409 protein-coding genes, 1 tRNA gene, 1 other RNA gene, 6 pseudogenes and 3 riboswitches (2 of these 420 running past the window's edge) are annotated in these 458,631 nt (G+C 63.2%); of the genes and pseudogenes, 196 read left to right on the top strand and 221 right to left on the bottom strand.

All coding sequences use genetic code 11. From position 1 onward, the window contains the following. Positions 1-2,329, top strand: the 3' portion of a protein-coding gene (locus ACSZPK_RS07220) for a response regulator (protein WP_437880750.1). It extends 1,139 nt beyond the left edge of the window; 2,329 of the gene's 3,468 nt are visible here — the last part of the coding sequence; the start codon falls outside the window, past its left edge; its stop codon occupies positions 2,327-2,329. 35 nt (positions 2,330-2,364) lie between these two features. On the opposite strand, the gene ACSZPK_RS07215 is transcribed toward ACSZPK_RS07220, so the two are convergent. Continuing rightward, positions 2,365-2,826, bottom strand: coding sequence for a DUF1353 domain-containing protein (locus ACSZPK_RS07215; RefSeq protein WP_437880749.1), 462 nt, complete (start codon positions 2,824-2,826; stop codon positions 2,365-2,367). 335 nt (positions 2,827-3,161) lie between these two features. Here ACSZPK_RS07215 and ACSZPK_RS07210 point away from each other — a divergent pair, with 335 nt between their 5' ends. The 4 genes from ACSZPK_RS07210 to ACSZPK_RS07195 all read left to right on the top strand — a co-directional run bounded on the left by ACSZPK_RS07210 (position 3,162) and on the right by ACSZPK_RS07195 (position 8,302). After that, positions 3,162-4,931 carry an N-acetylglutaminylglutamine amidotransferase gene (locus tag ACSZPK_RS07210; protein ID WP_437880748.1) on the top strand — a complete coding sequence of 590 codons (1,770 nt, stop codon included), beginning with the start codon at positions 3,162-3,164 and terminating at the stop codon, positions 4,929-4,931. Between the two features lie 100 nt (positions 4,932-5,031). After that, entirely contained in the window at positions 5,032-6,765 is a 1,734-nt protein-coding gene (gene ngg / locus ACSZPK_RS07205) for an N-acetylglutaminylglutamine synthetase (protein WP_437880747.1), read from the top strand. A gap of 10 nt (positions 6,766-6,775) precedes the next feature. Next, complete coding sequence (locus tag ACSZPK_RS07200; protein WP_437880746.1) at positions 6,776-7,960, top strand: osmoprotectant NAGGN system M42 family peptidase; 1,185 nt, start codon at positions 6,776-6,778, stop codon at positions 7,958-7,960. 99 nt (positions 7,961-8,059) lie between these two features. Beyond that, on the top strand, positions 8,060-8,302 hold the full coding sequence (locus tag ACSZPK_RS07195; RefSeq protein ID WP_437880745.1) for a YheU family protein: 243 nt from the start codon (positions 8,060-8,062) through the stop codon (positions 8,300-8,302). 16 nt (positions 8,303-8,318) lie between these two features. On the opposite strand, the gene ACSZPK_RS07190 is transcribed toward ACSZPK_RS07195, so the two are convergent. The 5 genes from ACSZPK_RS07190 to ACSZPK_RS07170 all read right to left on the bottom strand — a co-directional run bounded on the left by ACSZPK_RS07190 (position 8,319) and on the right by ACSZPK_RS07170 (position 11,341). Further along, the gene (locus tag ACSZPK_RS07190) at positions 8,319-8,744 is read right to left on the bottom strand and encodes a hypothetical protein (protein ID WP_437880744.1); all 426 of its coding nucleotides are present in this window, start codon (positions 8,742-8,744) and stop codon (positions 8,319-8,321) included. Positions 8,745-8,893: 149 nt separating this feature from the next. Further along, the gene (locus ACSZPK_RS07185) at positions 8,894-9,694 is read right to left on the bottom strand and encodes a hydroxypyruvate isomerase family protein (RefSeq protein WP_437880743.1); all 801 of its coding nucleotides are present in this window, start codon (positions 9,692-9,694) and stop codon (positions 8,894-8,896) included. Continuing rightward, positions 9,691-10,581: an NAD(P)-dependent oxidoreductase gene (locus tag ACSZPK_RS07180; protein WP_437880742.1), complete on the bottom strand. Its 891-nt coding sequence runs from the start codon at positions 10,579-10,581 to the stop codon at positions 9,691-9,693. The genes ACSZPK_RS07185 and ACSZPK_RS07180 overlap by 4 nt, the downstream gene beginning before the upstream one ends. Before the next feature lie 30 nt (positions 10,582-10,611). Then, complete coding sequence (locus ACSZPK_RS07175) at positions 10,612-10,983, bottom strand: DUF5064 family protein (RefSeq protein ID WP_437880741.1); 372 nt, start codon at positions 10,981-10,983, stop codon at positions 10,612-10,614. 40 nt (positions 10,984-11,023) lie between these two features. Then, positions 11,024-11,341 carry a DUF2288 domain-containing protein gene (locus ACSZPK_RS07170; protein WP_437880740.1) on the bottom strand — a complete coding sequence of 106 codons (318 nt, stop codon included), beginning with the start codon at positions 11,339-11,341 and terminating at the stop codon, positions 11,024-11,026. Positions 11,342-11,687: 346 nt separating this feature from the next. Here ACSZPK_RS07170 and ACSZPK_RS07165 point away from each other — a divergent pair, with 346 nt between their 5' ends. The 5 genes from ACSZPK_RS07165 to ACSZPK_RS07145 all read left to right on the top strand — a co-directional run bounded on the left by ACSZPK_RS07165 (position 11,688) and on the right by ACSZPK_RS07145 (position 16,569). Next, positions 11,688-12,812: a branched-chain amino acid ABC transporter substrate-binding protein gene (locus ACSZPK_RS07165; RefSeq protein ID WP_437880739.1), complete on the top strand. Its 1,125-nt coding sequence runs from the start codon at positions 11,688-11,690 to the stop codon at positions 12,810-12,812. A 121-nt stretch (positions 12,813-12,933) separates the two neighbouring features. Further along, entirely contained in the window at positions 12,934-13,854 is a 921-nt protein-coding gene (gene livH, locus ACSZPK_RS07160) for a high-affinity branched-chain amino acid ABC transporter permease LivH (RefSeq protein ID WP_437880738.1), read from the top strand. Beyond that, a complete protein-coding gene (locus ACSZPK_RS07155) occupies positions 13,851-15,104 on the top strand; it encodes a high-affinity branched-chain amino acid ABC transporter permease LivM (protein ID WP_437880736.1) in 1,254 nt (417 codons plus the stop codon). The genes livH and ACSZPK_RS07155 overlap by 4 nt, the downstream gene beginning before the upstream one ends. Beyond that, a complete protein-coding gene (gene livG / locus ACSZPK_RS07150; RefSeq protein WP_437880735.1) occupies positions 15,101-15,868 on the top strand; it encodes a high-affinity branched-chain amino acid ABC transporter ATP-binding protein LivG in 768 nt (255 codons plus the stop codon). The genes ACSZPK_RS07155 and livG overlap by 4 nt, the downstream gene beginning before the upstream one ends. Next, on the top strand, positions 15,868-16,569 hold the full coding sequence (locus tag ACSZPK_RS07145; protein WP_437880733.1) for an ABC transporter ATP-binding protein: 702 nt from the start codon (positions 15,868-15,870) through the stop codon (positions 16,567-16,569). The genes livG and ACSZPK_RS07145 overlap by 1 nt, the downstream gene beginning before the upstream one ends. 109 nt (positions 16,570-16,678) lie before the next feature. On the opposite strand, the gene ACSZPK_RS07140 is transcribed toward ACSZPK_RS07145, so the two are convergent. Continuing rightward, positions 16,679-16,942, bottom strand: coding sequence for a DUF2790 domain-containing protein (locus ACSZPK_RS07140; protein ID WP_437880731.1), 264 nt, complete (start codon positions 16,940-16,942; stop codon positions 16,679-16,681). A gap of 321 nt (positions 16,943-17,263) precedes the next feature. Between ACSZPK_RS07140 and ACSZPK_RS07135 the strand changes: the two genes are divergently transcribed. Beyond that, positions 17,264-18,307: a metal-dependent hydrolase gene (locus ACSZPK_RS07135; protein WP_437880729.1), complete on the top strand. Its 1,044-nt coding sequence runs from the start codon at positions 17,264-17,266 to the stop codon at positions 18,305-18,307. Positions 18,308-18,376: 69 nt separating this feature from the next. Here the strand turns inward: ACSZPK_RS07135 and ACSZPK_RS07130 are convergent, their stop codons facing one another. From ACSZPK_RS07130 to ACSZPK_RS07110, 5 genes are all read right to left on the bottom strand, one after another. Next, positions 18,377-18,754: a DUF1090 domain-containing protein gene (locus tag ACSZPK_RS07130; protein WP_437880728.1), complete on the bottom strand. Its 378-nt coding sequence runs from the start codon at positions 18,752-18,754 to the stop codon at positions 18,377-18,379. 75 nt (positions 18,755-18,829) lie between these two features. Then, the gene (hrpA, locus tag ACSZPK_RS07125) at positions 18,830-22,903 is read right to left on the bottom strand and encodes an ATP-dependent RNA helicase HrpA (RefSeq protein ID WP_437880726.1); all 4,074 of its coding nucleotides are present in this window, start codon (positions 22,901-22,903) and stop codon (positions 18,830-18,832) included. A 139-nt stretch (positions 22,904-23,042) separates the two neighbouring features. Further along, entirely contained in the window at positions 23,043-23,891 is an 849-nt protein-coding gene (locus ACSZPK_RS07120; RefSeq protein ID WP_437880724.1) for an SGNH/GDSL hydrolase family protein, read from the bottom strand. A gap of 173 nt (positions 23,892-24,064) precedes the next feature. Then, the gene (locus tag ACSZPK_RS07115; protein ID WP_437880722.1) at positions 24,065-24,361 is read right to left on the bottom strand and encodes a hypothetical protein; all 297 of its coding nucleotides are present in this window, start codon (positions 24,359-24,361) and stop codon (positions 24,065-24,067) included. A gap of 48 nt (positions 24,362-24,409) precedes the next feature. Beyond that, a complete protein-coding gene (locus ACSZPK_RS07110; protein WP_437880721.1) occupies positions 24,410-24,907 on the bottom strand; it encodes a MarR family winged helix-turn-helix transcriptional regulator in 498 nt (165 codons plus the stop codon). 86 nt (positions 24,908-24,993) lie between these two features. On the opposite strand from ACSZPK_RS07110, the gene ACSZPK_RS07105 reads away from it, so the two are divergent. From ACSZPK_RS07105 to ACSZPK_RS07075, 7 genes and pseudogenes are all read left to right on the top strand, one after another. Next, positions 24,994-25,188: a hypothetical protein gene (locus ACSZPK_RS07105; RefSeq protein ID WP_437880719.1), complete on the top strand. Its 195-nt coding sequence runs from the start codon at positions 24,994-24,996 to the stop codon at positions 25,186-25,188. Then, positions 25,185-26,375: an MFS transporter gene (locus ACSZPK_RS07100; protein WP_437880717.1), complete on the top strand. Its 1,191-nt coding sequence runs from the start codon at positions 25,185-25,187 to the stop codon at positions 26,373-26,375. The genes ACSZPK_RS07105 and ACSZPK_RS07100 overlap by 4 nt, the downstream gene beginning before the upstream one ends. 159 nt (positions 26,376-26,534) lie before the next feature. Continuing rightward, positions 26,535-27,116, top strand: a pseudogene (locus ACSZPK_RS07095) (HAMP domain-containing protein); the annotation flags it as partial. Beyond that, positions 27,102-27,986 carry a methyl-accepting chemotaxis protein gene (locus ACSZPK_RS07090; RefSeq protein WP_437881012.1) on the top strand — a complete coding sequence of 295 codons (885 nt, stop codon included), beginning with the start codon at positions 27,102-27,104 and terminating at the stop codon, positions 27,984-27,986. The pseudogene ACSZPK_RS07095 and the gene ACSZPK_RS07090, both read left to right, overlap by 15 nt. A gap of 69 nt (positions 27,987-28,055) precedes the next feature. Further along, a complete protein-coding gene (locus ACSZPK_RS07085) occupies positions 28,056-28,688 on the top strand; it encodes an IMPACT family protein (protein WP_437880715.1) in 633 nt (210 codons plus the stop codon). Between the two features lie 319 nt (positions 28,689-29,007). Continuing rightward, entirely contained in the window at positions 29,008-31,641 is a 2,634-nt protein-coding gene (gene mprF / locus ACSZPK_RS07080) for a bifunctional lysylphosphatidylglycerol flippase/synthetase MprF (protein ID WP_437880714.1), read from the top strand. A 7-nt stretch (positions 31,642-31,648) separates the two neighbouring features. Next, entirely contained in the window at positions 31,649-32,896 is a 1,248-nt protein-coding gene (locus ACSZPK_RS07075) for a virulence factor family protein (protein ID WP_437880712.1), read from the top strand. Positions 32,897-32,966: 70 nt separating this feature from the next. Here the strand turns inward: ACSZPK_RS07075 and ACSZPK_RS07070 are convergent, their stop codons facing one another. Next, positions 32,967-34,874 (bottom strand): potassium transporter Kup, encoded by a 1,908-nt coding sequence (locus tag ACSZPK_RS07070; protein ID WP_437880710.1) that lies wholly within the window; start codon positions 34,872-34,874, stop codon positions 32,967-32,969. 169 nt (positions 34,875-35,043) lie between these two features. Here ACSZPK_RS07070 and rimO point away from each other — a divergent pair, with 169 nt between their 5' ends. From rimO to ACSZPK_RS07045, 5 genes are all read left to right on the top strand, one after another. After that, positions 35,044-36,372, top strand: a complete 1,329-nt coding sequence (rimO, locus tag ACSZPK_RS07065; protein ID WP_437880709.1) for a 30S ribosomal protein S12 methylthiotransferase RimO — start codon at positions 35,044-35,046, stop codon at positions 36,370-36,372. A gap of 202 nt (positions 36,373-36,574) precedes the next feature. Continuing rightward, on the top strand, positions 36,575-39,022 hold the full coding sequence (locus ACSZPK_RS07060; protein ID WP_437880707.1) for an acyl-CoA dehydrogenase: 2,448 nt from the start codon (positions 36,575-36,577) through the stop codon (positions 39,020-39,022). 63 nt (positions 39,023-39,085) lie between these two features. Then, positions 39,086-39,496 (top strand): PA2817 family protein, encoded by a 411-nt coding sequence (locus ACSZPK_RS07055; protein ID WP_437880705.1) that lies wholly within the window; start codon positions 39,086-39,088, stop codon positions 39,494-39,496. Between the two features lie 199 nt (positions 39,497-39,695). Further along, positions 39,696-40,928: a sensor domain-containing phosphodiesterase gene (locus ACSZPK_RS07050; protein WP_437880704.1), complete on the top strand. Its 1,233-nt coding sequence runs from the start codon at positions 39,696-39,698 to the stop codon at positions 40,926-40,928. A 154-nt stretch (positions 40,929-41,082) separates the two neighbouring features. Further along, entirely contained in the window at positions 41,083-41,457 is a 375-nt protein-coding gene (locus tag ACSZPK_RS07045; protein ID WP_437880702.1) for a response regulator, read from the top strand. Here ACSZPK_RS07045 and ACSZPK_RS07040 read toward each other — a convergent pair whose 3' ends face one another. Both ACSZPK_RS07040 and ACSZPK_RS07035 read right to left on the bottom strand, forming a co-directional pair. Beyond that, on the bottom strand, positions 41,458-42,156 hold the full coding sequence (locus tag ACSZPK_RS07040) for a YoaK family protein (RefSeq protein ID WP_437880700.1): 699 nt from the start codon (positions 42,154-42,156) through the stop codon (positions 41,458-41,460). 101 nt (positions 42,157-42,257) lie between these two features. After that, on the bottom strand, positions 42,258-42,917 hold the full coding sequence (locus tag ACSZPK_RS07035; protein ID WP_437880699.1) for an NAD(P)-dependent oxidoreductase: 660 nt from the start codon (positions 42,915-42,917) through the stop codon (positions 42,258-42,260). 107 nt (positions 42,918-43,024) lie between these two features. Here ACSZPK_RS07035 and ACSZPK_RS07030 point away from each other — a divergent pair, with 107 nt between their 5' ends. Continuing rightward, on the top strand, positions 43,025-43,960 hold the full coding sequence (locus ACSZPK_RS07030; protein WP_437880697.1) for a LysR family transcriptional regulator: 936 nt from the start codon (positions 43,025-43,027) through the stop codon (positions 43,958-43,960). Positions 43,961-43,985: 25 nt separating this feature from the next. On the opposite strand, the gene ACSZPK_RS07025 is transcribed toward ACSZPK_RS07030, so the two are convergent. Beyond that, the gene (locus tag ACSZPK_RS07025) at positions 43,986-44,762 is read right to left on the bottom strand and encodes a helix-turn-helix domain-containing protein (protein WP_437880695.1); all 777 of its coding nucleotides are present in this window, start codon (positions 44,760-44,762) and stop codon (positions 43,986-43,988) included. 492 nt (positions 44,763-45,254) lie between these two features. Here ACSZPK_RS07025 and ACSZPK_RS07020 point away from each other — a divergent pair, with 492 nt between their 5' ends. The 6 genes from ACSZPK_RS07020 (at position 45,255) to ACSZPK_RS06995 (ending at position 53,219) form a co-directional block, all read left to right on the top strand. Continuing rightward, the gene (locus ACSZPK_RS07020) at positions 45,255-46,886 is read left to right on the top strand and encodes an APC family permease (protein WP_437880694.1); all 1,632 of its coding nucleotides are present in this window, start codon (positions 45,255-45,257) and stop codon (positions 46,884-46,886) included. Between the two features lie 26 nt (positions 46,887-46,912). Continuing rightward, entirely contained in the window at positions 46,913-47,926 is a 1,014-nt protein-coding gene (locus ACSZPK_RS07015) for an Ldh family oxidoreductase (protein WP_437880692.1), read from the top strand. 24 nt (positions 47,927-47,950) lie between these two features. Then, positions 47,951-48,877 (top strand): 4-hydroxyproline epimerase, encoded by a 927-nt coding sequence (locus ACSZPK_RS07010; RefSeq protein ID WP_437880691.1) that lies wholly within the window; start codon positions 47,951-47,953, stop codon positions 48,875-48,877. Between the two features lie 396 nt (positions 48,878-49,273). Then, positions 49,274-50,221, top strand: a complete 948-nt coding sequence (locus ACSZPK_RS07005) for a dihydrodipicolinate synthase family protein (RefSeq protein ID WP_437880690.1) — start codon at positions 49,274-49,276, stop codon at positions 50,219-50,221. 64 nt (positions 50,222-50,285) lie between these two features. Next, positions 50,286-51,863: an aldehyde dehydrogenase (NADP(+)) gene (locus ACSZPK_RS07000; RefSeq protein WP_437880689.1), complete on the top strand. Its 1,578-nt coding sequence runs from the start codon at positions 50,286-50,288 to the stop codon at positions 51,861-51,863. Between the two features lie 78 nt (positions 51,864-51,941). After that, complete coding sequence (locus ACSZPK_RS06995) at positions 51,942-53,219, top strand: FAD-dependent oxidoreductase (RefSeq protein ID WP_437880688.1); 1,278 nt, start codon at positions 51,942-51,944, stop codon at positions 53,217-53,219. A 7-nt stretch (positions 53,220-53,226) separates the two neighbouring features. On the opposite strand, the gene ACSZPK_RS06990 is transcribed toward ACSZPK_RS06995, so the two are convergent. The 4 genes from ACSZPK_RS06990 to paaY all read right to left on the bottom strand — a co-directional run bounded on the left by ACSZPK_RS06990 (position 53,227) and on the right by paaY (position 57,766). Next, on the bottom strand, positions 53,227-54,714 hold the full coding sequence (locus tag ACSZPK_RS06990; RefSeq protein ID WP_437880687.1) for an aldehyde dehydrogenase family protein: 1,488 nt from the start codon (positions 54,712-54,714) through the stop codon (positions 53,227-53,229). 145 nt (positions 54,715-54,859) lie between these two features. Then, positions 54,860-55,777: a transcriptional regulator FeaR gene (feaR, locus tag ACSZPK_RS06985; protein WP_437880686.1), complete on the bottom strand. Its 918-nt coding sequence runs from the start codon at positions 55,775-55,777 to the stop codon at positions 54,860-54,862. Between the two features lie 403 nt (positions 55,778-56,180). Further along, entirely contained in the window at positions 56,181-57,104 is a 924-nt protein-coding gene (paaX, locus tag ACSZPK_RS06980) for a phenylacetic acid degradation operon negative regulatory protein PaaX (RefSeq protein WP_437880684.1), read from the bottom strand. A 65-nt stretch (positions 57,105-57,169) separates the two neighbouring features. Then, the gene (gene paaY, locus ACSZPK_RS06975) at positions 57,170-57,766 is read right to left on the bottom strand and encodes a phenylacetic acid degradation protein PaaY (protein ID WP_437880683.1); all 597 of its coding nucleotides are present in this window, start codon (positions 57,764-57,766) and stop codon (positions 57,170-57,172) included. A 427-nt stretch (positions 57,767-58,193) separates the two neighbouring features. On the opposite strand from paaY, the gene paaF reads away from it, so the two are divergent. The 18 genes from paaF (at position 58,194) to ACSZPK_RS06885 (ending at position 79,176) form a co-directional block, all read left to right on the top strand. Further along, on the top strand, positions 58,194-58,967 hold the full coding sequence (gene paaF / locus ACSZPK_RS06970) for a 2,3-dehydroadipyl-CoA hydratase PaaF (protein ID WP_437880682.1): 774 nt from the start codon (positions 58,194-58,196) through the stop codon (positions 58,965-58,967). A gap of 34 nt (positions 58,968-59,001) precedes the next feature. Beyond that, positions 59,002-59,793, top strand: a complete 792-nt coding sequence (paaG, locus tag ACSZPK_RS06965) for a 2-(1,2-epoxy-1,2-dihydrophenyl)acetyl-CoA isomerase PaaG (RefSeq protein WP_437880681.1) — start codon at positions 59,002-59,004, stop codon at positions 59,791-59,793. Between the two features lie 3 nt (positions 59,794-59,796). Next, positions 59,797-61,314, top strand: a complete 1,518-nt coding sequence (gene paaH, locus ACSZPK_RS06960; protein WP_437880680.1) for a 3-hydroxyacyl-CoA dehydrogenase PaaH — start codon at positions 59,797-59,799, stop codon at positions 61,312-61,314. Continuing rightward, positions 61,307-61,756 (top strand): hydroxyphenylacetyl-CoA thioesterase PaaI, encoded by a 450-nt coding sequence (gene paaI, locus ACSZPK_RS06955; RefSeq protein WP_437880679.1) that lies wholly within the window; start codon positions 61,307-61,309, stop codon positions 61,754-61,756. Before paaH ends, paaI begins: the two co-directional genes overlap by 8 nt. Further along, positions 61,749-62,954: a 3-oxoadipyl-CoA thiolase gene (gene pcaF / locus ACSZPK_RS06950; RefSeq protein WP_437880678.1), complete on the top strand. Its 1,206-nt coding sequence runs from the start codon at positions 61,749-61,751 to the stop codon at positions 62,952-62,954. Before paaI ends, pcaF begins: the two co-directional genes overlap by 8 nt. 96 nt (positions 62,955-63,050) lie before the next feature. Further along, positions 63,051-64,358, top strand: a complete 1,308-nt coding sequence (gene paaK, locus ACSZPK_RS06945; protein ID WP_437880677.1) for a phenylacetate--CoA ligase PaaK — start codon at positions 63,051-63,053, stop codon at positions 64,356-64,358. Positions 64,359-65,018: 660 nt separating this feature from the next. Then, on the top strand, positions 65,019-66,011 hold the full coding sequence (paaA, locus tag ACSZPK_RS06940; protein ID WP_437880676.1) for a 1,2-phenylacetyl-CoA epoxidase subunit PaaA: 993 nt from the start codon (positions 65,019-65,021) through the stop codon (positions 66,009-66,011). Positions 66,012-66,038: 27 nt separating this feature from the next. Beyond that, the gene (paaB, locus tag ACSZPK_RS06935) at positions 66,039-66,320 is read left to right on the top strand and encodes a 1,2-phenylacetyl-CoA epoxidase subunit PaaB (protein WP_437880675.1); all 282 of its coding nucleotides are present in this window, start codon (positions 66,039-66,041) and stop codon (positions 66,318-66,320) included. 7 nt (positions 66,321-66,327) lie between these two features. Beyond that, positions 66,328-67,089, top strand: a complete 762-nt coding sequence (gene paaC, locus ACSZPK_RS06930; protein ID WP_437880674.1) for a 1,2-phenylacetyl-CoA epoxidase subunit PaaC — start codon at positions 66,328-66,330, stop codon at positions 67,087-67,089. Beyond that, a complete protein-coding gene (gene paaD / locus ACSZPK_RS06925; RefSeq protein WP_437880673.1) occupies positions 67,076-67,609 on the top strand; it encodes a 1,2-phenylacetyl-CoA epoxidase subunit PaaD in 534 nt (177 codons plus the stop codon). Before paaC ends, paaD begins: the two co-directional genes overlap by 14 nt. Before the next feature lie 31 nt (positions 67,610-67,640). Further along, positions 67,641-68,717: a 1,2-phenylacetyl-CoA epoxidase subunit PaaE gene (gene paaE / locus ACSZPK_RS06920; RefSeq protein ID WP_437880672.1), complete on the top strand. Its 1,077-nt coding sequence runs from the start codon at positions 67,641-67,643 to the stop codon at positions 68,715-68,717. Between the two features lie 111 nt (positions 68,718-68,828). Next, the gene (locus ACSZPK_RS06915; RefSeq protein WP_437880671.1) at positions 68,829-69,137 is read left to right on the top strand and encodes a DUF485 domain-containing protein; all 309 of its coding nucleotides are present in this window, start codon (positions 68,829-68,831) and stop codon (positions 69,135-69,137) included. Then, positions 69,134-70,780, top strand: coding sequence for a cation acetate symporter (locus tag ACSZPK_RS06910; RefSeq protein ID WP_437880670.1), 1,647 nt, complete (start codon positions 69,134-69,136; stop codon positions 70,778-70,780). The genes ACSZPK_RS06915 and ACSZPK_RS06910 overlap by 4 nt, the downstream gene beginning before the upstream one ends. Positions 70,781-70,802: 22 nt before the next feature. Continuing rightward, positions 70,803-72,059, top strand: a complete 1,257-nt coding sequence (locus ACSZPK_RS06905; RefSeq protein WP_437880669.1) for an OprD family porin — start codon at positions 70,803-70,805, stop codon at positions 72,057-72,059. Positions 72,060-72,113: 54 nt separating this feature from the next. After that, positions 72,114-74,168, top strand: a complete 2,055-nt coding sequence (paaZ, locus tag ACSZPK_RS06900; RefSeq protein ID WP_437880668.1) for a phenylacetic acid degradation bifunctional protein PaaZ — start codon at positions 72,114-72,116, stop codon at positions 74,166-74,168. Positions 74,169-74,385: 217 nt separating this feature from the next. After that, positions 74,386-76,479 carry a PQQ-dependent dehydrogenase, methanol/ethanol family gene (locus ACSZPK_RS06895; protein WP_437880667.1) on the top strand — a complete coding sequence of 698 codons (2,094 nt, stop codon included), beginning with the start codon at positions 74,386-74,388 and terminating at the stop codon, positions 76,477-76,479. 56 nt (positions 76,480-76,535) lie between these two features. Next, complete coding sequence (locus ACSZPK_RS06890; protein ID WP_437880666.1) at positions 76,536-77,405, top strand: transporter; 870 nt, start codon at positions 76,536-76,538, stop codon at positions 77,403-77,405. A gap of 361 nt (positions 77,406-77,766) precedes the next feature. Further along, on the top strand, positions 77,767-79,176 hold the full coding sequence (locus ACSZPK_RS06885; RefSeq protein WP_437880665.1) for an amino acid permease: 1,410 nt from the start codon (positions 77,767-77,769) through the stop codon (positions 79,174-79,176). 61 nt (positions 79,177-79,237) lie between these two features. On the opposite strand, the gene ACSZPK_RS06880 is transcribed toward ACSZPK_RS06885, so the two are convergent. Together ACSZPK_RS06880 and ACSZPK_RS06875 are read right to left on the bottom strand one after the other, a co-directional pair. After that, positions 79,238-80,887, bottom strand: a complete 1,650-nt coding sequence (locus ACSZPK_RS06880) for an acetolactate synthase large subunit (RefSeq protein ID WP_437881011.1) — start codon at positions 80,885-80,887, stop codon at positions 79,238-79,240. Between the two features lie 203 nt (positions 80,888-81,090). Then, a complete protein-coding gene (locus tag ACSZPK_RS06875) occupies positions 81,091-82,344 on the bottom strand; it encodes an OprD family porin (RefSeq protein ID WP_437880664.1) in 1,254 nt (417 codons plus the stop codon). Positions 82,345-82,934: 590 nt separating this feature from the next. Between ACSZPK_RS06875 and ACSZPK_RS06870 the strand changes: the two genes are divergently transcribed. The 5 genes from ACSZPK_RS06870 to ACSZPK_RS06850 all read left to right on the top strand — a co-directional run bounded on the left by ACSZPK_RS06870 (position 82,935) and on the right by ACSZPK_RS06850 (position 90,252). Further along, complete coding sequence (locus ACSZPK_RS06870; RefSeq protein ID WP_437880663.1) at positions 82,935-83,918, top strand: LysR family transcriptional regulator; 984 nt, start codon at positions 82,935-82,937, stop codon at positions 83,916-83,918. Between the two features lie 224 nt (positions 83,919-84,142). Next, positions 84,143-86,788 carry an aconitate hydratase AcnA gene (gene acnA / locus ACSZPK_RS06865; RefSeq protein WP_437880662.1) on the top strand — a complete coding sequence of 882 codons (2,646 nt, stop codon included), beginning with the start codon at positions 84,143-84,145 and terminating at the stop codon, positions 86,786-86,788. Positions 86,789-86,981: 193 nt separating this feature from the next. Further along, positions 86,982-88,034, top strand: coding sequence for a lactonase family protein (locus tag ACSZPK_RS06860; RefSeq protein WP_437881010.1), 1,053 nt, complete (start codon positions 86,982-86,984; stop codon positions 88,032-88,034). Between the two features lie 149 nt (positions 88,035-88,183). Further along, a complete protein-coding gene (locus ACSZPK_RS06855) occupies positions 88,184-89,518 on the top strand; it encodes an MFS transporter (protein WP_437880661.1) in 1,335 nt (444 codons plus the stop codon). Further along, on the top strand, positions 89,515-90,252 hold the full coding sequence (locus tag ACSZPK_RS06850; protein WP_437880660.1) for a transporter substrate-binding domain-containing protein: 738 nt from the start codon (positions 89,515-89,517) through the stop codon (positions 90,250-90,252). Before ACSZPK_RS06855 ends, ACSZPK_RS06850 begins: the two co-directional genes overlap by 4 nt. Before the next feature lie 20 nt (positions 90,253-90,272). Here ACSZPK_RS06850 and ACSZPK_RS06845 read toward each other — a convergent pair whose 3' ends face one another. The 6 genes from ACSZPK_RS06845 to ACSZPK_RS06820 all read right to left on the bottom strand — a co-directional run bounded on the left by ACSZPK_RS06845 (position 90,273) and on the right by ACSZPK_RS06820 (position 96,100). Further along, positions 90,273-91,286 (bottom strand): GlxA family transcriptional regulator, encoded by a 1,014-nt coding sequence (locus ACSZPK_RS06845; RefSeq protein WP_437880659.1) that lies wholly within the window; start codon positions 91,284-91,286, stop codon positions 90,273-90,275. A 73-nt stretch (positions 91,287-91,359) separates the two neighbouring features. Beyond that, on the bottom strand, positions 91,360-92,358 hold the full coding sequence (locus tag ACSZPK_RS06840; RefSeq protein ID WP_437880658.1) for a 4-hydroxyproline epimerase: 999 nt from the start codon (positions 92,356-92,358) through the stop codon (positions 91,360-91,362). Between the two features lie 13 nt (positions 92,359-92,371). Beyond that, positions 92,372-93,214, bottom strand: a complete 843-nt coding sequence (locus tag ACSZPK_RS06835) for an ABC transporter permease (RefSeq protein WP_437880657.1) — start codon at positions 93,212-93,214, stop codon at positions 92,372-92,374. After that, positions 93,214-94,059, bottom strand: coding sequence for an ABC transporter permease (locus ACSZPK_RS06830; RefSeq protein ID WP_437880656.1), 846 nt, complete (start codon positions 94,057-94,059; stop codon positions 93,214-93,216). Before ACSZPK_RS06830 ends, ACSZPK_RS06835 begins: the two co-directional genes overlap by 1 nt. Then, on the bottom strand, positions 94,056-95,174 hold the full coding sequence (locus tag ACSZPK_RS06825) for a quaternary amine ABC transporter ATP-binding protein (protein ID WP_437881009.1): 1,119 nt from the start codon (positions 95,172-95,174) through the stop codon (positions 94,056-94,058). The genes ACSZPK_RS06830 and ACSZPK_RS06825 overlap by 4 nt, the downstream gene beginning before the upstream one ends. 74 nt (positions 95,175-95,248) lie before the next feature. Next, a complete protein-coding gene (locus ACSZPK_RS06820) occupies positions 95,249-96,100 on the bottom strand; it encodes a glycine betaine ABC transporter substrate-binding protein (RefSeq protein WP_437880655.1) in 852 nt (283 codons plus the stop codon). Between the two features lie 762 nt (positions 96,101-96,862). Between ACSZPK_RS06820 and ACSZPK_RS06815 the strand changes: the two genes are divergently transcribed. The 6 genes from ACSZPK_RS06815 to ACSZPK_RS06790 all read left to right on the top strand — a co-directional run bounded on the left by ACSZPK_RS06815 (position 96,863) and on the right by ACSZPK_RS06790 (position 104,858). Further along, a complete protein-coding gene (locus tag ACSZPK_RS06815) occupies positions 96,863-97,585 on the top strand; it encodes a GntR family transcriptional regulator (RefSeq protein WP_437880654.1) in 723 nt (240 codons plus the stop codon). Between the two features lie 99 nt (positions 97,586-97,684). After that, positions 97,685-99,004, top strand: coding sequence for an NAD(P)/FAD-dependent oxidoreductase (locus tag ACSZPK_RS06810; RefSeq protein WP_437880653.1), 1,320 nt, complete (start codon positions 97,685-97,687; stop codon positions 99,002-99,004). Between the two features lie 135 nt (positions 99,005-99,139). After that, a complete protein-coding gene (locus ACSZPK_RS06805) occupies positions 99,140-100,468 on the top strand; it encodes an MFS transporter (RefSeq protein ID WP_437880652.1) in 1,329 nt (442 codons plus the stop codon). A 72-nt stretch (positions 100,469-100,540) separates the two neighbouring features. Further along, the gene (locus ACSZPK_RS06800; protein ID WP_437880651.1) at positions 100,541-101,443 is read left to right on the top strand and encodes a dihydrodipicolinate synthase family protein; all 903 of its coding nucleotides are present in this window, start codon (positions 100,541-100,543) and stop codon (positions 101,441-101,443) included. Between the two features lie 2 nt (positions 101,444-101,445). Further along, a complete protein-coding gene (locus ACSZPK_RS06795; RefSeq protein WP_437880650.1) occupies positions 101,446-102,936 on the top strand; it encodes an aldehyde dehydrogenase in 1,491 nt (496 codons plus the stop codon). A 1,019-nt stretch (positions 102,937-103,955) separates the two neighbouring features. Then, positions 103,956-104,858, top strand: a complete 903-nt coding sequence (locus tag ACSZPK_RS06790) for a DMT family transporter (RefSeq protein ID WP_437880649.1) — start codon at positions 103,956-103,958, stop codon at positions 104,856-104,858. Between the two features lie 72 nt (positions 104,859-104,930). Here the strand turns inward: ACSZPK_RS06790 and ACSZPK_RS06785 are convergent, their stop codons facing one another. Further along, the gene (locus tag ACSZPK_RS06785) at positions 104,931-105,722 is read right to left on the bottom strand and encodes a class II aldolase/adducin family protein (RefSeq protein ID WP_437880648.1); all 792 of its coding nucleotides are present in this window, start codon (positions 105,720-105,722) and stop codon (positions 104,931-104,933) included. Positions 105,723-105,805: 83 nt separating this feature from the next. Continuing rightward, positions 105,806-106,849, bottom strand: coding sequence for an ABC transporter substrate-binding protein (locus tag ACSZPK_RS06780; protein ID WP_437880647.1), 1,044 nt, complete (start codon positions 106,847-106,849; stop codon positions 105,806-105,808). Between the two features lie 153 nt (positions 106,850-107,002). On the opposite strand from ACSZPK_RS06780, the gene ACSZPK_RS06775 reads away from it, so the two are divergent. From ACSZPK_RS06775 to ACSZPK_RS06765, 3 genes are all read left to right on the top strand, one after another. Continuing rightward, positions 107,003-107,179 (top strand): hypothetical protein, encoded by a 177-nt coding sequence (locus tag ACSZPK_RS06775; protein WP_437880646.1) that lies wholly within the window; start codon positions 107,003-107,005, stop codon positions 107,177-107,179. Positions 107,180-107,248: 69 nt separating this feature from the next. After that, entirely contained in the window at positions 107,249-109,198 is a 1,950-nt protein-coding gene (locus tag ACSZPK_RS06770; RefSeq protein ID WP_437880645.1) for an FAD-dependent oxidoreductase, read from the top strand. Positions 109,199-109,271: 73 nt separating this feature from the next. Beyond that, the gene (locus tag ACSZPK_RS06765; protein WP_437880644.1) at positions 109,272-109,865 is read left to right on the top strand and encodes a helix-turn-helix domain-containing protein; all 594 of its coding nucleotides are present in this window, start codon (positions 109,272-109,274) and stop codon (positions 109,863-109,865) included. A 232-nt stretch (positions 109,866-110,097) separates the two neighbouring features. Here ACSZPK_RS06765 and dddP read toward each other — a convergent pair whose 3' ends face one another. From dddP to proV, 4 genes are all read right to left on the bottom strand, one after another. Next, positions 110,098-111,444 (bottom strand): dimethylsulfonioproprionate lyase DddP, encoded by a 1,347-nt coding sequence (dddP, locus tag ACSZPK_RS06760; RefSeq protein WP_437880643.1) that lies wholly within the window; start codon positions 111,442-111,444, stop codon positions 110,098-110,100. Positions 111,445-111,904: 460 nt separating this feature from the next. Further along, on the bottom strand, positions 111,905-112,921 hold the full coding sequence (proX, locus tag ACSZPK_RS06755) for a glycine betaine/L-proline ABC transporter substrate-binding protein ProX (protein WP_437880642.1): 1,017 nt from the start codon (positions 112,919-112,921) through the stop codon (positions 111,905-111,907). A 55-nt stretch (positions 112,922-112,976) separates the two neighbouring features. Further along, positions 112,977-113,930: a glycine betaine/L-proline ABC transporter permease ProW gene (proW, locus tag ACSZPK_RS06750; protein WP_437880641.1), complete on the bottom strand. Its 954-nt coding sequence runs from the start codon at positions 113,928-113,930 to the stop codon at positions 112,977-112,979. Positions 113,931-113,963: 33 nt separating this feature from the next. Next, entirely contained in the window at positions 113,964-115,124 is a 1,161-nt protein-coding gene (proV, locus tag ACSZPK_RS06745) for a glycine betaine/L-proline ABC transporter ATP-binding protein ProV (protein ID WP_437880640.1), read from the bottom strand. A gap of 675 nt (positions 115,125-115,799) precedes the next feature. On the opposite strand from proV, the gene ACSZPK_RS06740 reads away from it, so the two are divergent. From ACSZPK_RS06740 to ACSZPK_RS06705, 8 genes are all read left to right on the top strand, one after another. Further along, positions 115,800-116,150: a cupin domain-containing protein gene (locus ACSZPK_RS06740; RefSeq protein WP_437880639.1), complete on the top strand. Its 351-nt coding sequence runs from the start codon at positions 115,800-115,802 to the stop codon at positions 116,148-116,150. A gap of 65 nt (positions 116,151-116,215) precedes the next feature. Continuing rightward, positions 116,216-116,557 carry a RidA family protein gene (locus tag ACSZPK_RS06735; protein WP_437880638.1) on the top strand — a complete coding sequence of 114 codons (342 nt, stop codon included), beginning with the start codon at positions 116,216-116,218 and terminating at the stop codon, positions 116,555-116,557. A 350-nt stretch (positions 116,558-116,907) separates the two neighbouring features. Beyond that, positions 116,908-118,299 carry an NAD(P)/FAD-dependent oxidoreductase gene (locus tag ACSZPK_RS06730; protein ID WP_437880637.1) on the top strand — a complete coding sequence of 464 codons (1,392 nt, stop codon included), beginning with the start codon at positions 116,908-116,910 and terminating at the stop codon, positions 118,297-118,299. A 10-nt stretch (positions 118,300-118,309) separates the two neighbouring features. Next, positions 118,310-119,278, top strand: coding sequence for an NAD(P)-dependent oxidoreductase (locus tag ACSZPK_RS06725; protein WP_437880636.1), 969 nt, complete (start codon positions 118,310-118,312; stop codon positions 119,276-119,278). Continuing rightward, entirely contained in the window at positions 119,275-120,726 is a 1,452-nt protein-coding gene (locus ACSZPK_RS06720; protein WP_437880635.1) for an aldehyde dehydrogenase family protein, read from the top strand. Before ACSZPK_RS06725 ends, ACSZPK_RS06720 begins: the two co-directional genes overlap by 4 nt. Before the next feature lie 156 nt (positions 120,727-120,882). Then, a complete protein-coding gene (locus tag ACSZPK_RS06715; RefSeq protein WP_437880634.1) occupies positions 120,883-121,782 on the top strand; it encodes a GlxA family transcriptional regulator in 900 nt (299 codons plus the stop codon). A gap of 255 nt (positions 121,783-122,037) precedes the next feature. Then, positions 122,038-123,294 carry an aromatic ring-hydroxylating oxygenase subunit alpha gene (locus tag ACSZPK_RS06710; protein WP_437880633.1) on the top strand — a complete coding sequence of 419 codons (1,257 nt, stop codon included), beginning with the start codon at positions 122,038-122,040 and terminating at the stop codon, positions 123,292-123,294. Positions 123,295-123,302: 8 nt separating this feature from the next. After that, positions 123,303-124,433, top strand: a complete 1,131-nt coding sequence (locus ACSZPK_RS06705; RefSeq protein WP_437880632.1) for an FAD-binding oxidoreductase — start codon at positions 123,303-123,305, stop codon at positions 124,431-124,433. A gap of 47 nt (positions 124,434-124,480) precedes the next feature. Here ACSZPK_RS06705 and gabP read toward each other — a convergent pair whose 3' ends face one another. Next, on the bottom strand, positions 124,481-125,887 hold the full coding sequence (gene gabP, locus ACSZPK_RS06700; RefSeq protein ID WP_437880631.1) for a GABA permease: 1,407 nt from the start codon (positions 125,885-125,887) through the stop codon (positions 124,481-124,483). Positions 125,888-126,538: 651 nt separating this feature from the next. After that, positions 126,539-127,486 carry a LysR substrate-binding domain-containing protein gene (locus ACSZPK_RS06695; RefSeq protein WP_437880630.1) on the bottom strand — a complete coding sequence of 316 codons (948 nt, stop codon included), beginning with the start codon at positions 127,484-127,486 and terminating at the stop codon, positions 126,539-126,541. A gap of 368 nt (positions 127,487-127,854) precedes the next feature. Here ACSZPK_RS06695 and ACSZPK_RS06690 point away from each other — a divergent pair, with 368 nt between their 5' ends. Next, on the top strand, positions 127,855-128,907 hold the full coding sequence (locus tag ACSZPK_RS06690; RefSeq protein WP_437880629.1) for a GlxA family transcriptional regulator: 1,053 nt from the start codon (positions 127,855-127,857) through the stop codon (positions 128,905-128,907). 139 nt (positions 128,908-129,046) lie between these two features. On the opposite strand, the gene ACSZPK_RS06685 is transcribed toward ACSZPK_RS06690, so the two are convergent. After that, on the bottom strand, positions 129,047-130,405 hold the full coding sequence (locus tag ACSZPK_RS06685) for an NAD(P)/FAD-dependent oxidoreductase (RefSeq protein ID WP_437880628.1): 1,359 nt from the start codon (positions 130,403-130,405) through the stop codon (positions 129,047-129,049). A 185-nt stretch (positions 130,406-130,590) separates the two neighbouring features. Between ACSZPK_RS06685 and ACSZPK_RS06680 the strand changes: the two genes are divergently transcribed. Next, complete coding sequence (locus ACSZPK_RS06680; protein ID WP_437880627.1) at positions 130,591-131,361, top strand: NAD(P)-binding domain-containing protein; 771 nt, start codon at positions 130,591-130,593, stop codon at positions 131,359-131,361. 314 nt (positions 131,362-131,675) lie between these two features. Here ACSZPK_RS06680 and ydiJ read toward each other — a convergent pair. After that, a pseudogene (gene ydiJ, locus ACSZPK_RS06675) lies at positions 131,676-134,681 on the bottom strand (D-2-hydroxyglutarate dehydrogenase YdiJ); the annotation flags it as partial. A gap of 142 nt (positions 134,682-134,823) precedes the next feature. Here ydiJ and ACSZPK_RS06670 point away from each other — a divergent pair. Further along, positions 134,824-135,720 (top strand): LysR substrate-binding domain-containing protein, encoded by an 897-nt coding sequence (locus tag ACSZPK_RS06670; protein ID WP_437880626.1) that lies wholly within the window; start codon positions 134,824-134,826, stop codon positions 135,718-135,720. 42 nt (positions 135,721-135,762) lie between these two features. Beyond that, positions 135,763-136,959, top strand: a complete 1,197-nt coding sequence (locus ACSZPK_RS06665; protein ID WP_437880625.1) for a LysR family transcriptional regulator — start codon at positions 135,763-135,765, stop codon at positions 136,957-136,959. On the opposite strand, the gene ACSZPK_RS06660 is transcribed toward ACSZPK_RS06665, so the two are convergent. From ACSZPK_RS06660 to ACSZPK_RS06640, 5 genes are all read right to left on the bottom strand, one after another. Beyond that, positions 136,953-138,296 carry an MFS transporter gene (locus ACSZPK_RS06660; protein WP_437880624.1) on the bottom strand — a complete coding sequence of 448 codons (1,344 nt, stop codon included), beginning with the start codon at positions 138,294-138,296 and terminating at the stop codon, positions 136,953-136,955. The two genes, ACSZPK_RS06665 and ACSZPK_RS06660, sit on opposite strands and share 7 nt — an antisense overlap. A gap of 357 nt (positions 138,297-138,653) precedes the next feature. Further along, positions 138,654-140,075 (bottom strand): alginate export family protein, encoded by a 1,422-nt coding sequence (locus tag ACSZPK_RS06655; protein WP_437880623.1) that lies wholly within the window; start codon positions 140,073-140,075, stop codon positions 138,654-138,656. Positions 140,076-140,118: 43 nt separating this feature from the next. Further along, on the bottom strand, positions 140,119-141,063 hold the full coding sequence (locus ACSZPK_RS06650) for a PDR/VanB family oxidoreductase (RefSeq protein ID WP_437880622.1): 945 nt from the start codon (positions 141,061-141,063) through the stop codon (positions 140,119-140,121). A 15-nt stretch (positions 141,064-141,078) separates the two neighbouring features. Next, on the bottom strand, positions 141,079-142,176 hold the full coding sequence (locus ACSZPK_RS06645) for a Rieske 2Fe-2S domain-containing protein (protein WP_437880621.1): 1,098 nt from the start codon (positions 142,174-142,176) through the stop codon (positions 141,079-141,081). Positions 142,177-142,367: 191 nt separating this feature from the next. Then, on the bottom strand, positions 142,368-142,820 hold the full coding sequence (locus ACSZPK_RS06640) for a MaoC family dehydratase (RefSeq protein ID WP_437880620.1): 453 nt from the start codon (positions 142,818-142,820) through the stop codon (positions 142,368-142,370). Positions 142,821-143,025: 205 nt separating this feature from the next. Here ACSZPK_RS06640 and ACSZPK_RS06635 point away from each other — a divergent pair, with 205 nt between their 5' ends. Together ACSZPK_RS06635 and ACSZPK_RS06630 are read left to right on the top strand one after the other, a co-directional pair. Beyond that, complete coding sequence (locus tag ACSZPK_RS06635) at positions 143,026-143,187, top strand: hypothetical protein (RefSeq protein ID WP_437880619.1); 162 nt, start codon at positions 143,026-143,028, stop codon at positions 143,185-143,187. 2 nt (positions 143,188-143,189) lie between these two features. After that, positions 143,190-143,813, top strand: coding sequence for a helix-turn-helix domain-containing protein (locus ACSZPK_RS06630; protein WP_437880618.1), 624 nt, complete (start codon positions 143,190-143,192; stop codon positions 143,811-143,813). 69 nt (positions 143,814-143,882) lie between these two features. Here ACSZPK_RS06630 and ACSZPK_RS06625 read toward each other — a convergent pair whose 3' ends face one another. The 14 genes from ACSZPK_RS06625 to cobO all read right to left on the bottom strand — a co-directional run bounded on the left by ACSZPK_RS06625 (position 143,883) and on the right by cobO (position 156,491). Then, complete coding sequence (locus ACSZPK_RS06625) at positions 143,883-144,419, bottom strand: hypothetical protein (protein WP_437880617.1); 537 nt, start codon at positions 144,417-144,419, stop codon at positions 143,883-143,885. 381 nt (positions 144,420-144,800) lie between these two features. Continuing rightward, entirely contained in the window at positions 144,801-145,652 is an 852-nt protein-coding gene (yghU, locus tag ACSZPK_RS06620; RefSeq protein WP_437880616.1) for a glutathione-dependent disulfide-bond oxidoreductase, read from the bottom strand. A 348-nt stretch (positions 145,653-146,000) separates the two neighbouring features. Next, positions 146,001-147,203 carry an MFS transporter gene (locus ACSZPK_RS06615; RefSeq protein WP_437880615.1) on the bottom strand — a complete coding sequence of 401 codons (1,203 nt, stop codon included), beginning with the start codon at positions 147,201-147,203 and terminating at the stop codon, positions 146,001-146,003. A gap of 45 nt (positions 147,204-147,248) precedes the next feature. Next, positions 147,249-147,659 (bottom strand): MarR family winged helix-turn-helix transcriptional regulator, encoded by a 411-nt coding sequence (locus ACSZPK_RS06610; protein ID WP_437880614.1) that lies wholly within the window; start codon positions 147,657-147,659, stop codon positions 147,249-147,251. Between the two features lie 58 nt (positions 147,660-147,717). After that, positions 147,718-148,452, bottom strand: a complete 735-nt coding sequence (locus ACSZPK_RS06605) for an adenosylcobinamide-GDP ribazoletransferase (protein WP_437880613.1) — start codon at positions 148,450-148,452, stop codon at positions 147,718-147,720. 2 nt (positions 148,453-148,454) lie between these two features. Further along, positions 148,455-149,024: an alpha-ribazole phosphatase family protein gene (gene cobC / locus ACSZPK_RS06600; RefSeq protein ID WP_437880612.1), complete on the bottom strand. Its 570-nt coding sequence runs from the start codon at positions 149,022-149,024 to the stop codon at positions 148,455-148,457. After that, positions 149,021-150,073: a nicotinate-nucleotide--dimethylbenzimidazole phosphoribosyltransferase gene (cobT, locus tag ACSZPK_RS06595; protein ID WP_437880611.1), complete on the bottom strand. Its 1,053-nt coding sequence runs from the start codon at positions 150,071-150,073 to the stop codon at positions 149,021-149,023. Before cobT ends, cobC begins: the two co-directional genes overlap by 4 nt. Next, positions 150,070-150,591, bottom strand: coding sequence for a bifunctional adenosylcobinamide kinase/adenosylcobinamide-phosphate guanylyltransferase (gene cobU, locus ACSZPK_RS06590; RefSeq protein WP_437880610.1), 522 nt, complete (start codon positions 150,589-150,591; stop codon positions 150,070-150,072). Before cobU ends, cobT begins: the two co-directional genes overlap by 4 nt. An 8-nt stretch (positions 150,592-150,599) precedes the next feature. Further along, positions 150,600-152,054: a cobyric acid synthase gene (locus tag ACSZPK_RS06585; protein ID WP_437880609.1), complete on the bottom strand. Its 1,455-nt coding sequence runs from the start codon at positions 152,052-152,054 to the stop codon at positions 150,600-150,602. Beyond that, the gene (cobD, locus tag ACSZPK_RS06580) at positions 152,051-153,046 is read right to left on the bottom strand and encodes a threonine-phosphate decarboxylase CobD (RefSeq protein ID WP_437880608.1); all 996 of its coding nucleotides are present in this window, start codon (positions 153,044-153,046) and stop codon (positions 152,051-152,053) included. The genes ACSZPK_RS06585 and cobD overlap by 4 nt, the downstream gene beginning before the upstream one ends. Beyond that, positions 153,039-153,929, bottom strand: coding sequence for an adenosylcobinamide-phosphate synthase CbiB (gene cbiB / locus ACSZPK_RS06575; RefSeq protein WP_437881008.1), 891 nt, complete (start codon positions 153,927-153,929; stop codon positions 153,039-153,041). Before cbiB ends, cobD begins: the two co-directional genes overlap by 8 nt. A 14-nt stretch (positions 153,930-153,943) precedes the next feature. Further along, a complete protein-coding gene (bluB, locus tag ACSZPK_RS06570) occupies positions 153,944-154,597 on the bottom strand; it encodes a 5,6-dimethylbenzimidazole synthase (protein ID WP_437881007.1) in 654 nt (217 codons plus the stop codon). Next, entirely contained in the window at positions 154,585-155,880 is a 1,296-nt protein-coding gene (locus ACSZPK_RS06565; RefSeq protein ID WP_437880607.1) for a cobyrinate a,c-diamide synthase, read from the bottom strand. Before ACSZPK_RS06565 ends, bluB begins: the two co-directional genes overlap by 13 nt. After that, positions 155,880-156,491: a cob(I)yrinic acid a,c-diamide adenosyltransferase gene (gene cobO, locus ACSZPK_RS06560; protein ID WP_437880606.1), complete on the bottom strand. Its 612-nt coding sequence runs from the start codon at positions 156,489-156,491 to the stop codon at positions 155,880-155,882. Before cobO ends, ACSZPK_RS06565 begins: the two co-directional genes overlap by 1 nt. Before the next feature lie 115 nt (positions 156,492-156,606). Then, positions 156,607-156,746: riboswitch (cobalamin riboswitch) on the bottom strand. A gap of 191 nt (positions 156,747-156,937) precedes the next feature. On the opposite strand from cobO, the gene ACSZPK_RS06555 reads away from it, so the two are divergent. Together ACSZPK_RS06555 and ACSZPK_RS06550 are read left to right on the top strand one after the other, a co-directional pair. Continuing rightward, complete coding sequence (locus ACSZPK_RS06555; protein WP_437880605.1) at positions 156,938-157,195, top strand: type II toxin-antitoxin system RelE family toxin; 258 nt, start codon at positions 156,938-156,940, stop codon at positions 157,193-157,195. After that, positions 157,176-157,505 carry a helix-turn-helix domain-containing protein gene (locus tag ACSZPK_RS06550; RefSeq protein ID WP_437880604.1) on the top strand — a complete coding sequence of 110 codons (330 nt, stop codon included), beginning with the start codon at positions 157,176-157,178 and terminating at the stop codon, positions 157,503-157,505. Before ACSZPK_RS06555 ends, ACSZPK_RS06550 begins: the two co-directional genes overlap by 20 nt. 12 nt (positions 157,506-157,517) lie before the next feature. On the opposite strand, the gene ACSZPK_RS06545 is transcribed toward ACSZPK_RS06550, so the two are convergent. The 4 genes from ACSZPK_RS06545 to ACSZPK_RS06530 all read right to left on the bottom strand — a co-directional run bounded on the left by ACSZPK_RS06545 (position 157,518) and on the right by ACSZPK_RS06530 (position 160,297). Then, positions 157,518-158,042, bottom strand: coding sequence for a C40 family peptidase (locus ACSZPK_RS06545; protein WP_437880603.1), 525 nt, complete (start codon positions 158,040-158,042; stop codon positions 157,518-157,520). Between the two features lie 85 nt (positions 158,043-158,127). Next, positions 158,128-158,775, bottom strand: coding sequence for a C40 family peptidase (locus tag ACSZPK_RS06540; RefSeq protein ID WP_437880602.1), 648 nt, complete (start codon positions 158,773-158,775; stop codon positions 158,128-158,130). 68 nt (positions 158,776-158,843) lie between these two features. Further along, positions 158,844-159,611 (bottom strand): NAD-dependent deacylase, encoded by a 768-nt coding sequence (locus tag ACSZPK_RS06535; RefSeq protein WP_437881006.1) that lies wholly within the window; start codon positions 159,609-159,611, stop codon positions 158,844-158,846. Positions 159,612-159,625: 14 nt separating this feature from the next. Continuing rightward, positions 159,626-160,297 (bottom strand): DNA-3-methyladenine glycosylase I, encoded by a 672-nt coding sequence (locus ACSZPK_RS06530; RefSeq protein ID WP_437880601.1) that lies wholly within the window; start codon positions 160,295-160,297, stop codon positions 159,626-159,628. A gap of 72 nt (positions 160,298-160,369) precedes the next feature. Between ACSZPK_RS06530 and ACSZPK_RS06525 the strand changes: the two genes are divergently transcribed. Then, positions 160,370-160,681 carry a hypothetical protein gene (locus ACSZPK_RS06525; RefSeq protein ID WP_437880600.1) on the top strand — a complete coding sequence of 104 codons (312 nt, stop codon included), beginning with the start codon at positions 160,370-160,372 and terminating at the stop codon, positions 160,679-160,681. Here the strand turns inward: ACSZPK_RS06525 and cobM are convergent. From cobM to ACSZPK_RS06505, 4 genes are read right to left on the bottom strand one after another with little or no spacing between them, the layout of a single operon-like run. After that, on the bottom strand, positions 160,641-161,417 hold the full coding sequence (gene cobM / locus ACSZPK_RS06520) for a precorrin-4 C(11)-methyltransferase (RefSeq protein WP_437880599.1): 777 nt from the start codon (positions 161,415-161,417) through the stop codon (positions 160,641-160,643). The genes ACSZPK_RS06525 and cobM overlap by 41 nt on opposite strands. Before the next feature lie 38 nt (positions 161,418-161,455). After that, positions 161,456-161,863, bottom strand: a complete 408-nt coding sequence (locus ACSZPK_RS06515; RefSeq protein ID WP_437880598.1) for a cobalamin biosynthesis protein — start codon at positions 161,861-161,863, stop codon at positions 161,456-161,458. Beyond that, on the bottom strand, positions 161,863-162,567 hold the full coding sequence (locus ACSZPK_RS06510; protein ID WP_437880597.1) for a CbtA family protein: 705 nt from the start codon (positions 162,565-162,567) through the stop codon (positions 161,863-161,865). The genes ACSZPK_RS06515 and ACSZPK_RS06510 overlap by 1 nt, the downstream gene beginning before the upstream one ends. A 15-nt stretch (positions 162,568-162,582) precedes the next feature. Then, positions 162,583-162,768: a CbtB domain-containing protein gene (locus tag ACSZPK_RS06505; protein WP_437880596.1), complete on the bottom strand. Its 186-nt coding sequence runs from the start codon at positions 162,766-162,768 to the stop codon at positions 162,583-162,585. A gap of 79 nt (positions 162,769-162,847) precedes the next feature. Next, positions 162,848-163,050: riboswitch (cobalamin riboswitch) on the bottom strand. Between the two features lie 71 nt (positions 163,051-163,121). Next, positions 163,122-163,309, top strand: a riboswitch (cobalamin riboswitch). 98 nt (positions 163,310-163,407) lie between these two features. Between ACSZPK_RS06505 and cobW the strand changes: the two genes are divergently transcribed. Together cobW and cobN are read left to right on the top strand one after the other, a co-directional pair. After that, on the top strand, positions 163,408-164,457 hold the full coding sequence (gene cobW / locus ACSZPK_RS06500; RefSeq protein ID WP_437880595.1) for a cobalamin biosynthesis protein CobW: 1,050 nt from the start codon (positions 163,408-163,410) through the stop codon (positions 164,455-164,457). Positions 164,458-164,469: 12 nt separating this feature from the next. Then, positions 164,470-168,201 (top strand): cobaltochelatase subunit CobN, encoded by a 3,732-nt coding sequence (cobN, locus tag ACSZPK_RS06495; RefSeq protein ID WP_437880594.1) that lies wholly within the window; start codon positions 164,470-164,472, stop codon positions 168,199-168,201. A 66-nt stretch (positions 168,202-168,267) separates the two neighbouring features. Here cobN and ACSZPK_RS06490 read toward each other — a convergent pair whose 3' ends face one another. Both ACSZPK_RS06490 and ACSZPK_RS06485 read right to left on the bottom strand, forming a co-directional pair. Continuing rightward, on the bottom strand, positions 168,268-169,782 hold the full coding sequence (locus ACSZPK_RS06490) for a SulP family inorganic anion transporter (protein ID WP_437880593.1): 1,515 nt from the start codon (positions 169,780-169,782) through the stop codon (positions 168,268-168,270). 74 nt (positions 169,783-169,856) lie between these two features. Beyond that, positions 169,857-170,597: a carbonic anhydrase gene (locus tag ACSZPK_RS06485; protein WP_437880592.1), complete on the bottom strand. Its 741-nt coding sequence runs from the start codon at positions 170,595-170,597 to the stop codon at positions 169,857-169,859. 363 nt (positions 170,598-170,960) lie between these two features. Here ACSZPK_RS06485 and ACSZPK_RS06480 point away from each other — a divergent pair, with 363 nt between their 5' ends. Then, the gene (locus tag ACSZPK_RS06480) at positions 170,961-171,278 is read left to right on the top strand and encodes an ATP-binding cassette domain-containing protein (protein ID WP_437880591.1); all 318 of its coding nucleotides are present in this window, start codon (positions 170,961-170,963) and stop codon (positions 171,276-171,278) included. A gap of 27 nt (positions 171,279-171,305) precedes the next feature. Here ACSZPK_RS06480 and ACSZPK_RS06475 read toward each other — a convergent pair. From ACSZPK_RS06475 to ACSZPK_RS06460, 4 genes and pseudogenes are all read right to left on the bottom strand, one after another. After that, a pseudogene (locus ACSZPK_RS06475) lies at positions 171,306-171,800 on the bottom strand (methyl-accepting chemotaxis protein); the annotation flags it as partial. Positions 171,801-172,160: 360 nt separating this feature from the next. Next, positions 172,161-172,391 (bottom strand): annotated as a pseudogene (locus tag ACSZPK_RS06470) (HAMP domain-containing protein); the annotation flags it as partial. A 1,142-nt stretch (positions 172,392-173,533) separates the two neighbouring features. Further along, a complete protein-coding gene (locus tag ACSZPK_RS06465) occupies positions 173,534-174,145 on the bottom strand; it encodes a flavin reductase family protein (RefSeq protein ID WP_437880590.1) in 612 nt (203 codons plus the stop codon). Positions 174,146-174,173: 28 nt separating this feature from the next. Further along, positions 174,174-174,452, bottom strand: coding sequence for a hypothetical protein (locus ACSZPK_RS06460; RefSeq protein WP_437880589.1), 279 nt, complete (start codon positions 174,450-174,452; stop codon positions 174,174-174,176). A gap of 191 nt (positions 174,453-174,643) precedes the next feature. On the opposite strand from ACSZPK_RS06460, the gene ACSZPK_RS06455 reads away from it, so the two are divergent. The 4 genes from ACSZPK_RS06455 (at position 174,644) to xopAW (ending at position 178,523) form a co-directional block, all read left to right on the top strand. Then, entirely contained in the window at positions 174,644-175,654 is a 1,011-nt protein-coding gene (locus ACSZPK_RS06455) for a patatin-like phospholipase family protein (protein ID WP_437880588.1), read from the top strand. A 106-nt stretch (positions 175,655-175,760) separates the two neighbouring features. Next, positions 175,761-176,576 carry a response regulator gene (locus ACSZPK_RS06450; protein ID WP_437880587.1) on the top strand — a complete coding sequence of 272 codons (816 nt, stop codon included), beginning with the start codon at positions 175,761-175,763 and terminating at the stop codon, positions 176,574-176,576. Continuing rightward, entirely contained in the window at positions 176,573-177,610 is a 1,038-nt protein-coding gene (locus tag ACSZPK_RS06445; RefSeq protein WP_437881005.1) for a sensor histidine kinase, read from the top strand. The genes ACSZPK_RS06450 and ACSZPK_RS06445 overlap by 4 nt, the downstream gene beginning before the upstream one ends. Positions 177,611-177,770: 160 nt before the next feature. Then, complete coding sequence (gene xopAW / locus ACSZPK_RS06440) at positions 177,771-178,523, top strand: XopAW family type III secretion system calcium-binding effector (RefSeq protein ID WP_437880586.1); 753 nt, start codon at positions 177,771-177,773, stop codon at positions 178,521-178,523. A 59-nt stretch (positions 178,524-178,582) separates the two neighbouring features. On the opposite strand, the gene ACSZPK_RS06435 is transcribed toward xopAW, so the two are convergent. The 15 genes from ACSZPK_RS06435 to sdhC all read right to left on the bottom strand — a co-directional run bounded on the left by ACSZPK_RS06435 (position 178,583) and on the right by sdhC (position 197,233). Continuing rightward, positions 178,583-180,136 (bottom strand): YdgA family protein, encoded by a 1,554-nt coding sequence (locus ACSZPK_RS06435; protein WP_437880585.1) that lies wholly within the window; start codon positions 180,134-180,136, stop codon positions 178,583-178,585. Positions 180,137-180,259: 123 nt separating this feature from the next. After that, positions 180,260-181,342 (bottom strand): AI-2E family transporter, encoded by a 1,083-nt coding sequence (locus ACSZPK_RS06430; RefSeq protein ID WP_437880584.1) that lies wholly within the window; start codon positions 181,340-181,342, stop codon positions 180,260-180,262. Between the two features lie 42 nt (positions 181,343-181,384). Continuing rightward, complete coding sequence (locus ACSZPK_RS06425) at positions 181,385-182,179, bottom strand: DUF4892 domain-containing protein (RefSeq protein WP_437880583.1); 795 nt, start codon at positions 182,177-182,179, stop codon at positions 181,385-181,387. A 136-nt stretch (positions 182,180-182,315) separates the two neighbouring features. Beyond that, complete coding sequence (locus ACSZPK_RS06420) at positions 182,316-183,179, bottom strand: alpha/beta fold hydrolase (RefSeq protein ID WP_437880582.1); 864 nt, start codon at positions 183,177-183,179, stop codon at positions 182,316-182,318. Further along, positions 183,176-183,979, bottom strand: a complete 804-nt coding sequence (locus ACSZPK_RS06415; protein WP_437880581.1) for an alpha/beta fold hydrolase — start codon at positions 183,977-183,979, stop codon at positions 183,176-183,178. Before ACSZPK_RS06415 ends, ACSZPK_RS06420 begins: the two co-directional genes overlap by 4 nt. Positions 183,980-184,258: 279 nt before the next feature. Continuing rightward, entirely contained in the window at positions 184,259-185,578 is a 1,320-nt protein-coding gene (gene brnQ / locus ACSZPK_RS06410) for a branched-chain amino acid transport system II carrier protein (RefSeq protein ID WP_437880580.1), read from the bottom strand. Positions 185,579-185,851: 273 nt separating this feature from the next. After that, complete coding sequence (gene sucD, locus ACSZPK_RS06405) at positions 185,852-186,739, bottom strand: succinate--CoA ligase subunit alpha (protein WP_437880579.1); 888 nt, start codon at positions 186,737-186,739, stop codon at positions 185,852-185,854. Further along, on the bottom strand, positions 186,739-187,905 hold the full coding sequence (gene sucC / locus ACSZPK_RS06400) for an ADP-forming succinate--CoA ligase subunit beta (protein ID WP_437880578.1): 1,167 nt from the start codon (positions 187,903-187,905) through the stop codon (positions 186,739-186,741). The genes sucD and sucC overlap by 1 nt, the downstream gene beginning before the upstream one ends. 233 nt (positions 187,906-188,138) lie before the next feature. After that, entirely contained in the window at positions 188,139-189,575 is a 1,437-nt protein-coding gene (gene lpdA / locus ACSZPK_RS06395) for a dihydrolipoyl dehydrogenase (protein ID WP_437880577.1), read from the bottom strand. Between the two features lie 61 nt (positions 189,576-189,636). Then, on the bottom strand, positions 189,637-190,863 hold the full coding sequence (gene odhB / locus ACSZPK_RS06390) for a 2-oxoglutarate dehydrogenase complex dihydrolipoyllysine-residue succinyltransferase (protein WP_437880576.1): 1,227 nt from the start codon (positions 190,861-190,863) through the stop codon (positions 189,637-189,639). 42 nt (positions 190,864-190,905) lie between these two features. Further along, positions 190,906-193,737, bottom strand: a complete 2,832-nt coding sequence (locus ACSZPK_RS06385; protein WP_437880575.1) for a 2-oxoglutarate dehydrogenase E1 component — start codon at positions 193,735-193,737, stop codon at positions 190,906-190,908. 240 nt (positions 193,738-193,977) lie between these two features. Then, on the bottom strand, positions 193,978-194,682 hold the full coding sequence (locus tag ACSZPK_RS06380; RefSeq protein WP_437881004.1) for a succinate dehydrogenase iron-sulfur subunit: 705 nt from the start codon (positions 194,680-194,682) through the stop codon (positions 193,978-193,980). Positions 194,683-194,708: 26 nt separating this feature from the next. Further along, positions 194,709-196,481, bottom strand: coding sequence for a succinate dehydrogenase flavoprotein subunit (sdhA, locus tag ACSZPK_RS06375; RefSeq protein WP_437880574.1), 1,773 nt, complete (start codon positions 196,479-196,481; stop codon positions 194,709-194,711). Between the two features lie 3 nt (positions 196,482-196,484). Further along, positions 196,485-196,853, bottom strand: a complete 369-nt coding sequence (sdhD, locus tag ACSZPK_RS06370; RefSeq protein ID WP_437880573.1) for a succinate dehydrogenase, hydrophobic membrane anchor protein — start codon at positions 196,851-196,853, stop codon at positions 196,485-196,487. Then, complete coding sequence (sdhC, locus tag ACSZPK_RS06365; protein WP_437880572.1) at positions 196,847-197,233, bottom strand: succinate dehydrogenase, cytochrome b556 subunit; 387 nt, start codon at positions 197,231-197,233, stop codon at positions 196,847-196,849. The genes sdhD and sdhC overlap by 7 nt, the downstream gene beginning before the upstream one ends. Before the next feature lie 347 nt (positions 197,234-197,580). On the opposite strand from sdhC, the gene gltA reads away from it, so the two are divergent. Continuing rightward, on the top strand, positions 197,581-198,867 hold the full coding sequence (gltA, locus tag ACSZPK_RS06360) for a citrate synthase (RefSeq protein WP_437880571.1): 1,287 nt from the start codon (positions 197,581-197,583) through the stop codon (positions 198,865-198,867). A 55-nt stretch (positions 198,868-198,922) separates the two neighbouring features. Here gltA and ACSZPK_RS06355 read toward each other — a convergent pair whose 3' ends face one another. Next, positions 198,923-199,543 (bottom strand): START domain-containing protein, encoded by a 621-nt coding sequence (locus tag ACSZPK_RS06355; RefSeq protein WP_437880570.1) that lies wholly within the window; start codon positions 199,541-199,543, stop codon positions 198,923-198,925. 29 nt (positions 199,544-199,572) lie between these two features. Continuing rightward, positions 199,573-199,824 carry a YkgJ family cysteine cluster protein gene (locus ACSZPK_RS06350; protein WP_437880569.1) on the bottom strand — a complete coding sequence of 84 codons (252 nt, stop codon included), beginning with the start codon at positions 199,822-199,824 and terminating at the stop codon, positions 199,573-199,575. Between the two features lie 169 nt (positions 199,825-199,993). Here ACSZPK_RS06350 and ACSZPK_RS06345 point away from each other — a divergent pair, with 169 nt between their 5' ends. Beyond that, entirely contained in the window at positions 199,994-200,335 is a 342-nt protein-coding gene (locus ACSZPK_RS06345; protein WP_437880568.1) for a DMT family protein, read from the top strand. A gap of 39 nt (positions 200,336-200,374) precedes the next feature. On the opposite strand, the gene ACSZPK_RS06340 is transcribed toward ACSZPK_RS06345, so the two are convergent. Next, positions 200,375-201,241, bottom strand: coding sequence for an NAD(P)-dependent oxidoreductase (locus tag ACSZPK_RS06340; protein WP_437880567.1), 867 nt, complete (start codon positions 201,239-201,241; stop codon positions 200,375-200,377). Between the two features lie 115 nt (positions 201,242-201,356). Between ACSZPK_RS06340 and ACSZPK_RS06335 the strand changes: the two genes are divergently transcribed. The 3 genes from ACSZPK_RS06335 (at position 201,357) to rhtA (ending at position 203,171) form a co-directional block, all read left to right on the top strand. Further along, positions 201,357-201,899 (top strand): exonuclease domain-containing protein, encoded by a 543-nt coding sequence (locus ACSZPK_RS06335; protein WP_437880566.1) that lies wholly within the window; start codon positions 201,357-201,359, stop codon positions 201,897-201,899. Positions 201,900-201,973: 74 nt separating this feature from the next. Continuing rightward, on the top strand, positions 201,974-202,255 hold the full coding sequence (locus ACSZPK_RS06330) for a pyrimidine/purine nucleoside phosphorylase (protein ID WP_437880565.1): 282 nt from the start codon (positions 201,974-201,976) through the stop codon (positions 202,253-202,255). Positions 202,256-202,319: 64 nt separating this feature from the next. Then, positions 202,320-203,171, top strand: a complete 852-nt coding sequence (gene rhtA / locus ACSZPK_RS06325) for a threonine/homoserine exporter RhtA (protein WP_437880564.1) — start codon at positions 202,320-202,322, stop codon at positions 203,169-203,171. A gap of 46 nt (positions 203,172-203,217) precedes the next feature. Here rhtA and ACSZPK_RS06320 read toward each other — a convergent pair whose 3' ends face one another. Both ACSZPK_RS06320 and ACSZPK_RS06315 read right to left on the bottom strand, forming a co-directional pair. Next, positions 203,218-204,321 carry a saccharopine dehydrogenase NADP-binding domain-containing protein gene (locus ACSZPK_RS06320; protein ID WP_437880563.1) on the bottom strand — a complete coding sequence of 368 codons (1,104 nt, stop codon included), beginning with the start codon at positions 204,319-204,321 and terminating at the stop codon, positions 203,218-203,220. An 11-nt stretch (positions 204,322-204,332) separates the two neighbouring features. After that, positions 204,333-206,099, bottom strand: coding sequence for an ABC transporter transmembrane domain-containing protein (locus ACSZPK_RS06315; protein WP_437880562.1), 1,767 nt, complete (start codon positions 206,097-206,099; stop codon positions 204,333-204,335). Positions 206,100-206,271: 172 nt separating this feature from the next. On the opposite strand from ACSZPK_RS06315, the gene ACSZPK_RS06310 reads away from it, so the two are divergent. Continuing rightward, the gene (locus tag ACSZPK_RS06310) at positions 206,272-207,165 is read left to right on the top strand and encodes an AEC family transporter (protein WP_437880561.1); all 894 of its coding nucleotides are present in this window, start codon (positions 206,272-206,274) and stop codon (positions 207,163-207,165) included. On the opposite strand, the gene ACSZPK_RS06305 is transcribed toward ACSZPK_RS06310, so the two are convergent. The 3 genes from ACSZPK_RS06305 to ACSZPK_RS06295 are packed head-to-tail and all read right to left on the bottom strand — an operon-like array spanning position 207,150 to position 208,566. After that, complete coding sequence (locus tag ACSZPK_RS06305) at positions 207,150-207,608, bottom strand: thiol-disulfide oxidoreductase DCC family protein (protein WP_437880560.1); 459 nt, start codon at positions 207,606-207,608, stop codon at positions 207,150-207,152. The two genes, ACSZPK_RS06310 and ACSZPK_RS06305, sit on opposite strands and share 16 nt — an antisense overlap. Then, positions 207,605-208,186 (bottom strand): DUF1287 domain-containing protein, encoded by a 582-nt coding sequence (locus tag ACSZPK_RS06300; RefSeq protein WP_437880559.1) that lies wholly within the window; start codon positions 208,184-208,186, stop codon positions 207,605-207,607. Before ACSZPK_RS06300 ends, ACSZPK_RS06305 begins: the two co-directional genes overlap by 4 nt. After that, on the bottom strand, positions 208,186-208,566 hold the full coding sequence (locus ACSZPK_RS06295) for a lysozyme inhibitor LprI family protein (protein WP_437880558.1): 381 nt from the start codon (positions 208,564-208,566) through the stop codon (positions 208,186-208,188). The genes ACSZPK_RS06300 and ACSZPK_RS06295 overlap by 1 nt, the downstream gene beginning before the upstream one ends. 204 nt (positions 208,567-208,770) lie before the next feature. On the opposite strand from ACSZPK_RS06295, the gene ACSZPK_RS06290 reads away from it, so the two are divergent. Beyond that, positions 208,771-208,968, top strand: a complete 198-nt coding sequence (locus ACSZPK_RS06290) for a PA1571 family protein (protein WP_437880557.1) — start codon at positions 208,771-208,773, stop codon at positions 208,966-208,968. Positions 208,969-209,187: 219 nt separating this feature from the next. On the opposite strand, the gene pdxB is transcribed toward ACSZPK_RS06290, so the two are convergent. From pdxB to rlmM, 3 genes are all read right to left on the bottom strand, one after another. Then, a complete protein-coding gene (gene pdxB / locus ACSZPK_RS06285; RefSeq protein ID WP_437880556.1) occupies positions 209,188-210,318 on the bottom strand; it encodes a 4-phosphoerythronate dehydrogenase PdxB in 1,131 nt (376 codons plus the stop codon). A gap of 120 nt (positions 210,319-210,438) precedes the next feature. Next, the gene (tusA, locus tag ACSZPK_RS06280; RefSeq protein WP_437880555.1) at positions 210,439-210,678 is read right to left on the bottom strand and encodes a sulfurtransferase TusA; all 240 of its coding nucleotides are present in this window, start codon (positions 210,676-210,678) and stop codon (positions 210,439-210,441) included. A gap of 92 nt (positions 210,679-210,770) precedes the next feature. Next, positions 210,771-211,826, bottom strand: coding sequence for a 23S rRNA (cytidine(2498)-2'-O)-methyltransferase RlmM (gene rlmM, locus ACSZPK_RS06275; RefSeq protein WP_437880554.1), 1,056 nt, complete (start codon positions 211,824-211,826; stop codon positions 210,771-210,773). 185 nt (positions 211,827-212,011) lie between these two features. Here rlmM and acnA (ACSZPK_RS06270) point away from each other — a divergent pair, with 185 nt between their 5' ends. After that, positions 212,012-214,762 carry an aconitate hydratase AcnA gene (gene acnA, locus ACSZPK_RS06270; protein ID WP_437880553.1) on the top strand — a complete coding sequence of 917 codons (2,751 nt, stop codon included), beginning with the start codon at positions 212,012-212,014 and terminating at the stop codon, positions 214,760-214,762. 53 nt (positions 214,763-214,815) lie between these two features. Here acnA (ACSZPK_RS06270) and ACSZPK_RS06265 read toward each other — a convergent pair whose 3' ends face one another. The 12 genes from ACSZPK_RS06265 to ACSZPK_RS06210 all read right to left on the bottom strand — a co-directional run bounded on the left by ACSZPK_RS06265 (position 214,816) and on the right by ACSZPK_RS06210 (position 230,878). Next, entirely contained in the window at positions 214,816-216,264 is a 1,449-nt protein-coding gene (locus ACSZPK_RS06265; protein ID WP_437880552.1) for a mannose-1-phosphate guanylyltransferase/mannose-6-phosphate isomerase, read from the bottom strand. A 176-nt stretch (positions 216,265-216,440) separates the two neighbouring features. Then, a complete protein-coding gene (locus tag ACSZPK_RS06260; RefSeq protein ID WP_437880551.1) occupies positions 216,441-217,541 on the bottom strand; it encodes a mannuronate-specific alginate lyase in 1,101 nt (366 codons plus the stop codon). Position 217,542: 1 nt separating this feature from the next. Continuing rightward, entirely contained in the window at positions 217,543-218,187 is a 645-nt protein-coding gene (locus ACSZPK_RS06255) for an alginate O-acetyltransferase AlgF (RefSeq protein WP_437880550.1), read from the bottom strand. A gap of 17 nt (positions 218,188-218,204) precedes the next feature. Continuing rightward, positions 218,205-219,365, bottom strand: coding sequence for an alginate O-acetyltransferase (locus tag ACSZPK_RS06250; RefSeq protein ID WP_437880549.1), 1,161 nt, complete (start codon positions 219,363-219,365; stop codon positions 218,205-218,207). Between the two features lie 12 nt (positions 219,366-219,377). Then, entirely contained in the window at positions 219,378-220,931 is a 1,554-nt protein-coding gene (locus ACSZPK_RS06245) for an MBOAT family O-acyltransferase (protein WP_437880548.1), read from the bottom strand. Positions 220,932-220,997: 66 nt separating this feature from the next. Next, entirely contained in the window at positions 220,998-222,404 is a 1,407-nt protein-coding gene (locus ACSZPK_RS06240; RefSeq protein WP_437880547.1) for an alginate O-acetyltransferase AlgX-related protein, read from the bottom strand. A gap of 13 nt (positions 222,405-222,417) precedes the next feature. Next, complete coding sequence (gene algG, locus ACSZPK_RS06235; RefSeq protein WP_437880546.1) at positions 222,418-223,977, bottom strand: mannuronan 5-epimerase AlgG; 1,560 nt, start codon at positions 223,975-223,977, stop codon at positions 222,418-222,420. A gap of 27 nt (positions 223,978-224,004) precedes the next feature. Beyond that, the gene (locus tag ACSZPK_RS06230; RefSeq protein WP_437880545.1) at positions 224,005-225,426 is read right to left on the bottom strand and encodes an alginate export family protein; all 1,422 of its coding nucleotides are present in this window, start codon (positions 225,424-225,426) and stop codon (positions 224,005-224,007) included. Further along, complete coding sequence (locus tag ACSZPK_RS06225) at positions 225,423-226,796, bottom strand: alginate biosynthesis protein AlgK (RefSeq protein WP_437880544.1); 1,374 nt, start codon at positions 226,794-226,796, stop codon at positions 225,423-225,425. Before ACSZPK_RS06225 ends, ACSZPK_RS06230 begins: the two co-directional genes overlap by 4 nt. Further along, entirely contained in the window at positions 226,793-227,953 is a 1,161-nt protein-coding gene (locus tag ACSZPK_RS06220; RefSeq protein WP_437880543.1) for a PilZ domain-containing protein, read from the bottom strand. Before ACSZPK_RS06220 ends, ACSZPK_RS06225 begins: the two co-directional genes overlap by 4 nt. A gap of 53 nt (positions 227,954-228,006) precedes the next feature. Next, entirely contained in the window at positions 228,007-229,488 is a 1,482-nt protein-coding gene (locus ACSZPK_RS06215; RefSeq protein ID WP_437880542.1) for a glycosyltransferase family 2 protein, read from the bottom strand. A 79-nt stretch (positions 229,489-229,567) separates the two neighbouring features. Next, positions 229,568-230,878: a nucleotide sugar dehydrogenase gene (locus ACSZPK_RS06210; protein ID WP_437880541.1), complete on the bottom strand. Its 1,311-nt coding sequence runs from the start codon at positions 230,876-230,878 to the stop codon at positions 229,568-229,570. Positions 230,879-231,602: 724 nt separating this feature from the next. Between ACSZPK_RS06210 and ACSZPK_RS06205 the strand changes: the two genes are divergently transcribed. Continuing rightward, positions 231,603-233,168, top strand: coding sequence for a methyl-accepting chemotaxis protein (locus ACSZPK_RS06205; protein WP_437880540.1), 1,566 nt, complete (start codon positions 231,603-231,605; stop codon positions 233,166-233,168). Positions 233,169-233,231: 63 nt separating this feature from the next. Here ACSZPK_RS06205 and ACSZPK_RS06200 read toward each other — a convergent pair whose 3' ends face one another. After that, the gene (locus ACSZPK_RS06200; protein ID WP_437880539.1) at positions 233,232-233,903 is read right to left on the bottom strand and encodes an alpha/beta family hydrolase; all 672 of its coding nucleotides are present in this window, start codon (positions 233,901-233,903) and stop codon (positions 233,232-233,234) included. A 43-nt stretch (positions 233,904-233,946) separates the two neighbouring features. Here ACSZPK_RS06200 and ccoN (ACSZPK_RS06195) point away from each other — a divergent pair, with 43 nt between their 5' ends. From ccoN (ACSZPK_RS06195) to ACSZPK_RS06125, 15 genes are all read left to right on the top strand, one after another. Beyond that, positions 233,947-235,386 carry a cytochrome-c oxidase, cbb3-type subunit I gene (gene ccoN / locus ACSZPK_RS06195; RefSeq protein ID WP_437880538.1) on the top strand — a complete coding sequence of 480 codons (1,440 nt, stop codon included), beginning with the start codon at positions 233,947-233,949 and terminating at the stop codon, positions 235,384-235,386. After that, positions 235,386-236,000: a cytochrome-c oxidase, cbb3-type subunit II gene (ccoO, locus tag ACSZPK_RS06190; protein ID WP_437880537.1), complete on the top strand. Its 615-nt coding sequence runs from the start codon at positions 235,386-235,388 to the stop codon at positions 235,998-236,000. The genes ccoN (ACSZPK_RS06195) and ccoO (ACSZPK_RS06190) overlap by 1 nt, the downstream gene beginning before the upstream one ends. A gap of 38 nt (positions 236,001-236,038) precedes the next feature. Next, the gene (ccoP, locus tag ACSZPK_RS06185; protein ID WP_437880536.1) at positions 236,039-236,965 is read left to right on the top strand and encodes a cytochrome-c oxidase, cbb3-type subunit III; all 927 of its coding nucleotides are present in this window, start codon (positions 236,039-236,041) and stop codon (positions 236,963-236,965) included. 486 nt (positions 236,966-237,451) lie between these two features. After that, positions 237,452-238,891, top strand: a complete 1,440-nt coding sequence (gene ccoN, locus ACSZPK_RS06180; protein WP_437880535.1) for a cytochrome-c oxidase, cbb3-type subunit I — start codon at positions 237,452-237,454, stop codon at positions 238,889-238,891. Beyond that, complete coding sequence (gene ccoO, locus ACSZPK_RS06175) at positions 238,891-239,502, top strand: cytochrome-c oxidase, cbb3-type subunit II (RefSeq protein ID WP_437880534.1); 612 nt, start codon at positions 238,891-238,893, stop codon at positions 239,500-239,502. The genes ccoN (ACSZPK_RS06180) and ccoO (ACSZPK_RS06175) overlap by 1 nt, the downstream gene beginning before the upstream one ends. Positions 239,503-239,508: 6 nt before the next feature. Beyond that, on the top strand, positions 239,509-239,679 hold the full coding sequence (locus tag ACSZPK_RS06170; RefSeq protein ID WP_437880533.1) for a cbb3-type cytochrome oxidase subunit 3: 171 nt from the start codon (positions 239,509-239,511) through the stop codon (positions 239,677-239,679). Further along, the gene (gene ccoP, locus ACSZPK_RS06165; RefSeq protein WP_437880532.1) at positions 239,676-240,650 is read left to right on the top strand and encodes a cytochrome-c oxidase, cbb3-type subunit III; all 975 of its coding nucleotides are present in this window, start codon (positions 239,676-239,678) and stop codon (positions 240,648-240,650) included. Before ACSZPK_RS06170 ends, ccoP (ACSZPK_RS06165) begins: the two co-directional genes overlap by 4 nt. A gap of 365 nt (positions 240,651-241,015) precedes the next feature. Continuing rightward, positions 241,016-242,431: a cytochrome c oxidase accessory protein CcoG gene (gene ccoG, locus ACSZPK_RS06160; protein WP_437880531.1), complete on the top strand. Its 1,416-nt coding sequence runs from the start codon at positions 241,016-241,018 to the stop codon at positions 242,429-242,431. Between the two features lie 18 nt (positions 242,432-242,449). After that, positions 242,450-242,950 (top strand): FixH family protein, encoded by a 501-nt coding sequence (locus ACSZPK_RS06155; protein WP_437880530.1) that lies wholly within the window; start codon positions 242,450-242,452, stop codon positions 242,948-242,950. Positions 242,951-242,952: 2 nt separating this feature from the next. Beyond that, a complete protein-coding gene (locus tag ACSZPK_RS06150) occupies positions 242,953-245,349 on the top strand; it encodes a heavy metal translocating P-type ATPase (RefSeq protein WP_437880529.1) in 2,397 nt (798 codons plus the stop codon). Positions 245,350-245,372: 23 nt separating this feature from the next. Then, the gene (ccoS, locus tag ACSZPK_RS06145) at positions 245,373-245,570 is read left to right on the top strand and encodes a cbb3-type cytochrome oxidase assembly protein CcoS (protein ID WP_437880528.1); all 198 of its coding nucleotides are present in this window, start codon (positions 245,373-245,375) and stop codon (positions 245,568-245,570) included. Beyond that, positions 245,563-246,246: a sulfite exporter TauE/SafE family protein gene (locus ACSZPK_RS06140; protein WP_437880527.1), complete on the top strand. Its 684-nt coding sequence runs from the start codon at positions 245,563-245,565 to the stop codon at positions 246,244-246,246. The genes ccoS and ACSZPK_RS06140 overlap by 8 nt, the downstream gene beginning before the upstream one ends. Before the next feature lie 343 nt (positions 246,247-246,589). Further along, positions 246,590-247,972, top strand: coding sequence for an oxygen-independent coproporphyrinogen III oxidase (gene hemN, locus ACSZPK_RS06135; protein ID WP_437880526.1), 1,383 nt, complete (start codon positions 246,590-246,592; stop codon positions 247,970-247,972). A gap of 102 nt (positions 247,973-248,074) precedes the next feature. After that, the gene (fnr, locus tag ACSZPK_RS06130) at positions 248,075-248,809 is read left to right on the top strand and encodes a fumarate/nitrate reduction transcriptional regulator Fnr (RefSeq protein ID WP_437880525.1); all 735 of its coding nucleotides are present in this window, start codon (positions 248,075-248,077) and stop codon (positions 248,807-248,809) included. A gap of 32 nt (positions 248,810-248,841) precedes the next feature. Further along, a complete protein-coding gene (locus ACSZPK_RS06125) occupies positions 248,842-249,390 on the top strand; it encodes an adenine phosphoribosyltransferase (RefSeq protein WP_437880524.1) in 549 nt (182 codons plus the stop codon). Between the two features lie 76 nt (positions 249,391-249,466). On the opposite strand, the gene ACSZPK_RS06120 is transcribed toward ACSZPK_RS06125, so the two are convergent. The 9 genes from ACSZPK_RS06120 to pgl all read right to left on the bottom strand — a co-directional run bounded on the left by ACSZPK_RS06120 (position 249,467) and on the right by pgl (position 260,175). Then, positions 249,467-251,989 carry a TonB-dependent siderophore receptor gene (locus ACSZPK_RS06120; RefSeq protein ID WP_437881003.1) on the bottom strand — a complete coding sequence of 841 codons (2,523 nt, stop codon included), beginning with the start codon at positions 251,987-251,989 and terminating at the stop codon, positions 249,467-249,469. A gap of 63 nt (positions 251,990-252,052) precedes the next feature. Then, on the bottom strand, positions 252,053-253,009 hold the full coding sequence (locus tag ACSZPK_RS06115; protein WP_437880523.1) for a FecR domain-containing protein: 957 nt from the start codon (positions 253,007-253,009) through the stop codon (positions 252,053-252,055). A gap of 2 nt (positions 253,010-253,011) precedes the next feature. Further along, on the bottom strand, positions 253,012-253,512 hold the full coding sequence (locus ACSZPK_RS06110) for a sigma-70 family RNA polymerase sigma factor (RefSeq protein ID WP_437880522.1): 501 nt from the start codon (positions 253,510-253,512) through the stop codon (positions 253,012-253,014). 127 nt (positions 253,513-253,639) lie between these two features. Then, positions 253,640-254,239: a recombination mediator RecR gene (gene recR, locus ACSZPK_RS06105; protein ID WP_437880521.1), complete on the bottom strand. Its 600-nt coding sequence runs from the start codon at positions 254,237-254,239 to the stop codon at positions 253,640-253,642. 258 nt (positions 254,240-254,497) lie between these two features. Next, the gene (locus ACSZPK_RS06100; protein ID WP_437880520.1) at positions 254,498-254,824 is read right to left on the bottom strand and encodes a YbaB/EbfC family nucleoid-associated protein; all 327 of its coding nucleotides are present in this window, start codon (positions 254,822-254,824) and stop codon (positions 254,498-254,500) included. Positions 254,825-254,834: 10 nt separating this feature from the next. Then, a complete protein-coding gene (gene dnaX / locus ACSZPK_RS06095) occupies positions 254,835-256,946 on the bottom strand; it encodes a DNA polymerase III subunit gamma/tau (protein WP_437880519.1) in 2,112 nt (703 codons plus the stop codon). A 141-nt stretch (positions 256,947-257,087) separates the two neighbouring features. Then, positions 257,088-258,710 (bottom strand): NADP-dependent glyceraldehyde-3-phosphate dehydrogenase, encoded by a 1,623-nt coding sequence (locus ACSZPK_RS06090; RefSeq protein ID WP_437880518.1) that lies wholly within the window; start codon positions 258,708-258,710, stop codon positions 257,088-257,090. A gap of 3 nt (positions 258,711-258,713) precedes the next feature. Next, positions 258,714-259,382 (bottom strand): bifunctional 4-hydroxy-2-oxoglutarate aldolase/2-dehydro-3-deoxy-phosphogluconate aldolase, encoded by a 669-nt coding sequence (locus ACSZPK_RS06085; RefSeq protein ID WP_437881002.1) that lies wholly within the window; start codon positions 259,380-259,382, stop codon positions 258,714-258,716. 67 nt (positions 259,383-259,449) lie between these two features. Continuing rightward, positions 259,450-260,175, bottom strand: a complete 726-nt coding sequence (pgl, locus tag ACSZPK_RS06080; protein ID WP_437880517.1) for a 6-phosphogluconolactonase — start codon at positions 260,173-260,175, stop codon at positions 259,450-259,452. A 182-nt stretch (positions 260,176-260,357) separates the two neighbouring features. Here pgl and ACSZPK_RS06075 point away from each other — a divergent pair, with 182 nt between their 5' ends. Then, positions 260,358-261,215: a MurR/RpiR family transcriptional regulator gene (locus tag ACSZPK_RS06075; protein ID WP_437881001.1), complete on the top strand. Its 858-nt coding sequence runs from the start codon at positions 260,358-260,360 to the stop codon at positions 261,213-261,215. On the opposite strand, the gene ACSZPK_RS06070 is transcribed toward ACSZPK_RS06075, so the two are convergent. From ACSZPK_RS06070 to ACSZPK_RS06040, 7 genes are all read right to left on the bottom strand, one after another. Continuing rightward, a complete protein-coding gene (locus ACSZPK_RS06070; RefSeq protein ID WP_437880516.1) occupies positions 261,212-262,168 on the bottom strand; it encodes a glucokinase in 957 nt (318 codons plus the stop codon). The two genes, ACSZPK_RS06075 and ACSZPK_RS06070, sit on opposite strands and share 4 nt — an antisense overlap. Beyond that, positions 262,165-263,991: a phosphogluconate dehydratase gene (edd, locus tag ACSZPK_RS06065; protein WP_437880515.1), complete on the bottom strand. Its 1,827-nt coding sequence runs from the start codon at positions 263,989-263,991 to the stop codon at positions 262,165-262,167. Before edd ends, ACSZPK_RS06070 begins: the two co-directional genes overlap by 4 nt. Positions 263,992-264,820: 829 nt before the next feature. Continuing rightward, entirely contained in the window at positions 264,821-266,755 is a 1,935-nt protein-coding gene (locus tag ACSZPK_RS06060; protein ID WP_437880514.1) for an asparagine synthetase B family protein, read from the bottom strand. Further along, positions 266,752-267,129, bottom strand: a complete 378-nt coding sequence (locus tag ACSZPK_RS06055; protein ID WP_437880513.1) for a hypothetical protein — start codon at positions 267,127-267,129, stop codon at positions 266,752-266,754. The genes ACSZPK_RS06060 and ACSZPK_RS06055 overlap by 4 nt, the downstream gene beginning before the upstream one ends. A 49-nt stretch (positions 267,130-267,178) precedes the next feature. Continuing rightward, positions 267,179-267,484 (bottom strand): PqqD family protein, encoded by a 306-nt coding sequence (locus ACSZPK_RS06050; protein WP_437880512.1) that lies wholly within the window; start codon positions 267,482-267,484, stop codon positions 267,179-267,181. Between the two features lie 397 nt (positions 267,485-267,881). Beyond that, positions 267,882-267,978: signal recognition particle sRNA small type (ffs, locus tag ACSZPK_RS06045), an RNA gene on the bottom strand. Positions 267,979-268,069: 91 nt separating this feature from the next. After that, positions 268,070-269,608: a methyl-accepting chemotaxis protein gene (locus tag ACSZPK_RS06040; protein ID WP_437881000.1), complete on the bottom strand. Its 1,539-nt coding sequence runs from the start codon at positions 269,606-269,608 to the stop codon at positions 268,070-268,072. A 341-nt stretch (positions 269,609-269,949) separates the two neighbouring features. Here ACSZPK_RS06040 and ACSZPK_RS06035 point away from each other — a divergent pair, with 341 nt between their 5' ends. Continuing rightward, positions 269,950-270,228, top strand: a complete 279-nt coding sequence (locus tag ACSZPK_RS06035) for an HU family DNA-binding protein (protein ID WP_437880511.1) — start codon at positions 269,950-269,952, stop codon at positions 270,226-270,228. A 201-nt stretch (positions 270,229-270,429) separates the two neighbouring features. Here the strand turns inward: ACSZPK_RS06035 and ligA are convergent, their stop codons facing one another. The 4 genes from ligA to msrB all read right to left on the bottom strand — a co-directional run bounded on the left by ligA (position 270,430) and on the right by msrB (position 278,383). Beyond that, a complete protein-coding gene (ligA, locus tag ACSZPK_RS06030) occupies positions 270,430-272,796 on the bottom strand; it encodes an NAD-dependent DNA ligase LigA (RefSeq protein ID WP_437880510.1) in 2,367 nt (788 codons plus the stop codon). Positions 272,797-273,090: 294 nt separating this feature from the next. Further along, positions 273,091-273,903, bottom strand: coding sequence for a cell division protein ZipA (gene zipA / locus ACSZPK_RS06025; protein WP_437880509.1), 813 nt, complete (start codon positions 273,901-273,903; stop codon positions 273,091-273,093). Positions 273,904-274,080: 177 nt separating this feature from the next. Continuing rightward, entirely contained in the window at positions 274,081-277,569 is a 3,489-nt protein-coding gene (gene smc / locus ACSZPK_RS06020) for a chromosome segregation protein SMC (protein WP_437880508.1), read from the bottom strand. 421 nt (positions 277,570-277,990) lie between these two features. Next, positions 277,991-278,383, bottom strand: a complete 393-nt coding sequence (gene msrB, locus ACSZPK_RS06015; protein WP_437880507.1) for a peptide-methionine (R)-S-oxide reductase MsrB — start codon at positions 278,381-278,383, stop codon at positions 277,991-277,993. Positions 278,384-278,547: 164 nt separating this feature from the next. On the opposite strand from msrB, the gene ACSZPK_RS06010 reads away from it, so the two are divergent. The 5 genes from ACSZPK_RS06010 to ACSZPK_RS05990 all read left to right on the top strand — a co-directional run bounded on the left by ACSZPK_RS06010 (position 278,548) and on the right by ACSZPK_RS05990 (position 282,343). Then, positions 278,548-279,759, top strand: a complete 1,212-nt coding sequence (locus ACSZPK_RS06010) for a pyridoxal phosphate-dependent aminotransferase (RefSeq protein ID WP_437880506.1) — start codon at positions 278,548-278,550, stop codon at positions 279,757-279,759. Beyond that, positions 279,756-279,917: a hypothetical protein gene (locus tag ACSZPK_RS06005; RefSeq protein WP_437880505.1), complete on the top strand. Its 162-nt coding sequence runs from the start codon at positions 279,756-279,758 to the stop codon at positions 279,915-279,917. The genes ACSZPK_RS06010 and ACSZPK_RS06005 overlap by 4 nt, the downstream gene beginning before the upstream one ends. 2 nt (positions 279,918-279,919) lie before the next feature. Continuing rightward, positions 279,920-280,366 carry a hypothetical protein gene (locus tag ACSZPK_RS06000; RefSeq protein WP_437880504.1) on the top strand — a complete coding sequence of 149 codons (447 nt, stop codon included), beginning with the start codon at positions 279,920-279,922 and terminating at the stop codon, positions 280,364-280,366. A gap of 135 nt (positions 280,367-280,501) precedes the next feature. Next, positions 280,502-281,374, top strand: a complete 873-nt coding sequence (gene htpX, locus ACSZPK_RS05995) for a protease HtpX (RefSeq protein ID WP_437880503.1) — start codon at positions 280,502-280,504, stop codon at positions 281,372-281,374. A 201-nt stretch (positions 281,375-281,575) separates the two neighbouring features. Next, positions 281,576-282,343, top strand: a complete 768-nt coding sequence (locus ACSZPK_RS05990; protein ID WP_437880502.1) for a DODA-type extradiol aromatic ring-opening family dioxygenase — start codon at positions 281,576-281,578, stop codon at positions 282,341-282,343. 94 nt (positions 282,344-282,437) lie between these two features. Here ACSZPK_RS05990 and ACSZPK_RS05985 read toward each other — a convergent pair. Next, positions 282,438-284,140 (bottom strand): annotated as a pseudogene (locus ACSZPK_RS05985) (DEAD/DEAH box helicase). Between the two features lie 272 nt (positions 284,141-284,412). Then, positions 284,413-285,162 (bottom strand): spermidine synthase, encoded by a 750-nt coding sequence (locus tag ACSZPK_RS05980; protein WP_437880501.1) that lies wholly within the window; start codon positions 285,160-285,162, stop codon positions 284,413-284,415. 261 nt (positions 285,163-285,423) lie between these two features. Between ACSZPK_RS05980 and ACSZPK_RS05975 the strand changes: the two genes are divergently transcribed. Then, positions 285,424-286,773, top strand: coding sequence for a class II 3-deoxy-7-phosphoheptulonate synthase (locus ACSZPK_RS05975; protein WP_437880500.1), 1,350 nt, complete (start codon positions 285,424-285,426; stop codon positions 286,771-286,773). 136 nt (positions 286,774-286,909) lie between these two features. Here ACSZPK_RS05975 and ACSZPK_RS05970 read toward each other — a convergent pair whose 3' ends face one another. Both ACSZPK_RS05970 and ACSZPK_RS05965 read right to left on the bottom strand, forming a co-directional pair. Next, positions 286,910-287,827, bottom strand: coding sequence for a DMT family transporter (locus ACSZPK_RS05970; protein WP_437880499.1), 918 nt, complete (start codon positions 287,825-287,827; stop codon positions 286,910-286,912). Positions 287,828-287,844: 17 nt separating this feature from the next. Continuing rightward, complete coding sequence (locus tag ACSZPK_RS05965; protein ID WP_437880498.1) at positions 287,845-288,087, bottom strand: DUF1127 domain-containing protein; 243 nt, start codon at positions 288,085-288,087, stop codon at positions 287,845-287,847. Positions 288,088-288,188: 101 nt separating this feature from the next. Between ACSZPK_RS05965 and ACSZPK_RS05960 the strand changes: the two genes are divergently transcribed. Beyond that, positions 288,189-289,043, top strand: coding sequence for a LysR family transcriptional regulator (locus ACSZPK_RS05960; RefSeq protein WP_437880497.1), 855 nt, complete (start codon positions 288,189-288,191; stop codon positions 289,041-289,043). A 2-nt stretch (positions 289,044-289,045) separates the two neighbouring features. Here the strand turns inward: ACSZPK_RS05960 and ACSZPK_RS05955 are convergent, their stop codons facing one another. Next, entirely contained in the window at positions 289,046-289,795 is a 750-nt protein-coding gene (locus ACSZPK_RS05955; RefSeq protein ID WP_437880496.1) for a sulfite exporter TauE/SafE family protein, read from the bottom strand. 101 nt (positions 289,796-289,896) lie between these two features. Between ACSZPK_RS05955 and ACSZPK_RS05950 the strand changes: the two genes are divergently transcribed. Beyond that, positions 289,897-290,856, top strand: coding sequence for a LysR family transcriptional regulator (locus ACSZPK_RS05950; RefSeq protein WP_437880495.1), 960 nt, complete (start codon positions 289,897-289,899; stop codon positions 290,854-290,856). Between the two features lie 57 nt (positions 290,857-290,913). On the opposite strand, the gene fpr is transcribed toward ACSZPK_RS05950, so the two are convergent. Then, the gene (fpr, locus tag ACSZPK_RS05945) at positions 290,914-291,693 is read right to left on the bottom strand and encodes a ferredoxin-NADP reductase (protein WP_437880494.1); all 780 of its coding nucleotides are present in this window, start codon (positions 291,691-291,693) and stop codon (positions 290,914-290,916) included. Positions 291,694-291,828: 135 nt separating this feature from the next. Between fpr and ACSZPK_RS05940 the strand changes: the two genes are divergently transcribed. Beyond that, positions 291,829-292,755, top strand: a complete 927-nt coding sequence (locus ACSZPK_RS05940; protein ID WP_437880493.1) for a LysR family transcriptional regulator — start codon at positions 291,829-291,831, stop codon at positions 292,753-292,755. On the opposite strand, the gene ACSZPK_RS05935 is transcribed toward ACSZPK_RS05940, so the two are convergent. Further along, positions 292,756-293,115 (bottom strand): PilZ domain-containing protein, encoded by a 360-nt coding sequence (locus tag ACSZPK_RS05935; RefSeq protein ID WP_437880492.1) that lies wholly within the window; start codon positions 293,113-293,115, stop codon positions 292,756-292,758. It lies immediately after the preceding gene. Between the two features lie 125 nt (positions 293,116-293,240). After that, positions 293,241-293,612, bottom strand: a complete 372-nt coding sequence (locus ACSZPK_RS05930; protein ID WP_437880491.1) for a tetratricopeptide repeat protein — start codon at positions 293,610-293,612, stop codon at positions 293,241-293,243. Between the two features lie 159 nt (positions 293,613-293,771). Here ACSZPK_RS05930 and pyk point away from each other — a divergent pair, with 159 nt between their 5' ends. Beyond that, positions 293,772-295,223, top strand: a complete 1,452-nt coding sequence (gene pyk, locus ACSZPK_RS05925) for a pyruvate kinase (RefSeq protein ID WP_437880490.1) — start codon at positions 293,772-293,774, stop codon at positions 295,221-295,223. A gap of 49 nt (positions 295,224-295,272) precedes the next feature. Here the strand turns inward: pyk and ACSZPK_RS05920 are convergent, their stop codons facing one another. Then, positions 295,273-295,971: an MlaA family lipoprotein gene (locus ACSZPK_RS05920; protein WP_437880489.1), complete on the bottom strand. Its 699-nt coding sequence runs from the start codon at positions 295,969-295,971 to the stop codon at positions 295,273-295,275. A gap of 208 nt (positions 295,972-296,179) precedes the next feature. On the opposite strand from ACSZPK_RS05920, the gene ACSZPK_RS05915 reads away from it, so the two are divergent. Then, positions 296,180-296,443: a DUF4404 family protein gene (locus ACSZPK_RS05915; RefSeq protein ID WP_437880488.1), complete on the top strand. Its 264-nt coding sequence runs from the start codon at positions 296,180-296,182 to the stop codon at positions 296,441-296,443. Between the two features lie 58 nt (positions 296,444-296,501). On the opposite strand, the gene ACSZPK_RS05910 is transcribed toward ACSZPK_RS05915, so the two are convergent. From ACSZPK_RS05910 to ACSZPK_RS05885, 6 genes are all read right to left on the bottom strand, one after another. Further along, a complete protein-coding gene (locus tag ACSZPK_RS05910) occupies positions 296,502-296,897 on the bottom strand; it encodes a hypothetical protein (RefSeq protein ID WP_437880487.1) in 396 nt (131 codons plus the stop codon). Between the two features lie 77 nt (positions 296,898-296,974). Beyond that, on the bottom strand, positions 296,975-298,159 hold the full coding sequence (locus ACSZPK_RS05905; protein ID WP_437880486.1) for a porin: 1,185 nt from the start codon (positions 298,157-298,159) through the stop codon (positions 296,975-296,977). A gap of 385 nt (positions 298,160-298,544) precedes the next feature. Further along, a complete protein-coding gene (locus ACSZPK_RS05900) occupies positions 298,545-299,555 on the bottom strand; it encodes a DUF2167 domain-containing protein (protein WP_437880485.1) in 1,011 nt (336 codons plus the stop codon). Positions 299,556-299,669: 114 nt separating this feature from the next. Then, on the bottom strand, positions 299,670-300,203 hold the full coding sequence (locus ACSZPK_RS05895; protein WP_437880484.1) for a DUF2937 family protein: 534 nt from the start codon (positions 300,201-300,203) through the stop codon (positions 299,670-299,672). A gap of 3 nt (positions 300,204-300,206) precedes the next feature. Further along, a complete protein-coding gene (locus ACSZPK_RS05890) occupies positions 300,207-300,986 on the bottom strand; it encodes a class II glutamine amidotransferase (protein WP_437880483.1) in 780 nt (259 codons plus the stop codon). Positions 300,987-301,001: 15 nt separating this feature from the next. Further along, entirely contained in the window at positions 301,002-301,502 is a 501-nt protein-coding gene (locus ACSZPK_RS05885) for an MFS transporter (RefSeq protein WP_437880482.1), read from the bottom strand. Positions 301,503-301,597: 95 nt separating this feature from the next. Between ACSZPK_RS05885 and ACSZPK_RS05880 the strand changes: the two genes are divergently transcribed. The 4 genes from ACSZPK_RS05880 to ACSZPK_RS05865 all read left to right on the top strand — a co-directional run bounded on the left by ACSZPK_RS05880 (position 301,598) and on the right by ACSZPK_RS05865 (position 306,252). Beyond that, entirely contained in the window at positions 301,598-303,637 is a 2,040-nt protein-coding gene (locus ACSZPK_RS05880) for a S9 family peptidase (protein ID WP_437880481.1), read from the top strand. A gap of 77 nt (positions 303,638-303,714) precedes the next feature. After that, the gene (locus ACSZPK_RS05875) at positions 303,715-305,013 is read left to right on the top strand and encodes a TIGR01777 family oxidoreductase (protein WP_437880480.1); all 1,299 of its coding nucleotides are present in this window, start codon (positions 303,715-303,717) and stop codon (positions 305,011-305,013) included. 187 nt (positions 305,014-305,200) lie between these two features. Further along, positions 305,201-305,557 (top strand): YajD family HNH nuclease, encoded by a 357-nt coding sequence (locus ACSZPK_RS05870; RefSeq protein ID WP_437880479.1) that lies wholly within the window; start codon positions 305,201-305,203, stop codon positions 305,555-305,557. A gap of 227 nt (positions 305,558-305,784) precedes the next feature. Then, positions 305,785-306,252 carry an RNA methyltransferase gene (locus ACSZPK_RS05865; RefSeq protein ID WP_437880478.1) on the top strand — a complete coding sequence of 156 codons (468 nt, stop codon included), beginning with the start codon at positions 305,785-305,787 and terminating at the stop codon, positions 306,250-306,252. A 37-nt stretch (positions 306,253-306,289) separates the two neighbouring features. Here ACSZPK_RS05865 and ACSZPK_RS05860 read toward each other — a convergent pair whose 3' ends face one another. From ACSZPK_RS05860 to ACSZPK_RS05840, 5 genes are all read right to left on the bottom strand, one after another. Beyond that, positions 306,290-307,495, bottom strand: coding sequence for a hypothetical protein (locus ACSZPK_RS05860; RefSeq protein ID WP_437880477.1), 1,206 nt, complete (start codon positions 307,493-307,495; stop codon positions 306,290-306,292). 58 nt (positions 307,496-307,553) lie between these two features. Beyond that, entirely contained in the window at positions 307,554-308,003 is a 450-nt protein-coding gene (locus tag ACSZPK_RS05855) for a YcgN family cysteine cluster protein (RefSeq protein ID WP_437880476.1), read from the bottom strand. Between the two features lie 127 nt (positions 308,004-308,130). Next, positions 308,131-308,487: a hypothetical protein gene (locus tag ACSZPK_RS05850; RefSeq protein WP_437880475.1), complete on the bottom strand. Its 357-nt coding sequence runs from the start codon at positions 308,485-308,487 to the stop codon at positions 308,131-308,133. A 10-nt stretch (positions 308,488-308,497) separates the two neighbouring features. After that, the gene (locus ACSZPK_RS05845; RefSeq protein WP_437880999.1) at positions 308,498-309,724 is read right to left on the bottom strand and encodes an SfnB family sulfur acquisition oxidoreductase; all 1,227 of its coding nucleotides are present in this window, start codon (positions 309,722-309,724) and stop codon (positions 308,498-308,500) included. A 176-nt stretch (positions 309,725-309,900) separates the two neighbouring features. Next, positions 309,901-311,253, bottom strand: a complete 1,353-nt coding sequence (locus tag ACSZPK_RS05840; protein ID WP_437880474.1) for an OprD family porin — start codon at positions 311,251-311,253, stop codon at positions 309,901-309,903. Between the two features lie 217 nt (positions 311,254-311,470). On the opposite strand from ACSZPK_RS05840, the gene ACSZPK_RS05835 reads away from it, so the two are divergent. The 3 genes from ACSZPK_RS05835 to ACSZPK_RS05825 all read left to right on the top strand — a co-directional run bounded on the left by ACSZPK_RS05835 (position 311,471) and on the right by ACSZPK_RS05825 (position 315,224). After that, the gene (locus ACSZPK_RS05835; protein ID WP_437880473.1) at positions 311,471-313,084 is read left to right on the top strand and encodes an FMN-binding glutamate synthase family protein; all 1,614 of its coding nucleotides are present in this window, start codon (positions 311,471-311,473) and stop codon (positions 313,082-313,084) included. A gap of 112 nt (positions 313,085-313,196) precedes the next feature. After that, positions 313,197-313,940 carry a glutathione S-transferase family protein gene (locus ACSZPK_RS05830; RefSeq protein ID WP_437880472.1) on the top strand — a complete coding sequence of 248 codons (744 nt, stop codon included), beginning with the start codon at positions 313,197-313,199 and terminating at the stop codon, positions 313,938-313,940. Between the two features lie 141 nt (positions 313,941-314,081). Further along, positions 314,082-315,224: an OpgC family protein gene (locus ACSZPK_RS05825; protein ID WP_437880471.1), complete on the top strand. Its 1,143-nt coding sequence runs from the start codon at positions 314,082-314,084 to the stop codon at positions 315,222-315,224. 46 nt (positions 315,225-315,270) lie between these two features. Here ACSZPK_RS05825 and uvrB read toward each other — a convergent pair whose 3' ends face one another. Beyond that, on the bottom strand, positions 315,271-317,286 hold the full coding sequence (gene uvrB, locus ACSZPK_RS05820) for an excinuclease ABC subunit UvrB (protein ID WP_437880470.1): 2,016 nt from the start codon (positions 317,284-317,286) through the stop codon (positions 315,271-315,273). A 206-nt stretch (positions 317,287-317,492) separates the two neighbouring features. On the opposite strand from uvrB, the gene ACSZPK_RS05815 reads away from it, so the two are divergent. Both ACSZPK_RS05815 and ACSZPK_RS05810 read left to right on the top strand, forming a co-directional pair. Then, complete coding sequence (locus tag ACSZPK_RS05815; protein WP_437880469.1) at positions 317,493-318,689, top strand: amino acid aminotransferase; 1,197 nt, start codon at positions 317,493-317,495, stop codon at positions 318,687-318,689. 68 nt (positions 318,690-318,757) lie between these two features. Next, a tRNA-Asn gene (locus tag ACSZPK_RS05810) sits at positions 318,758-318,833 on the top strand. Positions 318,834-319,301: 468 nt separating this feature from the next. Here the strand turns inward: ACSZPK_RS05810 and ACSZPK_RS05805 are convergent. After that, positions 319,302-319,961 (bottom strand): O-methyltransferase, encoded by a 660-nt coding sequence (locus ACSZPK_RS05805; RefSeq protein WP_437880468.1) that lies wholly within the window; start codon positions 319,959-319,961, stop codon positions 319,302-319,304. 467 nt (positions 319,962-320,428) lie between these two features. Between ACSZPK_RS05805 and ACSZPK_RS05800 the strand changes: the two genes are divergently transcribed. Next, positions 320,429-321,061 carry a TetR family transcriptional regulator gene (locus tag ACSZPK_RS05800; protein ID WP_437880467.1) on the top strand — a complete coding sequence of 211 codons (633 nt, stop codon included), beginning with the start codon at positions 320,429-320,431 and terminating at the stop codon, positions 321,059-321,061. Positions 321,062-321,299: 238 nt separating this feature from the next. Here the strand turns inward: ACSZPK_RS05800 and ACSZPK_RS05795 are convergent, their stop codons facing one another. Next, entirely contained in the window at positions 321,300-322,484 is a 1,185-nt protein-coding gene (locus ACSZPK_RS05795; protein ID WP_437880466.1) for an NnrS family protein, read from the bottom strand. A gap of 177 nt (positions 322,485-322,661) precedes the next feature. On the opposite strand from ACSZPK_RS05795, the gene norR reads away from it, so the two are divergent. The 7 genes from norR (at position 322,662) to ACSZPK_RS05760 (ending at position 330,196) form a co-directional block, all read left to right on the top strand. Then, on the top strand, positions 322,662-324,212 hold the full coding sequence (norR, locus tag ACSZPK_RS05790) for a nitric oxide reductase transcriptional regulator NorR (protein WP_437880465.1): 1,551 nt from the start codon (positions 322,662-322,664) through the stop codon (positions 324,210-324,212). 390 nt (positions 324,213-324,602) lie between these two features. Then, positions 324,603-325,166 carry an FMN reductase gene (gene msuE, locus ACSZPK_RS05785; protein WP_437880464.1) on the top strand — a complete coding sequence of 188 codons (564 nt, stop codon included), beginning with the start codon at positions 324,603-324,605 and terminating at the stop codon, positions 325,164-325,166. 79 nt (positions 325,167-325,245) lie between these two features. Beyond that, a complete protein-coding gene (locus tag ACSZPK_RS05780) occupies positions 325,246-326,433 on the top strand; it encodes an acyl-CoA dehydrogenase family protein (protein WP_437880463.1) in 1,188 nt (395 codons plus the stop codon). 13 nt (positions 326,434-326,446) lie between these two features. After that, positions 326,447-327,550, top strand: a complete 1,104-nt coding sequence (locus ACSZPK_RS05775; protein ID WP_437880462.1) for a sigma-54 interaction domain-containing protein — start codon at positions 326,447-326,449, stop codon at positions 327,548-327,550. A gap of 151 nt (positions 327,551-327,701) precedes the next feature. After that, a complete protein-coding gene (gene ssuD, locus ACSZPK_RS05770) occupies positions 327,702-328,835 on the top strand; it encodes an FMNH2-dependent alkanesulfonate monooxygenase (protein ID WP_437880461.1) in 1,134 nt (377 codons plus the stop codon). After that, positions 328,832-329,677 carry an amidohydrolase family protein gene (locus ACSZPK_RS05765; protein ID WP_437880460.1) on the top strand — a complete coding sequence of 282 codons (846 nt, stop codon included), beginning with the start codon at positions 328,832-328,834 and terminating at the stop codon, positions 329,675-329,677. Before ssuD ends, ACSZPK_RS05765 begins: the two co-directional genes overlap by 4 nt. An 81-nt stretch (positions 329,678-329,758) precedes the next feature. Next, positions 329,759-330,196, top strand: a complete 438-nt coding sequence (locus ACSZPK_RS05760; RefSeq protein ID WP_437880459.1) for a nucleoside deaminase — start codon at positions 329,759-329,761, stop codon at positions 330,194-330,196. A 331-nt stretch (positions 330,197-330,527) separates the two neighbouring features. On the opposite strand, the gene ACSZPK_RS05755 is transcribed toward ACSZPK_RS05760, so the two are convergent. Further along, a complete protein-coding gene (locus tag ACSZPK_RS05755; RefSeq protein WP_437880458.1) occupies positions 330,528-331,070 on the bottom strand; it encodes a methylated-DNA--[protein]-cysteine S-methyltransferase in 543 nt (180 codons plus the stop codon). Positions 331,071-331,421: 351 nt separating this feature from the next. Between ACSZPK_RS05755 and ACSZPK_RS05750 the strand changes: the two genes are divergently transcribed. Next, a complete protein-coding gene (locus tag ACSZPK_RS05750; RefSeq protein ID WP_437880457.1) occupies positions 331,422-331,679 on the top strand; it encodes a hypothetical protein in 258 nt (85 codons plus the stop codon). 45 nt (positions 331,680-331,724) lie between these two features. On the opposite strand, the gene ACSZPK_RS05745 is transcribed toward ACSZPK_RS05750, so the two are convergent. The 5 genes from ACSZPK_RS05745 to glnT form a co-directional block, all read right to left on the bottom strand. Further along, positions 331,725-333,035, bottom strand: a complete 1,311-nt coding sequence (locus tag ACSZPK_RS05745) for an ammonium transporter (RefSeq protein ID WP_437880456.1) — start codon at positions 333,033-333,035, stop codon at positions 331,725-331,727. A 144-nt stretch (positions 333,036-333,179) separates the two neighbouring features. Then, a complete protein-coding gene (locus ACSZPK_RS05740; RefSeq protein ID WP_437880455.1) occupies positions 333,180-334,502 on the bottom strand; it encodes an FMN-binding glutamate synthase family protein in 1,323 nt (440 codons plus the stop codon). A gap of 15 nt (positions 334,503-334,517) precedes the next feature. Then, entirely contained in the window at positions 334,518-335,201 is a 684-nt protein-coding gene (locus ACSZPK_RS05735) for a protein glxC (RefSeq protein WP_437880454.1), read from the bottom strand. A gap of 11 nt (positions 335,202-335,212) precedes the next feature. After that, entirely contained in the window at positions 335,213-336,118 is a 906-nt protein-coding gene (locus ACSZPK_RS05730; protein WP_437880453.1) for a class II glutamine amidotransferase, read from the bottom strand. A gap of 72 nt (positions 336,119-336,190) precedes the next feature. Then, a complete protein-coding gene (glnT, locus tag ACSZPK_RS05725; RefSeq protein WP_437880452.1) occupies positions 336,191-337,525 on the bottom strand; it encodes a type III glutamate--ammonia ligase in 1,335 nt (444 codons plus the stop codon). A gap of 241 nt (positions 337,526-337,766) precedes the next feature. Here glnT and ACSZPK_RS05720 point away from each other — a divergent pair, with 241 nt between their 5' ends. From ACSZPK_RS05720 to ACSZPK_RS05710, 3 genes and pseudogenes are all read left to right on the top strand, one after another. Next, positions 337,767-338,366 carry a helix-turn-helix domain-containing protein gene (locus ACSZPK_RS05720; RefSeq protein ID WP_437880451.1) on the top strand — a complete coding sequence of 200 codons (600 nt, stop codon included), beginning with the start codon at positions 337,767-337,769 and terminating at the stop codon, positions 338,364-338,366. A 279-nt stretch (positions 338,367-338,645) separates the two neighbouring features. Further along, positions 338,646-338,831: pseudogene (locus tag ACSZPK_RS05715) on the top strand (winged helix-turn-helix domain-containing protein); the annotation flags it as partial. A gap of 176 nt (positions 338,832-339,007) precedes the next feature. After that, the gene (locus ACSZPK_RS05710) at positions 339,008-339,697 is read left to right on the top strand and encodes a hypothetical protein (RefSeq protein ID WP_437880450.1); all 690 of its coding nucleotides are present in this window, start codon (positions 339,008-339,010) and stop codon (positions 339,695-339,697) included. Positions 339,698-339,733: 36 nt separating this feature from the next. Here ACSZPK_RS05710 and ACSZPK_RS05705 read toward each other — a convergent pair whose 3' ends face one another. Beyond that, positions 339,734-340,486: an IclR family transcriptional regulator gene (locus ACSZPK_RS05705; protein WP_437880449.1), complete on the bottom strand. Its 753-nt coding sequence runs from the start codon at positions 340,484-340,486 to the stop codon at positions 339,734-339,736. Positions 340,487-340,822: 336 nt separating this feature from the next. On the opposite strand from ACSZPK_RS05705, the gene ACSZPK_RS05700 reads away from it, so the two are divergent. The 9 genes from ACSZPK_RS05700 (at position 340,823) to ACSZPK_RS05660 (ending at position 352,388) form a co-directional block, all read left to right on the top strand. Next, the gene (locus tag ACSZPK_RS05700; RefSeq protein ID WP_437880448.1) at positions 340,823-342,193 is read left to right on the top strand and encodes an aminotransferase; all 1,371 of its coding nucleotides are present in this window, start codon (positions 340,823-340,825) and stop codon (positions 342,191-342,193) included. 35 nt (positions 342,194-342,228) lie between these two features. Then, complete coding sequence (locus tag ACSZPK_RS05695) at positions 342,229-343,341, top strand: ABC transporter ATP-binding protein (RefSeq protein ID WP_437880998.1); 1,113 nt, start codon at positions 342,229-342,231, stop codon at positions 343,339-343,341. A 126-nt stretch (positions 343,342-343,467) separates the two neighbouring features. Further along, positions 343,468-344,517: an ABC transporter substrate-binding protein gene (locus tag ACSZPK_RS05690; protein ID WP_437880447.1), complete on the top strand. Its 1,050-nt coding sequence runs from the start codon at positions 343,468-343,470 to the stop codon at positions 344,515-344,517. Positions 344,518-344,536: 19 nt separating this feature from the next. Next, positions 344,537-345,754 carry an ABC transporter permease gene (locus ACSZPK_RS05685; RefSeq protein ID WP_437880446.1) on the top strand — a complete coding sequence of 406 codons (1,218 nt, stop codon included), beginning with the start codon at positions 344,537-344,539 and terminating at the stop codon, positions 345,752-345,754. Then, positions 345,754-346,551: an ABC transporter permease gene (locus ACSZPK_RS05680; RefSeq protein ID WP_437880997.1), complete on the top strand. Its 798-nt coding sequence runs from the start codon at positions 345,754-345,756 to the stop codon at positions 346,549-346,551. The genes ACSZPK_RS05685 and ACSZPK_RS05680 overlap by 1 nt, the downstream gene beginning before the upstream one ends. Positions 346,552-346,831: 280 nt before the next feature. Continuing rightward, positions 346,832-348,163, top strand: coding sequence for an MFS transporter (locus ACSZPK_RS05675; RefSeq protein WP_437880445.1), 1,332 nt, complete (start codon positions 346,832-346,834; stop codon positions 348,161-348,163). A 41-nt stretch (positions 348,164-348,204) separates the two neighbouring features. After that, on the top strand, positions 348,205-349,335 hold the full coding sequence (locus tag ACSZPK_RS05670) for a class II histone deacetylase (RefSeq protein WP_437880444.1): 1,131 nt from the start codon (positions 348,205-348,207) through the stop codon (positions 349,333-349,335). Positions 349,336-349,445: 110 nt separating this feature from the next. Continuing rightward, positions 349,446-351,065 (top strand): amidase, encoded by a 1,620-nt coding sequence (locus ACSZPK_RS05665; protein WP_437880443.1) that lies wholly within the window; start codon positions 349,446-349,448, stop codon positions 351,063-351,065. Positions 351,066-351,167: 102 nt separating this feature from the next. Beyond that, positions 351,168-352,388, top strand: coding sequence for an OprD family porin (locus ACSZPK_RS05660; protein ID WP_437880442.1), 1,221 nt, complete (start codon positions 351,168-351,170; stop codon positions 352,386-352,388). Between the two features lie 409 nt (positions 352,389-352,797). On the opposite strand, the gene ACSZPK_RS05655 is transcribed toward ACSZPK_RS05660, so the two are convergent. Genes ACSZPK_RS05655 through ACSZPK_RS05640 form a run of 4 tightly spaced genes read right to left on the bottom strand, consistent with a single transcriptional unit; the run spans position 352,798 to position 355,982 of the window. Further along, positions 352,798-353,844, bottom strand: a complete 1,047-nt coding sequence (locus ACSZPK_RS05655) for a dihydroorotate dehydrogenase (RefSeq protein WP_437880441.1) — start codon at positions 353,842-353,844, stop codon at positions 352,798-352,800. Positions 353,845-353,852: 8 nt separating this feature from the next. Further along, positions 353,853-354,785, bottom strand: a complete 933-nt coding sequence (locus ACSZPK_RS05650; RefSeq protein WP_437880440.1) for a DUF6282 family protein — start codon at positions 354,783-354,785, stop codon at positions 353,853-353,855. 37 nt (positions 354,786-354,822) lie between these two features. Then, complete coding sequence (locus ACSZPK_RS05645) at positions 354,823-355,578, bottom strand: HpcH/HpaI aldolase family protein (protein WP_437880439.1); 756 nt, start codon at positions 355,576-355,578, stop codon at positions 354,823-354,825. A 5-nt stretch (positions 355,579-355,583) separates the two neighbouring features. Further along, positions 355,584-355,982, bottom strand: coding sequence for an AraC family ligand binding domain-containing protein (locus tag ACSZPK_RS05640; protein ID WP_437880438.1), 399 nt, complete (start codon positions 355,980-355,982; stop codon positions 355,584-355,586). 240 nt (positions 355,983-356,222) lie between these two features. On the opposite strand from ACSZPK_RS05640, the gene ACSZPK_RS05635 reads away from it, so the two are divergent. The 5 genes from ACSZPK_RS05635 to ACSZPK_RS05615 all read left to right on the top strand — a co-directional run bounded on the left by ACSZPK_RS05635 (position 356,223) and on the right by ACSZPK_RS05615 (position 363,535). Next, positions 356,223-357,653 (top strand): NAD-dependent succinate-semialdehyde dehydrogenase, encoded by a 1,431-nt coding sequence (locus ACSZPK_RS05635; RefSeq protein ID WP_437880437.1) that lies wholly within the window; start codon positions 356,223-356,225, stop codon positions 357,651-357,653. A gap of 82 nt (positions 357,654-357,735) precedes the next feature. After that, on the top strand, positions 357,736-359,325 hold the full coding sequence (locus tag ACSZPK_RS05630) for a GMC family oxidoreductase (RefSeq protein ID WP_437880436.1): 1,590 nt from the start codon (positions 357,736-357,738) through the stop codon (positions 359,323-359,325). 69 nt (positions 359,326-359,394) lie between these two features. Then, positions 359,395-360,738, top strand: coding sequence for an MFS transporter (locus tag ACSZPK_RS05625; RefSeq protein WP_437880435.1), 1,344 nt, complete (start codon positions 359,395-359,397; stop codon positions 360,736-360,738). 218 nt (positions 360,739-360,956) lie between these two features. Then, positions 360,957-361,709: an IclR family transcriptional regulator gene (locus tag ACSZPK_RS05620; protein WP_437880434.1), complete on the top strand. Its 753-nt coding sequence runs from the start codon at positions 360,957-360,959 to the stop codon at positions 361,707-361,709. A 371-nt stretch (positions 361,710-362,080) separates the two neighbouring features. Next, on the top strand, positions 362,081-363,535 hold the full coding sequence (locus tag ACSZPK_RS05615) for an FAD-dependent oxidoreductase (protein WP_437880433.1): 1,455 nt from the start codon (positions 362,081-362,083) through the stop codon (positions 363,533-363,535). 88 nt (positions 363,536-363,623) lie between these two features. Here the strand turns inward: ACSZPK_RS05615 and ACSZPK_RS05610 are convergent, their stop codons facing one another. Together ACSZPK_RS05610 and ACSZPK_RS05605 are read right to left on the bottom strand one after the other, a co-directional pair. Further along, a complete protein-coding gene (locus ACSZPK_RS05610) occupies positions 363,624-364,757 on the bottom strand; it encodes an aromatic ring-hydroxylating oxygenase subunit alpha (protein WP_437880432.1) in 1,134 nt (377 codons plus the stop codon). 165 nt (positions 364,758-364,922) lie between these two features. After that, positions 364,923-366,158 (bottom strand): MFS transporter, encoded by a 1,236-nt coding sequence (locus ACSZPK_RS05605; RefSeq protein ID WP_437880431.1) that lies wholly within the window; start codon positions 366,156-366,158, stop codon positions 364,923-364,925. 324 nt (positions 366,159-366,482) lie between these two features. Between ACSZPK_RS05605 and ACSZPK_RS05600 the strand changes: the two genes are divergently transcribed. The 4 genes from ACSZPK_RS05600 to ACSZPK_RS05585 all read left to right on the top strand — a co-directional run bounded on the left by ACSZPK_RS05600 (position 366,483) and on the right by ACSZPK_RS05585 (position 371,919). Beyond that, complete coding sequence (locus ACSZPK_RS05600) at positions 366,483-367,931, top strand: amidase (RefSeq protein WP_437880430.1); 1,449 nt, start codon at positions 366,483-366,485, stop codon at positions 367,929-367,931. A 260-nt stretch (positions 367,932-368,191) separates the two neighbouring features. After that, the gene (locus ACSZPK_RS05595) at positions 368,192-369,832 is read left to right on the top strand and encodes a DUF1302 domain-containing protein (protein ID WP_437880996.1); all 1,641 of its coding nucleotides are present in this window, start codon (positions 368,192-368,194) and stop codon (positions 369,830-369,832) included. A gap of 29 nt (positions 369,833-369,861) precedes the next feature. Further along, a complete protein-coding gene (locus ACSZPK_RS05590) occupies positions 369,862-371,235 on the top strand; it encodes a DUF1329 domain-containing protein (RefSeq protein ID WP_437880429.1) in 1,374 nt (457 codons plus the stop codon). A gap of 123 nt (positions 371,236-371,358) precedes the next feature. Next, on the top strand, positions 371,359-371,919 hold the full coding sequence (locus ACSZPK_RS05585; protein WP_437880428.1) for a hypothetical protein: 561 nt from the start codon (positions 371,359-371,361) through the stop codon (positions 371,917-371,919). 59 nt (positions 371,920-371,978) lie between these two features. Here the strand turns inward: ACSZPK_RS05585 and ACSZPK_RS05580 are convergent, their stop codons facing one another. Beyond that, a complete protein-coding gene (locus ACSZPK_RS05580; protein ID WP_437880427.1) occupies positions 371,979-373,100 on the bottom strand; it encodes an alpha/beta hydrolase in 1,122 nt (373 codons plus the stop codon). Then, the gene (locus tag ACSZPK_RS05575; protein ID WP_437880426.1) at positions 373,093-373,656 is read right to left on the bottom strand and encodes a VOC family protein; all 564 of its coding nucleotides are present in this window, start codon (positions 373,654-373,656) and stop codon (positions 373,093-373,095) included. Before ACSZPK_RS05575 ends, ACSZPK_RS05580 begins: the two co-directional genes overlap by 8 nt. A 343-nt stretch (positions 373,657-373,999) precedes the next feature. Between ACSZPK_RS05575 and ACSZPK_RS05570 the strand changes: the two genes are divergently transcribed. Next, a complete protein-coding gene (locus ACSZPK_RS05570; RefSeq protein WP_437880425.1) occupies positions 374,000-375,112 on the top strand; it encodes an S-(hydroxymethyl)glutathione dehydrogenase/class III alcohol dehydrogenase in 1,113 nt (370 codons plus the stop codon). Between the two features lie 76 nt (positions 375,113-375,188). Continuing rightward, positions 375,189-375,572: a VOC family protein gene (locus tag ACSZPK_RS05565; protein ID WP_437880424.1), complete on the top strand. Its 384-nt coding sequence runs from the start codon at positions 375,189-375,191 to the stop codon at positions 375,570-375,572. A gap of 694 nt (positions 375,573-376,266) precedes the next feature. Here ACSZPK_RS05565 and ACSZPK_RS05560 read toward each other — a convergent pair. The 8 genes from ACSZPK_RS05560 to ACSZPK_RS05525 form a co-directional block, all read right to left on the bottom strand. After that, a complete protein-coding gene (locus ACSZPK_RS05560; protein WP_437880423.1) occupies positions 376,267-377,700 on the bottom strand; it encodes an NAD(P)/FAD-dependent oxidoreductase in 1,434 nt (477 codons plus the stop codon). A 328-nt stretch (positions 377,701-378,028) separates the two neighbouring features. Continuing rightward, entirely contained in the window at positions 378,029-379,030 is a 1,002-nt protein-coding gene (locus ACSZPK_RS05555) for a WD40/YVTN/BNR-like repeat-containing protein (RefSeq protein ID WP_437880422.1), read from the bottom strand. A gap of 17 nt (positions 379,031-379,047) precedes the next feature. Further along, positions 379,048-381,402: an efflux RND transporter permease subunit gene (locus tag ACSZPK_RS05550; protein WP_437880421.1), complete on the bottom strand. Its 2,355-nt coding sequence runs from the start codon at positions 381,400-381,402 to the stop codon at positions 379,048-379,050. A 183-nt stretch (positions 381,403-381,585) separates the two neighbouring features. Next, on the bottom strand, positions 381,586-382,809 hold the full coding sequence (locus tag ACSZPK_RS05545) for an NAD(P)/FAD-dependent oxidoreductase (protein WP_437880420.1): 1,224 nt from the start codon (positions 382,807-382,809) through the stop codon (positions 381,586-381,588). A 36-nt stretch (positions 382,810-382,845) separates the two neighbouring features. Next, entirely contained in the window at positions 382,846-383,163 is a 318-nt protein-coding gene (locus tag ACSZPK_RS05540; protein ID WP_437880419.1) for a 2Fe-2S iron-sulfur cluster-binding protein, read from the bottom strand. A 52-nt stretch (positions 383,164-383,215) separates the two neighbouring features. After that, positions 383,216-384,238 carry a Rieske 2Fe-2S domain-containing protein gene (locus ACSZPK_RS05535; RefSeq protein WP_437880418.1) on the bottom strand — a complete coding sequence of 341 codons (1,023 nt, stop codon included), beginning with the start codon at positions 384,236-384,238 and terminating at the stop codon, positions 383,216-383,218. Between the two features lie 17 nt (positions 384,239-384,255). Next, the gene (locus ACSZPK_RS05530; RefSeq protein WP_437880417.1) at positions 384,256-385,299 is read right to left on the bottom strand and encodes a Rieske 2Fe-2S domain-containing protein; all 1,044 of its coding nucleotides are present in this window, start codon (positions 385,297-385,299) and stop codon (positions 384,256-384,258) included. Between the two features lie 36 nt (positions 385,300-385,335). Continuing rightward, positions 385,336-386,496 (bottom strand): aromatic ring-hydroxylating oxygenase subunit alpha, encoded by a 1,161-nt coding sequence (locus tag ACSZPK_RS05525; RefSeq protein WP_437880416.1) that lies wholly within the window; start codon positions 386,494-386,496, stop codon positions 385,336-385,338. Positions 386,497-386,706: 210 nt separating this feature from the next. Here ACSZPK_RS05525 and ACSZPK_RS05520 point away from each other — a divergent pair, with 210 nt between their 5' ends. The 6 genes from ACSZPK_RS05520 to ACSZPK_RS05495 all read left to right on the top strand — a co-directional run bounded on the left by ACSZPK_RS05520 (position 386,707) and on the right by ACSZPK_RS05495 (position 391,451). Further along, complete coding sequence (locus ACSZPK_RS05520) at positions 386,707-388,206, top strand: aldehyde dehydrogenase family protein (RefSeq protein WP_437880415.1); 1,500 nt, start codon at positions 386,707-386,709, stop codon at positions 388,204-388,206. Positions 388,207-388,208: 2 nt separating this feature from the next. Next, a complete protein-coding gene (locus tag ACSZPK_RS05515; RefSeq protein ID WP_437880414.1) occupies positions 388,209-388,619 on the top strand; it encodes a 5-carboxymethyl-2-hydroxymuconate isomerase in 411 nt (136 codons plus the stop codon). Further along, positions 388,616-389,593: a fumarylacetoacetate hydrolase family protein gene (locus tag ACSZPK_RS05510; RefSeq protein WP_437880413.1), complete on the top strand. Its 978-nt coding sequence runs from the start codon at positions 388,616-388,618 to the stop codon at positions 389,591-389,593. Before ACSZPK_RS05515 ends, ACSZPK_RS05510 begins: the two co-directional genes overlap by 4 nt. A gap of 47 nt (positions 389,594-389,640) precedes the next feature. Next, positions 389,641-390,192: a VOC family protein gene (locus ACSZPK_RS05505; protein WP_437880412.1), complete on the top strand. Its 552-nt coding sequence runs from the start codon at positions 389,641-389,643 to the stop codon at positions 390,190-390,192. Next, a complete protein-coding gene (locus tag ACSZPK_RS05500; RefSeq protein ID WP_437880411.1) occupies positions 390,164-390,514 on the top strand; it encodes a hypothetical protein in 351 nt (116 codons plus the stop codon). The genes ACSZPK_RS05505 and ACSZPK_RS05500 overlap by 29 nt, the downstream gene beginning before the upstream one ends. 103 nt (positions 390,515-390,617) lie before the next feature. Then, complete coding sequence (locus ACSZPK_RS05495) at positions 390,618-391,451, top strand: helix-turn-helix transcriptional regulator (protein WP_437880410.1); 834 nt, start codon at positions 390,618-390,620, stop codon at positions 391,449-391,451. A gap of 72 nt (positions 391,452-391,523) precedes the next feature. On the opposite strand, the gene ACSZPK_RS05490 is transcribed toward ACSZPK_RS05495, so the two are convergent. The 6 genes from ACSZPK_RS05490 to ACSZPK_RS05465 form a co-directional block, all read right to left on the bottom strand. Continuing rightward, a complete protein-coding gene (locus ACSZPK_RS05490) occupies positions 391,524-391,796 on the bottom strand; it encodes a hypothetical protein (protein WP_437880409.1) in 273 nt (90 codons plus the stop codon). A 62-nt stretch (positions 391,797-391,858) separates the two neighbouring features. After that, positions 391,859-392,458, bottom strand: coding sequence for a malonic semialdehyde reductase (locus ACSZPK_RS05485; protein WP_437880995.1), 600 nt, complete (start codon positions 392,456-392,458; stop codon positions 391,859-391,861). Positions 392,459-392,542: 84 nt separating this feature from the next. Beyond that, complete coding sequence (locus ACSZPK_RS05480; protein ID WP_437880408.1) at positions 392,543-393,910, bottom strand: aminotransferase class III-fold pyridoxal phosphate-dependent enzyme; 1,368 nt, start codon at positions 393,908-393,910, stop codon at positions 392,543-392,545. Positions 393,911-394,041: 131 nt separating this feature from the next. Continuing rightward, a complete protein-coding gene (locus tag ACSZPK_RS05475) occupies positions 394,042-394,503 on the bottom strand; it encodes a flavodoxin domain-containing protein (RefSeq protein WP_437880407.1) in 462 nt (153 codons plus the stop codon). A gap of 9 nt (positions 394,504-394,512) precedes the next feature. Next, a complete protein-coding gene (locus ACSZPK_RS05470; protein ID WP_437880406.1) occupies positions 394,513-395,736 on the bottom strand; it encodes an FAD-dependent oxidoreductase in 1,224 nt (407 codons plus the stop codon). Next, entirely contained in the window at positions 395,733-396,941 is a 1,209-nt protein-coding gene (locus ACSZPK_RS05465) for a cytochrome P450 (protein WP_437880405.1), read from the bottom strand. The genes ACSZPK_RS05470 and ACSZPK_RS05465 overlap by 4 nt, the downstream gene beginning before the upstream one ends. A gap of 125 nt (positions 396,942-397,066) precedes the next feature. On the opposite strand from ACSZPK_RS05465, the gene ACSZPK_RS05460 reads away from it, so the two are divergent. Further along, complete coding sequence (locus ACSZPK_RS05460; RefSeq protein WP_437880404.1) at positions 397,067-397,981, top strand: LysR family transcriptional regulator; 915 nt, start codon at positions 397,067-397,069, stop codon at positions 397,979-397,981. Between the two features lie 19 nt (positions 397,982-398,000). On the opposite strand, the gene ACSZPK_RS05455 is transcribed toward ACSZPK_RS05460, so the two are convergent. Genes ACSZPK_RS05455 through ACSZPK_RS05440 form a run of 4 tightly spaced genes read right to left on the bottom strand, consistent with a single transcriptional unit; the run spans position 398,001 to position 402,726 of the window. Next, a complete protein-coding gene (locus ACSZPK_RS05455; protein ID WP_437880403.1) occupies positions 398,001-399,437 on the bottom strand; it encodes an ATP-binding protein in 1,437 nt (478 codons plus the stop codon). Further along, positions 399,434-400,126, bottom strand: coding sequence for a response regulator transcription factor (locus ACSZPK_RS05450; RefSeq protein WP_437880402.1), 693 nt, complete (start codon positions 400,124-400,126; stop codon positions 399,434-399,436). The genes ACSZPK_RS05455 and ACSZPK_RS05450 overlap by 4 nt, the downstream gene beginning before the upstream one ends. A gap of 47 nt (positions 400,127-400,173) precedes the next feature. Next, complete coding sequence (locus tag ACSZPK_RS05445) at positions 400,174-400,443, bottom strand: hypothetical protein (protein ID WP_437880401.1); 270 nt, start codon at positions 400,441-400,443, stop codon at positions 400,174-400,176. A gap of 48 nt (positions 400,444-400,491) precedes the next feature. Then, positions 400,492-402,726, bottom strand: a complete 2,235-nt coding sequence (locus ACSZPK_RS05440; protein WP_437880400.1) for a FepA family TonB-dependent siderophore receptor — start codon at positions 402,724-402,726, stop codon at positions 400,492-400,494. Positions 402,727-402,987: 261 nt separating this feature from the next. Here ACSZPK_RS05440 and ACSZPK_RS05435 point away from each other — a divergent pair, with 261 nt between their 5' ends. Genes ACSZPK_RS05435 through ACSZPK_RS05415 form a run of 5 tightly spaced genes read left to right on the top strand, consistent with a single transcriptional unit; the run spans position 402,988 to position 406,946 of the window. Beyond that, on the top strand, positions 402,988-403,293 hold the full coding sequence (locus ACSZPK_RS05435) for a DUF2218 domain-containing protein (protein ID WP_437880399.1): 306 nt from the start codon (positions 402,988-402,990) through the stop codon (positions 403,291-403,293). A 4-nt stretch (positions 403,294-403,297) separates the two neighbouring features. Then, on the top strand, positions 403,298-404,227 hold the full coding sequence (locus ACSZPK_RS05430; protein ID WP_437880398.1) for a siderophore ABC transporter substrate-binding protein: 930 nt from the start codon (positions 403,298-403,300) through the stop codon (positions 404,225-404,227). Further along, positions 404,211-405,221 (top strand): ABC transporter permease, encoded by a 1,011-nt coding sequence (locus tag ACSZPK_RS05425; protein WP_437880397.1) that lies wholly within the window; start codon positions 404,211-404,213, stop codon positions 405,219-405,221. Before ACSZPK_RS05430 ends, ACSZPK_RS05425 begins: the two co-directional genes overlap by 17 nt. Then, a complete protein-coding gene (locus ACSZPK_RS05420; RefSeq protein WP_437880396.1) occupies positions 405,214-406,191 on the top strand; it encodes an iron chelate uptake ABC transporter family permease subunit in 978 nt (325 codons plus the stop codon). The genes ACSZPK_RS05425 and ACSZPK_RS05420 overlap by 8 nt, the downstream gene beginning before the upstream one ends. After that, complete coding sequence (locus tag ACSZPK_RS05415; protein WP_437880395.1) at positions 406,188-406,946, top strand: iron ABC transporter ATP-binding protein; 759 nt, start codon at positions 406,188-406,190, stop codon at positions 406,944-406,946. Before ACSZPK_RS05420 ends, ACSZPK_RS05415 begins: the two co-directional genes overlap by 4 nt. Here the strand turns inward: ACSZPK_RS05415 and ACSZPK_RS05410 are convergent, their stop codons facing one another. The 14 genes from ACSZPK_RS05410 to pedF form a co-directional block, all read right to left on the bottom strand. Beyond that, positions 406,947-407,522: a TetR/AcrR family transcriptional regulator gene (locus ACSZPK_RS05410; protein ID WP_437880394.1), complete on the bottom strand. Its 576-nt coding sequence runs from the start codon at positions 407,520-407,522 to the stop codon at positions 406,947-406,949. A 191-nt stretch (positions 407,523-407,713) separates the two neighbouring features. Further along, positions 407,714-408,217, bottom strand: coding sequence for a hypothetical protein (locus ACSZPK_RS05405; protein ID WP_437880393.1), 504 nt, complete (start codon positions 408,215-408,217; stop codon positions 407,714-407,716). An 80-nt stretch (positions 408,218-408,297) separates the two neighbouring features. Continuing rightward, entirely contained in the window at positions 408,298-409,434 is a 1,137-nt protein-coding gene (locus ACSZPK_RS05400; RefSeq protein WP_437880392.1) for a hypothetical protein, read from the bottom strand. Between the two features lie 49 nt (positions 409,435-409,483). Further along, positions 409,484-410,122, bottom strand: coding sequence for a hypothetical protein (locus ACSZPK_RS05395; RefSeq protein ID WP_437880391.1), 639 nt, complete (start codon positions 410,120-410,122; stop codon positions 409,484-409,486). Continuing rightward, positions 410,119-410,700 (bottom strand): RNA polymerase sigma factor, encoded by a 582-nt coding sequence (locus ACSZPK_RS05390; protein WP_437880390.1) that lies wholly within the window; start codon positions 410,698-410,700, stop codon positions 410,119-410,121. The genes ACSZPK_RS05395 and ACSZPK_RS05390 overlap by 4 nt, the downstream gene beginning before the upstream one ends. After that, positions 410,701-412,389, bottom strand: coding sequence for a vWA domain-containing protein (locus ACSZPK_RS05385; RefSeq protein WP_437880389.1), 1,689 nt, complete (start codon positions 412,387-412,389; stop codon positions 410,701-410,703). 63 nt (positions 412,390-412,452) lie between these two features. Beyond that, the gene (locus ACSZPK_RS05380; protein ID WP_437880388.1) at positions 412,453-413,904 is read right to left on the bottom strand and encodes a PLP-dependent aminotransferase family protein; all 1,452 of its coding nucleotides are present in this window, start codon (positions 413,902-413,904) and stop codon (positions 412,453-412,455) included. 136 nt (positions 413,905-414,040) lie between these two features. Further along, positions 414,041-414,841, bottom strand: a complete 801-nt coding sequence (locus ACSZPK_RS05375) for an OmpA family protein (protein ID WP_437880387.1) — start codon at positions 414,839-414,841, stop codon at positions 414,041-414,043. Further along, on the bottom strand, positions 414,838-415,164 hold the full coding sequence (locus ACSZPK_RS05370; protein ID WP_437880994.1) for a DUF4398 domain-containing protein: 327 nt from the start codon (positions 415,162-415,164) through the stop codon (positions 414,838-414,840). Before ACSZPK_RS05370 ends, ACSZPK_RS05375 begins: the two co-directional genes overlap by 4 nt. Positions 415,165-415,201: 37 nt before the next feature. Then, positions 415,202-416,023: a substrate-binding periplasmic protein gene (locus ACSZPK_RS05365; protein WP_437880386.1), complete on the bottom strand. Its 822-nt coding sequence runs from the start codon at positions 416,021-416,023 to the stop codon at positions 415,202-415,204. A gap of 179 nt (positions 416,024-416,202) precedes the next feature. Then, positions 416,203-417,132 carry a quinoprotein relay system zinc metallohydrolase 1 gene (locus ACSZPK_RS05360; protein ID WP_437880385.1) on the bottom strand — a complete coding sequence of 310 codons (930 nt, stop codon included), beginning with the start codon at positions 417,130-417,132 and terminating at the stop codon, positions 416,203-416,205. A gap of 2 nt (positions 417,133-417,134) precedes the next feature. Continuing rightward, positions 417,135-417,452, bottom strand: coding sequence for an EthD family reductase (locus tag ACSZPK_RS05355; RefSeq protein ID WP_437880384.1), 318 nt, complete (start codon positions 417,450-417,452; stop codon positions 417,135-417,137). A 16-nt stretch (positions 417,453-417,468) separates the two neighbouring features. Beyond that, positions 417,469-418,230 (bottom strand): quinoprotein dehydrogenase-associated SoxYZ-like carrier, encoded by a 762-nt coding sequence (locus tag ACSZPK_RS05350; protein WP_437880383.1) that lies wholly within the window; start codon positions 418,228-418,230, stop codon positions 417,469-417,471. A 24-nt stretch (positions 418,231-418,254) separates the two neighbouring features. After that, positions 418,255-418,689 (bottom strand): cytochrome c-550 PedF, encoded by a 435-nt coding sequence (gene pedF, locus ACSZPK_RS05345; RefSeq protein ID WP_437880382.1) that lies wholly within the window; start codon positions 418,687-418,689, stop codon positions 418,255-418,257. Positions 418,690-419,072: 383 nt separating this feature from the next. On the opposite strand from pedF, the gene exaA reads away from it, so the two are divergent. The 4 genes from exaA (at position 419,073) to ACSZPK_RS05325 (ending at position 423,664) form a co-directional block, all read left to right on the top strand. Then, the gene (exaA, locus tag ACSZPK_RS05340) at positions 419,073-420,863 is read left to right on the top strand and encodes a quinoprotein ethanol dehydrogenase (protein ID WP_437880993.1); all 1,791 of its coding nucleotides are present in this window, start codon (positions 419,073-419,075) and stop codon (positions 420,861-420,863) included. Positions 420,864-420,949: 86 nt separating this feature from the next. Continuing rightward, on the top strand, positions 420,950-421,603 hold the full coding sequence (locus ACSZPK_RS05335; protein WP_437880381.1) for a pentapeptide repeat-containing protein: 654 nt from the start codon (positions 420,950-420,952) through the stop codon (positions 421,601-421,603). Positions 421,604-421,873: 270 nt separating this feature from the next. Continuing rightward, positions 421,874-422,575, top strand: a complete 702-nt coding sequence (locus tag ACSZPK_RS05330) for a polysaccharide lyase family 7 protein (protein WP_437880380.1) — start codon at positions 421,874-421,876, stop codon at positions 422,573-422,575. A 189-nt stretch (positions 422,576-422,764) separates the two neighbouring features. Then, complete coding sequence (locus tag ACSZPK_RS05325; RefSeq protein WP_437880379.1) at positions 422,765-423,664, top strand: ADP-ribosylglycohydrolase family protein; 900 nt, start codon at positions 422,765-422,767, stop codon at positions 423,662-423,664. Positions 423,665-423,666: 2 nt separating this feature from the next. Here ACSZPK_RS05325 and ACSZPK_RS05320 read toward each other — a convergent pair whose 3' ends face one another. Then, the gene (locus tag ACSZPK_RS05320; protein ID WP_437880378.1) at positions 423,667-424,335 is read right to left on the bottom strand and encodes a response regulator transcription factor; all 669 of its coding nucleotides are present in this window, start codon (positions 424,333-424,335) and stop codon (positions 423,667-423,669) included. Between the two features lie 20 nt (positions 424,336-424,355). After that, the gene (locus ACSZPK_RS05315) at positions 424,356-424,490 is read right to left on the bottom strand and encodes a hypothetical protein (protein WP_437880377.1); all 135 of its coding nucleotides are present in this window, start codon (positions 424,488-424,490) and stop codon (positions 424,356-424,358) included. A 150-nt stretch (positions 424,491-424,640) separates the two neighbouring features. Here ACSZPK_RS05315 and ACSZPK_RS05310 point away from each other — a divergent pair, with 150 nt between their 5' ends. From ACSZPK_RS05310 to ACSZPK_RS05290, 5 genes are all read left to right on the top strand, one after another. Next, positions 424,641-424,781, top strand: a complete 141-nt coding sequence (locus ACSZPK_RS05310) for a hypothetical protein (protein WP_437880376.1) — start codon at positions 424,641-424,643, stop codon at positions 424,779-424,781. After that, on the top strand, positions 424,778-425,143 hold the full coding sequence (locus ACSZPK_RS05305) for a hypothetical protein (RefSeq protein ID WP_437880375.1): 366 nt from the start codon (positions 424,778-424,780) through the stop codon (positions 425,141-425,143). The genes ACSZPK_RS05310 and ACSZPK_RS05305 overlap by 4 nt, the downstream gene beginning before the upstream one ends. A 113-nt stretch (positions 425,144-425,256) precedes the next feature. After that, the gene (locus ACSZPK_RS05300; RefSeq protein ID WP_437880374.1) at positions 425,257-425,799 is read left to right on the top strand and encodes a PQQ-dependent catabolism-associated CXXCW motif protein; all 543 of its coding nucleotides are present in this window, start codon (positions 425,257-425,259) and stop codon (positions 425,797-425,799) included. A gap of 38 nt (positions 425,800-425,837) precedes the next feature. Next, the gene (locus ACSZPK_RS05295) at positions 425,838-426,503 is read left to right on the top strand and encodes a response regulator (protein WP_437880373.1); all 666 of its coding nucleotides are present in this window, start codon (positions 425,838-425,840) and stop codon (positions 426,501-426,503) included. After that, complete coding sequence (locus tag ACSZPK_RS05290; protein WP_437880372.1) at positions 426,503-427,339, top strand: DMT family transporter; 837 nt, start codon at positions 426,503-426,505, stop codon at positions 427,337-427,339. The genes ACSZPK_RS05295 and ACSZPK_RS05290 overlap by 1 nt, the downstream gene beginning before the upstream one ends. 188 nt (positions 427,340-427,527) lie before the next feature. Here the strand turns inward: ACSZPK_RS05290 and ttcA are convergent, their stop codons facing one another. After that, positions 427,528-428,355, bottom strand: coding sequence for a tRNA 2-thiocytidine(32) synthetase TtcA (gene ttcA / locus ACSZPK_RS05285; RefSeq protein ID WP_437880371.1), 828 nt, complete (start codon positions 428,353-428,355; stop codon positions 427,528-427,530). Positions 428,356-428,440: 85 nt separating this feature from the next. Between ttcA and ACSZPK_RS05280 the strand changes: the two genes are divergently transcribed. The 5 genes from ACSZPK_RS05280 to ACSZPK_RS05260 all read left to right on the top strand — a co-directional run bounded on the left by ACSZPK_RS05280 (position 428,441) and on the right by ACSZPK_RS05260 (position 433,178). Then, entirely contained in the window at positions 428,441-429,034 is a 594-nt protein-coding gene (locus ACSZPK_RS05280) for a DNA-J related domain-containing protein (protein ID WP_437880370.1), read from the top strand. Positions 429,035-429,185: 151 nt separating this feature from the next. After that, the gene (locus ACSZPK_RS05275) at positions 429,186-429,785 is read left to right on the top strand and encodes a Yip1 family protein (protein ID WP_437880369.1); all 600 of its coding nucleotides are present in this window, start codon (positions 429,186-429,188) and stop codon (positions 429,783-429,785) included. A 117-nt stretch (positions 429,786-429,902) separates the two neighbouring features. After that, positions 429,903-430,397 carry a SprT family zinc-dependent metalloprotease gene (locus ACSZPK_RS05270; protein ID WP_437880368.1) on the top strand — a complete coding sequence of 165 codons (495 nt, stop codon included), beginning with the start codon at positions 429,903-429,905 and terminating at the stop codon, positions 430,395-430,397. 159 nt (positions 430,398-430,556) lie between these two features. Then, a complete protein-coding gene (locus tag ACSZPK_RS05265; RefSeq protein WP_437880367.1) occupies positions 430,557-431,462 on the top strand; it encodes a DMT family transporter in 906 nt (301 codons plus the stop codon). A gap of 60 nt (positions 431,463-431,522) precedes the next feature. Beyond that, a complete protein-coding gene (locus ACSZPK_RS05260; protein ID WP_437880366.1) occupies positions 431,523-433,178 on the top strand; it encodes an MFS transporter in 1,656 nt (551 codons plus the stop codon). Positions 433,179-433,276: 98 nt separating this feature from the next. Here the strand turns inward: ACSZPK_RS05260 and cysK are convergent, their stop codons facing one another. Then, positions 433,277-434,251, bottom strand: coding sequence for a cysteine synthase A (gene cysK, locus ACSZPK_RS05255; protein ID WP_437880365.1), 975 nt, complete (start codon positions 434,249-434,251; stop codon positions 433,277-433,279). 123 nt (positions 434,252-434,374) lie between these two features. Here cysK and ACSZPK_RS05250 point away from each other — a divergent pair, with 123 nt between their 5' ends. Next, entirely contained in the window at positions 434,375-435,448 is a 1,074-nt protein-coding gene (locus ACSZPK_RS05250; protein WP_437880364.1) for a DUF748 domain-containing protein, read from the top strand. A gap of 51 nt (positions 435,449-435,499) precedes the next feature. On the opposite strand, the gene ACSZPK_RS05245 is transcribed toward ACSZPK_RS05250, so the two are convergent. From ACSZPK_RS05245 to ACSZPK_RS05235, 3 genes are all read right to left on the bottom strand, one after another. Next, positions 435,500-435,961 carry a hypothetical protein gene (locus tag ACSZPK_RS05245; RefSeq protein WP_437880363.1) on the bottom strand — a complete coding sequence of 154 codons (462 nt, stop codon included), beginning with the start codon at positions 435,959-435,961 and terminating at the stop codon, positions 435,500-435,502. Positions 435,962-436,148: 187 nt separating this feature from the next. After that, entirely contained in the window at positions 436,149-436,343 is a 195-nt protein-coding gene (locus ACSZPK_RS05240; RefSeq protein ID WP_437880362.1) for a helix-turn-helix transcriptional regulator, read from the bottom strand. 10 nt (positions 436,344-436,353) lie between these two features. Next, the gene (locus ACSZPK_RS05235) at positions 436,354-436,743 is read right to left on the bottom strand and encodes a hypothetical protein (protein ID WP_437880361.1); all 390 of its coding nucleotides are present in this window, start codon (positions 436,741-436,743) and stop codon (positions 436,354-436,356) included. Positions 436,744-437,153: 410 nt separating this feature from the next. Here ACSZPK_RS05235 and ACSZPK_RS05230 point away from each other — a divergent pair, with 410 nt between their 5' ends. Together ACSZPK_RS05230 and ACSZPK_RS05225 are read left to right on the top strand one after the other, a co-directional pair. Next, positions 437,154-437,999 carry an AAA family ATPase gene (locus tag ACSZPK_RS05230; protein ID WP_437880360.1) on the top strand — a complete coding sequence of 282 codons (846 nt, stop codon included), beginning with the start codon at positions 437,154-437,156 and terminating at the stop codon, positions 437,997-437,999. 177 nt (positions 438,000-438,176) lie between these two features. Continuing rightward, positions 438,177-439,355, top strand: coding sequence for a vWA domain-containing protein (locus tag ACSZPK_RS05225; RefSeq protein ID WP_437880359.1), 1,179 nt, complete (start codon positions 438,177-438,179; stop codon positions 439,353-439,355). Positions 439,356-439,536: 181 nt separating this feature from the next. Here the strand turns inward: ACSZPK_RS05225 and ACSZPK_RS05220 are convergent, their stop codons facing one another. From ACSZPK_RS05220 to ACSZPK_RS05155, 14 genes are all read right to left on the bottom strand, one after another. Further along, positions 439,537-441,798: an insulinase family protein gene (locus tag ACSZPK_RS05220; protein ID WP_437880358.1), complete on the bottom strand. Its 2,262-nt coding sequence runs from the start codon at positions 441,796-441,798 to the stop codon at positions 439,537-439,539. 153 nt (positions 441,799-441,951) lie between these two features. Then, on the bottom strand, positions 441,952-442,575 hold the full coding sequence (locus ACSZPK_RS05215; RefSeq protein ID WP_437880357.1) for an NIPSNAP family protein: 624 nt from the start codon (positions 442,573-442,575) through the stop codon (positions 441,952-441,954). Between the two features lie 19 nt (positions 442,576-442,594). Next, on the bottom strand, positions 442,595-443,797 hold the full coding sequence (locus tag ACSZPK_RS05210) for an alpha-hydroxy acid oxidase (RefSeq protein ID WP_437880356.1): 1,203 nt from the start codon (positions 443,795-443,797) through the stop codon (positions 442,595-442,597). Positions 443,798-443,865: 68 nt separating this feature from the next. After that, positions 443,866-445,155 carry an MFS transporter gene (locus ACSZPK_RS05205; RefSeq protein WP_437880355.1) on the bottom strand — a complete coding sequence of 430 codons (1,290 nt, stop codon included), beginning with the start codon at positions 445,153-445,155 and terminating at the stop codon, positions 443,866-443,868. Between the two features lie 56 nt (positions 445,156-445,211). Next, entirely contained in the window at positions 445,212-446,459 is a 1,248-nt protein-coding gene (locus tag ACSZPK_RS05200; protein ID WP_437880354.1) for an OprD family porin, read from the bottom strand. 207 nt (positions 446,460-446,666) lie between these two features. Beyond that, on the bottom strand, positions 446,667-447,167 hold the full coding sequence (locus ACSZPK_RS05195) for a flavin reductase (protein WP_437880353.1): 501 nt from the start codon (positions 447,165-447,167) through the stop codon (positions 446,667-446,669). 11 nt (positions 447,168-447,178) lie between these two features. Further along, a complete protein-coding gene (locus ACSZPK_RS05190) occupies positions 447,179-448,138 on the bottom strand; it encodes a PDR/VanB family oxidoreductase (protein WP_437880352.1) in 960 nt (319 codons plus the stop codon). A gap of 184 nt (positions 448,139-448,322) precedes the next feature. Continuing rightward, complete coding sequence (locus ACSZPK_RS05185; protein ID WP_437880351.1) at positions 448,323-449,063, bottom strand: SDR family NAD(P)-dependent oxidoreductase; 741 nt, start codon at positions 449,061-449,063, stop codon at positions 448,323-448,325. A gap of 10 nt (positions 449,064-449,073) precedes the next feature. Then, a complete protein-coding gene (locus tag ACSZPK_RS05180; RefSeq protein WP_437880350.1) occupies positions 449,074-449,550 on the bottom strand; it encodes an aromatic-ring-hydroxylating dioxygenase subunit beta in 477 nt (158 codons plus the stop codon). A gap of 14 nt (positions 449,551-449,564) precedes the next feature. Next, the gene (locus ACSZPK_RS05175; protein ID WP_437880992.1) at positions 449,565-450,830 is read right to left on the bottom strand and encodes an aromatic ring-hydroxylating oxygenase subunit alpha; all 1,266 of its coding nucleotides are present in this window, start codon (positions 450,828-450,830) and stop codon (positions 449,565-449,567) included. 56 nt (positions 450,831-450,886) lie between these two features. Beyond that, entirely contained in the window at positions 450,887-451,408 is a 522-nt protein-coding gene (locus ACSZPK_RS05170; protein ID WP_437880349.1) for a nuclear transport factor 2 family protein, read from the bottom strand. A gap of 5 nt (positions 451,409-451,413) precedes the next feature. After that, the gene (locus ACSZPK_RS05165) at positions 451,414-451,776 is read right to left on the bottom strand and encodes an IacB protein (RefSeq protein ID WP_437880348.1); all 363 of its coding nucleotides are present in this window, start codon (positions 451,774-451,776) and stop codon (positions 451,414-451,416) included. 20 nt (positions 451,777-451,796) lie between these two features. Further along, complete coding sequence (iacA, locus tag ACSZPK_RS05160) at positions 451,797-452,969, bottom strand: indole-3-acetate monooxygenase (protein ID WP_437880347.1); 1,173 nt, start codon at positions 452,967-452,969, stop codon at positions 451,797-451,799. A 14-nt stretch (positions 452,970-452,983) separates the two neighbouring features. Next, on the bottom strand, positions 452,984-454,105 hold the full coding sequence (locus ACSZPK_RS05155) for an amidase (protein WP_437880346.1): 1,122 nt from the start codon (positions 454,103-454,105) through the stop codon (positions 452,984-452,986). Between the two features lie 637 nt (positions 454,106-454,742). On the opposite strand from ACSZPK_RS05155, the gene ACSZPK_RS05150 reads away from it, so the two are divergent. The 3 genes from ACSZPK_RS05150 to ACSZPK_RS05140 form a co-directional block, all read left to right on the top strand. After that, positions 454,743-455,888, top strand: a complete 1,146-nt coding sequence (locus ACSZPK_RS05150) for an ABC transporter substrate-binding protein (RefSeq protein ID WP_437880345.1) — start codon at positions 454,743-454,745, stop codon at positions 455,886-455,888. Positions 455,889-455,984: 96 nt separating this feature from the next. Beyond that, entirely contained in the window at positions 455,985-457,022 is a 1,038-nt protein-coding gene (locus ACSZPK_RS05145) for a branched-chain amino acid ABC transporter permease (RefSeq protein WP_437880344.1), read from the top strand. Continuing rightward, a protein-coding gene (locus ACSZPK_RS05140; protein WP_437880343.1) for a branched-chain amino acid ABC transporter ATP-binding protein/permease crosses the window boundary here: on the top strand, positions 457,019-458,631 show its 5' portion. 190 nt of this gene lie beyond the right edge of the window; 1,613 of the gene's 1,803 nt are visible here — the first part of the coding sequence; it begins with the start codon at positions 457,019-457,021; its stop codon lies beyond the right edge, outside the window. Before ACSZPK_RS05145 ends, ACSZPK_RS05140 begins: the two co-directional genes overlap by 4 nt.

Below are 458,631 nucleotides of genomic sequence, written 5' to 3'. Positions count from 1 at the left end.
GAATCTGGGCATGTCGCTCGATGCCGCGCGCTACCGCAAGCGCCTGCACGATGCCTTGACCGACACCCAGCAGCTCAACGAAGAACTGCAAGTCCAGCAGGAAGAACTGAAAAGCGCCAACGAGGAGCTGGAAGACCAGGCCAATCTGATCCGCGAGTCCCAGGCCAGCCTTGAAGTCCGCCAGGCCGAACTGGAACAGACCAACGAGCAGCTCAACGACTATGCGCAGCGCCTGCGCCTGCAACGCGACGAGCTCGACCAGCGCAATCACTCGCTGGCCCAGGCGCGCGGCGACCTGGAGCAGAAAGCCGAGGAACTGCAACGTGCCAGCCAATACAAGTCGGAGTTCCTCGCCAACATGTCCCATGAGCTGCGCACGCCGCTGAACAGCTCGCTGATCCTCTCGCGCATGCTGGCCGACAACCAGCGGGGCAACCTCGACCCCAAGCAGGTCAAGTACGCCGAACTGATCTACTCCTCCGGCAAGGACCTGCTGGTGCTGATCAACGACATCCTCGACATCGCCAAAGTCGAGGCCGGGCGCCTCGAAGTGCGTCCGGCGAACACCAATGTCAGGGAATTGCTCCTGGGGCTGGAAAGCGTATTCACCCCCATCGCCAGGGAAAACGCTCTGGGCTTCAGCCTGCACATCGCCGACGGCACGCCCGAGCATTTCTTCAGCGATGGCCAGCGCGTCGAGCAGATCCTCAAGAACCTGCTGTCCAACGCCTTCAAATTCACCAACCAGGGCTCGGTAGAGCTGCGCGTCAGCCCGGTGGAGCATGGCATCGCCTTCGCCGTGAACGATACGGGCATCGGTATCGACACCTCGCAGCAGGAGTTGATCTTCGAAGCCTTCCGCCAGCTCGACAGCGGCATCAGCCGGGAATTTGGCGGCACCGGCCTGGGCCTGTCGATCTCACGCAACCTGGCACAGATGCTCGGTGGCCATCTCCAGGTCAGCAGCGAACCGCAACGTGGCAGTTGCTTTACCCTCTGGCTGCCTCTCGACTACGCGGACGAAAAGGCCCCTGCCGTGCCGTTGGCAGCCCCGGCCCTGCCCAATCCGCTAGCGCCGCTGGAGCCTTCGACAGGCGCTTCAACGCCACACTTCCCCGATGATCGCGACAAGGAGGACATCCACGGCCGCAGCGTGCTGGCCGTCGAGGACGAGCCCAGGTTCGCCCAGATTCTCTACGACCTCGCTCATGAGCTGGGCTATCGCTGCCTGATCGCCGGCAGCGCCAGCGAAGGCCTGGAACTGGTCAAGTCGCAACACCCCGATGCCATCCTGCTGGACATGCGCCTGCCTGACGAGCCTGGGCTTTCGCTGCTCCAGCGCCTCAAGGAAAACCCGCACAGCCGGCACATCCCGGTGCATGTCATCTCCACCGACGACCGTACCGAACTCGCCCTGCACCTGGGCGCCATCGGCTATGCCCAGAAGCCGACCAGCCGCGAGGAACTGATCCAGGTCTTCGCCCGCCTCGAGGCGCGCCTGGAGCAGCGTGTCGGCCGTATCCTGGTGGTGGAAGGCAATGCCAGCGAGCGCACCGGCATCAGCGAGCTGGTCAACGACGAAGGTATCGACGTCACCGCCGTGGAAGGTGGCGAGCAGGCCCTGGAGCAACTGCGCCAGCGCAGCTTCGACTGCATCGTCATCGGCCTGCACCTGCAGGACATGACAGGCAGCGAACTGCTCAACCGCATGGCCCGGGATATCGAAGAGCCCAGGCCGCCGGTGATCGTCTATTCGACACGCATCCTGTCCCGGAGCGAAGAAGAAGAGCTGCTGCACCACTCGCGCTCGATCATCATCAAGGGCGCCCGCTCGCCAGAACGCCTGCTCGATGAAGTGACGCTGTTCCTGCACAAGGTCGAATCCTCGTTTTCCGATGATCGCCAACGCATGCTGCAAAGCGTGCGCAACCGCGACAAGGTGTTCGAAAACCGCCTGGTCATGGTGGTCGACGACGACGTGCGCAACGTCTATGCCCTGATCAGCGCCCTGGACGCCAAGGGGGCCAAGGTCATCAGCGCGCGCAACGGCCAGGAGGCCCTGGAGAAGCTGGAGAAGAACCCGGGTATCGAGTTGGTGCTGATGGACGTGATGATGCCGGTGATGGACGGCTTCGAAGCCACCCGACGGATTCGCCAGACCCCGCGCTGGAGCAAGCTGCCGATCATCGCCGTCACGGCCAAGGCAATGAAGGATGACCAGGACCAGTGCATGGAGGCCGGTGCCAGCGATTACCTGGCCAAGCCCATCGACCTGGATCGCCTGTTCTCGCTGATTCGGGTCTGGCTACCCAAGCGCGATCACCCGTGAGATGAAAGCGTGCTGGTCAGCATAGCCAGCGGAGTTCAGGCGGCACGCCGCCTGTTGTAGCGCAGCACGCAGAACAGGCGCACGCCCGCCCACACCAGCCACGCCCGCCAGCGCCCATAGCCGCTGGCGCACAGCGCATTGAAGAGCACCTTGTCGGCATCCGGCCGGGACAGCTCACCAGTGGCATACAAGCGATCATGCAGCGCGGCGGCGGCGGCGCCATGGCCAATCACGCCGGCGTAGAGCGACAGGAAGAACATGTCGATGATCATGAACACGACCCCGACGATCGCCGACAACTCGTAGGTGGCAAAACCGACCAGTAGCAGGATTGCGGCGACGTTGCGCAGGGGCCGCACGCTGGCGAAATCGGTTTCGGTACCGGCTGGCGACCACTGGCGACCGTACTCCGGGTCCATGAACGACAGCGGGCCGATGAGGCGCCAGGTGTGGCGTTCTGTCTGTTCGACCTGCAGCGGATCGAGGAATCGGTCCATGAGTCTCTCCAATCGGAAATGTTGTTATCGGCGCGCTGCGCATGCGGCTACGACCGCTCTCCGACAGGATAGTTTCCACGGTTTGATTCAGCCACGGACAGTGCAGACAGGGTCTGTCCCGGAGGTTTTTATTGAACGATCGGGCGTGACGGGGACTCGAAAAAACTTGCGCCAAACCGAACGAGCCAGTCGGAACGGCGCATGTACGGTACGAAACATACGTATGCGCTACCGGCCGAAGATGCCTGAACACGCGGCCCAGGAGCGCTACGACACTGCTACGGACTGGAACGAAAGGAGGAACCGAGCCCAGCTTGTAGAGGGCTTTATCGATTATGTGTGGAATCGCTGGAGAGCTGCGCCTTGACCACCGACCGGCCGACCTGGCCGCTGTCGAACGAATCACCCATCACCTGGCCCCACGCGGCCCCGACGCCCACGGCTTCCATAGCCAAGGCCCCGTCGCCCTGGGCCACCGCCGCCTGAAAATCATGGACCTCGCCGAAGCCTCCGGACAGCCGATGATCGACAGCGATCTGGGCCTGTCCATGGTCTTCAACGGCGCCATCTACAACTACCCGGAACTGCGCAACGAGCTCCAGGCGCTCGGTTACCGTTTCTTTTCCGATGGCGATACCGAAGTGCTGCTCAAGGGCTACCACGCCTGGGGCGAAAAGCTGTTGCCCAGGCTCAATGGCATGTTCGCCTTCGCCATCTGGGAACGTGATCGCCAGCAACTGTTCATCGCCCGCGACCGCCTTGGCGTGAAACCGCTGTACCTGTCGCAGAACGAGCAGCGCCTGCGTTTCGCATCGACATTGCCCGCCCTGCTGCAGGGTGGAGATATCGACACCGGGATCGACCCGCTGGCACTGAATCACTACATGAACTTTCACGCCGTGGTGCCGGCACCGAACACCCTGCTCAAGGGCGTGAAGAAACTTCCCCCGGCAAGTTGGATGCGCATCGACGCCGAGGGCAACAGCAACGTGCAAAGCTGGTGGCAGCTCGACTACGGCCCTCGCGCCGACGAGCAGGACTTCGGCCTGGAAGAGTGGCGCGACCAAGTACTCGACGGCATGCGCGAAGCCGTGGCCATCCGCCAGCGCGCGGCGGTCGACGTCGGCGTGCTGCTGTCCGGCGGGGTCGATTCGAGCATGCTGGTCGGCCTGCTGCGCGAAGCCGGGGTGGAAAACCTGCTGACCTTCTCCATCGGTTTCCAGGATGCCGGCGGCGAACGCGGCGACGAATTCCAGTACTCGGACCTGATCGCCCAGCGCTTCGCCACCCGCCACCATCAATTGCGCATCGACGAACACGAGATCATCGAGCAGTTGCCGGCGGCCTTCCGCGCCATGAGCGAGCCGATGGTCAGCCACGACTGCATCGCCTTCTACTTGCTGTCCCGCGAAGTCGCCAGGCACTGCAAGGTGGTGCAGAGCGGCCAGGGTGCCGATGAGCTGTTCGCCGGTTATCACTGGTATCCGCTGGTCGATGGCGCCGACGACGCCTTCAGCGCCTATCGCCGCGCCTTCTTCGACCGCGAGCATGATGAGTACGCGGCCTGCGTGATGCCGCAGTGGCTGGGCGACGACCATGCCGGCGACTTCGTTCGCCAGCACTTCGCCCAGCCCGGCGCCAGCGATGCGGTGGACAAGGCCCTGCGCCTGGACAGCACGGTGATGCTGGTCGACGACCCGGTCAAACGGGTCGACAACATGACCATGGCCTGGGGCCTGGAAGCGCGCACGCCGTTCCTCGATTACCGCCTGGCCGAGCTGTCGGCACGTATCCCGGCCCGCTTCAAGCTGCCGGATGGCGGCAAATACGTCCTCAAGGAAGCGGCGCGCAAGGTGATTCCCGCCGAAGTGATCGACCGCCCCAAGGGCTACTTCCCGGTGCCCGGCCTCAAGCACCTGGAAGGCGCGACCCTGGGCTGGGTACGCGACCTGCTGGCCGACCCCAGCCAGGATCGCGGCCTGTTCAACCCGGCCATGCTCGACCGCCTGCTCAGCGATCCGCATGGCCAGCTCACGCCCCTGCGCGGCTCGAAACTCTGGCAGATGGCCGCGCTCAACCTGTGGTTGACCGAGCACGGCCTGTAGCAGGCCAAGGCTGCCGTACCGATAACGCTACGGCAGGTTCTTTTCAATGAGCGAACGCCCCGCAGCGGGCGAAGCAATCTGCAAAGGAAGCGACCCGATCATGCGCGCCACTGCCCTCAACCAACGTCTCCAGCGCGGCCAGGCTCCCTCGTACGAGCGATTGCAGGCCAAATATGCGCAAGGCCAGAACACCCGACCGGATGAACCGGTGGCCTTGCATTGCGGCTGGGGACGCCTTCTCATTGGCCATACCTTTGCAACGCCTGAAGCCCTGTCCAGCGAGCTGCTGAGCGAGGTTTCCGGGGAACGCGACATCGCCCTGTACGTGGCCGCGCCACACCAGGTGCTCGCCCAGGCGCCACAGCAATTGTTCCTCGACCCTTCCGATACCCTGCGCCTCTGGTTCACCGACTACCGCCCGGCCCGCCGCAGCTTTCGCGGCTACCGCATCCGCCGCGCGCAGAGCGCCGAAGACTGGCAAGCGATCAATCGCCTTTACCAGACCCGCGGCATGCTGCCGATCGACCCGGAAAAACTCACCCCCCGCCACCAGGGCGGGCCGGTCTACTGGCTGGCCGAGGACGAAAACAGCAACGCGGTGATCGGCAGCGTCATGGGCATCAATCACAAACGCGCCTTCCAGGACCCGGAGCGCGGCAGCAGCCTCTGGTGCCTCGCCGTCGACCCGCACTGCACACGCCCGGGCGTCGGCGAAGTGCTGGTCCGTCATCTGGTCGAACACTTCATGAGCCGAGGCCTGGGCTATCTCGACCTGTCCGTGCTGCATGACAACAAGCAGGCCAAGAGCCTGTACGCCAAATTGGGCTTCCGCCCGCTGCAGACCTTCAGCCTCAAGCGCAAGAACGGCTTCAACCAGCCATTGTTCATCGGCCCCAACAATCACGATGAGCTCAACCCTTACGCACGAATCATCGTCGACGAAGCGCTGCGGCGCGGTATCGAGGTACAGGTCGACGATGCCGAGGCCGGCCTGTTCACCCTCAGCCAGGGCGGACGACGGATTCGCTGCCGCGAGTCGCTGTCGGACCTGACCAGCGCCGTGAGCATGACCCTGTGCCAGGACAAACGCCTGACTCACCGCACGCTCGAACGTGCCGGGCTGCAACAGCCGCAACAGCGCCTGGCCGGCAGTGCCGAGGAAAACGTCGAGTTCCTTGCCGAGCACCAGCGCGTGGTGGTCAAACCGGTCGATGGCGAACAGGGCCAGGGCGTGGCGGTGGACCTGCGCACGCCCGAGGCGCTGGCCAAGGCCATCGAGCAGGCACGTCGCTTCGATAGCCGCGTGCTGCTGGAAAGCTTCCATGCAGGCCTCGACCTGCGCATCGTGGTGATTGGCTTCGAGGTGGTCGCCGCGGCCATTCGCCGGCCGGCCGAAGTGGTCGGCGATGGACACCACAGCATCGGCGCCCTGATCGAGGCCCAGAGCCGCCGGCGCCAGGCCGCCACTGGCGGCGAAAGCCGCATACCGCTGGACGAGGAAACCCAGCGCACCCTGAACGATGCCGGCTTCGACTACGACAACGTACTGCCTGCCGGGCAATACCTGGCAGTGCGCAAGACCGCCAACCTGCATACCGGCGGCACCCTGGAGGACGTCACCGCGATCCTTCACCCAACCCTGCGCGAAGCGGCCATTCGTGCCGCGCGCGCGCTGGACATCGCCGTGGTCGGCCTCGACCTGCTGGTGCCGGCGGCCGACCAGCCCGAACACGTATTCATCGAGGCCAACGAGCGCTGCGGCCTGGCCAACCATGAACCACAACCGACCGCCGAACGTTTCATCGATCTGCTGTTCCCGCTCAGCCAGGTATGAGGAAGTAAGCATGGCCCAACTGCCCGAACCCGATCTGCCCTACCTGCGCAAGGTGTTGCTGGAAATGCTCGCCATTCCCAGCCCGACGGGCTTCACCGACACCATCGTGCGCTACGTCGCCGAACGCCTGGAGGAAATCGGCCTGCCATTCGAGCTGACCCGTCGCGGGACCATCCGCGCCACGCTGCTGGGACGCCAGAAAAGCCCCGACCGCGCGGTGTCCGCGCACCTCGACACGATTGGCGCGATTGTCCGCGAGATCAAGGACAACGGCCGCCTGGGCCTGGCGCCGGTAGGCTGCTGGTCGAGCCGCTTCGCCGAGGGCAGCCGGGTCAGCCTGTTCACCGACGATGGCGTGGTGCGTGGCAGCGTCCTGCCCTTGATGGCATCGGGGCACGCCTTCAATACCGCCGTCGACACCCTGCCGATCAGTTGGGATCACGTCGAGCTGCGTCTCGATGCCTACAGCACCACCCGCGCCGACTGCGAGTCGCTGGGCGTGCACATCGGCGACTTCGTGGCCTTCGATCCGCTGCCGGAATTCACCGAGAGCGGCCATATCAGTGCCCGTCACCTGGATGACAAGGCTGGCGTCGCCGCGTTACTCACGGCCCTCAAGGGCATCACCGAAGCCAGGCTGGTGCCGCCGATCGATTGCCACCCGCTGTTCACCATCACCGAGGAGGTCGGCTCCGGGTCGGCCGGAGCGCTGCCGTGGGATGTCAGCGAGTTCGTCGGTATCGACATCGCCCCGGTAGCGCCGGGCCAACAGTCCAACGAACACTCCGTGAGCGTGGCGCTGCAGGACTCGGGCGGGCCCTATGACTATCATCTGTCGCGCCACCTGCTGAAGCTGGCCAAGGATGACAACCTGGCGATCCGCCGCGACCTGTTCCGCTACTACCACAGCGACGCCCAGTCGGCGATTACCGCCGGCCATGACACCCGTACCGCCCTGCTGGCCTTCGGCTGCGACGCCACCCATGGCTATGAGCGCACCCATATCGACAGCCTGGAAAACCTGACCCGGCTGCTCGGCCGCTACATGATGAGTCCGCCGGTGTTCGCCAACGATACGGTCGACAGCCAGTCGCTGGAGCGCTTCAGCCATCAGATCGAGCACGATACGCAGATGGCCAACGACACCCAGGTGCCGAACATCGACAGTATCCTGGGCAATCGCCCTGCGGAATGAGCCCGCGCGTTGTCGTCAGGCGGCCCGCTGGCCGCCGGATCATCGCCGACGGTGGCCCTTCAGCGTAGAATGGCCACCCCGCCACCCGTCCTGAATACCATGCTGATTCCCTACGACCTGCTCGAAGCCGAGACCCTGACCCGCCTGCTGGAAGACTTCGTGACCCGCGAGGGCACCGACAATGGCGACGAGACGCCCCAGGACGTGCGAGTCGAGCAGGCCCGCCACGCCTTGCACAAGGGCCTGGCAGTGATCGTCTTCGATCCGGACAGCCAGCAATGCCAGTTGCTGCTCAAGGAGCAGGTGCCGGCGGAACTGCTCGACAGCGAAAACAACGCTTGAGGCTTGGAGGCCCGCGTCAATGCAGGCCGCCCTCGCGCTCCCACACGCAGCGCATGCGCAGGTCGCCATCATGAGGCGTATGGAAACCGCTCTCGGACTCCCAGCGAAAGGTGTGCGCGCCATTGAGCTCGGTTTCCAGGTGCACCACCGCACTGCTCCATGACAGGCGCTTGAGCAAGGCTTCGAAGGCCTGGACCCAGAGACTCCACTCATATTCGACGGCCTGGTAGCTGGCGCCGAAATGGATCACCTGGGTCTGGTAGAGACCCTCGCCTTCGCTGGCACAGAAGGAAAACATCTCGCGCCCGAGAAACGGCCAGCCATCGCCCTGCGGCAGGCTCTCCAGCACCTGACGGTTGGCTGCGCGTCGGGCCTGGCGCTCCTCGTAATCCCCGGATGGCCAATCCCGGATACAGCCATAGACGATGGATTCAGCGTCCACGCGGGGTCTCCCTCAAAAACAGCCTGCCTTCTAACACAACGTCACCGAGCTGCACAAAAATCCCGCTGCAATCTGCCAAACCGTTCCAGGGCGTTCGCAGCAACCCGGCCAACAGGCGCAATATGGGCATGGCAACCATGCAGCCTGGTCTATTCGGAGCGAAACGCCAGCAGCCCCTGTCGCCACTGCGACAGCCAGCCCAGCGTCTCCTCGGTCTTCTGGGTCGGCCGGTATTCCGCGCCCAGCCAGCCGCCATAGCCGCTATCGCGCAATGCCGCCAAAGCCGTGGCGAAATCGAGCAAAGCGCTGCCTGGTTCTCCACGTCCAGGGCAATCGGCAAATTGCACATGGCCGATGCGCCCGGCCAACAGCTGGATGGCCCCCGCAAGATCCAACCCCTGGCGGGCCATGTGGTAGAAGTCGAGCTGCGCCAGGCAATTGGGATGGGCGACCCGTCGCAGCAGCTCATCCAGGTCTGCTGGCGTGCACAACCACACGCCCGGCATATCCAGCGGATTGAGTGCCTCGCACAGCACGCCGATCCCCAGCAGTTGAAAAGCCTCGGCCGTCTTGCGCAGATTATTCGCCAGGGTAGCCAGCGCCTCGTCTCGCGACTGCCCCTCGGCCAGGCGGCCGGGCAGCACATTGACGAATGCCGGCCGCACCATGGCGGCGTAGGTCAGCGCCTCCTGCAACGCCTGGTCGAACTCGGCCTGGCGCCGCGCCCATGCCGATATGCCCGGCCCACCACTCAGCATGTCGCCCGCCGGCAGGTTGATCAGATGCAGCGGCATGCCCGCCATCTGCAAGGCCTCCTTGAGGCGAATGGCCGGAATCTCGTAGGGAAACTGAATCTCCACGCCATCGAATCCAGCCGCAGCGGCGGCAACGATACGCTCGATCAGCGGCCGCTCGTTGAACAGCAGGCTCAGGTTGGCGGAAATCTTCATGGCGTCTCCTCTCGATACATCTGCACCAGGGTCGCAGGGTCGCTATGCAGATGCCCCTGCGCACCGTGCAGGCGCATCAGTTGCGCGGCCAGGCCGGTCATCGGCGTGGCCGCGCCCTGCTGACGGGATATCTGCACCGCGGTATCCAGGTCCTTGAGCAAGGTGCGCACGTGCCACTTGATCGGCTCGAAGCGGTTCCCGGCCATCTGCGGCGCGAGAATCTGCAGCGGCTTCGAATCGGCAAAGCCGCCAGCCAGAGCGGTTGCAATAAGCGCGGCATCGACCCCGGAGCGCTCCGCCAGGGCGATCACTTCAGCGATCACCAACGCATTGCAAGCGACGATCATCTGGTTGCAAGCCTTGGTCACCTGCCCCGCGCCGACATCGCCCATCCGCGTGAGGCGCTGACCAATATGCGCCAATATGGGGCGAATCCGCTCGATATCTTCGGCCACGCCACCCGCCATGATCGCCAGGCTGCCCGCCTCGGCTCCGGACGTGCCGCCGGATACCGGCGCATCGACCCAGCGCATGCCGCCGCGCCGTTCCAGCTCGGCCGCCATTTCCCGCGTGGCCGCGGGGTCAAGGCTGGAGAAATCCACCAACAGTTGCCCTGGTCGGGCGCCCTCGACGATACCGTCCGCAGCGAACACCACCTCACGCACGGCGGCGGTATCGGCCAGGCAAAGCATGACGATGTCGCTGTCTACGCAGAGCTCGGCGGGCCGGGACACTGCCAGCGCGCCTCGCTCTTCCAAGGGTTTCAATTTGTCGCCGGAGCGATTCCACACCCGGAGGGAGTAGCCGGCATCCAGCAGGCGGTGGCTCATTGGCAGGCCCATCAGGCCGATCCCAGCGAAGGCGAGCCGGGGTGCAGGGGAGTTCATAGGCGCTCCTGAAAATGGCGGGCGCCTATCCTACCCCGCCCTGCCGAAACCGTCCTTTTCCAGATGGTCGAGGTCGACCCGGTCCCCCGCATGAGCGTTCAACAGCCGACGGATGTCTTCGAACATCAGCTCGAATTCGCGGTGGTCGTGCAAGAAGTAGCGCTGCGCGTCCTCCAGGCCGTGACTGCTCAGCTTGCGGGTCGCCACGCTGGCCAGATTGGGGGCCATGTCCCGGTGCAGCTCGAAGGTTTCGGCGAACGGCTTGCCGTCGATAGTGCCCTCCAGGGCGCAGTGCAGCATCGGTCCTTCGGCCGCGTCGCGGCGCACCTCGTAGCGCAGGTCGATGGTGAAGGCAGGATGCTCGGAGAGACTGGCACAGTGCAGGTGGCCGGGTGCGAACATGGTGGGCGCTCCTTGGGTCGGGAACCCCGTTTGACCCGGATCAGTGCAAAGTGGTTTCGCCGTCACGCTCCTGCACCAGCACCCATGGCGCAACCACCACGGCCCATAGCGAGGGATCGCGCGCCTGCAGGTCCTGGGCGCGCTCGCTCTCCACCTTGTTCACCTGCCCAGCGTTGAGCCACTGGCCGACCTTGGCCTGGTCATCCTCGGCCACGGCCAGTGCGACCTCGACCAGGTCGAGGGCGCCGTCCACCCAGAGCAAGGCACCCCGTGCGAAGAACGGCTGCAGCTCCTGCCAGGTAATCGCGGCGGTTTCACCAAGCAACTTGGCATAGAGGGTGCTTGTTTGTTCCGACATGACTCATCTCGTAATGAAAAACGGCGGCCATGATAACGCCGCGCGCCCGGGTCCGTTCCGGTTTCGTCGGCACATTGGCGAAACACCGCTGAAGCGGTCCAGCGCATGCGGCAGCTGTACCGGAGTGACCGTCCGGTCAGCGAAAATGGCGCCGTGATTCTGTACTAATGTGTCAACCAAGCGACACCCTTCCCGCCCTGTCCTGGCCGCTGGCTTTTCAAGCCGGGAAACGGGGCTCTACACTGTGCCGGTACAGTCGCCGCACAGGTTGGTTGGATGTGGTCTCTGTCCCTGCTGCCCAGACAGCACGGATTACAAAAACGAAAGCAGAAACGAGTGGAGCACTATGAAAAAGGCTAGCAAGCACCTTTCCAAGCTGTTCGCCGCCATGGCACTGGCTGGAGTGACCAGCCATTCGATGGCCGCCGACACCATCAAGATCGCCCTGGCGGGACCGGTCACCGGCGCCGTCGCCCAGTACGGCGAAATGCAGTTCATCGGTGCCAAGATGGCCATCGACCAGATCAACAAGGCTGGCGGCGTCAACGGCGCGCAGCTGGAAGGCGTGGTCTACGACGACGCCTGCGACCCGAAACAAGCGGTCGCCGTGGCCAACAAGATCGTCAACGACGAAGTCAAGTTCGTGGTCGGCCACCTCTGCTCCAGCTCCACCCAGCCGGCGTCCGACATCTATGAAGACGAAGGCATCCTGATGATCACCGCGGCCTCGACCAGCCCGGAAATCACCAGCCGTGGCTACCACCTGATCTTCCGCACCATAGGCCTGGACAGCCTGCAAGGCCCGACCGCCGGCAAGTTCATCGCCGAACACGTCAAGCCCAAGACCGTCGCCGTCATCCACGACAAGCAGCAGTACGGCGAAGGCATCGCCACCGCGGTCAAGCAGACCCTCGAGGCAGCCGGCACCAAGGTCGCCCTGTTCGAAGGCATCAATGCCGGCGACAAGGACTTCTCCGCGCTGATCGCCAAGCTCAAGCAAGCCAACGTCGACTTCGTCTACTACGGCGGCTACCACCCGGAACTGGGCCTGCTGCTGCGCCAGACCAAGGAAAAAGGCCTGAACGTCAAGTTCATGGGCCCGGAAGGCGTGGGTAACAGCGAAATCTCCGCCATCGCCGGCCCGGCCTCCGAAGGCATGCTGGTGACCTTGCCGAAATCCTTCGACCAGGACCCGAAGAACAAGGCACTGGTCGAGGCCTTCAAGGCCAAGAAAGAAGACCCGAGCGGCCCGTTCGTCTTCCCCGCCTATGCCGCCGTGCAGGTCATCGCCGAAGGCATCGAGAAAGCTGGCAGCACCGACAACACCGACAAGGTGGCCGAAGCACTGCGCTCGAACACCTTCGACACGCCGACCGGCGCGCTTGCCTTCGACGAGAAGGGCGATCTGAAAGACTTCAACTTCGTGGTCTACGAGTGGCACCAGGACGGCACCAAGACCGAAGCCAAATAAGTCCTGCTTCAAGCCCAAAAGAAGCCCACTGCACGCGCAGTGGGCTTTGTTTATTCCAGAGAATTCCGGTGTCGCGCCGTGTCACGAGCACAGTCTTGCGCGATGACCCAGGAGTTAGGCAATGCCTGAGCTTTATCACTACCTGCAACAACTGATCAACGGCCTGACCGTCGGCAGTACCTATGCGTTGATCGCCATTGGCTACACCATGGTCTACGGCATCATCGGCATGATCAACTTCGCCCACGGCCAGGTGTACATGATCGGTTCGTACATCGCCTTCATCGCCATCACCGCATTGATGGCGTTCGGCGTCGACAGCGTGCTGCTGATCATGGCCGTGGCGTTCGTCGCCAGCATCATCGTCACCAGCGCCTTCGGCTACAGCATCGAGCGCGTCGCCTATCGCCCCCTGCGCGGCGGCAACCGCCTGATTCCGCTGATCTCGGCGATCGGCATGTCGATCTTCCTGGAAAACGCCATCATGTTGTCCCAGGGCTCCAAGGACAAGGCGATTCCCAACCTGCTGCCCGGCAACTTCGTACTCGGCGGCGAGCTGCACAACGTGACCATTTCCTACATGCAGGTACTGATCTTCCTGGTCACCCTGGCCAGCATGGTCGCCCTCACCCTGTTCATCTCCCGCTCCCGCCTGGGCCGGGCCTGCCGGGCCTGCGCCGAAGACATCAAGATGGCCAACCTGCTGGGCATCAACACCAACAACATCATCGCCCTGACCTTCGTCATCGGCGCGGCGCTGGCCGCGGTCGCCGCCGTGCTGCTGGGCATGCAGTACGGCGTGATCAACCCGAACCTGGGCTTCCTCGCCGGCATCAAGGCGTTCACCGCGGCCGTGCTCGGCGGTATCGGCAGCATTCCCGGCGCCGTGCTCGGCGGCCTGGTGCTCGGTGTGGCCGAGGCCTTCGGCGCCGATGTATTCGGTGACCAGTACAAAGACGTGGTGGCCTTCAGCCTGTTGGTGCTGGTGCTGCTGTTCCGCCCGACCGGCATTCTCGGTCGTCCGGAGGTAGAGAAGGTATGAACAATAATCTCAAGACAGCGGTGTTCAGCACCGTCCTGCTGCTGTTGGTCTCCTACCCCATCCTCGGCCTGAAGCTGAATATCGTCGGCATCGGCCTGCAAGTGCATGGCGCCAGCAAGCAGACCCTGTGGAGCATCGCCGTGGCAGCCGTGCTGATGTTCGTCTGGCAATTGCTGCGCGACAAGTTGCCAGGCCAGGCACGCCTGGTGGCACTGGTTCCTGGTGTGCCTGGCGGAGTGAAGAACACCCTGACCCTGCCGCACATACAGCGCCTGATCCTGGTCGTTTTGTTCATCGTGGCCCTGGTCTGGCCGTTCTTCGGCTCGCGGGCCGCCGTGGACATCGCCACCGTGGTGCTGATCTACGTGATGCTGGGCATCGGCCTGAACATCGTCGTCGGTCTCGCCGGCCTGCTCGACCTGGGTTACGCCGGTTTCTACGCCGTGGGCGCCTATACCTACGCGATGCTCGCCGAGTACGCCGGCTTCGGCTTCTGGACCGCCCTGCCCATCGCCGGCCTGGCGGCCGCCACCTTCGGCTGCCTGCTCGGCTTCCCGGTCCTGCGCCTGCGCGGCGACTACCTGGCCATCGTCACCCTGGGCTTCGGCGAGATCATCCGCATCCTCCTGCGCAACCTGACCGATATCACCGGTGGTCCCAACGGCATCAGCTCGATTCCCAAGCCGGACCTCTTCGGCCTGTCGCTGGACCGTAGGGCCCCCGACGGCGGCCAGACCCTGCATGACTTCCTCGGCATCGCCTACAACTCCAACCTGAAGGTGATATTCCTCTACCTGATCGCCCTGCTCATGGTGCTGGTCGCCCTGGCGGTGATCAACCGGGTCATGCGCATGCCCATCGGCCGCGCCTGGGAAGCCCTGCGCGAAGACGAGATCGCCTGCCGCGCCCTCGGCCTCAACCCGACCACGGTCAAGCTGTCCGCCTTCACCATGGGCGCCACCTTCGCCGGCTTCGCGGGTTGCTTCTTCGCCGCTCGCCAGGGCCTGATCACCCCCGAGTCGTTCAACTTCAACGAGTCGGCCATGATCCTCGCCATCGTCGTGCTCGGCGGCATGGGCTCGCAACTGGGCATCATCTTCGCCGCCACGGCACTGGTGCTGCTGCAGGAAATGCGCGACCTCGCCGAATACCGCATGCTGATGTTCGGCCTGACCATGATCGTCATGATGATCTGGCGTCCACAGGGCCTGATGCCCATGCAGCGCCCCCACCTGGAGTTGAAACCATGAGCCGCCCGATTCTCGAAGTCAGCGGGCTGACCATGCGCTTCGGCGGCCTGCTGGCCGTCAACAACGTCGCCCTGTCCGTTCAGCCCAAGCAGGTGGTGTCGATGATCGGCCCCAACGGCGCGGGCAAGACCACCGTGTTCAACTGCCTCACCGGCTTCTACCAGCCCACCGGCGGCGAGATCCTCCTCGAAGGCGAGGCCATCCAGGGCCTGCCGGGGCACAAGATCGCCCGCAAGGGCGTGGTGCGCACCTTCCAGAACGTCCGCCTGTTCAAAGAAATGACCGCGGTGGAGAACCTGCTGGTTGCCCAGCACCGCCATCTCAATACCAATTTCCTCGCCGGGCTGCTGAAAACCCCGGGCTTTCGCAAGAGCGAACGCGAGGCGATGGAATATGCCGCCTACTGGCTGCAACAGGTCAACCTCACCGAGGTGGCCAACCGTCCGGCGGGCACCCTCGCCTACGGCCAGCAGCGTCGCCTGGAAATCGCCCGCTGCATGATGACGCGCCCGCGCATCCTCATGCTCGACGAGCCGGCGGCGGGCCTCAACCCCAGGGAAACCGAGGACCTCAAGGCCCTGATCGCCCTGCTGCGCAACCAGCACAACGTCACCGTGCTGCTGATCGAGCACGACATGCACCTGGTCATGAGCATTTCCGACCATATCTACGTGGTCAACCAGGGCACGCCCCTGGCCAACGGCACACCGGAGCAGATCCGCAACAACCCGGACGTGATCAAAGCCTATCTGGGGGAAGCCTGATGCTCTCGTTCAACAACGTCTCCACGTTCTACGGCAAGGTCCAGGCCCTGCACAACGTCAGCATCGACGTGCAGAAAGGCGAAATCGTGACCCTGATCGGTGCCAACGGCGCCGGCAAGTCGACCCTGCTGATGACCCTGTGCGGCTCGCCGCGTGCGGCCAGCGGCAGCATTCGCTACATGGGCGATGAACTGGTGGGCCTGGAGTCCTCGCAGATCATGCGCAAGAGCATTGCCGTGGTGCCCGAGGGGCGCCGGGTGTTCGCCCGCCTGACCGTCGAGGAAAACCTGGCCATGGGCGGTTTCTTCGGCAGCAAGATCGAGAACCAGGAGCAACTGGACAAGGTCCTGCACCTGTTCCCGCGTCTCAAGGAACGCTTCGAGCAACGCGCCGGCACCATGTCCGGCGGCGAACAGCAAATGCTCGCCATCGGCCGCGCGCTGATGAGCAAGCCCAAGCTGTTGCTGCTCGACGAGCCGTCGCTGGGCCTGGCGCCGATCATCATCCAGCAGATCTTCACCATCATCGAGCATCTGCGCGAGAGTGGCGTCACGGTGTTCCTGGTCGAGCAGAACGCCAACCAGGCGCTCAAGCTGGCCGATCGCGCCTATGTGCTGGAAAACGGCCGCATCGTCATGCAGGGCAGCGGCGCTGACCTGCTGGTCGATCCCAAGGTGCGCGACGCCTATCTCGGCGGTTGATAAGCGAACTGACGAACCGCCCTACGGGGCGTTTTCTCTTGTGGCGCACCAATAAAAAAGCCCGGCGCAAAGCCGGGCCAAGGAGCAAAAACGAAGAAGGGAAACGCAGTCAGCTATTCGAGCAACCATTGCCCTGGATCAGGTAGGCCAGGCGGTGCAGGTTGCCCTGGTGATCCTCGTAGACCATGTAGCTGGTCATCAGGCCACAGGTGGTGGAACTGTCGGTGAGCGAAACGACATGGTCGATGTCCAGTTTCATACCGTAGTGGTACTGCTCTACCGGGAGTTGGGAATCGGGGCTGGTCTGTCCATTGTCCTGTGCGAAGGCGAGCGGAGACAGGCCGGCGAGCGCCAGCAAAACCAAGGCTTTCATTTGGGAAGTGTCCAATTTCGAGAAAGGAACTTCGACCCGCCCGCTGGCGGGTCGAAGGTACATCGCGAGATCCGTTGGTACGGTGCGCTAAGTACGGTTTGCCTCTCGTGGAAGGCGTGGCAATTCTAGGTCTGCGTCGTTGCGACACATAGCGCTGATCGAGACAAGGACTATGGCGCCAGACTCAACAATCGTTGCCGGGCAAATCGCCATGGAGCACTCGGCGAGTGCGCTGGCGGAAATCTTTAGACGGAATTTGCGCCCTGCACGATCGCTCGGCGACGGGTAAGTTAAGCGCCTTTGCAGCGACCAAGACGACCCATGGACTCGATTACCCAGGCAGTACTCGGCGCCACCCTGCAGGGCGCTCTGCTCGGCCGCTGGCAAGGACGACGCGCCCTGCTCTACGGCGCGGCGCTGGCCACCGTGCCCGACCTCGACGTGTTGCTCGACTATGGCGACCCGATCTGGCAAATGACCTTCCACCGGGGCTTCAGCCACTCGCTGTTCATCCTCAGCGGCCTGGCCTTGCTGCTGACCCTGTTGATACGACGATGGCAGGCGCACCCGGGCTATTCGGCCAGGCGCCTGTTCCTGACGCTCTGGCTGGTGTTGATCACACACCCGCTGTTGGACGCCTTCACCAGCTACGGCACCCAGTTGCTCTGGCCATTCGCCCCACCACCCGTGGCCTGGTCCTCGGTGTTCGTCATCGACCCGCTGTACAGCCTGCCGTTGCTGGTTGCAGTGGCCGTCGGGCTGATCCGTGGCCTCAAGGACAGAGCGCCACGCTTGCCGGCCGTAGCCCTGGCGCTGTCGACGCTGTACCTGGCCTTCACCTTATGCGGCAAATGGATGGCCGAAAGCCGCGTGGAGCAAGTGCTGGCTCGCCAGGGCATCCAGGCCGAATACCTGTTCAGTTCGCCCACCCCGTTCAACAGCCTGCTCTGGCGGGTCACGGCAATCGACGGCGCGACCTATCACGAAAGCGTGGTCGGTTGGTTCGACCACGAGCCGCCGACACTGGTGAGCCTGCCGCGCGGTAGCGTCCTCGCCGACGCGGTGGCCGATTCGCCCCAGCGGCAGCGCTTGCAATGGTTCACCCGCGACGTGCTGCGCTACGACCAGGTTGGCGATCAGTTGCTGGTCACCGACCTGCGCCTGGGTTTCACTGGCTTTCATCCGTTCCGCTTCGCCCTCGCCCAACGCCAGGACGGCGCCTGGCGCTTGCTCGACCCGGTACGGCAACTGCCCTTCTCGCGGGGCGGCCTGGCGGAACTGGAACTGCTCTGGCAGCGCATCTGGCGGCAACAGCCGGAGCTACCGCTGCAAACCTGGGCCGACGGGCTGAGGGGAGATAATTGACTTGCTACCCACGCGGTCGATATCGGGATGGCCGTTGAGAGACACGAGCGAGGCAGCCGGCTAGGCGAGTCATCGCCCGACCGAATCCTGCGCCTGCTTCAAGCTGGCCTTGGCCTCATCGAGCTTGGCCTGGCGCTTGGCCAGCTTCGTCGCGCTGCCGCCGCTGGAGCGCTCTTCATCCAGCTCGGCTTGGCGTTGCTCAACCTTGCGTCGCGCCTCGGCGAGCTTGGCGTTGTCTTCGCGTAGCAACCCGGCGTCGCTGCAGTTGGCCTTGAGTTGCCGCAAGGCACTTTGCAAGCCCTTGACGCGCTGGGTATTTCCAGCGGCCTGCGCGGCCTGGATTTCCTGCTGAACCGAATCAGCCTTGGCCTTGCACCGTGGGTTGTCATCGGCCAGAACCAGCACGGGCTGGCAGGCGATCAACAGCAGTGGGATCCATCGTTTCATCCATGTACTCCTCGTCGATAACGACCCCAAGGATAGCCAAGCGCTCGAGAACCACCACGCAGCCGCGTCGCCTTGTCACGCCTCGACTTGCGTCCACTGCTTGCTCAGGCGCTTGTCGGAAACGGCCATCCGCGTGCCCAACTGCTGGGCGAACAACGAAACGCGGTATTCCTCGAGCATCCAGCGATAGAGCTGCAGGTTGGCGTCACGCTTGCCCTCTTGCAGGTGCTTGCCCAGGCGCGCCTGGTACTGCTGCCAATAGCCAGCCAGCTCGCCACTCCAGACGCGGTCACGTTGCAGTTGCGCGGCGATCTTGTCGAAGCGCTGCTCGATGGCCTTGAGGTAGCGCGGGATTTCCTTGAGCCATTCGACCGGCGTCTCGCGAACGAAGCCCGGATAGACCAGGTTACCCAACTGCGCCTTGATGTCATTCAGCGCCACCGCCTGGGCCAGGTCGATCTTGCCCTTGAAGCGCTTGTGCAAGGCATGCGACAGCTTGAGGATATCCAGGGTCAGCCTGGCCAGGCGTTCGGCATGCTCGGTCCAGGCGCTGCGCTTCTTCTCGGCCAGCGCCGCCAGGGCCGCGCCGTCGCGCGGCAAAGGCTGCTCGCCGTCGAGGATGCAGCTGTCGAGGCTGGCCAGGAGAATGTCCTCGACCAACGCATCGATCCGGCCCAGGTCGCGGTACAACAGGCCCAGTTCGGTCAGCCCCGGCAACTTGCCGCGCAGGAATTTGGCCGGCTCGTTGAGCTGCTGCAACAGCAGCCGCTGCAGCGCGCGACGGTGCTGGTACTCAGCCTCGGCCGCCGTGCTGAAGCGGCTTTCCTTGACCACCCCAGCCTCTTCCAGCAGCGCCGGGAACACGGTCATGGAAAGCCCGGCGACCTTCTGCTGGGCCTTTTCGGCAACCTGGGCGAAGGCCTTGGCTTCGACCGGTTTCTGCTCCTGTTTCTGCTGGGGAATCGCCAGCGCGGCCTGGCTGGCCTCGGCGAAACGCGCGGTCAGCGCGGCCAGGTCGCGCCCTTCGCCGAGGAACTTGCCCTTGGCGTCGACCACTTCCAGATTCATCCGCAGATGGCCATCGACCTGCGCAACCGCTTCCTCCCAGGCCTCGTCGGGAACCCGTGCGCCGGTCATGCGCTGCAGCTCGCGGCCGAGGTTCTCGGCCAGGCTGCCCTGGGCGAACACCAGCTTGCCCAGCGCGGCGCCAACGAAGTCCGGCACCGGCACGAAGTTCTTGCGAATCGCCTTGGGCAGGTTGCGCACCAGGGCGATGGCCTTGGCTTCGATCAGCCCCGGCACCAGCCACTCCAAGCGTTCGGCTGGCAGTTGCGGCAGCAGCGGCGCCGGCACCCGCAGGGTCACGCCATCGCGCGGGTGATTGGGCTCGAAGTGGTAGCTCAGCGGCAGTTGCAGCTCGCCCAGGTGCAGGGTGTCCGGATATTGCGCGGCGGTGACTTCCTTGGCATCACGCGCCAGCACGTCTTCCTCGCGCATGATCAGCAGTTGCGGGTTCTTTTCGCTCTCGCGCTTGTACCAGTTGTCGAAGCTGGCGGCCTGGTAGATGTCCTGCGGGATGCGCGCCTCATAGAAGGCGAACAGGGTTTCCTCGTCGGCGAGAATATCGCGGCGACGCGCCTTGGCCTCCAGTTCGTCGAGCTTTTCCAGCAACTGGCGGTTGGCGCTCAGGCACTTGGCCCGGCTGTTGATCTCGCCGCGTACCAGGCCTTCGCGAATGAACAGCTCACGCGACGTTGCAGGCTCGATGGGGCCGAAATGCACCGCGCGGCGACCGACCACGATCATGCCGTAAAGCGTCACCTGCTCGAAGGCGACCACCTGGCCACGGCGCTTCTCCCAGTGCGGCTCGAAGTGGTTCTTCTTGATCAGGTGAGCGGCCAGCGGCTCGATCCAGTCCGGCTCGATCTTCGCCACCTGGCGGGCGAACAGCTTGCTGGTCTCCACCAGTTCGGCGGCCATCACCCAGCTCGGTTTCTTGCGCCCGATCACCGACGACGGATGAATCCAGAAACGCCGCTGGCGGGCGCCCAGGTAGTCGCCGTCCTCGGTCTTCTGGCCGATCTGGCTGAGCAGGCCGCTGAGAATGGCCTTGTGTACCGCGGCGTAGCTCCTGGCACGCTGTGCCGCCTCGCTGGCTTCGGCCTGCTCGCGGGCGATGGCGTTGACGCGGGTATCGGTGGTCGGCGCTGTACGTTGCGCTTTTTCGTAGGGTGGATGGCCGGAGCCATCCACCTTGGTGGACAAGCCTGCGGCGTTGTCCACCCTACCCGCAGCCGATGATTTGCCGGGCGTTAGCTGCAACTCCTTGGCCAGCAGCAGCAACTGCCGATGCGCATCGCGCCACTCGCGCAGGCGCATGTAGTTGAGGAAGTTCTTCTTGCACCAGTTGCGCAGCGGGTTGGAACCCAGTTCCTGGCGTTTTTCCTCGAAACCGCGCCAAAGGTTGATCAGCGCGGCGAAGTCGGAGTCGACATCCTTCCATTGCGCATGGGCCTGGTCGGCGGCCTGCTGGCGTTCCATCGGCCGCTCGCGCGGGTCCTGCACGGACAGCGCGCTGGCGACGATCAGCAGCTCATCCAGGCTGCCCAGCCTGGCCGCTTCCAGCACCATGCGCCCCAGGCGCGGGTCGATGGGCAGGCGCGCCAGTTGCCTGCCCAGCGGCGTCAGCTGGCCTTCGCGGTTGACCGCAGAGAGTTCCTGCAACAGGTTGAAACCGTCGCTGATGGCCTTGCCATCCGGCGGCTCGATAAAGGGGAAATCCTCGATGTTGCCCAGGCGCAGGTGCAGCATCTGCAGGATCACCGCCGCCAGGTTGGTACGCAGGATCTCCGGGTCGGTGAATTCCGGTCGACCGAGAAAATCCTCCTCACTGTAGAGGCGCACGCAGATACCCGGCTCGACCCGGCCACAACGCCCCTTGCGCTGGTTGGCGCTGGCCTGGGACACCGCTTCGATGGGCAGGCGCTGGACCTTGGCGCGGTAGCTGTAGCGGCTGATGCGTGCGGTGCCGCTGTCGATCACGTAGCGGATGCCCGGCACGGTCAGCGAGGTCTCGGCAACGTTGGTGGCGAGGACGATCTTGCGCCCGGCCATGGGCGCGAAAATCTTCTGCTGCTCGGCCGGGGTCAGCCGTGCATACAGCGGCAGCACCTCGGTGAAACGCAGGTTGGCCTTGCGCAGCACCTCGGCGGCGTCGCGAATCTCGCGCTCGCCCGGCAGGAAGATCAGCACGTCGCCAGGGCGCTTGCCTTCGGCCTGCTCATGGGCGGCGATCTCATCCAGCGCGGCGAGGATGCCCTGGTCCACGGTCAGGTCGTCGAGCAGGCTTTCGCCCTCCTCGTCCACCTCCGCCGCCAGCGGCCGGTACCAGGTTTCCACCGGGTAGGTGCGACCAGAGACCTCGACGATAGGCGCGCTGCCAAAGTGCTTGCTGAACCGCTCCAGGTCGATGGTCGCCGAGGTGATGATCACCTTGAGTTCGGGGCGCCGCGGCAACAGGGTCTTCAGGTAGCCGAGCAGGAAGTCGATGTTGAGGCTGCGTTCATGGGCCTCGTCGACGATGAGGGTGTCGTACTTGTCGAGAAAACGATCATGCTGGGTCTCGGCGAGCAAGATGCCGTCGGTCATCAGCTTGATCAGCGTGCTGTCCTTGCTCTGGTCCTCGAAGCGCACCTGGTAGCCGACCAGTTCGCCCAATGGCGTGCCGATCTCCTCCGCCACCCGCGTGGCCACACTGCGCGCCGCCAGGCGACGCGGTTGGGTATGACCGATCAGGCCGTGCGTGCCACGGCCGATCTCCAGGCAGATCTTCGGCAACTGGGTGGTCTTGCCCGAGCCGGTTTCGCCAGCGATCACCAGTACCTGATGCTTTTCCAGCGCGGCCTTGATCTCGTCACGCTTGGCGGCGATGGGCAACGCATCGTCGTAACGCATCACCGGCACGCTCAGGCGCCGCGCCTCGACCTTGGCACAGGAGGCCTGGAACCGCTCCAGCCACTGCGCCTGCCTGCCCGCGTCAGGCTGCTTGTGCAACTCGTGCAACTGGCGGCGCAGTCGATGACGGTCAGCGATCAGGGCGTGGTCGAGGTTTTTCTGCAGGGCGGTGAAATCGAAAGTTGCGTCGGTCATCAGGCACGGGCAATCGCGGAAAAGGCGCGATTGTCGCAGATTTCACCGACGCATGTGGGAAGCGCAGCGGTAGATTGCCGGGTAGAAAATGACCAAAAAGGTCAGGCGATGAGCAGACCCAAGCATCGCCTGAGACGCCTCAACGGGTGGCCTGAACCTGGCTGGGAACGCTGCGCAAGGCCACGTCCAGCGCTTGCAGCGAGTTCCATGCATGACGCTGCAAGCCGACCACGTCGGCCTGCTCGAAACGGCTGGCCAGCGCGATAGAGGGTGCTGGCGGCTGGGCACCGTAGATCAGCGAATAGAACACCGAAGCCGCCAGGTAGGAACCGCTGTAGGTCGGATGGCTGCCGTCCTGGATGTACAGGTCCGGCTTGTGCGCGTCCGCCAGGGCTTCCATCCAGGCCTTGCCGACCGGGGCCAGCAACGAGTGGGTCGCGTTGGCCAGCTCGGTATAGACGCTGTCGAGCTGGGCCTGCATGGCCGGGTCGTACTCGCGGGCCCAGGTCATGTAGAGGATCGGCTGGGCTCCGCTGTTGCGCGCGGCGTCACTGACCAGGCGCACATACTTGCGGGTGGTCTCCGGGTGCTCCACCGGCATGGTGCTGAAGTCCTGGATCACCACATAGTCCCAGTGCTGGCTGGCCAGCGCCTGCTGGACGTCGCCTTTGTGCCAGTGTGCTTCCAGGCTGGCGCCGCCCCAGGTCACGTCTTTCACCGCCAGCGGACGCGGCTGGGCGGCATCGATGGACATCTGCTGCACGATCTTCGGCATATCGTTATAGAAGGTGTAGCTGTTACCCACGAACAGCACCTGAAGCGGCTTGGCGGCCACCGGCTGCCGGGCTTCGACTTGTTCGATCACGGCGCCGGCACTTGGCAGTGCGGTATCAGGCGCGATGGAGGCCGGCCCGGCCAGGGCTGGGCCTACGACAACGGTGCCGAGCAACAGGCCGGCGAACACGCGCGGCAACAACGAATGGGACATGGGCAGAAGCACTCTCGAGGCGGATACGACACGCCCGGAAGGGGGCGCTGGACAGCCGCCGTGCATGCTATTTCCGTGCACGGATAGCGCTTCGTTTCGGTATTTGCCGACGAGAGGTCGGCAAATGCAGCGCCTGGCGCTTTCAGTTGAGGTTTGCGACTTGCCGCTACGCGTCAGCGATTGATCCTGATCAGGTAGCCAACGACCACTGCGCAGCAGGCGATGGGCAGCAAGTGCCAGCCATTGCCGAGCAACGCGGACTTGGTCTGGTAGAAATAGACCAGCAACCCCGCCACGCCCAGGGAAATGGCCGGCAGCAGCCAGATGCAATGCATCAGCAACTGGTTCTGCAGTGGTGACAGTTCGTGTTTGTTGGCAATCGCCGCGCCACCGAAGATCACCAGCATGGCCTGGAAACCGGCGAACGCTACCTGCAACGCCACTCCCAGGATAAGCACCCCCAACGACATCGATAACCTCCCTCTCAGAAAAACCGCGAGTCGACAAGACCGGCCCACTCAAGCGACGGGTGGCAGGCCCGCTAACAGCTTGCCGAGCAAGCCATGCAGTTGCTTCTGTTCATCGGCGTCCAGGCCGCAAAGCACCCGCTGCTGGTTGGCAACATGCTTGGCCAGCATGCCGTCGATCAGGGCGAAACCGGCGTCGGTCAGGGCCACCAGCACACCACGGCGGTCGGTCGGATGCTTGCGTCGCTCGATCAGGCCGGCCTTCTCCAGGCGGTCGATACGACTGGTCATGCCTCCCGACGAGATCATCGCACTTTCATAGAGAACCGTCGGCATCAAGGCGTAGGGCGCACCGGAGCGGCGCAGGGTTGCCAGCACGTCGAACTCACCGGCCTGCAGGCCATGGGCCGCATACAGCGGCAGCAGATAATCGCGACCGATCAATTGCGCCAACTCGCCCAGGCGACCGAGCAAGGCCATGGAAAACGGGTCGATATCCGGACGCTCGTGGCGCCACTGCTCGGCAGCGAAATCGGCACGGTCTTGCATAGGCCCCTCAATTTATCTTGCTATCAAGATACTTATCGAAAAGAATGTTGCCATCGTAACGCATCCTTCCCACCAGGAGAACATCGATGCCATCGCGCCAGAGCGGCCTGTCACTACTCCTCCGGCTCATCGTCGGCAACCTCATGGGGCTGGCCGGCAACGTGGTCAAACGGGCTGTCGCCGCAAGCTGGCAACCTTTGGCATTGCTGTTCTGGAGCCTGCTCGGCGGCGTGGTACGGGTCGCCATGCGCGCTGCGGCACGGCCGGAGCTCAAGGCATGAAACAACGCAGCCTGTTCCTGCTTGCGGTGATCGTCCTCGGCCTCAACCTGCGCCCGGTCCTTGCAGGCGTCGGCCCCCTGCTCGACCGGATCCAGGCCGACACCGGGCTCGATCATGTCGGTGCCAGCCTGCTGACCACCCTGCCGGTGATCGCCATGGGCCTGGGCGCCCTGATCTCCAGCAGCCTGCGCCGGCTGCTTGGCGAGCGCCTGGGGATTCTGCTCGGCTGCATGCTGGTCGCCCTGGCCTGCGCCTGGCGTGGCATGCAGGCACACGCTTTGCCCCTGGTGTCCAGCGCACTGCTCGCCGGTGCCGGTATCGCCTTTGTCCAGGCCCTGCTGCCCGGCATGATCAAGCAGCGTTTCGCCAGCGATAGCGACCGCATGATCGGCTTCTACAGTTGTTCGATCATGGCCGGTGCCGCCTTCGCCGCCGCCGGCACCCCTTGGCTTGGCTCGCACCTCGGCTGGTCGATGGCGCTGGCGGCCTGGGGCTTGCCCGCCCTGCTCGCCTGCCTGCTGTGGTGGACAGCCAGCGCCCAAAGCACGGCGCCAGCGGTCAGCATCGAGCCTGAACACCTCAGCCTGCTGCGCTCGCCACGCGCCTGGTTGTTGATGAGTTTCTTCGGCATCGGCACCGCTGGCTACACCCTGGTACTGGCCTGGCTGCCGCCCTTCTATACGGCCCTGGGCTGGACTGCGCAGCAGAGCGGCGTGCTGCTCGCGGGGGTCACCCTCTGCGAAGTCAGCGCCGGCCTGTTGATCTCCAGCCAGATAGCCCGCTGGCCTGATCGGCGCCTGCCGTTGTTCGCCGTACTCGTCAGCCTGTTGCTCGGGCTGCTGGGCCTGCTGAGCGCACCGCACGTGCTTTGGCTGCCGATCTGCATATTACTGGGGTGCGGTATTGGCGCCCTGTTCCCGTTGTCGCTGATCGTTGCCCAGGATCACCTGGACGACCCGCGCCAGACCGGCGAATTGCTGGCCTTCGTCCAGGGCGGCGGCTACCTGGTCGCGGCCTGCGCGCCCTTGCTCGCCGGACTGCTGCGCGAATACACGCACGACCTGCGCCTCAGTTGGCTGCTCATGGCCGTCGCGACGTTGCTGCTGATGATCCTGGCCAGCCGCTTCGCCCCCGATAGCGGCCACTTTCACCGGCAGCAGGAAACCCCTGGCACAGAGACAGACTGAGGTGTTTTTTCCATACCGAAGCTAAAGAACCCGGATGAACAACCGCTAAAGTGACTGACAAGGAGATCGTGTTGACCCCGATCAACATGAGTCTCCCACCTGGACCTGAAGATATGGCCAAATGCCATTCAACTACCCGAAGTCACTGTGGGCATCTGGATGAAAAACCTTTCGCTGAAGTACAAGTTCTGGGCTGTCAATCTGGTCGTCTTCGTGATCACCCTGCTGCTGGTGATCTTCGCCATCGAGCAGGAGCGCGACGGTCGCCTGGACGCCGCGCGCGCCTCGGCCCAAAGCCGGGCCACGCTGCTGTCGAGCTGGCCACAGGACAGCAAGGCGCCGAGTGACGCCGACCTGATCTACTTTGCCAGCGGCAGTCGCCCCAACGTGGCCAATGTCGATACTGCGCAACTGGCCCAGGCGCGTGGCTGGGTCGATCTCGAGTCCGGGCACATCGCCGGTGCCTGGGTGCAAGACGCTGGCGACGGCCAACGCGTCGCCATACTCGGCCGCGCACCAGGCTTCTGGGAGCTGTTCCAGGAGCGCGCCTTGTCCTATGCCGTGGCCGTAGCGGTGCTGATGCTGCTTCTGCTGGCCGCTTCGCAACTGCTGATCCGCTTCATCCTCAGCCACCTCAATGCCCTGAAGGACATCATGCTCCACGTCGAGCGCAGCGGCGACCTGTCTGCCCGGGTGCAGAACGACAGCCAGGATGAAGTCGGCCAGATGGCCAACGCCTTCAACGCCATGCAGAGCGGTTACCAGCGCGTGGTCAGTACCGTCGCCCAGGCCGCCGCCCGCCTGGACGACGGTGCCAAGCAGATGGCCCGCAGCATGGACGAAGTGCGCCGCGGCATGCTCGGCCAGCAGAGCGAGACCGACCAGGCCGCCACGGCGATCAACGAAATGTCCGCGACCGTGTCGCACATCGCCCAGCACGCTGCCGACACCCGTGACCAATCCACCGAGGCCGACCGCCTCAGCGGCAGCGGTCGCGAGGTGGTGGGCCGTGCCGGCCAGGCCATCGCCAGCCTGTCCCTGGGTGTGCAGCAGACCTCGGAAATGGTCCAGCGCCTGGCCGCCGACAGCCAGACCATCGGCGGCATGGTCGATACCATCCACGGCATCGCCGAGCAGACCAACCTGCTCGCCCTCAACGCCGCCATCGAGGCAGCGCGTGCCGGCGAAATGGGTCGCGGCTTCGCCGTGGTCGCCGACGAGGTGCGCAACCTGGCCAAGCGCGTGCAGGATTCCACCAACGAGATCACCCGCATGATCGGCAACCTGCAGGCCGGCACCCGCGACGCCGTGGAGTTCATGCAGGAAAGCTCGATCAAGGCCGACCAGTGCGTGCAGGAAGTCGGCGCGACCGACGATGCCCTGGGCAAGATCGCCCACGCGGTGGCGCAGATGCGCGAGAGCAATACGCAGATCGCCGTCGCCGCCGAGCAGCAGAGCCAGGTCGCCGAGGAGATGACCCGTTCAGTGGTGGGCATCCGCGACGTCACCGAGCAGACCGTGCGCCAGACCGTGGAGACGGCCAACACCAGCGCGGAACTGGTAGGCCTGGCCAGCGAGCTGAGCAAGGCCATCGGCCAGCTCAGGCTTTGACGGTCGACGGCCTTCGGCACCCTGGCGCGAAGGCGCTAGAATGGCGTTCCTTTGCCCATACGCACGACCATGCCACAGACCCTCGTAAGCCCTGCGCAATACCGTGAGGAAATCCGCAAGAGCCGCTTTCTAACCCTGGCCGCGCCCGTCGAGTCCGCGGCCGCGGCCCAAGCGTTCATCACGGCCCACGGCGATCCTTCGGCAACCCACAACTGCTGGGCCTGGAAGATCGGCCAGCAGTATCGCTTCAGCGATGACGGCGAACCCGGAGGTACGGCTGGACGGCCAATCCTCGCGGCGATCGAAGGCCAGGACTGCGATCAGGTCGTGGTGCTGGTGATCCGTTGGTACGGCGGCATCCAGCTCGGCACCGGCGGCCTGGCCAGGGCCTATGGCGGTGGCGCGAGCAAATGCCTGCAAAGTGGCGAACGCCGCGAGCTGCTGCGGCTCGAACGCTGCGCCTGCCTGGCCTCTTTCGCCGAACTGCCGAGGATCAAGGCGCGCCTGGAAGCGTTCCAGGCGCAACTGGAAGAGGAACATTTCCAGGCCGACGGCGTCTTCCTGAAACTGGCCCTGCCCGCAGAGCGGGTGCAAGCGTTGCGAGATTGGCTGCTCGACCTCAGCCGTGGACGCATCGAACTGCAACACGAACGCTACAAATCATTCACAGAATCTGTGGATGAAGTTGTGGATAACCGCTAGAAAAAATCCTCTCGGCGCCCACTCATGGGGCCTGACATCAACTCGATCATTTTTTCACCAACTCTGCCTGTTGACTTTAACAAACCATTGTTTTCAAAGCGTTTATTAAAAATATTTTGTATGGCCTACAAGGCTTCAACGGCATCGTCAAGACCTTGAGCGACCTTGTGTACAAAATCTTGGATAACCTGTTTCTCAGAATCATGAGCCAAACCTCTGACCTGGCACGAATTTATATTTCACTAAACTCATGGACAGCCCATCGCCGAAAGTCGCGCGAAACTCTAGACTCTGCGCCGCACTGCCCGAGAGGTCTCTAATGCGTGCCAGTCCCGATGCCGTAACACCTCCAGAATCACCCGTAAGCCCTCGCCTGCTGCTGTGGCGTGACCGAATCAGCCAGTATCGCCAGCCCATTGGCCTTGGCGTCACGCTGCTGCTGTTTGCCATCGCCCTGGTCGCCTGCCGCCATCTGCTCGAGGAAATCGAGCCCGACGCCTTGCGTGCCGCCCTGCAGGACGTGGCCTCAGGCAACCTGCTGGGCGCACTGGGCATGACCGTGCTGGGCTTCATCGCCCTGCTCGGCTACGAATGGTCGGCCAGCCGTTATGCCGAAGTGACGCTGCCCAAACGGATCGTCGCCCTCGGCGGTTTCTGCGCATTCGCCATCGGCAACGCCGTTGGCCTGTCGATGCTTTCGGGCGGCTCGGTGCGCTATCGCCTCTATGGCCGACAGGGTCTTGCCCCGGCCGATGTCGCCCGCATGACCTTGTTCGCCAGCCTGTCGCTCGGCTGCTCGCTGCCACTGCTCGCCGCCCTGGCCAGCCTGAGCGACCTGCCAGCGGCGGCCAACGCCCTGCATCTGCCACAGGCGGTGCTGGCCGTATTGGCCAGTGCGATATTGCTGGGCTATGCCGGTACGCTGCTGTGGTTGCGCCGCCATCGCCTGGCCGAGCAGCCCTTCAGCCACAGCCGTCTGTTCGGCCTGCGCAAGCGTGTGCTGCGCCTGCCCACAGGCGGCCTGTCACTGCTGCAACTGCTGATCACCGTCGTTGACGTCGGCGCCGCAGCCGGGGTGCTGTACTTCCTGCTGCCCGATGCGCCACCGCTCGGCGCGTTCCTGCTGGTCTACCTGCTGGCCCTGGCCGCCGGCGTGCTCAGCCACGTACCGGGTGGTGTCGGCGTGTTCGAGGCCGTGTTGCTGGCCGCCTTCGCCGGGCAGATCGGCACGGCGCCACTGGCGGCCGCCCTGCTGCTCTATCGCCTGATCTACATCGTCCTGCCGATGTTGCTCGCCTGCCTGACCCTGCTGCTGCTCGAAGCACGCCGCCTGCTGGGTGGCCCGGGAACGCTGCGCGCGGCCTCGGGCATGGCGGCACCGATCCTGGCCCTGCTGGTGTTCCTCTCCGGCGTGGCCCTGCTGTTCTCCGGCACCACGCCGACCATCGACGAACGCCTGGCGCACATGGGCTTTCTGATCCCCCACCGGCTGATCGACGCCTCACACTTCGGTGCCAGCCTGATTGGCGTACTCTGCCTGCTGCTGGCCCAGGGCCTGCGTCGACGCCTGTCGGCAGCCTGGGTGCTGACCCTGGTGCTGCTGCTGGTCGGCGCCGTGTTGTCGCTGCTTAAGGGCTTCGACTGGGAAGAAGCGACCCTGCTCAGCATCACCGCCGCCCTGCTGGCGCTGTTCCGACCGGCGTTCTACCGGCCCAGCCGGCTGATGGAACTGCCGTTCTCGCCGCTCTACGTGGTGGCCGCCGTGTGCGTGATCGCGGCGTCGATCTGGCTGCTGCTGTTCGCCTATCAGGACGTGCCCTACGACAACCAGCTCTGGTGGCAATTCGCGCTCGATGGCGACGCCCCCCGTGGCCTGCGCGCCGCCATGGGCAGTACCGTGGTCCTGGCCATGCTGACCCTGGCCTGGCTGCTGCGCGCCGCGCCGCCGGCCATCGATGTGCCGAGCAGCGAAGACCTGGACAAGGCCGCGCGCATCGTCCGTCAATCCAACCAGGCTGACGGCGGCCTGGCCCTTACCGGCGACAAGGCCCTGCTGTTCCATGCCGACCAGCAGGCGTTCCTCATGTACGCCCGTCGCGCGCGCAGCATGGTCGCCCTGTTCGACCCCATCGGCCCGAGCCTGCAACGCGCCGAGTTGATCTGGCAATTCCGCGACCTGTGCGACCGCTACCACGCGCGCCCGGTGTTCTATCAGGTGCGGGCGGAGAACCTGCCGCTGTACATGGACATCGGCCTGACCGCGATCAAGCTGGGCGAAGAAGCCCGCGTCGACCTGCAGCGCTTCGACCTGGAAAACACCGGCAAGGCCATGAAGGACCTGCGCTACACCTGGAATCGCGGCCAGCGCGACGGCCTGGCCCTGGAATTCCACGAGCCCGGCCAGGCCCCCGTGGAAGAGCTGCGCGCGATCTCCGACACCTGGCTGCAAGGCAAGAATGTGCGCGAGAAAGGCTTCTCCCTGGGCCGCTTCGATCCCGAGTACCTGCGCCATTTCCGGGTCGTGGTGGTGCGTGTCCAGGGCCGTGCCTTGGCCTTCGCCAACCTGCTGGAAACGGACAGCCGCGAAGTCGCCAGCATCGATCTGATGCGCATGCTCCCGGACGCGCCCAAGCTGACCATGGAATTCCTCATGCTCGGCCTGATCCTGCACTTCAAGGAACTCGGCTATTCGCGCTTCAGTCTCGGCATGGTGCCGTTGTCCGGCCTGCAGCCACGCCGGGGCGCGCCACTGACCCAACGCATCGGTGCCCTGGTCTTCCAGCGGGGCGAGGCGTTCTACAACTTCCAGGGCCTGCGCCGCTTCAAGGACAAGTTCCTGCCCGAATGGGAGCCACGCTACATGGCCGTTCCCGCCGGGCTCGACCCGCTGGTCGCGCTGGCCGACACCGCTGCCCTGATCGCCGGAGGCATTTCCGGCCTGGTCAAACGCTGAGGTAAGCATGCGTAAACGTCATCTGCTGTTCATCGCCCCGCTCGCCATCCTGGGCATCGGCCTGCTCCTCTGGACCCGCCCGCCGGCCCAGGCGCACCTGGAACACCCGACCATGGTCGACGGCATCCCGGCCACCCTGGCCCTGGCGCCAGGCAAAGCCAAGTCCCGCGTCCTGCTGGTCAACCCCGACAAACAGCGCCTGAGCGACGAAACCCTGCTGGAACTGGCCCAGCAAAGCAACGCGAACCTGCTGCAGGTAACCATGGTCGCCGGCAACTGCACCGGCCAGCAGCAGTATCTGAAGAGCGCCCGCGAGAAGCTGGGGGGAGAACCCACCCTGGTCACCGGTATCGGCCCCGGCGCGGCCTTCGCCTGGCGCTGGCTGGCCAGCCAGGACAACGACCAGGCGACCGCGCTCTCGGTCGGTTTCGACCTGGCGCAACCGGACTGCCCCACTCAACTGCCAGAAAAGGCCCCCCACGGCCACTGGATCGCCGCCTGGAACGATGGCCCGGAAGACCCGACCGCGCTGTTCGCGCGTAATCAGGAAAGCGCCGAGACCAGCATCAGCGACTACGACACGCAACTGCCGACGCTGCTCCAGGAGAAGCTGAGCAACCTGCTACGCGGCGAAGGCGAACCGATGCCGGTGCTCGAAGAACCCGCCACGGGCAAATCCGACACCGTCACCCTGTTCTATTCCGGCGATGGCGGCTGGCGCGACCTCGACCGGGCCGCCGCCGAAGACATGGCCAAGCAAGGCTGGCCAGTGGTTGGCATCGATGCGTTGCGCTATTTCTGGCAGCACAAGAGCCCACAGCAAGGCGCGAGCGATCTCAGCCACCTGATGAAGACCTACCGCGAGAAATGGGGAGCCAAGCGTTTCGTCCTGATTGGCTACTCATTCGGCGCCGATGTACTGCCGGCGTTCTACAACCGCTTGCCGGCCGCCGACCAGCAACAGATCGACGGTATTTTCCTGCTTGCCTTCGCCCGCAGCGGCAGCTTCGAGATCGAAGTCGAAGGCTGGCTGGGCAAGGCTGGCGAAGAAGCCGCCACCGGCCCGGAAATGGCCAGGCTGCCCGCCGCCAAGGTGCTGTGCATCTACGGCGCGGAAGAGAAGGACGAAAGCGGCTGCACCCAACCCGGCGCCGTGGGCGAAGTCGTACAGTTGCCCGGTGGCCACCATTTCGATGAGAACTACCCGGCACTCGCCCAGCGCCTGATGGACGCGATCAGGAAGAGGCAGCCATAACCGCGCGGCAGCGTTGAAATCCTCAGCCTTTCAACGCTGCGCGTTTTCCTCTCGTTTGTGGCTCGAACAGCTACATCTCCACCTGCGTGCCCAGCTCGATCACCCTGTTCATCGGTAACTTGAAGAAGCGCAGGTTGCTGTTGGCATTGCGCAGCATCAGGGCGAACAGCACTTCGCGCCAGCGTGCCATGCCGAAACGCTTGGTACTGATCACCGTCTCGCGGCTGAGGAACCAGGTGGTGCGCATGGCGCTGAAGTCCAGATCGTTCAAGTGACACAGGCGCAAGGCCTCGGGTACATCCGGCTCGTCCATGAAGCCGAAGTGCAGGATCACCCGGAAGAACCCATCGCCATAGGCCTCCACCTCGAAACGCCGCTCGGGCGGCATGCGCGGCTCGTCTTCGCTGACCACCGTCAGCAACACCACCTGCTCGTGCAGCACCTGGTTGTGCAACAGGTTATGCAACAGTGCATGGGGCACGGCGTCCGGGCGCGCGGTGAGGAACACCGCCGTCCCCTGCACCCGATGCGGTGGCTGGGCGCGAATGCTGGCGATGAACAGTGGCAGCGGCAGCGCGGTTTCGTCGAGGCGGTAGAGCAGCAGCTGGCGGCCGCGCTTCCAGGTGGTCATCAGGGTGAACAGCACGATCCCGGCGATCACCGGGAAGGCGCCGCCCTGGAAGATCTTCGGCACGTTGGCGGCGAAGAACAGGCCATCGACCAGGAGGAATCCAGTCAGCAACGGAATCGCCAGCCACAGTGACGTGCGCCAGAGCAGCAGCATCACGGTCGCCACCATCAGCGTGGTCATCAGCATGGTGCCGGTCACCGCCACGCCATAGGCCGAGGCCAACGCGCCGGACGACTCGAAACCCACGACCAGCAAGACCACGGCGATCATCAGGAACCAGTTCACCGCACCGATGTAGATCTGCCCCTGCTCCTCGCTCGAAGTGTGCTGGATGTGCATGCGCGGGATGTAGCCAAGCTGGATCGCCTGGTGAGTGAGGGAGAATGCGCCGGAGATCACCGCCTGGGAGGCGATGATGGTCGCCAGGGTCGCCAGGCCGACCAGCGGCAGCAGCGCCCAGGACGGCGCCAGCAGGTAGAACGGGTTGCGCGCCGCCTGCGCGTTCTCCAGCAGCAAGGCGCCCTGGCCGAAATAGTTGAGCACCAACCCCGGCAGCACCAGCAGGAACCAGGCTCGGGCGATGGGCTTGCGGCCGAAATGGCCCATGTCGGCATACAGCGCCTCGGCGCCGGTCAATGCCAGCACCACCGCACCCAGGATCGCCACGCCGACGCCGGGGTGAGCGATGAAGAAATGCACACACCAGTAGGGATTGAGCGCCTGCAACACTTCCGGGCGCTGGCTGATGCCGTAGATACCCAGGGCGCCCAGGATGCTGAACCACAGCACCATCACCGGGCCGAACAGCTTGCCGATGCGGCTGGTGCCGTGCTTCTGGATCAGGAACAGGCCGACCAGCAGCACCAGCGAAATCGGCACGACCCAGTGCTCCACGCCGTCGAAGGCCACTTCCAGCCCCTCGACCGCCGACAGCACGGATACCGCCGGGGTGATCATGCTGTCGCCATAGAACAGCGCCGTACCGAACAGGCCACACAGCACCACCACCCTGCTCAGCCGGGGATGCGCCACGGTCGCCCGCCGCGCCAGAGCCAGCAGGGCCATGGCGCCGCCCTCGCCCTGGTTATCGGCGCGCAGGATGAACAGCACATACTTGATCGAGACGACCCAGATCAGCGACCAGAAGATCAGTGACAGGATGCCGAGCACGCCTTCCTGATTGGCCTGTACGCCGTACTGGCCGGAAAAGACTTCCCTGAGGGTGTAGAGGGGACTGGTTCCGATGTCACCGTAGACCACGCCAATCGCGGCGATCAGCAGCCCGAACGAAGCCTTGGCACCCTGGCCCTGGCCGGCAGCGGGTTGCTGCGCACTGACATCACTCATTAAGCGAAGACCTCTTATGCTGGAAGGCAGCAGATGCTGCGCCTGAGCGTGAAGCGAAACAAGCCCCCCGAGCCGTCGGACGAGGCTGTTCAAGGTTCGAATCGGCCGCTAGAATTGCGCGCTTTTTGATCAGAGGCGCCGCATGAGCGCCCTTCCGAGGTTAGCCGCCATGTCCACCGTCGTCAGCACCCCAAAGGTCGGGTTCGTTTCGCTTGGCTGTCCGAAAGCCACCGTCGATTCCGAACGCATCCTCACCCAACTGCGCCTGGAGGGATACCAGATCGTCCCCACCTACGAAGATGCCGACGTGGTGGTGGTCAACACCTGCGGCTTCATCGACAGCGCCAAGGCCGAATCGTTGGATACGATCGGCGAGGCCATCGCCGAGAACGGCAAGGTCATCGTCACCGGCTGCATGGGCGTGGCGGAAGACTCGATCCGCAACGTCCACCCGAGCGTGCTGGCGGTGACCGGCCCGCAGCAGTACGAGCAGGTGGTCAGCGCCGTGCACGAAGTGGTGCCGCCGAAGCGGGACCACAACCCCTACGTCGACCTGGTGCCGCCGCAAGGCATCAAGCTGACCCCGCGCCACTACGCCTACCTGAAGATTTCCGAGGGCTGCAACCACACCTGCGCCTTCTGCATCATCCCCTCGATGCGCGGCAAGCTGGTCAGTCGCCCGGTCGGCGACGTGCTCTCCGAAGCCCAGCGCCTGGTCAAGGCCGGGGTCAAGGAAATCCTGGTGATCAGCCAGGACACCAGCGCCTATGGCGTCGACCTCAAGTACAAGACCGACTTCTGGGAAGGCCAGCCGGTCAAGACCCGCATGAAGGAACTCTGCGAAGCCTTGTCGGGCATGGGCGTATGGGTGCGCCTGCACTACGTCTACCCGTACCCGAACGTCGACGAGGTGATCCCGCTGATGGCCGCCGGCAAGCTGCTGCCGTACCTGGACATCCCCTTCCAGCACGCCAGCCCGAAAGTGCTCAAGTCGATGAAGCGCCCGGCCTTCGAAGACAAGACCCTGGCGCGGATCAAGGCCTGGCGCGAGGCCTGCCCCGAGCTGACCATTCGCTCGACCTTCATCGTCGGCTTCCCCGGCGAAACCGAGGAAGACTTCCAGTACCTGCTCGACTGGCTGAGCGAAGCCCAGCTCGACCGCGTCGGCTGCTTCCAGTACTCGCCGGTCGACGGCGCGCCGGCCAACGACCTCGGCCTGGAACCGGTGCCGGACGAGATCAAGCAGGAACGCTGGGACCGTTTCATGGCTCACCAGCAAGCCATCAGCGCCGCGCGCCTGCAACGCAAGATCGGTATGGAAATGGACGTGCTGATCGACGAGGTCGACGACGAGGGCGCGGTCGCCCGCTCCTGGGCCGACGCCCCGGAAATCGACGGCAGCGTGTTCATCGACAGTTCCAGCGTACAACCGGGTGACAAGGTCCGCGTACGTATCGTCGATGCCGACGAGTACGACATGTGGGCCGAGCTGGTTTGATAGCAAAGCCCCGCAACGCGGGGCTTTTCATCGGCTGCGACCGGACAATCGCCACCCGGGCGCCCTCATTCGATGGCGCCTGGGCAATATTGGCCGAACTCCCCACCACCACCCAGGGTCACTAAAAGGCAATCGGCGGCGTCAGCCGCTACAGTTGTAGTCTCATGTCCGTGACGCACTCCGTCATCAAGGAGGATTCTGCATGCTCGCCGTCTGGTTACTGGTACTCGTCCTCGGCATCGCCTACCTGGCCTACCGCCGAACCCCACCCCTTCAGGCCCTGGCCATCACTGCCGTCTACGTGCTGGGCATGGGCTTCTTCAGCCATGCGCCAGGTTGGCTGCTGCTGATTTTCTGGGTGTTGCTGCTTGCCGTCGCGGCACCGCTGGCCTTTCCCGAACTGCGCCGCAAATTCATCACCGCGCCGCTGTTCAGTTGGTTCCAGACGGTCCTGCCGCCGATGTCGGAAACCGAACGCGATGCGATCGAAGCCGGCAGCGTGTGGTGGGACGGCGAGCTGTTCAGCGGTCGCCCGGACTGGGACAAGCTGCTGGCCTATCCCAAGCCACAACTGAGCGAAGAAGAACAGGCGTTCCTCGACGGCCCGACCGAAGAACTCTGCGCGATGGTCAGCGATTGGGAAATCAGCCAGCACATGGACCTTCCCGAGCAAGCCTGGCAGCACATCAAGGCCAACGGTTTCTTCGCCCTGATCATTCCCAAGGAATATGGCGGCAAGGGCTTCTCGGCCTACGCCCACTCCCAGGTGGCGATGAAGCTGGCAACCCGCAGTGGCGACCTCGCCTCCACGGTAATGGTGCCCAACTCCCTCGGCCCAGGCGAACTGCTCTTGCATTACGGCACCGAGGAACAGCGCAACCATTACCTGCCGCGCCTGGCCCGTGGCGAAGAAATTCCCTGCTTCGGCCTGACCGGCCCGCTGGCAGGCTCCGACGCCGGTGCCATGCCAGACACCGGGATCATCTGCAAAGGCCAGTGGAACGGCGAGGAAGTGCTCGGCCTGCGCCTGAACTGGGAAAAGCGCTACATCACCCTCGGCCCCGTCGCCACCCTGCTCGGCCTGGCCTTCAAGGCCTACGACCCGGAGCATCTGCTGGGCGAGGAAGAAGACCTGGGCATCAGCCTGGCGCTGATCCCCACCGACACCCCCGGCGTGGACATCGGACGCCGCCATCTGCCGCTCGGCGCCGCCTTCATGAACGGCCCCAACTCGGGCAAGGACGTGTTCGTGCCGCTGAGCTACCTGATCGGTGGCGAGGAGTACCTGGGCAAGGGCTGGATGATGCTGATGAACTGCCTGTCCGTCGGCCGCTCGATCTCCCTGCCGGCGGTCGGCACTGGCGCGGCCAAGGCCACCAGCCTGGTCACCGGCCAGTACACCCGCGTGCGCGAGCAGTTCAACGTGCCGATCTCGGCCTTCGAGGGCATCCAGGAGGCGATGGCGCGCATCGGCGGCAACGCCTGGCTGATGGACGCCGCCCGCGTGCTGACCGCCAACGCCGTCGACCTCGGCGAGAAACCCTCGGTGCTCTCGGCGATCCTCAAGTACCACCTGACCGAACGTGGCCGCGAATGCATCCAGCACGCCATGGACGTGCACGGCGGCAAAGGCATCATCATGGGCCCGAACAACTACCTGGGCCGCTCCTGGCAAGGCGCGCCGATCTTCATCACCGTCGAAGGCGCCAACATCCTCTCGCGCAATCTGATGATCTTCGGCCAGGGCGCGATCCGCTGCCACCCGTTCGTGCTCAAGGAAATGGCCCTGGCCAGCCGCGAGGACAAGCAACAGGCGCTGTATGAGTTCGACGGCCTGCTCCTGCAACACGTCGGCTTCGCCGTGAGCAATGCGGCGACCAGCCTGTTGCTCAGCCTGAGCTGCGGCGCCCTTGGCCATGCGCCGGGTGACGCCCTGGCGCGCCCGTACTTCCGCGCGCTCAACCGCCTGGCCGCCGCCTTCGCCCTGCTCGCCGACTTCAGCATGATGCTGCTCGGCGGCGAGTTGAAACGCCGCGAACGCCTGTCCGCGCGTTTGGGCGACGCGCTCAGCTACCTCTACCTCGGTTCGGCGGCGCTCAAGCGCTACCACGACCTGGGCAGCCCCGATCACCTGCGCCCACTGCTGCAATGGGCCATGGAGGAAAGCCTGGGCAAGGCTGAGAAAGCCCTAGACGACCTGCTGCACAACTTCCCCAGCCGCACCTTCGGCTGCCTGTTGCGGGTGCTGGTATTCCCCTTTGGCCGTCGTCACAAAGGCACCTCGGACGCGCTGGATGCCGAAGTCGCGGCGATTCTTGGCCGGCCACGCGGAGACGCGGCCCTGGAAGACCTGCTGACCGGCTGCTACCGCCCCAAAGGGGAAAACGATCCAGTCGCTCACCTGCAACGCGCCGTGGACGAACTCGACGCGGCCCTGCCGCTGCACAAGAAGCTGCACAAGGCGGTCAAGGCGGATCAGGTCCATCCGGGACCGGGCGAGCACCTGATCGACGCGGCCTTGCGCGCAGGCGTCCTACAGCCTGACGAGGCCAGCCAGTTGCACGCCGCGGAGGCGGCACGGCGCAAAGTCATCGATGTCGACGACTTCGCCAAGGAAGAACTGACGGCGACCGCTGGCAAAGTACGCTGACCAGGACAGCGGGCGTGCGGAGCTCTATACTCCCGCGCCCGTTTTCGTTTCAGGATCATCGCCATGGCCACGCCCTACCTCGACCACCATCTCGCCCTGCTTCACCACCTGCGCGGCATCCTGGTCGCCCTGGGTGAAGCCGAACTGGTGGAAGACGACACCCACGCCCTGTTCCTCGAACGCTACGACGAACTGCTGGCCGAACTGCCGAACGACCCGGAAGCCAGCCAATACCTGGGCCAGGACCTGATCAGCCAGGTCTTCCACCGTTATCCGCAAATCGCCCACCTGGTGCCACGCGACCTGCTGTGGTTCTTCGGCGGCGACTGCCTGCATTTCATGCCCGACGAGGAAATCGAGCTGTACCAGCGCCTCGACGAGCGCCGTTTCGAAGCCGAGGAAAACGCCGAGCCGTTCGACTGGAATCAGGAAAAACAACTACTTGCGCATCCTGCAGAAGGGCCGGCTCACTGAGTCGAAAGCACCCTCATATACGCTCGTCTGAAGACCCGCCCGGCGCATGGCATAACGGCCGGGGCAGGTCTTAACTGAGTCTGCGCAGCATCCGACTTGCTACCCAGGCGAGACAGGATGGCCAATACCGAGGGCGGCCCCGCCAAACGACCGCCAGCCAGCGCAGGCAGTTGCCAGGATGAAGCAAGGTGAGGCACTCATGGACATGATCGATCGGCCCCAAGCCAGCGCTACCCCCATCACCGACCTGCTCGCCAGGAGCATGATCAGCGAAGGCATCGACAAGGTGCTGAAAACCATCCGCAAACACCTGAACATGGACGTGGCGTTCATCTCCCACTTCCAGGAAGCGGAGCGCATCTTCGAGCACGTCGACGCCGACGACAACCCGCCGATCAGCGTTGGCCAACGCATGCCGCTCGAAGATGGCTACTGCCTGAAGGTCATTCGCGGCGAACTGCCCCAGTTGATCCCAAACACTGCCTACGTCCCAGCAGCGATGGCGATTCCCGCCACCCGCGCATTGCCCATCGGCTCGCACCTGAGCGTGCCCATCGAACTCGAAAGCGGGGAAATCTACGGCACCCTGTGCTGCTTCAGTTATGTCGCGGACGAAAGCCTGGGCGAGCGGGACATCGGCATGATGCGTGCCTTCGCCGAACTGCTGGGGGCGCGCATCGACGAGATCATGGTGACCGATCGCCTGCGCGACAAGACCGTCACCTCGATTCGCCAGGCCATCCTCGCCGGCGCGCCGCGCATCGTCTACCAGCCCATCTATGACCTGGATACCGAGCAGGTGGCAGGGGTGGAATGCCTGTCACGCTTCGACATCGACCCACATCGCTCGCCCGACCTCTGGTTCGGCGGCGCAGAAGAAGCCGGTATCGGCCAGGAGCTGGAGCTGCATGCGATCCAGAAGGCACTGTCCGACATGCACGCCCTGCCATCGACCTGGTTCGTCGGCATCAACAGTTCGCCGGACCTGATCCTCTCCGGCAAGCTGCTGCCCTTGCTGGAAAACCTCGACCCGCAGCGCATCGTCCTGGAAATCACCGAACATGCCAACGTCAGCGACTACGACGCCATCAGCCAGGTCCTGGCGCCACTGCGCGCACGTGGCATGCGCCTGGCCATCGATGACGCCGGTGCCGGCTACTCGAGCATGCGCCATATCCTCAATCTCAAGCCCGACCTGATCAAGCTGGACATGAGCATCACCCGCGACATCGACACCGACCCTTGTCGCCGGGCGCTGGCGCGAGGGCTGATTTCCTTCGCCCACGACATCGGCAGCAGCATCACCGCCGAAGGCGTGGAAACCAAGGGCGAGTTCGACGTGCTGCAAGACCTGGGCGCCGACAAGGTACAAGGCTTCTACCTGAGCCGCCCGCTTTCGCTCAGCGACGTGCAACGCGCCGGAGTGGCCTGACAGGGCCAGCCCCGGCCACACCAGCCAACAGCGCGATGCAAACTGCCTGTCATCGACCTGCGGCAAACTACCGCCGGTAAATGCCGGAATTTTTTTCCAACCCGCGCGTCGAAGCGCCACCTGGGCAACAAGCCCCTACCTGCAAGTCAGTGCCATGAGCTACTTCGAAGAATCCGTACTGGTCGTCGAAGACGAACCCCACATCCGCATGCTGCTGGTCGAGTACCTGCAGGAACAGGGCTACCGGGTCCTGGCCGCCGCCGATGCCCGGGAAGCCTTTGCCATCCTCGCCAGCAAACCCCACCTGGACCTGCTGCTCACCGACTTCCGCCTGCCCGGCGGTGTCTCGGGCGTGCAGATCGCCGAACCGGCGCTGAAGCTGCGCCCCGAACTGAAGGTGATCTTCATCAGTGGCTACCCCGCCGAGATAGCCGAAACCGGCAGTCCGGTCGTGCACCAGGCCCACGTGCTGGCCAAACCCTTTGCACTGGATGACCTGGACCAGCACATCCGGCAGTTGCTGAGCTGATCAGCGCAGCATGAAATCCCGCTGCCAGCGCAATGGAATGCGCGATGCGACCAGAGCCACGAATCCGGCCAATGCCGCGCTGGCGACAAAGGCCCCTACGCCGAAATAGTGCTCGGTGGTGGCGCCGATAAGCGCACCGGCGAACATCCCGGTCCATGGCACCAGTTGCACGCGCCAGCCTTGCGGGCGCTCCCCGAGCATGAACCGGCCCAGCCCCCGGCCGAAACGCGACAGGGCTCCCGTCACGTAGGTGAGGCCGATCGGCAGGCCGTTCACCTGCTCGACCGTTGCATTGAGCATGCCCATCGCCAGGGTGGCCAGAAGCAGCACCGGCCATGACTGACCGAAGGGAATCAGCGCCGCCGCCAGGAGCAGCCCCGCGATGAGCACCAGCAGCGGCGGCGACCGGCGCCCCGCGCCGCGTCCGACGATCACGCCCAGCGCATTCCCCAGCACGAAGGAAACCAGGGCGATCAGCAGTCGCAGCGAAGAGCCCAGGTCCGCTTCGGCCACAGATACTGCAAAGCGCGTGGTGTTGCCACTCATGAAAGACACGAAGTCGCCAAGTACCAGCAGGCCAACGGCATCGGTCATGCCAGCCAGCATGGAAAGGCTGGCGACCATCCCCAGCCCGATCCGGTTGCGAATCTGACGCAGACGGCGCCTGGAGGGAACGCTGGAGCGTGGTGCGGGCAACATGATGACTCCCTGGCATGCTGGCAAAGAACATCATGTTATGCCGCAGCCCGATCCCGCCGCCAGTGGCTTCATATCGATGCGGGCAAGCGCTCGCGCCCCGGCTAGCGCATCGTCCTGGCCACCGTGAAGCGGGAGCGCACATGGCGTGGCTGCTCGATCTCATCGACGATGGCCACCGCCAGGTCGGCCACGGAAATGCCAGCCGGGCGCTCGCCATCCATCAGCAGTTCCTCGCCGCCAAGACGATATTCACCGCTACGTTCACCCGGCTCCAGCAGCGCCGCCGGGCTGAGGAAGGTCCAGTCCAGCGTGGTGTTGTCGCGCAACCTGGTCAACACATCCCTGGCAGCACGCGCGCCGGGCACGACGTTGGCCGGTACGTGATCGGTGAACTGCGGGGTGTCCACCAGTTGCACGCCCGGCGCCACGAACAGGCTGCCGGCGCCGCCAACCACCAGCAGCCGCTTGACCCCACCCTGCTCGACGCCGCGCTCGATAGCGGCGCTACCGCGCACGAACTTTTCATACAGCTCGGGATCGTTCCAGCCGGCGTTGAAGGCGGAAATCACCGCATCATGGCCAGCCACGGCCCGGGCCACGGCGCGCTCGTCATAGACGTCGGCGAATACCGTTTTCACCGCGGGCCCAAGATCGACCTCGGTCCTGACCAATGCGGTGACTTCGAACTTGCGACTCGTCAGTTCGGCGAGCACGGCTGAACCGACGAAGCCGGTGGCGCCGATCAATGCGATCTTTTTCATGGTTTCTCCTGATGAAGGCAGCGAAGCGAAATGCTGGGAAAACAGTACCCACTTCACGGTGAGCGGATAAGCTGGGGCAAATCACAAACACTTTGAAGCGGTGCTTAATGATCAACGACCTGAAGCCCTATGCCGTCTTTGCCGAAACGGTCGCTGCCGGCTCGATGAGCGCAGCGGCCCGACGCCTGGGCATGAGTACCTCCGCAGTCAGCCAGAGCATACGCGCCCTGGAGCTACAGACCGGTGTCACGCTGCTGCACCGCTCCACGCGCAAGCTGTCCCTGACCGAAGCCGGCGAACGCTGCTACCCGCACTGCCTGCGACTGCTCCAGGCTGCCAGTGCCGCCGCCGATGCCCTCGCCCAGGCACGCGATGCACCCACGGGAGAACTGCGAGTCGCCGCGCCAGTGGGCTTCGTCACGCACCTCGCGCCGGCATTGGCGCCGGTGCTCAGCCAGTGGCCACAACTGCGCCTGCAGCTACTCGTCGATGACTCGATGATCGACCTGATCGATGCCCGCATCGACATCGCCATCCGCGTGGGACGCCTGGCCGACTCGAACTGGATAGCCCGCAAGCTATGCGACCTGGAGATGATCCTGTGTGCGGCGCCCGCCTACCTCGAACGCCATGGCTGGCCCGAATCGCCTGCCGATCTCGCCCGGCATGCCTGGCTGGCGCTGGCCCGCGAAACCGAGGGCCTGCCACGTAGCGACAGCAGCGAGCCAGCCATCGCCCTGCAACTGCGTGGACAACCCGGCACTGCCGAGTCGGTGGCGGTGAAAGTCCGCATCGCCAGTAACAATCAGCTCGCCCTGCAACGTTTGTGCGAACAGGGGCTGGGCTGCGCCCGCCTCGCTCATGCGGACGTGAAGACGGCCCTCGCGACGGGCGAGCTGGTCCGCCTCCTGCCGCAATGGCGTTTCCCGCAGGTCGCGGTCAGTGCCCTCACCGCGCAACGCGAGGGCGAGCCGGCCAAGGTGCGGGTCGCGATCGAGTCACTGCAACGCTACTTCTCGGCATTGCCGGGCATCGGCCAGTGATGACAACGTTGCCTGCACAGCCAGATCAGCCGGCCGTGGCCGCCCGATATTGCCGTGGAGTGAAGCCGGTCAACGTCTTGAACTGGCGGGTAAAGGCGCTGTGATCGGTGTAGCCGCATTGCATCGCCACCTCGGTGATCGGCAGGTCGCCGTGCAGCAGAAGACGATGGGCATGCTCCAGGCGAACCTTGTGGATCATCTGCCGTGGCGTGAGATGGAACACGCGCTTGCAGTAGCGCTCCAGTTGCGCCACGGACATGCCGGCGATTCGGGTCAGTTCCTGCATCGTCAGCGGGCCGCTGAAATGGCCGCGGATGTAGTCATCCACCGCCGCCAGGCGTCCATAGGCCGGATGCGTATCGCCGGCCGCCTGTAGGTCGACGGAGATGCCTACCAGGCCGATGATCCGCTCCCCACGGTCACGGATCGGCCGCTTATGGGTCAGGCACCAGCCCGGTTCACGGCTGCCGAACAAGTGCAGTTCAAGCTGGTCTTCCAGCACCACGCCCTGTTGCAGAACCCGGCGATCCTGCTCGGTATATCCAGGGCCCAGTTGAGCGGGAAACACTTGCGCGCTGGTTTTACCCAACAAGGGTTGCAACTGTTTCAATCCGCAGCGCTGCACCAATGTTCGATTGGCCAGCAGATAACGCGCCTGCACATCCTTGATGAATATCGCCGCATTGGGAATGGCGTCCAGGATCGGTAATAACAGCGCAATACCCGCAATCACTTGCTCGATGTTTTCCGGGCGCTGGTCGGCACTTTCCTGGTTCAGTATTTCCAGCGGATTCGGCGTCATCGTCGATTGGTTCCTGTCAGTCCTCTAGGCGAAATTCTGCCTGCATCGAGCAGCGACCTATCGCTCGCGCAAGCGTAGCGGCTTCGGCCGGCTTGCCATGTTTCTCGGCGAAACCCTTGCAAACCGTGGCCTGCGGCTTAGCTAAGCCTATCCAATCAGGGGCTGGCGAAAAAGCACGGAATCGAATCAAGCATTCGACTATGCAAATTTCGTCATCGATCACGACGAAAACCATCAAGCCCCGGCGAGCCGATGGGTTCACTGTATATCGACAGAACACGTACTCGACAAACCTTGCCACAGCGCCTGGAGAAGCGCTGACAGATGCCTGTTGCCCAGCGTCTTGGACATGAACTTTCGTGCCGGGCCACAGCGCCACTGATTGCAACTTCGAATAATTACGCAGCCTCAAGACTGCAACGTTATTGCGGCCCATGCCGCTAATAACCAGCGACTCCTGCCGACCCAATAACCCACAAGTAAGGCGACGCTATGTCCAGCTCAGGCAAGTTCAAGAAACAGCTGTCTCTGACAGACCTCACATTCATCGGGCTGGGGGCCATCTTCGGTTCCGGCTGGCTGTTCGCCGCCAGCCATGTCTCGACCATCGCCGGCCCGGCCGGCATCTTCTCCTGGCTGCTCGGCGGCTTCGCCGTGCTGCTGCTCGGCATCGTCTATTGCGAACTCGGCGCCGCCCTGCCCCGCGCCGGTGGCGTGGTGCGTTACCCGGTGTTCTCCCATGGACCGCTGCTCGGCTACCTGATGGGCTTCATCACCCTGATCGCCTTTTCCAGCCTGGTGGCCATCGAAGTGGTCGCCGCCCGCCAGTACGCGGCAGCCTGGTTCCCATCGTTGACCCAGGCAGGTTCGAGCAATCCGACAGCCATCGGCTGGCTGTTGCAGTTCGGCCTGTTGTGCCTGTTCTTCGCGCTTAACTACTACAGCGTGAAAACCTTCGCCAAGGCCAACAACTTCATCAGCCTGTTCAAGTTCATCGTGCCGCTGCTGGTGATCGGCGTCCTGTTCACCTTCTTCAAGCCAGAGAACCTGACCAGCCAGGGCTTCGCCCCATTCGGACTGTCCGGTATCGAAATGGCGGTGTCGGCGGGCGGCATCATCTTCGCCTACCTAGGCCTGACACCGATCATTTCGGTGGCCAGCGAAGTGCGCAACCCGCAGCGCACCATTCCGATTGCCCTGATTCTTTCGGTGCTGCTCTCCACCGCCATCTACGTGCTGCTGCAACTGGCCTTCCTCGGCGGTATTCCCACGGAAATGCTGGCCAATGGCTGGGCCGGGATCAGCAAGCAATTCTCCCTGCCCTACCGCGACATCGCCCTGACCCTGGGCGTCGGCTGGCTGGCCTACCTGGTGGTGGCCGACGCGGTGATCTCGCCCAGCGGCTGCGGCAACATCTACATGAACGCCACGCCGCGCGTGGTCTACGGCTGGGCGCGTGCCGGCACCTTCTTCAAGATCTTCACCCGCATCGACGAGAAGTCAGGTATCCCGCGCCCGGCGCTGTGGCTGACCTTTGCCCTGTCGGTGTTCTGGACCCTGCCGTTCCCGTCCTGGGAAGCGCTGATCAACGTGGTCTCCGCGGCCCTGGTGCTGAGCTACGCCATCGCGCCGATCTCGGTCGCGGCCCTGCGTCGCAGCGCGCCGCAACTGGCCCGTCCGTTCCGGGTCAAGGGTTTCGCCGTGCTCGGCCCGGTGTCGTTCATCATCGCCGCGCTGATCGTCTACTGGTCCGGCTGGAACACCGTGAGCTGGCTGCTCGGCCTGCAAATCCTGATGTTCGCCATCTACCTGGCGTGCAAGCGCCTGGTGCCCACCGATCACCTGAGCATCGGCCAGCAGGTGCGCTCCTCGGCCTGGCTGATCGGCTTCTACGCGGTGACCATCCTGCTCTCCTGGCTCGGCAGCTTCGGTGGCCTGGGCGTGCTCGGCCATCCGCTCGACACCGTCGCGGTGGCCGCTTGCGCGCTGGTCATCTACTACTGGGGAGCAGCCACTGGCGTGCCGGCGTCCCTGGTGCGGCTGGATGCCGACGAGGCAGAGAACGAATCCGAACCGATCTCGACCGTTCAACTCGGTAAGCAGCACGCACCAGGCGTACGCTGATGACCACTGAAAACGGAGAGCCCACCATGAACGACCGTATCAATCTCAGCCTCGATCAGGTCCACGACCTGGCCTTTCGCGCCCTCAACGCCAATGGCATGGGGGCCGAGCAGGCCGAGGCCGTGGCCCGGGTAATCACCCAGGGCCAGCGCGACGAATGCCATTCCCATGGCCTGTACCGGGTGCTGGGCAGCGTGCGTTCGCTGCGCTCGGGCAAGGTCGACGGTCATGCCACACCGACCTTGAGCCAGCCGGCACCCTCGATCGTCAAGGTCGATGCGCACCAGGGCTTTTCCCTGCTGGCCTTGCACAGCGGCTTGCCGGTATTGGTCGAGCGGACTCGCGAACTGGGCGTCGCGGCGCTGGTGATCCGTAATTGCTTCCACTTCTCGGCACTCTGGCCGGAAGTGGAAGCCATCGCCGAACAGGGCCTGGTCGGCCTGGCGATGACCCCCAGCCACGCCTGGGTCGCCCCGGCAGGTGGCAACAAGGGCGTGTTCGGCACCAACCCGCTGGCCTTCGCCTGGCCCCGCCCCGGTGGCCATCCGTTCGTCTTCGATTTCGCCACCAGCGCCATCGCCCGTGGCGATATCGAACTGCATGCGCGGCAGAACAAAGCCATCCCCCTGGGCTGGGCAGTGGATGCCAATGGCGAGCCCACCACCGATGCCCAGGCGGCGCTGGCGGGGGCCATGCAAACCTTCGGCGGGCACAAGGGCTCGGCCTTGGCGGCGATGGTCGAATTGCTGGCCGGCGCCCTGATCGGCGACCTGACCAGCGCCGAATCCATGGCCTTCGACGACGGTGTCGGTGCCGCGCCCTTCCACGGCGAACTGCTGCTGGCCTTCGACCCGCAACGTTTTCTCGGCGACGACCTGGCGCTTGGCCTGCAACGCGCCGAAGACCTGTTCGCCGCCATTACCGACCAAGGTGCACGCCTGCCTTCGCAGCGCCGTTTCGAGGCCCGCCAGCGCAGCGAACGCGACGGCGTGTGGATCGACCGCGCGCTCTACCAGGACATCCAGGCCTTGCTGGCCTGACAGCCTTTCGAACTGGACGACTTCATGAAACAGATACGCGTCATCGACTCACACACCGGCGGCGAACCCACGCGCCTGGTGCTGCAAGGCTTCCCCGAGCTGCCGGCGGGCAGCATGGCCGACAAGCGCAATGCCCTGCGCAAGGACCATGACCAATGGCGCCGCGCCTGCCTGCTGGAGCCGCGCGGCAACGACGTGCTGGTCGGCGCGCTGTACTGCGCGCCGGTCTCGGCGGATGCCAGCTGCGGGGTGATTTTCTTCAACAACGCCGGTTACCTGAACATGTGCGGCCACGGCACCATCGGCCTGGTCGCTTCGCTGCAGCATCTCGGCCTGATGGCGCCGGGCGAGCACAAGATCGACACACCGGTCGGCCAGGTCACTGCCATCCTGCACGACGATGGAGCGGTGACCATCGGCAACGTGCCGTCCTACCGCTATCGCCACCAGGTAGCGGTGGAGGTTGCCGGCTACGGGCGCTTTCTCGGCGACGTCGCCTGGGGCGGCAACTGGTTCTTCCTGGTCAGCGAACATGGCCAGGATCTGCAGCTGAGCAATGTCGAGCGACTCACCGACTTCACCTGGAAGATGCTGCGCGCCCTCGAAGAGCAGGGTATCCACGGTGAAGACGGCGCGCCGATCGATCACATCGAGCTGTTTGCCGACGATGAATCCGCCGACAGCCGCAACTTCGTCATGTGCCCCGGCAAGGCCTACGACCGCTCGCCCTGTGGCACCGGCACCAGCGCCAAGCTGGCCTGCCTGGCCGCCGACGGCAAGCTGGCCGAAGGCGAGCGCTGGGTCCAGGCGAGCATCACCGGCAGCCGCTTCGAAGGCCGCTTCGAGTGGGACGGCGAACGCATCCGCCCGTTCATCACCGGCCGCGCCCACCTGACCGCCGACGCGACCTTGCTGATCGACGAGCAAGACCCTTTCGCCTGGGGCATTTGAGCCAACACAAACCGATTAGGAAACAACACCCATCGTCATTCCCGCGCAGGCGGGAACCCGGAAACGGTGAGTTTTTTGGCTTCCCGCCTACGCGGGAATGACGGAGTGAGAAGGATGCTTTTGATGAACTCCCGAAGCCACCCGTATACGTCACTCCCGCGCAGGCGGGAGCCCAGAAACGGTGAGTTTTTTGGCTTCCCGCCTACGCGGGAATGACGGAGTGAGAAGGATGCTTTTGATGAACTCCCGAAGCCACCCGTATACGTCACTCCCGCGTAGGCGGGAGCCCAGAAACTACGAAGCGTTTAGTTCCCGCCTGCGCGGGGAATGACGACTTAACCCGCGGGCCAGCCCGCGACCGACCATCCATCCAATCGACGAACAAGGAATACCAACATGACCAGCAACATCTTCACCGGCACCATCCCCGCCCTGATGACGCCCTGCACCGCCGAGCGCAAGCCGGACTTCGACGCCCTGGTACGCAAGGGCCGCGAACTGATCGAAACCGGCATGAGCGCGGTCGTCTACTGCGGCTCCATGGGCGACTGGCCGCTGCTCAGCGAGACCCAGCGCCAGGAAGGCGTGGCGCGCCTGGTGGCCGCCGACATCCCGACCATCGTCGGCACCGGCGCGGTAAACAGTCGCGAAGCGGTATCCCATGCCGCCCACGCGGCCAGGGTCGGCGCCCATGGCCTGATGGTCATCCCCCGCGTCCTGTCGCGCGGCGCCTCGCCGGCAGCCCAGGAAGCGCACTTCTCGGCCATTCTCGACGCCGCGCCGAAACTGCCCGCGGTGATCTACAACAGCCCCTACTACGGCTTCGCCACCCGCGCCGAGCTGTTCTTCAAGCTGCGCCGCAAATATTCCAACCTGATCGGCTTCAAGGAGTTCGGTGGCGCCGCCGACATGCGCTACGCCGCCGAGCACATCACCTCGCAGGACGAGAACGTGATCCTCATGGCCGGCGTCGATACCCAGGTGGTGCACGGTTTCGTCAACTGCGGCGCGACCGGCGCCATCACCGGCATCGGCAACGCCCTGCCGCGTGAAGTGCTGCAACTGGTCGAGCTGAGCAAGCAGGCCGCCAAGGGCGACGCCGTCGCGCGGCGCCTGGCCCTGGAGCTGTCCGAGGCGCTGAACGTGCTGTCGTCCTTCGACGAAGGCAGCGACCTGGTCCTCTACTACAAGCACCTGATGGTGCTCAACGGCGACCAGGAATACGCCCTGCACTTCAACGAGACCGACGTCCTCAGCGATGCCCAGCGCAACTACGCCGAGACCCAGTACGCGCTGTTCCGCCAGTGGTACGCCAACTGGTCGGCAGCACAGAACGTCGCCTGATCCGCTCGCGCCGGGTACTGACCATCAGTCCCCGGCTTCTGCCCATTTCATTCGGGAACAGCTCATGACACTGACAGGCAAGATGCTGATCGGCCGCCAGGCCATCGCAGGCACTGGCGAGGCGATCCGCGCGATCGATCCGTCCACCGACCAGGCACTCGAACCGACCTATCTCGGCGGCGACCATTCGCACGTCGAACAGGCCTGCACTCTGGCCTGGTCGGCCTTCGACAGCTACCGGGAAACCTCGCTGGAGCAGCGCGCCGGTTTTCTGGAAACCATCGCCGAGCAGATCGAAGCGCTGGGCGATGCGCTGATCGACCGCGCCACGGCCGAAACCGGCTTGCCGCGCGCGCGCATCCAGGGCGAACGCGGGCGCACCTGCCATCAACTGCGCACCTTCGCCCGCGTGGTACGCGCTGGTGAGTGGCTGGACGTGCGTGTCGATCCAGCCCAGCCGCAACGCCAACCGCTGCCACGCGCCGACCTGCGCCAACGGCAGATTGCCGTTGGCCCGGTGGCGGTGTTCGGCGCCAGCAACTTTCCCCTGGCCTTCTCCGTGGCGGGTGGCGACACCGCCTCGGCCCTCGCCGCCGGCTGCCCGGTGCTGGTCAAGGCGCACAGCGCCCATCCTGGTACCAGCGAACTGGTCGGTCGGGCAGTCATTCGCGCCGTGCAGCAACATAACCTGCCCGAAGGCGTGTTCTCCCTGTTGTTCGGCTCGGGTCGTGAAATGGGTATCGCCCTGGTCGAAGACCCGCGCATCAAGGCGGTCGGTTTTACCGGCTCGCGCAGCGGCGGCATCGCCTTGACCAAGGCGGCCCAGGCGCGCAACGAACCGATTCCGGTCTATGCCGAGATGAGCTCGATCAACCCGGTGTTTCTCTTCGGCGCCGCCCTGCATGCGCGTGGCGAAGCCCTGGCGCAAGGATTCGTCGCCTCGCTGACCCAGGGCGCCGGGCAGTTCTGCACCAACCCCGGTTTGCTGATCGCTCGGCAAGGTGAAGCCCTGGATCGTTTCACCGTCGCAGCCACCCGGCAGCTCAAGGACAGTCCGGCGCAGACCATGCTCACACCGGGTATCCACCAGGCGTATGCAGCCGGCGTCGCGGCCCTGGCGAACAATCCGCGCGCGCGCCTGCTCGGCCAAGGCCTGGCGGGCAACGGCGCCAACCAGGGCCAGGCTCATCTGTTCAGCGCCAGGGCCGAGGACTTTCTAGCCGACGCCGCCTTGCAGGCCGAGGTGTTCGGCGCGACTTCGCTGATCGTGCAGTGCGCCGATGACGCTGAGGTGCATCAGGTCGCCGAGCATCTGGAAGGCCAGTTGACCGCCACCCTGCACCTCGACGAAGGCGATCTGCCGGCTGCGCGCGCCCTGCTGCCGGCCCTGGAACGCAAGGCTGGACGCATCCTGGTCAACGGCTGGCCGACCGGTGTCGAAGTGTGCGATGCCATGGTCCACGGCGGCCCCTTCCCGGCCACCTCCGATGCCCGCGCGACTTCGGTCGGTACTGCGGCGATCCTGCGTTTCCTGCGCCCGGTCTGCTACCAGGACTTCCCGGACAGCCTGCTGCCCGAAGCCCTCGTACACGCCAACCCGTTGCACCTGCGTCGCCTGGTCGACGGCCAGCGCGAAGCCTGAGCGCACCCGGCTCGACCATCGCGGTGGTCGAGCCAGGACGCTTGCAACTCTTGGAAATCGAGTCAACCGAGGATGCCGATGAGCAATACTTCTTCCGCAGGCAATGCTTCGGGCATTGCAGATATCGCCGTGATCGGCGCGGGCATCATCGGCCTGACCTGCGCCCTGGCGCTGGCCCGCCAGGGCAAACGCGTGATCGTCATCGACGCGCAGGAACCGGGCATGGGCGCCTCCTATGGCAACGCCGGGCACCTGGCCACCGAGCAGGTGTTTCCCATCGCCGACCTGTCGATCCTCAAGCGCCTGCCAGCCATGCTGATGGACCCCATGGGCCCGCTGCGCCTGGACTGGAAATACCTGCCCCGCGCCCTGCCGTGGTTCACCCGCCTGCTGCTCAACCTGCGCCCGGAACCATTCCAGCGCACCGTCGCCGGCATCCGCGCGCTCAACGAAGGCAGCCTCGGTGCCTGGCAACGCCTGTTGCAATCCATCGCTCGCAGCGACCTGCTCAAGGAGGATGGTTCGCTGCTGGTGTTCGAACGCGCCGCGTCGCGCCAGCCACTCGATGCCTTGCAGGCACGCATGCGCCAGCAAGGGGTGCCGGTCGAGTTCTGGGATGCCCAGGCGATCCGCCGCGCCGCGCCGCAGTTGAGCGAACATGTGCAGGGCGGGCTGTTCTTTCCCGCCACCGGACATTTCATCGACCCGTATCTGCTGATCGGCGCGCTGGTCGAGGCCGCCAAGGCCAACGGCGTACGGTTTCTAAAGCGGCAAGTGAGCGGCGCTCATCTGTATGACAAGGGGGTGTCGCTGCACACCGACCAGGGCGGATCGAACGCCCGTCAGGTGCTGATCGCCTGCGGTGCGCACTCGGCGAAACTCACCGCACAACTCACCGGCAAGCGGGTGCCGTTGGACACCGAGCGTGGCTATCACCTGATGCTGCCCCGCGAACACGGACGCTTGCCGTTCGCCGTCACCTCACTGGAACGCAAGTTCATCATGACGCCCATGGCCGGCGGCCTGCGCCTGGCCGGCACGGTCGAGTTCGCCGGCCTGCAAAGCCCGCCGAACATGGCCCGTGCCTGGCAATTGCAGCGCCTGAGCCAGGGCCTGTTCAAACAGGAGCTGGACGTCACCGATGCGAGCACCTGGATGGGCTTTCGCCCATCGCTGCCGGACTCGCTGCCGATCATCGACCGTGTCTGCGACGGCAAGGTGCTGCTTGCCTTCGGTCACCAGCACCTGGGCCTGACCCAGGCGGCGGTCACCGCCGAACTTGTCGCACAGTTGGTCAACGATGCCGCACCGCGATCACTGCCGAGCCTGGAGCCTTACAGGCTGGCGCGCTTCTGAACGCGGATCAATGGGCGATGCACACCGACTTGATCTCGGTGTAGGCCTCGATCACCGAACGACCGAACTCACGCCCCATGCCCGACTGCTTGACCCCGCCGAAGGGCATGCTCGGATCGAGCAGCACATGGGCGTTGACCCATACGGTGCCGGCCTGGATGCGCGGCACCATATTCATGGCCTTGGTCAGGTCGTTGGTCCACAGGCTCGCGCCCAGGCCGTACTCGCTGTCGTTGGCCATGGCGATGGCCTGCTCCTCGTCGTCGAACGGAATCACCGACAGCACCGGGCCGAACACCTCGGCGCGGGCCACGGCCATGGCCTGGGTCACGTCGGCAAGCACGGTGGGCTGCACGTAGAAACCGGCCCGGTCGACAGGCTCGCCGCCGGTGACCACCCGTGCGCCCTCCTCGCGTGCCGTGGCGATATGCTGCAGCACGCTCTGCTGTTGCTTGCGCGACACCAGCGGATTGATCGCCGCCGTGGTATCCAGCCCCTCGCCCAGTGGCATGTTCGCCACCACGCCGGCCAGGCCCTGGACGAAGTCATCGTAGCGCGAGCGATGCACGTAGAAGCGCGAAGCGGCGGCGCAGACCTGGCCGTTGTTGAGCAAGCCGCCGAGCAGCGCGCCCTGCACCGCCTTGTCGATATCGGCATCGGCCAGCACGATCATCGGGTTCTTGCCACCCAGTTCCAGGGCAAAGCGGGTCATGTTCTGCACCGCCACGCCGCCGACGATCTTGCCCACCGCGGTCGAGCCGGTGAACGACACCTTGTCGATCTTCTTGTGCGAGGCCAGTGCCTGGCCAACCGCGCCAGCACCGGTGACCAGGTTGAACACGCCCGGCGGGATGCCGGCCTCGATCGCCAGCTCGGCCAGGCGCAGCGCGGTCAGCGGCGTCTCCGGCGACGGTTTGATCACCACCGTGCAGCCACAGGCGAGTGCCGGCATCAGCTTCCAGGCGGTGATCATCAGCGGGAAGTTCCACGGCACGATGCCCGCCACCACGCCAACCGGCTCGCGACGGGTGTAGGCGGTGAAGCGGGTGTGCTCGGGAATCGGGATCGACACGTCCAGGGACTGCCCTTCGATCTTGGTCGCCCAGCCGGCCATGTAGCGCATGAACTCGACGGTCGCGTTGACGTCGAGCATCCGCGCGATATTGATCGACTTGCCCTGGCACAGGGTTTCCAGTTGCGCCAGTTCCTCGCCATGGGCTTCGACCAACGCCGTGAAGCGCAGCAGGATACGCTCACGGTCTGCCGGGCGCAGGCCGGACCAGACCTGCGCCTCATGGGCCTTGCGCGCCGACAGGACGGCCTGCTCGACAATCTCGAGCGAAGCATCCTCAACCCAGGCAATGGTTTCGCCGGTTGCCGGATTCAACACGGCGGACGACTCGCCGTCATGAACCAGCCATTGACCATCGATGAAGCTGCCGTGGCGACGCGCCAGGAATGCCGCGACCTGCGGCAGGATTTCGACTTTGCTCATGGTTTTCCCTCATATGCATGGCAGGCGTTGCTCGCCGCCAACCGTCTGAAGCGGATGTTCACGCATTCTCGGTATTCAGCCGGAGCCAGGGTTTACCCTGCATGCCAGCCTTGTTGCCAAGGCTGCCAACAGCGCGAGCCCGCTGTCAGTCCTGATGGCGCTTGCGGTACTCGCCAGGCGACAGGCCGAAGCGGCTCTTGAAGGCCGTGGAAAAACGGCTGGAATCGGAAAAGCCCCAGGCATAGCCGATGGCCGAGAGTTTCTGCTCGCCGCCACTCTGGCGCAGGGATTCGGCACAGAAATCCAGGCGCCGATGCTTGATGTACTGGGCGATCACCAGGTCTTTCTTGGCGAACATGCGGTACAGGCCGCGCACGGAAACACCGATTTCCTTGGCCAGCAGTTCCGGGCACAGGTCATCTTCGCGAATGTGCTCGTCGATATAGGCGATGGCTTTGCGGAAGGTGCTCTCATGCGGATGGTGGCCAAGGTCGGTGCCGGTGATCGCGGGGCGCAGCAGGCTGACCAGCGCGGCCAGGGTCGCCTCGCTTTCGGCGAGGCTCAGGCAGGCCTGGCGCGTGGACTCCACGACCAGTCGATTGGCCATCAGCGCCAGCGGTGAACTGCCGGCAATGCGCTGGCCGCAACGCACTGCCGAATAGTGCAGATGCTGTTCGACCAGGCGCCGGGGCAAGATCAGTGAAAGCTGCCGCGAGCCATCGCCGTAGACGAAACTGCTGGGCCGGCCGGCGTCGATGAGCACGATATCGCCGGCGTCGAGCTTGGCGTGGTTGCCGTCCTGGGCCATATCCGCCTGCCCCTGCAACTGGAAGCAGGCGTAGTAGTGGTCACCCTCGCTATCGGCCAGCTCACGATTGCCGCGGAACAGCCTGGCCTGGGCGACATCGACGAAACTCAGCTTGATCGCCCCCGAGCGGTACTCGCTGAGGCTGCCGGCGAACGCCTCGCCCAACGGCTTGGCGGCAAAGCAACCACAGGCCTGGTTGACCTGCTGCAACCACTGATCGAAACGGTCGGCCCGCACTCTCTGCGTTGTCATCATGGCTTGCACAGCCTCGCGTGGTTCTTGTTGTTATGAAGGGTCTTGCCTGTGAATCGTAGAAGGGGTCAGGGTCTGTTTCCGTTTCAGTTCGCATGGTGGCATCGAGGCGGGATCGGACGCTTCGGTATGCCGTCATTCCCGCGAAGGCGGGAAGCCAGATGCTTCGAGTCTTCTGGATTCCCGCCTTCGCGGGAATGACGGAGCCCAACTAATTCCGCTGCCTGGCCCCAGGACGTAGGGTGGACAATGCTCTTTTTGTCCACCATTGGCGACGCAAAGCGGTGGACAAGCTTCGCGTTGGCTGCGCGCCCCGGTCCACCCTACCAAAATAAACGTCCGCTTCTGCCTCAAAACTGCCTGCCAAAAACCTTTCCAGTGGTTTAGACGCTAGCGTCAGCAGGTCTTAGCGCAACCCTCCAAAGCGTTGATAGAAACTCTCTCCAACATTGGGCAACGGCCCGTCGGCGGTTTCCAGCGCTCCGTTCAACCATTCCTCGGCCTTGGCATAGACCAGGCGGTAGATATTGCGGCACAACTGGCGCGCGGCCCTGCCCTCCCAATCGCCAGGCAGCAGTTCGTCCGGCAATTGCGGGTCGCGCAGCAGCAGGCGACGGTATTCATGGACCAGCAATGTCCTCGCCAGGAAACAGTCCTCGGCGCGCAGGTTGTCCTGCTCGCGCAGCGCCTGCCACAACGGCCGGAACAGCTGGATGAACTCGCTGTAGTGGCGGCCGAGCTCGTCGATGTCCCAACTCTCGCGCACCTGCATGCGCAGGGCTTTCGAGGCCAGCACATCCTGGCCGCGGGTCTCGAACACGATGCTGTCTTCCAGCGCATCCAGGTCCTGCAACGTGGCATTCACGTCGGCCTTGTCGCAGCGCGGGTTGGCCAGCACGGTCGGGGCGATGGCGCCGAAGCCCAGCCATTCCAACTCCTCGCGCACCTGCTTGCGCTTCTCCGCCGACAGTTGCGACAGCACCACCAGGCACCAGGCGCCGTCCCAGGCCGGCACAGTGGCACTGTAGACGCGCTTGAAGGCCTTCTCGAAACGCCGCCGCCCGGTTCCGGTCAGGCTGTAGTAGCTGCGCCGGCCGACCTTCTCGGCACTGAGCCAGCCCTCCTTGGTCAGGCGGAAGATCGAGGTGCGGATCAACCGTTCGTTGATCCCCATGGGCTCCAGCAACTGGATCAGGCTGCCCAGCCAGACCGTGCCGCCATGAGGTTCGATGGCATCGCCATACAGGGTGATGATCAGCGAGCTGGCACGGATCGGCGTGCGCTCCTGGAAACGGGTGACGAGCTGGTTGAGTGGCGCGATAGGCGTCATGAGCGTTCCGGGCGGCGAAAATGATGCCGAATATAACCGCCCGCCCGGGATTGTCGCGAGCCTGGTCAACGAGCCGCATCCTTGGGCCGAAAGCCGCTGTCGCTGATTCGTGGTCGCTGCGCCTCGACCTCGGTCAGCGGTTCGCATGCCACCAGGCCTTGCGCGCAGCGTCGGGCGAGCACCTGGTACTCGTGGGTGCCCGCCTGCTTCCAGCTCACTTCGTCGTCACTGAGGCGGCGCTTGACCGCCGCCGGCGAGCCGAGCACCAGCGATTGCTCCTCGCACTCGAAACGGGCCTTGACGAAGGTGGTCGCGGCCACGAATGAACGGGCGCCGATTTTGGCGTAGTCCATCACCACCGCATTCATGCCCACCAGCACGTCTTCGCCGATCTGGCAGCCATGCAGCACCGCGCCGTGGCCGATATGGCCGTTGCGCGCGACTACCGTGTCGCTGTCCGGGAAGCCGTGCATCACGCAGGTGTCCTGGATATTGGCACCCTCCTCCAGGACGATGCGGCCGAAGTCGCCGCGCAAGCTGGCCAGCGGGCCGACATAGCAACCGGGGCCGATGATCACATCGCCGATCAGCACCGCACTGGGATGCACGTAGGCCGTGGGATGCACCACCGGCGTCACGCCATCGAGGCTGTAGCAGGTCATGGTGGGGTTCTCGTTCTTGTTGGAAATCGCAGCAGCCGGCCTATGAAAAACAAAGCGATGCCGTCATTGATATTTTTTGTATCACAAAAAACCGTATTGATGAAGAGGAAATTTCGTATCGGATGCCCAGCAAGGCGTGAGCGCGGGGATGAAGCGTGACGCGCCTGCGCGGGATTGCTTGAGCGCAGCGATACCCATCAACATGGCTGAAAACGGGACTCTGCCTGCCGGGCACCGTCGAAACCGAATCGATATGAATCATTCGGCCCTGATTCAGCAGCACACATATACAACACACTATTTTATTTTTTACGTTTTGTTTTGTATCGCTTAATGCTTATACTCGGCAAAAGCGCCGCTCCCCGACGAGCGCGACCTACAACAATCAGCGGCGTAGACGCCGCGCGTGCAGCCAGAGGAACGCCAGATGCCTCGTACCCTTGCCGTCCGTGCCCTTGATGCCGGCGTGCGCCTGATCACCTTGCAGCGCCCAGAGGCGCTGAACGCGCTCAATACCGAACTGCTGGGTGAACTGGTCGCCGAACTGGACAGCGCCGAGCGCGACGACGAAACCCGCGCCGTGGTCATCACCGGCAGCCGCAAAGCCTTCGCTGCCGGTGCCGATATCAAGGAAATGGCCGAGCGCGACCTGGTCGGCATCCTCAACGATCCACGCGTCGCCCACTGGCAACGCATCACCACCTTTTCCAAACCGCTGATCGCTGCCGTGGACGGTTTCTGCCTCGGCGGTGGCTGCGAACTGGCGATGCATGCCGACATCATCATCGCCGGCGAAGACGCCCGCTTCGGCCAGCCGGAAATCAACCTCGGCATCATGCCCGGCGCCGGTGGCACCCAGCGCCTGCTGCGTGCGGTGGGCAAATCCCTGGCCATGCAGATGGTCCTGAGCGGCCAGCAGATCGACGCCCGCCATGCCCTGCGTGCCGGCCTGGTCAGCGAAGTGACCCAACCGGAGTTCACCGTCGAACGCGCCGTGGAGATCGCCCGCAGCATCGCCGAGAAAGCGCCGCTGGCCGTACGCCTGGCCAAGGAAGCGCTGCTCAAGGCCCAGGACACCGACCTCGCCAGCGGCCTGCGCTTCGAGCGCCACGCCTTCACCGTGCTGGCCGGCACCGCCGACCGCAACGAAGGCATCCAGGCCTTCCAGGAAAAACGCCGCGCCGACTTCACCGGCCAGTAACGATTCCTCATTTATAAGAAAGAGAGCGCAAGTCATGGACTTCCAGCACATCCTGTTTTCCATCGAGGACGGCGTCGCCCTTCTCAGCCTCAACCGCCCGGAGCAACTGAACAGCTTCAACGCGGCCATGCACGGCGAGGTGCGCGAGGCGCTCAAGCAGATCCGCCAGAGCGCCGAGGTGCGCGTCTTGCTGCTGACCGGTGAAGGTCGCGGCTTCTGTGCCGGCCAGGACCTGTCCGACCGCAACGTCGCGCCAGGCGCGCAAATGCCCGACCTCGGCCTGTCCATCGAGAAATTCTACAACCCGCTGATCCGCAGCCTGCGCGACCTGCCGCTGCCAGTGATCTGCGCGGTCAATGGCGTCGCCGCCGGTGCCGGCGCCAACATTCCGCTGGCCTGCGACCTGGTGCTCGCAGCCCGTTCCGCCAGTTTCATCCAGGCGTTCTGCAAGATCGGCCTGATCCCGGACTCCGGCGGCACCTGGAGCCTGCCACGCCTGATCGGCCCGGCTCGCGCCAAGGCCCTGGCCCTGCTCGGCGAACGCCTGAGCGCGGAACAGGCCGAGCAATGGGGGCTGATCTACCGCGTGGTCGACGATGCCGCGCTGCGCGACGAAGCGCTCAAGCTGGCCCGCCATCTCGCCACCCAGCCGACCTACGGCCTGGCGCTGATCAAGCGCGCCTTCAACGCCAGCGCCCACAACAGCTTCGACGAACAGCTGGAGCTGGAACGTGACCTGCAACGCCTGGCCGGGCGCAGCGAGGATTACCGCGAAGGCGTGGCCGCGTTCATGGCCAAGCGCACACCTGCATTCAAAGGACGCTGAAACATGAGCGCCTTGCCCACAGACAAGATCGTCGCGGTGATCGGCGCCGGCGCCATGGGCGCCGGGATCGCCCAGGTCGCCGCCCAGGCCGGCCATCCGGTCAAGCTCTACGACACCCGCCCGGAAGCGGCCGCCCAGGCCATCGCCGGCATCGACAAGCAGCTCGGCAAACTGGTCGACAAAGGCAAGCTTAGCGCCGAGGCCCGCAGCGCCACAGTAGCGCGCCTGCAACCGGCCGACAGCCTTGAAGCGCTGGCCGATTCGGCGCTGGTGATCGAAGCCATCGTCGAGAGACTCGACGCGAAACGTGATGTGCTGGCCCAACTGGAAGCCATCTGCGCCGCCGACTGCATCCTCGCCAGCAACACCTCGTCACTGTCGATCACCAGCCTGACCGCCGGCCTGAAGCATCCCGAGCGGGTGCTCGGCCTGCACTTCTTCAACCCGGCGCCGCTGATGGCCCTGGTGGAGATCGTCTCCGGCCTGGCCAGTGACGCCACGCTCGCCGACTGCCTGTACGCCACGGCCCTGTCCTGGGGCAAGAAGCCGGTGCACACCCGCTCGACGCCGGGCTTCATCGTCAACCGGGTAGCGCGTCCGTTCTACGCCGAAAGCCTGCGCCTGTTGCAGGAAGGTGCTGCCGATTGCGCCACCCTCGACGCCCTTATGCGTGAAGCTGGCGGCTTTCGCATGGGCGCCTTCGAACTCACCGACCTGATCGGCCATGACGTCAACTACGCGGTGACCTGTTCGGTGTTCGATGCCTACTACGGCGACTTCCGTTTCCAGCCGTCGCTGATCCAGAAAGAACTGGTCGATGCCGGCCGCCTAGGGCGCAAGAGCGGCCAGGGTTTCTACAGCTATGGCGAAGGCGCCGAGCGTCCGCAACCACAGGAAACCAGCAGCAGCGCCGGCGTCAGCCACTGCGTGGTCGAAGGTGACCTGGGCATCGCCAACCCGCTGATCCAGCGCCTACAGCAGAACGGCGTACAGGTCATCCAGCGCGATGGCACCGGCCTGCTGCGCGTCGGCGACGCCACATTGGCACTGAGCGATGGGCGCCTGGCCAGCCAGCGCGCCCTCGACGACGGCCTGAGCAACCTGCTGCTGTTCGACCTGGCGCTCGATTTCGCTCGCGCCGAACGCATCGCCATCAGCGCCGCCCACGGCAGCAGCGAGCAAGCCGTGCAAGACGCGGTCGCCCTGCTGCAACGCGCCGGCCTCAAGGTCAGCCAGCTCTCCGATACGCCTGGCCTGGCCGTGCTGCGCACCGTCGCCATGCTCGCCAACGAAGGCGCCGACGCCCTGCTGCACGGTGTGGCCAACGCCCACGACATCGACCTGGCCATGTGCGCCGGGGTCAATTACCCGCGCGGGCCACTGGCCTGGGCCGATGCCATTGGCCTCGAGCATGTGCTGAAGACCCTGGACAACCTGCAGGCGGTCTACGGCGAAAGCCGCTACCGACCGTCGCTGCTGCTGCGCCGCCGCGCGGCCGAAAGGAGGAACCTGCATGACTGACACGGCCGCCCAGCGCCTGGCCGAAGCCTGCGCCAGCACCCTGTACGAACGCGACACCGCCAGCCGCGCCCTGGGCATGCAACTGCTCTCGGTAGCCCCTGGCAAAGCCACCCTGTCGATGCCGGTACGCGCCGACATGCTGCAAGGCGTCGGCACCTGCCACGGCGGCTACCTGTTCGCCCTGGCCGATTCGGCCTTCGCCTTCGCCTGCAACACCTACGACCGCATCACCGTCGCCATCGGTTGCAGCATCGACTACGTGGCGCCCGGCCACGCAGGCGACCTGCTGACCGCTACGGCCATCGAGCAGAGCCGCAGCGGTCGCACCGGCAACTACGACGTACGCATCGAAAACCAGCAGGGCCAGTTGATCGCCCTGTTCCACGGCAAGTCCTATCAGGTGCGTGGCACCTTGCTCGACCAGGAGACCCCCAATGAATGACGCCCTGATCATCGACGCGATCCGTACGCCCATCGGGCGCTACGCTGGCGCCCTGTCCGGCGTGCGTGCCGACGACCTCGGTGCGGTGCCGATCCGCGCCCTGCTGCAACGCCATCCGCAACTGGACTGGAGCGCCATCGACGATGTGATCTACGGCTGCGCCAACCAGGCCGGCGAAGATAACCGCAACGTCGCGCGCATGGCCGGCCTGCTCGCCGGCCTGCCGGTCAGCGTGCCCGGCACCACCCTCAATCGCCTGTGCGGCTCCGGCCTGGATGCGGTCGGCAGCGCAGCACGAGCAATTCGTGCGGGCGAGGCTGGATTGATGATCGCCGGCGGCGTCGAATCCATGTCCCGCGCGCCCTTCGTCATGGGCAAGTCCGAGCAGGCCTTTGGCCGCAGCGCGGAGATATTCGATACCACTATCGGCTGGCGCTTCGTCAATAAACTGATGCAGAAACAGTTCGGCATCGACTCCATGCCGGAGACCGCCGAGAACGTCGCCGAGCAGTTCGACATCTCCCGCGCCGACCAGGATGCCTTCGCCCTGCGCAGCCAACAGAAGACCGCGGCCGCCCAGGCCAGCGGTCGCCTGGCGCAAGAGATCGTGCCGGTCGAAATCCCCCAGCGCAAAGGCCCGCCCAAGCTGGTCGAGCAGGACGAACATCCGCGCGCCGACACCACCCTCGAACAACTGGCCAGGCTCGGTACGCCGTTCCGCGAAGGCGGCAGCGTCACCGCCGGCAACGCCTCGGGGGTCAACGACGGCGCCTGCGCCCTGCTCCTGGCCAGCCCGCAAGCCGCCGCCCGCTTTGGCCTCAAGGCCCGCGCACGGGTGGTGGCGATGGCCAGCGCCGGCGTCGAGCCACGGATCATGGGCATCGGCCCGGTGCCGGCCACGCGCAAGGTGCTGGAGCTGGCCAACCTGTCGCTGGCCGACATGGACGTGATCGAACTCAACGAAGCCTTCGCCGCCCAGGGCCTGGCCGTGTTGCGTGAACTCGGCCTGGCCGACGATGACGCGCGGGTCAACCCCAACGGCGGCGCCATCGCCCTCGGCCATCCGCTGGGCATGAGCGGCGCCCGCCTGGTCACCACCGCCCTGCACGAGCTGGAACTGCGCCAGGGCCGCTACGCGCTGTGCACCATGTGCATCGGCGTCGGCCAGGGCATCGCCCTGATCATCGAAAGAGTCTGATACCTAGAGATAGATGCAAAGAACAGGGCGAGGAGTATCCTCGCTGCAGCACTCAGAGGCACTGACCTCGAACAAGAACAATTTGAGTGAACGACCATGACCGCAAACACCGCCTTGCTTGACCCGATGGAAACCGCCAGCGTCGACGAACTGCGCCAGCACCAGCTGGATCGCCTGCGCTGGAGCCTGAAACACGCCTACGACAACGTGCCGCTGTACCGCCAGCGCTTCGACGAGCTGGGCGTACACCCGGACGACCTCAAGCGCCTGGAAGACCTGAGCAAATTCCCCTTCACCGGCAAGAACGACCTGCGCGACAACTACCCCTACGGCATGTTCGCCGTGCCGCAGAGCGAGGTCGTACGCCTGCATGCTTCCAGCGGCACCACCGGCAAGCCGACGGTGGTCGGCTACACGCAGAACGATATCGACACCTGGGCCAACGTGGTCGCCCGCTCGATCCGCGCAGCCGGTGGCCGGCGTGGCGACAAGGTGCATGTGTCCTACGGCTACGGCCTGTTCACCGGCGGCCTCGGCGCCCACTACGGCGCGGAGCGCCTGGGTTGCACGGTGATCCCGATGTCCGGCGGCCAGACCGAGAAACAAGTGCAGCTGATCCGCGACTTCCAGCCGGACATCATCATGGTCACGCCGTCCTACATGCTCAACCTGGCCGACGAGATCGAGCGCCAGGGCATCGACCCGCATAGCCTGAAGCTGCGCCTGGGCATCTTCGGCGCCGAGCCCTGGACCCAGGAACTGCGCGACGCCATCGAGGAACGCATGGGCATCACCGCCCTCGACATCTACGGCCTGTCGGAAATCATGGGCCCTGGCGTAGCCATGGAGTGCGCCGAGAGCAAGGACGGCCCGACCGTCTGGGAAGACCACTTCTACCCCGAGATCATCGACCCGGCGACCGGCGAGGTGCTGCCGGATGGCGAGATGGGCGAGCTGGTGTTTACCTCGCTGTCCAAGGAAGCGCTGCCGATGATCCGCTACCGCACCCGCGACCTCACCCGCCTGCTGCCGGGCACCGCGCGACCGATGCGACGCATCGACAAGATCACCGGGCGCAGCGACGACATGCTGATCATCCGCGGGGTCAACGTGTTTCCGACGCAGATCGAAGAACAGATCCTCAAGATCAAGCAGCTTGCCGAAGTCTACGAACTGCACCTGCACCGCAACGGCAACCTGGACAGCATCGACGTCCACGTCGAACTCAAGCACGGCCTGGAAGACCTCGAAGCGACCCAGCAGAAGCGGGTGGCGGATGAGCTGGGCAAGCAGATCAAGACCCACATCGGCATCAGTTCGCGGGTATTGATCCAGCCGTTCCATGCGCTCAAGCGCTCCGAGGGCAAGGCGTGCCACGTGTTCGACAATCGTCCGCGCGCATAAGCGTTTTTGCGCGGTACCGAAGCCCCGCATGTGCGGGGCTTTTTTGTGGGTGAGGATTTGTGTCGCGCCCTACGCGGGCTGCACATCCGTCTCCCAAAGGGATCGTAGGGTGGACAACGCGAAGCTTGTCCACCAACGCAAAGCATCATTCAGCTTCAAGCCTGAGTGGTCACCAGATGCATTTGGCGCTGCGGTGGACAAGCTTCGCGTTGTCCACCCTACAACTGCGCGTCCCGGTCCACCCACAACAGCACCGAGGCACCGCATATGCGAGGGCTTCTTCATGGATGAGGATTTGTTAAGCGCCCCCACCTTATGCGGCCCGCCATACCCCCCCACACATGAAGCCCTCACCCCGAGCTGTATCGCTTCACGAAAATAAAAAACAGTAATAGCTACCTAAAAAGAACAAAGCCGTATCACTTTACGTCTTTACTCGAAAGCCCTCCACCCAACCCAATCTCTCTGCCTAAAGCCTATATATCCCAGTAAATCAGCCGATACAGCCCTCCTTCTGAAAACCACTCTCACCTACACCTCAAAGCGATACAAAAAACAAACACAACACACTATTTTTAGTTTGATATTTATTTATGTATCGCTTAAAAATACACCCACGGCCCAAGCCCATCCCAATAATCAGAACGCTGGAGGCACAGCATGTACGCACAACTCGTCGAGACCGGCGTCAAGCGCATCAAGTCGCTGGACGAAATGTCCCCTGAGGAGCGCGCTTTCCAGGAAAAGATCGACGCCGAAATCAAGATCGAAGCGAAGAACTGGATGCCGGACGCCTACCGGCAGACCCTGATCCGGCAGATTTCCCAGCACGCCCACTCCGAAATCGTCGGCATGCTGCCCGAAGGCAACTGGGTGACCCGCGCCCCGAGCCTGAAGCGCAAGCTGCAACTGATGGCGAAGATCCAGGACGAAGCCGGCCACGGCCTGTACCTGTACAGCGCCATGGAAACCCTCGGCGCCGACCGTGACGAAGAGATCGCCAAGCTGCACAGCGGCAAGGCCAAGTATTCGAGCATCTTCAATTACCCGACCCTGAGCTGGGCCGACATGGGTGCCGTGGGCTGGCTGGTCGATGGCGCCGCCATCGTCAACCAGGTGGTGCTGCAGCGCACCTCCTACGGCCCTTACTCGCGGGCGATGATCCGCATCTGCAAGGAAGAAAGCTTCCACCAGCGCCAGGGCTACGAAATCCTCCTGACCATGATGCGCCACGGCACCCAGGCGCAGAAGGACATGGTCCAGGACGCGATCAACCGCCTGTGGTGGCCGTCGCTGATGATGTTCGGCCCGAGCGATGCCGACTCGCCGAACAGCGCCCAGTCCATGGCCTGGAAGATCAAGCGCCAGAGCAACGACGAGCTGCGCCAGCGCTTCGTCGACCATACCGTGCCGCAGCTCGAACTGCTCGGCTGCACCGCCCCTGACCCGGACCTGAAGTGGAACGAGGAGCGCGGCCACTACGACTTCGGCGAGATCCAGTGGGCCGAATTCTACGAAGTGCTCAAGGGCAACGGCCCGTGCAACCAGGAACGCGTCGCCACCCGCCGCAAGGCCATCGAGGACGGCGCCTGGGTACGTGAGGCCGCCGTGGCCTACGCAAAAAAACAACAAGCCAAGCGCAACGCCGCCTGAGCAAAAAGCTGATCTGGAGATAACGCCATGTCCGAGTGGACCCTCTACGAAGTGTTCGTGCGCAGCAAGCACGGCCTCAATCACAAACACGTCGGCAGCGTGCATGCCGCCGACTCCGCCATGGCCATCGAGAACGCCCGCGAGCTGTACACCCGCCGCAGTGAAGGCGTGAGCCTGTGGGTGGTGCCGTCGGCGCTGATCGTCGCCTCCTCCCCGGACGAGAAAGACCCGCTGTTCGCGCCTTCCGACGACAAGGTCTACCGCCACGCCAGCTTCTACGAACTGCCCGACGAAGTCGGACACATGTGAGGTCGCCATGCACAAGCACGAAGACCTCATCCAATACCTGCTGCTGCTCGGCGACAGCGCCCTGATCCAGGGCCAGCGCCTGTGCGAGTGGTGCGGCAAGGCGCCGGCCCTCGAAGAGGAACTGGCGCTGATGAACGTCGGCCTCGACCTGGTCGGCCAGGCACGCAACTGGCTGGAATACGCCGCCGAGTTGCTGGCCGACGGGCGCAGCGCCGATGACCTGGCGTTCCGCCGCGACGAGCGCGCATTTCGCAACCTGTTGCTGGTCGAGCAGCCCAACGGCGACTTCGCCATGACCATGACCAAGCAGTTTCTCTACGACGCCTGGCACTTCCAGGTACTCGAAGGGCTGTGCGCCTCCAGCGACGAGCGTATCGCCGGGATCGCCGCCAAGGCACTCAAGGAAGTCACCTATCACCTGCGTCGCTCCAGCGAGTGGGTGCAACGCCTGGGCGACGGCACCGAGGAAAGCCGCCGGCGCATGCTCGCAGCGATTCCCACCCTGTGGCGCTTCACCGTCGAACTGGCCGCTGGCAGCGATGGCGAGAAAGCCCTGGCCGCCGCTGGCATCGCCGCCGATCCGGCCCAGGTCGCCAGCGCCTGGCTGAAACAGGTGGAAAGCCTCTTCGCTTCGGTCGACCTACCTGTGCCGCCCGCCGCCCACTACTTCTACCTCAGTGGCCGCACCGGCATGCACACCGAGCACCTCGGCATCCTGCTGGCCGAAATGCAATTCCTGCCACGGGCCTATCCCGATGCGACCTGGTGAGCTGATCGCCAGCGACCGTGGCGCCCGCGCCGGCCAGGCCGACGACCTGGCACGTGCCTGGTCGGTACTGGAACAGGTGATGGACCCGGAGGTGCCGGTGGTCAGCGTGGTCGACCTCGGTATCGTGCGCGACCTCGACTGGCAGGCCGGTCACTTGCATCTGGTGGTTACGCCGACCTACTCGGGCTGCCCGGCCACCGAGGTGATCGAGGGCGACATCCGCCAGGCGCTGGAACAGGCCGGTTTCGCCGAGCCACAGTTGGAACGGCGCCTGACCCCGGCGTGGAACACCGACTGGATCAGCGACCTCGGCCGCGAGCGCCTGCGCGCCTATGGCATCGCTCCGCCAGTGGGCAGTAGCAGCAAGCGCAGCCTGCTTGGCGAAAGCCCGCAGGTGCTCTGCCCGCAATGCGGCAGCGTGCACACCGAATTGCTCAGCCAGTTCGGCTCGACGGCCTGCAAGGCGCTGTACCGGTGCCGCGAGTGCCTGGAGCCCTTCGACTATTTCAAATGCATCTGAGCGCGCCGCGCCGTGCAGCGGGAGAACAACAATGAGCCACTTTCACAGCCTGACGATCAAGGAAGTCCGCAAGGAAACCCGCGACGCCGTGTCCATCGCGTTCGACGTGCCAGCGGAACTGCAGGACGACTTCCGTTTCACCCAGGGCCAGTACCTGGTGATGCGCACCCAGCTGGATGACGAGGAAGTGCGCCGCTCCTACTCGATCTGCAGCGGTGTGCAGGAAGGCGAGCTGCGCGTGGCGATCAAGCGGGTGCCGGGCGGACGTTTCTCGGCCTATGCCAACGAAGTGCTCAAGGCCGGCCAGCAGCTGGAAGTCATGCCGCCTGCGGGCAGCTTCTACGTGCCGCTCGACCCGAACCGCCATGGTCATTACCTGGGCGTGGCCGCCGGCAGCGGTATCACACCGATCCTGTCGATCATCACCAGCACCCTGGAACGCGAGCCGAACAGCCGCTTCACCCTGCTCTACGGCAACCGTTCCAGCTCCGGCGCGCTGTTTCGCGACAAGCTCGAAGACCTGAAGAACCGCTACCTGCAACGCCTCAACCTGATCTTCGTGTTCAGCCGCGAGCAGCAGGACGTCGACCTCTACAACGGCCGCATCGACGCCGACAAATGCGGCCAGTTGTTCAGCCGCTGGATCGACGTCAAGTCGCTGGAGGCCGCGTTCATCTGCGGCCCCCAGGCGATGACCGAAACCGTGCGCGACCAGCTCAAGGCCAATGGCATGACCGCCGAGCGCATCCACTTCGAACTGTTCGCCGCTGCCGGCAGCAACGAGAAGCGTGAAGCACGCCAGGCCGCCGCCGCGCTGGACAGCGCCAGCAGCCAGATCACCGTGATCAGCGACGGCCGCGAACTGTCCTTCGACCTGCCACGCAATACCCAGAGCGTACTGGATGCGGGCAACGCCATCGGCGCCGAGCTGCCCTACTCGTGCAAGGCCGGCGTGTGCTCGACCTGCAAATGCAAGGTGGTGTCCGGCGAGGTGGAGATGGACAGCAACCACGCCCTGGAAGACTACGAAGTGGCCGCCGGCTATGTGTTGTCCTGCCAGGCGTTCCCGATCAGCGACAAGGTGGTGCTCGACTTCGACCAGCTTTGAGCCCAGCCAACGCGTTTTTGGTGGGCCGCAAGGCCCGCCCGTATACCTGCGACACCCTTGCAATGCCCCGGCAACACCGTCTCGACAATCACAATAAAGAGAGAGCAGCCAATGACCCCGCAAGACCTCGAGCACTTACGGCAACACCCTGACTTCATCCAGCTGGTGCGGCGCAAGCAGCGCCTGACCTGGACCCTGACCCTGTGCATGCTGGCGATCTATTTCGGCTTCGTGCTGGTCATGGCCTTCGCCCCGCATGTGCTGGCCCGCCCCATCGGAGACGGCGTTACCAGCGTCGGCATTCCGGTGGTGGTGGCAGTGATCGTGCTGTCCTTCCTGCTCACCGCCATCTACGTGCGCCGGACCAACAAGCTGCTCGACCCGCTGGCGGCGAAACTGCTGCAGGAGACCCGCCCATGAGAGCGACCAGCCTCCTCGCACTCGCTGCCGGCCTGCTTGCCAGCGCCAGCGTATTTGCCGCCGACAGTGCTGCCCGCCCCTTGAACTGGCACGCCATCGGCATGTTCCTGGTGTTCGTCGCCTTCACCCTCGGCATCACCCGCTGGGCCGCCACGCGCACCCGCTCGGCGAGTGATTTCTATACCGCTGGCGGCGGCATCAGCGGCCTGCAGAATGGCCTGGCGATTGCTGGCGACATGATCAGCGCGGCGTCCTTCCTCGGCATCTCGGCGATGATCTTCATGGCCGGTTTCGATGGCCTGCTCTACTCCCTGGGCATCGTCGCGGCCTGGCCGATCATCCTGTTCCTGATCGCTGAACGCCTGCGCAACCTCGGCAAGTACACCTTCGCCGACGTGGTCTCCTACCGCCTGGAGCAGACGCCAATCCGCATCACCGCCGCCCTCGGCACGCTGATCGTGGCGCTGATGTACCTGATGGCGCAGATGGTCGGCGCCGGCAAGCTGATCGAGCTGCTGTTCGGCATCAGCTACCTGCAATCGGTGATGCTGGTCGGTGTGCTGATCGTCTGCTACGTGACCTTCGGCGGCATGCTCGCCACCACCTGGGTGCAGATCATCAAGGCGGTGATGCTGCTCTCCGGCGCGACCTTCATGGCCTACATGGTGCTGCGCCACTTCAACTTCAGCACCGAGGCGATGTTCGCCGGCGCGGCTGCGGTACACGCCAAGGGCACCTCGATCATGGCCCCTGGTGGTTTGCTGGCCGATCCCATCGACACCATTTCCCTGGCGGTAGGCATGATGTTCGGCACCGCCGGCCTGCCGCACATCCTCATGCGCTTCTTCACCGTGAAAGACGCCAGCGAGGCGCGCAAGAGCGTGCTCTACGCCACCGGTTTCATCGGTTATTTCTACCTGCTGCTGATCGCCATCGGCTTCGGCGCCATCGTCATGGTCGGCACCGACCCGGCGTTCCGCGACGCTGCCGGCGCGATCATCGGCGGTGGCAACATGGTCGCCGTGCACTTGTCCCACGCCGTCGGCGGCAGCCTGTTCCTCGGCTTCATCTCGGCGGTGGCCTTCGCCACCATCCTCGCCGTGGTCGCCGGCCTGGCGTTGTCCGGCGCCTCGGCAGTGGCCCACGACCTGTATGCCTGCGTGATCCGCAAAGGCCAGGCCACCGAGAAGGAGGAAATGCGCATGTCGCGTATCGCCACCCTGGTCATCGGTGTGTTGGCGGTGATCCTCGGCATTCTCTTCGAGTCGCAGAACATCGCCTTCCTCTCCGGCCTGGTGCTGGCCATCGCCGCCTCGGTCAACTTCCCGGTGCTGTTCCTCTCCATGTTCTGGAAAGGCCTGACCACCCGTGGCGCGGTGGCCGGCAGCCTGATCGGCCTGGTTTCGGCCGTGGTCCTGCTGGTACTGAGCCCGGTGGTATGGGTCAAGGTCCTGGGCAACCAGAGCGCGCTGTTCCCCTGGTCCAACCCGGCGCTGTTCTCCATGACCGCCGCCTTCCTTGGCGCATGGGCGTTCTCGGTGACCGATCGCTCGGCTCGTGCCGCCAGCGAACGCGGCCGTTACCTGGCCCAGTTCATCCGCTCCATGACCGGTCTCGGCGCAGCTGCCGCCAGCCGCCACTAAATTCACACGGAAAACAACAACAATGACTGATATCCGTACCTCCGCTTCCCTGCTCGCCGCACTCGGCCTGGGCCTGAGCTGCAACGCCAGTGCTGACTTCATCAAAGACAGCAAGGCCAGTGTCGAAGCACGCAACATGTACATGAACCGCGACTTTCGCCAGAGCAACGCCGCTCAGGCCAAAGCCGAAGAGTGGGCCCAGGGCTTCACCTTGCGCGTGGAGTCGGGCTTCACCGAAGGTACCGTCGGTTTCGGCCTGGACGCCATCGCCCAGACCGCAATCAAGCTCGACTCCAGCCGCGACCGCCGGGGCACCGGCCTGCTCGCCTACGGCGCCCAGAGCCTGGAACCGGAAGACAACTACGGCGAACTCGGCCTGACCGCCAAGGTGCGCGTGTCGAAAAGCGTACTGAAACTCGGCACCCTGCAACCGCAACTGCCGGTCGCCGCCTATAACGACGTGCGCCTGCTCTCCTCCACCTATGCCGGCGGCCTGCTGACGTCCCAGGAAGTCGACGGCCTGACCCTCAACGTCGGCCGCCTGGAAAAGATCAACCTGCGCGACTCGTCGAGCAACGACGAGATGAACTACGGCGGCGTGGATAGCGCCCACCTGGACCTTGCCGGCGGCAGCTACGCGGTCAACCCGAACCTGACCCTGACCTACTACTACGCGCAGATGGACGACATCTACCAGCAGCACCACTTCAACCTGATCCACAACGCCAAGCTTGGCGAGGGTGTCAGCCTGAAGACCGACCTGCGCTACTTCGATACCCGCGAGCACGGCGACCACCGTTATCGCAGCGCCGCACGGGTCGATGGCGGGCGCATCGACAACCGTTTCTTCAACGGCATGGTCACCCTGGGCGTGGGCTCGCACAAATTCGGCCTCGGCTACCAGAACCTGTCCGGCGATGGCGACTTCGCCTTCCCCGGCCTCGACCCGTACTCGGTCAACCTGGTGACCTTCAACGTCTTCAGCAAAGCCGAGACCGATGCCTGGCAGGCGCGCTACGACTACGACTTCTCGGCCCTCGGCATTCCCGGCCTGAGCTTCATGACCCGCTACGTCAGCGCCAACCACATCGAGACGGCGGCGATCAGCGGTGGCAAGGAATGGGAGCGCGATACCGACATTGCCTACGTGTTCCAGAGCGGCACGCTCAAGGGCCTGAACATCCGCCTGCGCAACGCCACCTTCCGTTCCAGCGGCGGGCTGACCACCGACGTCGACGAGAACCGCGTGATCATCGGCTACCCGCTGGCGCTCTGGTAACGCACACCTTCGAGCCCTGCGCGCAGGGCTCATCGAATTAACCAGGAGAACCCCATGAGTAACGCCCCCACGCTGCAAAGCTTCATCGGCGGCCGCTGGATCGGCCAGCACGGAGCCTCCGCCCTGCGCAGTGCGATCAATGGCCAAACCCTGTTCCGTACCCACGAAGAGTCCATCGACTTCGCCGAAGCCATCGCCCATGCCCGCCAGCAAGGCCTGAAGGAGTTGCTGGCATTGGACTTCCAGCAGCGCGCATCGCGCCTGCGTGAACTGGGCAAGTACCTGCTGGAACGCAAGGAACAGCTCTACGCCCTGTCCCACCACAGCGGTGCGACCCGTGGCGACAGCTGGATCGACATCGAAGGCGGTGCTGGCACCCTGTTCGCCTACGCCAGCCTAGGCCGCCGCGAGCTACCGTCCGGCAACCTGGTGCATGAAGGCCCGGCGATGCCGCTGGGCAAGCTCGGCACCTTCGCCGGCAGCCATATTCTGGTGCCGCGCGGCGGCGTTGCGGTGCACATCAACGCCTTCAATTTCCCGATCTGGGGCATGCTCGAAAAATTCGCGCCGAGCTTCCTCGCCGGCATGCCGTGCATCGTCAAACCCGCGACCGCCACCAGCTACCTGACCGAAGCCACCGTACGCATGATGCAGGAATCCGGCCTGCTGCCAGCGGGCAGTCTGCAACTCATCGTCGGCAGCACCGGCGATTTGCTCGACCGCCTGCAAGGCCAGGACGTGGTGACCTTCACCGGTTCAGCTGACACCGCCGCCAAGCTGCGCGTCAACGCCAACCTGATCCGCAACTCGGTGCCGTTCAATGCCGAGGCCGACTCGCTGAACTGCGCCATCCTCGCCCCGGAAGTGACCCTGGACGATCCCGAGTTCGACCTGTTCGTCAAAGAGGTCACCCGCGAAATGACGGTCAAGGCCGGGCAGAAATGCACCGCCATCCGCCGTGCCATCGTGCCGGCCAAACACATCGACACCGTGGCGGAAAAATTGCGTGAACGCCTGAGCAAAGTGGTCGCCGGCGACCCCTCGGTGGAAGGCGTGAAGATGGGCGCCCTGGCGTCGCATGCCCAGCAATCCGACGTCGCCGAGCGCGTCGAAGCCTTGCTCGCCAGCAGCGAACTGCTGCTCGGCGCCCGCGATGGTTTCAGCCCACGTGGCGACGGCGTGGCCGAGGGCGCGTTCTTCGCCCCGACCCTGCTGCGCAGCCGCGACCCGCATGCCGAAGGCGGCGCCCACGACATCGAGGCGTTCGGCCCGGTGACCACGCTGATGAGCTACGACGATATCGACGAAGCCATCGCCCTCGCCGCCCGTGGCAAGGGCAGCCTGGTCGCCAGCCTGGTCACCAAGGACCCGCACGTCGCCGCCCGCGTGGTGCCTGCTGCTGCCGCGCTGCACGGCCGCCTGCACATTCTCGACCGCGAGTCGGCGGGCGAATCCACCGGCCACGGCTCGCCGCTGCCGCAACTCAAGCACGGCGGCCCCGGCCGCGCCGGTGGCGGCGAAGAGCTGGGCGGCCTGCGCGCGGTCAAGCACTACCTGCAACGCACGGCAGTGCAAGGTTCGCCGACCATGCTGATGGCGGTGACCGGCGAATACGTGCGCGGCGCCAAGGTCTACGAGACCGAGGTGCATCCGTTCCGCCGCCACTTCGAGGACCTACAGATCGGCGAGTCGCTGCTGACCCACCGTCGTACCGTCACCGAGGCCGACCTGGTCAACTTCGGCTGCCTGTCGGGCGACCACTTCTACATGCACTTCGACGAGATCGCCGCCCGCGCATCGCAGTTCGGCAGGCGCATCGCCCACGGCTACTTCGTGCTGTCGGCGGCGGCCGGCCTGTTCGTCTCCCCCGGCGCCGGCCCGGTGCTGGCCAACTACGGCCTGGACACCCTGCGCTTCATCAACCCGGTGGGCATCGGCGACACCATCCAGGCGCGCCTGACCTGCAAGCGCAAGATCGACCAGGGCAAGCTCAGCCCGAAAGACGAGCCGCAAGGCGTGGTCGCCTGGGACGTGGAAGTGACCAACCAGGACGGCGAACTGGTGGCCAGCTACGACATCCTCACTCTGGTGCTCAAACGCCAGGCCTGACAATTCCTGCGTGACACTTCGACCGGCCAATGGCCGGTCTTTTTTTGCCTGGTTGCCGGCTGCCAATAGGCATTTTGCCCAGGCCGATGCCGTGGCACGGGATGCAAAGTTTTTGGCAGGCAAAGTCATGATGGGAAAAACGGCGCTTGTTGTAATTCGCCATGAGAGCAGCCGCGAACAGGCCTGCCATTCGTTCTAGCAGAACGGGATAACAACAATGAAACCACTGATAGCCTTTGTCTCTTTTTCCCTTCTTTCCCTCGCCATCCAGGCCCAGGCCGCCACCCCGGCCAATGTCGACGAAGCGCGCCTGCGCGACGCCGACCAGCAGCCGCAGAACTGGATGGCCCACGGCCGCACCTACGATGAACAGCGCTTCAGCCCATTGACCGCGATCAGCGACAAGAACGTCGCCGGCCTCGGCCTGGCCTGGACCCAGAAGCTGGATGTCGACCGTGGCACCGAGGCCACGCCGCTGGTGGTCGATGGCGTGATGTACACCACCGGCGCGTTCAGCATCGTCTACGCCTACGACGCCGCCACCGGCAAGCCGCTGTGGAAGTATGACCCCAAGGTCGCCATCCAGAAGCTCAGCCAGGGCTGCTGCGACGTGGTCAACCGTGGCGTTGCGGTATGGAAAGGCAAGGTTTACCTGGGCGCCTTCGACGGTCGCCTGATCGCCCTCGACGCCGCCACCGGCAAGGAAGTCTGGAGCGTCGACACGGTGCTCGACCCGAACAAGAGCTACACCATCACCGGCGCCCCGCGCATCGTCAAAGGCAAGGTGCTGATCGGCAACGGCGGTGCCGAATTCGGCGTGCGCGGCTACGTCACCGCCTACGACGCCGATACCGGCAAGCAGGCCTGGCGCTTCTTCACCGTACCGGGCGACCCGGCGTTGCCGCCGGAAAACGAGGCCATGGCCAAGGCGCTGAAGACCTGGAAAGGCAATGGCTGGGTCAAGTGGGGCGGCGGCGGCACGGTGTGGGACTCGATGTCCTACGACCCCGAGCTGGACCTGCTGTACGTCGGCACCGGCAACGGCTCGCCGTGGAACTACCAGTTCCGCAGCCAGGGCGAAGGCGACAACCTGTACCTGTCGTCCATCGTCGCCCTGCGTCCGGAAACCGGCGAGTACGTCTGGCACTTCCAGGTCACGCCCAAGGACCGCTGGGACTTCACCGCGACCCAGCAGATCATCCTGGCCGACATCAAGATCGACGGCAAACCGCGCAAGGTGCTGATGCAGGCGCCGAAGAACGGCTTCTTCTACGTCATCGACCGCACCAACGGCGCGTTCATCTCGGGCAACAACTTCGTCCAGGTCAACTGGGCCAGCGGTCTCGATCCAAAGACCGGTCGGCCGCTGTACACCGAGCAGTCCGACTACTCGAAAGCGCCCAAGGTGATCCAGCCGAGCTTCCTCGGCGCGCACAGCTGGCACCCGATGTCGTTCAACCCGCAGACAGGCTACGTCTACATCCCGGCCCAGGACACCCTGGCCGAACTCAAGGCGGCCAAGGAGCCGTTGTTCCTGCCGAGCAAGTCGGTGGTCAACTTCGGCCTCGACGTGCCGGACCTGCCGGAAGACCCCAAGGTGCTCGGGCAGATCCGCAGCCTGTGGCGCGGCAAGCTGATCGCCTGGGACCCGGTCAAGCAACAGGCGGCCTGGACCCACGAATACGTCGAGTCGGGCAACGGCGGCACCCTGAGCACCGCCGGCAACCTGGTGTTCCAGGGCACCTCGGACGGTCGCGTGGTGGCCTATGCCGCCGACAGCGGCAAGCAGCTCTGGGAGCACCGCGCCAACTCCGGCGTGCTCGGCGGACCGATCACCTATGAGGTCAAGGGCGAGCAGTACGTCGCCTTCATGGCCGGCTGGGGCGGAATCATGCCGCTGATCGCCGGGCCGCTCACCGACAAGGGCAAGGTCCAGCCCGAATCGCGGGTGCTGGTGTTCAAGCTCGGCGCCAAGGAACAACTGCCGCCGCCACGCCAGGCGCCGGTGCTGCCGCCGAGCACGCCGCCGCTGACCGCATCCGCCGACGAGATCGCCCAGGGCCGCACCCTGTTCAATGGCATGTGCGGCTCCTGCCACGGCCTCAACGCCATCAGCGGCGGGGTGATTCCCGACCTGCGCTACCTCTCCGAGGAGAAACACAAGGCCTTCGTCGGCATCGTCAGCGGCGCCTTCATGAACAAGGGCATGCCCAGCTTCGCCGGGGTGCTGGACATGCCGCAGATGACCCAGATCCAGCAGTACATCATCAAGCGCAACCAGGATCTGCGCGCCGCCAACGCCGCGCAGTGATCGCCGGCGCCCGGCACCCGCCGGGCGCATGACAACAACAATGGAAAGGTGACCTCATGAACGCTTCCTCTGGCTTCAAAGGCGCGACACTGCCCTGCGCCCTGCTCGCGCTGTTCTCGACCGGCCTGGCCGTGGCCGACGTCAAGCCCGACTCCGGCGACTACGCCGCCCTGCCCGCCGGCACCGACCTGGCATTGCTCTACCAGCAGAACCCGCGCATCGAGAAATCCTACTTCGGCGGTCGCAAGGCGGCGGACAACCTCGATCTCGACCTGACCGTCGGCGTGCTGCGCCTGGTGCACTTCACCGAGTTCTTCGACACCGGCCTGATCTGGGACCCGCAGATCGTCATCCCCTTCGGCCGCCAGGACCTGGGCGCCAGCGATGAGAAAACCTCGGGCCTCGGCGATATCACCTTCGGTGCCACGGTATGGACCCTGGCGGACATGGAACGCAACCGCCACCTGGGCTGGTCGATGTTCATCACCGCGCCGACCGGCTCGGACAAGAACGAAGGCTTCGCCCTCAGCAACAACCGCTGGGCCGCCGACTTCCAGGTCGGCTACGTGCATGGTTTCAACGAGAAATGGACCTGGGACGTGATCGCCGAGACCGAGTTCTACGGCAAGCAACGCGACACCGATGCCAAGCGCGCCCCGCTGCTGCAACTGCACAACCACCTGCGCTACAACTTCACCCCCGCCACCTCGGTGGCGCTGTCCTACCGGCACAACTGGGGTTCGCGCGAGCGCCTCGACGGCCAGACCCTGGAAACCAGCCACGACAACGGCACCGTCGGTATTTCCGCGACCACCATGCTCGGCAAGCAATGGCAGGTGATGGGCCAGTACTGGCGCGACGTCTCGGTGCGTTCCGGGGCCATGACCGATAACTCGCTGCAGTTCCGCCTGGCCTATATCTACTGATCGCCATGGGGCGCGGAGGCAATAAAGCCCCCGCGCCGGCCGCCGTCGCCATTGCCGCGAAGGCGGCAATCCAACGGCGTCTAGCCTTCTGGATTATTCCCTCCGGGCCCACGCTGTCCCTCCTTCAGCAGACGCCCTTGCCTCTCAGCGACAGGATGTCGCCTGGGGGCACATGCCTGGCGTTTTCAAGTAACTGATACATCGCTGGCAACCGCTAATGTGACCAGGCTTTTCCGCTTGGCGTTGCTGTAATCCTCTGACCTAAAAACCATTTTTCTTCGGATTGCCAGGGAAAGTCGCTATTCGCCTGACAGACAGCGGATCGACCGTGCTCCGCTGCACACCCAAGAGAACGACAACAATGGTAATCCCTGGCTCAGACGGCTCGAACGATCAACTGGCACAGGGTTTCAAGCCCCGCCACGTCACCATGCTCTCCATCGCCGGCATCATCGGCGCCGGCCTGTTCGTCGGCTCCGGCCATGCGATAGCCGCCGCCGGCCCCGCCGCCATCGTGTCCTATGCGGTGTCCGGTTTTCTCGTGGTCCTGGTGATGCGCATGCTCGGCGAGATGGCCGTGGCCAAGCCGGACACCGGCTCCTTTTCCACCTATGCGGAAAGCGCCATCGGCCACTGGGCCGGTTTCACCGTCGGCTGGTTGTACTGGTGGTTCTGGGTGCTGGTGATTCCCATCGAAGCCCTGGCCGCCGGGCATATCCTCAACCTCTGGTTTCCCGGCGTGGACGCCTGGCTGTTCGCCCTGTTGTCCATCGTCGCCCTCGCCGCCACCAACCTGTTCAGCGTGGCCAAGTACGGTGAGTTCGAATTCTGGTTCGCCCTGCTCAAGGTCACGGCGATCATCGGCTTCATCGCCTTCGGCTTCGCCGTGCTGCTGGACTGGGTGCCGCAACGCCAGGTCGGCGGCCTCGGCGAGCTGCTCGACAAACACGGCGGCTTCGCCCCGAATGGCCTGACCGCCGTGGCCAGCGCCTTCATCACCGTGATGTTCAGCTTCATCGGCACCGAGGCCGTGACCATCGCCGCCGCCGAATCCAGCAACCCCGCGCGCAACATCGCCAAGGCCACCCGCTCGGTGATCTGGCGCATCAGCGTGTTCTACATCCTCTCGGTATTCGTGGTGATTTCCGTGGTGCCATGGAACGATCCGGCACTGACCACCGTCGGCTCCTATCAACGCGCCCTGGAAATCCTCGACGTTCCGCATGCCAGCCTCATTGTCGACATCGTCGTGCTGATCGCTGTAGCGAGCTGCATGAATTCGTCGATCTACATCTCCTCGCGCATGCTCTACTCCCTTGGCCGCCGTGCGGAGGCGCCACAAGCCACCACCCACACCACGCGGGTCGGCGTGCCGTGGATCGCGGTCATGGCCAGCAGCCTGATCGGCGCCGGCATCACCCTGATCAGCTACTTCGCTCCCGAAGGCCTGTTCCAGTTCCTCCTCGCCAGCTCCGGTGCCATCGCCCTGCTGGTCTACCTGGCCATCGCCGTCTCGCAACTGCGCATGCGCAACGCCCTGCTGCGCAACGGCGAGCAACCGGCGTTCCGCATGTGGCTGTTTCCCTGGCTGACCTATGCGGTGATCCTGTTCATCCTCGCGGTCCTGGGCGTCATGCTGGTGACACCGGAACACCGCGCCGAAGTGACCTCGACCATCGGCCTGGCGCTGGTCATTTCCTTCGTCGGAATCATCACGGCCCGCAGCAAATCACAGGCGCTGACGAAAAAAGCGCTGGAGGCCGGCCGCTGAACGACAGGCAACCTATCGTTCAGCCTTCCAGCCTCCAGCGCTTAGCCGCTTTTCCTCTCTGTCAGACCTGCGCGCTGCGGGTGCGCAGCTCGGTGTTGAGGATGCGGTCGTTCTCGGAGTAGTCGACCGGGCAGTCGATCACGTGTACGCCGGGGGTATCCAGGCAGTGCTGCAGCAACGGCAGGAAACCTTCGGCGCTTTCCACGCGATGGCCGTGGGCACCGTAGCTCTGGGCATAGAGGACGAAGTCCGGGTTGCCGTAGTCCAGGCCGAAATCGGTGAAGCCCATGTTCGACTGCTTCCAGCGGATCATGCCGTAGCCGTCGTCGCGCAGGATCACCACGGTCAGGTTCATCTTCAGGCGAACCGCGGTTTCCAGTTCCTGGCTGTTCATCATGAAGCCGCCGTCACCACACACCGCGATCACCGGGCGGTCCGGATAGACCAGGTGCGCCGCCATGGCCGACGGCAGACCGGCGCCCATGGTCGCCAACGCGTTGTCCAGCAGTACGGTATTGGGCTTGTGCGCCTTGTAGTTACGCGCGAACCAGATCTTGTAGATGCCATTGTCGAGGGCGACGATGCCTTCCGACGGCAGCACGCGACGCACGTCGGCGACCATGCGCTGCGGGTAGATCGGGAAGCGGTTGTCGTCCGCGCCTTCGACGATCTGCGCTTCGTTGGCTTCGCGGATGGTCAGGATGCGCGTGTAGTCCCAGTGCGCGGTATCGGCTTCGGTAAGGGCTTCGCCGATCTGCCAGATGGTGTTGGCGATGTCGCCGATCACTTCGATCTGCGGGAAGTACACCGCGTCGACTTCGGCGCTGCGGAAGCTGATATGGATGACTTCGGTGCCGCCATGGACCATGAAGAACGGCGGCTTCTCGATCACGTCGTGGCCGATGTTGATGATCAGGTCGGCGGCTTCCACGGCGCGGTGCACGAAGTCACCGGACGACAGCGCGGCGTTGCCGAGGAAACGCGGGTGACGCTCGTCGACCACGCCTTTACCCAACTGAGTGGTAACGAACGGGATGCCGGTCTTGTCGATCAGTTGCTTGAGGACCTTGGCGGTCATCTTGCGGTTGGCGCCAGCGCCGAGCACCAGGATCGGGCTGCGGGCGTTCTTCAGCTTGCTGACGGCGGCCTCGATGGCCTTGTGCTCGGCCAGCGGACGGCGATGCAGGCTCGGCGGGATCGGCAGGCTGTCGGTCTGCTCGGCGGCGATGTCTTCCGGCAGTTCCAGGTGCACCGCGCCCGGCTTCTCTTCCTCGGCGAGGCGGAAGGCTTCACGCACGCGGGCCGGGATGTTGTCGGCCGAGGCGAACTGGTGGGTGTACTTGGTCAGCGGACGCATCATGTCGACCACGTCGAGGATCTGGAAGCGGCCCTGCTTGGACTTCTTGATCGGCTTCTGGCCGGTGATCATCAGCATCGGCATGCCGCCCAGGTAGGCATAAGCGCCGGCGGTGACCAGGTTGGTCGCGCCTGGACCGAGGGTCGACAGGCTGACGCCGGTCTTGCCGGTCAGACGGCCATAGGTCGCGGCCATGAAGCCCGCGGACTGCTCATGACGGGTGAGAACCAGCTTGATCTCGGACTTGCGCAGCGACTCCAGCAGATCCAGGTTTTCTTCGCCGGGAATACCGAAGACATGCTTCACGCCTTCGTTTTCCAGACACTGCACCACTACATCGGCGGCCTTGGCCATCTTGCTCTCTACCTCGGTTTTTTCAGTTGTTAGAACCCGCCCACGCATTCGCAGGCAGGTCTTGAGAGGGGCGATCATGAGCCACAGGCCTGCGGCGAGTGGGCTCATGCTTGGTATGACGCAGAGTCAGGACCTGAGTCACGTCATGTGTGCGATATTCGCCCCAACTTCCCAGCCATCGGGACGAATGACATTCCGGCGTTTTAGAGCAGCGGGATGCTATAGCTCAATATCAGCCGGTTTTCATCCAGATCACGGGCGAAATCGGAACGATAGCTCGCATTGCGCCAACGGATCGCCAGGCTCTTCAGCGGTCCGCCCTGGATCACGTACTGCACATCGGTATTGCGTTCCCACTCGCCATTGCCGGCAGTGACGGTCGCCGCATCGGCATGGTCGCCACGGATGTAGCGGGTCATGAAGGTCAGGCCGGGAATGCCGAGCCTGGCGAAGTCGTAGTCGTAGCGCAGTTGCCAGGAACGCTCGCCCGGCTCGGCGAAGTCGTTGATCTGGATGTAGTTGACCAGATACGGATCGGTGCCGTTCACGTAGGGCATCGAGGTATCGCCGAACATGCGCTGGTAGCCGAGACCAAGGGTATGTCCGCCAAGGCTGTAGCTGAACAACGCGCCAAAGGCCTGGCTGTCGATATCGCCTGCCGCGTTCGCGCCGCTGTCCAGGCTGCGCACATAGCGTAGGTCCGACTTCAGCTTGCCCGCGCCGAGCGCCAGGGAATGGGTCAGACCGACGAAGTGCTGGTCGTAGACGTCGTCCAGTTGGGCGAACTGATAAGTGAGCCCCAGACCGCCAGCCAACTTGGCTTCCACGCCGGCGATATCGAAGTTGTCCGCCTCGGGCGTGGCACTGAATCGGCGATTCTTGTTGTTCAGGGCCAACGGCGCCTTGTCCGTGGAGTCACGCTCGGTGACGCGATTCAGGCGGCCGAGAGTGAACACCAGCGGATCGAAATCACTGACCGTGACGAGACCGCCCTGGAACGTCTGCGGGAAGATACGCCCGGTGTTGGCCTGGATCGTCGGCAGCTTGGGCACCAGCGCGCCCAGGCGCAGCTCACTCTTGCCCAGGCGCGCCTTGAACGTCGGGTCGATACGGCTGAACGCGTCCGCCGCCTTGCCATCGTCATGCGTCGGCAGCAGGCCGGAGCCGGTGCGATCCGGGCTGGAGTCGAGCTTGATGCCCAGCAGCGCCACTGCGTCGATGCCGACCCCGATGGTGCCGGGCGTATAACCCGAGCGGAAGTCCAGGGCAAAGCCTTGCGCCCACTCTTCACGCTTGGATTGCGCCGTGCCTTCACGAAAGTCGCGATTGAAGTAGTAGTTCTGCATCTGCAGGTTGAGCCTGGCATCGTCGATGAAGCCTTCGGCCTGCGCGGCCATCGCCAGCGACGCGAGCGAGGTGCCGGCAAGAATCTTCAATGCATTGTTTTTGTTGTGCATGACTAGCTCCTGGTGAATCGCTCGATCTTGGAATTGTCGGGGCGAGCGAGGGTGGAAACGGTGAAAGGAGCTTTCACCGCTATGTCCCGGTCAAGGGAATACGAGGGTCGACAGCGGACGCGTGGGCTAACGGTGGATGGCAAGGCGCCCGGCATCACGGGGCGAAAGGCTGGCTGGGTTCATGGCTGTCTCGGTCACTGTTGTTATCGGCGCGCGCCTAAGAACCTGTTCACGATCTTTTCGAACCCGTCTAAATGGCTGCATCAGGTTGAGAAAGGTCGTCATTCCCGCGAAGGCGGGACAGCGGCTCCATCGCTGAACAGCGCTTGCGCTGGCCCGAAGGGGAATCATCTAGAAAGTTCAACGCATCTGGGCTCCCGCCTTCGCGGGAGTGACGGCTAGACACACCACGCAGGAACGGTTATCGCACGAACATCCGTCCCTCGAAACAGCCTGAAGAGTCACTCCAATAGCGCTGACGTCTGAGATCGTGAACAGGCTCTGAGCCTGGAATCGCGCATTCGTGGGCCGATACTAAGAGCGAGGTCAGCACAGGAAAATTGAAGTTTCGCCAACAAAGCGTTCGCCTGATGAGAACGGTAGCGCTGGATGAACACGATTTCCCTTGGCAATTGCCCACTCAACTGTCCAGTATTTCGCGAGCCATCGCTGCCCTGGATCACCTCATGCGCTACGACCTGTTCACCATGGATGTCTTCATAGCCGTCGCCGAAGAACGCAACCTGACCCGTGCCGCCGAGCGCCTGCACCTAGCGGTGTCAGCAGTGAGCAAACGCATCGCCGAGCTGGAGGAACAGGTCGGCTCGGCCCTGCTGCTGCGCTACGCCCGTGGCGTCGAGCTGACGCCCGCGGGCCAGTCGGTGCTGCACTATGCCCGCGAACTGCGCCTGGTGCTGGGGCAGATGGACGACGAGCTGTCGAGCTACGCCGCCGGGGTGAAAGGCCATATCCGCATCCACGCCATCACCTCGGCCTTGACCCAATTCCTGCCCGGAGATCTGGAGCGCTTCATCGGCAGCTACCCGCAGATCAACTTCGACATCGAGGAGCGAGTCGGCTCGGCGGTGGTGCGCGCGGTGATCGAGGGCCACGCCGACCTGGGCATCTTCGCCGAACACACGCGCAACACCAGCCTGGAAACCCGCCCCTACCGCCAGGATCAACTGGTGGTGGTGATGCCCCGCGAGCATGCCCTGAGCGCCCATGCCAAGGTGTCGTTCCGCCAGGCGCTGGAGCATGAGTTCATCGGTCCGCACCTGGAAAGCTCGCTGTACAGCCTGTTCGCCCAGCAACAGGCCGAGGCCGGCATGAACATGCGCGTACGGGTGCGGGTCAGCAGTTTCGAATGCATGTGCCGCCTGGTCTCCGCCAACGTGGGCATCGCCATCCTGCCCAAGGCGGCGATCCTGCAATACCTGCGGCCGATGAAACTGCACATGACTCTGCTCGACGAAAGCTGGGCCCGGCGCATGCTAGTGATCGGCGTACGCAGCATGGACCTGCTGACACCGACCGTTCGCACCCTGGTCGAACACCTCGCCGAGAAAGGCTGACTTCACGAGCGTTCTCCGCTGGAGAACGCTGGCTTGGCGAATCATCAATTTTCGTGTTACCGGCAGCTCCCTAGGATGGGCCTCAGAACCGGTTCACGATTTCGCGAGCCAGGGCCCAGCGAGCCTGCTTTTAACGCCGCAGGGCCGACGCGCGGCAAATCGTGAACCGGTTCTCAGAGACGGCGCAGTCCGTCGCTCCCTACAAGAAGACGAGAGCCCAGACCGTGAACACTTACTTCAGCCAGCTCGAAGTCGCCGGCGAACATTTCACTTACGTCGACCTCGACAAACTGCTCGACCGTCCGACGCTCGAACGCCTGCCCTACTCCATCCGCCTGCTGCTGGAAAACGTCGCCCGCTGCTCGCCGGAAGCGCTGGAACCGGTCTTGCGCTGCGCCACCGGCCAGGGGCCGGCCTGCGAAACGCCGTTCTTTCCCAATCGCCTGATGTTCCACGACACCACCTGCCTGCCGGCGTTGGCCGACTTCGCCGGCATGCGCGATCGCGTCGCCGAGTTGGGCGGCGACCCGCACAAGGTCAACCCGGTGATCCCCGCCGTGCTGACCATCGACCACTCGGTGATCGTCGAACGCTTCGCCGATGCCGACGCGGTGGAAGCCAACCTCGACATCGATTTCCGCCGTAACGGCGAGCGCTACCAGTTCATCAAGTGGGCGCAGAAGAGCCTCGACAACTTCAAGGTCATCCCGCCAGGCACCGGCATCATCCACCAGATGAACATGGAGGCGCTGGCCCAGGTGGTCTGGGAAAGCACCGGCGCCAACGGCGAACGCCTGCTGCACCCGGACGACATGGTCGCCACCGACAGCCATACGCCGATGATCAACGCCGTGGGCATCCTCGGCTGGGGCGTCGGCGGCCTCGAAGGCCAGGCGGCGATGCTCGGCGAACCGGTGCCGATCAGCTTTCCCGAGGTCATCGGCATCCGCGTGAGCAATGCCCTGCGCCCCGGCGTGACCGGAACCGACCTGTCGCTGTACGTCGCCGAGATCCTGCGCAAACGCAAGGTGGTCGGCAAGTTCGTCGAGTTCTGCGGTCCCGGCCTGGACAACCTGACCTGGGCGATGCGTGGCACCGTGTCGAACATGGCCCCGGAATACGGCGCCACCGTGGTGTTCTTCCCCTTCGACGACGAGACCTGCAAGTACCTGGAGCTGTCCGGGCGCCCCGCCGGACTGCGCGCCAAGGCCGAACGCTACATGGATGTCCAGCACCTGTGGCGTCGCTCCGCAGCGGCGGAGCCGCAGTTCGCCGAATTGATCGAACTGGACCTGGCCAGCATCCAGCCCAGCGTCGCCGGCCCGCACCAGCCGCATCAACGCCAGCCGTTGGCGCAAGCCGGCCCGTCCTTCGACGAGCATGTGCTGGGCAACACCATCGCCAGCAGCGCGGCGGACAGTTTCGACGAGCCCAGCTTCGGCCAGCCGCTGAGTCACGGCGCAGTGGTGATCGCGGCGATCACCAGTTGCACCAACACCGCCAACCCGGCGCAGATGATCCAGGCCGGCCTGCTGGCACGCAAGGCTCGCGCCCTTGGCCTGCGGCGCAAACCCTGGGTCAAGACTTCGTTGTCGCCTGGGTCCCAGGTCGTCGCGGACTACCTGCGTGAAGCCGGTCTGCTGGAGGACTATTCGGCCATCGGTTTCGACCTCGCCGGGTTTGGCTGCATGACCTGCATCGGCAACTCCGGCAGCCTGGAAAGCCATGTCGAAGCCTTCGCCGAACAAGGCCTCAAAGGCGTCGCCGTGCTCTCCGGCAACCGTAACTTCGAAGGTCGGGTCAACCCCAAGGTGCCGGCTGGCTACCTCGCCTCCCCCGCCCTGTGCGTGGCCTATGCCATCGCTGGCGACATCCATGTCGACCTGGTCAACCAGCCACTGGCACAGGACGCTTCGGGGCGCGACATCTACCTGAGCGAGCTGATGCCCAGCGACGAAGAGGTCGCGGCCGTCGAGCGTGCAGTGGTGCGCCCGGAATTCTTCGCCGAGCGCCTGAAGACCGTGTGGGACGGCACCCATCACTGGCAGGCGCTGAGCGCGGCCGGCAGCGTGCAGTTTCCCTGGGACCCGGCCTCGACCTACCTGCGCCGCCCACGCTACCTGGAAGCCATCGAAGCCGAGCCGCCCAGGAGCCTGGCCATCGACAAGGCTCGCGTGCTGATGGTGCTGGGCGACAACGTCACCACCGACCATATCTCTCCGGCCGGCGCCATTCCGCTCGACAGCCTGGCCGGTCGCTGGCTGGTCGAACACGGCGAGAACCCGGTAGACCTGAACCAGTATTCGACTCGCCGCAGCAACCACGAAGTGATGCTGCGCGGCGCCTTCACCAACCGCGCGGTGCGCAACCAGTTGCTCGACGAGCAACCCGGCGTCGGCGCCTGGGCACGCACCGCCGATGGCGCCCAGGTCCTGCCGGTCTACGAAGCGGCCGCCAGCTACCAGGCCGAGAACACGCCGCTGGTGGTGTTCGGCGGCATCAACTATGGCGCCGGCTCCAGCCGCGACTGGGCGGCCAAGGCCCAGGCCCTGCTCGGCGTACGTGCCGTGGTGGCACGCAGTTTCGAACGCATCCACCGCAGCAACCTGATCGGCATGGGCATCCTGCCGCTGCTGTTCAACGAAGGCATGACCGCCGCCGATCTGGCCCTGGAAGGTCACGAACACCTCGGTTGCGAAGGCCTCGACCAGCTTGCCGTCGGCAGCAATACGGTGACGCTGCGCATCGAGCGCGACGGCCACCCGGATCAGCGTATCGAGCTGCTGTTGAAGCTCGATTCGCGACAAGAGCTCATCTACCTGTCGCAGGGCGGAATCCTGCCCTATGTGGTGCGCAAGATGCTGGGCTGACCTTCACCCGCAGAAACCACCTCACACGCCAAGGACAATAACAATGCGTGATCTCGACAACCTGCCGGCCGACCCGCGCCGGCGCCAACTGCTGATCCAGGCCGGCACGCTGGCCGGCGCATCCCTGCTCGGCGGCCTGCTGCCGGGCACGCTACGGGCTGCGCAATCCCCTCACGTTTCCGGAGACCGTCACATGTTCGCTTATGTCGGCAGCCGTACCACGCGGGAGCGCAACGCCCGTGGGGAAGGCATCAGTGTGTTCAAAGTCGACCCGTTGGCCGGCACATTGGAGCCGGTGCAGGTCGTCAAGGACCTGGTCAATCCCTCGTTCCTGACCTTGAGTCGCGATGGCCGCTTCCTCTATAGCGTGCATGGCGACATCAGCGATATCAGTGCCTTCAGCATCGACAGGAGCAGCGGCCGCCTGGCCCTGATCAATCGCCAAAGCACCCAGGGCAAGAACCCGGTGCACCTGGCCCTGGACCCCAGCGGCCGCTACATGGTGGTGACCAACCACATCGGCCACAGCCTGGCGGTGCTGCCAGTGAAGGACGACGGCAGCCTCGGCGAAGTCAGCCAACTGCTGCCGGTCGAGGGCCAACCGGGTCCGCATCGGGTCGAGCAACCGTTCGCCAAGCCCCACCACAACCCGTTCGATCCATCCGGCGATTTCGTTCTCGTGCCGGACAAGGGCCAGGACAAGATTCTCAGCTACCGCTTCGATAACGGACGCCTGGCGCCGGCCGATCCCCCCTTCGTCGCCACCCGCGAAACCTCCGGGCCACGCCACCTGGCGTTTCATCCGAAGGGGGCCTGGGCCTACACCGTCAACGAACTGGACTCGACGGTAACGGCCTACCGCTACGACGCCACTCGCGGCAGCCTGGAGGCCCAGCAAGTACTCTCGACACTACCGGCCAGCTTCACCGGCAACAGCCGCGCGTCGGAAATCGCCGTCGATGCACATGGCCGTTTTCTCTACGCCTCCAACCGAGGCTTCGACAGCATTGCCGTGTTCACCATCGATGCCAGCAGCGGCCTGCTGCATTTCGTCACGGCCATTCCCAGCGGCGGGCGCACGCCACGCTTTTTCGCCATCACCCCCAACGGGCGATTCATGTTCGCCCTCAACGAGGAAAGCGACTCCATCGTGACCTTCGCCATCGATCAGCAACATGGTGTACTCGAAGCCACGGGTACACAGGTCAGCAGCGGAAGCCCGGTGTGCATGGTGTTTTCCGCCTGAGAACCTGTTCACGATCTCGCGAGCTAGAGATAAACGAAGGCGTTTTCAACGCCGTTTAGCCGACGCGCAGCAGATCGTGGGCAGGTTCTGAACGATTCATCCCATAAAAACAAAACCGGCCGCGTTCGCGCGGCCCTGTGAGGCCCACAATGACAACAACGGCAAGCAGCGGCTTTGAAAAAGCCGTGGTGCGCAAGGTGACCCTGCGCATCATCCCCTTCGTTTTCCTGCTCTACATCGTCTCCTACCTGGACCGCGCCAACATCGGCTACGCCGCGCTGCAGATGAACGCCGAGCTGGCATTGTCGGCCGAAGCCTTCGGCTTCATCTCCGGCATCTTCTTCATCGGTTACTTCCTCTTCGAAGTGCCGAGCAACGTGCTGCTCAACCGCTACGGCGCGCGGGTGTGGATCGCCCGCATCCTGCTGACCTGGGGTGCCATCGCCGCCGCCACCGCGTTCGCCGAGACCGCCACGCAGTTGTACGTCCTGCGCTTTCTGCTGGGCGTGGCCGAGGCCGGTTTCTTCCCCGGCATCATCGTCTACCTGACCTACTGGTTCCGCTCCAAGGAGCTGGCGACCACGGTCGCGCTGTTCACCGCCGCGATCCCGGTGTCGTACATCATCGGCGCGCCGCTGAGCACCTGGATCATGGACAACGTGCACTGGCTCGGCTGGAGTGGCTGGCGCTGGATGCTGTTCCTCGAAGGCGTCCCGGCGGTGATCCTTGGCGTGGTCTGTTTCTTCTACCTGACCGACAAGCCGGAACAGGCCACGTGGCTGACCGATGAAGAACGCACCTGGCTGCTGGAGGAAATGCAACGCGACAGAAAATCACGCAAGAACGTCAAGCACCTGGGCGTCATCAAAACCATGACCAACCCGAAGGTGCTCTACCTGTCCTTCATCTATTTCGTCTACCAGTGCGGCAGCCTCGGCGTCGGCTACTGGATGCCGCAGATCATCAAGGGCTTCTCCGAGTCGCTGACCCACACCCAGATCGGCCTGATCGCCATGGTGCCGTACATCGTCGCCACCATCATGATGATCGGCTGGTCGCGCAGCTCCGACCGCCACAACGAACGCAAGCTGCACTCGGCCATTCCGTTGGCCGTGGCCACGGGCGCGATGGTCGGTGCCGGCCTGATCGGCAACCCGGTGATCGCCATCGCCATGATCAGCCTGACCCTGGCTGGCCTGTACAGCTTCAAGTCGCCGTTCTGGGCCCTGCCGACGCTGTTCCTCAGCCGCTCCACCGCTGCGGTGTCCATCGCCGTGATCAACTCCATCGGCAACCTCGGCGGCTTCGTCGGCCCGTCGATGATCGGCATGGTCAAGGGCAGCACCAACAGTGCCACCGCTGGGCTGTTGTTCCTCAGCGTGTTGCTGGCCATCGCCTTCCTGATGACCCTGCTGATGCGCGTCAACAACGGGGATGACGGCGAATCCAGCGGCCATGCCGTGACGGCCGAGGAAGGACGTTGATGAACATCGATAACGAGGTTCTCGCCGATCTGGCCCCCACCGGGGTACTGCGCGCCGCGATCAACTATGGCAACCCGGTCCTCGCCCAGCGTGGCGAGGACGGCCAGCCCGCCGGGGTGTCCAGCGCCCTGGCCAGGGCCTTGGCCGAGGCCCTGGGCATCGAGGTCGAATTCATCACCTTCGACGCGGCGGGCAAGGTCTTCGCCGCGTTGCCGGAAAACACCTGGGACCTGGCGTTCCTGGCCATCGAGCCGGTGCGCGCTGCGGAAATCGAGTTCAGCCATCCCTACGTGATCATCGAAGGCACTTATCTGGTCGGCGCTGACAGCGGCTTCCACAGCGTTGCCGATCTGGACCGCCAGGGCCTGCGCCTGGCCGTAGGTAAGGGCGCGGCCTACGACCTGTTCCTCAGTCGCACCCTGTCGGCGGCAGGGCTGGTGCGTGCGCCGACCTCGGCGGCAGCGGTGGATTGGTTCGTCGAGCAGGGACTGGACGCTGCGGCTGGTGTGCGCCAGCCACTGGAGGCGTTCGCGGCCGGCAACCCGGCTTACCGGGTGCTGGCCGATAGCTTCACCGAGATCCGCCAGGCCATGGCCGTACCCAAGGGGCGCCTGGCCGGAGCGCGTTTCGTCCGGGCTTTTCTCGACGAGCGCATCGGTAACGGTTTCGTCGCCGATGCGCTACGCCAAAGCGGTCAGCATGAGGTGCGGCTCGGCCCTGTAGATCAGCCCTGAAACACACCCGTGCCGCTTCCCTAGAACTCCAGCCGCTTCTCCCTGGACGGCGAATGGCCGAAATACGAGGAGTAGCGCTTGCTGAAGTGGCTGGACGAAATGAATCCGCACGCCACCGAAACCTGCACGATGGACAGCGTCGAGTGCTGCAACAGGCGCCTGGCCTCGGTCAGGCGCAACTCCAGGTAATAACGCAACGGGCTGGTGCCAAGCTGCTCGCTGAACAGCCGTTCGATCTGTCGCCGGGAAATCCGCACGTAGCTGGAAATCTGCGCCAGTTCCAACGGCTCTTCGAGATTGGCCTCCATCAGCTTGATGGTCTCGCGCAGTGGCTCGGTCATCTTGAACTGGTACTTGGGGTTGATTCGCTTGAAGCGCGACTCCTCGAAGGCGAGGATGTCGACGATGCCCTCGACCAGCGCCGAGCCCTGCATCTGGCCGATCCAGTCGAGCACCACGTGAAAAGCGCCGGCGGGACTGGCGGCGGTGTAGCGGTCGCGGTCGACCATGTAGCTTTCACTGGTGACCTGGCTGTACTTGGCGATCTCCGCCAGGGCCGGGCGATGCTCGGGATGGATCGCGCAGCGGTAGCCGTCGAGCAGGCCGGCATGGCCAAAAAACCACGCGCCGTTCCACAGGCCCGCCAGGGCTATGCCCTTTTCCGCTGCCCGCTTGAGCAGGTTGCGCAGCTCTTGGTTGCCCTTCAGCGGCGTACGCAAGCCGCCGCAGAGCACCAGCAGTTTCAGGCTCTCCAGGGGAATCGCCTTGAGGTCGCTGTCGGGGCGGATGACGATGCCCAGGTCGCTGACCACCTCTTCGCCATTCAAGGTGAAGGTGTGGGTCTTGAACAGCGACGGTCTGATCAGGTTCGCCGTGACCAATGTGTCCAGCGCCTGGGTGAAAGCAGGCAGAGAAAAATGCTCAAGCAGTACGAAGCCCACGTTGCTGGTGGAGATGCCGGTGGTCAGTCCGTCCTCCAGATAACGCAGGTTCTTACCCTTGATGCCTCCGCAGAACACTCTACGTTCTACCAATTCGGGCCTCTTGCTGGCTCAGTTCATCGCCCCTGTCGCGCTTGCGACAAGGGTGATGCCCTGCACCGACTGATTATTTTATTTGGAAGCCATTAGCCAGTGGATCGTTGTCATCCACGAAAATGGTGTTGTGGCCGATCACCCTGGCCCAGCCGGTCACGCTGGGTTTGATCGCGGGGTAGCGGCCAATGGTGGTTTCCTCTTCGACGCGACCAATGAAGGTCGTGCCGATCAGGCTCTGGTGGTGGAAGTCCTGGCCGACGCCGAGGCGCCCTCTTCCGTGCAACTGGGCCATGCGGGCGCTGGTCCCGGTGCCGCCAGGCGAACGGTCGATGGCCTTGTCGCCATAAAACACCGCGCAACGCCCGTCGATCCCCGCGATATCCGGCTGGTCACACCAGATCACGTGATGCACGCCGTTGATGCGCTCGTCGAGCGGATGGACGGGCTGTTCCAGATGACTCAGCGCCTCTCGAAGCGCCTGGCTGGCATCGACGATGCTCGATGCCGACATGTTATCCAGGCCGCTCCAGTTCGCCTGGGGCTCGACCACCGCGTAGTAGTTGCCGCCATAGGCGATGTCCACGCTCAGGCTGCCGATGCCTGGCACCTCGACCACCACGTCGGGGGCGTGCAGGTAGCTGGCGACGTTGTGCATCTGCACGCCAGTGACCTTGCCATCCTGCTCGGTGTAGCGGATGTCGACCCGGCCAGCCGGCGTTTCTATCGCCAGTTGTCCTGGCACCCGTGGCGTCACCAGGCCCTCTTCCAGGGCCGAGGTGACCAGGCCGATGGTCCCGGCGCCACACATGGGCAGGCAGCCACTGACCTCGATGAACACCACGGCAAAATCGCAGTCTTCGCGATACGCCGGGTAGAGAATCGCGCCGGACATCACGTCATGGCCGCGCGGTTCGAACATCAGCGCCTGGCGAACCCAGTCGTGATGCTCGACGAACAGTGCGCGCCGCTCGGCGATTGGCAGGTGCGGCAGCATGGGCGCGCCGCCCGCCACCAGGCGCACGGGGTTGCCGCAGGTGTGGGCGTCTATGCAAAAGAAGGTATGTCGCATGCTTTCGTTCTCCTCAACCCAAGGCGCGGCGGTCGAGCGCGCCACGGGACAGGCGATCCAGCAGCAGCGCCACCGCGACGATGGCCAGGCCGGCTCGCAAGCCAAGCCCCATCTCCATCCGTGTCAACCCACGTGTCACCTCGGCGCCCAGGCCACCGGCACCGACCAGGCCAGCCAGCACCACCATCGCCAGGGACAGCAGGATGCACTGGTTGAGGCCGACCATCAGCGTCGGCGTGGCCAGGGGGATTTCGATCTTGAACAGGATCGAACGCTTGGACGCACCGATGGCCTGGCCGAGTTCGAGCATGTGCTCCGGCACCTGCTTGAAGGCCAGCGTGGTCAGGCGCAGCATCGGCGGGATGCCATAGACCACGGTGGCGATGATCGCCGGCACGCGGCCCAGGCTGAAGATCATCACCGCCGGAATCAGGTAGACCCATGGCGGCACGGTCTGCATCACGTTGAGCAGCGGGCCGATCGCGCTATCGAACTTCTTCACCCGCGAAGCGACGATCCCCAGCGGAAAGGCAATGGAGACAGAAATCAGCACCGCCACCGAGACCAGGGCGATGGTCTGCATGGATGCCGTCCACAACCCCGAAACCAGGCAGAAGCCCAGCATCGCTGCGGCCAGAACGGCCAGGCGCGGGCGGATCAGCCAGGCGGTGAGCACGAATACCGCAGCGATCAACGCCAGCGGCGGCAAGGCCAGCAATGCGGCCTCGATACCGCCCAGCACCGCTTCGATGAACACGCTGATCGCCTTGAAGAAGCCGTGCATGTTGGTGTTGAGCCACTCGAACAGCGGCGCGATGTATTGGCCAGGAGAAAACTGCAAGACCGGAGTGCTCATCACTGTTTCCCCTTCTGCAGAAGTGCAGCGCTCTGCGCCAGACGGTCCAGCACCATGGTCAGGACCACGATGGCCAGGGCGGCGTTGATCGACTTGGCGATATCGAGCGTGCGGATGGCGCTGTAGATCGACTCACCGAGCCCACCGGAACCGACGATGCCGGCGATGACCACCATGCCGAAGGCCATCATCAGGCTCTGGTTGATACCGGTCATGATGCTCGGCATGGCGAACGGCAGGCGAATCTTGAAGAACATCTGCCAACCGCTCACACCACTGGCATCACCCAACTCGATGAACTCTCGCGGCGTCATGCGGATACCCAGCGAGGTCAGGCGGAAGGCCGGCGGCAACGCCACGATGAAGGTGGCGATCAGCGCGGTGCCCGGGCCGTAGCCCAGCAACGCGATGGACGGCAGCAGGTAGATGTAGGGCGGCATGGTCTGGACCAGGTCCAGCGCCGGCTCCACCACCCGATCCAGTGACGGCAGTAACCCCGCCAGCACACCCAGCGGAATCGCCACCAGCAACGCAAGAACGGTGGCGGCGATGACCAGCGCCAGGGTACTCATGGTTTCCGGCCACAGGCCGATGAAGGCGCAGGCCAGCATCGACAGGGTCGCGGCAATGGCGAAGCTCACACCGGCAAGACGCCAGCCGAGCAAGCCGATGGCCAGAGCGACCACATAATAAGGAGGCTGGCTCAGAGCCCAGTTGAGCCCCTCGTATAGACCTTCGAGCCCTGCATTGATGGCATCGAACACGTAACCGCCGTGATCGGACAACCACTCCAGGGACTCGTCGACGGTCGCATCGAAGCCCGCCACGAAGTCGGCGATGTTCATGACGACGCCCTCGCCGCCACGACACCGGCCGCAGCCGCGAATTCGTTGGGCGCACCCTGCACGCCCCGGAGCAGGTCACGCAGGGTGATCACGCCAACGACTTGGCCATCGGCCGTCACCGCAACCGCATCAAGTTCGGCATTGACCGCAAGGCCGATGACCTCGTCGATATCGGCCTCGGCAACGACGCTCGGCAAGCGCGCCAAGTCGACATCGGGTTGCGTCGCTTTATATAGAGAAACCGGCGTCATCACCGAGTGCGCCTTGACCAGATGCAGGCGCGAAATGCCGGCAACGAACTCGGCGACATAATCGTCCGCCGGATTGAGCACGATCTCCTCGGCCGTGCCCACCTGGATGATCACACCGTCCTTCATGATCGCGATGCGGTCACCGATACGAATGGCCTCTTCCAGGTCGTGGGTGATGAACACCGCCGACTTGCCCAGCTCTTTGGTCAGTTGGCGGAACTCATCCTGTAGCTGTCGACGGATCAGCGGGTCCAGCGCACTGAACGGCTCATCCATCAGAATCACTTCGGGGTCGGCGGTGATCGCCCGCGCCAGACCGACACGCTGTTGCATGCCGCCAGACAATTCACGCGGGAAACGCGAGGCCCAGTCGGTCAACCCGACCTTGGCCAGAGCACGCTCGGCCACCTTGAGACGCTCAGCCTTGGGTACCCCTTGAACCTCAAGGCCGAATGCGGCGTTCTCCAGCACCGTGCGGTGCGGCAGCAACGCCACACTCTGGAACACCATGCCGATATTGCGCGCACGCACGGCTCGCAGTTCGGTGGCACTCAGCGCGGACAGGTCGCGGCCCTTGACCAGGACCTTGCCCGAGCTGGGCGTGATCAGCTTGTTGAGCAATCGAATAAGCGTCGACTTACCACTGCCGGACAAACCCATGATGCAGAAGATCTCACCACGGCGAACATCCAGGCTCACATCGGAAACGCCAACGACACAGCTGTAGTCCTGCAGGATCTGTTTCTTGGAAAGTCCCTTCTCGATTACCGCTTGCATTGCATCGGAGGCTTTATCTCCAAAAATCTTCCACACGGACTGGCAACTCACCAGTACTTCATTCACATCTATCTTCGGCGTTGTCATAGCGTTCCCGTCGAACCAGTTTTGGCTGGTATTGTTCTTTGATTCAAGTTCGGCAGTGGTCAAGCAAGGAGCGATCAGTAACTTTTAATATTTTCCCAGCGTTTCAGCAGGTCGGCATTCTTCGCCGTCCAGTCGGCAACGGCCTGGTCCATTGTTTTTCCATCTTTGACTTCGGCATTCATCGCCGTGATGGCGGCAAGCGGCAGATAGATACCGGCGAGCACTTCACGGGCACGCGGGTTCTCTTCAGAGAAACCTTTCTTGCCGATCCAGTAGTAACCCTGCGGTGGAGGGAAGACGCCTTTGGGGTCCTGCAGGTATTTCATCTCGAACTTCTGCGACATCCAGGACGGATCCCAGATGGTCACGGCCACCCACTCCTTGCGGTCGATGGCCGACTTCAGCGCCGCAGTCATGGCCACGGTACTGCCCTCGACCAGTTGCAGCTTGAGGCCGTAGTCGGACACCGCGCGGCTGGCATCGCTCATCAGGCCCGAACCAGGCTCGATGCCGATGATCTTGCCGCCGAACTTGTCGGCGTTGTCGTTGAGTTGCTCCAGCGAATCGATCGGTACGTACTTGGGCACCGCGATGCCTTGATAAAGGCCATGGGATACCGGAGAAATCTTCTCCAGCTTGCGTTTGTTCTTGTTCCAGTAATCCTGGGCGACGTAATCGATCTGCGAGGCGAGAATCTGGATATCGCCTTTGCCCAATGCGGCGTAGGCGATACCCCACTCGGAGAAGGAAGTAACTTTCACGGTATAACCGGAGTCTTCCAGAACTTTCTTGGTTACCCCGGTGATAGGAGTCAGGTCTTCCCAGGAAAGAGTCCCCACATTGATGACTTTTTCTTCGGCGTGTACCTGAAAAATGGCAATACTTGACATCGCCAGTGCACAGAGTGCCTTCCGCAAGCCTTTCATGATTTATCCTCTGATATGTTGGTCCCGCTTTTTATGACGCCAGGTACGTTTTTAATTCGTGCCCCACGTATTCTTGTTGTCCAACGGCAGGCCGCATCATCGATCGGCTTGTAAATGCTCCAACCCAACTTCCGTGACTTGGCGGAAGTCCTTGAATATCAGTTTCGTCGCCACCTCGTTTTCGCGAGTCTGGCCTGATCAGCTCGGAGCGCTGAGGACACCTCGACGCGTCCTCTCGTTCGTCGTCTTCGCGACGATCTGCACGGCCTCGTCCACTCAGGGAGATGGCTGATGACCCGAGACTCGCATGCACTCAGGATCAGGGTCAACCCACATGTATTCTTTGTGTATACCAAAAGAATTCATGGAAAATACGCTCAATGCCTTGTGTTTCTTGAGAAGGCGCCAGCTGGGAGCGTCATCGGTTGGCCACGAAAAACGTCGTTATTGGATATCACGCCGTCGTTTTTATGAACGTGCCCCCCGCGAATACTCATTAGCACCGTAACGATCCATCTGCCTGCGAGAAAATCGCTACGCCGCGATCCGCCGGCACATGTGGTGAAATACCCTCCGGCAGCGATCCGCTCGCGAACCATGCGGCGCGCCATCGCCAGGGATTTGCCCCACGGCGATGCCTGTTCTGTCGCGACACGACGCAGAATTTCGTGGCCAAAAAAACCTGTAGACACACTGTCTAACAGAACCCTATAGTCGTTATACAAATTGTAGACACACCCTATGGCAAACAAAAAAGTCTCGATGAAAGCCGTATCCGAAGCCGACCAGAGCAGTCTCGACGGACCTCTCGACCGCAAGGCGGTATTGGGGGACACGTTGCGCCGACGCATTCTGAGCATGGAGTTGGCGCCAGGCGCAGTGGTCGATGAGATCGCCCTGTGCAACGAGTTCGGCCTGTCGCGTCCGCCGGTACGGGAGTTGCTCCGGCAGATCGCCGCAGAGGGCTACATCGAATTGGAAGCCAATCGAGCGCCACGGGCAGCCTCGATGAACCATGAGTCATTGCACGCCTTCTTTCTCGCCGCGCCGCTGATCTACATCGCCACCACCCAACTGGCAGCGACCCACGCGACGCCCTCGGAGATCGAAGTCCTCAAAGGCATTCAGCGGAATTTCCGCAAGGCCATCGAGGAAAAGGATGTGGAAAACCGCGTCATCCTCAACGACGAGTTCCACCTGGAAATCGGCAAGATGGCGCACAACGACTACCTGATGCCGAGCCTGCGCCGCCTTTTGATCGACCATGCCCGGCTCGGCAGGATTTTTTATCGACACCCAACCACTGACGACATGCAGCGGGACCTGGAAATCGCCTGCGACCAGCACGACCAGATGATCGAGGCCATCGAGCGGCACGATCCTGAGACAGCCGCTGTGATCGTGCGCGCGCACTGGGAGCTTTCACGTCGTCGCATGGCGGAATACGCCGCACCGGTCGGGGTCGAGGTGGCACTTGCCTATTGAGTCGTAGGCAACCTCCAAGCGCTGTGGTCTCGCACATTGAGTGGGTCATTTCACGCCGGGGAACAAACGGACTCGAACAATAAAAGTTAGGTCTAGGAAATGACGAAAGTAACCCACTTGCCAGCCGACGATACGACCTGCGGCTGGTATCACCTCAGCCGATCCCGCCAACCCCGGGCGGCTCACAGCGGCAATACTTCCGCTCGTTGGGTCGTCGTCGGAGCCGGCTTCACCGGCCTCGCGGCGGCACGCGAACTGGCGCTGAAGTTCCCCAGCGAAGAGATCGTCCTGATCGAAGCCCAGGAAGTGGGATTCGGTCCTTCCGGCCGCAATGCCGGCTTCGCCATCGACCTGCCGCACGACATCGGTGCGGACGACTACATCGGCGACATCGACACCGCGAAGATCGCCCTCAAGCTGAACCTCGCCGGCCAGTCGTTCCTGCGCGACCTGGTGCAGGAGCACGGCATCGACTGCCAGATGAAAGCCTGTGGCAAATACCAGGCCGCCATCGAGGATCGCGGCATCGCCGTACTGGATGCCTACCGCCGTGGCCTGGACAAGCTGGACCAGGCCTACCAGATGATCGAAGGCAGCGAGTTGCCCGAGCACATCGGCACCCACTTCTATCGCAAGGCGCTGTTCACGCCTGGAACGGTTCTGATCCAGCCATCGGCGCTGGTCAAGGGCCTGGCCGACAACCTGCCGGGCAACGTCACCCTCTACGAACGCACGCCGATCACCAGCATCGACTACGGCGACAAGATCGTCCTGAGCCATTCCAACGGACGCATTACGGCTGACAAACTGGTGCTGGCCACCAACGCCTTCGGCATGAGTTTCGGCTTCCTCAAGGGACGCATGCTGCCGGTGTTCACCTACGCCAGCATCACTCGCCAGTTGACCGAGGACGAGCAGGCTCGCCTGGGCGGCAAGCCGTTCTGGGGCGTGATTCCGGCGGACACCTTCGGCACCACCGTGCGCCGCACCCCGGACAATCGCCTGCTGATCCGCAACAGCTTCAGTTTCAATCCGGATGGCCGCGCCAACAGCAAGTACCTCGAACGCTTCGTGGAGCGCCATCGCGCCTCCTACGCCAGCCGTTTCCCGATGCTGCCCAACGTGGGCTTCGAATACACCTGGGGCGGCTCCCTGGCCTTGTCGCGCAACCATATGGGCCACTTCGGCCAGCTCGCCCCCAACGTCTACGGTGCGCTGTGCTGCAACGGCCTGGGCGTTACCCGCGGCACCATCACCGGCAAGTTGCTGGCGGACTGGCTGGCAGGCGAGCGCAACGAACTGATCGACTTCCTGTTGGCGGCACCAGGCCCCAACAGCAACCCACCCGAACCCTTCCTCTCCCTTGGCGTGAACCTCAACCTGAGGTGGGGACAGTACCGGGCAGGTAAAGAGAGCTAAGGACTTCGAAGACCGGGCGCCGCGTGGCGGCGCTCGGCAGGCGAACTCGACTCGGATGTTTTTCGATCCGGAGCTGATGACGATTCGGCTCCGCGGGTTCGCTCGGCCTGAATTCAATGAAACTGGAAGACAATAATGACAACGACCAAAACCTCTATCGAGGACGTTCCTCTCAACACCTTCCACCAACTGCTGAGCGTGCGCTCGGGTGGTGGCTCGTTCGTCGACGGCTACGTGCTGAGCATCATCGGCGTGTGCATGCTACAGATGACCAACGCACTGGGCCTGAGCAGCTTCTGGCAAGGCATGATCGCCGCCTCGGCGCTGATCGGCATCTTCTTCGGCGGTTTCCTCGGTGGCTGGCTGACCGACCGTTTCGGTCGCAAGCGCATCTTCTTCGTCGGCCCCACCCTTTTTATCATCGGCTCGCTGTCGCAGTTCTGGGTCGAGTCGGCCTGGGCCTTGTTCCTGCTGCGCTTCCTCATCGGCATGGGCGTGGGTATCGAGTACCCGGTGGCCACTTCGCTGCTGGTCGAGTTCCTGCCGAAGAAGTATCGCGGCCCACGCCTGGCGACCCTGACCATCCTCTGGTTCGCCGGTGCCGCCTGCGCCTACATCGCCGGCGACTTCATCCTGCGCAATGGTGGCGATGACGCCTGGCGCCTGGTCCTGGCCAGCGCCTCGATCATCGGTGCGGCGCTGTTCCTGGTTCGTATCGGTACGCCTGAGTCGCCGCGTTGGCTGATCAGCAAGGGCCGTTCGAGCGAAGCGCAAGCCATCATCAAGCAGGTCTACGGCAACGACTTCTCCCTGCACAACCTGCCCGAGCAACCGGTCGAGCGAAAGGTCTCGGTGTGGAACCTGCTGCACTCCGGCTATGGCAAACGCATGCTGTTCGTCGCGGTGTTCTGGAGCTGCTCGGTGATCCCGGTGTTCGCCGTCTATGCCTTCGCGCCGAAAGTATTGGCAGCGCTGAACCTCAAAGGCGACTGGGCTTCCTTCGGTTCGGTGGTGATCACCCTGCTGTTCGTCGTCGGCTGCATCATCGCCACGCGCCTGATCAATGCGATGGGCCGTCGCAGCATGTTGATCAACAGCTTCCTCTATTCGGGCCTGGCCCTGCTCGGCCTGGGTTATTTCCATGCCGGTTCGCAAACCCTGATCCTTACATTATTCGGCGCCTACGCCCTATTTATCGGCGGCGCCCAGGTGCTACAACTGGTCTACCCGAACGAGCTGTTTCCCACTGAAATCCGCGCCTGCGCGGTCGGCGTCGGCACCTCGCTGTCACGCATCGGCGCCGCCATCGGCACCTACCTGGTGCCCATCGGCCTCGACAACTTCGGCATCGCTGCAACCATGTACGCCGCCGCAGCGGTGACCCTGCTCGGCCTGCTGGTGTCCTGGGCGCTCGCTCCGGAAACCCGCTCGCTGAATCTACAACAAGCTGCCTCACTCAATTGAACCTGCCCAATTCGCCAGCGGCACGGCCAATGGCGTGATCGAAACAATGATGAACCAAACAGGAGACGCACCGTGAAATTCGAAGGCATCTACACCCCGGCAATCACCCCTCTGACCGCTGACGGCAAGATCGACTCTGTCGCATTCGCCGAAGTACTCGAGTACCTGATCGACGCCAAGATCCACGGCATCATCATCGGCGGCTCCACCGGCGAGTACTACGCGCACACCGCCCAGGAGCGTTTCGACCTGGTAGCCAAGGCCAAGGACGTGATCAACGGCCGCCTGCCGCTGATCGTCGGCACCGGCGCCATCCGCACCGAAGACTCCGTGGCCTATGCCGCCCACGCCAAGGAAATCAAGGCCGACGCCCTGCTGGTCGGCACCCCGCCCTACGCCCTGCCGACCCAGCAGGAAATCGCCATCCACGTCAAAGCCGTGGACAAGGCCGCAGGCCTGCCGATCATGCTCTACAACTACCCGGGCCGCATGGGCGTGGCCATGGACGACGAGTTCTTCGACGCGGTCGCCGACGTGAAGAACATCATCGCCATCAAGGAAAGCTCGGGCGACATGAACCGCCTGCACCGCACCGCGGTGAAGTACCCGAGCGTCGCCCTGTCCTGTGGCTGGGACGACCAGGCCCTGGAGTTCTTCGCCTGGGGCGCGCAGAGCTGGGTATGCGCCGGTTCCAACTTCATCCCGCGCGAGCACGTTGCGCTGTACGAGGCGGCGGTGATCGAGAAGGACTTCAACAAGGCTCGCCGCATCATGACCGAGTTGATGCCGCTGATGGACTTCCTGGAAACCGGCAAGTTCGTCCAGTCGATCAAGTACGGCGTCGAAGTCAACGGCCTCGCCACCGGCGGCGTGCGCGCTCCGCTGCAAGGCCTGACCGCTGACGAGAAAGAAACCCTGAAAGGCGTGATCACCACCCTCAAGCGCAACATCGCCCAGATCACTGGAGGTGCATGAAAATGGCTGAATTGCTGAGCAAGGAACAGTACAAGGAACTGGCCACCAAGCTGAAGTTCCCGACCCAGGCCTTCATCAATGGCGAGTTCCGTGATGCGCTGTCGGGCAACACCTTCGCCACCACCAACCCGGCCACCGGCGAACTGCTGGCCAACATCGCCGCTGGCAACAGCGACGACGTCGACCTGGCGGTCAAGGCGGCCAAAGAGGCCTTCGAAGACGGCCGCTGGAGCAAGCTGGCACCGGCTGCGCGCAAGCACATCCTGCTCGACTTCGCCCAGTTGCTGGAAGACAACGCCCACGAACTGGCGGTGCTGGAAAGCCTCGACAGCGGCAAGCCGGTCAGCGAGTGCCAGAACGTCGACGTGCCGGAGACCATCCACACCCTGCGCTGGCACGCCGAGCTGATCGACAAGATCTACGACTTCAGCGCCCCCACCGGCGCCGGCGCGGTGACCATGGTCGTGCGCGAAGCCATCGGCGTGGTCGGCCTGGTCCTGCCGTGGAACTTCCCGCTGCTGATGCTGGCCTGGAAAATCAGCCCGTCCCTGGCTGCCGGTTGCTCGATCGTGGTCAAGCCGGCCAAGGAAACCACCCTCACCGCCCTGCGCGTCGCCGAACTGGCGCACCAGGCCGGCATCCCGGCTGGCGTGTTCAACATCGTGCCGGGCGGTGGTCGTGAAGTCGGCGAGCCCATCGGCCGTCACATGGACATCTCCGCTGTCAGCTTCACCGGCTCGACCGACACCGGTCGCCTGTTCCTGAAATACGCCGCCGAGTCGAACATCAAGCGCGTGGTCCTGGAACTGGGTGGCAAGAACCCGGCCGTGGTCATGAACGACGTCGAAGACCTCGACGAAGTGGCCCAGTACCTGGTTGCCGGCGCTTTCTGGAACATGGGCGAGAACTGCTCCGCCTCCTCGCGCCTGATCGTCCACAAGGACGTGAAGGATGCGCTGCTGGAACGCGTCAAGGTGCACGTACGCGACTGGCAACTGGGCGACCCGCTGGATCCGGCCAACCGCCTCGGCGCCATGGTCAGCAAGAGCCACTTCGAGAAAGTGCGTTCGTACCTGGAGCATGCGGTCGAGCAGCAACTGAACGTGGTCGAGGGTGGCAACACCCGTGACGGCGTGTTCATCGAACCGACCGTGGTCGATGGCGTGCAGGCCGGCAGCAAGCTGTTCGTCGAAGAAATCTTCGGCCCGGTGCTGAGCGTCACCACCTTCGACACCCTCGACCAAGCCATCGCCCTGGCCAACGACACCGTCTACGGCCTGGCCGCCTCGGCCTACACCAGCAACCTGCGCAACGCGCTGCGTCTGTCCCGTGAAATCCGTGCCGGCATCGTCACCGTCAACTGCTTCGGCGAAGGCGACGCCTCCACGCCGTTCGGCGGCTACGGTGAGTCGGGCTTCGGTGGTCGCGACAAGTCGCAGTGGGCACACGACCAGTACACCGAACTGAAGACCATCTGGATCAACGCGTCGTAAGGACGAGGTAACCCGCTGTCACCGCCCCACGCGGGCGGTGACAGCCTGCTTCGATGCTCAAGGAAGAGCGCTCTCAGCATCACCAAACGGCGCACCTCTAAGAACCTGTTCACGATCTCGGATCGGCTCATCAGGTAGCGCTGGGGCAAGAGCAGACATCGATGTTATTTACCGTCACTCCCGCGAAGGCGGGAGCCCAAATAAAAAGCGCTTCTGGGTTCCCGCCTCCGCGGGAATGACGGCTAAACACACCGTGCAAACACGGTAATCGCGTATACGTCTGCTCCTGTCTCAAAACAGCCATTCGAACGAGCTCGAAAAGATCGTGAACCGGTTCTAACACCCGGCTCACACCTCTCCTCTCTCCCGCAACGCGCGACACCCCATCACCGGGTTGCGATGCGCTGACTCATGCATCTTCATAGCGGACAGGTCCGGCATACGTTCTGCCGCAGAGCCTCTACCTCAGCTCATTCAGGGCTTCAGTCATTTCCATTTCACTGAATCGGCGTTATTCGCCAGGCACTCGAAAAGTTCCGGAGCGCCAACCAAAAGTCGCAAAAAGACATCGCCTTGTCGCAGCCAGCCAGCATAATTTCCTTGTCAAGGCTTTTTCGAAAAATACCGAAAATCAATGTAGACAAACTGTATACACACTCATATAGTCGCCTCCAACAGCTTCGAAGAACGACCGCCACGCTCTGCCTGGGCGCCTTCATCGGCCCGAATGTGAGCAGTCGAAACACCCTTCGAAAGCATGCCGAACATCCATAGAGATGAACCAGAAGATTCAGGCTGCACAGACAGCCATCCGCGACAGCAACCGGAATCACGGTTCTGCGCTATAGCGATACCCGAACAAGCAGCAGGCTTCCCGAACAACCACAACGCTGCGCTTCTCCGGCTCCGACAAAGATCGGCAGCACGCTAATAACTACAACTCCCCAATCCAGAAGACCCGTGCGCACCCGCCGTTGGGGAGTGCTTGCGTGCGCACATACGAAAGACCTTTAACTGCCATGATCGCTACCCAAGCTCCATCGGTTGGTTCAGCCAACCCTCATCGCAATGCGTTGATCGTCGCGCATATCGCCGCCGTGCTGTTCGGTCTGACCGGCATCCTCGGCGCGTTGATCCATGCCGACGCTTCCATCATCACCTTTGGCCGGGCGACCTTCGCCTTCATCGCGCTCGGCTTCGTCGCCGGTCTCCAGGGACGCCGCATGCTGCATGCCCTGAGCGTGCGCAAGCTGTCGATCATGTTCCTCACCGGAGCCTTGCTGGCCTGTCACTGGGTGACCTTCTTCACCGCCGTGCAAGTGGGCGGTGTCGCCGTGGCGACGCTTGGCTTCGCCAGCTTCCCGGCATTCATCGCGCTGATCGACCTGATCGCATTCCGTGAGCGTATCGGTGCGGGTGAGATCATGCTCCTGCTGATGGTTTCCGCCGGACTGGTGCTGGTCGTGCCTTCCTTCGACTTGCTCGACCAGGGCACCGTCGGCCTGCTCTGGGGCCTGGCCTCGGGCCTGTCCTTCGCCCTGCTGGCCGTCGCCAACCGCCGCGCCGCCGCCGGCATGGATGCGATGCAGGTAGCGTTCTGGCAGAACGTGGTCGTGGCGGCCCTGGTCGCACCGTTCGCCTTCAGCAACCTGGCGACCACCAGCCTGCAGCCCAGCGATTGGCTCTACCTGGCGCTGCTCGGCGTCTTCTGCACCGGCCTGTCGCAATACCTGTTCGTGAAAAGCCTCGAAGGCCTGCAAGCCCGCACCGCCGGCATGATCATCGCGCTGGAACCGGTCTACGCCATCGCCTGTGCCTGGTGGCTGTTCGGCGAGCAGCCTTCATTGCGTATGTTCGCTGGCGCGGCGCTGTTGGTTCTCGCAACGATTCTGACGGCCTGGCAAAAGGCGTCTGCGCACTGACACTGAAAGCGTGCGCCGGAGCAAGGGTGACGAATACCCAAGCTTCGAGGCACAAGCAGCCGTGAGCGAAGCCTATTCTCGATACCCCGGCGAGCTGCGATCGAGCATGCGCAGCAGCGCTTTCCAGGCCAGGGTATTCGCATCGGGATCGAACAGGTCGCCCTCGTTGAGCGGCTTGTCGGGCGCGTTGCTCTGCCGTTCCGTGCGGCGACAGACCTCTTCGGACGGGATGATCAGTGCGCCGCCAGCCTGGGCAGCGATCTGGATGTCGCAGGCCTTTTCCAGGTAGTACATGCGTAGAAACGCCTGCTGCACCGTTTCGCCAACGGTCAGCAACCCGTGATTGCGCAGGATCATGCCGAAGTGATCGCCGAGGTCCGCCACCAGCCGTTGCTGCTCGTCGAACGACAGGGCGATCCCCTCGTAGTCGTGGTAGCCGAGACGCCCATAGAACTCCATGGAAATCTGACTCAACGGCAACAAGCCAGCCGCCTGGGCCGCCACCGCGCAACCCGCTCGGGTGTGCGTGTGTAGCACACACTGGGCGTCTTCACGGGCCGCGTGGATGGCGCTGTGGATCACGAACCCGGCGGGGTTGACGCTGTAGTCGGTCGGCTCGACGGGATGGCCGGCGAGGTCGATCTTCACCAGGCTGGACGCGGTGATTTCATCGAACATCAACCCGTACGGATTGATCAGAAAATGATGCTCCGGCCCCGGCACCCGCACGGAAATATGGGTGAAAATCAAGTCGGTCATGCGGAAATGAGCGATCAGCCTGTAGCAGGCCGCCAGCTCCTGGCGCAACGCCCATTCCTGAGCCGAACGGGCTTCTTGCGGGACTTCACTTGCAGCGATCGCCATGACGGCGGCACTCCCTTACTCAGTGACAGAAGACAGGCGCGGACAGGCGCCGCGCCGGCACCCAGCTTACGTCAGCCTTATCGTCATTGCGCGGCCCACGCGTTGAAACGCTCCTCCAGTTCCTCACCGTGGTCGGCCCAGAACTCATCATCCATGGCCAGGCCAACCGCCAGGTTCTGCGGCGAGGTGGGCACCCAGCGGGCGATCTCCGCAGGCATCTCGCTGGCAGTCTGCTTGTTGGTCGGGCCATAGGCGATGTTGCGCACGTAATCCAGTTGCGCGTCGGCGCGATTGGCGAAGGCAATGAAGCGCTTGGCCAGCTCGACATTCTGCGAGCCCTTGATGATCGCCCAGTAGTCCATGCCGTAGAGGCTGCCTGGCCAGACCAGTTCAAGGTTACGCCCGCTCTTGTGCGCATCGGCGATGCGCCCGGTGTAGCTGGTGGTCATCACCACGTCGCCGGCAGCAAGCCACTGGGGAGGCTGGGCACCGGCTTCCCACCACTGGATCGACGGCTTAATCTGGTCGAGTTTGGCGAATGCGCGGGCGACGCCTTCTTCAGTGCCGAGCACCTTGTAGACATCCGCAGGCTTAACGCCATCGGCCATCAGAGCGAACTCCAGGTTGTACACCGCACGCTTGCGCAGGCCACGCTTGCCAGGGATTTTCTGCAGGTCCCAGAAATCGTCCCAGCCATTCGGTGCGGTTTTCAGCTTGTCGCCGTCGTAGGCAATCGCCACGCCCCAGACCAGGGCGGCCGAGCCACAGTCCTTGGCCGAGTTGGCGATCAGTTGATCGGCGCCGCCGATCTTCTGCCAATCGAGGGGTTCGAACATGCCCATGTCGCAGTTGCGGGCCAGGTCCGGGCCTTCGATCTGCACCACGTCCCATTCGGCATGACCGGTGTCGGTCATGACCTTGATGCGGGCCATCTCGCCGTTGTATTCGGCCTGGATCAGCTTGGCGTCGGCGCTCTTGGCGAAGGGCTGGAAGAACGCGACGTTCTGCGCCTTCTGCCCTGCTCCGCCATAGCCGACCACGACCATCGACGGCTGCGCCTGGGCAGCGCCAACCCCTAAACCAATCGCCAACAGCAAAGCATGCAACGCATTCTTGTGCGCAATCATCAGGTCAATCCTCTGTATGTGCCGCCAACGTCGAGGGCGCGGGCAGTCAGGGTTCTGGCTTACCGGACAAGCGTCGAGAACAACGGGCAGGGAGCAAAGGATGGCGGGCTGGCGTGGTGTGCCAGCAGGGTCGGGCACCGTGGAAAACGGTTCATGGGCATCTCCTCTTGTGATTGTTATGGAGTCGCTTGCGAGTGTGCCGTCGGTAACGGACACGGCTATGAAACTAGCTACGACCAAGTAAAAAAACAAGTTGATTTTTTACTAAAGGTAAATTTTTATAAGAAAAACATCCTAGCGGTTCAGCGCTTTGCAAAGGGATTGGCGTGATCGGCCAACCCCGTTATGCGGCCACACCAACCTGCGAAACCATGACCAGAAAATAGGGATGCCGCCGTGATGAGTACCTTTCCCCAGTTGTTCGAACCGCTGGAAATCCGTGGCAAGCGCCTGAAGAACCGCATCATGTCCACCGGGCACGACACCTCGATGCCCACCGACAACCTGGTCAACGAGCAACTGGTCGCCTATCACCAGGCGCGTGCCAAGGGCGGTGTCGGCCTGATCGTCATGCAGGTCGCGGGGGTCCACGACAGTGCGCGCTACACCTCCCATGTGCTGATGGCCACCGATGATGCCTGCATTCCCGGCTATCGGCGCATCGCCGAAGCCTGCCATGCCGAAGGCACGGTGCTGCTCTCGCAGATCTTCCATCCGGGGCGCGAGCTGATGGAGTCCGCCGACGGCCTGCTGGCCGTGGCCTACTCCGCCTCGGTCTCGCCCAACGAACGATTCCGGGTCATGCCACGCGAGCTGGACCAGGCGATGATCGATGAAATCGTCGCCGGCTATGCCAGCGCCTCCCGTCGCCTGCAACAGGCCGGGCTGGATGGCGTCGAAGTGGTCGCCAGCCATGGCTACCTGCCGGCGCAATTTCTCAACCCACGGGTGAACAAACGCAAGGATGGCTACAACGGCGACCTCGCCGCACGCCTGCGCTTCACTCGCGAAGTGATCGCCGCCGTGCGTCAGGCAACCGGCGATGACTTCATCATCGGCCTACGCGTCTCCGCGGACGAATTCGACATCGATGGCCTGACCGAAGCGGAATCGCTCGAAGCCGTGGAGCACCTGCAACGCGATATCGACTACGTGCATATCGTCGCCGGCACCTCGGCAACGCTGGGCGGCGCCATTCATATCGTGCCGCCGATGGCCGTCGAGGCCGCCTACCTCGCACGCAATGCGGCCACCTTCAAGGCGCGTCTCAGCGTGCCGCTGTTCGTCACCGGGCGTATCAACCAGCCGCAGGAGGCCGAGCAGATCATCGCCCGTGGCCAGGCCGACGTGTGCGGCATGACCCGCGCCCTGATCTGCGATCCGCAGATGCCCAACAAGACCCACAGCGGCCACGTCGATGACGTGCGCGCCTGCATCGCCTGCAACCAGGCCTGCATCGGCCACTTTCACCGTGGCTACCCGATCTCCTGCATCCAGCATCCGGAAACCGGCCGCGAATTGCAGTACGGCGAACTCGCTGCGACCACTCAGCGCAAGAAGGTCCTGGTGGTCGGCGGCGGCCCGGCGGGCATGAAGGCGGCAGCGGTCGCGGCGCAGCGCGGTCACCAGGTGCTTCTCTGTGAAGCCGCGGCGCAACTCGGTGGCCAGGTCAACCTGGCGCAACTGCTGCCACGTCGCAGCGAGTTCGGCGGGGCGTCGACCAATCTGCAACGCGAGATGCAACTGGCCGGCGTCGAGGTGCGCCGCAATACCCGCGTCGACCGCGCACTGATCGAGGCGGAGCGCCCGGACACGGTGATCATCGCCACCGGCGCCACGCCCTACTGGCCGCCCTTCGAGCGTGGCGGCGAATTGCAGGTGGTCGATGCCTGGCAGGTGTTGCGCGACGAAGTGACGGTCGGGCGCTCGGTGCTGATCACCGACTGGCGCTGCGACTGGATCGGCCCCGGTATTGCCGAACGCCTGGTGCGCGCCGGGCATCAGGTACAACTGGCCGTCAACGGCACCCACGTCGGCGAAAACCTGCCCTTGTACGTGCGCGACCACCTGGCGGGCGAACTGCATCGCCTGGGCATCCCGATCACGCCTTACGCGCGCCTGTACGGCTGCGACGACACCAGTGTCTACCTGCAGCACAGCGCCAGCGGCGAACCGATGATCGTCGAGAACATCGACACCCTGGTGCTCTGCCAAGGCCACCAGCCGCTCGATGACCTGGCCGGAGAATTACAGGACTTGGTGGAGTTTCGCCGGATAGGCGATTGCCTGGCGCCGCGTACCGCTGAAGAGGCGATATTCGAGGGGCTCAAGGCCGGCGTTGCCATCTGACGACGTTCCCTGGGTCGCTCCGGGGCCAAATGCGTTTAGAATGCCCACGCCCGAATCGTCCGGATCATCCCCCATGAGCCGCAAAGCCCCGTCCCAGGCCTCCGCCCCGCCCGAGGCGCAATTTCTCGGTACCCGCATTCGCGGCCTGCGCAAACGGCGCGGCATGACGTTGACGGATCTGGCCACCCAGAGCGAGCTTACGGCGGGCTACATCAGCCAGTTGGAGCGCAACCTGGCATACCCGTCGATTCCGGCGCTGTTCAACATCGCCCGCAGCCTGGGCGTGACCATCCAATGGTTCTTCGCCAACGAGACCAAGACCGACCCTGCCGATGCCGGCTATGTGGTGCGACGCAACGCCCGCACCAGCGTGCATTACGAAGACGGCATCGTCGATGAGCTGCTCAGCCCACAGCCGACCCGCCAGTTGGAAATCCTCCATTCGCGTTTCCCGCCGGGCACCTATTCGCAGCAAAGCTACAGCCACGACGGCGAAGAAGCCGGTTACCTGCTCAGCGGCACCTTCGAACTGTGGGTCGGCGACCGCCACTTCCTGCTCAACGAAGGCGACAGCTTCAGCTATTCGAGCCAGGAGCCACACCGCTACGGCAACCCCGGCGAGGTGGATGCCGTGGTGATCTGGATGATCACGCCGCCGACTTTCTAAGGGCCTGTTCAAGATCTCAGATCGGCTCCTCAGGCAGCGTTGAGACAAGAGCAGACATATGCATGATGACCATCGTCATTCCCGCGAAGGCGGGAACCCAGAAGAGCCTTTAGCGCCTGTTTATTTGGGCTCCCGCCTTCGCGGGAGTGACGGTAAATAATTTCGACATCCGTTTTTGCCTCAATGCCGCTATTCAAGCTGAAACAGGGATAAGCCCTGGCAAGTCTGTCGCTTAGTCCTGCAAAAATCGCTCCTCGAACGGATAGCGCGTCAGCAACTCGTAGCCACTCTCGGTCACCAGCAACTGGTTCTCCAGCTTGATCCCATCGCGCCCGCCGACTTCGCCGACATAAGCCTCCACGCACAGCGCCATGCCCGGCTGCAACTCGCCTTCGTAGCCGTACGACTCAAGGTCTTCCGGGTAGCGGATGCACGGGTATTCGTCGCACAAACCGACGCCATGGAAGATCACGCCATAACGCTGCTCGCGGCAGCTTTCCGGCAAACGATGGCTACGAGCGGTCAGTTCGGTGAAACGCACGCCTGGCTTGACCATCTCGATGTTGCGGGTGATGTGCTCGTGGGCGATGCGGTACAGGCGCTTCTGCTCTGCCGTGGGCTGCAGATCGCCGCAGATCCAGCTGCGCGACATGTCCACGCAGAAGCCGTAGACGCCAATCAGGTCGGTATCGAACGACAACAGGTCGCCATCGCTGAGCAGCCGTGGCCCGGATTCCTGGTACCAGGGGTTGGTGCGGGGGCCGGAACTGAGGATGCGTGTCTCGATCCACTCGCCACCGCGACGGATATTGCCGGCATGCAGCGCCGCCCAGACATCGTTCTCGGTGACGCCGGCGCGCATGACCTGGCGCATCTCGCCGATGGCCGCCTCGCAGGACGCCACGGCGCAGCGCATGGCGAGTATTTCATCCGGCCCTTTGATCACCCTTGCATGCTCGGTCACTGCCTGGCCACTGCTCACCTCTACGCCCAACGACTCCAGGGCACGCAGCCCGGCGACTTCGATACGGTCGACGGCGAGGCGGCGATTGCTACCGGCATGGGTGCGCAACAGCTCATCGACTTGCCCGGCAAAACGCCTGGCATGTTCCTCGGTGCGATCGCCCGTCTCGAAGTAGAAGAACGACGCGCCACTGCGCAGTTCGCTGACCAGCGGCAAATGCGCGGAGAGATGATCGCACCCATGGAAATCCCACAGCACCATGTGACCGCTGGCGGCGACGAAACAGGCACGCGCCGGGTTATGGGTGGTCCACAGCTGCATGTTGGTGGTGTCGGTGGCGTAACGGATGTTCAGCGGATCGAACAACAGGATACCGCCAAGATCGTGAGCGACCAGTTGCTCGCGGATGCGTTGCAGGCGGTACTCGCGCATGCTCGGCAGGTTCGGCGGCTGTAAGCCCAGCTTCGCCCACTCGGCGAATGCCAACGGCGTCGGGCCGATTTCCACGCGGTCGTTGTCGTCGAGCGAGCCGTCGGCTTTCAGAGCCATGGCCCGCTGACGCGAAGGGTCGATACGGCGGGCATGGGCGGGAATCGAAAACGGTGAAGTCAGCATGGTCACGGTCACCTTTTCATTATTCTGATGAGCCGCCCGGGTCGAGCCAGGCGGCTGGAGTCTTTTGACGTTTCGGCTTGGCGGCTTTGAGGCAGGAGCGGACGTTCGTTTCTATTTATCGTCATTCCCGCGAAGGCGGGAACCCAAATAAACAAGCGCTAAAGGCTCTTCTGGGTTCCCGCCTTCGCGGGAATGACGATGACACACACTGCGCAATAACGATCACCGGACAAACGTCCGCTTTGGCCTCGTAGCAGTCCGCAGGGTGGATCGGGGCGCGTAGCTGACGCTCTTTTCATCCACCAACACACGGCGCAAATGGTGGATGAAAAGAGCGTCATCCACCCCACCCTACGTCTTCTGGAATATTCCTCTTCGGGCCAGCACAAACGCGGATCAGCGATGGAGCCGATGTCCCGACTTCGCGGGAATGACGGGAACAGGCTCCAGATGAAATCGCTTACTTCGCCGCTTCGCGAGCCGCTTTCAGCCATTCATCGAACTGCGCGCGGTGAGCGGCGATCCACTCCTGGGTGTGGCGGTGGATATCGGCCGGTTTGTTCTCGCCCTGCTGCATCTTGAAGTTCTGCGCGCTCTCGTCAGCCGTCGCGAGTTGCACCAGCGATAGGAACTTCACCGCCGCCGGGTTCTTCTCGGCGAAGTCCTTGTTCAGCACCGCCTCGACCTGATCCACCGCGAAGCCCAGGTTCTTGCCCTTGTAGGTGGTGTTGACGTCGTTCTTGCCACCCGGCAGATCGGTCTTCGGCACCTCCAGCCAGACCACGTCGCGGTCCTCGACCAGCACGCTGGACATCCATTGCGGCACCCAGGTGTAGTAAAGGATCGACTTGCCTTCCTTGTAGCGGGCGATGGTGTCGGCCATCAGGGCGAAGTACGAGCCCTGGTTGACGTGCACAGTCTTGTCCAGGTCGTAGGCCTTGATCTGGTGATTGATGATCAGCTCGCAGCCCCAGCCCGGGTTGCAGCCGGTGAGGTCGGCCTTGCCGTCGCCATCGGCGTCGAACAGCTTGGCGATCTCCGGTTTCTGCAGGTCGGTGATGTACTTGATGTGGTGCGCTTCGGCGGTCTTCTTGTCGATCAGGTAACCCTGGAGCACGCCGGGCATGACCACCCCAGCCCTGACCATGGCACTGTCACCACCGGCTTTCTGGTAGAAGCTGTCATGCAACTTATCCCAGAAATGCACGGTGAAATCGGCATCGCCATAGGCCAGTGCCAGGAACATCGTCGCGTATTCGGTTTCCTTGGGCTCCTGGACCTTGTAGCCCAGCTCGGTCAGGCCAGCCATGGCGATCTCGCCACGGAAACGCTCCTCGGCCACCGACGGAAAGATCGGCGTGATCTTCACGCCATCGCCGGGCTTGTCCGCCGACGCGTTGGCCCACCAAGACAAGGTGGTCAGGGCCAGCACCGATGCGCAGCGCAGGAAACCACGGGGGATCTTGAAGTCATTCATGTCGCATACCTTCTTCTGGTTTTTATCGAGTACGGCAGATCTGAGAGAGGTAGAATCAGGCGGTCTTGCGCCGCTCTTCGACGTGTCGAGGGCCGAGCAGGCGTAGAGCCAGGCCGACCGGGCCGGTGTGGTACCAGCGCAGGCTCGGGTCGGCGCTGCTGCGCGCGCCCATGGCCTGGGTCAGGCGGTCGAGGAAGATCGCCAGCAGCACCAGGCCGACGCCTCCGACGGTGGCCAGGCCCATGTCCAGGCGACCGATGCCGCGCAGGACCATCTGGCCCAGGCCGCCGACCGAGATCATCGAGGCGATGACCACCATCGACAGCGACAGCATCAGGGTCTGGTTGACCCCGGCCATGATGGTCGAGGTGGCCAGCGGCAGTTGCACGCGCAGCAGCATCTGCCGAGGTGTGCAACCGAAGGCGCGAGCGGCCTCGATCTTGTCTTCCGGCACCTGGCGGATGCCCAGGTTGGTCAGGCGCACCAGCGGCGGCAAGGCGAAGACGATGGTCACCAGCACGCCGGGGACGTTGCCGATACCGAACAGCATCACCACCGGCACCAGGTAGACGAAGGCCGGCAGCGTCTGCATGGCGTCGAGCAGCGGCCGGATGACCCGCTCCAGCGAATCGCTGCGGGCGCAGACGATGCCCAGAGGAATGCCGATCACCGCGCAGAAGAACACCGAGGTCAGCACCAGGGCCAGGGTGGTCATCGACTCGGACCAGACGCCGATCAGCCCCAGCAACGTCAGGGTAATGAAGCACAGCAGCGCCATGCGTTTGCCCGCCATCTGCCAGCCCAGCAACGAAGAAAGGATGATGCCGATGCTCGGCGGGATGCTCTGCAGAACGAACTCGATGCCGTTGAGCACCTGGTCGATGGGCCAGCGAATGGCGCGGAACACGTCGCGGAAATTGTGCACCAGGTAGTTGAGGGTGCTTTCCACCCAATCGCCCAACGGAATGGTGACGGACTGGAACGGGTCCAGAAGGCTGAACTCGGACATCGTGGCTTACCTCTCGGGTAGAACTGAGCGGGCTCAGTGGCGGCTCAGGGTCTGCAGCAACTGGTTCTTCGACAGCGTGCCTTTGAACGCGCCCGCATGGTCCAGAACGGGAACCGGGTATGGCAACGCGGCAGCGATATCGAGCACCTCATGCAACGGCGTGTCGGTGTACACCGGCTGGGTCTCGTGCAAGTTGTGGCGCTCGCCGACGCAGGCGCCCTCGGCATCGGTGCCGACCACGCCAAGCAACTGGTCACGCTCATCCACCAGATAGCCGAACGGCACCCCGGCAGCGAAGCTCGGTGCCTTGCCGTTGAGCCGGCAGACGGCCTGTGGATCGAACCGCGCGACATCCCCGGCAGTAAGCACGCGTGAGCTGTCGAAGCTCTTGAAGAACGTCCGCACGTACTCGTTGGCCGGCTGGTTGATCAGCTCCTGCGGCGTGCCGACCTGCACGACCTTGCCGCCTTCCATGATCGCGATGCGATGGCCGATACGTACCGCCTCTTCGATGTCGTGGGAGATGAAGATGATGGTGCGCTGCTGCTCGGCCTGCAGGCGGATCAACTCGCCCTGCATCTCACTGCGGATCAGCGGATCGAGGGCGGAGAAGGCTTCGTCCATCAACAGGATGGTCGGGTCGTTGGCCAGCGCACGGGCCAGGCCGACGCGCTGTTGCATGCCGCCGGAAAGCTGGTGCGGATAGCTGTGCTCATGCCCTTCCAGGCCAACCTGGCGCAGCGCTTCGCGCGCCCGGCCATGGCGCTCCTTCTCACTGACACCGCCGATCTCCAGGCCGAAGGCGGTGTTCTCCAGCACGCTCATGTGCGGCATCAGGGCGAAGGACTGGAAGACCATGCCCATTTCCTTGCGCCGCACGTCGAGCAACTCTTTGTCCGCAAGCCCGGTGATTTCCCGACCGTTCAGGTGGATGCTGCCGGAGGTGGGTTCGATCAGCCGGTTGAACAAGCGCACCATAGTCGACTTGCCCGAGCCGGACAGGCCCATGATGACGAATATCTCGCCGCGCTTGACCGAGAAACTCGCGTCGAAGACGCCGACGACATGACCGGTCTTCTTGAATATCTCGTTCTTGTCGGCGCCCTGGCGCAGCATGTCCATGGCCTGGTCCGGGTTGGGACCGAACACCTTGAATATGTTCTTTACCGAGAGGATTTCATCGGCGGTACTCATACGACCCTCTTTATTATATTTATGACCAATAACTAAGCCGAATTCGTTTTATCTTTAAAACGATTATCGACACCGGATTGGCAGGCCGCCCAGTAAGTTTGAGCGTTTCAGAAGTGGCCAAGAATTTCTTGTTATTTCCCTTTTATCGCTACACGTGGCCAGCGATCGGCAAGTCCGAAACCCAGCGCCCAGGGAACTTTTCAGTAGTTGGTGAATGTTTCCTAATCTAGCGCCGTGCCCAATCGCAAAATAGGATGGAAGCGTCAATTTATGGTATTTCGACACGTCCGTTTCTGCGCATGCCGGACAATCTTGCAAAGCCAGACAGCCAATCAATCGCCTTGAAATCAGTGATTTATGGAATTCCTAGCGTTCGCCAAAGTTCCCAGGGCGGCGCCGTATCCATCATCAAGCCCCCGCCAATCGCAGGGATCGGGCAGCAGATATTTCAGCCGAACATAAAGTTGCCGACACGCTTTAAAATAAGATCACTCGTCTTACTCGTTATATATCGCCTGGCTAAACCGATGCGATAGTCATGGATCACAACTTTCCACCCGGCAGGAAGTCCTGACCGGCGTATTCCTGAGCGTAGGCAGCCGTCTTCGGAGACATAGGCAAAGGCCAGCAGAAAGCAACTTGCCGTTCATCCGCCCGCAACCTGAAGGAGTCTCAATGAGCCAAGCCCTGACCGTCGTTCGCAATGCCAGCGCCTGTGCGCTGGATGAGTTCACCCCGGCACGCCTGCCTATCGGCGAGCCCGTCGCGCAGGCCGCCACCGGCCAGCACCAGAGCGCCGAGACGGTCGGCGCCAGCATCGGCGTGTGGGAGAGCAGCCCCGGAGTGTTCCGTCGTCACCTGAAGAACCGCGAGTTCAGCCATATCGTCAGCGGCTGGTGCACCTTCACTGCCGACGGTGGCGAGCCGGTGGAATTGCGCGCTGGCGACGCCGTGCTGTTTCCGGAGAACTGCGAAGGTGTGTGGGACATCCGCGAGACGCTGCGCAAGACGTACGTGTTGTTCTAGCTTTTGCATCTGCCCGAGCCTCATAAGCCCCCTCAAGGCCACAGAAAACACCTCAAGGAATCGCCATGATCGAACGCATCAACCCCGGCGCCCGCGCCAGCCAGATGGTGCTGGTCGACGGTCGCATCGAAACCTCCGGGATCGTCGCCTGCGCGCCTTATGGCGATATCGCCGAGCAGACCCGCGACGTACTCGCACAGCTCGAACAGTGGCTGGCACAGATCGGCGCGAGCAAAGCCAACCTCACCCGCATGCAGCTCTGGCTCGCGGACATGAATGAGTTCGTGGCGATGAACGAGGTCTACGATGCCTGGGTCGGTGATCAGCCGCCGGTGCGCGCCTGCGTCGGCGCCACCTTGGCCAGGCCGGACTATCGCATCGAGATCCAGGCATTCGGCCAGCTCTGAGCGCGGTTTTCGCTCTCGTCAGGTTGGGGATGTTGTCGTTTTAGCTTGAATGGCAGCAGCGAGGCGGGAGCGGACATTCGCCCGATGATCGGTCTATATCCTCGTCATTCCCGCGAAGGCGGGAATCCAGAAGATCCAGCGCATTTGGATTCCCGCCTTCGCGGGAATGACGGTTAAAACACACCGCGTAATAACCGTCATCGCACGAATGTCCGCTCCCGCCTCAACGCAGCCAACGTCGTAGCACGACAACACCAGCCTTCTATCAACTGTCATGCCTGTAATATCCCTGGCCCAGGCCGGCTGAGCATCATGTGGGAAAAACCAACAGGCTCAAAAGGCACCTCACTATGTATCGCGGATTCTGGTATGCCCAGGCGCTCGACCTGGACAGCGACCTCGCTCCTTCCCTGCAGGAATCGATTCAAGCCGACGTGTGCATCGTCGGTGGCGGCTTTCTTGGCCTGTGGTCGGCGATCCGCCTGAAACAGGCTCACCCGGAAAAAACCATCGTCATCGTCGAACGCGACCGCTGTGGCTCCGGTGCCAGCGGGCGTAACGGTGGCATCGCCACCAACTGGTGGGGCAAATACCTGTCAGTGCGGACCATCTGCGGTGACGTCGAAGCACGGCGTATTTGCGAAGCGGCCGAGTCGGCCATCGACGAGATCGGCAGCTTCTGCGAGGAGCACGGCATCGACGCCCAGTACCGCAAGGACGGCTGGCTATGGTCAGCCACCAACACGCGGCAGATGAACTCCTGGCGGGTGCTCACCGACGGCCTGCAAAACCTCGGGGTCAATCCGTTTCAGGAACTGGATCGCCATGCCATCCAGAGCCGCATGGGCTCACCGCTGGTGCTCGGCGGTATCTATGATCCCAACGCCGCTACCGTGCAACCGGCCATGCTCGCTCGCGGGCTGCGTCGTGTAGCCCTGAAGCTTGGCGTGAAGATTTACGAGAAGTCACCGTTCACTCAGTTGCAACGCGGCAAGCATCCAGTGGTTCACACCGCCAAGGGCCAAGTGAAAGCAGACCGCGTGGTACTGGCGCTCAATGCCTGGGGCGCACAGTTCCCCGAGCTGCGGCGGATGATCGCGGTCATGTCCAGCGACATGGTCGCCACCGCTCCGGTCAAGGCCAGGCTCGACGCCATCGGTTTCCGCGCCGGCGAGTGCATGACCGACTCACGCACCGTGCTCAACTACTGGCGCAACACCCCGGACGGCCGGGTGGTGTTCGGCAAGCCCCTGGGCCAGTTCGCCTTCGCCGGGCGCATCGGTGACCTCTACGAAAAACCGTCGCCGGCCGCCGACAAGGTCGCCGCCGAATTGCGCCGTCTGTATCCGCAGTTGCAAGACGTGCCCGTGGTCAGCAGCTGGACCGGCCCCATCGACCGCGCCATGAAAGGCTTGCCCAACTTCGGCTACCTCGATCATCACCAGAACATCGCCTATGGCATCGGCTTCTCCGGCAACGGCGTGGCCACCACGGTGTTCGCCAGCCGCATCATCAAATCGCTGGTCGAGCACGCCAACGACGAGTGGGCCAACTGCGGCCTGGTCGACCAGAAAATGAAGTTGCTGCCGCCCGAGCCCTTGCGCTTCTTCGGCGCGCACATGGTACGTGATGCCCTGGTACGCAAGGAGTCGCTGGAGGACTACGACCGCGATGCCAGTTTCATCACCAAGCGCCTGGTGGCCATGGCCCCGGCCGGCTACGTGCCGGCGCAGAAGAAGTAAGGAGCCTCGCGTGAACCAACACATCGTATTTCTCGACGACGAGGGCCTGGCACCCTCCACGCGCCTGAAACATCCGGACTGCGCGCATACCTGGCAGCAATACGCCTACACCCAGCCTGAGCAAGTGCTGGAGCACCTCAGGGAGGCCACCATCGCCCTGACCTGCAGCGTACCGCTGCGTGAAGAGCATCTGCGCCAGTTGCCCAAGTTGAAGATGATTTCCCTGGCCCTGACCGGCCGCGACATCGTCGATGTCGATTACTGCGAGGCCAACGGCATCGAAGTCGCCAGCGTGCCCGGCTACGCCGCCAACACGGTGGCCGAGCACAGCCTGGCGATGATCTTCGAGCTGCTGCGTCGCCCGGCGGCCTTCACCCGCTTGATGCGCCAGGTGCATGCGGGCGAGGCCGAGTACAAGAATATCTACTTCGACCACCGCATCCGCGACGTACGTGGCAAGCGGCTGGCGATCATCGGCAGTGGCCCCATCGCCCTGCGCCTCGCCGAGCTGGCCCGTAACCTGGGCATGCAGGTGTTTTTCGAAGACCGTGGCGGCCAGCGCAGCGGCCATGACTGCCGCCCGCTCACCGAGCTGCTGAAAAGCTGCGACGTGCTGTCGATCAACTGCCCGCTGACCCCGCAGACCCACAACCTGATCGATGCCGACAAACTGGCACTGATGAAAGCCGACGCCCTGGTGATCAACACCGGACGCGGCGGCATCGTCAACGAGGCGGCGTTGATCGAAGCGCTGCAAGCGGGCCGGCTGGGCGGCGTCGCCCTCGACGTGGTCGAGCAGGAGCCGTTGCACCCGAGCAATCCGCTGTTCCAACTGATCGGCCGCGACGACTTCATCCTCAACCCGCACATCGCCTGGAGCAGCGAGGATGCCATGCAACTGCTGATGGACAGCGCGGTGGACAACATCAGCGATTTCGTCGCCCGCCAGGCCCCCGAGAAAAGGATGCGCAGCGTATGACCCCGGAGATCAAGAGCAGCTACGTCGACGGTGCTTTCGTCGATACGAACGACGACAGCAACCTGCTGGACAATCGTAATCCGTCCAACCCCGGCGAGGTGATCGAGCGTTTCGTGCGGGCCGATCAGGCCCTTACCGAGCGCGCCATCGACGCCGCCCACCGTGCCCAGCCAGCCTGGGCGCAAAGCAATCCGCAGCAGCGTGCCGATGTACTGGATTGCATCGGCAGCGAAATCCTCGTACGTCGCCAGGAACTGGCCACCCTGCTCGCCCGCGAGGAAGGCAAAGTGGTGCGCGAGGCGCTTGGCGAAGTGGACCGCGCCGCGCGCTCGTTCAAGTTCTACGCCCAGGAGGCACTACGGGCGTCAGGTGAAAAGTACGAGTCGGTGCGCACCGGCGTCGGTATCGACGTGACCCGTCACGCCGTCGGCGTGGTCGGCATCATCGCGCCCTGGAACTTCCCCATCGCCATCCCGGCGTGGAAGATCGCCCCGGCGCTGTGCTTCGGCAACAGCGTGGTGTTCAAGCCCGCCGAACTGGTGCCCTCCTCGGCCTGGGCGCTGGCGGAAATCATTTCCCGCTCGGGTCTGCCGGCAGGCGTGTTCAACCTGCTGATCGGTCCTGGCCGCAGTGTCGGCGACACCCTGGTCCGCCACCCGCAAGTCAACGCCATCAGCTTCACCGGCTCCGAGGGCACCGGCCGCCAGGTCGCCAGTATCGCCGTGCAACGCATGGCCAAGGTGCAGTTGGAAATGGGCGGCAAGAACCCGCTGATCGTGCTCGACGACGCCGACCTCGACGTGGCCCTGGATGTCGCCATCCAGGGCTCGTTCTTCTCCACGGGGCAGCGCTGCACCGCCAGTTCGCGACTGATCGTCACCGAAGGCATCTACCCCCGCTTCATCGAGCGGCTGGTCGAACGCACCCGTGCGCTCAAGGTCGGCAACGCCCTCGACGCGACCACCGATATCGGCCCGGTGGTGGATGAAAAACAGCTGGAGACCGACCAGGCCTTCATCCAGTCCGGGCTCGACGAAGGCGCGACCCTGGCCTGCGGCGGCGAACGCCTGGAGCATCCCAGCGGCGGCCTGTTCCTGACCCCGGCCCTGTTCCTCGACGTGCAGCCGCACATGCGCATCTACCGCGAGGAAATCTTCGGACCGGTGCTCAGCGTGCTCAAGGTCCGCGATTACCCGGCCGCCTTCGCTGCCGCCGAAGACACGCCGTTCGGCCTGTCCGCCGGGATCGTCACCACCTCGCTCAGGCATGCCGAGCATTTCAAGCGCCACTCCTCGGCCGGCATGGTGATGGTCAACCTGCCGACCGCAGGCGTCGACTATCACGTGCCGTTCGGCGGCAATCGCGGTTCCAGTTATGGCCCCCGCGAGCAAGGCAGCCACGCCCGCGAGTTCTTCACCAAGGTGAAGACCAGCTACCAGGCCAGTTGAAACCAGGCGGCGTTCGTCATCAGGAGGCGAAGCGTGAGATACGGCACGGCATTCGAAAGCACATTGCGCCGCAGGAACCTGAGGTATTCGGATCTCGCATCCCGCGCTTTCGGTCCGCCCCGGCGGGTGTCGTTCTTTTTGTGCGAGCACTTCTCCATGGTGACCTTCGCCGCAGCTCTGGACGTACTGGTCAGTGCCAACAGCATTGCGGCAACGACGCTGTTCGATATCCGCCTGTTCGGCAACGGAGACAGGGTCACCAGCGACCTCGGCATTCGTGTACCCGCCCGGTATGACCTGCATGCCACGCACCAGGATGTCCTGCTGGTCTGTGGTGGACCGCGCGTGCGACCGTACGCAAGCCCTCATTTGCGTGAATGCCTGCGCGCCGCCGACAGGGCCGCGACACTGCTTGGCGGCCTGTGGAACGGCGCCTATTTCCTCGCGGAGGCCGGGCTGCTGGATGGCCATGCCTGCGCGGTCAATCCGGATGGCATGGCAATGATCGCCGAGCTGTATCCCAAGGTCAGCGTTACCCCGTTCGCCCACGCCTTCGATGGCAAACGGATGAGCTGCGCGGGCGCCACCAGTTCCACCAGCATGATGCTGGAACTGGTGCGTAATGTAGCCGGCGCCGAATTGGCCAGTGCCATCGACGATGCCCAGCACTGCGACGGCAAGCACTATGGCGGTGAAAGCGCACGCATCGATATCGACCCCAGGCTGCCGCCACCGCTGGTAACGGCGCTGGAACTCATGCACAGCAATATCGAAGAGCCGGTACCGCTGGAAGATATCGCCGCCCATGCCGGTGTCTCGCGACGAGGCCTGGAACGCACCTTTTCAAGGCACATGAGCGCCCCACCGATGCGCTACTACCTGGAACTGCGCCTGACCCACGCGCGCCAGTTGCTGCAGTACACCAACAAGACCATTCGCGAGGTATCGGTGGCGAGTGGCTTCGCCACGCTTTCGCACTTCTGCCGACGCTTCCGCGACTTCTACGAGATGGGGCCGAACCAGTTCCGTCTGCGCTCGCGCAACGCCCTCCATTGAGCGCGTCGCGAAGGGGCCGGGCCCGTCTCAGCGCGACCGCTCGCACAAGGGCTTTCGCGGCTTTTTTCGTGTTTTTCCCGAACAAGCGAAACGCCCATCACCCGTGGCCTGCAGGGCAAATCCACGCACCATTTCGACGCATTACCGGAAGTAATGCGAACGGTAAAAATAGGCGCGTTGACGCCCCATCTACCCCCTCAGAAAATCGGCTCACAGCACACGTGATGTACTGAAAAAAAACGCCTGAGGACAACAATGAACATTGCGCCCGTCAAATCCCACCGTGACCTCGTCGTCTCCCGTCAACCCGGCTTCGGTATGAATGGCGAGCTGTTCGGCCGCCAGGATGTGTTCGACACCGACGTCGATATTTTCTTCACCAAGCACTGGATACTGGTTGGCGTCACCGCCGATGTCGCCGAGCCCGGCGACGTGTCGACCATCGACATCGGCAAGTCGTCGATCATCCTCGTACGCGATGACGACGAGCAGGTACAGGCCTATCGCAATGTCTGCCGCCATCGCGGCGCGCGCCTCAAGGATGCCGGCAAGTCCAGCGTCGGCATGCTGGTCTGCCCCTACCACCAGTGGACCTACGACCTCGACGGCAGCCTCAAGCACGCCGCGCACATGGGCAAGGACTTCGATCCCAAGTGCCGCAGCCTTCACCCGGTGCATTGCAAAGTAGTCGGCACGCACATCTTCGTCTGCCTGAGCGATACCCCGCCGGACGATATCGCCGTGCTGGAGCAGACCATGACCCCGCGTTTCGCGCCCTATGACCTGACCAACGCCAAGATCGCCTACGAGGCGGAGATCATCGAGAACGGCAACTGGAAACTGGTGATGGAAAACAACCGCGAGTGCTACCACTGCGCGGGTACCCACCCGGAACTGACCGCGTCCTTCCTGCCGGAAGACTTCGGCTTCTGCACCGACGGCATGGGCGAGGACTCGCTCAAGGCCCTGGACGAATACTTCCAGCGCAACAATGACACGCAGAAGAACTGGGAAAGCGAGGGCCATATCTGCGCGCCCGTCGAATACCTTGGCGAAGACGCCGTGACCCAGTTCCGCACCCAGCGCCTGGTGATCGCCGGGCGTGGCGAATCGCAGACCCTCAGCACCGAAGTGGCCTGCACCAAGCTGTTCGGCGAACTGACCCGCCGCGACCTGGGCGACACCCATATGTGGACCCACAATTCCTGGACCCACGTGATGAGCGACCACGCGGTGATCACCTACATCATCCCGCTGTCGCCGGACCGTACCCTGGTGCGCTCCAAGTGGCTGGTGCACGCCGATGCCGTCGAAGGCGTCGATTACGACCTGCAGAAACTGACCGAGGTCTGGATCGCCACCAACCAGCAGGACGCCAGCCTGGTCGGTATCACCCACAGCGGCACCCAGGACCCCGGCTATGCACCCGGCCCGTTCTCGGCCTTCACCGAGAGCTACGTCGACCAGTTCTCCCGCTGGTACGCCGCGCGCCTCGCCGCGCACGGCGTGTGAGGCCCGTGATGAACATGCTGCACGACATCGCCGGCCTGCGCGCCGAGCAACGCTTCGCCGACAGCAACCACTGGGCCGCCTACGGCGCCCAGTGGACCAGCGGCGACAGCAAGTCCATCGACTGCCTGAGCGTGGTCGATGAAACCCACGACGTGAAGACCTTCATCTTCCGCTGCCCGGCCTACAGCGCCCTTGCCTACGAGCCCGGCCAGTTCCTCACCGTGTCGCCGGTGATCGACGGGCAGACGATCTCGCGCTGCTACACCCTGTCGTCGACGCCGACCCGGCCGTTCACCTTCTCGATCACGGTCAAGCGCGTACCGGGTGGCGTGGTCTCTAACTGGCTGCACGACAACCTGCGTGCAGGTCAGGCGCTGGTTGCCTCCGGCCCGGCCGGCAACTTCACGCCGGTGGCGGCGCCGGCGCGCAAGCTGCTGTATCTCTCCGCTGGCTCGGGCATCACGCCGTTGATGGCGATGTCGCGAGCTGCCGCTGACCTGCATGCCGAAGTCGATATCGTCTTCGTCCACAGCGCGCGCACGCCGAAGGACATCATCTTCCGTGACGAACTGGAGCGTTTGCAGCGTAGCGGTGTGCGCTTTCGCACCCTGTTCATCTGCGAAGGCCATGGCGACGAGCCGGACTGGCAAGGCCCTCTCGGGCGCCTGTCGCTGGCCGAGCTGCAAGCCCAGGTGCCGGATTTCAAGGAGCGTGAAGTCTTTACCTGTGGGCCTCAGGGCTACATGACCGCAACCAAGTCGCTGCTGGAGAGCGGTGGTTTCGACCTGGCCCACTACCACCAGGAAAGCTTCGATATCTCGGCAGAGATCGCCGTCGAACCTGCCCCTGCCGAAACGGGCGCCGATCAGGCCCAGGACACCTTCACCGTGCGCCTGGCACGCTCGGGCAAGGCGTTCACCATGACCGCCGAGCAGACCGTGCTGTCCGCAGCGAAAAAGGCAGGCGCCATTGTCCCCTCGTCATGCAGCCAGGGGGTCTGTGGCACCTGCAAGACCGCCATCCTGGAAGGCAGTGTGGAGATGAAGCACAACGGTGGCATTCGCCAGCGCGAGATCGACAAGGGCCTGCGCCTGTTGTGCTGCAGCCGGCCGACTTCGGACCTGGTGATCGACCTTTGAGTCCACTACGGCTTCGCGCACGAACTCGGCACGCGAAGCCGTGACTCTTACGAACGCACCACCCTCGCTGCCGGCGGCACTGCCCGCGCATGCCGCTTGCTGGTGATCATACCCAGCAGGGTAATCACCACCGCCAAGGCAAAGGTCGACGTCACTTCGAGGCGATGCTCAGGCATGACGAACATCACGCCCAGGGCAAAGACGATGAACAGGATCACCGCGTAGGTCAGCCACGGGAACAGCCACATCCTGAACTCCAGCTTGATCTTGCGCTGTTGCAGGATCGAGCGCATGCGCAATTGCGAGAAAGCGATCACCAGGTACACCAGCAGGGCGATGGAACCCGAGCTGGCGAGCAGGAACGAGAACACCTGGGCGGGCGCGAAGTAGTTGACGATGGTCGCCAGCATGCCGATCAGGGTGCTGGCGATCACCGCGCCACGCGGCACACCGGACGACGAAGTGCGGCTGACGATCGCCGGCGCGTCGGCGCGCTTGCCAAGCGAGTAGACCATGCGCGAAGCGATGTAGATCGACGAGTTCAGGCAACTGGCGACCGCCACCAGCACCACCAGATCGACGAGGAATTTCGCATAGGGGATGTTCATGATCTCCAGGGCGCGCTGGTAGGAACCCTGCACCGGCAACAGCGGATCGTTCCACGCCACCACGGAGATGATCACGAAGATCGACAGCAGGTAGAACACGCTGATGCGCCAGATCACCGAACGGGTCGCACGGGCGATGTTCTTCGCCGGGTCCTTCGACTCGGAGGCGGCGATGGTCACCGCTTCGGTGCCGACGAAACTGAACATGGTGGTCAGCAGCGCACCGATGATCGCCGTCCAGCCGTTGGGCATGAAACCGCCGTGCTCGCTGACCAGCTTCTGCAGGCCACTGACTTCGCGGCCCGACAATACACCGGACAACGCCGCCAGACCGAGGCCGATGAACGCGACGATGGCGATGATCTTGAGCATGGCGAACCAGAACTCGAACTCGCCGTACTTGCCCACGCTGAACAGGTTGGTCGCGGTCAGCAGGACGGTCACCGAAAGCGCGTAGAACCAGGCGTCGAACTGTGGGAACCAGTTGTTCAGCACCACGCCGGCGGCGATGGCCTCGATGGGGATCACCAGCACCCAGAACCACCAGTACAGCCAGCCGATGGTGAAGCCGGCCCAGCGCCCGATGGCATGGTCGGCATAGGTCGAGAACGACCCGGTGTCGGGACTGGCGACCGCCATTTCGCCGAGCATGCGCATCACCAGCACCACCAAGGCGCCAGCCATGACATAGGCGAGGATCGCGGAGGGACCGGCAGCGGCAATGGCATGCCCGGAACCGACGAACAGGCCGGCACCGATGATGCCGGCAATCGAAAGCATGGTGATATGGCGCGGCTTGAAGCCCTGCGCCAACTCGTCACCAGGACGTTGCGTGCTTGTAGTCATGTTGAGGCCTTCTATTGGACTTGTTATGAAGTGCTGCAACACGCTCACGGGATGACAGGCATGACCCTCCGTGAACATGCATCGCCTCCAAGCTAGACAAGACAACACAGTCGAAACCGACCAGCCTCGCCGCATCGTTGTACGTATGCGACATTGCCGACCATGGTCGAATAGGCTCTATATCGGTTATTTCAGCGAAGCCTCGTGCCCCCAGGGCAGCGTACCGACGCTTGCGAATACGGATGCAGGAACAGTTCGAGCCTTGCCCGGACAGGGACGAAAAGCAGACGCAAGATAATCGTCATTCCCGCGCAGGCGGGAAACCAGTGGAGTCGACGTCTTTGGATTCCCGCCTGCGCGGGAATGACGAATAGTTAAGCCAGTTGTGGCGTGTGCTCGCTCCTGCCTCAAATTGCCACTGTTCGTCGGGCGGGTCAGGACTCGCAGCCATACGACACGTTCCCTTCGCCCCACCCAGGCTGGGCAAAACAAGCGCTGAGTGAGCAGCTCGGTTCACCCTGCATCTCAGATGCCATGCTCCAGGTCGACACCCACAAGACAATCGTCATTCCCGCGCAGGCGGGAATCCAATGGAGTCGACGTCTTTGGATTCCCGCCTGCGCGGGAATGACGCTCTGGGAGCTTTCCGACTCAGGGCATAGGAGCGGCGGGCACAGGCTCTCCCCTTAACCAATCGACCACGGCCTCGACCATCGGCGTCATAGTCCGGCCATTGGGCAGGACCACGTAGTAGGAGTCCCTGACGCTCAGGGAAAAATCCGTGAGCCGCACCAGCTCGCCACTGGCCAGCATATCCTCCAGCAAACGCCCCCAGCCGAGCGCCACGCCCTGGCCATGGCGGGCGGCCTGCACCGTGTCGCTGTAGAGGCTGCAACGCAGGGCGTAGTTGAGCGGCACCGGCTTGGCGCCGATGCCACGGAACCAGGCGCCCCAGTTGATCCAGCCTTCGGAGGTCATGTCGGAGTCGATCAGCTCGGCGCCGGCCAACTCGTCGAGCGTCTGTGGCACGCCGTTGCTCTCTAGCCAGGCCGGCGAACAGATGGGAAACACCTCTTCGCCGAACAGCAGGATCGAGGTGCCATCGGACCAGGCGCCGTTGCCATAGCGCACCGCCAGGTCGATATCGTGATGGCGCAGGTCGGCAGTAAACATCTGGGTGGTCAGGCGCAGCTTCAGGTTGGGCTGGGCCTGCCTCAACGCGGCCAGCCGGGGCAGCACGCGGAACTGGGAAAAGGACGCCGTGGTGGTCAGCACCAGCTCGCGAGTGCCGGTCCCCGTGGCGAGCGTATCGAACACACTGGCCATCTTCTGCATCGACTCGGCCACCACCGCATACAGCGTCTCGCCTTCATGGGTGAGCCTGATCGAACGATGCAGGCGATGGAACAACTTGACCGCGAGCGTCTCTTCGAGAAAACGGACCTGCCGGCTGACCGCCGCCTGGGTCACGCCCAACTCCTTCGCCGCGACGGTGAAACTGGCGTGGCGCGCCACCGCCTCGAACTCCACCAATGCCGTCAGGGAAGGAATCAGCCGCCGATAGCCTCTGATGTGTCGCTCTACTTCTTGTGTGGTCATCCGTTACGGACCTTCGACGATGAAACCCAATGCACGGGTGTATACGCCCACCGGGCAAGCGAGTATGAAAGGCAGCCATGATCTTTCGGATCAGCATGGCAACGCCAGCCCCTCGGCAATAGGAAGAGGGCGTTTATTTATATAAGAAAACCGCCGCCACGCACTGACCCTGCCGAACCGTGCAAGCACCGATCCACGGTCGCTGCAGCCCATGTCATAAATCTTATATTCAGCGTGTCGGCTGTTATATTTGAGACAGTCGCACCCGCCTATGCTGGGTGCTCAAGGAACAGATAGATTCCGACCTTGCCGCTTCGGCGACTTTTCGAATGCCTCGACCAACCAGCCATTCGTGAGGGAAAACAATAATGAAAACGTCAAGCGTCTATGAAACCCCTGGTGAAGACAGCGCAGAGAAACGGGTCAAACCAGACCTGCGCGTCGGCTTCATCCTGATGAACCAGTTCACCCTGGTGCCCGTCGCCGGCTTGGTCGACTCGCTCAGGTTCGCCGCCGACAAGTCATTCCGCAGCCAGCAGATCTTCTGTAAGTGGGACTGGATGACCTGCAGCGACGGGCCGATCACCGCCAGCTGTGGCATGCCCATTGCGCCGACCAAGCCCTTGAGCGTGATCGGCGAATACGACTACGTGATCCTCGCCGGTGGCCTGCTCAGCGAAACCCGCGACCCTCCGCAATGGCTGTTGCAGTTGCTACGCGAGCTGCACGCGGCGAAGACGCCGATCATCGCCCTCTGCTCCGGCTCGTTCGTGCTCGGCAAGGCCGGCCTGCTCGATGGTCGCCGCTGCGCGGTGCACTTCACCATCCGCGAAGAATTCATCGAACGCTTTCCCAAGGCCGACGTGCTGGTGGACAAGAGCTTCGTCGACGACGATGGCATCACCACCTGTCCCGGCGGCACCGCCATCGACCTGGCCGCCAACCTGATCAGCCGCCACTGCGGCTCGATCCGCGCGCAGAAAGGCCTGGAATACCTGCTGGTGAACGACGAGGAAATCCAGCGCCAGACCGCACCGGAGAAAGCGCCTGTCACCGAGTTGCACGTGTACAAGAACGACCTCGTCGAACGGGCCATCCACTACATGCGCACGCACATGGATACTCCCAGCTCATTGCGCGCAGTGGCGCAAAGCATCGGCACCAACGAGCGCCAGTTGCACCGCGCGTTCATGTCCAACACCAATGAATCGCCCGCCCACTACTGGCGCAAGCTGCGCCTGGACCATGCCAAGCGCCTGCTGATGAACACCAGCCAGCACGTCACCCAGATCGCCTATGCCACCGGCTTCTCCGATGCCTCGCACTTCATCCTGTGGTTCCGCAAGCAGTTCGGCGAGACGCCCTGCTCCTTCCGCAAACGTCGCCACGATGCGGAAAAGCTGATCAATTCCGGGCACTGATCGAACGTTATCGTCACTCCCGCGCAGGCGGGAGCCCAGAAAAAACGCTGCATATAAATGCCCGCCGGAACGGGACATGACGGCTGTTCAATCCGTTCTTGGTCGAGGCGCCGCCACTGGACCCAGCAGCGGCACACCCTCAGCTTTCCAGCCCCGCTCGATATTGCCCCCAGCACAGGTTGCCGTTCACACCAAGCGAAAGGAACGGCTCGGGCGGGTTGCGGTTCGGCCCACTGGAGCCGATCAGGAAATCGATCAGCTCGTTGCGTTCACCCGCCAGCCAATCGGCCAGCAACGTGCCGGTAATGGTGCCACGGGTAATGCCCAGGCCGTTGCAGCCAAGCGCGCCAAAGACGTTCTGCGCCAATGGGCCGAAATGCGAGGCGTGGTTGCGGGTCATGCCCATCGCACCGCCCCAGGTGTATTCGAACTCGACCCCAGAGAGCATCGGGAAACGCCGCTCATAGGAACGCCGGTGGGCGACCGCGACCTTGTCCAGCCAGCGTTGATTGCTCTTGCCATCGGGCTGAAAGCTGAAGCCGTTGCGCACCAGCAGGCGCTGGTCGGGGGTGCGCCGCAAGGTCGTGCCGAACGGATCGGCGGGAATGATGCCCCAGATCGGATTGCCGCCCAGGCGCGCCTGTTCGCTGTCGCTCAAGCGGCGGGTCATGCTGGCGTAGGTGAACACCGGCAGCAGGCGCCCCTGGAGGAAGCCGAACTGCGAAGCGAAGGCGTTGTTGGTCAGCACCAGCTTGTCGACGCTCAGGCTGCCACGCTCATGCCTGAGGGTGATCGTGTCGCCGTACTCGACGCTGCTGACCGGCGTACCTTCGTACAGGCTGACATTGCCCGGCAGGCTGTCGGCCAGGCCTTTGACCAGGGCCGCCGGCTGCAACAGGATAGTGCCCGGCGTGAACAGCGCCTTGCGATAGAAGGCTGTGCCGATGTGCGCGGGCAGATCGCGCCCCTCGATCACCTCATAGGCCTGGCCCAGCTTGTCCAGGCCGCGGCGGTAGGCATCCAGCACGCGCAGGCCCTTGTCCTCGATGGCGGCCTGGTACTTGCCGAGCGGGTTCATCTGGCAGTCGATGCCATGCTCCGTCACCAGCCTGCGGATGATCGCCTGGGCGGCAAGGTTCAACTTGAGATTCATCCCGGCGACTGCCGGATCGCCGATGTAGTCGGGCGCACCGATATCGTGCGGCAAGTCGATGGCGAAGCCGGAATTACGCCCCGAGGAACCGTAGCCGACCTGCTGCGCTTCGAGCAGTACGACCTCATCGCCGGGGAACTTCAACGCCAGTTGGCGGGCCGCGGCAAGCCCGGTCAAGCCAGCGCCGATCACGGCCCAGCGAGCACGCGTATGACCGCTGTGAGCCGGGCGCGGGGTACGTTGCGGGCTGAGGTGAAACCAGCCACAGCCGTTATCGTCAGCAGGTAGTTCTCGTATGTTCACGCCGATGACTCTCCGAATGGTGAGTCGATTCTGCGTGGGCATCGCGCGCAGGCCTATAAGGAAAATGACGATTGCCAGCAGGATTCGCCCATCGCAGGGGCTTTGCCTGCTCGCCATGAACCTCACAGGAGTTGTCCCGGGCGTTATAGGCGCCGCCAGCCCTGGGGTGAGACAGTGATGCAAAAAGCGATGACATCGCGCCAGACTCGCAACCAGGGGAAACAATCATGCATGAACTGGGCATTCTCGGCGTCGGCGAATTGACCGAAAAGGTCGTCATCGGTCTGCGGCGCGGCGGCTTCGAGGGGGCGATCCACCTGTCCCCGCGTAACCCGGAGCGTGCCAGGCGGCTGGCCAGCGAATGCGGATGCCGCATCGCCAGGAGCAATCAGGCGGTCGTCGAGCAGGCCGACTGGCTGCTGCTCGGCGTACGTCCAGACGCCGTCGCGACGCTGGCTGGCGAAGTGACCCTGCGGCCAGGCCAGCATCTGGTTTCGCTGGCCGCCGGCGTGAGCCTGGAGAGCCTGGCCCAACGCTTTCCCCAGGCTCGCTGTACTCGCGCCATGTTGTCCTATGCCGCGCAGATCAACCAATCGACGGTAGTCGTCTGCCCCGCGCAGGCGGACACCGAGCACCTGCTAGCCACGCTGGGCAACCTGGTGGTGCTGGAGCAGGAAGCCCACTTCGAACTGGCTACCGTCGGCGCCTGCATGAACGGCTGGTTCTATTTCTTCCTGCATGACCTGCAGCAATGGCTCGCCGACAAAGGCCTGCCGGCCGAACAGGCCCGGGCCCTGGTGCTGGGCAACCTGCAAGACTGCCTGGCCAGCGCCCGCAGCCAGCCGGACCAGAGCCTCAAGCGCCTGGGTCTGAGCATCGCCACACCGGGCACCTTCACCGCCGACGGCCTCGACATGCTCAATCACCACCAGGCCAGCGCGGCGTGGGGCGCCGCCTGCCAGGTCGTGCTGGACGGCCTGCTGGCACCGAAGCGATAACGGCATTCGTCAACCGGAGTGTTGAGGCCACTGCGGACATTCGTTGCTCCTCCGTCATTCCCGCGAAGGCGGGAACCCAGAAGATCAGGCGCATTTGGATTATTCCCCTTCGGGCCAGCGCAAGCGCTGTTCAGCGATGGAGCCGCTGTCCCGCCTTCGCGGGAATGACGATTGAGTGGGGACTAGGTGTTCGTGGAGCGCCCGCTCCTGCCCCATTGCCCCCACAGCCCTGGCAGATATCAAGACAGACTGAGTGCCTCTTCGCGCACGGCAACGTCTGCGTTGGTATGGGCAACGACAGGAGCCCGATAGAGCTCAAGCAGTGCCTGGATCGGATGACGCACCTTGGCGTCGCTCAGGCGCTTGGTCTGGCTGCGGCAGGAATAGCCGGTCGCCAGCGCTTCGACCTCCGGCTCGCTGGCCAGGGCCGGCGCCCAGGACTGGGCGAAGATGGTCTTCGAGGTTTCCAGGTTGCGCGCCTCATGCCCGTAGGTGCCGGACATGCCGCAGCAGCCGGTGGCCTGGGTCGCCAGCTCGACGCCGGCACGGCTGAACACCTTGGCCCACAGGGCGGCCGCCGGCGCGGCATTGGTCTTCTCGGTGCAGTGCGCCAGCAGGCGGTATTTCACCGAAGACTTCGCCGTCGCCTCGGGCAAGGCATCGACCAGCCACTCCTGGGGCAGCAACACCTTCGGACAGCTCAGGCCATCGATCTTGCCGTACTCCTGGCGATAGACCAGAGTCATGGCCGGGTCGAGCCCCACCAGCGGCACGTCGAAGCCGGCCAGGGCCTGCAAGCGGGCGGCATTGCGCTTGGCCGCACGGGCGAAGGCACCCAGGAAGCCCTGTACATGCAGCGGTTTGCCATTGGCCGAATACGGCGCCAGGAACACCCGATAGCCGAGGCGGCTGGCCAGCTCGATGAAGGCGGCGAACAACGGTGTTTCGAAATAGCGGGTGAACGCATCCTGCACCAGGATCAGGCTCTTGGCGCGCAGTGTCGGGTCGAGCTCGCCGAGCAACTTCGGCGTGGCGGTGACCACGCCCCAGCGCCGGCACGTTGCCTGAAAGTCGAAGTCACTGAACAGCGGGCTGTCGACCATGCCGATACGCTCGGCCAGCAGCTTGCTGACCCAGGAAGCGCCCATGATGCCGTTGTACAGACGTGGTACATGGGCGAACAGCGGCAGGCTGAACTCCAGCGAACCGATCAGGTAATCGCGCAGCGGACGCAGGTAACGCCGGTGGTAAAGCTCGAGGAAACGCGAACGGAAATCCGGCACGTTGACCTTGATCGGGCATTGCCCCGCGCAGGACTTGCACGCCAGGCAACCGGCCATGGCCTCGTAGACCTCATGGGAAAAGTCATCCTCACCGCGCCGGCTATTGCGCCAACGCTGCGGCAGCGAGCGGATGAAATTAAGCGGACCGCCCACAGCAGGCGCCAATACATCGACCCCGGCCTGACCTTGCAGGCGCAGCCATTCGCGGATCAGCGAGGCCCGGCCCTTGGGCGAGTGGATGCGCTGGCGGGTGGCTTTCCACGACGGGCACATGGCGTCGTCCGGGTCGAAGTTGTAGCAGGCACCATTGCCGTTGCAGTGCACGGCGGTGCCGTAGCTCTGCCACACGCGCTCGTCGATCTGCCGGTCGAGATCGCCGCGCATCGTCACTTCGTCGATCTTCAGCAACGGCTCGGTGCTCTCCAGCGGCGTGGCGATCTTGCCGGGATTGAGCTGATTGTGCGGGTCGAAGGCGCCCTTGAGCGCCTGCAACGACGGGTACAGATCGCCGAAGAATGCCGGCGCGTATTCCGAGCGCACACCCTTGCCGTGTTCGCCCCACAACAGGCCACCGTAGCGCTGGGTCAGCTCGGCCACCGCATTGGAAATCGGCCGCACCAGGGCGGCCTGGGCCGGGTCCTTCATATCCAGCGCCGGGCGCACGTGCAACACGCCGGCATCGACATGGCCGAACATGCCATAGGCCAGGCCGTGGCCGTCGAGCAACGCGCGGAACTCGGCGATGAAGTCGGCGAGGTTCTCAGGCGGCACGGCGGTGTCTTCGACGAACGGCTGCGGCCGCACTTCGCCCTCGACGTTGCCGAGCAGGCCCACCGCGCGCTTGCGCATGGTGTAGACGCGGGTAACGGCCGCACGGCCCACGGCCAGGGTATGGCCGAGACGCCGTACGCGAGTGTCGCGTTGCAGGTGCTCGACGAATGCGGCGACGCGGCCATCGACCTCGTCCGGCTCATCGCCGCTGAACTCGACCAGGTTGATGCCCAGGGTCGGCGCCTGCGCATCTTCCGGGAAGTATTCGGCGACGCCATGCCAGACGATGTCCTGCATCGCCAGCAGCAGCACCTTGGAATCCACCGTCTCGATGGACAGCGGCTTGTGCTCGATCAGCGCGCGGGCATCACGCAGGGCATCCATGAAGCCGGCGTAGCGCACGTTGACCAGCACCGAATACTTGGGAATCGGCAGCACATTGAGCTTGGCTTCGACGATGAAACCCAGCGAACCCTCCGCTCCGCACAGCACGCTGTTGAGGTTGAAGCGGCCGTCGTCTTCGCGCAGGTGCGCCAGGTCGTAGCCGGTCAGGCAGCGGTTGAGCTTGGGAAAACGCGCCTCGATCAGCTCCGCCTTCTCGCGCTGGATGATCTCCGCGCAGCGATAGACCTCGCCGACCCGGTCCAGGCGCGTCAGCTCCCGTGCCAGCATGACCTTGTCCAGCGGTGCGCTGTTGAAGCGCTCGCCGCCGAGCAACACACAGTCCAGCTCCAGCACGTGGTCGCGGGTCTTGCCGTAGGTGCAACTGCCCTGCCCGCTGGCATCGGTGTTGATCATGCCGCCGATGGTCGCGCGGTTGGAGGTCGACAGTTCCGGCGCGAAGAACAGGCCATGGGGCTTGAGCGCGGCGTTGAGCTGGTCCTTGACCACACCGCTCTGCACCCGCACCCAGCGCTCCTCAACGTTGATTTCGAGAATGTTGTTCATGTGCCGCGACAGGTCGACCACCACACCGTCGGTCAGCGACTGGCCGTTGGTGCCGGTACCGCCACCACGCGGGGTCAACTTGATACGCTGATGAGCCGGCTCGGCAGCGACCCGCGCGAGGGTCTGCACATCGCCGGCATCCAGCGGGAACACCGCCGATTGCGGCAGGCGCTGGTAGATCGAGTTGTCGGTGGCCAGCACGGTACGGCTGGCGTAGTCCTGGGCGATCTCACCGCGAAAACCCGCTGCGCGCAGGGCATCGAGGAAGGCGATGTAGACAGACGCCGGGGCGGCGGGCGTGGCGATTCGGGCAATCATGGCGGGCTCTCTGGCGTATGGCCTCGACACCTTCGTAATTCGAAGTGTTCTCTTCTGGGCCTTTTACTAATGAATGCCATTTTCCGAACGCCAAGTCCGTGCTACAAGGGTATTTTTTGCGCCTAATACATGAGTTTTATGAATGAATTACCGCAGACTGACGCCCTCGATGTCGCTCCTGCTGGCCTTCGAGGCCGCCGCGCGGCATGAAAGCTATACCCGCGCGGCCCAGGAGTTGTCCCTGACCCAGAGCGCGGTGAGTCGCCAGGTGCAGGCACTGGAGGCGCAATTGGGGATCGCCCTGTTCCGCCGCGAAGGGCGCAATATCGTGCTCACCGATGTCGGCCGCCTTTACCTGCGCGAACTGGCGCCAGCCCTGGCGCAGATCCGCAATGCGACCCTGCAAGCCGTGGCCTATGGCTCCGAAGTCGGTACCCTGCGCCTGGCGCTGCTGCCGACCTTCGGTTCCAAATGGCTGCTGCCACGACTCAACCGCTTCTACGCCGCCAACCCCGGCGTGCAGGTGCACATCCATTCACGCATCCAGGCCGTGGACTTCGCCGCCGGTGACATCGATGCGGCGATCAGCGTCGGCAGCGAATGGCCCGATCTGGTGGTTCATCCGTTGCTCGACGAAGCCATGGTGGTGGTCGCCAGCCCGGCGATCTTCGCCAGCGACCTGCCCGCCTCGGCCACGGCCATCGCCGAACAAACCCTGCTGCAAGTGGCCAGCCATCCGCCGCTGTGGGGCGCCTGGTTCATCCGCCACGGGCTCGACCCTGCGCGCATGCGTGGCGGGCCGAGCTTCGAACTCACCTCGCACCTGATCCAGGCGGTGCGCGCCGGCATCGGCGTCGGCCTGGTGCCACGCCTGCTGGTCGAGGACGAACTGCGCCAGGGCCAGTTGCTCAGCTTCGGCGAGACAATTGCCAGCCAGCGCACCTATTGCCTGGTCTACCCGCAACGCAACGCGGTACTGCCGTCGCTCGATGCGTTTCGTCGCTGGGTGCTGGATGAACCGCGCACACCAGTCGAATGAGCCCTGTCTCACGCCAGCCATGCCCAACGAGAGGTAGCCGCCATGGATGACAAGTCGATCAATCTCCTGCACCTGCGCACACTGGTCCGGGCAGCGGACACCGGCAGCCTGGCCAAGGCCGCCAAGCGCATGCTGCGCGCGCCTTCGGTGGTCAAGGACGGGATCGAAGACCTCGAAGCCCAGTTGCAGGCGCGCCTGTTCGAACGCTCGCCCCATGGCATGACGCTCACCGCCCAGGGCCAGGTGGTACTCAGACGGGCACGACGGATACTCGCCGAGCTGGCCGTGCTGCCGGCGATCCTCGGCCAACCGCCGGTCACCGTGCACGAGCAGCTCTACCTGCTCAACGCTCGCCGCCTGGCGATCTTCGTGTGCCTCTGCGAGTTGCAGCACATGGGTCGAGTGGCCAGGATCATCGGCGTGTCGCAGCCAGCGGTCAGTGCGGCAATCAAGGCCCTCGAAGCAGGCACCGACAAGATACTGTTCGAGCGCAGCCAGCGCGGGGTTCGGCCGACGCCGGTGGCCCTGGAAATCCTCTTGCCGATCCGCCGCACACTCAACGAAGCCCAGCAGATTCGCCCCGACCTCGCCGTACTCTCGGGCGAGGTCCGTGGCAAGGTGCGCATCGGTGCCTTGCCGTTGGGCCGTACACGCATCATTCCGCAGGCCGTGGCGACCGTACTGACGCGCCATCCACACGTACAGGTCGAAACCTGCGAAGGCAGTTTCGAGCAATTGGTCAGCGACCTGCGTGCCGGCGACATCGACTGCCTGTTCGGCGCCCTGCGCGTCGATGCCGACAGCGACCTGCACAGCGAACGGCTGCTCGAAGAAGACCTGGTGATCCTGGCCCGTACCGGGCACCCGCTGAGCCGCGCCACACCGACCAACGAAGCCCTGGAGCAGGCCCGGTGGATACTGCCGCGGCCCTTGACCCCGGCACGCCACCTGATCGATCAGTACTTCAGCGGCCTGGGCCTGCCATCGCCGCTGGCGGCGGTGGAGTCGGGCGACATGGCGATCATCCGTGGCCTGCTGGCCCGCACCGACCTGCTCGCGGTGGTCTCCGCGCACCAGTTCGAACACGACCTGGCAACCGGCGAGTTGCAGAGCGTGGCGGCCGGACTGGCCGGAACGCGCCGGCCCATCGGCCTGATTACCCGCCAGCACTGCCTGCACTCACCCGCTGCCCTCGCCTTCATCGAGGCCGTGCGCGAGGCCAGCCCACCCGCTCAGTGACCGAGTGAAATGGCCGACGGCCTGGCCTGACTGCGCGGCCCGCTGGCCAGGGCGATGGCCGCGAGGATCGCCGGCACACCCAGCACGGCGAACACCGTGTTCATCGGCAGGCCAAGGCTCAACAGGGTGCCGCCCAACAGTGACCCGGCAATACCGCCGAAACGGCCCATTCCCAGCATCCAGCTCCCCCCCGTGGCACGGAACAAGGTCGGATACTGGGCCGGCGCATAGGCGTTCAGGCCGGTCTGTGCACCGTTGATGCAGAAGCCCGCCAGCAGCACCAGAGGGCCGAGCAAAACGCTGTCTACCGAGACCAGGCCAATGGCGAGTACGCAGGCGGCGCCAGCGACATACGCCAGGGCGATCACCGCCCGTGGGCTGATACGATCCATCGCGTATCCCACCAGCAGGATGCCGGCCAAGCCGCCGAGCTGGAACAGCGCAGTGATCACCGCCGCCCGTTCGATGGGCAGGCCGGCGTCCTTGATCAACGTCGGCAACCAGCCCGTGAGCAGGTAGATCACCAGCAGCCCCATGAAGTAAGTGCCCCAGAGGCTCAGGGTGATGCGCAGGTAGCCCGAGCTGAACAGCCCGGCGACACCCCGCTTTTCGCTCTCCTGCGGCTGATTGCCTTGGGCGATGAAACGGCTGGTGCTATCGAAATGTCCGCCCATTGGCCGCAATGCCTTGGCGATCCGCGCGGCGGGCTCGCCCTTGCCGACCATGAACTCCACCGACTCCGGCAGCGCCCAGTACAGTAGCGGCAGCAACAGCAGCGGCAACACCCCGCCGAGAAACAGCAACGAGGCCCAGCCCCAGTGCGGCAGCATCCAGGCCGAGACGAAGCCGCCCATGGCCGAGCCGAGACCGAAGCCCATGAACATCAGGGTCACCAGGAATCCACGCATCCGCGCCGGTACGAACTCCGAGAGCAGCGTGGTGCAGTTGGGCATCGCCGCGCCCAGGCCAAGACCAGTGAGGAAGCGCAGCGCTGCCAGTTGCCAAGGTGTCTGGGCCAAGCCACTGAGCAGGCTGAAGACGCCGAAGGTGGCCACTGACACCAGCAGCACACGGCGGCGCCCCAGGCGGTCGGAATAAGGTCCCGACAACAACGCGCCGGCAGCCAGGCCGATCATCGCCGCCGCCATGATCGGACCGAAAGCGGCCTTGGAAATCGTCCATTCCTGGAGGATCGCCGGTGCGATGAAGCCCATGATCGCGGCGTCGAAACCGTCGAAGGTAACGATGCAGAAACACAGGCCGAGGATCGCCCACTGATAACGGGTCATCGGGCGGGAGTCGATCCACTGGCGTACGTCCACGCTTGGATTGTTCATTGTTCGCTCTCTCTTGTTCTTGTCGTGGCTAGGTTCTGTTTCCGTTTCGGCAGGAATGGCAACGTCGAGGCAGGACGCTCTTGCGATGACCGTTCTTATGCGGCGTGTTTTAACCGTCATTCCCGCGAAGGCGGGACAGCGGCTCCATCGCTGAACAGCGCTTGCGCTGGCCCGAAGGGGAATAACCCAATTGCTTAGAGTCTTCTGGGTTCCCGCCTTCGCGGGAATGACGGCTAGACAGCACGGTCATCGCACAAACGTCCGCTTTTGCCTCAACATGGCCGAACCGAAATCTACACAGCTATATTTCTCTTTATTTCCAATAACTTAGGTATAAAAACCAACAGGCTCTCAGTCTCAAAAACGCAGGGTCGGGCGCAGGCTGACGAAGTGCACGCTCTTGCCACCCACGTCGCTCAGGGCATCGCCAACGGCGAAATATTCCCAGTCCAGGTCGACGGTCAGGTTGCGCGTAGGCAGCCAGCGCACGGTGCTCTTGTAGATCGTTCCCACCCAGCGGCTGGAAGCATCGGCGCTGCCGGGCGCCATGCTCATGCCGGTGAAATACACGCCATCGCGGCGGCTCTGCCGCCACGCGCCGTAGATGGCCGGCTCGATACGCAGCGACGGCCAGGGCGAGAAGCCCAGTTGCGGGCCGACTACGATCAGGTTGGACAAGGTGGTGATGCCCGCCTCGCCATAGAAGCCGTTCTTACCGTAGAGCGGGTCGAAGGTGCCGATGCGCCCATCACCACGTCGGCCATCGCCGCTGGCGATGTCGGTGCGCAAACCCAGGCGTGGGCGCCAGGGCGTATCGAAGCTATACCCCGTGCTGCCGGCCAGCGCCCAGGCGCGTATGGTCGCGTCGTGCAAATGACCGAACTGCCCCATCGCTTCCCAGCTCCAGTCGAAACCACCGTCCTTGCCGAACAGACGGGTGCCGACGGTGTAGCGCGTTTCATCGCCACTCACGCCCGCCAGGCTGCGCCCGTCGGTTTCCAGATCGAAACCATACAGGTCGAAGTTCCAGCGTTTGCCCAGGTTGAACGTGGCGTAAGCACCGGCGAAGAGGATGTCGTCGTTGCTGCGGTCGTCGAATGAGTCCAGGCCATAGGCCACCGGGCGCAAGGCGAACGCGTCGATCTTGTAGCTACCCGGCGTCTTCAGCATCAGCCGCACGCCATCGAGATTGAAGCGCAGGTTCGGGGCATCGCGGTCGCTGACCAGCACCTGGTTGCCGTACACCATTTCCTGGCGACCGACCCGCGTCGTCAGCTTGTAGCCATCGCTGAACGGCTGGTTCCAGTCGACGAAGAATTGCTGGAACTCGGTTTCACTGGCGTCGTTGGGCGAGAAGATGTCCTTGTGCCAGGAACGGGTGTCCTGCAACTGAGCGAAGACCCGCAAGCGGTCATCGAACAGGTGCACGTCGGTGTGGAGTTGCAGGCGTTGCTGCAGGTAGCTGTTGGAATCGACACCGCGCAAGCCGAAAAACGGCTGGCGGTGGCTGTCGGCGCGGTAGCGCATTTCGCCGCCGAACTGCACCCAGTTGGAGGCGCCGAACGGGATGTAGCGAATGGCATCGAGCGGGTCGTCGCGCCTGGAGGCATCCGCCAGGAAGCGATAGTCCTCGGCCCAGCGGGCGATGCCGGGGCGCAGGGGCCGCGCATTCTGCACGTCCGGCAGGGCCAGGACGTCATCGGCCAGCGAGCAGGTTGGAGCACACAGCACGGCGCAAGCGCCGGCCACCACGGCACGCAAGGTGATTGTCTTGTTCATGTTCCTGTCTTCTTGTTGTTATCAGGTAAGGAGCCGTGGCCGATCAGAGGTCGAGGACCAGCCGCGGTGTGTTGGCCCTGGAGCAACAGGGCGTGAACTGGTTGTTGGCTGCCCGCTGCTCGGCGGTCAGGAAGCTGTCGCGATGATCCGGAACGCCATCGAGCACACGTGTCAGGCAGGTGCCGCAGATGCCCTGCTCGCAGGACACCGGCACCTCGATACCGACGTCGTACAGCACATCGATCACACTCTGGTCCGGCGCCACCAGCAGGACGTCTCCCGAACTGGCGATCTCGATCTCGAACGCCTCGCCAGCCCGGTTCGCCTCGGGGTCCGCGCCGAAATACTCGCGGTGCAGGCGCGACTCCGGCCAACCGGCGGCCCTGGCGGCATCCAGCACGAACGCCATGTAGCCGGCCGGGCCACACACGTAGAGATGGGTGTCGCTCTCCGGGTTCATCAGCACGGCAGCGATGTCGAGCGGTGTTTCATCGTCGAAGCACAGCCGGGTTTGCGCCGCGAAGGCAGGCTCGCCCAGCCGCTCGACGAACGCCGCGCGTTGCCGGCTGCGCGCCGAGTAAAACAGCTCGAACGACGCATCCACATGCTGCAGGCGCTCGGCCATGCACAGGATCGGTGTGATGCCGATGCCGCCTGCGAACAACAGCGAATGCCGGGCGCCGCCATCCAGCGCGAACAGGTTGCGTGGCTCGCCGATACGCAGCCGCTGGCCCTCTTCGACGGACTCGTGCAGAAAGCGCGAACCGCCGCGAGAAGCAGGTTCGTGCAACACGGCAATCTGGTAGCGATGGGTTTCACTGGCGCGGTTGCACAGCGAATACTGGCGCACCAGACCGTTGCCCAGGTGCACATCGATATGCGCACCGGCACTGAACGGCGGTAGTGGTTGTCCATCTTCCCGGGCGAGTTCGAAACTGCTGATTCCTTCGGCTTCGTTCTGCTTGCGGGCCACGATGACATCGAACATGACAGGCACCTCCGCTCACTGGGTTTGTACGGGAATGCCATGCTCCAACTGCGACAGACGCAACAACGTGCGTCGGCAGAGGATGCCGGGTCGATCGGGGGCGAAACTCAACTCCTCTACCGCTCCAGGTTCACGGTCGAGCAGCTGCTGAATCCAGGTCAGCGCATCGACGTCCTCCTGATAGGCGGCGTAGTGGCTATCGAGCACATAACGGTCGATCTCGGCATCCGTATGGTGGAAGTCGCGACTGTTGAACCACCAGTAATGCAGGGTGTTCTGAGTCTCGGGAGTGAAGGCATGGGTGATGTTGACGCGGTACTCCAGTGCCTCGTCTTCGCGGGGTTCGAGGTTGACGATCTTGGCGTGAGCGATGTGGATCGCCGGGGACTCGAAACGCGCATCGGAAAAACGGTCGACGTTGCGCCCCTCCAGCTTCATCGGCACCGCATAGACCGGCGGTGGTGGCGAATTCTTCAACGCCCGCAGGATGATCACCCGGTCGCCTTCGGCGCGGACGTCCAGGTCGGAGCGCACATAGGCGGGCGTGCCGATGCCCGTCTTGGCGTGCAGGATGGAGAAATGCGTCTGGTCGAGCAGGTTCTCGTGCATCGCCACGTAGTTGGAGTGAAAGTTGAAGCCGCCACTTATCGTCCGCCACTGCGCATGGTCGAGCCAGTGGGTGTCGGGTACCAACTCCGGCAAGGCTTTCTCGCGGTCGCCCATCCAGACCCAGATGAACGGCTTGCGCTCGATCACCGGATAGCTCGCCACGCAGGCGTTGCTCGGTGCATTCGGCAGCGCCGGCATGCCGACGCATTGCCCGCTCGCGGCGTACGCCATGCCGTGGTATCCGCAGACGACTTCGTCGCCGTTCAGGTAGCCACGGCTGAGCGGAAAGGAACGGTGCGCGCAGCGGTTGTTGAGGATCACCGGAGCGCCGGCCTGGGTGCGGTACATCACCACCGAGGTATCCAGCAGGCGCCGCTCGAGCAGGTTGCGATCCACTTCGTCACTGAGAGCGGCGACATACCAGCAGTTACGGATCAGAGGGGTGCGATGGTCAGCCATCGCCTGGTTGCGTGCGCGAGGCGCACGGGGGGTGGTTTGCAGCATGGGCTCATCTCCCGTTTTTTTGTTATTGCCGACACGTCGTGGGTGTCGCGGCTTGGGAGATACGCTATCGAGTCGGACGCGTCGCTGTCGCGGCGGTAAACCTGATGACCCGTTCGGTTTTGCTTATCGCCAGGAGACCAAAGCACGCCACGGATGAGCTGGCCGGGTCGCGAGGCTTATCGACGAAGCGTTCAGCCGCGCCGGAAGACCAGTGTTCTGGAGGTTGCGCGCTGGCAGACCTCATCGTCCTGATTGAGGGTCAGGCTCTCGATGACCACCACGCCACGGTCGGGTCGGGATTTCGACGGCTGGATGTCTTTCACCGTGCTCACCACCCGCAGCACATCGCCAGGGCGGGTCGCCCGTGGCCAGGCGATTTCGCTGCCGGCGCCGATGATGCCGTTGGCGATGGGCACGCTTTCCACCAGCAGGCGCATGGTGATCGCGGCGGTGTGCCAGCCGCTCGCCGCCAGCCCCTGAAAGAACGTCTGCCGCGCCGCAACCGCGTCGAGGTGGAAAGGTTGCGGGTCGAATGCCCTGGCGAAGGCCAGAATCGCCTCCTCTTCCATCGGGTAGCCGCCGCTGATGAAAACGTCGCCTGGCGACAGGTCTTCCAGATACAACGGTGCTTGCGTCGCGGTCATGAGCCACCTCCCAAGTGATCGTGCACATCGAGACGCAGTTTAGCCGCGATGCCCGACGGGCATCGTCCCAGGTTCCTGGAGCAGGATGGCCAGCGATCTTTTATTCGAAAAAGAACCATACAAATGAATATTGATTATTTATGGTTCTAATCAAGAACCCGATAGCCTTGGCTCACCGTAACCAACAGCCCTCCGAGGAGCCGTCATGGATCGCACTACCAACGTCATCGACTTCGCCCGCTACCGGACGCGCCGCCAGGCTCGTCGCATGGCCGAGCTGATGTGGATGATGTATGCGTGCCGTGCCGGCCAGGAAACGCAACTGATCGCGCAAGCGCGTGACAACGGCGGCATTCGCGAGGCCTGATCATGGCACTGGCCGTTACCGGGGAAGCCTCCGGGCCGACAGGGACGGCAGCGCCGAACGACGACCAGATCGGTCATCGTGTCGCCAGCAACCTGTTGCGGCTGCGCAGCAAACGCAACCTCTCTCTGGACGGACTGGCACGCCTGTGCGGCGTGAGTCGGGCAATGCTGGCGCAGATCGAATCCGGGCGCAGCATCCCGTCGATCAAGGTGCTGTGCAAAATCGCTCAGGGACTGAAGGTATCGGTCGGCGCCTTTCTCGACGACCGCGCCTTCGAGGGCGTCTCATTGCTGCCCGCGCGCCAGAGCAAGCGCCTGGTCAACGGTGACGGCACGGTCAGTAGCCGGGCGCTGTTTCCGTTCGACGTCTCGCGCCAGGTGGAATTCTACGAGTTGCGCCTCGACGGCCTGGCCGTGGAACACTCCGCCGGGCATGCTCCCGGAACCCAGGAAAACCTCGTGGTCGCCCAGGGCGTACTGGAGATCGTGGTCAACGAAGAACGCTTTCTACTGGGCACCGGCGACTCGATCCTGTTCTACGCCGACCAGCCACACACCTACCGCAACCCGGCGGACAGCGACGCCGTGGCCTACCTGGTCACCACCTACGCCGAACGGCTTGACTGAACACTGACCCGAGACACACAAAAAAGCCCGGAAGGCCAAGGCCCCCGGGCTTTTTGCATTGCAAGCGGATCAGCAGGTGCAGCACATCATCGGCATGCCGTTGCAGCTCATCATCATCGGCATGCCACAGTCGACCATCTTCATCATCAGGGTGCAGCAGTTCTTGAACATGTCCATGCTCATGCCCTGCATCGGCATCAGCTTGCACATCATGGTGTCGCCCTTCATCGAGCATTCCATCATGCACTTCATGGCTGGCATCGGCATGCCCATGCCCATGCCCATGCCCATGCCCATGCCCATGCCCATGCCCATGCCCATCATCGGCATCATGTTCATCGCCGGCATCATCGCCATGCCGGTCTGGGACATGCCCATCATCATCATGTTGCCGCAATGCATCATCATCGGCATGCCGCAGTTCATCATCATCGCCATCATTTCCGCGCTGTTGCGGAAAGCGGCCATCTCCATGCCCGCGGCCGGCATCATCTTGCACATCATGCCGTCGTCCTGCATGTCGCACTGCATGGTTGCCATCATCATGGGCATGCCCATCATCGGCATCATGGTGTTGTTCATCGGCATCTGCATGGCGTTCATCATGATTGAAAATCCCTCTGTTCGATTGGAGTGAGCAAGCGTGAATGAGGCCATTCTAGATAGCTCGACAGGACAAAAGAACGCTGGCCATTCGGACAAGAATCGCCGACGTTCCCGGAGAGATCGTCCAACTCACAGCCATAATCGATGCTTTAACGACAATTAATCCGTCAAGGCAGATGAATATGAATTCATGACAGGCTATTCGACGTAATGGATATCCAATTAAAGAATTAGCAAATAACCGTAGTGAATAAACAGTCTAAAACCACGGCATTTCATTGTCCGCACAATGGCGCAAGGACTGTTCCGGTATCGTCCTGGCCGTGACGATATCGGAACAGCCCCAGCCAGGTTGACCACGTGCTGGAGAAACCAACACCATCAGGCCTCGTTCGTCTGCAGATCGCTCGCTTGGTGCCGCTCCGGAACCTGCTCGGACGCCTCGCCCCAGGTGCGGTTGACCCGGCGTCCACGTTGCACCGCCGGACGCTCGGCGATCCGGTTGGCCCAACGCAGCACATGCCGATACTCGTGGACGGCGAGAAACTCCGCCGCCGAATACAGGTTGCCGCGCACCAATTCGCCGTACCAGGGCCACACGGCAATGTCCGCGATGCTGTAGGTGCCACCCGCCAGGTACGGTTGCTCGGCCAGGCGCCGATCCAGCACGTCCAGTTGGCGCTTGGCTTCCATGGTGAAGCGGTTGATCGGGTATTCCAGCTTCTCGGGAGCGTAAGCGTAGAAATGTCCGAAACCGCCTCCCAGGTAAGGCGCCGACCCCATCTGCCAGAACAGCCAGTTGAGGGTTTCGGCCCGCCCCGCCGGATCGCTCGGCAGGAACTCGCCGAACTTCTCCGCCAGGTGCAACAGAATCGAGCCGGACTCGAATACGCGAATGGGCTCCGGGCCACTGCGGTCGAGCAACGCTGGGATCTTCGAATTGGGATTGACCGCGACGAAGCCGCTGGAGAACTGCTCGCCTTCGCCGATGCGGATCAGCCAGGCATCGTACTCGGCCCCGGCATGCCCGAGAGCCAGCAGCTCTTCGAGCAGGATGGTGACCTTCACGCCATTGGGCGTCGCCAGGGAATACAACTGCAAGGGATGCTTGCCGACCGGCAGGACCTTGTCGTGGGTCGGGCCGGCGACGTGCCGGTTGATCTTCGAAAAATGGCCGCCGGACGGTTCGAGATGCTGCCAGACCTTGGGTGGCACATAAGCGGATTGACTCATTGAGGACCTCGTTTGAATGGCGTAACGGGCGAAACTGAGAGCAAGCAGCCCCAGCGTGATGAATACGAAAGGCTTTTTACAACGTCCGCCGCGTGCCAGGCTAATAGCTGGCAGGCATGGTAAACATCGACTTCGCTGATATCGCTCCACGCATGGCGAATGCCCTTTCTTCGGCATCGCCTTGCCAATCAGGGTCGCTCCAGAATCCGCGCCGAACATGAGCGCGGCCAACGTCTCAGCAGAGGCTCATGTTCAACTGCAACAACTCAAGGCCGCCCTGACGCCAGCCCCACCAGGCGAGCACCAGAAGGCCGACGGCCAGAACGACCAGCAGCGCACGGCCACTGCTCACGCCGCGCTCCCGGCGAGTCGCGCGACCGGGCGTTCGCGCACCGGCCAGTTGAGTAGCGCGGCAACCAGACCAAGGGCAATGGAAATCTGCCAGACCAGGTCATAGCTGCCGGTACGGTCATACAGGTAACCGCCGAGCCAGCCACCCAGGAATGAGCCGAGCTGGTGGAACAGGAAGACGATACCGGCCAGCATCGACAGGTTGCGCACACCAAACACCGCCGCCACCGTACCGTTGGTCAAAGGCACCGTGGACAGCCACAACAGCCCCATGGCGACGCCGAAGGCGTAGGCGCTCCAGATGGTCAGCGGCGAATAGATGAAGGCCACGATCACCACCGAGCGTGCCAGGTACAACGCAGACAACAGACGCGGCTTGGACCAGCGCCCGCCAAGCCAGCCAGCGGTGTAGGTGCCGAATACGTTGAACAGTCCAACCAGGGCCAGCACGGTGGTACCAACGGTCGCAGGCAAATGCTGATCGACCAGATAGGCCGGCAGGTGCACGCCGATGAACACCACCTGGAAGCCACAGACGAAAAATCCCAAGGCCAGCAGCCAGAACCCTGAATGCGAACAGGCTTCGCGTAACGCCTCGCCCAGGCTTTGCTCGCCCACCTGGACCGGTTGCGGGCGATCACGCAGCATGCCCGCCAACGGCATGATCAGCGCCGCCAGCAACCCCAGCACCAACAATGCCGCCGACCAGCCGAGCCAACTGATCAGGCCGAGGGAACCGGGCAGCATGGCGAATTGGCCGAAGGAACCCGCCGCCGCGCCGATGCCCATGGCCATGCTGCGTTTTTCCGCTGCCACCGAGCGGCCGATGACACTGAGGATCACCGAGAAAGAAGTGCCGGACAGACCGATACCAATCAGCAGGCCCGCGCTCAGCGACAAGGCCAGCGGCGTATGGGAGAAGGCCATCAGTACCAGGCCGAGGGCGTACAGCAGGCCACCACCGATCACCACCTTGAGCGCACCCAGGCGGTCGGCGATGGCGCCAGCGAATGGTTGGGCCAGGCCCCAGAACAGATTCTGCAAGGCGATGGCGAAAGCGAATACCTCGCGGCCCCAGCCGAACTCGTTGCTCATCGGGGTAAGAAACAGGCCGAAGCCGTGGCGAATGCCCAGCGACAGCGCCAGGATCAGCGCCCCGCCCAACAGTACCCAGAAACTTCCTCGCCAAACAGCATTCATCGCACGCTCCACTGCGGGTATCTACCCGCTTATTGTCGTAAAAAATCAAATACCGCCGAGTTCATCCAGCAAGTTCATCAGCACGCCCTGGCGGTCCTTGCCCAGCCGCTGGCCAATCTGCCGTTGCGCCTCTTTCCACGGCTCATGGGCATTGAGCAGGCGCTGTTCGCCCTGCTCGCTCAACCGCACCACTCGCATGCGTTGGTCTTCACCACCCAGTAGTTGGATCAGCCCTTCGGCCTCCAGCAGCTTGAGGTTGCGGCCCATGGTGCTGCGGTCCAGGCCCATGGCCTCGGCCAGGTCGGAAATACTGGGCTGGTTCAGTCGTTGCAGATGCTTGAGCAGCGCGAACTGGGCGACATTCAGCCCGACATCGCGCAAGGCGTCGTCGTAGATGCGCGTCACCTCACGGGTGGCCCGGCGCAGTCGGGTGCAGATACAGGAACTGGTCAACATGAATGCGTGTATATACCCGCTAATTGCCCAAGGCAAGCGCCAGTTGCCCCGCTACTGCTCATAGCGCCAGAGCAAGCGCCAGCACAATCGCGCATTCGCTCAGTTCCAGCAGTGCCCCGGCGGTATCGCCCGTGGTGCCGCCAAGGCGTTGCATCAGGCTGCGGCGCACACAGAAGAACACCAGCACAGCCACACCGAGCGCAAGACAGGCACTCCAGCCAAGCAGCAGCATGGCCAGGCCATGGATCAACAGGACCCAGGGCAATTCTTTCCGTGGCAGATGCGCACTGAGCGCGTGTCCCAGGCCATTGGCACGCACGTAGGGCGTACTCTGCAGCAGCACCGGCAACAGCGCCCGGCCCAGCCAGGGCGCGAGCACCAGGCCCGCCCAGGCGTCGGCCTGCAGCAACACGACCAGGGCGCTGAACTTGAGCAGCATCAACAGCACCAGCACGACAATGGCAATCGGGCCGCTGCGTGGGTCCTTCATGATTTCCAGGGTGCGCTCGCGATCGCCGAAACCACCCACCCAGGCATCGGCCGTATCGGCCAGGCCGTCGAGGTGCAGGCCGCCACTCACGCCGACCCACAACGCCAGCAGGATCGCGGCCTGTAGTGGCGGCGCAGTGTCGCCCAGAACGTTGTGCGCCAGCAGCAGTACGGCGCCGATCAAGGCACCGACCATCGGGTACCACAGCAACGAGCGTCCCACCTGATGAGGCTCGGGCATACCTGGCAGGCCGATAGGCAGACGAGTGAGGAATTGCAGGGCAATCAGCAGCGGCAATGACATGTTCAGCGCTCGCGAAGGGACAGGTCGGCATCGACCTGCAAATGGAGCAGTGCGCCGTGGGCGACTTCTACCTGCATAAGCTGCTCGCGGGGCAGACGGCGAGCACGGGCGACCAGCAGGCGAATCACCCCGCCATGGGTGACCAGCAGAACCCGCCGACCGGCATGGCGCCGGGCTATACGGGCCAGCGCAGACAAAACCCGCGACTCGAACTGCAACAGGCTTTCTCCACCCGGAGGTGTAAAGGCGTATGGGTCTTCCCAGAACAAGCCCAGCTCACGCGCCGATGTATCCATCAATTGCAAAGCGGTGCGCCCTTCCCAATCACCGAAATGCAGCTCCTGCAAATCCGCATCCAGCTCCAGGGCGAGGTTGCGTTGTGCCGCCAACACCTCGGCGAACCTGGCGCAACGCTGCAATGTCGAACTGACCAGCACATCCCACTCGCCGGCAACGACCGCTGCCCGCATCTGCGCCCAGCCCTGCTCGGTCAATGCGTCATCGATGCTGCCGCGAAAACTGCCTCCCGAGACGGTTTCGCCATGGCGCAACAAGTCGATGCCAAGACTCATGCCGGACGATCCGAGACGGCCGCCTCGGCGAAGGTCGCCATCTCGCCGTGCAGGGCGCAAGCCAATTGCAGCAACGGGACCGCCAGCGCCGCGCCCGAACCCTCGCCCAGGCGCAAGCCAAGATCGAGCAGCGGTTCGGCGGCAAGGCTTTGCAGCACCAGGCGATGGCCGGGCTCGGCGCCGCTGTGGGCGAACAGCAGCCAGTCACGGCAGGCCGGATTCATACGCACCGCACACAAGGCAGCGGCCGTGCAGATGAAGCCATCGACCAGTACCGGCAGCCCCTGCTGCGCGCAGGCCAGGTAGGCGCCGCTCAGCGCTGCCAGCTCGAAACCGCCAACGTGACGCAAGGCTTCGAATGGATCGGTGAGCGCTGCGGCATGCAGGGTCAATGCGCGCTCGATCACCTCGGCCTTGCGCCGCACACCCGCCTCGTCAAGGCCGGTACCAGGCCCCACCACCACGCTCGGCGCATGGCCGAGCAAGGCACTGGCCAGGGCCGCTGCCGCGGTGGTGTTGCCAATCCCCATCTCGCCGCCGATGAACAGATCGCTGCCCGCCGCCAGGGCCCGGGTGACGCTGTCTCGACCCGCCTGCAAGGCGGCCTGGCACTGTTCGACGCTCATGGCCGGCTGGCGGGCAAAGTTGGCGGTGCCGGGGCCAAGGTGCAGATGCAGGACACCGGTCAACGCCAACGACTGCACGGTCCCCAGGTCGACGACGTCGAGTCCGGCGTTCAATTGTCGGGCCAGCACACTGATCGCCGCGCCACCGGCGACGAAGTTCTGCAGCATCTGTCCGGTCACTGCCTGCGGGTAGGCCGAAACGCCCTCCTCGACCACACCGTGATCGCCGGCGAAAATAGCGACCCAGGGCTTGTCGATACGCGGCTTCAGCTTCGCCTGCTGGGCAGCCAGCAGCACGGCCAGGCGCTCCAGCTGGCCGAGCGAGCCAGTCGGCTTGGTCAGCTGTTGCTGGCGTTCCAGCGCCTGTTCGCGAACCAGCTGATCGAGCGGTCGACAGGCTTGCAGACACCAGTTGGTGGTCATAACGCTTCTCCCTTGAGAGTCATGGGCAGGCCGGCGACCGTGAAGACCACACGCTGGCTGCGTTCGGCAATGGCCTGGTGCAGCCAGCCCGCTTCATCGACATAACGGCGGGTCAGCTCGCCCAGCGGCACCACACCGAGGCCAGTCTCGTTGCTGACCAGAATGATTCGGCCCGGCAGATCGGCCAGGCTTGCAAGCAATGCATCGCGCTCTGCCTGCAAGCGGGTATCGTCGTCGAGCATCAACAGATTGGTCAGCCACAGGGTCAGGCAATCGACCAGCAGGCAACGTTGCTCGCTGGCCTGCTCGCGCAGTACGCGGGCCAATTGCACGGCCTCTTCGACCAGGCCCCAGCTTTCCGGCCGCCGTGCCCGATGTTGGGCTACGCGGGCATTCATCTCGCCATCGAGTGGCTGGCTGGTGGCGATATAGACGACCTCCAGCCCAGACTCGCTCGCCAGCCGTTCGGCCAGGCGGCTCTTGCCGGAGCGAGCACCACCGAGGATCAGTTCAAGCATGGTTCCAGTCACTCCAGCCCACACAAGGCCTTCAGCTTTGCCGTATCCAGATGCGCCTCGACCAGATCGGCCAGGCGTTCGATATCGCGTTCGCGCAGGGCATGGTAGTCCACCTGCCGTACATCCTTGACGCCGGCCCAGCGCAGCAGCGCGCCACAGGCTGAAGGCGACTCGAACAGGCCATGCAGGTAAGTGCCGAGGACCTGGCCGTCGTCACTCAATACGCCGTCGCCGCCCCCACCATCGAGGGTCACCGCAGGTCGCTGCAACGCCGGCCCCGAACTGATCCCGGCATGAATTTCATAACCGCTCACCTCGGCCTGCTCCAGGGCAAGGCGCCCGCGAACATTGCGTAACTGTTTCTCCGGCTCCAGCCTGGTGGCGAAATCCAGCAGGCCGAAGCCATCGGCACTACCTGCCGGCCCTTCCAGCGCATGCGGATCGTCGATACGCGTACCGAGCATTTGCAGCCCGCCGCAGATACCGATCAGCTTGCCGCCATAACGCAGGTGGCGCTGGATCGCCGCGCGCCAGCCCCGCTCGCACAGAAAAGCCAGGTCGGCGCGTACGCTCTTCGAGCCCGGCAGGACGATCAGGTCGGCCGGGGGAATCGGTTGGCCAGGACTGACGAAAGTCAGCTCGACCTGCGGATGCAGACGCAGCGGATCGAAGTCGGTGTGATTGCTGATCCTTGGCAATACCGGCACCACCACGCGCAAGGCATCGCCGCCTTTCTCGGCCTGGCGCAGGTCGATGGCGTCCTCGGCCTCCAGGTGGAATTCCTTCAGGTACGGCAGCACGCCGAGGACCGGCTTGCCGGTGCGTTGCTCCAGCCAATCCAGGCCCGGCTGGAGCAAGGCGATATCGCCGCGAAAACGGTTGATCACGAAACCTTGCACCCGCGCCTGCTCGCTCGGCGACAGCAATTCCAGGGTGCCGACCAGATGAGCGAACACGCCGCCCTTGTCGATATCGGCGATCAGGATCACCGGGCAGTCGACCGCTTCGGCGAAGCCCATGTTGGCAATGTCGTTGGCGCGCAGATTGATCTCGGCGGGCGAGCCGGCACCCTCGACCATCACCACATCGCAGGTATCTTGCAGGCGCCGATGGGAAGCCAGCACCGCGTCGCGCGCCACCTGTTTGTAGGCGTGGTAACTCACTGCATTCATATTGCCGATGGCGCGACCGTGGATGATCACCTGGGCGCCAGTGTCGCTGTTGGGTTTTAGCAGCACCGGATTCATATCGGTATGCGCCGCCAGCCCGCAGGCCTGGGCCTGCACGGCCTGGGCACGACCGATCTCGCCGCCATCGGCGGTCACCGCGCTGTTGAGCGCCATGTTCTGCGGTTTGAACGGCGCCACCGCCACGCCCTGGCGGCGCAACCAGCGGCACAGCGCGGTCACCAACGTACTCTTGCCGGCATCCGAAGTGGTGCCCTGCACCATCAGGGTGGTCATGGCTGGTATTCACCCAAGCTGGCAAGCGCCTGCTCCAGGCGTTGCCACTGGCCTTCGTCGCCGGGCAGGCCGAAACGCAGGCCGGCAGGGTGCTTGATCTTGCGCAGCAGGATGCCCTGGTGCGCCATGGCGCTGTGCAACTCGCAGGACCACTCGTTGAGCACCAACTGGAACAGATCGGTGCCCCCTGCCGGGGTCAGTTGATAACGCGTCAGCAGCCGCACCAGGCGTTGGCTGTCTTCCCCCAGGCGCTGGCGTTGGCGCTGCTGGCCGTCGATATCCTGCAACAACCGGGTTGCGACAAAGCGCGCGGGCCCACTGACGCCCCAAGGCCCAAGCAAGGATTCCAGACGCGCCAGCAGATCCGCCTCGGCGAGCACAAAGCCCAGGCGCGCGCCCGCCATGCCAAAGAACTTGCCGAACGAGCGCAGCACGATCAGCCCCGGCAGATGGCTATGGGCGGCCAGGCTGTGCTCAGGCGTGCAATCCATGAACGCTTCATCCACCACCAGCCAGCCACCACGCGCGGCCAGATCGGCGTGCCATTCGAGCAACACCCGCGACTCGATGCGCCGGCCAGTCGGGTTGCCAGGATTGACCACCACCAGCACGTCGAGCTTGGGCAGGGCCCGCCCCACGGCCCCCTCACTCAAGGCCAGCAGTCGGTGGCCCTCGCGACGCCAGGACTCGGCATGTTCGGCATAGGCAGGCGAAACGATTCCGACCTGCTGATGCCGACGCATATGAGGCAACGCCTGGATCGCCACCTGAGAGCCAGCGACCGGTAGCAGCGACGTGGCGCCATAGAAGTCACGGGCGGCAGCCTCCAGCCCGTCGTTCACCTCAGGCAGGCGATTCCACACCGCCATCGGCAACGGCGGCAGCTCCCAGCAGCCATAGGGGGCGACCCCCGTAGACAGATCGACCCACTCGGCCAGTTCGATACCGTACTGCTGCGCCGCCTGGCGCAAACGTCCACCATGCTCAAGCAAACTGCAAACTCCCGATTGCCAGGACTGCCAGCCATAACAGCACGCCAGCCCAGACCATGTTCATCGCGCGCTCGATGTCGCGCGCCTTCGGTGCATCGCCTTCGCCCAGTTGGCCGCGCTCATGCACCTCGCCGTGATAGACCGCCGGGCCACCGAGGGCCACGCCAAGGGCGCCCGCTCCCGCCGCCATCACCGGCCCGGCATTGGGGCTGTCCCAGGCCGGAGCCTGCTTTCGCCAGCAGCGCAGGGCTGCCAGGGTATTGCCGAGCAGCGCGTAAGTCACGGCGACCAGCCGCGCCGGCAGGTAATTCAGCGCATCGTCGATCTTCGCCGCTGCCCAGCCGAAGCGCTCGAAGCGCTCGTTACGGTAACCCCACATTGCATCGAGGGTATTGCTCAGGCGATACAGAACGACACCCGGGGCGCCGGCCACGGCAAACCAGAACAGCGCGGCGAACACTGCGTCGCTGCCGTTCTCCAATACCGATTCGGTGCCTGCGCGAGCCACGCCATCGGCATCCAGCTCAGCGGTGCGCCGGCTGACCATGTAACCGACCCTACGCCGTGCCTCCGGCAGATCGCCGAGGCGCAAAGCCTGGGACACTGGCAAGGCATGTTCGCCGAGACTGCGCAGGCCGATTGCCGCATACAGGGCAGCCACGCCGACCAGCCAGCCGATGTAGGGCAGGTTTGCCAGCCAGATGCTCAGAAAAGTCGGCGGCAGCACCGCCAGGCACCAGCCCATCACGCCATGACTACGCCAGCCATGCCCGCCACCGTTCAGGCGCCGTTCGATGCGCGTCGACAGGTTGCCGAATGCCACCAGGGGGTGCCAGCGCCTGGGCTCGCCCAACCAGCAGTCCAGCCCTACCCCCGCGAGCATCGTCAGAAACAGACTCACCGCTGTTCCCAGCGGTCGGTGAACAACAGCTCCTCGAGGGGACGCTCCTTGGCCCAGCCCTCCCGGACCAGCATCGGCTCGTCATAGAACGCATGCACCGGCCCCAGGCACAGCACGGCCTCGGGCCTGCTGCCTGGCGGCATGCCGAGCAGATCGGCCAGGGCAACAGGATCGAACAGCGAGACCCAGCCCATGCCGAGCCCTTCGGCACGCGCCGCCAGCCACAGGTTCTGGATCGCGCAGGAGAGTGAGGCCAGGTCCATTTCCGGCAAGGTACGCCGACCGAACACATGGGCCTCGCGGCCATCCGCCAAGGCCGCCACCAGCAGTACGGCACAGTCGCGAATACCCTCGACTTTCAGGCGCATGAACTCATCGCTGCGCTCGCCCAGGGCTTCGGCAGTGCGAATGCGCTCAGCCTCGACCTGAGCATGGATCGCCTCGCGCAGTTCCGGCCGGGTAATCCGAATGAAACGCCAAGGCTGCATCAGACCGACACTGGGGGCGTGGTGCGCAGCTTCCAGCAGGCGTACGAGCAACTCCGGCGCCACCTCGCCACCGGCAAAATGGCGCATGTCGCGACGCTCGGCGATGGCGCGATAGACCGCCGCTCGTTCTTCTGGGCTGAAGGGCTCGCTCATGGCCGCAATATCTCCGCAACTGCGCAAGGGTTTGAAGGCATATAGAAGTGGATGTAGGACGCGGTCAACCGGCCAATCCGAAAAACCGCCTCGGCCGCCGGCCGCTGGTTGGGGCTGCGGCCCACGGCAAGGGGGGGCAACGCACAATCGAGGCGCGAATGGTGATAGGTGTGCCCACGCAGCTCACCTTCCGGCAGGCTGACCTGTTGCAGGCCGAGCGCCGCCATGCGCCCTTGCATCACCGCACGGCCCGGCAGCAGGCCAAGCAGTTCGGCACTGTCGCCCTGCTTGTCGGTCAGGCGCTCGAGCAGGTAGAGCATGCCGCCGCACTCGGCGAGGATCGGCTTGCCGGCGTGCTGGTGAGCGCGAATCGCCGTGTGCATCGAGCGGTTAGCCGCCAATTGCTGCAAGTGCAGCTCCGGGTAGCCGCCCGGCAGATAGAGGCTGTCGACCTCGGGCAGCGCCTCATCATCGAGCGCTGAAAAGAAGCGTAGATCAGCCCCCAGTTGCCGCAGCAGGTCGAGATTGGCCTGGTACAGGAAAGCGAAGGCACGGTCACGGGCGACCCCGATGCGAACACCGTTCAGCAGTAATCCTGGCGCCTCTGTTACAGGAGCAGAGAACACCACCGGCCGGGGCAACACATCACCGGCGCTGGCCTGCAAGGCATCGGCGGCAGCGTCCAGGCGGGCATCGAGGTCGGCCAGTTCCTCGGCCTGCACCAGGCCGAGGTGGCGGCTGGGCAGTTCGATAGCGGCATCGCGCGGCAAGGCGCCGTACCAGTTGATCGACGACGGCAGGCTGTCACGCAGGATATCGCCGTGGCGCAAGCTGCCAGTCCGGTTGGCCAGCACCCCGGCGAACGGCAGGTCAGCCTGGAAAGTCGCCAGGCCGTGGGCCAGCGCACCGAAGGTCTGGGCCATGGCCGCACCGTCGATCACGCCCAGCACCGGCACGCCGAAACGCCGCGCCAGATCAGCCGCCGAAGGCGCGCCATCGAACAGTCCCATGACGCCCTCGATCAAGATCAGGTCAGCGGCCCTCGCGGCTTCCCACAACAGACGCCGGCATTCCTCTTCGCCGACCATCCACAGATCCAATTGATACACCGGATTGCCCGAGGCCCGGGCCAGGATCATCGGATCGAGAAAGTCCGGGCCACACTTGAACACACGCACACGCCTGCCGGCTCGCGCATGCAGGCGCGCCAACGCAGCGGTGACCGTGGTCTTGCCCTGACCGGAAGCGGGTGCGGCAATCAGCAGTGCCGGGCAGGCATGGGATTCGGTCATCAGAATTCGATGCCCTTCTGCGCTTTCACCCCGGCCTTGAAGGCATGCTTGACCAAGCTCATCTCGGTCACCGTGTCGGCGGCTTCGAGCATGCCAGGCAGAGCGCCCCGCCCGGTCACCACAACGTGCTGCAACAGCGGGCGCGCCTCGATATCGGCCAGCACCGCCTCAAGCTCCAGGTAACCATGCTTGAGCGCGATGTTCAGCTCATCCAGCACCACCAGGCCGACCTGCGGATCGTTGAGCAGGCCGACGGCAATGCGCCAGGCTTGCTGGGCTTTTTCGATATCACGCTGGCGGTTCTGGGTTTCCCAGGTAAAGCCCTCACCCATGACGTGATAGCTGACTTCATCGGGAAAGCGACGGAAGAACTGCTCCTCTCCCGTGCTCGCAGCGCCTTTGATGAATTGCACCACGCCGACCTTGATGCCATGACCGAGTGCACGCGCCACCATACCGAAGGCCGAGCTGCTCTTGCCCTTGCCATTGCCGCTGTGCACCAGCAGCAGGCCATACTCGTCCTGGGCCTGGGCGATCTTTTCGTCGACCAGCGCCTTCTTGCGCTGCATGCGTGCCTTGTGGCGCTCATCGCGCGCGGCCGATTCGGTCATTGCCAGCTCCTCGGGACACCGCATGCAACGGCACACGGATGAAATGGAAGCGCAGGCGAGGATGAACGAGCCGGCAAGTCGACACAGACCTACCCACTCGCAGCACCCTCCGCGCCGCTGTGGAATACGACAGGCCGGTCTCCAGGCTCGCAGGCAGCAGCCTGCATACCGTTGCGGGGGCAGCGCCGGCTTGAACCGGCTTCCCTGTTTCACCCCATGGCCAATGGCCGAGGCACCTGTCGCGAAGGCGCGCAGCTTAGTTAAAAGCAACAGCAGGCTGCAAGTTGGAAGCGCCTTTTACCGGCAGCAGCACCCAGACATGTTGCGTTTACGCTATCGCACAGGGATGCCCACTCGCCATTTAAATAAGTATTTTTGCCATAAATACTTTTAATTATTGGCAAATAGACTTATATTTTTGCCACTGCAAGGAGGCAGGCAATGCAATGAACCGGATCGAGTGGGCCAGGAAGGCCGTCAAACAGCTCGGCAGGCTCGACCGCGCCGATCAGGTCAGGATCTACGAAACCGTTCAGGTCCTGACGTATATGCCGAATGTTCAAAACGTCAGAAGCCTTACCCGACATCGTTACGGCTACCGCCTCCGAATAGGCAACTATCGGGTGATGTTCGACTGGGATGGCAGCGTGAAGATCGTGAATATCGAAGAGGTGAAAAAGCGCGATGAGCACACCTACCAATAACGTGCAAATCATCAATGGGCCGGACGGTACACCGGCATTCGTGGTCATTCCCTATGCAGATTATTTGCGTACCCACCCCAGTGAGGATCTGGTGCCCAACGAAGTGGTCGGGCTCATGGTCAAGGAAGGACTGACTGCCATCGCAGCCTGGCGCAAGCATCTGGGCCTTTCCCAGGCGCAGGTCGCGGAACGCATCGGTATCAGCCAACCCGCCTATGCCCAGCAAGAACAGGCCACCAGACCACGCAAGGCGACACGCGAAAAAATCGCGGCAGCACTGGGCATCGCTCCACAGTTGCTGGATCTATGAACGAACGGCCCGTTAAGGCTGGCTGGCCAGGGGCGATGGTGATAGCACGCGCTTGGCACTGACGTAGGTCTTGCTCCAGTAGGCGGTGGACAGGCTGTCCTGGCGTACCGCGCCGCCAGTGGATGGCGCATGGACGAACTTACCTTCGCCCAGGTAGATGCCGGCATGGCTCACGGTGCTGCCGCCACTGGTGGCGAAGAACACCAGATCTCCAGTCTCCAATGCAGTACGCGAAACGTTCGGTGCGCGCATACTGGCCATCTCGCGGGTCGAGCGCGGCAGTTGGATACCGGCGGTATTACGGTAGACATAACCGATCAGACCGCTGCAGTCGAAGCCACCTTCAGGCGTATTGCCACCATAACGGTAGGGTGTGCCATCCAGGCTGAGAGCACTGAGCAACACCTGGGATGCCAGGTCCGCATCACTGACGATGGGAACAGGCTCGGCGTAGACAGGTGCCTGGGGAGGAGGACTGCTCGCACATGCACTGAGCAGCGCGGCAAGAGCGAGCGAAAGGAGGGCCTTGCAATACATGGACGGGCGATCCTGAAAAGAATGCGCCCTACTTTGCCGGGCAGGCAGCGACGGTGCAAGCCCGACGCCACCATTTTGCCCACGCTTATTTCTGGGAAGCGACCTCATGCACCGGAGCCATGGCGAGTACACGCTTGGCCTCCATGAAGCTGCTGCTCCAGTAACTGTCATCCAGGCTATCTACCCGCACACCACCGCTGCGGCGGCTGCTGGAATGGATGAACTGATCGTCGCCCAGATAGATGCCGGCATGACTGACACGGCCGCGACCGCGATTGTTGAAGAAAATCACATCGCCAGGCTTGAGCTCGTCACGCGCGATCAGCGGAGCGTCGAGGTTGATCATCTCGCGGGTCGAACGCGGCAGCTTGATACCGGCCTCTTCGCGGAACAGAAAACCGACGAAGCCACTGCAATCGAAACCGGTATCGGCGGAACGACCACCGAAACGGTACTTGGTACCGACCAGCGACAGGCCGTGTTCCAGGATGCTATCGGCGAAACTGTCGGCGAAGCTTGGCAGTTCGTACGGTTTGTGATCGGCGAACGCAGCGAGGTCTTCTTCGCTGATGATCTCCGTGGTGTCTCCTGCGTGCGCGTCGATCCGCGAAACGGACTGGACGCTCGACAGGTGGGCCGCAACGTCATTGCGGGATTGGGAAACAGGGCTGGCGCAGGCCGCCAAGAGTACCGTGAGTGCAATGGGCACGAGGGGTGCGAAGCGAGTAAGCATGGGCACGACCGTGGTTTAATTAAGTTATAAGCGACCGACCATACCCGCTGGAGAAGTAATTTGCAAATTCAATGTCGAAAAATGTGACTCATGAGTTTCGGCAAAACATCTAACGCCCTTCCTGGCAGGTGCAAGACGACGGATTGACTCAGGTCGGTGAACGCCGGGTTGATTTCTGCAGTGAAGCCGCCCCGCCACCGGGTCTGCTGCACTGGCTCGCGTATGTACGGAAAACTTGCCGTGGTTCCTACCAGCAGCAGCAGGTCGAAGCCCTGTTCCAATTGCTGATGAAGATCAGCGATGGCCTTTTCCGGCAGCATCTCCTCGAACAGAACCACCGGTGGCCGCAAGATACCTCCGCATTGCGGACACAAGGGCGGCAACGGACGTTGCAGGTGCGCCTCCAGTTCACGGTCTTCACGCCCGCAGGACTGGCAGAACAGCGGTGCCAGTTCGCCATGAATCTCGATCAGCCGTTCCGCTACACACCCCGCCAGGCGATGGTAGCCATCGATATTTTGCGTCAGCACCCAGCATTCGGGCTTGCGCCGCTGCAATTCGGCAATCGCGAAGTGGCCCGCATTGGGCTGCGCATTCAGGCAAGCCTTGCCCAGCTCGGCGAGGTATTTCCAGCACAGCGCCGGCTTTTCCCGAAGCATCGGCCCGGACAAGACGCGCTCAATGGGCATGCCCTCGGGCGTCAGGCCATTGTACAGGCCGCCCAGCCCTCGATAGGTCGGTAATCCGGAGTCGGCCGACAGCCCCGCACCGGTAATGACCAGGATTCGCTCGGCCAGGGCGACTTCACGGGCCAGTCGAAGGATGTCCTGCTCCATCGCCCAGGCCCCGTTCAGTGATTGACCGTATGCGCGAGCATCACCGACAGCTGACACAGCGGCCGCCCGCTCTGCTCGTGCCACTGGTTGAACACCGCCTGTACCGCGGCCAGCTCCTTCAGACTGGTCGGCGCCTTATCGATGATCTCCTGGGCCTTGAGCGCGGCGACCATGTCATCGGTGGGGATGAAGGTGTCCTTGTCGACCATGCGCAGGAAACGCGGTGCGGACAACCCGCCCAACTGGTTGCCGTGCTTGGCCAGGTACTTCCACAGGCCAACGATATCGGTCACCGGCCAGTCGGCGATGAACGCGGCGAAGCTGCCCTTCTCCTTCTGGATATCGAGGACCATCTGCGCATTGCGCGGCACACTCTTGAGCTTGCCCAGGTGGCGGATCAATCGGTCGTCCTGCATCAGCCGCTCGATATGCTCGCCCCCCATCAACACCACCTTCTCCGGATCGAAACCGAAGAACACCTGCTCGAAGGCCGGCCACTTGGCATCCACCACGCTGTGCTTGAGACCCGCACGAAATACCCGCAGCGCCAGCATCGACAAGTAGCGGTCATCGGCGACCTTGCGAAGTTGGGCAGCAGTCTTGGCTTGCGGCAGTATCGCCTCCAGCGCCGCGGCCGAACCGAAGCGATTCAGGCAATACTCGTGGAGCCACTGGTAGTCACGCATGAAGGGTTCCCTGAAAGAGCAAAAAGGACGACAGGTTGCCCGCTGAGACGGGGCGAGGCAACCTTGCACCCCATGACCGATGCTCCCGCCCTGTTTCTCGCCTGCTGCGCCGACGTCCTCGCGGAGGATGAAACCGTGATCGAACGCTTGCAGCGCGCCGGCTTCGACTGCAAGACCGATGGCTGGAGCTTCACCCTGCCCGCCCTGCACGCCTTCCTCGTCGATCAGCACGGCATGCTGCTGGACTACAAATCCTTCGTCCAGCAACTGTTCGCCAGCGACATCAACCTGCGCCTGCGTGCCCAAGGGGCGGAAATCGCCATCGCGGACAACCGGGGCAAGGTCAATGCGAGTCGCTATCGCCTGCGTCGCCTGAACGCCTGAACAGGTGCCGATGAGCTTCGTGATAGAGCGCCGAATCGGCGAAGTCTTCCGCGCCCAGCACCCGGCCGACCAGGATCAGCGCCGTGCGGCGGAAATCCTTGGCCTCGGCCCTGGCCACGATGTCCGCCAGGGTGCCGCAGACCCAATCCTGGTCCGGCCAGGTGGCCCGATGGACCACCGCGATCGGGCAATCCGCTCCGTAGTGCGGCAGCAACTCGGCGACAATGCTGGGCAGTTGGCCAACGCCCAGATGGATGGCCATGGTCGCGCCATGACGGGCAAGGTCCCCAAGCTGCTCGCCTTCCGGCATTGGCGATTTGCTGGCGTAACGGGTGAGGATCACCGTCTGCGACACTTGCGGCAGGGTCAGCTCGCTTTCCAGCAACGCCGCGCAGGCAGCCGTGGCGGTAACACCGGGAATGATCTCGAAGGGAATGCCCAGCGCGTGCAGATGACGGATCTGCTCGCCAATAGCGCCGTACAGCGAGGGATCGCCGGAATGCACCCGCGCGACGTCCTGGCCCTGCTCATGGGCAGCCTGGAGCAAGGCGACGATCTGCAACAGATTGAGCTCGGCGGTATTCACCACCCGCTCGGCCGAATGTCCTTGCAATACGGCCTCGGGCACCAACGAGCCGGCATAGAGAATCACCGGACAGGAACGGATCAAACGCTGGCCCTTGACGGTGATCAACTCGGGATCGCCAGGGCCGGCACCGATGAAGTAGACGGTCATAAGACTTCCATGAAGAACAGGCTCGTGGGCCGATGAAGCTACAAGAGCGAGATCGCCAGTGCCACGGTTGCCTGGGCGTTCTTGCGTTTCCCGACCAGCAGCCGGGCAGGCGCACCGCTCGCTATTTCCGCCTGGGCCAATGCGCAGGCCTCGGCGACGCCAGCACTGCCGCTGACCTGTCGAACCAGATCGGACGAGTCGCTGAGGCCAGCCTGGTACGACGCAAGCTGCTCGGCAGCCAGATAGAAGACAGGCAGGCCAAGTCGCTCGCCCAACTCGCGGATACCACGCTCATCGGTTTTGTTGGCACTACTGGCCAGGGCGGAGAGATCGGTCGCCTGCAAATCCTGATCGGCAAGGACGCTCAAGAGCAGATCATGCAGCGCATCCGCCGGGCAATCGCGCCGGCAACCAAGGCCGGCGACGATCAGCGAGCGCCCAGGCATCAGGCGTTGCGGCCACGCCCGTAGAACCAGGCGGCTGCCAGGCCCAGGGCGGACCAGAATAGCGCATTGGTGACCAGCGAGGCGATGATGAAGCGCTGCTCCAGCGACTCCGGCGCCAGGCTTTCATGGACCTCGGGTTGCGGCGCGCCGATCAGGTGCGGGATGGCCAATAGCACGACACCGAGAATGCGCAGCAGCCAGTTGCGCGAGAAGGCGATCAGCCCCAGACCGGCAGCCGTGGCCACTGCCGTGCCGACCCACCAGTATTGGCGCAGCAGCAGGTCGGCGGCAGCGGTGCCCGGCAGTTCCGGTGGCAGGCCCGAGGTCGGCGCCAGCACGAAGGTGGCGAAACCGGCCAGGCCCCAGAGCAGGCCCTGCCAGGTCTTGCCCGGCGCACGCAGGGTGAACAGGCCAGCCAGCATCAGAGCGAAACCGACAGCCACCACCAGATTGGCCAGGCCCGTGGAGAGCAGGCGCTGCCAGCCATCTTGCGGCGACCAGGCCTCGCCATCGTGACTGTGCTCGTGGGCAGCGGCGCCAGCCTCATGGCTGTGCTCGGCCATCGCCTCGGCGGCAGGTTCGGCGTTTTCGTAGGTTTCGGCTTCGAGAATCAACGGCGTGACCCACAGGCTTTGCAGCAGGGTCAGCACGATGGCGGCAAGCAGGCCGGAAAAGCCTGCCGTCTGGGCGATACGCTTGATCATGCGCTGGATTCTCGATCAGTGGCAGGGAAATGCCGAGCTGTGACGAGTGTCGTGGGCCGCGTTATGCACGGCTTCGACATGGGAGAAGCCGGCAAAGAAGATCAGCGCAGCGCCGAATACCACGCTGAGCGATGCCGCAGCCAGGCGCTGCGACAGGGGAAGCGGAAGGGATGCCGAAGCCGATACGGTGCTGCTGGACATGGTGCGAGCCTTCTATTCATGGGCGATGGAAGAGCACAGCACGATAAAGGCGCCGGCGCGTGCCCGCCCACCGCGGGTTGCCAAACTGGATATTCAGGCCGGTCTCCGGGCTTGCGATGGCTGCCTGAGTGCAGCGGGGATCGACCTTCCCACATCGAACGATGCAGTGGTCACGACGATCCCGGACATTCGCTTACCGTTGCGGGGGCAGCGCCGGACTCGAACCGGCTTCCCGTTTCACTTCGCGCGACGACGCGAAGCACCTGAAAAGTCGCGCTAGGACACCACGAAGCCCGCTTTGCGTCAACATGTTGCCAAGCGCGCGAAGATTGACCCCGCGCCAGGCCATACGTAGCCTTGCGCTCTTTCGAGGTTCTCCACGCAGGTGGAGCTAAGAGGGAACACGGCAAGCCGTGGCTGCCCCCGCAACTGTGAACGACCGAAGCCCTTTCAATTGCCACTGCGCTGACGCGGGAAGGCGAAGGGTCGGCGGCAAACGCCGGTCGTGAGCCAGGAGACCTGCCTCGTCAACGCTTTCGATAACCGGGCGGGGTGATCCGGTGATGCCTGGTCGCCAGCCGATTCTGGTGCCTGCCATCCTGTTGCCCGCTCGCCGCTCACTCAGACGCAGGGCTCTCCATGAAAACGCTCGCCAAACTCCCCGTCACCATCGTCACCGGCTTCCTCGGTGCCGGTAAGACCACGCTGCTGCGCCACATGCTGGAGCACGCCGAAGGCCGGCGCATCGCGGTGATCGTCAACGAGTTCGGCGAGTTGGGTATCGATGGTGAAATCCTCAAGCAGTGCGCCATCGGCTGCACCGAGGAAGAAGCCAACGGCCGCGTCTTCGAACTGGCCAACGGTTGCCTGTGTTGCACCGTGCAGGAAGAGTTCTTCCCGGTGATGCGCGAACTCGTGGCCCGGCGCGGCGACCTCGACCACATCCTCATCGAAACCAGCGGCCTGGCCTTGCCCAAGCCCTTGGTGCAAGCCTTCAACTGGCCGGAAATCCGCAACGCCTGCACCGTCGACGCAGTGATCACCGTGGTCGACAGCCCGGCCGTGGCCGCCGGCACCTTCGCCGCCTTCCCCGACCAGGTCGATGCCCAGCGCAAGCTGGACCCCAACCTCGACCACGAATCGCCACTGCACGAACTGTTCGCCGACCAACTCGCCAGCGCCGACCTGGTCATCCTCAACAAGGCCGACCTGCTCGACGCCGAGGCCCTGGCGACGGTGCGCGCCGAAGTGGCCGAAGAACTGCCGCCAGCGGTCAAGGTCATCGAAGCACACAGCGGTTCCCTGCCGCTGAACGTGTTGCTGGGCCTGAACAGCGAGACCGAGTTGCACATCGACGGGCGCAAGACCCACCACGATGAAGAAGAGGACGACCACGACCACGACGAGTTCGACTCCTTCCCGGTCGCGCTGCCAGAGGCTGACGAAGCACGCTTGCTGACAGCCCTGAAAGGCGCAGTGGCCAAGCACGGCATCCTGCGTATCAAGGGCTTTGCGGCGATCCCCGGCAAGCCTATGCGCCTGCTGCTGCAGGGTGTTGGCCAACGCTTCGACAAGCATTTCGACCGAGCCTGGAAAGCCGAGGAGCCTCGGGTTACCCGCCTGATCGTGATTGGCCAGGAACTGGATCACAGCGCCATCGCGGCCGAGCTGAAGGCCGCACTGGCGTAAGCACGGCAAATCATGCACCTCCTGCGCACCCAGCCCGGCCAGCAACTGCCGGCCGACAGCATCGCCGACCTCGGCCAGACCCCGGCCGAATTGGTGATCCTCTGCACCGGCGACTCGCACCTGTCGCTGCTGGCCGAGGTGGCGCGCCATCTGCCCGAGGACTACCCGACGCTGCGCCTGGCCAGCCCGGCGCAACTGGGTAACCACGCCTCGGTGGACTTCTACGTCGAACAGGTGCTCAAGCACGCCAAGGTCATCCTCATCTCGGTGCATGGCGGCGTCAGTTATTGGCGCTACGGTATCGAGCGCCTGGTCGAGCTGAGCAAAGCCGGGGCAACGCTGATACTGGTGCCCGGTGACGACCAGCCAGATCCCGAATTGACCAACCTGGGCAACGTCGCTGCCGAGGATGCCGAACGCCTGTGGCAGTATCTGCGCCAAGGCGGCGTGGACAACGCCCGGCAGTTTTTCCAGTGCATCGCCAATCGCTACCTGGAGCGCGACTACACCTGGCAAGCACCACATGCCCTGCCCCGCGTCGGCCTTTACCATCCTGATAAAAGCAACGCCTCGCTGGATGACTGGCGCGCCGACTGGCAGCCCGATGCGCCGGTCGCCGCCCTGCTGTTCTATCGCACCCACGTACAGGCGGCGAACACCGCGTTCGTCGATACGTTCTGCCAGCGCTTGCAGGCCCAGGGCCTCAACCCGCTGCCAATCGCCGTGGCCAGCCTCAAGGAGGCGGCATGCCTGGCCCAGGTCGAAGATTGGCTGGACGAGGCCGGCGCCGGGGCGATCCTCAATACCACCGGCTTCGCCCAATCCAACCCGGAAGCGCCGCAGGAGCGCCCGTTCCGCCGCGACATCCCGGTGCTACAGGCGCTGTGCGCACTCGACAGCGAAGAACAATGGCAAGGCAACGCCCAGGGCCTCGGCCCGCGTGACCTGGCGATGCACATCGCCCTGCCGGAACTGGACGGCCGCCTGATCACCCGGCCGATCAGCTTCAAGGGCCTGGCCTGGCGCAGCGAGCGCAGCCAGAGCGATGTGGTCTGCTACCGCCCGCACCTGCCGGGCATGGATTTCGTCGCCGAACTGGCGCGGCGCTGGTGCGAGCTGCAACGCAAGCCGGTAATGGACAAGCGTGTCGGCCTGGTCCTCGCCAACTACCCGACCCGCGACGGTCGCATCGGCAACGGTGTCGGCCTGGACACGCCGGCAGCGGCGCTGAATATCCTCCGGGCCCTCGAAGACCAGGGTTATCCCGTCGCGGACCTGCCGAACAGCGGTACCGCGCTGATCCAGCAATTGCTCGGCGGCGTGACCAACGACCTCGACAATCTCGACCTGCGGCCCTGCGCCCAGAGCCTGGCGCTGGACGACTACCAGCGCTTTTTCGAGTCGCTGCCCGAAGCCAATCGCCAGGCGGTGCTGGAACGCTGGGGCACGCCGCACAACGATCCGATGTTCCGTAGCGGCCGGCTGATGATCGCCGGCCTGCGTTTCGGCCTGACCTTCATCGGCATCCAGCCGGCACGCGGATATCAAGTCGATGCCGCAGCGGTGTATCACGATCCGGACCTGGTGCCGCCCCACGGTTACCTGGCCTTCTACTTCTGGCTGCGCCACATCTACCAGGCCGACGCACTGATCCACGTCGGCAAGCACGGCAACCTGGAATGGCTGCCGGGCAAGAGTGTCGGCCTGTCGGAACGCTGCTGGCCGACGGCGATCCTCGGTGCGTTGCCGAACATCTACCCGTTCATCGTCAACGACCCCGGCGAAGGCGCCCAGGCCAAGCGTCGTACCCAGGCGGTGATCATCGACCACCTGATGCCACCGCTGACCCGCGCCGAAAGCTACGGCCCGCTGCGCGACCTGGAGCGCCTGGCCGACGAATACTACGAAGCCAGCCAGCTCGACCTGCGCCGCGCCGCCGAACTGCGCGGCGAGATTCTGCAGAAGGTGCGCGAAGCCAGCCTGGATCGCGAACTCGGCCTGCAACTCAACGACGACCCCGAAAGCTGGCTGCCGCAACTGGATGCCTACCTGTGCGACCTCAAGGAGTCGCAGATTCGCGATGGCCTGCATGTCTTCGGTGAATCGCCGACCGGGCAACTGCGTCGCGACACCCTGCTCGCCTTGCTGCGTATTCCCCGTGGCGATGGCCAGGGCGGCAATGCCAGCCTGCTGCGTGCCCTGGCGCGTGATCTGGAGTTGGACTTCGATCCGCTCGACTGCGAGATGGCGGCGGCCTGGTCTGGCCCGCGCCCAGAGGTTCTGGCGAGCCTGAGCGACGAACCCTGGCGCAGCGCCGGCGATACCCGCGAGCGTCTCGAACTGCTTGGCCTCAGCTTGATCGATGCAGCGGATTGCAAATCCGGTGCCGCCAGCGAAGTCGTCCTGCACAGCCTGCGCAACCATATCGCGCCGCTGCTCGACGCCTGCGGCAGCGCCGAAATGCACGGCCTGCTCGCCGCCCTCGACGGCCGTTTCGTGCCCTCCGGCCCCAGCGGCGCGCCAAGCCGCGGTCGCCTGGACGTGCTGCCCACCGGGCGCAACTTCTTCTCCGTAGACGTGCGCAACCTGCCCACGCCCACCGCCTGGCGCCTCGGCGTGCAGGCTGCCGACCGCTTGCTCGAGCGTCACTTGCAGGACGAAGGCGACCATTTGCGCCGCCTCGGCCTCTCGGTGTGGGGCACGGCAACCATGCGCACCGGCGGCGACGACATTGCCCAGGCCATGGCGTTGCTGGGCGTACGCCCGGTGTGGCAGGCCGGCAGCCAGCGGGTCGAGCGCTTCGAGGTGTTGCAGCTGGAACAGCTTGGCCGCCCGCGCGTGGACGTGACCCTGCGCGTCTCCGGCTTCTTCCGTGACGCCTTCGCCAACCTGATCCGCCTGTTCGACGACGCAGTCCAGGCGGTCATCGACCTGGACGAACCGGAAGACATGAATCCGCTGTCCGCACGGGTCTGGCAGGAATCGCTGACACTGCAAGACAACGGCATGACCGAGCAGGAGGCCCGACGCCAGGCTGGCTGGCGCATTTTCGGCTCCAAACCCGGCGCGTATGGCGCCGGGGTGCAGAACGCCATCGAGGAGCGTCTATGGGAAAGCCGCGCCGACCTGGCCGAGGTGTACCTGAACTGGGGCGGCTACGCCTATGGCCAGGGCGTCGAAGGTGCGCCGGCCCGCGCGCAGTTCGCCGAGCGTCTGCAGCACTTGCAGGCGGTGCTGCACAACCAGGACAACCGCGAGCACGACATCCTCGACTCCAACGACTACTACCAGTTCCAGGGCGGCATGCTGGCGGCGGTCGAGACCCTGCGCGGCGGCAAGGTCGCCAGTTACCACGGCGACAACAGCCAGCCGGACACCCCGCGCATCCGTACCCTGAAGCAGGAACTGGCCCGCGTGGTCCGCGCCCGTGCCGCCAATCCCAAGTGGATCGAGGGCATGAAGCGCCACGGCTACAAGGGCGCCTTCGAACTGGCCGCGACCATCGACTACCTGTTCGCCTTCGACGCCACCAGCGAACTGGTCGACGACCACCAGTACGCCCTGCTCACCGACGCCTACCTGCTGGACAAGGACACCCGTGACTTCATCCAGCGACATAATCCCGGCGCCTTGCAGGACATCATCGAACGCCTGCTCGAAGCCCAGCAGCGCGGCCTGTGGCAGGAGCCTGGCGAGTACCAGGAAGCGCTGGAGAACCTGCTGATCGACAGTGAGGAAAACTAGGGTCTGTTGCCGTTTCGGCACGACAGCGTTGAGATGCGCCCGGCAGACCAGCGCCTGATGCTCGACTCAAGCCAGCGCGCTACGCCGCCGCCCTTCTACGCGCCTGCGCAAGCTGATCCGCTCGGTAATGACCAGTTCACCGCCAGTCGCCTGCGCAGAGCGTCCCCAATCATCCAGAAGCTCCATGCACGCATGGTCGATGTAACTGACACGCTCCAGACTCAGGTGCACACGCGTGCCGGGTTCGATAGCCGCCAGCACCTTGGCCAACTGCGGCACCCGAAGAAAGGTGGCCGAGCCGCTCATGCGCAATTCAACCTGCTTGTCACCCACCTTGACCAGCCTCAAGCGCAGGCGCGATGCATTCCACACCAGTTTCAGCAGGGTCAGGAGGAATCCGATCAGAACGCCGGTCAGCAAATCGGTGAAGACGATACACAGCGCGGTAGCGGCGTAGATGAACGGAGGGACTCGCCCATAACGGCCAAGGCTGCGGATCGCTTTCGGATCGACCAGCTTGCAGCCGGTGTAGACCAGCACGCCGCCCAGGCTGGCCACCGGAATGCTTTGCAGCACGCCTGGCAACAATGCCACCAGGGCCAGCAACCAGGCGCCGTGAAGAATGGTCGATACCCGCGTGCGCGCCCCGGCCTGGACATTCGCGGAGCTGCGCACGATCACACCGGTCATCGGCAACGCGCCAAGCGCACCACAGATCATGTTGCCAACGCCCTGGGCCGAGAGTTCACGGTCGAAATTCGAACGCACACCGCTGTGCATCCGATCGACGGCCGCAGCGGAAAGCAAGGTTTCGGCGCTGGCGATGAACGCCATCGCCAGTGCGGCAATCAGCAGTTGTGGGTCCGCCAGGCTGGCCAGGGACTGCGGTGTGACCCAATCGATCGCATCGCCCAGGCTATCGGGTAGTTGCACCCGCTTGACCGGCAGCGCCAGCCAGATGCTGGCGACGGTCGCCACCGTCACGCCAACCAGCGCCCCGGGTAAAAAACGCAGGCTGGCTGGGCGCAAGCGGTCCCACCCCCACATGCAGGCAATCGTGCCGAGGCCAATCAGGCCGGCGGCCATCGCCGATCCCTCGCCCGCCAGGCGAAACGCATCGAACAGGGCAGCAGGAAATGCCAGCAGATTATCCAGGCCGGATGCCTTGGGCGATGCATCCACCATTACATGCAGTTGAGAGAGAACGATCAGAATGCCGATACCGGCAAGCATGCCGTACACCACCGCCGGTGCCGTGACGCGAAACCAGCCGCCCAGACGCAGTGCGCCGGCCACCAATTGAATCAGTCCGGCCAGTAGGAGCACCGGACCGAGCGCCGCCATGCCATGGGTCCTGACCAACTCGAACACCAGGACAGCCAGGCCGGCGGCCGGGCCACTGACCTGCAAGGGCGAGCCCGCCAGAAAGCCAATGACCAACCCACCGACGATGCCGGTAATCAAGCCCTTGGCGGGCGGCATCCCGGATGCGATCGCGATGCCCATGCACAAGGGCAGCGCGACGAGAAAAACCACCACGGACGCCAAGGCATCCCGCGGTAGAGAGCGGAAAAAGCTCATGAGCGTTTTCTCCTGAAAAAGAAGCCAGGCCGGCGCAAGGGCCGGCTCGTGAACGAGACAATCGAGGCAGAGAATCAGGCGCTGGCGTAGCGCGGCACCGGTGTCGCCGAGGGCAGGCTGTCACCATCCAGAGGCAGGAATGCCCCGTGGCTGACGTCGTAGGCACGAATACTTGCCGTCTCGATGTCGTAGACCCAGCCATGGATGTGCAACTGGCCGCTGGCCAGGCGGGATGCGACCGAAGGATGGGTGCGCAAGTGGTCGAGTTGAGCGACCACGTTCTCCTCGGTGAGCACGCCCAAAGCCTCATGGCCGCAACAGGCGCAGTTCTCGGCCACGACACTGCGCGCCACCTCGGCATGCCGCAGCCAGGCTTTAACCGTCGGCATGCCTTCGAGACTCTGCGGGTTGAGCACGGCCTTCATGGCCCCGCAGTCAGAATGCCCGCAGACGATGATGTGCTGCACGCCCAGCGCCATCACGGCGTATTCGAGCGCCGTGGAGACGCCGCCGTTCATCTGCCCGTAAGGAGGCACGACATTGCCGACGTTGCGGGTGATGAACAGGTCGCCAGGCTCGCTCTGGGTGATCAACTCAGGAACGATGCGCGAGTCGGCGCAGGTAATGAACATCGCCCTGGGGTTTTGTGCGTTTGCCAGGCGCTTGAACAACGCCTGCTGCTGGGGAAAGACTTCCTGGCGAAACTTGCGAAAGCCCTCGACGATAGTGCCCATCGCGCGCTCGGCGCTCTCAGGTTCGCGTGCATGAAGTTCAGCGACTCTGGCCTTGCCAGTCCGGGTAGTGGTTGAGCTCATCGTAGAATCTCCCTTCAGTGCATTGACGACGTTCTCGACTTCGACCCAAACGCCTGTGACCAACGGGTCACTTCGCCAACGACGCTACCGGGAAAAACTTAAGCAAAACTGAACGACCCGCTCTAAATCGCCATACACGCACAAAGTAAACGGATTAAAAGAGAGCACTTCCCGGCCCCGTGAGTGAAATAGGCAAGCTCTCACAGCACCGCCAACCTCAAGCGCTGTTCTCGACCGCGAGCCCGGTAATACAGCTCGGCAGCCAGGCCAGGCCGGCTCCGGCAAGGCCGCATCGGCGACCGCCTGAAGATCGTCCAGCCAGAGTGGCGAGGCCCGCCACACTCGGATATACGATTGCCAGACATGCAGCTATTCGGCTCTTTCCGATTGTCGATCAGCGGTCCCAACGGCTGCGGCAAGTCGACCGTGCTGGCAGTGATCGCCGGCTTGCTCGAACCCGCTTCGGGCGAATGCCGGGTCGACGTGGCACACGCCCATCTCGACCAGCACCTCTCCTGCCTGGATCGCAGCGATTGTGCGCTGGATCATCTACGCCAGCGTGTACCCAGCCTGACCGAGCAAATGACGCGAACCCGACTGGTTCATATGGGCCTGGATAGCGAGAAGGTTTCGCTGCCATGCAGACAGGTTGCGCTGGACGCCAGTGGGTTGGCGCGATGAGCGGTTCTCACCGTAATTCGCCCATTCTCAAAGCCGGAAATGCCCCGCCATCGCCTGCAGGTCGCGGCCGAAGCCTGCCAACTGTGTGCTCGAACGGGCCGTTTCCTCCATCGCCTCGGCCGACTGGTCGGCAATGTCACGGATGCTGGTAACGCTGCGATTGATCTCTTCGGCAACCGCAGTCTGTTGCTCGGCGGCGGCGGCGATCTGCTGGTTCATCTGATGAATCACCGAAACCGCCTCGGCGATTCCATTCAGCGCCTGTTCGGTCTGGTTGGCATCCTGCACGGTCATGTCCAGCAGCTCGCCACTGCGCTGCATGTGTTCGACCGACTGACGCACACCTTCGCGCAACGTCACCACCAGGCGTTCGATCTCGGCGGTCGATTGCTGGGTTCGCCTGGCCAGCGCGCGTACTTCATCGGCCACCACGGCAAAGCCCCGCCCCTGCTCGCCCGCTCGGGCCGCCTCGATGGCGGCGTTGAGCGCCAGCAGGTTGGTCTGCTCGGCCACGCTCTTGATCACGTCCAGTACAGAACCGATGCTCTGGGTCTCCTGGCTGAGATGCTGGATGCTGTCGGTCGACTGGCGAATGGCCGTGGCCAACTGGTCGATCCGCACCAGCGTCTGGCGCACCACCTGGCTGCCGTCGCTGACCTTATGGTCGGCGCTTTCAGTGGAGGCCGCCGCCGCTTCCGCGTTGCGTGCCACCTCGTGGACGGTGGCGGTCATCTGGCTCATCGCCGTCGCGACCTGGTCGGTCTCCACCTTCTGTCCGTTGACCCCGACACGGGTCTGCTCGGTAACCGCCGAAAGGGCCTGGGCTGACGAGGATATCTGCGTCACCCCGCCCTGCAGTTGACCGACCATGTCGCGCAGGTTGGCGGACATGCCACGCATGGCAGCGAGCAACTGGCCAACCTCGTCATGACGATCGACCTCGATGTCGATGCTCAGATCGCCCTGGGAAATCTGCTGCGCCACCCCGATCACCCGCTTCAACGGGCGCACGATGAGCAGCGTGATCAGCACGGTGGCCGCCAGGCCGATCAACAGCGCCAGGCCGGTGGCCAGCAGGATCAGGTAGGAGCTGTTGCGCTGCAATTCGATCATCGCGCGCTTTTGCAACGAGTAGGACTGCTCGACCGCCGCCACGATGCGTTCGGCATCGGCCACCAGCTTGGCGTACTCCGCTTTCTGCTGATGCAACTGGCTGGTGTATTCCTTGAGGCGATCATTGAACGAATCGACATTGCCGATCACCTCGGTCAGTACCGCCGCATAGCCCGGATCGTTCAGCGATGCACGCAACTCGCTGGCGAGCTTCTGTGCATCGAGCGCCTCCTGGATCTGCGTGTCTACCGTCTCGCCACTGCCGCGGCTTTGCTCGAGCCGCACCCGTGCCTGGTTCAGCGCCATCAGCAACAGTTGATAGACCTTGCCGATCTCACCGCCCTTGGCGACCATTTCCCCGCCTTCGGCACCCTGGGAGTTCTTCAGCAGGTCGATGCCATCCTCGTTGAAGCCGGTCTGCAGCACATCCAGGCTGTTGGAGGCGCTGACCACCAGCCAGTTGGCGGCGTCCAGCGACAGGCGCATGTTGTCGGAAAGATCCACGTAGCGGTCGAACACTGCCCGGTAGTCAACCAACGTCGCGCCGACATCGGCCAAGGCATCCGCGCCTGGCCCGCTCAGCTCAGCCGTCAACGCCTCGCTGCTCTCCAGCAATGCCTGGACTCGCTGGCGCAGGTCCTCGACCCGTTTGGCGTCACCGGTCAGGGAATAGTCCTTTTCGGTCAGGCGCATCTGCATGACCTCGCTGTCGAGCGTGGTCATGCGTTCGAGCAATGCACTGCGCTCGGCAACCGCACGCAAGGCCGAAAAGCCGGTCGCCGCCACTACGGCGGTAAGAACCAGCACGATGCCGAAACCGATGGTCAGCTTCTTCGCCGTACTGAGGCTGGCGATACTACGTTGCAGACCTGGCATGAGATTCCCCTCTGGCTAGGAAAATCGGAAAGTGGCAGGCAGAACAGCCAGCCATCGTCGTTCCTGAAAGCACCGTCACCCTATCGACGACGCCGTGCTGGCGACAAGCCATAATCCTGCCAATGTCACGCATGGCGGGGCTTTTAGCTAAATAGAGGTCGTTTTCAGAACGAAGACGCGGCCCCTTCGGATCGAAGGTCGCCAGAGGTGAAGAAGCGATCGGCTATCGGCGCCCCGAAACGGGGCATGGGCGGTACGCAACACGCTTACCTGGGCCGCACCATATCAAAGGTATCGCCGGTTCGGGAGTAGGCGCTGCCACTGAGACGCCCGACCAGATCCAGCTTGGCCGGCACGACGTAGCCACGCTCGTCGAGCACCGCATCGTCGATATGCGCCAGCAGCACCTCGGCGAATACCAGGTGATGACTGCTCGGCCTGTCCTTCGGGTAAGGCTGCACGTCGGCAACCCGGCATTCGAAGGCTACCGGGACACCGGCCACGCGTGGTGGCTTGACGAGTTGCGAGGCGATGGTTGGAATCGAACAGGCGCTGAACTCACTGACATCCGCCGGCAATTGCGCCGCACTGGCATTCATCGCTTCGGCATGCCGATAAGCAACCAGATTGACCACCAGTTCACCGGTCGCCAGGACATTGGCGAGGGTGTCCTTGTGGCTGCCGTCTGCCCGGCTGCCGATGTTGATCAGCAGGGTTGCCGGATCATCGCTGATTACCTGGAAGAAGCTGAACGGCGCCAGGTTGTCGATCCCCGCCGCCGAGCGGCTCGACACCCAGGCGATCGGTCGCGGCGTCACCGTCGACGACAACCAGCGGTAGCTCTGGGCGGGATTCAGGGTACGGAAATCGAGCAGCATGGGACGGGTTCCTGATAAAAGCGCCAGCTCAACGGCCGGCGCGGGACTCGCGAATGTAGAAGCGGGCCTTCTCGGCGTTCTCGGTGCAACGCTGATAAGCCTCGAACTGCTGCTGGGTCTTGGCCCCGGTGAGCAGCGATAGCGCCTTGGAATAGCTGACCGTGCCGGCAAAACCCTCGGCCTTGGCGATATCCAGCTCGCGCCAGGCGGCATCGACCTGGTTGGCACAGCTTTCCCGGTAGGTGGTACGCGCGGCGCAACCGCACAGAGTGATCGCTAACAACGTCAAGACTGCGATTCTTTTCATGGTATGGAACTCCTGATACGACTCAGACTTCGATGCGGGCAACTCGTAAAAGTGCCGCCATCACTGACCATCGGGGCACGGATAGTTCCACAACGGCAGGAGAATTTGAACCGTCTGCAGCTCCTGTCACAGCCTGATTGGCAGCGAGTTCCCAGGCAGGGTATGGTCGCAGGCTCGCAGGGAGGAAACACATGGGCAAAAAGGTGGCACTGGTCCTGGGCTCTGGTGGCGCACGGGGCTACACCCACATCGGCGTGATCGAGGAGCTGGAGCGGCGTGGCTACGAGATCGGCTGCGTAGCGGGCTGCTCGATGGGGGCCGTGGTCGGCGGCATCTATGCCGCCGGGAAGCTGCGCGATTATCGCGAGTGGACGGAAAGCCTGGACTACCTGGACGTGCTGCGCCTGCTGGACGTCAGCTTCCGACTGGGAGCGATCCGCGGCGAGAAGGTGTTCGGCAAGATTCACGAAATCCTCGGCGACGTGAACATCGAGGACCTGCCGATTCCCTATACCGCCGTGGCGACAGACCTTACCAACCAACAGGAAATCTGGTTCCAGGAAGGCAGCCTGCACAAGGCCATGCGTGCCTCGGCGGCGATTCCCAGCCTGTTCACCCCGGTGGCCCAGGGCCAGCGCATGCTGGTCGACGGCGGCCTGCTCAATCCGCTGCCCATCGTGCCAGTGGTGTCCAGCCACTGCGACCTGATCGTCGCGGTCAACCTCAACGCCCTCAACCAGCATCACTACACCTTGCCAGTGATCGAACGGCCGGCGGCGCTCAAGAACCGTATCGATCAGTTGGTCGGTTCGCTGAGTTCACGCCTGCCCTTCCTCAAGCGCGAAGCAGGGGAAGAGCTGCAATTGCAGTCGCCCCTGAAAGATAGCAATCCCTGGTTGGAAAGCACCCTGCCGGCAACCCTGGCCAGCGAAGGGAACGACGCGCAGAAATCAGCTAGCGGCACTCGCGTGATGAGCAATGTTGGCCCCGCCTCGCTGCTGGAGCTGGTCAACCAGAGCTTCGAGGTCATGCAAACGTCCCTCGCACAGTACAAGATCGCCGGATATCCCCCGGATATCCTGATCAACGTGCCGCGCCGGGTATGCCGCTTCTTCGAGTTCCACAAGGCACCGGAACTGATCGAACTCGGCCGACAGATCGCCAGCGATACACTGGATAAATACGAGGCTGAACACGATTAGGCCAGCAGGAGCAGTTCCACGCCACAACGTATCAATCCCGATACATTGACTACATCCTGTAGATACGCATCACCGCCAGCATGCGGCTCGCGGAGCGCCCGTCGGCATGGCCGCCCTTCTCGCGGCACGCTACGATTGTAGCGCCGCCATCCTGCAAGCAGCCCATGGAGCCTTCCCGGTGCAAGCCCTCAACGCGCCCGAGCAACGCACGCGCACGACCCGCGCCCTTATCGTCGATGACAACCTCGAACTCCGTGAACTGCTGAGCGGCTACCTGATTCGCTTCAACATCGACAGCGAAGCCGTGGGCGACGGCAATGGCATGCGCAAGGCCCTGGCCGAAAGCCACTTCGACGTGATCATCCTCGATCTGATGCTACCGGGCGAAGATGGCCTGGCATTGTGCCGCGAACTACGCAGCACCTCCGACATCCCGATCCTGATGCTCACCGCACGCTGCGAGCCCACCGACCGCATCATCGGCCTGGAACTGGGCGCCGACGACTACATGGCCAAACCGTTCGAACCTCGCGAACTGGTCGCCCGCATCCAGAGCATCCTGCGCCGCGTGCGCGACGACCGCGAACTGCCGAAGAACGAGCAACGCAGCAGCATCCGCTTCGACGACTGGCGCCTGCACAGCGTCCTGCGCCAGCTACAGTCGCCCGACGGCTTGGTGGTGCCGCTGTCGAACGCCGAATTCCGCCTGCTCTGGGTCTTCCTCGAACGCCCACGCCGCGTGCTCAGCCGTGAGCAACTGCTCGATGCCGCCCGCGGGCGCTCCATCGAGGCCTTCGACCGCAGCATCGACCTGCTGGTCTCGCGCCTGCGCCAGAAACTCGGCGACGATCCCAAGTCACCCAAGCTGATCAAGACCGTTCGCGGTGAAGGCTACCTGTTCGATGCGCGCGAGATCGTCTGATGCTCCGCGCCGACACCCTGTTCGCACGCCTGTTCGCGGTCTTCCTGGTCGCCATTCTGCTCGCGCATGGGCTGGCGTATCTGTGGTTCAAGCATTACGGCAATCCACCGCCCGGCCCTCCCCAGCAGACGATGGAACATCATGAGGCGCAACGTCCGCCGCCACCGGGGCCCGGGCCGGGCCCTGCGTTCACCGGCCCGGCCATCGTCCTGAGCTTCCAGTTGGTGACCCTGGTGATCGCCGCCTGGTACGGCGCTCGCCTGTTGAGCCGCCCGATCCAGCGCCTGGCCGATGCCGCCGAGCGCCTGAGCGATGACCTGGACAGCACGCCGCTGCCGGAAAACGGATTCCACGAGTCTCGCCAGGCCGCCCACGCCTTCAACCTGATGCAAAAACGCATCCGCGAACAGGTGCAGCAACGTGGGCGCATGCTGGCAGCCGTTTCCCACGACCTGCGCACGCCGCTGGCGCGCCTGAAACTGCGCGTGGAACAGATCCCCAACCCGCAACTGCGCACTCGCATGGGCCATGACCTCGGCGAGATGATCGGCATGCTCGATGCCACCCTGCGCTATCTGCACGAACAACGCAGCAGCGAAGCCCTGCAACGCTTCGATCTGCAGGCACTGGTCGAGTCCATGGTCGAGGACGCTCAGGATCGCGGCGCCAATGTCCAGACCGAAGGCACCTGCGCGCCCTTGCCGGCCCAGCCGATGGCCCTGCGCTCCTGCGTCAGCAACCTGCTGGAAAACGCCCTGCGCTACGCCGGGCACGCCATGATCGAGCTGCGCGACGGCCGCTCCCAGGTAGAAGTCCGGGTCATCGATCATGGCCCCGGCATCTCTGCCGAGCAACGTGAAGCGGTATTCGAGGCCTTCTTCCGCCTCGAAGGTTCGCGTAACCGCAGTTCCGGCGGTGTCGGCCTTGGCTTGACCATCGCCCGCGAAGCCGCCCAGCACCAAGGCGGCGACATTCGCCTGGAAGAAACGCCGGGCGGCGGCCTGACGGCCATTCTCATCCTGCCACGCCTCTGACGCTCATTTAGCGAGCACGCGGGCCGGGGAAACAAATCGTAGCGCCTCCTGCAGCGGTATGGGCTCCGATACAAAGTCCATATACCCAGGACAAGAAATTCGCCGAATGTGTAACGTCTGGAGAACTCTCTCCAGCCCCCCCAGCACAGGAGCGACTCCCATGATCAGTGGCGTCGGTAGTTATTCGAGCTATGCCTATAGCTCGACACAACGTACAAGTTCCACCAGTTCCACCTCTCTCAGCAGTACGGATAGCTCCAGCACTAAAAGCACGGACCAGGAAAAACTGTTCAGCCTGCTCGATAGCAATGGTGACGGCAGCATCGCCAAGGATGAGCTGACCAGCGCCCTGAGCAGTAGCCAGGACAGTGACGACAGCTCGGCCACCATCGATATCGACGAGCTGTTCAGCATGCTCGACGCCAATGGCGACGGCGGCATCGATGAAACAGAAAGCGCCGAACTCGCTCCGCCTCCACCACCGTCTGGCGGCGTTGATAGCGAAGAACTGTTCTCCCAGCTGGATGCCAATGGCGACGGCTCCGTCGATCAAGACGAGCTGAGTGCCCTGACCGGCACCAGCGGCACCAGCAGTTCGGACCTGCTCAGCGAGCTGGACAGCGATGGCGACGGCAGCCTCAACATCGACGAGTTGGGCGCCCTCGCGCCGCCACCACCACCGCCAAGCGGCGAGACCTCCGATAGCAGCGAGGACGACTCGCTGAGCACCAGCACGACCAGTTCCAGCAGCACACTGAGCAGCCTGTTTTCCGCTCTGGAGCAAGATGACAGCAGTAGCACCAGTAGCAGCGAAGATGCCTACGCTGCACTGGTCAGCAAGCTGGTCCAGCAATACGCCAGCAGCGCCAGCTTGCAGAACAGCGTCGGCACGCAACTCAACCTGAGTGCCTGAAACGAAACGGCCAGCCAACTCCCCAGGGAATGGCTGGCCGTTTTCAAGCGAATGACGAATTACTCCGCCGCATCCGGTGCGTCGTCGTAGTCATAGGCCTCATCGTCGCCCTGACTCTCGTCATCGGCAGCAGCACCGCCACCCAGAGCACTGCCGCCCATGGCCATGACCATCTGAGCGAACTGCTCGACCGGCATCTTCTGGCCGTTCAGGTCGACCTGCCCATCACTGTAATGCAGGTCCGACACGATGTTACTGCCGTCGAGCCTGGCCATCTGGCTGGCCACCGCCATGTCGCTGGCCATGTCGCTCATCATCGAAGCCTGCTGGGCAATCGCCGCCTGGTCGACAACCTCGCCCGACAACTGGGCCTGCAACCCCACGACATCACCGATCATGGCCTTGGAGACGAGCAGCCTGGCATCGACCTGGGAAACCAGCTGACGGGCGATTTCATCCGCAGGCAATTCGAAAGACTCTGGCTTGGCCAGGTCGAGCGACAGGTTGAAAGTACTCTCGCCATTGGCCGTCTTGAACGCCAGGCGCTCCAGGGCAATGCGTGGCTTGGCATCGAGCAGCTTGTCGATGGCGACCTTCAGCTCGGCTTTGTCGGCATCGCTGAGCGGCGGCAGTTCGCCTGTCTCACTGGTCTTGGCCAAGGCTTCCAGATTGCGCTCGTAGAACGCCACCAGCGCCTGCAAGCCAGCAACATCGAGTTTGTCGATACCCCAGATCATCTGCGAACTGCCAAGTTTCTGGCCGTTGTAGCTGATCTGACCCACGTCATAGGTGACCTTGCCCTTGAGCGTTCCACCCGACTCGCTCAGGTTATCGGCCTGGGAAAGGTCATTGAGCAGCACGCGTGCCTGCTCGCCGAACTTGAACTCGGCAGTGGTCAGCTTGGCGTTGCTCGTGCCCAGGTAGAAGTCGGAAGCACCCTTTTCGCGCTGACTGTCGAAAGTCAGGCCATTCAACGCCAGATGCACAGGCTCGCCACGCTCCTTGCCGTCCAGCACCAGGCTGTCCATCTTGCCGCTCAAGTCGAAGCGAGCCGCCTTGGCCGAAGCATTGATGTCCATGTCCAGGCCAGAGAACTTCAGGCTCGACGTCTCATCCAGCACAAGATCCAGCGGCAGCAGGCGCACGCTGCCGCTGCTGGAAAGGTCATAACTCAGCACGGTCTGGCCACGCAGAGGAGATTCGCCCTTGGCCGCCTCGAACCACTTCTCGGTCAATCCATTCTTTTCCAGCGCGAAGTTGCTGGCCGCCATGACCGGCATCAGCTTCAGGGCCTTCACTCGCGACAGCGGGAACGGTCCATGCTCGATTTCATCGACGAACAGGACTTCCAGTTTCTCGCCATCCTTGATTTCCGGACTGGTGAAGGTCACACGGTAGCGGGCGGTGCTGCTGAAGAAGTGCTTCTCCAGAGAAAGCAGCTCAGCGGTCGCGCTGCCATTCACGCCAAGCATCGCCTTGCGCATCTGCTCGTTGGAGTCTTGAACCGCAGTACGCAAGACACCTTCGAGCTGGTTGCCGGTGTACCAGGCCCCGCCCACGGCGGCGGCGCCGATGGCAATCACGATGCCTGCCGCAATCGCTGTCTTTTTCATCTGTTCATCCCTAGTGATCGTTTTTCTGATTCTTCCCTGCAGGGTGCGAATGCCCAGGCTCTATTCCCCGAAAACAGCCGGGCGCCCCTGCCCCGAAAAGCGGCGCAAGGGTATCACCGCTACTCAGGCTTTTTCGCTATCGACTTCGATTCTGTCAGTGGATTGTGTGACGTCCGGCTCAGTTCGCACCCAGTCGCTGAGCAGGCTGTAGGCCACCGCCAGCAGCGTCGGCCCGAGGAACAGCCCCATGAAGCCGAAAGCCAGCAACCCTCCGAAGACCCCCAGCAACACCACCACCAGCGGCAGGTTGCCGCCGCGGCTGATCAGATAGGGCTTGAGCACGTTGTCCACGCCGCTGATCACGAAAGTGCCCCAGATGCCCATGAACACCGCCATGCCGTATTGCTCGCCACTGATCAACCAGCCCACCACCGGAATCCAGACCAACGGCGGGCCCATGGGGATCAGGCTGAGGACGAAGGTCAACAGGCCGAGCAGCAGCGCTCCCGGCACCCCGGCGATGTAGAAACCGACCAGCGCCAGCAGCCCCTGCGCGGCCGCGGTGCCGATCACCCCGTTGACCACTCGCTGTACGGTCCCCGCCACAAGCGCCAGGTAATGATGGGCGCGGTCGCCGATCAGGCGCTCCAGCAGACGCTGGACGAACGCCGCCATCCGCGGTCCGTCACGGTAAAAGAAAAACACCAGGATCAGGCTCAGCGACAACTCCAGCACGCCACCGCCGACCTGGGCACTGCGCGCCAGCAACCAGTTGCCGACCTGCCCCAGATAGGGACGAACATTGGCGAACAGCTCCGAGCCCTCGCGCCCCGCCTGGTCCCAGAATCCCGCCAGATGCGTGCCGACCATCGGCAAACCGCTCATCCAGGCTGGTGCGGGCGGCAAGCCATCGACCTGCACGTCCTTCACCAGGCTGAGTGCGTCGCGCACATGATCCGCCAGATTGAAACCGAGCAGCACCAGCGGCACGGCAAACAGGATCATCCAGGCGCCCGACAGCAGCGCCGCGGCCAATGCCTCGCGACCGCCCAGCCAGTGCGTGAGCAGGCGCATCAGCGGCCAACTGGCGAAGGCCAGCACCGCCGCCCAGAACAACGCCGAAATGAATGGCGTCAGTACCCAGAAACAAGCCCCCAGTAGCAGCAACAGCAGAATCTGCACCAGCAAACGATCGTTGCTCAGCATCGCGAATATTCCATAGACAACCGAAGGGATTGCAGGCTGGCCCTATCGACGGATCAGGACCAGCCCGGCTGCATCACCCTCGCCCAGTTGCAGGCGATTGTCACGCAGGTTCTGTTCGAGCAGGGCGGAGCGCCAGGCACTGGCGGCATTTCCGCTCAGGCTGACACGCAACGTGCTGTCGAGGGAGAAGACCTTGGCCAACAGCTCGACCCACCGGGCCTCGGGTTGTGCCGGCAAGTGTGGCAACGCCAGCTCGCCCTCGTCACGCAGTTGGCGTAGTAGCGTCGCGGCGGTCGGCAGCACATCGGTCAGCGGCGCCTTGGCATCCAGTTGCTCGGCATGCAGGTAGGAACGCCGGTTGCCACGAGTGATGCCATACAGCGCCAGCAGGCTGTCCTGGTTGGGGGGCGCCAGCCTTAGCAGCAGATAGACCTGGCGCTCTTCCGGCCCGTACAACGTGGCATTGTCGAACACCGCATTGGCCCACAGGTTGCTGGCACCGCAATCGCGGCCTTCGCACCAGTAGAGCAACTGGGCGCCCTGCTCCTGCAGGCGCTTGCGCGCCGCATGCGCCACGTCTACCGGCGAATGCTCTTCAGCCAGGCGATAAGTGAGGGCCCGCAGATGACCGGCGACCAGCACCGAGGCATCCATGCGCACCTGGCCACTGATCCTCTGGATCGACGATTGCGGATAACGCCGTTCCAGGTTGGGCACCTCGCGAGAATCGCTCAAGGTGGAACGCTCCGGCGCCGGCAGGGCGTCCAGGCTGCCGCTGCTTTCGGCAAACGCTGACACGGCAAGGGCGAGCAGGCTGTAGAAAACGAACGAACGCATGACAGTCCTCAGCGAATGATCACGTCTTGGGTGATCTCGACCTCAGTATGGCCGGTGGTGGTCGCGTCGGAATGGAGACAGGTCATCGGCGGCTTCCTTGAAAAGGCCCTCAGACTCGGCAGTTAGCCGAGCCAAGTCAAGCCGGGACGAGGAAAGGATTGAAACAGTCTGCTACCTGCTCGGCGCCGGCCTGGTCATTCAGGTGCAGATGATGGCCGCCAGGCAGGCGGCTGACCTGGAAGCGCCCGTCCGCGAGCAACGGCTGAATGCGCGGGTCGCGGTCGACATGGCTGCCCTCGGCCAGGACCAGGCTGACCGGGCACTGCAGACTGGCAACGAAGGCCTCGGCATGGGCATCGGTCATACGCATCATCGATGGCAGGGTCAGGCGCGGGTCGGTGCGCCAGGTGTAGCCACCCGCGACCGGCTGCAACCCACGCAGGGCCAGTAGCTCCGCCGCCTCATGGCTGACCGGCACCACTCCCCTCATGCGCGCCTGCACGCCGCGCTCGACCTCGGCATACACGGGCTTGCTCTTGTGTCGCAGCGCCAAGCGAGCATTGAGCGCCTCGCCCAGGCGCTGGGCGGCGCCTTCGGCTTCATGGGTATGGGGCAGCAGGCCGTCGATCAGGGCCAGGCGGCTGACCCGCTCCGGCATGGCCGCAGCGAAGATCACCGCAACGATGGCGCCGAGGGAATGCCCCAGCAAGGCAAAGCGCGCCCAGCCAAGCTGTTCGCTGACCAGCAGCACATCTTCGATGAACTCCCAGATGCTGTAGCTGGAACCAGGTCCGTAATGCCCCGAGTAGCCATGCCCGGCGAAATCCAGCGCAACGATACGCAACCCTTTCAGGCGCGGCGCCAGCCGTTCGAAGGTCATGGCATTGTCCATCCAGCCGTGCAACGCGAGTACCGGTGAGCCATCCTCGGGGCCGAACACCCGTGCGGCCAGCTCCACATGCGGCAGGCTGAAACGTATTTCTTCGAAGCTGATGGTCACGCGGAACGCTCCTGGATGCGTTGCCAACGCATGAACAAGGCCTTGAGCAGATCGACCGTCAGCGTTGGGTGTTCGAGTGGAAACATATGCCCGCCAGGCAAGCTGAGGTGCTCGCCGTTCAGCACATGACGGACGCCACGTGCGTGGTGTGGCAAGACGATGCGGCTCTGCTCGCCACGCACGACCGCCAGCGGCACCTTGAGCTGCTTCACCCTTCCGGGCGCGGTATGCGGCACGCTGCGGTAGATGCCGATCTCGGTCACCGGGTCGAAACGCAGGCGCAACTCCTCGCCCTCCCGATACAGGCCATGCTGCACGTAGGCATCGAGGCAATCGGGATCGAAATGGCGAAACAAGGCCTTGCCAGCGAAATAGCTGCGTGCCTCGTCCAGGGAAGCGAAGCGTTCGCGCCGACCGAGGGTACGCCCGGCGGGCGTGATCCGGTCGATGAAACCGAAGCGCTTGGCCGCCCGGATCAACATGCGATCCATGCCGGTGAGCAACGGAGAATCGAGCATCACCACGCCCCGGTAGAGATCCGGGCGCCGCAAGGCCGCGTGGTAATGCAGGACGCCGCCCAACGAATGCCCCACGCCCCATACGGGTTCGTCTTGCTCCCCGAGATGGGCGAGCAACTCGTCGACCAGGCCTTGCCAGTTGTCATCCACAGGAAAGCGTGGGTCATGGCCATGCTGCTCCAGATGCGCCACCTGAAAATCGGGCGCCAATCCTGTGAACAGCTTGCCGTAGGTCGCAGACGGAAAGCCGTTAGCGTGGGCGAAAAAGATGGTCTGCGCCATGTAGGTGAACCGTCGGAGTCGGAAGACCGATAGATTCTCGACCAGTCAATCGGCCCTAGCAACAGGCGACTTGGCCAAACCAGCAGCTAGAAAAAGGCCTCTGAACAGACTGTGTGAAAACATAGCGAGCGAAGATCAGGCAAGGCAAAAAACGGCGAAAAAGCGCAGTTTACGAGCTGTAAATGAGCATTTTGACTGGGCTGGCATTCCAGCCGTTTTTTAACGCCGCATGGCCGAGCGCAGTAGTTTTCACACAGTCTGTGAACGAAGCCCTTCTCGTCACGCCTCCAGCTTGCGGCTCGCACCTGCCCTCGACAGCCAGTCGAAGAGCGTCGCCAGCACCAGCATCGCCACTGCAGGAACCAGCCAGCCCAGCCCCTGTTCGGCCATCGGCAGGCGCTGCAAAAAGTCGGGAACCAGCGCGCTGAACCCAGCAGCATTGAAGCCATCGAGGACACCGAAGGCCAAGGCCACCAGCATCACCGGGGCAACCACCCGGGTAGGCGAACGCCAGACGCCCCAGCAGAAACTCAGCGCCACCAGAACGATGCATGGCGGGTAGATGGCGGTCAGCACCGGTACCGACACCTGGATCAACGCCGACAAGCCGAGGTTGGAGACCAGCAACGAGAAACCGGCCAACAGCACCACCAACGTGCGGTAGGACAGCGGCAACAGACGGCTGAAGTATTCCGCGCAAGCACAGGTCAGGCCGACGGCCGTGACCAGGCAGGCCAGGGAAATCAGGATCGCCAGGAAGGTGCTGCCCAGGTCGCCGAAGGTGTGCTGCACGTAGGCATGCAAGACCACCGCGCCGTTGGCTGCGTCGCCAGCAATGGCATGGCTGCCCGAGCCAAGCCGGAACAGGCTGATGTAGACCAGCGCCAGGCCAACGCCAGCGATGAGGCCGGCGATGACCGCATAGCGAGTGATCAGACGCGGCGACTCGACGCCACGGGAACGGATGGCATTGACGATGACGATGCCGAACACCAATGCGCCAAGGGTATCCATGGTCAGGTAGCCATTGACGAAGCCTTGGGAGAACGGCGCGGCCTGGTAGGCCTTGGTCGCCTCGCCGGTATCACCGGGAACCAGCATGAAGGCGGCGCCACCGAGGATCGCCAGAGCGATGATCTTCAACGGCGCGAGGAATCGACCGACGCTGTCGAGCAGGCGTCCCGGATACAGGGACACCACCAGCACCACGGCAAAATACACCAGGCTGTAGAGAAAAAGAGCCAACGGCCCATGACCGAGCAGTGGCGCCAGGCCAACTTCGAAGGAAACGGTGGCCGTGCGTGGCGTAGCGAACAGCGGCCCCACCGCCAGGTAGCAGGTGGTCGCGAGGAGGATGCCCGCGACCTTGCCGATCGGACTGCTCAAGGCATCCATCGCGCCACCGACCTTGGCCAGGGCGATGACGGTCACCACCGGCAAGCCAACCGCCGTAATCAGGAATCCGAGTGCGGCGAGCCAGACATTAGCCCCGGCCTGCAAGCCGACGATGGGTGGAAAGATGATGTTGCCGGCACCGACGAACAAAGCAAAAGTCATGAATCCCAGAGCCAACAGGTCCGGGCCTTTCAAACGCGTCATAGAAGGAATTACCACTGGCAGGATAAGAAAAAACAGGAGTCTCCGAGGATAGGGAAACAGGCCGCTTGCCCGGTCTGGGCCGATGGCTTCGCTCCGGTGAAGGCTCTTTTGAAGCCGCCCCGGAAAAATGCTTGCAAGCCTAACGAATTCTCCGGACTAAAGCCGCAGACACTCGTCCGACTGTCGATAAAGCAGAAACTTGTGTCGCCTCGCTGACCGACGCAAAAACGAAAAAGGCCGCTCTAGAGCGGCCTTTTCCAGTCAGGTCAGGCCTCAGGCCTTCTTGACTTCCCAACCGGTCAGCTCGGCCAGGGCCTTGCCGATGTCAGCCAGGGAACGCACGGTTTTCACACCGGCGTCCTGCAGGGCAGCGAACTTCTCGTCCGCAGTACCTTTACCACCGGAAATGATGGCGCCGGCGTGGCCCATGCGCTTGCCGGGAGGCGCGGTCACACCAGCGATGTAGGAAACCACGGGCTTGGTGACGTTGGCCTTGATGAAGGCGGCCGCTTCTTCTTCAGCGGAGCCGCCGATCTCACCGATCATGACGATCGCTTCGGTCTGCGGGTCTTCCTGGAACAGCTTCAGGATGTCGATGAAGTTGGAACCCGGGATCGGGTCGCCACCGATGCCCACGCAAGTGGACTGGCCGAAGCCGGCGTCGGTGGTCTGCTTGACGGCTTCATAGGTCAGGGTGCCGGAACGCGACACGATGCCTACCTTGCCTGGCAGGTGGATATGACCCGGCATGATGCCGATCTTGCACTCGCCGGGAGTGATCACGCCCGGGCAGTTCGGGCCGATCAGGCGCACGCCCAACTCGTCACACTTGACCTTGGCGTCGAGCATGTCGAGGGTCGGGATGCCTTCGGTGATGCACACGATCAGCTTGATGCCACCGTAGGCCGCTTCCAGGATCGAGTCCTTGCAGAACGGAGCCGGCACGTAGATCACCGAAGCATCAGCGCCAGTGGCTTCCACGGCTTCCTTGACGGTGTTGAACACCGGCAGGCCCAGGTGAGTGGTGCCGCCCTTGCCCGGCGTCACGCCGCCAACCATCTTGGTGCCGTAGGCGATGGCCTGTTCGGAGTGGAAAGTACCTTGCGAGCCGGTGAAGCCCTGGCAGATGACCTTGGTGTCTTTATTGATCAGGACGCTCATTACTTGCCCTCCGCAGCTTTCACGACTTGCTGAGCAGCGTCGGTCAGGCTGGTTGCCGCGATGATGTTCAGGCCGCTGTCGGCCAGAACCTTGGCACCCAGCTCAGCGTTGTTACCTTCCAGGCGGACAACCACCGGAACCTTGACGCCGACTTCCTTCACGGCGCCGATGATGCCTTCGGCAATCATGTCGCAACGAACGATACCGCCGAAGATGTTCACCAGAACGGCAGCCACGTTGCTGTCGGACAGGATGATCTTGAACGCCTCGGTCACGCGCTCTTTGGTCGCGCCGCCGCCAACGTCGAGGAAGTTGGCCGGCTTGCCGCCGTGCAGGTTGACGATGTCCATGGTGCCCATGGCCAGGCCGGCACCGTTGACCATGCAGCCGATGTTGCCTTCGAGGGCGACGTAGTTCAGTTCGAACTTGGCGGCGTGGGCTTCACGGGCGTCGTCCTGCGACGGGTCGTGGAAGGTCTTCAGCTTCGGCTGACGGTACATGGCGTTGGCGTCGATGTTGATCTTCGCGTCCAGGCAGTGCAGGTCGCCGTCAGCCTTGATGACCAGCGGGTTGACCTCGAGCAGGGCCAGGTCGTGATCCTTGAACAGCTTGCCCAGGCCCACGAAGATCTTGGCGAACTGGGCGACCTGCTTGCCTTCCAGGCCCAGCTGGAACGCCAGCTCGCGGCCCTGGTAGGGCTGCGCGCCGACCAGCGGGTCGATGGTCGCCTTGAGGATCTTCTCGGGAGTGTCGTGAGCGACTTTCTCGATGTCCACGCCACCTTCGGTGGAAGCCATGAACACGATACGACGGCTGGAGCGGTCAACCACGGCGCCCAAGTACAGTTCCTTGGCGATGTCGGTACAGGACTCGACCAGGATCTTGCTGACCGGCTGGCCATTGGCATCGGTCTGGTAAGTCACCAGGCGCTTGCCCAGCCAGTTGGTGGCGAAGGCCTTGGCGTCTTCCTTGCTCTTGACCAGCTTTACACCGCCAGCCTTGCCGCGACCACCCGCGTGGACCTGAGCCTTGACGACCCACTCGGTGCCGCCGATCTTGTCGCAGGCTTCTGCCGCTTCTTCCGGGGTGTCTACAGCAAAGCCCTTGGATACAGGCAGGCCGTATTCAGCGAACAGCTGCTTACCCTGATACTCGTGAAGATTCATTCTTATCTACCGTTCTTCGTTTAGGTATTGCGCATTCGGTGCTGTGCTCCAGGGCACCGCACCACCTGTGATCGCTCTGGTTAGCGATCCCGACGAACATTCCAGCAGTCAGCAAGGCCACCGCGGGCCGTCCGTCGTGGTTTTTCCTGCGGTTGGGTGCCGCCTCGTAGGGAGGCACCTCAGTGAGCCTGTCGCGATTCCAGGGAATCGTGAAACAGGCTCTTATAGAGCGCTCAGCGCTTCTTGCGGTTGGCGATGTGGATAGCGTGGCCATTCACCGCCAGGGCAGCTTCGTGCAACGCTTCCGACAGAGTCGGGTGCGAGAACACCATCATGCCCAGGTCTTCGGCACTGGTACCGAATTCCATGCCGATCGCGCCTTGCTGGACCAGCTCGGCGGCACTTGGGCCAATCACGTGCACGCCGAGCACACGGTCGGTCTTCGCATCGGCGATGACCTTGACCAGGCCGGTGGTGTCGTTGGCCGCCATGGCACGGCCACTGGCAGCGAACGGGAAGGTACCGACGTTGACTTCGACGCCTTCGGCCTTCAGCGCTTGTTCGGTCTTGCCGACCCATGCGATTTCCGGGTGAGTGTAGATGACCGACGGAATCAGGTCGTAGTTCATCTGGGCCTTGTGACCGGCAATGCGCTCGGCGACCACGACGCCCTCTTCCGAGGCCTTGTGCGCCAGCATCGCGCCACGCACCACGTCACCGATGGCGTAGACGCCCGGCACACTGGTCGCGCAGTAGTCGTCGACGAAGATGAAACCACGCTCGTCCAGGGAAACACCACTGTCGGCAGCCAGCAGGTCGGTGGTAACCGGGCGACGGCCGACGGCGACGATCAGCTTGTCGAAGGTCAGCTTCTGCTCGCCATTGGCGTCGGTGAAGTTGACGGTGACCTGCTTCTTCTTCACTTCGCTGCCGGTAACGCGAGCACCGAGGCGGATGTCCAGGCCTTGCTTGGTCAGGACTTTCAGGGCTTCCTTGGAAATCTGCTCGTCGGCAGCGGCGAGGAACTTGTCCATGGCCTCCAGAACAGTCACTTCAGCGCCCAGGCGAGCCCAGACCGAACCCAGTTCCAGACCGATGACGCCAGCGCCGATCACGCCCAGCTTCTTCGGCACCGCTTGGAATTCCAGGGCACCGGTGGAGTCGACGATCACATCCTGGTCGACCGGAGCCGGCGGAATGTCGACCGGACGCGAGCCGGAAGCCAGGATCACGTTCTCGGCCTCGACGATGGAGGTCTTGCCGTCCTTGTCGGTGACTTCGACTTTCTTGCCGGCCAGCAGCTTGCCATGGCCTTCCAGCAGGGTTACGCCGTTGGCCTTGAACAGGCCGGCAACGCCGCCAGTCAGGTTCTTGATGATGGTGTTCTTGCGCGCGACCATCTGCGGCACGTCGATGGTGACGCCCTTGGCCTCGATACCATGCACTTTGAAGCCCTCGTGGGCCTCGTGGTACTTGTAGGAACTGTCCAGCAGCGCCTTGGACGGGATGCAGCCCACGTTCAGGCAGGTACCGCCGAGAGCGACCTTGCCCTCTTTATCCTGGTACTTCTCGATACAGGCAGTCTTGAGGCCGAGTTGAGCAGCCTTGATGGCGGCAACGTAGCCTCCCGGGCCTGCACCAATCACTACCACGTCGAATTTCTGGGTCATAACTCGTTCCTTATAGAATCGGGCGGCCCTTCGTGGGGGCCGCCTGAAGACAGCGTGTGAATCAGATATCCAGCAGCAGGCGAGCCGGATCCTCCAGCAGTTCCTTGATGGTAACGAGGAAGGTCACGGCTTCCTTACCATCGAGCAGGCGGTGATCGTAGGACAGCGCCAGGTACATCATCGGCAGGATCACGACTTGCCCGTTAACGGCCATCGGACGCTCCTGGATTTTGTGCATGCCCAGGATGGCAGACTGCGGCGGGTTGACGATCGGGCTGGAAAGCAGCGAACCGAACACGCCACCGTTGGAGATGGTGAAGGTACCACCGGTCATCTCATCGATGCTCAGTTTTCCTTCCTTGGCTTTCTTGCCGTAGGCCGCGATGCCGCCTTCGATTTCCGCCAGGCTCATGAACTCGGCATTGCGCAGTACTGGAACCACCAGGCCACGATCACTGGAAACAGCAACGCCAACGTCCTGGTAACCGTGGTAGACGACGTCGTTGCCATCGATCGAGGCATTGACGGTTGGCTGGCGCTTGAGCGCCTCGACGGCGGCCTTGACGAAGAACGACATGAAGCCCAGGCGCACGCCGTTATGCTTCTTCTCGAACAGGTCCTTGTACTTGGCGCGCAGCTCCATGATCGGCTTCATGTTGACTTCGTTGTAGGTCGTCAGCATGGCCATGGAGGATTGCGCTTCGACCAGGCGGCGGGCAACGGTGGCACGCACACGTGTCATCGGTACGCGCTTCTCGGTGCGGTCGCCGGCAGCGAAGACCGGCGCCTCGGCGGCAACGGCCTTGGCCGCAACCGGAGCAGCGGCCGGCGCGGATTTCTTCGCTTCGACAGCGGCAACCACGTCTTCCTTGGTCACGCGACCGCCTTTGCCGGTGCCGGCGATGCTGTTCGGGTCGATGCCGTTTTCTTCGGCGATCTTGCGTGCAGCAGGCGACAGGATCGCGTCATCGGCGGCAGCCGCTGGCGCAGCAGCCGGAGCGGATGCAGCAGGAGCAGCGGCGGCGGCGGCAGGAGCGGCCGCGGCAGCGCCTGGTGCACCCAGCTTGCCGAGCAGCTCACCGCTGAGGACGGTGTCACCTTCGTTCTTGACGATTTCGGTCAGGGTGCCATCGGCTTCGGCAAGGACTTCCATGACGACCTTGTCGGTCTCGATGTCGACGATCAGTTCGTCGCGCTTGACTGCGTCGCCAGGCTTCTTGTGCCAGGTCGCGACGGTACCGTCGGCGACCGATTCCGGGAATGTCGGGGCTTTGATCTCGATAGCCATTATGTGTGTTTCCTTAAATTCGTTTTCTTCTGGTCGAAGGCGTTAGACAGTAAAGGCATCTTGCAGCAGTTTTTCCTGCTGCTCGGCGTGCATCGAGGCGTAGCCGCAGGCGGGAGCCGCCGAGGCATCGCGTCCGGCATACTCCAGGAACAGAGCCTTCTTGTGCGCAGTGGCGACACGACGCATGTGATGCTGGCTGCAGTACCAGGCGCCCTGGTTCATCGGCTCTTCCTGACACCAGACGATATGCTTGAGGTTCTTGAACGGTGCCAGGGCCTCGGCCAGATCGTCTTCCGGGAACGGATAGAGCTGCTCGATGCGCACGATGGCGGTGTCTTCACGACCCTCCGCGCGACGCTTGGCCAGCAGGTCGTAGTAGACCTTGCCGCTGCACAGCACGACACGTTCGACTTTCTTCGCATCGAGTTGATCGACTTCACCGATGACCGTCTGGAACGAACCCTCGGCCAGATCCTCGAGGGAGGAGATTGCCATCGGATGACGCAGCAGCGACTTCGGTGTCAACACGACCAGCGGCTTGCGCAGCGGACGGATGACCTGGCGACGCAGCAGGTGGTAGATCTGTGCCGGCGTGGTCGGTACGCAAACCTGCATGTTGTGCTCGGCGCACAGTTGCAGGTAACGCTCCAGGCGCGCCGAGGAGTGCTCGGGGCCCTGCCCTTCATAGCCGTGCGGCAGCAGCATGGTCAGGCCGCACAGACGGCCCCACTTGTGCTCGCCACTGGAAATGAACTGGTCGAAAACGACCTGGGCACCGTTGGCGAAGTCACCGAACTGGGCTTCCCAGATCACCAGCGCATTGGGCGTGGTGGTGGAGTAGCCGTATTCGAAGGCCAGTACAGCCTCCTCCGAGAGGAAGGAGTCGTAAAGCTGGAAGCTCGGCTGACCGTCGAACAGATGCTGCAACGGCAGGTAGGTACCGGCGTCCTTCTGGTTGTGCAACTGGGCGTGGCGGTGCGAGAACGTACCGCGCCCCACGTCCTGGCCGGTCATGCGCACCGGGTGGCCAGCATGCAGCAACGTGGCGTAGGCCAGGTTTTCGGCGTACCCCCAGTTGATCGGCATGCCACCGGCCGTCATCTTCTGGCGATCTTCGAAGACCTTGGCGACCTGACGCTGCAGGACGAAGCCTTCCGGCACCTCAAGCAGCTTGGTTGCCAGCTCTTGCAGGGTCTTCAGGTCGAAGCGGGTGTCGTGACGGGCGGTCCAGGCATGGCCCAGGTAAGGGCGCCAGTCGACGAACAACTCCTTGTTCGGTTCCTTGACCAGGCTCTTGACCACATGCAGGCCGTTATCCAGCGCGTTGCGATACTCGTCGATCTTGGCCTGGATACGCTCGGCGTCGAGGCTGGAAGCCTGGATCAGGCTGTCGGCATAGAGTTCGCGGGTGGTGCGCTGCTTGGCGATCTGCTGGTACATCAGCGGCTGGGTACCGCTTGGCTCGTCAGCCTCGTTGTGACCACGGCGACGGTAGCAGACCAGGTCGATGACCACGTCACGCTTGAACTGCATGCGGTAGTCGACGGCCAGTTGGGTGACGAACAGCACCGCTTCCGGATCGTCGCCATTCACGTGCAGGATCGGCGCCTGGATCATCTTCGCCACGTCGGTGGCGTACTCGGTGGAACGCGAGTCGTCCGCACGGCTGGTAGTAAAACCGACCTGGTTGTTGATCACCAGATGGATGGTGCCGCCCGTCTTGTAGGCACGGGTCTGCGACATCTGGAAGGTTTCCATGACCACGCCCTGGCCGGCGAATGCCGCGTCACCGTGGATGGAGATTGGCAGAACCTTTTCGCCACTGGTGTCGTTGCGACGATCCTGGCGCGCGCGCACCGACCCTTCGACCACCGGGGAGACGATCTCCAGGTGCGATGGGTTGAATGCCAATGCCAGGTGCACTTCGCCGCCAGCGGTCATCACGTTGGACGAGAAGCCCTGGTGGTATTTCACGTCACCGGAGCTCAGACCCGCAACCTTCTTGCCTTCGAACTCGTCGAACAGGTCGCGCGGGTTCTTGCCGAAGGTGTTGACCAGCACGTTCAGGCGGCCGCGGTGGGCCATGCCGATGACGATTTCCTTGGTGCCGTAGGCGCCGGTGCGCTGGATGATCTCGTCCAGCAGCGGAATCAGGCTTTCGCCGCCTTCCAGACCGAAGCGCTTGGTGCCCGGGTATTTGGTACCCAGGTATTTTTCCAGGCCCTCGGCCGCGGTCAGGCGCTCGAGCAGATGGCCCTGCACCTCGACCGAGAACGCCGGACGGCCACGTACGCTTTCCAGGCGCTGCTGGAACCACTTGCGCTGGTCGGAATCGACGATGTGAGTGAACTCGGCGCCGATGGTGCGACAATATGTCTGCTTCAACGCCTCGTGGATCTCGCGTAGAGTCGCCTCCTCCTTGCCGATGTAAAGCTCACCGGTACGGAAGGTCGTATCGAGATCGGCGTCAGTCAGGCCGTAGTGGCTGATGGACAGATCGGCAGGCGCCGGGCGAACCCAGAGCCCGAGCGGATCGAGCGACGCAGCCTGATGACCGCGCATGCGGAAGGCCTGGATCAGGCGCAGCACTTCCACCTGCTTCTTCTCGTGCTGGCTGCTGACGCTACCTGCGGAAACGGGTTGGGCGCGACGCTGGTTCTGAGCCAGCAGAATGAAATGATCGCGGATAGTTGAGTGCGAGACGTCGGTGGCACCAGTGCCGTCAACCGGCAATGTCTGGAAAAAAGTGCGCCACTCTTCTGGCACAGCGTTGGGATCGTGCAGGTAGAGCTCGTAGAGCTCTTCCACATAGGCCGCGTTACCACCGGATAGGTGGGCGCTGTCCCACATGCGCTGCATCACGCTTTCTTGCATGCTTGGTCACCCTCGGTAAGGGGACACCACCGGCGCAGAAGCCGCACTCCGCAACGATTCTAAGACAAGCAACCCAAGCGTTTGCACGGATCACGCAGATAGTCCGGGTACCAGCCCGGATGCCCCTGCTGGTCGTCATTTCTCTTAAAGTAGGGTCACGGCTTTGTGGGCTGCAACCCTGGTTTCCTGCCGGACCCGGAACATTCCGGGGCCGCAGGTTTCATCGGTGTTACTGGTGAATCAAGTGCCACTCTGCAGCAGCATGTTGCGTACGTGGCCGATTGCACGCGTCGGATTCAGACCCTTCGGGCAAACGTTCACGCAGTTCATGATCCCGCGGCAGCGGAATACGCTGAATGGATCATCCAGGGACGCCAGGCGGTTCGCGGTCTTGGTGTCACGGCTGTCGGCCAGGAAGCGGTAGGCCTGCAGCAATGCAGCGGGACCGAGGAACTTGTCCGGGTTCCACCAGAACGACGGGCAGGAGGTCGAGCAGCAGGCGCACAGGATGCACTCGTACAGACCGTCCAGCTTTTCGCGTTCTTCCGGGCTCTGCAGACGTTCGATAGCCGGAGCCGGCGTATCGTTCTGCAGGAATGGCTGCACCTTCTCGTATTGCTTGTAGAAGATGCTCATGTCGACAACCAGGTCGCGGATAACCGGCAGGCCAGGCAGCGGACGAATGACCAGTTTGTTGCCCTTCACCACGCTGGACAGCGGGGTGATGCAGGCCAGGCCGTTCTTGCCGCTGATGTTCATGCCGTCGGAACCGCAGACGCCCTCACGGCAGGAACGACGGTAGGAGAAACCTTCGTCCTGCTCTTTGATCAGCGCCAGCACGTCGAGCACCATCAGGTCTTTGCCATCGATCTCGACGTCGAAGTCCTGCATGTGCGGTGCGTTGTCTTGTTCCGGGTTGTAGCGATAAACGCTGACTTTCAAGATTTTGCCAAGAGACATGGTGGCCACCCTTAATAAGTACGAACTTTGGGTTCAAACGCCGGAACGGTTTTCGGCGCGAAGTTGACACCGCGCTTGGTAACGCGCTTGTCCCCGGGGTAGTACATGGTGTGGCACAGCCAGTTGGTGTCATCGCGATCTTCGAAGTCTTCGCGGGCGTGGGCGCCACGGGACTCGGTACGGGTGTCAGCCGCGATGGCAGTCGCTTCGGCCACTTCGAGCAGGTTCTGCAACTCCAGCGCTTCGATGCGCGCGGTGTTGAAGGCCTGGCTCTTGTCGGCGATCTTGACGGTGGCGATGCGCTCGCGCAGATCAGCCAGTTGAGCGATACCTTTCTTCATGTATTCGCCGGTACGGAATACACCGAAGTAGTTCTGCATGCACTGTTGCAGCTCGCGCTTGAGCGAGGCGACGTCTTCACCCACGGTGCGCTCGTTGACGCCGGACAGACGCTTGAGCGACTGCTCGATGTCGGTCTCGCTGGCGGCGCGGACCTCGACGCCTTCCTTGAGCGCTTTTTCCAGGTGCAGACCGGCGGCACGACCGAATACCACCAGGTCGAGCAGCGAGTTGCCGCCCAGGCGGTTGGCACCGTGTACCGATACGCACGCCACTTCACCTACGGCGAACAGGCCTTCGATGATGGTGTCGTTGCCGTTGGCATCCTGGGTGATGGCCTGGCCATGGATGTTGGTGGCGACGCCGCCCATCATGTAGTGGCAGGTCGGGATCACCGGGACTGGCGCGAGAACCGGGTCGACGTGCGCGAAGGTCTTCGACAGCTCGCAGATGCCTGGCAGGCGGCTGTGCAGGACTTCCTCACCCAGGTGGTCCAGCTTCAGCAGTACGTGGTCCTTGTTCGGGCCAACACCGTTACCGGCGATGACTTCCTTGACCATGGAACGGGCAACCACGTCACGACCCGCAAGGTCCTTGGCGTTCGGCGCGTAGCGTTCCATGAAACGCTCGCCATGGGCATTGATCAGGTAACCACCCTCGCCACGGCAGCCTTCGGTAACCAGTACACCAGCGCCGGCGATACCGGTCGGGTGGAACTGCCACATCTCGATGTCCTGCACCGGCACGCCGGCACGCAGGGCCATGCCCACGCCGTCACCGGTGTTGATCAAGGCATTGGTGGTGGAGGCGTAGATGCGACCGGCACCGCCAGTGGCGAGAACCACGGCCTTGGAGCGGATGTAGACGGTTTCGCCGGTTTCGATGCAGATGGCGATGATGCCGACGATGGAGCCATCCTGGTTCTTCACCAGATCGACCGCGTACCATTCGTTGAGGAACGAAGTGCCAGCCTTCAGGTTGCCCTGATAAAGGGTGTGCAGCAGAGCATGACCGGTACGGTCGGCCGCTGCGCAGGTACGAGCGGCCTGACCGCCCTTACCGAAGTCCTTGGACTGGCCACCGAACGGACGCTGGTAGATACGGCCCTGCTCGGTACGGGAGAACGGCAGGCCCATGTGTTCGAGCTCGAACACGGCTTCCGGGCCGACGTTGCACATGTATTCGATCGCGTCCTGGTCACCGATGTAGTCGGAACCCTTGACGGTATCGTACATGTGCCAGCGCCAATCGTCGTTCGGATCGGCCGAAGCGATGGCACAGGTGATGCCGCCCTGGGCAGATACGGTATGCGAACGGGTCGGGAAGACCTTGGTCACCACAGCGGTCTTGTGACCACCCTGGGCCAGTTGCAGCGCTGCACGCATGCCGGCGCCGCCGCCACCAACGATGATGGCGTCATAGGAAAGAGTACGAATGCTAGCCATGGATCACACACCCCACAGAATCTGTACGCCCCAGACGAAGTACGCGAACATCGCGATACCGCAGACAGCCTGGAACAGAAAACGCACGACAGTCGCCCACTTGCCCAGCGCCATCGGCGTCAGGTAGTCGGTAGAGATGGTCCACATGCCAACCCAGGCGTGAACGCCGAGGGCGACCAGGGCCAGGAGACTGAAGATGCGCATGGCGGTGTGGGAGAACAGGCCGTGCCATTCGGCGAAGCTGATTCCCGGATGGAAGATGAGGTACGTGATCAGGAACAGGAAATAAGCCGCGAGAACGACGGCGGAAACGCGTTGCGCCATCCAGTCGTAGAGGCCCGAACGCGACAGGTTCGTTACGTTGGTTACCATATCCACACCCCCGCCAGGACGATCAGCACCACAGAAATGACGATGACGATTTTCGAGCCCAGCTTGCCGCCTTGCAGCGTTTCACCGACTCCGGCGTCCATGACCAGGTGACGAACACCTGCCACGAGGTGGTACAGCAGTGCGGACAGCAGTCCCCAGATAATCAGCTTGACCAACGGATGGGCCAGGATTGCTTTCACATCGACGAAGCCTTCCTCGGACGACAGCGACTTGTCCAGTGCGAACAGCAGCACGGCAAGACCGACGAAGAGGATGACACCGGAGATGCGGTGCAGGATGGATGTAATAGCTGTTATCGGAAGTTTGATTGTCCTGAGATCTAGGTTTACAGGTCGTTGGCTATTCACGGCTTTTTTCACACTAGAGGCCCCTAACTACAGGGCATGTTGTCGGGAAGTGCACTGGTCAGGTACCCCTCACCAAGGGAGTGCCAACCGCCAAGATTAAGGCCCTGAAGCCCCCTGACGGCCGGGCGCAGAGTATAGACAGTTAGGCAACTAATGACAACGCGAAGCCCCTCGCTAAAAGCGGATTGCGCATGTTCTCCAAATGACGTATTAGCGGCCGGAAAATGCGCTCAAATGCAGCAGAAACGCCTCTTTCGGGCATGTTTTGGCAAATTGACATTCGAATTTATGTCTCTATAGTGTGGCGGGCCCTGCGTGGGGGGCTTCGGATGATTTCAAGCATAAACAGGAGGCCTCATATGGCTGACAAAAAAGCGCAGTTAATCATCGAGGGCAGCGCCCCCGTAGAGCTGCCAATCCTGACCGGCACTGTTGGTCCCGATGTAATCGACGTCAGAAGCCTGACCGCCACGGGTCGCTTCACTTTCGATCCCGGCTTCATGTCCACCGCCTCTTGCGAGTCGAAGATCACCTATATCGATGGCGACAAGGGTGTTCTCCTCCATCGTGGCTATCCGATCGAGCAGTTGGCCGACAAGTCGGACTATCTGGAAACCTGCTACCTGCTGCTCAACGGCGAACTGCCGACCGTCGAGCAGAAAGCCGCCTTCGTCAGCACCATCAAGAACCACACCATGGTTCATGAGCAACTGAAGACCTTCTTCAATGGTTTCCGCCGCGATGCCCACCCGATGGCCATCATGTGTGGCGTGGTTGGCGCCCTCTCCGCCTTCTACCACGACTCGCTGGACATCAATAACCCGCAGCATCGTGAAGTATCGGCCATGCGCCTGATCGCGAAGATGCCGACCATCGCCGCGATGACCTACAAGTACTCCATGGGCCAGCCCATGATGTACCCGCGCAATGACTTGAGCTACGCGGAAAACTTCCTGCACATGATGTTCAACACGCCGTGCGAGATCAAACCGATCAGCCCGGTACTGGCCAAGGCGATGGATCGCATCTTCGTCCTGCACGCGGACCATGAACAGAACGCCTCCACCTCCACCGTGCGCCTGGCCGGCTCCTCGGGTGCCAACCCGTTCGCCTGCATCGCTGCCGGTATCGCCGCCCTCTGGGGCCCGGCGCACGGCGGTGCCAACGAAGCGGTACTGGCCATGCTCGACGAGATCGGCGATGTATCGAACATCGACAAGTTCATCGCCAAGGCCAAGGACAAGGACGATCCGTTCAAGCTGATGGGCTTCGGTCACCGCGTCTACAAGAACTTCGACCCGCGCGCCAAGGTCATGAAGCAGACCTGCGACGAAGTCCTGGCCGAGCTGGGGATCGACGATCCGCAACTGGAACTGGCCATGAAGCTCGACGAGATCGCGCGCAACGATCCGTACTTCAAGGAGCGCAACCTGTACCCGAACGTGGACTTCTACTCGGGTATCATCCTCAAGGCGATCGGTATTCCGACCAGCATGTTCACCGTGATCTTCGCCCTGGCGCGCACGGTAGGCTGGATCTCGCACTGGAAGGAAATGCTCTCCGGCCCGTACAAGATCGGCCGCCCGCGTCAGCTCTACACCGGCGAAACCCAGCGCGACCTGGTCGCCCTGGAAAAACGCAAGTAAGCGAAGCGCAAAAGAAAAAGGCTGCCGATGGCAGCCTTTTTTCATACTGTCGGCATCACTTGCCGACGGGGCGGTTTTCCGCCTTGGCACGCAAATCCCGCAGGGTATTGAACGGCGCATCGACGACGAAGCTGTTGGCCAGCCACGACGGCACGCTACCGCCTGGATCGGTGTGCACCTGATAGGTCACTTCGACCTCATCGCCGCCCTTGGGCAGCAGGGTCCAATATCCTGTCACGCTTGCCACCCTGACGTAGTCGGCCTCTTTCGGCAGGTAGTCCGGCAACCCCTCCAGAGTACGCTTCAAGCCACCATCGGCAGTCTGCGAAGTGACCACATGGAGAATGGAGTCGCGCGAGGCCACCGGCCAGGGCGTCTTGAAGCGTGTATAGACCCAGCTTTCATCCCCCTGCTGCTTGAGCAGCTTCTGCGACTCGCAGGTATGAATCCAGGCACAGGCACCGGTTACATCCTCTTGCAGGCTACGCAGCGTGGCCACATCGGCCTTGATCGTGGTGATGCCGCGATAAGCCTTGTATTTCGAGCCCTCGACCTCGCTCAAATAGACTCGAATACCCGCCTCGTCCTTGGTCAGTTTCCAGTCCTCTGCATGAGCAGCGCCAAACAGCCCTAGCGCCAGGGCGATGCCAGTGACGACTCGACTCGATGTAACCATGTCATTTCCTCGTTGTTATTGGTTTGTTCTCAAGCCGTGGCCTGCTCCAGCCAGCCCAGCAGGCGAATCGCGTCTTCGCGGGTCTCGCCACAAACCTCGACGTCGGCCATGAACGCCGAGCAGACAGGGGGTCGACCGGGATGGCCGAATATTTCACACAAGCGTTCGAGCGTCAGGTGAATGCAGGGTTCACCGGCCGGCTTGCCGTTCGGCATACCGGGAATGGGCGAGGTGATGGATGGGGCCGTACAACAGGCACCGCAACCGGGACGACACTGCATGATGATCGACTCAGGTGAAAAACGGACAGGCGCGGCATTGTAGGGCCACGAGATAGGCCTTGGCAGTGGCAAAAATGCCATTCGTCATGCATTTTGCCGACACGCGCCTGAACTCCCTGTGGCGTGGCACTTGCCACACCGCGGTCCCATTTCGAACCGGAGAACCTGAATGCCCATCTGGCTACAAACCGCTGCGATGCTCACAGCATCCAACATCTTCATGACATACGCGTGGTACGGCCACCTGAAATCCCTGGGTAACAAGCCCTGGTACATCGCTGCGCTGATCTGCTGGGGCATCGCCCTGTTCGAATACCTGATCATGGTTCCGGCCAACCGCATCGGCTACACGGAGCTGAATGTGGCGCAACTGAAAATCATGCAGGAGGTCATCACCCTCTGTGTTTTCGTACCATTCAGCGTCCTGTACTTGCAACAACCGTTGAAGCTCGATTATCTCTGGGCTGGCCTGTGCCTGCTGGGGGCGGTGTATTTCATCTTTCGCTCATAACAGGACGCAGCGACACGGCGCCCGTCCCGCCACAAGCCTTCATTTCGTCAAACGCGCCAGCAGGCTCGAGGTATCCCAGCGCCCGCCGCCCTTGGCCTGGATGTCCGCATAGAACTGGTCGACCAAGGCGGTCAGCGGTAGCTGCGCACCGTTCCGGCGAGCTTCGGCAAGCAGGATCGACAGGTCCTTGCGCATCCAGTCCACGGCGAAACCGAAGTCATATTTGCCTTCGAGCATGGTTTCGTGGCGATGCTCCAGTTGCCAGGACTGCGCCGCGCCCTTGCCGATCACCTGCATCGCGCCATGGGCATCGAGGCCGGCGCGCTGGGCGAAGTGCAGGGCTTCGGCGAGGCCCTGGACAACGCCGGCAATGCAGATCTGGTTGACCATCTTGGTCAACTGGCCGCTGCCCACTTCGCCCATCAATCGCGCGGTCCTGGCATAGGCCTCGATCACTGGTTCCGCCCGCTGGTAGTGGCCCGGATCGCCGCCGACCATCACCGTCAGCATGCCGTTCTCCGCGCCCGCCTGGCCGCCGGATACAGGGGCATCGAGAAACCCGACCTGGCGCTCGGCAGCCAGCGCCGCCAGCTCTCGGGCGACATCCGCAGACGCCGTGGTGTGGTCGACCAGCACACTGCCCGGACTCATCCCGGCCAGCGCGCCCTCCCCACCCAGCACCACGCCGCGCAAGTCATCGTCGTTACCGACACAGGTCATCACGAACTCAGCGCCCTCTGCCGCTGCGCGCGGCGTAGGCGCAGGGTCTCCGCCAAAACGCTCCTCCCATTGCCGGGCCTTTTCCCGGGTGCGGTTGTAGACCGTCACCTGATGCCCCTCACAAGCCAGGTGCCCTGCCATGGGAAAACCCATGACGCCAAGACCGATGAATGCAACCTTCGCCATGACTCACCTCCGCCGTTGTCTGTTCCTTGAGACTAGTCGTTTGCCGGGAGCATGAAGCCCTTCCATACTCCCGGCTCACACGAACAGAAGATCCGCAGCGATACAGGGAGCCCTCATGCGGCAATGGCTGGTGATCGACCTGGAAGCCACCACGGAAGAAGGCGGCTGGCCAGTGGCGGACATGGAAATCATCGAGATCGGTGCCAGCCTGGTCGCCGCTGACGGGCGTGAACTCGAGCACTTCCAGCGCTTCGTTCGTCCCCTGCGGCGGCCTTGCCTGACTACGTTCTGCCAGAAACTCACGCATATCCGCCAAAGTGATATCGATGGTGCCGGCACGCTGGCCTCGCTCTGGCCGCAGTTCGAACACTGGCTGGAGCCTCATCGCCCGCATCTCGAAGGCTGGGTAAGCTGGGGCGACTACGACAGGCGCCAGTTCGAACAGGAATGGCGGCGCCAGGCCATCGACGCCAGCCTCGCGCGCATTCGTCACGTCAACCTCAAGCAGGCCTTTGCCAAGGCCCGGCATCTGCAGCGTCCGGTCGGTTTGCACAGCGCCCTGCAGCTGTGCGGGCTGTCGTTTCAGGGACAGCAGCATCGTGCGCTGGAGGATGCCCGCAACACCGCCCGCCTGTTGCCACAGGTTTTCCCCACCTGAGAGCCCGATGATGACGCGCCCGCCCGCCTTGGGCATACTGGCCCACCTTTTTCCAGCTCCTTGAGGAAGCCCGTATGTTCAAGGTCAACGAATACTTCGACGGCACCGTCAAATCCATCGGTTTCACCACTGGCCAAGGCCCGGCCACCATCGGCGTGATGGCACCGGGTGAATACGAGTTCGGCACCAGCCAGCTGGAAATCATGCACGTGGTATCCGGCGCACTGACCGTCAAGCTGCCAGGTAGCGAAAACTGGGAAACCTATGCCGCCGGCAGCCAGTTCACCGTGCCGGCCAACAGCAAGTTCCAACTGAAGGTCGCGGTCGATACCGCTTACCTCTGCGAATACCACTGAGCCTGACGGCCTCGACGAAACCGGCCGAATGGCCGGTTTTTTCTTTACTGCCCAGAGAATCTCCATGCCCCGCTCCGCCCTGCTGCTGCCCATCGGTCTGTTGCTCGTCGCCATGACCTCCATCCAGAGCGGCGCCTCTCTGGCCAAGAGCCTGTTCCCGCTGATCGGCGCCGAGGGCACCACCGCTTTGCGCCTGGGCCTGGGTGCGCTGATCCTGGCCGTGACCATGCGCCCATGGCGTACGCCCATCACCCGCCAGTCCTGGCGCCCATTGGTGGCGTACGGCGTGGCACTGGGCTGCATGAACCTGATGTTCTACATGTCGCTGCAACGAATCCCGCTGGGGATCGCCGTGGCGCTGGAGTTCACCGGCCCCCTGGTACTGGCGCTGCTGGGTTCGCGCCGGCTGATCGATTTCGCCTGGATCCTGCTTGCCGCCTTCGGCCTGTGGCTGCTCCTTCCCGTTGGCCAGAACGATGCCCACCTCGATCCCATCGGTATCGCCCTGGCCCTCGGTGCGGGAGTGAGCTGGGCCTTCTACATTATCTTCGGGCAACAGGCGGGTGCCAGCCACGGGCCACAGGCCGTGGCACTCGGCACGGCGATCGCGGCGCTGCTGGTATTTCCGGTTGGGCTCTGGCAGAACGGTGCGGGTCTGTTCAGCCTGGATATCCTGCCAATCGCGCTGATTGTCGCGATCATGTCCTCGGCCCTGCCCTACAGCCTGGAGATGGTCGCCCTGACCCGCTTGCCGGCCAGGGTCTTCAGTGTGCTGATGAGCATCGAGCCGGCCATTGCCGCGCTGTCCGGCCTGCTGTTTCTCGGCGAACGCTTGAGCGCTATCCAATGGCTGGCCGTCGCCGCGATCATCACCGCCTCGACTGGCACAGCACTGACCATCAAGCCGAAGGGCTGAGGCAAGGCAACGGCTCCGGTTGCGCTGCCGCCGCCCTATCGCGTACCTAGCGCACGCTCGCGGAAATCCGCATGCCTTGCAGTTCGGCCAGGTATTCGTCGAGGTCGAGCAGGCCGATACAGGGCATGGCGCCCCGTTCGGCCTGAGCGCCAGCCGCCAGCTTCCGGGTCAGGGCCACGGCGGCCATGCAGGGAATGTTCGGCCCGTCGTTACCCAGTGCCAACAGTTCCCAGGTCAATCGCAGCGGTTTGCCTTGTGCGTCGATGCCATTCAACTCCACGAACATCCCACTCAAGCCATCGCCCAAAGGCTCCAGCATCACCGCGCCGCGGCGCAGAAAGGCCGCCAGCGGCACGGCACTGCGCAGCAATCCGCAGCGCACCAGCCAGGACAACAACCAGGTGCCGTACTGGGTGATGCGCAGGCCGACACCGGCGGAGAAACGTACGCTGCGCACGCCCGGATAACGCGCCGGGAACAGCTCGACATCCGGTACGTCGCAATTGACCATCCGGCGCCGGCCGAGCGGCCTGGCGAAATCATGGATCGCCAGCTCCTGCCAGCCGTAGGCCTCGCGCCAGGCGCCGTCGCGCCATTGGCGGAAAGGTTTGCCGCAATAGTCGAGCACCGCCGCCAGGGTCGACAACCCTGGCGTCTTTTCCGAAGAGCTGATGCCGTGCCAGATGCTGTCGAGGCGCGCGAAACGCGGCAGTAGCCGATCCACCACCGCCGAGCTCAGGGCCGGCACCGAACTGGCACCGGCACAGACCAGCACACCCGCCGCGCGTGCCGCTTCGTCCAGCTCGCCGATGCCACAGACGAAGGCACGCGCATCGGCCAGGTCGACATAATGCGCCCCCGCGTCGATCGCAGCCTTGGCCACCCGATAGTCCTGGTTCTGAAACGGCCCGGCGGTGGAAATGACCAGATCGGCCGCCAGCTCGCGCAAGCGCTGGGCCAGGGCGGGCTGGTTCATGTCCAGCCTTACCCCTTCGCCCCCCAGCTCACGCGCAAGTGCCTCGGCCTTGCCGGCATTCCGCCCGGCGATCAATGTACGCACGCCCGCCATTGTCACCAGACGCCGGGCGATGACACTGCCGAAATTACCGTAGCCCCCCAGAATCACCACCACGAACGGCTTGCCGACCATGCCCCTGCTCCTCATTGCTCATGACTGAACTGCAAGGCCGCCAGACGGGCATACAACGGGTTGCTCGTCAGCAACTGCGCATGGGAACCGATGGCCACCAACCGCCCCTGATCGATCACGGCGATACGGTCGGCACTCTTCACCGTGGCCAGGCGATGGGCAATGACCAGCGTGGTCCTTCCGGCCATCAACTGCGGCAGGGCCTGCTGGATCAGGTGCTCGCTTTCCGCATCCAGCGCACTGGTGGCCTCGTCGAGCAGCAGGATCGGGGCATCGGCGAGCAACGCCCGGGCAATCGCCAGGCGCTGGCGTTGACCGCCGGAAAGCCCCACGCCCGCCTCGCCCAGGTGGGTCTGGTAGCCCTGGGGCAGGCGCTCGATGAACTCATGGGCATGGGCCGCCCGCGCGGCCGCCACCACGTCGGCCTGGCTGGCATCGGCCTTGCCGTAGCGCAGGTTGTCCTCCACGCTGCCGAAGAACAGCGCCGGGTTCTGCGACACCAACGCGAAGCAGCGGCGCAGATCGCGCGGGTCGAGTTTGTCGATGGCGATACCGTCGAGCAGGATCTGGCCCTGCTGGGGATCGAAGAAGCGCAGCAGCAATTCGAACAGGGTGGATTTGCCGGCGCCGGAAGGCCCCACCAGGGCCAGGGTTTCGCCAGGCCTTACTTGCAGATCGATACCATCGACCGCGAAATGCTCGGGTCGCGATGGATAGGCGAAGCGCACGCCCACAAGGCTCAGATGCCCTTCGATCTGTTCCGGCAGACGCAGCAGCCCATCGCTCGGCGCAGTGATCGCATTGCGGGTCTGCAACAGTTCGGCGATGCGCTCCGCCGCGCCGGCCGCACTCTGCAGTTCGCCGATCACTTCGCTGATCGCACCGAAGGCCATGCCGACGATCAGGCTGTAGAACACGAATGCCGCGAGGTCACCGCCGGTAATGCGTCCAGCGATCACGTCCATGCCGCCAACCCAGAGCATCACGCCCACCGCGCCCAATACCAGGACGATGACCAACGTGACCAGCCACGCACGCTGGCGAATGCGCTTGCGTGCCGTGTCGAAGGCCGCATCGACGGTCTTGCCGAAGCGGCTCTTGTCCTGATCCTGATGGTTATAGGCCTGTACCGTCTTGATCTGGCCAAGGGTTTCGCCGACGTAGCTGCCGACATCCGCCACCCGATCCTGGCTCTGCCGCGACAGGTTGCGCACGCGACGACCGAACAGCAGAATCGGCGCCACCACCAACGGCAGCGCGAGCATGACGATGGCGCTGAGCTTGGGATTGGTGAAAAACAGCAGCGCGATACCGCCGACCGCCATGATCAGGTTGCGCAGCGCCATCGACAGCGACGAACCGATCACCGTCTGCAACAAGGTGGTGTCGGCCGTCAGGCGCGACTGGATTTCCGAGGCGCGATTGCTTTCGTAGAATCCCGGATGCAGCTCGACCAGATGATCGAACACGCGCTTGCGGATATCGGCGACGAAGCGCTCACCGATCCACGACACCAGGTAGAAGCGCGTGAACGTTCCGATTGCCAGGCACAGCACGAGAAAGAAGAACAGCAGGAGCGAATGCTCAAGGGCCTCCTGGGATTGGGTCGCCAGGCCACGGTCCACCAACAGACGGATGCCCTGGCCCATCGACAAGGTAATGGTGGCAGTAAACATCAAGGCCAGCAGTGCCCCGATCACGCGCCAGCGATAAGGCGCGACGAAACGCCAGGCCATGCGCAAGGCACGGCCTTGGCGGGAAGACAGGATGGAAGACATGCACGGCTCGCAGCGGACAGGACGATAGCCAGCAAATGGGGGTGTACACGGCGTACATCAAGCAAATCCGGCAATTATTTGCTCATCGACGGTTGAATCTGTTAGCTGGCTAACCAAAAATACCGCCGGCCTTCCGCCACCAGGACCGGAAGCCTTGCCTGCGGAGCCCTCGATGTTCGCCCAGATTCTCGCCACGCTGCTGCCGGTGTTTCTGATCGCCGGCTGTGGTGCCTTGTACGGTCGCCTGCGCAATCCCGACATCCGCGTGCTCAATAGCCTGAACATGGAACTGTTCGCGCCGCTGCTGGTGTTCGCCGTTCTCGCCGACGGCAAGGCGCCTTTGCAGGACTATTCGCAACTGGCCCTGGCCGCCGCGCTGGTGGTCCTCGGCTCCGGCCTGCTGCTGTGGCCTATTGGCCGGTTGTTCAAGCTCGACCTGCGCACCTTCCTGCCACCGATGATGTTCAACAACACCGGCAACATGGGCATTCCATTGCTGGTCCTGGCCTTCGGCGAGCAGGCGCTGCCTGCGGCAATCGTGGTGTTCATCACGGAAATGGTCCTGCACTTCTCGGTCGGCCTGTACATGCTCGATCCGCACGGTTCGCTGCGGCGCCTGCTGCGCCTGCCCGTGGTGCTGGCGACCCTCGCCGGCCTGGGCCTGAACCTTTCGGGCATCCACTTGCCCGGCTGGTTGCTCGACTCCAGCCACCTGCTCGGCAGCATCAGCGTACCGCTGATGCTGTTCGCCCTCGGCGTGCGCATGCTCGACGTCGACTTCAGCAGTTGGCGCCTGGGCCTGCTCGGCGCCATCGCCTGCCCCGCCAGCGGCCTGCTGATGGCCTGGCCATTGGTCAATCTGTTCGACCTACCGGCGATCCAGCTCGCTTCGCTATGGGTATTCGCGGCCCTGCCACCGGCGGTGCTCAACTACATCCTGGCCGAGCATTACCGGCAGGAGCCGCACAAGGTCGCCTCGCTGGTGCTGATCGGCAACCTGGGCAGCGCCGCAGTGCTGCCTGTGGTGCTGGGCATTCTTTTTGCCCAGGGTTACGGGCCAGGCTGATCGCCAGAGCGAGCATCGAGGAAACGCCGCCCGTGGTCGGCGTCGGGCAACATGCACACCGCGTATCGACCGAACAGGCGATAGCGATTCAGCGCGATGCGGTCATAGCCCCAGTCGCGCAGCGGCCTGGGAAGCACGCGCAAGGCGGCCAGCGCCCGCCATGGCCAAGGGAGTTGGCCGACGATACGCAGCACTGCGTCCGAGCGGACGAACAGGCGAGCGCCTTCCAGATAGGCCATGGTCTCGAAATGATCGGTGGGCAGGCCCAGCCAGCCCAGGATCGCCTGGCCTTCCGGCGACTGCACCGAACACAACAGGAAGCGCCGCTGGCGGTCGTGGCGAATGAGGAAGTTCGCCCAGCCATTGCACAATTTGCAGACGCCATCGAACAGCACGACACGATCGCCCGCCTGGACGAAAGGTGGCAGGGCTTCTCCGCTCATGGCCGGCCCTTGAGGCGATAGTGCCCTGTGATCGCGAAGCGCATGAGGATGTCGTCCTCCTGGGTGCCACGACCGATGTTGTGCAGGATCAACGGCCGACCATCCGGGGCCCTGCGGTCGGAGACGATACCGATATGCGGGAGACCGCTGTCCAGGCGCCAGGTGACGATGTCGCCAGCGCGGTAATCCTGCACCCGTTCGCTGACCGGCAGGCCCATGCCCTGGCGCTTGAACCAGGTCATCAGGTTGGGCACGCGGCGGTGATCGATGTTGCGATCCGTGCCGCGCAATCCCCAGTCACGCGGATACTCGCTGAAATGGCGGCGCATATCCTCATGCACCGCCTGTTGCAGGTCCAGCCCCTGGGCACGCAAGGCGCGGATCACCACGTCGGTACAGACCCCGGTCGCCAGCGGCACGTCACCGCCGGGATAGTCGAGACGGCGATAGACCGGGTCATAGCCCAGGGTCACGCCGACCTGGCTGCGGGCAGCAACGACCAGGCGCTGCGGATCGACAGGAGCGGCCCAGCCATCGAGCACCAGGCACAGCAGCACGGCGATCAGCAGCGGGCGCATCAGTCACCCAGCTTGGAAGTGGCGCAACCGACCGACTTGCACTCGCTCACGCGGGCTTCGAGAAAGGCCGAACGCTCGCGGGTCATGTTCAGCGCGCAGTCCAGGTTGACCGTGCTCGGCCCAACCAGGCAGGCCTCGTTGCGCTTCTTGATCCAGGCCACCTGGCCTTTCTTGAGCGTGGTTTTCTGCTCGTCATCGAGCTGCGCGCGCAGGTCGCCATAGCCCTTGTTCAGGCGGCTGTCTTCCTGGATGTAGACCTTGGAGAAGCAGTACACGGCGTCGAAGCCCTTGAGGTTGGGGTTGTCGCAATTGTCGGCGAAGACCGATGCGCTGGCACAAAGCAGGCCCAGGGCCAGGGTGGTTTTGCTGGAGAGAGACATTCGAGCTCCTGAATGACGAAAGTGGTTGGCGCTGGCAGAGCTTAGCCGCTTCGCTCGCTCGACGTCATGATGCGCCGCACGTCCTGCCATTCGCCAGGTTGGCTGAACGCCTGCCGCCCGGAACAGTCCACCCTTGTCATGCGCCAGTCATCAGCCGCTGCTAGGGTCTGTTGCGCATGGACCCGATGAACGAGGAGACGAGCCATGAGCTTGCAGCACAACGCCCCCGTGCAACACCCCGCCCCCACGCAACCACGGCACCTCATCGGTGGCGCCGTAGTGGACGCGCAGGGTCGCGAAACAGCGATCACTGAAAACATGATCCAGCAAGCCTGCCAGGACCTGGACCGGCAGTGGCGCGACGCGCGCAAAGGCCCAGGTGCCAGACCTCAGCGGGCCTAGGGTCCGTTGACGTTTCGGCCTGGAGGTTTTGAGGCAGGAGCGGACGTTCCACGAACACCCGGTCCACACTTAATCGTCATTCCCGCGAAGGCGGGAATCCAAATGCTTTGTGTTTTCTGGGTTCCCGCCTTCGCGGGAATGACGACTACAGGCATCGCGTTAGCACGAACGACCGCTCCTGCCTCGTAGCAGCCATTCAAGCCGAAACCTCAACAGGCCCTAGAGCAAACGCGCGCCCAGCGCCTGCACGACTCGGCGCAACTCGGCCGATTCACCGTCCAGCGCAACGCTCAGCCCATCGATTTCGCGTCGCGCCGGGTAATGCTTGCGTAGCGCGTCGAATGCAGCGCGTCGCTGCAGCGCGTCACCCTGCAATGAGCGGCGGAAGGCGGCATCGTCGCCACGTGGGTCATAGACCGCACGGCACAGGGTGTTCAGCGCCCAGCTCGCCGGAGTCGAGGCATCCAGCGTGACGCGCCGCAGCCAGGTGGCCGGAAGCAGTTCGTCCAGGCTGACCGTCTGCGCTTCGCCCAAAGCCTGGCAAAACGCCTGGTGGATCTGTGCCGTGCCGCGCAGCTTGCCTTCCAGGCTGTAGCCGGCAATGTGCGGCGTGGCGATCTGGCAATAAGCCGCCAATCCCGTATCGACTTGCGGCTCGCCCTCCCAGACATCCAATGCCACGCGCAGGTCCGCCCCCACCGCCAGGTGCTCACGCAGGGCACCATTGTCGATCACCGCGCCACGGCTGGCATTGATCAGCCAGGTGCCTGGCTTGAGTGACTCTAGCGCCGACCTGGACAGCAAATGACGGGTCTCGGCGTTCAGCGGCGTGTGCAGACTGATGGCATCGCAATCGCGCAGGATTTCCTCCAGCGCCACGAAATCACCACCCTCCAGCGCCTGACGTGGCGGATCGCAGACCTTGACGTGCCAACCCAGGCCTCGCAAGACCTCGACCAGGCGCCCACCGACCTGACCGGCCCCCACCACCCCATAGGTGCGTCGGCCCAGTTCCGCGCCGCTGCTTTCGGCCATGGTCAGCAGGCAGCCCAGTACGTAGTCGACCACGCCTCGCGCGTTGCACCCCGGCGCGCTGGACCAGGCGATACCGGCCTCGCGGAAGTAATCCAGGTCGAGGTGGTCGGTGCCGATGGTGCAGGTGCCGACGAAACGCACCTTGCTGCCTTCCAGCAAGGCGCGGTCGACCTGGGTCACCGAGCGCACCAGCAGTACCTCGGCATCGGCCAGCGCCTGGCGCTCGATGGCACGCCCGGGACAGCGCCGAATCTCGCCGAAGCGCGAAAAGAAAGCGTCTACCAGTGGGATGTTTTCGTCGGCAACGATGAGCATCGCTCGGACCTGCAAGGATAAGGGCTGTCATTCTAAGGCTGGAGGCCGCAACGAGCCCTCACTTTTTGCAGTGGCCCATACGGCAACTGCAGCCGTAAGCGCGGGGGCTCTTGCCTGAGGCTAATCCGCCTTCTTGCGAATCCAGTACAGATAAGTGCCGCCCTCTTCGCCCTGCTCCACCAGCTCGTGGCCGAGGAAGACGCAGAACTTGGGAATGTCGCGGCGCGTCGACGGATCGGTGGCGACTACCTGCAGCAATGCGCCGCCCGGCAGATCGCGCACCTTGTTGTGCAGCATCATCACCGGCTCGGGGCAGTTGAGGCCGGAGGCGTCGAGAATGGCATCGGCTTGCAGGGTCATCGGGCTACTCCGGTTGCGGGCGGGCATTGTAGAAAAGCTGTCGTAAGCTGCAAGCCCAAGCGCCAAGTAAAAGAAGCGATTGACGCGCAGCCTCAGCGGTCGAGCCTGCGCAGATGGCAGGTCACTTCCTCGCGGTCGTGGTACAGCTGCTTGCAGGCGATGGACACCTTGATCCGCCGCTCGGCGAAGCCGTCTTCCAGGCGCTGCAACAGGCGCTTGACCTCGGCATAGCGCTGCTTCATCGGCAACTTGAGGTTGACCACCGCCTCGCGGCAATGACCTCCTCCGATCCAGTCATCCAGCAACGCGGCGTTGCGCGCCGGCTTCTCGACGATGTCGCAGACCATCCAGTCCACCGGCTGCCTGGGCTTCCAGACGAAACCATCGACCATCAAGTGGGTAACCAGGCCGGTGTCCATCAGGCTTTCCGCCATCGGGCCGTTGTCGACAGCGGTGACCAGCATGCCACGACGTACCAGCTGATAGGTCCAGCCGCCCGGCGAGGCGCCGAGGTCGACCCCGGTCATGTCCCCGGACAGGCGCGTTTCCCACTGCTCGCGGGGGATGAACTGATGCCAGGCTTCCTCCAACTTGAGCGTGGAACGGCTTGGCGCCTCGCGGGGGAACTTCAGGCGCGGAATGCCCATGGGCCAGAGCGCCTGGTTGCCCGTCTCGGCCATGCCGACGAACACTTCGCGGCCGCTGCGAAAGGTCAGCAACAGGCGCGGCTTGCCGGCATCCTCGACCAGTCGCCCGGCCTTGGTAAGTGCCTTGCGCAGTGGTCCCTCGAATTTCTTGCAGAAGTTCGACAGTTCCTTGCCATCATTGGTATCGAAGACTTCCAGCCATAGGCTGCCGAATACCGGCAACTCGGCCAGATGCTGCAACAGCACACCGATACGGTCGCTTTCCGGCAAGGCGACGAATTCTCCACGAGCCCACTGCCTGGGAAAGATCAACCGTTCGAAACGCAGCTCGCGCATCAGCCGCTCGCCGCCGCCCGGCTCAGTGCAGACGAACTCGGCATAGGCACTGGCCGGCTTACCCTTGGCATAGCCCGCGACGCCGATAAGAGCGGCCTGTTCGGATATTTCGGCGCAGACCTCGCCCTCGAAACCGGGGCGACAATGCAATAGCAGCGTGTTCATCGAGATGTCTCCTGAGGGCGCGCATGATAGCGAAAACTGGAACCGCAGCGCTCTGCTTCCGGTCCAGTTAGATATAGGCGCCCCATTGGTGCGCCCTGAGCCGACCCGGATACGGGCAGCAAGGCAGCCGCAAGACGCTGCCGCGACCACCGGCCCGCGCCGTGCGGGCCATAAGGAGATGAGCGATGCCGTCCCTCGACAGCCTGAATTGCCGCCGCGAACTGCAGATCGGCGACACCATCCATCACTACTACAGCCTGCCCCATGCCGCCGAACAGTTGGGCGATATCAGTCGTTTGCCCTTGTCATTGAAGGTGCTGCTGGAAAACCTGCTGCGCTGGGAGGATGACGTGACCGTCAACCGGCAGGACATCGGCGCCATGGTCGCCTGGCTGGACAAGCGCGCCTCCGACCACGAGATCCAGTACCGCCCGGCCCGCGTGCTGATGCAGGATTTCACCGGCGTGCCGGCCGTGGTCGACCTCGCCGCCATGCGCGCCGCGATGGCCAAGGCCGGTGGCGATCCGCAGAAGATCAACCCGTTGTCGCCGGTGGACCTGGTGATCGACCACTCGGTGATGGTCGACCGCTACGGCTCCCCGGCGGCCTTCGGCGCAAACGTCGATATCGAGATGGAGCGCAACGGCGAGCGCTACGCCTTCCTGCGCTGGGGCCAGAGCGCCTTCGACAACTTCCGCGTGGTGCCGCCGGGCACCGGCATCTGCCACCAGGTCAACCTGGAATACCTGGGCCGCACCGTATGGACCAAGGAAGAGGACGGCAAGACCTTCGCCTTCCCCGATACCCTGGTCGGCACCGACTCGCACACCACCATGATCAACGGCCTCGGCGTGCTCGGCTGGGGCGTGGGCGGTATCGAGGCGGAAGCGGCCATGCTCGGCCAGCCGGTGTCGATGCTGATTCCCGAGGTGATCGGCTTCAAATTGACCGGCAAGCTCAAGGAGGGCATCACCGCCACCGACCTGGTGCTGACGGTGACCCAGATGCTGCGCAAGAAAGGCGTGGTCGGCAAGTTCGTCGAATTCTACGGCGACGGCCTGGCCGAGCTGCCCCTGGCGGACCGCGCCACCATCGCCAACATGGCGCCGGAATACGGCGCCACCTGCGGTTTCTTCCCGGTCGATGAGGTCACCCTCGATTATCTGCGCCTGTCCGGCCGCCCTGATGAAACCGTCGCCCTGGTCGAGGCCTACTGCAAGGCCCAGGGCCTGTGGCGCGAGAAAGGCCAGGCCCCCGTATTCACCGACAGCCTGGAGCTGGACATGGGCAGCGTCGATGCCAGCCTCGCGGGGCCCAAGCGCCCCCAGGACCGGGTACCGCTGGCCAAGGTCGGCCAGGCCTTCGACGACCTGCTCGGCCTGCAGCTCAAGCCCGAGGGCAAGGAGGAAGGCCGCCTGCTCAGCGAAGGCGGTGGCGGCACCGCAGTGGGCACCGCCGAATCACACGGCGAGATCGACTATGAATACGACGGCCAGACCCAGCGCCTGAAAGACGGTGCCGTGGTCATCGCCGCCATCACCTCCTGCACCAACACCTCCAACCCCAGCGTGATGATGGCCGCCGGTCTGCTGGCGAAAAAGGCCGTGGAAAAAGGCCTGCTGCGCAAGCCCTGGGTGAAGAGTTCGCTGGCGCCCGGTTCCAAGGTGGTCACCGAATACTTCGCAGCGGCCGGCCTGACGCCCTACCTCGACACGCTCGGCTTCGATCTGGTCGGCTATGGCTGCACCACCTGCATCGGTAATTCCGGCCCATTGCTCGACCCCATCGAGAAAGCCATCCAGCAGGCCGACCTGACGGTTGCCGCCGTGCTATCCGGCAACCGTAACTTCGAGGGCCGCGTGCATCCGCTGGTGAAAGCCAACTGGCTGGCTTCGCCGCCGCTGGTAGTGGCCTACGCCCTGGCCGGCAGCGTGCGCATCGACCTGAGCCAGGACGCCATTGGCACGGGCAAGGACGGCCAGCCGGTCTACCTCAAGGACATCTGGCCCAGCCAGCGGGAAATCGCCGAGGCGGTCGCCAAGGTCGACACGGCGATGTTCCGCAAGGAATACGCAGCGGTGTTCGATGGCGACGAACAATGGCAGGCCATCCAGGTACCGCAGGCGGCCACTTATGTCTGGCAGGACGATTCCACCTACATCCAGCACCCGCCGTTCTTCGAAAACATCGCCGGGGCGCCGCCACGCATCGAAAACATCGACGGCGCACGCATCCTGGCCCTGCTCGGCGACTCGGTGACCACCGACCATATCTCGCCCGCCGGCAACATCAAGAAGGACAGCCCGGCCGGGCGTTACCTCAGCGAACACGGCGTGGACTACGCCGACTTCAATTCCTACGGCTCGCGCCGTGGCAATCATGAAGTGATGATGCGCGGCACTTTCGCCAATATCCGCATCCGCAACGAAATGCTCGATGGCGAGGAAGGCGGCATTACCCGCCACATCCCGAGTGGCGACAAACTGGCGATCTACGACGCGGCCATGCGCTATCAGGAGCAAGGCACGCCCCTGGTGATCTTCGCCGGCAAGGAATACGGCACCGGCTCGTCCCGCGACTGGGCGGCCAAGGGCACCAACCTGCTGGGCGTGAAAGCGGTGATCGCCGAGAGCTTCGAACGCATTCACCGTTCGAACCTGGTGGGCATGGGCGTGCTGCCCCTGCAATTCACCCAGGGCGATGATCGCAAGAGCCTCAAACTGACCGGCAACGAAACCATTGGCATCAGCGGCCTGGATGGCGAGCTGAAGCCGAAGATGCCGCTGCGACTGGCCATTCGCCGGGACGATGGCGAGATTCAACACATCGACGTGCTATGCCGCATCGATACGTTGAACGAGGTGGAATACTTCAAGGCCGGCGGCATCCTGCATTACGTGTTGCGGGATCTGCTCGGCAAAAGCGCGGATCGATAGGCGTGTCGGCCGCAGCCAAGGGCTGATGCTCCTGGCTGCGGCCGTCAACGGTTTCAACCGACCACTTCGCTGCCGATCTTCGCCGGCGTGCGGCCGTAGACGTCCTCGAAACGCTCGATATCGTCCTCGCCCAGGTAGCTACCGGACTGCACCTCGATGATCTCCAGCGGGATCTTGCCGGGATTGGCCAGGCGATGGACCGAGGCGATCGGGATGTAGGTCGACTGGTTCTCGGTGAGCAGGAACACCTTGTCGTCACAGGTCACCTGGGCGGTGCCGGACACCACGATCCAGTGCTCGGCGCGATGGTGGTGCATCTGCAGCGACAGCTGTGCGCCTGGCTTGACCGTGATGTGCTTGACCTGATGGCGCTTGCCGTTGTCCACCGAATCGTAGGAGCCCCAGGGACGATACACCTCGCAATGGCTCTGGGTTTCCTGGCGGCCCAGTTCATCGAGCTTGCCGACCAGTTTCTTGACGTCCTGCACCGAGTTCTTGTTGGCGATCATGACCGCATCCTTGGTCTCGATCACCACCACGTCCTGCATGCCGATCAGGGTGACCAGCTTGGAGTTGCCATGCACGAAGCTGCCACGGCTGTCGTGGGCGACCACATCGCCCTTGAGCACGTTGCCGTCGTGGTCCTTCTCATGCACGTCCCACAACGATGACCAGGAGCCGACATCGCTCCAGCCAGCGGACATCGGTACCACGCAGGCACGCGCAGTCTTTTCCATGACGGCGTAGTCGATGGAATTGTCCGGACACAGTTCGAAGGTGCCCGGGTCGATGACCACCACGTCGTCCTTGGCCTGGCTGCGCTCGAAAGTCAGCACGCAGTTGTCGTAGATATCCGGGTCGTGGCTGCGCAGTTCTTCCAGATAACGGCTGGCACGGAACAGGAACATGCCGCTGTTCCAGTAGTAACCGCCGCTGCGCACGTATTCGCTGGCATGTATGGCGTCGGGCTTCTCGACGAACTGAGTGACCCGGTAGGCACCGGGCGGCAGCAGTTCGTTGGCTTCGTTGCGACCGGCCTTGATATAGCCGAAACCGGTTTCCGGGGTGGTCGCCGGCACGCCGAACAGGACCATCTCGCCCTCCTCGGCAGCCGAGCGGGCCAGTTCCAATGCCTTGCGCAGGGCCGGCTCGTCGGTGATCACATGGTCCGCTGGCAGTACCAGCATCAGTTCGTCACGGCCTTCGGCGACCAGGCGCAACGCAGCCAGGGCCACCGCCGGCGCGGTATTGCGACCGAAGGGCTCGAGCAACAGGCTTTGCGGCCGGGCACCGATTCGCGAAAGCTGCTCGTTGACGATGAAACGGTGCTCGACATTGCACACCACCAGCGGTGCCTGCATGCCATCGAAGTCCAGCCGGCGCAGGGTCTGCTGGAACAGGCTCAGCTCGCCGGTCAGGGCAAGGAATTGCTTGGGGTATTGCTTGCGCGAAAGCGGCCACAGGCGTGAACCACTGCCACCCGAAAGAATTACTGGGATCATGTGATCTGTCTCCATTCAATATCCGTTTCAAACATCGACCTGTCCTGCCACCCGGAGCGGACGTAACGGGTGGCGACAAAAGCGTCTAAGAACCTGTTCATGATCTCGCGAGCTAGAGATCGTGAACGGGTTCTAATCTTCCGGAACACCGCCACCATGGCGGTGCCTTCCGTCCATCAAGGCAGTTGCCCTTCAAACAGTTGGGTGAGATCACCACCCAGGCGATAGGTGTTCATCGGTTCCTTGGAACGCCGCCACGCATTCGTTTTCTCCGAGCACGAATACAGCGCGCAGTAGGGCTCCAACCACGAGAACCGGTTGTTCGGCTGCAAATCCACCATGACTTGCTCATAGCCGGTCTTTTCTTGGAATACCTTGGGTTGATGCACGCCGACCTCGAGACGCGTGGCCAGGCGCTGCAGGCCCTTGTCGTTTTCGTCCCTCAAATCTTCGCCGTTGGCCTTGGCGAACGCGGCGATCATGGTCAGCGGGCCCATCGCATAGTTGTGATAAGCCAGGGCACGGGTCTGGCGCTTGAGTTCCAGTGGCAGGTAGCCCTCGGCGTCGATCTGGTCGATGCCATGGCGGTACTGCGCCACCGACCAGTCGAACAGATCGCGACGATCCAGCACCACCGCCGTGGACATCACCGCCCAGGCCGCCCAGTACTGGTGGTTGTTGCGCCGGTCCATGGGCTGCGCGTTCCAGTCCTTGACCACCTGGTCGGCCAGCCGGCCAAGCCAGGCTTCGATGACTCGGGTCTGCTCGGCATGCGCGGCCAGGGGGTGGGAGTTGGAGAACTTCAGGCGCAGGTAAGAACCCGAAACGCTGGCCAGCGCCCACTTGCGCACCGATTTGCCCGTGTGGTTGAAGGACGTGCTGGTCAGGGCATCCTGCTCGGCCCAGTTCTGCAGCCAGCCCAGCACGCACTCCACGTCCGAGTCTTGGCCATATTTGAGATAACGCGCGACCAGGCGGCTGGTGCCGCTCTCGAGCAGTTGTACCTGCCCGGTCAGGTCCCGGTAGCGCGTGGCCGCCTGGGGATTGATCTTGTCACGCGCCGCATCCGATCCCGCGTATTTGCTCGGAAAGAGCAGCTCTCCCGTGTAGGGTTCCGGTGTCTTGGGGCATTCGCGCGGACCGCCCTTGGCAGGCGCCGCCGCGAGCCGGTATCCCTCCGGTGGCTGCAGATGAGCGCTGGTCCGGGCTTCGCTCTGGCAGCCCTGCACGCCCATCAGACAGACCACACTCAATACGAACGGAATCGACGCGCGCATCTCAGCCTCCGCTCTGCGGGCGCTTGACCCACACCGGCGAGAGGCTGTCGCCCTTGCCAGTGACGTAGAGGCAGATCACCTCGCCGCGTTCCAGCACCAGCGGGTCGAGGTCACTGATCTTCTTGTCGCCAGCGAACAGGGCCAGGCGCACCTTGACCGGGTTGATCTCGCGATCGCCACGGCCGTCGGCGTCAGCCTTGACCACTTCGGTCTTGCCGTCGGCGGTCTTCAGCGACAACGGCGCATCGGACAGGTTCTGCAGGCGGATCAGCGCCTTCTGCTTGTTCTTGAAGGCAGGCTCATCGACCAGGTCCAGTTCACCGCTCGGCAGGCGCACCAGGGTGTAGTACTGGTCGGCGCCCAGCTTCACCGGCAGGGTCTTGCCACGGGCATCGGCGGTGTAGCTGCCGGGCGGGAGAAACTTGAAGTCGCTGCTGCCCTTGGGCGAAACGTCATTCAGGCTGATCGTTCCCAGACTCACGTTGAGGGTGCTGCTGCCGGCGTTGAAGGTGCGCACGAAGGCCGAGCCCGGCGGCGCGGTCGGCCCGTATAACGCCGCCTCGTTGGCCAGGGCGCCAGTCGCCACGAGGCCGAGGGCCAGTCCGGCCAGGCGGGCGTTTCGGCTCAGTGCTTGGATCATCCGCATCGGTGTTTCTCCTTGTCTCAATGGGTTCGTGTGGCAGTGCCGGTATCGTTGACCGCCAGCCTTGCCTTGTCGTTTTCCTCGCCACGCAGGTTCGCCAGCCAGGCGGGATCGAAACTGGAGAGGTCGCTCGGCATCATCAGGTAGCGTTCCGGGATCTCCCAGATCACCAGCTTCACCTCGGCGACTTCCGCCGCATCGCGCTGCAACATGTGCAGCATCGGCACCAGCGGGCCGTGGCCGTTTTCCGCGTAATTGAGCAGGTCGGAACCCAGCGCCTGCTTCAGCGCGCCGGCGAAGTTCCATTTGGAATTGGCGCTGTAGCTGGTGCCGACCAGGGCGATGGAGGGCTTCTCGTCGCCGAACAACGCGTCCTGGCTTTGCCCCTCCTCGGCTTTCAGAGTGGTGCGCGGCAACAAGGTTTCGCCCGGCGGCTGCAAGCCGACGAAATACGGGTCGAGTGGCAGGAAGCTGAGCAGGTCGCCCTTGTGCAGCTCGGCCTCGCCCACCTCAGTAACGAAACGTTCGCCGCCGTTCTGCCAGAGACCGCGCTGCCGTACATAGTCCGCCAGATTCTGCGCCACCGTTTCGGCGCCGTAGGGCGTCCAGTGGGTATCCGTACGCAGGAACACCGCATCCTGGCTTTTCGCGGCCTGCAGCGTCCGCAGCAGATCGGGACCGGAAAAACCGTTCTTCTGCATCCGCTCCAGCGCATCGGCATACAGCTGGCGATGAGCGCTGACCGGCTCGGTATCGGCGAAGTATTCCGGATACAGACGCGCCTTGGCCGGCAACAGCGCGAGCACCAGCTCCATATTGCGCCGCTTGAACTCGGCCTGTATGCCTTTCACCAAGGCCCAGTTCTCGTCGAGCTGTTCGGGCTTGAGTGCCGGTTTGAACTCCTCGTCGGTGAATAACCAGTCTTCGCGCCCAACCACCACGCCCGGACGCCCCTCGCCGAACAACCCGAACTCCACCGCCGCCCATGCGTTGGTGCCAAACTCCTTGACCGGGAATTGCTTGTCGTAATGCTTTTCGAAGGAATGGCTCAGTTTGCCGTCCAGCACTGTCGTTTCACTGGCGGCCGAGAAGCTCTGGACGCCACGGACGGAGCCGATGGACAAGGCCAGCAGCAGCACGATGAACGCGCCGCTGTAGATCAGGTTTCCTTGCTTGCTCATGATCAGGCCTCCTCAGAACTGGAAGTACAGGAAGGGCGAGAAGCTCTGCGCCGACAGCTTCAGCACCGAGGCGGCGAACAACAGCAGCAGGGCAATGCGCGTGGCGATGAGCGGCAACTGGCTGAGCCAGGACTGCTGGTAAACCCTCTCGCCGCTCGGCGAGTAGGCGACAGCGGCCGGATCGGTCTCGGCCGAAGCCTGGCTGCGCGGCTGCGCAGTCGCCGGGCCGTTGGCGTCGACCTTGGCCTCGGCCTTCGGTGCGCGCGATTGCAGCGGCTCCTTGTAGAACTGGCGCAGGCCGAAGAACGCCAGGGTCAGGTAGGCCAGCACCAGGGTCGCCACCTGCAGGCTGGTCAGCTGCGCGGCATTGAGTTCCGACAGGCGCCAGTCGCCGAAGCTGAACATCGCTGCGTACATGCGCCAGGCCACGTCGAGGTTCTCGGCGCGGAAGATCACCCAGCCGAGCACCACCAGGAGGAAGGTGAAAGCCCATTTCAGCGGACGGATGCGCCGTGGCGCAGCGTCCACGCCCAGCGCGCGCTCGATGGCCAGCCACGCGCCGTGCCAGGCGCCCCAGATGATGTAGGTGAAGTTGGCGCCGTGCCACAGGCCACCGAGGAGCATGGTCAGGAACAGGTTGCGGTAGGTGTTGAAGGTGCTGCCACGGTTACCGCCCAGGCTGATGTACAGGTAGTCGCGCAGCCAGGTCGACAGGCTGATGTGCCAGCGCCGCCAGAACTCGGTGATCGACTGGCTGATGTACGGCTGGTTGAAGTTTTCCATGAAGCGGAAGCCCATCATCAGGCCGAGGCCGATGGCCATGTCGCTGTAGCCGGAGAAGTCGAAGTACAGCTGCGCGGTGTAGGCCAGCGCACCGAGCCAGGCATCGCCGGTGGTCGGGTCGGACAGGGCGAAACAATGGTCGGCGATGGGCGCGATGCTGTCGGCGATGAACACCTTCTTGATGAAGCCCTGCATGAAGCGCGAGCAGCCCTCGGCGAACTTGTCGACGGTGTGGGTGCGGTGGTTGAACTGGTCGACCAGGTCCTTGAAGCGCAGCACCGGGCCAGCGATCAGGTGCGGGAAGATCGCCACGAACGCGGCGAAGTCGATCAGGTTGTGGGTGGCCGGGGTGTCGCCGCGGTACACATCGATGATGTAGCTGATCGACTCGAACACGTAGAACGAGATACCGATCGGCAGCAGGATGTGGGTGAGGATGAACGGCTGCATGCCGAACGACTCGATGATCGCATTGATACTGTCGACGCCGAAGTTGGCGTACTTGAAGTAGCCGAGCACGCAGAGATCGACCACCACGCCGAGGATCAGCCACTTCTGCGCGGCCTTGGTGCGCACGCCAGCCGCGCCGATGCGCAGGCCGATCCAGTAGTTGAACAGCGTGACCCCGGCGAACAGCGCGAGGAAGTCGATGCGCCACCAGGCGTAGAAGATGTAGCTGGCCACCAGCAGCAGCAGGTTGCGATAACGGTTGCCACTCAGGTAATACAAACCCAGGAATACTGGCAAAAACAGGAACAGAAACACGTTCGACGAGAAAACCATCGTCTTCTCTCCTAGTCAGTGGGTACTACCAGGAACGCCCGCGCCTTGCGGCGCGAGCCTGTTTTGTCAATTGGCAGTCGCCTGCATCAACCCCGGCTTGCGGGGACAGATATTGGCCTCCACCTGCAGGCCTTGCGGCATGTCCGGCGGCATCTCGATCTCCATGGAAAGCAGGGTCTGCCCCGCCCACTCGCCATCGTCACGCAGACGGAAGACGAAACGGCCATCCCCTTCCACTTCACGAGTACGCTCGATCCGCAGCTTTTCCTTCGAACCGCTCATGTACCAGATGGAACTTTGCAGTTCCTTGATTTCCGGCTGACTGAACTGGATGTCCGCCACGTAGCTTTCGCTGGTGATCGGCAGCAGCCCGGTGTTGACCAGGATTTCGTTGACGCCCGGGCGCAACGCGACTTTCTTGCTGATCGCCGGCGCGGTCGTCCGGCAGCCATTGGCCAGCATTGGCATGATCTGGCGGTAGAAGATCGGCATGGAAATGTCGTAGTAGCTGGTGATCTCCCAGATCAGCACTTTCGGCGGGTGCTCCTGGAACTCCTGGCTGCCGAGGTATTGCAGCATCGAGCTGTGGAAACCGCCGCCGCTGACCGAGCGGTTGTCGATATCGACCTGCGCATGCTCCTTGAGGAACCCGGCGAAGTTGTACTGCGGTGTGCTGAAGCTGGTACCGGCCAGCACGATCTGGGCGTTTTCCGCATCGCCGAACAGATCGCTGCTCTCATCCTTGGGCTCGGTGACGAAGCGATTCTGGTACTGGCTGGCATAGCGATTGCCGCAGATTTTGTCCAAGGCCTGGTTGAGCGAACCGATCTTGTTGGCGAGGCCATCGGTACGGCTGACGAATTCCTTGCGTGGTATCTGCTTGTAGGCGTCGGACTTTTTCAGTTCATCAGCGACGAGGCGCGAGGCGTAGTCGGCACCGTAGGGCGTCCAGTGGTGGTCACGCTTGTAGAAGAACGGCTTGCCCGGCTCGCCGTGATGGTCCAGCAGCGGCGTCAGGTCGGCCACCCTGATGCCCAGCCCGCGCATGATCTCGACCACATGCAGGTAGTTGCTCCTGGCCAGGTCCAGGTCGTAGGTCTTGCGCACCTCGGGCGGCAACATGGCGGCGTTGGCCATGCCGCGCGTCGGGATGTAGACGATCATCAACTCGGTGCCGCGAGCCTTGAGCGCATCGCGCAGTTTCTGCAGATGGTCGTAGCCTTCCGGCGTGGTGCCCATCTGCGTCATCAGATCGGTGCGGGTGCGGAACAGCCAGTCGTCCTGGCCCTGCACCAGCTTGCTGAACTCACTCATGTCGCCGGTGTAGGTGTTGTCGTCCAGGGCCTGCGGGCAGAGGCTGCAGCAGTCTTCGATGGCGTACTGGGGAGCTTCCGCGGCCTGGGCCATGGCGTTGCCGAACAGCCCGATGGCCATTGTCAGCGCGGCGGGAGCGAAGAGAAATTTCCGTTTCATGGCCTTGCCTCGCTTATCGCAATTGCGCCAGTTTTTCTTGGATTGGCACGACGTGAACGGCCTGGTGCTGGCGAATCATCAGATCGAGGATCTGGTTCTTGCCATCGCGCAATGCACCGAACATACCGATGCCGGATGCCTTGCTCGGCATCAGCATTTCCACGCGATGCAGCTTCACGCTACGCGGGCCGATCACCGAGATGGCGCCAGACTGGTTGGCGATCATCCGGTCACCGATGATGTTCAGCGAAAGGTTCATGTCGAAAGGGTCGAGCACGAAGTCACGCGGGGTGCCGTTCAGGTCCTTGACGTGGCCGTAGACGCCGAGCAGGCCGTTGGCCATCGTGGTGTTTTCGAGCAGGGTCACGTTGTAGCTGTTGCGCACCCGAATGCCGTGGCGCTGGTTGGAGAACGCCTTGTTGTTCATCAACAGGTTGTCGCCGCTTTCGTAGATGGTGATGCCGTCGGAGCCGTTGCGGTAGATCTCGTTGTTGGCCACCACGTTGTTGACACTGATGCGGTCGACGACGATGCCTGACAGCTTGTTCTCGTAGGAACGGTTGTTGATGATCCAGCTGTCGTTGACCTCGCGGGACACGATGATGCCGTGCTTGATCCGCGTGCCGTAGGCGGTGTTGCCGGCGATGATCAGGCGACGCGAGCGGTCGTGCGGGTCGATGCCGTACACCAGGTTGTTGCGGTAAGTGTTGTTGAGCAGCACCACGTCATAGGCTTCGTAGCAATAGAAGCCGTACCACATGTCATCGAACAGGGTGTTGATCAGCCAGCCGGTGGGATGGCCGCGCTGCATGATCGGGTGCATCGCCGGGCTGTACTGGGAGATCGACACGCCGTAGGACTTGCTGGCGGTGTAGCCGAGACTGGAAACCACACTGTTGACGATGTAGGTCTCGGTGCCGCCCCAGGAATTGAGGAACGGACGGAACGCGCCTTTCTTCTTGAACCAGTCCTGCTGGCCTTCCGTCTCGCGCCAGGCGGTCAGGCGAGTGTCGGTGATGAACAGCTTGCCGTCGTTGATCAGGAACGCGCCACGCTCGCTGGACAGGCGGAAGTCCTTGGTCGACTTGTCGATGTGGAAGGTCGCGCCCTGGCTGACCACGATCGGCCGGCGGGCGACATAGACGCCCGGCTCGGTCTCGGCGAAGTACTTGGCCGGCAACGTGCGGGCCAGGTCCTTGGGCGTGACGTAGCCCCCCTCGATGAAGATCACCATGGGCATCTCGCCCTGGCGCTTGACCCATTCGCGCAGGCGTTCGTCGCCGCCGGTGAACTCGACCAGCGGATTCTGTTCGAGCATGCGCCGCACCACGATCGAACCGGCCGGCTTGCTGACGATCTTGGAATACACCGCTTCGGCGGTGTACGGCGTCAGGTCGGGCATCTTCGGCGGCGTCACTTCGAGCGCCTCGGCTGGCGTGCTGGAGACCTGATAGGCCTGGTCGGGCGCAGGCTGGAATACCAACCCCTTGATCTTCGCGTCACTGCCTGCCATGGCGAACGGAGCGCTCAACAGGCTCGCGAGCAGCAGGCCGAGGCCCGCTGTCGATCTCATTGAAACCATCTTGACCACCTCCCTGGATTAGTAGCGCCAGACCACGTCGATGAAGGCACGGTGCATGGTGGAGTCCGTGCCGCTGGCGAACGCGTCACCGGCGAAGAACACGCCGCCACGGAAGCGGATCAGCGCCGACTTGGCGCCCAGCCAACCGAGTTCCGCAGGCATCTGCCCTTCGTTGAAGTAGCGGGTCATGACCAGGTCGATTTCCTGGCCGATGTCCTTCTCGCCATCGACCAGGCCGGCCTGGATGCCACTGTCGCTGTCATAGCGGTCCTTGACCCGCCAGAAACGCTGGTAGATCAGGCTCGCGTCATAGTCTTTGTCGAGGTTCCAGCCGGCGAACAGGCTGGTCGCCTGCAGGTTGTTCATCTCGCCGCGATAAGCCTCGCCGAAACGGTTGATGGTCGAGCCGGTGCCGGTGAAGTTGGAGCGGTTGCTCTGCAGGTCGGTCTGCATGAACTCGCTGTCGTTGCCGCCACTGGCACGGGTGTAGGTCGCCCCGAGCCGCCAGCTGTCATCGATGTTCCAGCGTAGCCCCAGGTCGACGGCCCAGGCGTTGACGTCCTGTCCAGTCTTGCCGGTGATCACCCGTGCACCATTGACGGTCTGGGTGGTCAGGGTATCGACATCGCCGGTCAGCCAGGTGGCGCTGGCCAGGTAGCTCAGCGGCGCCGTGCTCTTGGCGTTGTAGAAATCGCCGTTGAGTTCGATACCGACCCAGGTCAGTTTGCCGGTGTAGCGCTTGTCGAGCAGTTCGTAGGTCTCGCCGGCGCGTCCGAGATGGCCGCTGTCATCGCTATGGTGCAGCTTGAGGCTGGCCCAGTGGCCGGGCCGCCACTGGCGCGCCACGTCGGCCATCAGGTGCAGGCGATCCTTGTCCTGGGGCGCCAGCTCGTCGAGGTCGGTGCGGTAGTCGCTGAAACGCTGGGCGATCCCTGCATGGGCGCTGAGCAGCGTGGTGTCGAAGTTCCAGCGCAGGGCTTCGATATTGCTGTCCCACCACAAGCCATCGACGCTGCGCACCTTCTGCCGGCCGACGCGCAGGTACTCGCCGGGGTAAGGGGTGAAACCGCTGTAGTCGAACCAGAACTCGTTCAGCGCGAGGTAGTTCTTGTCGCGCTCGCGGGAGTCGTCGGAATCGATGGTGTCCGACTCGCTGGTATCGGACTCGATGATGTCGGTGGCGATGGACGCTTCCGCCATCGTGTAGGCACTCCAGTCCCCCGAGCGATAGAAGACCCAGGGCCGCAGGTTCAGGCCGGCGCCGTTGAAATCACCTCCGCTACGGGTGCCGAGGTCCTGGTCATCGGTACTCTGGCCGGTGAGCTTGACGTTGGCGCCATAGGAAAAACCCTGTGGCTGTTCAGCTGCATACAGCGCAGTACTGGCGAACATTCCGGCAGTACAGAGGAACATGGCGACGGAACGATTGGTGGATGTCATAGCACTCCCTGCGCTTGCTCTGCGGTAATGGTGGAGCTGATCTGCTGGCCGCCACGTGCGTTGACTTCACGCATCAGCAGGTCCTGGGCTTGGCTCAGTTCATCGGGTTGCATCTGGGCGCCCAGTCTTTCGACCAGGATCTGCCCCTGAGCCAGCCCACGCTGCTGGGCCAGCCTGGCGAACGAATAGGCGTATACGCGGTTGATCTTCACTCCGCGACCATCGCCGAACAGCTGTGCCAGGGCCACATCGGCGGCGGCATCGCCACCACGGGCAGCGATCAGCAGATGATCGCGGGCCTTGCGTGCGTCCATGTTGCCGAGCTGACCATCGCTGTAGAGCTTGCCAAGGAAGAAGTGCGCCCGGTTCTGGCTGGGCGCGGCCATCAGCAGGTATTTCTCGGCCGCCTGTGGATCGGCCGGCAGTACCTGGCCTTTGAGGTAAATCTGCCCGAGCAGCAACGACGCCCGTGTCGAGCCGGCATCGATGCCCTTCTGCAGATAGTCGCGCACCTCGTCGGCCTCGCCCTCGTCGGGATAACGCATCACCAGTTCGGTCAACCCGCACCAGGCGTCGGGCAGCACTGGCGTGATGGCCAGATAAAGATTCTTCGCCGCCTGCGGATTCGGCTCGCCGACACTGTTGTCCGCCAGGACCTTGGCCACGGCCTGCACGCGCTCGGGCGGCAGCAGGCCCGATTTGTAGTCGGCTTGCAGACGCTCGAGCAATTGCTCCTGCTTGTCGCTGGCGCCCTGCAATTGGTAGATGCCGGCCAACTCGACATAGCACTCGCTGACCTGGGACAACCAGCGGCTGCAGGTCGACTCGATCTCGGCGATGTGCTGGTCGTAATCGCCGCGAGTGCGATAGAGCAGAATCTTGCCCAGTTGCGCCTCACCGATGCCCTGGGCCTGGAACTGGTCGAGCTGGCGCTCCAGCTCATTGCCCTGTACCGCCTGCGGGTCTTGCAGTTGCACGCGGACCCAAGGCAGCAAGGCGCTCGTGTCGCCTTCGGCCAGGCCCTGGCTCAGCAAACGCACAGCCTCCGCCCGCTCCTGCACGGTGATTACCGGTTTGCTAGCCAGCCATTTGCCCAGACGCACCGGCGCCAGTGGCGAACGACCGATGGCGTCGCGATACAGTGCCTCGCCCTTGGCCTGCCGATCCGGCTGCGGACTGCGCACCAGCACATCCGCCCAGCCGATCTGCGCGTCGATGAACCCTTGCTCGGCCAGCGGCTGGAAGTTGGCCTCGGCCGTGGCCAGGTCGCCAGAATCCTTGGCTTGCCTGGCCAGCTGCAGGTCCGGCGTCGCACAACCGGCCAGCAAGCTGATTCCCAGTAGCTGACATGCGATCGCCGTACGGTTCATTTTCCAGAACCTCCGGCACTGGTCCACAGACCGCCAATCGGCTGGATACGCACGTCGACCGGACGCTTGACCAGCTCATTGGCCAGCGGCTCGGTAGGCTTGATCAGCACCCGAATGTCGGAAGCCAGACCGCCGTCCTGCAGCGAGATACTGTCGATCACGCCACCACGCGGGGTCTTCTCGCCAGCGACCAGGAAGTTCACCTCGGTGCCCGGCTGCAGCTTGGCGAAACTGCGATACTTGAAGCGTGCCTCGACACTGGCGACACTATCCAGCGGCGCCAGGGTGAAGACGGTCGCGCCCTTGGTCGCGACCTGGCCGTCACCGACGACTTGCGACACCACGCGGCAATCGCAAGGGCTGGTCAGGGTGCCCTGGATGTTCTTGCTGAACAGGCGCTCGAGGTTTTCCGGGGTCATTTCCGACTCCGGCAGGATGTTCTTCAGCGCATCGAGCATGGTCGCCGAGTAAGTCGCCACCGGCGCGCCCTTCTTCACCACCGCGCCAACCTGCACCAGGCTCTGCACGGCGCCCTCGCGTGGCATTGCCACTTCCTGGCCTGGCACGACCACCTGGGCAGAGTCGGCATGGGTGATGAAGTAGATGTCGTAGAGCTGGTAGGCCACATAGGCACAGGCGGCGACGCCGACCAGGAAGATCACCGAGCTGACGCCCGCCTCGCGAATCCGCGACAGCAGGCCGCCCGTACCGGGAGCCTTGTTGTTGCGGGCCTTGGTGAAGTTCTCCCGCTGCAGGGTATTGAGCAGGTCGCCGACGTTGATCAGCTCGCCGCTCATGAAGGAGCTGATCATGTAGCGCAGCGCCGAAATCTCGCGTGGACGCAGGTTGTGGAACTCGCAACCGACGCGCTTGCCGTCAGTCGAGCGCACCTGGAAATCCACGGCCATGGCGAAGCCGATTCCGTCGACCTCGAACAGCAGCTTGCCATGGAAATGCTTGCCTTCGCTGAGCAGGCTGCTGTTCGACTCGAAGCTGAAACCGCCCGCGGACACATCGATCAGCGGCGCCTCCAGTTGCTGCCCCTCGGGCGTGAAGTAACGGATCTTCGCTGGCAACTTCAGGCGCGCGTACTGGCGTTGAGCCTCCGACTCGTGGACCAGGTTGTTGTTGCCGATGGGGCTGATGACTGCGCTCATGATCTATTCCCTTTCTGAATTAATGACTCGACAGGTGTACGGTTTGCAGGGGCTCACACCACCCACATCAGGGCGGCAACGAACACGCTTGCCGCGGAGAACGTCATGGCCCGCGAAGACCAGGGGTTGAACCAGCTCCGGTAACGTCCGAGGTCACGATTGAGCTTGGTTTTCTGGCGGGTCCATGACTGTTGGTCCAGGCGAAAGAACACGTACACCTTCACCATTGCGCCAACGATCTGGTTGTAATAGAGGATCAGCGGATAGGCCGGCCCGACCTCATGCCCGGAAGCCAGCAGCATCAGGGTCAGCAGCAGCCGGGTCAGGCCGATCCACAGCAGGTAGATCAGCAGGAAGGCGAAGCCATACTTGATGCTGGCGATGATCGCCACGCAGGGGCCGAGCAGGCTGGTCCACATCGACACGCGCTGGTCGAACAGCACGATGCTGGTGAAGATGCCCAGGCGTGACACGCCAAGCCCCAGGGCCCGCGAGTTCTGCCGCAGGTTGTTGCCGTACCAGCGGAACATCAGCTTGCGACTGGCCTTGACGAAACTTTTCTCCGGCGGGTGCTCGACCGTATTGATCGCGGCATCCGGCACGTAGAAGGTGTCGTAGCCCAGGCGCATCAGGCTGAACCAGCTGGACTTGTCGTCCCCCGTGAGGAACTTGAAGGAACCCAGGCGCCAGTGCTCGAGGTGATCGTTCTCGACATCGGCGATGAAGCCCGGGTTGGTCACCACCTGGGCACGGAACATCGACATGCGTCCGGTCAGCGTGAGCACCCGCTTGCTCAAGGCCATGGAACACATATTGATGTGGCGCTGGGCGAAGCGCAGCTTGTGCCATTCGCTCATCACGTAGCTGCCGCGCACCTCGCAGAACTCGTTGGTGGTGAGGCCGCCGAGGTTGTCGAACAACTTGAAGTACGGCGCCGTCTTGCGCACCACGCCAGAGGACAGCACGGTATCGCCGTCGATCACCGCCGCGATGGCATTCTCGTCCGGCAGGTGCCGCGAGATCGCCCGGAAACCATGGGCCAGGCCGTCACGCTTACCAGTACCGGCGATACGCACGAAGTCGAGGCCGACCCGGTCCGGCGGATTCATCTGGCCCCACAGGTTCTTCATCAGCAATTCGTCGGACAGCTCGACGATCGAGCAGACGATAGTGGTCGGGTAACCACAGTCGATGGCCTCCTGGACCACCGAGCGATAGACCTGGGCGGTGGTCAGGGCATCGATGCGAAAGCTGGTGACCAGCAGGAACACATGGGATGGATCGGCACTGTCGCCCAGCTTGCGGGCCTGGCGCCGATAATGTGGAAAGACGATGTAGAGGAAGATCAACCCACGCACGTAATGGATGGCGCCCATGGAATAACGCCAGATCCCCACGGCCCCGAGGATGAAGAGAAACTCCTTGGAAGATGGATCGAATACGTCATGAGGAAGCAGCACGGCCGCTCCCAGCAAGATAGACACGTAGAACAGCCAGCCCGCGCCACTGCGCAACTGTGCGTTAAAACTTTCCATGTTTCAGACCCCGTCTGACTAACTGAACGACAGCGTGGGCGCGCTGGTTATTGTTGTTGCGCCCGTTCGCAGGCTGCGTTTACCAACCGATGCCGACTTGCGTGCCGTTGCTCGGCTGTTTCATGAAGCCGATCAGGTCGAGCACCTTCTTCTGTTCGGGCGCCCGCTCCAGAACCTCGGCGAAGGCGGCGTCGCCGTTACCCAGGATGATCACGTCGGCCTCATGGACGACACGATCCAGGTCATCGCGCAGCAGCGACGAGACATGGGGGATCTTCGACTCGATGTACTCACGGTTGGCACCGTGGACACGGGCGTATTCGACGTTGCGGTCATAGATCTGCAGGTCGAAACCCTTGCCGATCAGCATCTCGGCCAGCTCGACCAGAGGGCTCTCGCGCAGATCGTCGGTGCCGGCCTTGAACGACAGGCCGAGCAGCGCGACCTTGCGTTTGTCGAACCCGGCGATGATGTCGAAGGCCTTCTGCACCTGGCCACTGTTGCTGCGCATCAGCGAGCTGATCAGCGGTGAATCGACATCCAGCGAACCGGCGCGGTAGCTCAGGGCACGCACGTCCTTGGGCAGGCAGGAGCCGCCGAAGGCAAAGCCGGGCTTCATGTAGTACTTGGACAGGTTGAGCTTGTGGTCCTGGCAGATCACGTCCATGACCTCGCGGCCATCGACACCGACGGCACGGGAGATGTTGCCGATCTCGTTGGCGAAGGTCACCTTGGTGGCGTGCCAGACGTTGCAGGTGTACTTGATCATCTCCGCGACTTCCACGGACTTGCGGATGATCGGGGCGTCGAGTTCACGGTAGATTTCTTCGAGCAGGTCGCCGGAGGTCTTGTCCAGCTCGCCGATCACGGTCATGGCCGGGAAGTCATAGTCCTTGATCGCCGTGCTCTCGCGCAGGAACTCGGGGTTGACCGCGACACCGAAGTCCTTGCCGGCCTTGAGCCCGGAATACTTTTCCAGGGTCGGGATCACCACGCCGCGCAGCGTGCCTGGCAGCACCGTGCTGCGTACGACGATGGTATGACGAGTGGATTTCTCCGGCAGGATTCTGGCGATCTGCTGGCAGACCTCCTCGATGTAGGACACGTCGAGATCGCCATTGCGCTTGCTTGGAGTGGGCGGAGCGAGGAACGAGATATCCGTGTCGAGAATCGCGTCGCGCACATCCAATGTGCCGCGCAGGTTGCCACTGGCGATGCCCTTCTGCAGCAACTCCTCCAGACCGGGTTCGACGATGGGCGACTTGCCCTGGCTGATCAGATCGATCTTCAGCCTGGAGATATCCACGCCAACGATCTGATGCCCACGAGCGGAAAGACATCCGGCGCACACGGCGCCGACATAACCTAGACCAAAAATACTGATGCGCATTGCACAATCTCCTCCTTGCATTGGTCGACACGCCTCGATAATTACCAAGGCGCCTTTATTTCCTTGCGGGCACAACAAAAAACCGCCCTCATATGCGCGCCACGAAAGAGTGACGCGCATAACAAAACGATCACACAGATATGAAGCAACGGTTACGCAGCAGGCAGGAAATAGAACTTGCTTGAGCTTTTCTATTGTTTTAACCGAGCCACTTTCATAACGCCCTGAAATGGCCAGTTGATGGACCATGGGTTTTACAAAAGGTTCTGGCGCAGACTACACAAGCGAAACTAGAAAGTAACACCTAATCTCATTGAGCAATCAAAGTGCCTCATTGACAAGCAAATTCATAAATCTCCAATTCGCCATTTTACAGGCGCCATTAAAAAATCATAAAATCCACTCTATAAAGAAAAACGACACCGCTCAGATATAAAAAAGACGTCCGAACCCAATAATCCGATACCGATAATAAGCAACCGGAGATAATCCTGTAACTAGACAGAAGAGACTAAGAGCAAATGGCCATTATCAAAAAATGATGAATACCGGCCCGCCTCAAGTTCCATTGAAATATTTATTGCTCGCGCAGAATTAATTATTTTTTTGACGCCATTAATTCAGTTATTTCTGGCAATTCACCATATGCGAGAGCTATCAGGGACAGCTACACTACCCCTACGAAAACGAAAACATCCCAAAAATCTCCCCAAGTGCTTGAATAATGAGAAAAAATGACCCCGTAACCCAACGCGAGCGAACGTTCGCCGAGGAGCAACGCCTCATTTCGACCACTGACCTCAAAGGTCACATCAGCTATTGCAACGATGCCTTCGTTGAAATCAGTGGCTTCAGTCGCGACGAGCTCGTTCGCTCGCCTCACAATATGGTGCGTCACCCCGATGTCCCGTCGGCGGTCTTCGAACATATGTGGCGCACCTTGAAGGAGGGACGTGCCTGGATGGGCGTGGTGAAGAATCGCTGCAAGAACGGCGATCACTATTGGGTCAATGCCTACGTCACCCCGGTGCTGGAAAATGCCCAGGTGGTCGGCTACGAATCGGTGCGGGTCAAGCCGACAGCCGAGCAGATACGTCGCGCACAGGCGCTCTACCTGCGTCTGAACGCGGGGCGCGGCGCGATCCCAAGCACCGACCGCTGGCTGCCGACACTGCTGGCATGGCTGCCTTTCATCCTGGTCAGCCAGGTCTCCTTCCTGATTGGCAGTTGGCTGCAAAGCCCTTGGGGCTTCGCTCTGGCCGCCCTGCTCTGCGTCCCGCTCGGACTGGCCGGCCTGGCCTGGCAGAACCGGGCGACCAAGCGCCTGCTGAACCTGGCCCAGCAAAGCACCTCCGACCCGCTTATCGCCCGGATGTACACCGACAGCCGTGGCGACGAGGCGCGCCTGGAAATGGCCATGCTCAGCCAGAACGCCCGTCTCAAGACCTGCCTGACCCGCCTGCAGGACACCGCTCGCCGCCTGACGTCCCAGGCCAAAGAGGCCGACCAGTTGGCCCACAACAGCTCCGCCGGACTGGACCGGCAGAAAGCCGAGACCGAGCAGGTTGCCGCAGCGGTCAATCAGATGGCGGCCAGCACCCTGGAAGTGGCCAACAATGTCGCGCGTACCGCCATCGCCACTCAGGAAGCCAATCGCCTGACCGGTGAAGGTCGCACCATCGCCTCCGACACGGTACAAGCCATTCAGCGCCTCTCCGGCTCCGTTGCCGAAACCGGCGAAGCCGTGACTCGCCTGGCCCGCGACAGCGATGAGATCGGCGGCGTGGTCGATGTGATCAAAGGCATCGCCGACCAGACCAACCTGCTGGCACTCAACGCCGCCATCGAGGCGGCCCGTGCCGGCGAAATGGGCCGTGGCTTCGCCGTGGTCGCCGACGAGGTACGTTCCCTGGCACAGCGTACGGGCGAATCGACCGAGCAGATCCACGGCCTGATCGCCAAGCTGCAGCGCACCGCAGAAAACGCCGTAACGACCATGGAACAAGGCAAGCGCCAGGCCGACGAAGGCGTGGCCCGGGTCCAGGAAGCCGACCAAGCGCTGGTCGGCATCAGCGAAGCCGTGGCCAACATCACCGACATGGCCAACCAGATCGCCGCAGCGGCTGAAGAACAAAGCGCGGTGGCCGACGAGATCAACCAGAACATCGTCACCATCGCCCGCCTCACCGAACAAACCTTCAACGACGCCCAGAACACCGCGCTGCTCAGCGAATCCCTGGCCGCCACCGCACAGGATCAGTATTCACTGGTGGAGCGATTCAACCGCTAAACGACTCGACAAGAGCACCATGGGTCAAGGCTGAACGGAAGATCCCGTCCTCGTTCAGCCCTCTCAAGTGCCGCTCAAGAAGCTCGCCACGCTGTTGGCCGCCGCTTGCAGATACTGCTCATGGCTGAACCCCGAGACCTTCAGCGGCTTGAGGTCATGATCGGCCTGGGACAGCCATTGCACGTCAATGGCACTCGATAACCGATAGCCATCGACGGTCTGCCGGTTGCCCAGCGCATCGCGCTCGCCCTGGACAATCAGGGTCGGTGTGCGCAGATGCTGCAGATGCGCCACCCGCGGCTTCTCGGGCTTGCCGGCGGCGTAGAACGGATAACCGAGGCATACCAGGGCATCGGCGCCCAGCTCGTCGGCCAGCAGGCTGGCCATGCGCCCGCCCATGGACTTGCCACCGATAGCCAGCCGTCCCCGCACCTGCCCCCGCACTTGGGCGTAGACCTCCCGCCAACACTCAAGCAAACGCGCCTGAGGATTGGGTGGCCGACGCACGCCATCGACACGGCGCTGTGCCATGTAGGGAAACTCGAAGCGCAATACCGCTATGCCGCGCTCCGCCAGCAACTCGGCGATGCGTGCCATGAACGCGCTGTCCATCGGCGCTCCAGCGCCGTGGGCAAGCACCAGCGTGACCTGCGACAACGTGTCTCGGCCCGTCCATAGCCAATCGCCAGCAGCCCGTTGATCCCCGTCAATATTGCTCATAACGCCTTTATCCATGCTTGCAATGCTTTTCCTAAACCGTGGATGGAAGCCAACCAAAATGAACATAACCAGCAGTGCCGCCTACAACTACAAGGTGGTCCGCCAGTTCGCCATTATGACGGTGGTCTGGGGCATAGTCGGTATGGGGCTCGGCGTGTTCATCGCCGCCCAACTGGCCTGGCCGGAACTGAACCTCAACCTGCCGTGGACCAGCTTCGGTCGACTGCGCCCCCTGCACACCAACGCGGTGATCTTCGCCTTCGGCGGCTGTGCCCTGTTCGCCACCAGCTACTACTCGCTGCAGCGTACCTGCCAGGTGCGGCTGATCTCCGACAAGCTGGCCGCCTTCACCTTCTGGGGCTGGCAACTGGTGATCGTGCTGGCGGCCATCAGTCTGCCGCTGGGCTACACCACATCCAAGGAATATGCCGAACTGGAATGGCCGATCGACATTCTGATCACCATCGTCTGGGTCTGCTACGCCATCGTGTTCTTCGGCACCCTGGCCAAGCGCCGCACCAGCCACATCTATGTCGGCAACTGGTTCTTCGGTGCGTTCATCCTTACCGTCGCCCTGTTGCACGTGGTCAACAACCTGGAGCTGCCGGTCACCCTGACCAAGTCCTACTCCCTCTACGCCGGCGCCACCGATGCGATGGTGCAGTGGTGGTATGGCCACAACGCCGTGGGCTTCTTCCTGACCGCCGGCTTCCTCGGCATGATGTACTACTTCGTGCCCAAGCAGGCCGAGCGTCCGGTCTACTCCTATCGCCTGTCCATCGTCCACTTCTGGGCGCTGATCACCCTGTACATCTGGGCCGGTCCGCACCACCTGCACTACACCGCCCTGCCCGACTGGGCGCAGTCCCTCGGCATGGTCATGTCGCTGGTGCTGCTGGCACCGAGCTGGGGCGGCATGATCAACGGCATGATGACCCTCTCCGGTGCCTGGCATAAGTTGCGCAGCGACCCGATCCTGCGCTTCCTCGTGGTATCGCTGGCGTTCTACGGCATGTCCACCTTCGAAGGCCCGATGATGGCTATCAAGACCGTCAACGCCCTGTCCCACTACACCGACTGGACCATCGGCCACGTGCATGCCGGCGCCCTCGGCTGGGTGGCGATGATCTCCATCGGCTCGCTGTACCACCTGATCCCGAAAGTGTTCGGCCGCGAGCAGATGTACAGCATCGGCCTGATCAACGGGCACTTCTGGCTGGCGACCATCGGCACCGTGCTGTACATCGCCTCGATGTGGGTCAACGGCATCACCCAGGGCCTGATGTGGCGCGCGGTCAATGCCGACGGCACCCTCACCTACTCCTTCGTCGAATCGCTACAGGCCAGCCATACCGGCTTCGTCGTGCGTGTTCTCGGCGGTGCGGTGTTCTTCGCCGGCATGCTGCTGATGGCCTGGAACACCTGGAAAACCGTTCGTACCGTGAAAACCGAGGACTATGACGCCAGCGCTCTGATCGCCGTAGAAGGAGCCCACTGATGAGCAGCAAGCACGAAATACTCGAAAAGAACGTCGGCCTGCTCGCCCTGTTGATGGTCCTGGCCGTGAGCATCGGCGGCCTGACCCAGATCGTCCCGCTGTTCTTTCAGGACGTGGTCAACGAGCCGGTGCAGGGCATGAAGCCTTACACCGCGCTGCAACTGGAAGGCCGTGACATTTATATCCGTGAAGGCTGCGTCGGCTGCCACTCGCAGATGATCCGCCCGTTCCGCGCCGAGACCGAGCGCTACGGTCACTACTCGGTGGCCGGCGAAAGCGTCTGGGACCACCCCTTCCTCTGGGGTTCCAAGCGCACCGGCCCGGACCTGGCCCGCGTCGGCGCCCGCTACTCCGATGACTGGCATCGCGCGCACTTGTACAACCCGCGCAACGTCGTGCCCGAATCGAAGATGCCGGCCTACCCCTGGCTGGTGGAAGGCAAGCTCGACGGCAAGGACACCGCTGCCAAGCTGAGCGCCATGCGCGCCCTGGGCGTGCCCTACAGCGACGAAGACATCGCCGGCGCGAGCGAGGCGGTCAAGGGCAAGACGGAAATGGACGCACTGGTCGCTTATCTGCAGGTGCTGGGCACCAGCGTGAAGAACAAGCGCTAAGCCATGGCCATTCAGCTAAAGAATTGGAGTAAACAGTCATGACCGCTTTCTGGAGTGGCTATATCACCCTGCTGACCCTCGGCAGCCTCGTCGCCTTGCTGTGGCTGATCTTCGCCACCCGCAGCGGCGAAGCGTCGGGGCCGGCGGACAAGACCCTCGGCCATGCCTTCGACGGCATCGAGGAATACGACAACCCGTTGCCCAAGTGGTGGTTCCTGCTGTTCGTCGGCACCATCGCCTTCGCCGGCGCCTACCTGCTGCTCTATCCGGGGCTGGGCAACTTCAAGGGCATCCTGCCGGGCTACGAGAACGGCTGGACCCAGGTCAACCAGTGGCAGCGCGAGATGGACAAGGCCGAGGCCCTGTACGGCCCGATCTACGCCAAGTACGCCGCCATGCCCATCGAGGCGGTGGCCCAGGACGAAGCCGCGCTGAAAATGGGCGGGCGCCTGTTCGCCTCCAACTGCTCGGTGTGCCACGGCTCCGACGCCAAGGGTGCCTATGGCTTCCCCAACCTGACCGACCATGAATGGCGCTGGGGCGGCGAAGCGAGCACCATCGCCCAGTCCATCAACAATGGCCGCACCGGCGTCATGCCGCCCCACGGCCCGCTGATCGGCGATGACGGCGTGCGCAACGTCGCCGCGTTCGTCCTCACCCAACTGGCCAGTCGCAAACTGCCCGAAGGCGAAACCGCCGATATCGAGGCCGGCCGCAAGGTCTTCGAAACCACCTGCTTCGCCTGCCACGGCAAGGACGGTCATGGCATGCCGATGATGGGCGCGCCGAACCTGACCAACCCGGCCGCGTTCATCTACGGCAGCAGCTTCGCCCAATTGCAGCAGACCATTCGCTACGGACGCAGCGGCAGCATGCCGGCGCAGAACGAGTTCCTCGGCGCGGACAAGGTCCACTTGCTGGCCGCCTACGTCTACAGCCTGTCCCAGGATAAGGAGAAGAAGTAACACCGATATTCGAACAGGCAGCATTGAGGCAGCAGCGGACATCGAGATTACTTACCGTCACTCCCGCGAAGGCGGGAGCCCAAATAAAAGGCGCTTCTGGATTCCCGCCTTCGCGGGAATGACGGAATAACGAACGTCCGCTCCTGCCTCCACGCCGCCACTCAAGCCAAAACCCCAGCAACGCCTTGCCAACTTGTCTCTCCCTGCCAGATTCATGCGACTCAGTGCCACATCCGTACTTTTACCTCCCCTTCCATAGTAGGGTGCTCACCATCTGCCACAGCTCCCAAGCGAAGCCGCGATGCATCTTGGCTTGGCGAGTTCCAGCAGGAAAAACGGCTGCACCGGAGCGAGCAAAATCTACTACCAAAGTCTCTGCAAGCCTTGCCGCGCGCGGCTTTTCAGCATTGCATCCGCCTTTGCGCGTATCCATACTGGCCCCGCAAAAAACCTAAATAACAAAGTCCATTAACCGTGGAACACAGCATGAGCACAGCAATCAGCCAGACCGCCTACAACTACAAGGTGGTCCGTCAGTTCGCCGTGATGACGGTGATATGGGGTGTGATCGGGATGGGCCTCGGCGTGTTCATCGCCGCGCAACTCGTCTGGCCCCAACTGAACTTCGACCTGCCTTGGACCAGCTTCGGCCGCCTGCGCCCGCTGCACACCAACGCGGTGATTTTCGCCTTTGGCGGTTGCGCCCTGTTCGCCACCTCCTACTACGTGGTCCAGCGCACCTGCCAGACCCGCCTGATCTCCGACACCCTGGCCGCCTTCACCTTCTGGGGCTGGCAACTGGTGATCATCCTCGCCGTGATCACCCTGCCGCTGGGCTACACCAGTTCCAAGGAATACGCCGAGCTGGAATGGCCGATCGACATTCTCCTGGCCGTGGTCTGGGTCACCTACGCGGTGGTGTTCTTCGGCACCATCGTCAAGCGCAAGAGCAAGCACATCTACGTCGGCAACTGGTTCTACGGCGCCTTCATCCTGGTCACCGCGATGTTGCACATCGTCAACAGCGCGGAACTGCCGGTGACCCTGTTCAAGTCCTACTCGGCCTATGCCGGCGCCACCGACGCCATGGTCCAGTGGTGGTACGGCCACAACGCCGTGGGTTTCTTCCTGACCACCGGCTTCCTCGGCATGATGTACTACTTCGTGCCCAAGCAGGCCGAGCGGCCGATCTACTCCTATCGTCTGTCCATCGTCCACTTCTGGGCGCTGATCACCCTGTACATCTGGGCCGGCCCGCACCACCTGCACTACACCGCCCTGCCCGACTGGGCCCAATCGCTGGGCATGGTGATGTCGGTCATCCTCCTGGCGCCGAGCTGGGGCGGCATGATCAACGGCATGATGAGCCTCTCCGGCGCCTGGCATAAGCTGCGCAGCGACCCGATCCTGCGTTTCCTGGTGGTATCCCTGGCGTTCTACGGCATGTCCACCTTCGAAGGCCCGATGATGGCGATCAAGACCGTCAACGCCCTGTCCCACTACACCGACTGGACCATCGGCCACGTGCATGCCGGCGCCCTCGGCTGGGTGGCGATGATCTCCATCGGCTCGCTGTACCACCTGATCCCCAAGGTCTTCGGTCGCGAGCAGATGCACAGCGTCGGCCTGATCAACGCGCACTTCTGGCTCGCCACCATCGGCACGGTACTGTACATCTCGTCGATGTGGGTCAACGGCATCACCCAGGGCCTGATGTGGCGCGCGATCAACGAAGACGGCACCCTCACCTACTCCTTCGTCGAAGCCCTGGTGGCGAGTCATGAGGGCTTCCTGGTGCGCATGATCGGTGGTGGCTTCTTCTTCACCGGCATGCTGCTGATGGCCTGGAACACCTACCGCACCATTCGTGCGGCGCAACCCGCCGAATACGACACCGCGGCCCGCATTCCCGAGGCTTCGCACTGATGAAAAGCCACGAGATAGTTGAAAAGAACGTCGGCCTGCTGGCCTTGTTCATGGTCCTGGCGGTGAGTATCGGCGGCCTGACCCAGATCGTCCCGCTGTTCTTCCAGGATGTGGTCAACGACCCGGTGGCCGGCATGAAGCCGCGTCCAGCCCTGGAAGTCGAAGGCCGTGACATCTACATCCGTGAAGGCTGCGTCGGTTGCCATTCGCAGATGATCCGTCCGTTCCGCGCCGAGACCGAACGCTACGGTCACTACTCGGTGGCCGGCGAAAGCGTATGGGACCACCCCTTCCTCTGGGGCTCCAAGCGCACCGGCCCGGACCTGGCCCGCGTCGGCGGGCGCTACTCGGACGACTGGCACCGCGCGCACCTGTACAACCCGCGCAACGTCGTGCCGGAGTCGAAGATGCCTGCCTACCCCTGGCTGGTGGAAAACAAACTCGACGGCAAGGATACCGCCGCCAAGCTCAACGCCCTGCGCGCACTGGGCACGCCCTACAGCGATGCGGACATCGCTGGCGCCGCCGAAGCGGTCAAGGGCAAGAGCGAAATGGATGCACTGGTGGCCTACCTGCAAGGCCTTGGCACTTCAATCAAGAACAAACGGTGACGCACGATGGATATCGGAACCCTTCGCGGTATTGGTACGGCAGTAGTTTTCGTGGCGTTCGTCGGCGTCGTGCTGTGGGCCTACAGCAGCCGGCGCAAGGCCAGCTTCGACGAAGCGGCGAACCTGCCGTTCGCCGATGAAAAACCCCGGGACAAGCATGGGGTCGAGGAAAAATGACGTCGTTCTGGAGCCTGTACATCACGCTTCTGACCCTTGGCACCCTCGTTGCCCTGACCGTGCTGCTGTTCAGCGTGCGCAAGGGCCAGCGCCCGGACTCGACCGAGCAGACCGTCGGCCATGAATTCGATGGCATCGCCGAGTTCGACAACCCGCTGCCCAAGTGGTGGTTCATGCTGTTCGTGGCCACCCTGCTGTTCGCCGTCGGCTACCTGGCACTGTATCCGGGCCTGGGCAACTTCAAGGGCGTGCTGCCGGGCTACGACGGCATCGGCGAGGACAAGCCATTCGCCGACAACCAGCCCGGCTGGAGCGGCGTGCACCAGTGGGAAAAGGAAATGGACAAGGCCGATGCCAAGTACGGCCCGATCTATGCCAAGTACGCCGCCATGCCCATCGAGCAGGTGGCCCAGGACGAGGCCGCGCTGAAAATGGGCGGGCGCCTGTTCGCCTCCAACTGCTCGGTCTGCCACGGCTCCGACGCCAAGGGTGCATACGGTTTTCCCAACCTGAGCGACGATCAGTGGCGCTGGGGCGGCGACGCCAACACGATCAAGACCAGCATCCTCAACGGGCGCATGGGCATGATGCCGGCCCATGGCCAATTGGTCGGCGATGAGGGCGTGCGCAACGTCGCCGCCTACGTCCTCACCCAGTTGGGCGGGCGCAAATTGCCAGACGGTGAAACGGCCGATATCGAAGCTGGTCGCAAGGCCTTCGAGACCACCTGCTTCGCCTGCCATGGCAAGGACGGCAGCGGCATGGCGATGATGGGCGCGCCGAACCTGACCAAGCCGGCCGCATTCATCTACGGCAGCAGCTTCGCCCAGTTGCAGCAGACCATCCGTTACGGGCGCAGCGGCAAGATGCCGGCGCAGAACGAGTTTCTCGGCAACGACAAGGTCCACTTGCTGGCGGCCTACGTCTACAGCCTGTCCCAGGGCAAGCAGGACGAGAAAGCGCAGGAGTAAAGCCTGTCGATGGGGCCTCGTTTTTCGAAGGTCCACGCAGGATGAGCCGGTTGGCATGTTGGTCTGGAATGAGGCATAAGCGGACATCGATACTATTTATCGTCACTCCCGCGAAGGCGGGAGCCCAAAAAAGCGCTTCTGGATTCCCGCCTTCTCGGGAATGACGAGGATATAAACCGATCATCGGACAAGTGTCCGCTCCTGCCTCAACCCGGCCTGCACCGTAAAAACATCCGCCATCTGCTACGCGACCGGAAGTCGCATCGGGGTTCGGCGAAACGAGGCGTAACATGAGGCTTACCGTGAAGCACAGACTCCGCCGGCACGTATCGACGGGGCGCTAACCAGAACCGTGGTAGGCACCGATGAGCAAGCAGATTCCCGTACACGATGTCACCCCTCCCCCGGCCAAGGGCGACCGCAGCTTCGATCTGTACGCCAGCCGAGAAAAAATCTACACGCGCGCCTTCACCGGCTTGTTCCGGCGCCTGCGCATGGCCGGCGGCGCCGTGTTGTTCCTGCTCTACTTCGGTACTGCCTGGCTGAGCTGGAATGGCCGCCAGGCCGTCTGGTGGGACCTGCCCGAACGCAAGTTCCACATCTTCGCCGCGACCTTCTGGCCGCAGGATTTCGCCCTGCTCTCCTGGCTGCTGATCATCTGCGCCTTCGGCCTGTTCTTCATCACCGTGTTCGCCGGCCGCGTCTGGTGCGGCTACACCTGCCCGCAGAGCGTGTGGACGTGGATCTTCATGTGGTGCGAGAAGATCACCGAGGGCGACCGCAACCAACGCATGAAGCTGGACAAGCAACCCATGAGCGGCAACAAGCTCATGCGCAAGACCGCCAAGCACAGCCTGTGGATCGCCATCGGCCTGGTCACCGGGCTGACCTTCGTCGGCTACTTCACGCCGATCCGCAACCTGATTCCGGAAATGCTCAGCGGCGGCGCCGATGGCTGGGCCTATTTCTGGGTCGGCTTCTTCACCCTCGCCACCTATGGCAACGCCGGCTGGCTGCGCGAGCAGGTGTGCATCCACATGTGCCCCTACTCGCGCTTCCAGAGCGTGATGTTCGACAAGGACACGCTGATCGTCTCCTACGATCCACGGCGTGGCGAAAGCCGCGGGCCGCGCAAGAAGACCCAGGACTACAAGGCCGACGGCCTCGGCGATTGCATCGACTGCACGATGTGCGTGCAGGTCTGCCCGACCGGCATCGACATCCGCGACGGCCTGCAGATCGAGTGCATCGGCTGCGCCGCCTGCATCGACGCCTGCGACAGCATCATGGACAAGATGAACTACCCCAAGGGCCTGATCAGCTACACCACCGAGCACAACCTGTCGGGGCAGAAGACTCACCTGCTGCGCCCACGCCTGATCGGCTATGCGCTGGCGCTGCTGGCGATGATCCTGCTGTTCGCCTGGACCGTCGCCCACCGCTCGCTGGTCGAGCTGGACGTGCTCAAGGACCGCACCCTGTACCGCGAGAACCAGGAAGGCCACATCGAGAACGTCTACACCCTCAAGGTGATGAACAAGGCCCAGACCGAGCAGACCTTCGTACTCAGCGCCGATGGTATCGACGGCCTGCGCTTCGCGGGCAAGCAAGAGGTCAGGGTCAGCGCCGGCGAAGTGCTCGCCCTGCCGGTCGAGTTGTCGGTGCCGCCGGAAAAACTGCCGTCGAGCACCAACGAAATCACCTTCCGCATCCAGTCGGTCGACGATCCTTCGGTGCACAATGACACCCCCAGCCGCTTCATCGGCCCCAGCATCCGCTAACCCATGACAGGAACCGCCATGATCGCCCCCACACAAGCCCGTCGCTGGTACAAGGAACCCTGGGTCTGGTTCATCCTCGGCCTGCTGGGTTTTTCCGTGGTGCAGGGCGTCAGCCTGCTGGTGTTCGCCAACCAGAACCCGCCCAAGCTGATCTCCGACAACTACTACGACGTCGGCAAGGGCATCAACACCTCGCTGGAACGGGAGAACCTGGCCACGGCGCTGCAGTTGCAAGCCAGCCTGACCATCGACAACGACAGCGGTGTGGTCAGCCTGCGGCTCAGCGGCAAGAGCCAGCCGCAGCAACTGGTGCTGAACCTGGAGTCGCCGACCCAGCCGGAGCGTGATCGCCGCGTGGTCCTGCAAGCCATCGGCCAGAGCCAGTACACCGGCAGCCTGCCGGACAAGGTCGAGGGCCGGCGCTTCGTCGAACTGATCGGCCAGGAGAACGGGCGCGACTGGCGCCTGTTCGAGGAAGAACAGGTCAGCGAAGGCACGCCCGTCCTGCTCGGCGACTGAGCATGGGCGCACCTGTCCCCTGCTACCACTGCAATCTGCCGGTTCCCTCGGGCAGTGCCTGGCGCGCCACGGTGCTCGGCGAGCCCCGCGCATTCTGCTGCCCTGGCTGCCAGGCCGTGGCCGAAGCCATCGTCGCCGGCGGCCTGGAGAGCTACTACCGGCATCGCAGCGAAAGTGCGGTCAACCCCGCGCAGTTGCCCGCCATCGTGCCGGACGAACTGGCCCTGTACGACCGCGACGACGTGCGGCAGGGCTTCGTCGAGCAACAGGGCGAACTCAGCGAAACCCGCCTGCTGATCGAAGGCATCAGTTGCGCGGCCTGTGGCTGGCTGATCGAGAAACACCTGCGCGCCCTGCCCGGCGTGGCCGAAGCCCACCTCAACCTGTCCAACCAGCGCCTGCTCGTGCGCTGGCATGAACGGCAGTTGCCGCTCAGCCAGTTGCTGCAGGCGCTGCGCCGTATCGGCTATGTCGGCCACCCGTGGCAGGCGGATGCCGAGAGCACGCGCCTGGCCGAAGAAAACCGTCGCTCGCTGCGCCAGATCGGCGTGGCCGGCCTGCTGTGGATGCAGGTGATGATGGCGGCCATGGCGACCTGGCCGGAATTCAACGTCGACCTTTCCGCAGGCATGGACACGATCCTGCGCTGGACCAGCCTGTTCCTCACCACGCCCATCGTCTTCTACTGCTGCGGGCCGTTCTTCCGTGGCGCCCTGCGCGACCTGCGCACCCGCCACCTGACCATGGACGTATCCGTCTCGCTGGCCATTGGCGGCGCCTACCTGGCGGGCATCTGGTCCACTGTCACCGGCATTGGCGAGCTGTACTTCGACGCAGTCGGCATGTTCGCCCTGTTCCTCCTCGCCGGTCGTTACCTGGAGCGCCGCGCCCGCGAACGCACGGCGGCGGCCACCGCACAGTTGGTCAACCTGCTGCCCGCCTCCTGCCTGCGCCTGGATGGCGACGGCCACAGCGAACGCATCCTCTTGCGCGAACTGCGCCTCGGTGACCGCGTGCTGGTGCCTCCGGGCGCACTGCTGCCTGCCGATGGGCGCATCGTCGACGGTAGCTCCAGCCTCGACGAATCCCTGCTCACCGGCGAATACCTGCCCCAGGCACGCACGATCGGCGATGCGGTGACCGCCGGCACCCTCAACGTCGAGGGGCCGATCCAGCTCGAAGTCGGCGCGCTCGGCGATGACACGCGCCTGTCCGCCATCGTGCGCCTGCTCGAACGGGCGCAGATGGACAAGCCGCGCCTGGCACAGATGGCCGACAAGGTCGCGCAATGGTTCCTGCTCATCGTCCTGCTCCTGTCCGCCATCGCCGGCCTAGTCTGGTGGCAGGTCGATGCCCAGCGCGCGTTCTGGATCGTCCTGTCGATGCTGGTCGCCACTTGCCCCTGCGCCCTGTCGCTGGCCACGCCGACGGCGCTGACCAGCGCCACCGGCACCCTGCACAAACTCGGCCTGCTGCTGACCCGTGGCCACGTGCTGGAAGGCCTGCGCCAGATCGATACGCTGATCCTCGACAAGACCGGTACCCTCACCGAGGGCCGCCTCACCCTCAGCGCCATCCAACCATTGCGCGAGCTGGACAGCGACCGCTGCCTGGCCCTCGCCGCGGCACTCGAACACGGCTCGGAACATCCCATCGCCCGGGCCTTTGGCCAGCAAGGCAGCGCCGCCGAAGCGATCACTGCCTTCCCCGGCATGGGCCTGGAAGGCAGGGTCGAAGGGCGGCGGCTGCGCATCGGCCAGCCTGTGTTCGTCGCCGCCTTGAGTGACACACAGGCGCCAGCGATTCCCGGCGACCACGGGCAGTGGCTGCTGCTCGGCGACGAGCGCGGCCCCCTGGCCTGGCTGGTCCTCGACGACCGCCTGCGGGACGACGCCAAGGCCCTGGTCGACGCCTGCCGCGCCCGCGACTGGCAGGTCATCCTGCTCTCCGGCGACAGCTCGCCGATGGTCGCTGAAGTGGCGCGCCAACTGGGTATCGACGACGCCCGCGCGGGCCTGCGCCCGGAAGACAAACTGGCCGTATTGCGCGACCTGCAAGGCCAAGGCCATCGCGTGCTGATGCTCGGCGACGGCGTCAACGACGTGCCGGTGCTGGCGGGTGCCGATATCAGCATCGCCATGGGCGGCGCCACCGACCTGGCCAAGACCAGCGCCGATGCCGTGCTGCTATCCAATCGCCTCGGCAGCCTGGTCGACGCATTCGCCATAGCAGCGCGCACCCGCCGCATCATCATCGAGAACCTGGCCTGGGCCGGCCTGTACAATGGCCTGGTCCTGCCCTTCGCCGCCCTCGGCTGGGTCACGCCGCTGTGGGCCGCCTTCGGCATGTCGGTCAGCTCCCTGGTGGTAGTGGTCAATGCGTTGCGGTTGGCGAAATAGCCGCGAAGTTTGGAGAACGATCCGTGTCCGCCCTCTACATCCTGATTCCCGTCGCCGTCGGCCTGGTCGGATTCGCTATCTGGGTGTTCCTCTGGTCGGTCAACAACGGCCAGTACGACGACCTCGACAGCCCGGCCCACAGCATCCTGTTCGATGACGAAGACCCGCAGCACAAGGCCGGCGTCGCCGAAGCCGACGACAAGGACGAGCCGCGTGGCTGAGCTGCTGCCGCACCTGGTCTCGGCAATGATCCTCGGCCTGCTCGGCGGCGGCCATTGCATCGGCATGTGCGGCGGGCTGATGGGCGCGCTGACCCTGGCCATCCCCCCCGAGCAACGCGCCCGGCGCCTGCGCCTGTTGCTGGCCTACAACCTCGGCCGCGTGCTCAGCTATGCCCTGGCAGGCCTGCTCATCGGCCTGGCCGGTTGGGCGCTGGCGGCCAGCCCGGCGGTAACGGTACTGCGGGTGATCGCCGCACTGCTGTTGATCGCCATGGGCTTGTACCTGGCCGGTTGGTGGAGCGGCCTGACCCGTATCGAAGGCATCGGTCGCCACCTCTGGCGGCATCTGCAACCCGTCGCCAGCCGCCTGATGCCGGTCAGCAGCGTGCCCCGCGCCCTGCTCCTCGGCGCGGTCTGGGGCTGGCTGCCCTGCGGCCTGGTCTACAGCACCCTGCTCTGGGCCGGCAGCCAGGGCTCGGCCAGCCAGGGTGCATTGCTGATGCTGGCCTTCGGCCTTGGTACCTGGCCGGTACTCCTGACCGCCGGCCTGGCCACCGATCGCCTGGGCGCCTTTCTACGCAGGCGTGGCGTACGCATGGCCGGCGGCATCCTGGTCATCCTGTTCGGCCTGTGGACGCTGCCGGGGCCGCACCAGCATCTGCTGATGGGGCATTGAAAACGCTTGAGGCTGAACGAAAAATCAGCACGAGTCAGAATGGCGGCTTAGAGGCAGGAGCGGACGTCATTACTCGGTGTGTTTAGCCGTCACTCCCGCGAAGGCGGGAGCCCAGAAGCGCCTTTTTTATTTGGGCTCCCGCCTTCGCGGGAGTGACGGTAGATAATCTCGATGTCCGCTCCTGCCTCAAAGCGGCCAGTTCGTAATCTCGCCAAACTATCCCAAACGACTCGATAAAACCTTTTGTCCAGCCTCCAGCCCGCTCTTCTGACCTGGATCAACAAGCCACATCGACAGCATCCCTAGACTCGCCGGTATCCCCGCACTTCCATGGGACACCCGCATGCTCGACGCCATCCGTTGGGACGCCGACCTGATCCGCCGCTACGATCACCCCGGTCCGCGCTACACCTCCTACCCCACCGCCGTGCAATTTCACGATGGCGTCGGCTCGTTCGAACTGCTGCATGCCCTGCGCGACAGCCGCAAGGCCCTGCGCCCATTGTCGCTGTACCTGCACGTGCCGTTCTGCGCGAGCATCTGCTACTACTGCGCCTGCAACAAAGTGATCACCAAGGACCGCGGGCGCGCCCAGCCTTATCTGGAACGCCTGGAAAAAGAAATCGCCAGCGTCGCCTGCCATCTGGACAAACGTCAGGTGGTCGAGCAACTGCACTTCGGCGGCGGCACGCCGACCTTTCTCAGCCACGACGAACTGCGCCGGTTGATGGCGACCCTGCGCAAACATTTCACCTTGCTCGACGACGACAGCGGAGACTACGGCATCGAGATCGACCCGCGCGAGGCCGACTGGTCGACCATGGGCTTGCTGCGCGAGCTGGGTTTCAACCGCGTCAGCCTCGGCGTGCAGGACCTCGACCCCGAGGTGCAACGCGCGGTCAACCGCCTGCAAAGCCTGGAAGAAACCCGCGCCATCGTCGAAGCCGCACGCACCCTGCAATTCAAGTCGATCAACATCGACCTGATCTACGGTTTGCCCAAGCAGAACCCGGCGTCCTTCGCCAAGACCGTGGCCGAAGTCATCGCCCTGCAGCCGGATCGCCTGTCGGTGTTCAACTACGCCCACCTGCCCGAGCGCTTCATGCCGCAGCGGCGGATCAACGGCGATGACCTGCCGAGCCCGGCCAACAAGCTGGCCATGCTGCAGAACAGCATCGAGCAGCTCGGCGCCGCCGGTTACCGCTACATCGGCATGGACCACTTCGCCCTGCCCGACGACGAGTTGGCCATCGCCCAGGAAGACGGCACCCTGCAACGCAACTTCCAGGGCTACACCACCCATGGTCACTGCGATCTGGTCGGCCTCGGCGTATCGGCGATCAGCCAGGTCGGCGACCTCTACAGCCAGAACAGCAGCGACATCGGCAACTATCAGGAGTACCTGGACAAGGACCAGTTGCCAACCCTGCGCGGCCTGGCCTGCAACGATGACGACCGTGTCCGGCGCGCGGTGATCCAGCAATTGATCTGTCAGTTCCACCTGGACTTCAGCGACATCGAACGACGTTTCGCCCTCGATTTTCGCAGCTACTTCTCGGCAATCTGGCCACGCCTGCAGCAGTTCGCCCGGGACGGCCTGATCAGCCTGGACGAGCGCGCCATCGACGTGCGCCCGGCGGGTCGGCTGCTGGTGCGCTCGCTGTGCATGCTGTTCGACCACTACCTCGAGCAGCAGAATATCCAGCGTTTTTCGCGAGTCATCTGAACACGCTGGCATCTTGAGGTGCGACCTTAAGGCGCTGGCCCGGGCCAACGGCAATGCGTTACCCTTACGGTCCTTGTGTGTTTGCTCGGCAGGACCCACGCGATGAACGAAATGATCAAGGTGCACCATACGCACCAGGCCCACTGCAAGGACTGCAGCCTGGCACCCCTGTGCCTGCCGTTGTCGCTCAACCTTGAAGACATGGATGCGCTGGACGAGATCGTCAAGCGCGGCCGTCCGCTGAAGAAAGGCGAGTTCCTGTTCCGCCAGGGCGATGCCTTCAACTCCGTATTCGCCGTGCGCGCCGGCGCGCTGAAGACCTTCAGCCTGACCGATGGCGGCGAAGAGCAGATCACCGGTTTCCACCTGCCCAGCGAACTGGTCGGTCTTTCCGGTATGGACACCGAAGCCTATCCGGTGTCCGCCCAGGCCCTGGAAACCACCTCGGTGTGCGAGATTCCCTTCGAGCGCCTCGACGAGCTGTCGGAAAAACTGCCGCAACTGCGCCGCCAGTTGTTGCGCGTGATGAGCCGGGAAATCCGCGACGACCAGCAGATGATGCTGTTGCTGTCGAAGAAGACCGCCGACGAGCGCATCGCCACCTTCCTGGTCAACCTGTCCGCGCGCTTCCGTGCCCGTGGCTTCTCGGCCAACCAGTTCCGCCTGGCCATGTCGCGCAACGAGGTCGGCAACTACCTGGGCCTGGCCGTGGAGACCGTGTCACGCGTGTTCACCCGCTTCCAGAACGGCGGCCTGCTCGCCGCCGAAGGCAAGGAAGTGCAGATTCTCGACCCGATCCAGCTCTGCGCCCTGGCCGGCGGCAGCATGGATGGCTGATAATTGCGCCTCTTCCGTAGAGGCACAGCACGATGATCTTCGACGAATTCGTCCTCAAATCCCTGATCCGCCCGGTGCAGGACTTCCCCGAGCCGGGCGTGGTGTTCCGTGATATCACCCCGCTGTTCCAGTCGCCGCGCGCCCTGCGCATGACCATCGACAGCTTCATCCAGCGCTACATCGAAAGCGACGTCAGCCATATTGCGGTGCTCGATGCCCGCGGCTTCCTGATCGGCTCCATCGTCGCCTACGAACTGAACAAGCCGCTGGTGCTGTTCCGCAAGCGCGGCAAGCTGCCGGCCGACGTGCTGGTCGAGACCTACAAGACCGAATACGGCGAAGCCACCCTGGAAGTCCACGCCGACAGCCTGTCCGAGGGTGACAGGGTGCTGATCTTCGACGACCTGATCGCCACCGGCGGAACGCTGCTGGCCGCCGCCAGCCTGATCCGTCGCATGGGCGCCAGCGTCCACGAAGCCGCGGCGATCATCGACCTGCCCGAACTGGGCGGCTCGCGCAAACTGCAGGATGCCGGCATCCCGACGTTCAACCTGATCGCCTTCTCCCTCGACGAGAAGTGAGGAGAAGCCTGCCGGGGTTCAGGCTCAAGAGGCAACGGCGGCTGCTATTGCCTCATCACCAGCGCCGGCCTGCCGCTTAAAAGTCGTAACTGACTGTCGCCACCGAGCTGCGCCCCTCACCGTAGTAGCACTGGTTGAGGCTGTTGCAGGCCGCCACGTACTTTTCATCGGTCAGGTTGTTGACGTTCAGCCGAACGGCCACACCTTTCAGCCCGAGCGAGTCGAGTTCATAGCCCAGCGATGCGTCGAACAAGGTGTAGGACGGCACGTGCAGGGTGTTTTCCGCATCGGCCCAACTCTTGCCGAAGTAGTGCACGCCAGCGCCGAGCTGCATTCCGGACAAGGCCCCCGCGAAGCGGTAGTCGGCCCACAACGTCGCCATGTTTCGCGCGACCACATTGGGCGTGTTGCCTCGATTGTTCACCCCACTGCTGTTGATGAAGTCCTTGGAATACTCGACGTCCATGTAGGTGTAGCTGGCGAGCACACTGGTGTTCTTGAATGGTGTGAAACGCGCCTCCAGCTCGACGCCCTTCGAGGTGATCTCGCCGACCGAGCGGAAGAAATACTCGTTGGAATCCTTGCTCGCCAGGTTCGACTGGGTGAGGTCGAAGTAGGCGATGCTGTACAGGTCGTCGGTGCCGGGCGGCTGGAACTTCAGGCCGACTTCGATCTGCTCGCCTTCGGTCGGATCGAGCAACGTCAGGTCGTAACCGCTGCCGTTGTAGTTGTAGGCGGTGGTGGTATTGGGGTTGAACGACTCGGAATAGCTGACGTAGGGCGAAAGACCGTTATCGAAGGCATACAGCGCGCCGACCCGGCCACTCAGTTGCTTCTCGTTACGACTGCCTGACTGATCGCCGTAGTACGGGTCCTGGGTATGGTCGAACGAGATATCGACCCAGTCCTGGCGCAGCCCGAGGGAAAAGCGCCAGTTCTCAAGACCAATCAGGTCCTGCACATAAAGACCGGTCTGCTTCAGGTCGCGCGCCTCATCGTACTGGTGATACACGGCATAGCTGGCCGGCACTCGCGCTCCCGTGTAGGGGTTGAGCAGGCTGGACTGCGTACCGTAGCCACCGTCGTAGTCGACCTTGGCCTTGCGCTTCTGGTAATCGACGCCAGTCACCAGTGTGTGGCTCAACGAGCCCGTGTTGAATTCGAACTGCACCTGGTTATCCAGGCTCCAGGCATGCAGCGCTTCCTGAGCGCCCGTGTAGGGACGATGCAGGTCCCCCACGCTACCGTAAGGCACTGCCTGGTCGAGGGTGTAGCCGTACTGATAGACCTGCCCCGACTCGACCTTGGAGTCCAGGTATTGGACATTCTGGCGAACCGACACCACGTCGTTGAAACGGTGCTCGAACTGGTAACCGATCATCTGTTGATCGCGCTCGAACTTCTCCAGGTCTTCATCGCCCTCGAACACACTGCGAGAAATGCGCTGGCCGTTGTATTGCTTGATCGTCCCCTGTGCCGGCAGGCCGCCGTGGTAACCACTCTTGGGATCGTGCTGCAGCATGGCCAGCACGGTCAGGCGGGTGTTCTCGGAAAAGTCGACGCTCAAAGACGGCATCAGCGCATAACGTCGCTCTTCGATGGAGTCGACCTGGTTGTCGGCATCGGTGGCAACGCCAACCAGGCGGTAGGCCACTCTCTTCTGCTCATCCACAGGGCCTGTGAAATCAAACGCGGCCTGCTTGTAGTCATTCGAGCCATAGGAAAACTGGATCTGCCTGCGCGTATCGAACTCCGGCTTCTTCGAGGTCATGGCGACCAGACCGCCTGGCAGGCTGCGTCCATAGAGCACGGACGACGGCCCCTTGAGCACGTCGATACGCTCGACGAAATACTGATCGACCTGAAGGCTGCTGTAGGTGCCGCTATCACCCATCAGCTTCATGCCATCGAGGAACAGATTGTCCACCGAGCCATCGTTGATCCCGCGCATCGCCACATAGTCATAGCGTGTGGTGGCGCCATAGGGCGAGCTCATCAGGCCCGGCGTGTAACGCAGCGCCTGGGCGACGGTCTTGGCCCCCTGGTCGTCCATCTGCTCCCGCGTCACCACCGAAACGCTTTGCGAGGTTTCCAGCAACGGCAGGCTGGTCTTGGTCGCCACGCTGCTGTGGGTAGCGTTGTAGCCTTCCATGCTGCCCAGGGCATTGCCCAGGGAAAACGCCTGCACGGCAGTGCTCTCCAGTTCCAGCGCAGCGGCCGTTGCACCCTGTGCACGCAGCGAGTAACCGCCCTGCCCGTCCGCCACGGCGCTCAGGCCGCTGCCGGCGAGCAACCGGCGAAACCCTTCGTCGAGGGAAAACTCACCCTGCAGGCCTGGCGAGGACTTGCCGGCGGTCAGGCTGGCATCGGCCGAGAGCATCACCCCGGCCTCCCCGGCAAAGCGGCTCAGGGCGGTGGACAACGGACCAGCGGGAATCGCGTAGTGCTGCACGGCATGCTGCTCGGTGGCGGCCTGGACCAGCGTGGGAGCGACGGCTGCCAGCGGCAGGCTCAACAGCGCCAAGCGAATCGAGCGACGAAGAGAAATGGGCGAACGCATGGGATACCTCTCGGTGAACGGCCGCGCGTCAATGCGCAGTCCCTATGCACACCAAGCCAAGCGAGCGCGAAAAAGGGGAACCGGCGGACGAAAATATTTTCGTCACGCGTTGCGCGGCCCGATAGACACCCACCATGGCAAGCGGCGATTGACCTGGACCGGCAAGCTGGCCGCGAGCGCGGCCAAGATACGCTCCGGCTCGGCCAACGGGTAGGCGCCGACCAGACGCAGGTCCGCCACGGCGGGATCGCAACCGAGGTAACCAGGGAAATAGACCGTCAGTTCCTCGATGAAATCGCCCAGGCGCATGTCGTCGGCCTGGAGCATGCCACGGGTCCAGGCCTCGCGATTGCGCTGCACCGGCTCGATGGTTCCGATGGCGTCGGCGCTGAACATCACCTGCTGGCCCGCCTGCACCACACGGCGAACACTGGACGCCGCTGGACAAACCTCGACCGCCCCCTCGAAGACGTTGAGTCGGGTCCGCCCCTGCTCCTGGCGCACGCTGAAGCGGGTGCCCAAGGCACGCATGCGCCCCTGGGCACTGTCCACCACCAGCGGACGAGGATCGACAGCCGTACGGATACACAGCTCGCCGGCATACAGACGGACCCGGCGTAACCCAGCGTCGTACTCGATATCCAGCGCGCTCGCACTGCCCAGCCATAGCAACCCGCCATCGGCGAGGCTGACCTGACGCACCTCGCCCGTGGCCGTGCGCTGCTGCGCCATCCAGGCACGCCAGTTATCGTTGCGCACGGCAAGGCCGCCGAACAGCGCACCGCAACCCAGGACCAGCAGACCGAGCACCTGCCGGCGCTGCGATCCGCCCTGCAAGGCAATGCGGGCCGGCCCTCGCTGCACCTCGGCCGGCAGCAGGTCGAATTGACGGCTGACACGCTCCACGCGCTGCCAGGCCAAGGCGTGCTCGGGGCGCTCGTCCAGCCATGCCTGCCAGGCATCGCGTTGCGCTGCGCTGACCCGCTCCGCCTGCAGCACGGAAAACCAATGCGCCGCTCGTTGCAGCACGGCGTAATCGATAGCGTCGTTCGCGGCCATGTTCAGGCCTCGATCAGCAGCAGGCAATTGAGCATCGCCTGGGCCATGTACTTTTTCACCATGCGCTCGGAAACCCCCAGGCGCTCCCCAATCGCGGCGTAGGTCAGCCCTTCCAGTTGCGACAGCAGGAACGCCTGGCGCACCCTGCCTGGCAGGCTGTGCAGCATGGCATCGATGGCAAGCAGGGTTTCCATGATCAACTCGCGGGTTTCCGGCGACGGCACACTGGCTTCCGGTTGCTGCGCCAAGGCATCCAGATAGGCGCGCTCAAGACTCTGGCGGCGCCAGAAGTTGACCATCAGCGAATGGGCGATGGTCGACAGGTAAGTGCGTGGCTCGCGCAGTGCCGGTAGCTCCCGTTCCCGCGCCAACACACGCAGGAAGGTGTCCTGGGCGATATCGGCAGCGTTGTCCGCACAGCCCAGGCGCTTGCGCAGCCAGCCATTCAGCCAGCCGTTGTGCTCAACGTAGAGTTGCTGCAGGGATCGAGGGGAAACGGACATCGATGGGCATCCTGTGGCGTGGCCGCAGCGGAAAGCCCGAAATGTTAATACTTCTCAATAAGAAGTTGCCAGCTCTCGTTTCAAGCCAGACGGCGAAAGCGCGGCCATTACGCCGACGACCTGCGTCTCAAAGCACCAGGGGGCGACGTCCGGCGAAAGCGTGGGCCAAAGTGCCGCCGTCGACCAGTTCCAGCTCTCCTCCCAGCGGCACGCCATGGGCGATGCGGCTGAGGATGATGCCCCTGCCATCGAGCAACTGGGCGATGTAGTGAGCAGTCGCCTCGCCCTCCACCGTCGGGTTGGTGGCCAGGATCACCTCGCCGAACTGCGCCTCGTCGATGCGCCGTATCAGTTCCGGAATACCGATGGCCTCCGGGCCGAGGCCGTCCAGCGGCGACAGGTGGCCCTTGAGCACGAAGTAGCGTCCGCGATAGCCCGTCTGCTCCACCGCGAACACATCCAGCGGCCCCTCGACCACACACAACAACGAATCGTCGCGGCGCGGATCGGCGCATTGCGGGCACAGTTCATCCTCGCTGAGCGTGCGGCAGCGCGAACAATACCCCACCCCCTCCATGGCCGCCGTCAGCGCCTGGGCCAGGCGCAGGCCACCGCTACGGTCACGCTCGAGCATCTGCAACGCCATGCGCTGCGCGGTCTTCTGCCCCACACCAGGGAGAATGCGCAGGGCGTCGATGAGTTGACGGATCAGCGGGGTGAAGCTCATTCGGGACGTACCGGAAAGTTGGAGGGTGGACGGATGCCAGGAGCCTGGGTCTTGCAATGATGGTTATCGCTTCGCTGATCGACGCGGCCCGACCTACACGGCCCGCCTCATCCTACGCCAGCCCACCGCGAGGCGAGTGGTGATCAGACGTAGTACAGAGCAAGGCGCGCTTCGAGCCGGGCAGCGGAGTTTACGGTTGTAAATGAGCAGCCCGGCTCGGAGCGCAACGCCGCTATGTGCTGCGGCTGGACGCCACGTTCAGAAAGGCATCTTGAAGCCGGGGGGCAGTTGCATGCCTGCGGTCATGCCGGCCATCTTGTCCTGGCTGTTCTGCTCGATCTTGCGCACCGCATCGTTGACCGCCGCGGCGATCAGGTCTTCCAGCACGTCCTTGTCTTCCTGCATCAGGCTGTCGTCGAGGTTGACGCGCTTGACGTCGTGGCGACCGGTCATCACCACGCTGACCAGACCGGCACCGGACTGGCCGGTGACTTCGGCGTTGGCCAGTTCTTCCTGCATCTTCTGCATTTTTTCCTGCATCTGCTGGGCCTGCTTCATCAGGCCGGCCATGCCACCTTTCATCATGGTGAAATCCTCACGTGTTCACGGGTTCGATGGAGTCGGCGCGGACCACCGCGGCGAACTGTTGAATCATCTGTTGCACCAGCGGGTCGTCCTGGATCGAGCGCTCGGCCTGGCGCTGGCGCTCGGCGCGCTTGCGCGCGGCGGCCTGGGCCGGGGTTTCCTGCTCGGGCAGGACCAGCTCGATGCGCAGTTTGACCGTACGCCCCAGGCTGGTATTCAGGGCATCGTTCAAGCGGCGCTGCTGGGTCGCGTTGAACAGCGCACTGTGGCCGGGATCGAGGTGCAACAGCCAATCGTCGCCATTGGCTTCGATCAATGTGCAGTTGGCGCCGATGTTGCCGGTCATGCCGCTGACGCCAAGACGCGGGAACAGCTCCAGCCATTCGGCGGCCAGGCCAGTCGCCGGTTTGGCTGCCGGCAGAGGTTCCGGCTCGGCAGGTGCTGCAGCAGGCGCGTCGAAGTCATAGTCGAGGCTGTCGGCATCGGCTTCGTAGTAATCGTAATCGCCGGGTGGCGGCTCGTCGTCATCCTCGACGGGCACCGCCGCTACCGGCACGGCCTCGTTCACCTCGGGTCCGTTCACGGCTTCGACAGCAGCGGCCTGGACGGCGACGGGCTCTGGCTCTGGCTCTGGCTCTGGCTCTGGCTCTGGCTCTGGCTCTGGCTCTGGCTCTGGCTCTGGCTCTGGCTCTTGATGAGTTGGATTTTCTGCCTGAGGTGCAACAACCGTCCCCGCTTCAACGGGGAGCTCTGGCGCAATCGGTGCCCTGGGCTCTTCCCAAGGCAAATCCACCGGAACCTCGGCAACCACGGGCTCGGCTTTCACAGGCTCTGGCGTCGGCTCGACAACCGCTTGGGCAACTTCGGCCACCGCAGGGGCCGTCACGGGAGCAACGGGCTGAGTGACAACCGGCGCGGCAACGGCAACCGGCGCAACCACCTGGGCCGCGCCGGCCACAGGGTTGGATGGGGAATCAGCGGTGGCCTTGCTGATTCCCAGGTCCTTTAACGGCGACCTGGGCGGAGAGCCCTCGGCATCGGCCGGGCGGAACGCCAGCATGCGCAACAGCACCATTTCGAAGCCACTGCGTGGATCTGGCGCCAACGGCAGGTCACGGCGCCCGATCAGGCCCATCTGGTAATAGAACTGTACGTCTTCGGCCGGCAACGCCTGGGCCAGCGCCAGCACCTTGTCACGGTCGCCCTGGCCGTTGTCGACCGCTTCGGGCAGCGCCTGGGCCACGGCTACGCGGTGCAGCACGTTGAGCATCTCGGCGAGCACGCCATTCCAGTCCGGACCTTGCTCCGCCAGGCTGCGCACCGCTTCCAGCAGCGCGCGGGCATCGCCTTCCAGCAGCGCATGCAGCACACCGTAGACCTGGCCATGATCGAGGGTGCCAAGCATGGCGCGCACGTCGGCGGCCAGCACCTTGCCCTCGCCGAAGGCGATGGCCTGGTCGGTCAGGCTCATGGCGTCGCGCATGGAGCCGTCGGCGGCACGGCCAAGTTGCCACAGCGCATCGTCCTCGAACGGGATGTTCTCGGCGCCCAATACATGGGTCAGGTGCTCGACCACCCGCTCCGGCGGCATGTTCTTCAGGGAGAACTGCAGGCAGCGCGACAGCACGGTGACCGGCAGCTTCTGCGGGTCGGTGGTGGCGAGCAGGAACTTGACGTGGGGTGGCGGCTCTTCGAGGGTCTTGAGCAGCGCGTTGAACGAGCTGGTCGAGAGCATGTGCACTTCGTCGATCAGGTAGACCTTGAAGCGTCCACGGGTCGGCGCGTACTGCACGTTCTCCAGCAGCTCGCGGGTGTCCTCGACCTTGGTCCGGCTGGCGGCGTCGACTTCGATCAGGTCGACGAAGCGCCCCTCGTCGATCTCACGGCAGACCGAGCACTGGCCACAGGGCGTCGAACTGATGCCGGTCTCGCAGTTCAGGCACTTGGCGATGATCCGCGCGATGGTGGTCTTGCCCACGCCACGGGTCCCGGTGAACAGGTACGCATGGTGCAGGCGCTGGCTGTCCAGCGCGTTGATCAGGGCCTTCAGCACATGGGTCTGGCCGACCATTTCGCGGAACGAGCGCGGACGCCATTTACGTGCAAGAACCTGATAACTCATGAAAAACCGTCGTGACTGGGGAAGCGGAGGTGGCTAATCCTAGCGGAGGGAGGGGGAAAATGCACCCAACAGCAGCGGCAAGCTGCTGGCCACGCGCTGCGAGTGAGAGCAAACGCCGCTCTGGCTTGAGCTTGCAACGGCCTAAAAGATGTAGTCCGTCGTGATGAAGCTCGACTCCCGATTACGAATGATCTCGCTGACCAGCGTCTTGTTGTCCTCGTTGAAGCGGGTCGCCACCAGGGTGCGGATGGAGAACACCCGCAGGGCATCCTGCACCGACAAGGTGCCTTCGGCGGAATTCTTGCGCCCGTTGAACGGATAGCTGTCCGGACCGCGCTGGCACTGGGCGTTGAGATTGATCCGGCCCACCTGGTTGACGAACACATCCACCAGGCGCCCGACCTCCGCCGAGTCGTTGCCGAAGAGGCTGAGCTGCTGGCCGTAGTCGGAGTGCAGCACATACTGCACCACCTCCTCTACGTCACGGTAAGGCACCACTGGCACCAGCGGGCCGAACTGCTCCTCCTGGTACAAGCGCATGTCCGGGGTCACCGGGCAGACGACGGCCGGATAAAAGAAACTGTGCAGGTGCGCCCCGCCATCATCGTTGACCACCTTGGCGCCCTTGGCCCGGGCGTCCTCCAGCAGCGCGTTGAGGTAGTCGACCTTGCCCGGCTCGGGCAGTGGCGTCAGCGCCACGCCGTCATCCCAGGGCATGCCCGGCTTGAGATCGGCCAGCCTGGCACTGAACTTGTCGAGAAAGGGTTGCAGCACGTCCTCGTGCACGAAGAGGATTTTCAACGCCGTGCAGCGCTGGCCGTTGAACGACAATGCGCCGGTGATGGCCTCGTTGACCGCGTTGTCCAGATCGACCCGGGGCAGGACGATACCCGGATTCTTCGCATCCAGGCCCAGGGCCGCACGCAGGCGGTGCGGGCGCGGGTGGAGCCTCTTCAGGTCAGAAGCGCCCTTGTGCGTGCCGATGAAGGCGAACACGTCGATCTTGCCGCTGGCCATCAGCGCGCTGACGGTCTCGCGGCCACGCCCGTAGATGACGTTGATCACCCCCGGCGGGAAACTGTCGCGGAACGCTTCCAGCAGCGGACGAATCAGCAGCACGCCGAACTTGGCCGGCTTGAATACCACGGTGTTACCCATGATCAGCGCCGGGATCAGGGTGGTGAAGGTCTCGTTCAGCGGGTAATTGTACGGCCCCATGCACAAGGCGACACCCAATGGCACGCGACGAATCTGGCCAAGGGTGCCCTGCTCCAGTTCGAAGCGGCTGGAATACCGGTCCAGCTCCTTGAGCGATTCGATGGTGTCGACGATATAGTCGCAGGTACGGTCGAACTCCTTCTCGGAATCCTTGAGATTCTTGCCGATCTCCCACATCAGCAGGCGCACCACCGCCTCGCGCTGCTCGCGCATGCGCGCCAGGAACAGTTCGACATGATGGATGCGTTCGGCGACCCGCAGGTTGGGCCACAGCCCGCGGCCGTGATCGTATGCCTGCACCGCGGCCTCCAGCGCCGCCAGCGCGGCATCGGCATCGAGCAGCGGCGTGCTGCCGAGGATCACCTGCTGCTCGCCCTGCCCGCTGGCCAGGTAGATCGGGCTGCGCACGGTCGCCAACGGGCCGTCCCAGCGCACCAGCGTCCCATCGAGCAGGTACTCGCGCTGCTCGATGGCAGGCCCGGGGCGATAGCGCTCGGGAATATCCTCGGCGCGGGGAAACAGGGACGCGGCATTGAAACGGGACATGCTCTACTCCTTGACGCTTTCATTCACGCTCGGTCGGTCCAGAAGGCTCAACGCCTCCGCGCTGACCGCCTGGACACGCGCCCAGTCGCCCTGGCGAATCCACTCGCGATCCATCATCCAGCTCCCCCCCACGCACATCACGTTGGGCTGATCCATGTAGTGGCGGATATTGCCCGGCTCCACGCCGCCGGTCGGGCAGAAACGCACGGTGGGAAACGGCCCGCCAAGGGCCTTGAGCGCCGGCACGCCACCCGAGACTTCCGCCGGGAACAGCTTGAAGCGGCGATAGCCCAGGGCGTAGCCGAGCATGATTTCCGAAGCGCTGCTGATCCCCGGCAGCACAGGCAGCGGGCTGTAGACGCCAGCGCGCAGCAGTTCCGCCGTACAGCCCGGGCTGACGATGAACTGCGCACCGGCCGCCTCGGCGTCGGCCAGCATCCATTCGTCGAGGACCGTTCCGGCACCGACGCACAATTCCGGGCGTTGCTCACGCAGGGTCCGGATCGCCCCCAGGCCATGCTCGGAACGCAAGGTGATTTCCAGGGTGCGCAGGCCACCCGCGGACAACGCATCGGCCAGGGGCAGGACATCCTCTTCACGGTCGATGGTGATCACCGGAAGAATCCGCGCACGGGTACACAGTTCGTCGAGCAGATCGACCTTCTCGAGCATGCTCGGCACGGCATCGCGGCGCTCGGCACCAGGGGATGAAAAGTTGCGCATGGCGGCTCCTTCGGGCTCAAGGGCACCAGTGGATTTCGAGGGGACGACGGAGAAAGGAACGAATCGGCATGGCTTCGTCCCCCACTCCGCCCATGGCGCGACGCAACGTCCGCAGCTTGCCTTGACCTTGCACGGCCAGAAGCGTGCGCCGCGCCTTTGCCAGCAGCGAGACCGACAAGGTCAGGCGCTGGTGTGGCACGCTCGGCGCCTGCATGGCGAAACAACGCACCGGCTGCACTGGGTCGAGCGCCTGGCTCAGGTTCGGGCTGGCGGGAAACAGCGAGGCGGTGTGCCCGTCCTCCCCCATTCCCAGCACCAGCACATCGATAGGCGGCAACTCGGCCAGGGCATGGTCGGCTGCCTGCGCCGCCTCCTCCAGGGTCGCCGCCGGCCGGTACAGGCCGATGAAGCGTGCCGCGGCCGCCTGCCCCTGCAGCAGATGCCTGTGCACCAACCCTTCGTTGCTGTCGCCATGACTGACGGGCAGCCAACGTTCGTCGGCCAGGCTCACCGTCACCCGCGCCCAATCCAGTCGCTGCTGCGCCAGGCGCTGGAAAAACGCTACCGGGCTGCGCCCGCCGGAGACGACCAGGCAGGCCGTGTCGCGCTTCGCAATGGCGCGACGCAAAGCTTCGGCCACCGTAGCGGCCAACTCGCTGGCCAGTTGCATGTCGTCGTCGAATTGCAGGCCACGGACGCCATCCGGGAAAGCCAGTTCAGAGATCGCCCTATAAGAATTCATTTTATTTGTTATCTCTTCGATCATGCGCCTGATTAGTACGCCGTAAAAAAGCACCCTTCAAGAATAATGTAGTAATAAAACTACACTTATCGATAACGCATGGTTTAACTATGGTCGAGCATTGGGCGGCTCATTAGGATAAGCCTCCAACAAGAATCACCGGGAATCGACGAATGGACCGCCTGCACAACCTGCTCGAGCAGATCCAGAATCGCCTTGGCGAACTCAACAAGGCCGAACGCAAGGTCGCCGAAGTCATCCTGCATAATCCGCAACAGGCGACACGCTACAGCATCGCCGCCCTGGCCCAGGCCGCCCAGGTCAGTGAACCAACGGTCAATCGCTTCTGCCGCTCATTCAGCGTCAGCGGCTATCCGGACCTGAAGATGCAACTGGCGCAGAGCCTGGCCAGTGGCGCAGCCTATGTCAGCCGTGCGGTCGAGGCGGACGACGGCCCCGAAGCCTATACGCGCAAGATATTCGGCAGCGCCATCAGCTCGCTCGACAGTGCTTGCAAGGCGCTCGACCCGAACCTGATCAGCCGCGCCGTCGACCTGATGATCCAGGCCCGGCAGATCCATTTCTTCGGCCTCGGTGCTTCCGCCTCGGTGGCGCTGGATGCCCAGCACAAGTTCTTTCGCTTCAACCTCGCGGTGGCGGCCCATTCGGACGTGCTGATCCAGCGCATGCTCGCCTCGGTGGCCCATACCGGCGAGCTGTTCGTGATCATCTCGTACACCGGGCGCACTCGCGAACTGGTAGAAGTCGCGCGCATCGCCCGACAGAACGGGGCCTCGGTACTCGGCCTGACCGCCGCCGGCTCTCCCCTGGCCAGAGCCTCGACCCTGAGCCTGGACATCCCGTTACCGGAGGATACCGACATTTACATGCCGATGACCTCGCGGATCATCCAGCTCACGGTGCTCGACGTACTGGCCACGGGCGTCACCCTGCGGCGCGGCGTGGACTTCCAGCCGCACCTGCGCAAGATCAAGGAAAGCCTCAATGCCAGCCGGTATCCGGCGGATGAGGAAGGCTAGGGTCTGGCTTGGCGCAAGGCGACCGCGGCGCCTTCCAGCCCCGGATGCTCGGCAGTCACCAGCCACACGGGCACGCCTTCGAGATAGCCACTCATGCAGCCCTTGTCGGCAAACGCCCTGGCAAAACCGCTGGCCTGGAAGAAGCCGGGAAAGCGCGGAATCATGCCGCCGACCACGAACACCCCGCCTCGCCCGCCCATGGTCAGGACGCTGTTTCCGGCCACCCGCCCCAGCCAGGTACAGAACTGGTCGAGCACGCCGGCCGCAACGGCATCGCCCGCCAGGGCCGCGTTGGTGATCTGCGCGGCGCTGGCCAGGCTCGGCGAATGGCCATCCAGCTCACAGGTCGCCAGATACAATTCGTGCAAGCCACCGCCACTGAGCACGCTTTCCGCGCGAATGTGGCCGATACGCTGGTACAACCGCTGCCAGAGCGCCGCCTCGCGCAGATTGCCGATAGGTAGATCGACATGCCCACCTTCGCCCGGCAGCGACTGCCAGCTCCCATTGCCCGAGGGCAACAGCGTGCCGACGCCAAGGCCCGTGCCCGGCCCGATCACCAGCGCCGGTCGATCCTTCTCGGCCACGCCCTCGACGACCAGCCGGACCTCATGCTCGCGCAAGCGGGTCATGCCGAGGGCCATCGCGGTGAAGTCATTGATCAGCAGCAGGCGCCCGACCCGCAATTGTTCGCAAAAACGCTGCCGGCTCAGTTGCCAGTGATTGTTGGTAAAGCGGAACAGGTCGCCGCCCACCGGCCCGGCCACCGCAAGGCATACGGCGCCAATATCGCCCGGCGCCAGCCCCTGGCTTGCCAAGTAGCGGGCGACCGCCTCCTCGGGCGTCTGGAAATCCGCCGTGGCGAATACCTGGATGGCCCGCAGCTCAGTGTTTTCGAGCAGCGCGTAACGCGCGTTGGTACCGCCGATATCACCGACCAGGGACAATTTCACCGCAGGCTCTCCAGATTGCTGGTAAAGGCACTGGCGCCCTGCTCCGCCGAACTGAGCGAAGCACGCATGAAGGCGAACAACTCGCGCCCCATGCCAACGCCCAGCCCCGTCGGCGGCGACACAGGCGCGCGCGCGGCGAATGCCTCAGCGTCCACCAGCAACTCCAGGCTGCCGGCCTTGCCATCGACACGCAGCAGATCGCCATCGCGTACCCGCGCCAGCGCACCGCCATCGATGGCCTCGGGGCAGACATGGATCGCCGCCGGGATCTTGCCGGAAGCACCGGACATGCGCCCATCGGTAACCAGCGCGACCTTGAAGCCACGGTCCTGCAATACACCAAGATAAGGCGTCATTTTGTGCAGTTCCGGCATGCCATTGCAGCGCGGCCCCTGGAAACGCATCACCGCCACCACGTCGCGCTCCAGTTCGCCAGCCTTGAAGGCATCCGCCAGCTCCTGCTGATCGTGGAATACCCGCGCCGGCGCTTCGACCACCTGATGCTCGGGCGCCACGGCCGAGACCTTCATCACCCCACGGCCGAGGTTGCCGACCATCACGCGCAACCCCCCCTCGGGCGAGAACGGGCTGTCCAGCGGACGCAGGATGTTTTCGTCCAGGCTCTGCCGACTGCCCTCGCGCCAGACCAGGCGGCCTTCTTCGAGGAACGGCTCCTGGGTGTAGCGACGCAGGCCACGGCCGGCCACGGTGTTGACGTCCTCGTGCAGCAGGCCGGCATCCAGCAGTTGGCGCACCATGAAGGCCACGCCACCGGCGGCATGGAAATGATTGATGTCGGCCTTGCCGTTGGGATAGACGTGAGCCAGGGTCGGTACCACTTCGGAGAGATCCGCCATGTCCTGCCAGGTCAGTTGGATGCCGGCGCTGCGGGCGATGGCCGGCATGTGCAGGGTATGGTTGGTCGAACCGCCAGTGGCATGCAGGGCAACGATGGAGTTGACCAGCACCCGCTCGTCGACGATCTCGCCGATTGGCGTGAACTCACCGCCCTGGCGGGTCAGGCGTACCACCCGCTGGGCCGCTGCGACGGTCAGCGCCTCACGCAGCGGCGTGTTCGGATTGACGAACGAAGCGCCCGGCAGGTGCAGGCCCATCATTTCCATGAGCATCTGGTTGGTGTTGGCGGTGCCATAGAAGGTGCAGGTGCCGGGGCTGTGGTAAGCCTTCATCTCCGACTCGAGCAACTCATCGCGGCTGGCCTTGCCTTCGGCATAGCGCTGGCGGACCTCGGCCTTGTCCTTGTTGGACAGCCCGGACGGCATCGGCCCGGCGGGAATGAACAGGCTCGGCAGATGGCCAAAACGCAACGCACCGATCATCAGGCCAGGGACGATCTTGTCGCAGATACCGAGGTACAGCGCCGCGTCGAACATGTTGTGGGACAGGGCCACCGCCGTGGCCATGGCGATCACCTCGCGACTGGCGAGGCTCATTTCCATACCCGGTTCGCCCTGGGTCACGCCATCGCACATGGCCGGCACACCACCGGCGACCTGGCCGACCGAGCCGATATCACGCAAGGCCTGGCGAATCTTTTCCGGGTAGTGCTCGTAGGGCTGATGCGCCGAAAGCATGTCGTTATAGGCGGTGACGATGCCGACGTTGGCGGAATCCATCAGGCGCAGGCGCTGCTTGTCACCCCCGCCACATCCCGCCACGCCGTGGGCGAAATTCGCGCACTGCAGCTTGCCGCGTACCGGTCCCTCACTGGCGGCGGCGTGGATCATCTCCAGGTAGCGGGCGCGAGTGGCACGGCTACGTTCGATCAGGCGGTCGGTGACCTCGATAACACGGGGATGCATGGAATCGACTCCATACCTTGTTTTTATAAAATCATGGACAACTTAAAAAATCGAATAAGGTGCAAAAAGAGCTTTTTTCATATTCGAAACAATATCATCGTCGCTTTCTCCGTGACATTCATGGCAAGCATGGCACGAATCGACCAACGCGGGTGATCGCATCGCACCCTTTCAAGCCGGGGCACTGGTTTCGCGAATACGGAAGGAAAAGAGAGGGCTCATCAATGGAGGCGGCCCTGCCAGCCACACCCCGGCACACAATGTTCCCGCTATGGCTGCTCCCTTCCGGGCCTGACCAGGCAGCACGCAAGCAGGCTCGGTAATAGTTGCGAACCGTATATGAATAGAGGCTTTGAGGTTGGCAGAAGCAAGAACCCTAGCCCTGCAAATCCGCCGTAGGGATCATCGAAAAATTCGAGGTGTAGCCAGAGTAGCCAGCGATGTCATACGCAGTTGCCAGACATTGCACGTGAGTCTGAATCCGCCCACTAGACGACTCCCAAGCCGATTGGATAAGCTGCCTTACTTGCAGTTAAAGGCCCCCAGGAAAGCACCAGATATGTCGACTCAAGCTCAACCTGTCACAGAGACGGCTAGCACATCGGCCCGCAAACCGTGGGAAACACCTGTCGTGCAAATACATGACGTCGAGGATCTGACCATGGCCGGCATCACGAGGAGTGATGATGGTGTGGGCGGTTCCAGTTGAGCACGCTCGACACGGTCTTTTTGAGTGTGTCCATACCCTGAGACGTCCCTTTTGCTCGTCCGCGTTGCCAAGGCTTGCCTGTAAAGCCGCCAAAGAAACAGCCAGCGCCCTTTGCCCTACCTACTTGGCAGCACGCCAATCGCTGCGTTGTATTGCCGTTCGCAAGAAATGCCCAACGGCGATCGGCCGTAATGCCTGAAAACCATCGACACGAGACGCACCGAGTTGAGCGAGTTGCTGTTGCAAGGCGCCCACATCGAGCAGTCGGTGAGCGAGCGGTTGGTTGTCCAGCGAGGCCACTTCGCCGATCAGGGCGTCCAGCTCCCGCTTCATTTTGAACTGCCAGTCCGCGCCTTGTTTACCTTTGACGCGTGATGCGATGAGGTGCTCAGGCCAGTAGCGACGTAGCGCCCGCCGCAGCAGCCATCGGTCAACGCCCTGGTTGTTGAACTGCGCCTCGGGAATGGCCTGGCAAAAATGAATGAGGCGGATATCCACTGTAGGATCGCGCCTGTCTACTCCGCACAGCGCCAGCGTTCCTTTACCGTATTCGGCAAAATCGTGCCTAAGCAACAATTTCTGCCGCCACATCCTACTTGCGTACCACATGATCGTCATATTGGGGCGACATCCCGCCTGGCGAATACGCCGCTGCCATTCCCGGTCGCGCAGAAGCGCGGCATTCACGCCGGCTTCTAATGACGCCCTTCCATTCATGGCCTTGAGACCCTGTTCGAGAATGGATTGCCAGCTATTGGGCAGTGACGGCATGAGCATGCGGTACAGAACCCCCAAGCGCCCGCGGAGCGTTCTTCCACGCCACTGCCACCTTAGTTGCTGCCCCAGCTCGGACAATCTTCCTTCACGCAGCAGGGTGTTCAGCAGTTGCCTGCCGTCATAGCTGAGGGTGAAGTTACCCAACTCTCCCGTCAGCAGTGTGGTGGCCCCATGGGCGGCGGCTCGCTGCGCGACGCTCATATCCCAGAGCAGATTGATCACGTTCTTGGCCGGACGGTTATAGAGTTCGAACAATTGCTCGAACAGGGTGGTGATGCTTTTATCGTCGGTACAGAGGCACTCGTGACGAACATTACCGAAGAGAGAGGCAACCTCGGCTGCCAAGGGGCCCTCATCCAGCAATCGACCTGAAGAGGGCAAGTCGGTTGGATTGGGCACCGACGTGAAAGCATGCAGTGCCTGCCCAGATGTTGCCAGCAACGTCGCGGCTACACTGGTGATTGTGGCGCTGTCGAAACCACCACTGATTTGACTGGCAATCCCTCCCGTAGAACGCAACCGGCAACGGACCGACTCCTCCAGCGTCTCCAGAAACGCATCGACATAGTCATCGTCGCGGTCGTAGTGAATCCGCTCCTCGGTCGGTGGCAACCAATAGCGCTGGGTGGAAAAACCACCATCGAACCGTACCGTTGCACTGTGACCTGGCAGTAAGCGCCTGATGCCCGCGAAATAACTGTGATCGGAATGGTCCGGCAGACTCAAGAGCAAGTCGCCAAGCCGCTCTTCATCAGGCGCGACCGGCACCTCGGGTAACGCCAACAAGCCCGCCGGCATGCTGGCGAAGCCAAACCAGCCGTTCCCTTGATGAAAAAACAAGGGGCGACGCCCCATATGATCCCGCGCCAAAAATAAACGTTGCCGCTGCCGATCCCACACGGCAAAGGCAAAGTCGCCCACGAGGCGGTGAAGACTTTGTTGTTCCCAGCGCACATAAGCTGCCAACAAGACATCCGCATCCGCCAACGAGCGCAAACGAGAGGCTGAAATACCCAGTGCCTCAGCCAATGCCGAACGGTTGTCCAAACGGACATCGCCAATCAGAATGAAGCGGCCGTCTCCGGAGACGAGTGGCTGCTGATCGTAGGAATCTTCTGGCAATAGCCGGGCAAGTCTACTGCCAAGAGCGATAGGGCCTTCGTGCCAAAGCCCTTGGGCATCACGACCGTAAGGCTCCAGCGCCGCCTGAACCATCGCGCAGCGCAAAGCAGCGGTCGGTTGCCGGTCGCACTGAACGATACCGCATATGGCGCTCATCGATTACTCCGCCCGCTGGCGTGCGCCTCGGGCGTGGCCAACCTTGCCTGGCGCGCATTGAGCACCAGGATGTCGTCGCACAACAACGAGTGGCCACGCTGCATCAACGCGGTGGCGGTAGTCGACTTTCCGCTTCCCGGTTCTCCCACCAGGGCCACGGCGGCCTCTCCTATCTGGAGCGCTGCGGCATGCAGAGGCAGTATTCGTCGCTGATGGCAAAGCAGTCCCAAGGCGGCTCCTAATAAGAAGGTCATGATCTCGCCTGGACTGACACCAGAGGTGGCAGCCACCGTGACCTCCCGACCTTGCGCCACGAGGATGGAGAGGGCCGCGTTGAGAGTGAAAAGCGCCCGGCCATCGGTATAGATGCGCATGAATGGACTGGACGGGCATGGTCGCTATTTGAATTCCTAACACCAGAGGTCAGGGTGTGTCGTGGTTGCTGCCGCTGGTCTCTACGATAGAAACCAGCCGGTGCTCCATCAGAACCGACACCAAGTGGCAGACATCGGCCTGGATAATGTCCAGCGCAGCATCATAGTCATGCGCCAGAACGTCGCACAGGTCGGCTACGACAGGATAAGTATCGATACGGCTCCAGATATCGGAACTGATGGCATCGAAGGCGAAGTACTTATCCGACTCGACACCTAGCAACACCACCTTTCCGTCGATTTCCGTCGCAATAGGATCGGAAACCCTGGCAATTTTCGAATGGAGGGAAATCATGGATAGATTACCGTTCGGTTTAATCTTCGAGACGCTTTCAACGACAAGCCTGAACTATGTTCGGAGCTGACCAGATTGATCGTGCCCACCCAGGATTTCACGACGCATCGGGCCGTGCATCCTAGCATGGCGGCACTGAATTAGCCGAGGATGGCCCTGAGTCTATATCTGAAGGGAAAGATGTTTTCCACGTGCATGACAGAGGATGGGACGAAGACGTCCCCTTTCGACCCGGCAGAGGATTTTGGAAATCTTACGGAACTGAGGCCATGAGGGCTGAAGCGATAACATCCAGACATAGCGCACCATTTGGATGTACCTGGACGAAATGCTCTATTACTTCGAGATTTTTACTGATACATCCTTTCATAATCAATGACTTAGATTATGGAGGCAGCCCTGCCAGCCACACCCCGGCACACAATGTTCCCGCTGTGGCTGCTCCCTTCCGGGCCTGACCAGGTTGACGGGTAATCGTTGCGGGGGGACCGGCAGGACCACCATGACGCAGCTCGCCTGGCGACGAGCCGCGCCATTGTACTGGTAAAGCGAAAAGTTACAACCGCTTAAAACACAAAGAGTTTTTCAGACTCTGAAACGCCCCACCAGGCGCGCCAGCCCCGACGACAGCTCCGACAGGCGCTGGCTGGCCCGTGTGCTCTGCTGCGAGGTCCGCGCCGCCTCGTTGGACAGATCGCGAATGTCGTTGATGTTGCGGGCGATCTCTTCGGTCACCGAACTCTGCTCCTCGCAGGCGGTGGCGATCTGTGCGGCCATGTCGTTGATCTGTGCCACCGAACCGCCGGTCGCCGCCAGGAAACTGTCCACACCGGCCGCACGCTCGACGCTGTCACGTGCCTTGACGCTGCCCGCATGCATCGCGGTGACAGCGTTCTGCACCCCCGACTGCAGTCGCGAGATCATATCCTGGATGTCCCTGGTGGAACCCTGGGTACGTGCAGCCAGGGCCCTCACCTCATCGGCCACCACGGCAAAGCCGCGCCCCTGTTCACCGGCGCGCGCCGCCTCGATGGCGGCATTGAGGGCCAGCAGGTTGGTCTGCTCGGCGATGCCGCTGATCGCGGCGAGCACCGTGCCGATGCTCGCCGCCTCCTGCTCCAGGGCCTGGATGGTCGAAGACGCGCTTTCCACCTCCTGGGCCAACTCACGAATGGCCTGGACAGTGGCGCCGACCACTTCACCGCCCTCCCGCGATTGACGCTCAGCCTGACGCGCAGCATCGGCGGCGCTCTGAGCATTGCGCGCCACCTCGGCCACCGCAGTGCTCATCTCGGTGGCGGCGGTGCTGACCTGATCAACCGCAGCGTGCTCGTCATTGATCAGCCGGTCACTGGAAACAGCCAGTTGCGCAAGATCGCGAGCCGACTCGGCGACCTCCCCAGTCACCCGCCCGACCTCGGCGATCAGCGGCTGCAGCGTATCGAGAAAACGATTGAAGGCCTGGCCGAGCCGACCCAGCTCGTCGCGCGAAGTCACCTCCAGGCGGGTTTGCAGATCGCCATCGCCACTGGCGATCTGCTCGATACGTTCAAGCAGGTTGCGCATCGGGCGGGTCACCAGAACCGGGAAGCCAAGTACCAGTACTACACATAGAGCCAACCCGATGGCAATGATCACGCCTTGCTGCCAGCGCCGTGCATCGCCCGTGGCGATCGCCTCCTGCCCCAGCGCATCGGCGGCGTTGCCTTCCAGCTCGCCCAGCCTGTCTATCGGGCCGCGCACCCGGTCGAAGAGCGCCTCGCTTTCGCCGAAGCTCAGGCGCGAGGCGGCGGCAGGATCAGTCTGCGACAGCTCCACGACCTTCGCCGAAGAAGCTTTCCACAAAGCGAACGCCTGCTCGAACTCCGCCAGCAGTTGCTGCGCCTCTGCACCAGGCTGCGTCGCCGCATATTTATGTATCCGGTCGTAGGCCTGCTGGACGTTCTCGGCCTGGAATCCCTTCAGCGCAGCGATGTGCTCGCTGGCACTCTCGTCGAGCAGGCTGCGCTCGGCGGTCAGGGCCTGATAGAGATCACGGTCGGCATTGAGCAACAAGCCCACTGCCGGCAAGTATCGGTTGGCCAGGCGAGTGCTGGAATCGGCCACCTGAGCAATACCCAGCATGCCTAATGCGCCGATCAGCACCAGCAGCAAAGCCAGCAGAAGGATGGGTAGAGCGATCTTCCAGCGAAATCCCAGATCGGAGAACAGACGCAGCATGACAGCACTTCCACGGGCTCGATTCGGTCTGTCCAGCATAGTCATTTTCCGCTGATCGAAGCGGATTTTCCGTCATGCAGTGGAACCGGATGCACAGCAGGTGGACTAAGGCAGGGCTTATGTCGGCCGTTTGTGCTAGTTTGCGCGCCGCATCGGTCCGGGAGGGTCATTGCAGAGCCACAGGATGGCCTGCACTGAGCTTTTCCATCCTTTGCCCACTTTCAATCGACTCACGGAGCCATACCATGGCCTTGACCAAAGATCAGCTGATCAGCGACCTGGCGGAAGCCGTCGACGCCCCGAAAACCACCGTTCGCGCCCTGCTCGACCAACTTGCCCAGGTCACTACCGACGCCCTGGAAAACGACGGCGAAATCACCCTGCCAGGCATCGGCAAGCTGAAAGTCAACGAGCGCCCTGCCCGTACTGGCCGCAACCCGCAAACCGGCAAGGAAATCCAGATCGCAGCCAAGAAGGCCGTGAAACTGGTTCCCGCCAAGGCGCTGACCGACGCGCTGAACTGATCCACGCCGACGGGGCGAGCAGGTCACCCTGCAGCCCCGCCAGCTCTCCCCCGCCTGACGCCCTGCCTCCAAGCCCTGTCGCGATCATCTGTATTCGCCCGAGAAACAAGCGCAACTCGCTCGCCCACCGGGCAACACTCGCAATCAGTGGCATGAAGCTCGCCACGTCCTTTCTTTCGAGTCGAGTTTTTCAGCCGCGCGCTATGCCCCGTAGCCGTCCAACAAGGCAACGAACGCCTGCTCATCCATCACCTTGACCCCGAGTTCGTTGGCCTTGGCCAGCTTCGATCCAGCACCAGGACCGGCGACCACGCAAGAGGTCTTGGCCGAGACCGAGCCGGCGACCTTGGCGCCAAGGGATTCGAGCTTTTCCTTGGCCACGTCGCGACTCATCACGTCCAGGGTGCCGGTCAGTACCCAGGTCTGGCCTGCCAACGGCAAGCCTTCGACGACTTTCTTCTCGCTCTGCCAATGCATGCCGAAGTCACGCAACTGAGCCTCGATAGCACGGGCACGCTCGGCATTCTCGGGCTTGGCGAAGAACTCGCGCACCGACTGCCTGGCCTTTTCATTCAAGCCTTTCATGGCACTAAGATCGAGCCAGTCGGCACCGATCACGCCTTCCAGGGTCTGGAAACGCTCGGCCAGGTTCTTCGCCCCGGTGGCGGCGACGAAGGGAATGTTCAGCTTGTCGAGGAAGCCGCCCAGGGTGGTGCTGGCGGCGAACTCGGCGTGCAGTTCGCCCTGGTCCTGCAACTCCACGCCACGGGCCAGCAGTTGCTCGATCACCGCGCGGTTGTGCGCATCCTCGAAGAAACTGTGAATCTCGTACGCCACCTCGCCACCGACGTCCGGCAGGTAGGTCAACACCTCGGGCAGCGCCTGTTCGATGCGCTCCAGCGAGCCCAGCGCACGAGCCAGCAGCTTGGCGGTTTCCTCACCCACGTCGGGAATGCCCAAGGCATAGATGAAACGTGCCAGGGTCGGCGTGCGGCTCTCGGCGATGGAGGCCAGCAGGTTGTTGGTCGACAGTTCGGCGAAACCTTCCAACTCGACCACTTGCTCATACGTCAGGGTGTAGAGATCGGCCGGCGACGCGACCAGGCCCTTGTCCACCAGTTGCTCGACGATCTTGTCGCCCAGCCCGTCGATGTCCATGGCCCGACGCGAGACGAAATGGATGATCGCCTGCTTCAGTTGCGCAGCACAGGCCAGGCGCCCGACACAGCGATACACCGAGCCCTCGCTGAAGGTCTCCTTGCCCTTGCTGCGCTTGACCAGTTGCGTGCGCTCGACCGCCGAGCCGCATACCGGGCAACACTGCGGCACCTCGACTGGACGGGCATCGGCCGGGCGGCGCTCAGTCACCACTTGCATGACCTGTGGGATCACATCACCCGCCCGGCGAATGATCACCGTATCGCCGATCATCACCCCCAGGCGCGCCACCTCGTCCATGTTGTGCAGGGTTGCATTGGCCACCATCACCCCAGCCACCTTGACCGGCCTGAGCCGTGCCACTGGAGTGACCGCACCGGTACGGCCGACCTGGAATTCGACGTCGAGCAGTTCGGTCAGCTCTTCGCTGGCCGGAAACTTGTGGGCGATGGCCCAGCGCGGCTCGCGGGCGCGAAAGCCCAACTCGCGCTGCTGGCCGATATCGTTGACCTTGAACACCACGCCATCGATCTCGTAGGCCAGGCTCGCGCGGCGCTCGCCGATATCGCGGTAATAGTCCAGGCACGCCTCGGCGCCCTTGGCCAACTTGAGTTCACGGCTGATCGGCAGGCCCCACTCACGCAGTTGCTCGATCATGCCGACCTGGGTGGCGAAGACGATGCCTTCGACCCGGCCTACGCCATAGCAGCAGAACTCCAACGGGCGGCTGGCGGTGATCTTCGGGTCGAGCTGGCGCAAGCTGCCCGCCGCCGCATTGCGCGGGTTGGCGAAGGTCTTGCCACCCGTCTCGGCCTGCGCCGCATTGAGGCGCTCGAAACCGGCCTTGGACATGAACACTTCGCCGCGCACTTCGAGCACTGCCGGCCAGCCCTTGCCCTGCAGCTTGAGCGGCACGCTGCGGATGGTGCGTACGTTGGCGCTGATGTCTTCACCCATGCTGCCATCACCGCGGGTGGCGCCACGCACCAGTCGACCCTGTTCATACAGCAGGCTGACGGCCAGGCCATCCAGCTTGGGTTCGCAGCTGTAGCCGATCTCGGCGCCGCCGCCGAACAGATCGCCGGCCGGCAGGTCGAGGCCTTCGCGCACGCGGCGGTCGAAGTCCAGCAGGTCCCCCTCCTCGAAGGCATTGCCCAGGCTGAGCATGGGCACTTCGTGGCGTACTTCACCGAAGGCACTGAGCGCCGCTCCACCGACACGCTGGGTCGGCGAATCCGGGGTCACCAGCTCAGGGTGATCGGCCTCGAGCGCCTGCAGCTCACGGAACAGGCGATCGTATTCGGCATCCGGCACACTCGGTTCGTCGAGAACGTAGTAACGGTAGTTATGGGCGTCGAGTTCGCTGCGCAGCGCGGCGATACGTTCGGCGGCGTTCTGGGCGTCGGTCATGGAAATAAGCCTCAAGCTACAGGCGGCACGCTGCGTAAACAGCTCACCGGCAGTCATATCAAATCCCGGCTCCATCAGGCGCGGGGTAAAACAAAAAACTTCCAGGAGAAGTCTTTGACGTCGCTTGCTGCGGCCCACTGGGGGCAGCCAAGGACGGCGAGCCACAAAAATTGCCGGGAGCAATTGACGTCGCTCGCGACGGCCCGAAGGGTGGCCGCCAGGGATGGCAGGCCACAAAAAACCCCAAGCCAAGCGCTCGGCTTGCAACTTGGGGCTCGCAGCCAGCGGCCGCGTTCAGCGTTTCTGGGTCAACTGGCGGCGTTCGAAATCGGCGATGCGCTGACGGTAATGCTCGATGGTCTGGGCGGTCAGCACGCTACGCTGGTCGTCCTTCAGCTCGCCGCTCAACTCGTGGGACAGCTTGCGCGCCGCAGCCACCATCACGTCGAACGCCTGCTTCGGATGACGCGGGCCCGGCAGGCCGAGGAAGAAGCTCACCGCGCGGGTGCTGAACAGCTCGATGTCATCCAGATCGAAAGTGCCCGGCTTGACGCCGTTGGCCATGGAGAACAGCACTTCGCCGTTGCCAGCCATGCTTTCGTGGCGATGGAAGATATCCATCTCGCCAAAACGCAGGCCGCTTTCGAGGATGTTCTGCAGCAACGCCGGACCGTTGAACACCTCGCCTTCGCGAGCGACCACATTGATCACCAGCACTTCCTCGACCGGCAATTCTTCGCGGTCGTCGTCCAGACCGTCTTCTTCCTCGTCGACCGGGTCGAGCAAGGTCGGCACCGGCTCATCGACATCCAGGTTGAGGTCGCCCTGCTGCGGCTCGACATCCCGACCGCGACGACGATTCAACTCGCCCACGCTGATGGCCGGCATGTCTTCCTGCACGGCAGGTTCGCGCCTGTTGCGCTCGATCACCCGCGCAGACCCCAGATCAGGGTCCGACTCATCGTCAGGCAGGTTGCTATAGCTGTGATCGAGCTTGAATTTGAGCTTCCCCTTGCCGCCGCGCATACGGCGCCAGCCGTCGAAGAGAATGCCGCTGATTACGATGATGCCGATAACGATCAGCCACTCACGCAGACCGATTTCCATGAATACCTTGAACCCCTGGCAGATGAAGAGATGAAAAAAGGGTTTTTGTGCCTGAAAAAGCGCAGACAACTGTATGTTTCTACAGGCTTTTTACTCATGTAACAAAAACGTGCCTAAACTAGCACGACGAACGGTAAAAGTGCACTGGCGCACTGTGCCAGATGATGTTTCCGCCTGTCATGATTCCACCAGATTGAGCGCCTCCTCGACGTCGACCGCAACCAGCCTGGAGCATCCCGGCTCATGCATGGTTACGCCCATCAACTGGTCGGCCATCTCCATGGCGATCTTGTTGTGGGTGATGTAGATGAATTGCACGGTCTCCGACATTTCCTTGACCAGCCTTGCATAGCGCCCGACGTTAGCATCATCGAGCGGCGCGTCCACCTCGTCGAGCATGCAGAACGGCGCCGGGTTGAGCTTGAAGATGGCGAAGACCAGCGCCAATGCGGTCAGCGCCTTCTCGCCACCGGAGAGCAAATGGATGGTGCTGTTCTTCTTGCCCGGTGGGCGAGCCATGATCGCTACCCCGGTATCGAGTAGATCCTCCCCAGTAAGTTCCAAATAGGCGTGCCCGCCGCCAAACACCTTGGGGAACAACGCCTGCAGGCCGGCGTTGATCTGATCGAAGGTTTCCTTGAAGCGGTTGCGGGTTTCCTTGTCGATCTTGCGGATCACGTTTTCCAGGGTATCCAGCGCTTCGACAAGGTCGGCGTTCTGCGCATCCAGGTAGCGCTTGCGCTCGGACTGCTGCTGGTATTCCTCGATGGCCGCCAGGTTGATCGGCCCCAAGCGCTGAATGCGCGCGGCGATCCGCTCCAGCTCTTCTTCCCAGGCTTGCTCACTGGCCTGCTCAGGCAAAGTGGCCAGCACGCCGTGCAGGTCGTAGCCATCCTCCAGCAACTGATCCTGCAAGGTCTTGCGCCGCACGCTGAGGCCCTGCCAATCCATGCGCTGCTGCTCGAGCTGGCCACGCAGCAATTGCGCTTGTTGCTCGGCCTGGGTACGGCGCTTCTCGACGTCGCGCAGCTCGCGGTCGGCATCTTCCAGCGCCAGGCGCGCCAGCTTCAGTTCGTCCTCGACCGCCATGCGCCGCTCCAGCAGCTCTTCGAGCTTCATCCGCAGCTCTTCCAGCGGCGCGGCGCCCTCCTCCAGATTGAGGCTCAATTGCTCACGGCGCTCGATGGCCCGGGTGAATTGCTGCTCCAGCCGCTCCAGGGCCTGGCGCGTGGACTCATGCTGGGCTTTGATCGAGCCCAGGCGCACCGCCAATTGATGCGCGTGATCCTTGTGCTGGCGCGCATCCTGACGCACCCGGTCAAGGCGCTCGCGCAACTGGTCACGGCTGGCCAGCATCAGCTCGCGCTGTTCGGTGTCGAGGGCCATGGCATCCAGGGCGTCCTGCAGGATCAGGCGCGACTCGCCAAGCTGCTCCTGCTCCAGTTCGCGCTGCTCGGCGGCCTCGCCAAGCTCGCTCTGCAGCCGGTCACGACGCAACGCCAATTGCTCGGCCTTGGCCTGGCCAGCGGAGAGCCTGGCTTTCAGATCGCCCTGATGGCGAGCCTCGTCCTGCACTTTCCGACGCTGCTGCTCACGAGTGTCCTCCTGCTGACGCTGTTGCTCACGCAGCCGTTGCAGGCGGTCGTCCAGGTCGAGCAACGCCGCCTTGCGCTCATCACGCTCCAGCCCCAGGCGCTCCAGTTCCTGGCCACGCGCCAGCACGCCACTCTCCGCCTCGCTGGCACGGCGTATCCGCAGGAAGTTGCGACCGATCCAGTAACCGTCGCGGCTGATGCAGCTCTGCCCTTCGGCAAGTTGCGCACGCAGTGCCAAGGCCTCATCAAGGTTTTCGACAGGCCGCACATTCGCCAGCCAGGGCGACAGGTCGACGCGCCCCTCCACCTTGTCCAACAGGCTGCCGGGGCTGCGCGTTGTAGAGCGCGTGGAACTGACCAGGCGCAAATCGCCCTGATCGAAATCCTCCAGCGAGAGGCCGGCGAAATCATCCAGCAGCACGGCCTGCAGATCGGCGCCGAGCACGGTTTCCACCGCCAACTCCCAACCCGTTTCGACCCGCAGGCCTTCGGCGAGACGCGGACGCGACTCCAGGCCTTGTTCACGCAGCCATTCGGCAGTGCCCTTGCCCGGATTCAATGCCGCCTGCTGCAAGGCCTCAAGGGATGCCAGACGACCATCGAGGCGCTGTAGCTCACCCTGCGCCTGTTGCTGGGCCTGAGTCGCCTGCTGCAGTTCTTCGCGCAGCGCTTCCAGGCATTCGACCTGAGCCAGTTCGGCGGCCTGCAGCTCCTCCAGATTCATTTCGCTGAGGGCAATCTGCTCGCTGAGTTCGAGGATCGCGGCGTCCTCGGGATCGGCAGCCAGTAGGCTCAGCTCATCGTTGAGCCGGCGCTGGCGTTCGGCCAGGCGCTCCAGTGCATGCTCCAGCTGCTGGATGCGCGCCTGCTGCACTTCGGCCTGACGACGCGGCTCGGCACTGCGCTGGTTGAAGCCATCCCACTGCTCCTGCCAGGCATGCATCGCGCCTTCGGATTCTTCCAGCGCGGCGGCGGACTCTTCCGCAGCGGCGGCGGTGATTTCCTGCTCGGGTTCGAGCATCGCCAGCTCTTCGCCGAGGGTCGCCAGCAAGGTGCGGTCATGGCCCAGGTGCGACTCGGTCTCCAGGCGTGCACGCTCGGCCTCGTTGAGGTCATCCTGCAACTGGCGCTGGCGCTGCTGGCCGTGCTGGATGCTCTGTTCGACCCGGGCGATATCGCCGCCCACCGAATAGAAGCGGCCTTGCACAAGATTGAAGCGCTCGGACAATTCATGGTGTCCATCGCGCAGGCGCTCGATACCGGCGTCGGCATTGCGCTGCTCGGCCACCAGCGCTTCGAAGGCGATCTCCTGGTCGCCGATGACCTTCTCGCGCTGGCCGACCTGCTGGTTCAACGCCTGCCAGCGCAGGGCCGACAGTTGCGCCTTGAGCTGGCGCTCCTCGGTCTTGTATTCCTGATATTTCTCCGCCGACTGGGCCTGGCGATGCAGGCGTTCGAGCTGGCGCTCCAGTTCCTCGCGCAAGTCGGTCAGCCGCGCCAGGTTCTCGTGGGTGCGACGGATGCGGCTTTCGGTTTCGCGGCGACGCTCCTTGTACTTGGAGATGCCGGCGGCTTCCTCGATGAAATTGCGCAGGTCCTCGGGCTTGGCTTCGATCAGCTTGGAGATCATGCCCTGCTCGATGATCGAGTAGCTGCGTGGTCCCAGGCCAGTGCCGAGGAAAATATCGGTGATATCGCGACGACGGCACTTCACCCCATTGAGGAAGTAGGTGTTCTGGCTGTCGCGGGTGACCCGGCGGCGAATCGAAATCTCGGCGAATGCGGCGTACTCGCCGGTCAGGGTGCTGTCGGAGTTATCGAAGATCAGCTCGATGCTGGCCTGGGTCACCGGCTTGCGCGTGTTGGAGCCATTGAAGATGACGTCGGTCATCGACTCGCCGCGCAGGTTCTTCGCCGAGCTTTCGCCCATCACCCAGCGCACGGCGTCGATGATGTTGGACTTGCCGCAGCCGTTGGGGCCGACCACCGCCGCCATGTTGCTCGGAAAGCTCACGGTGGTGGGATCGACGAAGGACTTGAAGCCAGCCAGCTTGATCGATTTCAGGCGCACGCCCTGGCCTCCCCGCTGGGAAACCCGATTACGGACCGCAAAGCGAGGCTTTCCGCTACCGTGGAGGTCATGCTGTTCCTTGGTTCAGATTCGATTCGCCACGAAACGGGCTGGGCGTAGAGGCGGCGAAGTCTAACACAGCGGCCTTCGGCCTTCGATTCAAAGCGCCAAACGCTGAGCGAAAGACCACGCGCGATGCCCCTCTCGTTCAGCCTCAAGCGTTCTTTCGGCGGCGTTGAGGCATAAGCGGACATCGATACTGTTTACCGTCACTCCCGCGAAGGCGGGAGCCCAGAAGCGCTTTTTTATTTAGGTTCCCGCCTTCGCGGGAATGACGGAGGAATAATGGATGTCCGCAGCGACCGGTTAAATCCGCCCCTCAATGCAGCAATCCCGATAGAAGCAGCACGGGGCTGCAGAACTACCGGGCAACCAGCTTCAACGACAGCGAGTTGATGCAGTAGCGCAAGCCGGTCGGCCGCGGACCGTCAGGGAAGACGTGGCCGAGATGGGCGTCGCACTTGGCGCACTTCACCTCGATGCGATGCATGCCGTGGCTGAAATCCTCCTTCTCGCTGATCACCTCGCCGTCGACCGGCTGGAAATAGCTCGGCCAGCCGCTGCCCGAATCGTACTTGGCATCCGAGTCGAACAGCGCCGTACCGCAGCAGGCACAGTGATAGATGCCCGGCACCTTGCTGTCGTGGTACTCGCCGGTGAACGGGCGTTCGGTGCCGCCCAGGCGGCAGACATGGAACTGCTCCGCCGAAAGCTCGTCGCGCCAGGACTCCAGGTTTTTTTCGATCTTATCCACGGCTCACCTCGATAGGCCAAATAATGCCCGACTGTATCTTTTCGCCCCTTCGGGCCGCACGTATCATGCGTGCGTTTTCAGGCGCCAGTCTGGCAGCGGCATTCTAGCCTGCCAAGGCGCAATCCGACCGTCGCACACGACGCACTCATCAGGACACCCGTACCATGCAGGTCAGCAAATCGAACAAGCTCGCCAACGTCTGCTACGACATTCGCGGGCCCGTGCTCAAGCACGCCAAACGCCTGGAAGAGGAAGGCCACCGCATCCTCAAGCTGAATATCGGCAACCCGGCGCCGTTCGGTTTCGAAGCACCCGAGGAAATCCTCCAGGACGTCATCCGCAACCTGCCGACCGCCCAGGGCTACAGCGACTCCAAGGGCCTGTTCAGCGCACGCAAGGCGGTCATGCAGTACTGCCAGCAGAAACAGATCGAAGGCGTCGGCATTGAGGACATCTACCTCGGCAACGGCGTTTCCGAGCTGATCGTCATGGCCATGCAGGCACTGCTCAACAATGGCGACGAGGTACTGATCCCGGCGCCCGACTACCCGCTGTGGACCGCCGCCGTGGCCCTTTCCGGCGGCAAGCCGGTGCACTACCTGTGCGACGAACAGGCTGGCTGGTTCCCCGACCTGGCCGACATGCAGGCCAAGATCACCAGCAATACCAAGGCCCTGGTGCTGATCAACCCGAACAACCCGACCGGCGCGGTGTATTCGAAGGACGTGTTGCAAGGCATCGTCGAACTGGCACGCCAGCACAACCTGGTGATCCTTTCCGACGAGATCTACGACAAGATTCTCTACGACGAAGCCCAGCACATCTCCACCGCGTCCCTGGCGCCGGACGTGCTGTGCCTGACCTTCAACGGCCTGTCCAAGTCCTACCGCGTGGCCGGCTTCCGTTCTGGCTGGGTGGTGATTTCCGGGCCCAAGCACCACGCCACCAGCTACATCGAAGGCCTCGACATCCTGGCCAACATGCGCCTGTGCGCCAACGTGCCGAGCCAGCATGCGATCCAGACCGCCCTGGGCGGCTACCAGAGCATCAATGACCTGATATTGCCCAACGGTCGCCTGCTGGAACAGCGCAACCGCGCCTGGGAACTGCTCAACGACATTCCCGGCGTCAGTTGCGTGAAGCCGATGGGCGCGCTGTATGCCTTCCCGAAGATCGACCCGAAGGTCTGCCCGATCCATAACGACGAAAAGTTCGTCCTCGACCTGCTGCTCTCCGAGCGCCTGCTGATCGTCCAGGGGACCGCGTTCAACTGGCCCTCGCCGGATCACTTCCGCGTGGTCACCCTGCCCCGCGTGGATGACCTGGAACAGGCCATCGGTCGTATCGGCAACTTCCTCAAGACCTATCGCCAGTGACGCCTGCAACTGCGCGCCCGCGCTACCTGATCGCCGGAGCCAGCTCCGGGATCGGCCAGGCGCTGGCGCGTGAACGGGCAGCCCGGGGCTACGACCTGGCCCTGGTCGCTGACTGGCCACCTGCCGCCGTTCCCGCGTCCCTGATTGCCAGGCTGTGACCATGGATCTGCAGATCGACGAGTTCTACAAGGATGCCGCCAACGGCATGCTCATGCTGTACCAGGCCTTTCCACGCAAGATCGCGCTGTATATCGAAGACCTGATCGGTCGTGAAGAGCCGGATGAATTCGGCCTGCCGAGCAAGCGCCACCAGAGTTGCCTGGGCGCCTTGCTATGGCTCGGCGATGAAGGCTACCTGCGCTTCGAGTCGACGATAGGCTACGACGCCCTTGACCAGGCCGTGCTCAGCGAAAAGGGCTTCATGCGCCTTTCTCGCGGCGTTCCCCATGCACTGCCGGACGAGATCGCACCAGCGTCCGTACGGCGCGTGCAGGCAACCCTCGCCTGGCAACTGCGCGAAGCAATCGCCCAGCAGAGCAGCGAGCGCGTCGCCCGCCTCACCCGCCTGCTGTTCGAAAGCAGCCCGGGCGGCTCTCGTGAGTTCTGAGCGGGACAACCGCGCCCTGCCGCATGCCATCTGCGGCTACATAGTTTGAAATAGTCGCTCGGTTGAATCGTACGGGGGCTCGCCCCTATATATCCGACGTTGCAAACCGTATCTCGCCCTGAGGAAGCTCTACCCATGATGCGTATCCTGTTGTTCCTGGCCACCAACCTGGCGGTACTGGTCATTGCCAGCATCACGCTCAAGCTGCTGGGGGTGGACCGTTTCACAGGCCAGAACCATGGAAGCCTGCTGGTCTTCTGTGCCGTATTCGGCTTCGCCGGCTCGCTGATCTCGCTGTTCATGTCCAAGTGGATGGCGAAGATGAGCACAGGCACCGAAATCATCACCCAACCACGCACCCGCCATGAACAGTGGCTGCTGCAGACCGTGGAAGAACTGTCTCGCGAAGCCGGCATCAAGATGCCGGAAGTCGGTATCTTCCCAGCCTATGAGTCCAATGCCTTCGCTACCGGCTGGAACCGTAACGACGCACTGGTAGCCGTCAGCCAGGGCCTGCTCGAACGCTTCTCAGCGGACGAGGTTCGTGCGGTACTGGCCCACGAAATCGGTCACGTAGCCAATGGCGACATGGTGACCCTGGCATTGATCCAGGGCGTGGTGAACACCTTCGTCATGTTCTTCGCGAGGATCATCGGCAACTTCGTCGACAAGGTGATCCTGAAAAACGAGGAAGGCCACGGCATCGGCTATTTCGTGGCGACCATCTTCGCCGAACTGGTACTCGGCATCCTGGCCAGCATCATCGTCATGTGGTTCTCGCGCAGGCGCGAATTCAAGGCCGACGCCGCCGGTGCGCGCCTGGCCGGCACCGGCGCGATGATCGCCGCCCTGGAACGCTTGCGCTCCGAGCAAGGCGTCCCCGTGAACATGCCTGACAGCCTGACCGCCTTCGGTATCAACGGCGGCCTGAAGAATGGCCTGGCCGGCCTGCTGATGAGCCACCCGCCCCTGGAAGAACGCATCGCCGCCCTGCGCCAGCGCGGCTGATCGAAGCGGGCAGGAACAGGCGACCTTACAGGTCGCCTTTTTCATTTGGCCGAACCTTTGCGCTGGATCTGGTCGACAGGCCCGTCGCCAATCCCGACGAACCAACCCAGCAATCAGATAGATTCTTTCGAGAATTTATACTGGTTTTCGATATGACCACTGAGGAAGATGGCACCTGTCCAGACAGCCCGGAATAGCGCCATGCTCCCCAGTCTCTTCATTTCCCACGGTTCTCCCATGCTCGCCCTCGAGCCAGGCGACAGCGGCCCGGCACTGGCTCGCCTGGCGGCCAGGCTCGGCAAGCCCAAGGCGATTCTGATGGTCTCGGCTCACTGGGAAAGCGCCGAGTTGTTCATAGGCAACGGCGCAGCGCCTGCAACCTGGCATGACTTCGGTGGTTTTCCCCGCCCCTTGTATGACGTGCAATATCCCGCACCAGGCGCACCTGAACTCGCCGACGAGGTTCAGCACCTGCTCGGCGAAGCCGACCTGATCAGCCGCATGGACCCACAGCGCCCATTCGATCATGGCGTCTGGGTGCCGCTGTCACTGATGTATCCGCAGGCCGATATTCCCGTCGTGCAGATATCCCTGCCCAGCCGGCTCGGCCCACAGCTACAGACGCGCATCGGCCAGGCTGTGGCTCGGCTGCGCGAGCGGGGCATCCTGCTGATAGGCTCCGGCAGCATCACCCACAACCTGAGAGAGCTCGACTGGCGCAACGACGGCTCGACGGTTGCGCCGTGGGCGCTGGCCTTCCGCAACTGGATCGTCGAGCGCCTGGAACAAGGCGATACAGCCAGCCTGCATGATTACCGGAAGCTGGCTCCCGAAGCGCTGCGCAACCACCCCAGCGACGAGCACCTGCTGCCGCTGTACTTCGCTCGCGGCGCGGGCGGCGCCTTCAAGGTGGAACACAGCGGTTTCACCATGGGCGCACTGGGAATGGATATCTATAGCTTCGCCTGAGAACCTGAAACAAAAAAGCCATCTTGCAGCAGTCGCAAGATGGCTTTTTATTATCGCGCCGAGACGCGCTCGCTGCTTCTACTTACAGCGCTTATCAGTCTTCCCGATAACGACGCAGCTTCAGCGCCTTGCCCGCTACGCGGGTGTCCTTGAGCTTGCCGAGCAGGCGGTCGAGGCCCTCTTCCGGCAACTCGATCAGGCTGAAGGTCTCGCGAATCTGGATACGGCCAATGGCATCACGCGCCAGGCCACCCTCGTTGAGGATCGCACCAAGCAGGTTCTTCGCGGCGATGCCATCACGAGCACCCAGCGCGGTGCGGCAACGGGCCCGGCCTTCGGCCAGCGGCACCGGAGCCCGACGCTCACGCCGTTCGCCGTCGCCACTCGAACTGCGTTCGCTGCGCTCACGCGGAGCACTAACGCTCGGCACCAGCGGTTGCTCGCGCTCGATCTCGGCCAGGGTCAGCGACTGGCCATTGGTGGCCTTGCGCAGCAGCGCGGCAGCCAGGGCACGTGGCGTACAGCCGATATCGGCGATCAGGCGGTCCAGCAGTTCGCCATGGCTGGCCTCGGCATCGGCGACCAGCGGGGTCAGGCTGTTGGTCAGCTTGCGAATGCGGGCGTCGAGCACTTGTTGCGGGGTCGGCAGGCGCACTTCGGCAACCTTCTGCCCGGTGACACGCTCGATCACTTGCAGCATGCGCCGCTCGCGCGGAGTCACCAGCAGCAACGCGCGGCCTTCGCGGCCGGCACGGCCGGTACGACCGATACGGTGCACGTAGGATTCCGGGTCGTACGGCATGTCGACGTTGAACACATGGGTGATGCGCGGTACGTCGATACCACGAGCCGCCACGTCGGTCGCGACGACGATGTCGAGACGGCCATCCTTGAGCGACTCGATCACCCGCTCACGCTGGTTCTGCGCGATGTCGCCGTTCAGCGCGGCGACCTTGTAGCCCTTGGCTTCCAGCGCGGCGGCCAGGTCCAGGGTGGCTTGCTTGGTACGCACGAAAGCGATCAGGGCGTCGAAATCCTCGACCTCCAGCAGGCGCGATACAGCCTGGATCTTCTGGTCGGCGTGGACCATCAGGTGCGCCTGCTCGATGCGAGCGACGGTCTGGGTCTTGGCCGCGATCTTGACGTGCTTCGGCTCGCGCAGGTGCTTCTCGGCGATGGCACGGATCGAGGCCGGCAGGGTCGCGGAAAACAACACGCTCTGGCGACTGGCCGGCATGGCCTGGAAGATCACCTCCAGATCGTCCATGAAGCCGAGCTTGAGCATCTCGTCCGCTTCGTCCAGCACCAGGAACTGGATGGTCGACAGCAGTTGCTCGTTGCGGCTCAGGTGATCGACCAGCCGGCCCGGCGTGGCAACGATGACCTGGGCGCCCATGCGCAGCGACTTGAGCTGCGGGCCCATCGGTGCACCGCCATAAACGGCGACCACACTCAGGCCAGGCATTTGCTTGGAATAGGTCTCGAACGCCGTGGCGACCTGCAGGGCCAGTTCGCGGGTCGGCGCGAGGATCAGGGCCTGGGGCTCACGTTTGTTCGGGTCGATCTTCGACAGCAGCGGCAGCGCGAAGGCTGCGGTCTTGCCGGTGCCGGTCTGGGCCTGGCCGATCATGTCGTGGCCAGCCAGGATCACCGGGATCGACTGGGATTGAATCGGGGACGGCTCTTCATAGCCGACGGCCGAGATGGCCGCGAGAACGGAAGGATGAAGGCCGAGCGCGGCGAAGCCGCCGGTTTCCTGGGTCATGGGTCTGCCTCTGGAGCATCGCAAAGACCCATATCCCAAAACTGCGCATGCCGTGTAGGACCTTTTGGGTCACCCTGGCAGCCTGGTTGCGGGGATTTGCGAAAACTGAAAATGAATGAAACGTCAAGGATAGTCCGCGATGCGGACAGCAGCCGAAGCGAGGCTTCGAGACACGCGGTATTGCCTGAACGCGATCAAGGGGCGCGGACTATACCGGAAGCCGATCACAAAAGCAGCCCTTAAATAGAATCTAACGTCAATTTTCCGCCGGATGGGAATCGACCGCATTCAGGCACCGAAGCGCTCAGGTCGCCGGGCGAATCGCGTCGATCAGCGGCTGCAAGGAATAATGCAACTGCGCCTTGAGTGCCTCGGCGCGCGCCTGCACATCCTCCACAACCAACTCCTGCTCCAGATCGGCGGGAATCAACAGGATGACGTTGCCTTCCTTGACCGGGATTTCCCAATAATGGCGGTGGAACAGGCCACGCAGCAGTGCGGCGCCCAGCGGCCGACCGTCATCGGTGCCCCACTGGTTGATCACCAGCCAGCCGCCAGGATTCAGACGTTGCTGGCAGTTTTCCAGAAACTTCCAGGCCAGGTGGCCTGGGGCCGGGCCGGTATCGGTATACAGGTCGAGAAAAACCAGGTCGGCGGTCTCGGCACTCTCCACCAGGTCGAGGGCGTCGCCGATGCGGATGGTCAGGCGAGGATCATCGTCCAGCCCCATGTACTGCATGGCCAGACGCGGCACTTGCGGACGCAGCTCGATGACTTCGACATCCTCGAGCGGCAGGAAGGTCATGCAGGCCTGGGTCAGGTTGCCCGCACCAAGCCCCAGGAACAACGCGCTTTCCGGGCGCTCATGGCACAGCGCGCCGAGCAGCATGGCACGGGTGTAGTCGTATTCCAGCCAACTGGAATCGCGGATGAACACGCAACTTTGCTCGATCGCCTCGCCGAATTCGAGAAACCGGTAGTCGCCCACCTCCAGTACACGAATCACCCCGTACTGGTCGCGCACTTCCTCAAGCAACCGCTCTTGCCTATCCATCACCACCTCGTCCCATGAAGGGCGCATAAGAACCTGTTCACGATCTCGCGAGCTAGCGCCATACAAGGCAAAAACAAGCGAGGAAGCGGAGTCTACGCGCTGTAAATGAGCATTCCGAGCTTGTTTTTAACGCAGTAGGGCCGACGCGCAGCAGATCGTGAACAGGTTCCTGGCAGTGCGAGGGCGACTGTCTATCACTGGCGTGCCTGGCACGCTGTTACCATTTGCGCCCACGATCCACTGCCAAAGACGAGCACAACGATGTCACAGACCTGGAGCCCCGATAGCTGGCGCCGCAAACCCATTCTCCAGCAACCCACCTACCCTGACACCGAGCATCTGCTGCGCGTGGAACAGACCCTGGCCGGTTATCCGCCGCTGGTATTCGCCGGCGAGGCACGCGAGCTGCGCCGGCAGTTCGCCGAGGTCACCCTGGGTCGAGCCTTCCTGCTGCAGGGCGGCGATTGCGCGGAAAGCTTCAGCGAGTTCTCCACCCTGAAGATCCGCGACACCTTCAAGGTCTTGTTGCAAATGGCCATCGTCATGACCTTCGCCGCCGGTTGCCCGGTGGTCAAGGTCGGACGCATGGCCGGCCAGTTCGCCAAGCCGCGCTCGTCAGACAATGAAACCATCGATGGCGTGACACTGCCCGCCTACCGCGGCGACATCGTCAACGGCATCGGTTTCGACCCGGCCAGCCGCACCCCCGACCCGGAGCGCCTGCTGCAGGCCTATCACCAGGCCACGGCCAGCCTCAACCTGCTGCGCGCCTTTGCCCAGGGCGGCTTTGCCGATGTGCATCAGGTGCATAAATGGAACCTCGACTTCATTGCCAACTCGGCACTGACAGAGCGCTACAGCCAACTGGCCGGCCGTATCGACGAAACCCTGGCCTTCATGCGCGCCTGCGGCCTGGACGGTGCTCCGCAACTGCGCGAGGCCAGCTTCTTCACCGCCCACGAAGCGCTGCTGCTCAACTACGAGCAAGCCTTCGTGCGCCAGGACAGCCTCACGGGGCGCTGGTACGACTGCTCGGCGCACATGCTGTGGATCGGCGACCGCACGCGCCAACCCGATGGCGCCCACGTCGAGTTCCTGCGCGGCGTGGAGAACCCGATCGGCGTCAAGGTCGGACCGAGCATGGACACCGATGACCTGCTGCGCCTGATCGACATTCTCAACCCGGACAACGACCCCGGTCGCCTGAACCTGATCGTGCGCATGGGCGCCGACAAGGTCGAAGCGCACATGCCGCGCCTGGTCCGCGCCGTGCAGGCGGAAGGCCGCCAGGTACTGTGGAGTTCGGACCCGATGCACGGCAACACCATCAAGGCCTCCAGCGGCTACAAGACCCGCGACTTCGCGCAGATACTCGGCGAGGTGAAGCAGTTCTTCGCCGTGCACCAGGCCGAAGGCAGCCACCCGGGCGGCATCCATATCGAGATGACCGGACAGAACGTCACCGAGTGCATCGGCGGCGCCCGCCCGATCACCGAGGACGGCCTTTCCGACCGCTATCACACCCATTGCGACCCGCGAATGAACGCCGACCAGTCCCTGGAACTGGCCTTCCTGATCGCCGAGACGCTCAAGCAGGTCAAGAAAGCCTAAGGACCGAAAAGCCTGTGGAAACAGTCGATCGGCGACACTCTCGATTGCCGGGCCAGAGCGGAACGCCGCCCGGCCCGCCCTACCGCCGCTCGGAAACCCAGGCCAGGTTCTACGGCGATGCCAATGACCGCGCCGCCTAGACCAGCCGGCGCAGAATCCGCTTGCGCACCCAGGCATGGCTGCTGACCAGCAGCACGCCCAGCAGGACCATGATCGCGCCACAGACGAAGTTCAGCGTCAGCGGCTCGCCGAGAATCAGCACACCGAAGGTCACGCCGAACAGCGGCGTCATGAACGACAGCACCGCCATGTTCGAGGCCAGGTAACGGCGCAGCAGCAGGAACCAGGCGAAGTAGCTGAGGAACGACACCACCACCCCCTGCACCAGGACGCTGCCGATGGCGATTGGCGTCCAGTTGACGGCCATCTGCCCGGTGGACAGGGCATAGCCCAGCAACAGCACCACGGCGACCAGCAACTGATAGAACAGCGTCAACGTCGCTGGCGCTTCGGACAGACGCGAGCCACGCACCACGACCGTCGTAGCGCCCCAGGACATGCCCGCCAACAGGCCGAACAGATCGCCCAGCAACATACTGGCGTCCCATTCGCCGTTGCCGCCGAAAGCCAGGGCAATGCCAAGGAAGCACAGGAAGATGCCGGACCACTGCAAACGATTCAGGCGCTCGCTGGGCAACAGCAGGTGCAGGCCGAGGGCAGAGAATATCGGCGCGGTATACAGAAACACCGCCACATGAGAAGCCGAAGAATGCATCAGGGCCAAGGCGATGAAAAAGAACTCCAGGGCGAACAACACACCGGCCAGCACCCCGCCACGCCAGGTTCCCGCCAGATGCCCCTGCCACTCGCGCTTGCACGCCAGCAACAACCCGACCAGCACAGCGGCGACCCCCGAACGCAGGGCCACCTGCAAAGCCGGCGCGATGTCATGCGCAGCCAGCTTGATCGCCACCTGCTGCATGCCCCAGATCGCACACAGCAGCACCATCACCCCAACCAGAAAACCGTCGGCTCCCTTGCGTACCACCACCATCATTCACTCCAACAGACTCAATCTTCGAGCGGATCATCCCAGAACGGCCGCTCACTTTCGTTGATGATGTCCGCTCTCGACAAGCCCAGATCCTTTTGCAGGTCGGCGCCGAGCATCGCCAGGTCGCGACGCTGCCTGGCAAGCTCGCGCCAGCGCCGCAGCCGAACGATCAACAGCGACCACCAGCGCAACCGGCTGGCAGCCGGAGCACGCGGGTGCAAGCGCTGGAAATTGCCGATGAAGCCACGCTGCCTTTCCATTCCGTCGCCCTCCTCTCAATAGGGACTGGCGACAGTCTCGCGTCGGCATTAACATCAATCCAACGAATCTTCCTTATCCAATCCATCTCGGGGATTGATGAATGGCGCATTATCCCAGCATCGACACGGAATTGCTGCGCAGCTTCGTGGCCATCGCCGACTGCGGAGGCTTCACCCGCGCGGCGGAAGCGGTCAATCGCACCCAGTCAGCGGTGAGCATGCAGATGAAACGCCTGGAGGACGACGTGATCCAGCGCCCGCTGTTCGAACGCGATGGGCGCCAGGTACGACTGACGCCAGAGGGCCAAGTGCTGCTCGGCTACGCACGGCGCATTCTCAAGCTGCACGGCGAAGTGCTCAACACGTTGCGCGAGCCGCACATGGTCGGCGCGGTACGTATCGGCACGCCGGACGATTATGTGATGCGTTTTCTGCCAAGCATCCTGTCGCGCTTCGCCCAGTCCTACCCGCTGGTCCAGGTGGAAGTACATTGCGAGCCCTCGGGAATGCTGCTGCAACGCAAGGATCTGGACCTGACCATCGTCACCCGCGAACCTGGGCGCGAGATTGGCCAACTGCTACGCAAGGAGCATTTCGTCTGGGCCGAAGCGGCTGGCTTCGCCCCTCACGAACAGTCGCCGATGCCGCTGGCGATGTTCAACGCCGATTGCTTCTGCCGGGCCTGGGCCTGCAATGCCCTGGATGCCGCGGAAAAGCCCTACCGCATTGCCTACACCAGCCCCAGCCTGTCGGCGATCTTCGCCGTGGTCAGTGCCGGACTGGCGGTCACGGCCCAACTGCACAGCCTGATCACCCCGGACATGCGCATCATCGGCGAGACCGAAGGCATGCCGGCGCTGCCGATGACCAGCATCGTGCTGCTACGCAATTCACAGACCCAGTCGCAGGTCACCGACACCCTCGCCGAGCATATCGTCGAGGGCTTTCGCTTGTGACTTCAGCGTAACGACAAGCCAATCGCACACACCACCAGAAAACCGCAAAACAGGCTGCGTAACAGGCGATCCGGCAAGGCATGGGCGATGCGCACGCCCCAGGAAATACTCAGCAACCCACCCGCCGCCAGGGCCAGCCCAGTGATCCAGGCGACCTGCCCATGAGCGGCGAAGGTGGCGAGAGCGACCGAGGTCGTTGGCAGCGCCATGGCCAATGAAAGCCCTTGGGCCACCACCTGGCTGAGGCCGAAGATGCTGGTCAGTGCTGGCGTCGCGACAACCGCGGCGCCGACACCGAACAAACCGCCCGATATGCCGCTGCAAAATCCAAGCACGCCCAGTTGGCTGGTCGTCGGCACACGCTCGCTGACACCTGCCACAGGGCGATACAGGCGCCAACCGTTGTAGGCCGCCAGCGCCAGCAAGAACAGCACGAAACCGTAGCGCATCAGGGTTCCCGGCAGATTCGCCGCAACCGTCGCGCCGCCCCAGGCCATGAAGAATGCCGGCAGCGACAACGCTGCCGCCTGTCGCCAGGCAATGCGATTGCGCTGGTTGTAGCGCCAGATCGCCAGCAACACATTGGGTACCACCATCACCAATGCGGTGCCTTGGGCCAGATGCTGGTCCAGACCGAAGAACACCCCAAGCACTGGAATGGCGATCAGCCCGCCGCCGATGCCGAACAGTCCACCCAAGGTCCCAAGGCCGAGCCCCAGAACGAAATAGATCAGTACATCAGTCCACAACATGCAGGCGTCTCCGTTTGAGATGCCCATGCTAAGGAACGCTGCCTGGCACGGAAACGCACAAGCAAGCAAAATGGCTATGCCATTTACGCAAAGAGAACAGGATGAATACCCGTCAGATCAGTGACCAGCTCGGCTTGTTCCTAACGGTTCTCGAGTGCGGAAGCTTCTCGGCAGCGGCGCGTAGCCAGCAATTGACGCCATCGGCGGTAGCGCGGCGCATGGACAAACTGGAACAGGCGCTCGGCGTGGCGCTGTTGCAACGCACCACCCATGCCGTGCGCGCGACAACGGCAGGCGCGGCTTTCGCCGAACGCAGCCGGCGTATTCTCAACGAACTGCACCTGGCCCGGGCCGAGGCGGTTTCCTTGAGCAGCGCGCCCGAAGGCTTGATACGCATCGATGCGCCAACACCCTTCGGCCGACGGCATCTGGCACCGGCCATCGCCGACTTCCTGGCGGTCAATCCGGGACTGGACGTGCAATTGCGCCTGATCGACAGTTTCATCGACCTGGAAGGTGACAACCTGGGCAAGGTCGACCTGGTGATCCGCATTGGCTCGCCAGCGGGCGGCCGTGCCATCGCGACGCCGCTGGCCTCCATGAGCCGCATCGCCTGCGCCAGCCCGGACTATCTGCGCCTGCGTGGCACACCCCTTTCGCCACTGGAGCTGGCCGAGCACGACGGCCTGGACTGGGACAACCTGTCGCCGACCCACGCCTGGCGCTTCGATGTCGACGGAAGGTTGCAGCTCTGTCGCCCCCGGCGCCTGCGCATGACCAGCAACAACTGCGAAACCCTGCTGCATGGCGCACTCAACGGCCTGGGCATCGCCCATTTCCCCACCTGGCTGGCCAGCGAATACCTGTTGCGCGGTGAATTGCTACCGCTGTTCTGCGATGACGGGCTGCCCGCGGTCGAGTCAGGCAGCGTCTACGCCCTGCGCCTGGAACGGGAAACCAGCCCGCGCGTGCGCCTGCTGCTGGCCTTTCTCGGCGGGCGTTTCGGTCACCCGCCGCCTTGGGACACCGCCCTGCAGCGGCGCTGGTCCCACGCAAGCTGATGGCGCCTGAATGAAAACGCCCCGCACAGGGCGGGGCGTTTCTTGAATCGATAGCGCTTACTTCTCGACGAAGGCACGCTCGATCAGGTAGTCGCCCGGATCGCGCATGCGCGGGGAAACCTTCAGGCCGAAACTGTCCAGCACTTCGCTGGTCTCGTCGAGCATGCTCGGGCTGCCGCAGATCATCGCACGGTCATCCTGCGGGTTGATCGGGGGCAGGCCGATGTCGTCGAACAGCTTGCCGCTGCGCATCAGGTCGGTCAGGCGACCCTGGTTCTCGAAGGGCTCGCGGGTAACGGTCGGGTAGTAGATCAGCTTTTCCTTGACCGACTCACCGAAGAATTCGTTCTGCGGCAGGTGCTCGGTGATGAACTCGCGGTAGGCGACTTCATTCACGTAGCGCACGCCGTGGACCAGGATCACTTTCTCGAAACGCTCGTAGGTTTCCGGGTCCTGGATCACGCTCATGAACGGCGCCAGGCCAGTGCCGGTGCTGAGCAGGTACAGGTGTTTGCCGGGGTTGAGGTCATCGAGCACCAGTGTACCGGTGGGCTTCTTGCTGATGAGGATCTCGTCGCCTTCCTTCAGGTGCTGCAGTTGGGAAGTCAGCGGGCCATCCGGCACCTTGATGCTGAAGAACTCCAGGTTCTCTTCCCAGTTCGGGCTGGCGATGGAGTAGGCGCGCATGAGCGGACGACCGTTGGGCTGGTTCAGGCCGATCATCACGAATTGGCCATTTTCGAAGCGCAGGCCCGGATCGCGGGTGCACTTGAAGCTGAACAGCGTGTCGTTCCAGTGATGAACGCTGATTACGCGTTCGGAATTGAGGTTGCTCATGACTCGATGGAGCTCCGCTATTGAATGGCGCCAGGCCCCATCCGGAGATGAGACGCAATATTGCGCGGTATTGTAGAGATCGCGAGAATATCTGTTAACTGGATTATCAAGATATAGGTTATCGGTTATATAGATATGCGATTCACTCTCCGTCAGTTGCAGGTATTCGTCGCCGTGGCCCAACAGGGCAACGTATCGCGTGCCGCACAAACCCTGGCCCTGTCGCAGTCGGCCGCCAGCACCTCGCTCACCGAGTTCGAACGACAGTCCGGCTGCCAGTTGTTCGATCGTGCCGGCAAGCGCCTGAGCCTCAATGCGCTGGGCCGGCAGGTGCTGCCACAGGCCGTCGCCCTGCTCGATCAGGCGCGCGAGCTGGAGGACGTGCTCAACGGCAAGAGTGGCTTCGGCTCGCTGGACGTTGGGGCGACCCTGACTATCGGCAACTACCTCGCGACCCTGCTGATCGGCGGCTTCATGCAGCGCCACCCGGAGTGCCAGGTGCGCCTGCACGTGCACAACACGCAACAGATCGTGCAACAGATTGCCCATTACGAACTTGACCTGGGTCTGATCGAAGGCGATTGCCAGCATCCCGATATCGAGGTACAGCCCTGGGTGGAAGACGATCTGGTGGTGTTCTGCGCGCCCAATCACCCGCTGGCGCAATGCCCGCAGGTATCCCTGGACGAACTCAGCCGTGAGGCGTGGATTCTGCGCGAACAGGGCTCGGGCACGCGACGCACCTTCGACCAGGCCATGCGTCATCATCCGACGCCATTGAACATTCGCCTGGAACTGGAGCATACGGAAGCGATCAAACGCGCCGTGGAATCGGGCCTGGGTATCAGTTGCATCTCACGCCTGGCCCTGCGCGATGCCTTTCGCCGCGGCAGCCTGGTGCCCCTGGAGACGCCGGATATCGACCTGCGCCGGCAGTTCTACTTCATCTGGCATCGGCAGAAATACCAGACGGCGGCGATGCGCGAATTTCTCGAGCAATGCCGCGAACTGACGCAAGGCGTCAAGCGTAGCGACGAGATCGTGCTGCCGTCGATTGCCTGATCAGGCAGACGCCTGCATGGGGCGGAAGCTGAAATAGTGACGCAGGGCCTCGACCATCTCGACGTATTCCGGCGGCGGTGCCACCAGGGAAAAACCCGAGTCGTAGCTACCGGGCGTCACGTCTTCCCGGCTCCACTGGCACGTGGCATAGAAGTCGATGTTGCGCACCTGGCCTTCATGGCAGGGAATCTTCAGGCGCATGTCGAAACGCGCGTTGACCAGCATCGGCAGTTGGCTGATCAGCATCAGCCCATCGAGGGAGACATTGCCGATGTAGCCCATCGGTTTATCGGTGATGCGATTGAAGACTTTCAGGTAGTACGGCAGCAGATGGCGATCGATGTGGCGTTGGACGTGCATGATGGCAATTCGCTACAAAGGATGATCGAGTATGGCCCGAGACCTGCCCGAATGCCAACACTCAATCGCCTCGCCTGTCCACATCGAACGACAGACGGCCGCATGGCGCATCGCCACCGGGAGCATCAGAGCGGCGCAGGCAACGCCTTCGCCGCGCTCGCATTGAGGTGCCCCAACTGCTGCAACGTATCGAGCCGCGCCTTGGCCCGGTAGGCGTATTCGCTGGTCGGGTAGCGGGCCACGATGAACTGATAGATCTGCGCCGCGTCCACGTACAGCACCTGGCGCTCCAGGCATTGGGCTCGGAGCATGGATATCTCCGGCTGGATGTAATTGCGCGAGCGACTCGAACGCTCGGCACGGGACAACTCCAGGATCGCCTGCTCGCAATTGCCCTGGTCGTAAAACTGGTAGGCAGCGTCCAGATGGGTATCCAGGGTGATACGGGAACAGCCTGCGGTGACGATCAGCAGGCCAAGCAGAACAGGGATGCGCATGTCGAACTCCTCCATATGGACGCTGTATCGACCGCCCGGAAAAAATCTTCAGTCGTGCACGAGTACATCCACCACGCACTGAAAGTAGTGAAAAGTAACCATGACTACAGTACAAGGCCGTAGTAGCCTCCCGCTACGCACTGCAAATGGAGTTACCGCATGACCCTGCGTCGTACCAAAATCGTCGCTACCCTCGGCCCTTCCAGCAACGCTCCGGAAATCCTGGAACGCCTGATCCTCGCCGGGCTCGATGTCGCTCGCCTGAACTTCTCCCACGGCACGCCCGACGAGCACAAGGCCCGCGCCCGCCTCGTCCGCGAGCTGGCGGCCAAGCATGGACGCCACGTCGCCCTGCTCGGTGACCTGCAAGGCCCGAAGATCCGCATCTCGAAATTCGAGAACAAACGCATTGAATTGAAGGAAGGCGACAGCTTCCGCCTCTCCTCGACGCATTCACGCACCGCGGGTACCCAGGAGGTGGTCGGCATCGACTATCCAGACCTGATCAAGGACTGCGACGTTGGCGATGAACTGCTGCTCGACGATGGCCGCGTGGTCATGCGTGTCGAGCTCAAAGGCGCTGAAGAGCTGCATTGCCGCGTGCTGATCGGCGGCCCGCTGTCCGACAACAAGGGCATCAACCGTCGTGGCGGAGGCCTCACCGCCCCGGCCCTGACCGAAAAAGACAAGGCCGACATCAAGCTGGCCGCCGAGATGGAAGTCGACTACCTGGCCGTTTCCTTCCCGCGCGACGCGGCGGACATGGACCTGGCCCGCCGCCTGCGTGACGAATCGGGCGGCACTGCCTGGCTGGTGGCGAAGATCGAACGCGCCGAAGCGGTCGCCGATGACAAGACACTCATCGACCTGATCCGCGCCAGCGATGCCGTGATGGTGGCGCGTGGCGACCTCGGCGTGGAAATCGGCGACGCCGAGCTGGTCGGCATCCAGAAGAAGATCATCGCTTACGCGCGCCGCAACAACAAAGCCGTGATCACCGCAACGCAGATGATGGAGTCGATGATCCACAGCCCGATGCCTACTCGCGCTGAGGTCTCCGACGTGGCCAACGCCGCCCTGGACTACACCGATGCCGTGATGCTCTCGGCAGAAAGTGCCGCCGGCGAATACCCGCTGGAAGCGGTACAGGCCATGGCACGCGTCTGCCTGGGCGCGGAGAAGCATCCGACCAGCAAGAAGTCGACCCACCGTATCGGCTTCAACTTCGAGCGCTGTGACGAAAGCATTGCCCTGGCGACCATGTACACGGCCAACCACTTCCCCGGCGTAAAGGCGATCATCAGCCTGACCGAGAGTGGCTACAGCCCGCTGATCATGTCGCGTATCCGCTCGTCGATCCCGATCTACGCCTTCACCCCGCACCGTGAAGCCCAGGCACGCGTGGCCCTGTTCCGCGGCGTCTACACGGTGCCGTTCGACCCACTCGCCTACCCGGCCGACAAAGTCAGCCAGGCAGCGGTGGACGAGTTGCTGCAACGCGGCGTGGTCGAGCCCGGCGACTGGGTCATCCTGACCAAGGGCGACAGCTACCACGGCACCGGCGGCACCAATACCATGAAGATCCTGCATGTCGGCGATCCGATGGTGTGATGCATGAAAAAGCCCGCGAAAGCGGGCTTTTTTCTATGCGCTACGATGGCTAGAAATCGTCCACCACATCGCCATCGTGAATCTTGTATTCCCTGCTTTGCAGATACGCATTGCGAATGAAGATGTACTTGTCGCCGCTGACCAGTTTTTCGACCTGCAACAGGCTGGCACGGGCATCGATCACATTGACACCACGGGTGACGTTGCGCGTGGGCACATGGTCGATGTACGGGTAAGGCCCGAGGAAGCTGTCCGGAATCTTCGCCGTCGCATCGCGCACCGTGCTCGGCCCGAGCAGCGGCAGGACCAGATAGGGCCCGCTACCGATGCCCCAGGCACCCAGGGTCTGGCCGAAGTCTTCGTCGCTGCGTTGCAAGCCCATCTTGCTGGCCACGTCGAAGAAGCCGAACAGGCCGAAGGTGGTGTTGAAGATCAAGCGGCTGGTGTCGACGCCGGCATCGTGGACCTTGCCCTGCAGCAGGTTGTTGGCCAGGTTGCCGACATCGCCGATGTTGCTGAACACGTTGTGCACGCCGTCTTCGAGAAACTGCGGCGTCACAGCCTGGTAGCCCTTGGCGACCGGCTTGAGGGCATAGGTATCGACCGTATCGTTGAAACGGAACACCGGGCGGTTGAACGACTCCCACGGGTCATCCTCGGCGGCCGCCATGCCCGGCAGGGCAGTCAGGACGGCCACGGCGCACAGGCGGCTGATTCGTTCGACCCAGCTAGCACCGGTCAGGCTCATTTGCAGTCTCCCACCACATCATCTGGAGCGGCCGGAAGTACCCGACCATTGGCCGCGAAGTATAAACAGCAGTACATGCCACGCGCAGCAAAAAGCCATTGATAGCGTGGATCAACGCCTACGGGGAAATTTGCAGTACGCTGCAATGAAACGAGGCGAACCTTGCCCCCCAAGGTCAGTCAATTCTCTGCAACGGAAGGAAACCATCATGCCCGAACGCCTGCAATCGCAACTGCGTGAACTGCGCGAACAGATAGCAACAGATATCCCCCTGGACACCGAGGACCGAGCGGCACTCTTGGAACTGATGCAGGAAATCGACCTGAAGCTGGCCAAGGAGCTGGCGAGTGACCCCGACGCCACGCTGGTCGACGGCGTCAACCTGGCCGTGGAGCGCTTCGAAAGCCAGCATCCGACGCTTGCCGGCACCTTGCGCAATATTCTGCAAAGCCTGGCCAACATGGGAATCTGACATTTCGACACAAAAAAGGAGGGCCTCGACCCTCCTGAAGTGGAGCATCACACCTTTTTCACGACAGGCCTGGCCAGAACAGCAAGACCATCAACAGCATGCCGCCATAGAAGCCGATCTCCAGGGTCTCGCTCAATGGCTGGATGCGCCGCAGTGCCCCATGAATATGTACAACGATCATCATGGCCGCGACTGCGCCCAGCACTTCGAAGGTGGCAAGCAGTGCCTCGCCGGTCAGCGCAGCGCGTAGCATCAGCACCTCGACGATGAGGATGAAAGCTCCCAGGCAACGACCAAAATAGATGGCCAGGTGCGTCTCGGCGGGGATCGCCCAGCCCATCAGGCGCGCCCATGTCAGCGGCACGCAAAAGATCGGCAAGGCGAAGACCAAGGTAGTTCCGACGGCCAGCCACAGGAGAAAAACCTGGGCGTGGGTATTCCAGAGTCCAATCACGGTGACGTCCTTTCTTGTCATTCGACAAAGGGGACGTGCTCATGCGTCCCCTTCGGCAGTCGCTGATCCTGGCGTTCTTACCAGCTGAGTACGGCACCCACGGCCAGCGTGTCGCTATCCTCGTTCAGACCACTGCCGCTGGCGGCATCGATCTTGTACTGGTTGTACTCGGCCACCAGCTTGAGGTTGTCGTTGATCGTGCGGAAATAGGCAATGCCGCGGGTCTCGTAGTCCGCCGCCACACCCAGGCCGTTGCCGTCATCCTCGGTCTTGCCATAGGACAGCGCCACGCGGTTCTTGCCGAAGGTGTAGGAACCCTGCAGCAGGTAGCCATCGCTGTCGATGTCACGCAAGGTCGGTTCGCCCAGGTTGTTGGTGAAGAACGGGTTGATGCCCTTGGCCTGGAAACCCGAAGCCGTCACCGAGAAACCGGCGACCTTCGCCTGTACACCGTAGCCAACGCCCTTGGACGTCACGTCGTCGACGTTGTCGTCAGTGTTCGACGAGGTCTGGTAGGCGCCGTTGAGCCAGGAGTAGATCGTCGCGCCGCCCAGGTCGAACTGGTAGCTGACTTCCGATTCGTAGCGTGGCTGGTCCTGGTAGGCCTTGCCCGCGGCGCTGTCGTCGTTGGTGTCGACCGGGTCCATGATGCCGATGGCGAAACGCAGCCCCTCGGCCAGGTTGTTATTGCGGTAAGTGATCTGCGAGGTCGGGAATGGGTATGGATAACCTGTGCCGATGTTGCCGAAGGACACACCGTTGCCATCCACCAGGCCCAGGGTATCGCTGACGTTGCCGTAACCGGCGAGCAACTCGTCGAGGAAGATATTGGAACGGGCGAACAGGCCGAAGTCCTTGCCCACCAGCACCTCGCCCCACTCCGGATTGCTCACGGTGCCGTAGAACTGGCGTACGTCGATGGCGGTATCGGTACCGTTGGTTTCGCTGTCGTTGATGGTCACCCAGAACGAAGCGCGACCACCGAGCTTGAGGTCGTCCATCTGCTTGCCGAAGTTGAAACCGAGCCAGTTGGGCAGAAAACCCATCTTCACTCGCGACTGGCGCCGGTCGAACTGCTCGCCCTCGCGATCCACCTTGGTATTCACATAGAAGGCATTGATGTAGCCATCGGTGGAAAAGGTGGTGTCATCCTTGTCGTACAGCATGATCTCGGCGCTGGCCTGTTGCGCGGCACCACAGGCCAGGGCGGCGGCGATGGAAAGAGGTAGAAGTTTGAGGCGGGCGATCTTGTTGTTGTTCATTGCGCTCTCCGATGCATGGAACGACTGACCCAGCAGTCGCGTCGGAGGGATTATTCGAAGCCACCCGCTACGGCCATACGCTGCCTTGGGCGCAATAGCCCCCTGCTTTGCGTGCGCGCCAAAGAGATTGCGCCGTAGCAATGCCCAAGGCGCTCGTTCGAAGGCAGCGGGAGGTCGTACGCCTGGGGACGGAGATGCACTACTTTGGAGCTGCTCCGGGCGTTCGACTTCGCTTTTTGCAACGCAGACTGGTTGGCTCCAGCGGAACGCCGCCGGACCACCAATTCCAGAATTCCTCTTGCCTCATTGCGGACCACGCTCGCAAATAGAAACGCCGCTTCCCCGAGGGAGAAGCGGCGTTGCTCGTGACTCGCGAAAGCCGCTGTCAGGGCTTCTGGTCAGGCTCGTGCTTGTTCAGGTCCAGCGCGGAGGAGCTAGCCGGTGCAGCGGGCTGCGGGTCCGGTTGCGGCTCTGGCTGTTTCTTCTTGAAGCCCAGGCGCTTGCCCAGCCAACCGATGATCAGCAGCGGGATGATCCAGAACTTCTTCAACAGAACCAGCAGCATGGCGAACAGGCCGGCCTTGGCCGCCACCTTGCCGGCGATCAGCGCGCCGATGCCATAGGCAGCCACCTTGTCCATGTCCGGATTGAAATCGGCATAGCGACTGCCCTGGTTGAACTCGGTCATGGCCAGGACGGTGGGTACGTTGCGCTTGATCTCTTGCAACTGATCCATGCCGGCGACGAAGTTCAGCACCAGTACGCCTTTGCGGCCCAGCACACGAATGTTGTAGTTCAAGGTGTTGACATCGCTGTCACCGAAACGCACTTCCTTGGCCCAGTGCAGTTTCTTGCCCTCGGCATCGTAGTGCGGCTTGTCCGCCCAGCCGATCAGCTCGACAGACTCGTAGCCGTTCTCGGCACGCCATTTGTTGTCTTCCCTGGTTTCACGCTTGAGGTCGGCAAGCATGTCGTCGTAGTCGGTGGACGCCGCATCCTCGTCGGAGACGTAACCGCTCTCCTCGTACTCGACCGTCACCGCCCAGGACTGCGCTTCCAGCGGCGAGATGCCGGCCGGCAACACCATGCCCAACGGCGCCTCTTCGTCCGGCGGGTTGCCCCAGGCCTCGGTCAGCACGCGCTCGGCATCGGCACCGTCAAGGAATACATAGTCGGCAGGCAGGTTGAGGGTCGCCAGGTCGTTGCCCAGCACGATCTTGCCAGTACGGAAATTCAGGCTGTCGAGAAATGCCTCTTCATCGAATTCTTCGCCCTGCTCGCTGCCTTCCTCGGCGGCGGTGGCGGCCTCAGGCTCGGAGGCGACGGGCGTGGCGGCATGTGCAGCAGGCATGGCACAGGCAAGCAGCCCGGCCAGGATCAGGTCCTTGATCGACATCGGTACTCCAGAACGTCGGTGGGTTGAAAAACCGTACCCTACCATCCTTTACAGGATATTTCGGCGATCTGGCGCAACCTTTGGATACAAACTCGACAAGTTCTTGTCTGTCGACTAACGCCAGGGCCGCTCTTCGGACTTGACCAGGCGGTGCTTGCGATTGAAACCCAGGGTCCAGCCCACGGCCAGTACGACCAGTTCGATCAGCCAGGCGACGACCAGCGCAAAACCCAGGGCCCAGGCGATGGCATCGGGCGAAAGCAGCACCTGGTAGGTGTAGGCCTCGCGGGTTTCCTGCAACAACGTGGCATCGGCGGATGTCAGCAGGTGGACGATCTGGCGATACCAGGACCCCTGCATGGCCAGCCATTCGTTCTCGAGCATTTCCTCGCGCTTGACCAAGCGCTCGACGCTGGCCGCGTCACTGCTCATCACCTCGTCCTGGCTGGCCCGGTAATGGGCGACCAGGGCATCGAGGTCATCCTGGAAGAAGCGATGAGCCGTCTCGCGAAAGCCTTTCAGCCCTTCCTCGGACTCGGCCTGGTGCGCCGACACCCGCTTCGCATAGTCGTCGATGAACCCCGGCACCTGGACACCGATCAGCAGCCCCAGGCCGAACGCCAGCAGTCGCACGTAGCTTCTGAACATCCCTCAAACTCCCATCTGGCCGTTGGCGACCCGCTCGCCGCGTCGCCACAGGCTCCATTCGCCGGGCTGGAACAGGTTCCAGCGCTCGTTATCGGTCAAAGGCTCGGTGGCGATCACGGTGACCACGTCGTTGGGCGTGGTTTCCGCCTGGAAATCGACGATCACGTCCACATCCTTGAGCCGCGCCGGGCCAAAAGGTGCCCGCCGGGTGATCTGCACCAGCTTGGTCGAGCAGAAGGCGAACAGCCAGTCGCCGTCGCTGAGCAGGCAATTGAACACGCCCAGCTCGCGGAACGACTGGGCGGCCTGGATCAGCACCGGCAGCACCACTTCCACCGGCACCGGCTCGGGAAACGCGCCGCGCACCCGGTTGAGCATCTCGCAGAACGCCGCCTCGCTGTCGGTATCGCCAACCGGACGATAGAAGGTGGGCTGCGGCGCGAACCCCGGCAACTGGCCGTTATGGGCGAAACACCAGTTGCGCCCCCACAGTTCGCGCACGAACGGGTGGGTGTTGCTAAGGCAGACCTTGCCGACGTTGGCCTGGCGAATGTGGCCGATCACCGTTTCGCTCTTGATCGGGTAGCGCTGGACCAACCGCGCCACCTCGGAATCGACACTGGCGCTCGGGTCCTGGAACAGGCGCAGCCCGCGCCCCTCGTAGAACGCGATGCCCCAGCCGTCACGGTGTGGGCCGGTACCGCCGCCGCGCTGCATCAGCCCGGTGAAACTGAAGACGATATCGGTGGGGACGTTGGCACTCATGCCAAGCAGCTCGCACATGACCAGGCTCCGGGCTTACAGACGAGGTTCGATGCGCAGGCGACGATCGCCACGGCCGTCGATCCGGGTCTCGGCCTCATCCTGGTAGCGCGACTGCTTGCGTTCCATGACCTCGCGCAGGGTCGGCTCGTCCTCTGGCGCCTCGACTCGCTGGGCAGCCTTGGGATGACGGGCCTGCCACCAGCGTTCTATAGGCCAGCGGATCGCCGCGAACAGCAGCCAGACGCACAGGGCGATCAGGCAATACAGGGCCATGTCGGCCAGGGCCCGCCAGGCGTTGGTGTCGGACTTGAACAGAATGTCCAGCGCCGTCGCGGCAATGGCCGGCGCGAACAGCTCGCTGCCCTGCTCGGTCTGCAGCGGAATCGGCGAAAACAGCAACACCGCGACGATCACCCGCAGCGGCTCGCGCAGCCAGCGCCAGATCCAGCCGGTCATGCGCATCCACACCAGCAGGCAGCCCAGTGCCGCGATGCCATAGGCACCCCAGGCGATCAAATAGTCTTGTTCGTTCATGCGTGTTCGTGGCTTGGCCGGCGAAGGGGCGCTTATGATAGCGGCTTTTCCACGGCCCGGCGCCCCCGCCGTCGCCCATCAGTCGAGAGCACCGCATGAGCACAGCCCCCATCGCCCGCAGAGACGCCACAGCCGATCCCTACCAATGGCTGGAGCAACGCGACAGCGACGAGGTTCTTGCCTACCTCGAGGCGGAAAACGCCTACCTCGATGAACAATTGGCCGAGCAGGCCGAACTGCAGGAAACCCTGTTCCAGGAAATCAAGGCACGCATCCGCGAGACCGACCTGTCCTTGCCCACGCCCTGGGGCCCCTGGCTGTACTACCAGCGCACCACGGCAGGCGACGAATACCCGCGCCACTACCGCTGTCCGCGTCCGGCCGACGGTTCGCTGACGGTCGATGAAAGCGCCGAGCACCTGCTGATCGATCCCAACGCCCTGGCCGATGGCGGCTTCCTGTCCCTGGGCGCCTTCGCCATCAGCCCGGACCACAACCTGCTGGGCTACAGCCTCGACACCGCGGGCGACGAAGTCTACCGCCTGTTCGTCAAGGACCTGCGCGACGGCAGCCTGACCACCCTGCCCTTCGACGATTGCGATGGCAGCCTGACCTGGGCCAACGACAGCCAGACCCTGTTCTTCGCCACCCTCGACGACACCCATCGCCCGCACCGCCTGCATCGCTTGCGCCTCGGCCAGGCCCAGGCCGAGGCCGAGCAGGTCTTCGAGGAAGCCGACGGGCGTTTCTTCCTCAGTTGCCATCGCTCCAGCTCCGAGCGCCAGTTGATCCTCTCCCTGGGCAGCAAGACCACCAGCGAATCCTGGGTGCTGGACGCAGACCGTCCCGAAGACAGCTTCCAGTGCGTGGCACCACGCGAAGACGCGCATGAGTACGACGTCGACCACGGCAAGCTGGACGGCGCCTGGACCTGGTTCATCCGCAGCAACCAGAGCGGCATCAACTTCGCCCTCTACACCCATCCCGGCGACCGAGTGCCTGTGCGCGAAGCCTGGCAGGAAAAGATCGCCCACGATCCGGCGCGCATGCTCGACGGTTTTACCCTCAACGCCAGCGCCTTCGCCGTCAGCCTGCGCGAACGCGGCCTGCCGATCATCGACGTGTACCCCGAAGGCCAACCGGCCTATCGGGTTCAATTACCCGATGCCGCCTATAGCCTGCACGTTCAGGACAGCCTGGAGTTCGACAGCCCGGCGATCCGCCTGCGCTACGAAGCCCTGAACCGCCCGGCCCAGGTCCGTCAGCTCGACCTCGCGCAAGGCACCCAGGTCGTGCTCAAGGAAACCCCGGTGGAAGGCCCGTTCGATGCCGACGCCTATGAAAGCCGCCGCCTCTGGGCCACGGCTGCTGACGGCACGCAGGTACCGATCAGCCTGGTCGCCCGGCGTGACGTACTCGGCCAGCCCGCCCCGCTCTACCTCTATGGCTACGGTGCCTATGGCGCCAGCCTCGACCCCTGGTTCTCCCATTCGCGCCTGAGCCTGCTGGAGCGCGGCTTCGTCTTCGCCATCGCCCACGTGCGTGGCGGCGGCGAGCTGGGCGAAGCCTGGTATCGCGGCGGCAAGCTGGAACACAAGCAGAACACCTTCGACGACTTCATCGCCTGCGCCGAACACCTGATCGCCGAGAGCTACACCAGCTCGCAGCAGTTGGCGATCAGCGGTGGCAGCGCCGGCGGCCTGTTGATCGGCGCGGTACTGAACCAGCGCCCGGAACTGTTCGCCGCCGCCATCGCCGAAGTGCCGTTCGTCGACGTGCTCAATACCATGCTCAACCCAGACCTGCCGCTGACCGTGACCGAATACGACGAATGGGGCGATCCGAACGACGCCGAGGTACATGCCCGGATCAAAGCCTACGCGCCCTACGAGAACGTACGTACACAGAACTACCCCGCCCTGCTCGTCGTGGCCGGCTACAACGACAGCCGCGTGCAGTACTGGGAAGCTGCCAAGTGGGTCGCCAAGCTGCGCGCCAGCCGTACCGACGACAACCTGCTGCTGCTCAAGACCGAGCTGGGCGCCGGCCATGGCGGCATGAGCGGCCGTTATCAGGCACTCAAGGACGTGGCCCTGGAGCAGGCTTTCCTGCTCAAGGTGCTGGGACGAATCTGAAAAGGAACCCATCAAGGATGAACACCTGGCTTCATCGCTGGCTGCTGGCCGTCGGACTCGGCCACGTGCTCCTAGGCGTGCTGCTGGCCTTCGCCGTCCACCTGCCGATCGCCGACGGCTATTTCCAGCAGCTCTACGCCAGCTTCGGCGTCGAGACTCCAGAACCAGCCCAGGACCACCTGCTGCGCACCATGGTCGGCCTGTTCGGGCCGACGGTAGCGAGCTGGGGCTTGCTCCTGTGCGTGCTGGTCACGCTGTATGTCCGGCATGGCCACAGGATAATCAAACCTGCGCTGTACGGCGCACTGCTGCTCTGGTGCGTGCTCGACAGCGGCATCTCGGCTTACTTCGGGCTGGCCATGCACGTCTATCTGAACAGCGCAGCGGCCCTGTCGATTGCCATTCCGTTGCTCTTTTTGCGCCCTCGCCGTTCACCTGCGCCCGTGTTGCAATTGCGCTATTTGAACGACCAGCAGCGTCTGCGAATTTTGCTGACCGGTGGCACGGGATTCATCGGCAGCCCCTTGGCCAACGCATTGAGCAGCCAGGGCCACGAGGTCCTGATCCTGACCCGTGACCCGGCCAACCTGAGCGGCATTCATGGCCGGACCACCTGCATCACCGATCTGGCGCAGATAGCAGACGATGAACGCATCGACTGCATCGTCAATCTGGCTGGCGAGCCACTCGCGAGCAGCCGCTGGAACGCTCGACGCAAACGCCGCTTCCTGCAAAGCCGGCTAGAGATCACTGATAGCCTGCTGAAACTGGTCGAACGGCTGAAAGACAAACCTCAAGTACTACTCAACGGCTCCGCAGTCGGTTTTTATGGTCACTGGCAAGATGAAGAACTCGACGAGAAAAGCCCAGGACGGGACGGTTTCTCCCATCAGCTCTGCCATCAGTGGGAGCAACATGCCCTGTGTATGGAAGCGTTTGGCATGCGTGTCTGCCTGTTACGCATCGGAGTCGTACTCGGACGAAACGGAGGCCCACTGAAGGCGTTGAGGATACCTTTCGATGCCGGCGTGGCAGTGCAGTTGGGTAGCGGTCGACAGTGGATGCCCTGGGTTCACCTAGACGACGTACTGGACATCTGCGCATTGCTGATCGCCTCGCCCAATATCAGCGGCCCGGTCAATCTCACCGCCCCCAACCCAGTCACCCATGCGGTTTTCGCCCAGACGCTCAAGCCCCATATCCGAACCGCACTTCTGCAAATGCGCCTACCTGGCCCGCTCGTGCGCTTGCTGGTCGGCGAGATGGCCGATGAGGTGCTGCTGAGCGGCCAGCGCGTCGTTCCCACCAAGTTACTCGAACACGGCTACGTATTCCGCCACGCGCAGCTCGATTCGGCGCTGCGAGACTTGGCCTGATCAGTCAGGGTCTCATGGACGATCCCTGTACTGGCGTAGGTCGCAAGTCATTGGCCAACGACCAAGGGCTGAGAACAGACAGCAGAACGAAGAACAGTAGCACACGCTTGGCAGACTACCTGCGCAACGGCTTGCGTATTATTCTGCCTGCATGCGAACCACAGCGTTCGCCCCGATGAGGTCCCCGATGAGCAATGACACCAGCAAGGTCGATCGCCTGATCGCCGAAGCGCGCAAGAACGACGAAGAGGGCTATCGGCAGAAAGCCCTGCGCATGTACCCGCATGTCTGTGGCCGCTGCGCCCGCGAGTTTTCCGGCAAGCGCCTGAGTGAACTGACCGTGCACCACCGCGACCACAACCACGACAACAATCCCCAGGATGGCTCCAACTGGGAGCTGCTGTGCCTGTACTGCCACGACAACGAGCACGCCCGCTACACCGACCAGCAATATTTCTCCGAGGGTTCGACCGCCACGCCGCAGGGGCCGAAGTCGACCTACAAGGCCTTCGGTGATCTGGCCAGCCTGCTGAAGAAGAACTGACGGGAAGCTTCGAGGTAATTGCGGACGTTCGTTATTCCTCCGTCATTCCCGCGAAGGCGGGAACCCAAATAAAAAAGCGCTTCTGGGTTCCCGCCTTCGCGGGAATGACGGCTAAATACACCGAGTAATAACGGCCATCGCACGAACGTCCGCTCTTGCCTCAAATCAGCCATCCCACCTGAAACGCCTACAGCCCGTATAATCGCCGCTTTTTGCGAGAACGCCTCGTGGCCAACAAACGCTATGCCTGCATCGGGTTGTTCAATCCGAAGTCCCCGGAAAACGTCGGCGCCGTCATGCGCGCCGCTGGCTGCTATGGCGTCGCCTCGGTGTTCTACACCGGCACCCGCTATGACCGGGCCAAGGACTTCGTCACCGACACCAAGAAAGTCCACCAGGACATTCCGCTGATCAACATCGATGACCTGCGTCGCATCCTGCCGCTCGGCTGCACGCCGGTGGCGGTGGAGCTGGTCGAGGATGCCCGCCCGCTGCCCACCTACACCCACCCGGACCGCGCGCTGTACATCTTCGGCCCGGAAGATGGCTCGCTGAACGAGGAGATCCGCGCATGGTGCGAAGAGACCGTCTACATCCCCACCAACGGTTGCATGAACCTCGCTGCCACGGTCAACGTGGTGCTCTACGACCGTCTGGCCAAAGGCAATAAAACCCGCTCGGGACCGCAGTTCTGATCGAGTATCGCCCTCGCCTGCCACGCCTCGCCAGGCATCAGCGCAACAGCTTGCTGTCGAGCACCGCGGACTTCCTGCCCATCACATCTTCGCTGAGGGTGACGAAATCCTTGGTGCTGACCTCCTCCAGACGCATCATTCCCTGCACCACGTTATCCAGGGAACGCTGGTTGTCGGTGGCCTTGCGGATTTCCTTGTCCAGGTCCTGAAGCAACAACACCGCACGCGCCGTGGTCGGGCCGGTGGAGTTCTCGGTGCGCAAGGTATCGACCTTCTTGCCCCACTTGCCAAGCTTCTTGTTGATGGCCTGGTAGCGATCCTCGCTCATGCCACCCGCACGGCGCACCAGTTCGATGGCGTAGTACTCGGCGATACCCTCGCTGATCCAGTCGCTGCGGTCACGGTCGCGGATACGGCTGAACACATGGACCAGTTCATGCACCAGCGGGCTGGTGCCGTTCTCGCTGACCAGCGGCCGGTCGCTGTGCAGGAACAATGAATTCGAGGCCGACAGGCCGCCCCGCCACATCGGCTCGCCCGCACCGACCACGAGCACCTTGGCCGGCTCGCGAGGAAACACCACCTGCACCTGGGGCCAGACGAAGGTCAGCATCGTCAACACATCCATGCGCCGCATGTGCTCGCCCACCGGCGCAGCCACGGTGACATCGGTATTGCCCAGGTGGGCACGGCGACTGCCGAGCTTGCCGGCGACGATCCAGCCGGTCGGGCGCTCGAACAGCCGCGACGGGTTGTCGATGCGAAAGCGGTTCTCGCCAATCCGCGGCCAGCCGGTCTCGACACTTTTCCAGCCCTTGGGCAGCTCGAATTGCAAGCGCGTTACCAGATCGACCTTCTCGGCGCTGACCAGGCGCGCACTCGGCACCAGATCGTCGCCACGCAGCAAGGCCCAGTCGGGCGTCATCCGCGCGTCGTATCCGCCGGATTCGCGCTGATGATCGATGCGCACCTTGTAGCTGAGGGTCGCGGCACCCTTGCCAGGTTTCCAGGTGCTGCCATGCCATTGCCCGTTCTGCGTGATGAAATCGCTGTAGGCACCGTCGTCGCCCAGGTTGAACGCCAGTTCACGCACCACCTCTCCACGCGCCAACACCAGGCTGACCTCAGCCTGGCCACTGGCGGGCAGAAAGCGCACCTGATAGTCCAGGTCGACTTTCTTCGCCGCCCAGAGTGGGGTACTGACGAATAACGCAGCGCAGATCAATGACAGCCGAACGGGCATTGCGAAAGCTCCATGCAAGGGTCTGTTGGCATTTCGACAAGCGCGGCGGCGAATTGGCTCAACCGGCGCGAAAAATCAGGTGGTCTTCCCAGTCCTCCTCGGCCACGCTGCTCTCGCTGAGCATGCGCCCCGACTGGGAAATGCGCGCGTGGTGCACCGCGTCATGGTCGCCACAGACCAGATGGTGCCAGCGCGGCAGGTCCTTGCCCTCGCTAACCAGGCGATAGCCACAGGTCGGCGGCAGCCACTGGAACTGGTCAGCCTGGGCCGGCGTCAGTTGGATGCAATCGGGAACGTGCTGGCGCCGGTTGGGATAGTCGCTGCACTGGCAGGTCTTGAGGTCCAGCAGCTTGCAGGCGATGCGCGTGTAATAAACGCTGCCGTCGTCTTCGTCTTCCAGCTTCTGCAGGCAGCACAGGCCGCAGCCATCGCACAGCGACTCCCACTCTTCGCGGTCGAGCTGAACGAGTGTCTTGCGTTTCCAGAAGGGTTCGACGTTGGCGGCCATGACGGAGCTACGAGCTGAAAAGGCCGGCAGTCTAACGACAAGGCCGAGGACGGCCAAGCGTGGGCGACAGTTGGTTTATTCGCGGGAAGCATGCACGTCAAGCGCTCGCTTCCCACCTCGAGCTGCCTTAGATGGCTTCGCCATTGAGATAATGATCGCCCAGCGCCCGGCGTTGGCTGAACAACGGCGCCTCCTGCTCTTCCACCAGCGGCCTGGCCGCCTGGCGTCCAGTCAGTTCCGTGTGCAGTTCGGACGCCAGCCGGGCAGCCTCGGCACTCGCCAAACGAGCCTCGACGGGTGCGCCCGGTGCGCGGGCGACCCGTTGCAACAAGGCGTCGGCGGCATCGATGCGGACCTGCAGATCGCCGATGGCGGCGATGACCAGCGGATCGTCGTGGCGAGCCTCGCTCTTCAGGTACTCGACCAGCGAGCTCTGGGTATTCCGGGCGAAGACCAGATCGGCCAATGTATGTGCTTGCGACATGCTGTGTTCCTCAGTTCCAGGAATGGCGTTGTGGTTTGACGCCATTGAGGCGCTGGTTGCCGATCAGGTGGTACTTCCAGCGCACCGGGTCATGCAGGGTGTGGGTGCGCGCATTGCGCCAGAAGCGGTCCAGCCCCTGGCTGGCGGAGACGGTGCGCGTACCGCCCAGTTCCAGCAGCTTGCTCGACGCCAGCAGGGCGATTTCCGTCGACAGCACCTTGGCCTGGCCGACGATCACCGAAGCCTCGGCAACCGTATCCTCGTTTGGCTCGGCCAGCGCGCGATCCACCGCATGGCCGGCCTTCTCCAGGATCGCCTCGGCCGCTTGCAGGCGCCAGGCCAGCTCGCCGATGGCCGCCTGGCTCAACGGGTCCTGCCAGCCATGTTCGAGGCCACTGTCGACCCAAGGCCGCGCCTCGCGGGCGACACGCAACACTTCGGCGAAGGCGCCACGGGCGATGCCGGTGTCCACCGCGGCCTGGATGATCTGCGAGATCGGGCCGTCGGCGGTCGGCTGCTCATAGGCCCTCCAGGCCGGAGTCACTTCGCTGGCGGCAATCCGTACGTTGTCGATCAGCACCTTGCCGCTGGCGGTGATGCGCTGGCCAAAGCCGTCCCAGTTGTCGATCACCGTCAGCCCTGCGGTTTCGCGTGGCAGGAAGGCGATGAAGGGGCGGTTTTCCTGGTCCACGCCGACCACCGGCACGATATGGGCGAACAATGCGCCAGTGCAGTAGGCCTTCTCGCCGTTGATCACCACCTCGTCGCCGTCGAAACGCACCTGGGTCTCGAAGGCGGTGACGTTCTTGCTCTTCGCCTCGGAAAACGCGTTGCCGAAACGATAGCCCTGCAGCACCTTGGCGTAGAAGCGCTGCTTCTGCTCCTCGCTGGCGGTCAGGCTCAGGTTGCTGGTCACGCCGAAGTGATTTTGCGGCAACTGGCCGAGGGATGGGTCAGCGGCGGAAATGGTCGCGATCACTTCGCCCAGGGTTACGTAGGACACGCCGGCACCGCCATGGGCCTTGGGCACGGTGATCGCCCACAGGCCGCTCTGCGAGAAGCGATCCAGCTCCGCCCACGGCAGCCTGCGCTCACGGTCACGCAACGCCGCTTCCTTGGCGAACTCTTCCGCCAACTGGCGCGCCACCTCGATGGCCTCGGCATCGCTGCCAATGATATGCGCCGGGCGCGAGGGCAGCGGGGCGACCCGCTGCTCGGGCAGATTCTTCAGATTCAGATCAGTCACGCTGCAACTCCTTGCCGAACGGTACGGGTTTGCTTCAGCACAGGCCGTACCACTTTTGAAAAACCTTTAGATTCAATGGCCTGTATAAAAACAGGAACTACAGGCCCACCGTTTTCCAGCAATCTGCTCATGCGCTGTTGCTCAGCGAACAACAGCGGCCGGTTCGATCAAAGGCTGATATCCAGCGGGTACTCGACGATGAAGCGCACTTCGTCGACGTTCGATTCGGCAACGTGATCGCCGCCGACGCGGTGAGTCGCCTGCATCAGGTTGAACGACAGGTTCTTCGCCGGGCCGTCCTGCACCACGTACTTGACCCACAGGTTGCGCTCCCAGTGACGGCCATCCTCGGTGGGGTTGAAATAGGTGTAGGCGCCCCCCGCCTTGGTCCCGTCGATGTCGCTACCACGCACGTAACGGGCGGTGAGGGTCAGGCCCGGCACACCGAGGCCGACGAAGTTGTAGTCGTAGCGCAGCTCCCAGGCCCGCTCATTGGGATTGTTGAAGTCGGAAACCTGGGAAGCCGCGTCCAGCTCCAGGTCGTAGGTGTTCCACACGTAGTCGAATGGCGTGTCACCGTCGATGCGCGTGTAGCTCAGCTTCAACGCATGGAAGCCATAGCCAAGGCCGGCGTGGGTGCTCCAGGAATCGTTGTCGATCTCGCCGGCCAGTGCCTTGCCGGTATCGCGAGTGCGGTAGTAGTTGAGGCCGGTGTTGAAGCTCAGGTCGCCGCTCAGCGGCTGGCTGAAGTCGACGCGGAAGAACGACTGGGTCCAGATGTCATCGAGCTTGCTGGTGTGCAGCTTGAACTTGAGCTGGTCGTTGAAGACGTAGTCGCCGCCCAGGTAGACCACGTCGTTGGAACCCTTGAAGCGCCCGGCGTAGACGGTGCCGAGGTCGCCGCGATGGCTGCTGGCGTTACGGTCGCTGCTCGACTCCAGCTTGCCGCCCTGCAGGGTCAGGCCCTGCACCGAGGTGTTGTTGAAGACGAAGCCACGCAGGGTCTGCGGCAACAGGCGGATATCGCTGGCGTAGAGCACCGGGCTGGTCGGGCTGACATCGCCATAGCGCAGTTCGGTATCGAAGGCGCGGACCTTGAGCGCGCCGCCCACCTTGCCGTAGGAATCCTTCGGCTCGCCGTCGAAGCTGCTGCCCGAACGCGAAACGATGCCGGGCACGCCCACGCCGTTACCGACCGAACCATTGCCACCGTCCAGCTTCAGGCCGAGCACGCCCTGCACATCGACACCGAAGCCAACGGTGCCGGCGGTGTAGCCGGAGCGGAAATCGGCGATCACGCCGTGGCCCCATTCGCGATGCTGGCTTTGCCGCTCGCCATTGTTGGGGTTGGTGGTGAAATCGCCGTTGCGATAGTCCTGGTTGAAGAAGTAGTTGCGGTTGAGCACATGGATCTGTGCGCCGTCGATGAAACCTTCGTCTTCGGCAGAGAAAGCGAACGCCGGGGCGCTCAGGGCCAGAGCGAAAGTCAGGCCCTTGGCAGTGTTGTTGTGATGACGCATGGCAGTTGTCCTGATTGTCGGAGATGTCCGACGCAGCTATCTCAACAACCGTGCCAAATAATTAATAGTTTAAAATCAATAGGTTGAACAAAATAAAAGCCAAGCGAAAAAATCCTGATCGGTCAAACTGCTCAACTGCTGTTGCGCCGTGCACAACATTTCATTCACTGATCAGGGTGTATGCTGAAAAAACCTTACTCAAGATAAGGATGAGCCCGTGAGCCTATCGCTGTTGAATCGCTATGCGTTTTTCGCCTTCTGTGTCCTTTCCACTCTCGTCAGCCTGCCCTTTCTCGGCGCCCATGAATGGGTCTGGCTGTTCACCCTGATCGGCGCCTTTCTCAGCCTGGTGGGCATTCGCGACCTGCTGCAGAAGCGCCATGCGGTGCGCCGCAACTACCCGATCCTCGGCAACATCCGCTATCTGGTCGAGGCCATCCGCCCGGAAATCCGCCAATACCTGCTGGAGGCCGACGAAGACGAACTGCCGTTCTCCCGGGCCCAGCGCTCTCTGGTCTACGCACGGGCTAAGAACGAAGGCGCCGACAAGCCGTTCGGCACACTGATCAACGTCTACCGCTCAGGTTTCGAGTTCATCAGTCACTCGATGCGCCCTGCACCGCTGAGCGACCCGAACGACTTTCGCGTACAGATCGGTGGGCCGCAATGCACCCAGCCCTACTCCGCCTCGGTGTTCAACATCTCGGCGATGAGCTTCGGCTCGCTCAGTGCCAATGCCATCCGCGCCCTGAACCAGGGAGCCAGGCTCGGCAACTTCTATCACGACACCGGGGAAGGCAGCATCAGCGCCTACCACCGCGAGAACGGCGGCGACCTGGTGTGGGAGCTGGGCAGCGGCTACTTCGGCTGCCGCACCGCCAGCGGCCAGTTCGACCCCGAGCGCTTTGCCGCCCAGGCGCAAAGCCCACAGGTGCGGATGATCGAGATCAAGCTCAGTCAGGGCGCCAAACCGGGTCACGGCGGCATCCTGCCCAAGCACAAGGTCACCGAGGAAATCTCCGCGACCCGTGGCGTGCCCATGGGCGAGGACTGCATCTCGCCGTCGCGCCACAGCGCCTTCTCCACGCCATTGGAAATGATGCGCTTCATCGCCCAGTTGCGTGAGCTGTCCGGCGGCAAGCCCGTGGGCTTCAAGCTGTGCCTCGGTCACCCCTGGGAGTTCATGGGCATCGCCAAGGCCATGCTGGAAAGCGGCATCCTGCCGGACTTCATCGTCGTCGACGGTGCCGAAGGCGGCACCGGCGCCGCCCCGCTGGAATTCACCGACCACATCGGCGTGCCGCTGCGCGAGGGCTTGCTGTTCGTGCACAACACCCTGGTCGGCATCGACCTGCGCGACAAGATCCGCATCGGCGCCAGCGGCAAGATCGTCAGCGCCTTCGACATCGCCAGTGTCATGGCCCTCGGCGCGGACTGGGCCAACTCGGCGCGCGGCTTCATGTTCGCCATCGGCTGTATCCAGAGCCAGAGCTGCCACACCAACAAATGCCCCACCGGCGTCGCCACCCAGGATGGCCTGCGCCAGCGCGCCCTGGTGGTGCCGGACAAGGCCGAGCGCGTACACAGTTTCCATCGCAACACGCTCAAGGGCCTGGCCGAAATGCTCGCCGCCGCCGGCCTCTCCCATCCATCGCAGATCGATGCCCGGCATCTGGTGCGGCGCATGTCGGCCAGCGAAATCAAGCTGTACTCGCAACTGCATGTATTCCTGAAACCCGGCGCGCTGTTGGGTGAGCGCATCGACGGCGAATTCTACGGACGCATGTGGCAGATGGCGCGGGCCGACAGTTTCGAAGCGTATCCAGCCTGATACAGGACTCGGCGGTCACGGCAACAGGCTCTACACTACCGGCCTTGAGGCTGTCGCCGTTTCGTCGCAACCGCGACGTAGCCAGCCGCAGAACCGCCGAGGCCGCACAACCATGCGTACGCTCTATCAATTCGCCATCTCTCATTACTGCGAGAAAACCCGCTGGCACCTTGATCACAAGGGGCTGGAATATCGGGTGGTCAATCTCTTCCCTGGCCTGCATCGCTTCAAGACCAGGCGCCTGGCCGGAATCGACACCCTGCCGCTGTTGCAGGATGACACCACGGCCATCGGCGATTCGACCCGGATCGCCCTGTACCTCGAGGAAACCTACCCGCAACGACCGCTGCTGCCGGCGGACGAGACACAGCGTTCGCAGGTACTCGAACTGGAAGAGCGCTTCGACCGTCTAGGCGTTCACGTACGGCGCTGGTTGTACGGGCAGTTGCAGAACTGGGACTCGGTGATGGACGCGATGCTCAGGGTCTACCCCTCGGCATTCGGCCTGCGCGATCTGCTTCGTCCGCTGCTGATCGCCACGCTGAAGAAACTCTACGGGGTCACGCCTGAACGCATTGCCAAGTCGCAACTGGAAGTGCTGGCCGGTCTGGAACTGATCGAAACCCTCAGCGACGGCGACCCTGCCCGCTATCTGGTGGGCGACAGTCTGACTCTGGCCGACATCGCCGCCGCGGCCCTGTTCGCCCCGTTGTTCACGCCAACCGGCACGCCCTGGGATGGCATTGCCGGCTTCACCCAGGAAACCCAGGCCTTCCTCGACCGCCTGTTCGCCCGTCCGGGCGGCCAATGGGTATTGCGCCGCTATGCCGAGGACCGCGACCGTCCGTCTCGCTGACGGAGCGTGACAGGCCCTGCCGGAGTCTGAACGGGCAGGCGATGCTCAAATCGCCTGGTCTATGATTCCGGCCGGCGCCCGGCAAGCCTGGCGTCGCCCATCGACAGAGTCCCGCATGGGCTCCGAAGCGAGTATGCCGCCATGACGCAAACCGGACGCGACCTGCGCATCGACTTCTTCCGTGGCCTGGCCCTGGTGTTCATTTTCTGGGACCACGTGCCGGACAACCCACTGGGTTACCTGACCTTGCGTAATTTCGGCCTCAGCGATGCGGCCGAACTGTTCGTTTTCCTGGCCGGCTATGCGGCAGTGCTGGCCTACGGCAAGCTGCTGCGCCGCGATGGCTACCTGGCCGCCTGCGTGCGCATCCTCAAGCGGGTGTGGACCTTGTACGTGGCGCACATTTTCCTGCTGGTCGTGCTGATGGGGCTGATCTTCGTCATCAACGAGTATGTCGACCAACGCGACTTCATCGCCGGGATGAACCTGCACTATTTCATCGATAACCCGCAGCAGGCGGTGGTCGACGAATTGCTGCTGCGCTTCAAACCTAACCTGATGGACCCGCTGCCGCTTTACGTGGTCCTGCTGCTCGGCCTGCCCGTGGCCCTGCCACTGCTGCTGCGCTGGCCGGGATTGACCATCGCGGCCTCGACGCTGCTCTATCTGTTCGCCCCGCAACTGAACTTCGCCGCCCAGGAAGGTGGTCTCTGGTACTTCAACCCGGTGGCCTGGCAATTGCTGTTCCTGCTCGGCGGTGCGGCGGCGCTTCACTCCCAACGCCGCCCGGCCGACGCGCCGCGCACGCGCGTCAGCAGCCCGCTGTTCATCCTCTGCGCGACCTACCTGCTGCTAGGCGCGGTCCTGGCGCTGTCCTGGAAATGGCAGGTGCTGAACGACGCGATCATGACCCCGCGCCTGGAGGCATGGCTGTATCCGATCAGCAAGACCGACCTGGCGCCGATGCGCCTGCTGCACTTCCTCGCCCTCGCCTACTGCGTCGCCATGCTGCTGCCCCGTGGCGACTGGCTGATGCGCTGGCCGGCGCGGGAAATGTGCCGCATGGGCCAGCATTCGCTGGAGGTGTTCTGCCTCGGCGTACTGCTGGCCCCATTGGCCGACGCCGGCAACGGGCTGGCCGGCGACCACTGGGCGGCACGCATCGCCACGGCCCTGGCCGGCCTGGCCTTGATGATGATGCTGGCCGGCTGGCTGGATCTGTCGCGGCGACTGAGTGAGCGCAAGCCGGAAATGCCGCAAAAAGCCCTGGAGGCCGGTGGTTGAACGATCGAGGTTCCTTCAGCCAACTGCGTTCGGCAGCCTGACCGACTCAGACCTGCAACAGCCGATCACGCAGCTTCTGGATCTCGTCGCGCAGTTGCGCCGCCGCCTCGAACTCCAGGTCGCGGGCCAGTTGGAACATCTTCTCCTCCAACTGGCGGATGCGCTTGGTGATCTCGCTCGGCGAACGCAGCTCGGCCTCGTAGCGGGCACTTTCCTCGGCGGCCTTGGCCATGCCCTTGCGCTTGTTGCTGCGCGCGCCGGGCACCACGGCGCCTTCGAGGATGTCCTTGATGTCCTTCTTCACCCCGCGCGGGATGATGCCATTGGCCTCGTTGAAGGCGATCTGTTTGTTGCGCCGCCGCTCGGTCTCGTCGATCGCGCGCTGCATCGAGCCGGTCATGTTGTCGGCATACAGGATCGCCCGGCCATTGAGGTTACGCGCGGCACGGCCGATGGTCTGGATCAGCGAGCGCTCGGAACGCAGAAAACCTTCCTTGTCCGCATCCAGCACGGCCACCAGCGACACCTCGGGCATGTCCAGGCCCTCGCGCAGCAGGTTGATGCCGACCAGCACGTCGAAGGCACCGGTACGCAGGTCGCGGATGATTTCCACGCGCTCCACGGTGTCGATGTCCGAGTGCAGGTAGCGCACTTTCACACCGTGGTCACCGAGGTAATCGGTAAGGTCTTCGGCCATGCGCTTGGTCAGGGTGGTGACCAGCACCCGCTCCTCGATGGCCACGCGCTTGTTGATCTCGGAAAGCAGGTCGTCGACCTGGGTACGCGCCGGGCGCACCTCGATCTGCGGGTCGACCAGGCCGGTCGGCCGCACCACCTGCTCGATCACCCGACCGGCGTGTTCGGCTTCGTAGGGGCCAGGTGTCGCGGAAACGAAGATGGTCTGCGGGCTGGCCGCCTCCCATTCCTCGAAACGCATCGGCCGGTTGTCCAACGCGGACGGCAGGCGGAAGCCGTACTCGACCAGGGTTTCCTTGCGCGAACGGTCGCCCTTGTACATGGCGCCGACCTGCGGCACCGAGACGTGGGACTCGTCGATCACCAGCAGCGCCTGGTCCGGCAGGTAGTCGTAGAGCGTGGGCGGCGGCGCCCCCGCCGGACGCCCGGACAGGTAGCGCGAGTAGTTCTCGATGCCGTTGCAGTAACCCAGTTCGAGAATCATCTCCAGGTCGAAACGCGTACGCTGTTCCAGGCGCTGGGCCTCGACCAGCTTGTTGGCGCCACGCAGGTATTCAAGGCGCTCCTTGAGCTCGACCTTGATGTTCTCCACCGCCTCCAGCAGCGTCTCGCGGGGCGTGACGTAGTGGCTCTTGGGATAGAAGGTGAAGCGCTGCAATTTGCGGATCACCTCGCCAGTCAGCGGGTCGAAGGCGCTGATGTTCTCCACCTCGTCGTCGAACAGCTCGACGCGGATCGCCTCCAGGTCGGATTCCGCCGGGAACACGTCGATCACATCGCCGCGCACACGGAAGGTGGCACGGGCGAAGTCCATGTCGTTACGGGTGTACTGCAGCTCGGACAGCCGGCGCAGCAGAGCACGCTGGTCCATCTTGTCGCCCCGGTCGAGGTGCAGGACCATTTTCAGGTACTCCTCGGGGCTGCCCAGGCCGTAGATACACGACACCGTGGTGACCACGATGGCGTCCGGTCGCTCGATCAGCGCCTTGGTCGCCGACAGGCGCATCTGCTCGATGTGGTCGTTGATCGACGCATCCTTCTCGATGAAGGTATCGGACGACGGTACATAGGCTTCCGGCTGGTAATAGTCGTAATAGGAGACGAAATACTCGACCGCGTTGTTCGGGAAGAAGCTCTTGAATTCGCCATAGAGCTGCGCCGCCAGGGTCTTGTTCGGCGCCAGGACGATGGTCGGGCGCTTCACCTGGGCAATGACGTTGGCGATGCTGAAGGTCTTGCCCGAGCCGGTCACGCCGAGCAGGGTCTGGTGCGACAGGCCGGCTTCCAGCCCCTCCACCATCTGGCGGATGGCTTCAGGCTGGTCACCTGCTGGCTGGAATCGGGTAACGAGCTGGAACTCGGACATGAAAAACCTCGTGTTCGGCATGTGACGCAGCAACGGGATGCGCGTCATAGCCAATAACTGAGTACGCGCGCACCCAAAGAGTGCATTTGCATGGTCGCCGCGTGCGACTTAGGCCGCTATACTACCGGCCCGTTGATGCAACCCCTAGCGCATCCATCCAGACGGGGTTGCGGACCTCTTACCCCCAACCCTCGAGCTGGAGCAAAATGAGCCTCTTCTCTGCCGTCGAAATGGCACCGCGCGACCCCATCCTTGGCCTTAACGAGGCCTTCGTCGCCGACACCCGCACCCACAAGGTGAACCTGGGCGTTGGCGTCTACTACAACGAAGAAGGCCGCATTCCTCTTCTCCGCGCCGTGGCCGAGGCCGAGAAGGCCCGCATCGAGGCTCATGCGCCGCGCGGCTACCTGCCGATCGAAGGCATCGCCGCATATGACAGCGCCGTGCAGAAACTGCTGCTGGGAAATGATTCGCCGCTGATCGCCGAAGGCCGCGTGGTCACCACCCAGTCGGTCGGTGGCACCGGCGCGCTGAAGACCGGCGCCGACTTCCTCAAGCGCCTGCTGCCGAACGCAGTCGTCGCGATCAGCGATCCGAGCTGGGAAAACCACCGCGCGCTGTTCGAGTCCGCCGGCTTCCCGGTGCAGAACTACCGCTACTACGACGCCGCCAGCAACGGCGTGAACCGTGCCGGCCTGCTGGAAGACCTGCGCAACCTGCCGGCCCGTTCCATCGTGGTCCTGCACGCCTGCTGCCACAACCCGACCGGCGTCGACCTGACCCTGGACGACTGGAAGGCCGTGCTGGAAATCGTCCGCGAGCGCGAGCACGTGCCATTCCTCGACATCGCCTACCAGGGCTTCGGCGAAGGCATCGACCAGGATGCCTTCGCGGTGCGCCTGTTCGCCGAATCGGGCCTGCAGTTCTTCGTGTCCAGTTCCTTCTCCAAGTCGTTCTCCCTGTACGGCGAGCGCGTCGGCGCCCTGACCATCGTCACCGCCAGCCAGGAAGAAGCCGGTCGTGTGCTGTCCCAGGCCAAGCGTGTGATCCGCACCAACTACTCCAACCCGCCGACCCACGGCGCCACCGTGGTCGCCAGCGTGCTCAACAGCCCTGAGCTGCGCGCGCTGTGGGAACAGGAACTGGCCGGCATGCGCGAGCGCATCCGCGAAATGCGCCTGGCCCTGGTCGAGCAACTGGCCGCCCAGGGCGCCAGCCGCGACTTCAGCTTCGTCGCCCGCCAGCGCGGCATGTTCTCCTACTCCGGCCTGAGCGCCGGGCAGGTCGAGCGCCTGAGGACCGAGTTCGGCATCTACGCCGTCAGCACCGGCCGCATCTGCGTTGCTGCGCTGAATCGCAACAACATCGGTGCAGTCACCGAGGCCATCGCCAAGGTTCTGTAATCCTGCGCGAAGATGAAAGGGGGAAGTATTGACTTCCCCTTCTTAATCAGTAGGATACGCACCGTTGTTCCGCGATAGCTCAGTCGGTAGAGCAAATGACTGTTAATCATTGGGTCCCTGGTTCGAGTCCAGGTCGCGGAGCCAGATTTCAAGAAACCCGGTCAGATGGCCGGGTTTTTTATTGCCTGAATCTGGACACTCACCAGGGACTGTGTCCCAGGTTATTCGCTGCGCTCACCCCTGCGGGGCCGCGCTGAAGCGCGGTCGAGGCCAAGTCGCGCTAGCCATCACGAACATGTGATGGCGCTGCTCACTTCGAGCAGGCATTCCCAGCGGTTGCCCGGAGAGTGATGGCTGAGGGCGTAAGCCAGCCCGATCGAGGTTTCGTCGCCATGTGTTTAGCCGAGAATACGAGTCCGCCCTGCTTTCGCATTCCATTCGATCGGCGTGAACGTCCGCGCGAACGATCCCACGCCTGCTTCATCAGCATGCGTGCCAGGACCTTGCCGAACCGGCCCTGCCGGCTCTGAGCTGGGAGGTTGGGAGTGTTCACGAATGTCACCATCGTCTTGCCAGGCTGAAAGAGTTTCCTAGAGCAATGTCCGACGTGCTTCAGCCTAGGCGGATCGACAACTCCACATCCTCGCCGAACGGCACGGACAGGTAGCCGTTTTCCGGGGAGCGAACGCGCGCCAGGTATTCCGGGCTGAAATCTGCGTTGTCGGCAACGATCAGCGCGCCGGGCCGTAGGTGGCTCTCGACCAGATCAAGAACTTCGCAATAGAGCGACTTGGCCCCATCGAGCAGCAACAGGTCGATGGACTCGGGAAGATCGGTGGCCAGTGTTTTCAGCGCGTCGCCGTCGCGGATTTCGACCAGGTCGTCCACTCCGCCTACGACCAGATGCTGGCGAGCCTTGGCGATCTTCGACGGCTCGAACTCGCTGCCGATCAGGTGGCCACCCCCGTTGTCGCGTAGCGCCGCCGCTAGGTAGAGGGTCGAGAGTCCGAACGAGGTGCCGAATTCAACGATGTTGCGGGCGTTCGTACTGCGTGCCAGTTGGTACAGCAGCACACCGGTCTCGCGAGAAACCGGCAGCCACAAGTCCTTGGCGCGGCTGTAGAAGTCGAGGTATCCAGTCTTGCTGCGCATCAGGCGCTCGCCTTCCTCGCGGGAGATGCCAAGCAGTGCCGGGCTGGAGGACTGATCGGCCTGCTCGAACAGGCGATCCAACAAGGGAGCCAGTGGTGCGTTGGTCAGTATTGAGGTCATTCGGGTTATCCAATCTGGGGTTGAGGGAAGGAGCTGCCTTAAACGCGATCAATAGTTCGCGTTTTGTCGATAATATGACGGATTCTTCGTATTAAAAATTCGCATTGGAGTTCGCGTTTTCGGACCATGGCATCTACTCGCGTCAGCGCTGGATTGGTCTGGGATGGCGGCTGATTGGCCGAGTTTTTAAGGGCTGCCTGGAGAAGAAAGCTCAGGTATTCCGTCAGTAAAAGCGGTATCGCAGGGTGATCGTCCGAGCCGGCATCTCGAACGGACGCGCATCCAATGGCAGGCGTCGACGGATAGTCATGTGCGGTTGCGCCAGCGGCCAGCGCAGCTACGCAGGTCGTCAATCAAGGGTTGAGCTGTCGCTCAATGCCACGCTAGCATGCGAATAATCAATCGCATTCAAGCATGCGCTAAACGATCGGATTTCCGTGTAACGGGCATTGCAACGCCACACCACCATGACCACTCGCCGCCGTCCCCAGATTTCCTCGCGCAAGCAACCCCAGCAGGCACGTTCGACCGAACTGGTTGCAGCTATCCTGCAAGCAGCCACCCAGGTTCTGGCCGAGGAAGGTGCCACCCGCTTTACCACGGCGCGCGTCGCCGAGAAGGCCGGCGTCAGCGTCGGGTCGATCTATCAGTATTTCCCCAACAAGGCGTCGATCCTGTTTCGTCTCCAGGTCGATGAGTGGATGCAGACGACCAAGATGCTGCGCAACATCCTCGAAGATGCCAGTACGCCGCACTTGGAGCGCTTGCGTACCGTCGTACATGCCTTCCTGCGCTCCGAGTGCGAAGAAGCCGAGGTTCGCGGTGCGCTCAATGATGCGGCTCCGCTCTATCGCGACAGCCCGGAAGCGCGCCAGGCTCGGGCCGAAGGCGATCAGATGATCGATGTCTTCATGATGGAGGCCTTGCCGAAGGCATCCGCTGCATCCCGCGAGCTGGCGGGCGATCTCATTTTCACGACGCTCGGCACGGTGGGTAACAGTTTTTCCCAAACTCGGCGGACCAAGGCGGAAATCAAGGTCTATGCCGATACGATGGCCGACATGTTCTGCGCCTACCTCCAGGCGCTTCGACAAGATTGACGGTTGTAGCCTTGATGGTCACGTGGATGGTCCGCTTCAACCTATGCCTGAGTGGCGCGACCGACCGATCTCCCAGGACATCCCGCCACCATGACCGTCGCGGCAAGCTGCTGCCCCAGCCACGAGTCGGGCCACGGGTTACTGGCCACCAGCCTGAGCGGCGCACTGCTGGTTTGCCGCTACTGACCTTGCCAGTCGCCAGGGACTGCATCCCATGGTATCCGCTGCGCGTATCTGCCTAGCCCGGCAGGCCATCGATCCGGGCACGCGTCAGGATCGGCACGTAAAGCCAAAGAAACAGCCCGAACGCCACGCACCATAAGCCTACCGACGCCAGCAGCCCCCACTGGCTGAAGAGCACCAGCACCACACGGCACAACGCGGCGACCTGCAAGGCCGCGAACGCCCAGGCAGCCAGCAGGGGCACCTGCAACGGCCTGCCTGTGTGGCCCAGGCTCACCCGACAGGTCATCGCCAATACCAGCCCCGCCAACGCTCCTACCGCCAGCGCATGCGCCGGCAGGCTCGGCGAGATCGGCAACCCTTCGTGCCACGCCGCCATCCCCAGCGCCGCTATCGCCAGCCAGGCATAGGCCAGGTGCAGCGACCAGAGCAGCGGCACAGCCCAGATGCCTCGCCTGTACCAGAGCGACAGGCGATAAAGATGCAGGACCGCCAACGCCATGAACAACGGCGCCATCGACCAACGCGGTCCATCATTGAGCCCCAGTGCCATGCTCAACGCTGCCCCCAGCGAGCAGACCAGCACGCCACGATCCAGCCACGCCGGGCTCGGCAACGCATCGGCCAGGCCAAGGCCGCGCTGGGTGAAGAACGGAATCACTCGTCCGCCAATCATCGCCAGCAAGGCACCGATCAGCCACAAGGCAGCCAATGCGCCACGCCGCTGCATACCTTCATCGCCCGTAGCCAGACCCGCGAATACCGATACCTGACAAGCCCACAACAGCATCAGGATCAATACCACCGGATAGTTACGCCGCTGGCGTGCGGCATACACCATCCGCCCCACGGCAAACGCCACCAGTGGCAGGAACGACAACTGCACCAGTGCCAACAAACGCCAGTCTGGCGCGACCAGCCAGGCGATACGTCCCAGCAGCCATAGCGCAACCAGCGCCATCAGCGGACGCCCCGACAATCCCGGCCGGCCGGTCCAGTTCTGCGCCGCAGTCAGCAGGAAACCGGCGATGATCTCGATCGCGAAGCCAAACAGCATTTCATGGCGATGCCAGGCCAATGCTCCTCCCACAGGCTGCCACGTCACCCAGCCATTCAGCAGCGCTCCCCAGAGCGCGACAGCGATGACCGAGAATGCCGCTCCGGCGAGGAAAAATGGGCGAAATCCCAGGCGCCAGATAGGCGCGATGGCCAAGGCGGTGGAACGATCGACGATCTGCATGCCTGTCTCTCCATCCGATGTTCGCGTTCCCCGCCCGGCTCAAGCGTGGTAGCGTTCGATAGCCAATGCGATCCATCTTTCATGCCAATATAAAACCAATAAAAATCAGTAATTTAAAAAATAAAGAGTCACAATGACTCGATTAACTCATCGTCAAAATGACTCATGGAAGTCTTTATGACTCACAACCCCTTGCTACGCATCCTCATTCCCCTGGTCGCCGATCTGTCCCGGGACCTGCGGGACGAGGAACGTTATCGCCGCCTGCTCGCCGCCCTGCGCGAATTCCTGCCCTGCGACGCGGTCGCGCTGCTCAAGCTGGAAGGTGACGTGCTGGTGCCGCTGTCGGTACTGGGCCTGAGCCCCGATACCCTGGGCCGTCGATTCAAGCTGGACGAACATCCACGCCTGGCACGCCTGATGGAAAACCCGGGGCCATTGCGCTTCGCCACCGACTGCGAACTGCCCGACCCCTACGACGGCCTGGTCGAGCACCAGCACGGCGACCTGGAAATCCACGACTGCCTGGGCTGTCGCCTGCTCGTCCAAGACAAACCCTGGGGCCTGCTGACCCTCGACTCGCTCGATCCGGCACGGTTCGGCAGCGTCAACCTCGACAATCTGGAAGCCTTTGCCAGCCTCGCCGCCGCGACGGTCATGGCCAGTGAACGTATCGAGCAACTGGCGCGCATCGCCGAAGACCAGCGGCAACTGACCGAGGTCTACAAACGCGCCGCCGGCGGTCGCCTGCCCCGCGAGCTGATCGGCCAGAGCATCAGTCACAAACGCCTGCAACAGGAAATCGACCTGGTCGGCCAGAGCCCGCTGACCGTGCTGATCAGCGGGGAAACCGGGGTCGGCAAGGAACTGGTGGCCGAGGCGATCCATCGCCGTTCCCCACGCGCCCGCAAGGTGCTGATCAGCATCAACTGCGCGGCCCTGCCCGACACCCTGGTGGAAAGCGAGCTGTTCGGCCATGTCCGTGGCGCCTTCTCCGGCGCCGTGGCCGAACGCAGCGGCAAGTTCGAATTGGCCGATGGCGGCACGCTGTTTCTCGATGAGGTCGGCGAGCTGCCGCTGGCGACCCAGGGCAAACTGCTGCGCGTGCTGCAAAGCGGCCAGTTGCAGCGGGTCGGATCGGACCGTGAGCACCGGGTCGATGTCCGGGTGATCGCCGCGACCAATCGCGACCTGGCCGAAGAGGTCCGCTCGGGGCGGTTCCGTGCCGATCTTTACCATCGCCTCAGCGTTTACCCCCTGCTGGTGCCTCCGTTGCGCGAACGGGGTCGCGACGTACTCCTGCTGGCCGGTTACTTCCTCGAGGAAAATCGTGCGCGCCTGGGCCTGCGCAGCATCCGCATGAGTGCCGACACGCAAAAGGCCCTGCTCGCCTATCAGTGGCCAGGCAATGTCCGTGAACTGGAGCACCTGATCGGCCGGGCAGTGCTCAAAAGCCTTGCCGTGCAACCCGAACGGCCCCGTATCCTGACCATCGAGACGCAGAGCCTCGACCTGCAGGAGCCGCTGCAAACCGCCGCCAGGACCGCTCTGCCGCAACCGCCAGTGTCTCAGGGCGTCCCTCTCAAAGACGCAATCGACAGCTACCAGAAGTCGCTGATCGAACAGGTGCTCGCACGCCATCAAGGCAAATGGAGCAGCGCGGCCCAGGAGCTCGGCGTCGATCGCGCCAACCTGACACGCCTGGCCAAGCGCCTGGGCATGCGCTGAGCCAAGGGCCTGCTCAGCGAGGCCTGAACGCAAGCGGCAAGGCACAAGCCTGGACCTGGCCAGGCCTGTGCCTTGAAATGAAACGGCAGCAAGACTTCGCCCATGCTTTAAACATAAAAATATTCTAAAAAGATATTTTTCTATTCTTTTTTACACATCTACTTTAGCGCCACTGTCCTGCAACCAACTTGTTGCCGGCGGAGGAGCTGTCCATTTCAGCGACTGTTGCATCGGCAACTGTACGCCCAGCAACAGCAATGCAACAAAACCCTTCGCAGCCAACAGCCTCGAATCGAAAACTATTTTTTTATCCTTTTAAATCAATAATTTGAATATTGGTACAGCTCTTGCTCCAAGCCTGTTCAACGAGCAACAGCAGAGGAACCCAACATGACTGCGCCCTTGAACATCGTCGCCGTGTCCGGCGGCGCCTACCGCCCCTCACGCACCCTGGTACTGGCAGAGGCGATCCTGGCCGAGGTGGCCGAAACGCTGCACGCCACTACCCGCATCGTCGAACTCGCCGATATTGCCCGCCCGGTCGGCGGCGCCCTGTCGCGCAACGAGCTGCCGGCGGAGGTGGAAGAGCAGATCCGCGCCATCGAGAACGCCGACCTGCTGATCGTCGCCTCGCCGGTCTATCGCGGTTCCTATCCAGGCCTGCTCAAGCACCTGTTCGACCTGGTCGGCATCGAGGCACTGGTGGATACCCCGGTACTGCTCGCCGCTACCGGTGGCAGTCCGTTGCATGCCCTGGTCATCGATCACCAGTTGCGCCCGCTGTTCAGCTTCTTCCAGTCGCTTACCTTGCCCATCGGGGTCTACGCCACGGAGGCCGACTTCGCCGACTACCGGATCGTCAGCGAATCGCTCCAGGCACGTATTCGCCTGGCCGCCGCACGCGCCCGTCCGCTGCTTGGCAGTGCCAGCCGCGAATTGCGCCGCATCGCCTGATCGGCGTGCCGTTCCCGCTTACGACATGTGCAAGACGCACACCCGACGGCGGGCTTCCTGAACAAGCAAGGACACCCTTATGAGCGCCAATCAACAACCGGCCGTACTGAGCCCGCTGCAAACGGCACGCCGCCTGGCCGCAGACTTCGCGGAAACGGCCGCGGAGCGCGATGTGAAAGGCGGCACGCCGAAAGCCGAGCGCGATGCGATCCGCCAGAGCGGCCTGCTGTCGCTGGTTATCCCGAGCCAATTCGGCGGCATCGGCGCGAACTGGAGCGACACGCTGAACATCGTTCGCGAGTTTGCCAAGGTCGACAGCTCCATCGCCCATGTTTTCGGCTTCCAGCACGTCATGCTGGCGACCGTCCGCCTGTTTTCCCAACCCGAGCAATGGCAGCCCTGGTTCGAACAGACCGCGCGCAAGAACTGGTTCTGGGGCAATGCCCTGAACCCGCTGGATACCCGCACCGTGGTGAAGAAATTCGACGGCTGGCGCGAGTTCTCCGGCAAGAAGAGCTTCTGCTCCGGCGCCAGCGATTCGGAAATGCTGATCGCCTCGGCCGTCGACGAAAGCGCGGGCGGCAAACTGCTGATTGCCGCCATTCCCAGCGGGCGCACCGGCATCACCCTGCACGGCGATTGGGACAACATGGGCCAGCGCCAGACCGACAGCGGCAGCGCCACCTTCGAACGAGTGCGCGTGGAAGAATCCGAGCTGCTGCTCAACCCAGGCCCGCTGAGCACGCCGTTCTCCAGCCTGCGCCCGCTGATCGCGCAATTGCATTTCACTCACCTGTTCCTCGGCATCGCCGAAGGTGCCCTGGAGGAAGCCCGCCAGTACACGCTCAAGGAAGCCAGGCCATGGTTCAAGTCCAAGGCCCAGCACGTCAGCGAAGACCCTTATGTGTTGCGTCACTACGGCGAGTTCTGGGTCGGCCTGGAAGGTGTGCGGGCGCTGGTCGAGCGGGCGGCGGCACAACTCGACGAGGCCTGGCGCAAGGAGCACAACCTCGGGGCCGAAGAGCGTGCGCAACTGGCGGTCTCCATCGCCACGGCCAAGGTCGCGTCCACCCGCGTCGGCCTCGATCTGTGCAGCCGCCTGTTCGAAGTCACCGGCGCCCGCGCCACCCATGCCTCGCTGCGCTTCGACCGTTACTGGCGCAACCTGCGTACCCAGACCCTGCACGACCCGGTGGATTACCGCATCCACGAGCTGGGCGAGTGGGCGCTGAACGAGACGCGCCCGACCCCGTCTTTCTACTCCTGAAGGGATGATGACCATGCAACTCCTGACCCTCCCGCCCTCTCCCGCACTGGCTACCTCGATCAGGGCCACCGCCCAGGTCTTCGAGGACCCCAAGTCCCAGGCACTGCTCGCCCATTTGCAACAGGTCGCCCCCAGCGAGGCCAGCGTCCTGATCATCGGCGAAACCGGGACCGGCAAGGAGTTGGTCGCCCGTCACGTGCACAACCTCAGCGGCCGCCGCAACGGCCCGTTCGTGGCGGTCAACTGCGGAGCGTTTTCCGAGTCGCTGGTAGAAGCCGAGCTGTTCGGCCATGAAAAAGGCGCCTTCACCGGTGCCCTGACCGCCAAGGCCGGCTGGTTCGAAGAAGCCAACGGCGGCACCCTGTTCCTCGACGAGATCGGCGACCTGCCGATGGCGATCCAGGTCAAGCTGCTGCGCGTGCTGCAGGAGCGCGAGGTGGTGCGCCTGGGATCGCGCAAGAGCATCCCGATCAACGTGCGGGTGCTGGCCGCGACCAACGTACACCTGGAAAAGGCGATCAATGCCGGGCATTTCCGCGAGGACCTGTACTACCGCCTCGGCGTGGTCAGCCTGCAACTGCATCCGCTGCGTGAGCGTCCCGGCGACATCCTGCCGCTGACCCGGCACTTCATCGCCGAATACAGCCGGCGCCTCGGCTACAACGCCGTCAGCCTGGCCGATGATGCGCAGAAGAAACTCACCCGCTACGGCTGGCCGGGCAACATCCGCGAACTGGAGAACGTGATCCACCACACCCTGCTGGTGTGCCGCGACAGCGTGATCCAGGCCAGCGACCTGTACCTGTCGAACCTGCGCATCGAACGCCAGGAAGAAGCCAGTCGTACACAGGACGAATCCGCCGACGCCTTATTGCAGCGCGCCTTCCAGAAGCTGTTCGAGGAACAGAGCGGCGCCCTCCACGAAAAGGTCGAGGACGCCTTGCTGCGCGCGGCCTATCGCTTCTGCCACTACAACCAGGTGCATACCGCCAACCTGCTCGGCCTCAGCCGCAACGTGACCCGCGCGCAGTTGATCAAGATCGGCGAACTGGTGGTGAACAAGCGGCGCCCTGCCCAAAGCTCCCAGGGCAACCGGGTGATCAACCTTTCGATCTGAGGAATGGCTGGAACAGTCGTCATTCCCGCGCAGGCGGGAGCGACGTGAAGGGCTTTCCCAGTGGCTATCTACAACGAGAAACACCGCCATGCGTTGCTCCCGTGAGCGCCGCCAACGACGCTCCAAACCTTATGGCAATCAGGACACATTCATGAGCCTCGATATTTTCTGGTTCCTCCCCACCTCGGGTGACACCCGCTACCTGGGCAAATCCGATAGCGGCCGCCCGGCCAGCAACGCCTACATGCGGCAGATCGCCGTGGCCGCCGACACCCTCGGCTATGACGGCCTGCTGATTCCAACCGGCGCCAGTTGCCTCGACCCCTGGGTCACCGCCGCCAGCCTGGTTCCGGTGACCCAGCGCATCAAGCTGCTGGTGGCCCTGCGCACCTCGCTGGGCAACCCGACCGCCTCGGCGCGCCAGGCGGCGACGCTGGACCAGGCCAGCGGCGGGCGCCTGCTGCTCAACGTGGTGCCAGGCGGCGACGCCACCGAACTGGCCGCCGATGGCGTGTTCCTGCCCCATGACCAGCGCTACGAGGCCGCCGACGAATTCCTCGGCGTGTGGCGCCGCGTGTTGCAGGGCGAGACCGTCGATTTCGATGGCAAGCACCTCAAGGTCAAGGGCGCGCAGAACTTCTTCGAACCGGTACAGAAGCCCTACCCGCCGCTGTACTTCGGCGGCTCCTCGCCGGCCGCCCATGAACTGGCGGCGCAACATGTGGATGCCTACCTGACCTGGGGCGAGCCGCCCGCCGCAGTGGCCGAGAAGATCGCCGACGTCCGTGAGCGCGCGGCCAGGCATGGGCGCAGCGTACGCTTCGGCGTGCGCCTGCACGTGATCGTGCGCGAGACCAACGAAAAGGCCTGGGCCGCCGCCGAGGAACTGATCAGCCACCTCGACGACGAGACCATCGCCGCCGCCCAGGCCAACTACGCCCAAATGGATTCGGTCGGCCAGGCACGCATGGCCGCGCTGCACGGCGGGCGCCGCGACAAGCTGGAAGTGGCACCCAATCTCTGGGCCGGGGTCGGCCTGGTGCGTGGCGGCGCCGGCACCGCGCTGGTCGGCGATCCCGAGACGGTCGCCGCGCGCCTGCTGGAATATGCCGAACTGGGTGTCGACAGCTTCGTGCTGTCCGGCTACCCGCACCTGGAAGAGGCCTATCGCTTCGCCGAACTGGTGTTCCCACTGCTGCCCGGCAAGGGCAAGGTCACCGTCGAGGGTGCCTTCACTGGTGGCGCGTTCGACGTACGCGCAGGCAAGCAGGGAGCGACGGCATGAAAATCATCGACATGCGCTGCCGTCCGGCCTACCTGCACGACTTCTTCGGCGCCACCCCCGGTTCGCCGGAACACGAAGTGGCGCGCTGGCTCAACCGCCGCGTCGGCACGCGTGGCCCGGACAACCATTTCGAGCGCTCGCTGACGCCCGCCGGCTTCCTCGCCGAAGTCCGCGATGCTGGCCTGTACAAGGCCGTGGTGGTCGGCCGCCACACGCCCTCGCAGCACCTGCCCAACGACACCATCCATGGCATCGTCCATGGCCATGACGAACTGCTCGGCATCGCCGGCATCGACCCTGCGCTGCAAGGCGTGGAAGGCGCCCTGGCGGAGATCGACCGCGCCATCGACGTGCTCGGCCTGGCCGGTATCGACCTGGAACCGGGCTTCGGCGAACCGGCACGGCATGCCGACGATCCGTTGTACTGGCCGATCTACGAGCATCTGCAACGCCGTGGCGTGCCGCTGTTCCTGATGAGCGGCCCGACCACGCCCGACCCGGCCTACAACGACCCCGGCCGCCTGGCCGCCGTGGCCCGCGCCTTCCCGGACCTGGCCATCGTCGTCTACCACGGCTACTGGCCCAACGTGCAGCAGGCCATCGGCGTCGCCTTCCGCTACGCCAACATCCACCTGGTGCCGGACATGTACCTGTTCCAGCCGGGCAGCGAAGGCTACGTGCAAGCGGCCAACGGCTTCCTCGGCGAGCAGTTGCTGTTCGGCTCGTCCTACACCTTCCGACCGATCCGCCAGAGCATCGAGGATGCCCAGCGCCTGGGCCTGCGCGACGAGGTGCTGGAACGCTTCTTCCACGGCAACGCGGCGCGCCTGTTCAAGCTCTGACTGGACAAGCGCTCCCCGGAGCGGCTAAGACTGACAACGCCCGGCTCTTCCAGCCGGGCGTTTTCCATTCAGGGAGTGCCTATGGACCCGTTCATGCAAGCAGCCATCGAAGAAGCCCGGCAAGGTCTCGCCGAGGGCGGCATCCCCATCGGCTCGGTGATCGTGCACAACGGTCGCATCATCGGCCGTGGTCATAACCGCCGCGTGCAGGAAGGCAGCGCGATCAAGCACGGCGAGATGGACGCCTTCGAGAACGCCGGCCGCCAGCCCGCAAAGGTCTACAAGGAATCGGTGCTCTACACCACCCTATCGCCCTGCCCCATGTGCAGCGGCGCGATCCTGCTCTACGGCATCCCCAAGGTGATCGTCGGCGAGAACCGCACCTTCCTCGGCGATGAGTCGCTGCTGTTGTCGCGCGGCGTGGAAGTCGAAGTGCTGCAGGATGAAACCTGCATCGGGTTGATGCAGCAGTTCATCGCGGAAAAGCCGGAGTTGTGGAATGAGGATATTGGCGAGTAACCCTTTGTAGGGTGGACAACGCTCTTTTTGTCCACCGTTACATCAGTGATGAGGTGGACAAAAAGAGCGTTGTCCACCCTACGTACTGATCGTGCCTAGAAGCGAGAACACAACAGACGCGGCTAGTGAGCGCCAGTTCGATCTGCCTTGTCTTATCAGCATGCCGATTCGTGGTGTCTTTCATTACGCCGCCTGCACCTGTCACTGGAAACTGAAGCCCTCAACGTTTTCCACTTCTTCACCATAACGAATTCGCTTTGCTTTCCAGGTCTGCTCAGGCTTGTACATCAGCAGGCTTAAACTTCATCACAGGCAGATGATCAGTATGCGCCTACAACAACGAAATCTGCGCCCTGCCCAGTTGCCCACTCTCGAAATCCAGCAGCCAGCGCTTGAGTGCCATGCCGCCGGCATAGCCGGTCAGCGCGCCGGAGGAGCCGATCACCCTGTGGCACGGCACGATCAGGCTGATCGGGTTGAGCGAGTTGGCCAGGCCGACGGCGCGGGCCGCTCCCGGCGAGCCGAGCAGCTTGGCCAATTCACCATAACTGCGGGTAGTGCCAGGTGCGATATCGCGCAGCGCAGCCCAGACTCGCTGCTGGAAATCCGTACCGCCGCCATCCACCGCAAGGCCGTCGAGGGCGTTGAAATCGCCGGCGAAATAATCACGCAAGCGTGGGCCGACGATACAGCGCCTGGCCGCCTGCAAGCGCACGTCCGGCGTGCCGAAGCGCTTGCGCATCAAGGGCAGCAAGCGCAGTTCGGGATCGCCGAAATCCAGGGCCAGCACCTGTTTGCCATCGGTGACGATGGAGAACACGCCGATAGGCTCATGCATCTCGAAGTAACTGAGGTAGAGGTCCGCCGCGCTCATGGGTATTCCGATACTGGATGCCAGGGAGCGGCAGTCTACCGTTGCATTCCGGTCAGACCAACAAGCACCGCTGGTCTGCCGCATCGCCAGTCGGACGGACGGTTTTGCCGTCGCACGCCAGCCATGCCGCCACTCATGGAAAAAAACCAGAAAACATGGCCATTGGCCGCTGCTTTACAGCACCAGCCGGAGGTCTAGCCTACGAGAGTCATTCGGAAATCAGGGGCGCCGGCCCTCGAACCATCACAAGGCGGTGCGTGCATTGCGCCCGATGCAGCGAATCGCCCGTCCCGAAGGGTTGCACGACGAAACGTCGACAGCCCCTAGCCACCCACTCGAAAGGAGCACGTCATGGCCACCGCTCAGTCTTACCTGTCTCCCACCGATATCGGCCAACTCTTCACTGACACCATGCCAGCTTATGAGTGTGAGGCGACGCGCATGGCGGATGGTTCCATCGCCCTGCAATTCACCAACCTCGCCAATCATGAACTGATCACCCTGCGTGGCATTTCCGTGCACGAGCTGGGCTCGGTAAGCGCTATCGCCCAGCTCGGCAAGAGTCTTTCGGAAGAGTTCGCCGTAGCAATTGCCCAGCGCCGCATGTGAAAAGCCCCCAGCCCCGCAACCAGCGGGGCTGGCGCTCCTACCGCTTCAGGTATAGGCACGCTCGCCGTGCTGGCTGATATCCAGCCCCTGCTGCTCGACCTCTTCACTGACACGCAAACCACGGGTCAGCAAGCCAGTCAGCTTGAGTAGAACGAAGGTCACGATCGCGCAGTAGACGATGGTGAACAGCACGCTCTTGGCCTGGACCAGCACCTGCGCGGCGATCTCGATGTCCTGGAAACCGCCCAGGGATTTCGAGGCGAATACACCCGTGAGGATCGAGCCGACGATGCCGCCCACGCCATGCAGGCCGAAGGCATCCAGCGAGTCGTCGTAGCCCAGCGCGCGCTTGAGCCAGGCGATGGCGAAGAAGCAGATCACCCCGGTGACGAAACCCATGATCAGCGCACCACCCGGGCCAACGAAGCCGCACGCGGGGGTGATGGTCACCAGGCCGGCCAAGGCCCCGGAAGCCGCGCCCAGCGCACTGGGCCGGCCGCTCTTCAACCATTCGATGGCCAACCAGCCGACGATGCCGGAACAGGCGGCGATCTGCGTGGTGAGCATGGCCATGCCGGCGTTCTCGCTGGCGGCCACGGCCGAGCCGACGTTGAAACCGAACCAGCCGACCCACAGCAGCGCCGCGCCGGTCAAGGCGAAGCCCATGTTGTGCGGCGGCATCGCCGTGCCCGGATAGCCCTTGCGCTTGCCCAGCACCAGGCAGGCGACCAGGCCGGCCACGCCGGAGTTGATATGCACCACGGTGCCACCGGCGAATTCGAGAATGCCCCAGTCCCACAGCAGGCCGCCCGGTCCGCTCCAGGCCATGTGCGCCAATGGCGCGTAGCAGAAGGTGAACCACAGTGCGGTGAACAGCAGCACCGCCGAGAACTTCATGCGCTCGGCGAACGCGCCGGCGATGATCATCGGCGTGATCAGGGCGAAGGTCATCTGGAAGGTCGCGAACACGCTCTGTGGAATCGCCGCCACCAGGCTCTCGCGGGTCAGGTCGAGCAGCAGGAAGTGCTGCAGGCCGCCGATCAGGCTATGCAGGTTGACCACGCCCTCCTCCATCCCGGTGGTATCGGCGAACAGGCTGTAGCCATAGATCACCCAGAGCATGCCGATCACCCCGGCCACGGCGAAGCATTGGGTGAACACCGAGAGCAGGTTCTTCGCGCGGACCATGCCGCCATAGAACAGTGCCAGCCCCGGCACCAGCATCATCAAGACCAGGACGGTGGACACCATCATCCAGGCGGTGTCGCCACTGTTGAGCGTGGCCTCTTCCGCGCTTGCCAGGCCTGGCAGCAATGCCAGCGCCAGCAGCGCACGTTTTATTTTTCGTTCACCCATTACATCGATTCCTCACACATGAGTTCGGGAAGGATCGGCAGTAGAAACAGAATTGCTCGACCGCTGCTCTGGTGGCGCGTGTCGCTGATAAACAGACAAAGAAAAACGCCCGGAGACGATGCCACCGGGCGTTTTGGCTCACGATCAGTACTGCTGCCCAGGAATCCAGCTGGTCCCGGCCAGCGGTACGCGGGCCATGGCCGCGGACTCCACGGTCAGCGCCACCAGGTCCTCGGGGTCGAGGTTGTGCAGGTGCGACTTGCCACAGGCACGGGCCATGGTCTGCGCCTCCAGCACCAGCACGCGCAGGTAGTTGGCCAGGCGGCGGCCGCCTTCGACCGGATCGAGACGCTTGGACAGTTCCGGGTCCTGGGTGGTGATACCGGCCGGGTCTCGACCATTCTGCCAATCGTCGTAGAAACCGGCGGCCGAGCCGATCTTCTTCAGCTCTTCGTCCAGACGCGGGTGGTTGTCGCCCAGGGCGATCAGCGCCGCAGTGCCGATGGCCACGGCGTCAGCGCCCAGGGCCATGGCCTTGGCCACGTCGGCACCGTTGCGGATACCACCGGAGACGATCAACTGGACCTTGCGGTGCATGCCCATTTCCTGCAGCGCCTGCACGGCTTGCGGAATGGCCGGCAGGATCGGGATGCCGACGTGCTCGATGAACACCTCCTGGGTCGCCGCGGTGCCGCCCTGCATGCCGTCGAGCACGATCACGTCGGCACCGGCCTTGACCGCCAGTTTCACGTCGTAGTAGGGACGGCTGGCACCGATCTTCACATAGATGGGTTTTTCCCAGTCGGTGATCTCGCGGATCTCGGCGATCTTGATCGCCAGGTCGTCCGGGCCGGTCCAGTCCGGGTGACGGCAGGCAGAACGCTGGTCGACGCCGATCGGCAGGGTACGCATGCCGGCCACGCGCTCGGTGACCTTCATGCCCAGCAGCATGCCGCCGCCGCCCGGCTTGGCGCCCTGGCCGAGGACGATCTCGATGGCGTCGGCCTTGCGCAGGTCGTCCGGGTTCATGCCGTAGCGCGACGGCAGGTACTGGTAGACCAGGTTTTGCGACTGGCCGCGCTCTTCCGGGGTCATGCCGCCGTCGCCGGTGGTGGTGCTGGTGCCGGCGATGGTCGCGCCACGGCCGAGGGCTTCCTTGGCGTTGGCCGACAGCGCGCCGAAACTCATGCCGGCGATGGTTACCGGAATCTTCAGGTGCAGCGGCTTCTTGGCGAAGCGGTTGCCGAGGATCACGTCAGTGCCGCATTTCTCGCGGTAGCCCTCCAGCGGGTAGCGCGACACCGAAGCGCCGAGCAGCAGCAGGTCGTCGAAGTGCGGCAGCTTGCGCTTGGTGCCACCACCACGGATGTCGTAGATGCCGGTCTCGGCGGCACGCTGGATTTCCTGGATGGCCAGGCGATCGAAGGTGGCCGACTCGCGCAGGACTGGAGTGGGTTTCTCGCTCATGGTGATGCTCCTGGATCAGTACGCGGAGGCGTTGTCGACTTTGAAGTTGTACAGCTGGCGAGCCGAGCCATAGCGTTTGAAGTCCGCGGCGTTTTCCTTGAAGCCGGCGCGGTTGAGCAGCTCTTGCAACTCTTCGATGTGCTCGGGGCGCATCTCCTTCTCGATGCAGTCGGAGCCCAGCGACTCGACGCTACCTTTGACGAAGATCTTGGTCTCGTACAGCGAGTCGCCCAGCGCATCGCCGGCATCGCCGCACACCACCAGGCGTCCGGCCTGGCCCATGAAGCAGCTCATGTGGCCGATGCTGCCGCCGACCACGATGTCGATGCCTTTCATGGAAATCCCGCAGCGTGCGCCAGCGTCGCCCTCGATGACCAGCAGGCCGCCATGGGCGGTGGCGCCGGCGGCCTGGGAGGCACTGCCCTTGACCCGCACGTAGCCGCTCATCATGTTTTCCGCACAACCCACGCCGACGTTGCCGTGCACGGTGATCGCGGCCTTCTGGTTCATGCCCGCGCAGTAGTAGCCGGCATGCCCCTGGATATCGATGGAGATGGCCTCGTTGACGCCGACAGCGAGGTTGTGCGCGCCGTTGGCGTGGGTCACCACCCACTCGCGGTCTTGGACATTGTTGACTTGATCGTGCAGGGCCTGGTTGAGGTCGCGCACGGTCGAAACGGACAAATCGATGGTTTTCATGTGCGGGCTCCTTAAGCCGACTCGCGTTCCCAGATGTACATGGTGGCGGGAACGGGTTCCCAGACCTTGGCCTTGTCGATACCCGGCAGGCTCGACAGCGCCTGATACTCCGAGGCCATCGCCACGTAGTCGTCGGTCTCGGCGAGGATCGCCGGCTTGCAGGCGATCGGGTCGCGGATCACGGCGAAGCCATTACGGGTGCCGATGGCAAAGGTGAAGAAGCCGTCCAGGTCCTCCAGGGAGTGGTCGAGCGCTTCTTTCAGGGTATCGCCCTGTTGCAGGCGCCAGGTCAGGTAGCCGGCGGCCACTTCGGTGTCGTTCTCGGTCTCGAAGCTGATGCCTTCGCGGCGCAGTTCCTGGCGCAGGCGGAAGTGGTTGGACAGCGAGCCGTTGTGCACCAGGCACAGGTCCTTGCCGGTGGAGAACGGGTGGCTGCCTTCCATGGTCACGGCGCTCTCGGTGGCCATGCGGGTGTGGCCGATGATGTGGCTGCCCTTCATGGAGGCCAGGCCGAAGCGCGTGGAGATTTCCTTCGGCAAGCCCATGCCCTTGAGGATTTCGATGCTCTGGCCGGCGCTCATGATGCGCACGCTCGGTGCCAGTTCGGCCAGGGCGGCACGCACGTCGGCTTCCTCGGCCTTGACCTTGAGCACAGCGGCGCTGGCGTTCTGGAACCAGTCCAGGGGGCTGCCGAGACGGCCTTCCAGGGCGCCCATCAGGGCCTTCCAGTCGAAGGCCTCGGTGGTCGCCTGCAGGGTCAGCTTGATCCAGCCATCACCGACTTCATCGCCGTAGATGGCGAAGCCGGCACTGTCCGGGCCGCGATCGGTCATGGCTTCGAGCATCGGCTCGAAGAGTTTGCCGAGCTGTGATTCCAGCGCCGGATTTTTCAGGTAAAGCCCCACGATTCCACACATAGCTATAACTCCTGGGCAGAAGGCGCCCGCCATCGGCGAACGCCTAGAAAATCGTTTGTGGTTACGGTCGGATCAGAAGAATTCGGTGTAGCGCTTGATCTCCCAGTCGGAGACGTGGCGGCTGTACTCCACCCACTCCATGCGCTTGAGCTTGATGAACTCGCCGACGATCTCCTTGCCCATCACTTCGGCGAACAAGGCGTCTGCCTCCAGCGCATCGCACGCTTCCTTGAGCGACTGCGGCAGGGTCTTGATGCCTTTCGCGGCGATGGCTTCGAGTCCCAGCGAGTAGAGGTTTTCGTTGCAGATCTGGTCGGGCACCAGTTGCCGGTCGATACCGTCCAGGCCGGCGGCGATGATCGCGGCGGTGACCAGGTACGGGTTGCAGCCGGCGTCCGGCAGGCGGAATTCGAGGCGGCCATAAGGCACGCGCACCATGGCCGAACGGTTATTGGCACCAAAGGCGATGAAGGCTGGCGCCCAGGTCGCGCCGGACAGCGAGTTGCCCACGACCAGGCGCTTGTAGGAGTTCACCGTCGGCGCGGCGAAGGCGCACAAGGCCGGGCCATGGGCAAGCAGACCGGCAGCGAAGTGATAGGCCAGTTTCGACAGGCCCATGCCGTTCTTGTCGCTGGCGTCGAAGAACAGGTTCTTGCTCTCGGCGCTGGCGATCGACAGATGGAAGTGCATGCCGTTGCCTGCACGCTTCGGGTCCGGCTTGGGCATGAACGAGCAGATCATGCCCAGGTCGTTGGCGATCTCGCCGGCGGCCATGCGGAAGAAGGTGAAACGGTCCGCCGACTCCATGGCATCGCTGTAGGTGTAGTTGATCTCGAACTGGCCGTTGGCGTCCTCGTGGTCGATCTGATAGATGTCGAAACCGACCGGCTGCAAGGCTTCGGTGAGCTTCTCTAGGAACTCGCGGGAGCGCGACAGCCCCTTGTAGTCGTAGCAGGGCTTGTCCAGGTTATCGCTGGCATCGACCAGTTGCAGGGTGCCGTTTTCATCCCGGCGCATCAGGTTGAACTCGGGTTCCAGGCCGGTGTTGAGGGTCCAGCCACGGGCCTTGAGGCGTTCCACCTGCTGTTGCAGCACATAGCGACTGTCATACGGCCAGGGCTCGCCATTGACGTGCCCGATGCACACCACGCGGCCGTAACCCGGCTGCCATGGCACGGGGGTCAGCGTGGACAGATCGCCCTTGGCCATGAAATCAGGGCCATGCGGCTCCATGCCCATGCCGCAGATCGCGAAGCCGGCAAAGCCAGCACCATCTTCTGCGACGGCTTTCAGGCCAGATACGGGAACCGATTTGGTCTTGGCCGAACCGTGGATATCCACGAACTGCGCCAGTACATATTTGATGCCGTGCTTGTCGATGATCTGCTGGGTTTCATTTGGCAACATCGTTTGCCTCCTGTCGGCTTGCTAATTATTCCGCTGGGGAATTTATATTTATTGAAAGGAATGCAAGCGGTTTGCCAACTTTTACCGATCACCCGCAAAGCCAGTGGTGACGCGGCTTTCCTTCTATCCGCAGAGGAAAAATGCTTTCATAGGAGGAAAGAACACCGTGATTCCTGCACCAAAGTAAAGCAGAACGAAATTTATTGGTGCGAAATTTTTATTCATAAGCAGAAATTCAAGCATGAGCATTTCATCCGAAGATTCGCCACGCCTCAAACTCGAGCAGTACCTGGGCATGCAGATCCGCCGCCAGCGCCAGGCCCAGGAATTGAAGATCGCCGATGTCGCGCGCATCGCCGGCATCAGCCAGGGCATGCTGAGCAAGATCGAGAACGCCCAGGTGTCCACCAGCCTGGATACCCTCAGTCGCCTGTGCGATGTGCTGGGCATGCCGATGTCCAAACTGTTCAGCCAGTACGATCAGCAGGGCAGCAGCGCCTTGCTGGTAAAGGCCGACGAGGGCCTGGAGGTGGTTCGCCGCGGCACCGAGAAAGGCCACACCTACCATCTGCTCAACCACACCCGCGGACCGAAGAAAAGCTTCGAGGCCTACATGGTCAGCATGGACGACGCCAGCGAGGAGTTTCCGACCTTCTCTCACCCGGGCACCGAGTTCCTGCACCTGCTCGAAGGCGAACTGGTCTACCGCCACGGCAACCAGCTCTACGCCATGCAGGCCGGCGACAGCCTGACCTTCGATGCGGAAGTCCCGCATGGGCCGGAAAAGCTGGTGCAAGTGCCGATCCGCCTGCTCTCGATCATGAACTACGGCAGCGAATGAAATCGCCAGGGAGCCATTTACCATCACGCCCGGCACAGATATGCCTAAGCCTGCGGGTTACCGCCTTGGTGGCAGCGACGACCTGGAGACGACGCAGCGCACAACTGCGCTTTTTGCTCCTACCTTGAGGCCTGTGCTCGCCGGCGCGGATATCCTCGCCGCTGCCCGGACCACCTGCTGGGATCCCATCTCGATGAACGAGCTATCCGGTTTGCTGTTCGTCAACCGAAAGATGGGATCTCTCGGGAAGCCGAGACAAAGGCCTGGCACAAGCGATCCAAGGACGCGATGTACAGCTTCGACGGAGACGTCGAGAGCAACGCCCTGAACGTGCACATCCATCACCTGCGCCGCAAACCGGGTAACGGCATCATCGACACGGTCCGGGGCGCGGGATATCGCCTGGGCCCGCCGCCACCGAGCGCCCGGAGGCCATCATGGGCATCCGCTCGCGCCTGGCGCTGATTCTCAGCAGCGTGTTTTTCGTGGTCTGGAGGTCCGCCGTGACAACGTCCTGATCCGCATGCTGCCGTGGTGACTCAAGCGACGAGCAACGCTCGGCGAAATACCACCTTGCTCGCTGCCTCCCCGACGAATATATTCCCCTGAAAGAAATACATTTCTTACAGAAGAAATATAAAATGAAAGAAGGCACGCTGGACAATGTCCGTTCGACCCCGTTGGATGACGCGCCTCTTCGCCTCGGCAACCTCAGGCTGAAGAACAGCTTGATCGGCCATCTCGAATGGCAGGCACAAACGCGCCACACGCTTCAGGCTGCCTTGGATGCAGGTGTCGCGGCACTGGTGATCGGTGAAAAAACCGCCAGCAGCGATGCCAGCTTCCTCGACTGGATCAGCCAACTGGCCACATTCGAACAGTACGCAAGGCAGCGTGGCGCCTATGTCGTCCCCTGCCTTTCTGCGTCGCGATACGCGCAGCACAGGCGAGACATCGATCAAGCGGGCCTGAGTGCCCTGCAAATCAGCGTAACCAAGACCAGCATCGACGAGCTGCTTGAGTCCTTGCAACGCAGTGACCTGTCGATCTGGCTCAGGCTCAGCGAAGAGCAGATTCACCCGGCCAGCCTTCAAGGCACAGGCGTGGTGCTGATGCGTGACGCTCCAGCCGGAGCCGATCAATCAGCACACATGGAGGGACATTTACGGCGTCTAGTCAGCCAGGGCCTGGAAATTTCGCGACTCATCGCCCCCGCCGAAGCGTCGGGCATCTATCGCCTGGAACCGCTCGCCGGCCCCACCGGGCTGTCAGCACGCCTTCACAAGCTGTACGACGAAATCACCGACAGTTGGAAAATGCTCGCGCCCTAGTCTTTTGCCCACAGGTACTTGCGGCGCGCCGCCATCTCAGAACTCGCCCTTGAAACCCAGGTTCCAGGAGGCGCGCAACGCCGCTTTTTTCAGTGCAGACACCTGCTCCGCTGCCACGTCCCTGGAGATGCTCTGCACCGTCGCCACCAACGCCACGGTGCCGATCAATTCGGCGTTGGCCCCCAGAATCGGCGCCGCTATCGCAGAAATACCGAGGGTTTCCTCCTCGAATGCGCCGGCCCATCCCCGAGTACGCGCCTCGTCGACCTCACGGCGCAGTGCCTGGCGGTCGGTCAAGGTCAAGGGCGTGATGGGCTGGAGATCCGCTGCGGACAGTTGCTCCACTCTCAGCTGCCGGGCGAAGGCCAGCGCCACCTTGCCCTGGGCATTGCAGTGCAGCAGCAGCTTGGTCCCGGTGCGCACGCCGATCTCCAGGGCCGACTTGCCCAGTTGCGTCTCGACCACCACCAGGCGGTTGCCCTGTAGTACCGAGAGCACCACCGACAGGCCCAGCTCATCGCGCAGATCGCGAATGGCATCCGCCGACGCGGCCAGCAGATCGACACCGCCCGCCGCAATCTGGCCAAGCAGGTAGGCCTGGATACCGAGGCGATAGCGGGACGTCTGCGGGTTCTGCGTCAGGTAGCCACGCTCGACCAGGGTCTTCAGGTGACGGAATACCGAGCCTTTGGTCGTACCGAGTTGGGCTGCCAGCTCGCTGACACCGATTTCCTCACCACTCGCCGCGACCCATTCGAGCACATCGAACGCCAGTTGCACTGACCTCACGCCGCCCTTTCCTGCCTCTTCTTTCATCCTCAGCCTCTTCTTCTGAACAACGGTTTTTCAATCACCTGTTCGCACAGACGGTACGACATTAACAAAAAAAATACAGCCATTCTTCGCTCATCCATTTCAAAAATTCGGTTTAAACACGCTCGTGGCACGGCAAAAAACCGCTTTATGTCGCGTTAATGTGCGCAAAAGCGACAGGTACAGACCAACAAAATAAAGAAATAACATTCCCCTCAAAGAAACATAAAATATTTGACGAAACCTCAAATTGATCGTAAAAAATGAAACCACGTACCGCATACGCATACAACCAATCGAAGAGGAAACGTCATGACCGCTCACGGCTCGGAGTTGGCGCAACGCGACATCGCCCACCACCTCCACCCCCAGACCAACCTTCGTCTCCATGAGCAGGTAGGGCCGCTGTTGATCGAGCGCGGCGAGGGTATCTATGTGTTCGATGAGCAGGGCCAGCGTTTCATCGAGGGCATGTCGGGGCTGTGGTGTGCGACGCTCGGGTTCAGCCAGCCACGCCTGGCCGAGGTCGCCTACTCGCAGATGCTGAAACTGCCCTACCAGCAGACCTTCGCCCACCGCAGCCACGGCCCGGCCGCCGACCTCGCCGCCGAACTGATCGCCCACGCCCCCGCCGGCCTGGACAAAGTGGTGTTCCAGAGCTCCGGCTCCGAGGCCATCGATACCGCGATCAAGTTCGTGCGCTACTACCACACCGCCATCGGCAAGCCCGGCAAATCGCGCCTGATCGCTCGCCAGCGCAGCTATCACGGCACCACCTTGGCGGCGTCGAGCCTGACCGGCCTGCCGAACATGCATAAAGGCTGGGGCGAGCCGCTGGCCGATGTCATTCACGTGCGCTGCCCGCACCTCTACCGCCAGGGCTTGCCAGGGGAAACCGAAGCCGACTTCAGCGAGCGCCTAGCCAAGGAACTGGAACAGACGATCCTCGAGGCGGGTCCGGAAACCATCGGCGCGTTCTTCGCCGAACCGGTGATGGGCACCGGCGGCGTGATCCTGCCGCCAGCCGGCTATTTCGCCAAGGTCCAGGCGGTGCTACGCAAGTACGACATCCTGATGATCGCCGACGAGGTGATCTGCGGTTTCGGCCGTACCGGCCACTACTGGGGCAGCCAGGCCGTCGGCATCGAGCCGGACATGCTGACCTGCGCCAAGGGCCTGTCCGCCGCCTTCCAGCCGATTTCCGCCCTGCTCGTCAGCGACCGCGTCTACCAGGTGATCGCCGACCAGAGCCAGGCGCTCGGCGGGCTTGGCCATGGCTACACCTATGGCGGCCACCCGGTCGCGGCAGCCGTCGCGCTGGAAACCCTGCGCATGTACGACGAGCTGGATATCGTCAGCCATGTCAGAGAAGTAGCGCCCGCCTTCCAGGCCGGCATCCAGGCACTGGCCAGCCATCCGCTGGTCGGCGAGGCGCGGGGCATAGGCCTGATGGCGGCGCTTGAGTTCGTCGCCGACAAGGAGGCTCGTACATCCTTCCCCGCCGAAGTGAAGATCGCCCAGCAGGTCAGCAATGTGCTGCAGCGCGATGGCATTCTTCTGCGTGCCCTTGGCGATACCCTGGTCATGGCGCCGCCGCTGATCATCGATGCCGACCAGATCCAGACTATCCTCAAGGCTCTCGCCCAGGCGCTGGATGAAGTACAGGCGGGCATGCGGCCATGACTGCCCAGATCATTCGTACCAAGCCCAAGGTCGATATGCCTGTTCACGACTCAACCATTGCCGATAGCGCATCTCCGGTACTCGTACGTTTCGAGCAGGTATACAAGACCTACGACGAGCGCTCCTGGGTGGTCGACGACCTGTACCTGGACATCCGCCAGGGCGAGTTCCTGTCGTTGCTCGGCCCCAGCGGCTCGGGCAAGACCACCACCCTGATGATGCTGGCGGGTTTCGACGCACCGGACCGCGGACGCATCCTCATGGACGGCAAGGACATCAGTGGCCTGGCCGCCTACAAGCGCGACATGGGCGTGGTGTTCCAGAGCTATGCGCTGTTCCCGCACATGACGGTGGCGCAGAACGTGGCCTTCCCGCTCAACCTGCGCAAGGTCCCGGCCGCCGAGACGCGTGTGCGGGTGCAAGAGGCCCTGGCCCTGGCGCGGCTGGAGGGGTTCGAGGAGCGTCGTCCCGGACAGTTGTCAGGTGGCCAGCAGCAGCGCGTGGCGCTGGCCAGGGCGCTGGTCTATCGCCCGCGCATCCTGCTGATGGACGAGCCGCTGGGCGCACTGGACAAGGCGCTGCGCGAGCACATGCAGCTCGAACTCAAGGCCATCCACAAGCAGTTGGGCATCACCTTCGTCTACGTCACCCATGACCAGGACGAAGCGATGACCATGTCCGACCGTGTCGCCGTGTTCAATGACGGCAAGATTGCCCAGATCGACCAGCCGCAGCATCTCTACACCCGCCCCGCTACACGCTTCGTGGCGAACTTCCTGGGCGAAACCAACCTGCTCGAAGGAACGCTGCTGTCCAGAGAGGCCAACCGCGCATGCATCCGCCTGGACGACGGTGGCTTGATGCTCGATGCCCCTTGCGCAGACAAGGGGCTGGCCACCGACGAGCGTGCGGCGCTGGCGATCCGCCCGGAAAACCTGCGCCTGGCAATGCCTGGCGAGGCCGCCATCGCTGCCCAGGTGATCGACAGCATCTTTCATGGCGCCCACTGCAAGCTGCGCCTGCGCATGGCCATGGGCAACGAGCTGGCGATGACCTACAACCCCGGCAGCCTGGGAAGACCCGCGCCAGCCTCCGGCGAATCGGTGCAACTGGCACTGCCCCCCGAACACCTGATGATCCTGCGTTAAGGCTGTCGCCTGTCGTGCCTGCGCCACGACAGGCGACAGCTCGAACAATAAAAACAAGCACATCGAATCGATGAGTTTCTCTATTGCTGCCGAACAACATCAATTCCAAAGGCTGGGAGTTCCATCATGTCCATACCGCGTTCCGTATCCCGTTTCACCTTTACCCTGTGCAGCCTGGCGCTGCTCGCCGGCGCCGCCCAGGCCCGTGACCTGACCGTTTCCTCCTGGGGCGGCGCCTATCAGGACGTGCAACGCAAGATATTCTTTGCCCCCTACAGCCAAGCCAGCGGCAACAAGGTCGTCGAGGACAGTTGGGAAGGTGGCATAGGGCTGCTGCGCACGCGTGCTGATGGGCAGGATAGCGGCTGGGACCTGGTCCAGGTCGAGGCCGAAGACCTGCAACTGGGTTGCAGCGAAGGTCTCTTCGTGCAGCTGGATTTCGCCCGTATCGGCGGCCAGGACAACTACATTCCCAGCGCGGTCAGTGAATGTGGCGTGGGCAACGCGGTGTACAACTTCGTACTCAGCTATGACACCAGCAAAGTCACGCGCGCGCCCAATGGCTGGAACGACTTCTTCGACACCACCACCTTTCCCGGCAAGCGTGCCTTGCGCCAGGGCCCCAAGGGCAACCTTGAAATCGCACTGATGGCTGACCGTGTAGCGCCTGCCGACGTGTATACGACGCTGAGCACCACCGCCGGCGTCGAACGCGCGTTCAAGAAGCTCGACAGCATCAAGAGCCAGTTGCTGTTCTGGAAAGCCGGTGGCCAACCGATGCAGTTGCTGGCTTCGGGAGAAGTCGGCATGACCACCTCCTATAACGGTCGCGTGACCAACGCCATCCGCCAGGACCACAAGCCCTTCGGGCTGGTCTGGAACCAGTCGCTGCAGACCATGGACAGCTGGGTGATCCTGGCCAACTCGCCCAACGTCGACAAGGCCTACGACCTGCTCGAGGTCATGGGCAAGGGCGAAAACCAGAAGCGCTGGCCAGCACTGCAACCCACCGGCATCACCTCGCACCAGGGCATCGCCGCGCTCGAACCAGCAGTACTTGCCGACTCACCAAGCGCCCCGCAAAACAGTGCCAATGTCCTGGTGCTCAATGACAGGTTCTGGGTCGACCACATCGACGAATTGAATGCCAAATGGACCGCCTGGTCGGCCAAGTAATCGAGGTCGAGGAATCGTGATGAGCGCTATAGCCCTCAATCACCCGGTGCCGGTGGTCGCGCGTAAAAATCGCGCGGCCCTGTGGCGGGCCTATGGCCTGCTGGCACCGCTGGTGGTGTTTCTGCTGCTGACGTTCGTCGGCCCTATCGGCACGCTGCTGTGGCGCGCCATCGCTGACGGCGAGCTGTCCCAGGCACTGCCGCATACCGCTAAAGCGGTGAGCCAGTGGGATGGCCGCTCGGCACCGGATGAGCGTCTGTTCCAGCCACTGGTGCAGGATCTGCGCAGCGTGGCTCCGCGCGACCTGGCTGCCGCCGCGCGGCGCCTGGCCTATGAGGCCCCCGCCCTGCGCGCGCTGCTGATGGCCGCCAAGCGCGACGTGGCCAACCTCGATGGCGGCGCCGCTTCGTTGCAGGCACTCGATCCACGCTGGCTGGACAACGCCACCTGGCAAACCTTCAAGCGTGCGTCCGGACCGGTCGGTAGCTATCACCTGTTGTCGGCCATGGACATCAAGTACGACTACCAACACGGCTTGACCGCCAAGGAAGAAGCCGGGCTGTATCGCTCGATTCTCGGGCGGACATTCGGCATTGCCGCGATCACTACGCTGGTCTGCGTGCTGCTGGCATTTCCGTTGTGCGCCTTTCTCGACAAGCGCCGGCCAGGCACACGCAACCTGCTGCTGTTGATGATCCTGCTGCCGTTCTGGACGTCGATCCTGGTGCGCACCACGGCCTGGATGGTGCTCCTGCAGGACCAGGGCATGGTCAATGCGGTGTTGCTGCGGCTGGGCCTGATCGATAGCCCCTTGCACCTGTTGTACAACCGCTTCGGGGTGATCCTGGCGCTGGTCCATGTGATGCTGCCATTCATGGTCTTCCCGCTGCTCGCCGCAATGGCCGGCTGCAACCAGTTGCTGGTGCAGGCCGCCTACTCCATGGGCGCACGCCCACTGCGGGTGTTCTTCCAGGTCTACCTGCCCCAGGTACTGCCCGGCCTGGCCGCCGGCGCGTTGATGGTGTTCATCGTCACCCTGGGCTTCTACATCACCCCGGCGCTGCTCGGCGGCCCTGCCGATCAGATGATCAGCTACTACATCGCCCAGTTCACCACCGGCACGTTGAACTGGGGCCTGGCCTCGGCACTGGGCCTGGTCCTTCTGGTCGCCACCACCCTGTTCTATCTGATACAGGCCCACCTTGCCCGCCGTGGCGCGGAAGGAGTGAACAGATGATCCGCAATCCCAATCGCGGGCCCACGGCGTGGTTCGGCAGCCTCGGTCTTTCGTTGAGTGGCTGCCTGGTCCTGGCCTTCCTGCTGCTGCCGATCCTGGTGGTACTGCCCCTGTCCTTCAGCGACAGCCGTTACATGTCGCTGCCGCTGGGCCAGTTCACCCTGCACTGGTACGAGGAATTCTTCGCCTCTTCGCAGTGGCTAGGCGCGCTGTTCAACAGCCTGGCCATCGCGCTGAGCAGTACCGTGCTCGCCGTGCTGCTGGGCGGGCTGGCGGCACTCGGCCTGCGCCACCCGGCGATGCCGGGCAAGCGTTTCATCGAAGTGCTGCTGATCGCGCCGATGATCGTGCCGGCGGTGATCGTTGGCGTGGGCATGTACTTCGTGTTCTCCAACGCCGGCCTCACTCGCACCTTCGCAGGTTTGGTGATCGCCCATACCACCCTGGCGGTGCCGTTCGTGGTGGTCAATGTCGGCTCGGCGCTCGGCGGCCTCAACCAACGCCTGTTGTGGGCGGCCGCCAGCATGGGCGCGACACCCTGGCTGACCCTGCGCAAGGTCACCTTGCCGTTGATCTCGCCGGGGCTCATATCCGGCGGCCTGTTCGCCTTCGCCACGTCCCTGGATGAAGTGGTGGTGACGCTGTTCCTGGCAGGCCCCGACCAACGCACCTTGCCCCGCGAAATGTTCACCACTGCGCGTGAGGCACTGAGCCCCGTGCTGCTGTCGGCAGCGACGATCATGGTGCTTTTCGCCACCGTGCTATTGCTGCTGTCGCGCTCGCTGAGCCGTCGCTGAAGGTTGCGGCGCACGCCGCAACGTGATGCACCAGGAACACCGGGTAGCGCCGAGTCTGGCGCCCCTCCCGGTGTCTCCGCTCGCCTGCTCAAAGCCAGAAAAATTGCCGCTCACAAAACATTGACAAGGCACAAAACCGGCTTCTACCATCCGCCACACAAAGAAATTATATTTCTTACAAAAAAACAAAAAGAAGAAGCCGTATCTACTTCTTGCTGCTCACTGCCAATAACAACGTGCCACCTGCCTGACTGCTGGCGGCCACATACAGAGAGCCACAATGAACCTCATCTCCCGCGCTACATTCTTCAACGACCAGGATTGCACGCTCTACAACCGCATCGCCTGGCGCATCCTGCCGCTGCTCTTCGTGCTCTATGTGGTGGCCTTCATCGACCGCGTCAACGTCGGTTTCGCCAAGCTGCAGATGGCCACGGACATCGGCTTGAGCGACATGGCCTTCGGCTTCGGTGCCGGCGTGTTCTTCATCGGCTACTGCCTGTTCGAAATTCCCAGCAACATGATGCTGCAGCGCGTCGGCGCGCGGATCTGGATCGCCCGCATCATGGTGCTCTGGGGGCTGATCTCAGCCTCGATGATGTTCGTCGACAGCCCGCTGTCGTTCTACGTCCTGCGCTTTCTGCTCGGCGTTGCCGAAGCCGGTTTCTATCCGGGCGTCGTCCTCTACCTGACCTATTGGCTGCCGTCCTACGCACAGTCCCAGGGCCTGGTCTGCCTGAGCCTCGGCGTGGGCGTGGCCGGTGTGCTGGGTGGGCCGTTGTCCGGCTGGATCATGCAGACCTTCGCTGGCGCGGCAGGCCTCGCGGGCTGGCAGTGGATGTTCCTGCTCGAAGGCTTGCCGGCGGTGCTTCTCGGCATCGTGGTGTTCTTTTACCTGGATGACCGGCCGGGCAAAGTGCGCTGGCTCACTGGTGAACAGAACGCCAAGGTGGTTGCCGACCTGGAGCGCCAGCGCAAGACCCATGAGCAGGCAGGCGCGACCCACACCTTCCGCAGCGCCTTCGTCCATCGCGGTATCTGGAAACTGGTGTTCGTCAATTTCGCCCTGCTCTGCGGCACCTATGGCGTGTCGTTCTGGCTGCCACAGATCATCCGTAGCCTGGGCGAGCAATCGTTGCTGCAGACCGGCCTGATCTCGGCCCTGCCTTTCGCCGTCGCCTCGGTGTGCATGCTGATCGTCGGCAAGCACTCGGACCGTACCCGCGAGCGGCGCTGGCATGCCTCGCTGTCGATTCTCGCCGCCTGCATAGGCCTGGCCCTGAGTGCCGCCCTGCCCGCTCATCCGATCCTCTGCCTGCTCAGCCTGTGCCTGGCCATGGCTGGTAGCCTGTCGGCCTTCAACGTGTTGTGGGCGATACCGGGAACCCTGCTGACCGGCAGTGCCACCGCCGCCGGCATCGCCTTGATGACCACGGTCGGCAACCTGGGCGGCTACCTCAGTCCGTTCATGATGGGCTGGGTCAAGCAGAGCAGCGGACACCTGGAATACGGTTTGTACCTGCTCGCCGCGCTGACCTTCATCGCCGCTCTGGTCATGCTCAGCATCCGTCCACGCCCACAGACGCTGCATGCCTCGGGGGTGCCCGCGTGATCAACCCCGCCGCACGCACCCACTCCACACAAGGAGACACCATGCGCAAGACCGCCTTCTTTCATGACGAACAGTGCTTCTGGCACAGTGGTGGGCTGTTCGCCCTGACCCTGCCGGTGGGTGGCTGGGTCGAGCCGCCGTCAGGCTCCGCCCATGCCGAGTCGCCGGAGTCCAAGCGACGCCTGAAGAACCTCGTCGAGGTCTCCGGCCTGGGCCGATCACTGGACCACCAGGGAGGTGAGCCGGTCAGCCTCGAACAGATGCTCAGGGTCCACACCCCTCAATACCTGCATCGTTTTCGCCAGCTGTGCGAAGCGGGCGGCGGCCTGCTCGACCCGGGTGCCCCGGTCGGGCCGTCCACCTACGAAATCGCGCGCGTTTCCGCAGGCCTGGTGTGCAACGCCGTCAGGCAGGTTCTGCAAGGACATTGCAGCAATGCCTATGTGTTGAGCCGTCCTCCCGGTCACCACTGCCTGCCCGATCAGGCCATGGGCTTCTGTTATCTCAACAACATTGCCATCGCCATCGAAGAAGCCCGTGCGCATCTGGGCCTGCAACGCGTCGCCGTCATCGACTGGGACGTGCACCACGGCAATGGCACGCAATCGATCTTCTACGAGCGCAGCGACGTGTTGAGCATTTCCATTCATCAGCAACGTGCCTACCCACGTGGCTACACCGGCGAAGACGATATCGGCAGCGGTGCAGGATATGGCTACAACCTCAATCTCGCCCTGCCCCCCGGCAGCGGTCACGAAACTTACATGCACGCCATGCAACAGCTCGTGCTACCGGCCCTGGAACGCTTCGAGCCGGAGTTGATCATGGTCGCCTGTGGTTTCGATGCCAGTGGGGTCGACCCGCTCGGGCGCATGCTGCTGCACAGCGACAGTTATCGGCAGATGACGCGCATGTTGCGCGAGGCTGCCGAACGCCTCTGCCAGGGACGCCTGGTACTGGCCCATGAAGGCGGTTACGCCGAAGCCTACGTACCGTTCTGCGGCCTGGCGACCATCGAAGCCCTGAGCGGCCTGACCACCGAGGTGCTCGACCCGATGCTGGAAATGCTCCAGGCCCAGCAACCGGACGCCCACACCGTTGCCTTCCAGCAGGCAGTCGTCGACACCACCACGAGTGACTTGCGCAAGCGCATCGGCTGGCTCTCCGGCTGATACCCACACACCCGCCCACGTAAAAAGGTTTAGGCCATCGCTCAACCGAGCGAACAAGACATACAACAAGATTCCAGTCAGCCCTCAAACTGCCATTTACAGGAAGCGCAATGTCCATCACCGAAAAATCATCGGAGGCTCTGTCTCGCCTCGAACAATCGCCCGTGGATCGTCGCAGCATCGTCAAAGGCATGCTCGGCGGACTACTTGCGGGGGCGATTCCCGTATCGACCTGGGCAACCGAGCAGGCCCCGACAGCTCGGCCCAGCAGCAAACCGCACGGCGCCATCACCGATTGGAGCGCAGCCAGTCTGAGCCTGGCGATTCATGCCCGCCAGGTTTCCTGTCGCGAGGTCATGAGCGCCTATCTGGAACGCATCGAGCGCCTCAATCCACGGGTCAATGCCATTGTCGCCCTGCGCGAGCGCAGCGTTCTGCTGACCCAGGCGGATGCTTGCGACAAGCAGCTCAAGGCCGGTCGCTCCATGGGCTGGCTGCATGGTATTCCGCAGGCGCCGAAAGACCTGGCCCTGACCAAGGACATCGTCACCACCTTCGGCTCGCCGCTGCTGCGCGACAACCAGCCGAAGGTGGATTCGATCCACGTCGCCCGGGCGCGGGCTGCCGGTGCATTGATGATCGGCAAGACCAACACGCCAGAATTCGGCCTCGGCTCGCAGACCTACAACGAGGTCTACGGCGCCACCGGCAACCCCTACGACCCGAGCAAGACCAGCGGCGGCAGCAGTGGCGGCGCGGCAGCGGCGTTGGCGCTGCGCCTGTTACCGGTAGCCGACGGCAGCGACTTTGGCGGCTCGTTGCGCAACCCCGCCGCCTTCTGCAACGTCTACGGCATGCGTCCCTCGCAAGGCCGCGTACCGCGCAGCCCGGCCGATGAAGTGTTCATCTCCCAACTGGGCTACAGCGGGCCGATGGCGCGCACCGTGACGGACCTGGCCCTGCTGCTGGCGACCCAGGCCGGCGAGGACCTGTCCGATGCCCTGTCACTGCCAACCTCGGCAACCTTGTCCGCCCTCACGCCAGGCAATGTCCATCGCTCGCTGGCAGGCCTGGGCAAAGGCAAGAAAATTGGCTGGCTGGGTGACTGGGACGGTTACCTGGCCATGGAGCCGGGCATTCTCGAACTCTGCGAGACAGCCTTGAAAACCTTCCCCGCGCTGGGCGTCGAAGTCGAGGCTCTGAAGCCGCCCTTCTCAGCCGAATCGCTCTGGCAGACCTGGCTGGTCCACCGCCATTTCGGTATCGGCAACGGCCTGATGAAACATTACAAAGATCCGCAGAAGAGAAAACTGCTGAAGCCCGAGGCCATCTGGGAAATCGAGGGTTCGCAGACACTGTCGGCGGCTGACTATTTCGCTGCCAGTACGACTCGCAGTGCCTGGTACAAGACCCTCGTCACGCTGTTCGACACCTACGACTACCTGGCCGTACCGACCGCGCAGGTGTTCCCCTTCGATGTCTCCGAGCACTGGCCGAAGCAGATCGCCGGGCGGCCGATGGACACCTATCACCGCTGGATGGAGACCTGCTACCCCTGGACCCTCTCGGGCTCGCCAATCATCAGCGTACCGGTGGGTTTCAACCCGCGCGGCTTGCCCATGGGCATGCAACTGATCGGTAAGCCACGCGACGACTTCGGCCTACTCAAGCTGGCCCACGCCTACGAACAGGCCAACGACTGGGTCGCTTCGAGGCGCCCGGATAGCTGACGTCATGCGGCGCTGAGCGCCGCCCTTCCCTGCATAAAAACCAACGTGCCTTTCTTGCGTGGAGAAAGGTGCGCTCCTACCCACACGCCTGGAAAATCAACAATGAAATCAAAAAAAATCTTGGCATTGGCGACCTGTACCCTCTCCTTCAATGCGCTGGCTGACGGCGGAGGCTTCATCGAGGATTCGCACCTCTCGATCAAGGCGCGAAACTTCTACATGAACCGCAACTTCCTCGATGACCGCACCTCGCAGAACTACTCCGAAGCCTGGGCGCAAGGCTTCATCGGTATCTTCGAATCAGGCTTCACGCCGGGCACCATTGGCGTCGGCGTCGATGCCATCGGCCTGCTCGGCATCAAGCTCGACACCGGCAATGGCCGTAAAGGCGGCGGCACACTGCTGCTCGAAGAAGACAGCGACGGAGCCAAGAGCAGCTATTCGAAAGGTGGCGTGGCGGTAAAGGCACGCTTTTCCAAAACCCAGCTGAAGTTCGGCGAGCAACTGGTCAACCTGCCAGTGCTGGCGATCAGCGATAACCGCCTGTTGCCGGAGACCACTCAGGGCTTGCTGATAACCAGCAAAGAACTGGAAGGCCTGACCCTGAACGCAGGCCACTTCACCGCCATGCGCAGCCGTGACCAGAGTGAGCATGACAGCGGCAGCCTGACCTCGCTGGACCTGATCGGCGGTGAATACACCTTCAACGATCAATTCAGCGCCCGCGCCTACCACTCGGATGTCGAGGACTACTGGCGCAAGTACTACGTCGGCGCCACCGCCGTGCTGCCACTGGCAGAAGGCTACAGCGCCAAGTTCGACTTCAACGGTTACGACACCAGCAGCCAGGGACAGGAACGGGGTGGCGACCTGGACAACCGGATCTGGAGTCTCGCCGCCTCCCTCGCTGCAGGCCCGCACACCTTCATGGTCGCTTACCAACGCGTCAGCGGCGACGGCAACTACACCTATGGCGTGGACGGCAACAGCACGGTGTTCCTGGCCAACTCGGTGCAGTATTCGGACTTCAACTACGAGAACGAGCGCTCCTGGCAGGCACGCTACGACTTCGACTTCGCCGCCCTCGGCGTGCCTGGCCTGACCTTCATGGCCCGCTACCTCAAGGGCACCGACTTCCACACGGCACAGACCCACGACGGCAAGGCCTGGGAACGCGACATCGACGTCAAGTACGTGGTCCAGTCAGGCGCGGCCAAGAACCTGTCCTTCCGCATGCGCCAAGCCAGCTTCCGCAGCCCTGACCGTGGCCTGAACTTCAACGAAGTCAGGTTGATCACCGAGTACCCGTTCAGCGTTTTCTAAGGAGCGGTTCACGATCTCGCGAGCTCGTTCGAATGGCTGATTAGAGGCAAAAGAGGGCGTTCGTTACTCCGTCGTTCCCGCGAAGGCGGGAACCCAAATAAAAAAGCGTTTCTGGGTTCCCGCCTTCGCGGGAATGACGGTTAAACACACCGTGCAAGAGCGGTAATTGATCGTTCCCACGCTCCGCGTGGGAACTCCTCTCAGGACGCTCCGCGTCCTGGCACACCGCAGTACGTGGCGCGGAGCACCACACACGGCATTCCCACGCAGAGCGTGGGAACGATCAGTACTTACCCAAGCGGCATGAACAAAAAGGCCGGAAAGCGGAGAAAGGCAACCTGCCCTTTCCCAACTGTCCGGCCTTTTTGTTTCTGCCGCCTGGTTCGCCTTCCCGGCAAACCGGAGACGGTCACGACAACGGTGCGAACCGCTCCCAATGACCAGGACGACTGGCCTGCTCCTGATAGGTCTGCACCTGGTCAGCCGCCTGCCCCAGCAACTCGCAGACACTCACGCCACGCCGTGCGACATAAGCGTCCAGCTCCTCGATGGCACGCTCCAGTACGGCATAACCGCCGGTGAACACCGCCGAGGTCATTTCCGTTGCGCTGGCGCCCGCCAGCAGGAAGCGGGCGACATCCAGACCGTTGCGCGCGCCATTGGTCGCGATCAGCGGGAAGTCACGACCCAGGCGCCTACGCGTCATCATCAGCCAGCGCGCCGTCAGCGGCAGCGCCCAGCCGCCACCGATGGCCGCTGAGGTGCCGAGCAGCGGCGCGCCGGTCTCAAGATCAGGCAAGAAGCCCATGAAGCGCCCCATCATCACCACACTGTCGGCACCGCCGCGCTGGGTCGCCTCGGCCAGCGCGACGACGTCCTCGCTCTGCCCGGTGAGCTTGATCCACAACGGCAACGAAGTGGCTTCGCGCAAACGGCGGGTGATCATTTCGATACGCTCGGCGCCACGCTCCAGGCGGATAGCACCTTTCGCCGCCTCCTCGCCATGGGGCGCGCCGATGTTCACTTCCAGCACACGCAAACCGGCCTGCTCGATTTGTTGCGCATAGGCCACGCACTGGTCGAGGTCACTGAGAATCAGGCTGGGAATCACATAGGCGTCCTGTTGTGCGGCGCTGCGATCCAACCTCACCAACTCGTCCAGCCAGGGCTCGAAATCGCGCTGCAGCAACCCCGACCGGCCCATGAGAATGGCATCGGCGGGCGGTTCGAAATCCCAGGGCAGGCGATTCCAGGCCGCGTCGAGCAAGGCGTAGTCGGTCTTGTCCAGTTGCTGCTTGGCGGCCAGCGACTCGTTGGTCGACTTGGCCACCACGGCGGCGGCCCCCGTGGCCAACGCGGCCTCGATGGCGCGCGCGGTCATGGTGTGCTCCCCGGCACCGCAGATCACCGGGTTCTTCAGGGTCAACGCCGCGACGGGCGTGGTCAGACGGCTCATGGTCGTTCTCACAGGCCCATCAGGTGCGCGGCGTTGTGCGAGGTCATCTTGCGCACGTCTTCATCGCTGTAACCGAGGTCGAGCACGGTCGAGATGACATGGCGGAAACCGTCGACGATAGACGGATTGCCCTGCTGGCCAAGGTCAGAGCCGAGGATAGTCAGGTCCACGGTGCCCGCCTCGATCACCGCCTGGAGGAACTCGGGATCGTAGAACTTGAACTTCGAGCCCGGCACCCACATGCACATAGAATGCTCCATGTACACGCCTTCCTTGGCCAACTGGCGCATGTCATCGAGGCTGGCGTCGACCACGTAGGTCGGGTGATTCACCAACAGGCGCTTGACGCCGCGCGCACGCGCTTCCTCGAACAGCGGCCAGACTTCGCGGATGTTCAGGTGGCCGGCGGACAGCACCACATCCTCGGCGGCGATCAGGTCGAGAATGGCCTTGACCTCTTCCTTCAGCTTGCCATCATCGTCGAGCACGGTCAGCGGGATGGGTTGCAGCATGCGCTGGGTGGTCTGGGGGAATTTCTCGACGAACTTCACGTCCTGATGGTGGTGAGCGATGTGGTTGGCCGAGGAGAACGTCGGCATCCACACCAGCTTGGCGCCGAGTTTCAGGCCGTGTTCCACGGCATGCACATTGAGGCCACCCACCGAATTGTTCAGCGGCACGCCCGAAAGCATGTGCACCTTGAGTTCGGAGAAATGCTTGTTCAGCAGCTCGGTCACCGGCGTGCAGGAATAGTAGTGGTCCTTCAGCAGTACGGCCTTCAGACCGGCGGCCGAGGCTTCCTGCATGGCTTCGACGTGATCGCAGTAACGCGGCATCACCGAGGGGCCGCTGTGGCAATGCAGGTCGATGGCGCCACGCACCAGGGCATCGATACGGGCATCACGTTGTTCGTCGATTTTTACAGCTGCGTGGGTGGTCATGATTCGGTTCCTTATTGTTGTCGATAGAACGGCGGGCTCACTGGCCCGCACGAAAGGTCGCGATCTGCTGGCTCCAGTTGGCGCGTAGCGCGGCCTGGTCGGAGCCGACGATGAAGAAGCTGGCGCCTGCACTGGCGTAACGCACGGCGCTGGCGGCATCGCTGATGAACAGCCCGGCAGCCTTGCCGGCAGCCCGTGCCACGTTGAGGGTGCGTAATACCACCCGCTCCACGTCGGCATGCTCGATATCGAAGGTGCCCAGGGAGACGCTGAGGTCGGCGCGCCCGACGAACAGGCAATCGACGCCCTCAACGGCAGCGATCGCTTCGAGGTTGTCGAGCGCCGCCGCGTCTTCGATCTGGCAAATCACCGCGGTCTGGCGGTCATGCAGGTCGATATGCTGTTTCAGTGGCAAGCCGCCGTACTCACCCGCACGCGGCGAATTGGAGAAACCCCGCTGGCCGCCGCGATAGCGCGTCATCGCGACCAGTTCGGTCGCCTGTTCGGCATTGCATACATGAGGCAGCACCAAACCGGCGGCGCCCAGATCGAGTGCCTGCAATACGGTCGATGGCTGACTGTCACGCACGCGTACCAGCCCTGGCACCGCCGCCGCCCGGCAGGCCAGTAGACTGGCGTCGAGCAGTACGTCACCGAACGCGGCATGCTCGGCATCCAGTACCACGGCATCCATGCCCAGCGCGCCCGCGATTTCGATCACCTGATGCGCCGGCGTCTTGATGAAGCTGCTGAACAGCGGCTGAGCGGCTAGCAGTCGTTCACGAAACGTCATGCTGTTCACCCTTGGGCGCTGGCGGCCGCCGGCTCGGCGAACTCCGCCGCCTGATACTCGACCAGATGCTGGTAGTCACCGCGCAGCGGCGAGAACACATCGAGGTTCATCACCACTTCGTCGCCAACCGGCTCGGCGTAATGCACGACGTGCGGAGGAATGCGCAGCATGGTGCCTGGACCACCCTCTACTACTTCGTCGCCCAAATGAAAGCGCACTCGCCCCTGAACGATGATCACCAATTGTTCGAAGGTGTGGCTGTGGGGAAACACATCCATACCCGGTGTCAGCCAGTTCATCACACAGATCGTGTCATCCCCGCGAAACCCCACGCGTTCCACGCCGCGGCGAACAGTCTCACGGGGCAGGTCATTCCAGTTATGCAGCAGTGCTTGCGCCAACATCGCAGTTTCCTCATCTCTTGGCGTTTCGTCAGGGGAGGCGAAACGGCTTATTTTTATTTCTCTCAAAAGAACTTTATTTCCAACAACGACACAAAACTAGCCTGACATTAATGCCCTCGTCAATCCGTCCAGAGAAAAAAGGAAAGCCTTGACACAAGGAAAAAACGGCCCCTAGCATTGTATCTATCTGAGGAATTAAATTTCTCTGAGAAAAACAAACTAGATAAGTGAGGGCAGACGATGCGAGTGATTGAATCCATCCTGATCGACGGCCAGTGGTCGGCCGGTTCGAACGCGCAGCGTGGCGCGGTCTACAACCCGGCGACCGGCGAGCAGATCGCTCAACTCGGCTTCGCCGATCGCTCGGATCTGGATCGTGCCCTGGCAGCCGCCGCACGCGGCTTCGATACCTGGCGCAAGGTCTCGGCCTACGAGCGCTCCCAGGTTCTGCGCAAAGCCGCCGCGCTGCTGCGCGAGCGCGCCGAAGAAATCGCCGTGCTGATCACTCAGGAACAAGGCAAGCCGCTCGCCGAGGCGCGCATGGAGGCCAACGGTGTCGGCGACCATATCGAGTGGTACGCCGAAGAAGGCCGTCGTGCCTATGGCCGCGTCATCCCGCCACGTGTGCGTGGTGCGCGGCAGATCGTTCTGCGCGAGCCCATCGGCCCGGTCGCGGCCTTCAGTCCCTGGAACTTCCCGGTCAGCCAACTGGTGCGCAAGATCGCCGGCGCGCTGGCGGCAGGCTGCTCGATCATCGCCAAAGGCCCGGAAGAAACCCCTTCATCGTGCATCGAGCTGTGCCGCGCCTTTGAAGATGCCGGACTGCCGAAAGGCGTGCTCAACCTGGTGTTCGGCGTACCGGCGGAAATCTCCGAATACCTGATCGCCTCGCCGGTCATCCGCAAGGTGTCGTTCACCGGTTCGGTGCCGGTGGGCCGCACTCTGGGCGCCCTGGCCGGCCAATACCTCAAGCGCTGCACCCTGGAGCTGGGCGGCCACGCGCCCTTCATCGTCTGTGACGATGTCGATGTGCAGGCAGTTGCAACCTTGGGCGCCAGCCTGAAGTTCCGCAATGCCGGGCAAATCTGCGCTTCGCCGACCCGCTTCTACGTGCAACGGGGTGCCCACGACGAATTCGTTGCCGCCTTCGTCAAGGCCAGCCAAGCACTCAAGGTCGGCCACGGGGATGATGCCAGCACGCAGATGGGGCCGCTGGCCAACGGCCGCCGGGTCAAGGCCATGCACGAATACGTCGACGATGCTCTCGCCGTCGGCGCCCGTTCGGCACTGGGCGGCAGCACCGACAGTCAGGGCGGCTTCTTCTTCCCGCCGACCGTACTGACTCACGTACCGGACAACGCACGGATCATGTCCGAGGAGCCCTTCGGCCCGATCGCCTCGATCGTCGCCTTCGACACCCTCGACGAAGTCATCGCCAAGGCCAATGCCCTGCCCTTCGGCCTCGCGGCCTTCGCCTTCACCCGTTCCATCGCCAATGCCACGCTGCTGGCCGATGAACTGGAAAGCGGCATGGTCTCGATCAACCACTTCGGTCTCGCCGCACCGGAAACACCGTTCGGCGGCGTGAAAGACAGCGGCTACGGCAGCGAAGGCGGCAGCGAAGGACTCGACGCCTACTTCACCACCAAGTTCGTCAGCCAGGTCGGCTGAGCGCAAATGCGGCGGCGGGTGCCACGACACCCGTCGCCGCAGTGATGACGACTGCCAACAACAAAAACAACGGTGATACCCGATGCACAATCATGACTACATCGTCGTGGGTGGCGGTTCGGCTGGCTGCGCCCTGGTGGCGCGCCTGGTCGAGGCTGGCAAGCGTGTGCTCCTGCTCGAAGCGGGGCCTGCGGACAACCACCCCTACATTCATATCCCGGCGACGTTCATCCGCGTCCACGGCAGCGAACGGACCTGGATGTACAAGACCGAGGCCGAACCTCACCTCAACGGGCGCCAGGTCTACATCCCTCAAGGCCGCACCTTGGGTGGCGGCAGCTCGGTCAACGCGATGATCTACATCCGCGGCCAGCACCAGGACTACGAGGAATGGAAGTCGCTGGGCTGCGAAGGCTGGGGCTGGGAAGACGTGCTGCCAGTGTTTCGACGTTCCGAGGGCAACGCCCGCCTCGGCGGCACCCTGCACGGCCAGGAAGGTCCGCTGAAAGTCAGCGACGCCCGCCACCACCATCTCCTGAGCAGTGCCTTCGTCAAGGCCGCGGTCGAAGCCGGCGTGCCGCCCAGTGACGACTTCAACGGCGCCGACCAGACAGGCGCCGGTTTCTACCAGACCACCACGCACGACGGCCGCCGCGCCAGCTCGGCGGCTACCTACCTGCGCTCGGTACGCCACAATCCGCTGCTGACGCTACTGACCAATGTGCACGTCACCCGCCTGCTGTACGAAGGCTCGGCGGTGGTCGGTGTCGAGGCACGGGTCGGTAATGCCCTGCTGCGCTTCCACTGCGAGAGCGAAGTGATCCTCAGCGCCGGCGCAGTCGCTTCGCCCAGGATTCTCATGCTTTCGGGGATCGGTCCGGCCGAACACCTGCGCCAGGTCGGCGTCGACGTACGCCACGACTTGCCCGGCGTAGGTCAGAACTTCCAGGATCACCTGAGCGCTTCGGTGTACGCCCAGACCCGCGAGCCGGTGAGCCTGCTCGGCCACGACAAGGGTTTGCGCGCCATCACCCACGGCCTGCAATACCTCGCCCAGCGCAAAGGCCTGCTGACCTCCAACGTGGTGGAAAGCGGCGCCTTCGTCGACACCCAGGGCAGTGGCCGGCCAGACGTGCAATACCACGTGGTGCCGAGCCTGGTGGGCGACGTGGATCGCCTGCCTCCGGCGGGCCACGGCATCTCCATCAACCCCTGCGCGCTGCGGCCGAAATCCCGTGGCAGCGTGCAACTGCGCAGCGCCGATCCATTCGCCGATGCCTTGCTCAATGCCAACTACCTGAGTGATCCCCAGGACCTGAAGACCATGGTGGCCGGCGTCAAGCTGGCCAGGAAGATCCTCCGGGCCCCGTCCCTGGCCAAGCTGGTCTCGGGCATGTTGCTGCTCCCGGACAACGACGACATTTCCGAGAAGGATTACGAACAGTACGTGCGCAAGGTCGCCAAGACCGTCTACCACCCGGCCGGCACCTGCAAGATGGGCACCGACGAGCTGGCGGTCGTCACTCCCGACCTGCGCGTGCGTGGCATCCAGGGGTTGCGCGTCGCCGACGCCTCGATCATGCCGACCATCGTCAGTGGCAACACCAACGCCCCCAGCATCATGATCGGCGAGCGTTGCGCCGACTTTATCCTGGAGGCCAAGCGAGCCTGATGTCCGCTGCACCGGGCACGCCTGTCGTGCCCTCGTTTTCATGAGCAAAATAACTACAAGAGAACCACCATGAAATTACTGTCACGCGGGTCCTTTCAGAACGACCAGGATTGGCACGTCTACAACAAGATCGCGCTACGCATCCTGCCCTTCCTCTTCGTGCTCTACGTCATCGCCTTCCTCGACCGCGTCAACGTCGGCTTCGCCAAGCTGCAGATGTCGGCGGACATCGGCCTCAGCGACATGGCCTTCGGCTTCGGCGCCGGGGTGTTCTTCATTGGCTACTGCCTGTGCGAGATCCCCAGCAACGTCATGCTGCAGCGTATCGGCGCACGGTTTTGGATCGCCCGCATCATGGTGGTCTGGGGCCTGCTGTCGGCGAGCATGATGTTCGTCACCACGCCAACCCAGTTCTATGTCATGCGTTTTCTGCTCGGCGTCGCCGAAGCCGGCTTCTACCCCGGCATGGTGCTGTACATGACCTACTGGTTCCCGGAGCATGCGCGCTCCCAGGGCATGGCCTACTTCAACCTGGGCATCGCCATGGCCGGCGTGCTGGGCAGCCCGCTGTCCGGCTGGATCATGCAGACCTTCGCCGGGCACTGGGGCCTGGCCGGCTGGCAGTGGCTGTTCCTGATCGAAGGGCTGCCCGCGACGATCCTCGGCATCGTGGTGTTCTTCTACCTGGATAACGGCCCGGGCAAGGCGAAGTGGCTGACCACGGAAGAAAACGAACGGGTGGTCCGCCAGCTCGAAGAACAGCGCCGCAAGAGCGAGCACAACGGCGCCAGCCACAAGTTTCGCGCAGCCTTCGTCAACAAGGGCATCTGGTGCCTGATCCTGACCAACTTCGCCTTGCTCTGCGGCACCTACGGCGTGTCGTTCTGGATGCCGCAGATCGTCAAGAACCTCGGCGTGCAGAGCCTGTTCCACACCGGCCTGATTGCCGCCATCCCCTTCGCCGTCGCCTCGGTGGTGATGGTCTACATCAGCAAGCGCTCGGACCGCACCCAGGAGCGTCGCTGGCACGGCACGCTGTGCTGCGTGGCCTCGGCCTGCGGGCTGATGTTCAGCGCGTTCTTTCACGACAACGCCTACCTGTCGCTGATCGGCCTGAGCGTGGCGATGTCAGGGGGGCTGGCCGGCTTCTGCGTGCTGTGGGCGCTGCCTGGCGTGCTGTTGACCGGCACCGCGGCGGCCGCCGGGATCGCCCTGATCGCCACCATTGGCAACATGGGCGGCTACGCCAGCCCATTCATGATCGGCTGGATCAAGGAAAGCACCGGGCACCTGGAATATGGCCTCTACGTACTGGCCGGGATGACCCTGATGGGCGCTTTCTCGATGCTCGCCGTACCGCAATTGCGCAAGGGCAACAAAGACTACCTGGTGCAATCACCCCGTAACGCTTGATCCACAGCCCCTAGAAGGCCCCGATCATTCGGGGCCTTTTTCATTGGACGTATTGTTCGTGACACATAACCCGGCAACGAGTAGAAATTCTATTTCATTGAGCGATACAAACAGTAGAATCGCTGAAACCAGAACTCCAGAACGGACAAGCGATGAAAGACACGGAGAAAGATCAGGCGAGCAGCTCCACGGGGCCGGCCCTGCTGGAATCGGTTGAAATGGCATTCAAACTGCTCGACGAAATGACGGCCGCCAGGCGCCCCCTCGGCGTCACCGAGCTGGCCCTGCTGCTCAACGCAGCCAAACCTCGGACGTACCGCCACCTGGCGTCGATGCGCCAGCTCGGCATCGTCGAACAGGACCCCAGCACCGAGAAATACCGCCTGGGCGCCAAGCTGGTGTCCTACGGTGATGCGGCCAGCGAGCAGTTCGACCTGCGCGCGCTGGCCGATCCGTACCTGACCCGCATCCGTGACAACACCGGGCAGACCGCCCTGCTCGCCGTGGCCACCCACGACTCGGCGCTGGTGGTGTCGTGCGTCGAATCGAATGCCAACGTCTGCATCTCGGTCAAACCGGGCAACCGCGTACTGCCGTACTGCTCCGCCCAAGGCCGCACGGTGCTGGCCTTCAGCGACCAGGCCAGCCAGCAACGGGTGATGCGCCGCAAGATGCCACGCCTGACCGACACCACCGTGAGCACGCCGGAAGAGCTCGCCGCGCGTCTCGAACTGATCCGCCAGCGCCTTTACGACGACGCCGACAGCGAGCTGACCCCAGGGATCAACGCCCTCTGCTGCCCGCTGTTCCGCGAGAACGACGTCATCGTCGGCACCATCGGCATCGTTGGCCCCAGCGCTTCCATACCCAGCCCGCCGCCTTTGGCCATGCTCAAGGAAATCCGCACAGCCGCAGCGGAAATCAGCGAGCGCCTGAACGCGACGACCTATCAGCGCAAAGCGAACGACTGACGATGCGCTTGTGAACCTAGGCTCCAGCTCCCAGTCAGCGGTTCCGGACCGAACCAAGCCATACCCCGCCTAGGTCACCCTCGCGGGGTACTGCGCTGCTCGCCCATCCGAACTGATCAACACCATAAATCAGCAAATCGCGGTAGCAGCAGAGCGCGGTGATCGGCGAGATCAACTCGAATATCAGCGACATGCGCGAAGACAGCCAGACCCTGGCTCGGCGCCCGGACGAAGCACCTAGGGTCATGTTCCAGGGGTATGGCGAGGCGTCCCCTTGCAGAGCACGATTGCGCTTAAAAACGATGCGGTATCGCCGTGTCCGAAGATCACGCCGCAACCCTGCGCGCCCTTTCAACTTCGAGAATCGTCCGATGACTCAAACCACTGAACACCCAAGCCACTATCCACCTACCCGATTGCAGAGCGTCGCCAGTGCATTGGGCTTCGGGCTGTCGAGTTTCAAGGCGCTGACCTGGGGCACCGGTGGCAGACTCGTCCCTGGCGTGTCACGTGCACTGGCCGTGGAGAGCGATCTACAGGTTCCGGACAAGGCCGACGTGGTGGTCATCGGCGGCGGTAACATCGGCGTGATGACGGCGCTCAACCTGGCAGAGCGTGGCGTCAGCGTCTGCCTATGCGAAAAAGGCGTGATCGCCGGCGAAGCCTCGGGGCGGTCGCTGGGCTATATCGATAGCCTGTTCATGGACCCGGCCAAGGCCGAACTGATCATCCGTGCCAAACAGCAATGGCAGGGCATGAATACTCGCCTGGAAAACGACTGTGGTTATCGCCAGTCTGGCGTCGCCGCATTCATCCAGAATGAAGAGGTACTCGAAGGCGCGAGGATGTGGGCCGCTGCCATGCAAGACGTACCCGGCGTATCCGCCCGCGTCCTCAGCCCCGCAGAGGCACTGAAACTGGCCCCAGGCCGCTGGGACAATCTGCTCGGCGCGTTGCATGAACCAACCGATGCCATCGCCGAGCCACGCCTGTTCGCCCCTCTCGCTGCTCAGGCGGCGCGGAACAAGGGCGCGGTCATCCTGCAGGACTGTGCCGTGCGCGGTGTCGAAACCAGCGCCGGCCGTGCCAGCGCGGTGGTAACCGAACGAGGACGTATCGCCTGCCAGGCGGTGGTCCTCGCGGGCGGTGCGTGGTCGCCGCACATGGCACGCAGCCTGGGATTGGATGTGCCGCAGTTCATGGCATTTTCCAGTGTCGCCAGGCTGGCCGCTTCACCCGGTCCGGAGACCGGGATTGTCTCCACCGATGGCAACTATGTCATACGTCGCAACCTCGACGGTGGCTATGACATCTGCCGCCCCGTGGCGGCCACGCCGGTCACCCCAAGCGTGCTGCGCAACCTGCCCAGGCTCCAACCCGCCTATGAGCATATGGCCGATCAGTTGAAGCCGGTTTTCAACCTCTCGACCTTCATGGCCGAGTGGCGTATTCCTCGGCGCTGGCCGCTGGACCGCCCTTCCCCCTTCGAGAGCAATCGCATCATGGTCCCGGAGACCCACCCACAGATGCTGCAGCAGGCTCACGATGCCATTGCCCGCAACCTTCCAGAAATCGGTCAGGCGGCAGTAATCGAACAATGGGCAGGCGTATTGACCAGCACCCTGGATAACATGCCGATCATCTCGTCGGTCGACACCCTGCCCGGCCTGTACCTGGGAACCGGCTTCTATTTCGGCCTGACCATGGCGCCAGCAGCCGGTGAAGCCCTGGCCGACCTGGTGATGGGCAATCAGCCGCAAATAGACTTGTCGCTCTACCGTCATGCGCGCTTCAGCGACGGTTCGCCGATCATCTTCCGCCCCTGACGACACCTTCAACCCACGTCCTATGGCCGGCATTAAAGGCACGGCCATGGGCTTCGCAGGGCGTGCACCTTGTACGCCCCGCGAATGATCAATCGGCCGCCATCATTCCGCGATAGAGGTCATACGCCGCGATGATGCCGTCTTCGCGACGCGGATGGAGGGCGCCGGGCACGAAGCGCGATGACTGAATGCCGCGATAGTTACGTTCGCCAAAGGCCTGGTCCTCGACGTTGGTGATATGGAACACTTGGATGAGTTTTTCCACGTCGTAGTCCACGCTCTCCACCGCCGTTTCCTCCACGTACCACTCACAAATGAACTGGCACTTGTCGACGCCCATCGGCGTGAGCTCCAGCGACACCGCATGGTCGACGAAGAACACCGGCCCACAGAAGAAGGGCCAGAGCAGGAACCCGGCGCTATCGCCATCCACCGCCTTGCCCAGCGGCTTCTTGCAGACTCGCTGGCCGTCCATGGAAAACGTCACCATGCCCTCGCGTAGCGGGAAATGCTGGCCCGTCTGTTTATCCGCGTAGAAGCCCTGGAAATTGCAGGCAATGGCCAGCGAAACGTGACCGCCATGGGAGCAGTGGTAGCACTCCAGATCGTTCTCCATCATGGCTTTCCAGTTGGCGTCGATGGTGTAGATCTCGCGATGCGCCAGCTTCAGCTTCTCGGGCTCAAACTTGCGGATCAGGGCATCGTTGTCCCAGTGCGCCAATGCCTCATCGAGCGTCGGTGGCACGTCCTTGCCCAACCACACGAAGATGAAGCCATGCTTGACCGTGCAATGGGCCTCATGCAACGGGAATTCGGCAAACGGAAAATCCTGTCCATCTCGCGTCCCGGGGACCGTGCGCAGCTTGCCGTTCAGGTCATAGGTCCAATGATGGTAGGGGCACACGAAGCCATCGGTACAACCCTGGGCATGATCATCCAGCATCCGATAGCCACGGTGCCGGCAGACGTTGAAATAAGCACGGATGCGCCCCTCCTTGTCCTTGGCGATGATCATGCTCTCCGGGCCGACCTGCTTGACGTAGTAATCGCCTGCCGCAGGCACCAGGCTGATATGCCCGACTGCAAGCCACTGCCGATAGAAGACCTTCTCCAGCTCCTTGGCATATATATCGGCCGAACAATAATCGTCACGGCTCAGGTTGGTGGGGATGGAGGGACCGGCATCGCTGGCAAATACCCCCGTCGTCATGACTTCACTCATCTTGGCTAACCTCTCTTGGGACTATTGGCACAAAAGTGTGCCAAAACCTAATAAGAGGCTTTTTTCAATGTCCTGTCCCTACCCCTGGAAAGTGACCGGCATTCGCTGTCCAGAAATAAAAAACCCTGGTCACTGACCAGGGTTGTTGTCCTTGCCTTTGTCCGCTCAACTGAATTTGCGATATCCCTCTTCTTCAGGGGCAAGCGCAGGTTTAGCTCCAGATTTGGAAGACTTGAACAGGATGATCGCGAACAGGATCATCAGCCCGCCAAGCATGTCGGCACTGACGATGATCCAGCCAATGGTTTCCACCGAATAGCGGGCGAACAGGTAGCCCCCCAGGCTCCCCGCAATCGCGAAGGAGGCGGGAAACGCACTCAATACCGCCGCCGAACAGCCACCACGGGGATCGTATTCGACCCCCAGCCCCTGCATGAATGGCATGCAGAAGTAGATCGCTGCCAGGCTGAACACCATGCCAGGCGTGAACATGCCGTAGTGACCAAAGTGCGTCATCAGGATGTTGCCCGTACTGTGCACGGCGATGGCCAGCGCCACGATGAGAAACTGGTTACCACGCCCGGCCAGATAGACGCACAGCAACCCACTGGGAATCGCCACGAAGGTACTCAATCCGAGTATCGAATTGACTTGATCCGGTCCCAACTTCGCCTGCTCACCGATGAAATGCGAGAAGGTGTAGGAAATGGCACTGCCGCAACACAAGGCGTAGGCGCCCAGCACCAACAGGAATGCCGAGCGATTGGTGAAGCCAAGCACACGCGGCAGATTCTCGGTATTGGAATGCTGGACCGGAGTGGTCTTGGCACTGGACGGCAATCCCAGCAAGGCGAGCGCACCGACGATCAGAAGCAGCGTGCCGGGAATGATGAAGAAATGGCTGGCTCCCAGTGCCGTGGCGATGCTCTTCATATAGACGAGCACCGAGAGAAACAACGCGCCGGAACACATATCGAACACATACAGCTTGGGGAAATGCTTTTCTGCGTTATGTACCGTCGACAGCGCCATCACCGCCACGGCAGAGGTCAGGCCGATTCCCGTACCGACCGCGCAGCGAATCACCACCATCAACCAGAACTGCGGATGGTAGTGACTCAGGTATTGGCCACCGACGGCCAGCAGGATGCCCAGAAGCGCAATCGCGCGATAGGGAAAGCGCCCCGCGAACTGGGAGCAAAGCAGAATCACCAGGAAGGTCGCCGACAGCTCGATCGTCAACAACAGACCCGCACGCTCTTCGTCGAACCCTGGATAGCTCATGAACTGGCTGACAGTCTCCGGAGCCATCCACGAGCCGATGTCGGATGCGGCGAACAACAACATGCACGCGGCAATCAGGATGCCTGCGCCTCCCTTTTTCGTTTGCGCATCGCCCATCGCTTGCCCCTCGTACTCTTGGTCATTGGAACCGGTCGACGTCGCGTCTCCAGCCCGTGATTTATTGAACCTCCACCTGCCGCGGCGCAGCCATGCAGCAGGCACCTTGGCACCCTTTGGATCTTAGGAGCATGGACCTTGGCAACCGATACCCCTTGAGGGTGACCGCTATTTTCTGCGGCACGCCGACAGTAACCTTCTGCGGGTAGGGCTGGCCCGGCGCGTGCTTGTTAAGGTCGCCGGCAATGGGTCATTGCACAGGGTGCCACGCATCTCGTTGGAGCTCGCCATGGACCTTCTTCTGTCAACCAAGGATCTGCAACCATGAACGCGTCTGAATACGCCAGCTACGACGGCCTCGGCCTGGCCGAACTGGTAAGCCGTGGAGAAGTCAGTCGCCAGGAACTGGCCACGCTCGCCCTCGGCGCGATCGAGACCATGAATCCATACGTCAATGCGGTCATCGAGACCTATCCGGGCGCCATCGCGTCCGCCGAACGAACCACACCAAGTGGCCATTTCGACGGCGTTCCCTTCCTGCTCAAAGACATCGGCTCGCATGATGCCGACGTCACCTTCGAACTCGGCAGCCGTTTGACCCGTGGCCTCAAGTCGCCGCCTCAGGCATCGGAATTGGTCAACCGCTTCCGCCAGGCGGGCGTGACTATCCTGGGCCGCACCAACGTGCCCGAAATGGGCTCCAGTTGCACCACCGAACCCTTGCTGCACGGGCCAACCCGCAACCCCTGGAACCTTGAGCGCAGCGCCGGCGGCTCATCGGGTGGCGCCGCCGCCGCAGTGGCTGCGGGCATGGTGCCGATCGCCCATGCCAACGACGCCGGCGGGTCGATCCGCTGGCCGGCATCCTGCTGCGGGCTGTTCGGCCTGAAGCCCAGCCGTAATCTCAACCCGGTCGGACCCGACACGGCCCTGGCTCTGAACGGCCTCGCGGCAGAGCACATCGTTTCACGCAGCGTACGTGATAGCGCGGCAATGCTCGACCACACGGCCGGACCGGACATAGGGTCCTGGTGCCATACACCTCGCCTCGAAGGCTCCTATCTCGAGGCCCTACGACAGCCGCTCAAGCCGCTGCGTATCGGTATCAACCTTGACCCGGTGTTTCCGCCAACCACCGTGCAGCGTGAAATCGTCGATACGCTTCGTGATACGGGCCTACTCTGCGAGACCTTGGGTCATCACGTGGAAGAGGCACGGTTCTCCTTCGACCATGAAACCCTGCTCAAGGCATTTGCCATCATCTGGTCGAGCAACTTGCGCAGCGGCATCGAACTGTTTTCCGAAATCACCGGCAACGCGGTCGATGAGGAGCACCTGGAACCTCACGTTCTCGCCGCCTATCGCGATGCCGGGCAGGTCAGCGCCAGCAAGCTGGTGTGGGCTTTGGAGCAGATGAACATTGCCTCACGTGCCTACGGAGCGTTCTTCCAGTGCTACGACGTGATGCTGACACCGACCGGCGCCATGGAGCCCTTCGAAATCGGCAAGATCGGCAAGATTCCAGCGCCGAACTTCTACGACTGGTTCATCGCCATGTGCAGCCATTGCCCGTTCCTGTCCACCGCCAACATCGCCGGAATCCCTGCCATGTCTGTGCCCCTGCACTGGAGCGTTAGCGGCTTGCCAATCGGCTCGCACTTCCTCGCCAGGATGGGCGCGGAGCCACTTCTATTGCAGTTGGCTGCCCAGTTGGAAACTGCCCAGCCATGGGCGCAACGCGTGGCGCCCCAGCATATTTCCCGATACCGCTAACGCCTCTTTAACCGCCCCCTGGAACCAGCGCCTCCCGAGCAGGAGGCGGGATGCCATTCGCGCGCAAAAATGCAGACAACGTCGGCAAAGTCATCATAAAAAATCAGAAAAAAGCGCTTTCATGTCCCTCTTTGAGGTGACGGCAACATTGATCGACAAGCCCACAATCGACCTGCCTTAAAACAAAAAATACAGCAGGTTGCTTCGCCCTTGCTCCGACCTGCCTTCACTGTGGAGATTCTGCATTGAAAGACTATAAATTGGCCTATGCGATCAGTGTTCTGGCCCTCGGCGGACTGCCTGCCCACGCGCAAGCAGTCACCTTCGGCACCGACTACTTCGACGGTGAAATAAACACCACCCTGACCACCGGCCTCGGCATGCGCACCGAGAGCCCCGACCCGGACCTGATCAACCGTGGCAACGTGGGAGGCCCCGCTGGACGTGCCAACCCGAATGTCATGGGCGACCAGGGCGATCTCAATTACGCCAAGCATGATCTGTTCACCCAGTACATCAAGGGCACCCATGAGCTGTTGCTCAAGTTTCCCGAGGAGTACACCTTCATGGCGCGGGTCAACTGGCTCTATGACTTCGCCGCCACCGACACCACGGGCTGGGCGTCCAACCAGACGCTGACCGGCTCATCACCAGGCACGATCAAAGAGGGGCTGCCCGCCGACTCGCGGGAAGACCTGCGCTTCAAATATCGGTTGATGGACCTGTGGGTCAGCAAGCGCTTTTCCATCGGCGATCAACAGGCTCGCCTGCGCGTCGGCAACCAAGTGATCAACTGGGGCGAAACCGTATTCGCCCTTGGCGGCCTCAACCAGACCAACGCCGTCGACCTGATGCGCCTTTCGCAACCGGGCACGCAGATCAAGGAGGCGCTGCTGCCCGCACCGATCGTCAGCTTCGCCACCGGGCTGGGCTCGGGCCTCAACGTGGAAGCCTACGTGCAACAGGGCTACAACAAGAGCTACTTCCCCCCGACCGGCAGCTACTGGTCGGTCGGCAACGGCCTGGGCACCGGCGACAACGGCTATGGACTGGTCACCAAGAACGCCAGGTCCAGCGGGCAATGGGGTCTTTCCCTGCGCTTCGAGCCGGAAAGCATTCCTGCCAGCTTCGGCGTCTACGTCATGCGCTATCACGACAAGACACCGAACCTTAGCCTGGATGTGCAGCGCAATGGCACTTACTCGGAAGCGGGCTGGGTCTATCTGGAAGACCGCATGCTCTACGGCGTGAGCGTCAATACCAACGTAGGCGACTGGGCGGTCGGCAGCGAACTCTCCTATCGGCCCAAGGATGCCGTATCGCTCAACTCGGCCTCAGGCTGCGCCGATCACGGTGGACAGTGCTGGACCGAAGAAAAACGCTGGCAGTGGAGCATGAGCGGCACGTTGAGCCTGACACCCGCCAACGCGCGGGGCTTCCTCGATCTGATCGGCGCGGACACCGGTAACCTGATTTCTGAAATTGCGGTCATCCATTATCCCGACCTTAAAAAGGCCTATGGATCGGACCTGACCGCTCCCGGGTTCTGGAGCTGGGGCAACGAGACGGATGCCAGCGCCGCGCCGAAATCGGAAGGAACCAAGACCTCGTCCGGTATCAGCCTGGACTTCAGCGTCACCTATGACGGCAGCATCATTCCTGGCTGGCAGGTGACGCCGGAGATTTTCTACTCCAGAGCCTTGCAGGGGCGCACCCCAAGCTTCATGGCCAACTACATGAAGGACGCCCAGTCAGCCAACTTCATGCTGACCTTCTCGCAGAACCCGCTGACCTGGATGTTCGGCGTCAACTACGCCCGTTACTGGGGCGGCGACTCCCGATTCGATCAGCCCATCGGCGACAGGGATTTTGTCGGCGCCTATCTCTCCTACAACTTCTGACGTTCGACGTCCCTCAAGAGGAAGCAAAGATGAACCATCGTCTTCTCATCGGCGGTATCGTCATGGCCCTGGGCAGCGGCCCGCTCGCCGCGGCGAACATAGTACCGGCGGAGATCGGCAAAACCCTGACAGCGGCAGGTAGCCCCATGGCAGCCGACGGCCCGATTCCAGCCTTCGAAGGCCGTGACCAACCACTGCCCGGCTGGAGTATCGAAAAGAGCCGTACCGCCTTCTGGAAATACCATGATGAAAAACCGCTGTTCACCATCGACGCGAGCAACGCCGCCCAGCACGCCGAGCAGTTGACCCCCGGGCAACTGGCACTGTTCAAGGTCAACCCGGAGTACAAGATGGTGGTCTATCCAACCCACCGCACCTGCAGCTACCCGGACTTCGTCGTCGAGAACACCCGGCAGAACGTCGGCAGCGCCAAGCTGACCGCCAGCGGCAATGGCATCGCCTCGGGCACCCTGCCCGGCATTCCGTTCCCGGGCACCAGCTCCGGCCTGGAGGCGATCTGGAACCACCTGATGCGCTACAGCGGCGTGGGCATGGACTCGGTGGTGCGCACAGTGGTCTCGCCTCGGCCAGGGTCGAGCGGCTTCATCGACACTGCGGCGCAGACCACGCTGTTCATGCCTCTCAACGCCAAAGGCCAGCACTCCCCCAGCGAGGGCGGTGGTAACTACCTGAATGGTTTCGTGCAACTGAGCGAGCCACCCGCGATGGCAGGCCAGGCGATGATCCAGAAATCGATGTTCGACGCCGACCAGGAGACCTTCATGTACTTCCCCGGCCAGCGCCGGGTCCGCAGGATGCCCACCTACGCCTACGACGCGCCCATGCTCGGGTATGAAAACCAGATCATGATCGACGCCTCCTTCACCTTCAACGGCAATCCTGACCGTTTCGACTGGAAGATGGTCGGCGAGAAGAACATCCTGGTTCCCTACAATGCTTTCGGCATGTACGACCAGGACCTCAAGCAAAGCGACGTGGTGACGCCCAAATCGGTGAGTCCGGCAGTACGCCGCTACGAGCTGCACAAGGTCTATGTGGTCGAGGCGACGGTAAGGCAAGGTGTACGCCACTCGACGCCGAAACGTACGTTCTACCTGGACAGCGACACCTACCTGGCGCTGGTCGCGGATGACTACGATGCCCAGGGCAAATTGTGGAAAGTTCGCGAGTCCTACCCCATGCCGGTATGGGAAGTCGAAGGTGCCTGCGCCTCCATTCCCTATGCCCAGTACGATCTGGAGAACGGCCGCTACATCGCTGACTTCATCGTCGCCGGCAATCCGTCGAAGAAGGGTATCGAGTGGTTCCTGGAAAGCGACAAGACCCGTTTCCGCAGCAGCTTCTACACGCAAGACAACCTCAGGTCGATCAGCGAACGCTGATCACACAACGCCTCTGTCAGCCCGTGGACATCCACGGGCTTTTTCGTTGCTCTCCTGTACTTTCCCAATCCCAGACAGCCCCGTAAGGTGACGCCCCTGAAGCCGACAGCAGGACCAGAAGCCATGACCGAAACCAAAGAAATGCGTGTGCTGCGGGCCATTGCGGCGGCGCTGGCGTTCGACCCCGGCCTGTCCTACCAGAAGCTCGCCGACAGTGTCGGCGTCAGCCGCCGCACGCTCTATCGCCTGGCGCCATCGCGCGAGGCGCTGCTGGAGAAACTGCGTGAATGTGCCGTTGCCGCCAACCGCGCCGCTCTGCACAAGCTCGACGAGCCTGGCCGGTCGTTCGATACACGCTTGCTTGAACTGACCCAGGACTTTCTCGCCGACGCCCAGCTCTATGGCTTCTGGGCAGCGGACACCTGGGGCAAGGCAGCCGGTCCCTCGCTGCACTCCTCCAGCGACGTCGAGCTGCACAGCTATCGACAGACCATGCAAGGTTTTTTCGAGCAGGGCCAACATGCCGGCGTACTGCGCGACGACTTGCCTGCCAGTTGGCTGGTGCATGCCTACGACGGCCTGCTCTCGGCCGCTACCGGCACGCTCAACAGCGCCAGCATCGCTGCGGAGGATCTGCCGGGTCTCGTCGTCAAGACGTTCCTCAGCGGCGCGGCCTGCGCTTGATCCGATAAGGCCGCACAACGAGGCAAATCACCGCGCGGTCTTCATCGAGGGCAGCGCTCTTACAATGAGTGCGCCCAATCGGCGATCAGCGCAGCCGCTTCCAATACCCGCTCGGGCTGCCCTGCCAGGTAATGGTTGCCACCCACGATGTTCTTGTTGTGGATCGTGCTGCCACCGGCCTTGAGCCAGGCATCGCGGGTACTGGGGAACGTCGACTGGTCGGCGGTATAGGTCAGCAGCAGCTTGGGTACGGTGGTCCGCGCGAGATTGGTAGGACCATCGGCCTGGGACAACGACGACCACTGCGACAGGAATGCCGTCAGCGATGTCACACGGCCCATGGCATTGGCCGAATAATTGACCGCACGCGCATCGCCCCAGACGCTGCCCGGCAAGCGGTCGTTGCAATCCAGGGAAAGGTCGACGCAACGCGGGTCGGCATGGGTACGGTGGACCACGAAGACCTGGTCACGGGGGGCGCCCTCGGTCCGGCGCAGCAGCCGCAGGCGTTCGATCGCCCACTGCTCGATACGTTTGATGCGTTGTCTCTGGGCCGAACGGAACGCCGCAATGAACGCCGGCGAATAACGCCCCTGATGCCGCACGTCATACATGTCCAGGTCTGGATCGAGCGATAACGGGTCGAGCTCGTCGGTGACGGCCGGATCGATCCAGTCGGCCAGCAGGCGCGAGCGTCCCAGATGCGCGGCCGCGAGGGCAATGCCATCGACCGGCGGCAGGTCCCGCGGGTGCAAGTGGGTCGGGTCACCATCGATGAAATGGTGCGCGGTCAGTTGCTCGGCCTGAGCCTGATAGAACGCCGCCAGTGCGGCGCCGCCAGAGTTGCCGATCAGCACGACCTTCTCGTAACCCCGCTCACGCAGGTACTTGACCCCGGCGCCGAGGTCCTGGATGACGCGCTCCATCAAGAGCAGGGTGTCATTGCCCATGTAGCGGGAGTTCAGGCCCATGCAGCAGATGCCCTGGGCGGCGAGTTTGTCGATCAGGTAATGGCCCATGAAATTGCTGGTCGGGTGCATGACGATCGCCGCGACCTTTTTCTTGCCGGCCGGCTCCATGAATGCGCCATAGATGCGTGGACGCAGCATCTGCAGGCCGGACTGGCTTTCCAGCGCGGTTCCTGGCTTGACGTCGATGACCGCCAGTTTCAACTCAGACATATCGGCTGGCCTCCACTTCGCACTTGAGACGAGCCCGCAGCTCCGTCCATTCCGCCAACAGCGCATGAGCGCTGGCGGCGTGATCGTCCATCCGTGCCTGGCTGACCGTCGGCGTAGTGATCTCCACGCGAATGCCATTGGGGTCGAAGAAATAGATCGACTGGATGATGTGATGATCGGTCACGCCAATCACGTCATGGCCTGCCGCCTCGACGCGGGCACGCAAGGCGAGCAAGTCATCCAGGCTGTCGACGCGCAAGGCGATATGGTTGACCCAGGACGGCGTGTTCGGTGAGGGCAAGGCGGCCACGTCGTCACCGAGGTCGAAGAAGGCGATGAACGATCCGTCGGCCATGCGGAAGAAAATGTGCACATAGGGGCAATGCTCACCGGTACTGGGCACCACATCGCTCTTGATCACATGCACCAATGGCAGGCCCAGCGTGTCTTCCCAGAAACGACGTGTCTTTTCACTGTCCCGGCAGCGCCAGGCGAAGTGGTGCAGCCCCTGGATGACAAGCCGTTGGTTATCCAGCGACGGATCGTTTGGTTGCATGACTCATCCTCTTGCCAGAGCCGAAGTTCGCGGCGCGTGGCCAGCGCAATCCGGGCGATGATCGGAAATCGACCCGCTGATACTGAGCATGCACGCGACTCACGGCCATACCCGTGAACGATGACCATCGCCCTGCGAATCCCCTGATGGGACAAGGCCAGTCACTCGCCGAGGGTATGGGCAAAGCCGTGCCCGGCCTTCCATAGTCGTCACACCCGAACCGTTTCAGGTTTTCAGGCAACCCCAGGTACGCGATATCGCATCGACACAAGCCGACAGCGACGACGCCTCGCGAGCCCACAGGCTCTTCCATCAACCGGATCGTTCGAAGAAGGACCAGGCCATGATCAAATCACGCGCCGCGGTGGCATTCGCCCCCAACCAGCCATTGCAGATAGTCGAAGTGGACGTCGCCCCGCCCCGCGCGGGCGAAGTGCTGGTGCGCATCGTCGCCAGCGGCGTCTGCCATACCGATGCCTATACCCTGTCCGGGCAGGACAGCGAAGGCGTATTCCCCTGCATCCTGGGCCATGAAGGCGGTGGCATCGTGCAGGCGGTGGGTGAAGGCGTCACCTCGTTGCAGGTGGGCGACCATGTGATCCCGCTGTACACCGCCGAATGCCGCGAGTGCAAATTCTGCCTCTCCGGCAAGACCAATCTGTGCCAGAAAGTCCGTGCCACCCAGGGCAAGGGCCTGATGCCCGACGGCACCACCCGTTTCAGCTACAACGGCCAGCCGGTCTACCACTACATGGGCTGCTCGACCTTTTCCGAGTACACCGTGCTGCCGGAAATCTCCCTGGCCAAGATTCCCCAGGATGCACCGCTGGAGCAGGTCTGCCTGCTCGGCTGCGGCGTGACCACTGGTATTGGCGCGGTACTCAACACCGCCAAGGTCGAAGAAGGCGCCAGCGTGGCGGTCTTCGGCCTGGGTGGCATCGGCCTGGCAGCGATCATCGGCGCGAAGATGGCCAAGGCCTCGCGCATCATCGCCATCGACATCAACCCGGCCAAGTTCGAAGTCGCCCAACGCCTGGGCGCGACTGACTTCATCAACCCGAAGGAATACGACAAGCCGGTCCAGGAGGTCATCGTCGAGTTGACCGATGGCGGCGTCGACTACAGCTTCGAATGCATCGGCAACGTCCATTTGATGCGCGCAGCGCTCGAGTGCTGCCACAAGGGCTGGGGCGAGTCGACCATCATCGGCGTTGCGCCCGCCGGAGCGGAAATCAACACCCGCCCCTTCCAGCTGGTGACCGGCCGCGTGTGGCGCGGCAGCGCCTTCGGTGGCGTCAAGGGGCGCACCGAGCTGCCGAGCTACGTCGACAAGGCCCAGCGTGGCGAGATCCCGCTGGAGACCTTCATCACCCACACCATGGAACTGGAAAGCATCAACGAAGCCTTCGAACTGATGCACCACGGCCAGAGCATCCGCACCGTCATCCATTTCTGAAAACCGCCGGGTGGCAGCCTGCCTGCCACCCGGCACACCTGGGCCCTGCCCGCCTCCTTAAGCCAAGGAAAACCCAATGTCCGTCTTCACCCACGTAACCGTCGGCACCAATGACCTGAGCAAGGCCCGTGCCTTCTACGACAGCGTATTGGCCGAACTGCAGCTCAAGCGCATCGCCGACCTGGACGACAATGGCTCCATCTGGGGCATCGATGCACCGTCGTTCTTCGTCCTCAAGCCTGCCAACGGCTCCCCTGCCACCGTCGGCAACGGCGTCACGGTCAGCTTCAAGGCGCCAAGCCGCAAGGCCATCGATGCCTTCCACAAAGTGGCCCTGGAACTGGGTGCCAAGGATGAAGGCCAACCCGGCCCGCGTGGCTGGGCGCCTCACGCCTATGCGGCGTACGTACGCGACCTGGATGGCAACAAACTCGCCGTGTACTGCTTCGAGCCAGCGTGAACCCAGGGCGTCTCTTCGCTCCCGGATAACACCGATACGCCACGCACCTAAAGTGCGTGGCGTATTTTTTTAACGCGCATGGTCAGGCTGATTTTTTGGACGTATTGGACTCTTCTATGCCGGGGGCAGCTATGAGGCAGGAGCGGACGTTTGAGATTATTTGCCGTCGCTCCCGCGAAGGCGGGAGCCCAAAAAAGCGCTTCTGGATTATTCCCCTTCAGGCCAGCGCAAGCGCTGTCCAGCGATGGAGCCGCTGTCCCGCCTTCGCGGGAATGACGATTGAGTGGGGCCGAGCGTTCGTAGAGTGGACAACGCGAAGCGTGTCCACCGCCCTGCACCGCCAATGGTGGACAAAAGGAGCGTTGTCCACCCTACGGACTCAGACAGATTTGAGGCAGCAGCAGACGGTCAAGATCATTTGCCGTCACTCCCGCGCAGGCGGGAGCCCAAAAGCACTTCTGGGTTATTCCCCTTCAGGCCAGCGCAAGCGCTGTTCAGCGATGGAGCCGCTGTCCCGCCTTCGCGGGAATGACGAACGTCCCTCCTGCCTCGTTGCAGTCATCTGAACTTGAAACGTCAACAGCCCCTGAGCGAGGTATGAGTATTGCGCGCAATGATGTGCACCGTTGCTGCGAGCGCTTGCCCTCTGCAACACATCGCGGTCAGCGACGTGCAGCGGATGGCAAGCGAATACTCAGAAACGCGAGAGCTTGAGCGGTGCGCGATCCACCTTGGGCTCGCTGCCACTGATGATATCGGCGACCAGTTCACCCACTGCCGGTGCCAATGTCATGCCGAAGGCAAAGCCAGAGGCCACTACCGCCCCCGGCAACGTTGGCAGCGTATCGACGATGGGGTTGAAGTCCGGCGCCACGTTGATTATGCCGCCCCAGCGCTCAGCTACCCTGGCCTCGCGGAATACCGGGAACTCCTCGGCCATGGACGCCAACGCCTTGTCGAGCAAGCCATGGTCCGGCGTGGGTGCCAGCACCCGGGCTCTTTCGAACGGTGACACGCGGTCCAGCGCCCAGCGCTTGGGCACTCGCAAGGCGCGGAAGAAGTCGCTGGTCAATGCAAGGTTCATTTCCTCACCCATCTCACGCATCGCGCGCATGGTGGGCAGGAATTTACCGATCAGGCGAAAGCTGTCAGGCGTCACCGGGGCACCCAGCACCGGAGCGCCCAGGGAATAGGAACCGTCGAGTTCCCGCCGCCAGGCGGCCGGCCCACCGAAACCACAGCCGGCCGGGCCGGCCACCGGCGTGGTGCGTTGTTGCGAAAGGTAGGCGGCCAGCAGCGGCAGTTCCACATCCAGGCTACCCAACAACAGTCGCGACCAGGCGCCACCGGCGACCAGCAGGTTCAAGGTGGTGACCACGCCTCGCTCGGTCACCACCGCACTGACCCGGCCCGCCTCGGTTTCGATCCCACGTACCGCGCAGGACTCGACGATTTTCACACCGCGCTTGCGGGCCGCACGGGCCAGGACCGACGCCGTGGTGGCTGACTCGATGCCACCGTCGTCCGCCTGGTACAAGGCGGCTTTCCAGGCGGACGTGCTGCCAGCGGCATGGGTTGCCAGCTCCGCGCCGGAGATGATCTTCGCCTGGCTGTCGATCCGCCCACGCAAGGATTCGATCCAGGCCTCGGCGGCGCCAATTTCTTCGTCGGAGCTGCACAGCTGCAAATAACCGTTGGCACGAAAGCCCGTGTCATCGTCCAGCCATCGGTCCATGCCATGCCAAAGTGTCTTGCTGCGCACCGCCAGCCCCTGGATTTCATCGGCGACACCGTGGTTGGTAACCCAACCGAACGCCCGGCTGGATTGCTCGCCAGCGACCACGCCCTTTTCGCAGATCACCACGGAGAAACCGCGCTCGGCCAGGTACAGCGCACTGCAGACGCCGATGACGCCCGCACCGACGACAACTACGTCGGCCTGCGTCGGCAGTTCGCTGTCGGTGGCAATGCGCAAGGCTCGCGACGCGGTATCGGTCAACACCCCGCCACGCCCGAGCATCGGCGCCAGCAGACTACCTCCCGCGGCCAGCGCCGCGCCGATACCTGCTCCAACTGGCCCCAGCAGGCTGCCCCCCGCTACTGCGGCGGCGCCAACGCCGGCCCCCATCAGAAGTCTTTGCCTGGACAGAATCATATGCAGCGGTCCCCCTTGAGAGTCGTAAAGTCGGGAAAGCGTGACCCCCTCCGAGCATCGCCAGGGTCTGTTCCCGTTTCAGTTTTGAATGGCTGCATTGAGGCAGGAACGAACGCTTACGTTCACCGTCATTCCCGCGAAGGCGGGAATCCAACTGCGTCGAATCTTCTGGATTCCCGCCTTCGCGGGAATGACGGAGGAATAACGAATGTCCGCAATTGCCTCAAAGCCGCCAGCCACACATGTCGAATAAGATTTATGCCTCAAATTTTTCAATTACTTGGAAAAACGACAACACCTGCTAGCGCGCAACATCCGTTACCACTCCCGACTTGGCGAATCCGACCCATGCCCCGGAAACCGCCGGAACGATGGCCGTCATGGCCGGTGCAGAGGCGTAACGCTTGACCTTGAAATTGTTGCCTCGGTCAACGCTGATCAATTGCAAGCCGTCGAGGCCGACGGCGTAGACCTGCTGGCCACGGCTGACCAGCGAGACGATAGAACTGCTCTGCGCCAAGCGGATCGACGACCAGCTCTCACCATCATCACTTGAGCGATAGAGCGCGCCGCGCAAGCCGCCCACCAGCAAGCTGCCATCATCGGTAGCAACACCGCTCCACAGGCTGCCCTGGTAGCCGGTTTCCAGGTAACTCCAGCTCTTGCCGGCATCCCTCGAACGCAGCACCATGCCTCGCTCAGCGGCGATGAACAGGCTTCCCTGAGGCCCGACGAACAGGCTGAAGAGGTTGAGGTCAGCACGGCCACCGTCGGGCAGCGGCGGCAGCTCGACGTTTTCCCAGGTGCGCCCGCCGTCGCGGGTATGCACCATCAGCGACCACAGGCCGACCGCCCAGCCCTCATTACGATTGATGAAGCGCACGCTGAACAGCGGCCGGTCGGCCTGCAGGTCCTGACGCTGTACCACCCAATGTTCACCCGCATCGTCGGTACGCAGGATCAGCCCGGCATGCCCGACCGCCCAGCCCACCTGATCGTCGACGAAATACAGGTTGTTGAGCTGCGCCCGCACCGGCACGGCGGACGCCTGGCGAAAGCTTTGCCCATTGTCGTCGGACAGCAACACCGTACCCTGCTCGCCGAGGGCGACGATGCGCGTGCCCGCCAGGCTGGCCGCCAGGATCATCGAGTTATCGGGCTGTTGCTGGTGCAAGGCGGGTTGCAACAGCAGGTCGGCGAGCTTCGCATCGACCTCGGCATGCACCGCACCAACCAGGAACAGGCCGGTGAACAGCGCGCTGGCCAGGGCGCGACGAATGCCACGGGTAATCAAAGGACGCATACGCACTCCATCGGCACTTAGTGAGCGAACAGACCGCTGGCACGCACCAGGGTCTTGCGGGGAAACACGCGATGCAGCACCACGGCGAGCGCAGGCAGCGCCGTCATCGCCATCACCAGGTTGACCAGGAACATGAATGCCAGCAGCTTGCCCATGTCGGCCTGGAACTTGAGTTCGGAGAACGACCAGGTGGCCACGCCGATGGCCAGGGTGATGGCGGTGAAAATGGTCGCCACGCCGACTTCGAGCAGCGACTTCTCCAATGCCTCGGCCATGGCCATGCCCTTGGCCAGGTGAGCCTGCAGGCGGTTGTAGATGTAGAAGGCGTAATCGACACCGATGCCTACCGCCAGCACCATCACCGGCAGGGTCGCCACGGTCAGGCCGATATTGAGTTCTTTCATGAACCAGTAGCCGATGAACGTGCCCACCGTCAGCGGCAGGCAGCAGGCAAGCACCGCTCGCCAGTCGCGGTAGGCAAGCAGGACCAGGATCACGATGGCACCGTAGACATAAAGCATCATCGGCAACTCACTGTGTTCCAGTTCCTCGTCGGTGGCCGCCAGCACCCCGGCATTGCCTGCCGCCAGCCGGACCTTGATGCCGTCCAGGTGATTGTCGGCGCGAAAGCGCTTGACCTGCGAGATGACCCGGCCGATCGTCTCGGCCTTGTGATCGGCCAGGTACAGGTGGACCGCCGACATGCTGCAGTCCTTGTTGACGAAACCGCGTACCCGGGCCACATCAGCCCCCAGCGCGGCGTAGTTATCGCTGTCCAGCGGCACCACGTTCATCGCCGGATACCCCTCGTTGTAGCCTTCATTGAAGGCCCTCAACTGGGTCGAGAACGAGGCGACGGAAAGCACGCCGGGAACATCGCGCATGCGCCGTACGAACAGATCCTCGAAGGCGCCGATGGGCGCTCGCGCGCAACTGTCGACGGGCGCCTCGAAGACCACGCTCAACCAGTCCAGACCGATGTCGTAATGCTGCGAGATGGCTTGCGCATCACGATTGAAGCGGGCTTCCGGGCGCAGTTCCGGCGCGCCAGCCTCGAGCGTGCCGACCACTCGGTCACGGCTGTTGAATACCGCCAACACCAGCACCACCAGCGTCAGCCCGAACACACTCCAGGCATTACGCGGCCGGGCAATGCGGGCAAGGCCACGCAACCAGTTGGAGCGCTGCTCACGGCGCGCCATGGCCTGCTGCGCATAACGCGGCGAAGGGCTGAAGAACGACGCCATGACTGGCAGCATCACCAGGTTGGTGACGATCTTGAAGCCCACGCCGATGGACGCGGTGATCGCCAGTTCCCTGACCATCGGGATCGGAATCATCAACAGGGTGATGAACGACACGAACGCAGTGACCAGGGCCAGCGAACCGGGCACCAGCAAGCCACTGAAGCTGCGCCGTGCCGCCTGATCGGCGGTGGCACCCAAGGACAGCTCGCGCACGATGAAGTTGATCTGCTGCACCCCATGGGACACGCCGATGGCGAAGACCAGGAACGGCACCAGCACACCCAGAGGATCGAGGCCGAAGCCCAGCAGGCGCAATGCGCCGAACTGCCATACCAAGGACGTCAGCGAACACAGGATCGGCAGCAAAGTGAAGCTGACCGAGTGGCAATACCAATAGACCGCAGCCAAGGTCAGCAACAGGGCGATGACACAGAACACCAGGACATTCGAGGCGCCGTCAGCGATGTCGCCGACCTGCTTGGCAAAGCCGATGATCTGGATCTCGTAGTCCTTGTCCTCGAACGCCTTGCGCAGTTTTTCCTCGAGCAAGTGGTTGTAGGCCACGTAGTCGAGTTTGCCGCCGTTCTGGTCGAACTCGTAGAGGTCGGCCGTGACCATTGCGCTGCTGTGGTCGCGCGCCACCAGGGTGCCGATGAAACCGCCACGGGTGGCAGCCTCGCGAATCACTTTGACCGCAGCAGGATCGAGCGCTTGCGGCGATACCGTGCCGTCGATCAGCGGCTCGGCACGGAACCCTTCTTCGGTGATTTCGCTGACGAAACTGTTCGGCGTCCACAGCGATTGCACCCCTACCCGGTCGAGGCTGGGCAATGCCTGCACCGCCTGGGTCAGGTCATACAGGCGACGCAGGCCATCGACGCTCCAGATTTCGCCCTGACGCGCACGCAGCACCACGGTCAGGCGGTTGGCGCCCGGCAATTCGTCACGATACTGCTGGAAGGTTTCCACGTACTCGTGACCAATCGGCAACTGTTTCTCGAAGCCTGCATCCATGCGCAGCTGCAGGGCGTACCAGCCCATGATCAAGGTGAACAGCAGCATCAACCCCAGGGTTGATCGGCGATGTGCAAAGAACAACGTTTCGAGCCATGCAACGCTACGCATCAACACAGGGCGGTCCTCTCAAGCGTGCCAGCGCTCTACGGAATGACGGGGCTGGTCGAGGCCATCGTGGGCCAGGACCAGCACCTTTCCCATACCCGCAGAAAGTGACGCCTGGCGCCTGGCGAGAACGCCAAAAAGCCCGCTCGATGGCTGTCGAGCGGGCTTTTTATCATCGGCCTGGCGTCAGGCCAGCGTTTTCAGAGGAATCGAGGCGTCAGCCAGCGCTACAGGCTCCGCGCGGGTACCACCCACGACCAGGGCACGCCCTTGTACGTAGTCCTTGGCAGCGTTGACGCAATCCAGCGCGATGACCTGCCCTTGCCGCAGGTAGATCACGGAAAAGCTGCGCTGCGCCGGGTCGCCACGCACCACCACCTGGTCATGACCAATGGACAGGCCAACGGTCTGCAAGCGCAGGTCGTACTGGTTCGACCAGAACCAGGGCACCGCCTGGTAGGGCTCGTGCTGGCCGAGCAGTGACTTGGCCACGGTCATGGCCATGTCGTTGGCGTTCTGCACCGACTCCAGGCGAATCGCCGCACCTTCGGCGAAACCATTGCGGTGCAAGGCGCAGTCACCAATGGCGTAGACATCCGCCAGGCTGGTGCGCCCCACTTCGTCCACTTCAACGCCATTACCGCCCTGCGCCCCCGCAGCCAGCAGCGGCTCCACGGCCGGGACGATGCCGATGCCGACGATGACCATCTGCGCCGCCAACACTTCGCCATCGGCCAAACGCACACCGCTGACCTGGCCCTGCTCGCCCTCCAGGCATTCCAGCCTGGCGTTCAGGCGTACATCCACGCCATGGGCACGATGCTCGGCCTCATAGAAGCGTGACAGTGGCTCCCCGGCGACACGCGCCAGCACACGGTCCTGGGCTTCGAGCACGGTGACTTGCTTGCCGAACTTGATCAGCACGGCAGCCGCCTCCAGGCCGATGTAGCCGCCCCCGATGACCACCACCTGATCGACACCGGGCAACTCAGCCAGCATGCGCTCGACATCGGCGCGCGAACGTACCGTGTGCACGCCTGACAACTCGCTGCCCACACACGGGATGCGCCGAGCATGCCCCCCGCCGGCCCAGATCAACGCGCCATACCCGATGACGCTGCCGTCGGCGGTTCCCAACCGGTGCTGTTCGGCATCGACGTACACCACCCGCTGACCGAGCAGCATTTCCACCTCGCGCTCGGCCCAGAAGGCCGCCGGGCGTATCAACAGGCGCTCGAACGTCTTGTCGCCGGACAGGTACTCCTTGGACAGCGGCGGCCGCTCATAGGGCAGCTCGGGCTCTTCGCCGACGATGGCGATAGTGCCGGTGAATTTCTGTTGGCGCAGGGCGATGGCCGCCTGGGCACCCGCATGCCCTGCTCCCACGATCAGCACGTCGAACGTTTTCATAGTCATTTCCTTGCGGTTGATCCAGCGCCAGCCCTGTCAGCCCTCGGGGGCCAAGGTCACTTGCAGCCCGTCCAGGTCGGCGCTGAATGCCAATTGGCAGGCCAGGCGCGAGTGCTCCTGGCGGTAGTCCGAACTGTCCAGCAGATCGTTCTCGTCATCGCCCACGGCCGGCATGCGCGCGGCGAACTCGGGGGCGACGTAGACATGGCAAGTGGCACAGGAACAGCACCCACCACATATCGCCAGCATTTCATCCACGCCGCTGTCACGGATGATTTCCATCACCGTAAGGCCGGGCTCCGCCTCGATGGGCGCTACGGTTCCATCACGGGTTGTCAGTATCAATTTGGCCATGACTGCTCCACTCAACGATTGGCTGATCTTGCTTAGAACCTGTTCTTATTGGTTATCGACCCAACCCAAGGTCACGCAGTCGACCCCGGTAGGCATTGCTGATGTTGTCCACGGGCAGATGGATCTCATGGTGTTGGTCGAGCGGCAGGTCCGGAATGCGCATGGCGCCGAGCACAACCATGTCTTCGCGATTGACCATGGCCAGGCCACCGCACATCGCCGCCCGCTCTTCGCGGCTGCCGCCGTAGCGCAGGATCTGGAAGACCTTGCACTGGTGGGCGCTGATCGGGCTGGGCAGGTCGCACGACTCGAGCATGAAGTCGGCGTCACCCTCGACCTCTACCTTGAACTCGATGGCGAACGGCAGCACCACCCGGTAGGTGTAGGCGCAATGGCGTATGCCATGGTTGGTTTCCACATAGTTGGCGCGCATCAACACGCCATCGGGCTGCTGCTCGATGCGCCCGGGTTTGATCGGAGCGGCTTGGTCCCCGCCCAAGGTCGCCGCATGCACGTAGGGCAAGTGCGCGATGTCGATGAAATTCTCTACCTGACGCGCGGCCGACACCGGCCAGATCTCCGGAGCCAGGTAATCCAGCTCGTCAGCCGGAACCTTGGCGATCAGCGGCAGCAGAGGCACATCCTCAAGCGGCTGCTCACCGATACAGGTCCACAGCAGACCGTAGCGCTCGCGAACTTCGAAGGTGCGCACCTTGTACGAAGGCGGCAGATTGTTACGCGGTCCAAGAGCCGGCACGTAGGTGCAACGGCCGTCCTGATTGAAGTGCAGGCCATGGAACGGACAGACGATCTGGCCGTCGACCACTTTGCCGATACTCAGGCGGACGTGGCGATGCGGACAGGCGTCGATGGCGGCACTCGCCGAGCCGTCCGTACCGCGAAACAACACCAGATCGACATCCAGCAACGTCACGGCCAGCGGTGCATCGAGCAGTTCGCGGGCAATCGCCACCGGGTACCAGTGGTTGGACAATATGCTCCAGTCGCTCGGTGAAATCGCCGAGCCGGCCGGGCGCAAGGTGTCTACGGGTTTGTTTAGCAAGGGAATGAACATGACCGGTCTTCCAGGATTCAGCTAGAGGTGGCGGATTCGACAGCGCAGGCATTGGCCTGGGCATGTTCGGCCTTGAGCAACGCTTCCAGTTTGCGGCGCATGCGCACACCGCCCACATCGGAAGGCAGAAGCACCGGATTGAGATCCCAGAGCTCGGCATCGCCCATGCGTACCTGCACGGCTTCCACCATGGGTTTGTCTTCACGGTCGAAGGCCTGGATCAGGGTTTCGCGGATGACCTCCTCGGGGAATCCGTCGGGCACCGTCGAACTCCAGAAATAGTGGGTGGAGGTCGGTGTTTCCGGGGTCAGGATGTGTGCCGAATAGATCGACACCACGGCCTCCTCACTGCCGACGTGACTGGTCTGGCTCGCCAGGTAATGGGTACTCGGCGGGCTCCAGCGGATGGTGTCGCAATGACGCACGAACGGCGCCGGGATCACCTCTTCACCGAAGAAATTGTTCATGTTCTCGGTGGTGAACGACGCCACCACATCGCCATTGGGCTGCTCCCAGGAGCGCACCTTGGGCATGTAGTCACGCCCGCCCAGCCCTGGATGGATCAGGGTGGTGTGGGACAGGTCCATCAGGTTGTCACTGAGCAGACGATAGTCCGCCTTGGCCGTGGTAAGGCCGCTGACCCAGCGGCTATCGCGCGCATGGTGATAATCGATCAGCGGAATGGTCGCGACATCGGCCAGCGCCGGGTCACCCATCCAGATCCACAACGCCTGGTCGACTTCCTGGATCGGATAGGTCTTGACCTTGGCTGCGGCCGGCACCGCCGAACTGAAGATGTTATGCACGCATTTGCCAGCGCCGTTGAATTGCAGGCCGTGGTAGGGGCACTCGATGTTGCCGTTCACCAATTGCCCCTTGGACAGTGGCGCGAAACGGTGTGGACAGCGATCCATCAGGGCGGTCAGGTCACCGGCCTCGGCGCTGTTGCGGTAGACCACCACCGGCTCGCCCAGGATGGTGCGGGCGAATGGCGCCGCCAGTACCTCGTCGCTCCAGGCGAACATGTACCAGGCGTTACGTAGAAAGGTTGCTTGATTCATGGCATTCACTCTCGTCGGCGAATCACGCCTGGCCGCTCAGCGGGCGGCAGGCTCCAGCATCAGGTCCAGCCACCAGTTGTGGAACTGGTGGATGGTCTTCTCCATGTGCGAATAGCGCCCCGGCGTGATGAAGCGCGAGCTCACCGCCTCGCCCACCCCCGTGCAGACGCCGATGTCCTCGCCGAGGATGGGTTCGAAGAACCCCCACAACTTGTCCAGCTCCTCTTGCAGGGTCGGGCTGGCCAGCGTTCCCTTGGGTAGCAGCACGTTCCAGACCAGCTCATGCTCGGTAGCATTCTTGATGTTGAAGTCCAGCCACAGCGGCGTGGCCGCATCGGTCAACGCATGCAGGTAGGGATAAACGTTGAACACGGTGACGCAGCTCAGCATCTCCTCAGGCAACCCTTCTACCGGCTTGAAGAAGGTCGGCACCGGCAACAGGTTCTTCTGGTAAAGGTTGAACAGACCATAGGGGCCACTGACATCGGCATATCGGGCCATGGCCGCAGGGAATTCATGATCGGCAGTGTCCGGATGAACCCATGGCTGGTGGTAAGCCTCACTGAAATTCTCCAGGGAGATCTTCCAGTTCCATGGCATCGTTCTGCGACGCAGCTCCACCACTTCCATGTCTTCGAAGCGGTAAGGCGCGATCGCAGGCTCCAGGCCTTCGATCTGGGCCATCAGTGGTGTCGCGTTTTCGTCGAAATTGACGAACAGGAAGCCATGCCAGACTTCCGAGCGGAATACCGGAAGATGCACCGCGCGACGCTCGAAGTCGTCGACCTGATCCATGAACGGCGCAGCCAGCAGCTTGCCGTCCAGGCCATAGGTCCAGCCATGGTAGGGGCAACTCATGCGGTTGCCCTTGCAACTGCCGGAGCCGCTGGCCAACGTGGTATTGCGATGCCGGCAGACATTGGACATGACCCGGATCACACCGTCGCGACCATGCATGGCGAGCACCGATTCGCCCACCAGGTTGCGCGTCATATAGCTGCCGGGTTCGGCGATCTGGCTGACATGGCAGACGGGCATCCAGCTACGGGCAAAGATACGCTCACGCTCGAGCTTGAAGATGGTCTCGTCATGGTAAGCGGCCGGCGGCAGCACCGAGGCCTTTTCCAATGGCAGGCGTACGGCTGCGATCTGCTCGTCGGGCAAACCCAGGTCATTGTGCTGAGTGCTGGTGGACATGGCATCTCCGGTCTGAATGAAAGCTTGGCTACGACAATCACGATTCATGCCCAGACGATACCCAGTTGCCCGCCACCTACCGATACCCGCCTAGGGTGACAGCCCGATGCAACCTGCCACCGTCACCCTTGGCGGGTATCGGTGGCTCGCCCACCCGCACCTAGCATGGCTTCAGGTTCAACGCCCGACACTGGGCCCTGGAGCAGCGTTATGGCCATTGCAAGCAACGACTACACCCGCCTGGGACAAGCAGCGCGAAAATTCCTCGACCGCCAGCACGGCCACCTGATCAATGGAGAATGGCTTCGCGCCAGTGGCGACCTGGCGGTAATCGACCCCTCATCGGCGCAGGCAATCGCCACGATCGGCGCAGGCAACGCCACTGATATAGATGCCGCAGTGCATGCTGCTCATGCGGCATTCCAGCACCCGAGCTGGAGCGCCCTGTCCGCCGCCGACCGCGAGCGCCTGATGCTGCGCCTGGCCGACCTGATCGAGCAGAATGCCAGCCTGCTCGCCGACCTGGAATGCGTCGACAACGGCATGCCACGCGGGTTTGCCGGTATCAACGTGGGTGGCGCAGCCGGTGTACTGCGCTACATGGCTGGCTGGGCATCGAAAATCGTTGGCGACACCGTCGACGTCAAGATGCCCTTTCCAGGTAGCCAGTTCTTCGCCTACACCACCCGTGAGGCCGTCGGCGTGGTCGCCGCTATCGTGCCCTGGAACGTACCTTTGATGATGGCCATCTGGAAACTGGCGCCTGCGTTGGCCGCAGGCTGCACCGTGGTCCTAAAGCCCGCCGAGGACGCATCGCTGACCACCCTCGCCCTCGCCGACCTGATCATCCAGGCCGGCTTCCCGCCGGGCGTGGTCAATATCGTCACCGGACGCGGCCGCGAAGCCGGCGAAGCACTGGTCACCCATCCGTTGGTGAGCAAGATTTCCTTCACCGGCTCGACCGCGACCGGCAAGCACATCAGCCACCTCGCGACCGACAGCCTGAAGAAGGTGACCCTGGAACTGGGCGGCAAGTCGCCCACCATCATCTTCGACGATGCCAATCTGGAGCAGGCGATCCTCGGCGCGGCCAATGCAATCTTTACCAACTCCGGTCAGATCTGCGTCGCCGGCGCCAGGCTGTATGTGCAGCGCAGTGTGTTCGAGCAGGTTGCCGCAGGCGTCGCCAGGCACGCCGACAGCCTGGTGCTGGGTGCCGGGCTCGACCCCAGCAGCCAGCTCGGCCCGCTGATCAACGCCCGTCAGCAAGAACGTGTCGAAGGCTACGTCCAGCGTGCCCGTGAAAGCGGCGCGAGCCTGCTGACCCAACGCCATTCGCCGCAAACGGATGGCTACTTCGTCGCGCCCGCGGTACTGGCGGGCGTCGACCAGAGCGACGCGCTGGTCCAGGAGGAAATATTCGGCCCGGTGCTCGCCGTGCTGCCTTTCGACGACCTCGACCACGCCGCCGCACTGGCCAACGACAACGCCTATGGCCTGGCCGCCTGCATATGGAGCAGCAACCTCAGTCGTGTGCACCAACTGGTGCCGCGCCTGAAATGCGGCAAGGTCTCGGTGAATACCGAGGGCTTTCCCCATCCAGCGCTGCCGGAAGGCGGCACCAAGCAGTCGGGCTATGGACGCGATCTTGGCCGTGAAAGCCTGGATGGCTACCTGGACAGCAAAACCGTGCTGGTACGAGTGTCCTGAGCATGCCGCACTTCATCGTCGACTACAGCGCCAACCTGGAGGACGAGCTGGACCTGGATGTGCTGTTCGCCAAGGTCCATCGCCAACTGATCGACATGCAGTTGTTCCCCACCGGCGGCATTCGCAGCCGGGCACGGCGGATCGAGACCTTTCGCTTCGCCGATGGCCTGGCCGATGACGCCGGCGTGCATATCGAACTGCTGCTCAGCGCAGCGCGCCCGCGAGCACTCTGCGAACAGGTCGGCAAGGCGCTGTTCGAGACGGTCAAGGACCATCTGCAGCCGCTGCAGGCGCGCCGTTTCCTTGCCCTGTCGATGCACGTGGGCCTGCTCACGCCCGAGCTGTTATTCAACCAGAACAACCTGCATACACGTTTCGAACCTGCCCGCGTGGCCAACGGAGAGCACCCATGAAACTTGCTTCACGAAAATCCGGACGCGACGGCGTTCTTCTGGTCGTCAGCCGCGACCTGAGCCATGCCGTCGAAGCCGGGACGATTGCCCCGACGATGCAAGACGCATTGGACAACTGGGACCGGGTACAGGGCCAGTTGCACGCGCTCTACGATGCGCTCAACGCAGGCCAGGCTGCCGGCGCCTTCACCCTCGAACTGGATGGCCTGGCCGCGCCACTGCCGCGCAGCTACCAGTATCTGGACGGCGCCTGCTACCTCAGTCACATTCGCCGCAATCGCGCCGCACGTGGCGACAGCCTGCCTGACGACATTCTCGACGCGCCGCTGGTCTATCAGGGCATTTCCCACGGTTTCATGGCGTGGAACGACCCCATTCGCCTGCCCGACGATGAACTGGGCATCGATTTCGAGGCCGAGATCGCCGCCGTCACCGGCGACGTGCCGCTGGGCGTGTCCGCCGAGCAGGCCACCGAATACGTGCGTCTGTTCGTCCTGCTCAACGATGTGTCCTTGCGTGCGCTGATTCCCGCAGAACTCAAGCGCACCTTCGGCTTTCTCACCGGCAAGCCCGCCTCGAGTCTCGGCCCCATCGCCATCACGCCGGATGAACTCGGCGAGCTGTGGGATGGAAAGCTGGTGTCCGGAAAAATGAAATGCTGGGTCAGGGGCGACTTGTTCGGTGACATCGAAACCGGCATCGATACGCCCTTCCATTACGGCCACATGATCGCTCACGTCGCCCGCACCCGTGCATTCGAACCCGGCACCCTGGTGGGTCTGGGCACCGTATCCAACGAAGACGAACGTGTCGGCGCCGGTTGCATCGGTGAATTCCGCGCCATGGAAACCATCGCCAGCGGCAAGCCAAGCACGCCACTGCTCAAGTTCGGCGAGCGCGTGCGCATCGAGCATTTCGATCGGGCCGGCAACTCCGTCTTCGGCGCCATCGACCAGGTGGTCGAGCGTCTCTGACACGCACCCTTTTACCTATAACAATCGCCCCTCAAGGAGATGATCCCATGCTATGCCAACGACTTCATCACGCTGCCTTTCGTTGCAAGGATGCCAAGGAAACCGTCGAGTTCTACACCAAGGCCCTGGGTTTGAAATTCATCCACGCCATGGGGGAAGACCATGTGCCGTCGACCGGGGCCTACAGCCCTCACATCCACATTTTCTTCCAGATGGAAGACGGCAGTTGCATCGCCTTCTTCGAATTACCGCAGGACGCGGGTGCCGCATCCGGACGCGATCCGCAAACCCCAGGCTGGGTCCAGCACTTCGCCTTCAAGGTCAAGGACGAGGAAACCCAGCTCAAGGCCAAGGCCCATCTCGAATCCATGGGCATTGACGTATTGGGCCCGGTCAACCACGACGACTTCCTGCAGTCGATCTATTTCTTCGACCCCTCCGGTCACCGCCTCGAACTCGGCGTACACACCGCCACCCCGGAAATGGATGCCATGTTCGAGCGCGAAGCCATGGACATCCTGAATCACTGGGACGAAAGGCATAACTGGTCGGAACGGGAAAAACTGTTCGGTGCTGCTCACGGTTACAACCGTACCTGATCACTTGCTGCAACCTTGGTTTGCCGCCGGCGCGCATGCGTTTCGGCGGTTTTTTTTGGGCTCGAAAAAACGTGAACATGTTACCGAAATCGCCACCTGCACCGCGGTAGACAAGGCTGTTACCTACAGCCCCAGTTTGATGCATAAAGGTCATGAATATCGTGAAAAAATATGGATTTATGTGGTTAAAAAACCAGAAATATCCACTATTAAAGTCCAGATAAATCAGAGAAACCTCTGGAAAAATTGCCGTTTCCCAGCTCAGTCAGGCTTTTTCAAAGCACCACCCCGGCAGCCCTCGAGTTGGCTCAAATCCTGCTGAGTCAAACAGACTAATACGTCGGCCAGCCACATCAGCCGAAGATGCGGCCGCAGAGAAAAAACAATAACAAATCCACACACCGTGACCTGCCGAGGATTCGTACATGATTGCCCCTATGGAACAGATGGCCAACCTCATTGGCAGCATTGGCAACAACGGCTTCGAACTCGACTTCTACAACTTCTGTCATGAACTGCTGCAGGTCGATCACTGCACGGTATTCAGCTTCGATCAGCACGGCACACCTCAATGCCTGGTCGCCGAAGCTCGTCATAGCCACTCTCGCGAGGTGGCCCGCCAGTTGGCCCAGGAATACACCGAAGGCGCCTACCGCCGTGATCCTAACGTCGGCACCCAGCAGGTCTGCGCACCGCCATCGAACTCGCCGATCGTGCGCTGCGTTACACCATCGCACATCCGCGACCTGGGCTACCGGCGCCGCTTCTACGACGAAGCGCTGGTGCGCCAGGAGCTGGCAATGATCACCACGGTCAATCAGCAGACGCTCTACTTCAGCTTCTATCGCGGGGAAAACCAGAACGACTTCGTCAGCGAAGACGCCCTGCAGATCCAACAGCTCAGCGGCCTGCTGGCACAGACCTTGAGCAAGCACGCGCAGATCATGCAGATGCGCGAGAACATGGCGGGCCGCACGCCCGAACCTGCGACCCTGAGCCCGGAGCGGCGCGAACGCATGTTCCATGAGCTGCGTGCCTCGCTGCTCAAGGCGCCCGGCTCACTGACCCAGCGTGAAGCGGAAATCTGCGCATCCATCGCGCTGGGCTACACCACGTTGGGTATCAGCCTCAAGCTTGGCATCTCCATCAATACCGTCGCCACCCATCGCAAGCGCGCCTACAGCAAGCTGGGAATCTCCTGCCAGAACGAGTTGTTCGCCCGTTACTTCGACAGTGTCGGTTCTTCGGCCATCAACTGAGCGCGACGCTCACGCCCTAAAATGACCATCGCGCCGGCAACCGGCGCGAATGGATGACATGCGCTGACAGCGTCAGACCTCATCGCAAACGGTATACACCTCGCTGCCCAGCACATGCCCTGAAGCCTCGATGATGCCGCGCGCTTCCTCGCTCCAACTCATGTCATGAACCAGCCGCGGGTTGTCGGTACGCACCACGTAGATGACTTCCTGGCTACCAATCACTGGCGCACAGAGAACGTCCTCGATGCCGCCGGCAAGTCGTGCCGGAGCGTGGGCCAGGAACGCCTTGTGCCAATGCGCGAAGGGTTGGGTGATACGGATACGGCCAAAGACCAGTGCCATGCGAGTTCTCCGTTGGCAATGAAAAAGCCCGCGACGGGCGCGGGCGTTGAGGGTGATGTCGGTCAGGCGAAGGCGCAGGCGTCCGCGAACGCCAGCCGAGGCAGGCGTGGGTAAAGCTTGCCGGGATCGCCATAACCGAGGTTGCAGAGAAAGTTGCTGCGGATGGTCGATTCGGCGAAAAACACCCGGTCCAGATGCTCACCGTCGAAGCCGGACATCGGCCCGCAGTCGAGGCCGAGCGAACGAGCGGCGAGCATCAGCCAGGCGCCCTGCAGGCTGCTGTTGCGAAAAGCGGTCAACTCGGCCAGTTCGGCGTTCTCGCTGAACATCGCCCCGGCATCGGCATGCGGAAACAGAGTGGGCAGCAACTCCCAGAAGGCCACGTCATAACCGACGATCACCGTCACCGGCGCGGACATGACCTTCTCCACGTTGCCAGGACTCAGGCACGGCAGCAGGCGCTGCTTGCCTTCATCGCTGATGACGAAAATGAAGCGCCCGGGCATGCCGTTCACCGCGGTGGGTGCGAAGCGCACCAACTCCCACAGCTTCCTGAGCGTTTCTGTCTTCACCGCACGTGGCTGCCAGCCATTGTGCGTCCGGGCGTTACGAAACAGCAGATCCAACCCGGCCTCTCCCAGGGTGTCCAGGGCCAGGTGCAGCTCACCCACGGTGTCCAGAATCGACTTCATCGCAGCTCCCTCGACTGTGCCTGGTTTCAGCTTCGACGTGCGGATAGCCTGGGTTTACCAGGGATTGGCAACGAACGTACGGTCAAGTACCTCGATGACTTCGTCGACATGCGCCTTGGTGAAGGTCAGTGGCGGCGAGATGATCAATTTGTTGACGATCGTACGCAGCATCACCCCACTGCTGACGCAGCCTTCTGAGATAGCCAAGGGATAGGTGTCGGCTGGGCCGAACGGCTCCTTGGTCTCGCGGTCCTTGACCAGCTCGATGGCGATCATCAGTCCCTTGCCACGCACGTCGCCAATAGCCTTGTGCTTGTCCTTGAGCGCCAGCAGGCGATCGAGGAAATACTCGCCCACCAGCGCTGCGTTATCGGCGAGGTTTTCCCGCAATACGATGTCGATCGCTGCCAGGCCTGCGGCACAGGAAACGGGATGCCCGGAATAGGTGTAGCCATGCATGTACACCGAGGTGAAACCGGCGTCACGCTCCCAGGCCGATGCCACGCGCTGGTTGACCAGGGTGGCGCTCAGCGGCACGTAACCGCTGGAAATGCCCTTGGCCAGGCACATGATGTCCGGCTTGACGCCCCAGCCCCTGGAGCCGAACAGCGCGCCGCTGCGACCCAGCCCGGTGATGACTTCGTCGGCGATCAGCAGGATGTCGTATTTGTCGGCGATCTGGCGCAGGCGTGGCCAGTAGCTGGCCGGCGGCACGATCACGCCACCGGCGCCCTGGATCGGCTCCGCGATGATGGCGGCGATGGTGTGCGCACCCTGGATTTCGATCTGCCGCTCCATGAGCTGGGCGCAGATCTCCGCGAGTTCTTCGGGATCCTCGGTGAATGGATTGCGGTACAGATGCGGTCCTTCGACCTGGATGAACCCTGGCATCAACGGCTCGTAGCTGCTGCGCCAGGCGACGCCGCCGCAGGCCGACATGCCGCCGAAGTTGAGACCATGGTAGCCATTGTAGAGGGAGATGAACTTGTACTTGTCGGCCTGCCCTTCGAGTTTCCAGTACTGGCGGGCGATCTTCAGCGCGCTTTCCACGGCATCCGAGCCACCCAGCCCGAATGAGACCTTGGCCATGCCCTCCGGCGCGGTGATTTCGATCAGTTTCTGCGACAAGGCGATGGCCGCCGGGTTGGAACTGCCGGGGAACAACGAGTAGTAAGCCAGCTTCTGCATCTGCTCGGCGACCGCGTCGACGATCTCCTTGCGTCCGTATCCGGCGTTGACGCACCACAGACCACCCTGCAGGTCGAGAAAGCGCCGGCCATCGACATCGGTAATGTGCACACCGTCACCCGACTCGATGATCACTGGCAGGTTGTCCTTCAACGACTTGGGGTCCTGCATGGGGTGCATCAGGTGCACCGTGTTGTGCTCTTTGAGCCAAGAGACATTGGTATTGCGGGTCATGGGCAACTCCCTATCGATCATCGAATGCGACGTGCTCGCGCGGAACACATCCATGACGTCACTCTAGGGAGCCCTGCACGGCCAGTATCTACCCTCAATAGGTGAGAAGCTGCGCCCTGGGCACAGACCGTCTAACTCGCATGAATCGAGGCGTTCATCGCCAGAACGCCCCGTGCCCATTCGATGCCGGCCTCGCTGGCCACCACGCGACTGGACGCATCGTGCCGACCGAACGCCCCCAGGCGCTCGGCCGATAGCCGCTGCAACTGCTCGGCGAGCCGCTCCACTCCTCTGGAATAATGCGCGTAACTGCTGTCCCCCAAACCAAAGGCTGCGAAGCGAAGGCCCTGCAGATTGGGTTGAAGCGTCTCCAGCGCGGCGGCGAACGGTTGTGCGCCGCTGGGCAGCTCGCCTTCGCCATGGGTCGAGCAAATCAGCAGATAGAAAACGGTCGGGTCCAACTCAGCGGGGTCCAGATCGATCAGGTCACGGACCTGAACACGCACAGGCGTGTCGGCGACAGCCTGCGCAATATCCTCGGCTACCAGTTCGGCATTACCGCTTTCGGTTCCGAACAGAATTTGTACGTCCATCGTCGCCTCCTAATCTTGGCCTATTGATGTAATCGGGTCTGGCTCACTTGCCAGTTCGTGCAACTGCTCAAAGCCGGCGATCTTGCGCCTCACGCGACCAGGCAACGCCCGCTCACGCTCGGCGTTGTCGATACGGCACCACGCCCGGTAATCGCTGGTGGCGAGCGCAGCCAATGCATCCCAGCCAGGCCGCCCGCTATCGATCACTCCACTTTCCAGGTCAGCGACGATTTCGTCTGCCAGTCGTTTCGCCAGCACGCGCTGCTGTGCGATGGTGCCTTGCGCGCCGGTACGCAGCCACCCGGTGCGGTAAAGCCGTGGAAGTGCCGGTGAGTCCTGCTGGCCTTCGAAGCCGATGGCGGTGACCACCGTGCCGACATCGAGTGTCAGGCGTTCGCCGTTGGCCGCTCGCACGCATACGCCAGACACCTGCCCGTTCCCCAGGATCGCCTCGACGCGGGCCGAGAAGTGCAGGTGGATGCGCACCTCGCCAGGCCGCTCGTTCGGACCCTCCAACAGACGAGCCAGCGCTTGCGCGGTGGTACTGCCTACCGGCCAGGCGCAACCGTGACCAAGGCGAAAGACGGGCCTGGCCAAGGTGGCCAGCTCGCTGAGCATGGCCGGGTCCCAACGCGCATCGGCTGCACTCGAGCGGGATAGCAGATGGATGTCCTGCACCGCGTCAGGTACGACTCGCCGCAGCACCTCGTCATCCATGTCGCTATTGCCCCACTCGTAATGACCCTTGCAGAGCAGGCGCAGGATATCCACGGCCACGTTGCCCGAGCCCACGACAGCCAGGCGACTGGCGATACGCGGCAGGTTGGCGTACTCGTCAGGATGGGAGTTCAGTGCACGCGTCAGCCGCCCAGAGCCGATCACTCCGCCGAGTTCCTCGCCACTGACGCCAAGGCGCCGGTCCTCACGCAAGCCGGTGGCCAGCACCACTGCGTCAAAGCGTTCGTTCAATTGCCCAAGCCCGAACGCAGAACCCAATTCCAGGCCACCGTGAAACTTCACTTGCGGACACTGCAGCAGTCGCTCGAACTGCTGTTGCACGGCCTTGCTTCCCTGATGATCCGCCGCCACGCCGTAACGCAGCAGGCCAAATGGCACGGGCAAACGATCGATCAGGGTGATGCGGGCCGCCGGCAAGGCCTTGTGCAACATCTGCGCGGCGAAGCAACCTGACACGCCGGCCCCGACGATGACGATGGAAGGCGCGCCACTCATGGCAGATCCCAGGCGACAGGCAGGCTGACCACACCACGGAACACCCAGCCGTGGAAGGTCACGGCATCCGCGTCGATCAGGCGCAGACCGGGAAGCTCAGCGAACAGCCGGGGCAGCGCCACATCACTGATCATTGCCCGAGCGGCCCAGTTGCCGGCGCAGATATGAGGACCGTTGCCGAAGGCCAGATTGGTGACACGCTGGCGCCGCACATCGAAACGCTGCGCCTCGGCAAAGCGCGTCTCGTCACGATTGGCCGAGGCCACCACGATACCAAGGGTAGAACCTGCGGGCAGTGTCACCCCGTCCAGTTCGACATCACGGGTCAAGGTGCGCGGGTACATACCGACAGGCGATTGCCAGCGCGCGGTTTCCTCGAACACATCGGCCCAGTTGAAGGCCCCTGCGAGTACATCCGCCAATTGATCGGGATGGTTCAGCAGCGCCCATACCGCACTGGCGATGACGTGGCTGGGTTCGTTCATGCCACCGGAAATGGTCAGGCGCACATTGGCCCTGAGCGCCTCGTCCGGAATAGGCTCGGCGGCGTGGATCATCGCCGACAGCATGGAGGCGTCGGGCGAGCGCTTCAGAATCGCCACGCTGCGATCCACTGCCTCATCGATCTCGCCGCAGACGCGCTGGGTCCCCTGCCAGATCGCCGGCTGGTCGAGCACATTGCTGATACCGGCAATCAAGGTATGCGACCAGTCCATCATGGTCTGCGCTGGCACATCATGCAGGCCGAGAATGGCACTGAGGTTGTCAGCCGCATAAGGCACCGCGAACTGCTGAAACAGATCGGCGCCCGGACCGATCTCCTTGAGTCGCTCGATGTAGCGCTGGGCGTTACGCTCGAAGATTTCCGTCCAGACCCGTTTGATCGTCACGGGACGCAGGGCACTGGCCGACGCGTTGCGATCACGCTTGTGTTCAGGGTCGTCCTTGCGCAACATCGGGCGCCCCATGGTGCGGACCAGGGTCGAACGCCCAGCGTCCTCGTGGGAGCTATAGGTGGCCTGGTCGAGTTCGATGTTGAAGCAATGGTCGAAGCGAGTGACGAGAAAACGCTTGAGTGCCGGCACCCAGGCGACAGGCGATTCGCGTCGCAGCCTTGCATAGATGGGATAGGGGTCGATCAGCAACTGGGCAGGGTCGACCCAGTCGGCCTGTGGCACACCACGGGCGAGCGCGTTCGGGAGCATGGCATGGATTCCTTGTATTTGTTGTTCCGCTGCACGGCTGCCAATCTATGAGCGCGCCATTTCCAATGTAAACCGCAAAAAAATGGGTTTGATCCGAAGTTTTGCTTGGGTAGCCGAGGTCCAAGATGCGCTTCACCTTCAAGCAACTGGAATACTTCCGTGCCACTGCGGAGACCGGCTCGTTCAGTGCCGCTGCCAGTGAATTGCACGTTTCATCGACAGCGGTAGCGGCTGCGGTGAGCGACCTCGAACAGGCGCTGGAAACCCAGCTATGCCTGCGCCGCAAGTCCCACGGCGTAGTGCTCACGCCGGCCGGCCAGCATGTCCTGCAGATGGCGCGTAACCTGCTGATCAGTGCCGAAGAACTCGATCGGTCGACGCGCTCGCGAGATGGCACCTTGCGTGGGCCGGTCACCATCGGCTGCTACTCGACCCTGGCGGCGACGGTGATTCCGGCCTTGACCAAAGAGTTCGAGGCCAGGTACCCGGAAGTCATCCTGAGTTATCACGACGGCGACAACGATGAACTGCTGCCGCTCATGGAAGCTGGCCAGCTAGACCTCTTGATCACCTATCGAATCAACCTGCCCGCAGGCCTGGAAGAGACCGCCCTGTTCGACACGGCGGTGCATGCGTTATTGCCGGCCGACCATGCACTGGCGAGCCGAGAAACCTTGTCTTTCGAAGACCTCAGGGATGAGCCATTGATCATGCTGGATTTACCCCCCAGTGGCCGTCACGCACTGGACATGCTGCATGGTGCGGGCGTGCGGCCCAAGGTGCGTCACCGGACACGCAATTTCGAACTGGTGCGTTCGATGGTCGCCCGCGGGCTCGGCTACAGCCTGCTGATCCAGAAACCGCGCATCGACCACAGCTACGAGGGCCTTCCCCTGGTGGTCAAGCGCATAGAACCGAATGAGTTCAAGGAAACGGTGGTGATGGTCTGGCCCGACCATATCCAACTCAATGCGCGCGTGCAGGCGCTGATCGAATTCGCCCATGCGACCATTCGGATGAATCAGTTCAGCCTGGCCTGATCAAGGATTGGCTGAGCGTTCAGCTTTCGGCTGCCAGCGTAAGCGTCACGCAAAGCCCGCCTTGCGGGCGGTTGCGCGCGGCCAGATGCCCGCCATGGGCCTGGGCGATGCCCATGGCGATAGTCAGGCCAAGGCCTGCTCCGCCGCTCTTGCGTTCACGCGAGGAGGAAACCCGGTAGAACGGCTCGAAGATGCGCGGCAACGCCTCTTCGGGCACGCCAGGCCCTTGGTCATCGACACAAACCTGGAGGCATTCGTCCTGCCGTTCGATGCGCAGGCACAACGAAGCGCCGGGCGGGGTGAAACGCAAGCCGTTGCGCACGATGTTTTCGAGCGCACTGGCCAGTTGCTCGGCATCGCCGCGTACAGGCATGGCTTGCTCAGGCTCGCTGTAGTTAACGGTCTTGCCCTCGGCCTGGGCCTCGAAGCGGGCATTGGCAACCACCCAGCGCAACGGTACGCGCAAATCCATGTGCTGGCGGGCCAGCGTGCAGTCGCCTGAGCGCATGGCGCTCAGGCGCAGCAATGCGGCGATCAGGCTCTCCAGGCGCTCGCCTTCGCGCTCGATACGCTCCAGGTTGCGTGGCAGATGCTCGTCGCCGCGCCTCGCCAGGGTCACCGCCAGTTGCAGCCGTGTCAGTGGAGAGCGCAACTCGTGGGAGACATCGCGCAGGAGCCGCTCATGGGACTGCACCAGCGCTTCCACGCGCTCGGCCATGAGGTCGAAATCCCTGGCCAGGACGCCCAGCTCATCGCTACGCGCGCTGAAATCGCCGGCCACGCGCTGCTGCAGGTTGCCGTTGGCGATCTCACGGGCACCGCGTTGCAACATGCGCAACGGCCTACTGAAGTGACGGGCCAGCAACCCGCACAGGCAACCACTCAAGGACAGGCAAAGCAGCAGGACCGCAGGGAAGTAGCCGCCCCCCAGATGCTGGAATTCCTCCAGTGCGATGGGCGGGTAATGCATCGGGTCGAACAGCAGCATGTAACGCTGGCCATCCGTGGCGACCAGGTCCGGTGTCTCGCGCCAGGTCCAGTAGGACTGTGCCGACGAGACCTGGACGGCTTGCGCCTCGGATGGCCGGCAGCCTGTCGAGGCATCCAGATTGACCCCTGGGCTCTGCGGCGCGGAACCGCTGCGCGAATAGACGAACCAGTCGTGTAGACGCTGGGGGGGCTCTTGCCCGGCGATATCCTGGCCAGCGGCATCGAGCACATAGATGAACAGGTTCGGATGTTCGTGCTGCCGTGACTCGATCCAGTCACTCAGCCCCGCGGTCCCCGAGCGGCCGAGTACATGACAGGCTTCGATACTCAACTGCCGTGGGTCCAGATCGTCCAGCGAGGCCATGCGCTGAGCGCTGACCCACTGCGTGAGCAGCAGGTTCAGGCCAAGCATGATGCCGGTCGCCAGCCAGAACCAGAAAAACAGTCGCCAGAAGATCGATCTCATGGCGCGCTGACGTCAGGGCTCAGTTGATACCCTGCCGCTCGTACGCTACGGATCTGTGGTACGTCCTCATGGCAAGCCAGTTTTCGACGCAGGTTACTGATATGGGTATCGACGCTCCGGTCATGAAGACTCAGCGAACGCCCCAATGCGCAACGGCTCAACTGCTCCCGGGGCACGGGTTTGCCAGGTGAGCGCATCAACAGTTCGAGCATACGGATTTCGGCCGCGGTAAACGCAACCGGTTCATCGCTGATGAAAGCCTGCAGGCTGTCGGGTATCAGGGTCAGGCCTTGGATCTGCAAACTCGCCGGTGACTCGACGCAATGCGTACGCCGCAAGACAGCCTTGATCCGCGAGCGCAGTTCTTCGGGGTTGAACGGTTTGGCCAGGTAGTCGTCGGCGCCGAGGTCAAGGCCGGCGATGCGGTCCCGGTCGCCACCCATGGCGGTCAGCATGATGATCGGCAATCGCGAATCCACTCGTACCTGTTGCAACACGGTCAGGCCATCGACACCGGGCAGCATGACGTCGAGCACCAACAGGTCGTGACGCGACGAGACCATCCGTTCGAGTGCCTCATTGCCGTCGTGGCAAACGCTCAGGCGAAACTCGTCCGCAAAGAACTCATCCAGCATCTGGGTCAGTTCCTCGTCATCGTCAACGAGCAGGAGGTGAGGTCGGGAGTCCAAGGGAAATCGCTCGTCTGTTGAAAGCACCGGGTTCGAAAGCCGAGCGATTATATCCAGGCGATCCGATAACTGCGGGAACGCGTGGCGACGACCGCGCCACACTTGTGCAAGCGCGCCATGATCTGACGCAAGGAGGTGAGCGAGATGGGTTCATTCGTGGCCTGCAAATGGCCGTGAATCTGCATCAGGGTCGTTTCATGCTCTGCGCAAATGGTGCTCAGGTGAATGATCGTGCTCAGTATCTTGAGCCTGGGCAGCGAACATTTCAGACCGTGGACCTGCATCACGTGTTTCGCCTTGGCCTTTTCCGGGCTCACGTCTACGCCTCACGAAAGCCCGGGTGACCGACCACCCGGGCAGCCAGCTCAGAACGATGTAGTGACCGACGCGTAGAACGCACGCCCTGGTTCGTTGTAGGTCTGCGCGCCCACGCTTTCGGCATTGCCTTTGCGATACAGGCGCTTGTCGAACAGGTTGCTCACCCCCACGCGCAGGGCCAGGTGCTCGTTGAACGCGTAGCCTGAACCGATACCGAATAACGCATACGGGGCGATTTCATCCTGGGCGCTAATCGCCGAGCCGGTCTGGGCCAGGGTGGGTGGTGTCTGCTTGCCATACCAGGTCGCGGTGGCCTGCACCGACAACTGCTCGGTAACGAACCAGTCCAGTGTCGAGTTCAGCGTGTACTTCGGAATGATGCTCAACGGCTCACCCTTGAATGGCCCCGAACGTTTCTCCGAATCGATCATGTAGGTCAGGTTGGTGTTCCACTCCAACGCCTCGCTCAAGGCGATGAACAGGTTGCCCTCGATGCCCTGTACCAGCGCCTTGTCGGTGTTTTCCCACTGGTAGACATCCTGGCCGTTGATGACACGCACGGCGCGGGTTCCCGCATCGATCTTGTTGCGGTAGTCATTGCGGAAGTAGGTCAGGCTGCTGCGCAGATCGCCGCCATCGAAGGCGATGCCGATTTCCTTGTTGATGCTGGTCTCGGGCTTCAGGTCCTCGTTGCCTTCCAGGTAGCAGCTTCTGCCGGTCGCACCTGCCGCCCGCCAGCAACCATTGCCACGGCTGCTGAGCAGATAGTTATCGGTGGCCTGGTACAGGTTGGGGGCCTTGTAGGCCCTGGCCACGCCGCCCTTGATCTTCCACTCATCGGTCAGCCGGTACTCGGCATTCAGGCTCGGGCTCCAGTTGTTGCCGAAAGTGCCGCTGTGATCGAAGCGCAGGCCCGGCGTCAAGGTCAAGTCTTGAGTCGCGCTGATGTTGCTTTCCACATACAGGGCCTGGCTATTGAGGGTGACCTCGGTGCCGCTGACGTTCTCCGTCACCGAGCCCCCCGTGCCACCAGGGTTGATGCTCTGGCGCATGCCGCCCGGATCGTTCAGGTGCTCGCGATTGGCCTCCAGGCCCGCGGTCATGACCTGGTCGATCCCGGACACCGCGAAGGGCACGTCGACCTGGGTGAGCAAGCGGGTGTTCTTCAGCTTCGAGGTATCGAACACCCCTGCCGAACTGCTGTCACCGGCGGCCGGTGCGCCTTCTACACGTCCGGTCAGACCTTCGCGCTGGCGTTTATTACGGGTGATGTCATGGCTCAGGCTGGTCTGGCTGCGGCCCCACTCATAGTCGCCACGGTGGGTGATGGCGAAGGACTGGCGATACAGGGTGTTGGTTTCGTGGTCGTACATGTTCTCGATGTTGCTGTCGAGGTAGTACGGCGAATCCCCGGCGTAACGGTTGCCCTGGCGGGAGAAACCGACCTCCAGATCGAAGGTGTTCCACTCATCGGCACGCCAGGACAGCATGCTGTTGATGTCCTTGTTGACCACCCCTTCACGCCCGGCGGTCAACTGGCCGCTGCCGACCTCATCCTGGTTGATGTCACGGGCATCCGGGTCGGTCTTGTTGACGTTTCCGTACAGGCGCCCGGAAAGCGTATCGCTCAACGGGCCGCTGAAGCTGAAACTGGCCCGGTTGGTATCGCCTTCCTTGGCATCCTGCGGGCGGTTGGCGAAGTAGGTGATCGACCCCGTGGCCTTTTGTGCCGGGGCCTTGGTGATGATATTGACCACGCCGCCCATCGCGCCGGAGCCATAGCGAGCCGCAGCCGGCCCACGCAAGACCTCGATGCGCTCGACCTGCTCGGCCGGCACCCAGTTGCTATCGCCACGGGTGTCGCGGTCGCCGCTCCAGCCGTAGCGCACGGAGTTGCGCGAGGTCGCCGGGCGGCCATCGATGAGAATCAGCGTGTTCTCCGGGCCCATGCCGCGTATGTCGATCTGCCGGTTGTTACCGCGCAGCCCGGTGGCACTGTTGCCGGTGAGATTCACCCCGGGCTCGCGGCGAATGATATCCGACAGGTCATTGACCGGCGGCCGCCGCGCGATGTCCTCGGCAGTAATGACCGAAACGCCCAGCGATTGCTTGATCTGCTCTTCGGCGGTTTCCTGAATATGCGTGTCCTGCAGCTCCAGCAGAGTCCCGTCTGGCGTTGCCTGCCCCTGCTCGGCGGCAGTGGCGGCCGCACTCAACAGCAGCGAAGACAACATCATTTTGGACAAGAGCGTGAGTTGGAATCGAGACGAGAGGTACGACATGGGATTCATCCAGAACGGCAAAAATCGATAGACCTTCGCCAACGCCAATGGGAAACATTCGCAAAAATCCTATGCTGGCCCACTGCCCTACCTCAAGAAACTTGACAGTTCTTTGCATTTCTCCAGATACGAATGACCGACAATCCAGATACGAATAAAAATCCTTCCGACCGTTCGGTCGGATATGTATGCTCTGCGCCAGCACGTCAATCGACCACATCGCTGCCCGCTCAATGCCGGCAGTATTCCGGAGGCCTTGTTATGCCTGAATCCCATGCAATCCTCATCACCGAGCATGCCAAGCGCTGCCTGACACGCCTGTGCAGACACTGGGCGCACAAGTTCGCGGTCAGCTTCGACGAGCATGCGGGGCACATTGATTTTGGCGGCTCCAGCTGCGAACTGAAACGCCAGGACGATCGTCTCGAAGTCCGTATCCAGGCGCCTCTGCAGGAGCTCGATGAGCTTGAGGCGATCGTCGAAGATCATCTGCTGCGCTTCGTGCCGCAAGACGCGACGCTGCTGTTCGACTGGCAGCGCGACAGCACACCGGAGACAGGGGCGTAGGCCGATGGACAGCACTCTTTCACGGCCACTGGCCAGCCTGCTGATTCTCGCCTCCCTGACATTTGGCCTGGTTTCCCTGGCACAAGCCGCCTCCGCCGTCGAAGTCCAGCACGCCCAGGGCACTACGTCGCTCAGCCAGCCACCGAAGCGCGTGGTGGTGCTCGATCTGGTCGCCCTGGACGACCTCGATGCCTTGGGCGTTGATGTGGCCGGGGTGGCCGGCAATACCTTTCCGGACTATCTCGAGCGTTATGGGAAAGCGCCCTACGCAACCCTGGGTACCCTGTTCGAGCCGGATTACGAGGCGCTCAACCGTACGCGCCCCGACCTGATCATCGTCGGTGGCCGCTCCAGCGCCAAGTTCGCGCAATTGTCGCGAATCGCGCCGACCATCGACCTGTTCGAGGACAACGCTCAGCCGGTGGCCACCACCCTGAAGAACCTCAACATGCTCGCCGGCATCTTCGGCAAACAGGCCCGCGCGCAAGAACTGGCCATGTCACTGCAACAGCGCCTGGCATCGGTCAGGAAGCAGACTGCCGAGCGCGGGCGCGGCCTGGTCGTCCTGGTCACCGGCGGCAAGCTCAGCGCCTATGGGCCCGGCTCACGTTTTGGCCTGCTGCATAGCGAGCTTGGCGTTCCCGTTGCCATCGACGGGTTGAGTACCTCGCTGCACGGTGAGTCGATCAATGCCGAACTGATCATGAAAAGCGACCCCGACTGGTTGTTCGTGGTCGATCGTGACGCCGCGATTGGCCAGTCCGGTGCCGCGCAGCAGGTCCTGGACAATGCCCTGGTGCGACGCACCCAGGCCTGGAAGCGCGCTCAGGTGGTCTATCTCGACCCGATCAACTGGTACCTGGTGGGCGGCGGCATACAGGCGCTGCAACGGATGATCGAGCAAGTGGGCGAGGCCTATGGCGCGGGGCGCTGAGCTCGACGTAGCCGGTCTCTCGATTCCAGATAAGGCGTGGCTGTCGCTGGCGATGGGCGTCGTGCTGCTGATCGCCATCGGCAGTCTCGCCGTCGGGGTGGTGAGCTTGTCCTGGGCCAGCCTGCTGACCTCGGACTACGACGCCGACACACTCCTGGTCCTGCTGGTCAGCCGCATTCCCAGGACCCTCGCCCTGATGCTTTCAGGTATCAGCCTCGGCATCGCCGGTGTGATCATGCAACTGATCTCGCACAACCGCTTCGCCGAACCGACCACCACCGGCACCGTCGAGTCCGCCAGCCTCGGCATGCTGGTTCTGGCGATCCTCGCGCCCACGGCACCGCTGCTCCTGAAGATGACCTGCGCGAGCCTGTTCGCACTCTTGGGCACGCTGCTGTTCCTGCACATCATCAGCCGCGCGCCGCTGATCTCCAGCATGATGGTGCCGCTCATCGGTCTGATTCTGAGTGGCATCATCGGCTCGGTCAGCACCTTCCTGGCCTACCGTTTCGACCTGTTGCAATCGCTGTCCATCTGGGGCACCGGAGATTTCTCCAGCGTGCTCCAGGGGCGCTATGAAATGCTCTGGATCGCCCTCGCGCTGACCGGCCTGGCCTACCTCTTCGCGGATCGTTTCACGGTCGCCGGCCTGGGCCGTGACTTGAGCACCAACCTGGGGATCGGCTACCGCCTGGTCATGACCGGCGGGCTGATCATCGTCGCCATGATCACCGCCGCCGTGGTGGTCACCGCCGGGATGATTCCCTTCATCGGCCTGATCGTGCCGAACCTGGTCAGTCGCTGCATCGGCGACAACGCCCGCCGAACCATGCCCTGGGGCGCGGTCAGCAGTGCCGGCCTGGTGTTGCTCTGCGATATTTTCGCGCGCCTGGTGCGCCACCCATACGAATTGCCGGTGGGCACCATCGCCGGGGTGCTCGGCTGCCTGGTATTCCTCCTGCTCCTGCTGCGTGGTAGGTCCAGTCATGCATAGCCTGGCCAGTCACGCCCGGCACATGAGCCCCGGCACACGCCTCCTGTTGCTGGGCCTCCTCGCCTTGTCGAGCATTGCCCTGTTCATGACCCTTGGCGTACAGGGGCAATGGTCATTCGCCTTGCCGTTGCGAGCCGGCAAGATCGCCACCCTCTTGCTGGTCAGCCATGCCATCGCGGTGTCGACCGTGCTGTTCCAGACGGCCACCAACAACCGCATTCTCACACCGGCGATCATGGGCTTCGACGCGCTCTATCTGCTCATCCAGACGAGCATCGTCTATGCCCTGGGCAGCAAGGCGACACTGGCCCTGCCCCAGCCGCTGTTGTTCAGCGGCCAAGTCGCCTTGATGATCCTGTTTTGCGGGCTGTTGCATCAGCGCCTGCTGACCCGAGGCAAGACCGACCTGCATCAACTGGTGCTGATCGGAGTGATCCTCGGCGAGTTTTTCCGCAGCCTGTCGGCGTTTCTCCTGCGCCTGATCAACCCCAACGAATTCAATTTTTTGCAGGACCGTTTCTTTTCCAGCTTCAACAACCCTGACTACGGCCTGCTGGGGATTTCCACCCTGGCGGTCATCGCCGCCTCTGCCTTCGGCATGCGCCAGGTATCCAGGCTCGATGTGATGAGCCTCGGCAAGGAGACGGCGACCAGCCTCGGACTCGATCATCGCCGCCAGGTATCACGCATTCTCGTCACCGTGGCCGTGCTGGTTTCCGTCTCGACCGCGCTGGTAGGGCCCGTGACCTTCTTCGGCCTGCTGGTGGCGAACCTGGCCTATGCGGTAATGGCGACGTATCGCCATGCCCTGCTGCTGCCCGCCGCGGTATTTATCGCCATCACTTGCCTGGTAGGTGGCCAGGCACTGCTGGAACACGCGTTCGGCTTCGACACCAACTTGCGCGCCATCGTCGAGTTTCTTGGCGGCATCACCTTTATCTATCTTATGTTGAAAGGCATTCGCCCATGATCGAAGTCCGTGGGGTCGACAAGCGTTACGGCAAGCACGTGGTGGTCGACGGTATCTCGCTTACCCTGCTCGGCAGCGGCATGACGGCCATCATCGGCCCCAATGGCGCTGGCAAGTCCACCCTGCTGTCGATGATCAGCCGGCTGTCGAAGGTAGACAGCGGCAGCATTCGGGTTGACGGCCTGGACGTCGCAACGACCTCGGGAGACGTGCTGGCCAGGAAGCTGGCGATCCTGCGCCAGAACAATCAGATCGGTACGCGCCTGAGCGTGCATGACCTGGTCATGTTCGGCCGTTACCCGCATTCGCGTGGCCGACCAACCCCGCTGGACCACCAGCAGGTCGCCCAGGCCCTGGCGTACATGAACCTGAGCGACCTGGCCGGGCGTTTTCTCGATGAGCTTTCCGGCGGCCAGCGGCAACGGGCATTCGTCGCCATGGTGCTGTGCCAGGACACTGACTACCTGCTGCTGGACGAACCCCTGAACAGCCTGGACATGAACAGTGCAGTGGCCATGATGAAACGCCTGCGCCGCGCGGCCGACGAGCTGGGAAAATCGATCATCATGGTGTTGCACGACATCAACTATGCGTCCTGCTACTGCGACCAGATCATCGCCATGCGCGCCGGCCAGGTCATTTGCCAAGGGCCGCCACAGGACGTGATCGAGCAAGGCATGCTGCGCAAAATCTATGACATGGAAATCCCCATCCATCACGTGGATGGGCAACGCATCGCCCTGTACTTCACCTGATCAACGCGGCAAGGTCGCCGCCTCGAATACGGCCCAGAGCGCCTTCAGGCGGCGGTTGTACTTGGTCGTACCGCCGTGCACCAGCTCGCTCTGCAGGCTGTCGACCATGGCCATGAAGGTCATGGCCAGGTGCTCGCTGGAAACCTTGCCAGGGTTGTCGGCCAGCTCGGAATCACGCACCGCATCGAGGATGATGCGCTCCAAAGATGCCATGAACCCGTGCAACGGTTGCACCACCTCGTCATAGATGTGGCCTGGCGGATTGGCCAGGGCGCGGGTCCAGAATTGCACCGCGTAGGACGCCTCGTAACGCTTGCGGATGCCCTTGAGGTAGGCCAGCAGTTGCTTGCGAACGGTCGTGCCACCACGTATCTGCTGCGCCGCGAACGCCAGCTCGGCCTCGATCAACAACGGCAGCAGGCTCAGATAGAGCTCGTCCTTGTTGCGGAAATGGCCATAGACCGACGGCTTCTTCAAGCCTACGTCCGTGGCGATCTCATTCATCGAGGTGGATTCGAAACCCTGCAGGGCGAAGCGTGCCAAGGCCGCTTCCTGGATACGCTCAGCGATAGACAAGTCGTCAACACTCAATAGCCGGAGCAGCGGATACTAACACCATAGATCCATCCATCACCGGCCTGTTGCCCTGCTCGCTACCTGGATGAGCACCGTCGATTGCCAAGCTTCTTCAACCTGCCGACCAGCCCTGAACGAGTCATTGCTCTAGCCGGCGGAACCCTGAAATACAGGGCTAGAGGCTGATCTGCTCAGTTACGGAACTGAAACTGCAGCTCCGCCCCCTGCACCGAGTTATCACTGCTGGGCTGGTCGTTGGTCAACAAGCGGCCATTGAGCTGGAACGGTGCTGGAGGCGGCTCCTTTTCCACGAACATCGGTGGCAAGAGCGGCTCTTGCGGGACAGTATCGAGCGCGTCATCCATCTCGACCTGCTTGGCGAGTTCCGGGGGCAGCCGCAGGTCGAGCTTGGACTCCGGGGCTTTCCTCGAATCGACCTTGGCCGGTTGCGGTTTGGGTGTGTTGGCAGACGCCTGGGCCGGTTTGGCAGAAGTCGCTGGCTCAGCGCTTTTCGCCGGGACAGGCGCCGGCTGGGCAGGCGACGCTGCCGGCTTCCCGGGCACAGCACTGGCAGCCTTCTGCTCCGTTTGCGGGGGAGCGGGCGTAGGCGCCGGTTGCTGTGGCGAAGGCTGGTCACAGGCAACCAGCAGGCTGGCAATCAGCCCAATGGACAGGAGTCGAAACGGCTTCATCATCGTCAGGTCTTTATTCGATATCGCTAATGCTCTCCCCTGCATGCGCAGAAGGCAAGCCGAGCGGCTAGTCGGGTGTGTGTTCACAGGGGCGCCAATTGCTGCCATCCGACATCCTCTTCCCAGGCCCATGCGTGTCGCGACCAGCCCTCAGCCTCTACGAGCGGGCGAGCGAAACAGATGAACTGTCGACCATCCGGGCTCCATAGGCCTTGCTCATCAGCATCGATCAGCAACTCTGAAAGCTGCCCATCCACGCTCAACCGATAAACAGGACGGCGCAGCAGGTAGGCAGGATCGTCGAACGCCCGCAGGCATTCCGGCAGGTAACGCACGCCGGTCACACAACGAGAATCATAAGATGCCGGAAATACCCGCTCTGCCGGAGCCTCGCCCAGCATCTCGGGCATGACCCACAGGTCATTGACGGCAACCAGGTCCACCTCTCTGCCCAACTCCAGCAGGTCACTGAGCTTCGCGCCGTATACGTGATTGCCGATCAGCGGGCTGTGGCGGCCAATCAGCATCTCGTCATCGAAACGGTCCAGTTCCCAGAACAACTCAATATCGGCATGCAGGTGCACGCGCTTGCGCTTGCGGTCGAGAATCAGCAGGCCCCAGCTCGAACGACTCGGCAACGGCGCGGCGAAATAACGCCCGCAGGCGGAAAACAGCACCGACGCCCCCAGGCTGTCGAGCAAGACCCCATCAGGAAACAGGTAGCAGCCAAGCGTCGGGCCGCCCATGGCGATTTCGCTCCAGGCGAAGGTCCGTATTCTCTCTCCCTCGGGTGTCAGCAGATCACCACCCCGCCAGGCGCTCTCGCCCCGTGGGTCGTCGGCGGAGCCGGTAAGTCGCTGCGGCTCGACTTTCGCGGGGCCGATCCCCAGGTGGCGATCCAGCGTACCCAATCCAGCCAGCCCCAGCACCAGGACAAGCAACGCCAGCGCCATGCTCCAGCCGGACCCGGCATGGATCGCCAGGGCGATGCTGAAACCGATCAGCGCCGCAGTCGCCAACCAGCTCATGGAAGAGGCCGGTTTCTTGTTGGGAAAACGCGCGGCAATCAGCATAGCCAAGACAAGAATGACAATGGCGCCAGCCCCGATACCCAAAGGCAGCCAGGCGACCAGCGCGATCGGCGCCACCAGCTTGAGCACCTCCCAGAGCAGGTTGAGCAGCAACCAGGAGGTCGGACGGTCATCGATATCTTCGGACATGGCCCACATCCACACAAAGAAGCCGCATTCTAACGCGGCCCTTCTTCCATCAACGCGAACCGGCCGGCGTTTTCTCCAGCACTTGCATACGCAACAGCTCCGCCTCGACCTGCTGCGCCGGATAGCGCTCACGCAAGCTGGCGAGCAGAGCATCGGCCTGCTTTTCATCGCCTTGACGACGCAGGACGAGCACCTGGCGCAGTGCATCTTGCAACGCCCCCGGGCGTGGTGCGCCGGCAGGCGCTGCTTGCACGGTCTTTTTCTGCGACTCATCGGCCATCGCGGGAGCAGAAGACTGCATTTCCATGCGCGCTTCGGGGGCGGCCATCTTGCGGCTCATCCGTGGCGCCTCTGCCGCCGCTGGCGCGACAGGCGCCGGAGCCGGTGCGCTCATCGGCACAGCCTGGTCATAGGCCTTGGGCGCTTCGTCCAGCGTGCGCCAGGTCAGCCCGAGCCCTAGAACCAGCGTGGCCAGGCTGGCGAACGCGGCCGGCCAGCGCCAGCGTGCGGCAAAAGATCCGTGGCGCGCCCGATCAGGCCGTGGCGTTTCATCCAGGCTCGGCTCGACCGCCTGGCGTGCCGCATCGAGGATCAATGCATCCAATGCCGGCGAGGGCTGTCCCTGGCTGTGCTGGCGGTAATGATCGAGCAACGCCTGCTCATCCCGGGATAGATCATGACGGCTCATGCGGACACCTCTTCGGCCGAGGCCGGATCGGCCAGCAGCCGACGCAACTTGTTCAGGGCATAACGCAAACGGCTTTTCACGGTTTCCGCGGGCGTCTGGGTCAGTTCGGCGATTTCGTTCAATTCCAGATCGCCATGGACACGCATCAGGAACACTTCGCGCTGCTCGTCGGGCAGGTCGGCAAGTGCCGCCTGCAAGCGCTCCTGGTCGCGACTGAGCAGCAGTTGCTGTTCCGGCCCTGGGCCCGGATCGGCGCTGGCGTGCTGCTGCTCGTCATACTCATCGAGCTTTCCCTGGTGGCGACCGCTCTTGCGCCAATGGTCGATCAGCCGGTTGCGCGCGATCTGGTACAGCCAGGTCTTGAACAGCACCGCCTCGCGCTGCTCGCTGGAACTGCGGATCAGGCTCATCCAGGTCTCCTGGAAGACCTCCTCGGCCAGGGCGTGATCCGCGCACAGGCCAAGCAGGAAGCGGAACAGGCCAAGACGATGGCGTTCGTAGAGTTGGCTGAACGCAGCGGCTTCACCGTTGCGATAACGCCGCAACAAGGCGGCGTCGTCTTCTGGCAGTGGGTTCAATTAGTCGGCCCTGACCTGAACGTTTTGCGAAGTTTGCAGGCTTTGCGCCAGTTCGGCCAGTTGCACGAACTCGGCACGCAAGCCGTAGCGATCCTCGCCCTTGGCCGAACGCGCCAAAGCCGCGCTATCGGCGATGCTGAACGAGCCGACGTAAGTGCCGCCGCTGAGCTGCTGGGCGAAGGCCGCCACCGCCGCGGCGAAGCGCAGGTCCTCGCTGGCGCTGGCAATGGACTTGGCTGGCTTTTCCGCCGCGATGGGCTGCTCGACCAGCTCGCTCGCCTGCCCATGCGGCGTCTTGTAACGCAGACGCAGCCAGGCGATCTCCCCGGCCTTGCCGGCAGGCTTGGCCGCATCGGCATAGCGCAGCGGTTCGAGCCAGCCCTTGGCGCCCACCGGGACGATCTCATAGAGCGCAGTGACCGTATGGCCAGCGCCGATATCGCCAGCGTCGACCTTGTCATTGTTGAAGTCTTCCCGCTTCAACGCACGGTTTTCATAGCCGAGCAGGCGGTACTCGCTGACCTCGCCCGGGTTGAACTCGACCTGGATCTTCACATCCCTGGCCACCGTCGCCAGGGTCGAGCTGAGCTGCTCCACCAATACCTTGCGTGCCTCACGCAGGTTGTCGATATAGGCATAGTTGCCATCGCCGGCATCGGCCAACTGCTCCATCAGTTGCTCGTTGTAATTGCCCGTGCCGAAACCGAGGGTGGTCAGCGATACGCCACTCTTGCGCTTGTCGGCCGCCAGCGCCTTGAGCGCGTCGAAGTCGCTGATGCCGACGTTGAAGTCACCATCGGTGGCCAGCAGGATGCGGTTGATACCGTTCTTCAGCAGGGCTTTCTGCGCCTCCTGATAAGCCAGTTGAATTCCCGACTCCCCCGCCGTCGAACCGCCCGCACTGAGCCGCTCGATGGCCGCGCGGATCTTCGCCTTCTGGTCGCCGGGCGTGGATTCGAGCACCACACTGGCATCGCCGGCGTAGGTCACCAGCGCCACACGGTCTTGCGGGCGCAACTGATCGACCAGCAGCTTCAACGTGCTCTGTACCATCGGCAGGCCATCGGGACGATCCATCGAGCCCGAGACATCGACCAGGAACACCAGGTTGGCCGGTGGCAAGGCCTCGACCTGCATGTCCGAAGCCTTGATCGCGATACGCAGCAGTCGAGTCTGGGGATTCCACGGCGAAGCGGCCAGTTCGGTGGTCACCCCGAAAGGGGTGGCGCCGCTCGGTTGCGGATAGGCATAGGGGAAATAGTTGACCAGCTCCTCCAGGCGCACCGCCTCCCTGGGCGGCAAGTTGCCGCCATTGAGGAAACGCCGGACGTTGGCGTAGCTGCCGGTGTCGACGTCGATGCTGAAGGTGGACACCGGTTGCTCGGCGACCGCATGCAGCGGATTCTCGGCAATTTTCTGGTATTGCTCGCGGCCCTCCACCTGATAGGCCGCGCTGCTATCCAGCAGCGGCGCCGGCGCTATCGCGGCAGGCATGGTTGCCAGCATCCGCGGCTTGGCGAGCGAGGCACCGGTCTTCCTCGAAGACTCCTCGGCGGCGACCTGAGGTAAAGAGGTTTCGACGGCCGGCTGCACGCGGGTGTCGTTGCTGGCCACGTTGCAGCCGGCCAGGCCAAGCAGGATGCCAGCGGTGAAGCCGGCGCCGAGAGGATGAAAAGCAGAGCGGGACATGGGGCGTTCTCCTTGAGCGACAGTCCATTCGCTCAGGTAGACGGAGCCCCTGGCCGATTCGGGTCAGGCCGATATACGAAAAGTTTCGCCAGCCTCGGCGCACAACTGCGACGCCAGCATGCCAAGCGCCATCATCGCCCGCTCCGCCTCGCGGTTCCAGGGAATGCCGCAGGTCAGGCGCACACAGTTGTTGAACTGCTCGGTGTTGCTGAAGATCATGCCCGGCGCAATGCTGATGCCCTGGAGCAAGGCACGGGCATGCAGGTCCTTGACGTTGACCCGTCCGGGCAGGCTGACCCAGAGGATGAAACCGCCATGGGGCCGGGTCATCTGCGTGCCATCCGGGAAGTACTGCTGCACGGCCATCTGGTAGGCCGTCAGGTTCTTGCGGTACTCCTGGCGGATATGCCGCAGATGGCGGTCATAGCCGCCGTTCTCCAGATAGGCGGCAACGCCCATCTGGGTCACGCTGCAGGCCGAGTGGGTGCTGAAGGTCTGCAGCCGTTCGATCTCCTCCTGATGACGCCCGGCGATGATCCAGCCGATGCGCACGCCCGGCGAGATGGTCTTGGAAAAACTCGAGCAATAGATCACCTGGTCGAGATGATCATGGGCCTTGAGCGCCTTGAGCTTCGCCGGTTCGAACAGCAGTTCGCCGTAGATGTCGTCCTCGATCACCTGGATGCCGTAGTCGGAAGTAAGGCGCAGCAACTGCTTTTGCCGCTCTTCGGGGATGCTGCCGCCCATGGGGTTGCTCAATCGCGCGGTCAGCACCAACGCCTTGATCGGCCACTGGTTGGCCGCCAACTGCAGGGCTTCCAGGCTCATGCCGGTGGACGGGTCGCAGGGAATCTCGATGACCTTGAGGCCCAGCAGATCGGCCAGTTGCAGCAGGCCGTAGTAGGTCGGCGACTCGGTGGCGATCAGGTCGCCCGGCTTGGTGGTGACGCGCAACGCCATGTGGATCGCGTCGACGCAGCCGTGGGTGATCACCACTTCCGACGGATTGACCACCACGCCGGCGTCACGCATGCGGATCGCCACCTGGCGACGCAGCGGCTCGAAGCCGGGACTGAACATGTAGCTGAACGCCTGCGGGCTCTGGAAACGGGTGACCTTGGCCAGTTGTTGGTGCAATGCCCGCACCGGCAGGTAATCGACATGCGGCACCGCGGCGCCGAGGGGAAACACGTTTTCCTGGCGGGAGTCGGTCAGCACCTGGCTGATGATGCTGCCCCGGGTCACCAGGGTAGGACGTTCGACTCGGGAGATGTCCGGGGTCGAGGCGGTGAGCGCCGCGCTCTGGTGCACGTAATAGCCCGACTGCGGACGTGCGCGAATCAGCCCCTGATCCTCGAGATTGGCGTATGCCTGCAGCACCGTGGCGTGGCTGACGCTGAGCTGGGCGCTCATCTTGCGTACCGAAGGCACGCGCTCGCCCGGCTGGTAGACACCACGACGGATATCCTCGGCCAGTTGCTGGGCGATACGTTGATAGAGCAACAGGCTGGTCATTTTGGCGCTCCGCAGGAAACTGGACCAGTACAGTAGCTCAATACCGGGAAAATTCATCCATACAGTTTCCCGGATCATTTCCCATACAGATTCACAGCAACGGCCCGTTCAACCAGACTGTTATGCCAACGAAGCGCTATTCACGAACCGGACCGATACGCCCCTGATCGTCGGAGAAGACGATTTCCACCCGCCGATTCTGCGCTCGGCCACGTTCGGAGGCATTGTCGGCCACCGGATAGGCTTCGCCATACCCCTCGACGCCAATGCGTTTGGGCTCGACACCCAGGTCGACCAGCGCATCGACCACGGCCTGGGCGCGGTCGCGGGACAGCTTGATGTTCTCCTTGCGATCGCCCTTGCCATCGGTATAGCCCTCGACCCGCACGACGCGCTTCGGGTTGAGCTGAAGGAACTGCACCAGCTTGAGGATGGTACGGTTGGCAGCGGGCTTGAGTTCGGCCAGGCCCGGATCGAACAACACGTCGCCGAGCGTCAGCACCAGGCCGCGGTCGGTTTCCGTGGTGGCGAGACTGACCATCTGTTCTTCAAGCCATTTGCCCTGCTGCTGCACGCTGGCCAGCTTGGCCTCGCGCAAGCCCAGTTGCAGCCGTTGGCGTTCGAGTTCGAGCTTGGCCAGGCGCTCCTGGTCCTGGGCCAGCCTGCTGTGCTCGCTGGCGATGGCGCTGTAACGCTGGCTGAGGTAGGCGTAATGAGCGACATCGTGCTCGCTGCCCCAGTAGTTGCCCAGGCGCTGGGCACGGCCCAGCGACTCGCCGGCACGAATCACATCCTTCGGCGCGCTGCGCAGTACATCAGGATCTTCCTTGACCGCCTGGAAACGGGCCTCGGCCTCGGAGACGGCCTGCTCACCCTGTTGGCCGGCGCAACCAGACAAGCCGCAGACGACGAAAACGGCAACGAGTGGATACTTCACTGGACTGCCCTCAGTTGCTTGCGCAGGCGCTCGATTCTCAGGTTGAGGTCCGCGACCTGCCGCTCGCTCTTCTGCGTCAACACCTTGGCCTCGGCGAGGCGGGCATCCAGTTCGGCCTGTTCGGCCAGCATGCGCGCGCGCTTGTAGTCCTCTTCGGCCATGTTCTTTTCGGCCCGAGCGAGCTTGCTCTCGGCCTGCGCCATTTCCGGGATGTCCTGGCCAGCGCCGATCGCACGGGCCTGCTCGACCGCCTGCTGGGTCAGGCGCATCTGTTCGTTGGGGGCCGGGTCGTTGGCACAACCCGACAAGGCGAAAAACGCCAGGGCGGCATAGGTAAATCGCGTGATCACTACAAGCTTCCTACTTATTCGGCGAGGTATTCACGGGCTGAGACTGCAAGTCTCTCCACAGCGCGAGATTACGTTGCAACAGGGTTTCCGGCAGTCCGGAGGCGGCCAATTCTGTCATCTTTTTCGCCAACTGTCCGCGCAGCCACGGATCGTTGCAGGCCGAGTCGTGGGACAGGCCGAGGAACAGGCCCTCGCTGGAAACAGGTACGTCCAGCGCCTGCAGATCGCCAAGCAGGCCGAGCGTCTCGGCGACGGCAACGCCAGGGTAGCGTTCGTAAACCACGTAGTCGGTGCGGTCGAGCAGCAATTGCTGGAAAGCCTGGGCCAGGCTGGGCACGCTTTCCAGGGTCAGGTTGGCCTTGGCGAACGTGTCGAAGGCCTGGCCGGAGCTATTGTCGACCAGCTTGCCGCCGGCCTTGCCCTTGAGGTCGTCCCAGTGGGCGAAAGGAAACTCGCGCCCCTTGTGTACCCACACCAGGCTCTGGGTTTCGTAGAACGCCGGATGGATGTAGTCCATCAGCTCCAGGCGCTCCAGGGTGATGAACGCCCCGGCGAGCAGATCGACGCGTCCGCTGCGCACCTCGTCCTGGGCCTGCGACCAGGGGCCGCTGTACAGGACATCGATCTTCACGCCAATGGCCTCGCCGATGGCGGCCAGCAGATCGGCGTTGGCGCCGATGAGTTTCTCCGGGTTCTGCGGGTCCTGCCAGAGATAAGGCGGATACTCCGGATTGCCGGTGGCGACCAGCCGCTCGCACTTGCCTGCCGCCAATAGCGAGGTGCTACTGACAAGCCCGGCGAACAACAGGGAAAACAATCTGGGTGACAGCATGCGCATGGACCAATGTCCCGTTCCGGAAATCACAGGGGGGCTTCGAGCCCGACGAGGCGACGAGGCGACGAGGCGACGATCCTAGCGCAAAAACACCAAGCGAATGAGGAGGCAACGGCAGCGGCACGCTTCAAGACGGCTGGCCGCCGCTATTCTCCAGCGCCTTTGGCTGCTCGTGGTTACTCATCCAGCCGCGACAACGCCGCACGCTCGTAGCTCGGATACAGGTGGGTGATGCTGCGCACCAGTTCGTAACGACTCAGGCTGACCTTGGCGAAACGCTCGGGAATCGGCGTGCGCAGCAAGTCATTCATGTCGGCGCCCTCGGCCACGCCGGCGCGCATCACGCTATCGAGCCAGCCCAGGTAATCGCGCATCTGCACGAAAGGCTGCTCATCGCTCGCCAGCGGCCCATGGCCAGGCACGACCAGGCGCCAGGGGAGCTTGCGCAGGGTCTCGATATCGTCCAGCCAGACTTGCAGTCCCGGGCTGTTCGGCGTGGTCAGCGCGCGCTGGTAGAAGACGATATCGCCGGCGAACAACACGCCGGTCTTCTCATCGAGAATCGCCAGGTCGGCACCGGTATGGCCATGCAGCTCCAGCAGGCGCAGGCGATGTCCGCCCACCTCCATCACACCCGCCTCGGCAACCCGGTTCGGCAACACCACTTCGGTGCCGCGCATCCAGTCGCCGACCAGGCGGTACATGTTCTCCGCCATGGCATTGCCCTGCTCCTCCAGCAACGTGCGGGTGCCGGCCAGGGCGAAGATCGGCACGTCGGCGAAGGCCTGGTTGCCCAGCACGTGATCAGGATGATGGTGCGTCAGCAACAGGCGCTCGACCGGTTTGCCGGTGACCTTGGCGATAACCTGGCGCAATGCCTCGCCATAGCGTTTCGACGGGCCGCTGTCGATCACCACCACCCCGGCGTCGGTCTCGATGAACGCGACATTGACGATATCGCCACCGTTGCTGGCCGCGAAGTTGTCGGTGCTGCCTTCGAGCAGCCAGGTGCCTTCGGCAATCCTGCGCGGCTGCAGGTCGTAGCTCAGCTCGGCCTGCACCGGGCCGACACATAGCAGCGTGAACAGAAGAAACAGGCCGCGCATGGTCAAGCCGTCAGGCGCACATCGCTGATCTGCAACTGCGGCTGGACATTGGTGAAGTTGGGCAGGTCACCCATGATCCGGTCGCCGTGGGGCGCGAAGGCGCCCTGGAAATCCTCCAGGCTATCGAACAGCAAGTGACCGATGGCCACGAACGGTTGCAGGCCCTGCCCACCCTCGCTGGCCAGGCCATGGTCGACAGCGATGCCTTTGCAGGCGCTACCCAGGCAGTCGCGCACCAGGGCCATGTGGGTGTTGCAGTAGTAGTCGATGTCGAAGCGTACGTCGGCACCGTTCGGGTAAAACACGCTGACCTTGATCATCACTGCCTTCCTTCGTTCATGGTTTGGCGGCGGCGATGGCCGCGCTGAATTCATTGCCGTTGTTGTCGCGCAGCCAAAGAGTCGTGCGGCGATGGCCACGCACTTCGAAGGTCAGGCTCGGGTTCTCGCTGACCGCCGGATACAGGTCGAGGCGCGCCAGCACCTCGCCGCGCTCATCACGCAGCTCGGCGTGATCGATATAGAACTCGGGGATGCCGCCGATCAGCCCGTTATCCATGGGATGGGAAATCTGCACCCTCACACGCTCATCGCCACGCCGGGCGAACACGCCGCCACGGACCTGGCCCAGGCGTTTTTCCCAGCCCGGCTGCGCGCGCACCACACTCGGCGCGGTGCAACCGCCACCGGCGGCATCGACCCAGGCCGAGCCCACATGCCAGATGCCGTCGTCACCGAGCAGCGCGGCCCTGACCGGCGTGGCCTGCTCGATACGGATACGCACCGCCAGCAGCGGTAGCAGCCCCTCGCCGGGATAAAGCGTCAAGGCATGGGGAATGGGATTGAGCTCGGCCCACAACAGCAGCTTGCCGTAACGCCCAGGCAAAGCCCGGGCATCGATCTCCACCGGTACCTGGCGGGCATCTTCGGCGAACGGCGGCACGCTGACCTTCACCCGCTCATCGAAGATGAACGGCTCGCCGCCGAGCAGACGCTTGTGGTGATAATCCCAGACCACCGAGGGCATCGGATCGCCCGTGGCGGCCCTGGCCAGCAGTGGCAGGCCAAGGGCACCGAGAAGCAGCGCACGCCTGTGCATCTGAACTCCTTGCTGTTGACGTCGCTACTCGACGTGCACGCTCTCCAGGTACGAGCGAATCGCCCACAGGCCTTCCTGGCTGATGAAGTCGGCCATCTTCGGCATGTACACGGCACCGTCGCGCACCGCACCGTTGATCACCCGCTCCTTGAACCACTCGTCGCCCTCGGCACCGGCTTCCAGTTCGCGCAGGTCAGGGGCGATACCGCCGGATTTGGCCTCCAGGCCGTGGCAGCGCGCGCAGTTCTGGTTGTAGGCGGTGGCACCGATCTCCACGGCCAGCTTGTTGTTGGCATAAGGCGGGCGGTAGGGGTTTTCGTCGCGCCATTCCTTGCCCAGTGGCTCCAACCCATCGGTATTGACCGCCTGCGGGGTCATGTCACCGTGGGCCAAGGCGAATCCGGTCACGCTCAGGCTCGCCAGGAACATCAGGCTGCGCACTGCGTTTTTCTTATTCATGACTTCCAAACCTCATCGAGTAGCTATGCAAGGCGAACGCTCAGGCCGAGCGTTGTAAGCAAATGTTAGAAACGCTCCCACACTCTCTGAATGCTGCTTTGGTTGCCGCCCTCTACTCCCTTGGTAGTAGCGCGTGAGACCGCCTCGCGGGTGTCTTTCGGCGCAAGTCCAAGTCATGCCCGCACCGGGAATTTTTCCCGCCTTAATTGGGAAGTTTTCCGTGTCGGCAGTCGGGCCGCCCTCGCACCATGAATGCACCAGGTCAGCGGCCCGCCAACGACCTCGTGCATATCAAACCCACGGGAAACACAACCATGACAAGAAGATCGTTACCCAGCGCTGCCAAACCCCTGGCCCTCGTGATCCTCGGCGCCAGCCTGACCATGTCCGGCCTGGCCGCCGCCAAGAGCGTGACCTGGGACGACATCGCCAACGACCACAAGACCACCGGCGACGTCCTGCAATACGGCATGGGCACCAATGCCCAGCGCTACAGCCCGCTGACCCAGGTCAACGACAAGAACGTGTTCAAGCTGGTGCCAGCCTGGTCCTACTCGTTCGGTGACGAGAAGCAGCGTGGCCAGGAGTCCCAGGCCATCGTCAGCGACGGCGTGGTCTATGTCACGGCGTCCTACTCGCGGGTCTTCGCCATGGATGCCAAGACCGGCAAGCGCCTGTGGGTCTACAACCATCGCCTGCCGGACGACATCCGCCCGTGCTGTGACGTGGTCAACCGTGGCGCCGCCATCTATGGCGACAAGATTTTCTTCGGCACCCTCGATGCGTCGATCGTCGCGCTGAACAAGGACACCGGCAAAGTCGTGTGGAAGAAGAAGTTCGGCGACCATGGCGCCGGCTACACCATGACTGGCGCACCGACCCTGATCAAAGACAAGGTGACCGGCAAGACCCTGCTGATCCACGGCAGCTCCGGCGACGAATTCGGCGTGGTCGGCCAGCTCTATGCACGCGACCCGGACACCGGCGAAGAAGTCTGGATGCGCCCGTTCGTCGAAGGCCACATGGGCCGCCTGAACGGCAAGGACAGCACCGTCACCGGCAACGTCAAGGCACCGTCCTGGCCGGATGATCCGAACTCGCCGACCGGCAAGGTCGAGGCCTGGAGCCACGGTGGCGGCGCCCCCTGGCAGAGCGCCAGCTTCGATGCCGAGACCAACACCATCATCGTCGGCGCCGGCAACCCCGGCCCATGGAACACCTGGGCGCGCACCGCCAAGGGCGGTAACCCGCACGACTACGACAGCCTGTACACCTCCGGCCAGGTCGGCGTAGACCCGAGCACCGGCGAAGTGAAATGGTTCTACCAGCACACGCCGAACGATGCCTGGGACTTCTCCGGCAACAACGAACTGGTCCTGTTCGACTACAAGAACAAGGATGGCAAGACCGTCAAGGCCACGGCCCACGCCGACCGTAACGGCTTCTTCTATGTGGTCGACCGTACCAACGGCAAGCTGCAGAACGCCTTCCCCTTCGTCGACAACATCACCTGGGCCAGCCACATCGACCTGAAGACCGGTCGTCCGGTCGAGCGCGAAGGCCAGCGTCCGGCGCTGCCGGAGCCAGGCCAGAAACATGGCAAGCCAGTCGAAGTCTCGCCGCCCTTCCTCGGCGGCAAGAACTGGAACCCCATGGCCTACAGCCAGGACACCGGCCTGTTCTACGTACCGGCCAACAACTGGAAAGAGGACTACTGGACCGAGGAAGTCAACTACAAGAAAGGCTCCGCCTACCTGGGCATGGGCTTCCGCATCAAGCGTATGTACGACGACCACGTCGGCAGCCTGCGCGCCATGGACCCGACCACCGGCAAAGTGGTCTGGGAACACAACGAGAAGCTCCCATTGTGGGCGGGCGTACTGGCGACCAAGGGCAACCTGGTGTTCACCGGTACCGGCGACGGCTTCCTCAAGGCCTTCGACGCCAAGTCCGGCAAGGAACTGTGGCAGTTCCAGACTGGCTCCGGCATCGTCTCCCCGCCCATCACCTGGGAACAGGATGGCGAGCAGTACATCGGCGTGACCGTCGGTTACGGCGGCGCGGTTCCGCTGTGGGGTGGCGACATGGCCGAGCTGACCAAGCCGGTCGCCCAGGGTGGTTCGTTCTGGGTGTTCAAGCTGCCTAGCTGGGACAACAAGCAAGCCAAACGCTGAGTGAAGGATGCCCCGGCCATGTGCCGGGGCATCTGTCTCAGAACCTGCAATTGCTGACGGTGCACCACGCACCCACAGGACATGCCATGAAATACCTGTCCCTGCTTCTGCCCCTCGCCCTGCTCGCCGGCACGGCCCATGCCCTGGCCAACGACGATGACGACACCCTGGTGATCAACGGCTGCCGTATCGAAGCCCAGAGCAAATGCCCCGGTGCCGACCTGCGCAACGCCAACCTGAGCAACCAGGACCTGCGCAAGATGGATCTCTCCGGTGCCGACCTGTCCGGCGCCAACCTGCGTCACGCCAACCTCGACATGGCCAACCTGGAAAAAGCCAGGCTCAACGGTGCCAACCTGACCCGCGCCAGCCTGCAGCAGACCAACATGCGCCAGGCCGACTTCACCGACGCCAAGCTGGTCGGCATCAACGGCTGGGCCTTGTTTGGCCAGGTCGCCCAGTTCCAGGGCGCCGACCTGACCGGTGCCAACCTCGAATTCGCCCGCCTGATCGGCGCCAAGCTGCACGATGCCAACCTGCACGCCGCCGACCTGGAGATGACCTCGCTGAACAAAGCCGACCTCAAGGGCGCCAACCTCACCGACGCCAACCTGCAGGAATCCAAGTTCAGCGACGCCAACCTGGAAAATGCCATCCTCACAGGTACGCGCAATCACTACGCCAACTTCCAGGGCATCAACACGGAAGGCTGCAAGGACTGCCCGAAAGGGTGGGACTGATAGCGAGTGGCAAGCTTCAAGCGACAAGTGCAAGCAATACGGGCAAACACATTTTTGCCCTGGCCCTGACTTGAAGCTTGAGGCTTGCAACCTGAAGCCGCCGGCAACCGTAATGGCACCTTGAGCTGGCCCTTCGCCAACCATCGAAGCCAGTATCCATGAGGGTTTTGACCACTCGTCGAGTATTTGGGAATTGTTCTCAGATCAATGAAACTTGAGCCCTGAGCGTGGTCCGAAACCACTTCACCCACTCAAGCGGAGCGGCTCGAAATGCTCGATCTCACCAGCTGGATCCTGACAACTCCACAGCCCAAAGCCACCGTCGAAGTCGCCACGGCCCGGCTCGCGACCGGTTACGAAAACCAGTACTACCAGGTCAACGGCAACGACAGTGTGACCTTCTGGGTGCCCGTCAACGGCTCGACGACCGAAAGCGCCAAATATCCGCGCAGCGAACTGCGCGAAGCCTATACCAACGGCGAGCGGCGCAACTGGTACTACAACGAAGCGAAGAACAACATCCTCAGTGCCGTGGTATCGGTGCAGCAGGTACCGAGCAAGGGCAAGGTCGTGATCGGCCAGATCCACAGCACCGACGAACCGGGCAGCAGCAACGATCCGCTGCTCAAGTTGCAGTACCACTATGACGAAGAGAGCGGCACCGGCTCGATCGAGGCGCTGCTGCGCAAACGCCCCGGCGACAAGACCTCGCAGAACATCCCATTGATCACTGGCGTCACCCTCAACGAGCGCTTCGCCTACCGCCTGCGCCTGACCGCCAGCGGACGCCTGAGCATCCGCGTGACCAACACTGACGACAATGGCGCCTACTCGCGCCAATTGGCCGGCGCCTGGGGCCGCCAGCAGCTCTACTTCAAGGCGGGCGCCTACCCGCAGGACAATTCGGGACCGAGCAGCGAAGGCGCACGGGTGACGTTCTACCACCTCAATACGGCTCACGGCAGCCTGTGAGCGAGTCGCAGTGGCGGTCATGCCAATACGGATCATCGTCGGCGCGCCTGGGAACGCGTAGCGGACGTACGCGGGCATTCGACGCCACCCGCCCCCGGCTTGAGTGGCCATTCGCTTACCGCGACTTGGTTAATCCATGTCGCGCCCTTACCTTGTGATGTCATACCCGTATCGATGCAAGGAGCAACCATGACCCCGACCCTGCTGGAACGCTACCAGGGCTGCCTGCTTGGCCTGGCCTGCGGCGATGCCGTCGGCACCACCGTGGAGTTCAGGCCACGCGGCAGTTTCACGCCGGTCACCGATATGCTTGGTGGTGGGCCCTTCAACCTGCAGCCCGGCCAGTGGACCGACGACACCTCGATGGCCCTGTGCCTGGGCGAAAGCCTGCTCGCCAAACAGGGTTTCGACGCCGCCGACCAGATGGGCCGCTACCTCAACTGGTGGCAATGGGGCTACCTCAGCGCCACAGGCACCTGCTTCGACATCGGCATGACCGTCAGTGACGCCCTCGCCCGCTACCAGCAGACCGACGAGCCATTCTCGGGCTCGACCCATCCACGCACCGCTGGCAACGGCTCGTTGATGCGCCTGGCGCCCGTGGTGCTGTTCTATTACCCGCATCGCGAAGCCCTGATCGAATACAGCGCCTTGAGTTCACGCACCACCCACGGCGCGCCCGAGGCGCTGGAAAGCTGCGTGCTGTTCGCCCTGATGCTGGCCAAGGCCCTGGCTGGCGAGACGAAGGAGGCCATCCTGGCAATCGACGACCCGGTGTTCAGCGCAACCAAGGTCGCCGACCTGGCACGAGGGACCTACCGCGACAAGGCACGCGAGCAGATCGTCGGCTCCGGCTACTGCATCGCCTCCCTGGAAGCCGCCCTGTGGTGCTTCGCCCACAGCCAATCCTTCGCCGAAGCCGTGCTGCTGGCGACCAACCTGGGGGACGATGCCGATACCACTGCCGCCATCACCGGGCAGATCGCTGGCGCCTTCTATGGGGTCGAAGGCATTCCATCCGCCTGGCGCGAACGCCTGTACATGGGGCAGGAAATCACCGCGATGGCAAAGGCATTGCTGGAGCGATAGCTTCAGGCGCTCAAGCGCTCCACCCCACCCCGCTCCCCGGTCCGCAGGACCCCGGTATCGATGGCCAGATGCACCAGCTCGGCCTGGGAGACCACCTGCAACTTGTTCTTCAGCAGGGTCTGGTGATTGGACACGGTCTTGTTGCTGATGCACAGCCGCTCGGCGATCTGCCGGGTCGACAGGCCACGGGCGAGCATCACGAATATCTCGAACTCACGCTGGGTCATGTCACGCAGGCGCGGATCATGGCCATCGTGGGCCAGATGATTACACGCCAGCAACGTGGCCAGTGGTTGCTCGATATAGAGATGGCCGGCCAGGGTCCGGCGTACGGCCTCGACCAAGACCTCGGTCGATACCCGTTTGGTCAGGTAACCGGAGGCGCCGAGTTCCAGGGCCTGGCGCACGATATGCAACTCATCGTGCATGCTGAAGAACAGCACGCGCAGTTGCGGCAGGCGCTGGCGCAGTCGGCGGGTGGTCTCCAGGCCGCTGATGCCGGGTAGACCGATATCCATGATGATCAGGCTGGGGATACCTTCCTGCACCCGCTGCAATGCCTCTTCGCCACTCCCCGCCTCGCTCAGTTGCACCTCCGGCAACGCGGCGCTCAACAGGCTGGCGCAGCCATGGCGTACCACCGCGTGATCATCGACCAGGAGAATCTTCATCGGCACTCCTCGGGACGCCGCTAGCGTCCGCTTCCCTGAGATAGAACGGCTGCCGATCCCACCTGGGCATGCGCTGCCGCCGCATGCACCCTGTCGAAGCCGATCAGGCTGGCGATCAGCAAGAAATTGAGCAGCAAGGCTTTGAGGACATTCATGGCAGGCCTCTCTTATCGTTTCCGATCATCCTAGAGCTAGCACCCGGCCGAACCTCTACTACCTTGGTACAGGCGCGCCGGTACTTTCTGTATATTCCCCGTGCCGCGGGCAGTTCCTATGCTGAAAAAACAATAAAAGAGGAGCCCAGCATGTCTTCCTATGCCGCCTATCTCCTGCTGTATCTGGGTGCGCTGTGCTGCGCCAGCCTGATCGCCACCGACCTGCAGGCCGCCGGGCATGAGCCTGCCCGTTCGCCCCTCGCCCACTACCCCGCCGGGATGCTGCGGTGAAGCTGCTCGCCGTGGTCCTGCCCTTGACCCTGGGCAGCGGCCTGGGGGGCAGCCTGGTACTTGCGCCACAGACCAGCGACCCGCTGCGCAGTGCCTACCTGGTCAGCAGCCTGCGCGTTCCCTGCCTGAGCGGCGAACGCTACCTGAACAATGGCGACAGCCAGGCGGCGGCCACGGTCTTCGAAGACTGCGTCAAGCGTTGGGACGATATCTATTCGATGCTGCAACTGGCCAGGCTCTACCAGGACAGCCAGCCACGCCGCGCCAGCGAAATGCTGTCGCGGGCCCAAAACCAGAGCCCGGCCCAGACCGCCTACTGGCAGGCTCGCCTGAGCAGTGACGAACGCTCGACAGTGCGCTGAAAACAGTACTTTGGTCGCAAAACCACCTTTCGAACGTAGCATTCACAGTCGTACCGGCTTATGGCTCTAATGGCCTGCCCTTCTAATAAAAACGACCTGGGACCATCCCGAGCATGATCAGATCGATCGCCTGTGCCCTGCTCACACTCTGCCTGTCCGCCAGCCTGGCGCTGGCAGCGGAGATGCCGCTGTTCAATGCCGACGGCTATCGCCAAACCCAATACCGCAGCCCCACGCCTCACGACGCCGAGGGCGCCACCACCCTCGATACTCCGGCCCTGCAGGCTCTGCTGCGCGACAACCCGCGTACCCTGCTGATCGACGTCTACCGTCAGCAGTGGCTCAACGACCGCTTCATTGCCGAACAGCCCCCCCATGCCAACCTGCCAGGCAGTACCTGGCTCGCCAACGTCGGCGACGGCCATTTGGAGCCGCTCTGGCAAGCCTATTTCGAGGACAATCTCAATCGTCTCAGTGAGCAGCGCAAAGACCGCCCGCTGGTGTTCTACTGCAAATCCGACTGCTGGCTGTCCTGGAACGCGATAAAACGTGCCCGGACCTTGGGTTACAACGCCTTGTACTGGTACCGTGATGGCATCGATGCCTGGCACCAGGCCGGCCTGCCACTGCAGCCGGCACAAGCCGTTCTTCCTTGATTTCGCCGAATAATCATAAGAAAAGAGGTTCTCAGGTCATGTACAAGATACTCATCGCGGACGACCATCCGCTGTTTCGCGAAGCCATCCATAACGTCATCAGTGACGGTTTCCCGGAAAGCGAGATCATGGAGACCTCGGACCTCGACAGCGCCCTGGCCCTGACCCAGAGCCACGACGACCTCGACCTCATCCTGCTCGACCTGAACATGCCCGGCATGCATGGCCTCAACGGCCTGATCAACCTGCGCAACGAAGCGCCGACCATTCCCGTGGTGATCGTTTCCGCCGAGCAGGACAAGCAGATCGTGCTGCAGGCCATCACCTATGGGGCGGTCGGCTTCATCACCAAATCCTCGCCACGGGCGCAGATGACCGAGGCCATCGACCAGATCCTCAACGGCAACGTCTATCTGCCGTCGGACATCATCCGCACCCAGAAGAGCAGCAGCCGCCGCAGCCAGTCGAACGAACCGAGCATTGCCCCGGAACTGCTGCAGGCGCTTACCCGCAAGCAACTGCTGGTACTGGAACGCATGACCAAGGGCGAATCGAACAAGCAGATCGCCTACAACCTCGACATCGCCGAAACCACGGTCAAGGCCCACGTGTCGGCGATCCTGCGCAAGCTCAACGTACACAACCGGGTGCAGGCGATCCTGTCTGCCGGTGATATCGACTTCGCCGCCTACCTGCGCCGCTGATGCTGCGTGTCGCAGCGCTCACGGCACTGGCCATGCTGGCCTTTGCCGGCAACTCCCTGCTCTGTCGGGTCGCCCTGCGTGACAGCCAGCTGGACCCGGCCAGCTTTACCGCCATCCGCCTGGTCTCCGGTGCCGTGGTGCTCGCCCTGCTGGTCGCATTGCGCCGCCAAGGCCCGATCCGCGGCGACTGGCGCTCGGGCCTGGCCCTGTTCGGCTATGCCGCGGGCTTTTCCTTTGCCTATGTAGAACTCGATGCGGGAGCCGGCGCCCTGGTGCTGTTCGGCGCGGTACAGGCCAGCATGATCGGCTACGGCTGGCTCAAGGGCGAACGCCTGGGCCTGAAACAGCTCACCGGGTTGGGACTGGCCATCGGCGGCCTGCTCTACCTGCTGCTCCCCGGGGCCAGCGCGCCACCGCCCGGCGCAGCGGGAATGATGGTGCTGGCGGGAGTTTCCTGGGCGTTCTATTCCCTGCTCGGACGTGGCAACAGCGATCCGCTCGCGGCTACCGCCGGCAACTTCCTGCGCAGCCTACCCGCCCTGCTGCCACTGTGCGCGCTGTATTACAACCACCTGAGCTGGGACGGACCGGGGGCCTTTTACGCCGTGCTGTCCGGTGCCCTGGCCTCGGGTATCGGCTACGCCATCTGGTACGCGGCCCTGCCCCACCTGAAAGCCATCCAGGCCGCCAGCGTACAGCTCAGCGTGCCGATCATCGCCTCGGTTGGCGGCGCCTTGCTGCTGGGCGAAATCCTGAGTCTGCGCCTGGCCCTGGCCTCGATGGCGGTGCTGGGCGGGATTGCGTTGATTCTGCTGGCGAAGCGGCGCGCTGGCTGATCGGCCGCGATGAAGCAGGAGCGGACGTTCGTGCGATGTACGTGGTGTGTTTAACCGTCATTCCCGCGAAGGCGGGAACCCAGAAGCGCCTTTTATTTGGGCTCCCGCCTTCGCGGGAGTGACGGTAAGTAATCTCGGTGTCCGCTTTTGCCTCATTGCAGCCGCTCCTGGCCGCACTCAGCGCTGAATCACAGATTCATCACATCGACGAAACGCGGCGTGGCGGTTTCGTCGATCTTCAGGCTGGTGAAGTCGAACAGGTTGCGGTCGGCCAGTTGCGACGGCACCACGTTCTGCAGGGCACGGAACATGATCTCGGTGCGCCCCGGCGACTTGCGTTCCCACTCCAGCAGCATCTCCTTGACCACCTGGCGCTGCAGGTTTTCCTGGGAGCCGCACAGGTTGCACGGGATGATCGGGAACTGCTTGATGTCCGAATAGGCCTGGATGTCCTTCTCGCTGCAGTAGGCCAGTGGGCGGATCACCACGTTGCGGCCGTCGTCGGCGCGCAGCTTCGGCGGCATGGCCTTGAGCGTGCCGCCGTAGAACATGTTGAGGAAGAAGGTTTCCAGGATATCGTCGCGATGGTGGCCGAGGGCCATCTTGGTCGCGCCGATCTCGTCGGCGTAGGTGTACAGCGTGCCACGCCGCAGGCGCGAGCACAGCGAGCAGGTGGTCTTGCCTTCCGGGATCTTCTCCTTGACCACCGAGTAGGTGTCCTTCTCGATGATGGAGTGCGGCACACCGATGGATTCCAGGTAGGCCGGCAAGATGTGCTCGGGGAAGCCCGGCTGCTTCTGGTCCATGTTCACCGCGACGATCTCGAACTTGATCGGCGCCACCTTCTGCAGGTACAGCAGCACGTCGAGCATGGTGTAGCTGTCCTTGCCGCCGGACAGGCAGACCATCACCTTGTCGCCATCCTCGATCATGTTGAAATCGGTGATGGCCTCGCCCGCCAGGCGGCGAATGCGTTTCTGCAGTTTGTTCTGGTTGACCGAAAGGCTGGTGGACATGGCGCGGGGAAATCCGGGAATGGGCGAAAAGCCGGGCATTTTACGCGCAAAGCGGCGCCATGGCAGCCCATGATAGGCTGCGCCGATGAATAGCGAACTCGATCCCGCCCTCGACCTGCCCACGCACGTCCTCATTGTTCTGCGCGAGGCCGGCGATGGTCTCAGCGAATACCAGTTGATCCAATGGCTCAAGGCCCGGCACTGCACGCATATCCCACGTCTGGAACTGAGCGACAAGCTGGTGCTGTTCCGTACCCATTTCCTGCTGTTCAACGCCCTGTACCTGCTACGTGACCGGCTCTGGGAGGCCCGCAGCGATCACCTGGAGATCGCGCCCCTGTGCATTCGCCTGCTGCCCTGGCAAGCGGGACAGGCCGCCGTGGCCGAGCGCGACGAGCTGCGTACCTACTACCTCGATCTTTCCCACTTGCGCGACACCGACGAACGGGACGTCGAACGCCTGCTCACCAGCTTCTGGACGCGCATGCAGGGCGGCGAGGAAAAGCGCGCCGCCCTGGAGCTATTCGAACTCAACGACGACCAGCCGCTGGATTTGGCGCGGATCAAGCGGCGCTATAGACAACTGGTCAGCGAGCACCATCCAGACCGCGGCGGCAACGGCGGACGCTTGCAGTCGATCAACCTGGCCATGGAAATCCTGCAGCGCTATTACCGCTGAAGGCGGGCCATCCACAAATAACGACCCGCTATCAGCAGCACCTGAAAAGAGCCATTCACTCTAAAAGCCCCGCAGCGCCTGCCCTGTAGCCTATCTATACTGAATGGCAACGGTGCACCCGCGCCGCGCTCAGGATACGGAGGAACAGCTCATGATCAGTCACGTTCCGGGCCTCTTCACCCATCCCGACCAAGAGTGGCAGGAAATCCGTCGCGAAGACGAGAGCGTCAGCCACATGTACCTCACCCACATCCTGATCCTGGCGGCCATTCCCGCCGTCTGTGCGTTTGTCGGCAGCACCCGGGTCGGCTGGACCGTCGGCAACGGCAGTGCCGTGACCCTGACCCAGGCCAGCGCCTTGCAGATGACCGTGATGGCCTACCTGGCGATGCTCGCCGGCGTGGCCGTAATGGGCGCCTTCATTCACTGGATGGCCCAGACCTACGACGCCAACCCGAGCCGCAGCCAGTGCCTGGTGTTCGCCGCCTACACCGCCACGCCGCTGTTCATCGGCGGTATCGCGGCGCTCTACCCGAGCCTGTGGCTGATCATGCTGGTCGGGATTGCGGCAGCGGCCTACACCACTTACCTGCTGTACAGCGGCCTGCCGACCTTCATGGGTATTCCCAGCGAGGAAGGCTTCATGTTCTCCAGCTCGGTACTGGCCGTGGGATTGGTGGTACTGGTCGCCATGCTCGCCTGTTCGGTGATTGCCTGGAGCCTGGGCGTCGGTCCTGTGTACGTGAGCTGACCGACGAGTCGCAGCGGTGGCGGAGCAAGTCCAGCAGGCACATTGATGGGACGACCGGTGGCAGGTTCAGCCCGCCCGGCACTTGCGGCATAATCCCGATCCCCAGGGAGGAGCCGCATGCCCGAGTCGCTCTACAAACGCGTGGAAGACTGCTATCAGCAGGCCGAAGCGTTCTTCAAATGCCCGTTCCCGCGCCCTGAAGTCAGCTTCAAGCTGCGTGGACAAAAAGCAGGTGTGGCACACCTGAGCGAAAACCTGCTGCGTTTCAACCCCAAGCTGTACAGCGAAAACCGCGAACACTTCCTCAAGCAGACCGTCGCCCACGAGGTCGCCCACCTGATCGCCCACCACTTGTTTGGCGGACGCATCCAGCCGCATGGCGAGGAATGGCAACTGATCATGCGCGGCGTCTATGAGTTGCCTCCGGACCGCTGCCACACCTACGACGTGGGCCGGCGCAAGGTGACTCGCTACCTCTACCTGTGCCAATGCCCGGAGGAAGAATTCCCCTTCTCGGCCCAGCGCCATACCCTGGTGGCCAAGGGGCGCCGCTATTTCTGTCGGCGCTGCCGGGCAACCCTGGTATTCAGTGGCGAGCAGCGGGTGGAGTGAGCGCTCGCCGGCCGGCAGTCGAAAAACGCCCAGGGCGGTGACCCTCCAGGTTTGTCCCGGCAGGCCCGAAACAGGTGATTTCACGGTTTTTTCCGCCGCCGATAGCCTCCGCCGTGTTCAGCTCTTATCCTGTCTGCCCAGTCAGACTCGAGCCCCCCGATGAAACCCACCGACCTGATACGCCTTGTCGCCCTTGCCGCCATCTGGGGTGGCAGCTTCCTGTTCGTACGCATGCTTGCGCCACAGGTCGGCACACTGCCTACCGCGTTTGGCCGGGTTGCCCTGGCCGGCCTGGGCTTGCTGGCGGTGATCCTGCTGATGCGGGTCGAGTGGGATTTTCGCGGCAAGCTCGGCAAGTCGCTGTTGCTAGGCGTGATCAGCGCCGGCATACCGTTCGCCATGTACGCCGTGGCCGCCCAACATCTACCCGCCGGTTACCTGGCCATCTTCAACGCGACCGTGCCGCTGATGGGCGTCGCCATCGGCGCGGCGTTCTTCGGCGAGCCGCTGACCGTGAACAAATCCGCTGGCGTATTGATCGGCCTGGCCGGCGTCGCCCTGCTCACCCGCACCGGCCCGGTCGCCTTCGGCCAGGAACTGTTGCTCGGTGCGGGCGCCTGCCTGGTGGCAACCACCTGTTACGGCCTTGCCAGTTTTCTCACCCGCCGCTGGATCACCGAGCAAGGTGGCATGGATAACCGCTTGCTGGCCTTCACCAGCCAATTGGGCGCCAGCCTGTCATTGCTCCCGCTGTTCCTCTGGAGTCTGCCCCAACAGGATCTCGGCCATTGGCAGGAACCCAGGCTCTGGCTGGCACTGGCCGGGCTCGGACTGATCTGCACGGCCTATGCGTTCATCCTCTACTTCCGCCTGATCGCCGACATAGGCCCGATCAAGTCCATGAGCGTCACCTTCCTGATACCGCCCTTCGGCGTGTTCTGGGGCGTGCTGCTGCTCGGCGAGCCGCTGTCCTGGGCTTATCTGCAAGGTGGCGTGTTGATCGGCCTGGCGTTGTGGCTGGTGCTGCGACCGTCCAGGGCGAAAGAATCCAGGGAGCCGTGCTGATTACACTCAGGAGCGTCCCACGGCCTGCATTGCGGGCGACCCAAGCAAGGAAACCTTGGCATGTTGCAGTCTGTTTCAGCAAAGAACGATTTACCCCGCGATAGCGAAGACACTTACAGCCAGGGGCTGTTCGGCCCCTTCACCATCGAGGCGTTTCGCCTCATCTGGATCGCCAACCTGTTCGCCAACCTGGGCACCTGGGCCCAGTCGGTCGCGGCCGCCTGGGTCATCACCGAAGCCCACGCGGGCCCGCTGCTGGTGGCGATGATCCAGGTAGCGGCCGCCTTGCCGCTGGTACTGCTGTCGATTCTTTCCGGGGTGCTTGCCGACAACCATGACCGCCGCAAAATCATGCTCATCGGCCTCGGTTTCGAGATGAGCGGCGCCATCTTTCTCACCGGCACGGCCTTTCTCGGCTACCTCGACCCCATCCTGCTGATCGTCTCCATCCTGTGGATTTCCATCGGTGGCGCCATCACCATCCCTGCCTGGCAGGCGGCGGTCAACGAGCAGGTGCCCAAGCGCATGATCGGCAATGCCATCGTGCTCAACAGCGTCAATTTCAACGTCGCCCGTGCCGCCGGCCCCGCCCTGGGCGGGCTGTTCCTGGCCGCGGTCGGCCCAGCCTGGGTATTCCTGTTCAACTGCCTGTGCTATGTCGGCCTGATCCTGGCCATCTGGCGCTGGCGGCGGATCGTGCCGACACGCAGCCTGCCACCGGAAAAACTGTTTCAGGGCGTGGTCGCCGCGCTGCGCTTTACCCAATACTCCAGCGTCACCCGCCTGGTGATGTTGCGCTCCTTCTCCTTCGGCATTTCCGCCAGCGCGGTCTGGGCGCTGCTGCCGGTGCTGGCCCATCGCAATCCCGATGGCGACGCCAAGGTCTATGGCTACATGCTCGGCGCGCTGGGCATCGGTGCGATTGGCGGCAGCCTGCTGGTCGGCCGCCTGCGCCAGTTGCTCGGCAACAGTCGGCTGATCAGCGTGGCCGGCCTGATCCTGGGCGTGGTCCTGCTGACGCTCGGTTCGCTGGATACCTTGTGGGTGATATTCCCCGCGCTACTGCTCGGCGGCATCTGCTGGCTGGCGGCGGTGTCGACCTACAACGTCTCGGTGCAGGTACTGGTTCCGGACTGGGTCAAGGCCCGCGCCCTGGCCCTCTACCAGACCTCGCTGTTCAGCGGCCTGGCCCTGGGCTCGTTCCTCTGGGGCCACCTGGCGGAAACCATGGGCGTGCAAGGCGCGCTGTTCGCCGCTGGCTGCCTGATGGTCGCCTGCGCGCTGATCCTCTACCAGTCGCGCCTGCCGGAGCTGGACGCCAGCAGCATCGCCCACGTTGAATCCCCCTTGCCGGGAACGCCGGCCTTCAGCTTCAACCCGGCGCGAGGCTCGGTCTTGGTGAGTATCGAATACCGCATCGAAGCCGAGCGGACGCGCGACTTCGTCAAGGCCGTGCAGGGTTTGCGCCGCCTGCGTCTGCGCAATGGCGCCGAGCGTTGGGCGCTGTTTCGCGACGCACAGAACTCCGAGCGATGGCAGGAAACGATGCTGGTGGAAAACTGGCTGCAACACCTGCGCATGCTCGATCGCCTGACCTTGGCGGACAAGGCGGTCATCGACAACGTGGCCATGCTGCACAGTGGTGAAACGCCCCCCGTGATCCGTCACGGGGTCAGCTACGAATCGGGGGAGTACGGCGGCGAAACGCACTTGTAGGAGGGCGGCACGAGGCTGCTGCGGCCTGCGACTGGGCTGGTATTCCAGGCGGCTTTCAACCCTGTTTGACCGACGCGCAGCAGATCGTGGACAGGCTCTCAGGCCTGCAGTTCCTGCTCGCTGAACAGGTCGCTGAACAACATGCTCGACAGGTAGCGTTCGCCGGAATCCGGCAGGATCACCACGATGGTCTTGCCCTGCATCTCCGGTTTCTCGGCCAGGCGCAGCGCTGCCGCCATCGCCGCGCCACAGGAAATGCCGCAGAGGATGCCCTCCTCCTGCATCAGGCGCAGTGCGGCAGCCTTGGCTTCGTCATCGCTGATTTGCTCGACGCGATCGACGATGGACAGGTCGAGGTTCTTCGGTACGAAACCCGCGCCTATGCCCTGGATCTTGTGCGGGGCCGGTTTGATCTCCTCGCCGGCCAGCGCCTGGCTGATCACCGGCGAGGTCAGCGGTTCGACCGCCACCGACAGGATCGGCTTGTGCCGGTTGTTCTTGATATAGCGCGAGACCCCGGTGATGGTGCCGCCGGTGCCCACGCCCGCGACCAGCACATCGATGGCGCCATCGGTGTCGTTCCAGATTTCCGGCCCTGTGGTCTTTTCATGGATCGCCGGGTTGGCCGGGTTATCGAATTGCTGCGGCATGAAGTAGCGGGCGGGATCGGAACCGGCGATCTCGGCAGCCTTGTCGATGGCCCCCTTCATGCCCTTGGCCGGCTCGGTCAGCACCAGTTCGGCGCCCAGGGCCTTGAGCACCTTGCGCCGCTCCAGGCTCATCGACGCCGGCATGGTCAGGATCAGTTTGTAGCCACGTGCGGCGGCGACGAAGGCCAGGCCGATCCCGGTGTTGCCAGACGTCGGTTCGACCAGGGTCATGCCCGACTTGAGCACGCCACGGGACTCGGCATCCCAGATCATGTTGGCACCGATCCGGCACTTCACCGAGTAGCCGGGGTTGCGCCCCTCGATCTTGGCCAGAATGGTCACGCCCTTGGGGCCGAGGCGGTTGATCTGCACCAGCGGTGTATTGCCGATGGATTGCGCGTTGTCTGCGTAAATACGGCTCATGGTCCGGAGTCCTTATGGGTTCGCGAAGCCCGAGAGCCTATGCCTCATGGCGCCAGGCACGCAAGTCGAACTCAGCACGCCGTGGCGCAGTCCATCGACAACGGACTCCTGCGGAAACACACGATGAAACGCCGTTACAGCCTGCCCCTGCGCACCCTGCTCGTCCTGTTGATCATGCTGGTGATCCTGCACCTCAGCCTGGCGTATCTGGTACGCGGCTACCTCAACGACAAACTCGCCGACATGGGCGACTACCGCGGCCATGTGACCGATGTCGACCTGGCCTGGTGGCGCGGCGCCTACCGCATCAAGGGCCTGCGGATCGTCAAGCAGAACGAGAAGATCCCGGTGCCGCTGCTCGACGCCCCCGGTATCGATATCGCGGTCAGCTGGAATTCGTTGTGGCACGACCACGGCATCGTCGCCCGGGTGATCTTCGAGCGCCCACAACTCAACTTCGTCGATGGCGGCGAGAACCAGAAGGCCAGCCAGACCGGTGCCGGCGTCGACTGGCGAGAGCAGTTGAACAAGCTGCTGCCGATCACCCTCAATGAAGTACGGGTGGTCGACGGCGTGCTCAGCTTCCACAACTACCGCTCGGACCCGGTGGTGGACATCCAGGCCGACCAGGTCAACGCCAGCCTGTACAACCTGACCAACGTCGCCGACTCCGCCGGCGAGCGAGTCGCTCGCTTCGACGGCAAGGCGCTGCTACTCGACCACGCGCCCTTGGAAGCCACGGCCACCTTCGATCCCTTCAAGAATTTCGAGGACTTCGAGTTGCGCATGCGCGCTCGCGACATCGAACTGCGCCGCCTCAACGACCTCGCATCGGCCTACGGCAAGTTCGACTTCAACGCCGGCCACGGCGATCTGGTGATCGAAGCCAACGCCAATGAGGGCCAGCTCAGTGGCTATATCAAACCGCTACTGAAGGATGTCGATGTATTCAACTGGCGCCAGGACGTCGAGAACCCGGACAAGGGTTTCTTCCGATCGATCTGGGAAGCGCTGGTCGGCGGCAGCGAAACCGTATTGAAGAACCAGCAGAAGAACCAGTTCGCCACCCGCGTCGAGCTGTCTGGCAGCGTGAAGAATCAGGAAGTCAGCCCATTGCAGGCGTTCATCGGCATCCTGCGCAATGCGTTCGTCAGGGCTTTCAATGCACGCTATGAGGACGCCCCGTCAGGCAGTTGATCCGCCCGGTAACACCGGTATGGCTTCTCCGGGTTACCGGGCGACTGGATATCACTGGCCCGCGACAGCACCGATGACATTGCAGAACTCGTCACGCACGGCTTCTGCCGGGGAGGTGACACCACCGGACAGCACATAGGTGGTCGCGACACGCAGCGCTTTGCCCTGGGCTTCCATCGTCACGTTGAACGGCACGGTCTTGCCCTGGCCATAGCTGACGGTCTGCGAGGCGCTGATGATGCCCAGGTCCTTGTCAGTGCTGGTGATGGTCCAGCCGTTGGAGGTCAGGTAGCGAGCAGCGCGCTGAATGCCGGTCGGTTGCGACACGTTCTGCACCGTCGCGTGGCTCTTGAAGGTACGCCCCGCCCAGAAGCTGCCATCGAAGGTGAAGTTCTGCGCGCACTCGCGGCTGTCAGCTGGCAGTGCGGCCTTCGCTTGCTCGTTCTTGACGCCTGGAGTCACGCAACCGCTGAGTACGATGCCGCTGAAGGCCATCAGAATGATCTTTTTCATTTTCTACTATCCAAAAGGTAGAGATACGCAGCTCGGCGGACATTTCAGTCCATTGGCCACCGTTAGCAGGTCGTTGGACAGATACCCCTGCCGCGGACCAGGACGCAGTCTACAAGGCAAGCGCAGATATTTCCTGACACCTGTTGCAACTTTTGCCCATACGGCGACCGTGTATCGCCTCGTCACGCTACGAGTCGTCGCTGAAAATCGACTCGATGGGCAACCCGAACAGCCGGGCGATACGGAAGGCCAGCGGCAGGCTGGGGTCGTACTTGCCGGTCTCGATGGCATTCACGCTCTGGCGCGACACCTCCAGATGCAGGGCCAGGTCGGACTGGCTCCAGCCGCGCTCGGCACGTAGTTCACGCAGACGATTGTGCATGTCGTTCCCCTCACGCGTGACGGTAGCGGACCCAGATCGAGGTGAACGCATACGCCGCCCAGAACAGCGGGAAAATCAGCAGCAGAGGAAAGCGCGGCACATTCGCGTACTGCTCGAGAAAGCCCCAGGCGCTGATCAGGCAGATCACCACACCACCGGCCAGCGCCGCAGCGCGGGACATGAGAAAACGCAGGAACTCGTCCGGCTCGCTGCGCAGGTAGCGATCGAACACCAGGATCACCCCGGCCAGCGGAATAGCCGGAGACACGGCGGCGAGCAAACGCAGCGGCGCAGACAGTTGTTGCAGATCGATTCCCCAACTGATCAGGGCGACCAGGCCCGCATAAACAAGCATCAACGACGAACAGGACACGACATAACGGCGAGCAGCAGGGTTCATGGAAAGCCTCCTTGACAGGTGTAAAGCAAACTTAACATCAGTCGCGAATTGATGTAAAGCGTGCTTGTCATCGAGAGGGCCTGTTCTCGTTTCAACTTGAATGATTGTTACGAGGCAGAAGCGGACATTCGTTATTACCTCGTCATTCCCGCGAAGGCGGGAAACCAAATGAAAAAGCGCTTCTGGGTTCCCGCCTTCGCGGGAATGACGATTGAGGGGGGGGCGTTCGCAGAACGTCCGCTCCTGCCTCAAAGCCGCCCGTTGAAACGGCCTCTCGCTAACCATAGCGATGTGACCCGCCATTCATTCAATGAATGATCCGTTCGCGTTCACAGTCCAAGGACACGCACGTTATAGTCCCCGTCCTATGCAATCGCCGGCTTCAGACGAAGCCCCACGAGGATCATTCGATGAAGTTCGAAGGCACCCCATCCTACGTCGCCACCGACGACCTCAAGCTAGCGGTCAACGCCGCCATCACCCTGCAACGCCCACTGCTGGTCAAGGGCGAGCCGGGCACCGGCAAGACCATGCTCGCCGAGCAGTTGGCCGAGGCCTTCGGTGCGCGCCTGATCACCTGGCACATCAAGTCCACCACCAAGGCGCACCAGGGCCTCTACGAATACGACGCGGTGAGTCGCCTGCGCGACTCGCAGCTCAACGCCGAGAAAGTCCACGACGTGCGCAACTACATCAAGAAAGGCAAGCTGTGGGAGGCGTTCGAGTCCGAGGAGCGGGTGATCCTGCTGATCGACGAGATCGACAAGGCTGACATCGAGTTCCCCAACGACCTGTTGCAGGAACTCGACAAGATGGAGTTCTACGTTTACGAGACCGACGAGACGATCAAGGCCAAACAGCGCCCGATCATCATCATCACCTCGAACAACGAGAAGGAACTGCCGGATGCCTTCCTGCGCCGCTGCTTCTTCCACTACATCGCCTTCCCCGACCGCGAGACGCTGAAGAAGATCGTCGATGTGCACTACCCCGGCATCAGCGGCGAACTGGTGGCCGAGGCGCTCGACGTGTTCTTCGACGTGCGCAAGGTGCCGGGCCTGAAGAAGAAGCCCTCGACCAGCGAGCTGGTCGACTGGCTCAAATTGCTGCTGGCCGACGACATCGGCGAAAAAGTGCTGCGCGAACGCGACCCGACCAAGGCCATCCCGCCGCTGGCCGGGGCGCTGGTGAAGAACGAGCAGGACGTGCAATTGCTGGAGCGCCTGGCCTTCATGGCGCGTCGCGGCTCCCGATAAACGGGCCGGCTGCGCGTCTGCCAGACTGCGTTGAGCGCAGGCTCGGAATGCTCATTTACACCCGTAAACTCTGCTTCCTCGCCTGCGCTCGCCTTGTCTGACTCTAGCTCGCTCCCCCCTTGCCCCGTGCAGTACAAAGAACGAAAGCAGTCAAAAAGATGCTGACGAGGAGGCCCCATGCTGCTCAACCTGTTCAATGAAATGCGCGCCGCCAAGGTGCCGGTCTCGGTGCGCGAGCTGCTCGATCTGATCAACGCGTTGCAGCACAACGTGGTGTTCGCCGACATGGACGAGTTCTACTACCTGGCCCGTGCCATCCTGGTGAAGGACGAACGCCATTTCGACAAGTTCGACCGCGCCTTCGGCGCCTACTTCAACGGTTTGCAGAACCTCGACCAGCACATCGAGGCACTGATTCCCGAAGAGTGGTTGCGCAAGGAATTCGAGAAGCACCTGAGCGCCGAAGAGCGTGCGCAGATCCAGTCCCTCGGCGGCCTGGACAAGCTGATCGAGGAATTCAAGAAGCGCCTGGAAGAACAGAAGGAACGCCACGCCGGCGGCAACAAGTGGATCGGCACCGGCGGCACCAGCCCGTTCGGCTCGGGCGGCTACAACCCCGAAGGCATTCGCGTCGGCGAGGCCGGCAAACGCCAGGGCAAGGCGGTCAAGGTCTGGGACCAGCGCGAATACAAGAACCTCGACGACCAGGTGGAACTGGGCACGCGCAACATCAAGGTCGCCCTGCGCCGCCTGCGCAAGTTCGCCCGCGAAGGCGCGGCGGAAGAGTTCGACCTGGGCGGCACCATCGACCACACCGCCCGCGACGCCGGCCTGCTCAACATCCAGATGCGCCCGGAGCGGCGCAACGCGGTGAAGCTGCTGTTGCTGTTCGATATCGGCGGTTCGATGGACGCCCACGTCAGGGTCTGCGAGGAGCTGTTCTCGGCCTGCAAGACCGAGTTCAAGCACCTGGAGTATTTCTATTTCCACAACTTCATCTACGAATCGGTGTGGAAGAACAACCTGCGCCGCACCTCGGAACGCACCAGCACCCTCGACCTGTTGCACAAGTACGGCGCCGACTACAAGGTGATCTTCATCGGCGACGCGGCCATGGCGCCCTACGAGATCACCCAGGCCGGTGGCAGCGTCGAGCACTGGAACCAGGAAGCCGGCTTCGTCTGGATGAAGCGCTTCACCGAGAAGTTCGCCAAGCTCATCTGGATCAATCCTTACCCGAAGGACGCCTGGGAATACACCGCCTCGACCCACCTGGTACGTGAGCTGATCGACGACAAGATGTACCCGCTGACCTTGCGCGGCCTGGAAGAAGGCATGCGCTATTTGTCCAAGTGAGGCGGCGGCAGGATTTACGTTTTCGGTTCACCGTCATTCCCGCGAAGGCGGGAATCCAAATACCCCGGTTTTTCTGGATTCCCGCCTTCGCGGGAATGACGATTGAGTGTGGACCGGGTGTTCGTGGAACGTCCGCCCCTGCCTCAACCCAGCCATACAAGCCTCAGCAGCCTGCCCGACCTCACAACGGTGCCGTAGCCAAGACCGTTCGAGGCCCATCGACCCGTTGCGCCAGGTAGCCCGCCAGACTGGCGGGATCGAGCTCACCCAACGCAACCCGCAACACGCCAGTGCCCTCTCCCATGCTCCAAGCCATCGACGCGAGATCGACAGCCTCTTGCAGGCTGCCCGGCGTCGACAGTTTGCGGCGCACCGGTGCCAGCTGTGCCTGCCAGTCTGCATCCGACCAGCCGGCAATCGCCCTATCCTGCTCCTGAAAAAACACCGTGATGCTCTGCCACAACCCCGGCACATCGACCTGATCTGACTGAATGGCACAGAGCAACCCACCCTGCCCCGAAATTACCCGGTAACCGCAATACAGCGCATAGCCCAGATGCTGCTCATCGCGCAGGCGCCGCTGGAACGGCGCGGCCAGGGATTGGCCAAGCAAGCGCCAGGCGACACGGCCAATTGCATCTGAGGGCTCTGGCCAAAACGCCACCAGCGCATGGGCCGCTCCAGATGAGGGCACGACATGCAAACACTGCTCACCGCCACGGTGTCGCGCAGTGGCGGGCAACGCAGCGCGGACCACCATGCCGCGCGCCTGGCAAACGCCAGCGATGCATGAGGCCAGGTGTTCGTCATGGCTAAGCAGCAACCCACTCGACAACCTCGGCAACCCCAGCCAACGCACAGCGCAATCGCCTTGCAGATACCTCGGCAACGCGTCCAGCAATTGCCGTAGGACAATCCCCTCACCTGCCGGTGCAGCAGCCTGCGCACACTCCACGGCGGGTAGCGATAGCCGGTCCAGGGTTTCAGCCAGCACGCCAGCCAGGAAATCCTTGTGCCCCACCAGTTCAAGCTCCAGCCCCACTCCTCGCGGGCGCAGTTGCAGGCGGACGCCGCAGCGCCAGGCCTGCCGCTGCAAGGCGGAGCAAAACGCTGGATCGACCTGTCCAGCATCCGGCCAGAACAGCAGCAGCGCCGCGATGAGCGGCTCATCCCAAAGCGGAGCATGCAGGGCTCCAGCCCAAGCAGCTCGGGTTGACTCATGGCTGATAAACGACTCGATCGTCGCTGCGGGCAGTGGCGAGTAGGCGCAAGCTGGCACCACTTCTTGCTCCAGCGCCAGTTCGAAGCCCGCTTGCCTACGTGATGCTACAGGCCGCGAATCCTGGGTAACCTGCACACAACGCCGCGCCTGTAGCGCTGCAATCAACGCAGCCTGGGCGACCTCGTGATCACCCGCTTTCGCTCGCTCCAGCAGGCAATGCGCCTTATCCAGGGATGACAAGGAAGGCCAACGAGCCGCCAGCGCACGCCGATGACCTGTCTCCAGCGAGCCCTGCGTCTGTAACCACGCCAGCAACAGAGGCCCTAGCGCCCCCCGCCACACAGGTTCGACCTCGCTGAAGGTGAATACCAGCAATGCCTGGTCGGCCTGGCCATGCACCAGGCGTGATCGTACCTCCTGGGCCAGCCCGGCAAGCTGTAGCTGGGCGCTGAAGGCCGGCAGCGCATCGTTCAGCAGTTCGACCAGACGCGCAGCCCCCCGGCCTGCCGACTCCAAAGCGACCGCCAGCACCTGCCGAGGCCGGCCTCCTTCCAGGCTCAGATGCAGATCAGCCGAGTGATCGAGGGCCAGGCTGGCCGGCACATCGTCATGCCAGTCGCGGCGTCCGCCGCTCAAGGTGTTCAACGGCGTCGCATGGGGCGCCTGGCGGCTGACCACCACCACCCGCACTGCCGCGCCGTCGTAGACACATTGCCGATAGGCCTGCAGAGCGTGCTGAAAGGCCGCCGACTCGACCGGCAGGCTGTCCCGGTTGCCCGCGTGAAAGCCGGACGCCGGATGCAATGGATTCAGGCACAGGCCAAGCGCGGCATCGACGAGGGTATCCGGATCGCTGCCGCGCAGGCGGAATTCGGCCTCGATCACCTCGCGCTCGGCCAACTGCGCCTGCGGATCGAGCAGCGGTTGGCACAACTGGTCGACCAGGCGCGCCATTGCCTCGCCGAGATGTTCTTCGTCGACCTGAAAGTGAAACAGCGTACGCGTGCCCCGCGTGCTGGCGTTGACCTGCCCGCCCGAGCGCTGCGCCAGGGCCATCAGGCCATCGTCAGCGGCGAACGAACGGCTGCCGCGAAACACCATGTGCTCGAGAAAATGCGCCAGGCCGGGGTATTCATGCGGTTCGTCGAAGCTGCCAGCGTCCAGTTCCAACGCGACGGCCGCCTGCATGGCGTGAGGCGAGTGCAGCCAAAGCAGCTCCATTCCCTGCCCCAGGCTTAGTCGGTCTAGCCGCTCCTGAACGCTCAGCACATGAGTCACCGCACCTGAAAAGTAGGCCTAGAGTCGCCCCCAGTCGCCACGCTGGCAATAGTGCTTTGGCATGTACCGACGACGCCACGAGCAGGCCGGACAGGTTCAGCGCAGCGGCGAAAAACTCGCCGGCAGGTACACGGTGGAATTCATTTTCAGCAACTGCGGGCCGGAGTTCTCCGGTGGCCATACGCCGTCCTTCACCGCGCGGGTGCGCACGTCCAGGCGTTGCTCCAGGGTCGCGTAGGGCCAGATGTGCAAATAGCGCGGCACCTGCCCGGAGGTCGCGTAGAACGCCGCATAGACCTGGGAATAGCGCTCCTGGGTACGCGGCCCCACCGCCTTCTCCCAGCCCGCCAGGGTCGGTGCCAAGCCCGACGGTATCAGGTTGTATTCGCGCAGCTCATAGAACGGGCCGTGCTCACCTGGCGGCAAAGGTTGCAGGAACGGGAACAGGGTGTAGTCCGCCACGTTCATTTCCAGCAACAGATCGCCGATGCCAAACGCATCGCTGGCCTGCAGATAACGCTCGCGCTCGAGCTGCCGACTGCGCTCATCGCGAAAACCGCGAAACACGGCGATCTGGTTCTGCGGACCGATCTCGGACACCCAGCAGCCCATCAGCACTACGCCCTCGCCATACACCTGCAAGCTCTCGCGCAAGCGCTCCAGCGCCGCCGCCGGGGTGCGCACGCGCACGGTGAAAGTGATCAGTTCGTACAAGGTCATGCGGCAACTCCAGGGCAGGTTATTGCGAGCGCGCGTGGCGCTCGACAGCGTGTGGCAGGATCAGCCAGTCTTCGGACAGCCGTTCGATAGCAGGACACCCCATCAGGTTGAGGCAGCGGGCCAGTTCTTCGGCGAGCAGATCGAGGGCACGCCCGGCCCCCGCTTCACCGGCGACCGCCACGCCGTAGAGCGTCGCGCGCCCCAGCAGCACGGCATCGGCGCCCAACGCCAGGGCCTTGGTGATATCGCTGCCGCGGCGGATGCCGCTATCCAGCAGCACCGTGAGTTTGCCGCGCGCCACGGGCGCGATCTGCCGTAACGCCTCCAGGCTGGCCGGCGCGCCGTCGAGCTGACGTCCGCCATGGTTGCTGACCACCAGGCCATCCAGCCCCAGCGCGATAGCCTGCTCGGCGTCGGCCGGGTGCAGCACGCCCTTGAGCAACAGGCGCCCTTTCCAGCGCTCGCGCAGGCGGGCCAGCATCGACCAGTCGAGCCGCGTGTCCATTTGCTCGCCGATGAATTTCATCGAACCCAGGGCATTGCGTTCGGACGCCGGCAGATAAGGGTCGAGGTTGCCCATCGACGGCAGGCCCGAGGGCCACATGACCTGGTGCAACCAGCGTGGATGACGCAGCACGTCGAGCTGGTTGCGCAGGCTGAGCCGGCGTGGACGAACGAAGTTGCGACGATCCCATTCGCGGTTGCCCAGCACCATGGCGTCGCTTGTCAGCAGCAAGGTCGAGACGCCTGCCTGCTCGGCGCGCCGTAGCAGGTCTTCCTGGATCGCCGCGTCACGCATGGCGTAGAGCTGAAACCACAGGTCGACGCCTGGTACCGCCTCGACGATACGTTCCAGGGAAGCATTGCTCACGGTGCTCAGGCAGATCGGCAGGCCACGGGCTGCGGCGGCCCGCGCGAGATCAAGGTCAGCATCACGATGGAGCATGCCGTTGTAGCCGGTAGGGCCGATCAGCATGGGCTGTGCGAGGGATTTGCCGAACAGCCGGGACTGCACCTGCGGCGGCTGGCAAGGCACCAGCGTACGCACCTGCAAGCCGCATTCGGCGAATGCCGCCCGGTTGCGTGCCAGCGTCCACTCCTGCTCCGCGCCACCGGCCAGGTACTCCCAGGCGAAATGCGGTAGCCGGTGGCGTGCCAGCGCGGCCAGTTCATCGATGCTGTGGACGCGGGAAAGATCGCATCCGGTGTAGAAATGACGCATGGTCGCCTCTCGAAAAAACGCCCGGTCAGTGGCCAGCCATCGAACCGGGCAAAGGAGCAATCAGGGGATCAGGTTCCCGTGCTGTACGGCGCCTTGCGAATGGTGAACAGGGTGAAGGTGGTGACCACGCCGAACAGGATCAGCATCACCGACACCGGCCAGGCCGACTGGAATTGAGCGAACAGCGCCGTGGCGATCAGCGGCGCGAAGCCGCCAGCGAAGATCGACGCGATCTCATGCCCCATGGCCAGGCCGGTGTAGCGCACATGGGTGGGGAACAGCTCGCCCATCAGCGCTGGCTGCGTCCCGATCATCGCCGCATGACTGAGCGGCAAGCCAAGAATCAGCGCCAGGTACACCAGCATCGTTTCGTGCGTATCCATCAACCAAAAGAACGGGAAGGCGTACAGGATCAGACCGATGGAACCGATGGCATACACCGCACGCCGGCCGATCACGTCCGACAGCCAGCCCCAGAACAGAATGGTGAAGGCCTCCAGCAGCATGGCGATCATCACCCCGGCCAAAACCACCTGGGTCGACAGGCCGGTGAACTTGGCGTAGGCCATGGCGAATGAAAGGAAGATATAGGCGCCGCCGTTCTCTGCCAGACGCAGGCCCATGGCTTGCAACACCGCCTTGGGGTGTTCGCGCAATACCTGCATGGCCGGCAGGTGCTTGGCGGCCTTTTTCGCCTCGACATCCTTCTGGAAATCGCGGCTCTCCGGCAAACGCCGGCGGATGTACAGGCCAACACCGAAGATCAGGATGCTGGCCACGAAGGGGATGCGCCAGCCCCAGCTCATGAAGTCCTCGTGAGGCAGCATCTGCACCAGGTAGAACGCCGCCGCCGACATCACGAAACCGCCGGACACGCCGAGCTGGCTCCACGCCGCATAGAAACCGGTACGGTTCTTCGGCGCGTTCTCGCTGAGCATCAGCACCCCGCCGCCCCATTCCCCGCCCGAGGCGATGCCCTGGACGATGCGCAGGATCACCAGGCTGACCGGCGCCAGGTAACCGGCCTGTTCGAAGGTCGGCAGCAGGCCCATGAGGAAGGTGGCGATGCCCATCATCGCCAGGGTGATGACCAAGGCATTCTTGCGCCCATGCACGTCGCCGATGTGGCCGAAGACGATGCCACCCAGCGGGCGGGCGACGAAGCCCACGGCGAACCCGGCGAAGGCACCGAGGGTGCCGATCACCGGGTCGGTGCCGGCCGGGAAGAACAATGGACCGAAGACCAATGCGGCTGCGGTGCCATAGAGAAAGAAGTCATACCATTCCAGGGCGTTGCCGATCACCGAAGCGACGACGATGCGCCGCAGCGACCTGGGTTGTTCAGTTTGAGCGGACATAAGATCTCCATGCCGGTCGCCCGCACCCAGCCCCGCGGCCAAGTGCAGGCCGCGAGTCAGAAAACGGTCCAGGTGTAGGTCACGTACAGGCGGTTCTCGTTGAAGTCGTTACCGAAGTCATGCTGCTGCACCAGGTAGTTCTTCCACTCGACACCGACCCCTTTGAGCGGGCCGCTCTGCACCACGTACTTCAGCGCCAGGTCACGTTCGTTCTCCGAGCCGGTCACACCGCCGCCCATGTCGATGTCGCTGCCCTTGATGAAGCGGCTGCTGAAGGTCAGGCCCGGCAGACCCAGTTCGGCGAAGTTGTAGCCGTAGCCGATGCCCCAGGAGCGCTCCTGCGGGCGCATGAACGGCTGGTTGGCCCAGTTCAGCAGGTAGAACTGCGGGATGTAGCCGTTGGGCGTGGGGAACATGCTGTCGCCGTACATGCGCTGGTAGACGATGCTCGCCTTGTGGCCGCCCTTGGTCAGGGTGAAGCCGCCGGAGAAGGCACGGTTGTCGATCTCACCGTTCAGCGCGTCGCCGTCTTCCTTGTTGTCGAAGTAACGCACGTCGGTACGCAGGCCGAAGCCGTTGCCCAGGTCAGCGGTGTGGGCGAAGCCGACATAGTGCTGCTTGTAGATGTCGTGCATCACGCCGTAGAAGTAACTGGCCTGGAAGTTCTTGGTGACGTTCCAGGTGGCACCGCCGAAGTCCAGCGCCTCGCTGTCAAGGTTATCGGTGGAACCGTACTTGTAGAATTTCTCGTGGTTGGACGACTCGCGCGTGACCGCCGACCAGAAGCGCCCGCCGGTCAGGGTCAGGCCGTCGATTTCCTTGGACTCGACCACCGCGCCCTGGAAGATGGTGTCGAGCTGGCGGCTCGGGTCGTGCCAGGCGATCGGCAGCTCCGGGCGCAGGTCGCCGATCTTCAGTTCGGTCTTCGAGTACTTCATTTTCAGGGTGGCGCCGGCACGGCTGTAGTCATCGGCGGTGCGACCGCTGCTGGAGTCCATCGGCAGCGAACCGTCGTCGCCGTGGGAGTCGAGGCGAATGGCGTACTGCGCATCGACGTCCAGGCCGAACTGGATCGGCGTGTCGCTGTAGCCGGAGGTGAATTGCAGGTCGAAACCTTGCGACCAGTTGCCGACCTTGGGTTGTGCGGCATCGCTGTTGGTGAAGTCACGATTGAGGTAGAAGTTCTTCATGTCCACCTTGAGGTGGCTGTCCCCGACCAGGTCGGCGTGAGCCGCCATCGGCGCGACCACGGCCCCCATCAGGCCAAGGTTTTTCAGCACGCGAGCAAGCGAAGTGTGTTGCATGTGACGCTCCTTTTTTTCCGGCAAGCCGGGTGTTGTAGGTATGAGCAGATCAACAAACTTGGCAGTGAATCCGCGGGTGCTCTGAGTGGCACGGTTATCCGCGAAGCGGGCAGGAAAAGCCCGTCCCTGGCGCACGGACGCCGGGGGTTTTGTAGGATTGGTGATCGTTCCCACGCGGACGGTTCGACGCCTCGACGTGGGAACGCTTCAGCACGCGGCTTTCGAGGCCTCGCAGAGCTTGTGGTAGGCACGGTTGAAGTACACCAGGCCCTCCTCTGCCTCCCCCTGCTTGATACGCAGGACCTCGCAGTAGAAGATGCTGTGCGAGCCCACCTCATGGATCTGGGCGATGCGGCAATCGAAGTTGACCAGCGCCTGCTCCATCACCGGCGAACCACTCTCCATGGTCGTCCACTCGGTGGCGGCGAAACGCTGTTGCGAGTCCATTTCCCGGTTGGCGAATACCCCGGAAATAGCCTTCAGTTCGGCACTCAGCACGTTCACGCAGAGCACGCCGTTGTTCTTGAAATGCGCGTTGGAGGTGGAGGCGCGGTTCATGCACACCAGCAACGTCGGTGGCGAATCGGTGACACTGCAAACCGCCGAGGCGGTGAAGCCGAAGCGCCCATCCGGGCCATCGGTGGTAATGACCGAAACGGCACCGCCGAGACGGGCCATGGCATTGCGAAATCCGGTTATGTCGACCATGTCCATTCTCCTCAGATATCCAGCACGAGCTTTGCGGATTTGGCCCGCGAGCAGCACAAGAGCATCTGTTCGTTGGTTGCTTTTTCCTCGTCGGTCAGGAACACATCCCGGTGATCAGGCTCGCCTTCCAGAACATCGCACAGGCAGGTGCCGCAGGCGCCCTGCTCGCAGGACATGGCGACCTTGATACCGACGGTCTTCAGCGCCGCGACGATGCTCTGCCCTTCCGCCACCTGCACGGTCTTGCCGCTGCGCGCGGCGACCACTTCGAAGCTGGCGCCGGAGCTGTCGACCTCGACCTGGAAGTATTCGCGGTGGATATGATCATCGGCATAACCACGCGTGCCCGCTTCGCCGATCACCCAGTCCATGAAGCCCGATGGGCCGCAGGTGTAGACGTGCACACCGGCCTGCGCCTGGCCGAGCACGGCGTCCATGTCGAGCTTCTGTCCGGCGGCTTCGTCGTCGAAATGGGTGAAGACCCGCTCGGCGAACGCCGCATTGCCCAACTCGTCGAGGAAGGCGCTGCGGCTACGCGAACGCCCGCAGTAGTGCAGTTCGAATTCCTCGCCCCTGGCCTGCAGGGCATAGGCCATGGCGATCATCGGGGTGATGCCGATACCGCCGCCGATCAGGATCGAGCGCTTGGCCCCCTTGGCCAGAGGGAACAGGTTGCGCGGTGCGCTGATCTGCACCTCGGTGCCTTCCAGCAGCTTCTCGTGCACGCCGTTGGAGCCGCCGCGCGAGGCCGGGTCCTTGAGCACACCGAGTCGGTAAGTGGCATTGTCCGCCGGGTCGCTGCACAGCGAATACTGGCGCACCAGATCGGGCGCGATGTGGATGTCCACATGAGCGCCGGCCTCGAAGGCCGGCAGCGTGGTGCCACCGACCGGGATCAGGTCGAGGACGACGACACCGTCGCCCTGCAACTGGCGCTTGTGCACCTGTACCTTCAGGAGTTGTTCATTCATCTCGGGCTCACCCGCATTGCACGTCAAGGTAAAAACGCAGCCGTCTGATCGGCCGTCGTATCGTCATTTCCCGTCACTCCCGCGCAGGCGGGAGCCCAGATACCGTTTGCTGGATTCCTGTCTTCTGGGTTCCCGTTTTCTGGGTTCCCGCCTGCGCGGGAATGACGGGGGTTGGAGGCCACCGTTAACGCATGAACAGGCCGCCATTCACGTCCCAGGTCGCCCCGGTGGCGAAGTAGGCTTCCGGCCGCGCCAGTTGCACGATCAGGTCACCGAGGAAGTCCGCATCGCCCAGGCGCCTCACCGGAATGTTGTTGAGCATCCCTTCCATGCGCTCTGGCGGGATCGCCGCGCGCACCATCGGCGAATCGATTGGCCCCGGCGCGATGGCATTCACCGTCACGCCGCCCGCCGCCAGCTCCTTGGCGAAGACCTTGGTCAGGGTGACGATGGCGCCCTTCGACGCGGCGTAGTGCGCGCCGGTGGCAGTGCCGCCGTTCTGCCCGGCCAGCGAGGCCATGTTGACGATGCGCCCGTAACCGGCCGCCGCCATATGCGCGCCGAACACCTGGCAGCCGATGAAGATGCTGCGGGTGTTGAGGCTCATGACCCGGTCGAACTCGTCCGGACTGATCTGCATCACCGGCGTGGTCAGGGTCATCGCCGCGTTGTTGACCACCACCTGCAGGGCGCCGAAGCGTGCCAGGGTGGCGGCCAGCGCCGCGTCGAAATCGGCCTTGCTGGATACGTCGAGCTTGAGTGCCAACACCCGCTCGCCGCTGGGATCGAGTTCGTTGGCAGCCCCTTGCGCGCGCTCCATCGAGAGATCGGAAATCACCACCGCATAGCCGGCAGCGAACAACCGGCTGGCGATGGCCAAGCCCAAGCCCTGAGCAGCGCCGGTGACCAATGCGATCTGCGTCATGCTCAAGCCCTCAGAGGATGTAGCCGATGCCCGCGAGGGTATCGTCGGAGTTGATCAGGCGGATCAGCTTGCGCTGGATCTTGAAGCTGTCACCGTCGCGCACCAACTCGTAGGTGAGATCGGCGCTGTAGTGCTTGAGTACGTCCTTGCGGAAATCGCGCAGGTGCTGCGAGCAGCGCACCTTCACCCAATCGCCTTCCTCGGCGAGGATGCGGAAGTTCGACGCCGCCCGTACCGTGCGCGGCTGCGGACTGGTGGAAATCGACTCGCCGCCGATCAGGCGCTGCACCCGCAACTGGCGCATGTGCGCGTCGTCGTAGGCGTAGTTGAGGGTGTTCTCGAAATCCTCTTCGAGCGGGTCGATGGGGATGATGTAGGTGCTTTTCTCGGCCCACAGCGCCAGCCAGGTGTCGTACTCGTTGTGGTCGAGCATGTCGCCTTCGGCCCAGATGAACGCCGTCACTTCTTGCAGCAGTTGCAGATTCATTCTCGTGTCTCCCCTCAAACCGACATCATCTTTTTCCACTGCTGGTAGGCCGCGCGCATGCCGGTCTCGGCGGACACGTCGCTGACCCGCCCGTCCTCGCTCGGCTTCTCGCCGGGCAGGCCGCGGTTGAGCATGATCCACAGGTCTTCGCCGGCATTGGCGCCCTTCTGCACCCGCTCCCAGGCCTCGGAATCGTCCGGTGTGCCAAAGCCCATCGGGCCCTGGAAGTGTTCGTGCAAACGCAGGCGGTAGCGGTTGGCCACGGCCGGGCCGCCGTCCATGGTGATCACCGAGTGGTGGATTTCCGTCTCGTTGACCGAGATCGGTTGCAGCACGCGGAAGAACGCCATCGAGCAGGCGACGTTGGGGAACAGGTTGAGGTTGAAGCCCGAGCCACCGACCGCGCGGACGATGCGCCGCACCTGCATGTCCTCGATGCCTTCGTCGCGCAGCTCCTGGGCCAGGTTCTCGAAGCGGGTCGGGATCGGCGCATCGAGGTTGGCTTCCAGGTCGATCAGGTCGGGGATCATCACCATCACGCTGTGGCCGTTGCCGAGGTCCTCGACGTAGCCGGAGCCGTCGACGAAGTCGAGCATGTCCATGGTCTGCTGGTCCACCGAGTGCAGGAACGACTTGTGTACCAGCGGGAAGTGGTAGGCGTCGGTGGTGTTTTCCAGCTGGATCTTCCAGTTGCCGGGGAAGCGGAAGCGGTGCTCGCCCGGCACCTTGATGCCATAGCCAGCGCCCTGCTTCATGAACAGGTCCATCCACTTCCTGGCCGGGCCGAGGAAGTCCACCAGCGGCTCGATGTCGTCCTTGAAGGTGGCGAAGATCATCCCGGCATAGCTTTCGGTGCGCAGGCTGACCAGCGGCAGCTCGCTCTTGTCCAGGCAATCGCCGTAGCTGTCCGGGTGCGGAATCCCGCGCAGCGAACCGTCGAGGCCGTAGCCCCAGCCGTGGTACGGGCAGACGAAGCTGTTGGTCTTGCCCTTCTTGTGTTCGCAGACGGTGGCGCCACGGTGGCGGCAGCGGTTGAGCAGCACATGCACCTGCTTCTTGCGGTCACGCACGGCGATCACCGGCTGCTTGCCGATGTAGGTGCTCTTGTAGCTGCCGCCGTCGGGGATTTCGCTCTCGTGGGCGACCCACACCCAGGTGCGGTAGAAGATCTTTTCCATCTCCACGTCGAACAGCTTGGCGTCGGTGTACAGCGAGGTGTGTACGCGGTCGGCCTGCACCAGTTCGGCGGGGTCGCATTCAAGATTCACGACATCGATCATGTTATTCACGGTTAGCTCCTGGTCGGCTTATGTGGCCGACTGCAAAAGATTTCTTGTCATTCGGCCGGCCGATTCGGCACCGGCAGCTCTGCCTCGCTGCTCCAGGCGCTAACAGGGCGGCTGAACAGGTTCTCGGTCTGGAAATGGGCCATGCGCCAGGCGCCCTCTTCCTCGGCGAAACGCACGCTCAGGCGCGCCGCGTTGAGGTGCGAGGCGCCGCTGGCGAAGGTCGAGGCCTGCAACATCACCCAACTGCCCAGCGCGCCGTCGTCGTCCACCTCGATCAGCTCGCTGGTGAGGAAATGCACGTTCAGGGCGAAGTGCGCCGGGGTCTTCATGTAGGTGGCGAACATCGCCCGAATCGCCTCGCGGCCACGGTAGCCACCGAAGCTGTTGGCGTACTTGGCGCCCTTGCCTTCCCACAGCGCTTCGCGGGTGAACAGATCGGCCAGTTCGTCCAGCGGCGTGCTGGCATCCAGCGCATCGCACAGCGCCATGTAGCGGTTCATGCAGGCGCGGATGGCGTGCTCGCTTTCGAAGCGCGCGAGACGGGCCTGGAGTTCGGCGAGGTTCGACATGGCGATCACGCGCGCTGGATGATCAGTTCGCGGCCGGTACGGGCCTCGATCTTCATGTAGCGCCACAGCTTGTAGGGGCTGGTGCCCACGGCCGTTGTGCGCAGCAGGTTGCAGGCGGCGTGCACGGTTTCGATGTCCGGTACGTCGGCCAGCAGGTAGGTGGTCCAGGGGTAGCCGCTGCTGGGTCCGACCATGCTCTGGTCGTCGTCCATGTTGCCGAACACCTTCACCCCGGGCAGGTCGTGGATGCCATTCCACATGGCGCTGAACGCCGCCCAGACGTCCAGTTGCTCCTCGCGCGGCGCGTCGAAGAAGTTCTGGTTGATGCCCATGCAGAACAGCACGCGCAATGGTTTTTTCTCGCTCATGATTGGCTCCAGGCAAGGGTTCAGAGATAGCCCGGCAAGGGTTGCTTGCCGAAGAAGATGGCGCCGGCGTTCTGGTAGGTGACGTCGCCCATGAAGGCGTGCTGGGTCACCACCTGGGCGTCGTTGACGAAACGCGCCAGCGGACTGCTGCGATAAACGCCGGTCATGCCCGAAAGCATCTGCGCGGTGCGCGCCACGTCGGCGGCGACACGGGTCGCGTGGGTCGAGGACAGGCGCAGCAAATTGGTTTGTGCGGCGGATACCGGATCGCCGGCCAGGACGGTCTGCCAGGCGTCCTCGATGGCGTCGAAGAAGAACGCGCGAGCCGACAGCAGCGCGGCCTCGGCCTTGGCGATCTCCACCTGGGCCAGCGGCCGCTCGGCCACGGCCGGCGCGCCGGTCACCGACACACGGCCGGCAGCCATGTCGCGCAACTCGTCGAGGGCCGCACGGGCTACGCCGAGGCCGACCACCGACAACACCTGGGTGGCGAAGGACAGCGACGGATAACGGAAGAACGGCTCGTCCAGGTTGGCCGCGCCGCCACGCACGAAGGTCCACTCCTCCGGCACCAGCACATCCTCGACCACCAGGTCGTGGCTGCCCGTGCCGAGCAGGCCGACCGTGTCCCAGGTGCGCTCGATGCGCGCCTGGCGCTGTGGCATCACGGCCAGGCGTGGCAGGTCGAGCTTGTCGCCGCTCTTCGGCGCGATGCCAACGCCGACCAGCGAGGCACCGACGCAGCCGCTGGAGTATTTCCAGCGGCCATTGACCTTGAAACCGCCCTCGACCAGCTCGGCCGGTTGCGGTGGGAAAATGCCGCCGGCGAAGACCACGTCCGGTCCATCGGCGTATACCGTCCTGATCGTCTCCAGCGGCAGCGAGGCCAGGTACACCGGACTCATGCCGAAGCTGGCGACCCAACCGGCGGAGCCATCGGCTACCGACAGGGCTTCGATCATTTCGCAGAACTCGGCGGGCGAGCGCTCGTCACCACCGAAGCGCTTGGGCACGCAGGCGCGGTAGACGCCGACCTCCTTGAAACGCTCGATGATGTCCGGCGCGATATGGCCCGTGCGGTCGAACTCGCCGCTGCGCCCACGGCTGCGAACGTCATCGAGCAAGGCCTGGAAGGCGGCGCCCTCCGGGATGAAGGCAGTCGGTGCATTGCCGACCGCATTGAGGTGTGTCATGACAGGCTCCACGATCAGGTCTCACGGGACTCGAGGCGACGCAGCAGTTCGCCGGCGACTGCCAGGAGCAGTTCGTCGGCGCCCTTGGCAGCGACCAGTTGCAGGCCCACTGGCAAACCGGACAGCCCTTCGAAAGGCATGCTCAGCGCCGGATGGCCGGAAAGATTGAAAGGCCGCACCAGGGCGGTCATGCCGAGTACCGCGCGGGTGTCGGCGGCCTCTTCGACAAGCAGGGGGTAGTCGGGCATGGTCGGCAGCGCCAGCACCGGGTACTGCGCCAGGGCGGCATCGACCTCGGCGGTGAACGTGGCGCGCACCCGCTCGGCGGCGGCCAACGCCTCATCGCTGGTGGTGCCGGCGGCCTGCAGGCGAGCGGCGACATCCGGGGCGACCAGGCCGGTCTCCAGCAGGTGGCCGCAGGCGTTCCAGGTCTCGCGGTTGATCACCACCATGCCGGCGTCATAAGCGGCCTTCATGCTGGGCAGGCGTACCTCGCCCAGTACCAGACCGCTTGCGTTCAGCACACCCTCGATGCACTGCTGCACTTCGCTGTGCGCATCCACCGCCACCACGCCCAAGCCAACGGCAGAAGCATCGGGCAGCTCGCCCAGGCTCGGGTCGATGGCGCGCATCGCCTCGATCAGCATCGGCAGGTCGGCGGCGAGCGGGCCGACGCAATCGAGGCTGGTGTGGGCCGGCATCACACCGCGGCGGTCGATGCGGCCGAAGGTCGGCTTGAAGCCGTAAACGCCACAGCAACAGGCCGGAATCCGCACCGAACCACCGGTATCGGTGCCCAGGGCAAAATCGCACAGGCCAGCTGCCACGGCAGCCGCCGAACCGCTCGATGAGCCTCCGGGAATACGCCCCGGATACCGTGGGTTCTGCGGCGTGCCCAGGTAATGATTGATGCCGGTGGTGCCATAGGCCAGCTCATGCAGGCTGGTCTTGCCGGTCACCTGGCAGCCCTTGGCCAGCAGATGCTCGATGACCGCCGCGTTGGCCTCGGCCAGAGGCGCGTCCTGCAACGCACGACTGGACGCCCGAGTGGCATGGCCGGCGATATCGATGGTGTCCTTCACCATCACCGTCGGACCGGCGCCGCCTACGGACAACTGCTCAACCAGAATCGTCATTGCATTTCACCTCTGTGGCGGGATCAGGCGATGGGCCTTGCAGCCCGTCGCGTAAATCCAAAATCACCACATTTACGTGAATTGTCAATTGAATTATCAGAAAATATTCACGACCGAAAATGGTGCACTTTTCACGCAAAAGCACCACATCCGTGCAAATCGGTAACACCTGTAAAAATCATCATGACCATGAGTTAAAATTAAAATTTAACCTTAAAAAAACAATAAGTTAATAAAAAAATCCATACATAAAACTCATCGAACGACTGTTACCACGCCCCATTCAAGGCCAGTAACAAGACATAAAAAATCATCGATAAATATTTATTTAAAGGTCGTAAAAACAGGCAAAAAATACATCAATTTTTAGCCATTTAAAAATCATGAAAAACAGCGTTAAAGCCCTGAATAAACAGCCTTGACGATGCTCGACCTTCCCCTCCGGAACACCCCGCACCACCCCTCGAAAAACGCCTGTTACCGATCGGCCCGATCGTGGTGCGGACCAGCCCCTGGCATGCAACCTGCAAATTCGCTTTCGCCAACCACCCCGACGCGGGGTGTCGGGCGACTGGCGCTAGCCCGCCTACGAGAAGGCCGACAGAGGCCCGTTACAGCCTTGCCCACGGAGAACGACATGCGGTTCGAGAAAGCTGTGTCCACCCTGATGTTGAGTGCACTTTGCGCGTCCATGGCCCAGGCCGACGTGAAGATTGGCGTGATCACCTCCTCCACCGGGCCCATCGCCCTGGTCGGCATCCCGCAGAAAAACAGCGTGGCGCTGATGCCGAAGAAAGTCGGCGACCAGGACATCACCTACATTTCGCTGGACGATGGCAGCGATCCGACCGCCTCGGTGAAGGCCTTCAAGAAGCTGATCGACGAAGAGCACGTCGACGCGATCATCGGCCCAAGCGGCTCGCCCAACGCCATGGGCGTGATCCAGTTCGCCGCCGAGTCGGGCACGCCGATGCTGGCGCCGGTCGGCACCGCCGCCGTGGTGCTGCCGATGAGCGAGCAGAAGAAGTGGGTGTTCAAGACCACCCAGAACGATGACCTGATCGCCCAGGCGCTGGTCGAGCGCATGGTCAAGACCGGCCAAAAGACCCTTGGCCTGATCGGCACCGCCGATCCCTACGGCGAGAACTGGAGCAAGGTGATGAGCGCTCTGGCCGAGAAGAACGGCATCAAGATCGTCGCCAACGAGCGCTTCCAGCGCCAGGACACATCCATGACCGGCCAGGGCCTGAAGATCCTCATGGCCAAGCCTGATGCCGTGCTGGTAGCCGCGCCCGGCAGCTCGGCGGTGATGCCGCAGACCACGCTGTTCGACCAGGGCTACAAGGGCCAGGTCTACCAGACCCACGGCGCCGCCCTGCCGGCCTTCCTGCAATTGGGTGGCAAGAAGGTCGAGGGCACCATTCTCGCCGCCAGCCTGATGCTGGTGATCGACGAGGTACCGGACAGCCATCCGTCCAAGGCCGTGGCCCGCAAATACATCGACGACTACACCCAGCTCAACGGCCGCGAACCGGCGACCTTCGGTGCCAACGTCTACGACGCCGGCCTGCTGCTGGAAAAAGCCATTCCCGTGGCCGAGCAGAACGCCAAGCCGGGTACGCCGGAGTTCCGTGCGGCACTGCGCGATGCGCTGGAGCAGACCAAGGAGCTGGCCGGCACCCAGGGCGTCTACACCATGACCGCCGAAGACCACAGCGGCTTCGATGAACGCGGTCGCGAGCTGATCACGGTCAAGGACGGCAAGTGGGTCCTGCTCAAGTAATCACGCCCCACCCATAACTAGAAATTGGTGAGCGGTCGCTGTAGACCGCTCGCCTTCCCGCGTGTGGCGGCCCCCTGCCGTTGAGGAAGCCTTGCAATGAATTTCCAGATAGCCATGCTGCTGGGCCAGGATGGCGTGACCAATGGTGCGATCTACGCCCTGCTGGCGCTCTCCATTCTCCTGGTCTTCACCGTGACCCGGATCCTGTTGATCCCCCTGGGTGAGTTCGTCACCTTCGGCGCCCTGACCATGGCCGCCCTGCAGGCTGGCCAGCCGACCAAGCTGGTCTGGCTGCTGCTGACGCTGACGGTCATCGACTGTGCCCTGGACCTGCTCGGCGCGTTGCGTTCGAGTCAGCGTTTGCGCCTGCCGAAATGGCTGCCGATCAAGCTCGCCTATGCCGTGGCCTTGGTCCTGCTGGTGCAGTACCTGCCGCTGGCCGAGCTGTCGATGGCCCTGCAAGCCCTGCTGACCCTGGCGTTGCTGGTGCCGATGGGGCCACAGATGTATCGCCTGTTCTTCCAACCTATCGCCGGTGCCCATTCGCTGGTACTGCTGATCGTCTCCATCGCCGTGCACGTGGCCATGGTCGGCGTCGGACTGTTGCTGTTCGGCCCAGAAGGCGCGCGTACCAAACCCTTCTCCGAGGCCGGCCTGGAACTCGGCCCGGTGACGCTGAACAGCCAGACCCTGTGGGTCATCGTGGTGTCGCTGGCCTTGATCGTCGGCCTGTTCCTGTTCTTCGAACGCAGCCTCTATGGCAAGGCCCTGCAAGCCACGGCGGTGAACCGCATGGGCGCGCGGCTGATGGGCATCTCGCCGACCCTCGCGGGCAAGGCGACCTTCGCCCTCGCCGCCTTCATCGGTGCGCTTTCCGGCGTGCTGATCGCACCGATCACCACCCTGTATTTCGACTCCGGTTTCATCATCAGCCTGAAGGGCTTCGTCGGCGCCATCATCGGCGGTCTGGTCAGCTACCCGGTCGCCGCCATCGGTGCCTTGGCCGTCGGTCTGGTCGAGGCGTTCTCGATGTTCTGGGCCAGCACCTACAAAGAAATCATCGTATTCACCCTGATCATCCCGTTCCTGCTCTGGCGCTCGCTCACCAGCCATCACGTGGAGGAGGAAGAATGAAGTCCCGCTACCTGATGATCGTCCTGATTACCCTGCTCGGCCTCGCCCCGCTGCTGCTGCCAACCTTCCAAATCACCCTGCTCAACTACATCGGCCTGTACACCCTGGTGGTGCTGGGCCTGGTGCTGCTCACCGGCGTCGGCGGCATGACCAGCTTCGGCCAGGCGGCCTTCGTCGGCCTCGGCGCCTACACCAGTGCCTACCTGACCACCACCGAGCAATTGCCGGGCTGGCTGGCCTGGACCGCCGGTTCGCCCTGGCTGTCGCTGCTGGTCGGCATCGCGTTGACCGCCGTAGTGGCGCTACTGCTTGGCGCGCTGACCCTGAAGCTGTCGGGCCATTACCTGCCGCTCGGCACCATCGCCTGGGGCATTTCCCTGTACTACCTGTTCGGCACGGTCGACGACCTCGGCGGCCAGACCGGCATTGCCGACCTGCCATCGATCTCGCTGTTCGGCCTGGCCCTGGATAAGGGCGAGAAGATCTATTACCTGATCTGGGCCGTCCTGCTGGTGGCGATCCTGATCACCCGCAACCTGCTCAACTCCCGCGAAGGCCGCGCGATCCGCGCACTCAAGGGCGGCCAGGTGATGGCCGAGTCGATGGGCGTCAACACTTTCCGCGCCAAGCTGGTGGTGTTCCTCATCTCGGCGCTGTTCGCCGCCGTCTCCGGCTGGCTGTACGCCCACACGCAGCGCTTCGTCAATCCGACGCCATTCGGCCTGAACATGGGCATCGACTACCTGTTCATGGCCCTGATCGGCGGGGTCGGCAGCGTCTGGGGCGCGCTGCTCGGCTCGGGCATCCTGACCCTGCTCAAGCAATGGTTGCAGGACTGGCTGCCGATGCTGATGGGCAGCCAGGGCAACTACGAGATCATCGTCTTCGGCCTGCTCATCGTGGTGCTGATGCAGCGCGCGCCAGGTGGCCTGTGGCCGCTGCTGGTACGCCTGGTGCCAGCGCGCTGGCGACGCGGCCAGCACGACGCCAGGGCCGACGACCAGCCCAGCGGCCTCAGCCGACGCGATCTGCCGCGCAGCGGCGAGGTAATCCTCGAAGCCCGTGGCGTGACCAAGCGTTTCGGCGGCCTGGTCGCCAACAACGCGATGAACCTGACCCTCCACGCCGGCGAAATCCTTGCCCTGATCGGCCCCAACGGCGCCGGCAAGAGCACCCTGTTCAACCAGCTTTCCGGGGTCACCGTACCCAGCGAAGGCGAAGTGCTCTTCCTGGGCGAGAAGATCAACGGCATCCCCTCCCGGCGCATCGCGAGGATGGGCATGAGCCGCACCTTCCAGCACGTCAAGCTGCTGCCGAGCATGAGCGTGCTGGAGAACGTCGCCATCGGCGCGCACCTGCGTGGCGACAAGGGCATCGTGCCGTCGCTGCTGCACCTGGAACGTCATGAAGAAGCCGACCTGCTGCGCGAAGCCCGCCGACAACTGGAACGCGTCGGACTTGGCGACTCCCTCTACGAAGAGGCCGGCAGCCTCGCCCTCGGCCAGCAACGCATCCTCGAAATCGCCCGCGCGCTGTGCGCCGATCCCTGCCTGCTGCTGCTCGACGAACCCGCTGCCGGCCTGCGCCACAAGGAAAAGCAAGCCCTCGC

The organism is Pseudomonas sp. LRF_L74, assembly GCF_965644255.1.
Classification (GTDB): Bacteria; Pseudomonadota; Gammaproteobacteria; order Pseudomonadales; family Pseudomonadaceae; genus Aquipseudomonas.
The sequence above is the reverse complement of the archived record's forward strand: the minus strand, read 5'-3'. Positions and strand labels throughout refer to the sequence as shown.

Excerpts from the sequence above, each read along its gene's own strand:
- ACSZPK_RS07215 (WP_437880749.1), bottom strand. The coding sequence starts at position 2,826 with ATGGACCGATTCCTCGATCCGCTGCAGGTCGAACAGACAGAACGCCAC.
- ACSZPK_RS07210 (WP_437880748.1), top strand. The coding sequence starts at position 3,162 with ATGTGTGGAATCGCTGGAGAGCTGCGCCTTGACCACCGACCGGCCGAC.
- ngg (WP_437880747.1), top strand. The coding sequence starts at position 5,032 with ATGCGCGCCACTGCCCTCAACCAACGTCTCCAGCGCGGCCAGGCTCCC.
- ACSZPK_RS07200 (WP_437880746.1), top strand. The coding sequence starts at position 6,776 with ATGGCCCAACTGCCCGAACCCGATCTGCCCTACCTGCGCAAGGTGTTG.
- ACSZPK_RS07195 (WP_437880745.1), top strand. The coding sequence starts at position 8,060 with ATGCTGATTCCCTACGACCTGCTCGAAGCCGAGACCCTGACCCGCCTG.
- ACSZPK_RS07185 (WP_437880743.1), bottom strand. The coding sequence starts at position 9,694 with ATGAAGATTTCCGCCAACCTGAGCCTGCTGTTCAACGAGCGGCCGCTG.
- ACSZPK_RS07180 (WP_437880742.1), bottom strand. The coding sequence starts at position 10,581 with ATGAACTCCCCTGCACCCCGGCTCGCCTTCGCTGGGATCGGCCTGATG.
- ACSZPK_RS07175 (WP_437880741.1), bottom strand. The coding sequence starts at position 10,983 with ATGTTCGCACCCGGCCACCTGCACTGTGCCAGTCTCTCCGAGCATCCT.
- ACSZPK_RS07170 (WP_437880740.1), bottom strand. The coding sequence starts at position 11,341 with ATGTCGGAACAAACAAGCACCCTCTATGCCAAGTTGCTTGGTGAAACC.
- ACSZPK_RS07165 (WP_437880739.1), top strand. The coding sequence starts at position 11,688 with ATGAAAAAGGCTAGCAAGCACCTTTCCAAGCTGTTCGCCGCCATGGCA.
- livH (WP_437880738.1), top strand. The coding sequence starts at position 12,934 with ATGCCTGAGCTTTATCACTACCTGCAACAACTGATCAACGGCCTGACC.
- ACSZPK_RS07155 (WP_437880736.1), top strand. The coding sequence starts at position 13,851 with ATGAACAATAATCTCAAGACAGCGGTGTTCAGCACCGTCCTGCTGCTG.
- livG (WP_437880735.1), top strand. The coding sequence starts at position 15,101 with ATGAGCCGCCCGATTCTCGAAGTCAGCGGGCTGACCATGCGCTTCGGC.
- ACSZPK_RS07145 (WP_437880733.1), top strand. The coding sequence starts at position 15,868 with ATGCTCTCGTTCAACAACGTCTCCACGTTCTACGGCAAGGTCCAGGCC.
- ACSZPK_RS07140 (WP_437880731.1), bottom strand. The coding sequence starts at position 16,942 with ATGAAAGCCTTGGTTTTGCTGGCGCTCGCCGGCCTGTCTCCGCTCGCC.
- ACSZPK_RS07135 (WP_437880729.1), top strand. The coding sequence starts at position 17,264 with ATGGACTCGATTACCCAGGCAGTACTCGGCGCCACCCTGCAGGGCGCT.
- ACSZPK_RS07130 (WP_437880728.1), bottom strand. The coding sequence starts at position 18,754 with ATGAAACGATGGATCCCACTGCTGTTGATCGCCTGCCAGCCCGTGCTG.
- hrpA (WP_437880726.1), bottom strand. The coding sequence starts at position 22,903 with ATGACCGACGCAACTTTCGATTTCACCGCCCTGCAGAAAAACCTCGAC.
- ACSZPK_RS07120 (WP_437880724.1), bottom strand. The coding sequence starts at position 23,891 with ATGTCCCATTCGTTGTTGCCGCGCGTGTTCGCCGGCCTGTTGCTCGGC.
- ACSZPK_RS07115 (WP_437880722.1), bottom strand. The coding sequence starts at position 24,361 with ATGTCGTTGGGGGTGCTTATCCTGGGAGTGGCGTTGCAGGTAGCGTTC.
- ACSZPK_RS07110 (WP_437880721.1), bottom strand. The coding sequence starts at position 24,907 with ATGCAAGACCGTGCCGATTTCGCTGCCGAGCAGTGGCGCCACGAGCGT.
- ACSZPK_RS07105 (WP_437880719.1), top strand. The coding sequence starts at position 24,994 with ATGCCATCGCGCCAGAGCGGCCTGTCACTACTCCTCCGGCTCATCGTC.
- ACSZPK_RS07100 (WP_437880717.1), top strand. The coding sequence starts at position 25,185 with ATGAAACAACGCAGCCTGTTCCTGCTTGCGGTGATCGTCCTCGGCCTC.
- ACSZPK_RS07090 (WP_437881012.1), top strand. The coding sequence starts at position 27,102 with ATGGCCAACGCCTTCAACGCCATGCAGAGCGGTTACCAGCGCGTGGTC.
- ACSZPK_RS07085 (WP_437880715.1), top strand. The coding sequence starts at position 28,056 with ATGCCACAGACCCTCGTAAGCCCTGCGCAATACCGTGAGGAAATCCGC.
- mprF (WP_437880714.1), top strand. The coding sequence starts at position 29,008 with ATGCGTGCCAGTCCCGATGCCGTAACACCTCCAGAATCACCCGTAAGC.
- ACSZPK_RS07075 (WP_437880712.1), top strand. The coding sequence starts at position 31,649 with ATGCGTAAACGTCATCTGCTGTTCATCGCCCCGCTCGCCATCCTGGGC.
- ACSZPK_RS07070 (WP_437880710.1), bottom strand. The coding sequence starts at position 34,874 with ATGAGTGATGTCAGTGCGCAGCAACCCGCTGCCGGCCAGGGCCAGGGT.
- rimO (WP_437880709.1), top strand. The coding sequence starts at position 35,044 with ATGTCCACCGTCGTCAGCACCCCAAAGGTCGGGTTCGTTTCGCTTGGC.
- ACSZPK_RS07060 (WP_437880707.1), top strand. The coding sequence starts at position 36,575 with ATGCTCGCCGTCTGGTTACTGGTACTCGTCCTCGGCATCGCCTACCTG.
- ACSZPK_RS07055 (WP_437880705.1), top strand. The coding sequence starts at position 39,086 with ATGGCCACGCCCTACCTCGACCACCATCTCGCCCTGCTTCACCACCTG.
- ACSZPK_RS07050 (WP_437880704.1), top strand. The coding sequence starts at position 39,696 with ATGGACATGATCGATCGGCCCCAAGCCAGCGCTACCCCCATCACCGAC.
- ACSZPK_RS07045 (WP_437880702.1), top strand. The coding sequence starts at position 41,083 with ATGAGCTACTTCGAAGAATCCGTACTGGTCGTCGAAGACGAACCCCAC.
- ACSZPK_RS07040 (WP_437880700.1), bottom strand. The coding sequence starts at position 42,156 with ATGTTGCCCGCACCACGCTCCAGCGTTCCCTCCAGGCGCCGTCTGCGT.
- ACSZPK_RS07035 (WP_437880699.1), bottom strand. The coding sequence starts at position 42,917 with ATGAAAAAGATCGCATTGATCGGCGCCACCGGCTTCGTCGGTTCAGCC.
- ACSZPK_RS07030 (WP_437880697.1), top strand. The coding sequence starts at position 43,025 with ATGATCAACGACCTGAAGCCCTATGCCGTCTTTGCCGAAACGGTCGCT.
- ACSZPK_RS07025 (WP_437880695.1), bottom strand. The coding sequence starts at position 44,762 with ATGACGCCGAATCCGCTGGAAATACTGAACCAGGAAAGTGCCGACCAG.
- ACSZPK_RS07020 (WP_437880694.1), top strand. The coding sequence starts at position 45,255 with ATGTCCAGCTCAGGCAAGTTCAAGAAACAGCTGTCTCTGACAGACCTC.
- ACSZPK_RS07015 (WP_437880692.1), top strand. The coding sequence starts at position 46,913 with ATGAACGACCGTATCAATCTCAGCCTCGATCAGGTCCACGACCTGGCC.
- ACSZPK_RS07010 (WP_437880691.1), top strand. The coding sequence starts at position 47,951 with ATGAAACAGATACGCGTCATCGACTCACACACCGGCGGCGAACCCACG.
- ACSZPK_RS07005 (WP_437880690.1), top strand. The coding sequence starts at position 49,274 with ATGACCAGCAACATCTTCACCGGCACCATCCCCGCCCTGATGACGCCC.
- ACSZPK_RS07000 (WP_437880689.1), top strand. The coding sequence starts at position 50,286 with ATGACACTGACAGGCAAGATGCTGATCGGCCGCCAGGCCATCGCAGGC.
- ACSZPK_RS06995 (WP_437880688.1), top strand. The coding sequence starts at position 51,942 with ATGAGCAATACTTCTTCCGCAGGCAATGCTTCGGGCATTGCAGATATC.
- ACSZPK_RS06990 (WP_437880687.1), bottom strand. The coding sequence starts at position 54,714 with ATGAGCAAAGTCGAAATCCTGCCGCAGGTCGCGGCATTCCTGGCGCGT.
- feaR (WP_437880686.1), bottom strand. The coding sequence starts at position 55,777 with ATGATGACAACGCAGAGAGTGCGGGCCGACCGTTTCGATCAGTGGTTG.
- paaX (WP_437880684.1), bottom strand. The coding sequence starts at position 57,104 with ATGACGCCTATCGCGCCACTCAACCAGCTCGTCACCCGTTTCCAGGAG.
- paaY (WP_437880683.1), bottom strand. The coding sequence starts at position 57,766 with ATGACCTGCTACAGCCTCGATGGCGTGACGCCGGTGGTGCATCCCACG.
- paaF (WP_437880682.1), top strand. The coding sequence starts at position 58,194 with ATGCCTCGTACCCTTGCCGTCCGTGCCCTTGATGCCGGCGTGCGCCTG.
- paaG (WP_437880681.1), top strand. The coding sequence starts at position 59,002 with ATGGACTTCCAGCACATCCTGTTTTCCATCGAGGACGGCGTCGCCCTT.
- paaH (WP_437880680.1), top strand. The coding sequence starts at position 59,797 with ATGAGCGCCTTGCCCACAGACAAGATCGTCGCGGTGATCGGCGCCGGC.
- paaI (WP_437880679.1), top strand. The coding sequence starts at position 61,307 with ATGACTGACACGGCCGCCCAGCGCCTGGCCGAAGCCTGCGCCAGCACC.
- pcaF (WP_437880678.1), top strand. The coding sequence starts at position 61,749 with ATGAATGACGCCCTGATCATCGACGCGATCCGTACGCCCATCGGGCGC.
- paaK (WP_437880677.1), top strand. The coding sequence starts at position 63,051 with ATGACCGCAAACACCGCCTTGCTTGACCCGATGGAAACCGCCAGCGTC.
- paaA (WP_437880676.1), top strand. The coding sequence starts at position 65,019 with ATGTACGCACAACTCGTCGAGACCGGCGTCAAGCGCATCAAGTCGCTG.
- paaB (WP_437880675.1), top strand. The coding sequence starts at position 66,039 with ATGTCCGAGTGGACCCTCTACGAAGTGTTCGTGCGCAGCAAGCACGGC.
- paaC (WP_437880674.1), top strand. The coding sequence starts at position 66,328 with ATGCACAAGCACGAAGACCTCATCCAATACCTGCTGCTGCTCGGCGAC.
- paaD (WP_437880673.1), top strand. The coding sequence starts at position 67,076 with ATGCGACCTGGTGAGCTGATCGCCAGCGACCGTGGCGCCCGCGCCGGC.
- paaE (WP_437880672.1), top strand. The coding sequence starts at position 67,641 with ATGAGCCACTTTCACAGCCTGACGATCAAGGAAGTCCGCAAGGAAACC.
- ACSZPK_RS06915 (WP_437880671.1), top strand. The coding sequence starts at position 68,829 with ATGACCCCGCAAGACCTCGAGCACTTACGGCAACACCCTGACTTCATC.
- ACSZPK_RS06910 (WP_437880670.1), top strand. The coding sequence starts at position 69,134 with ATGAGAGCGACCAGCCTCCTCGCACTCGCTGCCGGCCTGCTTGCCAGC.
- ACSZPK_RS06905 (WP_437880669.1), top strand. The coding sequence starts at position 70,803 with ATGACTGATATCCGTACCTCCGCTTCCCTGCTCGCCGCACTCGGCCTG.
- paaZ (WP_437880668.1), top strand. The coding sequence starts at position 72,114 with ATGAGTAACGCCCCCACGCTGCAAAGCTTCATCGGCGGCCGCTGGATC.
- ACSZPK_RS06895 (WP_437880667.1), top strand. The coding sequence starts at position 74,386 with ATGAAACCACTGATAGCCTTTGTCTCTTTTTCCCTTCTTTCCCTCGCC.
- ACSZPK_RS06890 (WP_437880666.1), top strand. The coding sequence starts at position 76,536 with ATGAACGCTTCCTCTGGCTTCAAAGGCGCGACACTGCCCTGCGCCCTG.
- ACSZPK_RS06885 (WP_437880665.1), top strand. The coding sequence starts at position 77,767 with ATGGTAATCCCTGGCTCAGACGGCTCGAACGATCAACTGGCACAGGGT.
- ACSZPK_RS06880 (WP_437881011.1), bottom strand. The coding sequence starts at position 80,887 with ATGGCCAAGGCCGCCGATGTAGTGGTGCAGTGTCTGGAAAACGAAGGC.
- ACSZPK_RS06875 (WP_437880664.1), bottom strand. The coding sequence starts at position 82,344 with ATGCACAACAAAAACAATGCATTGAAGATTCTTGCCGGCACCTCGCTC.
- ACSZPK_RS06870 (WP_437880663.1), top strand. The coding sequence starts at position 82,935 with ATGAGAACGGTAGCGCTGGATGAACACGATTTCCCTTGGCAATTGCCC.
- ACSZPK_RS06860 (WP_437881010.1), top strand. The coding sequence starts at position 86,982 with ATGTTCGCTTATGTCGGCAGCCGTACCACGCGGGAGCGCAACGCCCGT.
- ACSZPK_RS06855 (WP_437880661.1), top strand. The coding sequence starts at position 88,184 with ATGACAACAACGGCAAGCAGCGGCTTTGAAAAAGCCGTGGTGCGCAAG.
- ACSZPK_RS06840 (WP_437880658.1), bottom strand. The coding sequence starts at position 92,358 with ATGCGACATACCTTCTTTTGCATAGACGCCCACACCTGCGGCAACCCC.
- ACSZPK_RS06835 (WP_437880657.1), bottom strand. The coding sequence starts at position 93,214 with ATGAGCACTCCGGTCTTGCAGTTTTCTCCTGGCCAATACATCGCGCCG.
- ACSZPK_RS06830 (WP_437880656.1), bottom strand. The coding sequence starts at position 94,059 with ATGAACATCGCCGACTTCGTGGCGGGCTTCGATGCGACCGTCGACGAG.
- ACSZPK_RS06825 (WP_437881009.1), bottom strand. The coding sequence starts at position 95,174 with ATGACAACGCCGAAGATAGATGTGAATGAAGTACTGGTGAGTTGCCAG.
- ACSZPK_RS06820 (WP_437880655.1), bottom strand. The coding sequence starts at position 96,100 with ATGAAAGGCTTGCGGAAGGCACTCTGTGCACTGGCGATGTCAAGTATT.
- ACSZPK_RS06815 (WP_437880654.1), top strand. The coding sequence starts at position 96,863 with ATGAAAGCCGTATCCGAAGCCGACCAGAGCAGTCTCGACGGACCTCTC.
- ACSZPK_RS06810 (WP_437880653.1), top strand. The coding sequence starts at position 97,685 with ATGACGAAAGTAACCCACTTGCCAGCCGACGATACGACCTGCGGCTGG.
- ACSZPK_RS06805 (WP_437880652.1), top strand. The coding sequence starts at position 99,140 with ATGACAACGACCAAAACCTCTATCGAGGACGTTCCTCTCAACACCTTC.
- ACSZPK_RS06795 (WP_437880650.1), top strand. The coding sequence starts at position 101,446 with ATGGCTGAATTGCTGAGCAAGGAACAGTACAAGGAACTGGCCACCAAG.
- ACSZPK_RS06790 (WP_437880649.1), top strand. The coding sequence starts at position 103,956 with ATGATCGCTACCCAAGCTCCATCGGTTGGTTCAGCCAACCCTCATCGC.
- ACSZPK_RS06785 (WP_437880648.1), bottom strand. The coding sequence starts at position 105,722 with ATGGCGATCGCTGCAAGTGAAGTCCCGCAAGAAGCCCGTTCGGCTCAG.
- ACSZPK_RS06780 (WP_437880647.1), bottom strand. The coding sequence starts at position 106,849 with ATGATTGCGCACAAGAATGCGTTGCATGCTTTGCTGTTGGCGATTGGT.
- ACSZPK_RS06775 (WP_437880646.1), top strand. The coding sequence starts at position 107,003 with ATGGGCATCTCCTCTTGTGATTGTTATGGAGTCGCTTGCGAGTGTGCC.
- ACSZPK_RS06770 (WP_437880645.1), top strand. The coding sequence starts at position 107,249 with ATGAGTACCTTTCCCCAGTTGTTCGAACCGCTGGAAATCCGTGGCAAG.
- ACSZPK_RS06765 (WP_437880644.1), top strand. The coding sequence starts at position 109,272 with ATGAGCCGCAAAGCCCCGTCCCAGGCCTCCGCCCCGCCCGAGGCGCAA.
- dddP (WP_437880643.1), bottom strand. The coding sequence starts at position 111,444 with ATGCTGACTTCACCGTTTTCGATTCCCGCCCATGCCCGCCGTATCGAC.
- proX (WP_437880642.1), bottom strand. The coding sequence starts at position 112,921 with ATGAATGACTTCAAGATCCCCCGTGGTTTCCTGCGCTGCGCATCGGTG.
- proW (WP_437880641.1), bottom strand. The coding sequence starts at position 113,930 with ATGTCCGAGTTCAGCCTTCTGGACCCGTTCCAGTCCGTCACCATTCCG.
- proV (WP_437880640.1), bottom strand. The coding sequence starts at position 115,124 with ATGAGTACCGCCGATGAAATCCTCTCGGTAAAGAACATATTCAAGGTG.
- ACSZPK_RS06740 (WP_437880639.1), top strand. The coding sequence starts at position 115,800 with ATGAGCCAAGCCCTGACCGTCGTTCGCAATGCCAGCGCCTGTGCGCTG.
- ACSZPK_RS06735 (WP_437880638.1), top strand. The coding sequence starts at position 116,216 with ATGATCGAACGCATCAACCCCGGCGCCCGCGCCAGCCAGATGGTGCTG.
- ACSZPK_RS06730 (WP_437880637.1), top strand. The coding sequence starts at position 116,908 with ATGTATCGCGGATTCTGGTATGCCCAGGCGCTCGACCTGGACAGCGAC.
- ACSZPK_RS06720 (WP_437880635.1), top strand. The coding sequence starts at position 119,275 with ATGACCCCGGAGATCAAGAGCAGCTACGTCGACGGTGCTTTCGTCGAT.
- ACSZPK_RS06715 (WP_437880634.1), top strand. The coding sequence starts at position 120,883 with ATGGTGACCTTCGCCGCAGCTCTGGACGTACTGGTCAGTGCCAACAGC.
- ACSZPK_RS06710 (WP_437880633.1), top strand. The coding sequence starts at position 122,038 with ATGAACATTGCGCCCGTCAAATCCCACCGTGACCTCGTCGTCTCCCGT.
- ACSZPK_RS06705 (WP_437880632.1), top strand. The coding sequence starts at position 123,303 with ATGAACATGCTGCACGACATCGCCGGCCTGCGCGCCGAGCAACGCTTC.
- gabP (WP_437880631.1), bottom strand. The coding sequence starts at position 125,887 with ATGACTACAAGCACGCAACGTCCTGGTGACGAGTTGGCGCAGGGCTTC.
- ACSZPK_RS06695 (WP_437880630.1), bottom strand. The coding sequence starts at position 127,486 with ATGACCACACAAGAAGTAGAGCGACACATCAGAGGCTATCGGCGGCTG.
- ACSZPK_RS06690 (WP_437880629.1), top strand. The coding sequence starts at position 127,855 with ATGAAAACGTCAAGCGTCTATGAAACCCCTGGTGAAGACAGCGCAGAG.
- ACSZPK_RS06685 (WP_437880628.1), bottom strand. The coding sequence starts at position 130,405 with ATGCCCACGCAGAATCGACTCACCATTCGGAGAGTCATCGGCGTGAAC.
- ACSZPK_RS06680 (WP_437880627.1), top strand. The coding sequence starts at position 130,591 with ATGCATGAACTGGGCATTCTCGGCGTCGGCGAATTGACCGAAAAGGTC.
- ACSZPK_RS06670 (WP_437880626.1), top strand. The coding sequence starts at position 134,824 with ATGAATTACCGCAGACTGACGCCCTCGATGTCGCTCCTGCTGGCCTTC.
- ACSZPK_RS06665 (WP_437880625.1), top strand. The coding sequence starts at position 135,763 with ATGGATGACAAGTCGATCAATCTCCTGCACCTGCGCACACTGGTCCGG.
- ACSZPK_RS06660 (WP_437880624.1), bottom strand. The coding sequence starts at position 138,296 with ATGAACAATCCAAGCGTGGACGTACGCCAGTGGATCGACTCCCGCCCG.
- ACSZPK_RS06655 (WP_437880623.1), bottom strand. The coding sequence starts at position 140,075 with ATGAACAAGACAATCACCTTGCGTGCCGTGGTGGCCGGCGCTTGCGCC.
- ACSZPK_RS06650 (WP_437880622.1), bottom strand. The coding sequence starts at position 141,063 with ATGTTCGATGTCATCGTGGCCCGCAAGCAGAACGAAGCCGAAGGAATC.
- ACSZPK_RS06645 (WP_437880621.1), bottom strand. The coding sequence starts at position 142,176 with ATGCTGCAAACCACCCCCCGTGCGCCTCGCGCACGCAACCAGGCGATG.
- ACSZPK_RS06640 (WP_437880620.1), bottom strand. The coding sequence starts at position 142,820 with ATGACCGCGACGCAAGCACCGTTGTATCTGGAAGACCTGTCGCCAGGC.
- ACSZPK_RS06635 (WP_437880619.1), top strand. The coding sequence starts at position 143,026 with ATGGATCGCACTACCAACGTCATCGACTTCGCCCGCTACCGGACGCGC.
- ACSZPK_RS06630 (WP_437880618.1), top strand. The coding sequence starts at position 143,190 with ATGGCACTGGCCGTTACCGGGGAAGCCTCCGGGCCGACAGGGACGGCA.
- ACSZPK_RS06625 (WP_437880617.1), bottom strand. The coding sequence starts at position 144,419 with ATGATGAACGCCATGCAGATGCCGATGAACAACACCATGATGCCGATG.
- yghU (WP_437880616.1), bottom strand. The coding sequence starts at position 145,652 with ATGAGTCAATCCGCTTATGTGCCACCCAAGGTCTGGCAGCATCTCGAA.
- ACSZPK_RS06615 (WP_437880615.1), bottom strand. The coding sequence starts at position 147,203 with ATGAATGCTGTTTGGCGAGGAAGTTTCTGGGTACTGTTGGGCGGGGCG.
- ACSZPK_RS06610 (WP_437880614.1), bottom strand. The coding sequence starts at position 147,659 with ATGTTGACCAGTTCCTGTATCTGCACCCGACTGCGCCGGGCCACCCGT.
- ACSZPK_RS06605 (WP_437880613.1), bottom strand. The coding sequence starts at position 148,452 with ATGTCATTGCCGCTGCTGATTGCCCTGCAATTCCTCACTCGTCTGCCT.
- cobC (WP_437880612.1), bottom strand. The coding sequence starts at position 149,024 with ATGAGTCTTGGCATCGACTTGTTGCGCCATGGCGAAACCGTCTCGGGA.
- cobT (WP_437880611.1), bottom strand. The coding sequence starts at position 150,073 with ATGACCACCAACTGGTGTCTGCAAGCCTGTCGACCGCTCGATCAGCTG.
- cobU (WP_437880610.1), bottom strand. The coding sequence starts at position 150,591 with ATGCTTGAACTGATCCTCGGTGGTGCTCGCTCCGGCAAGAGCCGCCTG.
- ACSZPK_RS06585 (WP_437880609.1), bottom strand. The coding sequence starts at position 152,054 with ATGACCACCCTGATGGTGCAGGGCACCACTTCGGATGCCGGCAAGAGT.
- cbiB (WP_437881008.1), bottom strand. The coding sequence starts at position 153,929 with ATGCTCGCGGGGGTAGGGCTGGACTGCTGGTTGGGCGAGCCCAGGCGC.
- ACSZPK_RS06565 (WP_437880607.1), bottom strand. The coding sequence starts at position 155,880 with ATGACCGAATCCCATGCCTGCCCGGCACTGCTGATTGCCGCACCCGCT.
- cobO (WP_437880606.1), bottom strand. The coding sequence starts at position 156,491 with ATGACCGAATCGGCCGCGCGCGATGAGCGCCACAAGGCACGCATGCAG.
- ACSZPK_RS06555 (WP_437880605.1), top strand. The coding sequence starts at position 156,938 with ATGAACCGGATCGAGTGGGCCAGGAAGGCCGTCAAACAGCTCGGCAGG.
- ACSZPK_RS06550 (WP_437880604.1), top strand. The coding sequence starts at position 157,176 with ATGAGCACACCTACCAATAACGTGCAAATCATCAATGGGCCGGACGGT.
- ACSZPK_RS06545 (WP_437880603.1), bottom strand. The coding sequence starts at position 158,042 with ATGTATTGCAAGGCCCTCCTTTCGCTCGCTCTTGCCGCGCTGCTCAGT.
- ACSZPK_RS06540 (WP_437880602.1), bottom strand. The coding sequence starts at position 158,775 with ATGCTTACTCGCTTCGCACCCCTCGTGCCCATTGCACTCACGGTACTC.
- ACSZPK_RS06535 (WP_437881006.1), bottom strand. The coding sequence starts at position 159,611 with ATGGAGCAGGACATCCTTCGACTGGCCCGTGAAGTCGCCCTGGCCGAG.
- ACSZPK_RS06530 (WP_437880601.1), bottom strand. The coding sequence starts at position 160,297 with ATGCGTGACTACCAGTGGCTCCACGAGTATTGCCTGAATCGCTTCGGT.
- ACSZPK_RS06525 (WP_437880600.1), top strand. The coding sequence starts at position 160,370 with ATGACCGATGCTCCCGCCCTGTTTCTCGCCTGCTGCGCCGACGTCCTC.
- cobM (WP_437880599.1), bottom strand. The coding sequence starts at position 161,417 with ATGACCGTCTACTTCATCGGTGCCGGCCCTGGCGATCCCGAGTTGATC.
- ACSZPK_RS06515 (WP_437880598.1), bottom strand. The coding sequence starts at position 161,863 with ATGCCTGGGCGCTCGCTGATCGTCGCCGGCCTTGGTTGCCGGCGCGAT.
- ACSZPK_RS06510 (WP_437880597.1), bottom strand. The coding sequence starts at position 162,567 with ATGATCAAGCGTATCGCCCAGACGGCAGGCTTTTCCGGCCTGCTTGCC.
- ACSZPK_RS06505 (WP_437880596.1), bottom strand. The coding sequence starts at position 162,768 with ATGTCCAGCAGCACCGTATCGGCTTCGGCATCCCTTCCGCTTCCCCTG.
- cobW (WP_437880595.1), top strand. The coding sequence starts at position 163,408 with ATGAAAACGCTCGCCAAACTCCCCGTCACCATCGTCACCGGCTTCCTC.
- cobN (WP_437880594.1), top strand. The coding sequence starts at position 164,470 with ATGCACCTCCTGCGCACCCAGCCCGGCCAGCAACTGCCGGCCGACAGC.
- ACSZPK_RS06490 (WP_437880593.1), bottom strand. The coding sequence starts at position 169,782 with ATGAGCTTTTTCCGCTCTCTACCGCGGGATGCCTTGGCGTCCGTGGTG.
- ACSZPK_RS06485 (WP_437880592.1), bottom strand. The coding sequence starts at position 170,597 with ATGAGCTCAACCACTACCCGGACTGGCAAGGCCAGAGTCGCTGAACTT.
- ACSZPK_RS06480 (WP_437880591.1), top strand. The coding sequence starts at position 170,961 with ATGCAGCTATTCGGCTCTTTCCGATTGTCGATCAGCGGTCCCAACGGC.
- ACSZPK_RS06465 (WP_437880590.1), bottom strand. The coding sequence starts at position 174,145 with ATGCTGCTCGATTTCCGTACCCTGAATCCCGCCCAGAGCTACCGCTGG.
- ACSZPK_RS06460 (WP_437880589.1), bottom strand. The coding sequence starts at position 174,452 with ATGAAAAGAATCGCAGTCTTGACGTTGTTAGCGATCACTCTGTGCGGT.
- ACSZPK_RS06455 (WP_437880588.1), top strand. The coding sequence starts at position 174,644 with ATGGGCAAAAAGGTGGCACTGGTCCTGGGCTCTGGTGGCGCACGGGGC.
- ACSZPK_RS06450 (WP_437880587.1), top strand. The coding sequence starts at position 175,761 with ATGGCCGCCCTTCTCGCGGCACGCTACGATTGTAGCGCCGCCATCCTG.
- xopAW (WP_437880586.1), top strand. The coding sequence starts at position 177,771 with ATGATCAGTGGCGTCGGTAGTTATTCGAGCTATGCCTATAGCTCGACA.
- ACSZPK_RS06435 (WP_437880585.1), bottom strand. The coding sequence starts at position 180,136 with ATGAAAAAGACAGCGATTGCGGCAGGCATCGTGATTGCCATCGGCGCC.
- ACSZPK_RS06430 (WP_437880584.1), bottom strand. The coding sequence starts at position 181,342 with ATGCTGAGCAACGATCGTTTGCTGGTGCAGATTCTGCTGTTGCTGCTA.
- ACSZPK_RS06425 (WP_437880583.1), bottom strand. The coding sequence starts at position 182,179 with ATGCGTTCGTTCGTTTTCTACAGCCTGCTCGCCCTTGCCGTGTCAGCG.
- ACSZPK_RS06415 (WP_437880581.1), bottom strand. The coding sequence starts at position 183,979 with ATGGCGCAGACCATCTTTTTCGCCCACGCTAACGGCTTTCCGTCTGCG.
- brnQ (WP_437880580.1), bottom strand. The coding sequence starts at position 185,578 with ATGACGCGTTTGAAAGGCCCGGACCTGTTGGCTCTGGGATTCATGACT.
- sucD (WP_437880579.1), bottom strand. The coding sequence starts at position 186,739 with ATGAGCGTCCTGATCAATAAAGACACCAAGGTCATCTGCCAGGGCTTC.
- sucC (WP_437880578.1), bottom strand. The coding sequence starts at position 187,905 with ATGAATCTTCACGAGTATCAGGGTAAGCAGCTGTTCGCTGAATACGGC.
- lpdA (WP_437880577.1), bottom strand. The coding sequence starts at position 189,575 with ATGACCCAGAAATTCGACGTGGTAGTGATTGGTGCAGGCCCGGGAGGC.
- odhB (WP_437880576.1), bottom strand. The coding sequence starts at position 190,863 with ATGGCTATCGAGATCAAAGCCCCGACATTCCCGGAATCGGTCGCCGAC.
- ACSZPK_RS06385 (WP_437880575.1), bottom strand. The coding sequence starts at position 193,737 with ATGCAAGAAAGCGTGATGCAGCGCATGTGGGACAGCGCCCACCTATCC.
- sdhA (WP_437880574.1), bottom strand. The coding sequence starts at position 196,481 with ATGGCTAGCATTCGTACTCTTTCCTATGACGCCATCATCGTTGGTGGC.
- sdhD (WP_437880573.1), bottom strand. The coding sequence starts at position 196,853 with ATGGTAACCAACGTAACGAACCTGTCGCGTTCGGGCCTCTACGACTGG.
- gltA (WP_437880571.1), top strand. The coding sequence starts at position 197,581 with ATGGCTGACAAAAAAGCGCAGTTAATCATCGAGGGCAGCGCCCCCGTA.
- ACSZPK_RS06355 (WP_437880570.1), bottom strand. The coding sequence starts at position 199,543 with ATGGTTACATCGAGTCGAGTCGTCACTGGCATCGCCCTGGCGCTAGGG.
- ACSZPK_RS06350 (WP_437880569.1), bottom strand. The coding sequence starts at position 199,824 with ATGCAGTGTCGTCCCGGTTGCGGTGCCTGTTGTACGGCCCCATCCATC.
- ACSZPK_RS06345 (WP_437880568.1), top strand. The coding sequence starts at position 199,994 with ATGCCCATCTGGCTACAAACCGCTGCGATGCTCACAGCATCCAACATC.
- ACSZPK_RS06340 (WP_437880567.1), bottom strand. The coding sequence starts at position 201,241 with ATGGCGAAGGTTGCATTCATCGGTCTTGGCGTCATGGGTTTTCCCATG.
- ACSZPK_RS06335 (WP_437880566.1), top strand. The coding sequence starts at position 201,357 with ATGCGGCAATGGCTGGTGATCGACCTGGAAGCCACCACGGAAGAAGGC.
- ACSZPK_RS06330 (WP_437880565.1), top strand. The coding sequence starts at position 201,974 with ATGTTCAAGGTCAACGAATACTTCGACGGCACCGTCAAATCCATCGGT.
- rhtA (WP_437880564.1), top strand. The coding sequence starts at position 202,320 with ATGCCCCGCTCCGCCCTGCTGCTGCCCATCGGTCTGTTGCTCGTCGCC.
- ACSZPK_RS06320 (WP_437880563.1), bottom strand. The coding sequence starts at position 204,321 with ATGGTCGGCAAGCCGTTCGTGGTGGTGATTCTGGGGGGCTACGGTAAT.
- ACSZPK_RS06315 (WP_437880562.1), bottom strand. The coding sequence starts at position 206,099 with ATGTCTTCCATCCTGTCTTCCCGCCAAGGCCGTGCCTTGCGCATGGCC.
- ACSZPK_RS06310 (WP_437880561.1), top strand. The coding sequence starts at position 206,272 with ATGTTCGCCCAGATTCTCGCCACGCTGCTGCCGGTGTTTCTGATCGCC.
- ACSZPK_RS06305 (WP_437880560.1), bottom strand. The coding sequence starts at position 207,608 with ATGAGCGGAGAAGCCCTGCCACCTTTCGTCCAGGCGGGCGATCGTGTC.
- ACSZPK_RS06300 (WP_437880559.1), bottom strand. The coding sequence starts at position 208,186 with ATGCGCCCGCTGCTGATCGCCGTGCTGCTGTGCCTGGTGCTCGATGGC.
- ACSZPK_RS06295 (WP_437880558.1), bottom strand. The coding sequence starts at position 208,566 with ATGTCTCTCTCCAGCAAAACCACCCTGGCCCTGGGCCTGCTTTGTGCC.
- ACSZPK_RS06290 (WP_437880557.1), top strand. The coding sequence starts at position 208,771 with ATGAGCTTGCAGCACAACGCCCCCGTGCAACACCCCGCCCCCACGCAA.
- pdxB (WP_437880556.1), bottom strand. The coding sequence starts at position 210,318 with ATGCTCATCGTTGCCGACGAAAACATCCCACTGGTAGACGCTTTCTTT.
- tusA (WP_437880555.1), bottom strand. The coding sequence starts at position 210,678 with ATGACCCTGCAAGCCGATGCCATTCTCGACGCCTCCGGCCTCAACTGC.
- rlmM (WP_437880554.1), bottom strand. The coding sequence starts at position 211,826 with ATGAACACGCTGCTATTGCATTGTCGCCCCGGTTTCGAGGGCGAGGTC.
- acnA (WP_437880553.1), top strand. The coding sequence starts at position 212,012 with ATGCCGTCCCTCGACAGCCTGAATTGCCGCCGCGAACTGCAGATCGGC.
- ACSZPK_RS06265 (WP_437880552.1), bottom strand. The coding sequence starts at position 216,264 with ATGATCCCAGTAATTCTTTCGGGTGGCAGTGGTTCACGCCTGTGGCCG.
- ACSZPK_RS06260 (WP_437880551.1), bottom strand. The coding sequence starts at position 217,541 with ATGCGCGCGTCGATTCCGTTCGTATTGAGTGTGGTCTGTCTGATGGGC.
- ACSZPK_RS06255 (WP_437880550.1), bottom strand. The coding sequence starts at position 218,187 with ATGCGGATGATCCAAGCACTGAGCCGAAACGCCCGCCTGGCCGGACTG.
- ACSZPK_RS06250 (WP_437880549.1), bottom strand. The coding sequence starts at position 219,365 with ATGAGCAAGCAAGGAAACCTGATCTACAGCGGCGCGTTCATCGTGCTG.
- ACSZPK_RS06245 (WP_437880548.1), bottom strand. The coding sequence starts at position 220,931 with ATGGTTTTCTCGTCGAACGTGTTTCTGTTCCTGTTTTTGCCAGTATTC.
- ACSZPK_RS06240 (WP_437880547.1), bottom strand. The coding sequence starts at position 222,404 with ATGAAACGGAAATTTCTCTTCGCTCCCGCCGCGCTGACAATGGCCATC.
- algG (WP_437880546.1), bottom strand. The coding sequence starts at position 223,977 with ATGAGATCGACAGCGGGCCTCGGCCTGCTGCTCGCGAGCCTGTTGAGC.
- ACSZPK_RS06230 (WP_437880545.1), bottom strand. The coding sequence starts at position 225,426 with ATGACATCCACCAATCGTTCCGTCGCCATGTTCCTCTGTACTGCCGGA.
- ACSZPK_RS06225 (WP_437880544.1), bottom strand. The coding sequence starts at position 226,796 with ATGAACCGTACGGCGATCGCATGTCAGCTACTGGGAATCAGCTTGCTG.
- ACSZPK_RS06220 (WP_437880543.1), bottom strand. The coding sequence starts at position 227,953 with ATGAGCGCAGTCATCAGCCCCATCGGCAACAACAACCTGGTCCACGAG.
- ACSZPK_RS06215 (WP_437880542.1), bottom strand. The coding sequence starts at position 229,488 with ATGGAAAGTTTTAACGCACAGTTGCGCAGTGGCGCGGGCTGGCTGTTC.
- ACSZPK_RS06210 (WP_437880541.1), bottom strand. The coding sequence starts at position 230,878 with ATGCGCATCAGTATTTTTGGTCTAGGTTATGTCGGCGCCGTGTGCGCC.
- ACSZPK_RS06205 (WP_437880540.1), top strand. The coding sequence starts at position 231,603 with ATGAGAAAAAATGACCCCGTAACCCAACGCGAGCGAACGTTCGCCGAG.
- ACSZPK_RS06200 (WP_437880539.1), bottom strand. The coding sequence starts at position 233,903 with ATGGATAAAGGCGTTATGAGCAATATTGACGGGGATCAACGGGCTGCT.
- ccoN (WP_437880538.1), top strand. The coding sequence starts at position 233,947 with ATGAACATAACCAGCAGTGCCGCCTACAACTACAAGGTGGTCCGCCAG.
- ccoO (WP_437880537.1), top strand. The coding sequence starts at position 235,386 with ATGAGCAGCAAGCACGAAATACTCGAAAAGAACGTCGGCCTGCTCGCC.
- ccoP (WP_437880536.1), top strand. The coding sequence starts at position 236,039 with ATGACCGCTTTCTGGAGTGGCTATATCACCCTGCTGACCCTCGGCAGC.
- ccoN (WP_437880535.1), top strand. The coding sequence starts at position 237,452 with ATGAGCACAGCAATCAGCCAGACCGCCTACAACTACAAGGTGGTCCGT.
- ccoO (WP_437880534.1), top strand. The coding sequence starts at position 238,891 with ATGAAAAGCCACGAGATAGTTGAAAAGAACGTCGGCCTGCTGGCCTTG.
- ACSZPK_RS06170 (WP_437880533.1), top strand. The coding sequence starts at position 239,509 with ATGGATATCGGAACCCTTCGCGGTATTGGTACGGCAGTAGTTTTCGTG.
- ccoP (WP_437880532.1), top strand. The coding sequence starts at position 239,676 with ATGACGTCGTTCTGGAGCCTGTACATCACGCTTCTGACCCTTGGCACC.
- ccoG (WP_437880531.1), top strand. The coding sequence starts at position 241,016 with ATGAGCAAGCAGATTCCCGTACACGATGTCACCCCTCCCCCGGCCAAG.
- ACSZPK_RS06155 (WP_437880530.1), top strand. The coding sequence starts at position 242,450 with ATGATCGCCCCCACACAAGCCCGTCGCTGGTACAAGGAACCCTGGGTC.
- ACSZPK_RS06150 (WP_437880529.1), top strand. The coding sequence starts at position 242,953 with ATGGGCGCACCTGTCCCCTGCTACCACTGCAATCTGCCGGTTCCCTCG.
- hemN (WP_437880526.1), top strand. The coding sequence starts at position 246,590 with ATGCTCGACGCCATCCGTTGGGACGCCGACCTGATCCGCCGCTACGAT.
- fnr (WP_437880525.1), top strand. The coding sequence starts at position 248,075 with ATGAACGAAATGATCAAGGTGCACCATACGCACCAGGCCCACTGCAAG.
- ACSZPK_RS06125 (WP_437880524.1), top strand. The coding sequence starts at position 248,842 with ATGATCTTCGACGAATTCGTCCTCAAATCCCTGATCCGCCCGGTGCAG.
- ACSZPK_RS06115 (WP_437880523.1), bottom strand. The coding sequence starts at position 253,009 with ATGGCCGCGAACGACGCTATCGATTACGCCGTGCTGCAACGAGCGGCG.
- ACSZPK_RS06110 (WP_437880522.1), bottom strand. The coding sequence starts at position 253,512 with ATGTCCGTTTCCCCTCGATCCCTGCAGCAACTCTACGTTGAGCACAAC.
- recR (WP_437880521.1), bottom strand. The coding sequence starts at position 254,239 with ATGAGCTTCACCCCGCTGATCCGTCAACTCATCGACGCCCTGCGCATT.
- ACSZPK_RS06100 (WP_437880520.1), bottom strand. The coding sequence starts at position 254,824 with ATGATGAAAGGTGGCATGGCCGGCCTGATGAAGCAGGCCCAGCAGATG.
- dnaX (WP_437880519.1), bottom strand. The coding sequence starts at position 256,946 with ATGAGTTATCAGGTTCTTGCACGTAAATGGCGTCCGCGCTCGTTCCGC.
- ACSZPK_RS06090 (WP_437880518.1), bottom strand. The coding sequence starts at position 258,710 with ATGTCCCGTTTCAATGCCGCGTCCCTGTTTCCCCGCGCCGAGGATATT.
- ACSZPK_RS06085 (WP_437881002.1), bottom strand. The coding sequence starts at position 259,382 with ATGCTCGAGAAGGTCGATCTGCTCGACGAACTGTGTACCCGTGCGCGG.
- pgl (WP_437880517.1), bottom strand. The coding sequence starts at position 260,175 with ATGAATTCTTATAGGGCGATCTCTGAACTGGCTTTCCCGGATGGCGTC.
- edd (WP_437880515.1), bottom strand. The coding sequence starts at position 263,991 with ATGCATCCCCGTGTTATCGAGGTCACCGACCGCCTGATCGAACGTAGC.
- ACSZPK_RS06060 (WP_437880514.1), bottom strand. The coding sequence starts at position 266,755 with ATGAGCGCCATATGCGGTATCGTTCAGTGCGACCGGCAACCGACCGCT.
- ACSZPK_RS06055 (WP_437880513.1), bottom strand. The coding sequence starts at position 267,129 with ATGCGCATCTATACCGATGGCCGGGCGCTTTTCACTCTCAACGCGGCC.
- ACSZPK_RS06050 (WP_437880512.1), bottom strand. The coding sequence starts at position 267,484 with ATGATTTCCCTCCATTCGAAAATTGCCAGGGTTTCCGATCCTATTGCG.
- ACSZPK_RS06040 (WP_437881000.1), bottom strand. The coding sequence starts at position 269,608 with ATGCTGGGTATTGCTCAGGTGGCCGATTCCAGCACTCGCCTGGCCAAC.
- ACSZPK_RS06035 (WP_437880511.1), top strand. The coding sequence starts at position 269,950 with ATGGCCTTGACCAAAGATCAGCTGATCAGCGACCTGGCGGAAGCCGTC.
- ligA (WP_437880510.1), bottom strand. The coding sequence starts at position 272,796 with ATGACCGACGCCCAGAACGCCGCCGAACGTATCGCCGCGCTGCGCAGC.
- zipA (WP_437880509.1), bottom strand. The coding sequence starts at position 273,903 with ATGGAAATCGGTCTGCGTGAGTGGCTGATCGTTATCGGCATCATCGTA.
- ACSZPK_RS06010 (WP_437880506.1), top strand. The coding sequence starts at position 278,548 with ATGCAGGTCAGCAAATCGAACAAGCTCGCCAACGTCTGCTACGACATT.
- ACSZPK_RS06000 (WP_437880504.1), top strand. The coding sequence starts at position 279,920 with ATGGATCTGCAGATCGACGAGTTCTACAAGGATGCCGCCAACGGCATG.
- htpX (WP_437880503.1), top strand. The coding sequence starts at position 280,502 with ATGATGCGTATCCTGTTGTTCCTGGCCACCAACCTGGCGGTACTGGTC.
- ACSZPK_RS05990 (WP_437880502.1), top strand. The coding sequence starts at position 281,576 with ATGCTCCCCAGTCTCTTCATTTCCCACGGTTCTCCCATGCTCGCCCTC.
- ACSZPK_RS05980 (WP_437880501.1), bottom strand. The coding sequence starts at position 285,162 with ATGGATAGGCAAGAGCGGTTGCTTGAGGAAGTGCGCGACCAGTACGGG.
- ACSZPK_RS05975 (WP_437880500.1), top strand. The coding sequence starts at position 285,424 with ATGTCACAGACCTGGAGCCCCGATAGCTGGCGCCGCAAACCCATTCTC.
- ACSZPK_RS05970 (WP_437880499.1), bottom strand. The coding sequence starts at position 287,827 with ATGGTGGTGGTACGCAAGGGAGCCGACGGTTTTCTGGTTGGGGTGATG.
- ACSZPK_RS05965 (WP_437880498.1), bottom strand. The coding sequence starts at position 288,087 with ATGGAAAGGCAGCGTGGCTTCATCGGCAATTTCCAGCGCTTGCACCCG.
- ACSZPK_RS05960 (WP_437880497.1), top strand. The coding sequence starts at position 288,189 with ATGGCGCATTATCCCAGCATCGACACGGAATTGCTGCGCAGCTTCGTG.
- ACSZPK_RS05955 (WP_437880496.1), bottom strand. The coding sequence starts at position 289,795 with ATGTTGTGGACTGATGTACTGATCTATTTCGTTCTGGGGCTCGGCCTT.
- ACSZPK_RS05950 (WP_437880495.1), top strand. The coding sequence starts at position 289,897 with ATGAATACCCGTCAGATCAGTGACCAGCTCGGCTTGTTCCTAACGGTT.
- fpr (WP_437880494.1), bottom strand. The coding sequence starts at position 291,693 with ATGAGCAACCTCAATTCCGAACGCGTAATCAGCGTTCATCACTGGAAC.
- ACSZPK_RS05940 (WP_437880493.1), top strand. The coding sequence starts at position 291,829 with ATGCGATTCACTCTCCGTCAGTTGCAGGTATTCGTCGCCGTGGCCCAA.
- ACSZPK_RS05935 (WP_437880492.1), bottom strand. The coding sequence starts at position 293,115 with ATGCACGTCCAACGCCACATCGATCGCCATCTGCTGCCGTACTACCTG.
- ACSZPK_RS05930 (WP_437880491.1), bottom strand. The coding sequence starts at position 293,612 with ATGCGCATCCCTGTTCTGCTTGGCCTGCTGATCGTCACCGCAGGCTGT.
- pyk (WP_437880490.1), top strand. The coding sequence starts at position 293,772 with ATGACCCTGCGTCGTACCAAAATCGTCGCTACCCTCGGCCCTTCCAGC.
- ACSZPK_RS05920 (WP_437880489.1), bottom strand. The coding sequence starts at position 295,971 with ATGAGCCTGACCGGTGCTAGCTGGGTCGAACGAATCAGCCGCCTGTGC.
- ACSZPK_RS05915 (WP_437880488.1), top strand. The coding sequence starts at position 296,180 with ATGCCCGAACGCCTGCAATCGCAACTGCGTGAACTGCGCGAACAGATA.
- ACSZPK_RS05905 (WP_437880486.1), bottom strand. The coding sequence starts at position 298,159 with ATGAACAACAACAAGATCGCCCGCCTCAAACTTCTACCTCTTTCCATC.
- ACSZPK_RS05900 (WP_437880485.1), bottom strand. The coding sequence starts at position 299,555 with ATGTCGATCAAGGACCTGATCCTGGCCGGGCTGCTTGCCTGTGCCATG.
- ACSZPK_RS05895 (WP_437880484.1), bottom strand. The coding sequence starts at position 300,203 with ATGTTCAGAAGCTACGTGCGACTGCTGGCGTTCGGCCTGGGGCTGCTG.
- ACSZPK_RS05890 (WP_437880483.1), bottom strand. The coding sequence starts at position 300,986 with ATGTGCGAGCTGCTTGGCATGAGTGCCAACGTCCCCACCGATATCGTC.
- ACSZPK_RS05885 (WP_437880482.1), bottom strand. The coding sequence starts at position 301,502 with ATGAACGAACAAGACTATTTGATCGCCTGGGGTGCCTATGGCATCGCG.
- ACSZPK_RS05880 (WP_437880481.1), top strand. The coding sequence starts at position 301,598 with ATGAGCACAGCCCCCATCGCCCGCAGAGACGCCACAGCCGATCCCTAC.
- ACSZPK_RS05870 (WP_437880479.1), top strand. The coding sequence starts at position 305,201 with ATGAGCAATGACACCAGCAAGGTCGATCGCCTGATCGCCGAAGCGCGC.
- ACSZPK_RS05860 (WP_437880477.1), bottom strand. The coding sequence starts at position 307,495 with ATGCCCGTTCGGCTGTCATTGATCTGCGCTGCGTTATTCGTCAGTACC.
- ACSZPK_RS05855 (WP_437880476.1), bottom strand. The coding sequence starts at position 308,003 with ATGGCCGCCAACGTCGAACCCTTCTGGAAACGCAAGACACTCGTTCAG.
- ACSZPK_RS05850 (WP_437880475.1), bottom strand. The coding sequence starts at position 308,487 with ATGTCGCAAGCACATACATTGGCCGATCTGGTCTTCGCCCGGAATACC.
- ACSZPK_RS05840 (WP_437880474.1), bottom strand. The coding sequence starts at position 311,253 with ATGCGTCATCACAACAACACTGCCAAGGGCCTGACTTTCGCTCTGGCC.
- ACSZPK_RS05830 (WP_437880472.1), top strand. The coding sequence starts at position 313,197 with ATGCGTACGCTCTATCAATTCGCCATCTCTCATTACTGCGAGAAAACC.
- ACSZPK_RS05825 (WP_437880471.1), top strand. The coding sequence starts at position 314,082 with ATGACGCAAACCGGACGCGACCTGCGCATCGACTTCTTCCGTGGCCTG.
- uvrB (WP_437880470.1), bottom strand. The coding sequence starts at position 317,286 with ATGTCCGAGTTCCAGCTCGTTACCCGATTCCAGCCAGCAGGTGACCAG.
- ACSZPK_RS05815 (WP_437880469.1), top strand. The coding sequence starts at position 317,493 with ATGAGCCTCTTCTCTGCCGTCGAAATGGCACCGCGCGACCCCATCCTT.
- ACSZPK_RS05805 (WP_437880468.1), bottom strand. The coding sequence starts at position 319,961 with ATGACCTCAATACTGACCAACGCACCACTGGCTCCCTTGTTGGATCGC.
- ACSZPK_RS05800 (WP_437880467.1), top strand. The coding sequence starts at position 320,429 with ATGACCACTCGCCGCCGTCCCCAGATTTCCTCGCGCAAGCAACCCCAG.
- ACSZPK_RS05795 (WP_437880466.1), bottom strand. The coding sequence starts at position 322,484 with ATGCAGATCGTCGATCGTTCCACCGCCTTGGCCATCGCGCCTATCTGG.
- norR (WP_437880465.1), top strand. The coding sequence starts at position 322,662 with ATGACTCACAACCCCTTGCTACGCATCCTCATTCCCCTGGTCGCCGAT.
- msuE (WP_437880464.1), top strand. The coding sequence starts at position 324,603 with ATGACTGCGCCCTTGAACATCGTCGCCGTGTCCGGCGGCGCCTACCGC.
- ACSZPK_RS05780 (WP_437880463.1), top strand. The coding sequence starts at position 325,246 with ATGAGCGCCAATCAACAACCGGCCGTACTGAGCCCGCTGCAAACGGCA.
- ACSZPK_RS05775 (WP_437880462.1), top strand. The coding sequence starts at position 326,447 with ATGCAACTCCTGACCCTCCCGCCCTCTCCCGCACTGGCTACCTCGATC.
- ssuD (WP_437880461.1), top strand. The coding sequence starts at position 327,702 with ATGAGCCTCGATATTTTCTGGTTCCTCCCCACCTCGGGTGACACCCGC.
- ACSZPK_RS05765 (WP_437880460.1), top strand. The coding sequence starts at position 328,832 with ATGAAAATCATCGACATGCGCTGCCGTCCGGCCTACCTGCACGACTTC.
- ACSZPK_RS05760 (WP_437880459.1), top strand. The coding sequence starts at position 329,759 with ATGGACCCGTTCATGCAAGCAGCCATCGAAGAAGCCCGGCAAGGTCTC.
- ACSZPK_RS05755 (WP_437880458.1), bottom strand. The coding sequence starts at position 331,070 with ATGAGCGCGGCGGACCTCTACCTCAGTTACTTCGAGATGCATGAGCCT.
- ACSZPK_RS05750 (WP_437880457.1), top strand. The coding sequence starts at position 331,422 with ATGGCCACCGCTCAGTCTTACCTGTCTCCCACCGATATCGGCCAACTC.
- ACSZPK_RS05745 (WP_437880456.1), bottom strand. The coding sequence starts at position 333,035 with ATGGGTGAACGAAAAATAAAACGTGCGCTGCTGGCGCTGGCATTGCTG.
- ACSZPK_RS05740 (WP_437880455.1), bottom strand. The coding sequence starts at position 334,502 with ATGAGCGAGAAACCCACTCCAGTCCTGCGCGAGTCGGCCACCTTCGAT.
- ACSZPK_RS05735 (WP_437880454.1), bottom strand. The coding sequence starts at position 335,201 with ATGAAAACCATCGATTTGTCCGTTTCGACCGTGCGCGACCTCAACCAG.
- ACSZPK_RS05730 (WP_437880453.1), bottom strand. The coding sequence starts at position 336,118 with ATGTGTGGAATCGTGGGGCTTTACCTGAAAAATCCGGCGCTGGAATCA.
- glnT (WP_437880452.1), bottom strand. The coding sequence starts at position 337,525 with ATGTTGCCAAATGAAACCCAGCAGATCATCGACAAGCACGGCATCAAA.
- ACSZPK_RS05720 (WP_437880451.1), top strand. The coding sequence starts at position 337,767 with ATGAGCATTTCATCCGAAGATTCGCCACGCCTCAAACTCGAGCAGTAC.
- ACSZPK_RS05710 (WP_437880450.1), top strand. The coding sequence starts at position 339,008 with ATGAAAGAAGGCACGCTGGACAATGTCCGTTCGACCCCGTTGGATGAC.
- ACSZPK_RS05700 (WP_437880448.1), top strand. The coding sequence starts at position 340,823 with ATGACCGCTCACGGCTCGGAGTTGGCGCAACGCGACATCGCCCACCAC.
- ACSZPK_RS05695 (WP_437880998.1), top strand. The coding sequence starts at position 342,229 with ATGCCTGTTCACGACTCAACCATTGCCGATAGCGCATCTCCGGTACTC.
- ACSZPK_RS05690 (WP_437880447.1), top strand. The coding sequence starts at position 343,468 with ATGTCCATACCGCGTTCCGTATCCCGTTTCACCTTTACCCTGTGCAGC.
- ACSZPK_RS05685 (WP_437880446.1), top strand. The coding sequence starts at position 344,537 with ATGAGCGCTATAGCCCTCAATCACCCGGTGCCGGTGGTCGCGCGTAAA.
- ACSZPK_RS05675 (WP_437880445.1), top strand. The coding sequence starts at position 346,832 with ATGAACCTCATCTCCCGCGCTACATTCTTCAACGACCAGGATTGCACG.
- ACSZPK_RS05670 (WP_437880444.1), top strand. The coding sequence starts at position 348,205 with ATGCGCAAGACCGCCTTCTTTCATGACGAACAGTGCTTCTGGCACAGT.
- ACSZPK_RS05665 (WP_437880443.1), top strand. The coding sequence starts at position 349,446 with ATGTCCATCACCGAAAAATCATCGGAGGCTCTGTCTCGCCTCGAACAA.
- ACSZPK_RS05660 (WP_437880442.1), top strand. The coding sequence starts at position 351,168 with ATGAAATCAAAAAAAATCTTGGCATTGGCGACCTGTACCCTCTCCTTC.
- ACSZPK_RS05655 (WP_437880441.1), bottom strand. The coding sequence starts at position 353,844 with ATGAGCCGTCTGACCACGCCCGTCGCGGCGTTGACCCTGAAGAACCCG.
- ACSZPK_RS05650 (WP_437880440.1), bottom strand. The coding sequence starts at position 354,785 with ATGACCACCCACGCAGCTGTAAAAATCGACGAACAACGTGATGCCCGT.
- ACSZPK_RS05645 (WP_437880439.1), bottom strand. The coding sequence starts at position 355,578 with ATGACGTTTCGTGAACGACTGCTAGCCGCTCAGCCGCTGTTCAGCAGC.
- ACSZPK_RS05640 (WP_437880438.1), bottom strand. The coding sequence starts at position 355,982 with ATGTTGGCGCAAGCACTGCTGCATAACTGGAATGACCTGCCCCGTGAG.
- ACSZPK_RS05635 (WP_437880437.1), top strand. The coding sequence starts at position 356,223 with ATGCGAGTGATTGAATCCATCCTGATCGACGGCCAGTGGTCGGCCGGT.
- ACSZPK_RS05630 (WP_437880436.1), top strand. The coding sequence starts at position 357,736 with ATGCACAATCATGACTACATCGTCGTGGGTGGCGGTTCGGCTGGCTGC.
- ACSZPK_RS05625 (WP_437880435.1), top strand. The coding sequence starts at position 359,395 with ATGAAATTACTGTCACGCGGGTCCTTTCAGAACGACCAGGATTGGCAC.
- ACSZPK_RS05620 (WP_437880434.1), top strand. The coding sequence starts at position 360,957 with ATGGCATTCAAACTGCTCGACGAAATGACGGCCGCCAGGCGCCCCCTC.
- ACSZPK_RS05615 (WP_437880433.1), top strand. The coding sequence starts at position 362,081 with ATGACTCAAACCACTGAACACCCAAGCCACTATCCACCTACCCGATTG.
- ACSZPK_RS05610 (WP_437880432.1), bottom strand. The coding sequence starts at position 364,757 with ATGAGTGAAGTCATGACGACGGGGGTATTTGCCAGCGATGCCGGTCCC.
- ACSZPK_RS05605 (WP_437880431.1), bottom strand. The coding sequence starts at position 366,158 with ATGGGCGATGCGCAAACGAAAAAGGGAGGCGCAGGCATCCTGATTGCC.
- ACSZPK_RS05600 (WP_437880430.1), top strand. The coding sequence starts at position 366,483 with ATGAACGCGTCTGAATACGCCAGCTACGACGGCCTCGGCCTGGCCGAA.
- ACSZPK_RS05590 (WP_437880429.1), top strand. The coding sequence starts at position 369,862 with ATGAACCATCGTCTTCTCATCGGCGGTATCGTCATGGCCCTGGGCAGC.
- ACSZPK_RS05585 (WP_437880428.1), top strand. The coding sequence starts at position 371,359 with ATGACCGAAACCAAAGAAATGCGTGTGCTGCGGGCCATTGCGGCGGCG.
- ACSZPK_RS05580 (WP_437880427.1), bottom strand. The coding sequence starts at position 373,100 with ATGTCTGAGTTGAAACTGGCGGTCATCGACGTCAAGCCAGGAACCGCG.
- ACSZPK_RS05575 (WP_437880426.1), bottom strand. The coding sequence starts at position 373,656 with ATGCAACCAAACGATCCGTCGCTGGATAACCAACGGCTTGTCATCCAG.
- ACSZPK_RS05570 (WP_437880425.1), top strand. The coding sequence starts at position 374,000 with ATGATCAAATCACGCGCCGCGGTGGCATTCGCCCCCAACCAGCCATTG.
- ACSZPK_RS05565 (WP_437880424.1), top strand. The coding sequence starts at position 375,189 with ATGTCCGTCTTCACCCACGTAACCGTCGGCACCAATGACCTGAGCAAG.
- ACSZPK_RS05560 (WP_437880423.1), bottom strand. The coding sequence starts at position 377,700 with ATGGGGGCCGGCGTTGGCGCCGCCGCAGTAGCGGGGGGCAGCCTGCTG.
- ACSZPK_RS05555 (WP_437880422.1), bottom strand. The coding sequence starts at position 379,030 with ATGCGTCCTTTGATTACCCGTGGCATTCGTCGCGCCCTGGCCAGCGCG.
- ACSZPK_RS05550 (WP_437880421.1), bottom strand. The coding sequence starts at position 381,402 with ATGCGTAGCGTTGCATGGCTCGAAACGTTGTTCTTTGCACATCGCCGA.
- ACSZPK_RS05545 (WP_437880420.1), bottom strand. The coding sequence starts at position 382,809 with ATGAAAACGTTCGACGTGCTGATCGTGGGAGCAGGGCATGCGGGTGCC.
- ACSZPK_RS05540 (WP_437880419.1), bottom strand. The coding sequence starts at position 383,163 with ATGGCCAAATTGATACTGACAACCCGTGATGGAACCGTAGCGCCCATC.
- ACSZPK_RS05535 (WP_437880418.1), bottom strand. The coding sequence starts at position 384,238 with ATGTTCATTCCCTTGCTAAACAAACCCGTAGACACCTTGCGCCCGGCC.
- ACSZPK_RS05530 (WP_437880417.1), bottom strand. The coding sequence starts at position 385,299 with ATGAATCAAGCAACCTTTCTACGTAACGCCTGGTACATGTTCGCCTGG.
- ACSZPK_RS05525 (WP_437880416.1), bottom strand. The coding sequence starts at position 386,496 with ATGTCCACCAGCACTCAGCACAATGACCTGGGTTTGCCCGACGAGCAG.
- ACSZPK_RS05520 (WP_437880415.1), top strand. The coding sequence starts at position 386,707 with ATGGCCATTGCAAGCAACGACTACACCCGCCTGGGACAAGCAGCGCGA.
- ACSZPK_RS05515 (WP_437880414.1), top strand. The coding sequence starts at position 388,209 with ATGCCGCACTTCATCGTCGACTACAGCGCCAACCTGGAGGACGAGCTG.
- ACSZPK_RS05510 (WP_437880413.1), top strand. The coding sequence starts at position 388,616 with ATGAAACTTGCTTCACGAAAATCCGGACGCGACGGCGTTCTTCTGGTC.
- ACSZPK_RS05505 (WP_437880412.1), top strand. The coding sequence starts at position 389,641 with ATGCTATGCCAACGACTTCATCACGCTGCCTTTCGTTGCAAGGATGCC.
- ACSZPK_RS05495 (WP_437880410.1), top strand. The coding sequence starts at position 390,618 with ATGATTGCCCCTATGGAACAGATGGCCAACCTCATTGGCAGCATTGGC.
- ACSZPK_RS05490 (WP_437880409.1), bottom strand. The coding sequence starts at position 391,796 with ATGGCACTGGTCTTTGGCCGTATCCGTATCACCCAACCCTTCGCGCAT.
- ACSZPK_RS05480 (WP_437880408.1), bottom strand. The coding sequence starts at position 393,910 with ATGACCCGCAATACCAATGTCTCTTGGCTCAAAGAGCACAACACGGTG.
- ACSZPK_RS05475 (WP_437880407.1), bottom strand. The coding sequence starts at position 394,503 with ATGGACGTACAAATTCTGTTCGGAACCGAAAGCGGTAATGCCGAACTG.
- ACSZPK_RS05470 (WP_437880406.1), bottom strand. The coding sequence starts at position 395,736 with ATGAGTGGCGCGCCTTCCATCGTCATCGTCGGGGCCGGCGTGTCAGGT.
- ACSZPK_RS05465 (WP_437880405.1), bottom strand. The coding sequence starts at position 396,941 with ATGCTCCCGAACGCGCTCGCCCGTGGTGTGCCACAGGCCGACTGGGTC.
- ACSZPK_RS05460 (WP_437880404.1), top strand. The coding sequence starts at position 397,067 with ATGCGCTTCACCTTCAAGCAACTGGAATACTTCCGTGCCACTGCGGAG.
- ACSZPK_RS05455 (WP_437880403.1), bottom strand. The coding sequence starts at position 399,437 with ATGAGATCGATCTTCTGGCGACTGTTTTTCTGGTTCTGGCTGGCGACC.
- ACSZPK_RS05440 (WP_437880400.1), bottom strand. The coding sequence starts at position 402,726 with ATGTCGTACCTCTCGTCTCGATTCCAACTCACGCTCTTGTCCAAAATG.
- ACSZPK_RS05435 (WP_437880399.1), top strand. The coding sequence starts at position 402,988 with ATGCCTGAATCCCATGCAATCCTCATCACCGAGCATGCCAAGCGCTGC.
- ACSZPK_RS05430 (WP_437880398.1), top strand. The coding sequence starts at position 403,298 with ATGGACAGCACTCTTTCACGGCCACTGGCCAGCCTGCTGATTCTCGCC.
- ACSZPK_RS05425 (WP_437880397.1), top strand. The coding sequence starts at position 404,211 with ATGGCGCGGGGCGCTGAGCTCGACGTAGCCGGTCTCTCGATTCCAGAT.
- ACSZPK_RS05420 (WP_437880396.1), top strand. The coding sequence starts at position 405,214 with ATGCATAGCCTGGCCAGTCACGCCCGGCACATGAGCCCCGGCACACGC.
- ACSZPK_RS05415 (WP_437880395.1), top strand. The coding sequence starts at position 406,188 with ATGATCGAAGTCCGTGGGGTCGACAAGCGTTACGGCAAGCACGTGGTG.
- ACSZPK_RS05405 (WP_437880393.1), bottom strand. The coding sequence starts at position 408,217 with ATGATGAAGCCGTTTCGACTCCTGTCCATTGGGCTGATTGCCAGCCTG.
- ACSZPK_RS05400 (WP_437880392.1), bottom strand. The coding sequence starts at position 409,434 with ATGTCCGAAGATATCGATGACCGTCCGACCTCCTGGTTGCTGCTCAAC.
- ACSZPK_RS05395 (WP_437880391.1), bottom strand. The coding sequence starts at position 410,122 with ATGAGCCGTCATGATCTATCCCGGGATGAGCAGGCGTTGCTCGATCAT.
- ACSZPK_RS05385 (WP_437880389.1), bottom strand. The coding sequence starts at position 412,389 with ATGTCCCGCTCTGCTTTTCATCCTCTCGGCGCCGGCTTCACCGCTGGC.
- ACSZPK_RS05380 (WP_437880388.1), bottom strand. The coding sequence starts at position 413,904 with ATGACCAGCCTGTTGCTCTATCAACGTATCGCCCAGCAACTGGCCGAG.
- ACSZPK_RS05365 (WP_437880386.1), bottom strand. The coding sequence starts at position 416,023 with ATGCTGTCACCCAGATTGTTTTCCCTGTTGTTCGCCGGGCTTGTCAGT.
- ACSZPK_RS05360 (WP_437880385.1), bottom strand. The coding sequence starts at position 417,132 with ATGCGCGGCCTGTTTCTTCTGTTCACGCTGCTATGTGTCGGCCCGGTG.
- ACSZPK_RS05355 (WP_437880384.1), bottom strand. The coding sequence starts at position 417,452 with ATGATCAAGGTCAGCGTGTTTTACCCGAACGGTGCCGACGTACGCTTC.
- ACSZPK_RS05350 (WP_437880383.1), bottom strand. The coding sequence starts at position 418,230 with ATGCACAGGCGTGCGCTGCTTCTCGGTGCCCTTGGCCTGCCACTGCTG.
- pedF (WP_437880382.1), bottom strand. The coding sequence starts at position 418,689 with ATGAATAAGAAAAACGCAGTGCGCAGCCTGATGTTCCTGGCGAGCCTG.
- exaA (WP_437880993.1), top strand. The coding sequence starts at position 419,073 with ATGTCCGGCCTGGCCGCCGCCAAGAGCGTGACCTGGGACGACATCGCC.
- ACSZPK_RS05335 (WP_437880381.1), top strand. The coding sequence starts at position 420,950 with ATGAAATACCTGTCCCTGCTTCTGCCCCTCGCCCTGCTCGCCGGCACG.
- ACSZPK_RS05330 (WP_437880380.1), top strand. The coding sequence starts at position 421,874 with ATGCTCGATCTCACCAGCTGGATCCTGACAACTCCACAGCCCAAAGCC.
- ACSZPK_RS05325 (WP_437880379.1), top strand. The coding sequence starts at position 422,765 with ATGACCCCGACCCTGCTGGAACGCTACCAGGGCTGCCTGCTTGGCCTG.
- ACSZPK_RS05320 (WP_437880378.1), bottom strand. The coding sequence starts at position 424,335 with ATGAAGATTCTCCTGGTCGATGATCACGCGGTGGTACGCCATGGCTGC.
- ACSZPK_RS05315 (WP_437880377.1), bottom strand. The coding sequence starts at position 424,490 with ATGAATGTCCTCAAAGCCTTGCTGCTCAATTTCTTGCTGATCGCCAGC.
- ACSZPK_RS05310 (WP_437880376.1), top strand. The coding sequence starts at position 424,641 with ATGTCTTCCTATGCCGCCTATCTCCTGCTGTATCTGGGTGCGCTGTGC.
- ACSZPK_RS05300 (WP_437880374.1), top strand. The coding sequence starts at position 425,257 with ATGATCAGATCGATCGCCTGTGCCCTGCTCACACTCTGCCTGTCCGCC.
- ACSZPK_RS05295 (WP_437880373.1), top strand. The coding sequence starts at position 425,838 with ATGTACAAGATACTCATCGCGGACGACCATCCGCTGTTTCGCGAAGCC.
- ACSZPK_RS05290 (WP_437880372.1), top strand. The coding sequence starts at position 426,503 with ATGCTGCGTGTCGCAGCGCTCACGGCACTGGCCATGCTGGCCTTTGCC.
- ttcA (WP_437880371.1), bottom strand. The coding sequence starts at position 428,355 with ATGTCCACCAGCCTTTCGGTCAACCAGAACAAACTGCAGAAACGCATT.
- ACSZPK_RS05280 (WP_437880370.1), top strand. The coding sequence starts at position 428,441 with ATGAATAGCGAACTCGATCCCGCCCTCGACCTGCCCACGCACGTCCTC.
- ACSZPK_RS05275 (WP_437880369.1), top strand. The coding sequence starts at position 429,186 with ATGATCAGTCACGTTCCGGGCCTCTTCACCCATCCCGACCAAGAGTGG.
- ACSZPK_RS05270 (WP_437880368.1), top strand. The coding sequence starts at position 429,903 with ATGCCCGAGTCGCTCTACAAACGCGTGGAAGACTGCTATCAGCAGGCC.
- ACSZPK_RS05265 (WP_437880367.1), top strand. The coding sequence starts at position 430,557 with ATGAAACCCACCGACCTGATACGCCTTGTCGCCCTTGCCGCCATCTGG.
- ACSZPK_RS05260 (WP_437880366.1), top strand. The coding sequence starts at position 431,523 with ATGTTGCAGTCTGTTTCAGCAAAGAACGATTTACCCCGCGATAGCGAA.
- cysK (WP_437880365.1), bottom strand. The coding sequence starts at position 434,251 with ATGAGCCGTATTTACGCAGACAACGCGCAATCCATCGGCAATACACCG.
- ACSZPK_RS05250 (WP_437880364.1), top strand. The coding sequence starts at position 434,375 with ATGAAACGCCGTTACAGCCTGCCCCTGCGCACCCTGCTCGTCCTGTTG.
- ACSZPK_RS05245 (WP_437880363.1), bottom strand. The coding sequence starts at position 435,961 with ATGAAAAAGATCATTCTGATGGCCTTCAGCGGCATCGTACTCAGCGGT.
- ACSZPK_RS05240 (WP_437880362.1), bottom strand. The coding sequence starts at position 436,343 with ATGCACAATCGTCTGCGTGAACTACGTGCCGAGCGCGGCTGGAGCCAG.
- ACSZPK_RS05235 (WP_437880361.1), bottom strand. The coding sequence starts at position 436,743 with ATGAACCCTGCTGCTCGCCGTTATGTCGTGTCCTGTTCGTCGTTGATG.
- ACSZPK_RS05230 (WP_437880360.1), top strand. The coding sequence starts at position 437,154 with ATGAAGTTCGAAGGCACCCCATCCTACGTCGCCACCGACGACCTCAAG.
- ACSZPK_RS05225 (WP_437880359.1), top strand. The coding sequence starts at position 438,177 with ATGCTGCTCAACCTGTTCAATGAAATGCGCGCCGCCAAGGTGCCGGTC.
- ACSZPK_RS05220 (WP_437880358.1), bottom strand. The coding sequence starts at position 441,798 with ATGGAGCTGCTTTGGCTGCACTCGCCTCACGCCATGCAGGCGGCCGTC.
- ACSZPK_RS05215 (WP_437880357.1), bottom strand. The coding sequence starts at position 442,575 with ATGACCTTGTACGAACTGATCACTTTCACCGTGCGCGTGCGCACCCCG.
- ACSZPK_RS05210 (WP_437880356.1), bottom strand. The coding sequence starts at position 443,797 with ATGCGTCATTTCTACACCGGATGCGATCTTTCCCGCGTCCACAGCATC.
- ACSZPK_RS05205 (WP_437880355.1), bottom strand. The coding sequence starts at position 445,155 with ATGTCCGCTCAAACTGAACAACCCAGGTCGCTGCGGCGCATCGTCGTC.
- ACSZPK_RS05200 (WP_437880354.1), bottom strand. The coding sequence starts at position 446,459 with ATGCAACACACTTCGCTTGCTCGCGTGCTGAAAAACCTTGGCCTGATG.
- ACSZPK_RS05195 (WP_437880353.1), bottom strand. The coding sequence starts at position 447,167 with ATGGTCGACATAACCGGATTTCGCAATGCCATGGCCCGTCTCGGCGGT.
- ACSZPK_RS05190 (WP_437880352.1), bottom strand. The coding sequence starts at position 448,138 with ATGAATGAACAACTCCTGAAGGTACAGGTGCACAAGCGCCAGTTGCAG.
- ACSZPK_RS05185 (WP_437880351.1), bottom strand. The coding sequence starts at position 449,063 with ATGACGCAGATCGCATTGGTCACCGGCGCTGCTCAGGGCTTGGGCTTG.
- ACSZPK_RS05180 (WP_437880350.1), bottom strand. The coding sequence starts at position 449,550 with ATGAATCTGCAACTGCTGCAAGAAGTGACGGCGTTCATCTGGGCCGAA.
- ACSZPK_RS05175 (WP_437880992.1), bottom strand. The coding sequence starts at position 450,830 with ATGATCGATGTCGTGAATCTTGAATGCGACCCCGCCGAACTGGTGCAG.
- ACSZPK_RS05170 (WP_437880349.1), bottom strand. The coding sequence starts at position 451,408 with ATGTCGAACCTCGCCGAACTCCAGGCCCGTCTCGCGCGCTTCGAAAGC.
- ACSZPK_RS05165 (WP_437880348.1), bottom strand. The coding sequence starts at position 451,776 with ATGAGCGAGAAAAAACCATTGCGCGTGCTGTTCTGCATGGGCATCAAC.
- iacA (WP_437880347.1), bottom strand. The coding sequence starts at position 452,969 with ATGACACACCTCAATGCGGTCGGCAATGCACCGACTGCCTTCATCCCG.
- ACSZPK_RS05155 (WP_437880346.1), bottom strand. The coding sequence starts at position 454,105 with ATGACGATTCTGGTTGAGCAGTTGTCCGTAGGCGGCGCCGGTCCGACG.
- ACSZPK_RS05150 (WP_437880345.1), top strand. The coding sequence starts at position 454,743 with ATGCGGTTCGAGAAAGCTGTGTCCACCCTGATGTTGAGTGCACTTTGC.
- ACSZPK_RS05145 (WP_437880344.1), top strand. The coding sequence starts at position 455,985 with ATGAATTTCCAGATAGCCATGCTGCTGGGCCAGGATGGCGTGACCAAT.